411 protein-coding genes, 4 tRNA genes and 4 pseudogenes are annotated in these 436,871 nt (G+C 73.6%); 117 read left to right on the top strand and 302 right to left on the bottom strand.

Features of this window, described 5'->3' with window-relative positions; translation table 11 throughout:
• On the top strand, positions 1-314 hold a 314-nt coding region (locus BM142_RS02465), incomplete at its 5' end, for an IS30 family transposase (protein ID WP_139228741.1).
• A gap of 65 nt (positions 315-379) precedes the next feature.
• On the opposite strand, the gene BM142_RS02460 is transcribed toward BM142_RS02465, so the two are convergent.
• The 11 genes from BM142_RS02460 to BM142_RS02415 form a co-directional block, all read right to left on the bottom strand.
• Positions 380-3,724 (bottom strand): ATP-dependent DNA helicase, encoded by a 3,345-nt coding sequence (locus tag BM142_RS02460; RefSeq protein ID WP_092195148.1) that lies wholly within the window; start codon positions 3,722-3,724, stop codon positions 380-382.
• On the bottom strand, positions 3,721-6,915 hold the full coding sequence (locus BM142_RS02455) for an ATP-dependent helicase (protein WP_254790476.1): 3,195 nt from the start codon (positions 6,913-6,915) through the stop codon (positions 3,721-3,723). Before BM142_RS02455 ends, BM142_RS02460 begins: the two co-directional genes overlap by 4 nt.
• A gap of 62 nt (positions 6,916-6,977) precedes the next feature.
• Positions 6,978-7,148, bottom strand: coding sequence for a hypothetical protein (locus tag BM142_RS24335; RefSeq protein WP_175527053.1), 171 nt, complete (start codon positions 7,146-7,148; stop codon positions 6,978-6,980).
• A 61-nt stretch (positions 7,149-7,209) separates the two neighbouring features.
• Positions 7,210-7,908, bottom strand: a complete 699-nt coding sequence (locus BM142_RS02450; protein ID WP_175527052.1) for a biosynthetic peptidoglycan transglycosylase — start codon at positions 7,906-7,908, stop codon at positions 7,210-7,212.
• Positions 7,909-8,077: 169 nt separating this feature from the next.
• Positions 8,078-8,326, bottom strand: coding sequence for a Txe/YoeB family addiction module toxin (locus BM142_RS02445; protein WP_092195146.1), 249 nt, complete (start codon positions 8,324-8,326; stop codon positions 8,078-8,080).
• Entirely contained in the window at positions 8,323-8,571 is a 249-nt protein-coding gene (locus tag BM142_RS02440; RefSeq protein WP_092195145.1) for a type II toxin-antitoxin system Phd/YefM family antitoxin, read from the bottom strand. The genes BM142_RS02445 and BM142_RS02440 overlap by 4 nt, the downstream gene beginning before the upstream one ends.
• Before the next feature lie 52 nt (positions 8,572-8,623).
• Complete coding sequence (locus BM142_RS02435; RefSeq protein WP_092195144.1) at positions 8,624-8,914, bottom strand: MGMT family protein; 291 nt, start codon at positions 8,912-8,914, stop codon at positions 8,624-8,626.
• Between the two features lie 35 nt (positions 8,915-8,949).
• Entirely contained in the window at positions 8,950-9,534 is a 585-nt protein-coding gene (locus BM142_RS02430) for a TIGR03086 family metal-binding protein (RefSeq protein WP_092195143.1), read from the bottom strand.
• Between the two features lie 84 nt (positions 9,535-9,618).
• A complete protein-coding gene (gene moeZ, locus BM142_RS02425; RefSeq protein WP_092195142.1) occupies positions 9,619-10,779 on the bottom strand; it encodes an adenylyltransferase/sulfurtransferase MoeZ in 1,161 nt (386 codons plus the stop codon).
• Positions 10,780-10,991: 212 nt separating this feature from the next.
• A complete protein-coding gene (locus BM142_RS02420; protein ID WP_254790475.1) occupies positions 10,992-11,951 on the bottom strand; it encodes a DUF3152 domain-containing protein in 960 nt (319 codons plus the stop codon).
• A 102-nt stretch (positions 11,952-12,053) separates the two neighbouring features.
• A complete protein-coding gene (locus BM142_RS02415; RefSeq protein WP_092195140.1) occupies positions 12,054-13,127 on the bottom strand; it encodes an alpha/beta fold hydrolase in 1,074 nt (357 codons plus the stop codon).
• 67 nt (positions 13,128-13,194) lie between these two features.
• On the opposite strand from BM142_RS02415, the gene BM142_RS02410 reads away from it, so the two are divergent.
• The gene (locus BM142_RS02410; RefSeq protein WP_092195139.1) at positions 13,195-13,824 is read left to right on the top strand and encodes a TetR/AcrR family transcriptional regulator; all 630 of its coding nucleotides are present in this window, start codon (positions 13,195-13,197) and stop codon (positions 13,822-13,824) included.
• 184 nt (positions 13,825-14,008) lie between these two features.
• Positions 14,009-14,245 (top strand): DUF3107 domain-containing protein, encoded by a 237-nt coding sequence (locus BM142_RS02405; RefSeq protein ID WP_092195138.1) that lies wholly within the window; start codon positions 14,009-14,011, stop codon positions 14,243-14,245.
• A gap of 81 nt (positions 14,246-14,326) precedes the next feature.
• Here BM142_RS02405 and BM142_RS02400 read toward each other — a convergent pair whose 3' ends face one another.
• On the bottom strand, positions 14,327-15,007 hold the full coding sequence (locus tag BM142_RS02400; RefSeq protein WP_092195137.1) for an SDR family NAD(P)-dependent oxidoreductase: 681 nt from the start codon (positions 15,005-15,007) through the stop codon (positions 14,327-14,329).
• The gene (locus BM142_RS02395) at positions 15,004-15,657 is read right to left on the bottom strand and encodes a ferritin-like fold-containing protein (RefSeq protein WP_217640527.1); all 654 of its coding nucleotides are present in this window, start codon (positions 15,655-15,657) and stop codon (positions 15,004-15,006) included. Before BM142_RS02395 ends, BM142_RS02400 begins: the two co-directional genes overlap by 4 nt.
• Positions 15,658-16,147: 490 nt before the next feature.
• On the opposite strand from BM142_RS02395, the gene BM142_RS02390 reads away from it, so the two are divergent.
• Genes BM142_RS02390 through BM142_RS02375 form a run of 4 tightly spaced genes read left to right on the top strand, consistent with a single transcriptional unit; the run spans position 16,148 to position 20,715 of the window.
• Positions 16,148-17,704 (top strand): DEAD/DEAH box helicase, encoded by a 1,557-nt coding sequence (locus tag BM142_RS02390; RefSeq protein ID WP_254790474.1) that lies wholly within the window; start codon positions 16,148-16,150, stop codon positions 17,702-17,704.
• An 11-nt stretch (positions 17,705-17,715) separates the two neighbouring features.
• Entirely contained in the window at positions 17,716-18,861 is a 1,146-nt protein-coding gene (locus BM142_RS02385; protein ID WP_092195134.1) for an outer membrane protein assembly factor BamB family protein, read from the top strand.
• A gap of 34 nt (positions 18,862-18,895) precedes the next feature.
• The gene (locus tag BM142_RS02380; RefSeq protein WP_092195133.1) at positions 18,896-19,843 is read left to right on the top strand and encodes an alpha/beta fold hydrolase; all 948 of its coding nucleotides are present in this window, start codon (positions 18,896-18,898) and stop codon (positions 19,841-19,843) included.
• On the top strand, positions 19,840-20,715 hold the full coding sequence (locus BM142_RS02375) for an oxygenase MpaB family protein (RefSeq protein ID WP_092195132.1): 876 nt from the start codon (positions 19,840-19,842) through the stop codon (positions 20,713-20,715). The genes BM142_RS02380 and BM142_RS02375 overlap by 4 nt, the downstream gene beginning before the upstream one ends.
• A 51-nt stretch (positions 20,716-20,766) precedes the next feature.
• Here the strand turns inward: BM142_RS02375 and BM142_RS02370 are convergent, their stop codons facing one another.
• The 5 genes from BM142_RS02370 to BM142_RS02355 form a co-directional block, all read right to left on the bottom strand.
• Positions 20,767-21,621 (bottom strand): RecB family exonuclease, encoded by an 855-nt coding sequence (locus BM142_RS02370; RefSeq protein ID WP_092195131.1) that lies wholly within the window; start codon positions 21,619-21,621, stop codon positions 20,767-20,769.
• Positions 21,622-21,659: 38 nt separating this feature from the next.
• Positions 21,660-22,517, bottom strand: coding sequence for a PHP domain-containing protein (locus BM142_RS02365; RefSeq protein WP_092195130.1), 858 nt, complete (start codon positions 22,515-22,517; stop codon positions 21,660-21,662).
• A gap of 22 nt (positions 22,518-22,539) precedes the next feature.
• Positions 22,540-23,184: a PH domain-containing protein gene (locus BM142_RS02360; protein ID WP_092195129.1), complete on the bottom strand. Its 645-nt coding sequence runs from the start codon at positions 23,182-23,184 to the stop codon at positions 22,540-22,542.
• A gap of 12 nt (positions 23,185-23,196) precedes the next feature.
• A complete protein-coding gene (locus BM142_RS24330) occupies positions 23,197-23,355 on the bottom strand; it encodes a hypothetical protein (RefSeq protein ID WP_175527051.1) in 159 nt (52 codons plus the stop codon).
• Positions 23,356-23,521: 166 nt separating this feature from the next.
• Positions 23,522-24,145 carry a DUF6758 family protein gene (locus BM142_RS02355; RefSeq protein ID WP_092195128.1) on the bottom strand — a complete coding sequence of 208 codons (624 nt, stop codon included), beginning with the start codon at positions 24,143-24,145 and terminating at the stop codon, positions 23,522-23,524.
• A 93-nt stretch (positions 24,146-24,238) separates the two neighbouring features.
• Here BM142_RS02355 and BM142_RS02350 point away from each other — a divergent pair, with 93 nt between their 5' ends.
• Positions 24,239-24,685: an NUDIX hydrolase gene (locus BM142_RS02350; protein ID WP_254790473.1), complete on the top strand. Its 447-nt coding sequence runs from the start codon at positions 24,239-24,241 to the stop codon at positions 24,683-24,685.
• A gap of 29 nt (positions 24,686-24,714) precedes the next feature.
• Here BM142_RS02350 and BM142_RS02345 read toward each other — a convergent pair whose 3' ends face one another.
• Entirely contained in the window at positions 24,715-25,221 is a 507-nt protein-coding gene (locus tag BM142_RS02345; RefSeq protein ID WP_092195127.1) for a MaoC family dehydratase, read from the bottom strand.
• Positions 25,222-25,423: 202 nt separating this feature from the next.
• Positions 25,424-25,717, bottom strand: coding sequence for a WXG100 family type VII secretion target (locus BM142_RS02340; RefSeq protein ID WP_092195216.1), 294 nt, complete (start codon positions 25,715-25,717; stop codon positions 25,424-25,426).
• 150 nt (positions 25,718-25,867) lie between these two features.
• On the opposite strand from BM142_RS02340, the gene BM142_RS02335 reads away from it, so the two are divergent.
• A complete protein-coding gene (locus BM142_RS02335; protein WP_175527050.1) occupies positions 25,868-30,151 on the top strand; it encodes an FtsK/SpoIIIE domain-containing protein in 4,284 nt (1,427 codons plus the stop codon).
• Here BM142_RS02335 and BM142_RS02330 read toward each other — a convergent pair.
• From BM142_RS02330 to BM142_RS02315, 4 genes are all read right to left on the bottom strand, one after another.
• Positions 30,094-30,606 (bottom strand): DUF6912 family protein, encoded by a 513-nt coding sequence (locus tag BM142_RS02330; RefSeq protein ID WP_092195125.1) that lies wholly within the window; start codon positions 30,604-30,606, stop codon positions 30,094-30,096. The two genes, BM142_RS02335 and BM142_RS02330, sit on opposite strands and share 58 nt — an antisense overlap.
• Positions 30,607-30,654: 48 nt before the next feature.
• Positions 30,655-32,034 (bottom strand): WS/DGAT/MGAT family O-acyltransferase, encoded by a 1,380-nt coding sequence (locus tag BM142_RS02325; protein ID WP_092195124.1) that lies wholly within the window; start codon positions 32,032-32,034, stop codon positions 30,655-30,657.
• A 62-nt stretch (positions 32,035-32,096) separates the two neighbouring features.
• On the bottom strand, positions 32,097-33,392 hold the full coding sequence (locus tag BM142_RS02320) for a CpaE/TadZ family protein (RefSeq protein ID WP_092195123.1): 1,296 nt from the start codon (positions 33,390-33,392) through the stop codon (positions 32,097-32,099).
• Positions 33,392-34,114 (bottom strand): SAF domain-containing protein, encoded by a 723-nt coding sequence (locus tag BM142_RS02315; RefSeq protein WP_092195122.1) that lies wholly within the window; start codon positions 34,112-34,114, stop codon positions 33,392-33,394. The genes BM142_RS02320 and BM142_RS02315 overlap by 1 nt, the downstream gene beginning before the upstream one ends.
• A 208-nt stretch (positions 34,115-34,322) precedes the next feature.
• On the opposite strand from BM142_RS02315, the gene BM142_RS25010 reads away from it, so the two are divergent.
• Positions 34,323-34,652 (top strand): helix-turn-helix domain-containing protein, encoded by a 330-nt coding sequence (locus BM142_RS25010; protein ID WP_254790472.1) that lies wholly within the window; start codon positions 34,323-34,325, stop codon positions 34,650-34,652.
• A 39-nt stretch (positions 34,653-34,691) separates the two neighbouring features.
• Here BM142_RS25010 and BM142_RS02305 read toward each other — a convergent pair whose 3' ends face one another.
• Positions 34,692-35,261: a hypothetical protein gene (locus BM142_RS02305; RefSeq protein WP_092195121.1), complete on the bottom strand. Its 570-nt coding sequence runs from the start codon at positions 35,259-35,261 to the stop codon at positions 34,692-34,694.
• A 97-nt stretch (positions 35,262-35,358) separates the two neighbouring features.
• Here BM142_RS02305 and BM142_RS02300 point away from each other — a divergent pair, with 97 nt between their 5' ends.
• Positions 35,359-36,111 (top strand): LysM peptidoglycan-binding domain-containing protein, encoded by a 753-nt coding sequence (locus BM142_RS02300; RefSeq protein WP_092195120.1) that lies wholly within the window; start codon positions 35,359-35,361, stop codon positions 36,109-36,111.
• A 43-nt stretch (positions 36,112-36,154) separates the two neighbouring features.
• Positions 36,155-36,712: an Rv3235 family protein gene (locus BM142_RS02295; protein WP_092195119.1), complete on the top strand. Its 558-nt coding sequence runs from the start codon at positions 36,155-36,157 to the stop codon at positions 36,710-36,712.
• 25 nt (positions 36,713-36,737) lie between these two features.
• Here BM142_RS02295 and ilvD (BM142_RS02290) read toward each other — a convergent pair whose 3' ends face one another.
• From ilvD (BM142_RS02290) to BM142_RS02280, 3 genes are read right to left on the bottom strand one after another with little or no spacing between them, the layout of a single operon-like run.
• Positions 36,738-38,408, bottom strand: a complete 1,671-nt coding sequence (gene ilvD / locus BM142_RS02290; RefSeq protein WP_217640526.1) for a dihydroxy-acid dehydratase — start codon at positions 38,406-38,408, stop codon at positions 36,738-36,740.
• Entirely contained in the window at positions 38,405-39,793 is a 1,389-nt protein-coding gene (locus BM142_RS02285) for an FAD-dependent oxidoreductase (RefSeq protein ID WP_092195118.1), read from the bottom strand. Before BM142_RS02285 ends, ilvD (BM142_RS02290) begins: the two co-directional genes overlap by 4 nt.
• Entirely contained in the window at positions 39,790-40,935 is a 1,146-nt protein-coding gene (locus tag BM142_RS02280) for a hypothetical protein (RefSeq protein ID WP_175527049.1), read from the bottom strand. The genes BM142_RS02285 and BM142_RS02280 overlap by 4 nt, the downstream gene beginning before the upstream one ends.
• A 475-nt stretch (positions 40,936-41,410) precedes the next feature.
• Here BM142_RS02280 and BM142_RS02275 point away from each other — a divergent pair, with 475 nt between their 5' ends.
• From BM142_RS02275 to BM142_RS02240, 8 genes are all read left to right on the top strand, one after another.
• Positions 41,411-42,508: an ABC transporter substrate-binding protein gene (locus tag BM142_RS02275; RefSeq protein ID WP_092195117.1), complete on the top strand. Its 1,098-nt coding sequence runs from the start codon at positions 41,411-41,413 to the stop codon at positions 42,506-42,508.
• Positions 42,509-42,618: 110 nt separating this feature from the next.
• Positions 42,619-43,470: an ABC transporter ATP-binding protein gene (locus BM142_RS02270; protein WP_092195214.1), complete on the top strand. Its 852-nt coding sequence runs from the start codon at positions 42,619-42,621 to the stop codon at positions 43,468-43,470.
• Complete coding sequence (locus BM142_RS02265) at positions 43,467-44,345, top strand: ABC transporter permease (protein WP_092195116.1); 879 nt, start codon at positions 43,467-43,469, stop codon at positions 44,343-44,345. Before BM142_RS02270 ends, BM142_RS02265 begins: the two co-directional genes overlap by 4 nt.
• On the top strand, positions 44,342-46,081 hold the full coding sequence (ilvD, locus tag BM142_RS02260) for a dihydroxy-acid dehydratase (RefSeq protein WP_217640525.1): 1,740 nt from the start codon (positions 44,342-44,344) through the stop codon (positions 46,079-46,081). The genes BM142_RS02265 and ilvD (BM142_RS02260) overlap by 4 nt, the downstream gene beginning before the upstream one ends.
• The gene (locus tag BM142_RS02255) at positions 46,078-47,436 is read left to right on the top strand and encodes an FAD-dependent oxidoreductase (protein WP_092195115.1); all 1,359 of its coding nucleotides are present in this window, start codon (positions 46,078-46,080) and stop codon (positions 47,434-47,436) included. The genes ilvD (BM142_RS02260) and BM142_RS02255 overlap by 4 nt, the downstream gene beginning before the upstream one ends.
• Positions 47,433-48,713 carry an aconitase X gene (locus BM142_RS02250; RefSeq protein ID WP_092195114.1) on the top strand — a complete coding sequence of 427 codons (1,281 nt, stop codon included), beginning with the start codon at positions 47,433-47,435 and terminating at the stop codon, positions 48,711-48,713. Before BM142_RS02255 ends, BM142_RS02250 begins: the two co-directional genes overlap by 4 nt.
• A complete protein-coding gene (locus BM142_RS02245) occupies positions 48,710-49,234 on the top strand; it encodes an aconitase X swivel domain-containing protein (protein WP_092195113.1) in 525 nt (174 codons plus the stop codon). Before BM142_RS02250 ends, BM142_RS02245 begins: the two co-directional genes overlap by 4 nt.
• Entirely contained in the window at positions 49,191-50,117 is a 927-nt protein-coding gene (locus BM142_RS02240; protein ID WP_092195112.1) for an IclR family transcriptional regulator domain-containing protein, read from the top strand. Before BM142_RS02245 ends, BM142_RS02240 begins: the two co-directional genes overlap by 44 nt.
• A 19-nt stretch (positions 50,118-50,136) precedes the next feature.
• Here BM142_RS02240 and BM142_RS02235 read toward each other — a convergent pair whose 3' ends face one another.
• From BM142_RS02235 to BM142_RS02205, 8 genes and pseudogenes are all read right to left on the bottom strand, one after another.
• Complete coding sequence (locus tag BM142_RS02235; RefSeq protein WP_254790471.1) at positions 50,137-51,846, bottom strand: AMP-binding protein; 1,710 nt, start codon at positions 51,844-51,846, stop codon at positions 50,137-50,139.
• Positions 51,843-52,112 carry a hypothetical protein gene (locus BM142_RS02230; RefSeq protein WP_092195110.1) on the bottom strand — a complete coding sequence of 90 codons (270 nt, stop codon included), beginning with the start codon at positions 52,110-52,112 and terminating at the stop codon, positions 51,843-51,845. The genes BM142_RS02235 and BM142_RS02230 overlap by 4 nt, the downstream gene beginning before the upstream one ends.
• The gene (locus BM142_RS02225) at positions 52,109-53,185 is read right to left on the bottom strand and encodes a hypothetical protein (protein ID WP_175527048.1); all 1,077 of its coding nucleotides are present in this window, start codon (positions 53,183-53,185) and stop codon (positions 52,109-52,111) included. Before BM142_RS02225 ends, BM142_RS02230 begins: the two co-directional genes overlap by 4 nt.
• Positions 53,182-53,718: pseudogene (locus BM142_RS25740) on the bottom strand (UGSC family (seleno)protein). The gene BM142_RS02225 and the pseudogene BM142_RS25740 overlap by 4 nt, the downstream one beginning before the upstream one ends.
• Positions 53,719-54,016: 298 nt before the next feature.
• Positions 54,017-55,144, bottom strand: coding sequence for a tyrosine-type recombinase/integrase (locus BM142_RS02215; protein ID WP_092195108.1), 1,128 nt, complete (start codon positions 55,142-55,144; stop codon positions 54,017-54,019).
• Positions 55,145-55,264: 120 nt separating this feature from the next.
• Positions 55,265-58,927, bottom strand: a complete 3,663-nt coding sequence (mobF, locus tag BM142_RS02210) for a MobF family relaxase (RefSeq protein WP_092195107.1) — start codon at positions 58,925-58,927, stop codon at positions 55,265-55,267.
• 995 nt (positions 58,928-59,922) lie between these two features.
• Positions 59,923-60,858: a hypothetical protein gene (locus BM142_RS24060; RefSeq protein ID WP_139228740.1), complete on the bottom strand. Its 936-nt coding sequence runs from the start codon at positions 60,856-60,858 to the stop codon at positions 59,923-59,925.
• 61 nt (positions 60,859-60,919) lie between these two features.
• Complete coding sequence (locus BM142_RS02205) at positions 60,920-62,845, bottom strand: putative bifunctional diguanylate cyclase/phosphodiesterase (protein ID WP_092195106.1); 1,926 nt, start codon at positions 62,843-62,845, stop codon at positions 60,920-60,922.
• A 384-nt stretch (positions 62,846-63,229) separates the two neighbouring features.
• Here BM142_RS02205 and BM142_RS02200 point away from each other — a divergent pair, with 384 nt between their 5' ends.
• Positions 63,230-63,670, top strand: coding sequence for a hypothetical protein (locus BM142_RS02200; RefSeq protein ID WP_092195105.1), 441 nt, complete (start codon positions 63,230-63,232; stop codon positions 63,668-63,670).
• A 191-nt stretch (positions 63,671-63,861) separates the two neighbouring features.
• Here BM142_RS02200 and BM142_RS02195 read toward each other — a convergent pair whose 3' ends face one another.
• The 4 genes from BM142_RS02195 to BM142_RS02185 form a co-directional block, all read right to left on the bottom strand.
• Positions 63,862-64,092, bottom strand: a complete 231-nt coding sequence (locus tag BM142_RS02195; RefSeq protein WP_092195104.1) for a hypothetical protein — start codon at positions 64,090-64,092, stop codon at positions 63,862-63,864.
• Between the two features lie 201 nt (positions 64,093-64,293).
• Positions 64,294-64,578 carry a hypothetical protein gene (locus tag BM142_RS25005; protein WP_254790470.1) on the bottom strand — a complete coding sequence of 95 codons (285 nt, stop codon included), beginning with the start codon at positions 64,576-64,578 and terminating at the stop codon, positions 64,294-64,296.
• Positions 64,579-64,610: 32 nt separating this feature from the next.
• Entirely contained in the window at positions 64,611-64,754 is a 144-nt protein-coding gene (locus tag BM142_RS25000) for a hypothetical protein (protein ID WP_254790469.1), read from the bottom strand.
• Between the two features lie 513 nt (positions 64,755-65,267).
• Positions 65,268-66,353, bottom strand: coding sequence for an ArdC-like ssDNA-binding domain-containing protein (locus tag BM142_RS02185; RefSeq protein WP_175527046.1), 1,086 nt, complete (start codon positions 66,351-66,353; stop codon positions 65,268-65,270).
• Positions 66,354-67,402: 1,049 nt separating this feature from the next.
• Between BM142_RS02185 and BM142_RS02180 the strand changes: the two genes are divergently transcribed.
• The 4 genes from BM142_RS02180 to BM142_RS24990 all read left to right on the top strand — a co-directional run bounded on the left by BM142_RS02180 (position 67,403) and on the right by BM142_RS24990 (position 69,123).
• Complete coding sequence (locus tag BM142_RS02180) at positions 67,403-67,612, top strand: helix-turn-helix transcriptional regulator (protein ID WP_092195103.1); 210 nt, start codon at positions 67,403-67,405, stop codon at positions 67,610-67,612.
• A gap of 173 nt (positions 67,613-67,785) precedes the next feature.
• Positions 67,786-68,442, top strand: coding sequence for a hypothetical protein (locus tag BM142_RS02175; RefSeq protein WP_092195102.1), 657 nt, complete (start codon positions 67,786-67,788; stop codon positions 68,440-68,442).
• Entirely contained in the window at positions 68,435-68,839 is a 405-nt protein-coding gene (locus tag BM142_RS24995) for a hypothetical protein (protein ID WP_254790468.1), read from the top strand. The genes BM142_RS02175 and BM142_RS24995 overlap by 8 nt, the downstream gene beginning before the upstream one ends.
• On the top strand, positions 68,803-69,123 hold the full coding sequence (locus BM142_RS24990; RefSeq protein WP_254790467.1) for a hypothetical protein: 321 nt from the start codon (positions 68,803-68,805) through the stop codon (positions 69,121-69,123). Before BM142_RS24995 ends, BM142_RS24990 begins: the two co-directional genes overlap by 37 nt.
• A 149-nt stretch (positions 69,124-69,272) precedes the next feature.
• Here BM142_RS24990 and BM142_RS02165 read toward each other — a convergent pair whose 3' ends face one another.
• Entirely contained in the window at positions 69,273-69,740 is a 468-nt protein-coding gene (locus BM142_RS02165) for a hypothetical protein (protein ID WP_092195101.1), read from the bottom strand.
• A gap of 651 nt (positions 69,741-70,391) precedes the next feature.
• Entirely contained in the window at positions 70,392-73,454 is a 3,063-nt protein-coding gene (gene secA, locus BM142_RS02160; protein ID WP_092195100.1) for a preprotein translocase subunit SecA, read from the bottom strand.
• Between the two features lie 83 nt (positions 73,455-73,537).
• Between secA and BM142_RS02155 the strand changes: the two genes are divergently transcribed.
• A complete protein-coding gene (locus BM142_RS02155; RefSeq protein WP_092195099.1) occupies positions 73,538-73,930 on the top strand; it encodes a pyridoxamine 5'-phosphate oxidase family protein in 393 nt (130 codons plus the stop codon).
• Positions 73,931-73,982: 52 nt separating this feature from the next.
• Here BM142_RS02155 and BM142_RS02150 read toward each other — a convergent pair whose 3' ends face one another.
• The 7 genes from BM142_RS02150 to BM142_RS02115 form a co-directional block, all read right to left on the bottom strand.
• Positions 73,983-75,146: an enolase C-terminal domain-like protein gene (locus BM142_RS02150; protein WP_092195098.1), complete on the bottom strand. Its 1,164-nt coding sequence runs from the start codon at positions 75,144-75,146 to the stop codon at positions 73,983-73,985.
• A complete protein-coding gene (locus BM142_RS02145) occupies positions 75,143-76,303 on the bottom strand; it encodes a mandelate racemase/muconate lactonizing enzyme family protein (RefSeq protein WP_092195097.1) in 1,161 nt (386 codons plus the stop codon). Before BM142_RS02145 ends, BM142_RS02150 begins: the two co-directional genes overlap by 4 nt.
• 1 nt (position 76,304) lies before the next feature.
• Entirely contained in the window at positions 76,305-77,480 is a 1,176-nt protein-coding gene (locus BM142_RS02140; RefSeq protein ID WP_092195096.1) for a mandelate racemase/muconate lactonizing enzyme family protein, read from the bottom strand.
• Positions 77,481-77,484: 4 nt separating this feature from the next.
• The gene (locus tag BM142_RS02135) at positions 77,485-78,618 is read right to left on the bottom strand and encodes an ABC transporter ATP-binding protein (RefSeq protein ID WP_217640524.1); all 1,134 of its coding nucleotides are present in this window, start codon (positions 78,616-78,618) and stop codon (positions 77,485-77,487) included.
• Positions 78,619-78,632: 14 nt separating this feature from the next.
• Positions 78,633-80,417 carry an ABC transporter permease gene (locus BM142_RS24055; RefSeq protein WP_175527045.1) on the bottom strand — a complete coding sequence of 595 codons (1,785 nt, stop codon included), beginning with the start codon at positions 80,415-80,417 and terminating at the stop codon, positions 78,633-78,635.
• The gene (locus BM142_RS02120) at positions 80,417-81,550 is read right to left on the bottom strand and encodes an ABC transporter substrate-binding protein (protein WP_175527044.1); all 1,134 of its coding nucleotides are present in this window, start codon (positions 81,548-81,550) and stop codon (positions 80,417-80,419) included. Before BM142_RS02120 ends, BM142_RS24055 begins: the two co-directional genes overlap by 1 nt.
• Before the next feature lie 150 nt (positions 81,551-81,700).
• Positions 81,701-82,465, bottom strand: a complete 765-nt coding sequence (locus tag BM142_RS02115; RefSeq protein WP_092195093.1) for an IclR family transcriptional regulator — start codon at positions 82,463-82,465, stop codon at positions 81,701-81,703.
• A 67-nt stretch (positions 82,466-82,532) separates the two neighbouring features.
• Here BM142_RS02115 and BM142_RS02110 point away from each other — a divergent pair, with 67 nt between their 5' ends.
• From BM142_RS02110 to BM142_RS02100, 3 genes are read left to right on the top strand one after another with little or no spacing between them, the layout of a single operon-like run.
• Positions 82,533-83,576, top strand: a complete 1,044-nt coding sequence (locus tag BM142_RS02110) for an Ldh family oxidoreductase (RefSeq protein ID WP_217640523.1) — start codon at positions 82,533-82,535, stop codon at positions 83,574-83,576.
• Positions 83,569-84,783: an iron-containing alcohol dehydrogenase gene (locus tag BM142_RS02105; protein WP_092195092.1), complete on the top strand. Its 1,215-nt coding sequence runs from the start codon at positions 83,569-83,571 to the stop codon at positions 84,781-84,783. The genes BM142_RS02110 and BM142_RS02105 overlap by 8 nt, the downstream gene beginning before the upstream one ends.
• 31 nt (positions 84,784-84,814) lie before the next feature.
• On the top strand, positions 84,815-86,257 hold the full coding sequence (locus tag BM142_RS02100; protein ID WP_092195091.1) for an NAD-dependent succinate-semialdehyde dehydrogenase: 1,443 nt from the start codon (positions 84,815-84,817) through the stop codon (positions 86,255-86,257).
• A 49-nt stretch (positions 86,258-86,306) separates the two neighbouring features.
• On the opposite strand, the gene hpf is transcribed toward BM142_RS02100, so the two are convergent.
• The 13 genes from hpf to BM142_RS02035 all read right to left on the bottom strand — a co-directional run bounded on the left by hpf (position 86,307) and on the right by BM142_RS02035 (position 101,272).
• Positions 86,307-86,984 carry a ribosome hibernation-promoting factor, HPF/YfiA family gene (gene hpf, locus BM142_RS02095; protein ID WP_092195090.1) on the bottom strand — a complete coding sequence of 226 codons (678 nt, stop codon included), beginning with the start codon at positions 86,982-86,984 and terminating at the stop codon, positions 86,307-86,309.
• Between the two features lie 39 nt (positions 86,985-87,023).
• Complete coding sequence (locus tag BM142_RS02090) at positions 87,024-87,833, bottom strand: ComF family protein (RefSeq protein WP_092195089.1); 810 nt, start codon at positions 87,831-87,833, stop codon at positions 87,024-87,026.
• A 68-nt stretch (positions 87,834-87,901) separates the two neighbouring features.
• Complete coding sequence (locus tag BM142_RS02085) at positions 87,902-89,626, bottom strand: LpqB family beta-propeller domain-containing protein (protein WP_254790466.1); 1,725 nt, start codon at positions 89,624-89,626, stop codon at positions 87,902-87,904.
• Positions 89,627-89,628: 2 nt separating this feature from the next.
• Positions 89,629-91,341, bottom strand: a complete 1,713-nt coding sequence (gene mtrB, locus BM142_RS02080; RefSeq protein ID WP_092195088.1) for an MtrAB system histidine kinase MtrB — start codon at positions 91,339-91,341, stop codon at positions 89,629-89,631.
• A 55-nt stretch (positions 91,342-91,396) separates the two neighbouring features.
• A complete protein-coding gene (mtrA, locus tag BM142_RS02075) occupies positions 91,397-92,113 on the bottom strand; it encodes an MtrAB system response regulator MtrA (RefSeq protein WP_092195087.1) in 717 nt (238 codons plus the stop codon).
• Positions 92,114-92,253: 140 nt separating this feature from the next.
• Positions 92,254-93,738 (bottom strand): adenosylhomocysteinase, encoded by a 1,485-nt coding sequence (ahcY, locus tag BM142_RS02070; protein WP_092195086.1) that lies wholly within the window; start codon positions 93,736-93,738, stop codon positions 92,254-92,256.
• A gap of 181 nt (positions 93,739-93,919) precedes the next feature.
• Positions 93,920-95,095, bottom strand: a complete 1,176-nt coding sequence (gene manA / locus BM142_RS02065) for a mannose-6-phosphate isomerase, class I (protein WP_092195085.1) — start codon at positions 95,093-95,095, stop codon at positions 93,920-93,922.
• A gap of 72 nt (positions 95,096-95,167) precedes the next feature.
• Positions 95,168-96,931 (bottom strand): glycerol-3-phosphate dehydrogenase/oxidase, encoded by a 1,764-nt coding sequence (locus BM142_RS02060; RefSeq protein WP_092195084.1) that lies wholly within the window; start codon positions 96,929-96,931, stop codon positions 95,168-95,170.
• A gap of 123 nt (positions 96,932-97,054) precedes the next feature.
• Complete coding sequence (locus BM142_RS02055; protein ID WP_092195083.1) at positions 97,055-97,999, bottom strand: DUF808 domain-containing protein; 945 nt, start codon at positions 97,997-97,999, stop codon at positions 97,055-97,057.
• Positions 98,000-98,111: 112 nt separating this feature from the next.
• A complete protein-coding gene (locus BM142_RS02050; RefSeq protein WP_092195082.1) occupies positions 98,112-99,254 on the bottom strand; it encodes an SIS domain-containing protein in 1,143 nt (380 codons plus the stop codon).
• 24 nt (positions 99,255-99,278) lie between these two features.
• On the bottom strand, positions 99,279-99,482 hold the full coding sequence (locus tag BM142_RS02045; RefSeq protein ID WP_254790465.1) for a Trm112 family protein: 204 nt from the start codon (positions 99,480-99,482) through the stop codon (positions 99,279-99,281).
• Positions 99,479-100,843, bottom strand: a complete 1,365-nt coding sequence (locus tag BM142_RS02040; RefSeq protein WP_092195081.1) for a phosphomannomutase/phosphoglucomutase — start codon at positions 100,841-100,843, stop codon at positions 99,479-99,481. Before BM142_RS02040 ends, BM142_RS02045 begins: the two co-directional genes overlap by 4 nt.
• 78 nt (positions 100,844-100,921) lie before the next feature.
• On the bottom strand, positions 100,922-101,272 hold the full coding sequence (locus tag BM142_RS02035; RefSeq protein ID WP_092195080.1) for a DUF3499 domain-containing protein: 351 nt from the start codon (positions 101,270-101,272) through the stop codon (positions 100,922-100,924).
• Between the two features lie 173 nt (positions 101,273-101,445).
• Here BM142_RS02035 and BM142_RS02030 point away from each other — a divergent pair, with 173 nt between their 5' ends.
• Both BM142_RS02030 and BM142_RS02025 read left to right on the top strand, forming a co-directional pair.
• Entirely contained in the window at positions 101,446-101,904 is a 459-nt protein-coding gene (locus tag BM142_RS02030; protein ID WP_092195079.1) for a metallopeptidase family protein, read from the top strand.
• 48 nt (positions 101,905-101,952) lie between these two features.
• On the top strand, positions 101,953-102,864 hold the full coding sequence (locus BM142_RS02025) for a hypothetical protein (protein ID WP_139228738.1): 912 nt from the start codon (positions 101,953-101,955) through the stop codon (positions 102,862-102,864).
• Between the two features lie 3 nt (positions 102,865-102,867).
• Here BM142_RS02025 and BM142_RS02020 read toward each other — a convergent pair whose 3' ends face one another.
• Entirely contained in the window at positions 102,868-103,677 is an 810-nt protein-coding gene (locus BM142_RS02020; protein WP_254790464.1) for a hypothetical protein, read from the bottom strand.
• Positions 103,678-103,799: 122 nt separating this feature from the next.
• Complete coding sequence (locus BM142_RS02015; RefSeq protein WP_092195076.1) at positions 103,800-104,147, bottom strand: WhiB family transcriptional regulator; 348 nt, start codon at positions 104,145-104,147, stop codon at positions 103,800-103,802.
• A 240-nt stretch (positions 104,148-104,387) separates the two neighbouring features.
• Between BM142_RS02015 and cofD the strand changes: the two genes are divergently transcribed.
• The 3 genes from cofD to BM142_RS02000 all read left to right on the top strand — a co-directional run bounded on the left by cofD (position 104,388) and on the right by BM142_RS02000 (position 107,093).
• Complete coding sequence (cofD, locus tag BM142_RS02010; RefSeq protein ID WP_092195075.1) at positions 104,388-105,338, top strand: 2-phospho-L-lactate transferase; 951 nt, start codon at positions 104,388-104,390, stop codon at positions 105,336-105,338.
• Positions 105,339-105,402: 64 nt separating this feature from the next.
• A complete protein-coding gene (locus BM142_RS02005; RefSeq protein WP_092195074.1) occupies positions 105,403-106,461 on the top strand; it encodes a coenzyme F420-0:L-glutamate ligase in 1,059 nt (352 codons plus the stop codon).
• Between the two features lie 26 nt (positions 106,462-106,487).
• Complete coding sequence (locus BM142_RS02000) at positions 106,488-107,093, top strand: dTDP-4-dehydrorhamnose 3,5-epimerase family protein (protein ID WP_092195073.1); 606 nt, start codon at positions 106,488-106,490, stop codon at positions 107,091-107,093.
• A gap of 115 nt (positions 107,094-107,208) precedes the next feature.
• Here the strand turns inward: BM142_RS02000 and BM142_RS01995 are convergent, their stop codons facing one another.
• Positions 107,209-108,105, bottom strand: a complete 897-nt coding sequence (locus BM142_RS01995; protein ID WP_254790463.1) for a DNA-3-methyladenine glycosylase family protein — start codon at positions 108,103-108,105, stop codon at positions 107,209-107,211.
• A 103-nt stretch (positions 108,106-108,208) separates the two neighbouring features.
• Positions 108,209-108,979, bottom strand: a complete 771-nt coding sequence (locus BM142_RS01990) for an SDR family NAD(P)-dependent oxidoreductase (RefSeq protein ID WP_092195207.1) — start codon at positions 108,977-108,979, stop codon at positions 108,209-108,211.
• Positions 108,980-109,135: 156 nt separating this feature from the next.
• Here BM142_RS01990 and BM142_RS01985 point away from each other — a divergent pair, with 156 nt between their 5' ends.
• A complete protein-coding gene (locus BM142_RS01985) occupies positions 109,136-110,755 on the top strand; it encodes a DUF2142 domain-containing protein (RefSeq protein ID WP_175527043.1) in 1,620 nt (539 codons plus the stop codon).
• A gap of 14 nt (positions 110,756-110,769) precedes the next feature.
• On the opposite strand, the gene BM142_RS01980 is transcribed toward BM142_RS01985, so the two are convergent.
• The 6 genes from BM142_RS01980 to BM142_RS01955 form a co-directional block, all read right to left on the bottom strand.
• On the bottom strand, positions 110,770-111,882 hold the full coding sequence (locus BM142_RS01980) for a mannose-1-phosphate guanylyltransferase (protein WP_092195071.1): 1,113 nt from the start codon (positions 111,880-111,882) through the stop codon (positions 110,770-110,772).
• Between the two features lie 34 nt (positions 111,883-111,916).
• Positions 111,917-112,870 (bottom strand): glycosyltransferase family 2 protein, encoded by a 954-nt coding sequence (locus tag BM142_RS01975; RefSeq protein ID WP_092195070.1) that lies wholly within the window; start codon positions 112,868-112,870, stop codon positions 111,917-111,919.
• Between the two features lie 57 nt (positions 112,871-112,927).
• Positions 112,928-114,097, bottom strand: a complete 1,170-nt coding sequence (locus BM142_RS01970; protein WP_092195069.1) for a glycosyltransferase family 4 protein — start codon at positions 114,095-114,097, stop codon at positions 112,928-112,930.
• An 85-nt stretch (positions 114,098-114,182) separates the two neighbouring features.
• Positions 114,183-115,535, bottom strand: coding sequence for a lipopolysaccharide biosynthesis protein (locus BM142_RS01965; protein WP_092195068.1), 1,353 nt, complete (start codon positions 115,533-115,535; stop codon positions 114,183-114,185).
• Positions 115,536-115,584: 49 nt separating this feature from the next.
• On the bottom strand, positions 115,585-115,980 hold the full coding sequence (locus BM142_RS01960; protein ID WP_175527042.1) for a DUF2304 domain-containing protein: 396 nt from the start codon (positions 115,978-115,980) through the stop codon (positions 115,585-115,587).
• The gene (locus BM142_RS01955) at positions 115,977-116,711 is read right to left on the bottom strand and encodes a glycosyltransferase family 2 protein (protein ID WP_092195066.1); all 735 of its coding nucleotides are present in this window, start codon (positions 116,709-116,711) and stop codon (positions 115,977-115,979) included. The genes BM142_RS01960 and BM142_RS01955 overlap by 4 nt, the downstream gene beginning before the upstream one ends.
• A gap of 204 nt (positions 116,712-116,915) precedes the next feature.
• Here BM142_RS01955 and BM142_RS01950 point away from each other — a divergent pair, with 204 nt between their 5' ends.
• Positions 116,916-117,857, top strand: coding sequence for an NAD-dependent epimerase/dehydratase family protein (locus BM142_RS01950; RefSeq protein WP_092195065.1), 942 nt, complete (start codon positions 116,916-116,918; stop codon positions 117,855-117,857).
• A gap of 66 nt (positions 117,858-117,923) precedes the next feature.
• On the opposite strand, the gene gmd is transcribed toward BM142_RS01950, so the two are convergent.
• From gmd to BM142_RS01935, 3 genes are read right to left on the bottom strand one after another with little or no spacing between them, the layout of a single operon-like run.
• Complete coding sequence (gene gmd, locus BM142_RS01945) at positions 117,924-118,937, bottom strand: GDP-mannose 4,6-dehydratase (protein ID WP_092195064.1); 1,014 nt, start codon at positions 118,935-118,937, stop codon at positions 117,924-117,926.
• A gap of 49 nt (positions 118,938-118,986) precedes the next feature.
• Entirely contained in the window at positions 118,987-120,177 is a 1,191-nt protein-coding gene (locus BM142_RS01940; protein WP_092195063.1) for a DegT/DnrJ/EryC1/StrS family aminotransferase, read from the bottom strand.
• Positions 120,174-121,091: an NAD-dependent epimerase/dehydratase family protein gene (locus BM142_RS01935; RefSeq protein ID WP_092195062.1), complete on the bottom strand. Its 918-nt coding sequence runs from the start codon at positions 121,089-121,091 to the stop codon at positions 120,174-120,176. Before BM142_RS01935 ends, BM142_RS01940 begins: the two co-directional genes overlap by 4 nt.
• Before the next feature lie 301 nt (positions 121,092-121,392).
• Between BM142_RS01935 and BM142_RS01930 the strand changes: the two genes are divergently transcribed.
• Positions 121,393-122,253 carry a glycosyltransferase family 2 protein gene (locus BM142_RS01930; RefSeq protein ID WP_335340764.1) on the top strand — a complete coding sequence of 287 codons (861 nt, stop codon included), beginning with the start codon at positions 121,393-121,395 and terminating at the stop codon, positions 122,251-122,253.
• 29 nt (positions 122,254-122,282) lie between these two features.
• Positions 122,283-123,161, top strand: a complete 879-nt coding sequence (gene rfbA, locus BM142_RS01925) for a glucose-1-phosphate thymidylyltransferase RfbA (RefSeq protein WP_092195060.1) — start codon at positions 122,283-122,285, stop codon at positions 123,159-123,161.
• A gap of 1 nt (position 123,162) precedes the next feature.
• Here the strand turns inward: rfbA and BM142_RS01920 are convergent, their stop codons facing one another.
• Positions 123,163-124,989, bottom strand: coding sequence for a DUF6077 domain-containing protein (locus BM142_RS01920; protein ID WP_092195059.1), 1,827 nt, complete (start codon positions 124,987-124,989; stop codon positions 123,163-123,165).
• A gap of 112 nt (positions 124,990-125,101) precedes the next feature.
• On the bottom strand, positions 125,102-126,217 hold the full coding sequence (locus BM142_RS01915) for a glycosyltransferase family 4 protein (protein ID WP_092195058.1): 1,116 nt from the start codon (positions 126,215-126,217) through the stop codon (positions 125,102-125,104).
• Between the two features lie 62 nt (positions 126,218-126,279).
• On the opposite strand from BM142_RS01915, the gene BM142_RS01910 reads away from it, so the two are divergent.
• Together BM142_RS01910 and BM142_RS01905 are read left to right on the top strand one after the other, a co-directional pair.
• Complete coding sequence (locus BM142_RS01910; RefSeq protein WP_217640519.1) at positions 126,280-127,347, top strand: glycosyltransferase family 4 protein; 1,068 nt, start codon at positions 126,280-126,282, stop codon at positions 127,345-127,347.
• Positions 127,344-128,405, top strand: coding sequence for a glycosyltransferase family 2 protein (locus BM142_RS01905; protein ID WP_175527041.1), 1,062 nt, complete (start codon positions 127,344-127,346; stop codon positions 128,403-128,405). Before BM142_RS01910 ends, BM142_RS01905 begins: the two co-directional genes overlap by 4 nt.
• 12 nt (positions 128,406-128,417) lie before the next feature.
• Here the strand turns inward: BM142_RS01905 and BM142_RS01900 are convergent, their stop codons facing one another.
• The 6 genes from BM142_RS01900 to BM142_RS01875 form a co-directional block, all read right to left on the bottom strand.
• On the bottom strand, positions 128,418-130,925 hold the full coding sequence (locus BM142_RS01900) for a glycosyltransferase (protein ID WP_175527040.1): 2,508 nt from the start codon (positions 130,923-130,925) through the stop codon (positions 128,418-128,420).
• 16 nt (positions 130,926-130,941) lie between these two features.
• Positions 130,942-132,180, bottom strand: coding sequence for an ABC transporter ATP-binding protein (locus tag BM142_RS01895; RefSeq protein ID WP_092195055.1), 1,239 nt, complete (start codon positions 132,178-132,180; stop codon positions 130,942-130,944).
• Positions 132,177-133,010 (bottom strand): ABC transporter permease, encoded by an 834-nt coding sequence (locus tag BM142_RS01890; RefSeq protein WP_092195054.1) that lies wholly within the window; start codon positions 133,008-133,010, stop codon positions 132,177-132,179. Before BM142_RS01890 ends, BM142_RS01895 begins: the two co-directional genes overlap by 4 nt.
• Before the next feature lie 88 nt (positions 133,011-133,098).
• On the bottom strand, positions 133,099-135,021 hold the full coding sequence (locus BM142_RS01885) for an SAM-dependent methyltransferase (protein WP_092195053.1): 1,923 nt from the start codon (positions 135,019-135,021) through the stop codon (positions 133,099-133,101).
• 209 nt (positions 135,022-135,230) lie between these two features.
• On the bottom strand, positions 135,231-137,387 hold the full coding sequence (locus BM142_RS01880) for a hypothetical protein (protein ID WP_092195052.1): 2,157 nt from the start codon (positions 137,385-137,387) through the stop codon (positions 135,231-135,233).
• The gene (locus BM142_RS01875; protein WP_092195051.1) at positions 137,384-137,950 is read right to left on the bottom strand and encodes a hypothetical protein; all 567 of its coding nucleotides are present in this window, start codon (positions 137,948-137,950) and stop codon (positions 137,384-137,386) included. Before BM142_RS01875 ends, BM142_RS01880 begins: the two co-directional genes overlap by 4 nt.
• A 343-nt stretch (positions 137,951-138,293) precedes the next feature.
• Between BM142_RS01875 and BM142_RS01870 the strand changes: the two genes are divergently transcribed.
• The 4 genes and pseudogenes from BM142_RS01870 to BM142_RS24985 all read left to right on the top strand — a co-directional run.
• Positions 138,294-139,853, top strand: coding sequence for an LCP family glycopolymer transferase (locus tag BM142_RS01870; protein WP_092195050.1), 1,560 nt, complete (start codon positions 138,294-138,296; stop codon positions 139,851-139,853).
• A gap of 90 nt (positions 139,854-139,943) precedes the next feature.
• On the top strand, positions 139,944-140,744 hold the full coding sequence (locus BM142_RS01865; RefSeq protein ID WP_092195049.1) for a TIGR03089 family protein: 801 nt from the start codon (positions 139,944-139,946) through the stop codon (positions 140,742-140,744).
• A gap of 251 nt (positions 140,745-140,995) precedes the next feature.
• Positions 140,996-142,489 (top strand): SulP family inorganic anion transporter, encoded by a 1,494-nt coding sequence (locus tag BM142_RS01860; protein WP_092195048.1) that lies wholly within the window; start codon positions 140,996-140,998, stop codon positions 142,487-142,489.
• Positions 142,489-142,653 (top strand): annotated as a pseudogene (locus BM142_RS24985) (MerR family transcriptional regulator); the annotation flags it as partial. The gene BM142_RS01860 and the pseudogene BM142_RS24985, both read left to right, overlap by 1 nt.
• A gap of 303 nt (positions 142,654-142,956) precedes the next feature.
• On the opposite strand, the gene BM142_RS01850 reads toward BM142_RS24985, so the two are convergent.
• The 4 genes from BM142_RS01850 to BM142_RS01835 all read right to left on the bottom strand — a co-directional run bounded on the left by BM142_RS01850 (position 142,957) and on the right by BM142_RS01835 (position 146,292).
• Positions 142,957-143,220, bottom strand: a complete 264-nt coding sequence (locus tag BM142_RS01850; protein WP_092195205.1) for an SHOCT domain-containing protein — start codon at positions 143,218-143,220, stop codon at positions 142,957-142,959.
• A gap of 146 nt (positions 143,221-143,366) precedes the next feature.
• Positions 143,367-144,521: an acyl-CoA dehydrogenase family protein gene (locus tag BM142_RS01845; RefSeq protein WP_092195047.1), complete on the bottom strand. Its 1,155-nt coding sequence runs from the start codon at positions 144,519-144,521 to the stop codon at positions 143,367-143,369.
• Positions 144,522-144,544: 23 nt separating this feature from the next.
• Positions 144,545-145,063 carry a 5-(carboxyamino)imidazole ribonucleotide mutase gene (purE, locus tag BM142_RS01840; protein ID WP_254790462.1) on the bottom strand — a complete coding sequence of 173 codons (519 nt, stop codon included), beginning with the start codon at positions 145,061-145,063 and terminating at the stop codon, positions 144,545-144,547.
• Between the two features lie 23 nt (positions 145,064-145,086).
• Complete coding sequence (locus BM142_RS01835) at positions 145,087-146,292, bottom strand: 5-(carboxyamino)imidazole ribonucleotide synthase (RefSeq protein ID WP_092195046.1); 1,206 nt, start codon at positions 146,290-146,292, stop codon at positions 145,087-145,089.
• Positions 146,293-146,373: 81 nt separating this feature from the next.
• On the opposite strand from BM142_RS01835, the gene BM142_RS01830 reads away from it, so the two are divergent.
• Both BM142_RS01830 and BM142_RS01825 read left to right on the top strand, forming a co-directional pair.
• Positions 146,374-147,579, top strand: coding sequence for an acyltransferase family protein (locus BM142_RS01830; RefSeq protein ID WP_175527039.1), 1,206 nt, complete (start codon positions 146,374-146,376; stop codon positions 147,577-147,579).
• Positions 147,580-147,672: 93 nt separating this feature from the next.
• A complete protein-coding gene (locus BM142_RS01825) occupies positions 147,673-148,230 on the top strand; it encodes a GtrA family protein (RefSeq protein ID WP_254790461.1) in 558 nt (185 codons plus the stop codon).
• Between the two features lie 31 nt (positions 148,231-148,261).
• Here the strand turns inward: BM142_RS01825 and BM142_RS01820 are convergent, their stop codons facing one another.
• The 4 genes from BM142_RS01820 to BM142_RS01805 form a co-directional block, all read right to left on the bottom strand.
• Positions 148,262-151,222, bottom strand: a complete 2,961-nt coding sequence (locus tag BM142_RS01820) for an AAA family ATPase (RefSeq protein WP_092195044.1) — start codon at positions 151,220-151,222, stop codon at positions 148,262-148,264.
• The gene (locus tag BM142_RS01815; RefSeq protein WP_092195043.1) at positions 151,219-152,367 is read right to left on the bottom strand and encodes an exonuclease SbcCD subunit D; all 1,149 of its coding nucleotides are present in this window, start codon (positions 152,365-152,367) and stop codon (positions 151,219-151,221) included. The genes BM142_RS01820 and BM142_RS01815 overlap by 4 nt, the downstream gene beginning before the upstream one ends.
• Positions 152,368-152,444: 77 nt before the next feature.
• Positions 152,445-153,011 (bottom strand): PH domain-containing protein, encoded by a 567-nt coding sequence (locus BM142_RS01810; protein WP_092195042.1) that lies wholly within the window; start codon positions 153,009-153,011, stop codon positions 152,445-152,447.
• 154 nt (positions 153,012-153,165) lie between these two features.
• A complete protein-coding gene (locus tag BM142_RS01805; protein WP_092195041.1) occupies positions 153,166-153,987 on the bottom strand; it encodes a biotin--[acetyl-CoA-carboxylase] ligase in 822 nt (273 codons plus the stop codon).
• Positions 153,988-154,087: 100 nt separating this feature from the next.
• Between BM142_RS01805 and BM142_RS01800 the strand changes: the two genes are divergently transcribed.
• From BM142_RS01800 to BM142_RS01785, 4 genes are read left to right on the top strand one after another with little or no spacing between them, the layout of a single operon-like run.
• Positions 154,088-155,716 carry an acyl-CoA carboxylase subunit beta gene (locus BM142_RS01800; protein WP_092195040.1) on the top strand — a complete coding sequence of 543 codons (1,629 nt, stop codon included), beginning with the start codon at positions 154,088-154,090 and terminating at the stop codon, positions 155,714-155,716.
• Positions 155,713-155,931, top strand: a complete 219-nt coding sequence (locus BM142_RS01795; protein WP_092195039.1) for an acyl-CoA carboxylase subunit epsilon — start codon at positions 155,713-155,715, stop codon at positions 155,929-155,931. Before BM142_RS01800 ends, BM142_RS01795 begins: the two co-directional genes overlap by 4 nt.
• Positions 155,928-156,536 carry a Maf family protein gene (locus BM142_RS01790; protein WP_092195038.1) on the top strand — a complete coding sequence of 203 codons (609 nt, stop codon included), beginning with the start codon at positions 155,928-155,930 and terminating at the stop codon, positions 156,534-156,536. The genes BM142_RS01795 and BM142_RS01790 overlap by 4 nt, the downstream gene beginning before the upstream one ends.
• Positions 156,537-156,595: 59 nt before the next feature.
• On the top strand, positions 156,596-158,350 hold the full coding sequence (locus BM142_RS01785; protein ID WP_092195037.1) for an acetyl/propionyl/methylcrotonyl-CoA carboxylase subunit alpha: 1,755 nt from the start codon (positions 156,596-156,598) through the stop codon (positions 158,348-158,350).
• A 91-nt stretch (positions 158,351-158,441) separates the two neighbouring features.
• Here the strand turns inward: BM142_RS01785 and BM142_RS01780 are convergent, their stop codons facing one another.
• The 3 genes from BM142_RS01780 to BM142_RS01770 all read right to left on the bottom strand — a co-directional run bounded on the left by BM142_RS01780 (position 158,442) and on the right by BM142_RS01770 (position 164,249).
• Complete coding sequence (locus BM142_RS01780; RefSeq protein ID WP_139228735.1) at positions 158,442-160,934, bottom strand: reprolysin-like metallopeptidase; 2,493 nt, start codon at positions 160,932-160,934, stop codon at positions 158,442-158,444.
• A 96-nt stretch (positions 160,935-161,030) separates the two neighbouring features.
• Positions 161,031-162,725, bottom strand: a complete 1,695-nt coding sequence (locus tag BM142_RS01775) for a zinc-dependent metalloprotease family protein (RefSeq protein WP_139228734.1) — start codon at positions 162,723-162,725, stop codon at positions 161,031-161,033.
• Positions 162,726-162,842: 117 nt separating this feature from the next.
• Positions 162,843-164,249: an NAD(P)H-quinone dehydrogenase gene (locus BM142_RS01770; RefSeq protein ID WP_092195034.1), complete on the bottom strand. Its 1,407-nt coding sequence runs from the start codon at positions 164,247-164,249 to the stop codon at positions 162,843-162,845.
• A 129-nt stretch (positions 164,250-164,378) separates the two neighbouring features.
• On the opposite strand from BM142_RS01770, the gene BM142_RS01765 reads away from it, so the two are divergent.
• Positions 164,379-164,849: a gamma-glutamylcyclotransferase family protein gene (locus BM142_RS01765; RefSeq protein ID WP_092195033.1), complete on the top strand. Its 471-nt coding sequence runs from the start codon at positions 164,379-164,381 to the stop codon at positions 164,847-164,849.
• 3 nt (positions 164,850-164,852) lie between these two features.
• Here the strand turns inward: BM142_RS01765 and BM142_RS01760 are convergent, their stop codons facing one another.
• From BM142_RS01760 to BM142_RS01735, 6 genes are read right to left on the bottom strand one after another with little or no spacing between them, the layout of a single operon-like run.
• The gene (locus BM142_RS01760) at positions 164,853-166,415 is read right to left on the bottom strand and encodes a hypothetical protein (protein WP_092195032.1); all 1,563 of its coding nucleotides are present in this window, start codon (positions 166,413-166,415) and stop codon (positions 164,853-164,855) included.
• 43 nt (positions 166,416-166,458) lie between these two features.
• Positions 166,459-167,544 (bottom strand): methylmalonyl Co-A mutase-associated GTPase MeaB, encoded by a 1,086-nt coding sequence (gene meaB / locus BM142_RS01755; protein WP_092195031.1) that lies wholly within the window; start codon positions 167,542-167,544, stop codon positions 166,459-166,461.
• A 16-nt stretch (positions 167,545-167,560) separates the two neighbouring features.
• Positions 167,561-169,786 (bottom strand): methylmalonyl-CoA mutase, encoded by a 2,226-nt coding sequence (scpA, locus tag BM142_RS01750; protein WP_092195030.1) that lies wholly within the window; start codon positions 169,784-169,786, stop codon positions 167,561-167,563.
• Entirely contained in the window at positions 169,783-171,654 is a 1,872-nt protein-coding gene (locus tag BM142_RS01745) for a methylmalonyl-CoA mutase subunit beta (RefSeq protein ID WP_092195029.1), read from the bottom strand. The genes scpA and BM142_RS01745 overlap by 4 nt, the downstream gene beginning before the upstream one ends.
• On the bottom strand, positions 171,651-172,937 hold the full coding sequence (locus BM142_RS01740) for an amidohydrolase (protein WP_092195028.1): 1,287 nt from the start codon (positions 172,935-172,937) through the stop codon (positions 171,651-171,653). The genes BM142_RS01745 and BM142_RS01740 overlap by 4 nt, the downstream gene beginning before the upstream one ends.
• Positions 172,934-174,139, bottom strand: a complete 1,206-nt coding sequence (locus BM142_RS01735) for a glutamate--cysteine ligase (protein ID WP_092195027.1) — start codon at positions 174,137-174,139, stop codon at positions 172,934-172,936. Before BM142_RS01735 ends, BM142_RS01740 begins: the two co-directional genes overlap by 4 nt.
• Positions 174,140-174,292: 153 nt before the next feature.
• Between BM142_RS01735 and BM142_RS01730 the strand changes: the two genes are divergently transcribed.
• From BM142_RS01730 to BM142_RS01715, 4 genes are all read left to right on the top strand, one after another.
• Positions 174,293-175,102 (top strand): purine-nucleoside phosphorylase, encoded by an 810-nt coding sequence (locus BM142_RS01730; protein WP_092195026.1) that lies wholly within the window; start codon positions 174,293-174,295, stop codon positions 175,100-175,102.
• A complete protein-coding gene (locus tag BM142_RS01725; RefSeq protein WP_092195025.1) occupies positions 175,099-175,962 on the top strand; it encodes an NAD-dependent epimerase/dehydratase family protein in 864 nt (287 codons plus the stop codon). The genes BM142_RS01730 and BM142_RS01725 overlap by 4 nt, the downstream gene beginning before the upstream one ends.
• The gene (locus BM142_RS01720; RefSeq protein WP_092195024.1) at positions 175,959-177,581 is read left to right on the top strand and encodes a phospho-sugar mutase; all 1,623 of its coding nucleotides are present in this window, start codon (positions 175,959-175,961) and stop codon (positions 177,579-177,581) included. Before BM142_RS01725 ends, BM142_RS01720 begins: the two co-directional genes overlap by 4 nt.
• A 61-nt stretch (positions 177,582-177,642) precedes the next feature.
• Positions 177,643-178,212 carry a dihydrofolate reductase family protein gene (locus BM142_RS01715; RefSeq protein WP_092195023.1) on the top strand — a complete coding sequence of 190 codons (570 nt, stop codon included), beginning with the start codon at positions 177,643-177,645 and terminating at the stop codon, positions 178,210-178,212.
• A gap of 7 nt (positions 178,213-178,219) precedes the next feature.
• On the opposite strand, the gene BM142_RS01710 is transcribed toward BM142_RS01715, so the two are convergent.
• From BM142_RS01710 to BM142_RS01695, 4 genes are all read right to left on the bottom strand, one after another.
• Positions 178,220-178,654: a DUF805 domain-containing protein gene (locus tag BM142_RS01710; RefSeq protein WP_092195022.1), complete on the bottom strand. Its 435-nt coding sequence runs from the start codon at positions 178,652-178,654 to the stop codon at positions 178,220-178,222.
• Entirely contained in the window at positions 178,651-179,541 is an 891-nt protein-coding gene (locus BM142_RS01705) for a Gfo/Idh/MocA family protein (RefSeq protein WP_092195021.1), read from the bottom strand. The genes BM142_RS01710 and BM142_RS01705 overlap by 4 nt, the downstream gene beginning before the upstream one ends.
• A 2-nt stretch (positions 179,542-179,543) precedes the next feature.
• Positions 179,544-180,167: a uracil phosphoribosyltransferase gene (upp, locus tag BM142_RS01700; RefSeq protein ID WP_092195020.1), complete on the bottom strand. Its 624-nt coding sequence runs from the start codon at positions 180,165-180,167 to the stop codon at positions 179,544-179,546.
• Positions 180,168-180,269: 102 nt separating this feature from the next.
• Positions 180,270-181,481 (bottom strand): HNH endonuclease, encoded by a 1,212-nt coding sequence (locus tag BM142_RS01695; protein WP_139228733.1) that lies wholly within the window; start codon positions 181,479-181,481, stop codon positions 180,270-180,272.
• A 204-nt stretch (positions 181,482-181,685) separates the two neighbouring features.
• On the opposite strand from BM142_RS01695, the gene deoC reads away from it, so the two are divergent.
• From deoC to BM142_RS01675, 4 genes are all read left to right on the top strand, one after another.
• Positions 181,686-182,681, top strand: coding sequence for a deoxyribose-phosphate aldolase (deoC, locus tag BM142_RS01690; protein WP_217640518.1), 996 nt, complete (start codon positions 181,686-181,688; stop codon positions 182,679-182,681).
• 5 nt (positions 182,682-182,686) lie between these two features.
• Positions 182,687-184,135, top strand: coding sequence for an aldehyde dehydrogenase family protein (locus tag BM142_RS01685; protein WP_092195019.1), 1,449 nt, complete (start codon positions 182,687-182,689; stop codon positions 184,133-184,135).
• Positions 184,135-185,004: an aldehyde dehydrogenase family protein gene (locus tag BM142_RS01680; RefSeq protein ID WP_092195018.1), complete on the top strand. Its 870-nt coding sequence runs from the start codon at positions 184,135-184,137 to the stop codon at positions 185,002-185,004. Before BM142_RS01685 ends, BM142_RS01680 begins: the two co-directional genes overlap by 1 nt.
• 68 nt (positions 185,005-185,072) lie before the next feature.
• Complete coding sequence (locus BM142_RS01675) at positions 185,073-186,392, top strand: hypothetical protein (protein ID WP_092195017.1); 1,320 nt, start codon at positions 185,073-185,075, stop codon at positions 186,390-186,392.
• A 96-nt stretch (positions 186,393-186,488) separates the two neighbouring features.
• Here BM142_RS01675 and BM142_RS01670 read toward each other — a convergent pair whose 3' ends face one another.
• Positions 186,489-187,991, bottom strand: a complete 1,503-nt coding sequence (locus tag BM142_RS01670; protein WP_092195016.1) for a DEAD/DEAH box helicase — start codon at positions 187,989-187,991, stop codon at positions 186,489-186,491.
• Between the two features lie 242 nt (positions 187,992-188,233).
• Complete coding sequence (locus tag BM142_RS01665) at positions 188,234-189,310, bottom strand: adenosine deaminase (RefSeq protein ID WP_092195015.1); 1,077 nt, start codon at positions 189,308-189,310, stop codon at positions 188,234-188,236.
• Positions 189,311-189,574: 264 nt separating this feature from the next.
• Between BM142_RS01665 and BM142_RS01660 the strand changes: the two genes are divergently transcribed.
• Together BM142_RS01660 and BM142_RS01655 are read left to right on the top strand one after the other, a co-directional pair.
• Positions 189,575-189,961, top strand: coding sequence for a DUF2267 domain-containing protein (locus BM142_RS01660; protein WP_092195014.1), 387 nt, complete (start codon positions 189,575-189,577; stop codon positions 189,959-189,961).
• A gap of 12 nt (positions 189,962-189,973) precedes the next feature.
• Positions 189,974-190,648, top strand: a complete 675-nt coding sequence (locus BM142_RS01655; protein WP_092195013.1) for a dienelactone hydrolase family protein — start codon at positions 189,974-189,976, stop codon at positions 190,646-190,648.
• A gap of 12 nt (positions 190,649-190,660) precedes the next feature.
• On the opposite strand, the gene BM142_RS01650 is transcribed toward BM142_RS01655, so the two are convergent.
• Positions 190,661-191,494, bottom strand: a complete 834-nt coding sequence (locus BM142_RS01650) for an ABC transporter permease (RefSeq protein WP_092195012.1) — start codon at positions 191,492-191,494, stop codon at positions 190,661-190,663.
• On the bottom strand, positions 191,491-192,393 hold the full coding sequence (locus tag BM142_RS01645; protein WP_254790460.1) for an ABC transporter ATP-binding protein: 903 nt from the start codon (positions 192,391-192,393) through the stop codon (positions 191,491-191,493). The genes BM142_RS01650 and BM142_RS01645 overlap by 4 nt, the downstream gene beginning before the upstream one ends.
• Positions 192,394-192,515: 122 nt before the next feature.
• On the opposite strand from BM142_RS01645, the gene BM142_RS01640 reads away from it, so the two are divergent.
• Positions 192,516-192,902 carry a cupin domain-containing protein gene (locus BM142_RS01640; RefSeq protein WP_092195199.1) on the top strand — a complete coding sequence of 129 codons (387 nt, stop codon included), beginning with the start codon at positions 192,516-192,518 and terminating at the stop codon, positions 192,900-192,902.
• Positions 192,903-192,911: 9 nt separating this feature from the next.
• On the opposite strand, the gene BM142_RS01635 is transcribed toward BM142_RS01640, so the two are convergent.
• The 6 genes from BM142_RS01635 to BM142_RS01610 all read right to left on the bottom strand — a co-directional run bounded on the left by BM142_RS01635 (position 192,912) and on the right by BM142_RS01610 (position 200,058).
• Complete coding sequence (locus tag BM142_RS01635) at positions 192,912-194,195, bottom strand: thymidine phosphorylase (RefSeq protein ID WP_092195011.1); 1,284 nt, start codon at positions 194,193-194,195, stop codon at positions 192,912-192,914.
• The gene (locus tag BM142_RS01630) at positions 194,192-194,617 is read right to left on the bottom strand and encodes a cytidine deaminase (RefSeq protein ID WP_092195010.1); all 426 of its coding nucleotides are present in this window, start codon (positions 194,615-194,617) and stop codon (positions 194,192-194,194) included. Before BM142_RS01630 ends, BM142_RS01635 begins: the two co-directional genes overlap by 4 nt.
• Positions 194,617-195,897 carry an ABC transporter permease gene (locus BM142_RS01625; protein WP_092195009.1) on the bottom strand — a complete coding sequence of 427 codons (1,281 nt, stop codon included), beginning with the start codon at positions 195,895-195,897 and terminating at the stop codon, positions 194,617-194,619. The genes BM142_RS01630 and BM142_RS01625 overlap by 1 nt, the downstream gene beginning before the upstream one ends.
• A complete protein-coding gene (locus BM142_RS01620; RefSeq protein ID WP_092195008.1) occupies positions 195,894-197,093 on the bottom strand; it encodes an ABC transporter permease in 1,200 nt (399 codons plus the stop codon). The genes BM142_RS01625 and BM142_RS01620 overlap by 4 nt, the downstream gene beginning before the upstream one ends.
• Positions 197,090-198,703, bottom strand: a complete 1,614-nt coding sequence (locus BM142_RS01615; RefSeq protein ID WP_092195007.1) for an ABC transporter ATP-binding protein — start codon at positions 198,701-198,703, stop codon at positions 197,090-197,092. Before BM142_RS01615 ends, BM142_RS01620 begins: the two co-directional genes overlap by 4 nt.
• Before the next feature lie 311 nt (positions 198,704-199,014).
• Entirely contained in the window at positions 199,015-200,058 is a 1,044-nt protein-coding gene (locus tag BM142_RS01610; RefSeq protein WP_092195006.1) for a BMP family lipoprotein, read from the bottom strand.
• 260 nt (positions 200,059-200,318) lie between these two features.
• Between BM142_RS01610 and BM142_RS01605 the strand changes: the two genes are divergently transcribed.
• Complete coding sequence (locus tag BM142_RS01605; RefSeq protein ID WP_254790459.1) at positions 200,319-201,614, top strand: D-alanyl-D-alanine carboxypeptidase family protein; 1,296 nt, start codon at positions 200,319-200,321, stop codon at positions 201,612-201,614.
• On the opposite strand, the gene BM142_RS01600 is transcribed toward BM142_RS01605, so the two are convergent.
• The 4 genes from BM142_RS01600 to hisC form a co-directional block, all read right to left on the bottom strand.
• The gene (locus BM142_RS01600) at positions 201,535-202,515 is read right to left on the bottom strand and encodes a YihY/virulence factor BrkB family protein (RefSeq protein ID WP_254790458.1); all 981 of its coding nucleotides are present in this window, start codon (positions 202,513-202,515) and stop codon (positions 201,535-201,537) included. The two genes, BM142_RS01605 and BM142_RS01600, sit on opposite strands and share 80 nt — an antisense overlap.
• Before the next feature lie 52 nt (positions 202,516-202,567).
• Positions 202,568-203,146, bottom strand: a complete 579-nt coding sequence (locus tag BM142_RS01595) for a 2'-5' RNA ligase family protein (RefSeq protein ID WP_092195004.1) — start codon at positions 203,144-203,146, stop codon at positions 202,568-202,570.
• Complete coding sequence (gene trpS, locus BM142_RS01590; RefSeq protein WP_175527038.1) at positions 203,143-204,177, bottom strand: tryptophan--tRNA ligase; 1,035 nt, start codon at positions 204,175-204,177, stop codon at positions 203,143-203,145. Before trpS ends, BM142_RS01595 begins: the two co-directional genes overlap by 4 nt.
• A 99-nt stretch (positions 204,178-204,276) precedes the next feature.
• The gene (gene hisC, locus BM142_RS01585) at positions 204,277-205,389 is read right to left on the bottom strand and encodes a histidinol-phosphate transaminase (RefSeq protein ID WP_092195003.1); all 1,113 of its coding nucleotides are present in this window, start codon (positions 205,387-205,389) and stop codon (positions 204,277-204,279) included.
• A gap of 42 nt (positions 205,390-205,431) precedes the next feature.
• Between hisC and galE the strand changes: the two genes are divergently transcribed.
• Positions 205,432-206,400: a UDP-glucose 4-epimerase GalE gene (gene galE / locus BM142_RS01580; RefSeq protein WP_092195002.1), complete on the top strand. Its 969-nt coding sequence runs from the start codon at positions 205,432-205,434 to the stop codon at positions 206,398-206,400.
• Positions 206,401-206,482: 82 nt separating this feature from the next.
• On the opposite strand, the gene BM142_RS01575 is transcribed toward galE, so the two are convergent.
• Entirely contained in the window at positions 206,483-207,808 is a 1,326-nt protein-coding gene (locus BM142_RS01575; protein WP_092195001.1) for a hemolysin family protein, read from the bottom strand.
• A 222-nt stretch (positions 207,809-208,030) separates the two neighbouring features.
• Here BM142_RS01575 and BM142_RS24980 point away from each other — a divergent pair, with 222 nt between their 5' ends.
• Positions 208,031-208,954: a CAP domain-containing protein gene (locus BM142_RS24980; RefSeq protein ID WP_139228732.1), complete on the top strand. Its 924-nt coding sequence runs from the start codon at positions 208,031-208,033 to the stop codon at positions 208,952-208,954.
• A 76-nt stretch (positions 208,955-209,030) separates the two neighbouring features.
• Here the strand turns inward: BM142_RS24980 and BM142_RS01565 are convergent, their stop codons facing one another.
• The 4 genes from BM142_RS01565 to BM142_RS01550 all read right to left on the bottom strand — a co-directional run bounded on the left by BM142_RS01565 (position 209,031) and on the right by BM142_RS01550 (position 212,718).
• Positions 209,031-209,915 (bottom strand): endonuclease domain-containing protein, encoded by an 885-nt coding sequence (locus BM142_RS01565; RefSeq protein WP_254790457.1) that lies wholly within the window; start codon positions 209,913-209,915, stop codon positions 209,031-209,033.
• Positions 209,916-210,102: 187 nt separating this feature from the next.
• Positions 210,103-211,317, bottom strand: a complete 1,215-nt coding sequence (locus BM142_RS01560; protein WP_092194998.1) for an NADP-dependent isocitrate dehydrogenase — start codon at positions 211,315-211,317, stop codon at positions 210,103-210,105.
• 87 nt (positions 211,318-211,404) lie between these two features.
• Entirely contained in the window at positions 211,405-212,358 is a 954-nt protein-coding gene (mdh, locus tag BM142_RS01555; RefSeq protein WP_092194997.1) for a malate dehydrogenase, read from the bottom strand.
• 60 nt (positions 212,359-212,418) lie between these two features.
• Complete coding sequence (locus BM142_RS01550) at positions 212,419-212,718, bottom strand: DUF3017 domain-containing protein (RefSeq protein WP_092195196.1); 300 nt, start codon at positions 212,716-212,718, stop codon at positions 212,419-212,421.
• Between the two features lie 151 nt (positions 212,719-212,869).
• Here BM142_RS01550 and BM142_RS01545 point away from each other — a divergent pair, with 151 nt between their 5' ends.
• On the top strand, positions 212,870-213,403 hold the full coding sequence (locus BM142_RS01545; RefSeq protein WP_092194996.1) for a hypothetical protein: 534 nt from the start codon (positions 212,870-212,872) through the stop codon (positions 213,401-213,403).
• Here BM142_RS01545 and BM142_RS01540 read toward each other — a convergent pair.
• From BM142_RS01540 to BM142_RS01500, 9 genes are all read right to left on the bottom strand, one after another.
• Positions 213,400-214,041 carry a pentapeptide repeat-containing protein gene (locus BM142_RS01540; protein ID WP_092194995.1) on the bottom strand — a complete coding sequence of 214 codons (642 nt, stop codon included), beginning with the start codon at positions 214,039-214,041 and terminating at the stop codon, positions 213,400-213,402. The genes BM142_RS01545 and BM142_RS01540 overlap by 4 nt on opposite strands.
• Positions 214,038-215,588 (bottom strand): bifunctional phosphoribosylaminoimidazolecarboxamide formyltransferase/IMP cyclohydrolase, encoded by a 1,551-nt coding sequence (gene purH / locus BM142_RS01535; RefSeq protein WP_092194994.1) that lies wholly within the window; start codon positions 215,586-215,588, stop codon positions 214,038-214,040. Before purH ends, BM142_RS01540 begins: the two co-directional genes overlap by 4 nt.
• A complete protein-coding gene (purN, locus tag BM142_RS01530) occupies positions 215,585-216,229 on the bottom strand; it encodes a phosphoribosylglycinamide formyltransferase (protein WP_092195195.1) in 645 nt (214 codons plus the stop codon). The genes purH and purN overlap by 4 nt, the downstream gene beginning before the upstream one ends.
• Positions 216,230-216,309: 80 nt before the next feature.
• Positions 216,310-217,485, bottom strand: a complete 1,176-nt coding sequence (locus tag BM142_RS01525; RefSeq protein ID WP_092194993.1) for a cell division protein PerM — start codon at positions 217,483-217,485, stop codon at positions 216,310-216,312.
• 84 nt (positions 217,486-217,569) lie between these two features.
• Positions 217,570-218,703 carry a hypothetical protein gene (locus BM142_RS01520; RefSeq protein WP_092194992.1) on the bottom strand — a complete coding sequence of 378 codons (1,134 nt, stop codon included), beginning with the start codon at positions 218,701-218,703 and terminating at the stop codon, positions 217,570-217,572.
• Between the two features lie 176 nt (positions 218,704-218,879).
• On the bottom strand, positions 218,880-219,755 hold the full coding sequence (sucD, locus tag BM142_RS01515; protein ID WP_092194991.1) for a succinate--CoA ligase subunit alpha: 876 nt from the start codon (positions 219,753-219,755) through the stop codon (positions 218,880-218,882).
• 30 nt (positions 219,756-219,785) lie between these two features.
• Positions 219,786-220,946, bottom strand: coding sequence for an ADP-forming succinate--CoA ligase subunit beta (sucC, locus tag BM142_RS01510; protein WP_092194990.1), 1,161 nt, complete (start codon positions 220,944-220,946; stop codon positions 219,786-219,788).
• A 131-nt stretch (positions 220,947-221,077) separates the two neighbouring features.
• The gene (locus tag BM142_RS01505) at positions 221,078-221,479 is read right to left on the bottom strand and encodes a cobalamin B12-binding domain-containing protein (protein ID WP_092194989.1); all 402 of its coding nucleotides are present in this window, start codon (positions 221,477-221,479) and stop codon (positions 221,078-221,080) included.
• A 79-nt stretch (positions 221,480-221,558) separates the two neighbouring features.
• A complete protein-coding gene (locus BM142_RS01500; RefSeq protein ID WP_092195194.1) occupies positions 221,559-222,485 on the bottom strand; it encodes a hypothetical protein in 927 nt (308 codons plus the stop codon).
• Positions 222,486-222,833: 348 nt separating this feature from the next.
• Between BM142_RS01500 and BM142_RS01495 the strand changes: the two genes are divergently transcribed.
• The 3 genes from BM142_RS01495 to BM142_RS01485 all read left to right on the top strand — a co-directional run bounded on the left by BM142_RS01495 (position 222,834) and on the right by BM142_RS01485 (position 225,576).
• The gene (locus BM142_RS01495) at positions 222,834-223,700 is read left to right on the top strand and encodes an esterase/lipase family protein (protein WP_254790456.1); all 867 of its coding nucleotides are present in this window, start codon (positions 222,834-222,836) and stop codon (positions 223,698-223,700) included.
• Positions 223,701-223,935: 235 nt separating this feature from the next.
• Positions 223,936-224,808, top strand: coding sequence for a M23 family metallopeptidase (locus BM142_RS01490; protein ID WP_092194988.1), 873 nt, complete (start codon positions 223,936-223,938; stop codon positions 224,806-224,808).
• 78 nt (positions 224,809-224,886) lie between these two features.
• A complete protein-coding gene (locus BM142_RS01485) occupies positions 224,887-225,576 on the top strand; it encodes a DNA alkylation repair protein (RefSeq protein ID WP_254790455.1) in 690 nt (229 codons plus the stop codon).
• 10 nt (positions 225,577-225,586) lie between these two features.
• Here the strand turns inward: BM142_RS01485 and pcrA are convergent, their stop codons facing one another.
• Positions 225,587-227,902: a DNA helicase PcrA gene (gene pcrA / locus BM142_RS01480; protein WP_254790454.1), complete on the bottom strand. Its 2,316-nt coding sequence runs from the start codon at positions 227,900-227,902 to the stop codon at positions 225,587-225,589.
• Positions 227,903-228,177: 275 nt separating this feature from the next.
• On the opposite strand from pcrA, the gene BM142_RS01475 reads away from it, so the two are divergent.
• On the top strand, positions 228,178-228,468 hold the full coding sequence (locus BM142_RS01475) for a chorismate mutase (RefSeq protein ID WP_092194986.1): 291 nt from the start codon (positions 228,178-228,180) through the stop codon (positions 228,466-228,468).
• Positions 228,469-228,494: 26 nt separating this feature from the next.
• Here BM142_RS01475 and BM142_RS01470 read toward each other — a convergent pair whose 3' ends face one another.
• Positions 228,495-228,788, bottom strand: a complete 294-nt coding sequence (locus BM142_RS01470) for a hypothetical protein (RefSeq protein ID WP_092194985.1) — start codon at positions 228,786-228,788, stop codon at positions 228,495-228,497.
• A 451-nt stretch (positions 228,789-229,239) separates the two neighbouring features.
• On the opposite strand from BM142_RS01470, the gene BM142_RS01465 reads away from it, so the two are divergent.
• The 4 genes from BM142_RS01465 to BM142_RS01450 all read left to right on the top strand — a co-directional run bounded on the left by BM142_RS01465 (position 229,240) and on the right by BM142_RS01450 (position 231,940).
• Entirely contained in the window at positions 229,240-229,803 is a 564-nt protein-coding gene (locus BM142_RS01465; protein ID WP_092194984.1) for a carboxymuconolactone decarboxylase family protein, read from the top strand.
• Complete coding sequence (locus tag BM142_RS01460) at positions 229,800-230,702, top strand: RNA polymerase sigma-70 factor (RefSeq protein ID WP_254790453.1); 903 nt, start codon at positions 229,800-229,802, stop codon at positions 230,700-230,702. The genes BM142_RS01465 and BM142_RS01460 overlap by 4 nt, the downstream gene beginning before the upstream one ends.
• Before the next feature lie 54 nt (positions 230,703-230,756).
• A complete protein-coding gene (locus BM142_RS01455) occupies positions 230,757-231,491 on the top strand; it encodes a PIG-L deacetylase family protein (RefSeq protein WP_092194982.1) in 735 nt (244 codons plus the stop codon).
• Between the two features lie 146 nt (positions 231,492-231,637).
• A complete protein-coding gene (locus tag BM142_RS01450; RefSeq protein WP_092194981.1) occupies positions 231,638-231,940 on the top strand; it encodes a TfoX/Sxy family protein in 303 nt (100 codons plus the stop codon).
• Position 231,941: 1 nt separating this feature from the next.
• Here BM142_RS01450 and BM142_RS01445 read toward each other — a convergent pair whose 3' ends face one another.
• The 3 genes from BM142_RS01445 to BM142_RS01435 form a co-directional block, all read right to left on the bottom strand.
• Positions 231,942-233,285, bottom strand: a complete 1,344-nt coding sequence (locus BM142_RS01445; protein ID WP_092194980.1) for a short-chain fatty acid transporter — start codon at positions 233,283-233,285, stop codon at positions 231,942-231,944.
• A gap of 88 nt (positions 233,286-233,373) precedes the next feature.
• Positions 233,374-234,045 carry a response regulator gene (locus tag BM142_RS01440; protein WP_305764358.1) on the bottom strand — a complete coding sequence of 224 codons (672 nt, stop codon included), beginning with the start codon at positions 234,043-234,045 and terminating at the stop codon, positions 233,374-233,376.
• Positions 234,042-235,247, bottom strand: coding sequence for an ATP-binding protein (locus BM142_RS01435; RefSeq protein WP_092195190.1), 1,206 nt, complete (start codon positions 235,245-235,247; stop codon positions 234,042-234,044). Before BM142_RS01435 ends, BM142_RS01440 begins: the two co-directional genes overlap by 4 nt.
• A gap of 135 nt (positions 235,248-235,382) precedes the next feature.
• Between BM142_RS01435 and BM142_RS01430 the strand changes: the two genes are divergently transcribed.
• Together BM142_RS01430 and BM142_RS01425 are read left to right on the top strand one after the other, a co-directional pair.
• Positions 235,383-236,345: a PspC domain-containing protein gene (locus tag BM142_RS01430; protein WP_092194979.1), complete on the top strand. Its 963-nt coding sequence runs from the start codon at positions 235,383-235,385 to the stop codon at positions 236,343-236,345.
• Positions 236,338-236,640 (top strand): hypothetical protein, encoded by a 303-nt coding sequence (locus BM142_RS01425; RefSeq protein ID WP_092194978.1) that lies wholly within the window; start codon positions 236,338-236,340, stop codon positions 236,638-236,640. Before BM142_RS01430 ends, BM142_RS01425 begins: the two co-directional genes overlap by 8 nt.
• Positions 236,641-236,699: 59 nt before the next feature.
• Here BM142_RS01425 and BM142_RS01420 read toward each other — a convergent pair whose 3' ends face one another.
• The 4 genes from BM142_RS01420 to guaB all read right to left on the bottom strand — a co-directional run bounded on the left by BM142_RS01420 (position 236,700) and on the right by guaB (position 242,135).
• Complete coding sequence (locus tag BM142_RS01420) at positions 236,700-237,785, bottom strand: sodium:calcium antiporter (protein WP_254790452.1); 1,086 nt, start codon at positions 237,783-237,785, stop codon at positions 236,700-236,702.
• Positions 237,786-237,908: 123 nt separating this feature from the next.
• Entirely contained in the window at positions 237,909-239,471 is a 1,563-nt protein-coding gene (gene guaA / locus BM142_RS01415; protein WP_092194977.1) for a glutamine-hydrolyzing GMP synthase, read from the bottom strand.
• Complete coding sequence (locus BM142_RS01410; protein ID WP_092194976.1) at positions 239,471-240,619, bottom strand: GuaB3 family IMP dehydrogenase-related protein; 1,149 nt, start codon at positions 240,617-240,619, stop codon at positions 239,471-239,473. Before BM142_RS01410 ends, guaA begins: the two co-directional genes overlap by 1 nt.
• Position 240,620: 1 nt before the next feature.
• Entirely contained in the window at positions 240,621-242,135 is a 1,515-nt protein-coding gene (gene guaB / locus BM142_RS01405) for an IMP dehydrogenase (protein ID WP_092194975.1), read from the bottom strand.
• A 138-nt stretch (positions 242,136-242,273) separates the two neighbouring features.
• Between guaB and BM142_RS01400 the strand changes: the two genes are divergently transcribed.
• Positions 242,274-242,672: a DUF5319 family protein gene (locus BM142_RS01400; protein ID WP_092195188.1), complete on the top strand. Its 399-nt coding sequence runs from the start codon at positions 242,274-242,276 to the stop codon at positions 242,670-242,672.
• Positions 242,673-242,798: 126 nt separating this feature from the next.
• On the opposite strand, the gene BM142_RS01395 is transcribed toward BM142_RS01400, so the two are convergent.
• From BM142_RS01395 to BM142_RS01385, 3 genes are all read right to left on the bottom strand, one after another.
• The gene (locus BM142_RS01395; RefSeq protein WP_092194974.1) at positions 242,799-243,875 is read right to left on the bottom strand and encodes a class I SAM-dependent methyltransferase; all 1,077 of its coding nucleotides are present in this window, start codon (positions 243,873-243,875) and stop codon (positions 242,799-242,801) included.
• A 47-nt stretch (positions 243,876-243,922) separates the two neighbouring features.
• On the bottom strand, positions 243,923-245,488 hold the full coding sequence (locus tag BM142_RS01390; protein ID WP_217640517.1) for an HD domain-containing phosphohydrolase: 1,566 nt from the start codon (positions 245,486-245,488) through the stop codon (positions 243,923-243,925).
• A gap of 141 nt (positions 245,489-245,629) precedes the next feature.
• Positions 245,630-246,355, bottom strand: a complete 726-nt coding sequence (locus BM142_RS01385) for a response regulator transcription factor (protein ID WP_092194973.1) — start codon at positions 246,353-246,355, stop codon at positions 245,630-245,632.
• A 352-nt stretch (positions 246,356-246,707) separates the two neighbouring features.
• Between BM142_RS01385 and BM142_RS01380 the strand changes: the two genes are divergently transcribed.
• Positions 246,708-247,007, top strand: coding sequence for a WhiB family transcriptional regulator (locus tag BM142_RS01380; RefSeq protein WP_092194972.1), 300 nt, complete (start codon positions 246,708-246,710; stop codon positions 247,005-247,007).
• A 222-nt stretch (positions 247,008-247,229) separates the two neighbouring features.
• Here the strand turns inward: BM142_RS01380 and groL are convergent, their stop codons facing one another.
• Positions 247,230-248,876, bottom strand: coding sequence for a chaperonin GroEL (groL, locus tag BM142_RS01375; RefSeq protein WP_092194971.1), 1,647 nt, complete (start codon positions 248,874-248,876; stop codon positions 247,230-247,232).
• Between the two features lie 135 nt (positions 248,877-249,011).
• Positions 249,012-249,320, bottom strand: a complete 309-nt coding sequence (groES, locus tag BM142_RS01370) for a co-chaperone GroES (protein WP_092194970.1) — start codon at positions 249,318-249,320, stop codon at positions 249,012-249,014.
• Positions 249,321-249,538: 218 nt separating this feature from the next.
• Between groES and BM142_RS01365 the strand changes: the two genes are divergently transcribed.
• Entirely contained in the window at positions 249,539-250,774 is a 1,236-nt protein-coding gene (locus BM142_RS01365) for a class I SAM-dependent methyltransferase (protein ID WP_092195186.1), read from the top strand.
• 652 nt (positions 250,775-251,426) lie between these two features.
• Here BM142_RS01365 and BM142_RS24975 read toward each other — a convergent pair.
• The 16 genes and pseudogenes from BM142_RS24975 to BM142_RS01285 form a co-directional block, all read right to left on the bottom strand.
• Positions 251,427-251,837, bottom strand: a pseudogene (locus tag BM142_RS24975) (methyl-accepting chemotaxis protein); the annotation flags it as partial.
• Between the two features lie 455 nt (positions 251,838-252,292).
• A complete protein-coding gene (tsaD, locus tag BM142_RS01355; protein WP_217640516.1) occupies positions 252,293-253,342 on the bottom strand; it encodes a tRNA (adenosine(37)-N6)-threonylcarbamoyltransferase complex transferase subunit TsaD in 1,050 nt (349 codons plus the stop codon).
• Positions 253,335-253,850, bottom strand: a complete 516-nt coding sequence (gene rimI, locus BM142_RS01350; RefSeq protein WP_092194968.1) for a ribosomal protein S18-alanine N-acetyltransferase — start codon at positions 253,848-253,850, stop codon at positions 253,335-253,337. Before rimI ends, tsaD begins: the two co-directional genes overlap by 8 nt.
• Positions 253,847-254,485, bottom strand: a complete 639-nt coding sequence (gene tsaB / locus BM142_RS01345; RefSeq protein ID WP_092194967.1) for a tRNA (adenosine(37)-N6)-threonylcarbamoyltransferase complex dimerization subunit type 1 TsaB — start codon at positions 254,483-254,485, stop codon at positions 253,847-253,849. Before tsaB ends, rimI begins: the two co-directional genes overlap by 4 nt.
• Positions 254,486-254,520: 35 nt before the next feature.
• Positions 254,521-254,970 carry a tRNA (adenosine(37)-N6)-threonylcarbamoyltransferase complex ATPase subunit type 1 TsaE gene (tsaE, locus tag BM142_RS01340; protein WP_092194966.1) on the bottom strand — a complete coding sequence of 150 codons (450 nt, stop codon included), beginning with the start codon at positions 254,968-254,970 and terminating at the stop codon, positions 254,521-254,523.
• Complete coding sequence (locus BM142_RS01335; protein ID WP_254790451.1) at positions 254,967-255,608, bottom strand: uracil-DNA glycosylase; 642 nt, start codon at positions 255,606-255,608, stop codon at positions 254,967-254,969. Before BM142_RS01335 ends, tsaE begins: the two co-directional genes overlap by 4 nt.
• Positions 255,609-255,630: 22 nt before the next feature.
• Entirely contained in the window at positions 255,631-256,788 is a 1,158-nt protein-coding gene (locus BM142_RS01330; protein WP_092194965.1) for an alpha/beta fold hydrolase, read from the bottom strand.
• Positions 256,788-257,930: an alanine racemase gene (alr, locus tag BM142_RS01325; RefSeq protein WP_092194964.1), complete on the bottom strand. Its 1,143-nt coding sequence runs from the start codon at positions 257,928-257,930 to the stop codon at positions 256,788-256,790. The genes BM142_RS01330 and alr overlap by 1 nt, the downstream gene beginning before the upstream one ends.
• Positions 257,927-259,426 (bottom strand): NAD(P)H-hydrate dehydratase, encoded by a 1,500-nt coding sequence (locus BM142_RS01320; RefSeq protein ID WP_254790450.1) that lies wholly within the window; start codon positions 259,424-259,426, stop codon positions 257,927-257,929. The genes alr and BM142_RS01320 overlap by 4 nt, the downstream gene beginning before the upstream one ends.
• The gene (locus tag BM142_RS01315) at positions 259,423-259,818 is read right to left on the bottom strand and encodes a holo-ACP synthase (RefSeq protein WP_092194963.1); all 396 of its coding nucleotides are present in this window, start codon (positions 259,816-259,818) and stop codon (positions 259,423-259,425) included. Before BM142_RS01315 ends, BM142_RS01320 begins: the two co-directional genes overlap by 4 nt.
• A 196-nt stretch (positions 259,819-260,014) precedes the next feature.
• Complete coding sequence (gene glmS / locus BM142_RS01310) at positions 260,015-261,877, bottom strand: glutamine--fructose-6-phosphate transaminase (isomerizing) (RefSeq protein ID WP_092194962.1); 1,863 nt, start codon at positions 261,875-261,877, stop codon at positions 260,015-260,017.
• Between the two features lie 117 nt (positions 261,878-261,994).
• On the bottom strand, positions 261,995-263,341 hold the full coding sequence (gene glmM / locus BM142_RS01305) for a phosphoglucosamine mutase (protein ID WP_092194961.1): 1,347 nt from the start codon (positions 263,339-263,341) through the stop codon (positions 261,995-261,997).
• A gap of 22 nt (positions 263,342-263,363) precedes the next feature.
• The gene (gene rpsI, locus BM142_RS01300; protein WP_092194960.1) at positions 263,364-263,783 is read right to left on the bottom strand and encodes a 30S ribosomal protein S9; all 420 of its coding nucleotides are present in this window, start codon (positions 263,781-263,783) and stop codon (positions 263,364-263,366) included.
• Positions 263,780-264,223 carry a 50S ribosomal protein L13 gene (gene rplM, locus BM142_RS01295; RefSeq protein WP_092195182.1) on the bottom strand — a complete coding sequence of 148 codons (444 nt, stop codon included), beginning with the start codon at positions 264,221-264,223 and terminating at the stop codon, positions 263,780-263,782. The genes rpsI and rplM overlap by 4 nt, the downstream gene beginning before the upstream one ends.
• A gap of 137 nt (positions 264,224-264,360) precedes the next feature.
• Positions 264,361-264,846, bottom strand: coding sequence for a beta-class carbonic anhydrase (locus tag BM142_RS01290; RefSeq protein ID WP_092194959.1), 486 nt, complete (start codon positions 264,844-264,846; stop codon positions 264,361-264,363).
• 31 nt (positions 264,847-264,877) lie between these two features.
• On the bottom strand, positions 264,878-265,855 hold the full coding sequence (locus BM142_RS01285; protein ID WP_092194958.1) for a PfkB family carbohydrate kinase: 978 nt from the start codon (positions 265,853-265,855) through the stop codon (positions 264,878-264,880).
• 67 nt (positions 265,856-265,922) lie between these two features.
• On the opposite strand from BM142_RS01285, the gene moeA reads away from it, so the two are divergent.
• The 4 genes from moeA to BM142_RS01265 are packed head-to-tail and all read left to right on the top strand — an operon-like array spanning position 265,923 to position 268,658.
• A complete protein-coding gene (gene moeA, locus BM142_RS01280; protein WP_092194957.1) occupies positions 265,923-267,116 on the top strand; it encodes a molybdopterin molybdotransferase MoeA in 1,194 nt (397 codons plus the stop codon).
• Positions 267,117-267,163: 47 nt separating this feature from the next.
• Positions 267,164-267,637 (top strand): cyclic pyranopterin monophosphate synthase MoaC, encoded by a 474-nt coding sequence (gene moaC, locus BM142_RS01275; RefSeq protein WP_092194956.1) that lies wholly within the window; start codon positions 267,164-267,166, stop codon positions 267,635-267,637.
• Positions 267,634-268,131 (top strand): MogA/MoaB family molybdenum cofactor biosynthesis protein, encoded by a 498-nt coding sequence (locus tag BM142_RS01270; protein ID WP_092195181.1) that lies wholly within the window; start codon positions 267,634-267,636, stop codon positions 268,129-268,131. Before moaC ends, BM142_RS01270 begins: the two co-directional genes overlap by 4 nt.
• An 8-nt stretch (positions 268,132-268,139) precedes the next feature.
• Entirely contained in the window at positions 268,140-268,658 is a 519-nt protein-coding gene (locus BM142_RS01265; RefSeq protein ID WP_092194955.1) for a DUF6578 domain-containing protein, read from the top strand.
• Between the two features lie 6 nt (positions 268,659-268,664).
• Here the strand turns inward: BM142_RS01265 and fdhD are convergent, their stop codons facing one another.
• Positions 268,665-269,495: a formate dehydrogenase accessory sulfurtransferase FdhD gene (gene fdhD / locus BM142_RS01260; RefSeq protein WP_092194954.1), complete on the bottom strand. Its 831-nt coding sequence runs from the start codon at positions 269,493-269,495 to the stop codon at positions 268,665-268,667.
• Positions 269,496-269,549: 54 nt separating this feature from the next.
• On the opposite strand from fdhD, the gene mobA reads away from it, so the two are divergent.
• The 3 genes from mobA to BM142_RS01245 are packed head-to-tail and all read left to right on the top strand — an operon-like array spanning position 269,550 to position 271,634.
• The gene (mobA, locus tag BM142_RS01255) at positions 269,550-270,203 is read left to right on the top strand and encodes a molybdenum cofactor guanylyltransferase (protein ID WP_092194953.1); all 654 of its coding nucleotides are present in this window, start codon (positions 269,550-269,552) and stop codon (positions 270,201-270,203) included.
• A gap of 38 nt (positions 270,204-270,241) precedes the next feature.
• Positions 270,242-270,886, top strand: a complete 645-nt coding sequence (locus BM142_RS01250; RefSeq protein ID WP_092194952.1) for an AMIN-like domain-containing (lipo)protein — start codon at positions 270,242-270,244, stop codon at positions 270,884-270,886.
• Between the two features lie 46 nt (positions 270,887-270,932).
• A complete protein-coding gene (locus tag BM142_RS01245; protein ID WP_092194951.1) occupies positions 270,933-271,634 on the top strand; it encodes an SDR family oxidoreductase in 702 nt (233 codons plus the stop codon).
• A 67-nt stretch (positions 271,635-271,701) separates the two neighbouring features.
• Here the strand turns inward: BM142_RS01245 and truA are convergent, their stop codons facing one another.
• The 36 genes from truA to rpsL all read right to left on the bottom strand — a co-directional run bounded on the left by truA (position 271,702) and on the right by rpsL (position 294,731).
• The gene (gene truA / locus BM142_RS01240) at positions 271,702-272,484 is read right to left on the bottom strand and encodes a tRNA pseudouridine(38-40) synthase TruA (protein ID WP_256381272.1); all 783 of its coding nucleotides are present in this window, start codon (positions 272,482-272,484) and stop codon (positions 271,702-271,704) included.
• A 70-nt stretch (positions 272,485-272,554) separates the two neighbouring features.
• Positions 272,555-273,289, bottom strand: a complete 735-nt coding sequence (gene rplQ / locus BM142_RS25735; protein ID WP_092194950.1) for a 50S ribosomal protein L17 — start codon at positions 273,287-273,289, stop codon at positions 272,555-272,557.
• 155 nt (positions 273,290-273,444) lie between these two features.
• Positions 273,445-274,509: a DNA-directed RNA polymerase subunit alpha gene (locus BM142_RS01230; protein WP_092194949.1), complete on the bottom strand. Its 1,065-nt coding sequence runs from the start codon at positions 274,507-274,509 to the stop codon at positions 273,445-273,447.
• 134 nt (positions 274,510-274,643) lie between these two features.
• On the bottom strand, positions 274,644-275,270 hold the full coding sequence (gene rpsD / locus BM142_RS01225; protein ID WP_092194948.1) for a 30S ribosomal protein S4: 627 nt from the start codon (positions 275,268-275,270) through the stop codon (positions 274,644-274,646).
• Between the two features lie 35 nt (positions 275,271-275,305).
• The gene (gene rpsK / locus BM142_RS01220) at positions 275,306-275,713 is read right to left on the bottom strand and encodes a 30S ribosomal protein S11 (protein WP_026857037.1); all 408 of its coding nucleotides are present in this window, start codon (positions 275,711-275,713) and stop codon (positions 275,306-275,308) included.
• Between the two features lie 109 nt (positions 275,714-275,822).
• On the bottom strand, positions 275,823-276,203 hold the full coding sequence (rpsM, locus tag BM142_RS01215) for a 30S ribosomal protein S13 (RefSeq protein WP_092194947.1): 381 nt from the start codon (positions 276,201-276,203) through the stop codon (positions 275,823-275,825).
• A gap of 27 nt (positions 276,204-276,230) precedes the next feature.
• Complete coding sequence (gene rpmJ, locus BM142_RS01210; protein WP_012950458.1) at positions 276,231-276,344, bottom strand: 50S ribosomal protein L36; 114 nt, start codon at positions 276,342-276,344, stop codon at positions 276,231-276,233.
• Positions 276,345-276,417: 73 nt separating this feature from the next.
• Positions 276,418-276,639, bottom strand: a complete 222-nt coding sequence (gene infA, locus BM142_RS01205; protein WP_012950459.1) for a translation initiation factor IF-1 — start codon at positions 276,637-276,639, stop codon at positions 276,418-276,420.
• Positions 276,640-276,984: 345 nt separating this feature from the next.
• Positions 276,985-277,788, bottom strand: a complete 804-nt coding sequence (gene map / locus BM142_RS01200; RefSeq protein WP_092195179.1) for a type I methionyl aminopeptidase — start codon at positions 277,786-277,788, stop codon at positions 276,985-276,987.
• 82 nt (positions 277,789-277,870) lie between these two features.
• On the bottom strand, positions 277,871-278,476 hold the full coding sequence (locus tag BM142_RS01195; protein WP_092194946.1) for an adenylate kinase: 606 nt from the start codon (positions 278,474-278,476) through the stop codon (positions 277,871-277,873).
• On the bottom strand, positions 278,476-279,786 hold the full coding sequence (gene secY, locus BM142_RS01190) for a preprotein translocase subunit SecY (protein ID WP_092194945.1): 1,311 nt from the start codon (positions 279,784-279,786) through the stop codon (positions 278,476-278,478). Before secY ends, BM142_RS01195 begins: the two co-directional genes overlap by 1 nt.
• An 87-nt stretch (positions 279,787-279,873) precedes the next feature.
• Entirely contained in the window at positions 279,874-280,317 is a 444-nt protein-coding gene (gene rplO, locus BM142_RS01185) for a 50S ribosomal protein L15 (RefSeq protein WP_092194944.1), read from the bottom strand.
• 13 nt (positions 280,318-280,330) lie between these two features.
• Positions 280,331-280,510, bottom strand: coding sequence for a 50S ribosomal protein L30 (gene rpmD, locus BM142_RS01180; protein ID WP_092194943.1), 180 nt, complete (start codon positions 280,508-280,510; stop codon positions 280,331-280,333).
• A gap of 1 nt (position 280,511) precedes the next feature.
• Positions 280,512-281,126: a 30S ribosomal protein S5 gene (gene rpsE, locus BM142_RS01175; RefSeq protein WP_092194942.1), complete on the bottom strand. Its 615-nt coding sequence runs from the start codon at positions 281,124-281,126 to the stop codon at positions 280,512-280,514.
• Between the two features lie 49 nt (positions 281,127-281,175).
• On the bottom strand, positions 281,176-281,586 hold the full coding sequence (rplR, locus tag BM142_RS01170) for a 50S ribosomal protein L18 (protein WP_092194941.1): 411 nt from the start codon (positions 281,584-281,586) through the stop codon (positions 281,176-281,178).
• A complete protein-coding gene (gene rplF, locus BM142_RS01165; protein ID WP_092194940.1) occupies positions 281,586-282,125 on the bottom strand; it encodes a 50S ribosomal protein L6 in 540 nt (179 codons plus the stop codon). Before rplF ends, rplR begins: the two co-directional genes overlap by 1 nt.
• Before the next feature lie 14 nt (positions 282,126-282,139).
• Positions 282,140-282,544 (bottom strand): 30S ribosomal protein S8, encoded by a 405-nt coding sequence (gene rpsH, locus BM142_RS01160; RefSeq protein ID WP_470277417.1) that lies wholly within the window; start codon positions 282,542-282,544, stop codon positions 282,140-282,142.
• A gap of 130 nt (positions 282,545-282,674) precedes the next feature.
• The gene (locus BM142_RS01155; protein WP_089336472.1) at positions 282,675-282,860 is read right to left on the bottom strand and encodes a type Z 30S ribosomal protein S14; all 186 of its coding nucleotides are present in this window, start codon (positions 282,858-282,860) and stop codon (positions 282,675-282,677) included.
• Between the two features lie 17 nt (positions 282,861-282,877).
• Positions 282,878-283,477, bottom strand: a complete 600-nt coding sequence (gene rplE / locus BM142_RS01150; RefSeq protein ID WP_092194938.1) for a 50S ribosomal protein L5 — start codon at positions 283,475-283,477, stop codon at positions 282,878-282,880.
• 5 nt (positions 283,478-283,482) lie between these two features.
• Positions 283,483-283,830 carry a 50S ribosomal protein L24 gene (gene rplX / locus BM142_RS01145; protein WP_470277414.1) on the bottom strand — a complete coding sequence of 116 codons (348 nt, stop codon included), beginning with the start codon at positions 283,828-283,830 and terminating at the stop codon, positions 283,483-283,485.
• A 2-nt stretch (positions 283,831-283,832) separates the two neighbouring features.
• The gene (gene rplN, locus BM142_RS01140; RefSeq protein WP_089336470.1) at positions 283,833-284,201 is read right to left on the bottom strand and encodes a 50S ribosomal protein L14; all 369 of its coding nucleotides are present in this window, start codon (positions 284,199-284,201) and stop codon (positions 283,833-283,835) included.
• Positions 284,202-284,433: 232 nt separating this feature from the next.
• Positions 284,434-284,724, bottom strand: coding sequence for a 30S ribosomal protein S17 (gene rpsQ, locus BM142_RS01135; RefSeq protein WP_092194937.1), 291 nt, complete (start codon positions 284,722-284,724; stop codon positions 284,434-284,436).
• Complete coding sequence (rpmC, locus tag BM142_RS01130) at positions 284,721-284,954, bottom strand: 50S ribosomal protein L29 (RefSeq protein WP_089336468.1); 234 nt, start codon at positions 284,952-284,954, stop codon at positions 284,721-284,723. Before rpmC ends, rpsQ begins: the two co-directional genes overlap by 4 nt.
• Positions 284,954-285,370 (bottom strand): 50S ribosomal protein L16, encoded by a 417-nt coding sequence (gene rplP, locus BM142_RS01125; RefSeq protein ID WP_089336467.1) that lies wholly within the window; start codon positions 285,368-285,370, stop codon positions 284,954-284,956. The genes rpmC and rplP overlap by 1 nt, the downstream gene beginning before the upstream one ends.
• 2 nt (positions 285,371-285,372) lie before the next feature.
• Positions 285,373-286,338 carry a 30S ribosomal protein S3 gene (gene rpsC / locus BM142_RS01120; RefSeq protein WP_092194936.1) on the bottom strand — a complete coding sequence of 322 codons (966 nt, stop codon included), beginning with the start codon at positions 286,336-286,338 and terminating at the stop codon, positions 285,373-285,375.
• On the bottom strand, positions 286,338-286,817 hold the full coding sequence (rplV, locus tag BM142_RS01115) for a 50S ribosomal protein L22 (RefSeq protein WP_092194935.1): 480 nt from the start codon (positions 286,815-286,817) through the stop codon (positions 286,338-286,340). Before rplV ends, rpsC begins: the two co-directional genes overlap by 1 nt.
• Positions 286,818-286,838: 21 nt before the next feature.
• Positions 286,839-287,120 carry a 30S ribosomal protein S19 gene (rpsS, locus tag BM142_RS01110; protein WP_029340037.1) on the bottom strand — a complete coding sequence of 94 codons (282 nt, stop codon included), beginning with the start codon at positions 287,118-287,120 and terminating at the stop codon, positions 286,839-286,841.
• A 21-nt stretch (positions 287,121-287,141) separates the two neighbouring features.
• The gene (gene rplB / locus BM142_RS01105) at positions 287,142-287,975 is read right to left on the bottom strand and encodes a 50S ribosomal protein L2 (protein WP_092194934.1); all 834 of its coding nucleotides are present in this window, start codon (positions 287,973-287,975) and stop codon (positions 287,142-287,144) included.
• 52 nt (positions 287,976-288,027) lie between these two features.
• Positions 288,028-288,330 (bottom strand): 50S ribosomal protein L23, encoded by a 303-nt coding sequence (gene rplW / locus BM142_RS01100; RefSeq protein WP_092194933.1) that lies wholly within the window; start codon positions 288,328-288,330, stop codon positions 288,028-288,030.
• Positions 288,327-289,298, bottom strand: coding sequence for a 50S ribosomal protein L4 (gene rplD / locus BM142_RS01095; protein ID WP_175527037.1), 972 nt, complete (start codon positions 289,296-289,298; stop codon positions 288,327-288,329). Before rplD ends, rplW begins: the two co-directional genes overlap by 4 nt.
• A complete protein-coding gene (rplC, locus tag BM142_RS01090; RefSeq protein WP_092194932.1) occupies positions 289,295-289,960 on the bottom strand; it encodes a 50S ribosomal protein L3 in 666 nt (221 codons plus the stop codon). Before rplC ends, rplD begins: the two co-directional genes overlap by 4 nt.
• A gap of 15 nt (positions 289,961-289,975) precedes the next feature.
• Positions 289,976-290,281, bottom strand: coding sequence for a 30S ribosomal protein S10 (rpsJ, locus tag BM142_RS01085; protein ID WP_014377994.1), 306 nt, complete (start codon positions 290,279-290,281; stop codon positions 289,976-289,978).
• 132 nt (positions 290,282-290,413) lie between these two features.
• Positions 290,414-291,607, bottom strand: a complete 1,194-nt coding sequence (gene tuf, locus BM142_RS01080; protein ID WP_092194931.1) for an elongation factor Tu — start codon at positions 291,605-291,607, stop codon at positions 290,414-290,416.
• Positions 291,608-291,709: 102 nt separating this feature from the next.
• Complete coding sequence (gene fusA, locus BM142_RS01075) at positions 291,710-293,806, bottom strand: elongation factor G (protein ID WP_092194930.1); 2,097 nt, start codon at positions 293,804-293,806, stop codon at positions 291,710-291,712.
• An 80-nt stretch (positions 293,807-293,886) separates the two neighbouring features.
• The gene (gene rpsG, locus BM142_RS01070) at positions 293,887-294,357 is read right to left on the bottom strand and encodes a 30S ribosomal protein S7 (protein WP_089336457.1); all 471 of its coding nucleotides are present in this window, start codon (positions 294,355-294,357) and stop codon (positions 293,887-293,889) included.
• Entirely contained in the window at positions 294,357-294,731 is a 375-nt protein-coding gene (gene rpsL, locus BM142_RS01065; protein ID WP_012950487.1) for a 30S ribosomal protein S12, read from the bottom strand. Before rpsL ends, rpsG begins: the two co-directional genes overlap by 1 nt.
• 621 nt (positions 294,732-295,352) lie before the next feature.
• On the opposite strand from rpsL, the gene BM142_RS01060 reads away from it, so the two are divergent.
• From BM142_RS01060 to BM142_RS01040, 5 genes are all read left to right on the top strand, one after another.
• Positions 295,353-296,309, top strand: a complete 957-nt coding sequence (locus BM142_RS01060; RefSeq protein WP_092194929.1) for a chymotrypsin family serine protease — start codon at positions 295,353-295,355, stop codon at positions 296,307-296,309.
• Between the two features lie 69 nt (positions 296,310-296,378).
• Positions 296,379-296,594 (top strand): hypothetical protein, encoded by a 216-nt coding sequence (locus BM142_RS01055; RefSeq protein ID WP_092194928.1) that lies wholly within the window; start codon positions 296,379-296,381, stop codon positions 296,592-296,594.
• A gap of 140 nt (positions 296,595-296,734) precedes the next feature.
• On the top strand, positions 296,735-297,775 hold the full coding sequence (locus BM142_RS01050) for an LLM class F420-dependent oxidoreductase (RefSeq protein ID WP_092195177.1): 1,041 nt from the start codon (positions 296,735-296,737) through the stop codon (positions 297,773-297,775).
• 110 nt (positions 297,776-297,885) lie between these two features.
• Positions 297,886-298,329, top strand: coding sequence for a hypothetical protein (locus BM142_RS01045; protein WP_092194927.1), 444 nt, complete (start codon positions 297,886-297,888; stop codon positions 298,327-298,329).
• Positions 298,319-298,621, top strand: coding sequence for a transcriptional regulator (locus tag BM142_RS01040; protein WP_092194926.1), 303 nt, complete (start codon positions 298,319-298,321; stop codon positions 298,619-298,621). The genes BM142_RS01045 and BM142_RS01040 overlap by 11 nt, the downstream gene beginning before the upstream one ends.
• 189 nt (positions 298,622-298,810) lie before the next feature.
• On the opposite strand, the gene BM142_RS01035 is transcribed toward BM142_RS01040, so the two are convergent.
• From BM142_RS01035 to BM142_RS00940, 20 genes are all read right to left on the bottom strand, one after another.
• Positions 298,811-302,713 carry a DNA-directed RNA polymerase subunit beta' gene (locus tag BM142_RS01035; RefSeq protein WP_092194925.1) on the bottom strand — a complete coding sequence of 1,301 codons (3,903 nt, stop codon included), beginning with the start codon at positions 302,711-302,713 and terminating at the stop codon, positions 298,811-298,813.
• A gap of 96 nt (positions 302,714-302,809) precedes the next feature.
• Positions 302,810-306,298: a DNA-directed RNA polymerase subunit beta gene (gene rpoB, locus BM142_RS01030; RefSeq protein ID WP_217640515.1), complete on the bottom strand. Its 3,489-nt coding sequence runs from the start codon at positions 306,296-306,298 to the stop codon at positions 302,810-302,812.
• A gap of 366 nt (positions 306,299-306,664) precedes the next feature.
• Positions 306,665-307,603, bottom strand: coding sequence for a hypothetical protein (locus BM142_RS01025; RefSeq protein ID WP_139228729.1), 939 nt, complete (start codon positions 307,601-307,603; stop codon positions 306,665-306,667).
• Complete coding sequence (locus tag BM142_RS01020) at positions 307,596-308,234, bottom strand: hypothetical protein (protein ID WP_092194923.1); 639 nt, start codon at positions 308,232-308,234, stop codon at positions 307,596-307,598. The genes BM142_RS01025 and BM142_RS01020 overlap by 8 nt, the downstream gene beginning before the upstream one ends.
• Before the next feature lie 52 nt (positions 308,235-308,286).
• Complete coding sequence (locus BM142_RS01015) at positions 308,287-309,561, bottom strand: MCE family protein (protein ID WP_092194922.1); 1,275 nt, start codon at positions 309,559-309,561, stop codon at positions 308,287-308,289.
• Positions 309,558-310,823 carry an MCE family protein gene (locus BM142_RS01010; protein ID WP_175527036.1) on the bottom strand — a complete coding sequence of 422 codons (1,266 nt, stop codon included), beginning with the start codon at positions 310,821-310,823 and terminating at the stop codon, positions 309,558-309,560. Before BM142_RS01010 ends, BM142_RS01015 begins: the two co-directional genes overlap by 4 nt.
• A complete protein-coding gene (locus BM142_RS01005; protein WP_092194921.1) occupies positions 310,823-312,076 on the bottom strand; it encodes an MCE family protein in 1,254 nt (417 codons plus the stop codon). Before BM142_RS01005 ends, BM142_RS01010 begins: the two co-directional genes overlap by 1 nt.
• A complete protein-coding gene (locus BM142_RS01000) occupies positions 312,073-313,104 on the bottom strand; it encodes an MCE family protein (RefSeq protein ID WP_092195174.1) in 1,032 nt (343 codons plus the stop codon). The genes BM142_RS01005 and BM142_RS01000 overlap by 4 nt, the downstream gene beginning before the upstream one ends.
• Positions 313,104-314,162, bottom strand: coding sequence for an MCE family protein (locus BM142_RS00995; protein WP_092194920.1), 1,059 nt, complete (start codon positions 314,160-314,162; stop codon positions 313,104-313,106). The genes BM142_RS01000 and BM142_RS00995 overlap by 1 nt, the downstream gene beginning before the upstream one ends.
• Before the next feature lie 145 nt (positions 314,163-314,307).
• The gene (locus BM142_RS00990) at positions 314,308-315,675 is read right to left on the bottom strand and encodes an MCE family protein (protein WP_092194919.1); all 1,368 of its coding nucleotides are present in this window, start codon (positions 315,673-315,675) and stop codon (positions 314,308-314,310) included.
• Positions 315,676-315,682: 7 nt separating this feature from the next.
• On the bottom strand, positions 315,683-316,549 hold the full coding sequence (locus BM142_RS00985) for an MlaE family ABC transporter permease (RefSeq protein ID WP_092195173.1): 867 nt from the start codon (positions 316,547-316,549) through the stop codon (positions 315,683-315,685).
• Complete coding sequence (locus tag BM142_RS00980) at positions 316,549-317,364, bottom strand: MlaE family ABC transporter permease (protein WP_254790449.1); 816 nt, start codon at positions 317,362-317,364, stop codon at positions 316,549-316,551. Before BM142_RS00980 ends, BM142_RS00985 begins: the two co-directional genes overlap by 1 nt.
• The gene (locus tag BM142_RS00975) at positions 317,361-318,497 is read right to left on the bottom strand and encodes an ABC transporter ATP-binding protein (protein WP_092194918.1); all 1,137 of its coding nucleotides are present in this window, start codon (positions 318,495-318,497) and stop codon (positions 317,361-317,363) included. Before BM142_RS00975 ends, BM142_RS00980 begins: the two co-directional genes overlap by 4 nt.
• 407 nt (positions 318,498-318,904) lie before the next feature.
• Entirely contained in the window at positions 318,905-319,297 is a 393-nt protein-coding gene (gene rplL / locus BM142_RS00970; RefSeq protein WP_092194917.1) for a 50S ribosomal protein L7/L12, read from the bottom strand.
• 18 nt (positions 319,298-319,315) lie between these two features.
• The gene (gene rplJ, locus BM142_RS00965; RefSeq protein WP_092194916.1) at positions 319,316-319,939 is read right to left on the bottom strand and encodes a 50S ribosomal protein L10; all 624 of its coding nucleotides are present in this window, start codon (positions 319,937-319,939) and stop codon (positions 319,316-319,318) included.
• Positions 319,940-320,274: 335 nt separating this feature from the next.
• On the bottom strand, positions 320,275-320,994 hold the full coding sequence (gene rplA, locus BM142_RS00960; protein WP_092194915.1) for a 50S ribosomal protein L1: 720 nt from the start codon (positions 320,992-320,994) through the stop codon (positions 320,275-320,277).
• A gap of 86 nt (positions 320,995-321,080) precedes the next feature.
• Complete coding sequence (gene rplK / locus BM142_RS00955; protein WP_092194914.1) at positions 321,081-321,512, bottom strand: 50S ribosomal protein L11; 432 nt, start codon at positions 321,510-321,512, stop codon at positions 321,081-321,083.
• Between the two features lie 43 nt (positions 321,513-321,555).
• A complete protein-coding gene (nusG, locus tag BM142_RS00950; RefSeq protein ID WP_092194913.1) occupies positions 321,556-322,461 on the bottom strand; it encodes a transcription termination/antitermination protein NusG in 906 nt (301 codons plus the stop codon).
• A gap of 49 nt (positions 322,462-322,510) precedes the next feature.
• A complete protein-coding gene (gene secE / locus BM142_RS00945) occupies positions 322,511-323,026 on the bottom strand; it encodes a preprotein translocase subunit SecE (RefSeq protein WP_092194912.1) in 516 nt (171 codons plus the stop codon).
• 69 nt (positions 323,027-323,095) lie between these two features.
• A tRNA-Trp gene (locus BM142_RS00940) sits at positions 323,096-323,171 on the bottom strand.
• A 227-nt stretch (positions 323,172-323,398) separates the two neighbouring features.
• On the opposite strand from BM142_RS00940, the gene BM142_RS00935 reads away from it, so the two are divergent.
• Positions 323,399-324,646: a pyridoxal phosphate-dependent aminotransferase gene (locus BM142_RS00935; protein WP_175527035.1), complete on the top strand. Its 1,248-nt coding sequence runs from the start codon at positions 323,399-323,401 to the stop codon at positions 324,644-324,646.
• 1 nt (position 324,647) lies between these two features.
• Here BM142_RS00935 and BM142_RS00930 read toward each other — a convergent pair whose 3' ends face one another.
• From BM142_RS00930 to BM142_RS00890, 9 genes are all read right to left on the bottom strand, one after another.
• Positions 324,648-326,069 (bottom strand): M1 family aminopeptidase, encoded by a 1,422-nt coding sequence (locus tag BM142_RS00930; RefSeq protein ID WP_092194911.1) that lies wholly within the window; start codon positions 326,067-326,069, stop codon positions 324,648-324,650.
• The gene (locus tag BM142_RS00925) at positions 326,066-326,479 is read right to left on the bottom strand and encodes a MaoC family dehydratase (RefSeq protein ID WP_092194910.1); all 414 of its coding nucleotides are present in this window, start codon (positions 326,477-326,479) and stop codon (positions 326,066-326,068) included. The genes BM142_RS00930 and BM142_RS00925 overlap by 4 nt, the downstream gene beginning before the upstream one ends.
• Entirely contained in the window at positions 326,476-326,922 is a 447-nt protein-coding gene (locus tag BM142_RS00920) for an FAS1-like dehydratase domain-containing protein (RefSeq protein ID WP_092194909.1), read from the bottom strand. Before BM142_RS00920 ends, BM142_RS00925 begins: the two co-directional genes overlap by 4 nt.
• Positions 326,923-326,956: 34 nt before the next feature.
• A complete protein-coding gene (rpmG, locus tag BM142_RS00915) occupies positions 326,957-327,121 on the bottom strand; it encodes a 50S ribosomal protein L33 (RefSeq protein WP_092194908.1) in 165 nt (54 codons plus the stop codon).
• A 97-nt stretch (positions 327,122-327,218) separates the two neighbouring features.
• Positions 327,219-327,292, bottom strand: a tRNA-Met gene (locus BM142_RS00910).
• 47 nt (positions 327,293-327,339) lie between these two features.
• Positions 327,340-327,412, bottom strand: a tRNA-Thr gene (locus tag BM142_RS00905).
• Positions 327,413-327,559: 147 nt separating this feature from the next.
• Positions 327,560-330,028 (bottom strand): putative bifunctional diguanylate cyclase/phosphodiesterase, encoded by a 2,469-nt coding sequence (locus BM142_RS00900; protein WP_254790448.1) that lies wholly within the window; start codon positions 330,026-330,028, stop codon positions 327,560-327,562.
• Between the two features lie 553 nt (positions 330,029-330,581).
• Entirely contained in the window at positions 330,582-332,759 is a 2,178-nt protein-coding gene (locus tag BM142_RS00895) for a hypothetical protein (protein WP_092194906.1), read from the bottom strand.
• A complete protein-coding gene (locus tag BM142_RS00890; RefSeq protein WP_092194905.1) occupies positions 332,756-333,040 on the bottom strand; it encodes a hypothetical protein in 285 nt (94 codons plus the stop codon). The genes BM142_RS00895 and BM142_RS00890 overlap by 4 nt, the downstream gene beginning before the upstream one ends.
• Before the next feature lie 152 nt (positions 333,041-333,192).
• On the opposite strand from BM142_RS00890, the gene BM142_RS00885 reads away from it, so the two are divergent.
• Positions 333,193-333,624, top strand: coding sequence for a pilus assembly protein TadG-related protein (locus BM142_RS00885; protein ID WP_092194904.1), 432 nt, complete (start codon positions 333,193-333,195; stop codon positions 333,622-333,624).
• A 52-nt stretch (positions 333,625-333,676) separates the two neighbouring features.
• Here the strand turns inward: BM142_RS00885 and BM142_RS00880 are convergent.
• A tRNA-Tyr gene (locus tag BM142_RS00880) sits at positions 333,677-333,758 on the bottom strand.
• Positions 333,759-333,849: 91 nt separating this feature from the next.
• Here BM142_RS00880 and BM142_RS00875 point away from each other — a divergent pair.
• Complete coding sequence (locus BM142_RS00875) at positions 333,850-334,341, top strand: YajQ family cyclic di-GMP-binding protein (protein WP_092194903.1); 492 nt, start codon at positions 333,850-333,852, stop codon at positions 334,339-334,341.
• 30 nt (positions 334,342-334,371) lie between these two features.
• Here BM142_RS00875 and BM142_RS00870 read toward each other — a convergent pair whose 3' ends face one another.
• The 4 genes from BM142_RS00870 to BM142_RS00855 all read right to left on the bottom strand — a co-directional run bounded on the left by BM142_RS00870 (position 334,372) and on the right by BM142_RS00855 (position 343,293).
• Entirely contained in the window at positions 334,372-335,490 is a 1,119-nt protein-coding gene (locus tag BM142_RS00870; protein WP_092194902.1) for a tyrosine-type recombinase/integrase, read from the bottom strand.
• A gap of 171 nt (positions 335,491-335,661) precedes the next feature.
• On the bottom strand, positions 335,662-339,321 hold the full coding sequence (mobF, locus tag BM142_RS00865) for a MobF family relaxase (protein WP_092194901.1): 3,660 nt from the start codon (positions 339,319-339,321) through the stop codon (positions 335,662-335,664).
• A 368-nt stretch (positions 339,322-339,689) separates the two neighbouring features.
• Positions 339,690-340,022 carry a hypothetical protein gene (locus tag BM142_RS00860; RefSeq protein ID WP_092194900.1) on the bottom strand — a complete coding sequence of 111 codons (333 nt, stop codon included), beginning with the start codon at positions 340,020-340,022 and terminating at the stop codon, positions 339,690-339,692.
• A gap of 1,345 nt (positions 340,023-341,367) precedes the next feature.
• On the bottom strand, positions 341,368-343,293 hold the full coding sequence (locus BM142_RS00855) for a putative bifunctional diguanylate cyclase/phosphodiesterase (protein WP_175527034.1): 1,926 nt from the start codon (positions 343,291-343,293) through the stop codon (positions 341,368-341,370).
• A gap of 371 nt (positions 343,294-343,664) precedes the next feature.
• Here BM142_RS00855 and BM142_RS24050 point away from each other — a divergent pair, with 371 nt between their 5' ends.
• Positions 343,665-344,162 (top strand): hypothetical protein, encoded by a 498-nt coding sequence (locus BM142_RS24050; protein WP_139228727.1) that lies wholly within the window; start codon positions 343,665-343,667, stop codon positions 344,160-344,162.
• A 204-nt stretch (positions 344,163-344,366) separates the two neighbouring features.
• Here BM142_RS24050 and BM142_RS00850 read toward each other — a convergent pair whose 3' ends face one another.
• The 4 genes from BM142_RS00850 to BM142_RS00835 all read right to left on the bottom strand — a co-directional run bounded on the left by BM142_RS00850 (position 344,367) and on the right by BM142_RS00835 (position 348,693).
• Complete coding sequence (locus BM142_RS00850; protein WP_092194898.1) at positions 344,367-344,597, bottom strand: hypothetical protein; 231 nt, start codon at positions 344,595-344,597, stop codon at positions 344,367-344,369.
• Positions 344,598-345,108: 511 nt separating this feature from the next.
• Entirely contained in the window at positions 345,109-345,597 is a 489-nt protein-coding gene (locus BM142_RS00845; protein WP_092194897.1) for a hypothetical protein, read from the bottom strand.
• A 262-nt stretch (positions 345,598-345,859) separates the two neighbouring features.
• Positions 345,860-347,581, bottom strand: coding sequence for a ParB/RepB/Spo0J family partition protein (locus tag BM142_RS00840; RefSeq protein WP_092194896.1), 1,722 nt, complete (start codon positions 347,579-347,581; stop codon positions 345,860-345,862).
• A gap of 17 nt (positions 347,582-347,598) precedes the next feature.
• Positions 347,599-348,693 (bottom strand): ArdC-like ssDNA-binding domain-containing protein, encoded by a 1,095-nt coding sequence (locus BM142_RS00835; protein WP_175527033.1) that lies wholly within the window; start codon positions 348,691-348,693, stop codon positions 347,599-347,601.
• Between the two features lie 1,059 nt (positions 348,694-349,752).
• On the opposite strand from BM142_RS00835, the gene BM142_RS00830 reads away from it, so the two are divergent.
• From BM142_RS00830 to BM142_RS00820, 3 genes are all read left to right on the top strand, one after another.
• Positions 349,753-349,962: a helix-turn-helix domain-containing protein gene (locus BM142_RS00830; RefSeq protein ID WP_092195170.1), complete on the top strand. Its 210-nt coding sequence runs from the start codon at positions 349,753-349,755 to the stop codon at positions 349,960-349,962.
• 189 nt (positions 349,963-350,151) lie between these two features.
• Entirely contained in the window at positions 350,152-350,799 is a 648-nt protein-coding gene (locus BM142_RS00825; protein ID WP_254790447.1) for a hypothetical protein, read from the top strand.
• Positions 350,792-351,481, top strand: a complete 690-nt coding sequence (locus BM142_RS00820; RefSeq protein ID WP_092194894.1) for a LuxR family transcriptional regulator — start codon at positions 350,792-350,794, stop codon at positions 351,479-351,481. The genes BM142_RS00825 and BM142_RS00820 overlap by 8 nt, the downstream gene beginning before the upstream one ends.
• A gap of 108 nt (positions 351,482-351,589) precedes the next feature.
• Here BM142_RS00820 and BM142_RS00815 read toward each other — a convergent pair whose 3' ends face one another.
• From BM142_RS00815 to BM142_RS00785, 8 genes and pseudogenes are all read right to left on the bottom strand, one after another.
• Positions 351,590-352,018: a hypothetical protein gene (locus BM142_RS00815; RefSeq protein WP_092194893.1), complete on the bottom strand. Its 429-nt coding sequence runs from the start codon at positions 352,016-352,018 to the stop codon at positions 351,590-351,592.
• A complete protein-coding gene (locus tag BM142_RS00810) occupies positions 352,015-352,533 on the bottom strand; it encodes an ImmA/IrrE family metallo-endopeptidase (protein ID WP_092194892.1) in 519 nt (172 codons plus the stop codon). The genes BM142_RS00815 and BM142_RS00810 overlap by 4 nt, the downstream gene beginning before the upstream one ends.
• A gap of 464 nt (positions 352,534-352,997) precedes the next feature.
• A complete protein-coding gene (locus tag BM142_RS00805; RefSeq protein WP_139228726.1) occupies positions 352,998-354,635 on the bottom strand; it encodes a hypothetical protein in 1,638 nt (545 codons plus the stop codon).
• 108 nt (positions 354,636-354,743) lie between these two features.
• Positions 354,744-355,070: pseudogene (locus BM142_RS25575) on the bottom strand (GAP1-N1 domain-containing protein); the annotation flags it as partial.
• 8 nt (positions 355,071-355,078) lie between these two features.
• Positions 355,079-355,930 (bottom strand): TRAFAC clade GTPase domain-containing protein, encoded by an 852-nt coding sequence (locus BM142_RS00800; RefSeq protein WP_139228725.1) that lies wholly within the window; start codon positions 355,928-355,930, stop codon positions 355,079-355,081.
• A complete protein-coding gene (locus BM142_RS00795) occupies positions 355,927-356,982 on the bottom strand; it encodes a TRAFAC clade GTPase domain-containing protein (protein WP_092194889.1) in 1,056 nt (351 codons plus the stop codon). Before BM142_RS00795 ends, BM142_RS00800 begins: the two co-directional genes overlap by 4 nt.
• The gene (locus BM142_RS00790; RefSeq protein ID WP_092194888.1) at positions 356,979-357,956 is read right to left on the bottom strand and encodes a GTPase-associated system all-helical protein GASH; all 978 of its coding nucleotides are present in this window, start codon (positions 357,954-357,956) and stop codon (positions 356,979-356,981) included. The genes BM142_RS00795 and BM142_RS00790 overlap by 4 nt, the downstream gene beginning before the upstream one ends.
• The gene (locus tag BM142_RS00785) at positions 357,953-359,290 is read right to left on the bottom strand and encodes a metallophosphoesterase family protein (protein ID WP_175527032.1); all 1,338 of its coding nucleotides are present in this window, start codon (positions 359,288-359,290) and stop codon (positions 357,953-357,955) included. Before BM142_RS00785 ends, BM142_RS00790 begins: the two co-directional genes overlap by 4 nt.
• Positions 359,291-359,720: 430 nt before the next feature.
• On the opposite strand from BM142_RS00785, the gene pstS reads away from it, so the two are divergent.
• The gene (gene pstS / locus BM142_RS00780) at positions 359,721-360,821 is read left to right on the top strand and encodes a phosphate ABC transporter substrate-binding protein PstS (protein ID WP_092194886.1); all 1,101 of its coding nucleotides are present in this window, start codon (positions 359,721-359,723) and stop codon (positions 360,819-360,821) included.
• Between the two features lie 18 nt (positions 360,822-360,839).
• Here pstS and htpX read toward each other — a convergent pair whose 3' ends face one another.
• Entirely contained in the window at positions 360,840-361,715 is an 876-nt protein-coding gene (htpX, locus tag BM142_RS00775) for a zinc metalloprotease HtpX (protein WP_092194885.1), read from the bottom strand.
• Between the two features lie 172 nt (positions 361,716-361,887).
• On the opposite strand from htpX, the gene BM142_RS00770 reads away from it, so the two are divergent.
• Together BM142_RS00770 and BM142_RS00765 are read left to right on the top strand one after the other, a co-directional pair.
• Complete coding sequence (locus BM142_RS00770) at positions 361,888-363,861, top strand: 2-oxoacid:acceptor oxidoreductase subunit alpha (RefSeq protein WP_254790445.1); 1,974 nt, start codon at positions 361,888-361,890, stop codon at positions 363,859-363,861.
• The gene (locus tag BM142_RS00765; RefSeq protein WP_217640514.1) at positions 363,858-364,946 is read left to right on the top strand and encodes a 2-oxoacid:ferredoxin oxidoreductase subunit beta; all 1,089 of its coding nucleotides are present in this window, start codon (positions 363,858-363,860) and stop codon (positions 364,944-364,946) included. Before BM142_RS00770 ends, BM142_RS00765 begins: the two co-directional genes overlap by 4 nt.
• 64 nt (positions 364,947-365,010) lie before the next feature.
• On the opposite strand, the gene pdxR is transcribed toward BM142_RS00765, so the two are convergent.
• Positions 365,011-366,456, bottom strand: a complete 1,446-nt coding sequence (gene pdxR, locus BM142_RS00760; RefSeq protein ID WP_092194884.1) for a MocR-like pyridoxine biosynthesis transcription factor PdxR — start codon at positions 366,454-366,456, stop codon at positions 365,011-365,013.
• 83 nt (positions 366,457-366,539) lie between these two features.
• Here pdxR and BM142_RS00755 point away from each other — a divergent pair, with 83 nt between their 5' ends.
• Complete coding sequence (locus BM142_RS00755) at positions 366,540-367,220, top strand: pyridoxamine 5'-phosphate oxidase family protein (protein WP_092194883.1); 681 nt, start codon at positions 366,540-366,542, stop codon at positions 367,218-367,220.
• Here the strand turns inward: BM142_RS00755 and BM142_RS00750 are convergent.
• The 19 genes from BM142_RS00750 to BM142_RS00660 all read right to left on the bottom strand — a co-directional run bounded on the left by BM142_RS00750 (position 367,204) and on the right by BM142_RS00660 (position 389,016).
• Positions 367,204-368,373 (bottom strand): PQQ-dependent sugar dehydrogenase, encoded by a 1,170-nt coding sequence (locus tag BM142_RS00750; protein ID WP_092194882.1) that lies wholly within the window; start codon positions 368,371-368,373, stop codon positions 367,204-367,206. The two genes, BM142_RS00755 and BM142_RS00750, sit on opposite strands and share 17 nt — an antisense overlap.
• A gap of 22 nt (positions 368,374-368,395) precedes the next feature.
• Entirely contained in the window at positions 368,396-369,472 is a 1,077-nt protein-coding gene (locus BM142_RS00745; protein WP_217640513.1) for a polyprenyl synthetase family protein, read from the bottom strand.
• Positions 369,472-371,025, bottom strand: coding sequence for an NADH-quinone oxidoreductase subunit NuoN (gene nuoN / locus BM142_RS00740; protein ID WP_092194881.1), 1,554 nt, complete (start codon positions 371,023-371,025; stop codon positions 369,472-369,474). The genes BM142_RS00745 and nuoN overlap by 1 nt, the downstream gene beginning before the upstream one ends.
• Entirely contained in the window at positions 371,025-372,596 is a 1,572-nt protein-coding gene (locus BM142_RS00735; RefSeq protein WP_092194880.1) for an NADH-quinone oxidoreductase subunit M, read from the bottom strand. The genes nuoN and BM142_RS00735 overlap by 1 nt, the downstream gene beginning before the upstream one ends.
• Before the next feature lie 106 nt (positions 372,597-372,702).
• A complete protein-coding gene (gene nuoL, locus BM142_RS00730; RefSeq protein WP_254790444.1) occupies positions 372,703-374,610 on the bottom strand; it encodes an NADH-quinone oxidoreductase subunit L in 1,908 nt (635 codons plus the stop codon).
• Positions 374,611-374,629: 19 nt separating this feature from the next.
• Complete coding sequence (nuoK, locus tag BM142_RS00725) at positions 374,630-374,929, bottom strand: NADH-quinone oxidoreductase subunit NuoK (protein ID WP_092194879.1); 300 nt, start codon at positions 374,927-374,929, stop codon at positions 374,630-374,632.
• A complete protein-coding gene (locus BM142_RS00720) occupies positions 374,926-375,744 on the bottom strand; it encodes an NADH-quinone oxidoreductase subunit J (RefSeq protein WP_092194878.1) in 819 nt (272 codons plus the stop codon). Before BM142_RS00720 ends, nuoK begins: the two co-directional genes overlap by 4 nt.
• A complete protein-coding gene (nuoI, locus tag BM142_RS00715) occupies positions 375,741-376,388 on the bottom strand; it encodes an NADH-quinone oxidoreductase subunit NuoI (protein ID WP_254790443.1) in 648 nt (215 codons plus the stop codon). The genes BM142_RS00720 and nuoI overlap by 4 nt, the downstream gene beginning before the upstream one ends.
• Positions 376,381-377,841 carry an NADH-quinone oxidoreductase subunit NuoH gene (gene nuoH / locus BM142_RS00710; protein WP_092195164.1) on the bottom strand — a complete coding sequence of 487 codons (1,461 nt, stop codon included), beginning with the start codon at positions 377,839-377,841 and terminating at the stop codon, positions 376,381-376,383. Before nuoH ends, nuoI begins: the two co-directional genes overlap by 8 nt.
• On the bottom strand, positions 377,841-380,312 hold the full coding sequence (locus BM142_RS00705; RefSeq protein ID WP_092194877.1) for an NADH-quinone oxidoreductase subunit G: 2,472 nt from the start codon (positions 380,310-380,312) through the stop codon (positions 377,841-377,843). The genes nuoH and BM142_RS00705 overlap by 1 nt, the downstream gene beginning before the upstream one ends.
• On the bottom strand, positions 380,309-381,637 hold the full coding sequence (gene nuoF / locus BM142_RS00700) for an NADH-quinone oxidoreductase subunit NuoF (protein ID WP_092194876.1): 1,329 nt from the start codon (positions 381,635-381,637) through the stop codon (positions 380,309-380,311). Before nuoF ends, BM142_RS00705 begins: the two co-directional genes overlap by 4 nt.
• A 3-nt stretch (positions 381,638-381,640) precedes the next feature.
• On the bottom strand, positions 381,641-382,672 hold the full coding sequence (nuoE, locus tag BM142_RS00695; RefSeq protein WP_092194875.1) for an NADH-quinone oxidoreductase subunit NuoE: 1,032 nt from the start codon (positions 382,670-382,672) through the stop codon (positions 381,641-381,643).
• A 79-nt stretch (positions 382,673-382,751) separates the two neighbouring features.
• On the bottom strand, positions 382,752-384,080 hold the full coding sequence (locus tag BM142_RS00690; RefSeq protein WP_092194874.1) for an NADH-quinone oxidoreductase subunit D: 1,329 nt from the start codon (positions 384,078-384,080) through the stop codon (positions 382,752-382,754).
• A gap of 94 nt (positions 384,081-384,174) precedes the next feature.
• Positions 384,175-384,912, bottom strand: coding sequence for an NADH-quinone oxidoreductase subunit C (locus BM142_RS00685; RefSeq protein WP_092194873.1), 738 nt, complete (start codon positions 384,910-384,912; stop codon positions 384,175-384,177).
• Positions 384,909-385,589 carry a NuoB/complex I 20 kDa subunit family protein gene (locus BM142_RS00680; protein WP_092194872.1) on the bottom strand — a complete coding sequence of 227 codons (681 nt, stop codon included), beginning with the start codon at positions 385,587-385,589 and terminating at the stop codon, positions 384,909-384,911. The genes BM142_RS00685 and BM142_RS00680 overlap by 4 nt, the downstream gene beginning before the upstream one ends.
• A 34-nt stretch (positions 385,590-385,623) precedes the next feature.
• Positions 385,624-385,986, bottom strand: a complete 363-nt coding sequence (locus tag BM142_RS00675; protein ID WP_092194871.1) for an NADH-quinone oxidoreductase subunit A — start codon at positions 385,984-385,986, stop codon at positions 385,624-385,626.
• Between the two features lie 87 nt (positions 385,987-386,073).
• Positions 386,074-387,345 (bottom strand): geranylgeranyl reductase family protein, encoded by a 1,272-nt coding sequence (locus BM142_RS00670; RefSeq protein WP_092194870.1) that lies wholly within the window; start codon positions 387,343-387,345, stop codon positions 386,074-386,076.
• Positions 387,346-387,451: 106 nt separating this feature from the next.
• A complete protein-coding gene (locus BM142_RS00665; protein ID WP_092194869.1) occupies positions 387,452-388,111 on the bottom strand; it encodes a phosphoribosyltransferase in 660 nt (219 codons plus the stop codon).
• Between the two features lie 203 nt (positions 388,112-388,314).
• Positions 388,315-389,016, bottom strand: a complete 702-nt coding sequence (locus BM142_RS00660) for a demethylmenaquinone methyltransferase (protein ID WP_092194868.1) — start codon at positions 389,014-389,016, stop codon at positions 388,315-388,317.
• 122 nt (positions 389,017-389,138) lie between these two features.
• Between BM142_RS00660 and BM142_RS00655 the strand changes: the two genes are divergently transcribed.
• The gene (locus BM142_RS00655) at positions 389,139-390,404 is read left to right on the top strand and encodes an isochorismate synthase (protein ID WP_092194867.1); all 1,266 of its coding nucleotides are present in this window, start codon (positions 389,139-389,141) and stop codon (positions 390,402-390,404) included.
• Between the two features lie 148 nt (positions 390,405-390,552).
• Here the strand turns inward: BM142_RS00655 and BM142_RS00650 are convergent, their stop codons facing one another.
• The 3 genes from BM142_RS00650 to BM142_RS00640 form a co-directional block, all read right to left on the bottom strand.
• Positions 390,553-390,732 carry a hypothetical protein gene (locus tag BM142_RS00650; protein WP_092194866.1) on the bottom strand — a complete coding sequence of 60 codons (180 nt, stop codon included), beginning with the start codon at positions 390,730-390,732 and terminating at the stop codon, positions 390,553-390,555.
• A gap of 98 nt (positions 390,733-390,830) precedes the next feature.
• Complete coding sequence (gene menD, locus BM142_RS00645; RefSeq protein WP_092194865.1) at positions 390,831-392,516, bottom strand: 2-succinyl-5-enolpyruvyl-6-hydroxy-3-cyclohexene-1-carboxylic-acid synthase; 1,686 nt, start codon at positions 392,514-392,516, stop codon at positions 390,831-390,833.
• On the bottom strand, positions 392,513-393,481 hold the full coding sequence (locus BM142_RS00640; protein ID WP_254790442.1) for an o-succinylbenzoate synthase: 969 nt from the start codon (positions 393,479-393,481) through the stop codon (positions 392,513-392,515). The genes menD and BM142_RS00640 overlap by 4 nt, the downstream gene beginning before the upstream one ends.
• Before the next feature lie 40 nt (positions 393,482-393,521).
• Between BM142_RS00640 and BM142_RS00635 the strand changes: the two genes are divergently transcribed.
• From BM142_RS00635 to BM142_RS00625, 3 genes are read left to right on the top strand one after another with little or no spacing between them, the layout of a single operon-like run.
• A complete protein-coding gene (locus BM142_RS00635; protein WP_175527031.1) occupies positions 393,522-394,769 on the top strand; it encodes an AMP-binding enzyme in 1,248 nt (415 codons plus the stop codon).
• Positions 394,769-395,641 (top strand): 1,4-dihydroxy-2-naphthoate polyprenyltransferase, encoded by an 873-nt coding sequence (locus tag BM142_RS00630; protein ID WP_092194863.1) that lies wholly within the window; start codon positions 394,769-394,771, stop codon positions 395,639-395,641. Before BM142_RS00635 ends, BM142_RS00630 begins: the two co-directional genes overlap by 1 nt.
• Positions 395,642-395,659: 18 nt before the next feature.
• Positions 395,660-398,143, top strand: coding sequence for a PLP-dependent aminotransferase family protein (locus BM142_RS00625; protein WP_092194862.1), 2,484 nt, complete (start codon positions 395,660-395,662; stop codon positions 398,141-398,143).
• Positions 398,144-398,154: 11 nt separating this feature from the next.
• Here BM142_RS00625 and BM142_RS00620 read toward each other — a convergent pair whose 3' ends face one another.
• Positions 398,155-398,463, bottom strand: a complete 309-nt coding sequence (locus tag BM142_RS00620) for a DUF4229 domain-containing protein (RefSeq protein ID WP_092194861.1) — start codon at positions 398,461-398,463, stop codon at positions 398,155-398,157.
• Positions 398,456-398,884 (bottom strand): Lrp/AsnC family transcriptional regulator, encoded by a 429-nt coding sequence (locus BM142_RS00615; RefSeq protein ID WP_217640512.1) that lies wholly within the window; start codon positions 398,882-398,884, stop codon positions 398,456-398,458. The genes BM142_RS00620 and BM142_RS00615 overlap by 8 nt, the downstream gene beginning before the upstream one ends.
• A gap of 108 nt (positions 398,885-398,992) precedes the next feature.
• On the opposite strand from BM142_RS00615, the gene BM142_RS00610 reads away from it, so the two are divergent.
• Positions 398,993-399,214, top strand: coding sequence for a hypothetical protein (locus BM142_RS00610; protein WP_092194860.1), 222 nt, complete (start codon positions 398,993-398,995; stop codon positions 399,212-399,214).
• A 1-nt stretch (position 399,215) separates the two neighbouring features.
• On the opposite strand, the gene BM142_RS00605 is transcribed toward BM142_RS00610, so the two are convergent.
• The 15 genes from BM142_RS00605 to BM142_RS00535 all read right to left on the bottom strand — a co-directional run bounded on the left by BM142_RS00605 (position 399,216) and on the right by BM142_RS00535 (position 413,674).
• The gene (locus BM142_RS00605) at positions 399,216-399,458 is read right to left on the bottom strand and encodes a hypothetical protein (RefSeq protein ID WP_139228724.1); all 243 of its coding nucleotides are present in this window, start codon (positions 399,456-399,458) and stop codon (positions 399,216-399,218) included.
• A 129-nt stretch (positions 399,459-399,587) separates the two neighbouring features.
• On the bottom strand, positions 399,588-400,547 hold the full coding sequence (ccsB, locus tag BM142_RS00600; protein WP_217640511.1) for a c-type cytochrome biogenesis protein CcsB: 960 nt from the start codon (positions 400,545-400,547) through the stop codon (positions 399,588-399,590).
• Positions 400,537-402,159 (bottom strand): cytochrome c biogenesis protein ResB, encoded by a 1,623-nt coding sequence (resB, locus tag BM142_RS00595; protein ID WP_092194858.1) that lies wholly within the window; start codon positions 402,157-402,159, stop codon positions 400,537-400,539. The genes ccsB and resB overlap by 11 nt, the downstream gene beginning before the upstream one ends.
• Positions 402,156-402,962 (bottom strand): cytochrome c biogenesis CcdA family protein, encoded by an 807-nt coding sequence (locus tag BM142_RS00590; RefSeq protein WP_092194857.1) that lies wholly within the window; start codon positions 402,960-402,962, stop codon positions 402,156-402,158. Before BM142_RS00590 ends, resB begins: the two co-directional genes overlap by 4 nt.
• Position 402,963: 1 nt before the next feature.
• Complete coding sequence (locus BM142_RS00585; RefSeq protein WP_092194856.1) at positions 402,964-403,536, bottom strand: redoxin domain-containing protein; 573 nt, start codon at positions 403,534-403,536, stop codon at positions 402,964-402,966.
• Positions 403,533-404,180 (bottom strand): histidine phosphatase family protein, encoded by a 648-nt coding sequence (locus BM142_RS00580; RefSeq protein WP_092194855.1) that lies wholly within the window; start codon positions 404,178-404,180, stop codon positions 403,533-403,535. The genes BM142_RS00585 and BM142_RS00580 overlap by 4 nt, the downstream gene beginning before the upstream one ends.
• Positions 404,177-405,577, bottom strand: coding sequence for a glutamate-1-semialdehyde 2,1-aminomutase (gene hemL, locus BM142_RS00575; RefSeq protein ID WP_092194854.1), 1,401 nt, complete (start codon positions 405,575-405,577; stop codon positions 404,177-404,179). Before hemL ends, BM142_RS00580 begins: the two co-directional genes overlap by 4 nt.
• The gene (locus BM142_RS00570; protein WP_092194853.1) at positions 405,574-406,065 is read right to left on the bottom strand and encodes a hypothetical protein; all 492 of its coding nucleotides are present in this window, start codon (positions 406,063-406,065) and stop codon (positions 405,574-405,576) included. Before BM142_RS00570 ends, hemL begins: the two co-directional genes overlap by 4 nt.
• Positions 406,066-406,069: 4 nt before the next feature.
• The gene (gene hemB / locus BM142_RS00565; protein WP_092194852.1) at positions 406,070-407,050 is read right to left on the bottom strand and encodes a porphobilinogen synthase; all 981 of its coding nucleotides are present in this window, start codon (positions 407,048-407,050) and stop codon (positions 406,070-406,072) included.
• Complete coding sequence (locus tag BM142_RS00560; protein ID WP_092194851.1) at positions 407,047-408,594, bottom strand: uroporphyrinogen-III synthase; 1,548 nt, start codon at positions 408,592-408,594, stop codon at positions 407,047-407,049. The genes hemB and BM142_RS00560 overlap by 4 nt, the downstream gene beginning before the upstream one ends.
• 61 nt (positions 408,595-408,655) lie before the next feature.
• On the bottom strand, positions 408,656-409,597 hold the full coding sequence (gene hemC, locus BM142_RS00555; protein WP_092194850.1) for a hydroxymethylbilane synthase: 942 nt from the start codon (positions 409,595-409,597) through the stop codon (positions 408,656-408,658).
• The gene (locus tag BM142_RS00550; protein WP_092194849.1) at positions 409,594-410,943 is read right to left on the bottom strand and encodes a glutamyl-tRNA reductase; all 1,350 of its coding nucleotides are present in this window, start codon (positions 410,941-410,943) and stop codon (positions 409,594-409,596) included. The genes hemC and BM142_RS00550 overlap by 4 nt, the downstream gene beginning before the upstream one ends.
• Complete coding sequence (locus tag BM142_RS00545; RefSeq protein WP_092194848.1) at positions 410,940-411,617, bottom strand: redox-sensing transcriptional repressor Rex; 678 nt, start codon at positions 411,615-411,617, stop codon at positions 410,940-410,942. The genes BM142_RS00550 and BM142_RS00545 overlap by 4 nt, the downstream gene beginning before the upstream one ends.
• A 205-nt stretch (positions 411,618-411,822) precedes the next feature.
• Positions 411,823-412,074 carry a glutaredoxin family protein gene (locus tag BM142_RS00540; RefSeq protein ID WP_092194847.1) on the bottom strand — a complete coding sequence of 84 codons (252 nt, stop codon included), beginning with the start codon at positions 412,072-412,074 and terminating at the stop codon, positions 411,823-411,825.
• The gene (locus BM142_RS00535; protein ID WP_092194846.1) at positions 412,067-413,674 is read right to left on the bottom strand and encodes a class I adenylate-forming enzyme family protein; all 1,608 of its coding nucleotides are present in this window, start codon (positions 413,672-413,674) and stop codon (positions 412,067-412,069) included. Before BM142_RS00535 ends, BM142_RS00540 begins: the two co-directional genes overlap by 8 nt.
• 199 nt (positions 413,675-413,873) lie before the next feature.
• On the opposite strand from BM142_RS00535, the gene BM142_RS00530 reads away from it, so the two are divergent.
• The 3 genes from BM142_RS00530 to BM142_RS00520 all read left to right on the top strand — a co-directional run bounded on the left by BM142_RS00530 (position 413,874) and on the right by BM142_RS00520 (position 416,812).
• Positions 413,874-414,584 (top strand): sigma-70 family RNA polymerase sigma factor, encoded by a 711-nt coding sequence (locus tag BM142_RS00530; RefSeq protein WP_092194845.1) that lies wholly within the window; start codon positions 413,874-413,876, stop codon positions 414,582-414,584.
• Between the two features lie 115 nt (positions 414,585-414,699).
• A complete protein-coding gene (locus BM142_RS25455) occupies positions 414,700-415,812 on the top strand; it encodes a DUF5667 domain-containing protein (RefSeq protein ID WP_092194844.1) in 1,113 nt (370 codons plus the stop codon).
• A gap of 82 nt (positions 415,813-415,894) precedes the next feature.
• Positions 415,895-416,812, top strand: a complete 918-nt coding sequence (locus BM142_RS00520) for an HAD family hydrolase (protein ID WP_217640510.1) — start codon at positions 415,895-415,897, stop codon at positions 416,810-416,812.
• Between the two features lie 27 nt (positions 416,813-416,839).
• Here BM142_RS00520 and BM142_RS00515 read toward each other — a convergent pair whose 3' ends face one another.
• The 5 genes from BM142_RS00515 to proC all read right to left on the bottom strand — a co-directional run bounded on the left by BM142_RS00515 (position 416,840) and on the right by proC (position 420,680).
• Positions 416,840-417,748: a lysophospholipid acyltransferase family protein gene (locus BM142_RS00515; protein ID WP_092194842.1), complete on the bottom strand. Its 909-nt coding sequence runs from the start codon at positions 417,746-417,748 to the stop codon at positions 416,840-416,842.
• A complete protein-coding gene (locus tag BM142_RS00510; protein ID WP_092194841.1) occupies positions 417,741-418,847 on the bottom strand; it encodes an NAD-dependent epimerase/dehydratase family protein in 1,107 nt (368 codons plus the stop codon). Before BM142_RS00510 ends, BM142_RS00515 begins: the two co-directional genes overlap by 8 nt.
• Positions 418,848-418,857: 10 nt before the next feature.
• Positions 418,858-418,956, bottom strand: a complete 99-nt coding sequence (locus BM142_RS00505) for a 30S ribosomal protein bS22 (RefSeq protein WP_012854759.1) — start codon at positions 418,954-418,956, stop codon at positions 418,858-418,860.
• Positions 418,957-419,206: 250 nt separating this feature from the next.
• Positions 419,207-419,548 (bottom strand): helix-turn-helix domain-containing protein, encoded by a 342-nt coding sequence (locus tag BM142_RS25730; protein WP_254790441.1) that lies wholly within the window; start codon positions 419,546-419,548, stop codon positions 419,207-419,209.
• 301 nt (positions 419,549-419,849) lie between these two features.
• Positions 419,850-420,680: a pyrroline-5-carboxylate reductase gene (gene proC, locus BM142_RS00495; RefSeq protein ID WP_217640509.1), complete on the bottom strand. Its 831-nt coding sequence runs from the start codon at positions 420,678-420,680 to the stop codon at positions 419,850-419,852.
• Positions 420,681-420,813: 133 nt separating this feature from the next.
• Here proC and BM142_RS00490 point away from each other — a divergent pair, with 133 nt between their 5' ends.
• A complete protein-coding gene (locus BM142_RS00490; RefSeq protein ID WP_092194839.1) occupies positions 420,814-421,377 on the top strand; it encodes a type 1 glutamine amidotransferase domain-containing protein in 564 nt (187 codons plus the stop codon).
• A 6-nt stretch (positions 421,378-421,383) separates the two neighbouring features.
• On the opposite strand, the gene BM142_RS00485 is transcribed toward BM142_RS00490, so the two are convergent.
• Both BM142_RS00485 and BM142_RS00480 read right to left on the bottom strand, forming a co-directional pair.
• Positions 421,384-422,280 (bottom strand): flagellar biosynthesis protein FlhF, encoded by an 897-nt coding sequence (locus BM142_RS00485; RefSeq protein WP_092194838.1) that lies wholly within the window; start codon positions 422,278-422,280, stop codon positions 421,384-421,386.
• Positions 422,280-423,224, bottom strand: a complete 945-nt coding sequence (locus tag BM142_RS00480) for a Ppx/GppA family phosphatase (RefSeq protein WP_092195160.1) — start codon at positions 423,222-423,224, stop codon at positions 422,280-422,282. Before BM142_RS00480 ends, BM142_RS00485 begins: the two co-directional genes overlap by 1 nt.
• A gap of 41 nt (positions 423,225-423,265) precedes the next feature.
• Between BM142_RS00480 and BM142_RS00475 the strand changes: the two genes are divergently transcribed.
• A complete protein-coding gene (locus tag BM142_RS00475; RefSeq protein ID WP_092194837.1) occupies positions 423,266-424,075 on the top strand; it encodes a DUF3109 family protein in 810 nt (269 codons plus the stop codon).
• Here the strand turns inward: BM142_RS00475 and BM142_RS00470 are convergent.
• Positions 423,968-425,041 (bottom strand): helix-turn-helix domain-containing protein, encoded by a 1,074-nt coding sequence (locus BM142_RS00470; protein ID WP_092194836.1) that lies wholly within the window; start codon positions 425,039-425,041, stop codon positions 423,968-423,970. The genes BM142_RS00475 and BM142_RS00470 overlap by 108 nt on opposite strands.
• Before the next feature lie 81 nt (positions 425,042-425,122).
• On the opposite strand from BM142_RS00470, the gene BM142_RS00465 reads away from it, so the two are divergent.
• Together BM142_RS00465 and BM142_RS00460 are read left to right on the top strand one after the other, a co-directional pair.
• Positions 425,123-425,326, top strand: a complete 204-nt coding sequence (locus BM142_RS00465; protein ID WP_092194835.1) for a hypothetical protein — start codon at positions 425,123-425,125, stop codon at positions 425,324-425,326.
• A 10-nt stretch (positions 425,327-425,336) separates the two neighbouring features.
• Positions 425,337-425,534 carry a DUF3072 domain-containing protein gene (locus BM142_RS00460; protein WP_092194834.1) on the top strand — a complete coding sequence of 66 codons (198 nt, stop codon included), beginning with the start codon at positions 425,337-425,339 and terminating at the stop codon, positions 425,532-425,534.
• A 12-nt stretch (positions 425,535-425,546) separates the two neighbouring features.
• On the opposite strand, the gene BM142_RS00455 is transcribed toward BM142_RS00460, so the two are convergent.
• Positions 425,547-426,233, bottom strand: coding sequence for a response regulator transcription factor (locus tag BM142_RS00455; RefSeq protein ID WP_092194833.1), 687 nt, complete (start codon positions 426,231-426,233; stop codon positions 425,547-425,549).
• Positions 426,230-427,423 (bottom strand): sensor histidine kinase, encoded by a 1,194-nt coding sequence (locus BM142_RS00450; RefSeq protein WP_092194832.1) that lies wholly within the window; start codon positions 427,421-427,423, stop codon positions 426,230-426,232. Before BM142_RS00450 ends, BM142_RS00455 begins: the two co-directional genes overlap by 4 nt.
• 168 nt (positions 427,424-427,591) lie before the next feature.
• On the opposite strand from BM142_RS00450, the gene phoU reads away from it, so the two are divergent.
• Positions 427,592-428,254: a phosphate signaling complex protein PhoU gene (phoU, locus tag BM142_RS00445; RefSeq protein WP_092194831.1), complete on the top strand. Its 663-nt coding sequence runs from the start codon at positions 427,592-427,594 to the stop codon at positions 428,252-428,254.
• Position 428,255: 1 nt separating this feature from the next.
• On the opposite strand, the gene BM142_RS00440 is transcribed toward phoU, so the two are convergent.
• From BM142_RS00440 to mshA, 5 genes are all read right to left on the bottom strand, one after another.
• Complete coding sequence (locus BM142_RS00440) at positions 428,256-429,011, bottom strand: phosphoglyceromutase (protein ID WP_092194830.1); 756 nt, start codon at positions 429,009-429,011, stop codon at positions 428,256-428,258.
• 47 nt (positions 429,012-429,058) lie between these two features.
• Positions 429,059-430,303 carry an aminotransferase class I/II-fold pyridoxal phosphate-dependent enzyme gene (locus tag BM142_RS00435; RefSeq protein ID WP_092194829.1) on the bottom strand — a complete coding sequence of 415 codons (1,245 nt, stop codon included), beginning with the start codon at positions 430,301-430,303 and terminating at the stop codon, positions 429,059-429,061.
• Between the two features lie 99 nt (positions 430,304-430,402).
• Positions 430,403-431,962 (bottom strand): MFS transporter, encoded by a 1,560-nt coding sequence (locus BM142_RS00430; protein ID WP_254790440.1) that lies wholly within the window; start codon positions 431,960-431,962, stop codon positions 430,403-430,405.
• Positions 431,959-432,465: a YbjN domain-containing protein gene (locus BM142_RS00425; RefSeq protein ID WP_092194828.1), complete on the bottom strand. Its 507-nt coding sequence runs from the start codon at positions 432,463-432,465 to the stop codon at positions 431,959-431,961. Before BM142_RS00425 ends, BM142_RS00430 begins: the two co-directional genes overlap by 4 nt.
• The gene (gene mshA / locus BM142_RS00420) at positions 432,462-433,751 is read right to left on the bottom strand and encodes a D-inositol-3-phosphate glycosyltransferase (protein ID WP_254790439.1); all 1,290 of its coding nucleotides are present in this window, start codon (positions 433,749-433,751) and stop codon (positions 432,462-432,464) included. Before mshA ends, BM142_RS00425 begins: the two co-directional genes overlap by 4 nt.
• A gap of 132 nt (positions 433,752-433,883) precedes the next feature.
• On the opposite strand from mshA, the gene BM142_RS00415 reads away from it, so the two are divergent.
• Positions 433,884-434,678 (top strand): SDR family oxidoreductase, encoded by a 795-nt coding sequence (locus BM142_RS00415; RefSeq protein WP_092194826.1) that lies wholly within the window; start codon positions 433,884-433,886, stop codon positions 434,676-434,678.
• 114 nt (positions 434,679-434,792) lie between these two features.
• Here the strand turns inward: BM142_RS00415 and BM142_RS00410 are convergent, their stop codons facing one another.
• Complete coding sequence (locus BM142_RS00410; RefSeq protein ID WP_092194825.1) at positions 434,793-435,800, bottom strand: UDP-N-acetylmuramate dehydrogenase; 1,008 nt, start codon at positions 435,798-435,800, stop codon at positions 434,793-434,795.
• A 34-nt stretch (positions 435,801-435,834) separates the two neighbouring features.
• Here BM142_RS00410 and BM142_RS00405 point away from each other — a divergent pair, with 34 nt between their 5' ends.
• Positions 435,835-436,698, top strand: a complete 864-nt coding sequence (locus tag BM142_RS00405; RefSeq protein ID WP_254790438.1) for a class I SAM-dependent methyltransferase — start codon at positions 435,835-435,837, stop codon at positions 436,696-436,698.
• The last annotated feature ends 173 nt before the right edge of the window (positions 436,699-436,871 follow it).

Genomic DNA, 436,871 nt, shown 5'->3' with positions numbered 1-436,871 from the left:
GCTCCTTGACCTGGGATCAGGGCCTGGAGATGCGCAGGCACGCCGAGATCACCATCGCCGCCGACCTGCCGATCTACTTCTGCGACCCGCACTCACCGTGGCAGCGCGGCAGCAACGAGAACACCAACGGGCTGCTCCGCCAGTACCTGCCCAAAGCCACCGACCTCTCGGTGCACAGCGCAGCAGACCTAGACGCCATCGCCGACAAGCTCAACGGCCGCCCCCGCAAGACCCTCGACTTCCGCACCCCAGCCGAGCACCTCGACCGACTACTCTCCGACGATCAACTAGCCGGTGTTGCGACGACCGAGTGAATCCGCCGACCATGAGGTGCTGGTCTGCGCACATCGTTCGACCGAGGCCCTGACGCGTCTCGCGGTCAGCTCGTGTCCGCTCCGGTGACCAGGTTCAGCAAGCCCCCCTCGTCGAGGAGGTCGACCGGGCGCAGGGTGACCCCCGCGGCCACATGGTGGAAGCCGGCGCTCACCCGCTCCACCGGGACGCCGGTGAGCCGCGACCAGCCGATCCGGTAGGCGGCCAGCTGCACCGCGGCCGCCGCCAGCTCGGCGCCCGACGGCGGCGGCCCGGTCTTCCAGTCGATGACCTCGAAGCCGCCGTCGGAGTCCGCGTACACCGCGTCGATGCGCCCGCGCAGGGTCAGCGGACCGAGCGGCGTCTCGAACGGCACCTCCACCTCGACCGGCTGGCGATCGGCCCACTCGCTGGCGAGGAACGCCGCCTGCAGCTCCGCCAGGACGCCGTCGGGAGCGGCGAACTCGTCGCCCGACCCGGGCAGCTCGTCGAGGTCGACCAGCTTGGCCGCCCCGAAGCGCTCCTCCAGCCAGGCGTGGAAGGCCGTCCCCCGGCGGGCCTGCGGCGCCGGTGCGGCGGGCATGGGGCGCCGCAGCCGCCGGGCCAGCTCGGCGGGATCGCGCCGGAGGGCGACCAGGGCCGAGACCGACAGGTGCGAGGGCAGTGGGACGTCGACGGTCGGGCTGGCGTGCCGTGCCCGCTCGCGCAGCAGCAGGTCGGCGTCGCGCACCCACTGCTCGACCAGCGGATCACCGCCGTCGAGGACCTGCCCGGGGTCCAGCGGGTGCGGTGCCGCCCCGGTGACCAGCTCCGCGGCCGCGGTGAGCGCCCGCCGCCGGCCCGAGGAGAGCGGGTCGGCCGGCCAGACGCCCACCGGCCACTCCGCCAGCGCGGGGTTCGTCGCGTCGTCGGCGGGCGGCTCGGCCCAGTGCACCACGGTGCCGGCGCCGTCCTCGCACGCCTGCCGCGCGGTGAGCAGCAGTGACGACGGCCCGCACGGCTTCACGCCGTCCCGCCACCAGCTGCCGGAGCAGAGCAAGAGGTGACGGGCGCGGGTGACGGCGACGTAGCCCAGTCGGATCTCCTCGGAGGTGCCGAAGTCCTTCCACTCCTGGACGTAGTCCTCCAGCGCCTGCTTGACGACCGCCTGGTCCCCGGAGCCGGGGACGGGCAGTCGCAGCCGCGGCAGCTCCTCGCGGTCGGTGAGGCGCAGGTCGGCCGGCACGGCGCCGGGGTCGCGGATCCAGGAGTCGCTGGTGTCGGCCTTGGAGGGGAACTGGTCGATGGTGAGCCCGGGGACGGCGACGACGTCCCACTCCAGCCCCTTGGCCGAGTGGCCGGTGAGCAGCTGCACGGCCTCGGGGTTCACCGCGACCTCGCCGGGCTCGAGCCCCCGCTCGCGCTCCTCCGCGTCCCGGAGGTAGCCGAGGAACGCCGGGAGCGACGGCAGCTCGGCGAGCTCGGTGAACTCCGCCGCGACGCCGTGCAGCGCGTCGAGGTGGGCCCGCGCACCGGCCGGGCTCGCACCCGGGGCGCTGGCCAGCTCCGTCTCGAGCCCGAGGGTGCGGGCGACCTCGTCGACCAGGTCGGGCAGGGATTCGCCCAGCCGGGTGCGCAGGTGGCCGAGCTCCTGGCCCAGCCGCCGGAGACGGCGGTAGCCCGCCTGGGAGTAGGCGTCGGGACCGCCGAGGTCGTCCAGCGCCTCGACGATGCTGCCGCGTTCGGAGGGGGCCTCGACCGGGGGCGGCTGCCCCTCGACCGGCGCGGCGGGCGCCGGTCGCCGCGAGTGCACGAGCGCCCGGGCGCGCGCCTCGAGCGCGGCGAGGTCGCGCGGGCCGATCCGCCAGCGGGCGCCGGTCAGCAGCCGGCCGAGCGCGTCGCCGGCGGTGGGGTCGACCAGCACGGTGAGCGTGGCGACGACGTCGGAGACCTCCGGGACCTCCAGCAGCCCGCCGAGGCCGACGACCTCGACCGGCAGGCCGCGCTCGCGGAGGGCGGCGGCAATGCCGGGCAGCTGCTTGCGGGCGCGGACCAGCACCGCCACGGTGGGTCGCTTCCCCCCGTCGGTCACGGGGAACGCCGGGTCCTCGCCCTTCCAGCACGCGGCGAGCCGGTCGGCCAGGGCCTCCGTCTCGTCGGCGACGGTGTCGTAGAGGCCGACGGTGACCGCTCCGCGGCCCGCGGTGGGCGCGGGCGCCAGGTCGGGCAGCGGCTGGTCAGGCGGCGGCAGCGTCCCGGATACGGCGTTGGCGACGGCGAGGACGGCGTCGTCGTTGCGCCAGCTCGTGGCCAGCGTGAGCCGCTCGGCCGTCCGGTCCGGCAGGCCGGGGAAGGTCCGGGCGAACCGCTCGATGGTGCCGGCCGAGGCACCCCGCCAGCCGTAGATCGACTGCCGTGGGTCCCCCACCGCGAGGACCGGGTGGCCGGTCTCGCGGCCGAAGAGCGCCTCCAGCATCCGCAGCTGGCCGACGCTGGTGTCCTGGTATTCGTCGAGGAGCACGACCTTCCAGCGGGCGCGCTCGCGGCGGCCGACCTCGGCCGAGGCGACGGCGATCCGGGCGGCGTAGGCGACCTGGTCGGCGTAGTCGATGGCGCCGGCTGCCCGCTTGCGCGCCTCGAACGCCTCCACCAGCGGCAGCAGGGCCACCCGCGCCTTCTGCCGGGCGAGCAGCTCGAGGACCGGCGCGTACGGCCCCTTCTTGCGGGGGGCGTCGGGATAGCTGCGGATCTGCGACTCCAGCCGCGCGGTCCAGCTGCGCAGCGCCGACGGGCTGATGTCGTGCTCGCCCAGGTCGGCGGCCAGGGCGAGCACGTCCTCGACGGTGGTGAGCAGCGTCAGCGGGACGTCGCTCATGTCGCCGGTGTAGGCGGTGACGACCTGCGCCGCCTGCCCCCAGCACATGGCGGGGCCGAGGACACCGGCGCCGGGCTCGATCCCGATCCGCAGCCCGTGCTCGGCGACCAGCGCGGCCGCGTAGCCGTGGTAGGTGGAGACGGTGGGCTGGGCGATGCCGAGCCGCTCCCGGAGGTCGGGCTCCGTGTCGGGGTGCCGGGCGAGCGCCCCCAGCCGCAGCCGGATCCGCTCGTTGAGCTCGCTGGCCGCCTTGCGGGTGAAGGTGAGCCCGAGGATCTCCTCGGGTGCCACCACGCGGTTGGCCACCAGCCAGGAGACGCGGGCGGCCATCGTCTCCGTCTTGCCCGAGCCCGCACCGGCGACGACGACCAGCGGCCGGTCCGCCGGGGCCTCCACCACGCGGGCCTGCTCGGGTGAGGGTGCGTAGGACAGGCCGCATCGGGCCGCGACCTCGGCCGGGCTGAGCTCCCGGCGGACCGCGGGCTGCTCGGGGGCGTCGACGGCGAACAGGTCGTCGAAGGACATCTGCTCAGCGGATCCACCGGCTCTCGGCGTCATGCCGTCACCTGCCGGCCGGGCTCCTGCAGCGGGCAGCTACGCCGGGCCGGGCATCGTGCGCAGTGCGAGCCGGTGCGCACCTCGAAGGTGGCCGCGCCCATCCCCTCGCCCACCTGTGCGAGCAGCTCACCGGCCCAGGTCTCCCCCACGGGCACGTCGGCGGGCAGCGGCTCCTGGTGCTGCTCCTTGGCCTTGGCCCCGGTGCCGACCTGCAGCAGGGCCGCACCACCGGGCACGGCGCCGTGGTCGCCGAAGGCGCCGGCCGCGACGGCCACCTGGTAGGCGGCCAGCTGGCCGTGCTCCTCGGTGTTCTTCGCCGCCGTCTTCCCGGTCTTGAGGTCGACGACGACCAGCCGGCCCTCGGCGTCGCGCTCGAGGCGGTCGACCTGGCCGCGGATGCGGGCGCGACCCACGGTCACGTCGAAGTCCTCCTCCGCGCCGAGCAGCTCCCGGCCGTTGGCCGCGTGCCAGCGGAGGAACTTGTCGAGCATCTCCTGCGCGGTGACCCGCTGCCGCTGGTCGGACCACCCCGGGCCGAGGTCGAGCTGGTCGAGCTCGGCGGCGAGGACGGCCGGCGCGTCGCCGGGTGGCAGGCCCTCGGCGACCTGCTGGGCGACGGCGTGGACGGCCGAGCCGACCGTCCGTGTGGTGTCCGGGGAGGCTTCGGCGCCCACCGCGCCCAGCACCCAGCGCAACGGGCACCGCTGGAAGGTCTCGATCGCCGACGGCCGGACCCGGACGGCATCCTCCTCCGGCACCAGCGGCGCCTCGTCGGACAGCGCCGCCAGCCCCCACCAACTGGTCGGTGCGGCACCCGCGACCCCCTCGTCGGCCAGCCGGCGCAGCACCGACGCGGCCGCCGAGCGGCGGTCCGCCGGCGTCTGCGGGTCGGTCAGCGCCCGCCGCAGGTCGGCGACCAGCGCGGGCAGGGTGAGCGAGCGGGGCAGCTCGGTGAGCGGCCGCCCGTCCTCGGGCGGAGGTGCGACGAGGTCCAGGAAGCGCGAGGCGGTGGCTCCGGCGTCCGCGCCGTCGAGGGCGCCCTCGACGGCGGTGACCACGAGCCGCTCCCGGGCCCGGGTGCAGGCGACGTAGAACAGCCGCCGTTCCTCGGCGAGGGCGAGCGTCCGGCGGTCGACCGCGGTGCCGTCGACGCCCGAGGCCCGCTCCACCAGCTCCTCGGTGCCGAGCAGGGTGGACCGCTCGCGCAGGTCGGGCCAGACCCCCTCCTGCACACCGGCGACGCAGACGACGTCCCACTCGAGGCCCTTGGCGGCGTGCGCGGTCAGCAGCCGGACGGTCTCCCCCGCGACCGCACGGGCCGCCCCGGTGTCACCCGGCAGCTCCTGGGCGGACAGGTGCGCCACGAAGGCCCGGACGTCCGCCGACGGCAGCCGGTCGACGAACCCGGCCGCGGCGTCGAAGAGCGCGACGACGGCGTCGAGGTCGCGGTCGGCCACGGCGCCCGACGGTCCGCCGGCCGCGCTGGACCGCGCCCAGCGGGCCGCCAGGCCGCTGCGCTGCCACATCGCCCACAGCACGTCCTCCGCGGTGCCGTCGTGGGCCAGGGCGAGCCGCCCGGCAGCCAGGACGTCGGCCACCCGGCGGGCCGGGCGGGAGACGTGCTCGGGCAGGGAGTCCAGCAGCGTGTCGTCGCCGAGCACGAGCGCCAGCGGCGCCCCGCGCTCGGCCGGGTCCACGCCGCGGTGGACCAGCGCGAGCCGGACCGCGCGCCGGAGCCGGCGGAGGTCCAGGACCGTCGCACCGCCCAGCGGCGAGGCCAGCAGCGCCTCGGCGGCCGGCTCGTCCAGACCGACCGCCGTCCCCTCGGCCTCCGGCCCGGAGCCGGACGCCGGCAGGAGCGCGCCCAGCGCCGTGAGGAACGGCGCGACGGCCGGCTGCCCGGCCAGCGGCAGGGCGTCGGCCGAGACGGCGACCGGCACGCCCGCCGAGGCCAGCGCACGGCGCAGCGGCCCGAGCGCGACGGCGGTGCGCACGACGACGGCCATCTGCGACCAGGCCACGCCGTCGAGCAGATGGGCGCGGCGCAGCACGTCGGCGAGGTAGGCCGCCTCGACCGCGGCCGAGCCGAACACGTGCACCTCCCCGGCGCCGGGGACGGCGCCCTCGCCCGGGACCAGCCGCCGGTGCTCCCAGGGCCCCGGCAGGCCCTCGGCCACCTTCCGGCTGATCCGCAGCAGCTCCTCCCCGGACCGCCGGCAGACCCCGAGCGACACCCGCCCCGCACGGCGCCCGTCCGTGTGCCGGAACCGGTCGGGGAACTCCACGATCCCGCGGGGCTCCGCGCCGCGGAAGGCGTAGATCGCCTGGTCGGGGTCGCCGACGGCGACCAGGTTGCCGCCCCCTCCGGCCAGCAGCTCGAGCAGCTCGACCTGGGCGGGATCGGTGTCCTGGTACTCGTCCACGAACAACCAGCGGGCCCGCTCGCGCTCCTGGCGCAGCAGTTCCGGGTCGCCGGCGAGCTCGGCGATGGCGGCGCGCACCAGCTCGGCGGGGTCGTAGCCGGAGGCGTCCCCCCGGCCGACGGTGGCGAACGTCGTCACGTTCTCGTACTGCTCCTGGAAGGCGGCGGCCAGCACCCAGTGGTCGCGGCCGGTCTCCCGGCCCCAGGCGGACAGCCGGGCCGGGGCCACGCCGCGCTCGGTCGCGCGCATCAGCAGGTCGCGCAGCTCGGCGCGGAAGCCGGCCGTCCCGAGCGCCGGTGCGAGGGCGGCCGGCCAGCGGACCGCGCCCTCCTCCTCGGCGTCACCACGGAGCAGTTCGGCGACGACGGCGTCCTGCTCGGCCGACGTGAGCAGGCGCGGCGGGGCATCCCCGCGGAGCAGCGCGGCCCGGCGGAGAACGCCGTAGGCGTAGGAGTGGAAGGTGCGGGCGAGCGGCTCCCGGATGGTCCGGGCGACCCGCCCCGTGATGCGGGCGCGCAGCTCGGCAGCGGCCTTGCGGCTGAACGTCAGGACGAGGATCTGCTCCGGGTCGGCGCCCGCGTCGATGCGGGCGGCGACGGCCTCGACGATCGTCGTCGTCTTCCCGGTGCCCGGGCCGGCCAGCACGAGCAGCGGACCGGACCCGTGGTCGACGACCGCCTGCTGCGTCGGATCCAGCCGCGGCGCCGACGGACGCGGCGCCTCACCGGCCACCAGCCGGTAGACCGGTGCCGCTCCCCCCTGTGCCACGTCCCGATGGAATCACGGACCGGGGACAGAACCGCCGTACCGAGGGTGGGGAGCGTGGCGGCTCACCGGAGGGCGGGGAGAGCCTCTCGCGCAGCGGCTTCCCGCACGAGGTCCGCCGCCGTCGTCAGCCAGCCGGCGACCTGGAGGAGCGGCCACTCGGCCTCGGAGTCGAGGGACGCCGTGGCCGCGACGAGCCCGGCTCGGCCCACCGCACTGCAGGCGATCGCGTTCATGCCCTGGTGGTCGGCAGGAACGGCACCGGACTGAAGTGCGCTGCGGCCACCGCCTGCCCGCTCAGCGGCCCACGAGGCCCCACTGCCGGGACGCGATGTCGTCGGCCTCGGCCGGCTCGAACGCGCCCACGGCCACCAGCCGGTCGAGCACGTGCGCCTGCCGGCCGGCGGCCCGCTCGGGATGCTGGAAGGGGTCGTAGGCGCTCGGTGCCTGCACCAGCCCGGCGAGGAGGCTCGCCTGCGCCCAGTCGAGCCGGTCGGGGGGAAGCCCGAAGTAGCCCTCCGCCGCGGCGGAGATCCCGTAGAAGCCGTGCCCGAAGTACACCGAGTCCAGGTACATGCGCAGGATCTGCTCGTCGGTCCAGGCCCGGTCCAGCTTCACCGCCAGGGCAACGGCCCGTCCCTTGGCCACCACATCGGTCGCGCCGTCCTCGTAGAGAACCCGCGCCAGCTGCTGGTGCACCGTGGAACCGCCCTGGTCGGTGCCGGTCACCAGGCCGACCGGCGCGCGCAGGGCACCGCGCCAGTCGATGCCGATGTGGTCGGCGAAGTGGCTGTCCTCGGTCGCCAGGAGTGCCGCGGCGACCCGCGAGGGCAGCTCGCCGGCCAGCGGCGTGCCGCCGTGCTCGGCCAGCCGCTCGGCGACCCGCTGCTCGGCGTCGGCCACCCCGGGAGTCACCGCCCAGGCCACGCCGAAGGCGACCGCCAGCAGCAACCCCAGGACGACGACCAGCCCGACCCCGCGGCGGAGCACCCGCACCGGCCACGACCGGTCGGATCGGACGGATGTGGCGGCTGGGGGCACGGGAGATCTCCGGGGTCGACGGCGGGACGCATCCAGTGGACCCCACCGCGCGGTCCGCAGGCGTCATCCCCGTGGATGATCATCCGGCCTGACCTCGTCATCCCCGGGCCGGAGCCGGGAGGGGTCAGTAGTGGTAGCGGGCCTGGACGACGACCAGGCGATCCCCCTCCACCGTGTGGACCAGCCGGTGCTCCTGGTCGATCCGCCGCGACCAGTAACCCGACAGGTCGCCGCTGAGCCGTTCGGGCTTGCCGGTGCCGGCGGCCGGGTCCCGGGAGGCCTCCTCGATCAGCCGGTTGATCCGCCGGAGCATCTTCCGGTCATCAGACCAGCTGGTGTAGTCCTCCCAGCCGTGGGAGGTGAACGCGATCATCGATCGAGGAGGTCGCGCTCCTGGATCTGGCCGCCGCGCACCTCGGCGACGCTCTCCCGCAACCGCTCGGCGTTCCTGGGCGACTGGAGAAGGTAGACGGTCTCCTTCAACGACCGGTACTCGTCCGCGGACACCAGGAAAGCCGTCCCCTTCTTCGAGACGATCTCGACGGCGACCTGGTCGTCGTTCACCTCTTCGATGAGCGGGAACAGCCTCTGGCGGGCCTCGCTGGCGGTCAGGGACACGGATCCTCCATCGGCATGTGGTACGAGAAACTGTACCAGGCGACGGTCGGTGTCACGGCCAGCCGACGGCGCCGAGGTCCACCCGGCTGTTCCGTGCCGGCACGCCCTCGGCGGCGAGCAGTTCCAGCTGGCGGGCCCGCACCGGTTCGGCAGCCGAGCCGTCCGCCCGCACGACCCGGAACCACGGCACGGCACCCCCACCGTGCGACAGCGCCCGGGCGACCCGCCGCGGGCCGACCCCGACCAGCTCGCCGATCGCGCCGTAGGTGCTCACCCGGCCGGGCGGGATGCGCTCGACGGCGTCGAAGACGGCCTCGTCCACGTCGGCCGGGTCGCGCGTCACCGGCCGATCATGGCAAGGGATGGGCGCGAGCGGGTTCAGCCGCGGCGTCCGAAGCGGGCCAGCAGGCGGGTCTGCGGCGGGGCGGACGGCGGCACGTCCAGGGGCGGGTCGATGATCCCGGGGATGCCCTCCTCCGGCAGGCGCTCGGCGTAGAGGAGCCCGGCGGTGACCAGCTCGCCGTCCAGGACGGTGTCACCGTTCGTGGCCCGGGCCAGGTCCCAGGCGTGCACGGTGAGGTCCGCCGTCATCTCGAAGATGTAGTCGGCCGCCGGCACCGGGCCACGGGAGAGGTGCACGGTGTGGCGCAGCGCGTCGTCCTGGGCGAAGGCCGACAGTGCGCCGTCCGCGGCCGTCTCCCAGCCGGCGACCGGGTCGTCGCCGAGCAGGTCGTCGGTCCCGTCCGGGAAGCGGCCCTCGATCAGGTCGACCGGCTCGCCGGCCAGCAGCGGCGCGACCCACAGCTGCTCGTTCACGAGGTGCGCCACCAGGTCGGCCACGGTCCAGCCGGGTAGCGACTCGTCGTCCCACTGGCCCGGCTCGACGGCGTCGACCCGGTCGGTGAACTGGTTCTGGGCACGCTGGAAGAGCTCGAGCAGCTCCACCGGGGAGAAGTCGGACATGCCCGTCAGTCAAGACGACGACGGCCCGCGCCGCTCCCCGGGGAGAGGCGCGAGCCGTCGTGACGCGATGGAGCGGGTCCGTCGTCAGTAGGTGGGCAGCGCCTTGTCGATGCGCGTGGCCCATGCGGTCACGCCGCCCTGGACGTGCACGGCGTCCTTGAAGCCGGCCGCCTTCACCGCGGCGAGCGCCTCGGCCGAGCGGACACCGGTCTTGCAGTGCAGCACGATCGGCTTGTCGTTGGGCAGCTGGGCCAGCGCCCGGCCGGACAGGATCTCGTCCTTGGGGATCAGCGTGGCACCGGGGATGGAGACGATCTCGTACTCGTTGGGCTCCCGGACGTCGATCAGCTCGAAGTCCTTGCCGGCGTCCATCATGTCCTTGAGCTCGTCGACGGTGATCGTCGAGCCGGCGGCCGCCTCCTGCGCCTCGACGGACACGACGCCGCAGAAGGCCTCGTAGTCGATGAGCCCGGTGATCGGCTCGCCCTCGGGGTCCTTGCGCACCTTGATCTCGCGGAACGTCATCTCGAGGGCGTCGTAGACCATGAGCCGGCCGAGCAGCGTCTCGCCGATGCCGGTGATCAGCTTGACCGCCTCGGTGGCCTGGATGGCGCCGACCGTGGCGCACAGGACGCCGAGCACGCCGCCCTCGGCGCAGCTGGGGACCATGCCGGGCGGCGGGGGCACCGGGTAGAGGTCGCGGTAGTTCGGGCCGTGCTCGTTCCAGAAGACCGACACCTGGCCGTCGAACCGGTAGATCGACCCCCACACGTAGGGCTTGTCCAGCAGCACGCAGGCGTCGTTGACCAGGTACCGCGTGGCGAAGTTGTCGGTGCCGTCGACGATCAGGTCGTACTCGCCGAAGATGTCGAGCACGTTGTCGCTGTCGAGGCGCGTCTCGTGCAGGCGGACGTCGATCAGCGGGTTGATCTCCTTGATGGAGTCGCGCGCGCTCTCGGCCTTGGACCGGCCCACGTCGGACTGCCCGTGGATGATCTGGCGCTGCAGGTTGGACTCGTCGACGGTGTCGAACTCGACGATGCCGAGGGTGCCGACGCCGGCCGCGGCCAGGTACATCAGCACGGGCGACCCGAGACCACCGGCGCCGACGGCGAGCACCTTGGCGTTCTTCAGGCGCTTCTGCCCGTCCATCCCGACGTCGGGGATGATCAGGTGGCGGCTGTAGCGGCGGACCTCCTCGACGGAGAGGTCGGCGGCGGGCTCCACCAGGGGTGGCAGGGACACGGATTGCTCCTCGGGTCTTCTCGACTGCGGCCCCGCGGGACCTGCGTTCACGCGAACAACAGCGTGACACGCAGCGGGATTCCCGCCGTCCACGGGCGACTTCGGTGGCGTGGCCGGCCCGCCGTCCTCCCCCGCGGCGACGCGTCCTCCCCCACCGCGGGCCGCGCGGGAGGACGCGCCACGATCAGGTCAGCTGATCCCGGCGGAGGGCGTCAGGGGTAGGGCCAGGCGTTCTTGGCGCAGCCCTGCAGGTCGAGGGTCTGCTGCTGCATCACCGGCGCGAGCTGTCCGGGCCCGGGGCAGTTCACGTGGCCGTTGCCGAGCGCGTGCCCCACCTCGTGGTTGACGACGTACTGCCGGTACGTGGCGACGTCGCCGTCGTAGTGCGGGACCGCGGTCGCCCAGCGGGCGAGGTTGATGACCGCCCGCTCGCCGTAGCGGCAGGAGGTGTAGCCGCCGGTGCCGACGCCGGGGCAGTAGGTCTCCATGCTGCCGGGGCTCACCAGGCTCACCCGGAAGTCGAACTGACCGGCCGCGGCCTCGGCCGCCCCCACCCGCTGGAAGGACAGCCGGCCGCCGCTCCCCCATCCGCGCGGGTCCCCGAGCGTGGCCTCGACGGCCTGGGCGAAGGGTTCGCCGGCGACCCCGATGCCGTCCTCCACCTCCACGATGAAGCGGCGCAGCGGCCCGGTGCCGTACACCGGCGAGCTGCCGTCGACGACGGTCAGGCTGCCGGCACCCTGTTCCACGTAGGGCTCCGCGCCGACCGTCACCGGCGCCTCGGTGGGTTCCGCCTCGCCCTCCGCGGGTGCGACCGGGGCGGCCTCCTCCACCGACGCGGTCTCCGGCGCCGGCTGGGTGGCCGGGGCGGACGCCGTCGCGGGCGCGGCGGCGCCGGTGGTCTGGGACGGGACGCCGCGCGTGGTGAGCGCCAGGTCGACGAGGACCACGATCGTGGCGACGGTCAGCAGCGGGATCGCGTACGCCCGCCACCCGTAGCGCCGGGCGAAGCCGCGGAGCCTGCCCGTCCGGGGCCGGGGGGCCGGGGAGGTCGAGCCGGCCCGCGCGGGGAGCTCCCGGCGGCCGGCCGTCCCCGGGCGCTCGGCGGTGCCCACCGCGGAGCGGTCCGGCACCGGCCGCGCGGGTGGCGGGAACGGTGGGCCGGGCGGCACGCGGCGCACCCCACCCGGACGCCCGTCCCGAGGACGGCCGTCCGCCGGGCGTCCTCCCGCTGGCCGCACTCGTGCTCCTCGTCGTCCTCCGGCGTCAGTTCCTCAGCGTCTCACGCTCCGCGGAATCTCGACGGCAGCCCGGGGTCCACGGCACGCCGCGGTCTCCTCGACCATGCCGAGCACCGCCCGCGCCGTCGCCTCCGGGTCCTCCAGCATGGCCACGTGCCCGGCCCGCGGCAGGATCGCCAGCCGGGCGTCGGGGACGGCGGAGGCCAGGCGCGGCGCCATCGAGGGGTCGACGAGCTTGTCCCGGGCCCCCCAGAGCACCAGCGTCGGCGGGCGCAGGCTGCGCGCCGCCCGCCAGGCGTTCGCCGCCCCGACCCGGAGGTAGGAGGTGATCAGACCGCGCATGCTGCGGGTGAGGGCATGCCCGGCCCACGGCTGCTCGGCGCGCTCACGCATCTCCGCGATCGCCTGCTGCACCCGCTCGGGCGGCACCCTGCCGGGCTCGCCGAAGCACATCCGGACCATGGCCCGCACGTTCTCCTCCGGCGTGATGCTCCCCATCCGGCGGGCGGCGACGGAGGGGATGCCCGGCACCAGGAGCAGCAGCAGGGCCCGGCTGAACGCCGGCGGTACGCGGTAGACCGGCATGGCCGGCGACACCAGCGTCAGCGTCGCCACCAGGTCGGGACGGCGCGCGGCGGCGACGAGGCTCGCCAGCCCGCCGAGGGAGTTGCCGAGCAGGTGCACCGGGCGCCCCTGGGCGTCCCCCGGCCGGTCGGCGACGTGCTCGAGGACGTCGATCACCGCCCGCACGTGCCCGCGCATGGAGTACCGCCCCCGCGGGGGCGGCTGGGAACGGCCGAAGCCGGGGAGGTCGAGGGCCCACCCGTCGAACCGGACGGCGAGCAGCGCGGCCAGATCGGTCCAGTTCGTCGACGCCCCGCCCAGCCCGTGCACGTAGAGCGCCCGCTCGCGAGGTGCGTCCCCACCGTCGCCCCCCACCGGACCCGTCCACGGCGTGGTGCGCACGAACACCTTCCCGCCGCGGATCGGGAGCTGCTCCCCCGGCCACGGGGGGAGCAGCGGGACCAGCGGTGGCAGCGGCGTGGCCGACGGGCGCGCGGCCGGGACATCGGCCGTCGCGACGTCGGGCGGAGGGGCCTCGGACATCGCCTCGACGGTAATCGCAGCCCGTCCCGCACGCGGGCGCCGAACCCGCCGGTAACATCCTCCTGCCATGCAGCCGCCCCGCCCCGCCGCCGTGAACAGCCGGCGCACGTCCCGCCTCCCCCGCGGTGCCCGCCGGTTGCAGTTGCTGCGGGCCGCGCAGGACGTCTTCGTCGCCCAGGGATTCCACGCCGCGGCGATGGACGACATCGCCGACCGGGCCGGCGTCAGCAAGCCCGTGCTCTACCAGCACTTCCCCGGAAAGCGGGAGCTCTACCTCGCCCTGCTCGAGGAGCACGTCTCCGAGCTGGCCGACCGCGTGGCCCACGCGATGGGCGGGACCGACGACAACCGGGCCCGCGTCGACGGGGCCGTCGGCGCCTACTTCGACTTCATCGACGCCGAGGGCGAGGCCTTCCGCCTGGTCTTCGAGTCCGACCTGCGCAACGACCCCGACGTCCGGGCGATCGTCGACCGGGGCACGGGCGCCTGCGTGGAGGCGATCGCCGAGGTGATCGCCGCCGACACCGGCCTGGACCCCGAGCGCGCGCTGCTGCTCGCGTCGGGGCTGACCGGGCTGTCGGAGACCAGCGCTCGCTGGTGGCTGCCCCGCAAGGGGACCGTGTCCCGCGACGAGGCGGTCGCCCTGGTGACGGCGCTGGCCTGGCGCGGGATCTCCGGCTTCCCGCGCGTGGATTGACGGATCCACCCGGCGGCCCCACCCGGCGGCCCCGTCCTGCGGCCCCGTCCTGCGGCCCCGTCTCTGCGGCGCGGCGTCTCCCGCAGCTCGCCGCGTTCGCTGTCGGCGCAGTCGCACGTCGGGCCGGTCGTGGCACCGCTGGGCTAGCGTGGGGTCAGTCGCGAACCGAGGAGGAATCGCCCACGTGGAAGTCAAGATCGGCGTCCAGCACTCCCCCCGGGAGCTGGTCATCGACAGCCCCAAGACCCCCGACGAGATCGCTGCGGACGTCGCCGCAGCCATGTCCGGCTCGTCCAAGGACGGCCTGCTGACCCTGGTCGACGAACGGGGTCGTCGCGTCGTCGTCCCCGTCGACCGGATCGCCTACGTGGAGATCGCGCAGGCCGACCAGCGCCGGGTCGGCTTCATCGCCGGGGCGTAGTCCCGCCGGCGAACCACCCGGACCCACCGCGCGTCCCGACGGGGCGCCGTCCGCTCCCCGCGGACGGCGCCCCGTCGTGGTTCAGGAGACGGTGAGGTCGACGACTGTCCGCCAGCCCTCCGGCGGACCGGCGGTCTCGGCCACCAGCTCGGCGTAGACGGCGGCGACCCGGTCCGGGGAGATCTGCCGGTCCCCGTCCCCCACCAGGCCGCGGACGGTCACCGTGGCCACGTGGATGCCGTCGGGGGCCAGGGCGCGCGCCTGCACCTCGGCCAGCGCCCGCAGCGCCGCCTTCTGCACGCCCAGGGTCGCCATCGCGGGGATGGGCCGATCGGCGGCCCCGCCCCCGGTGACCAGGACCGTGCCCGCACCCCGTTCGCGCATCCCCGGCAGGACGGCGCGGACCGCCGTCTGCAGGCCCACCACCCCCGCTGCCAGATCACCGAGGAGCTGCTCAGGGGTCAGCTCGGGCACCGCGGCCGACCGGCCCACCGACACGTTGTAGAGCAGGACGTCCACCGGCCCCAGCGCCGCGACCAGCGTCTCCACGGCCCCGGTCAGCGAGTCCGGGTCGGCGGCGTCCGCCGTCGCCCACTCCGCGCGGACGCCGTCCTCGCGCAGCGCGCCACCGACCTCGGCGAGCGAGGCCTCCCGGCGGGCGACCAGGCCGACGGCATGGCCGGCGGCGCCCAGCCGGCCGGCGGTGGCCTGGGAGATGCCCGGCCCGGCCCCGACCACCAGCAGGTGCTGCCCCCCGTTCACGGGTTGAGCCCCAGGGCCTTCATGCGCCGGGTGTGCGCGCCGGTGATGCGCTCGATCAGCTTCGCCACGCCGGAGAGGTCCCCGGTCCCGGCGATGATCAGCCCGGCCAGCCCGTCGTGCTCGGCGATGACCGCCTGCGACTGGCTCATGGCCTCGCCGACCAGCCGCCGTCCCCACAGCGACAGCCGGCCGGGGACCTTCCGGTCGGCCCGGATCGCCGCGCGCACCTCGCGGACGGCGAAGTCGGCGTACCCGGTGTCGTCGAGGACCTCCAGCACCAGCGCGCGGTCGGGGTCGGGGAGGAACGCCGCGATCTCCCGGTAGAAGTCGGTGGCCAGGCCGTCGCCGACGTAGGCCTTCACCAGCCCCTCCAGCCAGGTGCTGGGCCGGGTGCTCTCGTGGAAGGCGTCCAGGGCGGGCACGAACGGCGCCATCGCCTGCGACGGGTCGGCGCCCAGCTCCTCCAGCCGCTCCACCAGGCGGCAGTGGTGCCCGATCTCGGCGGCGGCCATCCGCGCCAGCGCGGCCCGACCGGTGAGCGTGGGCGCCAGCCGGGCGTCCTCCGCCAGCCGGTCGAACGCGGTGAGCTCGGCGTAGGCGAGCGCGCCCAGCAGGTCCACGACGGCACTGCTGTCGACCGGGGTCGTCACACATCTCTCCTGGGTCCAGGGACGGGACGCCGGTCGCCGGAAGGTGGCGCAGGTCACCGGCGACAGCGCGGCGCGCAGAGGCTAACCGGTGGCCGCGCTACCATGGGAACCGGCGTACCTCCGGGTGCGCTGTGTATCTGTGCGCTGACGACCGCTGGACGACGCCCTCTCGGGCTGTCTCCCGGGCCGATCTCCGGAACGCCCGGTTCTGCTGGCTGCGTCGGCGCTGGAACCGATCCCGCGACAACCGACCGGGACAGGTCCGACGCGATGAGACGCGACGGCCCCATCCCCCCGCAGACCAGAGGCGAGAGCACTGACCTCCATCGAGAACAGCCCCACGTCCACCGATGCCGCGCCGAGCCCCGAGGCGGTCGCGCTCGAGCACGCCGAGACCGGTGCGCCGGCCCCCGAGGAGCTGGAGTCCCAGGTCGAGGAGCTCGGCGGCGCCCCCGTCGCCAGCGACAGCCCGCTGTTCAGCGACTTCGACGTGCACCCCGACGTCGTCGCCGCGCTGGCCGAGGTCGGGATCCACCGCACCTTCGCCATCCAGGAGCTGACCCTCCCGCTGGCCCTGGCCGGCAACGACCTGATCGGCCAGGCGCGCACCGGCACCGGCAAGACCCTGGGCTTCGGCGTGCCGATGCTGCAGCGGGTCAGCCCGCCGGCCGAGGGCGGCGACGGCGTCCCGCAGGCGCTGGTCGTCGTCCCCACCCGCGAGCTGTGCGTGCAGGTCGCCCGCGACCTGGGCGCCGCCGGCGCCCGGCGCGGCATCCGCGTGCAGGCCATCTACGGCGGCCGCGCGTTCGAGCCGCAGATCGAGTCGCTGCAGCAGGGCGTCGAGATCGTGGTCGGCACTCCCGGCCGGCTGCTCGACCTGGCCCAGCGCGGTGACCTGATCCTGGGCAAGGTCAAGGTGCTCGTCCTCGACGAGGCCGACGAGATGCTCGACCTCGGCTTCCTGCCCGACATCGAGCGGATCCTGGCGATGGTCCCGGACAAGCGGCAGACGATGCTGTTCTCCGCGACGATGCCCGGCCCGATCGTGACGCTCTCCCGGTCGTTCATGACCCAGCCGACCCACATCCGGGCGCACGGCAACGACGAGGGCTCGACGGTCCCGCAGACCACCCAGTTCATCTACCGGGCGCACAACCTGGACAAGCCCGAGCTGCTGTCCCGGGTGCTGCAGTCCCGCGACCGCGGCCTGGTCATGGTGTTCTGCCGCACCAAGCGCACCGCGCAGAAGGTCGCCGACGAGCTGGTCGACCGCGGGTTCGCCGCGGCCGCCGTGCACGGCGACCTCGGGCAGGGCGCCCGCGAGCAGGCGCTGCGCGCCTTCCGCAGCGGCAAGGTCGACGTCCTGGTCGCCACCGACGTCGCCGCCCGCGGCATCGACGTCACCGGCGTCAGCCACGTCGTCAACTACCAGTGCCCGGAGGACGAGAAGACCTACGTGCACCGGATCGGCCGCACCGGTCGCGCCGGAAGCACGGGCGTCGCGGTCACGCTGGTGGACTGGGACGACATCCCGCGCTGGCAGCTGATCAACAAGGCGCTCGACCTCGACTTCGCCGACCCGCCGGAGACCTACTCCACCTCGCCGTGGGTCTACACCGACCTCGACGTCCCCGAGGGGGCGAAGGGCCGGCTGCCCCGCTCGCAGCGGACCCGGGAGGGTCTGGACGCCGAGACGCTCGAGGACCTCGGCGAGACCGGCAAGCGCAACCGGCCCACGTCGGGCGGTCGCGACTCCGGTGGCCGCGACTCCGGTGGCCGTGACTCCGGCGGTCGTGACTCCGGCGGTCGGGGCGGCTCGCGCGGTCCGGCCGGCGAGCAGGGCTCCGGTGAGGGCAAGAGCCGTCCGCGCCGCCGCACCCGGGGCACCGGGGCCGCCGCGGCAGGAGCCGGAGCCGCGCAGGGCGGGTCCGCCCCGGCCGCCGCCGAGTCCGCACCCTCCGACGGCACGGCCTCCAGGCCCCGCCGCCGTCGCCGCCGTGGCGGCGCCAACCGCAGCGGTGGCGGCGCGGAGTCCGCGGCCTCCTGACCTCGGTCGCCGTGTCCGGAGTTCGTCGCCCGCCGCTGCGGGTCTGGGTCTGGACGGCGGCCACCGTCGCGCTGCTGCTCGTCGCCGCCCTCCTCTGGCGGGGCTCGGACGCGGCGGCCACGCGGAGCACCACCGCACCACCGGCCGACGTCCCCTCTGGGACGCCGGCCGGTGCCGTCTCCGAGGCGTGGTCGGCCGGGGCCGGCCTCGCCCCGGAGCGGCTCGTGGCGGAGGGCCGGGTCCTCCTCGGATCCGGGCACGGCGTGCGGGCGCTCGACCCGCTCACCGGCGAGCAGGCGTGGCACTACACGCGGTCCGACGCCCGGTTGTGCGGCCTGACCGCCACCGACGGGGTGGCCGTGGCGGTGTTCGCCACCGCGGACCGCTGCGACGAGGCGGTCGCCCTGGACGCGGGCACCGGGGTGCGCCGGTGGACGCGGAACCTGAACCTCGCCGGGGACGCGGTCCTCGACTCGACCAGCGCCATCGTGCTCGCGTCCAACCCCACCGGGGTCCTGACATTCGACCCGACCGGCAGCGGGATCCGCTGGCGGTCGGCCGCGCCGGCGGGCTGCCGATTCCTCGACTCGGACACCGGGAGCACCGGGGTCGTGGTCCTGCAGCGCTGCACCGGCAGCACGGACGTGCGGGTGCGCCTCCTCGACGGCTTCGCCGGCACGGAGCACTGGACCCGCACCCTCCCCGCCGACGGGGGCGAACCGGTCGGGCTGCTGGGAGCCGACGGGACGGTGACCGTGCGCGTCGGCGCCGCGGTGCACACGCTGTCGGGACCCGACGGCACCGAGCTGGCCCGGCAACCGGTCGCCCCGGCGACGGCGGACGTCGACCAGGTGACCGTCGGGTCGGTGTCGCTGGTGCGCATCGGCGGGGTGGTGACCGCGCGGGACACCGCCTCGGGCGCTGCCCTCTGGGAGGCGCCGGCGACCGGCCTGCCCGTCGACCCCGGCACGAAGGACGCCGCCCGTCCCGGCCGCCTGGTCCTCCCCGATCCGGCCGGGTTCTCCGTCCGGGACCTGCTGACCGGCGCCGAGCTGTCCCGCTCGGCGGCGGGCGCACCGCCACGAGGAGGAACGGCGGCGACCGTCGGTCCGGCCGTGGTGCTCCGGGCGGACGAGCGGGTCCTCGGGTACCGCTGACGGCGGAGCCCTCCCCGCAGGGCACACTCGGGGCATGGTCCTGCCCGGCGGCCCCGACGACACCGTGTCCCTCGCGATCGCCCCCGACGATCTGCGGCAGCTCGCCCAGCACGACGCGGCGAACCGGACCTTCCCGGGGCGCGCCGGCCCGCTGACCGCGCTGGACACCGGCGGCGAGGCCGTCCGCGGGACCACGTTGCTGGTGGCGGGCTACACGGGCAGCAAGGAGGACTTCGCGCCGCTGCTGGCGCCGCTGGCCGTGGCGGGCTACCGGGTGGTCGCCCTCGACCAGCGCGGTCAGTACGAGTCCCCCGGGCCCGACGACCCGGCCGCCTACTCGGTCGCGGAGCTCGGGCAGGACGTCGTCGCCGTCGCCCGGGTGCTGCGCGAGGAGTCCGGCGAGCCGCTGCACCTGCTCGGGCACAGCTTCGGCGGGCTGGTCACCCGGGCCGCGGTACTGGCCGAGCCCACCCTCTTCACCTCCTTCACCCTGCTCGGCTCGGGCCCGTCGCGGCTCACCGGACGGCGCGCCGAGCTGCTCGACCACCTCGGGCCGCTGCTGGACGCCGGGGGCGTGCGACTGGTGCACGAGACGCTCGAGCAGCTGGCGATGACCGATCCCAAGGCGCAGGCGGTTCCGGCGCCGACGCGGGAGTTCTACACCCGCCGGTTCCTGCGCAACGCCGAGGCGGGGCTGCGCGGCATGGCGGACGCGATGCTGTCCGAGCCCGATCGCGTCGCCGAGCTCCGGGCGGTCGGCCTGCCACTGCTCGTCGCCCACGGCGAGGCCGACGACGCCTGGCTCCCGCACGTGCAGGCGGACATGGCGCAGCGGCTGGGCGCCCGCCACGAGGTCATCAACGGGTCGATCCACTCCCCCGCCGTCGAGAACCCGGTCCGGACCCTGGAGCTGCTGCTCGACTTCTGGGCGGATGCCTCGGCCGCGTCCACGCAGCCACCCGCCGGCGAAGAAGGGGCATGAGCCGCCCGCACCCACCCCTGCCCCCGGACGCGTGGACGACCGAGGAGGACCGGCTCGGGTTCTTCGGCCCGGACAGCGTGACCTGGCGGATCCACTCCGACCCGTCGTTCTCCGTCGGCGGGCTCCGGGCACTGCTGCTGCAGGCCCTGCACCCGGTGGCGATGGACGGCGTCGCGCGTTTCTCCGGTGGCTTCCGCGACGAGCCCTGGCCGCGGCTGATCCGCACGGCCACCTACGTCGACACCCTCACGTTCGGCACCCGTTCCGAGGCGGTGCGCGCCGCGGCGCGGGTGCGGGGCATCCACCGGCGGCTCGGCGGGACCGAGGAGACCACCGGCCGCACCTACCGGGTCGACGACCCGGACCTGCTGCTCTGGGTGCACTGCTGCGAGGTCGATTCGCTGCTGGCCGTGGCCCGTCGGGCCGGGGTGCCGCTGACCGACGCGGACGCCGACCGGTACGTGGCCGAACAGGCGACGGCGGCCGAGCTGATCGGCATCGCGCGGGAGGAGGTGCCGCAGTCGGTGACCGCGCTGGCCGCCTACTTCGACGCGGTCCGGCCGGAGCTGGCGGTCACCCCGGCCGCCCGCGATGCCTACCGGCTGATCACCCTGCCGCCGATGCCCACCTGGGTGCGCTACCTGACGCCGGCCCAGGGCGCCTGGGGCGGGCTGGCCGCGCTGGCCGTGTCGCTGCTGCCGCAGTGGGCCCGCCGGATGTACTCATGGCCCGGTCTGAGGCTGACCGACGCCGCGGCGACGGGGGCGCTCAGGGCGTTCCGGCAGGCCCTGCTGCGGCTGCCCCAGCGCGCCCGGCGCTCGCCGATCGTCTGGGCCGGGTGGGACCGCGTGGCGGAGGCTCCGGCAGCCTGAGGGCGCCTGCCGTCCCCGCCATCGGCGCCTGCCCTGCAACGGGACGTTCCCTCACGCCCCGGCGTCGTCCTCGGCGAGGAAGCTCCACGTGTCGCGCGGCGGGGCGGCGGCCTGACCGGTCGGGCAGCTGGGCCGGAAGTCGCACCAGCTGCACTGCCGGCCCGGGACGGCGGGGAACGCGGCGTCGGCGTCCTCTCCGGCCGCCAGCTGCCCGGTGGCGGCGGTGATGTCCTCGGCGATGTCCTCGGCCCGCCGGACGTGGTTGGCCAGCGAGCGCTCGGTGTGCTCGAAGGCGGCCACCGTGCCGGAGGGGAGGTGGTGCAGCTCCACCCGGCTGCACGGCCGGCGCAGGGTGCGGCGCACGCCGAGCACGTAGGCGGCCAGCGCCGGTGACCCGCGGGCCTCGTCGTCGGTCGAGGGCACCCGCCCGGTCTTGTAGTCGACGATCACCAGTTCCTCGCCGCGCTGGTCGATCCGGTCGACCCGGCCGGACAGCGCCAGCCGCTCCGTGGTGGCGCCGACGGTGCGCTCGTTGCCCACGGGTTCGTCGGTCGGGTCGAGCGTGGGCACGTAGTCGGTCAGCCAGCCGGCGGCACGGGCCCGCCACCGCTCCGCCTGCTCGGCGTCGCGGAATCCGTTCGGCGACCAGGCGGCGTACAGCAGCTGCCGCGCGGCGGCCGTGGTGCGCTTCTCCACCGGCAGGTCCCACCACGAGCGCAGCGCCGCGTGCACGGCCGCCCCGACGGTGTTGTGCGCCCACGCCGGCCCCTTGGGCGGACTGGGCCGGTCGACGTAGGCGTAGCGGTAGCGGCGGGGGCAGTCGGCGAAGGACGCGAGCTTGCTCGGGGTCGCGGAGAACAACCGGCGCGGCATGCCCGGCATCTCCATCTGCGCGCTCGACCCCATGCCCGTGACGGTAGCGACCGGGTGCGACGGTTCCCGGCTCAGTCCCGGAACGGCGCGCTGCCGGTGCCCGCGGCCAGGATCGCCTCGAACTGGTCGGGGTCGGTGGTGCAGGCTGCGATCGGGGTGGTCTTGTTGGTGCCGTGGTAGTCGCTGGACCCGGTGGTGATCAGGTCCAGGTCCGCCGCGAGGCCGCGCAGGTGCGCCCGCTCGTCCGGGGAGTGGTCGGGGTGGTCGACCTCGAGCCCCAGGAGCCCGGCCTCGACCATGGCCGCGATGGCGTCGTCCCCGACGACGCGCCCCCGCTTGGTGGCCAGCCCGTGGGCGAAGACCGGGACCCCGCCGGCCGCGCGCACCAGGGCGATGCCCTCCCGGACGTCGGTGTCGGCCTTGCTGACGTAGTACGGGCTGCGGTGGTGCAACAGGGTCGCGAAGGCGTGGTCCACCGAGTCCGCAGCACCCGCCTCGACCAGTGCGCGGGCGATGTGCGGCCGCCCGACCACCCCGCCCTCGGACCGCTCCACGATCCGGTCCCAGGTGATGCCGTACCCGGCGTCGGCGAGCGCGGTGACGATCCGCTCGCCGCGCTCGAGCCGCTCGTCGCGCAGCCTCGCCCGCTCCGCCGCGAACCCCGGGTGGGTCGGGTCGAAGAGGTAGGCCAGCAGGTGGACGCTGACCGGCGGCTGGTCGCCGGAGATCCACCGGCAGGACAGCTCCATCCCGGGGACGACGGTGAGGCCGGCCGGCCTCGCCGCGGCGGCGACCGGCCACCCGGCCGTGGTGTCGTGGTCGGTCAGCGCGAGCACGTCGATCCCGGCCGCGCGGGCGGCCTCCAGCAGCCCGGCCGGGCTGTCGGTGCCGTCGGAGACCGAGGAGTGGGTGTGCAGGTCGATCAGCATCAGGGGCCAGCCTGCCCGATCCTCACTGCACCCGTGGGATGGGCTCGGTGTCGCGCCGTCCGCCGTCGGGTGGCGGTCCCGGCCGGGGTGGCGGCGCCGGGTCGGGGTTGCCCTCGTCGTCGCCGCCCGAGGCGGGGCCGCCGCCCCAGTCGCTGCTGAAGAGCAGGCTGCTGACCCTGCGGTAGAGGACGTCGGCGGCGGGCAGGAAGGTGATCTCCGACAGCGCCTGCTGCTGGCCGGCGGACTCGAAGCGGAAGGTGCCGTAGCCGAGGACCTGACCCAGCAGCGTCTCCTTCCAGGTCAGGTCGGTGATCCGCCGCAGCGGCAGCAGGGTCACCGTGCGCACGATGACCCCGGAGGTGAGCAGGACCCGGCGGGTGCTGACGATGAAGTGCCGCATCCACCACTCGCCGACCCGCAGCCCGTAGTAGACGAGCGCCCCGACGATCACCAGGAGCCCGGCCGTGCTGGTCACCCGGTTGTCGGGGTCGACGAGCAGCAGCCACCCCCCTGCGACGAAGAAGGGGAGGAACTTGACGGTCGGCTCGATCAGCACCGCCCAGTGCCGGCGGGTCGCCACCACCGCCTTCTCGTCCGGCAGCAGGTACTTCTGTACGTCCTTGCTCGCCCGGCTGGGGAGGTCCTCCAGGGGCGCGGGTCCGCTCACGCGATCAGCGGGCTAGACCAGCGAACCGACGAACTGCGCGAGGGAGGAGGCCGCGTCGCCCAGCGCCTCCCCCGCGTTGCGGACCAGTTCGGCGGACTGCTCGGGGGCCTGGATGACGTAGAAGACGACGAATGCCACGACCAACCAGGTGACGACCTTCTTGAGGTTCACCGCCACCTCCACGGGTGCGCTCGTGCGGGCAGGCTCCGGCGGGTGCGAGCCTGCGGGTACAGGGTCCACCCGGGTGCGGCGGACTGCTTCGTCCCATGGGTAACAGATGCCCCACCCGTCGCACCGCCGACGCGCCGATCATGAATCTGACCGGTCGAGTTCTGCGTCAGTTCCCGGGCAGCAGGTGCTCGCTCGGCGGACCCAGCGGGAGGTCGGGGTAGATGCGGTCGCGCAGGTCGAGCAGCTCCAGCTGCTCGGCGAGCAGCCAGGCGGCGTTCATCGGCCACATGACCAGCCACAGCCAGACGCCGTACGCCTCACCGACGAACGCCGCCCGGTCGTCGGACGTGGGCACGGCCCAGAGCGGGGCACGCTGGCCGGCCGCCTTCACGTCGACCGACGACGGCCCCTCGATGACGTCACCGGGGTCGAGGCCGGGCAGGCCCGCGTAGCCGCAGCCGACCCCCGTCCCCGGTTCCTCGGCGACCAGGACGAGCTCGGCCGAGCCGCCGAGCGGCGCCGGGCCGGCGCAGTCGACGACGATCGCGCGGGCGCCCGGCTCACCGCCCCACGCCATCCCGGTGACCGACCAGCCCGCCGGCACGGGGTCGGGCACCCAGGCGGGCACGCGGGCGTCCGCGGTGACCGCGGAGATCGCGTCGTGCGCGACCAGGACCGTGTGGTGCAGCGGCGTGACGGCTCCGTGCACGTGGCACCACGCCTGCGCGGTCGAGCCGGGCCGCACCACCAGTGTCTCGCCGCATCGGGGGCAGACCGCCGAGACGCTCATCGGGCATCACCGTCCTGGGACGGCGCACGATCGTCAAGCCGACGGCGCCGCTCCCTCCGGTCGTCGCGGCGTCGGCTGCGTAGCGTGCCGTCCGTGCCGGCCGACGAGTCCACGGACGCCGTTCCCCTGGAGGACGGCCCGCCGGTCGTGCCCTGCGTCGGCGCCGTCGTGCTGGACGGCGCCGGACGCCTGCTGCTGGTCCGCCGTGGCCACGCCCCGCACGCCGGCCTCTGGTCGCTGCCGGGCGGGCGGGTCGAGCCCGGGGAGACCCTCGAGCAGGCGGTCCGCCGGGAGGTGCGGGAGGAGACCGGCGTGGACGTCGCCGCGGGACCGGTGGCCGGCCGGCTGCGCATCCCGGCCGGCCCGGTGGTGTACGACGTGGTCGACCTCGTCTGCACGCTCGACCCAGCCGCGCAGCAGCCGGTGGCCGGTGACGACGCGACCGACGTCGTGCTCGCCGACGCGGCCACCCTGGACCGGCTGGCGTGCACCCCGGGGCTGGCCGAGACCCTCCGCACGTGGGGGGTCCTGCCCCGCTGACGCCACCCGGAGCTCATCGGCCGGCCCGTTCAGCGTGCAGCCGGCTCCGGGCGCCCGGGCTGCTCCCCGCCGCGGGCCTCGCCGTAGGACTGCTTGGGCACCATCACCTTCCGGCGGAAGATGCAGACCACCGTGCCGTCCTGCTTGTAGCCGATGGTCTCGACGTACACCACGCCCCGGTCGTCCTTGGACTTCGACGGGGTCTTGTCGAGGACGGTGGTCTCGCCGTAGATCGTGTCGCCGTGGAACGTGGGTGCCACGTGCCGCAGCGACTCGATCTCGAGGTTGGCGATCGCCTTGCCGGAGACGTCCGGGACGCTCATCCCGAGCAGCAGTGAGTAGATGTAGTTGCCGACGACCACGTTCCTGCCGAAGTCGGTGGTCTTCTCCGCGTAGTTCACGTCCATGTGCAGCGGGTGGTGGTTCATCGTGAGCAGGCAGAACAGGTGGTCGTCGTACTCGGTGACGGTCTTCCCGGGCCAGTGCTTGTAGACCGCCCCGACCTCGAACTCCTCGTAGTACCGACCGAACTGCATCTGCTGGCTCCCGACCTGGACGACTGGGCCGGGCACCCGGCGGGGCCGCCGGGCACCCGTGGGCGATCGGCAGCCCGCGACAGCACACCGGGGCCCGTCTGGACGGCTGCCGATCTTACGGACGGTCCGCCCGGCCGCCTCCCGGCCCGGGCAGCGCCCCGTGGGCGGGCGGCCCACCGCACGGGAGCGCCGCACCGGTCGCTCAGATCATGGCCCCGATCCGCGCGGCCATGTCCGCCTCGTGCTGCTGGTAGGACGAGGCCACGTTCGTGAGCAGCGAGCCCATGCCGGTGAGGGCGTCGCTGACCCCCTGGGCGGACATCCGCCACTGCTCGTAGAGCTGGCTGAACTGGACGGCCGCCTGGCTGTCGGTCCACCCGTCGAGCACCGAGGTGTTGATCGAGCTGGACAGCGTCGCGTGCCGGCCCGCGGTGTCGGCGGCCTCGGCACGGCACCGGCCGGCCATGGACTGCAGGGTGGCGATGTCGACCTTCACGGTTCCTCCTCGGGTCCGGGGCTCTCCCGGTGGCGGTGGACGCTAGGCGCCGCGGGGCAGAAGCCCGCGGCGTTGTCCACAGGCGGCCGGCTGTCCACAGATTCCGTGCGACCCCCACCGGACCCCGTCCGGAGCGGTCAGGATCCCGCCGTGACCGATCCGTCCGACCGCAGTGCCGCCGGGGTGGCAGCCGCGCGCTGCTGGACCCTGACCGGTGATCCCGGCACGCTCGACGTCGAGGTCGTCGCGACGCGGCACCACCGGCTCGCCGACGTCCTCCCGGAACTGACCGCCCTCCTCGGCCGGCCGGTCGAGGGGCTCTGGTCCGGCTCCACCCGCCTGAGCGACGACACGCCCCTCACCGCACCGGCCCTCGACCACGGCGCGGTCCTGGGTGCCGGCCGTCCCACCCGCGAGCGGCACCCCGGGGGGACGTCCAGCGCCCTGGAGCTGCACGTCGTCGGTGGACCCGACGCCGGGCGCTGGTTCCCGCTGGGTCAGGGGGACCACGTGATCGGCCGCGGCGGCCGGGCACGGGTGCGGCTGCACGACCCGGACGTCTCCCGCCGGCACGCGAGCGTCCGGGTCGGCAGCGGCTCGGTCACCGTCGCCGACCTGTCGTCGACCAACGGGACCCGGCTGGACGGCGCCCACCTCAGCGGAGAGCCGCACGAATGGCCCCCGGGTACGGTCCTCCGGCTGGGCCTGAGCGCGCTGGTCCTCACCGGTCCCGCCGCTCCGGCGACGAGCCCGGACCAGGGGACGGACGGCCGCCGGCGGGTGCGCCCGGTCCTCCGGATGAGCACGCCCACCCCCGACGTCGACGTGGCGTTCCCCCGGCCTCCCGCCCCGGCGCCGCGCCGGCGTCTGGCCTGGATCGCGGTCGCGCTACCCGCGGTCGGTGGCGTGGCGATGGCCTGGCTGCTGGACGCACCCACGTTCCTGTTCTTCGCGCTGCTCAGTCCCGTGGTCGCGCTCGGGACGTGGATCTCGGAGCGGTGGTCCGGTCGCCGCAGCGGGCGACGGGAGGCGGCCGCGCACGCGCTCGAGGTCGGGGCGGCCGAGGCCCGGCTCGGGGCAGCGCTCCGCGCGGACGCCCGCACCGCGGAGGTCACGCACCCGGACCTCGCCGCACTGGCCGTGGCGGCGCGACGGCGGACGGCCGTGCTGTGGAGCCGCTCCCGCGACGCCGAGGAGGCCCTGGCCGTGCGGATCGGCAGCGGCCCGGGTCCCACCCGGGTGTTCCGGATCGACGGCGACGGTGTGCGGACCCGGCAGACCGCACCGCACCTGCCCGTGGTCGTGGACCTGCGCGCGACCGGTGGGCTGGCCGTCGTCGGCCCGCGCGGCCCCGCCACGGGTGCGCTGTCGGCCGCCGTGGCCCAGTTGTGCACGCTGCACGCGCCCGGGGAGGTCGATCTCCTCGTCCTGGTGGCGGCCGACCGGCTGCCCGACTGGGCGTGGACCCGCTGGTTGCCGCACCTCGCCCCGGGCGCGGTCCACGTGCTGCCACCGGGCCACGCCGACGACGCTCCGCCGCCCGCCGACGGCCTGCCCGAGCGTCTCGCTGCCCTCGCCGCCGGAAGGCGGGCCGACGTCGACGGGCGGCCGGACCGTCGACCCGGCTGGCTCGTCATCGTCGTCGACGGCGCGCTGGACCCGCGGAGCGCAGCGTCGCTGCGGTCGGCCCGCGCGGCCGGGATCGTCGTGCTGACCTCCGCCGGCACGCCCCAGGACCTCGCCGCCGGCGCGGACGCCGTGCTGCAGCTGTCCGGGGAGACCGGCGACACCGGGATCCTGAACCGGCAGGGCCACCCCGACCGCGGAGGCCTGACCGTCGACCGGCTGCCCGCCACGCTCGCCGCGGACCTGGCCCGGGATCTCGGCGGACTGGCGCCGGTGGAGACCGACAGCAGCCTCCCGCACCGGGTGCGCCTGCTGGACGTGGTCCCCACCGGGGACCGGCCCGGCGACGGTGGCGAGATCCCGGTGTCCTGGCAGCGCCACCGCGACCGGCTCGTCGCCCCGCTGGGACGGACCGCCCACGGTCCGCTGGTCGTCGATCTGTGCCGCCAGGGCCCGCACGCGCTGATCGCCGGCACCACCGGCTCCGGGAAGTCGGAGCTCCTGCAGACGCTCATCGCCGGGCTCGCACTGACCCATCCACCCGACCGCTGCTCGTTCCTGCTCGTCGACTACAAGGGTGGTGCCGCCTTCGCCGAGGCCGCAGCCCTGCCGCACACGGTCGGCCTGGTCACCGATCTGGACGGAAGGGCCACCGCGCGGGCGCTGCGCTCACTGGCCGCGGAGCTCACCCGGCGCGAGTCGATCCTGGCCGAGCACGGGGTCGCCGACATCGCGGCCCTGCCCGGCTCTGCCGACCTGGCCCGGCTGGTCATCGTCGTGGACGAGTTCGCCGGCCTGGCCGAGGAGCTCCCGGAGTTCGTGCCGGGGCTCGTGGCCATCGCCCAGCGGGGCCGGTCCCTCGGCGTGCACCTGGTGCTGGCCACCCAGCGCCCCAGCGGTGTCGTCTCCCCCGAGATCCGGGCCAACTGCAGCCTGCGGATCTGCCTGCGCACGACCGACGAGGCGGAGTCCCGCGACGTCCTGGGCACCGCGGCCGCCGCCCACCTCCCGCTCGACCTGCCGGGCCGTGCCTGGCTGCGCTCCGGCAGCGGTGCGCCCACGGCGCTGCAGGTGGCCCGGGTCTCCGGGCACGCCCCTCCCGCAGGTGGCACCCGCCCCGCTGCCCGGCGGTGGTCCTGGCCGCTGGCCGGGCCGCCCGACGAGGAGCACGGGCCGGCGGGGGCCACCGATCTCGGCCGCCTGTGCACCGCCCTGACCGAGCACGCCCGGCGGACCGGCACGCCGATGCCGCACCGCCCATGGCGGCCACCACTGCCTGACCGCCTCCCCGCCGGCACGCTCACCGCGGACGGTCCGCCCCCCGGCCCCGGGCCCGCCGTGCTCCCCCTCGGGCTCGTCGACCGGCCCGACCTGCAGACGCAGGAGGTGCTCGGACTGGATCTGGACGACGGCGGCACCTGGCTGGCCGTCGGCGGCCCCCGGAGCGGGCGGACGACGCTGCTGCTGACCGTCCTCGGCGAGGCCGTCCACCGGCTGGGACCGGATGAGCTGCACGTCCACGTGCTGGAGGCAGGCGCCGGTCTGCTCGCCACCGCGGCGGCGCGGCATCCGCACAGCGGCACGGTCGTCGGAGGCGAGGACGCCCTCCGGACCGTCCGCCTCGTCGACCGGCTGGCGCAGGAGGTCGCGAACCGGCGGGCCGGGGCGAGGGCAACCGCGACCCCGCGGATCCTGCTGCTCGTCGACGGGATCGAGTCCATCAGCGCACTGCTCGACGAGGCGGATCCGGGGCGCGGTTCCGCCCACCTGCTCCGGGTGCTGCGCGACGGTGCCGCGGTGGGCCTCACGTGCGTCGCGACCGCCGACCGCGCCGTACCCGGGGGCCGGCTCGCCGCGGTGGCCCGCCGGCGTCTGGTCCTCCCGCTGCCCGACCGCGCCGACTATGCCGTCGCCGGCATCGCGAACCGGGACGTCCCCGCGCACCGCCACCCGGGCCGCGCCCTCGTCGGCGAGGAGGCGCGGGAGTGCCAGCTGGCCCTGCCCCGGGCGGTCGCAACCGCCGGGTCCGGCGGGTCCCACGGTCCGGGACCGCTCCGGATCGTGGAGCTGCCCGCCGATCCACGGCTGCCCCTCCCGGCGCCCGGCCGGGTGCCCGCCGATCCGACCGCCGAGGGCCGCCTGCTGCTCCCGATCGGGCCGGGCGGCGACGAGGGGCAGCCGCTCGGCGTGGACCTGCTGCGCACCGGCGGGCTGCTCGTCACCGGGCCGGCGGGCAGCGGCCGCTCCTCCGCCCTGGCCGCCTTCGCCCTGCACCTCGCGTCGCTACCCACGCCCCTGCTGGTCCTCGGCCGCGTCGGAGGACCGGCCGACGGGCTCGTCGACGCCGCGCGGCTCGACCCGGCCGACGACGCCGGGACGGCGGAGTGGCTGGCCGGCCTCGACGGCCGGCCCGGGGTCGTCCTCGCCGACGACCTCGGCACTCCCGCCGACGCACCGGCCCTCTCCCGGCTGGGCGACGGCGACCACCGGCGGGTGGTGCTGCTCGCCGCCGCCCACGCCGGTCACCTCTCCGCGCACTACCAGGGGCCGGTGGCCGCGCTGCGGCGCAGCCGCACCGGCCTCCTGCTCTGCCCGGGCCCCGGCGACGCCGACCTGCTCGGCGTCCGGCTGCCCCGCACCGCAGTGCCGCACCGGCCGGGGAGCGGCTGGCTGGTCACCGGCGCCGGCATGCAGCGCGTGCAGGTGGCCCGGCGGCAGCGGCCCGAGCCGGCGCCGCCACCGGCCTCCGATCAGAGGAGCTCGAGCGCCGACCCCATCTCCTGGCGCGCGTACCAGGCCAGCTCGTGACCCTCGGCCTGGTCCACGACGAACTGGGCCTCCTCGCTGCCCAGGTCCGCCTCGAGCACCACGTTCACCGCCGCCCGCACGTCGTCCTCCGCATCCGCTCCGTCGATGTGGGCACTGGCGACGTCCTGCACCCGGATGTCTGCCTCGACCCGCGCCGCGCCCCGGTCGGTGTCCGGGTCCTCGATCGCCCGGACCGCGCCGTCGGGGACGTCTGCGGCGAGAACGACCCGGCGCCGCGCCGCGGCCGGGTCGATGTCGATCAGCCGGAGGCTGGCCCGTGCCGCACCGAGCAGGGCGGCGTACTCCAGCTCCTCGAGGTCGGCATCGGCGTCGCTGAGCTCGTAGAACCGCCGCAGCTCGGAGGTCACCGCGAACGCCGTGTGCGGACCGGGCAGAGCCCCCTCCTCCACCAGCGTCCGCAGCACCGTCGTGGTGGCAGGCAGGTACACGCGCACCCCGGTCGCTCCCTTCGTCGAAAGAGCGACCGTATCCCGGCGCCGGGATCAGCCGGCCGTCTCGACCAGCTGCCCGACCTCCTGCTCCACCAGATCGGCGAGCACGTCCACGTCGCCGACGCCGTCGCGGTCGGCGTTGAAGCCGAAGTAGACGCACCCGTCGTAGCTGGTCATCCCGATGGACAGCCCCTGCCCCCTGGCCAGCGGCACGACGGGGAACACCTCGAGCATCCGGCTGCCCGCCGCGTACAGCGGCAGCTGGGGGCCGGGGACGTTGGTGACCACGAGGTTGAACAGCCGGCGGGACAGCCCCCGAGCCGCCCGGGCGCCCAGCGCGTGCAGGGTGGAGGGCGCGAAACCGGTGAGCGCGATGAGGCTGTCGGCCCCCACGGACTGCCCGTGCAGCGCGATACCCCGCATCGCGTAGCTGAGGCGGGTCAGGCGCACCCGGGGGTTGGGCTCCCCGACGGGGAGGTCGACGAGGTAGGAGGAGACGCGGTTGCCGGGGGCGGCGTCCTCGTCCTGCATCGAGACGGGCACCAGCGCACGCACCGACGTCCCGGCGACCACCGGCTCGCCGCGGGAGAGCAGCCACTCCCGCAGCGCGCCGGTCACGACGGTCAGGAGGACGTCGTTGACCGTCCCGCCGTGCGCCTTGCGGATCGTCTTCAGGTCGTCGAGCTGCGCGCGGGCCACCGCGATCCGGCGCTGCCGGCTCACCGTGGCGTTCAACGGGCTGTGCGGCGCAGCCATCAGGGTCGTCCGGGCGGTACGTAGCAGCCCGCCGGCGACCCCGGTGACCCGAGCGGTGGTCGAGCGGACGTCGGTGACCGCGCCGCGCAGCGTGTCCACCACCGCAGAGGGCCGCCGCACGTACTCGTCGAGCGCGTCCCACAGCAGCGCGGCACCGCTCGGTGGGCGTCTCGGGCGCCACTCCTCGGCCGCCGGGATCGGTGCGTCCGGGTCGACGTCGAGCAGGACCTGCCCGATGTCGAGTGCACTCAAGCCGTCGACCAGCGCCGGATGGGTCTTCGTGACCACGGCGACCCGGTCGCCGGAGAGGCCCTCGACCAGGTAGGCCTCCCACAGCGGGCGCCGACGGTCCAGCGGGCGCGAGGTCAGCCTGGACACGAGGTCCAGCAACTGGGACTCGGTCCCGGGGCGGGGCAGGCCGGAGCGGCGGAGGTGGTAGTCGAGCTCGAAGTCCGGGTCGTCGACCCACACCGGGTCGGCCAGGTGACCGGGCACCTCCGCCACGCGCTGCCGGTACCGGGGCACCAGCGGCAGGCGCGCCTGCACGAGAGCCGCCAGCGCCTCGAGCCCACCGGGCGGCCGCTCGAGGATCAGCACACCACCCACGTGCATCGGGGTGCCCGGTTCCTCGAGGTAGAGGAAGGACGCGTCCAGGCGGGTCAGTCGCTCGGCCATTGCTCTCCTCCCGCTCGGCCGCTCACGCTACGGCGCGCCGCGGGGCCCGTACATCCGGGCGCTCACCGAACCGCCTCCTGGCGTCGGAGCCCCCGCCGGCGGGCCGCGGGCAGGGGGACGTCGGCCAGCGAAGCGGCCAGCGCGCGCAGCTCCACCCGGAGCGGCGAACGGGGCGCGACCTCCGCGAGCGGTCGACCGGAGGCGAGCGCCGCGTCGGTGGCCCGGCGGTCGGCGGAGAGGAAGGAGCGCGCGTCCCGACCGGCGAACCGCTCCAGGGCCTCGCCGATCTCGCGGTGCGGGTCCCCGGGCACCGGCCCGCGCCGCACCTGGTTGACCACCAGGACCGGCTCCACGTCGGGGCGCACCTCCCGGAGCTCGTCGAGCGCACGGATGCTGCGCTGCAGGGCCACCGGGTCGGCGCCGCTCACGCACACCACCGTGTCCGCCGCGTCCAGGACGGCGAGGGTCGCCCCGTTGCGACGAGGCGCCACCGTGTCGAAGGAGAGCTCCTCGTCGTCTTCCAGGTTGAACCCGCAGTCCACGACCGTCACGTCGGCCAGCCGGCGGGCCTCCTCCAGTACCGCGGTCACCGCACGCGGACGCAGCTCGGGCCACCGGTCGGCCCGCGCCAGTCCGGTCAGCACGCGCAGGTGGGGGCGGACCGCCCAGGCCAGCCGCACCAGGCCCGCCGAGTCCAGGTTCCCGGTGGCGGCGAGCCGGGCCGCGCCGGCCAGCCCCGGCGACTCGTCGAGCAGCCCCAGCAGCTGGGCCACCACCCCGCCGTAGACGTCGGCGTCCACGAGCAGGGTGGACACCCCCAGGCGGGACAGCTCGTCGGCCACGCCCACGGCGACGGTCGTCCGACCCGGCGCGCCGGTGGGCCCCCACACCGCGACCACCCGCCCCCGCCCCGCCGGCCGGTCCTCCGGCTGCTCGGGCGCCCCCAGCACCGGGAGCGCGGCACCCGGGTCGGCGACGTCCCGGCCGGGGGTGATCGCGGCGGCGACCGCCTCGCGCAGCGCCCGCGCGATGGCGTCGGGGTCGGCGTCGGCCGGCAGGACCTGCCGGACCCCGAGCTGCCGCAACCGGCCCGCGGCGCGCTCGTCCCCCGGCTCCACCAGTCCGACGACGGCCACCCCGGCGGCCTCGAGCCGGGCGACGGTGTCCGCGTCGAGCCGGCGCAGCTCGGCGGAGAGCAGCGCCGCCTGCCCCGTCCCGGTGGCCGCGACGGCGAGCAGGTCCGCGACGTCCACGCACCGGCGGACCACGGTGACCCCGTGGTCGGCGCGGTCGAGGGCGCCGACCAGCTCCGACTCCCAGGCAGCGCCCGTGACCGCGGTGAAGACCTGAAGTGCCATCAGCCGGCCGGCCCCAGGGCACCCGCCTCGACCTCGTCCCCGTCCACCGAGCCGTGGACCACCACGACCAGCGGGCGTCCGGCGATCGCGGCGAGCACGTCGGCCGCGTCCTCCGCCTCCACCGCGACCACGACCTGCACCGCGGTCGTCGGTGTGGACAGCACGCCCTCGGAGCGCCCCGAGAGGGCCTGGACGGGAGCGCGACGCACCACGAGGGTCACGCTGCCGTCGGCGGCCGTGGCCCCGGCCGCCGGATCGGCCACGGCGTAGACGTCGACCACCTGCCCCCGCCGCAGCCCCGGCGGCACGTACCCCGACTGCACCGGCAGGGCCAGCTGCACGAGCCCGTCGCCCTCCTCCAGCGCCGTGCGCGGCAGCAGCTCGCCGTCGCGCACGGCACGGGCCAGCGTGCGGCCCTCGGGTCGGGTGGCCGTGGACAGGTACGCGCCGGCGGCGTCGTCGAGTCGGACGTCCACGGCCACCAGGTCCCCGGCGGCCAGCTCGGTCCCGGCGGCGAGGTCGCCGGCCACCGCCCAGACCGGCACCGTCGCATCGGCCGAGCCGACGACGCGGGCACCCAGCAGCACCGAGGCGAGGACGAGGAGCACCCCGAGCACCAGCCGGAGGTCCAGCCAGCGCGGGGGCCGCACCCGGCGTGGCACCGGTCCGGGGATCCCGTCCGCCGCAGCAGGCGGGACGGTCGACGGCCGGACGGCGGTCACAGCACGCTCACCTCTTCCGCGCCCCGGGCGCACAGACCTCGACACCATGTCGTGTCGCCTCGTCCGGCGACGTGTGCCGGCGTTCGGGTGCAGATGATGCGGCACGACCGCGATGGCGCGCACTGGTTGTCCACACGTTCGGGTGTGGAGAACGGTCCGGTGTCCCCGGACGGGCTGACAGACTGGCGGCGACCGGACGGAGACACCGATGCCCACGCCCCGCTTCCTGACCCTCGACGACGTCGCGGAGATCCTCAACGTCTCCTGGTCGCAGGCGTACGCCCTGGTCCGCCGCAAGGAGCTGATCGCCATCCAGATCGGCGGCCGCGGGCAGTGGCGGGTCGAGGTCGACGAGCTCGAGCGGTTCATCCAGCAGAAGTACGCCGAGGCCCGCGGCGACACGGCGCCACCCGGCGAGCCGGCCCCCGACACCACCACCGACACCGCCACGGACACCGCCACCGACACCGCCACCGACAGCGCGGTCGGACCCACCACCGGCCCTCGGGCCCCCACGGGAGGTCGGGCGCGCCGCTGAGCCGCACCCGACCTCGCACCCGACGAGGCGCCCCCGGGCTCAGTCGAGCCCCGGCGCCGACCTGCGGACGACCGCCACGGCGCCGATGACCACGGCCCGCACCCCGCGCACCGATCCCTGGCGGCGAGGCTCGTCGACGGGGTGCTCGGCCAGTTCCACGTAGTCGGCGCCGACGCGGTCGACCGTGCCGGTCAGCGTGGTCCCGTCGTCGAGGACGAGCTGGAGGGCGCTGCGGTCGCGCGCCAGTCCGCGCAGCGCCCGGCGCAGGTCGAGCCGGGGACGCACCGCGCCGGCGGGGCCGGGGGCTGCCGTGCGCCTGCCGAGCCCGGACACCGTGCGGACCGCCGGCAGCGCGACCAGCAGTTCCCGGCCCTGCTCGTCGGTGAGCAGGAGCCAGTCCGGCCCGACGCCGACCAGGGTGCCGGTCACCTGCCCGGCGGCACCCACCCCCAGGACGAGCGGGAACCCGAGCGCGCCTCCCAGCCGCTCGGCGAGCCGTACGGCGCCCACCTCGGCCCGGGCCTGCGACGCCGCCTCGGCGTGCTCGGTCGCCGCCTGCTCCGCCTCGAACTGCGACTGCAGGTCGTCGAACAACTGCTGCCAGCGCATCGCCACCTCCGTCGGACAGCCTAGTTTGCTGTGGATTCGTCCATTTGCATGCATTTGCTTGCTTTACAGTCGGTTCGTTCCCGGAGGAAGGCCGCTGATGTCCGTTCGACGACTCCTGCTCACCGCTGCCGCGATGGGGCTCCTGGCGACGGCACTGGCCGCGCTGACCCCCACGTCCGGTGAGCTGGTCGATGCACTGGCCGCGCCGCAGCGGACCGTCGACACCCAGGGACCCGACGCGCTGGTGGCCGCCGCCGCGGCCCTGCTCGCCTGGGCCGTGTGGGTCTGGGGCGCCCTCGGCCTCGCGCTCACCGCCGCCTCGGCCCTGCCCGGTCTGCTCGGTGCCGCCGCCCGGCTCTCGACCCGGGCCGTCCTGCCCGCCGGGGCGCGTCGCAGCGCCGGCCTCCTCCTGGGCCTCGGGCTCGGGATGGCGGGACCGGTCACCGGTGTCGGGCTCCCCCTCGCGCCGCTTCCGGCGGCCGCCGCGTCCGGCGACGGCGTACCGGACTGGCCGGCCGCCGGGGTCCCGGCACCCGGGCGCGCACCCACGACCGTCCCGGACCGGCCGGCCGTCGGGCTCCCCGCGGTCGCGCCGACGTCCACGGCCGTCCCGGACTGGCCGGCGGGTCCCCCCGCCGCCCCGGCGCACGGCGCCCACGTCGTGGCCCCCGGCGACTGCCTCTGGCACATCACCGCGGCCCGCCTGCTCGAGCGGACCGGAGCACCTCCGACCGACGCCGAGACGGCCCGTTCGGTGCACGCCTGGTGGACGGCGAACGCCGACGTCATCGGCCCCGACCCCGACCTCCTGCTCCCCGGCCAGATCCTCCGCCCGCCGGAGGGGCCATGAGCACCTCGCCCACCCGACCGACCCACGACCGCCGGAGCACCCGATGACCGCCTCGACCACCGCGCCCGGGACGACCAGCTCGGCGGGCGGGCCGCCGCTGCGACTGGTCGTCGTCCGGACCCCGCAGCCGCCCCTGGAGGACGAGCGCATCCCGCTGCGACTGGTGCGGCCGGGGATCACCGCACCCCGGCCGGCGCACCGGCCGGGCCCCCGGCCCCGGGCCGACCGGACCACGGCGCGGCCGGACGACGAGTTCGGCCCGTCCCTCTCGGTGCGCGCCGACCTGCCCGACCCCGGGGAGACCGGACGCCGGCTGGTCACCTGCGCCCTCGAGGCGCTGGCCGGACGACGGCCGATCACCCAGGTCCGGCCGATGACCTCGCCCGGGGTGTTCGCGGCCCTGGTCCAGGGCCGCCGCCCCCGGTGGTGCGCCGAGGGCTCGGCACCGCTGGTCATCGGCCCGGTGCACGTCTGCGAGCCGGTGGACGGCGTGGCCGAGATCAGCGTGGTCGCCCGGCGGGCGGGGCGCGCGCACGCCGTCGCGGCCCGGTTGGAGGGCATCGACGGGCGGTGGCGGTGCACCGCGCTGCAGGTCGGCTGAGCGCGGCCGAGGTCACCCTCCGGCGTCAGCCGCCCAGGGTCGCCCCGCGGGACAGCGGCGCCACCGACCGGGCGTAGACCGACAGCCAGCCGCACCCCGTCGGCGGGGACAGCGGTGCCTGCCGCGCCCGGCGCTCGGCCAGCTCCGCCTCCGGCACCGCCAGGTCCAGCGTCCGGGCGTCGACGTCGACGGAGATCAGGTCGCCGTCCTCCACCAGGCCGAGCGGGCCGCCGACGGCCCCCTCGGGGCTGACCTCCGCCACGACCAGCCCGGTGTTCACCAGCCCCGACATCTGCCCGTCGGTCACGACCACGACCTCGCTGCCGAGCCCGGCGCCGTCCAGGGCGAAGACGAAGGCCGACGTCAGGGCCATGCCGGGCGACCCCCGCAGCCCCAGCCCGCTGAGCACGACGACGTCCCCCGCGCGCACCGCGCCGCTGCGGATGCCCTCGAGCCCCTCGTCACGGGAGTGGAACACCTTCGCCGGGCCGGTGAACCGGTGCACGCCGTCGTCGGCCACGGTGCGCTTGACGATCGCCCCGTCCGGGGCCAGCGACCCGCGGACGATCACGATCCCGGGGTGGCGGGCCAGGGCCGCGTCCATCGGCCGGATCACGTCCTCGTCGCCGACCGGCGCGCCGCCCAGGACGTCGCCCTGCGTGGCCCCGCCCACCGTCGGCCGGGTCAGGTCGAGCAGGGGCCGGAGCCGGTGCAGCAGCGCCTGGGCCCCGCCGGCCGCCTCGAACTCGTCGATCCGCCGGTCCCCGTTGGGCTTGACGGCGGCCAGCAGCGGCACCTCGGGAGCCAGCTCCTCGAACAGTGCGGTCACGTCGACGTCGCACCCGGCCTCGACGGCGATCGCCTGCAGGTGCTTGACGCAGTTCACCGAGCCGCTGACGGCGAGCACCGCGATGACGGCGTTCCGGAAGGCGCCGGCGGTCATGATGTCGCGGGGCCGGACGTCGGACTCGACGAGCTCGACGATCCGCTGCCCGGCGCGCTCGACGGCGTCCCACATCCGCGGGCTGTTGGCCAGCACCGGCGTGCTCCCCGGCAGCGCCATGCCCAGGGCCTCGGTGGCGATGTGCATGGAGTTGGCGGTGCCCATGCCGGCGCAGACGCCCGGTCCCCCGACGGCCACCGAGGCCATCTCGGCGAGCTCGTCGACCGTCATCGCGCCGGAGGCCACGTGCCCGGCGTAGAGGAACACGTCCTCGAAGTCGACGTGCTCGCCGCGGTAGATCCCCGACGGCTGGTAGCCGCAGCCGACGACGATGGTGGGGATGTTCAGCCGACCGGCCGCCATGAGCTGGCCGGGCGTGGTCTTGTCGCAGGACGCCAGGCAGACCATCCCGTCCAGCAGCGCCCCCTCGACCGCCACCTCGATGTCGCTGGCGATGAGGTCGCGGCTGGGCAGGATGTACTGCCCGGCCGCCCCGGCGCTGGTGATGGCGTCGCTCGGCGCCGCCGTGCGGACCTCGAAGGGCACGCCACCCGCGCTCCTGATGGCCGCCTTCAGCGGTTCGACGATGCCGTCGAGGTGGCTGAAGCAGCTGGCCAGCCCGGAGGAGCTGTTGACGATCGCGATCTTCGGCTTCTCCATGTCGGCGTCGGTCAGCCCCAGCGCCGTCCACTGCGCGCGGCGCATCGCCCACCGGTTGGTCCCGCGCTCGAAGTTGCTCCGCAGCGCGGTCACCGGAGGTCCCGCCCCAGGTAGGCCCCGTTGCCCTCGAGCCGGCGCTGCAGCTCGGCGACCGGGACGTCGCGGAGGGCGAGGCCGCCGGCGAGCGCGAGGTCGGCGGCGGTGCCCACCGCCTCACCCATGGCGAAGCAGGGGCCGGTCACCCGCGCCGAGGACTGGCCGCCGTGCGTCATGGAGGCGCAGCGGCCGGCCACGAACAGGTTGTCCACCTGCTGCGGAAGGACTATGCGGTAGGGCAGCTGGTTGATCCCGCGCGGGTCCTCCCCCCGCTGCCAGCGGAACTCGACCGTGCCCTCGACGTGCGCCTCCACCGGCCAGCCGTTGACGCCGATGGTGTCGGGGAAGTCCGCGCAGTCGAGGACGTCGTCCTCGCTGAGCCGGTACTCCCCGACGATCCGCCGCGTCTCGCGGATCCCGATCTGCGGGGCGATGTCGACGATGTAGGAGTTCTCGAACCCGGGCGTCCGGTCCCGGATGAAGGTGAACGCGTCGACGACCTGCTGCCGGCCCTGCAGCTCGCCGTGGGTGAGCTGGTCCACGTCGGTGCCGTCCACCGGGCTGCCGTCGGGATTGCGCAGCTGGGTGAGGTTGGCCCGCCATTCCAGCGGGTTGCGCTGCGGCCGGACGATCGGCTTCTTCCGCGGGAACGTGTGCGTCCCCGCGGCCTCGGCCTCGTCCATCAGCCGCTCGACGGTGCGCCAGGGGGCGGGTCCCGCGGCCGCGGCGTCCACCCCGTTGATCCGGAACATCAACGACGGGTAGAGCAACCACTGCCCCGGCGGCGCCTTCTCGAACGGGACGCCGGCCCAGGCGGCGACGTCCGCGTCGCCGGAGGCGTCGACGAACACCCGACCGCGCACCGCGGCGCGCCCCGACTTCGACTCGATCAGCACCGCGTCGATCGTGGACTCGTCCGCCATGACCACGCCCACGGCCATCGCGTGGAACAGCAGGCGGGCGCCCGAGGACACCACCAGTTCGTCGGCGGCCACCTTGTAGGCGGAGATGTCGAAGGCCTGCGCCAGGATGCCGTCGTTGATGGTCAGGTGCGGCTCGGACAGCCCGTCGAGCTTGGCCAGCCGGGCCAGCAGCTCGTCGGCCAGGCCGTGGATCACCTGCCGGTGCTCGCCGTGCACCTTCGCGTGCAGGCCGCAGAAGGTGCTGAGCCCGCCCATCGTGCCGGCGCCGCCGAGGAATCCGTACCGCTCGACGAGGAGCGTGGACCGCCCGGACCGGGCCGCCGCGGCCGCCGCCATCAGCCCGGCGGGGCCGCCGCCGATGACGACGACGTCGAACTCGCCGTACACCGGGGTGTCCCGCGCCGCTTCGCGGACGACGGCCGGGCCGCTGCGCGGGCCGGTGCTGAGGGCGTCGGTCATCGGGGGGTCTCCTCGGGGTGCTGCGTCGGGTCGTCGGGGATCCGGGCGACGGCCGGCGGGCCACCGCGCGGGCCGAAGGTCTCCAGCACGGCCGAGACCCCGGCGTTGCGCGCTCCGGCCACGGCCACGAGGAGCGCCTCGGGCGAGTTGAGGACGGGCACGACGTCCTGGCCGGCCGAGGCGCACGTGTCGGGCACGGCGTCGGGGTGACCGTCCGGCAGCCGCCACCGGGTGTGCCGGGAGACGGCGTCCTTGCCCACCTCGACCAGCCGCGCCCGGGTGTTGGTGGCGTGCTCGTGCACGAACTGACGGACGTCGGCCTTGCTCCACCCCGCCCGGTCGAACAGCCAGGCGTGCTCGGGGCCGAGCACGAGGCAGCCGCTGATCGTCTCGTGCACCAGTGCCCCCGTCCGGGCGAGCGTGCCGGCGATGTCGCGCCCGAGCTGCTCGGGGTCGGTGGTGTGCCGCGCCTCCACGTGGATGGCCGAGCGGATGAGCATGGCGGTCACCGCGCTGTCCCCGGCGTCGAGGCCGGCGTCCGCGTGCAGCGGCGGCCAGGGGCTCTCCTCCTCGTTCTCGGCGATGCACGCGCTGTACTTGGCCGGCGTCCCCTGGGTCGCCTGGTCCAGCTGCTGCGGGTGCAGCCCGAACGCGTTGATCGCCGTGAGCCGGATGGCCCGCCCGATGGTGGCGTTCGCCCGGAAACCCGAGCCGAACACGTTGCCGCGGCTGTTGATGCCCAGCCGCTCCCGGACGGGGCCGTTGACGAGGAGCAGCGGGGCGGTGCCCGTCGTGCTCTGCCAGATCCCCTTGCCGGCGTAGCCCTCTTGCGTCAGCGCGTCCCAGGCGGCGAGGACGACCGGGAAGTACTCCGGCAGGCAGCCGGCCATGGCGGCGTTGATCGCCGCGGCCCGGACCGAGCAGGTGCGGTTGAGGTGCGGCATCCGGAAGACGACGTCGTCGGGGGCGCGGTCGGTGTGCTGCAGGAACTCCTGCAGGAAGGAGTCGGTGACCGGCACGACCGGCAGTCCGTCGGTCCACCCCTGCTCGGCGCAGTACTCCATGGCCTGCCGGACGGCCGCCATGTCGACCGCCGGGGGGCCGGCGACCTCAGCGCCCGGTGCGTCCGTGTCCACCTGCATGCCGGCGTTCCTCCCTGTCGCGGGACACCTGCCGGGGGTCCGAGCGGGGCCGGCAGCTGCCGGATCCGGCGCGTACGCCGTCCGTGGTGTCGATGCGTGCGCCGTCCGGGAAATTCGTGCGGAAGGCGAACAAGTGCACCTATGCCGAACAGACTAGCGCCGCTGGGGAGGGCGTCAAGGCGTGCGCCGGGGAGCCCGCGGACGAACGCAGACCCGCCAGCACGTCGACCGCCGGCCTCCCGGGGGTGTGCCCCCGCCGTCCGGTCCGCCCTCCAGCGGGTGGCGGGCCGAGCCGCGCCCCGAGGCGTTGACAGCACTGTGACCTACGCAATATGTTCGCCAGGAGTTCGCGTGGTCGCATACCGCACACTTTCGGGTCGCAGCCCGATCCCCGCGGACCGCCGTCCGAAGCAGCTCGTCCCCCGCGCGTCGCCCCGTCCGACCCGACGACATCCCGCCTCTGAGGAGAGCCCAGATGAGTTCCACGATCTCCCGCCCGCCCGCCGCCCTCACGCGACGGCGCCGGCCGTGGCAGACCGCCCTCGCCGCCGGCGCGGCCGCCACGATGCTGGCCGCCTGCGGTGGAGGGGACGAGGAGCCCACCGGCGGTGGGGACGGCGCCGCCGCCGCCGACGGGGAGCTGCAGGAGGTCACCTTCCTGAACATCCTCCCGCTGGAGAGCCTCACGTTCAGCCCCGAGCTGGTCGCCAGCTCCTGCGGGTTCTTCGAGGACCAGGGCCTCGACGTGAGCTTCGAGGCGACCCAGGGCTCGGCCCAGGCGATCCAGACCATCATCGCCGGCGGTGCCCTGATCACCCGCGTCGGCGACATGGAGACCATGCTCGCCATCGCCGAGCGCGACGCCCCGCTGGTGAACATCGGGCAGATCAACAAGACGGGGACGATCCGCTTCGTCTCTGCGGCGTCGGACCCGCTGGAGTCGCCCGAGGACATCGAGGGCCGACTGGTGGGCACGCCGTCGGAGGGTGGCACCAGCGAGATCATCCTGAAGCTCGTCGCGGCCGAGGCCGGGATCCCCCCGGAGGAGGTGCAGACCCAGGTCACCGGGCTCGCCCCCGGCGTCTTCGACCTGGTGACCTCCGGCCGGATCGGCGGCTACATCGTCTCGCTGGACACCTCCGTGGCCCTCGAGCAGCAGCAGCCCGACGCGGTGATCATGTCCCCGTCGGACTTCGTCGACAGCGGCGGCCAGGTCTACATCACCTCGGAGGAGCAGGCCGAGGACCCGGAGAAGCAGGAGCAGCTGCGCTCCTACATGGCCGCGATCAAGGAGGCCGTCCAGTTCATGGCCGAGGACGAGGCCAACGACTTCGCCGAGACGATCGAGTGCCTCTCCGACTACGACATCCCGACCCTCGAGAACCCCGAGGTGGCCCAGGGATCGCTCTCCCAGTACGTCGAGTCCTGGACGGCGGCCGGCGAGGACGAGATCGTCCAGACCGTTCCCGAGCAGTGGGAGGCCGTCTACGAGGAGATGTCGGGCTCCGGCTTCGTGCCCGAGGGGCTCGACCCGGCGGAGTGGTACACCAACGACTTCGCACCGGGCTCGTGACGGCACCACGACCGGCAGGGAGCGGTCTGGGCTCCACCCACGTCGGGACCACCCCGTCCGGGGTCCCCGAGGCCGAGGCCGGCTCCGCCGCCGGACAGCAGGAGAACCGCATGACCACCGAGACCCCGCAGCAGTCCCCCGCCACCCGCACGGAGGTCCCCGGCATCCAGCCGGGGGCCTCCGGGGAGGCGCAGCTCGAGGTCGTCGGGGTCGACAAGACCTACCAGGCTCGGCGCGGGGAGGTGCACGCCCTCAGCAACGTCAACCTGTCGATCGGCCGTGGCGAGTTCATCTCGCTCGTCGGCCGCTCGGGCTGTGGCAAGACCACCCTCCTCCGGATCCTCGCCGGCCTGCTGCCACCCACCTCCGGCACGGTGACCGCCGACGGCCAGAGCATCTGGCGCGGCGGCAAGCGCAACGACGAGGCCTTCGAGCACTTCGGCCTCGTCTTCCAGGATGCCAACCTGTTCCCCTGGTACACCGTCGCCGACAACGTCTCGCTGCCGCTGAAGCTGCGGGGGATGGGCAAGCGCGCCCGACGTGCCCGCGCGACGGAGCTGTGCGAGCTCGTGGGCCTCCCCGGCTTCGAGAACGCCTACCCGCGGGAGCTCTCCGGCGGCATGCGGCAGCGCGCCGCGATCGCCCGCGCGCTGAGCTACGACCCGACCATCCTGCTGATGGACGAGCCGTTCGGGGCCCTGGACGCCCTGACCCGGGACAAGATGAACCTGGAGCTGCAGTCGATCCACGCGCAGGCCGGTGCGACGGTCGTGTTCGTCACGCACTCCATCAGCGAGGCCGTGTTCCTGGCCGACCGGGTCGTGCTGCTCACCCCGCGGCCCGGCCGGATCCGTTCCATCACCCCCGTCCCGCTGGCGCGCCCGCGCTCGCTGGAGACCGAGACCAGTGTCGAGTTCCAGACGATCGTCCGGGAACTGCGCCACGAACTGGACGAAGAATGAGCGACGTCACGAAAGCCCGCGCGAAAGCCCCCGACACCGCCCCGGCGAAGCCCGCGGCGGCGGCGAAGGACCCGGATGCGCCCGTGCAGGATCGCGACACCCTGCTGAAGTGGTTGCCCTTCATCTCCTCGCCGATCCTGCTGCTCATCCTGATCGGCGGCTGGCAGTTCGCCGTCTCGGTGATCGGTGTGTCGGAGTTCATCCTCCCGGCGCCGCTGGACGTCTGGCGGTCGCTGGTCGACCTCCTCGTCGGCGGTGACGTCTGGCGCGACATCGGGATCACCCTCTACGAGGTGCTCGTCGGCTTCGCCTTCGCGCTCGTCATCGGCACGGCGGTCGGCGCCGTCCTCGGGCGGGTGATCTGGCTGGAACGCGCCGTGCAGCCCGCCCTGGTCGCCCTCCAGGTGGTCCCGAAGGTCGCGTTCATCCCCATCTTCGTCATCTGGTTCGGCTTCGGGACGACGTCGAAGATCATCATGGCGGGGATCCTGGCGTTCTTCCCGATCATGCTGAACGTGATGCTCGGGGTCCGGTCGGTGGACCGCGGCCACCGCGACGTCATGCGGGGGCTGGGCGCCAGCAAGTGGGCGACCTTCAAGAGCCTGGAGCTGCCCAGCACGCTGCCCTACATCTTCGCCGGGGCCGAGGTCGGCATCGTGTTCGCCGTCATCGGCGCGATCGTCGGCGAGTACCTGGGCGGCAGCGAGGGACTGGGCCACCTGGTGGTCCGCAGCCTCAACGCCCTCGACGCCCCGCAGCTGTTCGCGGTCATCGTGCTGCTGGCCCTCATGGGCTCGCTGCTCTACGCCGCCGTCACGCTGACCAAGCGGCTGATGATCCCGTGGCACGACTCGGTGGCCGGGCAGAGCTCGTGACCCAGGCCGGCAGGCCGCTGCGCAGCAACCTCCAGGAGGGTTCCTCCCGGTGGGCGGTGCGCCGCGCCCAGTGGCGGGCCCTCGGCATCTCCGACGAGGACATGACCAAGCCCAAGATCGCGGTGGTCAACTCCTCGTCGAAGCTGGCGATCTGCTTCAGCCACCTCGACGGGATCGTGCCGGTGGTGGAGGAGGCGATCCGCGCCGCCGGCGGCCTGCCGTTCGAGGTCCGGACGGCGGCGCCGAGCGACTTCATCACCTCGGCCGGGCGGGACGGGCGCTACATCCTGCCCAGCCGCGACCTGATCCCCAACGACATCGAGGTCGCCGTCGAGGGCGCCCAGCTCGACGGGATGGTCACCCTCGCCTCCTGCGACAAGACCGCCCCGGCGCACCTCATGGCCGCCGCCCGGCTGGACATCCCGAGCATCGTGGTGGGCTGCGGCTACCAGCCCAGCGGCGAGTACCGCGGCGAGCACGTCGACATCGAGGAGGTCTTCCTCGCCGCCGGCTCCGTCGCGGCCGGCCGGATGTCCCTGGAGCACCTGTGCGGGATGGCCGACAACGCCATCCGCGGCCCCGGGGTGTGCGCCGGCCTGGGCACGGCGAACACCATGCACATGGCCTGCGAGGCCCTGGGCATGTCGCTGACCGGGACCACCCCGGTGCTGGCGAACAGCCCGGCCATGTGGGACGGCGCCCGCCGGGCCGGGGCACGCATCGTGGAGCTGGTCACCGCGGGGCTGCGCCCCCGCCAGGTCATGACGCCGGCCGCCTTCCGCAACGCCGTCACCGTGATGCTGGCGATCAGCGGCTCGGTGAACTCCATCAAGCACCTGCAGGCGGTCGCCCACGAGGCGGCCGTCGACGTCGACGTGCCGGGGCTGTTCGCCGAGCTGGCCGACCGGGTGCCGCTGCTGTGCGCGGTGCGCCCGAACGGCCCGCACTTCATCGAGGACCTCGAGGCCGCCGGCGGCACGCGGGCCGTGCTGGCCCAGCTCGCCGACCTGCTCGACCTCGACGTCCGCACGGTGGACGGCGGCACGCTGCGCGAGGCGCTGGCCGGGTCCACGCCGACCGGGTCCACGGTGGCCGACGAGGAAGTGGTCCGCCCCCTCGACCGCCCGTTCGCCGCCGGTCCCAGCATCGTCGTGGTCCACGGCTCCCTGGCCCCCGGCGGCGCCGTCGTCAAGCGCCCGGTGATCGACCGCGGCTCCCGCCGGTTCGAGGGGACGGCGCTGTGCTTCTCCTCCCGGGACGAGGCCCTCGAGGCGCTCGGCCGCGGGAAGGTGCGGCCCGGCACGGTGCTGGTGGTCCGGGGCCTCGGCGTCGTCGGCGGGCCCGGGATGGCGCTGGGCTCGGCCGTCGTCTTCGCGCTGGAGGGCGCGGGGCTGGGCGACACGGTGGCCGTGGTCACCGACGGGCAGATGTCCGGCCTGGTCAACGTCGGCACCGTCGTCGGCGAGGTGACCCCGGAGGCCGCGCTCGGCGGGCCGCTCGCCCTGGTCGAGGACGGCGACCGGATCGTCATCGACGTCGACCGGCGGACCGTCGACCTCGAGGTCCCCGACGACGTGCTGGCCGCCCGGCGGCAGCGCCTGGGGACGCCGGAGCCCGGCCCCGACCACGGCTGGCTGTCGGCCTACCGCCGGCTGGTCACCCCCGTCGCGGCCGGCGCGGTGCTCACCGCGGCCGCCCCCGGCCGCGGGCCGGGCCCCGAGGGACGTCGACCATGACGCAGCACTGGCTCGACGAACCCGGGCGGCGCACCGCCGTGCTCGGCGAGTACGAGGTGGTCGTCCTCGGCGGCGGGCCGGCCGGCGTCATGGCCGCGGCCGCCGCGGCCCGCACCGGCCGGTCGACCATCCTGGTGGAGCGCTACGGCTACACCGGCGGGGCGGGCAGCGCGGGTGGGCTGAGCACCTTCTGCGGGTTGCACGCCAACGTGCACGGTGAGCACCGCCAGGTGGTGCACGGGCTGGCCGACGAGCTGCTGGCGCGGATCGACGCCCTGGGCGGGCTGAACGCGCCGCACCTCAGCTTCGCCGACCGCATCCTCGCCCAGGCCTACGACATCTCCGCCTACAAGATCGCCCTCGACGACCTGCTGGTCGAGTCGGGCGTGACGGTGCTGTTCCACGCGCTGGCCGTCGGGGTGGTCATGGCCGACGAGCACCGGGTGGACGCCCTGCTGGTGGAGTCGAAGTCCGGGCGCGGGGCGATCCGCGGCGCGCTGTTCGTCGACGGGTCCGGCGACGGCGACCTCGCCGCCTGGGCGGGGGCGCCGTACGAGAAGACCGACCCGGCGCACGGGATGCTGTACCCGTCGCTGATGTTCCGCATCAACGGGGTCGACGCCGAGGCGGCCCGCGACACCCAGCAGCGGCTGCCGGAGCTGATGGAGGACGCCGAACGGGCCGGGCGCTACCGGTTCCCGCGCAAGCGGCCGATCGTCCGCCCCCAGCGCGACCCGCTGGAGTGGCGGGCGAACATCACCCAGCTGTCCAACTCCGACGGCAGCGCCATCGACGGCACCGACGTCTGGCAGCTGAGCCGCGGCGAGCTCCAGGGCCGCCGCCAGGTGCGGGACGTGTTCCCGTTCTACCGGCGGGAGGTGCCCGGGTTCGGGGCCGCCTACGTCGTGGACATCGCCCCCGAGATCGGCATCCGGGAGACCCGGCGGATCGTCGGGCCCTACCAGCTCAGCGAGGACGACATCCTCGACTGCGCGGACTTCCCCGACGCGATCGGCGTCAACGGCTGGCCGGTGGAGGCCCACGTCGCCGGCGACGTGGAGATCCGCTGGCAGCGCGGGGAGAACCCGCGCGGGTACAACCAGCTGCCCTTCCGCATGATCGTCCCGCAGGTGCTGACCAACACCTACGTCGTCGGCCGCTGCGCGTCGATGACGCACGCGGGGCAGTCCAGTGCCCGGGTGACCGGCCCGTGCTTCGCGATGGGCCAGGCCGCCGGCACGGCCGCGGACCTCGCCCTCTCCGGTGGGCTCGCCGCCGGGGACGTCGACGTCGGCAAGCTGCAGGCCCGGCTGGCCGAGGACGGCGTCCGGTTCGACGGGGGTGAGACCGGATGAGGCTGGCCGACGACGAGCGGGCGATGCTCGACGGCGAGCAGGGCGAGGCCGTCGCCGCCGCGATGGACCTGCTGGTCCGCTACGGCGAGGTGCTGGGCGCCGAGCGGCTGGTCGACACCGACAACGTCTGCGGGGCCAACCTCTTCGGCTCCCGGCACAGCCTGGTCTGCGGCTCGCCCACCCCCGACGGCGCGTTCTCCGAGCACAGCCTGGACACGCCGCGCGTGCTGCCCATCCCGCCGGTCCGGGCACAGAGCTACCAGCTCATCGGGCCGATGGACACCAAGCACTGGCAGGTGCAGGGGCTGCCGCAGGCCGAGCACGACGAGATCATGGCCAGCGAGCAGTACAACGCCGAGCACGGCATCCACCTGCTCAACACCTGCACGCCCTACCAGGTGGGCAACGTGCCGCTCAAGGGCGAGCACTGCGCGTGGATGGAGAGCTCCGCGGTCGTCTACGTCAACTCGGTGCTCGGCGCGCGCACCAACGTGGAGGGCCGGGAGAGCACCGGCGCCGCCATGCTCACCGGCAAGATCCCCTACTGGGGCCTGCACCTGGAGGAGAACCGGCGCGGCTCGCACCTGGTTGAGGTCAGCACGCCGGTGACCGCCAACCGCGACTGGGGCCTGCTGGGGTACTGGATCGGCGAGCAGGTGCCCGAGGAGGCCATCCCGGTGGTCGACGGCGTCGCCGGCGCCCCGGACCTCGTCCGGCTCAAGCACTTCGGGGCGGCCGCCGCCTCGTCGGGCGGCGTGGAGATGTACCACCTCCCGGGCATCACGGTGGAGGCGCGGACCCCCGAGGAGGCCTTCGCCGGCCGGGCCCCCGTCGAGCGGCTGCACTACGGGCCGGCCCAGCGGCGGGAGGCCTACGAGCACCTCAACGCCACCGCGACGGACACGTCGGTGGACCTGGTCATGATCGGCTGCCCGCACGCCACCCTCGGCCAGATCCGCGACGTGGTGCGCCTGCTGGAGGGCCGCCGCGTGCACGCCGACAGCGCGCTGTGGGTGTTCACGCCGCGAGCGCTGCGGCACGTCGCCGAGCAGAACGGGTACGCCCGCGCGCTGGAGGACGCCGGCGCGCTGCTGATGAGCGACACCTGCCCGGCCATCGGCCAGTTCCTCCCGCCGGGGACGCGGGTGATCGCCACCGACTCCGCGAAGCAGGTGCACTACCTGCCGGCGATCATGGACGTCCAGGGCTGGTTCGGCACGCTCGCCGAGTGCGTCGACGCGGCGGTGACGGGCACCTGGCGCGGGGAGCTGCGATGAGCGAGATCGTGCTGACCGGCCGCGGCCTCGTCGGCGGGGTCGCCGAGGCGGAGGCGCTGGTCACCCGGCACGCCATCTCCGGCTGGGGCGGCGTGGAGCCGCGGACGGGCCGGATCATCGAGTCCCGGCACGAGCTGGTCGGCCAGTCCTTCGCCGGCAAGGTGCTCGTCTTCCCGGGCGCCAAGGGGTCCTCCGGCTGGTCGGGGATGTTCCACATGGCCCGGCTGGTGGGGTCCGCGCCGGCCGCGATGGTGTTCACGGTGATGAACACCAAGATCGCCCTGGGCGTCGTGGTGAGCCACGTGCCCGCGGTGACCGACCTGGACGGTGACCCGTTCGAGGTCATCCGTACCGGTGACCGGGTACGCGTGGACGGGGACCGCGGGACGATCATCGTGACCCGGGCCGACACGTACCGTCGAGATCCGGAACCGAGCCGTGGACACGGCTGGGCAGCAGAACAGGAGCAGGACACGGATGGACGGCGCTGCGCAGGACCGGGACCGGGCGAGCACGGCTGAGTCCGGCGCAGGGGCCACGTCCACGGCCACGGCCACGGTCGACCGGGCCGGTGCCGTGGACGAGCACGAGGAGCCGGGCGCCGGCGCGCCCCCGGCCCGCGGCGACTACTTCGTCCAGTCCCTGGAACGCGGGCTGGCCGTCATCAAGGCCTTCTCCGCCGACGAGCCCGAGCTGACCCTCAGCGACATCGCCCGCCGCACCGGGATGACCCGCGCGGCGGCCCGCCGGTTCCTGCTCACCCTCGCCGACCTCGGCTACGTCGCCACCGTCGACCGGAAGTTCACCCTCCGCCCGACCGTGCTGGAGCTGGGCTACACCTATCTCTCGCTCATGTCCTTCCCCCAGGTCGCCACGCCGCACCTGACCGAGCTGTCCGACCAGGTCCACGAGACGACCAGCCTGGCCGTCCTCGACGGGGACGACATCGTCTACGTCGTGCGGGTCGGGGCACGACGGGTGATGGCCAGCGGGCTGACGGTGGGCACCCGGATGCCGGCCCACCTGACCTCCCACGGCCGGGTGCAGCTCGCCGCGCAGTCCGACGAGGAGATCGACGCCTACCTGGCCCGCGTGCCGCTCGAGGCCCGCACCGAGCGCACGGTGACCGACCCGGCGCGGCTGCGGGAGATCCTGCGGCAGACCCGCGACCAGGGCTGGTGCCTGGTCGACCAGGAACTGGAGGAGGGCGTCACCTCCATCGCCGTCCCGGTGCGCGACGCTGCCGGCCACGTCATCGGGTCGGTCAACGTGGGGACGCACTCCCGCCGGCTGCCGCCGGAGTCGCTGAAGCCCACCGCCCTGGAGCCGCTGCGGGAGACCGCCCGGCGGGTCGAGCGGGACATCGTCCTGCTGGGCGTCCGCTCCGGCCGCAGCTCGTTCTGAGCAGCACCCGTCGGCCCGGTCAGCCGTTGCCGGCGGGTGCGGAGAAGACCTGCTCGGCCTCCCGCTGGGCCCAGCCGCGGTCCACCTTCCCCGACGCCGTCCGCCGCAGGTCGCGCACGACCGAGATGCTGCGCGGCCGCTTGTAGTCCGCCAGCCGCTCCCCCAGGTGGTCGGCGAGCTCCCCCGCCGTCACCTCGGCGCCGTCCGACGGCACCACGAAGGCCGTCACCCGGCTCCCCCAGCGCGGGTCGGGGACGCCGACGACGACGGCCTCGGCCACGCCCGGGTGCTCGACGAGGGCCAGCTCCACCTCCTCGGCGAACACCTTCTCCCCGCCGGTGTTGATGACGCCCGACTGGCGGCCCAGGAAGCGCAGTGTGCCGTCGGTGTCGACCATCGCGGCGTCCCCGGGAACGGCGTACCGGACGCCGTCGATGGTCCGGAAGACCGCGGCGGTGAGTTCCGGGTCGTCGAGGTAGCCCAGCGGGAGCGGCCCGGTGCTGGCCAGCATGCCGACCTGCCCGGACCCGGGCACCACGTCCGTGCCGTCCGGGCCGATCACCCGGGCGTTCGGCGGCAGGACGAACTCGGTCGGCACCGACTCCGGGTCGGGCCCCGCGAGGGAGACGCCGTAGGGCCCGCCCTCGGTGGAGGCGATGGTGTCCCGGACGGTGAACCGGCCGGCGCGCAGCAGGCGGCGCTTGTTCTCCGCGCTCCACCGGACGCCCGAGCTGACCACGCGGCGCAGCGCGGAGAGGTCGTAGGGCTGTCCGTCCACGGCCGCCCGTTCCAGCTCGGCCAGCAGCGGCACCGCAAAGGCGTCGCCGACGATGGCCAGTTCCACCACGCCGTGCTCGGCCACCGCCGACCAGAGCGCCCGCGGGTCCAGGGACCGCTGGGGCAGGGTGACCACGGTGCCGCCCCGCAGCAGGTTGCCGAGGCTGAAGAAGAACCCGGTGCCGTGCATGAGCGGTGAGGCCGGGAGCAGCACCGGGGCGCTGCCGTCGCGGACGGCGGCCTCGGCGGCGGCCACCACCTCGGCCCTGTCGGCCGGCACCGGCACGTCCGCCCGCCGGTAGGCCGACGAGACGATCCCGCAGACCCCGCCGTTGTCCCAGACGACGCCTTTCGGTGCCCCGGTCGTGCCGCCGGTGAGCATCAGGATCTGGTCGTCGGGCGAGCGCTCCCGCCGGGGCAGCGGATCGGCCGCAGCCAGCGCCTGCTCGTAGCCGGCGACCCCGTCGCGCGCGGCGGACGGCGCGTCCTGCTCGCCGGCGAGCACGACGGACCGCAACCGCGGCACCCGGGGCGCCACGGCCCGGATCCGGTCGGCCAGCGTCGCGTCGGCGATCAGCGCGCGGACGTCCGCGAGCCCGAGGACCTGCTCGAGCTCGGCCTCCCGGTAGCGGTAGTTGACGTTGACCGGGACGGCCCGGAGCTTCAGGACGGCGAGCAGGCTCTCCAGGTACTCCGGCGAGTTGTGCAGCCCGATCCCGACCCGGTCGCCCGGTCCCGTCCCGGCCCGGGCCAGGTGGCCGGCGAGCCGGGACGCGCGGTCGTCGAACTCCCGCCACGTCCGGCGGAGGTCGCCGTGCACCAGGACGCTGCGCGCGGGGTCGAGGGCCGTCACCGCATCGGCGACCGCCTCCAGCAGCGAGGCGATGTTGTCCCGGACGGGGCCCCGCTCCCCCGCCGCGTCCACCCGACCGGGAGCCGAGGAGAGGGTCACTCGGCCGCGTCGCCGGGCAGGGTGATCTCGGCCAGCGACCACGGGGTCCCGGACAGGGCGTCCCCGATGATGGCGGCCATCACCGGCTTGGGCACGAGGCAGTCCTGGCACTCGGCCGAGCCCGGGCGCACGGTGAAGTGCACGCCGCCGGCCGGGTCGACGTCCCAGCCGGCCTCGAAGCCGTCGCTCTCCAGCATCGTGCGGGCGCCGGCGAGCGCCTCGGCCAGCTCGGCGTCGGACCGGGACGCGGGCTCGGAGGTGGTCATCTCGGGGTCTCCTGACGGGTGGGAGGGACGGGAGTGACGGCCGGGCGGCCGCCTCGGGGGCCGAAGGTCTCGACGACCGCGGACACCCCGGAGTTCGAGGCGCCGGCGACCACGACGAGCACGGCCTCCGGCGAGGTGAGGGCGTACGCGCCCGCGCGCGCCGGATCGGCCGCCGTGTCGACGACCGCGTCCGGGTGGTCGGCCGGCACGCGCCACCGGCTGATCGCCGACACCGCGCCCTTGCCCACGCGGTCCAGCTGCTCGCGGGACAGGAACGACTGCTCGTGCACGAAGGCCGAGACGTCCCGCTTGGTCCAGCCGGCGTCGGCCAGCAGGTGCGCGTGCTCGGGGCAGAGCACCACGCAGACGCTGACGCTCTGGTGCAGCAGCGCCCCGGTGCGGGCGGCGGTGCCGGCGATGTCGTGCAGGAGCTGCTCGGCGACGGCGGTGTGCCGCGCCTCGATGTGCACGGTCGAGCGGATGGTCATCGCCGTCACCGCGCTGTCCTGCGGAGCGAGGCCGCAGTCGACGTGCAGCGGGGCCCACGGCGACTCCTCCTCGTTCTCGCCGATGCACGCGGTGTACTTGGCCGGCGTGCCCTGCGTCGCCTGGTCCAGCTCGTGCGGTCGCAGGCCGAGGGCGTTCATCGCCGTCAGCCGGACCGCCCGGCCGATGGTGGCGTTGGCCCGGAAGCCCTGGCCGAAGAGGTTGCCCTGGCTGTTGATCCCGATCTCCCCGCGCACCGGCCCGTTGACCAGCAGCAGGGCGGCGGTCCCGGTGGTGCTCTGCCAGATCCCCTTGCGGGCGTAGCCCTCCTCGCGCAGCGAGTCCCAGGCCGCCACCACGACCGGGAAGTACTCCGGCAGGCAGCCGGCCATGACCGCGTTGACGGCGGCGAGGCGGACGGTCACGGCCCGGTTGAGCTGTGGCATCTCCAGCAGCACGTCATCCGGGTCCCGGTCCACGCGGGCGAGCATCGCGTCCAGCTGGTCCTGCCCGCAGGGCACGACCGGCAGCCCGTCGGTCCATCCCTGCGCGTAGCAGTGCTCGATCGCCCCCGGCGCGTCGATCACCCCTCGACCCCCAGGATCTGCAGGACCCGCGGCAGGATCTCCTCCACTCGTCGTCTGATCCCTTCGGCGTCGAGGCTGGCCACCGGGTGCGGCACCAGCGCGTACTGGAAGCCGGGGAAGCCGTACGTCCGCGCCATGGCGTCCGCCGGGATCTTGAAGGCTTCGGTGCAGATGGAGACGGCGGGCAGGCCCTGCCGCTCCAGGAGGATTCCGTCGGCCAGACTGGCCGCGCTGCAGGAGCCCTAATCGCCGATCGCCGTGATGGCGAAGTCGCACTCCTCGAAGATCCGCTGGGTCTGGGTTGGTTCGACCGGCGTACCGAAGTACGGCTTGGTGAACATGAGGACGTCCCGGACCGCGTAGCGCTCCTTGAGGACGTTCCCGAGCTCGGTCAGCAGCGCGGCGCCGTTGGGCTTGCCGTTGTCCAGCAGCCCCAGGGTGGCGCCGCGCAGCGTGGTCAGGCGCGGGGCGAGCGTGGTGTCCGCGCTCAGGTCCGCGGCGCCGGTCGGATCCAGGATCGATTCCAGCTCCATGCAGCACCCCTCGATCGGTCGGTGGATCGATCACATGTGTGCGCGATCCGAACGTCGATTCATCACTCGCACACGAGACTAGTCAGCGCGGAGCACGCGGTCAACGCCACACTTCCCTCGGAGCCGCCCCCGGAGCGGTCGGCGGAGGGTGCGGACGCGACGGCGCCCCCGCCGATCGGATCGGCGGGGGCGCGGTTGCGGCGCGAGCGGGGAGGGACACCCGTCAGCGGGCGCCGGCTCCGTGGCAGAACTTGTACTTCTGGACTCCGCGCGCCAACTACGTGTCTGGCCTGCAGATTTAGGTCTCCTCGCTCTCGGCGGTCCGCAGAGAGTCCGCAACAGCGCCCAGAACCGTGTCGACGGCGTCCCGTGTCCGGTCGTCCGAGTCCGGCCAGAGGTGCGAGTACACGTCCAGTGTCTGGGCCGCCGAGGAGTGCCCCAGACGAGCCTGGACCGTCTTCACCGATTCTCCGTGCCGGATCAACAGGCTGGCGTAGTAGTGGCGCAACGTATGGAAGGTGACGGACGTATCCAAGCCGGCTGTGACTACCGCGGGACGCCAGACCTTGCCCGACCAAGCCGACCGCAGCATCGGCCGCCCGTCGTCGCCTACGAACACCAGGCCGTCTCGCCCGGCCGGGAATGCGGCCAGGTGTGCTGCGAGAGCATCGACCACGGTCTGCGGCAACGGAATCGTCCGTACGGACGCGGCTGTCTTCACCGGGGCCAGGTACGGCGCACGGCCAGGCAGGTTGATCAACTGCCGGTCGACCAGCATCTGCCGGCGCAGGAAATCGATACGGTCGACGGCGAGTCCGAGCATCTCACCTTGACGCACTCCCGTACCGGCGCCGAGCACCACGGCGGCGCACCAGCGGGGCGGCATGGCCTCTCGTAGTGCGGTCACCGAAGTGGTCAGCAGCGGCTGGACGCGGGCCTTGTGCACCTCGGGGAGTCGAACGCCGACACACGGATTGGCAACAAGCCGGCGATCGCGGACGGCCGACTTGAACACCGCGGAGGTGACGCTGAGAGTCACGCGCACCGTCCGTGGGGCTAGTGCCGGATGGTCCTCGGCGGCCACGGTGAGCCACGCAACCAGGCTTTGAATCTCGCTCGGCTTGATCGCCGCGATAGGGCGGTCGCCCAGCCGCGGGTAGACATTGCGTCGCAACAGCCGCTCGTAGGCAAGTTCAGTCGTCGGGCGGACGACTTGCGTCGTCCGCCACTGTTCGGCGTATTCGGCGAAGGTGACGCGGCCGGAGCGGGGGTCGACCCAGTCGCCGCGCACCATCGCCGCGGTCTGTTCGTCGAGCCACCGCTGGGCGTCGACCTTGCGTTTGAAGTGGCGGGCGTGCTCCTTGCCGTTCTCGTCCCGGTACCGCGGACGGTATGTGCCGTCAGGCCGCCTCGAGATCGACGCCACTGCTCATCGCCTCCTTGGTCGTGACTCTGGCTTTGGCCCGCCCCGGCTTGGCTCGTCTGCTGACCCGAACGCTGACACCGCGACTGGGACTTGTCTTCCCGCTCCCGTCTCCCTGGGGATTCACCGAGGTATCCCCAGGCCCGCGTCCAGATGTAGTGCGAGCTGTCGGACGTCCTCGGGGCGCGGCGGCCGGACGACCATCTGCGGTGGCGCCGACGGGGCGGCAGGTGTCCGGGTGGTGGCGAGCTCGGAGTCGTGGCGGGCCCGCCAGGTGTCCCGCTCTCGGGCGAGGCAGTCGGTCGGCTGGACGAGGAGGGCCGGCTCAGCCGTCAGGCGCGCGATGCGAGCGCGAACGGCGGCCAGTTCTGTGCGGGTGACGGCGATGTCCCGGTCGGCGTCGGCCAGCCGCTCCGCCGGGTCGAGGGTCCAGGCGAGAGGTCCGAAGTGGGCGAGCCGGTCCTCGTGCTGACGGCGCGCGTCGGCCACCGCGGCCCCGGCGTGCCGGTGGGCCTCCTGTGCGGTGGCTGCGGTCGCGCGCAGCTGAGCGTGCTGAGGATGGGCGTGTTCGGCGTGGTGGCGGGCGTAGGAGTCGAGGGCCGTCCACAGCCGCGGTCGGTCGTCGGACCGGTCGGCCAGGCGCGCGATCTGCTGCGGGTCTGTGGGCATGGCCGGTAGGTAGGGCCGCCAGGCGTCCGCCCAGTCGAACAGCTGCTCGCCAGCCCGGTTCACCGCCGCCCGCCGAAGCCGGAGCCGTCCGGGGCCGTCGAGCACGACCTGCGCGGCGTCGCGGGCGGCGTCACGCCCGGTGTCCCAGCTGCCGAGCAGCGTGTCGCGGATCCGGTCGATCTCGGCGGTGACGACCGCGCCGCTGGCGTCAGCGCGCGCCGTGGCGTACCCGGCGTCGGTCCCCGTCTGCCGATAGGCATCCGTCAGCGCGGCGGCCCGGTCGGCGTGGGCGGAGCCGAGCGCGACGATCTCGCGCAGGGCGTCCCGGCGCGGCAGGTCGGAGGCGAGCCGGTCCAGGCAGCGTTGCTCGGCCGTCCACGCGGAGTGCAGGTCGGCGAGCGCCTGCTCCAGCGGGCGCTGCCGGGCGTAACGGGCGGCCTCGGCGGCGGCCAGCCGGGCGGCGTGCGCGGGGCCGAGGTCGGCGCGGTCGCGGGCGAAGACCGCGAGCCACTGCTCCCGCGCCTCGGCAGGGTCGGTCGCCACGAGGTGTGCGGTGTTGGCGGTACGGCCGCGGGTCATTCCGACGTAGGCGGCGGCCGCGCCGGTGTCCTCGCCGACCACCAGGTGCGCGGCGGTCACGGTGTCGCCTTGGGTGCCGTGCGCGGTGGTTGCGTAGGCCAGTTCCACGTGCGCGGTGACGTAGTGGGCGGGCAGCACCCGCCGCGCCCCTGTCCCGGCCGGGGTGACGGCGGGGGTGACAGAGGCGAGCACGCCGCCGGTGGGGGTGACATGCGGTGTGCCGTCGGGGGTGACGAGCAGCCCGCCGTCCCTGTCGACGCCGGTGACGGTCCAGGTGTCGCGGTTGGCGACCTGCAGGTGGCGGTCGTTGCGGCGGGTGGCGATCCGGTCGCCGACGCCGATCCGCTCCCCGACCCCGGTGACGACCACGCGCCGGTCGTCGACCCGGCCATCGGTGACGAGCCGGTCCCGGATGGCGGCATTGAAGGTGGCGGCCTGCTCACGTGTGGCGACCACCACGGCCACGTCCTCCCCCGCGGTGTAGCCGTCGGCCGCGTCCGCGGCGAGCGCCGCCCGCAGCGCCTGCGCGTCGGGATGCAGCCGGATCTGCCCGCGGGCCAGCAGCGCGTCGAACACCGTCCCGGGCTTCTCGCCGGCGCGTATCGCCAGGGTCAGCTCGGCGTAGTCGGTGTCCGGTGTCGTGCGGCCGGTGGCGTCGGTGCGGGTGAAACGGTGCACCCCGACCAGGGTCAGGTGCCCGGCCGGTTCGACCTGGGCCGCGGCGAGGTCGAGGACGCCACCGCGTCCGACCGCCGGCAGCTGATGCCGGTCACCGAGCAGGGCGACGTGCACCTGGCACTCGTCGGCGATCGTCAGCAGGGCCCGGGCGGTGTCCTGATCCAGCATGCCCGCCTCGTCGCAGACGAGCAGGTCACCGGCCCGCAGCCGCGCCCCCTCCGCGGGTCCGGCATACGCACGGCCGGTGACCGGGTCGGTGTGGCCCACGGCGAGGCGGGTCCACGCGCCGTCATCATTCCAGCGCCAGCCGTGGTCAAAGGCGAGCCGGGCCGCCGAGCCGGCGACCGCGCCGACCTCCGCGGCGACGACCTGGGCCGCCTTCAGCGTCGGGGTCACGACCACCAGCCGGCGCCCCTGCTCGGCGAGCGCGTTCCTGGCGGCGGCCAGCGTGGTGGTCTTGCCGGCGCCGGCCGCGCCCTCGATCACGACCAGGCGCCGCGGGCCGGCGAGCGCGGCGACCGCCGCGGCCTGTCCGGCATCCAGCCGCGCGGAACCGGCTGCGACGTCGACGGGCGGTGTCGGGTCGGTGTCCGGGACGCCGGCCGGGCGCCCGGTGGCGCGGGAGGCGAGACGGGCGGTGAGGTCGACCTCGATGGCGAGCACCGGGGTCGAGGTCCAGGCTCGGATGTGCGCGGGCACCGCGCCGCGGTCCAGCAGCGGCACGCAGCGGTCCATTGTGCGGGCGGTGAGGTCTTCGGCGAGTTCAGTGCGCACCGCCGGGTCGGTGACGATGCCAGCGGCGGCGAGCAGCTGTTCGACCTCCCCGCGCACGTCGGCGGCGTTCCACGCCGAGCGGGCGGCGCCCAGCCGGGCCAGCACCCGCTCCACCGCCTGCTCCCGGTCCAGGCCGCCGACCGGGGTGGGTGTCAGGCCGACCGCAACATTCCGGTCGAGGTAACCCAGGGCCACCAGCTCGGTCAGCCACCCTGCGGTGAGGTCCTCCCCCGGCTGGGGCAGCACCTTGTCCGGGCGGCCCGCTGCCCACGCTCGCGCGTCCCAGGCCCGGCGCAACGCCGGTCCGGCGCGTTCGCCGGGATGCGCCTCGGCCCATTCTCGTTCGTAGGTGTCGATGTTCCGGGCGATCTGCGCGGTTCGTGCGCTGAAGGGACCGACGTAGTGGGCGAGCTCGTGCACTTCTCCGGTTGCATCCAATGCGTACCCGTGGGCGGCGAGCGCGGTGCGGAATTGCGGGTCGCAGGCGACCGCGGCGTGTCCGATACCGTTGATTGCAGCGAGTGAATCGCGGACGCCGACGGTGTGCAGTCCGCGCCATTTTCCGGCCGCGAACACGCGGGCATTGATTTGCAGGTGCAGATGGCGGTGCGGGTCCCCGGCCCGCGACGTGTAGTGCGCCACCGTCACCGCCTCGGCCACCTCGACCGGCACCTGCACCTGCCCGCCACGGGGACCGACCCTGGTGGTGGCGTGGTGCCCGAGCCAGCCGATGATCTGCTCGGCCGCCCGGGCCTGGGCCGCGTCGTACGCCAGCGCGATGTCCGGATGCAGCGCGGCCGCCAGCGACCACGTCTTCGGACCGTTGACCACCACCTCGACGAACCGCACCGCATGCCCGTCGCCACGCAGCTGCCCCCGCGGCTCCCCGGTGCCCGGGTCACAGCCGGCCACCCACGTCTCGTAGGCGGCACCGGTCAGCGGCGCCAACTCAGTCACCCGCCCCTGGGTGACGCCGAACCGGCGGGCGACGCCGGCGCCCTCGGTGAGGTAGTAGTCATCCGCCCGGCCCCGGTCGGCCTCCACGTACTGCCGGGCAGCCGCCGGCGCACCGGCGTAGACCTTCATCCCGCCATGCATTCTCAACGCCACCCGACAATGACCAACAAGTCACCCCTAGAAACGGAGATGGGCCCCGCAAAGCGGGGCCCGACCTATCTCCAAAGGTAGCATGCGTGCCGTCTCTTTAGCGAAGCCTTGGGATGGTCATTAGCCGCATCGGCGACCATCGCTTATCCGGGGGAACTCGCCAAATCGTTGGATGATCATCGTAAGGTTTACGCGCGAGGACTCGCGGGTGTCTCCTGGGAGGCTAGCGGCCTGGCTGACATCGGGCGCACGGCTTAGCGATCGCCGGGGCTCCTTCTGCTGGCGACTTCTCCGTGGTGCTCGAGTGGTCGCTGGACACCTAGACTTTGAGTTGACCATTCAAGCGACTCCGCGCCCACCCGATGAGGCAGTGCAGTGCCGCATGCCCTTCCGGGGATGCGAAGCCTTGCTCGACTCGTGCCGCTTCGATTAGGTCAGTGCCGTCTATCGAGCCGCGCCTGTAGAAGTGATCGAGCACGCGACCGGAAGGGGTTGCGCTGCTGAAAAGTCCCGCGATTCCGAGGGCGATGGCATCGGAGACGACCAGTGTGGTCGGAGGTCGCTTCGAAGCGGCCCGACGGTCGAGGACGTCGGACACGCCGGTGGCTACTTGCAGGTCGGTGGCAGGCGTCCTCGCCTTGCAGCTGACAATCACTCAGACTCCCTGGCTCAACTTTGAACTGTTTGCTTTGTCCCGGCCACATCGACGCATACGTGTAACTCTGAGACAAACGGTGGGCGTGTCTTGCACAACATCATTCGAGTCGTCCGTGACACACCTCGATTGGGTTGTTTTTATGTCGTTGGTCGGAGCATAGCTCTCCGCGCATCGGGTGACGGCGTCACCGAGGTCATGGACCTGGGCGCCCCTCGGGACGGGTCGTGACCCGACCCCCTGGAACTTCGCTGGACTGAGGCACGAGCTCGTACGGGGACCGACTGCCATTGGCGGGGGGCGGATCTAACGATCGCTACTACCACTTTGTTGCCGTAAACAGCACAACCCGGCTGGTCGAGTGTTCCGCACGCGCCCCTGTTACTGGAGGCGTCGGCTGAGCGCGGCTGCTCGGTGAGGTGTCGCTGCGGGCGCTTTCCTCACCGGCAGCGGTTGCGGCGCTGCCGAGCTCCTCGCGCGTCGTCTCCGATGCGACTACTTGCTTGGTGTGGTCTGCGGGCACGGGCACCGGCCGAGCTTGGCCGTCGCCATTCTTTCCGCGACGTGGGTCGATTGGTGGCCGGGGTGCCTGTTGTTGTCCACTGGCAGGTGGCCGGCTCTCGCTTGTCGCCGCGTTTCTCGGCTCCCGCGTCGGCGTATCCACGTTCGATGGTTCCGCGGCGGGATCGCCGTCACCGTCGGAAGTCGAGTCCTTGCCTTCCCGGCGCATGCGCCGCACGACCATCACCCCGACTGCCACCGCCACCGCCACGGCAAGAGCGGACGGTGTGCTCATGACATGGGCTTGACCGCTCTGACCCGCCGCCGTTGCCGATGAGGCCCCACCGGCGTCCGCGCCGGACTCGGGGGTGAGCGACACATCGCCCAATGGCGCAAATCCGATGTGCGGCCGCGAGACAGCCGGAGCGACGTCTCGGACCTTGTCGATGACGACATCCCATGGGGACGGTAGGGGAACCAATGCACTCTCGCCTTCCGTCTCCGCCACGGATCCGGAGGCGAGTGGGGAGAAGGCAGCCAGCTCCCTGCTGAGCTGCCCCTTAAAGCCGAGGGCGATCAGCGCGGCCAACGCCGCCGCTACCGCCACCACCTTGCCTCCACGCCGAAGCTTCGGAACCCAGATCGGCTTGCGCGACTGCCATGCATCGCGGCCGCGATGCGCGACATGACGGGCCGCAGCCCCGACGCGGGGTGTCAGGCGCCTACGCAGCTTCACTCCGAGCATGTCGGCCATTCGAAGTGACACCTTGAACCCCTCCTTCCCGCGCGCGAGACGCAGATTGTTGATGAGGCGCTTATGAGGCCGCAGCGTTCTCGACGGAGGGGCTGCTGCGGGACTGCCAGTCGGCGAGCCACCCTTCGAGGGCGGCAGGAGGCAGCGGTGCACTGATCACGTACCCCTGCACCTGGTCGCAGCCCAGCGCGGCAAGCCGGTCGAGCAGCGCCTCGGTTTCGACGCCTTCGGCGATCACGCTGAAGCCCAGCCGGTGGGCGAGGTCAGTCACGGCCGAAGTGACCGCCTCGTCCTCGTCATGGTCGAGCATGTCCTTGATCAGACTGCGGTCGATCTTCAGCGCGGTGATGGGCAGGATGCGGAGAAACGCGAGACTGGTGTAGCCGGCGCCGAAGTCGTCGATGGCGACCTCGACGCCCCGGGATTGCAGCTGTGTCAGCACGAACGCGGCGCGTTCGGGATTGGTCATCACCGCCGTCTCGGTGATCTCCAGCTGCAGCAGCGCCGCCGGCAGCTCGGCTGCCAGAAGCGCGGCCAGGACCCGGGCCGGCAGGTCGTCCTGCACGAGACTGCGGGGACTGATGTTGACAGCCACCTGCAGCGGCATGCCGGCCCGGCGCCAGCTGGCGGCCTGCTGGATGGCCTCGCGGAGAACCCAGCGGGTCAGCGGCCGCATCAGTCCGCAGCGTTCCAGAACCGGGAGGAACTCCCCGGGCGGCAGCAGGCCCCGGGTCGGGTGCTGCCAGCGCACCAGCGCCTCCACGCTGGTGATCTGCATGTCCCGGAGCGAGACCTTGGGCTGGTAGTGCAGCACGAACTCCTCGTTGTCGAGGGCTCGACGCAGGTCGGTGACCATGGCCAGCTGCCCGACGGTGTGCTCGTCGGTCTTCGGGTCATAGACGACGGTGCCGCGGCGGCTGCGCTTGGCCTGGTACATAGCCACGTCGGCGCGCTGCAGCAGCTCGGGCAGGGTCCTGCCGTGCTCGGGGGCGAGCGCAACCCCGATGCTGGCGTCGACGGCAAGGTCGACACCCTCCACGGTGAACGGGGCCTCCCGCAGCCGGCGGAGGATCTGCTCGGCCCGGTCCTGCGCGGCGGCGGTGTCGGGAAGGTGGGTCAGCAGAACACCGAACTCGTCGCCCCCGAGGCGGACCACGAGATCCTCCGCCCGCACCCCTGCCTGCAGAACGGCCGCCACGCGCTGCAGCAGCAGGTCCCCGGCGGTGTGACCGAGAGTGTCGTTGACGGACTTGAATTCGCTCAGGTCGAGCAGGAGAAACGCGAGCGGGCGCTTGATGCTGGCCTTGGCCAGCAGGCCGCGGGCGTCCTCGTACAGGGCACGGCGGTTCAGCAGGCCCGTGAGCGGGTCGTGGCGGGCGTGCCGCTCGCGCCGCAGGAGGCGGTGTCGCAACCACACCAGACCGGCGATGAGCAGCCCGAAGATCACAATGACCGACGTCTGCTGACGCAGCAGCCTGTCCTGCGCGGCCGCGGTGAGGTCACCGTGCGGGATCACCACCTGAACCAGCGACCCATCCGAACCGGCACCCTCCTCCGCGGTCCGTGAGGGAATAAAGACCCGCAGCTGAGCGTGCCCGTCCGCAGCGCCCCCGGATTCCGTCCACGAGTCACCCTGCCGCGCACGCACGACGTCGCGGTCAGACACCCGCAGCGCACCCGAGGCCGGAGAGCTGTCGAACAGAGGCATGCCGTCCAGCCTCCACACGCCCAGCCCCAGCAGCTGTCCGTCAGCACGCAGCCTATCGACGTCATCACGCAGCCCGGCAAGGTCCTCAGCCGAGAACTGCCCCTGGGCGAGATCACTCGCGCCGAGACGGGGATGCACGACCGTTGCGGCGATCACCTCCGCGGTCGTCGCGCCCTGGGCGTCGGCGCGCTCCTGGCCCCGGATTTCAACGCCCCGAATCAGCCAGACCATGGCGCCCAGAATGAGGGCGCCGACAATCAGCAGGAGCGGCCTCGACATAAAGACTCGGCGCACGCTAAACCCCCTCCGACCAACGATCACTCAAGCCATATCGACGCAGTAACGCCAGGCTTTAGACTGTCGAGGGGCATGCACCCATTCGGGCTATATCCGTCACTGACAAACTCGACGGGACTGCTGCACGGGTTGACGACAGGTTCGGCTTGGAAATACAGGTAAAATCCATAGGCCAACGCACCAGAAGCACACCCGCCGGGGCTCTTCGTTGGCCCGCCGGGATCTGGTCGCACAATCTATGGTCAACTGTGGCCGGAAAAACCCGTTCAGATGCCGCGGAGTAGCAGACGGGATGAGATCCATTCACAGTCACCGATCGAGCGAAACCTCATCAAAAAGAGCGAGATGCGTCTCCGGCGGCTTCATGTGACGATCGCCGCGACCGATTCCTGGCAGATGCCCACTCCGCGCGACGAGGCCGTGCACGTCGATAACAGCTCTGCCCATGCCAAGCCCGGCTACGCCGGTGCAGGCACTCCCCGCGCGCTCCGGGTCTGGTCCTGGTGGTGCCACGAGCCCACCGTCCGTGACCTGGTGGTGTTCATCGTTGCCACCACCACCCGCGAGGAACTCAACCGCACGTTCGCACGCCTGCACATTCTCACCCCTGGGCACGTCACCCGTCTGCGGGCTCACGAGTCCGGCTTCGGGGAAGCTATGAGAACCCCAGCGCAGATGTTGTGGATGCCTCTCGAGAGGTACGGACGGCATCCCCATCACTGGCTCCACGAAGACCAGCTCGCCGTCGCCAGGTCGCCGGCCCCTCTGGCCGCCGCCTGGTTCGCCACGGAAGGCACCAGTCGGTAGGGCCAACCGGACGATGATTCGTCGCCCGATCGGCCTACCGACGAAGCGACCCTGAGACTGTCGGGTCCAGCCGCCGACCGGGCCCAGGCATGGGGCGCTGCCAGGCCTGCCGCACGCCAACTCCCCACCGCAAATCGCAGCCCCTAGTCCTCGCTGTGCGCAAGGCCTCCCGGTCGAGGCCGAGGTCGGGTTCAGGGCGTGCGCGGGCACTGATCCTGCGGCACCCAGGCGAAGATTATCTGCCATCGGTACCCGTCTCGCCGTTCGAGCTGAAAGTAGCCCCACCGGGCCTGGAAGGTCCCCGCTTCCCATGGAAAATCGACCGAAAGCTGGCGGGCGTGGTCGATGGCCTGGCGGTCGTCCTCCACGTCGAAGTCCTCAAGAACCGTGGCGCATCCGGCCAGGAGGCGGTAGCTGGGCATGACGGCATCCCGGATGCTGCTCCCGGGCAGCAGCCCGGGAGGCCGTTCGACATCCCATGGCGAGACTCAGCGCTGTTAGATGAATTTCGGAGTAGACCTTGCAGTGGCGGCGCCGTCTCCACTGCCCTTGGAGGCGGCGCCGTCCCCCCGAAAAGGTAGGGGCTACCCCTCGGTACGGCGCCCGACAAAGCGGACTGTGACTCAAGTCATAGGCAGAACTGGCTTCTGCTCGAGGTCGGCCAGCCGGTTGCGGACGCGGCCGCTGTCCTCGTCCAGGACGGTGCGCCCAGCGGCGGTCAGCTCCGCCAGCAGGGCGGCTGCCCCCTCGGCTTCCTGCCTCGCCTGCTTGGCGCGGGTCAGCGCATGGTGAAACCGCCCCGGCCCCTCCCCCGCCGCCGCGATCAGGGCGGCGGCGGTGTCGGCGTAGAGGACGACGGCGGCGGCCTTGGCAACCTGTTCGCGGCCGAGACCGGTGGACTTGGCCACTCTGGCCAGGGGGACGCCGAGGTCAAGCTCGCCTACACGCCCCGGGGCCTCCTCCACTGCGCGCACAGGCCCTGGCGGTGCAGGTTCTTGGCGAGCATCGCGCCAATGTGACCGGCCTGGGCGGACCGGTCGCCGTCGGCGTCGGCACCGTCGAGGGCGAGGTCGGGGCGCAGCACGCACGGCACCGAGGTGAGGCCGGCGAGGATCGCGGCGGCCGCCCGCCGGTGCCCGGCGACGATCTGGCGTCCCGGCGTCCCGGCGTCCCGGGTGCAGTTGGCGGCGCGGTGGCGTGCGGAATCACGGTGAGGGCCTCCAGCACGCCCCGGGCGGCGATGGAGTCGGCTAGCCCGGACAGGTCACCGAGGTCGTCGCGGATGTTGCGAGGGTGCACGGCCAGCCCCCCGGGGGCCAAGCCACACCAGCCGGTGTGCCTGCCCGCTGTCCTCGGCCGTGTCGGCAGGTGCACTGCCGGTGCCGGCCGGGTCGAAAAGTGCTCGGTCTCGCGCTGCTCGATCCCGGCACTGTGAGCCATTTCGGCCCCGGAAGGCCCGTCGGGCGTCCTCTCCCGACCGGTGTTCAGGGCGGTGACTGTCGTGGCCGTGGTCATGGCGGATTCTCCTTCGATGCTCTGCCAGGTGGCTGTGCTCTCGGTGCGGGGGCTGTCGGCGGTCATGTCGCGCTCCCCCGGCTCAGGCGGTGGCGAGGCCGCGGGCGCCGGCGGGCTGCGCGACCGGCCCGGCGGGCGGGGCGTCGTCGAGGTGGTCGAGGATGCGGCGGGCGGCGGCGGTCACCGTCGCGGCGGCGGCGCGGACGACGTCGGTGTCCCCGACCGACCAGGCGGCGACGTAGGGGACGGTGTAGGCGCCGGAGTCCAGCCCGGCCCAGGCAGTGACGATGTAGGCGACCGACTCGGCTTCGGCCTCCGCCCGCCCGCGGCAGCCCCGATAGTCGAAGCCCTCGGCCGTGTGCCCGCACTGGATGTGCGCCAGTTCGTGGGCGAGGGTCTTGACCGCCTGCGCGTCGGCGACGTCCGGGCGGACCTGCACGGTGCGGGCTCGCGGGTCGGTGAGGCCGTTGGCCTCCCCGCAGGCCTCGCGGGTGAGCGTGTAGCCGTGCGCGGCGACCTGGGCGGCCAGCGCCTCCCACAGGGCGGCGGGGGCGTCACCGGTGAGCAGCTCAGGGGCGATGTCGGGCAGCGGGTCGCCCTGGGTCTGGGAGATGTCGAAGACGTGGGCGACCCGGAACCCGCGCAGCACCCGCGCCCCGGCCGGCCGGTCGTCCCCGCCGGTCGGCTCCCCCGCCGTCCCCGCTACCCCCGATGCTGACGCGGCGGCGGCCGCCGCCTGACGGGCGTCTTGCCCGGTGCCGGTACCGGTGCCCTTGGGCGTATAGGTGCACGGCGCCAGGACCGCCAGCCCAGTGGAGCCCTTGACCACGCTGCGGCCCAGCGCCTTCCAGGTGCCGAAACCGGCGACCCGGGTCGGGCTGATGCCCAGCCGCGCGGCCTGCAGCTCGATCAGGAGCTGGTTGTTGAGGCTGTAGGTGTGGAACTTCGCGGCGACATCCAGCATCGCCCGCCACTGCGGATCGGCGGTCAGCTGCTCGACCTGCTCACCGATCTGGTCGTGCAGGGCGGCGATCTTCGCGGCCCGGGCGGCGTCGGCGGCTTCCCGCTGCGCCGGACTCAGCGGCCGCCGGCTCCGGCTGCCCCTGCCTGTCCGATTGCTGCTCGTGCCGCTGGCCGCGGTGCTGATTCTGGTGCTGTCGCTGGTCATCTGGACCCTCCCGGAACTGGAGCCGAAGCCGGTACGGGAGGGACTGCGGAATAGGTGTCCTGCCACCCATTCCCCCGGCCCGTCCGGCACAGAGCTCTGCTCAGGGGCCGGGAGCGACGGCGGGGGACGACCGGACCAAGACTGCTTCCGCAGCGCAGCGCCCGAAGGGCAGAAGGATCTTGGTCCGGTCGGGAGGAGACGGCGCGGGAGGCCCCTACGCTGAGCTGCCGGACGGGTCGGGGGACCAGCAAGGACAGCCCGCCGCAGGCGGTCGTTAACGACGGCGAAGCCGGCGCCACGCGCAGCGTGGCCCGAAGGGTGCTCCGGACCCGCCCTACCGGCCGCAGCGCGACGACGATGTCGGCGCGCTCACCGGTCAGGGAGCCCCGATCAACCGCCACGTCGCGGACGCCCCTGGCCGCCCGATCACGGCCCGGGCGGGCGCGTCGTGTCCCGAGTGCTGTGTCCAGCGCCATGAGTCGAGCGTGGCCAGGTCAGCGCCCGCCCGAGGACGTCCGTCCGGATGTTGCGGACCGGCGCGTTTGTCCACAGGGACCAAATTGCGCACAAGCGCCCCGATGCTCACGGCCTGCATCGGCTGGCTGCAGGACGACTGGAGGAACCCCAGTCAGCAGAGAAACTCCAGTAATTCTCCAGGTCCGGCGGCACACGGGTACCCCGACTGTCGTCGGCCTACCGGAGAACGTGCTTCAGCGCGCGGGCGGCGCACGTCGGCGTCGGCCAGGCACAGCGTCGCGGCGGACACCGGGCCTCGGTAGGAGACGAACGGGGGCGGTCCCAGGGGACCGCCTACCAGGACGAGGCCGAACCCCAGCCGCAGGACTGGGGCCGTCCACCGGCGGTCTCGGCGCCGCCCCCCGGCGTCGGCAGATGAAGGGTCCCTGGCAGGTGACGCCAGGGGCGGCCGCTACAGGAGAACAACCGGAGACAGTCCGAGAAAGCTGGCTGTGAAGTGTCACCACCGGGCCCGAAATGGCGCCTTCTGTGGTGAAGGCACCGCCCACCACCGACGACCCCGGGAGCCAGCCATGCCCGACCCCACCGCCGACCACGAGCCCGAGTTGCTCACCATCACCGAGGCCGCGGACGTGCTCCGCGCGCCGGTGGCCACCCTCCGGTACTGGCGACACCTCGGTACCGGCCCGAACAGCTTCCGAGTCGGCCGGCGCGTCCTCTACCGCCGCGCCGACCTGTGCACCTGGATCGACGCACAAGCAGCCCAGTCCCCGCGCCGATAGCCCCCGCCTCCGGAGAGCGGCCCGATGGGCGCGGGCCGCTTCGGACCCCGGGCACGCAGTGCGGTCTGTAGCCACCTCGGACTGTGGACAACAACGGCCATCCACAGAAGCCGAATAGGACGGGCTCCGGCAGCGCCGGAACGGCGACGCTCACATCACCGAGAGGAGGAGCGATGGGATGGATGGGCCCGGTCGTCGACGACCAGGAGCACGAGGGCTGGGTGGTGCCGCTGTTCGCCGACGGCGCGCAAGGCGCCGGCACCAGCAGCGCCCGCGGTCGGCTGATCGCCCGCTCACCGGACGACGGGCCGTGCAACGGCGACCGGGTGCGGCTGACCTACCGCGACGGCTCCACCGCCGACGGCCTCTGGCAGGACGGCACGCTCATCCGTAGCGACAGGATCGTGCACGCCCACACCAGCGGCCAGGTCCGCCTGGAGGTGATCGAGCAGGCCGAGGAGTGGCGCCCCGATGCCGCGGTCGTCGGCTGGGTCGCCGGCTGCACCTGCGGCTGGCGCGGCACCCCCTGGACCCGCGTACCACCGGAGCTGGCCGACCCGGCGGCGCGGCGGCTCGCCGTCACCGCCCCGTGGGCCGATCTGGAGGCCGCCGACGAGAACCGGGTGCGGCAGGAATGGCGCCGCCACATCGCCGGATGGCAAGCCCTCGAGGACGTCGAGGCGGCCGCTGCCTGGCAGGCCGCCGCCGCCCGCTCCCTGGACGAGGCGGTGCGCGCCGCAGTCAAGGCCGGGGCCTCGTGGGCCGACATCGGGCGGGCCGCCGGTATGGCCGGCCAGTCCGCTACCGAGCGGTGGTCCGCCCGTGACTGAGCAGCCGACCGGCCACCCCGGACCGAGCGAGGAAACCCGGCCAGGGCAGCGGATCGTGCTCGTCGTCGACCTCGACGGCGAGCCGCTGACCCCGCTGCGCGCCCTCGAAGAGATCCTTCTGTGCCTGAGCACATGGGAGGACGACGACCGGCAGGATCCCGGCACCGACACCGAGCCGCTGCGATTGCAGGCGCCGCTGGCCGACCGGGTCGCTCTCGCCGCCGTCCAGCGACTGGTCGCCGCCCTGGCGCCCACCCAGTCCCAGGGACCCGGGCGCGGGCGGCTGCTCACCCCGGGCGGCCGCTACGAGCACGCGCCGATGACCGCGCTCACCCTGCCCGCCGCCGACATCGAGCTCCTGTGCGCAACCGCCGCTGCCCTCGGCCCCCCCGGCTGAACCCCGACATCGCCGACCTGGTCAGTACCTTCGCCGAGCAGCTCGCCGGCGGCTGTCGCCCGGGCGGTCGCACCGAACTGGTCTCGCTTCTCGCACGGCTGGCCGGACTGCTCGACCTCGTCCCCACCGATGACACCCGACTCCTCACCGCCCGGCTGCGAGCCACCCCGCCCGGCACCGGCTGCGTGCTCAGCGACACTGAGGAAGCCGCCCATGCCCGCACCGCCGACCGCATGAACCACATCTGGGCGCACGGCTCCGGCATCGACCGCTACCTGTACTGAACCCGCGACCGCCCTCTGATGAGGTTCGCTGGCAACCGAACCGGAAGCCCGCTTCCAGGCGTTCGAGGCTCAGCGCGACGCCTGATCGGGATCCAGTGCCGGCCTCGGCCGGGACCGCCGGTCCGATCAGCTTGTGTGTCGAAGGGACGTCACGCCGGTCCTTGCGGTGGTGCCGCTCCGGTGTCCGCAGCGTCATTGATGATCCCGCGACGGACGTCGGGGTCATACGTAGCGAAGGCGATCGCGGCCTGCACGGCGCCGATGCTCTGCCGATCCAGACCCGCGGCCAGCTCCCCGAGATCCACCAGAAGACCGTGGGCAAGGCTGGCGGCCACGCGGAGCACAGTGAGCTCGCCGGAACTGCCAGCCAGCCGCCCCTCGTGCAGCGCCGCGGCGACGACGGCCCAGTCCAGCTTTGCTATCGGCCCGTCGCCGCAGGAGCCGTCGAGGCAGGCCTCGACGGTGATCAGGTTGGCCCGATGCAGCTGGGGCAACCAGTCCCCGACCATCAGAAGGACCAGGCCGGACTCGGTCCCGTGATCACCGCCCGCCCCCCGCATCAACGCCTGTTTGATCTCGAAGACACTGAAGCCGGCGGTTGGTGGCTGAAGCATCACGGCGCATCTCCGTCCGTGCATGGCGCCGGCGGCCGGCGCCCGACCGCCCCTGGTATCCACAGAGCCTGTCGCGCTCGGGCTTCTGCTCGGTGCCGTTCGCCTCGATTTGTGGACGACGACCTCTCCTCCACAGGCCGTACTTCTGGAGGATCGTTTGCCTCGACTGCGGCGCCGCCCTCAGCAGCGACCGCTGGCCTGGCTGTGGACGGCGGCCCGCACCGACGGCGAGCTGCGGCGGCCGCGCGCGGCGATGCGCCGTGGCATGACGAGATCCGGCTTCCGAGATTGCGACGGCGCCCTCAAGACCGAGCTGTGCGAGCTGCTGTTCATCAGCATGCGCGGATCGCGCTGGTCTACGGTTCGAGGACCGCGGCTCGCGCGACCGATCCACACCTCAGCAGCCGCTGCAAGTCGGCCAGCGCCCTCCCGGCCCGGATCGAGAACGACGCCCGCGCTCGAGCCGCCGCCGGCGCCCGTCCGCCCAGGCTGGCGCCAGCCTGCCCACGACTGCCTGGGGTGACATCGGGCCCCAGACTCGTCTACAGGCAGTCCGCAAATAGTCCGCAGGACAGCCGTTGGCTCGCAGTTCCGACCATCGCTGGTCAACGGTATTCGCGCAGGTCAGATGCGGTGTTACCTGTATCTGGCCAGTTAGCTGGCGGCGCCGTGGCAGAACTTGTACTTCTTGCCCGACCCGCAGGGGCAGGGCGCGTTGCGTGGTGTCTCCTTCGTCCCGGACACCGTCGCCGACTTGGCCGCCTTGGCCTTGCCCGACTCCGCCGGGGAGCCGTCCAGGCTGGGCGCGGAGTAGCTGAGCCGCTCCGGGTCGCGCTGGGGCGCGTCCAGCCCCTTGACGTCGAGCTGCGGCCCCGTCGCCGGTGCGGGAGGGGCCACCGGCGGCGGGACCTCCGCCGCGGGGGCCGCCGGCGCCGTCCGCGTCCGGCGGGCCGTGGGCGTCGCCGTCCCGTTGCCGGCCGCAGGCGCCGGGGCCGACGGAGCCGGGGCCGACGGAGCCGGGGCCGAGGGAGCGGGAGGCGCGGAAGCCCCCGCCACGGGAGCCGCGGGAGCCGACGGCGCGGCGGCCGACGGGCCCTGCGCGGCGCGGGTGGCCTCCGCGGCCTGGCGGGCCAGGACGCGGGCGGTGCCCTCCTGGGCGGCGGCCAGCGCCTTGGCCTCGGCCTCGGCCTGCTTGGCCGTCGCCTCGGCGTCCTGCTGCTGCTTCGTCTTCACCTCGAGGTTGAACAGGAAGCCGACGGACTCCTCCTTGATCCCGTCGAGCATCGCGTTGAACATGTCGTAGCCCTCGCGCTGGTACTCCACGACCGGGTCGCGGTTGGCCATCGCGCGCAGGTGGATGCCGGCCCGCAGGTAGTCCATCTCGTAGAGGTGCTCGCGCCACTTGCGGTCCAGCACCGACAGCAGCACCCGCCGCTCCAGCTCGCGCATGACCTCCGAGCCGAGCGCGGCCTCGCGCGTCTCGTAGGCCCGGTGCACGTCGTCCAGGAGCTCCTGCTTGAGCACCTCCGCCGACAGCGCGGACTGGTCACCGTCCGACGTCCGGTCCAGCAGCTCCTGGATGTCCAGCTCCACCGGGTACAGCGCCTTCAGCCCGGCCCACAGCTGCGCGAGGTCCCAGTCCTCCGCGTAGCCGATCTCCGTCGCGCCGTCGACGTAGGCGCTGACGACGTCGTCGACCATCGTCCGGACCTGCACGTGCAGGTCCTCGCCGTCGAGCACCTTCCGGCGCTCGTCGTAGATGACCGTGCGCTGCCGGTTGAGCACCTCGTCGTACTTCAGGACGTCCTTGCGGACCTCGAAGTTCTGCTGCTCCACCTGGGTCTGCGCCGAGAGGATCGCCCGGCTGACCATCTTCGACTCGATCGGCTGGTCGTCGGGCACCCGCAGGGTGTTCATCATCGACTCGAGCATCGGGCCGTTGAACCGGCGCATCAGGTCGTCGCCCAGGGAGAGGTAGAACCGCGACTCCCCCGGGTCGCCCTGGCGTCCGGAGCGGCCGCGCAGCTGGTTGTCGATGCGCCGGCTCTCGTGCCGCTCGGTGCCCAGGACGTAGAGCCCACCGGCCTCGACGACCTGCTCGTGCTCGGCCTTGACCTGCGCCCTGGCCTCGGCCAGCGCGTCGTCCCAGGCCGCCTCGTACTCCTCCGGCGTCTCCGCCGGGGACAGCCCACGGGCCCGCAGGGTCTCGTCGGCGATGAACTCCGGGTTCCCGCCGAGCACGATGTCGGTACCGCGGCCGGCCATGTTGGTGGCCACGGTGACCGCCCCGAGCCGCCCCGCCTGGGCGATGATCGCCGCCTCACGGGCGTGGTTCTTGGCGTTCAGCACCTCGTGCGGGATGCCCCGCTTGAGCAGGTACTTCGACAGCACCTCGGACTTCTCGACGCTGGCCGTACCGGCGAGCACCGGCTGCCCGGCCTCGTGCCGCTCGGCGATGTCCTCGACGACGGAGTCGAACTTGGCCTGCTCCGTCTTGTAGATGACGTCGGACATGTCCTGCCGGACCATCGGCCGGTTCGTCGGGATGGGGACGACACCCAGGCTGTAGGTCTGGTTGAGCTCGGCGGCCTCGGTCTGGGCCGTGCCGGTCATCCCGGACAGCTTCTCGTAGAGCCGGAAGTAGTTCTGCAGCGTGATCGTGGCGAGGGTCTGGTTCTCGTCCTTGATCTGCACCTTTTCCTTGGCCTCGATGGCCTGGTGCATGCCCTCGTTGTAGCGGCGGCCGGACAGCACGCGCCCGGTGAACTCGTCGACGATGAGCACCTCGCCGTTGGTGACGATGTACTGCTGGTCCTTCTTGAACAGCTCCTTGGCCTTGAGGGCGTTGTTCAGGTAGCTGATCAGCGGGGTGTTCGCCGCCTCGTACAGGTTCTCGATGCCGAGCTGGTCCTCGACGAACTCGACGCCCTCCTCGGTGATGGCGACCGTGCGCTTGCCCTCCTCCACCTCGTAGTGGACGTCGCGCTCGAGCATCGGCGCGATCCGGGCGAACTCCCCGTACCACTTGGCGCTGGTCTCGGCCGGGCCGCTGATGATCAGCGGGGTGCGGGCCTCGTCGATGAGGATGGAGTCGACCTCGTCGACGATCGCGAAGTGGTGGCCGCGCTGCACGAGGTCGGCCTTGCTCCACGCCATGTTGTCGCGCAGGTAGTCGAAGCCGAACTCGTTGTTCGTGCCGTGCGTGATGTCGCACTGGTACTGCTCGCGGCGGACGTCCGGACGCTGGCCCGAGACGATCGTGCCGACGGTCAGGCCCAGGAAGCGGTGCACTCGGCCCATCCACTCGGCGTCGCGCGAGGCCAGGTAGTCGTTGGTGGTGACCACGTGCACACCGTCGCCGGTCAGCGCGTTGAGGTAGGCCGGCAGCACGCCGGTGAGGGTCTTGCCCTCTCCGGTCTTCATCTCGGCGATGTTGCCCAGGTGCAGCGCGGCCCCGCCCATCAGCTGGACCCGGTAGTGCCGCTGGCCGAGGGTGCGGGTGGCGGCCTCGCGGACGACGGCGAACGCCTCCGGGAGCAGCGAGTCCAGCGACTCACCGTCGGCGTACCGCTCCTTGAACTCGTCGGTCCGGGCCCGCAGCTCCGCGTCGCTGAGCGCGGCCGTCTCGTCGGCGTGGGACTCGACCGCATCGGCGATCTTGGACAACCGACGGACGAGCTTGCCCTCGCCGGCACGGAGAAGCTTCTGGAACACCACGACCCCAGCGTAGGCGGCCTGCGCGCCGGGATCAGCCAGTACGGCGCAGCGGCCGGTCCCGCGCCCGTCACTAGCCTTCCCGCGTGTCCCACGATCCCCATGACCTCGGCCCCGGCCTGCGCGAGCTGCTCACCGAGCGGCACCTGGCCACCCTCACCACCCTGCGCGCCGACGGCAGCCCCCACGTGGTGCCGGTCGGCGTCACCTTCGACCCGGCGACCGCCGTCGCCAGGGTCATCACCTCCGGCACGTCGGCCAAGGCCCGGCACGTGCGCGCCGGGCAGCGGCGGGTGGCCGTGTGCCAGGTCGACGGCCGGCGCTGGATCACCCTGGAGGGGACGGCGGTGGTGAAGGACGACGCCGCGTCGGTCGCCGACGCGGTGGCGCGGTACGCCGTCCGCTACCGGCAGCCGCGCGAGAACCCGGCCCGCGTGGTCCTGGAGATCGCGGTCGACCGCGTCCTCGGCAACGGTTGAGGCAGATCTCCCGCACCGGCCGTGCCGCCGCCCGGGCCTCCGCCCCCGGCCGTCAGCCCGCGACGAACTCGTCGACGACGTGCGCGTCGATCCAGTCGTCGTCGAGCTCGACGCCGAGCCCGGCACCTCCCGGCACCGGGAACGTGCCACCGGGTCCCGCGGCCAGCACGTCGTCGCTGTAGTCGAGGTAGACCGGGAAGTCGTCCGACGCCCGCAGCAGGCTCGGCGCGGACAGCGCCAGCTCGTAGAAGTTGGTGTTGCGGATCGCCGACATGCACGCCCGGTGCGCCGGGCCCGGGCCGTGCAGCTCCACGTCCAGCCCGAACCCCTCGGCGGCGTGGGCGATTTTCATGACGCCGGTGATCCCGCCGTCCAGGTCGGCGTCGGCCCGCACGAAGTCGGTCCCTCGGCCGGCGATCTGGTCCACGTGGGCGGCGAACCCGCGGACGTGCTCGCCCAGCATCAGCGGCGTCGTCAGCAGCTCCCCGAGGCGACGGTGGGCATGGACGGAGATCCCGCCCTCCCGGTACGGGTCCTCGTACCAGAAGAAGCCGGCCTCGTCGCAGGCCCGGCCGACGCGCAGCGCGTCGGCGAACGTCGAGTAGCCGCACGACGGGTCGAGCATCAGCGCCATCCGCTCGCCGACCGCGGCGCGCACCCCGAGGACGTTGGCGACCTCCCGCGGGATGTCCTCACCGTTCCAGCCGTGGATCTTGAAGGCGGTGTACCCGAGCTCTGCGCACTGGACGGCGAAGTCCGCGTAGTCCTCCGGCCTGGACAGCGACCCGGTCGCGGCCCCGTGCAGCGTGGACACGTAGGCCGGCAGGGCCGTGCGGTACCCGCCGAGCAGCTGGGAGACGCCGACCCCGTACGCCCGGCCGGCCAGGTCCCACAGCGCGATGTCGATGCAGCCGATGCCGGTGCGGTCGTGCTTGCGCCAGAAGTGGCTGAGGTCGCTCCAGATCCGCTCGCGCTGGAACGGGTCCTGCCCGAGCAGCCAGTGCGCGACCTGCGGGACGGCGGCGGCCGCGAAGCCGTTGATCCCGGTGCTCCAGACGTGCCGGCCCGTCCCGGCGTCGGACTCGATGGTGAGGACCCACCCGGCGCCCGGGCTCTCGCTGTCGGAGTCCGACGCGACCGGCAGGAACCGGTCGAACGCCCGCCCCCGGCGGGTCCAGCGCAGCGTCTGCAGCCTCACGCGCCTGATCGCGCTCATGCGGTCCTCCCGTACCTCGTCGGCCGCGGCCAGGGCGACCCGGTCCGGCCGGCGAACGCCCCGAGGCGTTCCTCGTCCACCTGCACGCCGAACCCCGGCGCGTCGACCAGCACGGCGGTCCCACCGTCGAGCCGGACGCCCCCGCTCAGCAGACCGTCCCGGAGCGGGTTGACCGGGGTGGGGTCGGCCTCGAAGACGGTGTCCCGGCCCAGCGCCGACAGCAGGTGCAGCGTCGCGGCGTGGTTGATGACGCCGTGCGAGATGTGCGGCGCGAGGCGGAGTCCGGCGGCCAGGGCCAGCGCCCCGATGCGCAACGACTCGGTGAGCCCTCCCGCCCGGCTCACGTCGGGCTGCACGACGTCCAGCGCTCCGCGGTGGACCCACTCGGCGAAGGCCGCCGCCCCGGCGAGGTTCTCCCCCGCGGCGACGGGCACCGAGCCACGCGCGCGCAGCCGGACGAAGTCCGCGATGCGGCTCCGGGGGTAGGGCTCCTCGAGCCAGTCGAGCCCGAGACCGGCAGCCGCTCCGGCGAGCGCCGCGACGTCGTAGTTCGGGCCGGTGTTGGCGTCGGTCATGATCCGGAAGTCGGGAAAGGCCTCCCGCACCGCGCGCAGTCTCGCCAGGTCGTGGTCCAGCCGCTCCCCGACCCGCACCTTCCCGGCGGAGAAGCCGCGATCGACGAGGGCGCCGATCGCGGCCACCAGCCGCTCAGGGCTGGTGAACCCGAGGGTGAAGCCCCCCGCGTAGGTCTGGAACCGGGTGGTCGCGCCGCCGAGCAGGCGGTGCACCGGCTGGCCGAGGTGCTTGCCGTAGGCGTCCCACAGGGCCAGGTCGATGCCGCTGAGCGCGAGCGAGAACCCGCCGGCCATCCCGGCACCGGACAGGAACCGCTCGTCCGTCTCCGCGTTCACCCCGGCGCTGTCGCCGACGTCGCGCCCGACCACGACGTCCTGCATGGTCGTGCGCACGATCTCCGCGACGGCCGAACCGGCGTGGCCGTGGAACGCCTCGCCCCAGCCGACCGTCCCGTCGGCGCAAGTGACCTTCACCAGCACGATGTCCCGGCGGCCCGCCGTGCCGAGGCTGAGCGGGTCCGGTGGCGTGTCGAACTCGGCGGTGACGGGGAACGCCTCGAGCGCCACCACCTCGGTCGCCATGTCAGCCCTCCTCGACGGGGTGCCGGCGCAGGGCTTCCTCGTCCACCTCGGCGCCCCATCCCGGGCCGCTCGGCAGCTGCAGCCGGCCGTCGACGACGTCGGGCGGCGGCACGACCTCGTCGCGCCAGGGGACCCCTTCGACGTCGATCTCGAAGATCGCGAAGTTGGGCACCAGCGCGGCGAACTGGGCGCTCATGTAGGTGAGCAGATGGCTGCCGTAGTTGTGCGGCACCACGTTGAGGTCGAAGTTGTGCGCGAGGTCCGCGACGCGCAGCGCCTCCGGGAGGCCGTTCCACGCCACGTCGACGATGGGCACGTCCACGGCGCCGGCCTCGAACAGCCGCCGGAAGGAACGCAGCCCGGTGTAGGTCTCCCCCGACGCGATGCGCGGGCCGCGCCGGCTGCGGGCGTGCGCCAGCGGCGCGATCTCGTCGGAGTCGATCTCGAACCAGTCCAGGCCGTGCTCACCGAACCGGTCCGCGAGTCGCGCGATGCCCTCGCCCTTGACGTTGTGGTTCACGTCGATGAACAGCTCCACCCCGGGACCGGCCCCGTCCCCGAGGGCGTCGAGGACGTCGCAGACCCCGCCGACGACGCGGGGATCGGGCTCCAGCTCCGGCCAGCCCGGTCCGCCCCACGAGGACAGCTGCAGCCGGGCGCCGTCCGGCCCGACCGTCATCAGGTTGGTCTTGAGGGCGGAGAAGCCGGCGGAGGCGACGTCGGCACCCAGCTGTCGGACGTCGTCCAGGGAGCGCAGCGGCTCGGCCAGCCCCGCCTGGGCGAGGCGGATCCGGCCGAGGCCGCAGTGCGACCAGTACAGCCGGAACTCCCGCCGCAGCGGTCCCCCGAGCAGCTCCGCCACGCTGAGGCCGCGGGCCCGGGCAGCGACGTCCAGGCACGCGTTGACGACCGTGCCGACGGCCCGCCGGTTGAGCCCGTCCTCCGCCTCCCGGGTGCGGGAGCGGAGCAGCTGCTCGATCCGGCGCCAGCACGTGGGGTCCTCGCCCAGCACGAAGGAGGCCAGCCGGCGCACCACGCCGGCCATCCCGTGCGCGGAGAGCATGCCGTCGGTGAACTCCGCCCACCCGGTCACGCCGTCGTCGGTGCTGATCTTCAGGTACGACCAGTAGCGGGTGCCGGCGGCGCAGGTCAGGATCTCGGCATCGGTGATCCGCACGTGCCTACAGCTCCGCCGCCGGGACGAAGTGCACGTCCGCCGCGCGCACGCCCAGGGTCGTGCGCTCGCCCTCCGCCACGGCTGCGTCGGCCCGCAGCTCCGCCCGCACCACGGTGCCGCCCACGTCCAGCGTGACGTCGAGGAACCGGCCGAGGAACGTGACCCGCTCCACCGTCGCCGGCCAGCGGTTCTCGCAGCCGCCGGCCGCGTCGCCGAGCAGCACGTCCTCCGACCGGAAGACCGCGACGCTGCGTGCGCCCACCGGCTCGTCGGCGCCCTCCGCACCGGTGACCGTCACGCCGGGCAGCTCGGTGGTGAGCGTGCGCCCGCCCTCGGCCACCGTGCCGCCGATCATGTTCGCCCGGCCCACGAACTCGGCCACGAACCGCGACCGGGGACGGCGGTAGATCTCGCGCGGCGCGGCCTCCTGCTCGATCAGACCGTCGCGCAGGAGCACCACGCGGTCGGACATCGACATCGCCTCGGTCTGGTCGTGGGTCACGTAGATGCTCGTGACCCCGACCGTGCGCTGCAGCTCGAGCAGCTCGAAGCGCATCTGCTCCCGGAGGCCGGCGTCGAGGTTGCTCAGCGGCTCGTCGAAGAGGATGACCTTGGGACGGGTGACGATGGCGCGGGCGAGCGCGACCCGCTGCTGCTGGCCACCGCTGAGCTCCGTTCCGTACCGGCTCGCGTAGGGGCTCAGGCCGACGAGGTCGAGGACCTCCGCCACGCGGGCCTGCGCCTCGATCCTGGGCATCTTCGCGAGGCCGTAGCCGACGTTGCCGGTCACCGTCATGTGCGGCCACACCGCGTAGGACTGGAACACCATGTTGACGCCCCGCCGTTCCGGGGGCACCTGGTTCTGCGCGGTGGCCACGACCTGGCCGTCGATCGTGATCCGACCGGCGGAGGGCGGCTCCAGCCCGGCGATGCAGCGCAGCGTGGTGCTCTTGCCGCAGCCGCTGGGCCCGAGCAGGGTGACGAACTCACCGGGCGCGATCGAGAAGCTGATGCCCTTGACCGCCTCGGTCTCCCCGTACTTGATGCGCAGGTCCTCGACCACGACGGAGGCGCCGGTGACGGGGCGTTCCTCCCGGGCGCGGGCCGGTGCGGACGTCTGGTTGATGGTCTCGGGCACGATCACCTCTCGGTTCACAGGCTCGACGAATCGAGCCGCACCCGGAAGACCATCCGGGCGATGAGGACGCCGGTCAGCATGACCAGGGTCAGCAGGAGTCCGATGACGGCGGAGTTCCGGATGGCCCCGGCTTCGATGAAGCTGAAGGCCAGGACCGCCAGGGGACGGGAGTTGGGCCCGGCGATGATGACGGCCTCGTCCACCTCCCGCATGGCGAAGACGTACAGCAGGATCCACGCCGACATCAGCGACGGGCGCAGGAGCGGGAACGTGATCGTGCGGATGACGCGGAGCTTGCCGGCCCCCGACATCCGCCCCGCTTCCTCCAGCGACTTGTCGATCTGGATGAGCCCCGCGCTGGCGAACCTCGCGGCGTGCGGGATGTAGACGCCCACCAGGGCGACCACGATCAGGGTGAGCGTGCCGTACAGCGGGCTGCGCAGGTACAGCCAGACGATGCCGGTGGCGAACACGATGCCGGGCACCGCGATGGGGACCGTGGAGATGTAGTCCACCAGCCCGCTGAGCCGGCCGCGCTCCCGGACGACCACGTAGGCGACCGCCACGCCGAGCACCACCGTCAGCGTCGGCACCAGGAAGGCGAGCCAGAGCGAGTTCGTGAACGCGTTGAGGACGTCGGGGGTGGTGGCGACCTCGACGAAGTTGTCGAAGCTCAGCGAGAGGTCCCGGAAGTCGGTGATCGCGAACGGCGTCAGGCTCATGAGCACCAGCGCGGTGTACGGCAGGACCGTGGCCAGCAGGACGTAGACGGCGAAGCCGGCGGTGACCGGGATCTTCTTCCACCCGAGCCGGATGAGGCGGGGCCGGGTGCCGCGCGCCCCCACCGTGACGAACCGGCCTCCGTGGCGGATGGCACGGCGGTAGAAGTAGATGCCGGCGAGGGTGAACCAGAAGATCATCGTGCCGATGGCCGCGCCGAGCGGCGGGTCGGACGGGAAGATCGTCGTCGCCCGGTAGACCTGCACGGCCAGCGGCGTGAACCCGGCGTCCAGGCCGAGCACGGACGGGATGGCGAACACCCCGGTGGCCAGCACCGCCACGAAGAAGAACGCCGCGGCGAGCGAGGGCCGCATGATCGGCAGCGTGACCTTCAGCGCCGTGGCGATCACCCCGCGGCCGTTCATGTAGGACGCCTCCTCGAGCGAGGGGTCCATGTTCTTCAGCGCCGAGGAGATCAGCAGGTAGGCGTAGGGGATGTAGTACAGGAGCATCACGAACATCACGCCGACGAAGGTCGTGATGTCGACGAACGTCGCATCCGTCCCGAGCAGCCACCGCAGGTTCACGTTGATCATGCCCGAGCGGGGGGCGGCGAGCATGCTCCAGGCCACCGCTCCGACGAACGGGGACAGGAACAGCGGGACGATCACCCCGAGCTCCAGCAACCCGCGCGCCCGGACATCGGTGCGGGAGAGCACCCACGCCGCCAGCCCGCCGAACGTCACCGCGAGCGCGGCGGTGGAGAGCGCCAGGGCGAGCGTGCCGAACAGCGATCCCAGGTACTCGGTGCTCGCGTACACCCGCAGGACGGCGTCCAGCGAGAAGGAGGCGTCGGGCATCCCCGGCCCGTCGCTGCGGAGGGCGCCGTAGAACAGGGTGGCGACCGGGCCCACGATGAGACCGACCACGAAGAGCAGGACCGCCCAGGCCAGCACACTCGCCCTGCGCTGCCCGCTGCGCTGCCCCCCGGGGCCCGCGACCGGCAGGTCCCCCGCGTCCGCCGGAGCGATCGCGGGGTCCCTGCCGGCCACGGAACCGGGCCGAGTGGGAACGGCCATCAGCCGGAGTACCCGAAGGTCTCGCTCCACCGGTCGTAGAAGTCGCCGTCCGGACCGATCGTGCCCAGGAACTCCTCGTCGGTCACGAACTCGAACCAGGTGGTGGAGTCGTCCGGCGCCTCGTACCAGTCGAGTGCCGTGATCTCCCGGTTGTCCTCGACCTCGCTGTTGAGCGGGTTGGTCTGGGTGATCTCGGAGTACCGGGCGCCGGCCTCCGGGGACGTCCCCCATTCCATGAACAGGCGGGCGGCGGCGGAGTTGGGGGCGTTCTCGACGACCCCGCACCCGAACGCGCCACCGACGGTCGTGTCCGGATAGGCGAACTCGATCGGGGCGCCCTGCAGCGCGATGGGACCGGCCAGGCTGTCCGTGATGCCCACGCCGAGTGCGTACTCGCCCTGGACGACACCGTTGACGAGCTCCGCCGACGAGAGGAAGTCCGGGTCGTTGGCGGCGATCGCCTCCAACGCCTCCCAGCCGTACTCGTCGGCCAGCCGGCCCTCGGCGAGCTGGTAGTAGAAGGCGGCGATCTGCTGCGAGGACTGCGGCATGTTCACCGCGATGCGGCCGGCGAACCGGGGGTCACCCGCCGCGGCGATCGGGTCCTCCTGGACGAGGGCGATCTCCTCCTCCGACAGCAGGGACGTGTTGTAGGTGACGGTCTGGTAGTAGGAGTTCTGGAGGGGGTAGAAGAAGCCGGGCTCCCCGAGGTCCTCCGGCAGCAGGTCACCGTTCTCCGGGGTGTACTCCGCGAGCCACTGCTGCTCGACCGCCTGGCTCAACGAGGCGAAGTCGGCCAGGCAGAAGACGTCCGCCTGCGCCTGGCCGGCGGACTGCTCCTGAGCGAAGCGCTGGAAGAGCTGGCTGCCGGGCAGCCGCAGCACGGACACCGGGATGTCGTACTCGTCGGTGAACCCCTGGGTCCACGCCTGCAGCGAGGTCTCGTTGGCGTCACCGTAGAGCGTCAGCTGCCCCTCGGCCTGGGCATCCGCCACGAGGGCGTCCAGATCGCCGCTCGCCGAGGTGGGCTGGTCGCCCGACGCAGTCTCGTCGCCACCGCCCGAACAGCCGGACACCAGGATGAGCGCGGCCGCGGCCAACGCCCCGCTGGCCGTCCTGTGGGATCTGCGCACGGTAGCTCCTTTGCTCGGTGGGATCGCCGTCGTCCTGCCGTGCCCGCGGACCGGGTCCGAGGGGGCGAGGCAGGCGGATCATCCATCCGACGTGCCACCCGGTCGCAAGGCCGTGTCCCGCAGAGCGGGGCAGATCCTGTGACGCCCGCCTCAGGGGACGCGCGGCGCTCCGAGCGCGAGCGAGATGGCCTGGGCCGACGCCCGGACGACGCCGGCGAAGCTGCGCGCCTGGTTCAGCGCGGTCGCCCCGGTGACCGAGAGCGCCCCCACGACGCGGTTCCCCCGGGCGAAGATGGGTGCCGCCACGCAGAACAGCGACTCCTGCGATTCCTCGAGGTCGTAGGCCACCTTCTCCTGGCGGATGCTGACGAGCTCCCGGCGGATCTGCGCCGGGTCGGTGATGGTCTTCCGGGAGCGGCGGGCGAGCGGGCCGGCCAGCACGGCGTCGACGTACTCCTCGTCGCTGTAGGCGAGGATCGCCTTGCCCAGCGCGGTGCAGTGCATGGGCAGGCGGCCACCCGTGCGGGAGTGCGGCACCTTCAGGTCGCGGGCGCTGATCTTCTCGATGTAGATGATCTCGTTGCCGTCGCGCACGGCCAGGTTCGAGGTCAGATGGGTGATGCCGTTCAGCGAGTGCGCGAACGGGATGGCCAGCTCCCGCAGGCGGGCGTGCTCCGGGACCAGGTGCCCGAGCTCGAACAGCCGGACACCGAGCCGGACCCCGGTCCGCCCCCTCTCCAGGGCGCCCCACTCGAGGAGGTCCAGCACCAGCCGGTGGGTGGTCGACTTCGGCACGCCGGACCGCCGGGCCAGCTCGCGGATGCTGAGCTCGGTCCGCTCCGCGGAGAACAGCTCCAGCAGCGAGAGGCCGCGCAGGAGGGAGGAAGTGGCGTCCTGCTGAGCGGGACGCGTCATCGCCTGGTCCGTCGCATGCCGGGATCGTAGGCGCGCCCTGGAGCGGACAGCCGACGGTGAGGTGGACGTGGACGACGAAGTCTCGATCGAGGTCGAGGAGTACCGCCGCACGGTCCGCGCCGTGCTGCGCCGCGCCGGGGCCTCCGAGCGCGACGCGTGCTCCCAGACCGAGCTGCTGCTCGACGGCGATCTGCGGGGGCACAGCTCGCACGGCGTCCGCCGCCTGCCGGTGCTGGTGGAGCGGATGCGCAACGGCCTGATCGTCACCGATGCGGACATCCGGGTCGAGTGGCGGACGGACTCGTTCGCGAGCGTCGACGGCGGCTGGGGATTCGGTGCGACCGTCGCCGAGGCCGCGGTCGACGCGGTCGTGCGGCGGGCCGACCGCACGGGGGTGGCCGTCGCCGCCGTGCGCCGCGCGAACCACATCGGCATGCTCGCCCCCCACGTCGAGCGGATCGCCGGCGCCGGGCAGGTCGGTCTCGCCCTGACGACGAGCGAGGCCCTGGTCCACCCCTGGGGCGGCTCCCGGGCGCTGGTCGGCACCAACCCCATCGGGATCGCGGTGCCCACGACGGGCGAGCCGCTGGTGGTCGACATGTCGACGGCGTCGGTCTCGATGGGCAAGATCCTCGACCACCTGGGCCGGGCCCAGCCGATCCCGGCCGGCTGGGCGGTCGACGAGCACGGCCGGCCCACCACCGATGCGGCCGCCGCCACCCGGGGCGCCATCTCCCCGTTCGGCGGATCGAAGGGGTACGCGCTCGGCGTGGCCTTCGAGGCGCTCGTCGCGGTGCTCACCGGGACCGGCCTGGGCACCGACGTCCGCGGCACGCTGGACACCACCGAGCCAACGACCAAGGGCGACCTCTTCCTCGCCGTCTCCCTCGAGCGACTCGGCCTGCAGGGGACGCTGCCCGCTCTCACCGCCTACCTGGAGCAGCTGCGGGCGAGCGGGGCCGGCGGCGGCGCGCCGGTCTCCGTGCCCGGTGACCGGTCCCGGGCCGTGCGGGCGCTCCGGCTCGCCGAGGGCGTCCCGCTGCACCGGGCCACCTGGGCCGCCACCCGTGCCCTGATCGGACCGGACCCGTTGGAGGCCCCCCATGCCTGAGCTGCCACCGTTCGGGCTGCTCCGACTGCCTGCGGAGATCCGCTTCGGCGTCGGCGCGGCCGGCACCGCCGCCGCCGTGGTCGAGCGGTTCGGGCGCCGCGTGCTCCTCTGCACCGACCGGATCCTCTCGGCGACACCTGCCTTCCGGTCCCTGCACGCCGAGCTGGAGGGGCGCGGGCACGCGGTGCTGGTCCTGGACGACGTCCAGGCCGAGCTGCCGCTCGGCTCCGTCCTCGCCGCCGCCGAGCTGGCCCGGGGCTTCGGTCCCGACGTCGTCGTCGGATACGGCGGCGGGAGCGCCCTGGACCTGGCCAAGCTGGTGGCCCTGCTGGTCAGCCACCCCCGGCCGGTGGCGGACTTCTACGGCGAGAACAGGGTCCCCGGCCCGGTCCTGCCGGTCGTCGCGATCCCGACGACGGCCGGCACGGGGTCGGAGGTCACCCCCGTCGCCGTGCTCTCGGACCCCGACCGCGCCCTCAAGGTCGGCGTCTCCGACCCGGCCCTGATCCCGCGCGCCGCCGTCGTCGACCCCCAGCTCACCGTGGGGGCACCACCGGCCGTCACGGCGCACTCGGGGATCGACGCCTTCGTGCACGCGGTGGAGTCGTTCACCGCCTCGGGCCGGTTCACGGAATGGCCGGAGACCCTCGGCGTCTTCGTCGGCCGCAACCGGCTGAGCTCCGGCCTCGCCCTCGACGCCGTCCGCCTCGTGTCGGGTTCGCTGCGCACGGCGGTCACCGACGGCAGCGACCTCGCCGCGCGCACCGACATGGCGCTGGGCAGCCTCTACGCCGGCATGGCGTTCGGAACGGCCGGGACGCACCTGTCCCATGCGATCCAGTACCCGGTCGGCACCCTCACCCGCACGCCGCACGGGCTGGGTACCGGGCTCCTGCTGCCCTTCGTGCTGGAGGCGTGCGCCCCGGCCATCGGCGCGGAGCTGGTCGGCATCGGCACCGCGATGGGACTGCCCGACCCCAGCGTGCCCGCCACCCTCGCCGCGGTCCGGGCGCTCGTCGCGGACATCGGCATCCCCGGCTCCCTGGCCGAGCTGGGCATGCAGCGCACCGACCTGCCGCGCGTCGTCGAGCTGTCGCTCGGGGTGACGCGGCTGGTGGGCAACGCCCCGCTCCCCGGGTCCGCCGAGCTGGTCACCGAGATCGTGACCGCCGCCTTCGAGGGCCGGCCCGCACGAGCCCTCGCCTGACCCGCCGACGACACCACGAACGGAGACTTCCATGGAGCTGAGGACCGACCTGCACATCGGGGGCCGGTGGCGGGCCGGCGCCGGGGACGCGCGCTTCCCGGTCACCGACCCGTGCGACGGCACGACGATCGCCCAGTTCGCCGTCGCCACGGAACAGGACTGCCTCGACGCGGTGGAGGCCGCGGACGCCGCGGGCCCCGGGTGGGCGGCGACCCCGCCGCGCGAGCGCGGCGAGCTGCTGCGCGCCGTGTTCGAGCTGCTGCGGGTCGAGCGCGCCACGATGGCGGAGATCATCGTGCGGGAGAACGGCAAGGCGCTCGCCGATGCGCTGGGTGAGGCCGACTACGCCATCGAGTTCTTCCGCTGGTTCGCCGAGGAGGCGGTGCGCATCGGCGGGGACTTCCGGCTCTCCCCCGCCGGTGACAAGCACATCCTCGTGACGCGGCAGCCGATCGGCGTCTCGCTGCTCGTCACGCCCTGGAACTTCCCCGCCGCGATGGCGACCCGCAAGATCGCCCCCGCCCTCGCCGCGGGATGCACGGTGGTGCTCAAGCCGGCGCCGGAGACGCCCCTCACGGCGGCCTACGTGACCGATGCGCTGCAGCGGGCCGGACTCCCCGACGGGGTCGTGAACCTGGTGACCCCGGTGCCCCCCGGCCCGCCGGTCGCCCGCATGATCCACCACCCGGCCGTGCGCAAGCTGTCGTTCACCGGCTCCACCGAGGTCGGCCGGCTGCTGCTCAGGGAGGCGGCGGACACGGTGGTGCACTGCTCGATGGAGCTGGGCGGCAACGCCCCGTTCATCGTGCTCCCGGGGGCCGACGTCGACGCCGCCGTCGAGGGGGCCCTGGTCGCGAAGATGCGCAACGGCGGTTCCGCGTGCACGGCCGCGAACCGCTTCTACGTGCACGACTCCCTGCGGGCGGAGTTCACCGAGCGTCTCACCGCGGCGATGCGCGCCGTCCGCACCGGCCCGGGGTTGCAGGAGGGCGTGCAGCTCGGCGCGCTGGTCTCGGTCGCCGAGCGGGACAAGGTGGCCGGTCTCGTGGCCGATGCGGTCGCCGCCGGCGCGCGGGTCACGACCGGTGGGCACGCGTCCGGGACCGGCGCGTTCTACGAACCCACGGTGGTCGCCGACGTGGCGCACGGCAGCGCGCTGACCGCGACCGAGATCTTCGGACCGGTCGCCGCGATCGTCGGCTACGCCGACGTGGCGGAGGCGGTGCGGATGGCCAACGACACCGAGCACGGCCTCATCGCCTACGTGTACGGCGAGCAGGCGCTCGCGCTGGCGGTCGCCCAGCGGCTCGAGTCCGGGATGGTCGCCGTGAACCGCGCCGTGCTCAGCGACCCCGCCGCGCCCTTCGGCGGCGTCAAGCAGAGCGGGCTCGGCCGGGAAGGCAGCTCGGAGGGCATCCTCGAGTTCCTCGAGGAGAAGTACATCGGGATGGACCTGCCGACGGTGCTCGCCTGACCGGTCCGAGCGGGCTGGGGGCGCCCGCCGGGCGCCCCCAGCCCGGGACTCAGCTGGTCGGCACCGCCTGCGGCTCGTCGGCGCGGGACGGGGCCACGCCGTTCTGCGGCACGTCGGTCAGCCGGATCAGCCCGTAGTCGTAGGCGTGCCGGCGGTAGACGACCGTCGGCCGGCCGGTGTCGGCGCACTGGAACAGGAAGAAGTCGTGGCCGACGAGTTCCATCTCGTGCAGCGCCTGGTCGACGGTCATGGGCGTGGCCGGGTGGTGTTTCTCCCTGACCACCCGCCCGGGCAGGTGCTCGTCGAGGTCGGTCACGTGCGAGCCCTCGGCGAGCTTGCGGTCCAGCTCGAGCGCGTCGACGGCGCCCATGTCGGCGGCCGCGGCCCCGGCGACCCGGACGCTGGCCGGGGTGCGCCGGCCGTGGTGCACGCGGCGACGGTCGGCCGCACGGCGGAGCCGGTTGTCCAGCTTCGAGGTGGCCATGTCGAGCGCGGCGTAGAAGTCGGGGCCGGCCGCCTCGGCCCGGACGACGGGGCCCTTGCCGCGCAGGGTGATCTCCACGCGCTGGCAGGCCGCCGACTGGCGGGGGTTCTTCTCGTGGAAGAGCTCGACGTCGATGCGGGAGAGCTTCGCGTCGAACCGCTCCAGCTGACCGACCTTGTCTTCCACGTGTTGGCGGTAGTGCTCCGGAACCTCGACGTTGCGACCTCGGACCACGATCTCCATGGGACCTCCCGGTTGAGCCGGTTGCAGGTCGCTTCGACGCTAGTCGCTCCCGGCGGGTCCCGACAGTCGGTCCCCGGACCCTCGGCGGACGTTCCCGGACCGGTCGCCGACAACGTGCAGGTCGGCCCCCGGACGGCCGCGCCGGGCCGCTCTCGGGGTCGCCGCGACGACGGCCGCCAGCACCGGCGGGGCGCCCGCGGGGCGGGCCGCGGCGAGCACCGCGGCGGCCTCGGTGAGGGTCGCGCCGGTCGTCACGACGTCGTCGACGACGACCATCAGCGCCCGCGGGCCTGGCACGGGGACGGCGTCCGCGAGCCGGAACGTGCCCGCCAGGTTCGCCCGCCGCTGGGCCACGGACAGCCCTGCGGAGTCCCGCACCCGGCCGCGGCGGCGCAGCAGCCGGGCCTCCCGGGCCGGCAGCCCGGCCGCCCGCAGCTCGACGACCGCCCGACCGGTCAGCTCCCGGACGTGGTCGCGGCCCCGCGCGCGCAGGCCCGCAGGCGAACTGGGCACCGGCACGAGCAGCACCGGGGCCGGCCCGCCCGGCCTCCCCGGGACGGCGGAGACCACGGCCGCGACGGCCAGGGCCAGCGCCGCCCCCAGGGGCACGGCGAGCTCGGCCCGCCCGCGTTCCTTGAACTCGACGACCGCCGGCCGCACCGGCCCGGCGTACGCGCCCGCGGCGGCGGTCGGGGGGAAGCCCCAGGGCACCCGCCGCGGCGCGGCCGGCCGGGGCCGGGCGAGCAGCCCGGAGCAGGAGGGGCAGAGGACGGCGCCCGGGGTCCCGCACCCGGCGCAGGTGCGCGGGAGGACCAGGTCGGCGAGCGCAGCGATCCACGGCCCGGCCACGGTGCGATCCTGGCCGCGAACCGGCCACGGGAACGGGCCTGCCCGCAGGTTGTGGAGGGGGCCCGCCGTCAGAGCGAATAGAAGGGCGCCGATCCCGGCAGCGGCTCCTGGCCGCGCAGCAGGGTGGACCAGGTTCCTCCGGTGAGCTGCCAGATCTGGCCCCCGGCGTCCACCAGCGGCGGCCGGGCGGGGACGGCGGCGATCGACCGGGGCTGGCTGGGCAGACCCGACTGGGACATCTCCACGAGCCCCCAGCCGTCGACGCCGACCTGGTACGGCGCGGTCCGGTCCGCCCCCGCGCCGGCCACCACCAGCAGCGTCCCGCCGTCCCGCCAGGCGACGTCGAGGACCTGGGACAGCTCCGGCGTGATCGTCCGGAAGTCCCGCAGCGCGACGCTGCCGTCGTCGGCGCGCACCACCGTCCCGATGTACAGCCCGCGGCCACCGGGCCCGTCGATGACCAGCGCGGCACGCGTTCCGTCGGGCGAGAGCTGGAGGACCTCGGTCACCCCCAGCCCGGGGAGGGTGGGCGCGGTCACCGCCTGCGGCACGGCGCCCGGCTGGATCCGGACGACGGAGGTGCCGTCGCGGACCACCCAGACCTCCGAGCGGGTGGCGGCCACCGTCGGCGAGCTCAGCTGCGCACCGCTGAGCACGGGGGCGAGGGCGCCGTCGTACGGCCCGGCGAGCAACGTGGCCCCTCCTGCCTCGGGCCGGATGCCGACGAGGAAGGAGGACTCCCCGGTGGCGGCGTCGACGGACACCGCCGCGTCGACGAGGCCGTACTCGCCGGTCCCGGCCGGTCCCGGGACGGGCTCCCCCGCGGTGACCGTGTGCAGCACACCGTTGGTCAGGTAGTGGCCGACCGTCTCCAGCGGCACGGCGTCGGGGTCGACGCCGCTCCAGTGCTCGCGGGTCTGCTCGTCCGGTGCGTCGTCGAGGACGACCGGCTCCCCGTCGATGCGCACCTCGACGGCGCGGATCGTCGCGTTGCCGAGGCGGGTGAGGGTCCACACGAGCTGGGCGGAGATCTGGCCGAGCAGCGGCGACGGTTCGGCCGGGATCCCGGTCAGGTCCACCACGGCCGTCGTCCCCTCGAGGCTGACCGCGCTGCGCAGCACGGCACCGCTCAGCGGATTGCGCACCCCGGCCGCCAGCGCCGACGACGGCCCGGCGATCAGCCGCTCCACGACCACGGTGGGCAGCGCGTCGCCGGCGATGACGTAGCGCGGATCCGGGACCAGGCGCTGGTAGGTCGGGTCCATGAAGTAGGCGGGCAGCTCCTGGTAGAGCCGCTGGAAGTCCGGCTCGAGCATGATCAGGCCGTCGGGCGGGTTGGTGATCCGCCACTCGTCCTCGACCTGCTGGAGGGTGAACTGCCGGGTGAAGGTCGTCCCGGTCGTGACGGTGAAGACGCCGCGGTCGTCGATCGTGCCCACCGGGTTCGCCGTCACCTCCACCGCGCCGGTCTCGGTGGTGACGGTGGCGTAGCCGGGGCTGATGACGGTGATGCCGGACTCGTCGCTCCGCCAGGTCCGCTGCGCGTCCGGCGCCAGGTGCTCCACGGCCACCCGGTGTCCCGGCCGGGCGCTCGCCGACGCGTCGATGAAGGACCGGACGACCTCCTCGGGGGTGGCCCCGGGCTCCGGCGGCAGCGGCTCGATCCCGACCACCTGGGTGGGCATGCTGGGCGCCTGGGTGAGCTGCACGGTCGAGGAGCTCATCGGCACCGTCGAGCAGCCCGCCAGCCCGAGCAGGACCAGCAGCGAGACCATGCCGCGGAGACGGGTCACGGCTACCTCCCCGTCCGCCGGAGGAAGGCCGGGCGCAGCGGCAGCGGGGAGCTGGTGAGCTCTCCCCCGGCCGTCAGGGGCACCGTGAGCCGGAACTGCGCGCCGTGCCCCTGCTGGCCCCACACCTGCAGCCAGCCGCCGTGCAGGCGGGCGTCCTCGAGGCTGATCGACAGGCCCAGCCCGCTGCCGCCCACCGTGCGCACCCGGGACGGGTCGGCGCGCCAGAACCGGTCGAAGACGTGCTGGGCCTCCGCCGAGCTGAGCCCCACGCCGTGGTCGCGCACGGTCACCGCCGCGGCGGTGCGGTTGGCCGCCAGGGTGATCTCGATGGGGCGGCCGGCGCCGTGCTCGATCGCGTTGCCGACCAGGTTGCGCAGGATCCGCTGCACCCGCCGGGCGTCGACCTCGGCGATGACCGCCTCCTCGGGCCGGCTCACCACCAGGTCGGAGCCGTGCCGCTCGGCCAGCGCCGTCATGCCGCCGACGACGCGGTCCACCAGGGCACCGAGATCGGCCGGCTCGGAATCGAGGACGGCGGCCCCCGCGTCGTAGCGGCTGATCTCCAGCAGATCGGTCAGCAGCCCCTCGAACCGGTCCAGCTCGGCCCGGAGCAGCTCGGCCGACCGTGCGACGTGCGGCGGGAAGTCACCGCGCGCCTCGTGCAGCACGTCGGCCGCCATCTGCACCGTGGTCAGCGGTGTGCGCAGCTCGTGCGAGACGTCGGAGGTGAACCGCTGCTGGAGCTGGGAGAGCCCCTCCAGCTGGGTGATCTGCCGCTGCAGGCTGTCGGCCATCGCGTTGAAGCTGGTGGCCAGGCGGGCGAGGTCGTCCTCACCGCGCACCGTCATGCGCTCCTCCAGCTGGCCCTCGGCCAGCCGCTGCGCCGTCCCCGCGGCCCGCCGGACCGGGTCGACGACCAGCCTCGTCACCAGGACGCCGATGCCCACGACGAACAGCGTCAGGGCGACCCCGCTGATCACCACCGTGCTCCGGATCAGCGAGAGGCTCTCCGCCTCCTGCTGGAGCGGGAAGGCGTAGTAGAGCTCCACCTGCTGCGCCCCGGTGGCGTCGCTGGGCACCGCGGCCCCCACGAGCAGGGTCGGCTGCGGCTCGCCGGACGCGTCGGGCACCGGGTGGTACTTGCGGGACTGCCCGCCGGAGGCCACATCGGCCCGCAGCTCACCGGGCAGGGCCTGGAAGACGGGGCTGGGGCTGGGCGCGACGCGCTCCACGTCCCCGGTGCGGTGCACCATGACGACCGCGAAGTCACCGGCGGCCCCGCCCCGCTGCAGCAGCGCGTTCACGGTGCGGTTCAGCGTGGAGCGGACGCTCGCGCCGTCCCCGGGGGCGATGGCGGTCACCTGGCTCTGGGCGTAGACGACCCCGGCCTGCGCCTGGTCGATCGCCGCCTCCTCCTTGACCGACAGCAGCTGGTCGCGGATCTGGCTGAACAGCACGAGGCTGACGATCACCACCACCGTGCCGGCCACGACCATGGTGATGGCGCCGATGCGCACCTGCAGCGACGACCGCCAGGCGTGCACGGCGCGGGCGGTCTCCCGGCGCACGGCCCGCTGGGCGCGGCGCCGGGCCAGGCCCGTCCGCCGGCGCAGCCCGCGGCGCAGGCGCCGCAGCTCCGGGCCCACCCGCCTCGGCGGCTCGGGCGCCGGAGCGGGCGCCTCGGAGCCGCCGGGCGGCAGCGCGGTACGGGTCACCCCGCCATTGTGACCGTCGTGGGAGCGACGGCTCCGCTGCCGCGCCCCGCCCGGGTCAGGGCGGCCCCGCCTTGTAGCCGACGCCACGCACGGTCAGCACGACCTCGGGCTTCTCCGGGTCGCGCTCGATCTTGGCGCGCAGCCGCTGGACGTGGACGTTCACCAGCCGGGTGTCGGCGGCGTGCCGGTAGCCCCACACCTGCTCCAGCAGCAGCTCGCGGGTGAACACCTGGCGCGGCTTGCGGGCGAGGGCGACGAGCAGGTCGAACTCCAGGGGGGTCAGCGCGATGGGGACGCCCTCCCGCGTGACCTGGTGGGCCGGGACGTCGATCTGCACGTCACCGATGGCGAGGTTCTCGGCCTGACCCGTCTCGCCGCGGCGCAGCTGGGCCCGGACGCGGGCCACCAGCTCGACCGGCTTGAACGGCTTGGTGACGTAGTCGTCGGCGCCGGCCTCCAGCCCCTGGACGACGTCGATCGTGTCGCCCTTGGCCGTGAGCATGACGATGGGCACCGTCGACTGGGTGCGGATGTCCTGGCAGATCTGCAGGCCGTTGCGGCCGGGCAGCATCAGGTCGAGGAGCACCAGGTCCGGCCGGGTCTGCTGGAAGACCCCCACCGCCCGGTTGCCGTCGGAGACGAACGCGGGCTCGTATCCCTCACGCCGCAGCACGATGCCGAGCATCTCGGCGAGAGCGGCGTCGTCGTCGACGACGAGGACACGGCCGCGACTGGGCCCGTTCTGCGGAGCGGTGGGTGGCACGGCGACCATTCTGCGCTGTGAGGCAAGAAAAGCGGCCCACCCATCAGGGTGAGCCGCTTTCCCCGCTGTCGCGACGTGCTGGAACGGCCCCGCTGCAGGGCCCCGGCCTGAGCGTGCGAAGGCTGGGGGGCAGCGGGGTCCTTCAACTTTCAGTAGCGGTAGTGGTCGCTCTTGTAGGGGCCCTCGACCGGCACGCCGATGTAGTCGGCCTGCACCTTGGTCAGCTCGGTGAGCTTCACCCCGAGCGCGTCGAGGTGCAGCCGCGCCACGTGCTCGTCGAGCTTCTTGGGCAGCACCGTCACGCCGGGCGTGGTGCCCTCGTAGGCCGCGCGGTTGTTCCACAGCTCGATCTGGGCGAGCACCTGGTTGGAGAACGAGGCGCTCATGACGAAGCTGGGGTGCCCGGTGGCGTTGCCGAGGTTCAGCAGCCGGCCCTCCGACAGCAGGATGATCGTGTGGCCGTCGGCGAACCGCCACTCGTCGACCTGCGGCTTGATCGTGGTCCGGGTGACGCCCGGGGTGCGGGCGAGTCCGGCCACGTCGATCTCGTTGTCGAAGTGCCCGATGTTGCCGATGATCGCCTGGTGCTTGGTCGAGGCCAGCTGCTCGGCGCTGATGATGTCCTTGTTGCCGGTCGTGGTGATGATGATGTCGGCCTTGCCGATCACCTCGTCCAGCGTGCTGACCTCGTAGCCCTCCATCGCGGCCTGCAGCGCGCAGATGGGGTCGATCTCGGTGACGATGACGCGGGCGCCCTGGCCGCGCAGCGCCTCCGCGCTGCCCTTGCCGACGTCGCCGAAGCCGCAGACGACGGCGACCTTGCCGCCGATCATCACGTCGGTGGCCCGGTTGATGCCGTCGATCAGCGAGTGCCGGATGCCGTAGAGGTTGTCGAACTTGCTCTTGGTGACCGAGTCGTTGACGTTGATGGCCGGGAAGAGCAGCCGGCCGTCGCGGGCGAGCTCGTAGAGCCGCATCACCCCGGTGGTGGTCTCCTCGGTGACACCGGTGATGGCCTGGCCGATACGGGTCCAGTACGAGCCGTCCTCGGCGAGGCTGCCGCGCAGCACGTCGAGGATCACGCCGTACTCCGCGGAGTCGGCCTCGGTGGTGTCGGGGACGACGCCGTCGGCCTCGAAGCGGGTGCCGAGGTGGACCAGGAGGGTGGCGTCGCCGCCGTCGTCGAGCAGCATGTTCGGGCCGACGACCCGACCGCTCTCGTCGCGGAACTCGAAGAGCCGCTGGGTGCACCACCAGTACTCCTCCAGCGTCTCGCCCTTCCAGGCGAAGACCGGCACGCCGGTGGGCTGCTCGGGGGTGCCGTCGCCGACGACGATGGCCGCGGCGGCGTGGTCCTGGGTGGAGAAGATGTTGCAGCTGACCCAGCGCACGTCGGCGCCGAGCGCCGTCAGCGTCTCGATCAGGACGGCGGTCTGCACGGTCATGTGCAGCGAGCCGGCGATGCGGGCGCCGGCGAGCGGCTGGGCGTCGCCGTACTCGGCGCGCAGCGCCATGAGGCCGGGCATCTCGTGCTCGGCGAGCTGGATCTCCTTGCGGCCGAACGCCGCGAGGGAGAGGTCGGCGACCCTGAAGTCGCCGTCGGTGAGCGTGCGGGTGGCGGTGCTGGCGGTCATGTCGCTCCATGGGGCAGGGCCGGCCGGCGCGCAGCACACGGCTGGCCGGCTCTCGGCTGAGTGCGGATTGAGCGAGCAGGCCGAGGCTTCGGCGGGGCTCGTGCCACGGCCAGCCTACTCGAAGGACCCCGTCCTCCTCACCCCTCGCACGCTCGAGGCGAGCCTCCGGACGGGGCCGGGTTCAGCCGAGGTTCGTGGTGGCCCGGTAGAGGACGGCGGGGCCCGAGGCGGCGACATCGGCGCCGGCCGGCACGAACGCCGACTCGCCCTGCCGGAGCGTCAGCGTGCCGTCGGCGGAACGGAACTGGGCCGCGCCCTCGGTGCACAGCAGCACCTGGGGGCCGTCGGCGACCAGCGACCCCGACCGGGAGTCCAGCTGGATGCGGGTGAGGTCGAAGTCCTCGACCGGGACCGGGTAGCGGAGCCCGCCGGGGCCCAGCACCGGATGGATCACCGGCACCTTGGCGTCGGTGAAGTCCAGCACCTCGATGAGGGCCGCCAGGTCGACGTGCTTGCTGGTGAGCCCGCCGCGCAGCACGTTGTCGGAGCTGGCCATGACCTCCACGCCGGCCCCGCTGAGGTAGGCGTGCAGGTTCCCGGCCGGGAGGAAGACCGCCTCGCCCGGCGCCAGCTTCAGGTGGTTGCACATCAGCGAGATGACCACGCCCGGGTCGCCGGGATAGGTCTCGGCCAGGGACGCCGCCCAGCGGTAGGTGTTGATGAACTCCGGGTCGTGCGCCGTCACGAAGCGGGTCGCGGACCGGGCGACGGCGGTGACCAGCTCGTCGCGGAGCTCCGGGGTCAGCGCGATCAGCTGCGGGATCGCCGCCCGCAGACCGCCCCGGGCCAGCGCCGCGATCGTCGGCTTGAGCTCGGGCACCTGGAGCTTGGCCAGGCAGTGCAGCGACTCCTCGACCGGGCGGAACCCGCAGAGGGCCTCGAACTCGGTCAGCGCGAGCAGCAGTTCGGGCTTGTGGAAGGGGTCCTTGAACGTGCGCGTCGGATCGTCGCGCGGGATGCCCGCCGTCTCCTCGGCCGCGAACCCGGCCTCGGCCTGCTCGATGGTGGGGTGCGCCTGGAGCGACAGCGGCAGCTCGGCGGCCAGCACCTTCAGGAGGAACGGCAGCCGGTCCCCGAACCGCTCGCGGACCGCCGTGCCGAGCAGCCGGTCGGGGTCGGCGTCGATCGCCTTGTCCAGCGGTGCGCCCGTGGACAGCACGCTCGGGGCGTCGGGGTGGGCCCCCATCCAGAGCTCCGCGTACGGCCGGTCGGCCGGGCTCGGCTCACCCAGGAGGTCGGGGATGACGGTGCGCGAGCCCCACGGGTAGTGCCGGACCGAGTTCTGGAGCTGCCACATCGGCGACAGACTAACCCGCTCCCGCGGCCGGACGGAGCGGTCGAGACCCGCTGGTCCCAGGAGGAACCGGAGTCACACGTGGGCGCGCACGTCCGGGGCGCCGAGCCGTGCCGCGTCGGCGGTGTGGTCGTCGGGCATCCGCTGCGACTCCCGTTCGGCGGCCACCCGGGCGGCGTAGTGCGACACCTCGCGGTCGGTCCGGTCGTCGTCCCAGCCGAGGGCCGCGGCCATGATGCGGGCCACCTCGGGCGCCGAGTCGACCCCGCGGTGGGCGGTCTCGATCGAGACCCGCGTCCGCCGGGTCAGGACGTCGTCCAGGTGCAGCGCCCCCTCGGCGAGGACGGCGTGCAGCACCTCGGCGGCCAGGTAGCCGGGCGCCCCCTCCAGCGGCCGGCCCAGCGCCGGGTCCTGCCGCACCAGGCGCAGGACGTCGTCGACGCGGTCGCCGTGCCGGCGCAGGAGGTGGGCCACCGTCTCCTCGGGCACCCCGCTGCCGGCCGCGAGCTCGGCCGCGGCGCCCCGGACGTCGTTCCAGCGGTGCGCACCGACCAGCGGCAGCCGCGCCGTGCGGGATGCCGGTGCGCCGGGCAGCACGGACACCGCGGCGTCGACGGCGTCCTCCGCCATGACCCGGTAGGTCGTGTACTTGCCGCCGGCGACCAGCACGAGCCCCGGGACGGGGGTGAGGACGGCGTGCTCGCGCGAGAGGCGGCTGGTCTCGTCGGACTCCCCCGCCAGCAACGGGCGCAGGCCGGCGTAGACGCCGAGGATGTCGTCGGTGCCGACCGGCCGGACGAGCACCCGGTTGAGCTGGTCGAGGAGGTAGTCGATGTCGGCGCTGCTGGCCGCGGGGTGGTCGCGGTCCAGCCGCCACGGGGTGTCGGTGGTGCCGACGATCCAGCGGTCGCCCCACGGGATGACGAAGAGCACGCTGCTGGGGGTCCGCAGGATCAGCCCGGCCTGCGTGCCGCCGGCCCCGGTGAGGTCCGCCCGCTCGATGGCGGACCCGGGCAGCACCAGGTGCACCCCCTTGGAGGCGCGCACCTTGAGGCTGGGTGCCGAGGCCCCGAGCATCCGGCCGATGTCGTCGCTCCAGACCCCGGTCGCGGCCACCACGCTGCGCGCCCGCACGGAGAACGAGGTGCCGTCGGTCAGGTCGGTCACGCGGGCGCCGACGACCGCCGCGCCGGGGCCCGTGCCGTCCCGCAGCAGGGAGGTCACGCGGGCGCTGGAGAGCACCCGCGCGCCGTACCCGGCCGCGGTCCGCACGACGGCGAGGGTGTGCCGGGCGTCGTCCACCTGGGCGTCCCAGTAGCGGATCGCGCCGCGGACGACATCGCCCCGCAGCGCCGGGAAGGCGGCCAGGGTCGCGGCACGGGACAGGTGCCGGTGCCGCGGGATGTCCCGCCCGGGCGTGAAGGCGGCACCCAGCAGGTCGTAGAGGGCGACCCCGGCGCCGTAGTACGCCCGCTGCCAGACCGGCGCGGTCAGCGGCAGCAGGAACGGCAGCGGGGTGACCAGGTGCGGGGCGATGGTGCCGACCAGCCGGGCCCGCTCCGACAGCGCCTCGCGGACCAGCGGGAACGCGAGCTGCTCCAGGTAGCGCAGCCCGCCGTGGATCAGCTTGCTGGACCGGCTCGAGGTGCCGGCGGCCCAGTCGCGCGCCTCCAGGAGCGCCACGGACAGCCCCCGGCTGGCGGCGTCCAGCGCGGCACCGGCGCCGGTCACCCCGCCGCCGATGACCAGGACGTCGACGACCTCGTCGGCGAGCGCCTCCCGGTCGGCCCGACGGCGTTCCGGTGACAGCAGCGTGCGATCGGTCGTCCCCGGATGCATGGCCCTACTGTCCCCCGTCCACCGGCGATCGCGCCGAGACGCGGATCAGCCGGCCAGTCGTCCATGGCCCCGTCCAGGGCACCGCCGCGAGCCTGCGAGCGGTGGGGAGGACGGGGTCCTTCCTCAGTGCGACGGGGCGCCGTCCTTGTTGCGGTGCACAGTGAGGTTCATGACCGTCACGACGACGGCGCCGACGGCCAGCCCGAGGATCGCGCTGCCCACGGTGTTCACGATCCACCCGACGACACCGCCGAGGGCGCCGGTCGCGTCGTGCGCCGCCTCCTCGAGGTGGTGCACGAGGTCATAGATCGGGGAGAAGCCCAGCTCGTCGGTCCCCAGCAGGATGATGTGCCCGCCGACCCACAGCATCGCGGCCGTGCCGACCACGGTGAGGGCGGTGAGCAGCTTCGGCATGCCCTTGACCAGGGCCCGGCCGAACGCGGCCAGCCCCTTGGCGGACTTCTGCGACAGGCTCAGCCCGACGTCGTCCATCTTCACGATCAGACCCACGACGCCGTAGACGAGCACGGTGATGCCGAGGGCGACGACGATCAGGATGATCGCCCGGGACACGAACGCCTCGCTGGCCACCTCGTTCAGCGAGATGACCATGATCTCGGCCGACAGGATGAAGTCGGTGCGCACGGCCCCGGACACGATCGTCTTCTCGTCCGGCATCGCCTCCTCCACCGAGGCGTGCGCCTCGGCGTGGCCGCTGACCTTGTGCCAGATCTTCTCCACGCCCTCGTAGCAGAGGTAGGCCCCGCCGAGCATGAGGATCGGGGTGAGCAGCCACGGCAGGAACTGGCTGAGCAGCAGGATCGCGGGCAGGATGATCAGCAGCTTGTTCCGCAGCGATCCCAGCGCGATCTTCCGGATGATCGGCAGCTCGCGGTCGGCGTTGAGGCCGTGCACGTACTGCGGCGTGACCGCGGTGTCGTCGACGACGACGCCGGCGGCCTTGATGCTGGCCCGCCCGGCCGCGGCCCCGATGTCGTCGATGGACGCGGCGGCGGCCCGCGCCAGGACCGCCACGTCGTCCAGCAGTGCTACGAGTCCACCCGCCACGGGAAGTCCTTCCGGTCGGTCAGCACCTGCGTGCCGTCCCAGTGCTGTCGTCTGCCCGGCCGCGCGCCACGGTCGCGGGCGGCTGGTACCCGGTCGGCCCGGGTCGAAGCACTCACGGGCGGAGGGCCCGTTCGTTGTCGAGGGCCAGCGCCAGGTAGACCGCGCTGAAGTCGGCGACGGCCAGCTGCCGCGCGAGCCGGGGCAGCCGCGCGAACCCGTCCGGGCTCCCGTGCTCGGCCAGCCCGCTGACCGGCACGCCGTGTGCGCCCGCCGCGCGCAGGACCTCGTCGGTCGCGTCGTCGGCCGCCCGCGGCTCCCGCTCCCCGGCCCCGTCGTCCCCGCCCGCGGCCGCGTCCCGGATGGTCAGCAGCCGCAGCCGGCGACCGGGGTCGTCCGCGCGGTCCCGGAAGAAGTCGTCCTCGCCGCGCGGGGCCAGCGGCCCGCCGAGCACGGCCAGGGCCGCGACCCGCTGGTCCGGGAGCCGGAACCCGGCGGCGGGCAACCCGGCGAGCGTGGCCAGCTGGTCGGCGACCCGGGTGGCCGCGGCGCCGGCCAGCGGGCCCTCGGCGACGACCACCGGCAGGGCGTCGAGCAGTTCCAGGGCGAGGGTCTTCGCCGGGTTGACGAACGACTCCCGGGCGGGCCCGCACTCCATGGCCACCTCGTCGAGCGCGGCCGCGATCGCCTCCGGATCGGCGACCTCCGCCGGGAGCAGCCCCAGGTCACGCGCGAGCAGCAGCAGCGGCGTGAGCAGCGACCACAGGGTGGTGTGCTGCACACGGGAGGCGGGCAGCGCGACGTACGGGGCGCGGGCCGCGGAGCACGCGGCGCGCAGCGGCGCGTCCTCGGCCCCGATCCCGACGAGGGCCACACCCCGCCGGGCGGCCTCGTAGGCGGGCGCGACCGCGTAGGCCCCGGCACCCGTGCGGGTCGCCACGACGGCGATGTCGCTCGGGCCCGTCCACACCGGCAGCACCGGACCGGGCACGATCTCGACGGCGACCGGGCTGGACGGGCCCAGCAGCGCCCGGAGGACCGAGGCGGCCACCGCGCCCTCGCGGCGGGCGACGACGACCAGCCCGCGCGGGCGGCCGCCCTCGGTCACCCGGCCGAGGCCCGCCTCCGCGGTCAGCCGGGCGGTCTCGCGGACCTGTGCGCCGGCCCCGGCCACCGCCGGCAGCAGTCCGCGCGGGTCCCGGGCGCGCAGCAGCTCCGGGTCGTCGAGGACCTCCTCGGCGAACTCCGGCGACGTCATCGCGGCAGACCCGTCATCGGGCGGTCACGCGCCCCGGTGCCGGGCCTCGTCCAGGAGCAGGACCGGGATGCCGTCCCGGACCGGGAAGGCGCGGTCGCAGGTGGTGCACAGCAGCTCACCGGCCTGCTCGTCGACGGTGAGCGGGCTGTGGTGGGTGTCGGGGCAGGCCAGGATGGCCAGCAGCTCGGGGTCCAGCCCCAGCGGACCGTTCGTCGTCGGGCCGGTCATGCGCGCACCATCTCCAGGACTCGATCGCGGACCTCGGTCATGCGGGCCTCGTCCGGCGCCTCGACGTTGAGCCGCAGCAGCGGTTCGGTGTTGCTGGCCCGCAGGTTGAACCACGCGCCGTCGGGCAGCTGGACGGTCAGGCCGTCGAGGTCGTCGACGGTGACGCCGTCCTGCTCCTCGAACGCCGTCCGGACCTCCGCCGCCCTCGCCGGGGCGTCGTCGACCGTGGAGTTGATCTCGCCGGAGGCGACGTACCGGCTGTAGGCGGCGGTCAGCTCCGACAGCGGGGCCGACTGCTCGCCGAGCGCGGCCAGGACGTGCATGGCGGCCAGCATGCCGGTGTCGGCGCGCCAGAAGTCCCGGAAGTAGTAGTGCGCGGAGTGCTCACCGCCGAAGACCGCGTCGGTACGGGCCATCTCCTCCTTGATGAAGGAGTGCCCGACCCGGGTCCGGACCGGCTCGCCGCCGTGCTCGCGGACGATCTCGGGGACCGCCTTCGAGGTGATCAGGTTGTGGATGATCGTCGTCCCGCGGCCCTTGGCCAGCTCCCGGACGGCGACCAGCGCGGTCACCGCCGAGGGGCTCACCGGGTCGCCGTTCTCGTCGACGACGAAGACGCGGTCGGCGTCGCCGTCGAAGGCCAGCCCGATGTCGGCGCCGTGCTCGCGGACGGCGGCCTGCAGGTCGACGAGGTTCGCCGGGTCCAGCGGGTTGGCCTCGTGGTTGGGGAAGCTGCCGTCGAGCTCGAAGTACAGCGGCACGATCTCCAGCGGCAGGCCCGAGAGGACCACCGGGACCGTGTGCCCACCCATCCCGTTCCCGGCGTCGACGACGACCTTCAGGGGCCGGCCGGCCGACAGGTCGACGAGCGAGTGCAGGTGGGCGGCGTACCCGGCGAGGACGTCCTGGGAGGTCACCGTCCCGACCCGCTCGGGGACCCGGTCGTAGGCGTCGCGCTCGGCCCACTCGCGGATCGTCGCCAGCCCGGAGTCCTGGCCGATCGGCGCGGCCCCGGCCCGGCACATCTTGATGCCGTTGTACTGGGCCGGGTTGTGGCTGGCGGTGAACATGGCGCCCGGCATGTCGAGGGAGCCGGCCGCGTAGTAGAGCAGGTCGGTGGAGCCCAGCCCGGCCTCGACGACGTCGACGCCCCGGCTGATCACGCCCTCGGCGAAGGCCCGGGCGAGGGGGATCGAGGAGTCGCGCATGTCGTGGGCGGTGACGATCGCGGTGGCCGCGCTCTCCTGCACCACGAACTCGGCGAACGCCGCGCCGATCGCACGGCTGACGGCCTCGTCCCACTCGCCGGGCACGAGCCCGCGCACGTCGTAGGCCTTGATGACGGAAGAGAGGTCGGGCACGTGCCGAACCCTATAAGGCACCCGCGCCGGCCAGCGCCCGCACGCTCCGGTGACCTGCGGCCGTGGGTGGAGGTGGCCTCAGGAGAGGTCGGGCAGCACCCGGAGGTGCCCGCGCCGGATGCCGCTGCCGTCGTCGGCAGGGTTCCTCGGGAGCTCGGGCCGCGCGGCCTCGCGGACGGCGTCGGCGAGCGCGAGCAGGTCGTCACCGGTCGGCCCGACGTCGTCGAGGTCGATCTCGTGCCGGACCACCTCCCAGCCGCGCGGGACGGTCAGCCGCTCCGCGTGGAACTCGCACAGGTCGTAGCTGTGCGGCTCGGAGAAGGTCGCCAACGGGCCGACAACGGCCGTCGACTCCGCGTACACGTAGGTCAAAGTCGCCGCTGCCGGTTGCGCGCAGCCGCTGCGCGAGCAGCGACGTGACTGCCTCACCACCGGTTCCTCACGCAGGCACAGTAAACCTGCGCGACGGTCGGTCGCAGCAGGCACGCGGGGATTCGCCGATCGGGCGCCTCATCCTGCACGACGACCCCGCGCGCACCGACACCGGTCCCGGCCCGGCTCGTCGTCCCGGTCCCGCCGGAGGCCGTACCCTTCGACGCGTCATGAGCCGCCCTCCCGCCCGCTCGCGCCGCGACCGCCACGGCCGCGGCCTGCGTGGCCGGCTGGTGCCCGCCGAGGTGCCGCTGGCCCGCAGCCGCGCCGAGCAGTTCGACGACCTGGTGCTGGACGCCGTGGAGGACATCGAGCGCCGCTGGGAGCGGGAGCTGGCCGGCGTCGAGTTCGCGGTCGAGGACGTGCCGTGGGTCGAGCACACCAGCCCCGACGACGTCGTCCTCGACGCCGACGTCCTGGACGACGGGTCGGTCCCGCTGGCCCGGGTGCTGCCGGCCCACCGCGACGACGGCCGGGAGGTGCCACCGCGGATCGTCGTCTACCGGCGGCCCCTGGAGATCCGTGCGCACGACCGCGAGGACCTCGCCGACCTGGTGCGCGACGTCGTCGTCGACCAGGTCGCGGTGCTGCTGGGCCGTGACCCCGAGGAGATCGACCCCACCGGCTGAGCCGGTCACCCGCCGGACCGGACGGGGCGTCCTGGGATGCTGGCCGGGATGGAGACCCCTGGAGCGGCCGCGCCGTGGCTGGTGCTCGGCCTCGTGCTGGGGGCGCTCCTGCCGCTGCTCGCCGCTCTCGCCGGAGCGGCGCTGCGCCGGCGGGGCGCCCCGGGAGGCTCCCCCGGCGACGCCCCGCCGGCCGGTGCCCCGGTCGACGACCTGCCCGGGTTCCTCGAGGCGCCGCCCGGCTCCGCCCCGGCCGCGCCCGTCCGCGGTGCGGGCTGGGCCCCGCTGGGCGGCGCCCCCGCACCCGCCGCACCCCTCCCGCCGCGGGTCCGGCGGGAGCGGACCGGCAGCCGGGAGGTGCTGGTCGGGATGGCGCTGGCCGCGGTGCTGCTGGTCGGCGCCGCGGCGGCGGTCGCGACGGGCCGGGCACCCGACGGCGCTGCTGCCGAGGGCACCCGGCCGGGGCCGACGACGCCGTCCGCCGGTGCGGGCGCCCGGTCCGTGACCGCCGAGCTGGTGTTCGAGGGGCTGGTCCTGGAGCGGCACCCGGTGGGGGTCACCGTCGCGGTGCCGCGCGTCCGGCTGACCGCGGGAGGTGGCCGGGCCACGGCCGACGTCGAGCTGGTGACCTTCAACTGCCTGCGCGGCGACGCGCCGCCCGACCCCGCGGCCGCCGGGTGCACCCGCTCGGTCACCGAGCACGCGCAGCTGTCCGGCCCGGAGCTCGACGTGCGGCTCGAGGGCGGCGTGCTCCGCGTCTCGGGGGCGTTCCCGACCTGGCGCCGGCCGACCGGGTCGCCGCCGGTGGCGACGGGCCGGGTCTACGACCTCGCGGTGACCGCCGCGCCGCGCGACGGGCGGGCCGGGGACGGGCCGGAGGCGGCCGCCGGGCTGCTCGAGCTCGGCGACGAGCGGGCGCGCACCCGGGACGACGGGGCCAGCACGATCAGCTACGCCGGCTGAGGGTCACGGCCAGCCGCGCGCCGGGGCCGTCAGCGAGACCACCGGCGCGCCCCGGACGGCGTCCAGGCCCCCTGCGTCGCTCCAGCCGGTCCACGGCCGGCGGTCGGGTCCGTCGACCAGCGTGAGGAGGCCGGCCCGGGGCGTCCGCCCGTGGCCGAGGACCGCGACCTCCACCTGGCCGATCGCCGCGTGCAGGCGGGCGGCGGCCCGCAGGAAGTCCCGCCGCCGGGCGTCCGGCTCGCGCGCCAGCAGCCCCGGCAGGAGGCGCTCGAGGTCGCGCGGGTCCCGGCTGCGCCGCACCTCTCCCAACCCGTCGAGCCCGTCGGCCGTGCCGCTGCTGCGGGCGTTGGCCACCAGACCGTCGGGCAGGCGGGCGGCCAGCGCGCGCACCGTCGGATCACCGAGCGGCAGGCCGGCCAGCTGGAGCCTCCAGGGGCCGCGCAGCGAGCCCAGGAACGCGCAGACCCCTTCCGCCAGCAGCTCGGCGGCCCCGTCGTCGCGGGCGAGCAGCCGCGCCGGCGGCCCACCACCCGGCGCCGGGCCGACCCCGTCGCCGAGCATCGTCACCAGGGTCCGGGGGCCGCGGCGGCGCAGCGCGAGGAACGCCGCCGCATCCGGCGGGCCGGGACGCGGCGGGCCGACGACGACCGCCGCGGGCCGGGCGCCACCCGGGCGGGCGGCCGTCGCGTTGAGCACGGCCGTGAGCCAGGGCGCCCGCGCGGTGACCGGGGCGCGGAGGCCGGCCATCAGCGGTGCCGCCACACGGAGCTCGCCGGCCACCCCGTCGCGACCGACGGCGACCCGCGTTCCCACCCCCGCATACGACCACAGCCGCCGACGGGGACCCATCGGCGGCCGGGGAACGGACTGGAACGGCCCCGCTGCAGGGGCCCGACGCGAGCTCGCGAGCGGTGGGGGGCAGCGGGGTCCTTCGTCTAGACGGCGCGGCGGCGCAGCCGGCGGCGCTCACGCTCCGACAGGCCGCCCCAGATGCCGAACCGCTCGTCGTTGGCGAGCGCGTACTCCAGGCACTGCGCCTTGACCTCGCAGCCGGTGCAGATCTTCTTGGCCTCGCGGGTGGAGCCACCCTTCTCGGGGAAGAACGCCTCGGGGTCGGTCTCGGCGCAGAGCGCCTGCTCCTGCCACGACTGCGCGTCGGCCTCGGCGCCGATGCCCAGCAGCCCGGCGATGCCCTGGCCGAGCCCCTGGGCGGGGCCCGCTCCGAACCGGTCGGACCGCTCGTTGCCACTGACGTAGTCGCTGAGCCACGAAACCTCGGCCATGTCGTTGCGTCCCCTCTCGCTCTTGCCCCGGTGCGCGGTTCCCGGGACGTTCCCGGACCGCCAAGCACTCGATGACATCGTCGGAATTACACGCGTGTCGTTGCCTACCCGTCAACTTTGCGCGGTGTAAGCGACACGCCACACCAGCCCCTCCCGTACCAGGCGTTCGTCAGATGTCGTCCCAACCCTCGACACGCCCGTGGAACAGTGCACAACTGCCTATCGGGCACGATGTCTTTCGTGCAGATCGTGGTGCTGGCTGGTGGGACCGGAGGGGCTCGATTCCTGCGGGGGGTGCGGGCCGCGAACCCTGAGGCGGAGATCACCGCCGTCGTGAACACCGGGGACGACGTGACCCTGCACGGGCTGCGCATCTGCCCGGACCTCGACACCGTCATGTACACCCTCGGCGGCGGCATCGACGAGGAGCGCGGCTGGGGCCGGGCCGCGGAGAGCTGGACGGTCAAGGAGGAGCTGGCCGCGTACGGCGCCGATCCCGACTGGTTCGGGCTGGGCGACCGCGACGTCGCCACGCACCTGGTCCGCACCCGCATGCTGGACGCCGGCTACCCCCTGTCGGCGGTGACCGCGGCCCTCGCCGACCGCTGGCAGCCCGGGGTGACCCTGCTGCCGATGAGCGACCAGCGGGTCGAGACCCACGTGGTGGTCGCCGAGCCGGGGACGGGCAACCAGCGGGCGATCCACTTCCAGGAGTGGTGGGTGCGGCACCGGGCGGCGCTCGACCCCCGGGCCTTCGTCCAGATCGGGGTGGACACCGCCCGCCCGGCCCCCGGCGTCGTCGAGGCGTTCGCGGCGGCCGACGCCGTGCTGCTCGCGCCGTCGAACCCGGTGGTCTCGATCGGCACGATCCTGGGCGTGCCCGGGCTGCGCGCGGCGCTGCTGGCCTCCCCGGCGCGGATCGTCGGCGTCTCACCGATCGTGGGCGGCGCGGTCGTCCGCGGGATGGCCGACCGGTGCCTGCCGGCCCTGGGCATCGAGGTCAGCGCCGAGGGCGTCGGCCGGCACTACGGCGCCCGGTCCGCCGGCGGCCTCCTCGACGCCTGGCTGGTCGCCCCGGACGACCCGGCGACGGTCCCGGGGGTCGACGTGCGGCAGGTGCCGCTGCTGATGTCCTCCCCCGAGGCGACCGCTGCGCTGGCCGGCGCCGCGCTCGAGGCCGCCGGTGCATGACGAAGGACCCCTCCGCCCCCCACCGCTCGCGCGCTCGCGGCGGGCCCCTGCGGAGGGGCCGACGGTGACGGGCGTTCCACCGGGGATCTCGGTCCTGCCGGTGCACGGGCTGCCGGAGTTCTCCCCCGGCGACGACCTGGCGGGTGCCATAGCGACGGCCGCGCCCTGGCTGGCCGACGGCGACGTCGTCGTCGTCACGTCCAAGGCGGTCTCGAAGGTGGAGGGCCGGCTGGTCCCCGTCCCCCCGGGCGCCGACCGCGAGGCGATCCGCCTGCAGGCCGTCGAGGACGAGGCGGTGCGCGTGGTGGCCCGCCGCGGCCCGCTCGCCATCGTGCAGACCCGCCAGGGCTGGGTGGTGGCCGCCGCGGGCATCGACGCCTCCAACGTGGGGCAGGACGCGCTCGTGCTGCTCCCGGAGGACGCCGACGCCTCCGCCCGGCGGCTGCGCGACCGGCTGCGCGCACTGCTCGGCGTCGAGGTCGCCGTGGTGGTCAGCGACACGTTCGGCCGCACCTGGCGCGAGGGGCTCACCGACGTGGCGGTCGGCTCGGCCGGCATCGCCGCGCTCACCGACCACCGCGGCGCGGTGGACGCCTGGGGCAACCGGCTCGAGACGACCCGGGTCGCCGTCGTCGACGAACTGGCCTCCGCCGCCGACCTGGTCAAGGGGAAGCTGGCCGGGGTGCCGGTCGCCGTCGTCCGGGGGCTGCCGTCGGCACCGGTCGACGCCGACGACCCGGGCACCCGGCCGCTCGTGCGGCTGCCGGCCGACGACCTCTTCCCCTACGGCTCCCGCGACCTGGTGCGCTCCCGCACGCCGGGTGCGGAGCTGGTGCCGCGGGCCGGGGAGCTCGAGGCGGTGTCCCAGGCCTTCCGCACCGCGAGCGCCGCGCTGCCGGAGTTTCCGGTCGTCCTGCGCCACGGGGGCGAGGGCGACGGCGTGGTCGACGTCCACCTCGTCGACGCGCCCAACATGACGACGGCGCTCAACCTCGGCGCGCTGCTCGGGGCGGTGATCGTCCAGCTGCACGCCGAGGGCTGGGCGACCCGGTGGGAGCCGGTCGGGACGCCCGGGGGCTCGTCGCTGGCCGGCCGGCTCTGGCTGGGCACCCCACCGTCCTGATCGGCCCCGTTCGGTAGCGTCGGGCCGTGGAGATCCGCGAGCTCGCCGTCCCTGACAGCTACGTCCTCGACCTGGTCCCGCACGGCGACTCCCGGGGGCGCTTCACCGAGTGGTACAAGGCCGGCGTGCTGGCCGAGGCCACCGGATTCGGCCTGACGCTGGCCCAGGCCAACCACAGCGTGTCCGCACGCGGCGTCCTGCGCGGTGTCCACTTCGCCCTCGTGCCGCCCGGCCAGGCCAAGTACGTGTATTGCCCGGCCGGGAAGGTGCTCGACGTGATCGTCGACATCCGGGTGGGCTCGCCGACCTTCGGCGTGCACGACTCCGTCGTCCTGGACAGCGAGCAGCCGCGGGCGGTCTACCTCGCCGAGGGTCTCGGTCACGCGTTCGTGTCCCTGGCCGACCACAGCTCGGTCACCTACCTGGTCTCCACCGGCTACTCCCCCGGCCGCGAGTTCGGCATCCACCCCATGGACCCCGACCTGGGTCTGCCGTGGCCCACCGACGTGGAGTTCGAGTTCTCGGCCAAGGACCAGGCCGCCCCGACCCTCGCCGAGGCGAAGGAGCAGGGCCTGCTGCCCACGATGGAGCAGTGCGCGGCCCGCTACGCGGAGCTGCGCGACCGCAGCTGAGCTGCCGCCGCCGAACACTGTGCGCTGGTCAGCAGTTCCGGGAAGGGAAGCTGCCGACTTGCGCACGATGTTCCTGGGCGTGGGTGCCTGCAGGCGAAGGTTGCCCGTCGCGGTACTAGATCCGGCGGTGGTCCGTGGGGGCGAACCGGGGCCCGCGCCGCGGCCGGCGCGGCCCGCCGGCCAGCAGCAGCCGCACCACCCGCTGCCGGTGTCCCCGCCACGGGTCCAGCAGCTCCAGCATCCCGGCGTCGTCGGTGTTCCGGCGGCCGGCGAGCGCCCAGCCGACGACGTTCTTCAGGTGGTAGTCGCCGACGCTGACCGTGTCGGGGCAGCCGAGGGTCCGCTGCACCACCTCGGCCGCCGTCCACGGGCCGATGCCGGGGATCGAGCACAGCCGCCGCTGCAGGGACGGCGAGTCGCCGGCGAGCTCCGGCTCCAGGCGGGAGGCCACCGACGCCACGGCGCGCAGCGCCCGTCGCCGGGCGCCGTCCAGGCCGCAGGCGTGCCACTGCCAGTCGGTCACCTCGAGGACCCGAGAGGGCGAGGGCGGCACCCGCATCCCCTCCGGGGCCGGGCCCGGGGCGGGCTCGCCGGCCAGCCGGAGGAGCTCCCGCCACACCCGGTTCGCCTCGACGGTGGTCACCTTCTGCTCCAGCACGGCGGGCACGAGCGCGTCCCAGGTGCGCCCGGTGCGACCCAGCCGCAGCCACGGCGTCGTGCGGTGCAGCTCGGCGACCAGCGGGTGGCCACCGGGGTCGAACCCGTCGGGTCGGTCGTCGGCCCCCAGCCACCCGGGCACCCGCGTGCCGGCCCAGTCCGCCCCGGGGCCCCAGGCGGTGATCCGCACCTCGGCGCCGGTCCGGGCGATCCGGACCGTGGCCGCGCCGTCGGGCGTGGTGGTGGTGCGCCAGAGCCCGCCCTCGGTGATCCGCAGCGTGGGGTCGCCGGTGCCGCGCCGGTGCGGACCGACGGCACGCAGGACGTCGAGCGGCCAGTCCGCCCGCCACGTCACCTCGACCGCGTCGTCCGGCGACAGGATGGTGCTCAGGACGTTCCCCCGGGGTGGTGCGGTCGGGCTGCTGCTCGTGCCGGTCAGGTCTGCGCGGGGCGACCCGTCACCGGGGGGCCATGCGCAGGGCGCCGTCCATCCGGATGACCTCGCCGTTGAGGTAGCCGTGCTCGATGATCGCGAGCGCGAGCTCGGCGAAGTCGGCCGGACGGCCGAGGCGCTTCGGGAAGGGTATGCCCGACGACAGCGCCGTCCGCGCCTCCTCGGGGAGCGACCCGAGCAGCGGGGTGTCGACCAGGCCGGGGGCGATGGTGCACACCCGCACGCCGACGCTGGCGAGGTCCCGGGCCGCCGGCAGGGTGAGCCCCACGATGCCGCCCTTGGAGGCGGCGTAGGCGGCCTGCCCGATCTGGCCGTCGTAGGCCGCGATGGAGGCGGTGTTGACGACGACGCCGCGCTCGCCGTCCTCCCCCGGCTCGGTCGTGGCCATGGCGGCGGCGGCGAGGCGCAGGACGTTGAAGGTGCCGACCAGGTTGACCATGACGGTGCGGGTGAAGGCGCCCAGGTCGTGCGGCGCGCCGTCCCGGCCGACGGTGCGCTGCGCCCAGCCGATGCCGGCGCAGTTGACCGCGATGCGCAGCGGGCGGTCCTTGCCGGCGGCGTCGGCGACGGCGGCCTGGACGTCCGCCTCGTCGGTGACGTCGGTGCGGACGAACGTGGTGTGCCCGCCCAGCTCCGCGGCCAGCGCCCGGCCGCGCTCCTCCTGGAGGTCGAGGATGGTGACGGCCGCCCCGCGGGCGGCCAGCGCCCGGGTGGTGGCCTCGCCGAGCCCGGAGGCCCCTCCGCTGACAACGGCTGCGACGTCGAAGCTCCTCATGCCGGGCAACGTACCGGCCCGTCCGGGGTGCGGACGGAGGGGTCCGGCACCGCTGCACCCGCCACTCCCGGCTCCACCGGCACCCCTGGTCCCGGCCCGCCCCACCCGCCCCGCGCCGGGCCCGGAGAGGGCTCCGGGCGTGGTTACCCTCGGCCGGTGACCTCCCGCACCCGTCGGACGGCCGCGACGGTGGTCCGGTTCCTCCTCGTGCCGCTGCTCGCCTTCCTCGCGCTCGGCGCCTGGGCCCTGGCCTCGCCGGTCGGGGCCAGCCCGGACGAGGACTTCCACCTCAGCAGCGTGTGGTGCGGGCAGGGCATCTCCGAGGGGGTCTGCGAGACCTCCTCCGAGGAGGGCGAGCGGCTGATCCCCGAGCCGCTCCTGCACGCCGCCGGCTGCTTCGCCTTCCGGTCCGAGGCCAGTGCCGAGTGCCAGTCCGCGTGGTTCGTGGAGGAGTCCGACGAGCTGAGCAGCAGCGGGCGGGGCAACTACTCCGGCGGCTACCCGCCGGTCTTCTACTACGTCATGAACGTCTTCGTCGGGGACGACATCTCCCAGTCGGTCGTGCTGATGCGGCTGGTCAACTCGGCGCTGTTCGTCGGCCTGGGCACCGCGCTGTACTGGCTGCTGCCCCGTGAGCGCCGGCAGCTGCTCGTGCTGGGCACCGCCGTCACGCTGGTCCCGCTGGGCCTGTTCATCGTCCCGTCGATCAACCCGAGCAGCTGGGCGGTCATCGCCGGGGCGCTGGTGTTCCCGGCGATGGTCGGCTTCTTCCAGTGCACCGGCCGGCGCCGGGTCGCGCTCGGCGCGCTGGGCGCGGTGGCGACGCTGGTGGCCGCCGGGTCCCGCGCCGACTCGGCCGTCTACGCGGTGCTGGCCATCGCCCTGGCCGCGCTCCTGGCGCTGCGCTGGACCCGGCGGGCCTGGAAGCTGCTGGCCCTGCCGCTGGTGCTGGCCGTGGCCTGCGCGGTCAGCTACGTGACGTCGGGGCAGAACGAGGCGGCGACGGTCGGGTTCGACGGCACCTCGGGCCCGGTCACCGGTGCCGCCGGGCAGCTGGCCTACAACCTGCTGAACGTGCCCGAGCTGTGGGCGGGGGCGTTCGGCTACTGGAACCTCGGCTGGCTGGACACGCGGATGCCCTCGATCGTCTGGGTGGTCAACGTGGTGGCCTTCGGCGTCGTGGTGTTCCTGGGCATGCGGCGGTCCTCCCGGCGCAAGATCGCCGCCTTCCTGATCACCCTCGCCGCCGCCTGGCTCATCCCGACGTACGTGCTGGTGCAGTCCTCGGCCCTGGTGGGCAGCCAGGTGCAGCCGCGCTACCTGCTCCCCCTGCTGATCCTGCTCGCCCAGGTGGCCCTGTTCCGGACCGGGGACGAGCGGCCGGAGTTCAGCCGGGCGCAGCTGTGGAGCCTGGCCGCGGCGCTGTCGGCGACCGCCGCGATCTCGCTGCACTTCAACATGCGCCGCTACATCACCGGCACCGACGTGTTCGGGGCGAACCTCGACGCCGGGATCGAGTGGTGGTGGGCGATCCCCGTCTCACCGATGGTGGTGTGGGCGCTGGGCTCGGTGTCCTTCGCCGCCGCCCTCGTGCTCTGGGTCCGCAGCACCCCCGCGGACGACGCCCCGCGGGCCCTCGGGTCGGCGGACGGTGCCGCGGACGACGACGTCAGCGATCGCGACGGCGTCGGCGATCCGCCCACCGTCCCCCAGGAGCGGTACCAGGGCGAACGGCCCATGGTGGCCGCCTCGGCGGGGTCCTACCGTCCGGCCTGACCGCCGGCGGTGGCTCACGACCAGGCGGAGCCCCGGGTCCCCTCCACCGCGGCCAGCAGCTGCTTGACCCGCTCGGCCTCGCTGGCCGGGCAGACCATCGTGACGTCGCGGGTGTGCACGACGACGCAGTCGGAGACCCCGGCCAGCGCGACAAGGTGCTCCGGGTCGTCGCTGAACACGACGTTCCGGTGGCTGTCGACGAACACGGTCAGCCCCCGGGCCGCATTGCCCTGCTCGTCGCCGGCCAGGGTGTGCGCGAGGGCCGGCCAGGAGCCGACGTCGAGCCACTCGACGTCGAGGTCGGCGACGAGCACCCGGCCCGCCTCGGCGGCGGCCGGCTCCAGCACGGCGTAGTCCACGCTGATCTTCGGCAGGGTCGGGAAGACCTCGGCCAGGACGGCGTCCCGCTGCGCACCCGCCGGGGCGGCGACGACGCGGCGCAGCCCCTCGGCCGTGGCCGGCAGGTGCTGGGCGAGCGCGTCGAGGACGGTGCGGGCGCGCCAGACGAACATCCCGGAGTTCCACAGGTACTGCCCGGACGCCAGGTACTCCTCCGCGGTCGCCCGGTCCGGCTTCTCGCGGAAGGACGCCGCCTCGGCCACCCCGGGCAGCCCCGTGGCCGCGCCGCGCTGGACGTAGCCGAAGCCGGTGGCCGGCGAGGTGGGCCGGATGCCGAGCGTCACCAGGGCGTCCGGTCGCTCGGCCAGCGCGTCGTAGGCGGCGCCCAGGGCGGCGGCGAAGCGCTCGACGGGGCGGATGACGTGGTCGGCGCTCACGACGGCCAGTTCCGCGCCGGGATCGACGTCCTCCACGAGGGCGGCGGCCAGGCCGACCGCGTTGGCGGTGTCCCGGGCGACGGGCTCCAGGATCAGCCGGTCGGCCCGCAGGTCGGGCAGCGCGGCGGCCACCTGCTCCCCGTAGCGCGCCGCGGTGCAGACCCAGATCCGGTCCGCGGGCAGCACGGCCCGCAGCCGGCCGAAGGCCTCCTCGAGCAGGCTGTGGGCCCCCGACCGCTCGTCCGACGGGTCGTCGGCGACCAGGTCGAGCAGCTGCTTGGGCCGGCCGGCACGCGACAGCGGCCACAGCCGCGTCCCCGAGCCTCCGGCCATGATCACTGCATGGCGCACGCGGCCACCTCTCTCGCGGTCATCGGCGGTGTCCTCAGCTCTCCGGACCGGTCCCGGAGGGCCGCCGGGGGCGCCGGCGCAGCTGCGCCAGCGTGTCGGCGGACCGCTGCGGGACCGCTCCCGCCCCGACCCGGGCGCTCAGGTGGGACAGGAGCATGCGCCCGCCCAGGCCCAGCCGCAGCAGCGCCCGCAGGAGCACGTACCGCCGCCCGGGGTAGCGGCGGCTGAGGTAGCGCAGGGCGCTGGTGTGGTGCACCCGCTGCATGCGGTGCGGCTCGCGGCTCGTGCTGTGCCCGCCCTCGTGCTCGACGACCGCCGAGGGCGCGTACACGTGCAGCCACCCGCGCCGGCTCAGCCGGGCGGCGAGGTCGACGTCCTCGAAGTACATGAAGTAGCCGGGGTCGAAGCCGCCGACGGAGTGGAAGGCGGCGACGTCGACGAGCAGGCAGGACCCCGACAGCCACCCGGCCGGGCGCTCCCGCGGCTCCTCCGACTCCCGCCGGTACCGCTCGGTCCACGGGTTGCTCGGCCAGATCCAGCCCAGCAGCGCGTGCCCGGTGCCGGTGGACAGCGACGGCAGGTCCCGCGCCGAGGGGTAGAGGCGTCCGTCGGGGGTGCGGATGGCCGGCCCGAGGGTCGCCGCGCGCGGCCAGCGGGCGGCGACGGCGAGCAGCTCGTCGACCGCGCCCGGGTCGAACCGCACGTCGGGGTTGGCGACCAGGGCCCAGCCCTCGTGCACGTCGGCCAGGGCGGCGTTGACCGCGGCGCCGTAGCCGACGTTGCCGCCGGTCACGAGCAGCCGGACGTCGTCGCTGCCGGCGGCGGCGCGCTCAGGCACCCCGTCGGTGGAGCCGTTGTCGGCGAGCACGACGTCCAGCGGCCGCGTCGTCGCGGTCCGCAGGGTGTCCAGGAAACCGGTGAGCGCATCGCCCGGCGAGAAGGTCACGGCCACCACGCGCAGCGCGGGTCGGGCCTGCTCCTCGGTCACTCCCCGACCTTACGTTCCGCTCCCGCGTGCGCCCCGGCGGGCGACCGCCCGGTCACGTCACAGGTCCGCCGCCCAGTCCGTGCCGTGGTGGGCGGCGATGGCACGGGCGTAGGTGCGCACGTGCTGCTCCGCGCACGCCACCCAGGTGAACGTCCCGGCCCGGCGGACGGCGTCGGCGGAGAGCTCCGCCCGGCGCCCGGGATCGTCGAGCAGCGCCCGCAGGCACGCCGCGATGCCGTCCGCGGTGGGGTCGGCGTAGGCCACGGCGTCGCCGCCGACCTCCGGGAGGGCCAGTGCCCTCGTGGTCAGGACCGGCGCGCCGCAGGCCATGGCCTCCAGCACCGGCAGGCCGAACCCCTCCCCCTGGCTCGGGTAGGCGACCACCTCCGCGCCGCCGAGGAACCCGGCGAGCAGCTCCAGGGGCAGGTACCCGGGCAGGAGCAGCTCCAGCTCCGGCGGGACCGCTGCCCGCGCCTCCTCGATGCCGGTGTCCCAGCCCCGCCCGCCGGCGACGACCAGGGCCGGCGGGTCGTCGAGGTCGGCCACGGCGCGGCGCCAGCCCTCGACGAGGAGCGGCACGTTCTTGCGCGGCTCGATCGTCCCGAGGAACGCGACGTAGCCGCGCGACCGGAGCCCGAGATGGGCGCGGGCGGCGGCCACCCGGTCGGCGCCGGGCACGTGGAAGGTGTCCGGGTCGACGCCGTGGTGGGCGACGTGGACCTGCCCGCGCACCAGGCCGGTGACCCGGTCCAGCTCGTCGAGGGTGGCCTTCGACGGCACGATGCAGGCGTCGGCCCGCTGGAGGGAGACCTTCGTCCAGGCCCGGAAGAACCGCCGCTTGACGGGCTGGTGCACCTCGGGGTGGGTGAAGAACGTCGCGTCGTGCAGCGTGCTCACGACGGGGACCGGCGTGCGCAGGGGCATCGTGTAGTGCGGGCAGTGCAGCACGTCGGCGCCGACCCGCGCGGCCAGCCGGGGCAGGCCGGTCTGCTCCCACAGCAGCCGGCCCGGCCGCCGGGCGACGGCGTCGGGAGCGGCGATCACCGTGCCGGACGGCACGAGGCCGCCGTAGTGCTCGGTGTCCCGGCGCTGGCAGACGACGGCCAGGTCGGTGCCGAGCGCGCCGAGGGCGGGCACGAGCTGGTCGACGTAGCGGCCCACCCCGCCGCGGTCCGGTGGCACGGCGGTGGCGTCCACGAGGACTCGCGGACCACGGCTGGCGCCCATCTGGACATCCCTTTCCTCGGCGGACGTGCCTACCGTACGAGCGCGTCGGCGACGCCCTCGGCCCCGCGTCGCGCGGGGCGCCGGTTCACTGCGGCCGCACGTCCAGCGCGCCCTCGAGCGGTCCGTCCGCGACCGGGCCGGCGCTCAGCGGACGGGCCAGCCGCCGGCGGAGGGCCAGCGCGGGCCACACGGTGGCGGCCACCGTCGCCGCCAGGAAGGCCAGGCCGACCCGCTGCTCCAGCCGCAGCGGGACGGCGATCACGACGAGGAACGCGCCGGTGCCCAGCACCCAGCCGATCACCGACGTGGCGTAGGCCCGGAGCGCGATCAGCGTCTGCGCGAGCGCCGAGGCGAGCATGAAGAGCCCGGCGCCGACGGCCAGCGGCCAGATGTCGGTGCGCGTGGTCTGGTACTCCGGCCCGTAGAACAGCGTCACCAGCCAGGGGCCCACCCCGACGAAGACCACGACCCCGGCCAGGGCCAGCGCGGTCACGGCCGCGACGACGGCGCGCAGCCGGCCCACGAAGCCCGCCCGGTCGCCCCGGGCGACGAGGGCCGCCATCCCCGGCAGGAATGCGGCCTGGATGGCCGAGAAGAGGAACAACGGCATGCGGGCGAGCACCAGCACGCTGATGAACACCCCGGCGCGGGCCGCCTCGGCCGGCCCGGCGAGCACGCTGGCCGCGACCGGCGCGGCGTTCACCACGAACTGTGCGAGCAGGGTTCCCACCATCAGCACGCCGAGCGCGCCGGCCAGCTCCCGCCAGGTGTCGTCGGGCGGTGCCGGCTCGGTCGCCGGACCCAGCCGCCAGGCGGTCGCGAGGACGGCGGCGACCGGGGCCGCGGCCAGGGCGAAGCCGTACCAGCCCACCGTGTCCACGCCGACGAGGGCCAGCGCCGCGGAGACGACCAGCCGGAGCACGCCGTCGATCCCGAGCTGCCAGCCGTACCGGCCGAACGCCTCGGCCCCGGCGAAGGCGCCGCGGGTGAGGTGCTCGGCGCCGAGACCGGCCAGGCCCACGAGCAGCGCCAAGACGAGGGACTCCTGACCGCTGAACACGCGGTCGGCCAGCGGCTCGGAGAAGACGACCAGCCCGACACCGATCAGCACGACCAGGGCGCCGGCCAGCAGGCAGCCGCGCAGGAACAGCTGCCGCGACCCGAGGCCGGCCGCACGGCGGTGGGCGATCGCCCGGCCGAGCTCCTGCTCCAGCGGCTGGAAGAACGCCGGGCCCGCCGCGTTCACGATCACCCACAGGGTCGCCAGCGGGGCGAACGCGGCCGGCCCCAGGGCCCGGCCGCTGATCGACAGGAAGGCGAAGGACGCCAGGCCGAGCACGACGAGCCCGAGGCCGACCGAGCCGATCTGCTGGGTCAGCGCGGGCAGGCGGCGGCTGATGGGAACCTCCAGGGACGGTGGGGCGGCGCCGGAGGCCAACGGGCCGGGCGGTGCGTGCCGCCCGGGGGCGGAACCGCCCGGCGGGTGCTCAGCTGGCGCGCGAGTCCTTGCTCAGGTCCGCGGGCAGCACGGTCGCCTCGACCACGTCGGCCCGCAGCCGGGCCTCCGCCTCGCCGAGGGCCACCTGGCGGGCCAGCCGGGTCATCCGCGCCTCCTGCTCGCGGAAGCGCACGCTCACGCTGCCGACCAGGTAGATGATGACGACGGCCAGCACGTACAGCAGGAGGTCGGTACCACGGGTCACGCCCGACCAGTCGGCGAGGCTCTGCAGGACGCCGGGGAAGAGCACGCTGAGCACACCGGCGACGACGGTGAGGCCGGCGATGAGCTTGCGGCGGGCCTGCCCGCGGACGGAGTTCCGGGAGCGCAGCGACAGGACGACCGCGAGGACGACGGCCGGCACCAGCAGGAACTGGATGATCACTTGCGGCTCCACGTGGTGATCCGGTGCGACACGATGTCGGCGAGGATGTTGATGCTGTTGAGCAGCGGCTGGCCCTTGGAGCGCGAGTACTCGGTGTAGAGGACGTGGACCGGGTACTCGGTGACGCGCAGCGGGGAGCTGGTGAGCACCTGCTCCAGCTCGCTCGCGTGCGCCATGCCGATGTGGGCCAGGTCGATCTTCGCGGCGACCTCCCGGGTCACCAGGCGCAGCCCGTTGTGCGCGTCGGTCAGCCGCACCTCGCTGCCGCGGTTGAACACCTTGGTGGCGACCTTGAGGATCGTGCGCCGCAGCCAGCTCATCTCGGTCCGGGCGTCGCCGTCCAGGAAGCGTGACCCGAGAACGACGTCGTAGCCCTGCTTGATCTTCTCGATCATCCCGAGCAGGTCCTGAGCCTGGTGCTGGCCGTCGGCGTCGAACGTGGCGATGTACTTCGCGTCGGTGAACCGCTGCGCCGCCTCGAACCCGGTCTGCAGGGCGCCACCCTGCCCGAGGTTGATCGGGTGGGTGACGCGCACCGCACCCGCCTTGTCGATCTCCTCGGCGGAGTGGTCGGAGCTGCCGTCGTCGACGGCGATGACGACCATCCCGAGGTCGACCAGCTCTCTGATGACGCCCGCCACGACCGTGGCCTCGTTGTAGACCGGCATGACGACCGCGGTCTCCGCGCGCCGCGACAGCGGCGCGAGAGCGACGGGAAGCGTTCGGTTCATTACGCCGATGTTAGAGGAATCGGGGCCCGTTCCAGGGAGGCGGACGGATCGGTTCGTCCCATGGGTCACAGCCGCACCGGACCCCCCGACGGCCCCTTCCGCACGGGTCCGGCGAGCACCCGCGGACCGGCCGGGCGGGGGCCGGGGCGCACCCGTCACCGCCTAGTGTCGCTGGAGACGACCACCAGACGGGAGCCGACACGCATGACACGGATCTTGATCACCGGAGGGGCCGGGTTCATCGGCTCCAACCTGGCCCGCCTGGCCCTGGCCAGCCCCGGCGTCACCGGCGTGGTCGTGCTGGACGACCTCTCGACCGGGGCCCGCGAGAACCTCGCCGGGCTCGACGTCGAGTTCCACGAGGGCTCGATCACCGATCCGGAGGCGCTGGACCGGGCCGTGGCGGGGGTCGACGCGGTGGCCCACCTGGCCGCGATGGCCAGCGTGCCCCAGTCGATCGACGATCCGATGGGCTGCCACGAGGTGAACGCGACCGGCACCCTGCGGGTCCTCGAGGCGTGCCGGCGGCACGGGGTCGACCAGGTCGTCGCCGCCTCGTCGAGCGCGGTGTACGGCGCCAACCCCGCCCCGGTGAAGAGCGAGCGGGACTGGGTCCGCCCGCTGAGCCCGTACGCCGTGAGCAAGCTGGCCACCGAGCAGTACCTGCTCGCCTACCAGACCTGCTACGGCATGTCGACGATGGCCTTCCGCTTCTTCAACGTCTACGGCCCCGGCCAGCCGGCCGGCCACGTGTACGCGGCGGTGATCCCCATCTTCACCGAGTCGCTCCTGGCCGGGCGCCCGCTGCCGGTCAACGGCGACGGCAGCCAGACCCGCGACTTCGTCTTCGTGGGGACCGTCTGCCGCATCCTGCTGACGGCGCTGCTGGAGCGGCGGTCGCACGAGGAGCCGGTGAACATCGCGCTGAACACCGAGACGTCGCTGCTGGAGCTGGTCGGCGCCCTCGAGAAGGCGACCGGCCAGACGGCCGAGGTCGAGTTCCGCCCGCCCCGCGCCGGGGAGATCGCCCAGTCGCGCGCCGACGACAGCGTGCTGCGCTCCCTCTTCCCCGACCTCGACCCCGTCCCGCTCTCCGCCGGGCTCGCCGAGACCGTGGCCTGGTTCCGCGCCCGGGCGGGCGCCTAGTCGTGCAACGCCGACGGGGCCCGCGACCGGTGTGGTCGCGGGCCCCGTCGGGGATCGTGCGGGAACTCAGTGGTCGATGCGCACCTTGCGGCCGGACCGCTCGTCGTCCAGCTGCTGGATGTCGGCGTCGACCATGATCTTGACCAGGTCCGGGGGCAGCACCTTCGGCACCCAGCCCAGCTCGCGCTCGGCCTTGGAGGCGTCGCCGATCAGCGCGTCGACCTCGGTGGGCCGCTCGTAGCGCTCGTCGTGCTTGACGTACTTCTCCCACTCCAGGTCCGCGTGCTCGAACGCCATCCGGACGAAGTCCTTGACCGAGTACGCGGTGCCGGTCGCCAGGACGAAGTCCTGCGGGGTGTCGTGCTGGAGCATCCGCCACATGCCCTCGACGTACTCGGGCGCGTAGCCCCAGTCGCGGACGGCGTCCAGGTTCCCCATGTGCAGGGCGGGCTGCAGCCCGGCCTTGATCCGCGCGACCGCCCGGGTGACCTTGCGGGTCACGAACGTCTCGCCACGGCGGGGCGACTCGTGGTTGAAGAGGATGCCGTTCACCGCGAACATGCCGTAGGCCTCGCGGTAGTTCTTGGTCGCCCAGTAGGCGTAGACCTTGGCCACGCCGTAGGGGCTGCGCGGGTAGAACGGCGTGTCCTCGGCCTGCGGGGGCGGGGTGGCGCCGAACATCTCCGACGACGACGCCTGGTAGATCTTGGTCTCGACGCCGGCCGAGCGGATGGCCTCCAGCAGCCGCATGGCGGCGATGCCGGTGACGTCGCCGGTGAACACCGGCTGGTCGAACGAGACCCGCACGTGCGACTGGGCGCCGAGGTTGTAGACCTCGTCGGGGTTGATCTCGCGGATCAGGTTGATCAGGTTGACGCCGTCGTTGAGGTCCCCGTAGTGCAGGAACAGGTGGCGGTCGCTGTCGTGCGGGTCCTGGAAGATCGGGTCCAGGCGCTCGGTGTTGAAGCTCGACGAGCGGCGCACGATGCCGTGGACGTCGTAGCCCTTCTCGAGCAGGAGCTCGGCCAGGTACGAACCGTCCTGACCGGTGATACCGGTGATCAGAGCCTTCTTGGTCATGAGTGTCTTCCTTGGTCCCGTGGTGGTCTGAGGGTGGGGAGCCGGAGGGCTACCGGCGGTCCAGGCAGCGGCCGAGGGCCTCGTCGAGGACGGCGAGCTCGCGGGTGAGGTCCTTCTCCTGGTTGCCGACGAAGAAGCCGTGGTCGTTGACGACCTCGGCGTTCTTCAGCTCCCCGGAGATGCGGTGGTCCAGGTGCTTGAGCACCGGCTGCCGGGTGAAGTTGCCGGCCACGATCGGCCGGTACTCCACCCCGGCCGCGTCGAGGGCGTCCAGCACCGTCCGGCGGTCGACGCCGGCGCCCGGGTCGACGATCATCGAGAAGCCGAACCAGCTGCTCTCGCCGGTCTCGCGCTGCGGGCGCAGCTGCGGGTACTGGCCGACGACCTCGAGGAACGTGCGGGCGTTGCGCCGCCGTCCCTCGATGAACTCCGGCAGCCGGGCCACCTGCACCTGGGCGAGGGCGGCCTCCATCTCGATGGGGCGCACGTTGTACCCGGGCAGGAAGAAGTGGAAGGACTCCATGAACGGGTCCGGGTTCTTCCGCCCGCCGATCAGGTTCTCCTCGGGCAGGTCCCGCGTCCAGCCGTGCGCGCGCAGCGCCAGCAGCAGGTGGTGCAGCTCGTCGTCGTCGGTGCTGATGTACCCACCCTCCATCGTGGAGATGTGGTGGGAGAAGAACGAGCTGTAGGTGCCCATCTGGCCGAACGTGCCGGCCTGGCGCCCGTTGTAGGTGGCCCCGAGGGACTCGCAGTTGTCCTCGATGAGCAGCAGCCCGCGCTCGTCGCAGAACGCCTGCAGCCGGTCGAAGTCGTTGGGGTTGCCCAGCAGGTTGACCGTCATCACCGCGCGGGTGCGGTCGGTGACCGCCGCCGCGAGCGCGTCCAGGTCGTAGTTGAGCGTGTCGAGGTCGACGTCGACGAACACCTGCCGCAGGCCGTACTGGTGCAGCGGGTAGTACGTCGTCGGCCAGGAGACGGCCGGCACCAGGACCTCGTCGCCCGGGGCGAGGGCACCCTCGGAGCGGTACATGAGCGCACCGACCATGAGCAGGTTCGCCGAGCTGCCGGAGTTCACCATCACGGTGTGCCGGGCGCCGAGGAAGTCGGCGAACTGCCGCTCGGCGGCCCGGACCTCCGGGCCCATGGAGAACCGCCCGCTCGCGGTCACCCGCGCCAGGGCGGCGTACTCGTCCGCCACCCAGGAGCTCGTGGCGAGGGGGTAACGGGGCGTGGCGCTCATCGGGCCGTCTCCAGGTAGTGCTCGTAGGTGCGCCGCAGGCCGTCGGTCAGGGACGTCGGGGCCTTCCAGCCCCACGCATCCGCCAGGTCCACCGACAGCAGCTTGCGCTTCATGCCGACCAGCTTGGACGTGTCGTGGACGAACGTCCCGCCCCACCCGACGACGTCGGCGATCTCGGCGTAGTACTCGTTGATCGTGTAGTCGTGCCCCAGGCCGACGTTCACCAGCGGGGGCAGGGTGTCCCACCGCTCGATCGCGTGCCCCACGAAGTCGACGAGGTCACCGACGTACATGAACTCGCGGCGGGCGGTGCCGTCGCCCCAGATCTCCACCTCGGCATCGCCGGCCCGGCGGGCGTCGTCGATCTTGCGGATGGCCGAGGGCACCATGTGGCTGCGGGGCGGCTCGAAGTGGTCGCCCGGGCCGTACAGGTTGCACGGGATGGCCGTCTTGTAGTCGCAGCGCGGGTCGTCGTTGCGCAGCATCGCCGCGTACTTGAGGACGGCGATCTTGGCGACCGCGTACCCCTCGTTGGTGGGCTCGAGCGGGCCGGTGTGCAGGTCGTCCTCGCGGAGCTGCTCGTCCCGGTCCTTCGGGTAGATGCAGCTGCTGCCGAGGTTGAGCACCCGCGGGACGCCGGCCAGCCGGGCCGCCTCCAGCACGTTGAGGCCCATCATCGTGTTCTCGTACAGGAACAGCGCGTTCGCCGCGGCGTTGGCCGCGATCCCGCCGACCCGGCCGGCCGCGTGGATGATCAGGTCCGGAGCCAGCCGGCTGACCGTCTCCTGCACGCTCCGGGCGTCGAGGAGGTCGAAGGTGTCCCGGCCGGGCGCCTGGACCTCGTGGGCTTCGGAGAGGCCCCGGACGAGATTGCTCCCGACCATGCCCCTCCCTCCGGTGATCAAGAGGCGCATCCGGTCCGAACTCCTGGCTCTCGGGTGGTGGACGTCGAGGAAGGCATCCATCGACGGGCGGCGGTAACGGGCACCACGGACGGTCGTGACGGGCCCGTGGCGCCGTGTCCCGGAGTCCCCTCCGGATCGACCACCCGGCCCGTCCTGGCCCGCGGCCGCACGGCCGTCGGACCCGTCCGTCACAGTACCGTGACACAGCCCGCCGCCGGCTGCCTCGCGGCCGACCGCGGGCACCGCAGCACCACTGGCCACAGCCGCCCCAGCGGCCGCGCACAGCCGCCCGCGCGGCCGCCTCCGGGCGGTGCCCCGACCCTCCGTCTGGGAGACTTCCGGGGCCTCCCGGGCGCACCCGCCCGGGGCGGCCCGCCCCTCCCGCAACGCACAGGCAGGTTCTCAGGTGCTTCCGTCGATCAGCGTCGTGACCCCCACGTTCAACCAGGCCCGGTTCATCGAGCAGGCCGTGGACTCGGTCCGCGACCAGCACTACCCGAACCTGGAGCACATCGTCTACGACGGGCTGTCCACCGACGACACCCTCGAGGTGCTGAAGCGGTACGGCGACGACCTCGTCGTCGTCTCGGAGGCCGACTCGGGCCAGACCGAGGCCATCAACAAGGGGCTGCGGCGGGCGACCGGCGACGTCATCTGCTGGCTGAACTCCGACGACTACCTGCTGCCCGGTGCCCTGCAGGCCGTGGGCGAGTACTTCGCGGCCCACCCCGAGGCCACCTGGGTCACCGGCGACGGCGTGATCGTCGACGTCGACGGCACGCCCATCCAGCGCCCGGTGCGCACCTACAAGCAGGTCCTGCGCCGGTTCGGGCCCTCGGCGTACCTCGGCCTGGCCAACGGCATCGTGCAGCCGGCCACGTTCTGGCGCCGCTCCGTCCACGACGAGCTCGGCTACCTCGACGAGTCGCTGCACTACACGATGGACTACGACTGGTGGCTGCGGCTCCTCACCACCGGGCGCCCCGGGAAGATCGACCGGCCGATGTGCGGCTTCCGGATCCACGACGCGTCCAAGAGCGGCAGCCTCTACGAGCAGATGCTCGACGAGGACTACCTGACGTTCCGCCGGCACACCTCCTCGCGGGCGCTGTCCGCCGCGCACAAGGCCCACAACGCGCTCATCCTGGCCGCCTACCGTCGGATCAAGTAGCCGGCCGGCGGCGCCGATAGGCTGAGCCGATGCGAGGGATCATCTTGGCCGGCGGCAGCGGGACGCGGCTCTACCCGATCACCAAGGCGATCAGCAAGCAGCTGATGCCGATCTACGACAAGCCGATGGTCTACTACCCGCTGTCCCTGCTGATGAATGCGGGGATCCGCGAGGTCCTGGTCATCACCACGCCGGAGGACCAGGCGGGCTTCCAGCGGCTGCTCGGCGACGGCTCGGACGTCGGCATCGAGATCAGCTACGCCGTCCAGCCGCGCCCCGAGGGCCTGGCCCAGGCGTTCGTCATCGGGGCGGAGTTCATCGGCGACCAGCCGGTCGCCCTCGTCCTGGGCGACAACATCTTCTACGGGACGGGGCTGGGCGAGAGCCTCCGCGCGAACACCGACCCCCAGGGCGGGCACGTCTTCGCCTACCACGTGGCCAACCCCACCGACTACGGCGTCGTGGAGTTCGACGCGGCCGGCCGGGTCATCTCCATCGAGGAGAAGCCGGCCGAGCCCAAGAGCAACTACGCGGTGCCCGGGCTGTACTTCTACGACAACCAGGTGGTCGACATCGCCGCCAAGATCCAGCCGAGCGCCCGCGGCGAGCTGGAGATCACCGCCGTCAACGACGAGTACCTGCGGCGCGGGCAGCTGACGGTCACCGTGCTCCCCCGCGGCACCGCGTGGCTCGACACCGGCACGCACGTGTCGATGATGCAGGCGGCCGAGTTCGTGCAGGTCGTCGAGGAGCGGCAGGGCTGGAAGATCGGCTGCATCGAGGAGATCGCCTGGCGTCGCGGCTTCATCGACGACGACCAGCTCGCGGCCCTCGCCCGGCCGCTGCAGAAGAGCGGGTACGGCGACTACCTGCTGCGGCTGCTCTCGGAGTCCGGCCCGCCCGCCTGAGTCACCCCGCCGCCCGGCGCTCGACGCAGGTCAGGGCGCCGTTGGAGAACCGCTGCTCGTAGCCCTCGGCGCCCAGCAGGTCCAGCAGCGGGACCGCATCGGCGAACGTGCAGACGATCTGCACGTCGAGGGCGGTCAGCGCGGCGGGCGCGGCGGCCAGGTCGGCGGGCGCCGCACCGCCGTCCGCCAACCGCTGCAGCACGCCCCGCTCCGCCATCTGCGCCCCGGGGAGGTCCGCGTAGTCGGCCATGTACGCCGGCCGCGAGCCGACCCGGCGGACGTCGGCGGTGACGACGCCGAGCGCGGCGGTGGACTCCACGGGCGCGGCCACCCTGCCCGCCGGCTCCTGGGCCGCGACCCACCGGGCCATCTTGAGATGGGCCGGGGAGATCTTCCACTCGGCGGGAGCGAGCCGGGCGCCGTTGGTGGTGCTCCACAGCGGCACCCCGCCCCAGACGAGAGCGCCCGCGACGACGACCGCGACCGGCACCCCGAGGGGCAGCCGCCGCGGCCCGCCCGGGATCGCCGCGAGCATGCCGACCAGCGCGGGCACGGGCACGATCCAGGTCAGCCGCCAGGCGATCGCGTCGGTGCCCATGACCGCGACGGCGACGTCGTACAGGACCGGCACGGCGATCAGCAGGCCGGCGCCGACGGCCGCCGCCGCGGTCCACCTGCCGGCGGCGTCCGCGCCGGACCACCAGCGCGGCCAGAGACCGCCGAGCAGCACCACCACGGCCGCGACGACGACGACGGCCGCCGGGATCCCGGTCCCCAGCACCTTCGCCCAGGGGCCCGCCGCGGCCGCGTCCACCAGGCCGATGCCGCGCGCCTCGCCGGCGAGGACGGTCACCGCACCGGCGGCCAGCGCGGGGCCGGCACCGGCGGCGAACGCCGCTCCCGCCAGAGCCGGGCGCCGGGCCAGCAGCCCGGGGACCAGCGCGACCAGCACCACGCCGGGGACGACGAAGATGGCGGCGGGGGTCAGCCCGACCGAGGCCACCCCCAGCAGGGCGGTGACCAGCAGCGCCGCTCGCCGGGCCCGCTCCCCCTCCACCTTCCAGAGCGCCGCCACGACGGCGTAGAGCAGCGGGACGACCAGCGCGAGGAAGACCACCTTCCCCTGCCAGATCCGCCCCAGGTGCAGGTTGCCCCAGGACGCGGCGGTCGCCCCGCCGAACACCAGGAAGACCCCCGCCAGGGCCAGGCACGCCCCCGGCCGGCGGACGCCCCAGGCCCGCAGCAGCATCCACAGCGCCCAGACGGCGCCCGCGGCCACGACGGGCGGGAACAGGACGTACACCACGGTGCCCGCGCTGAGCCCGGAGACCCGCGCCACCCAGCCCAGCAGCGCCTCGATCGACGGCAGGTAGGGCGTCTGGGCGGCCAGCCCGGGCCACGCCCCGTCGGAGAAGAGGACGTCGCCGACCCGCACGTCGCCGTGCGCGGCGATCCACGTGCTGCGGACGACGTAGGACGCGTCGTCGAGGTCGGGGCGGACGACGAGAAGGGACCCGACGGCCGCGCCCAGGGCGAGCGCCAGCGGGGGCCACGGCGAGGCCGCGGGGATGCCGGCGAGCACCGGTCGCAGCCACCGGACCGTGGCCGCCACCACGAGCGGCGCCGTCGCCAGCCAGGTCCAGAAGGCGACCGACGACGGCGCGACGCCGGCGAGCGCGACCAGGTAGCAGACGCACCAGCCGGCGAAGACGGCCACGCCGGAGAGCACGGTGAGGTCGGCGAACGCGACCAGCCGCGCGCGCCGGAGGGGAGCACGCCCGGCAGGACCACCGGCGTCCGGCGGCCGGTCGAGCAGCGGGACGGACACCCAGGGCTCCCAACGAGGATGAGGCGCGGCCACCGGCCCGGCGTCGTGCACCGGTCAGCGGGCCGTCGTGTGCCGCGGTACGGCGAGGATGCCCGTCCGGTCCCCGGCCCGGTCAGCCGGGCCGGTCCGCGCCGCACAGGTCGCGGTAGAGGCTCTCCAGTTCTACCGCAGCCGCCGCCCAGGTGAACAGCGAGGCACGCCGCCGCCCCTCCGCGGACATGCGGGCCCGCTCCCCCGGGTCGTCGACGACGGCCCGCAGCACCCGGGCGAGCTCCGCCGCGTCGCCGGTCGCGGCGATCCGGGTGGCGGCCCCGCCGACCTCGACCAGCGCGGGGTCGGCCGAGGTGACCACCGGCACGCCCGCCGCCATGCCCTCGACGACGGGGAGCCCGAAGCCCTCGGCCCGGCTGGGCACCACGAGCGCCGTGGCGCCGGCGAGCGCCACGCTGAGATCGGTGTCGGAGAGCCTGCCCATGACCCGCACCCGCCCCGCCGGCAGGCCCAGTCCGGCCGCGACCTCGTCCGGGTCCACCCCGCCCCAGCCCGGCTGGCCCACGACCACCAGCGGCAGGTCCGGTGCCGCCGGATCCGCCAGGGCGGCGAGCAGCACGTCCAGCCCCTTGCGCGGCTCGATCGTCGCGAGGCTGAGCAGGTAGCCGGACGCGGGCAGCGCCAGCCGCTGCGCTCGGGCGGCGGCGTCCGGTGGCGGGGCCAGCAGCGCCGCCGTCCCGCCCTCCCCGATCACCTCGACGCGACGGGGACGGACGTGCTCCCGGAGCGCGTCGGCGACCGCCCGGGTGGGCACCACGACGGCGTCGGCCGTGCGCGCCACCCGCTCGGCCATCGTGCGATGCCAGCGGACGCCGCGTGGGGTCAGCGTCTCCGGGTGGGTCCAGGGCACGGCGTCGTGGATCGTGGCCACCAGGGGCCGCCCGCGCCGGGGCGGCACGAGCAGGGTCGGGGCGTGCACGACGTCCGGCCGGCCCCCGGGCGCCGGACCCACGCCACGCTCCCAGGCGGCGATCAGCGGCCGGCGGGGCAGCGGCAGCCGGTGCGGGCCGTCCACGCCGGCCGGCCGGGCGGCCCCGGGACGGCGGTGCCAGGCCACCCAGCCGGACACGGCCAGGTCCGGGCGGCCGGCCAGGGCGGCGGCGACCTCGGCCGAGTAGCGGCCCGTCCCGCCCGGAACGGGGGCGAGGCACTGCTCGAGGACCACCGCGACCCGCACGGCCCCGACCCTAGACGGCGGCGGCGGGCACCCGTGCTGAGATGGTGCCGATGAGGATCGCGGTGGACGGGACCCCCCTGCTGGGGACCGCAACGGGAGTCGGGACGTACGTGCGCGGCCTGCTGGCCGGGCTCGCCGACCTCGGGCACCGGCCCCGCGCGGTGCCGTTCACCCTGCGGGCCGGCGGCCGGCCGGACGGCCTGCCCAGCGCGGTGACCTGGCGACACGTGCCCGCGCCCGCACGGCTGCTGCAGGCCGCGTGGGCGCGGACCCCGCTGCCCCCGGTGGAGGTCTTCGCCGGGAACGTCGACGTCTTCCACGCCACGAACTTCGTGGCGCCCCCGTCGCTGCGGGCGCGGTCGGTGGTCACGGTCCACGACCTCACCTACCTGCGTCACCCGCAGTGGGTCACCCCGGCCGTGGCGCGGTACACCGACCTGGTGCCCCGCGCGCTGCGGAACACGGCCGCGATCGTCGTCACCCCCAGCCGGGCGGTCGCCGACGAGGTCCGGGAGGCCTACGGGCTGCCGGCGGAGCGGGTGGTCGCCACCCCCCTGGGCGTCGACCCGGCATGGGCGCAGGCGGTGCCGGCCGACGACGCGTGGCTCACCTCCCGGGGGCTGCCGGGCCGGTTCGTCCTGTTCACCGGCACCCGCGAGCCCCGGAAGAACCTGACCACCCTGCTCGACGCGCACGCCCGGGCCCGGGCGGCGGGCGAGGTGCCCGACCTGGTCATCGCCGGCCCGGTCGGCTGGGGCCCGGAGCTGCCCGCACGCCCCGGCGTCCACCTCACCGGCTGGCTGGACCCGGGCGACCTGCGCGCCCTGGTCGCCCGTGCGGCCGCCGCGGCGCTCCCGTCGCACTACGAGGGGTTCGGCCTGCCCGTGCTGGAGGCGATGGCGGCCGGCACCCCGGTCCTCGCCAGCGACCTGCCGGTGCACCGGGAGGTCGCGGGGGGCCACGCCCGGCTGGTGCCGCCCACCGACGTGGACGCGTGGGCCGCTGCGCTGCTGGCCCTCCCCCCGCGCCGGCCCGGGAGCGTGGCCGCCGCCCGGGAGTGGGCGGTCGGGCACACCTGGACCGAGTGCGCCCGCCGGACGGTCGGCGCCTACGAGCGGTCGCGGGCGTGACCGAGGCGGCACGGCCGCTGGTCACCGTCGTGGTGGTCACCTGGAACGGCGTGCACCTGCTCGACGACTGCCTGGGCGGCCTGGCCCGCCAGCGGCTCGACCCGGCGCTGTGGCGCGTCCTCGTCGTCGACAACGCCTCGACCGACGGCACGCTCGCGCACCTGGCCCGCGCCCACCCCGACGTCGAGGTGCTGACCTCGCCGGTCAACACGGGGTTCGCCGGCGGCGCCCACCTGGGCCTCGCCCAGGTGCGCACCCCGTACGCGGTTCTGCTCAACAACGACGCGGTCCCCGAGCCGGACTTCCTGGGTGCGCTGGTGCGGGCGGTCGAGGCCCCGGACGCCGGGCGCGTCGCCGCGGTCACCGCCAAGGTGCTGCTGCGCCCGCGCTTCCGGCTGCTGTCCCCGGCCACCGCCGGAGCACCCGCGGCCGGGGACGTCGTCACCGCGGCGGGCGTCTACCGGCCGGACCCGGCGGGCCCCGTCGACCTGGTGAACTCCACCGGCAACGAGGTGACGCGCGGCGGCTACGGGCGGGACCGCGGCTGGCTGCGGCCGGACGGCGGGGACGAGCCGCCGCCGGAGGTGTTCGCGTTCTGCGGCGCGGCCGTGCTGCTGCGGATGGACGCCGTGGCCGAGGTGGGGAACTTCGACCCGGACCTCTTCCTCTACTACGAGGACACCGACCTGTCCTGGCGGCTGCGCGCCGCGGGGTGGACGGTGCGCTACGAGCCGTCGTCCGTCGTCCGCCACGCCCACGGGGCGAGCAGCGACCTCCGCTCCCGGCTGTTCCGCTTCCACGACGACCGCAACCGGCTGCTGGTGCTGGCGAAGAACGCGCCGGCGGCGCTCGCCTGGCGGGCGGCGCTGCGCTACCCGCTGACGGTGGCCTCGCTGACCGTGCACGAGGGGCCCGGCCGCGCGATGACCACCACGCGGCTGCGGGCCTACGGCTCGTTCCTCCGGCTGCTCCCCCGCATGCTGCGCCGGCGGCGGGCGCTGCGGCGCACCGCGGCGGTGCCGCCCCGGGTCACCGCCGGCCTGCTCGTCGAGGACTGAGCGAGGAGCCGGTCAGCTCCCGCCGCGCAGCCGCTCGACGGTCCGGCGGCGGACCCGGCCGACGACCCGCCGGGCCAGCTCGGTCGGCCCGCCCTCGGCCAGGTACTGCCGGACCAGGCCGGCATCGCCGCGCAGGGACGGCTGGTAGCCGGTGTCGAGGAGCCGGCCGGGCACCAGCGACCGCTCCCGGCCCTTGGCGTCGGGGACCTGGAGGTCCGGCGCGCGGCGCGGCGCCCGGCAGAACTCCATCAGCGGGCGCAGCGCCGTCTCCCACGAGTACTCGCCGCGCACCCGGTCGACGGCCTGCCGGCAGGAGGCGGCGAACTCCTCGTCGTAGAGGGTCCGCTCCAGCGCCTCGGCGAGGGCGTCGACGTCCTGCTCCCCCACCGTCACGCCGAGCCCCTCGGCGGCGATCAGGTCGCCGAACGTGTCGCCGCCCGTGGCCACGATGGGCAGGTCCGCCCAGAGGTAGTCCAGCATCCGGGTGCGGAACGCGAAGGTGGTCTCCACGTGCTGGAAGTGCGTGCTGACCCCGACGTCGGCGTCCAGCAGGTAGTTCTGCCGGTCGTCGATGTCGACCCATTCCTCGTTGAAAAACACGTGCGTGCCGGTGAGCCCGAGGGAGTCCGACAGCTCGCGGGTGGCCGCGGCCATCCGCATCTCGGGCACGTGCGGGTTGGGATTGCGCATGCCGAGGAAGAACATCCGGAGATCGGGCCGCCGGTGGCGCAGCTGGTCGACGGCGCGCACCAGGGTCAGCGGGTCGAACCAGTTGTAGACGCCGCCGGCCCAGATGACGACCTTGTCGCTCTCGCTGATGCCCGGGACCACGCCCTTGATCGCGGGCCGGGTGCGCCGCGGCGGGACCGAGCTCAGCCCGAACGGGACCACGGCGAGAAGCGAGTTCAGCGAGGAGTCGGCGTCGTAGTTCGACGGGTTGAGCCGCCCGACCCCGGCCATCTGCCCGAGCCAGAAGTGCCGCTGCTTCTCGCTGGCGCACAGGAAGAAGTCGCCCCGGGCCAGCTGCTGGTTCAGCACGGTCGTGGTGTTGGCGACGTCGCGGGTGCGCTGGTCGCCTTCCTGGCCGCGCGTCTGCTCGAGCTGCTCCAGGTGCATGGGGTCGTAGATGTCGCAGACGATGATCTTGCCGGAGCGGGCCAGCCACGGGGCGGAGGCCATCGCGAAGCCCTGGAACACGATGATGTCGGCCCACGCCTCGTGCGGCCGCAGCTGGTCGGGGGTGGAGACCGCCGACACCGACACCTTCGGGTGCGTGATGCTCGCCGAGCTGGTCGAGACCAGGCGGACGTCGTGCTCCTCCGCCAGGTGCTCCGAGATGGCCCACGCACGCATGGCCGGCCCGGCCATCTTCGCGGCGAGCGGGTCGCCGGTGATCACCACGATCCGGCGGCGGGTGGCGAACAGCTCGCCGATGCCGAACAGGTCCACCAGCTCGCCGTGGGCCTTCAGGTACCGGGGCAGCGGGAAGGCCGGCTCGATGGCCTGGCGGAACAGCGGGGCCAGCTCGAGGTCGCTTCGGCGGCGCTGGGCCTGCAGCCGGTCGCGCTCGGCCCACAGCCCGTCGATGTCGGTGGCCGCGTCGGCGATGGCCAGGAGCCCGGCCATCGTCACCTTCGGTACGGGCATCTCGCCGACGTCGTCGCCGCCGGGCGACCGCTTCAGGTCCAGGGCGCCCGGGTCGATCTCGCCGCGCTCCACCGCCCGGGTCACGGCCAGCAGCAGGGCCGGGGCGAGGGTCTTCGCCAGGGCCACGTCGCCGTAGTTCTTGATCATGCTGAACAGGGCGTTGCGCTCGAGGAGGAACGTCTCCCGGTAGCTGCCGAACTTGTTCATCGAGGCGTGGTGCTTGTGGAACGCCACGGACGTGGGCTCGTACCGCACCCGCCAGCCGAGCAGGTTGAGCCGCCACCCGAGGTCGACGTCCTCGTAGAACATGAAAAAGCGCTCGTCGAACCCGCCGACGGTCTCGTAGACGTCCTTCCGGACGAACATCGCCGCCCCGGTGCCGAACAGGACGTCGTGCGGGGTGTCCCACTCCCCGGTGTCGGGACGTTCGACCTCGCGCTTGTAGCCCATGCCGAACCAGGTCAGCGAGCCGTCGACGTAGTCGATGTGGGTGCCGTCCCAGTCGAGGACCTTGCTGGCCACCGACGCCACCGACCGGTCGTGCGCCAGCACGTCCACGGCCGCCCGGATCCACTGCGGAGCCGGCCGCGCGTCGTTGTTGATGAAGCCGACGATCTCGCCGCGGGCGTGCCGCACACCGGTGTTGCAGCCGCCGGCGAAGCCGGTGTTGTCGCCGGCCTCGACGACGACGGCCGACGGCACCTCGCGGCGGATCCGTTCGGCGTCGTCCCCGCCGGAGTCGTTGTCCACGACGATCAGCTCGAGGGACTCGGCGGGCCAGTCGACCTGCTGGAAGGACTTCAGGCAGGTGATCGTGTCGTCGGCGCCCTTGTAGTTCACGAGGACGACGGAGACGAGCGGCTCCACGGGCATCAGGCGGTGGCCTCCATCAGACGGCGGTCTCCGACGCGGACGCCGGCAGGTCGGCGGTCCAGCGACCGCCGAGGGCCACCACCCCGCCGGACTCCCGGTGGTCGCCGGTCTCGACGACGAACCGGTAGCAGTGCCGCCGGAAGTCGTAGGTGTGGGTCAGCGTGTGGTCGAGGATCCGCGCGCTGAGGTCGATGGTGTACGGCTGCAGCGCCAGGGCGGGGATCACCAGGTCGACGTGGCCGGTGCCCTCGATGAAGGGCAGCTCCAGCCCGCCGTCGCGGGTGTGGTGCGCCCAGAAGCGCATCCCGTCGACGGTGTCCATGGCGAGGGCGAACGCCGGCTGCTCGACCCGCTCGGTGCACTCGTAGCCCACGCGCACCGTGACCGGGTCGCCGGTCCGGAACGAGGTGGCCGGCGTCCCCGACGCGTCCAGCATCTCCACGGTGGTCAGCCGCGCCTCGCCCGAGCCGACGCGCGCCTCGGCGTTCGCGCCACCGGCCGTCCCCGGTGCGACGCCCTTCTCGTGGCCCTTGTCGACGTAGCGGTCCACGATCGCGTCCGCCCGCCCGATGTCCAGCAGGCTGCCGCGGTCCAGCCAGGCGGCCTGGTCGCACAGCGTGCGCATCGAGCCCATGGCGTGGCTGACGATGACGACCGTCTTGCCGGCACGGCGGAAGTCCACGAACTTCTCCATGCACTTCTCCTGGAACGCCGCGTCCCCGACCGCGAGGACCTCGTCGACCAGCAGGATGTCGGGGTCGACGTTGATCGCCACCGAGAAGCCCAGGCGCATGTACATGCCCGACGAGTAGTTCTTGACCGGCTGGTCGATGAACGGCTCGATGCCGGCGAAGTCGACGATCTCGTCGAACTTCCGCTCCAGCTCGCGCTTGGTCATCCCGAGGATCGAGCCGTTGAGGAAGACGTTCTCCCGGCCGGAGAGCTCCGGGTGGAAGCCCGAGCCCAGCTCCAGCAGCGCGGCCACCGAGCCGTGCGTGCGGATCCGTCCCCGCTCCGGCTCGAGGATCCGGGCGATGCACTTGAGCAGGGTGGACTTGCCGGAGCCGTTCTCCCCGATCAGGGCGAACGTGGAGCCCTGGGGGATCTCGAAGGAGACGTCCTTGAGCGCCCAGTACTCGTCGAAGCTGGCCCGACCCCCGCGCATGAGGGCGGCCTTGAGCGACTGGTTGCGCTCCCGGTACATGCGGAAGCGCTTGGCGACGCCCTCGACCTCGACGGCGGGCGCGGCGCTCACAGTTCCTCCACGAGACGGTGCTGGCTCCGGGTGAAGACCCAGATGCCGATGCCCAGCGAGGCGGCGGCCACCACGACGCAGAACAGCACGTCGCCCCACTGCGGCCAGGTGTTGTCGTAGAGCATCGACCGGAAGACGCTGACGAACCGCTCCATCGGGTTGAGCCGGTAGATCGTCTCCAGGGGGAACCCGTTCCCGTCGGCCGCCATGCGGTCGGCCTGGTCCTGGATCAGGGAGTACGGGTAGACGATCGGGGTGGCGTAGAACCACAGCTGCATGCCGATGCTGACGAAGTGCTGGGTGTCGCGGAAGTACACGTTCGCCACCGACAGCATCAGGGCGATGCCGAGGGCGAAGACGGTCAGCAGGACGACGGCCAGCAACAGCAGCGGCAGCCAGGGCAGCGGCATCGACCCCACGATGAGCAGCGCCGCCATGAGCACCAGCAGCTCGATGGCGAACGTGACGTCCCAGGCGAACACCGACGCGACCACCAGCGTGGGTCGCCAGAAGTAGACCTTGCGGAGCAGGTTCGCGTTGCCGAGCAGCGCCCCCATACCACTGGTGACCGAGTTGCTGAAGAAGGTCCAGGGGATCAGGCCGCAGGCCAGGTAGAGGGCGAAGATCTGCACGCCGCTGTTCTCGCCGATCGGCACCGGGACGCGCAGCACGAAGCCGAACACCAGCGTGTAGATCAGCAGGACGGCGATGGGGTTCAGCAGCGACCAGCCCTGCCCCAGCAGGGTGCGCTTGTACTTGCCCCGCACCTCGCGGAGGGTCAGGTTGACCAGGAGCCCGCGGGAGTCCTTGAGGTCTCCGATGACGCTCACGACCGGTTACCTCGCATCGTCCGTCGACTCTACCTTCCGTGCGCAGCTCGCCCCGGACGGCGACGGGCGCGACCGACGGCGCCGGATGTCAGGAACGACGACGCGCCTGCAGGCCGGCCGACGCCCGCTCGTAGAGCGCCCGCCGCCGGGTGCCCCCGGGGGCGATCCGGTCGACGCCGTTGCGCAGCCCCACGACCGCGCGGAACCCGAGCGAGCCGTGGATCGAGCCGAGCTCCTCGTGCGCGGCCGCCAGGGCCGCGTGCGTCCGGGTGATGTCCTCGCGCATCTCCGCCTGGCGCTCCTCGTTGTCCCGGCGCACGGCCGCCAGCTCCGCCCGCGCCGCCTCGCGCTCGGCGACGAGCGAGTTCACCGTCGGCCGCAGCGGGCGCATCGCCGCCTCCTGCAGGTGCGCGAGCTCCGCCGCGGTCCGGTCCACCTCCCCGGCGTAGCGGGGGTCCCCGGGGCCGACGCGGAGCAGCTGCACCTGGAGCTCGGCCTCGCGCCGCACGGCGGCCGACAGCCACTCCCCGGTGGGCGGGAAGTCGATCAGCCGCGCCAGCTCGTCGGCGAGCGCCCGCCGCGAGGCCCGCGACTGCCACGGCGAGGGCGTCGCCGACAGCCGCTCGGCCAGCCAGATGAGCCCACGCGCCACCACGTCGTCCGGCGACCAGTCGGTGCTGCGCCACTCGTCGTCGATGTAGGCCAGCCGGCCGGACTCGTCCAGCAGCAGGTTGTGCGGGACCAGGTCGAGCGCCACGCCGTCGGCGTCCTGGGCCGACTCGGCCACCAGCCGCTGCCACTCCTTGAGCAGGCCGCCGACCGTCGTCGGGTCGTCGTCCAGGGCGAGCCTCTCCACCAGGGACACCCCCGGGAGGACCGGTCCGCCGGTCACCCGGTGGGTGGGGCCGCCCTCGTCGCGGCGCGTGCCCAGGACCCGGCGGTGCAGGGTGAGCCCGCCGTCCTCCCGGTCCACCACGGTCTCGGTGGACCGTCCCGGGCGTCGTTCGGTCGTGTAGAAGGCGGCCTGCCGCCGGGCCGGCCACAGCTCGGCGGCGGCCGGCCCGGGCTCGGCGACGACGACGAAGGAGTTCCCGAAGTGGCCCGCCTGCCCGGCCTCGACGAGCGTGCGCCAGAGCAGTTCCTCGTTCGGTCCGTAGTCGCGCGCGGTCTGCCAGTCGGGGCTGGGGAACCGCGGGAGGCGGGCGGCGAGCCCGGACGGATCGGTCATGAGCTCGTCGGCCATGACGGCGCGGGTGAGCTTGTAGTCGGGGAAGGCGCTGAAGAACCGGGGCGCGAGGCCGGCGTCGCGGAACAGGTCAGCGAGGGCGGCGCGGTCGAACGTGCGGGCCGGGGAGCCGACCGGGTATCCCTCGAGGGAGTCGTAGGCGCGGTCGCTGTGGTCCTCCGGCGAGCCGGCGAAGTACTTGACGCCCAGCTTGTTCTCGATGGCGAGGAGCAGCTGCCCGCCGGGCAGCAGCCGCCGGGAGATCTGGTCGAGGAAGTCCAGGTACGGCGCGCGGACGGCGGTCCCGCCGCCCACGTACTCGAGGACGCCGATGACGACGATCAGGTCGTAGGAGGGCTCGTCGGGCAGGTCGGCCAGCTCCCCGGCGAACACCCGGGCGCCCGGCAGGTCGCGCAGCCGCGCGGCCGCCACGGCCGCCCGCGCCTGCACCGGCTCCAGCGCGTCGACCGCGGTGCAGGTCTCGGCGAGGTACCGGCTCATCGCCCCGCACCCGGCGCCGACCTCCAGCACCCGGGTGGCGCCGGACAGCTCGAAGGCGCGCAGCACGTTCGCCCGCTGACGGTCGACGTGGTAGCGCTGCGCCCATCCCTCGGCCCGGCCGTGCAGGTCCTCGTTGAGCGATCCGAGGTCCTCGGAGCCGCGGACCATGTCGAGCAGGGTCTCCTCGGCCCCGTCGCGGTACGTCGACTCGACGGCCCGCAGCAGCGTGTACCGGCCCTGACCGGGGTCCGGGTGCGCGATCCGCACCGGCGTCGCGGTCGTCACGTCGACGGGTTTCCCAACGGACACGTCCTGACCCGCCCTCTCTGATCGGAACCCGGCCGGCAGCCGGTCTGCAGTCGCTCGCCCGGACACTCCGCCGGGACCTGCCCCCGGCGGTCACAGTACCGGGCGCGTCGGGCGGCCAGCGGCGCCGAACGACCTGCCCCCGCCGGTCGGCGGGGGCAGGTCGTCCGTGCCACCGGTCGCGGATGTCAGACGGTGACGTCCCCGCAGCGCATGAGCTGGTTCGGGCCCGGGACACCGTTGTTGATGACGAAGACGCACACCGTGTGCCGCCCCGGGGTGAGGGTCAGCGTGCTGTCGAAGCCGTGGTTGGGCCCGCCCGCCGGGTAGAAGCGGGTGATGTCCGTCCGCGCCAGATCCGCGTTCGCGGCCTGGAACGGCTTGCCGTCCACCCAGTAGTGCATGGTCACCGGCGCCTTCGGCACGCTGTTGTCGTACGCCCAGCCCACGACGCGGGCCTGGCCCGGACCTGCGGCGGTGATCAGTTCCACGTTGGCCAGCGGGGGCTGGTACGGGAACGGGAAGTCCGAGCAGACGAGCGGCAGGTGCGGGCCGGCCATCCCGAAGTTGATGCTGTAGACGCACACCCCGTTGGTCCCGGCCACGGCCGGTGCCTCCATGGCGAAACCGTGCGCCTCACCGGCGCCGGGGAAGGCCCGGGCGATGTCCGGCCGGGGCTGATCGGCCCGGACGGCGACCCCACGGCCGTTGACGTAGACGTGCGTGTCGGCGGAGAACGTCGGCACGCTCGGGTCGAAGGCCCAGCCGCTGATCTGCAGCGTGCCGGCGGCGGTCTCGGTCACGGCGTCCACCCGGCCCAGCGGGGCCTTGTAGCTGAACGTCTGGCAGCGCAGCAACGTGTTGTTGCCCGGGGCGACGGTGTCGACGCCGAAGACGCAGATGTTGTGCGTCCCCGAGAGCGGCCCGAGGTCGATCTCGTACCCGGCGTTGGGTCCGGCGACCGCGTGCATGCTGTAGACGTCCGGCCGCGCCAGCGTCGGGCTGTAGCTGCGCCCCTTGCCGTTGTCGTAGACGTGCAGCTCCACCGGCGTCCCGTCGCCGTCGAACGCCCAGCCGCCGATCTTCACCGAGCCGTCGGGCTGCTCGGCCAGGACGTCGATCGTCACGGTCGGGCGCACGTTGGTGAAGTCCAGCGTCCGGCAGCCGAGGGAGATCGGGACGCCCTTTCCACCGGCGTTGTCGGCGACGACGCACACCTGGTGCTGCCCCTGGCTCAGGTGCCCCTCGACGGAGTACCCGCTGTTGGCCCCCCCGGGGCCGAAGACCGTGGCCACGTCCGGTCTCGGCAGCCCGGTCTTGCCGCTCACGACGGCCGTCCCGTCGACGAGGATCTTGAGCGGGACCGGCGTCTGCGCGGCATCGGGATCGAAGGACCAGCCGACGGCACGGAACCCCGCCGACGTCAGGGTCAGCGCCTCCAGGTTCCCGCGCGGAGAGGCCTGGGCCACGGAGTCGCTCTGGGTGGAGATGAACCAGTCGGTGAAGTACATCCAGAAGTTGCGGTTGCCGTAGGAGGAGCAGCTGGTGTTCCCGCCGTTGCCCAGTGCGGCGCTGTTGGGCTGGTAGGGCGTGTAGTTGTAGAGCCCGGCGGTGGCCTGGTTCTGGATGTAGACCGGCGCAGCTCCGCAGGCCAGGTTCGGGTGCCAGTAGATGTTGTTGGTGCGCCCCGCCTTGTAGGCGTAGTTCTGCGGGTTCTTGGCGTACTTCTGCATCTGCCAGGCGGCCATGTAGACCTGATTCTGGAAGCCGTAGTACTGCGCATCGCACGGGGCGGTGTCCGGGCAGCCGTAGCCCATGGCGATCCGGTAGTCCCCGGACGTCAGCGCGGCGCCGGACGCCCGGATGAGGCCCCGCTCCTTCTCGAGCATGACCAGCAGGACCTTGGGGTTGATCCCGCAGGACAGCGCGACCTTCGCGATGATCGACGCCGCGGTCTCCTGTGCGGCGCCGGCGTAGCCCCCGCAGTAGGCGTCCGACGGCCGGTCGGTCGTGTTCTGGCGGAAGACCCGCAGGCACGGGGTCCCGTCGTTCCCCGTCACGCAGGTCGCGCCCTTGGTGTCGATGAACGCCTGGATGTCGGGCACCGACATGCCCGCGCCGAAGAAGAACACCTCGTCGCTGATGATGTTGCCGGGGTCGAACTGACTGAGCTCGGCGGCCTGCTGGACACCGCTGGAGGAGCTGCCGCCGACGGTGAGCACCGAGGCAGCGGCCGCCAGGACGACCAGCGCCGGGAGGAGCCGGCCGAGCCAGGAGCGGCGCTTGCGCGGGACGACGGCCGGGCGGCGGGGGTCGAGGTGCCGGGGCAGGGGACGGTCGCTCATCGGGCCGGCACCTCCACGGCGGTCGCGACGGAGGCGCCCGACGACGTGGCGGAGCGGTAGGACACGGTCACGTCCCAGCGCCCGGAGCCGAGCTGCGCGCCCGGATAGGTCAGGGCGCCGCACTGCGTGGTGCTGGCGTCGGCCAGGGCGTCCTGCGTGGTCTCGAACGTGCTGCTGCCGGAGGTCAGCGTCATCGTGCAGACGCCGCCGGACTCGACGACGCCGGCCACGGACGCCGCGGCCTCGACCACCCCGCGACCGGCATCCCAGCCGGCGTAGGAGAGGAGCACGTCCACCGGCTTCCCGGCCGGCGGGGTCGGTGCGGCGGAGGTCTCCGGCGCCGTCGGGGCCGCCGGGGCGGTGGTGGTGGTCGCCGCCGGCGCCGTGGTCGCGGTTCCGGGGTCGGAGGGCTGCGGGGACGGGCTGCCGGACGTCTCCGGCGCGCCGTCGGCGGTGGCCGCGAAGGGCCCGATGTCGGCCAGGGCCGCGCCGCCGACGAGGGCCCCGCCGACCACCACGATCGCGACCGGTACGACGAGCAGTCGCCGGCTGTTCCTCTGCATATGCCTTGCCCTTCCGTGCCAGCCGGGGCCGGATGCGCGCCGAGCTGGAAGTCCTGCTCCGGCAGGATGACGGCTCGACGGGCCGGTTTCGGGCTGCCGCGCCGTCCGATCGCTGCAATCGGTGCCTGGCCGGTCACAGTACGTGTGCTTGCACCGATCTCCGGGACGGGAGTGCACCGGCGTGGTCGGTGTGACCGCCGAGAGCGATCCCCGCCCCGTTCCGCGGCGTCAGTCCCCGGTCCGGCCCGCCCGGCGACGTATCGTCGTCGGATCTCCGCCGCTGGACGCCGAGCTGTCGCGCTCCGCCCGAGCAGGCCGACCAGCCAGACGTGAGGACGTGTACGTGAGCAGTTCAGACCCGCGCAGCCCCGGGGGGCGGCCGCTTCCCGCCCGGCTCGACCCGCGCGCCGGCAGGCCACCGACACGCCGCGGCGGACGCGGCGACACCCGCACCGAGGACGGCGGACCGCGGGAGGCGCGGCCGCGCCGGAGCGCCCTCGGCCGAGCGGCCGGAGCCACCCGTGCACTCAGCGCGGTCCTGGCGGTGCTGGTCCTGGGGACGAGCGGCTGGGGCTGGTACCTCGGTCAGGTCGCCGACGCGAGCGTCAACCGCACCAACGCGATCCCGAGCGAGGGCAACGACGGCATCGGCAACACCGAGGCGATGAACCTGCTGCTCGTCGGCAACGACAGCCGGGCCAGCGCGACGGAGGACCAGCTGGACCAGCTCAACACCACCGCGAACGACGGCATCAACACCGACACGATGATCCTGGTGCACGTCCCCGCCGACGGGTCGAAGGCGTCGTTCGTCTCCTTCCCCCGCGACTCCTACGTGGAGATCCCGGGCTACGGCTGGGACAAGCTCAACGCCGCCTACGCCTACGGCTACCAGTACGAGGCGGCCGACAACGCCACCGACGCCCAGCGCCAGGCCTCCGGTGCCCAGCTGCTCATCCAGACGATCAGCAGCCTGACCGGCCTGCAGATCGACCACTACGCCGAGGTGGACCTGCTCGGCTTCTTCAACCTGTCCAGCGTGGTCGGCGGCGTCGAGATCAACCTCTGCGAGGCGGTCAAGGACGGCTACTCCGGCGTCAACCTGCCCGCCGGCGTCCAGACGATCAGCGGCGAGCAGGCGCTGGCGTTCGTCCGCCAGCGGCACGGCCTGCCGCGCGGGGACTTCGACCGCATCATCCGCCAGCAGACCTTCATCGGCGGCATGATCCGCAAGATGCTGTCGGACAACGTGCTCCTCGACCTGGGCAAGCAGCGCACCCTGGTCCAGGCCGCCGCCGACTCGCTCACCGTCGACCAGTCCCTGGACCTGCTGGGACTGGCCACCCAGATGCAGTCGGTGACCGCCGGCGCCGTCGAGTTCCAGACCGTCCCCTACGTCGGCGACGACACCGACGACGAGGGGCGGTACATCCTGCGGCTGGAGGACGAGGACGCGCTGCACGCCTTCTTCGCCGACCTCTCCGCCGAACCGGAGGCCCCCGCCGGGCCGACCGCACCTGCGGCGCCGGAGACGGTGGCCCCCGGCGAGGTGTCGGTCGCGGTGTTCAACGGCTCCGGGATCTCGGGCGTGGCCGCCTCGACGGCCGAGGCCCTGGCGGCCGAGGGGTACCAGGTCACGAGCACCGGCAACGCCGACAGCAGCGAGTACACCGGCACGGAGATCCGGTACGCCGCCGGAGACCAGGCGCTGGCCAACACGCTGGCCGCGTCGATCCCGGGGGCGACCATCGCAGAGGCCGACGAGCCGGCCCCGGGGACGCTGGAGCTGGTGATCGGTTCCAACTTCAACGGCGTCGGACAGCCGGTCACGGCTCCCGAGCCGGTGGAGCCGGTGGCCGGCGAGGACGCGCGCACGGCCGCCGACACCACCTGCATCAACTGATCCGCGGCTGATCGGCCGCTGATCGGCCGCTGATCGGCACGGTGCCCGCCCGCCGGCCGGCGGGCGGGCACCGCATGCCAGGCTGGCGGCGTGGCCATTGCGACGACCCCTGCGGACCTGCTCGCGTCGGTGGTGCGCCGGGACGCGGCCGTGCCACTGATCACCTCCTACGACGACGCGACCGGTGAGCGGGTCGAGCTCTCCGGGGCGACCCTGGCCAACTGGGTGGCCAAGACGGCGAACCTGCTCCAGGACGAGTTCGACGTCGGCCCGAGCAGCACGGTCGCCGTCGTCCTGCCGGTGCACTGGCAGACCGCGGCGGTGCTGCTGGCGACGTGGAGCTGCGGCGCGGCGGTGCGCGACACGGCCACCGAGGACGAGGGCGGGCTGAGCGGCATCGACCTCGTCCTCGCCGCCCAGGACCGCCTGGCGGCGCTGGAGGAGGAGATCGGGGACACCGACCTGCTCGGCCTGTCGCTGCACCCGCTGGGCGGTGGGATGGCCGGCTACACCGGGCCGGCGCGGGACTTCGCGATCGAGGTCCGCGCCGCAGGTGACCGGTTCGTGCCCTACTCGCCGCCGGACCCCGCCACGCCCGGCCTGGTCACCGGCGCACTGGAGCTGACCCTCGGCGGGCTCGTCGAGGCGGCCGGCGAGCTCGCCGCCCGGCTGGGCATCGTCCCCGGTGACCGGATCCTGCTGGACGAGGCGACCGCCGCCGAGGCCGGGCCGGTGGCCTGGCTGCTGGCGCCGCTGTCGGCCGGTGCCTCGATCCTGCTCAGCCGGAACACCTCCCCGGAGCGGCTCGTGGCGCGCGCCGCGGAGGAACGCGTCACGGCCACCCTGGGGTGCCGGGTCCCCGGCGTCCGGGAGCTCGGCCGACCGGCCTGACCGACCGCGCGCCGGGTGCGGCCCGCGGAGCGGGCAGCCCCCGGACGTGACGAACGGCGCAGCACTGTTCCCTCACGTGAGGGTCGGGCGTCGGGCAGACTGACCGGGACACCGCGGCACCGCAGCGTGGCGCCGACGCCTGTCCGCCTCGCTGCCGTTCGTGCCGCCGCCCCTCGGTGCACCGACGCACCACCCCCGACCTCGCGTCGCTCCTCCCTGCGTCCGGACGGCGCACGACCGGAAACGGTGACATGTCCTCTGCTCCCCCGGCACCGGCGCGACCGCGTGCCACCCGCCCCGTCTGGCTGTCCCCCGCCGTGGCCCGCACCGAGGTGCTCGCCGGCCTCGTCGTCGCGCTGGCACTGATCCCCGAGGCCATCAGCTTCTCCATCCTGGCCGGGGTGGACCCGCGCGTCGGGCTGTTCTCCTCCTTCGTCATGGCCGTGGTCATCGCCTTCACCGGCGGCCGCCCGGCGATGATCACCGCCGCGACCGGCGCCATCGCCCTCGTGGTGGCGCCACTGGCCCTCGAGTACGGCGTCCAGTACCTCTTCGCCGCCGTCGTCCTGGGCGGCGTCTTCCAGGTCCTGCTGGCCGCGGCCGGCGTCGCGCGGCTCATGCGGTTCATCCCGCGCAGCGTCATGGTGGGCTTCGTCAACGCCCTGGCGATCATGATCTTCACCGCGCAGTTCCCGCAGCTGATCGACGTCCCGTGGCTGGTCTACCCGATGGTCGCCGCCGGCCTGGCGATCATCTTCCTGCTGCCCCGGCTGACGAGCGCCGTCCCGCCGCCCCTCGTGGCGATCCTCGTGCTGACCGGTCTGGCGGTGGCGGCCGGCTGGGAGCTGCCCGACGTCGGCGGCGAGGGCGAGCTGCCCGACAGCCTGCCGTTCTTCCTCCTGCCCGACGTGCCGTTCACCGCCGAGACGCTGAGCATCATCGCCCCCTACGCCCTGGGCGTGGCCTTCGTCGGGCTGATGGAGTCGCTCATGACGGCGAAGCTCGTCGACGACATCACCGACACCCACTCCGACAAGACCCGCGAGTCCTGGGGCCAGGGCGTGGCCAACATCGCCTCGGGCTTCTTCGGCGGCATGGGCGGCTGCGCCATGATCGGCCAGACGATGATCAACGTGAAGGTGTCGGGCGCCCGCACCCGGCTGTCCACCTTCCTGGCCGGCGTCTTCCTGCTCGTCCTCGTCGTCGCGCTCGGCGACGTCGTGGCGATCATCCCGATGGCCGCCCTCGTCGCGGTCATGGTCTTCGTGTCCATCGCCACCTTCGACTGGCACAGCCTGCAGACCATCCACCGGATGCCGAAGAGCGAGACCACCGTGATGCTCTCGACGGTCGCGGTCACGCTGCTCACGCACAACCTGGCGATCGGGGTGGGCGTCGGCGTCCTCGTGGCCTGCGTGCTCTTCGCCCAGCGCGTCGCCCACCTGGTCGAGGTCACCAGCGTCTCCGACCCGGAGGGGACGACCCGCTTCTACTCGGTGCACGGGGCGCTGTTCTTCGCCTCCAGCAACGACCTCTACACCCAGTTCGACTACGCCGGGGACCCGGCGACCGTGGTCATCGACCTCTCCGACGCGCACGTCTGGGACGCCTCCACCGTCGCCGCGCTCGACGCCATCACCCACAAGTACGAGACCCGCGGCAAGACGGTGCAGATCGTCGGCCTGCAGGGGCACTCGGCCGACCGCTTCGACCGGCACACCGGCCGGCTCGCCGGAGCGCACTGATGCGGGCGTCGGCTCGCGGGGAGCTGGTGCAGATCGGCCAGGTCGCCGAGCGCACCGGCCTGAGCCTGCGGACGATCCGCTTCTACGAGGAGACCGGGCTGGTGATCCCCACCGCCCGCTCCGACGGCGGCTTCCGGCTCTACAGCGACGACGACGTCGCCCGGCTACGGGTCATCATGCGGATGAAGCCGCTCGGCTTCACCCTCGAGGAGATGCGGGAGCTGTCTGACCCTGCTGGCCGACTTCGACGCGGGTACGGGCGAACGCGCGGAGCACCTCGACCGGCTGCGGATGTTCCACGAGGCCGCCATCGCACGGGTCACCGCGTTGACGGAGCAGCTCGCCGTCGCCGAGGGGTTCGCCGAGACCCTGGCCGGCCGCCTGGGCGCCGGCCGCTGACGACCCGGCGTCGGCCGGCGGGACGTGCGGCGGGGCTCAGGCGCCCCGCGGCTGCTGCCGGGCCCGCGTCAGGGGGCCGGTCCTCCCCTGTCCGATCCGGTCAGCGCGGCCAGGCGGCGCCGGTACTCCTCCTCGTCGATCTCGCCGCGGGCGAACCGCTCGCCCAGCAGCTGCTCCGGCGAGGGGCGTGGCCCCTGCGCCTGGCCGGCCGATCGGTTCAGGCTGCGCACCAGGACGACGACCAGGGCGAGCAGGAACCCCCAGAAGAGGACCATGCCGGTCACCATCCCGACCCAGCCCCAGCCGCTCAGTCCGTGATCCCCCCAGAACATCACGAGCAGTCCCCTCCTGGCCGGCATCGAGGTCGAGGCCGCCGTGGACCTCCTGCGGTCCACCGTCGTGCTCCCACACCCCGGCGGCGAGGTCCGGAGGTCCCGGTCGGCCGGGCACTTCCGCCCGCCTCGCCCCGGTCGACGGCCTACTTCAGGAGGCTGCGGGCGATCACCATGCGCTGCACCTGGTTGGTGCCCTCGTAGATCTGGGTGATCTTGGCGTCGCGCATCATCCGCTCGACCGGGAAGTCCTGGGTGTACCCGGCCCCGCCGAAGAGCTGGACGGCGTCGGTGGTCACCTGCATGGCGACGTCGGAGGCGAACGCCTTGGCCGAGGCCGACACCCGGGTGACGTCGGGGCGGCCCTGCTCCCCCGCAGCCGCGGCGACGTAGACGAGGTGCCGGGCGGCCTCGATCTTCATCTCCATGTCGGCGAGCATGAACTGCACGCCCTGGAAGCTGCCGATGCTCGTGCCGAACTGCCGGCGCTCCTTGACGTAGGCGACCGAGGCGTCCAGCGCGCCCTGCGCCACGCCCACGGCCTGCGCGCCGATGGTCGGCCGGGTGAAGTCCAGGGTCCGCAGCGCCGTCTTGAAGCCGGTGCCCGGCGCCCCGATGATCCGGTCGGCCGGGATGGTGCAGTCGGTGAAGTACAGCTCGCAGGTCGGCGAGCCCTTGATGCCCATCTTGCGTTCCTTGGGGCCGACCGCGAAGCCCGGGTCGTCACGGTGGACGGCGAACGCGGAGATGCCGTTGGCCTTCTTCTCCGGGTCGGTGACCGCCATGACCGTGTACCACTCGGAGACGCCCGAGTTGGTGATCCAGGCCTTGGTGCCGTTGAGCACCCACGAGTCGCCGTCAAGGCGGGCGCGGGTCGTCATGGCGGCGGCGTCGGAGCCCGCCTCGCGCTCGGACAGGCCGTAGCTGATCATCGCGTCGCCGGCGGCGATCGGCCGGAGCACCTTCTGCTTCACGTCCTCGGACGCCGACAGGATGATCGGCATCGAGCCGAGCTTGTTCACCGCCGGGATCAGCGAGGCGCTCACGTCGACGCGGGCGACCTCCTCGATGACGATGCAGGTCGCGATGGCGTCCGCGCCCTCGCCGCCGTACTGCTCGGGGATGTGGGTCGCGTGGAAGCCGGCCTGCGTGAGGGCCTTCTGCGCCTCGATCGGATAGCGCGACTCGGCGTCCACCTCGGCGGCGTACGGCGCGATCTCCCGTTCGGCGATCTCGCGGACGGCCGCCCGGATCGCCTCGTGCTCCTCGGTGAGGGCGTAGAGCCCGGTGTTGTTACCCACGGGTAGACCTTAAGCCCGGAGGCTCAGTCCGCCGAAGCGAGACGCTCCTGCAGGGTGAGGTCGCGGGCCGCCACCTGCTCGGCGAGCGCGGCCTGGAAGCGCGCGACCGCATCCCGCAGCGAGTCGTCGGACGCCGCCAGCACCCGGACGGCGAGCAGACCGGCGTTGCGGCCGCCGTCGATGCCCACCGTGGCGACGGGCACCCCGGCCGGCATCTGCACGATGGACAGCAGGCTGTCCATCCCGTCCAGCCGGTCCAGGGACCGGGGGACGCCGATGACCGGGAGCGGGGTGGCGGCGGCGATCATGCCCGGCAGGTGGGCCGCTCCCCCGGCGCCGGCGATGATCACCCGCAGGCCCCGGCCGGCCGCCGCCTCGGCGTAGTCGAGCATGCGGCGCGGGGTCCGGTGGGCGGACACGACGTGCGCCTCGTACGGCACGCCGAACTCCTCGAGCGCCCGGGCGGCCGGCTCCATGACCGGCCAGTCGGAGTCGCTGCCCATGACGATGCCCACGATCGGGGTGCCGCTCGGACCGCTCACGCTGCTCCTCGGTGCTCGATGACTCAGTGCTCGTGCTCGAAGGCGAAGGCGTCGTCGACCACGCCGTCGGCCAGGTAGCGCGCCGCGGCGACCGCGCGGGCGCGCACCTCGGCGAGGTCGTCGCCGAGCGCCGTCACGTGGCCGAGCTTGCGGCCGGGACGCTGCCCCTTGCCGTACCAGTGCAGCTTCACGTCCGGCCAGTGCGCCATGAAGTGGTGCACCCGCTCATCGAGCGGGGGGCCCGCCCAGCCGTCGGCCGCCGCGGCGCCGCCCAGGACGTTGGCCATGACGACGACCGGTGCGGTCATCGCCGTCGAGCCCAGCGGGTAGTCGAGGACGGCGCGCAGGTGCTGCTCGAACTGGCTGGTGCGGGCGCCCTCGATGGTCCAGTGCCCGGAGTTGTGCGGGCGCATGGCCAGCTCGTTGACCAGGACGCCCTCGGCGGTCTGGAACAGCTCGACGGCCAGCATGCCGACGACCCCCAGCCGGTCGGCGATGCGGACCGCGAGTTCCTGCGCCGCCGTCGCCAGGCTCTCCGGGAGGCCGGGCGCCGGTGCGAGCACCTCGGCGCACACGCCGTCGCGCTGCACCGTCTCGACGACCGGCCAGACGGCGACCTGACCGAAGGGCGAGCGGGCGACCTGCGCCGACAGCTCCCGCACCATGCCGACCCGCTCCTCGGCCAGCAGGGTGCCGTGCCGTTCGAGGAGGTCGGCCACCTGGTCGGGCCCCCGGACGACGAACACGCCCTTGCCGTCGTACCCGCCGCGCGGGGTCTTGAGGACCACCGGCCAGCCGACCTCGTCGGCGAACGCGGTGACGTCGTGGACGGTGCGGGCCTCGACCCACGCCGGCTGCGGCTCACCCGACTCCTGGAGCCGGCGGCGCAGGACCAGCTTGTCCTGCGCGTGCACGAGCGCCGCCGGGCCGGGGGCGACGCGGTGGCCGTCGCGCTCGAGCGCGTGCAGGTGCTCGGTGGGCACGTGCTCGTGGTCGAAGGTGAGCACCGTGGCCCCGTCGGCCAGCCGCCGGAGGTCGGGCAGGCTCCGGTGGTCGCCGAGGACGACGTCGGCGGAGACCAGGCCCGCCGACTCCTCCGGCGACGCCGCCAGCACCCTGAGGGACTGGCCGAGGGCGATCCCCGCCTGGTGCGCCATGCGCGCCAGCTGGCCCCCGCCGACCATCGCGACGACGGGCAGCCCGGTACGCGGGTCGAGTGGAGTGGCCATCGTGGTTGCTGAGACTAGAGATGCGCGCCGCCCCGCTCGTCGGGCGGGGTGAAGGGCCGGTCCCGTTCGTACTCTCAGAAAGTGACGGCTCGAGCACGCTGCGAAGGCAGCTCCACGCGCTCTCCGCGGCCGGCGAGCCGGCTGCAGTTCCTCGACGGGCTGCGCGGGGTCGCCGTCACCCTCGTCCTCGTCCAGCACGTCGGCGAGCGCGCCTTCCCGGCCGTGGCGGAGCTGACCCACTCCAGCCTCCTGCTGGGGCAGCTGGGCGTGATGGTCTTCTTCCTCTGCAGCGGCTTCATCATCCCGGCCAGCCTGGAGCGGGAGCGCCCGGGTGAGGGGCGTGGCCGCCGGTTCGCGTCCTTCTGGCGCGGCCGCTTCTTCCGGCTCTTCCCGCTGTACTGGCTGAGCCTGGCCGTCGCCGGCTGGCTGGCCTACCGGGGCACGTACTCCCCCGCCGCGCCGATGTCGGGTGGTGACTGGCTGGCCAACGGCGTCATGTTCCAGATGCTGGTGGGCGTCCCCAACGCCCTGGTCGCCTACTGGACGCTGGCCTTCGAGCTGCTGTTCTACGCCGGCCTGTCGGTGCTCTTCGTCCTCGGCCTGAACCGCCGCAGCGTCGAGCTGTCGCTGGCCGCATCCGCCGTGTGCCTCGCCCTGGCCCTGGGGGCCGGCCCGCTGCTGGGTGCGGCCCCACCGACCGGCGCCTTCTGCCTCGCCACGATGCTCACCGGCACGGTCTTCCACCGCTGGCACAGCGGCGAGATCGGCCTGAGCCGCCTGGTGCTCTGCGTGGTCGCTGCCCTCGGCTCCGGGACGGCGCTGCTGGCCGCGGCGACGCTGGGTGCGCCGCAGCCACCGGAGGCACCCCAGTTCCTGGCGATGCTGACGGCGTGGCTCGGGGCTTACGCCGTCTTCTGCGCGGGCGTCGCGCTGCGGCACCGCCGCGTCCCGGCGGCGCTGTCCCGGCTCGGCACGATCAGCTACTCCGTCTACCTGATGCAGGCCCTCGTCCTGGCCGCGGTGCCGGCGCTGTCCAGCGCCGTCGGCAGTGCGGTGGTCTGGGTGGGCGCGACCCTCGTGGTCAGCGAGCTGACGTACCGGTTCGTCGAACGCCCGGCGATCGCGCTCGGCCGGCGGCGGGACACGGTGGCGGTCCGGCCCGCCGCGGCGGCGCAGCTCCCGGTCCCCGTCCGGCCGCCCGCTCCGGCTCCCGTCCCGGTCCGGATCGCGGGCCCGGTCCCCCTGCCCCGCGACGCAGCGGTCGCCCGCCGCGCCCTCTCCGCCTGACCGGCTCCCCGGCTGCGCCCGGTCCGCCGCGACCGGCTCCCCGGCGGCGCCCGGTTCAGCCGGACGGGCACGTCCCGACCTACCATCGCGGTCGTGCCCCTGGTGGAGGATGCGAGGACCCGGCTCCGCCGCGGCGGGCGGCTGCTGGTGAAGGAGGCGGGCGCCTTCGGGGTCGTCGGCGCGGCCTGCTTCGTCCTCGACCTGCTGCTCTTCCAGCTGCTCTACGCCGGCGCCGGCACCGGTGCCGTCACCGCCCGGCTCATCTCGGCGCTGGTGTCCATGACCGCGGCCTTCGTCGGCCACCGCTACTGGTCCTTCGCGCACCGCGCGCGGACCGGGATCGGCCGGGAGTACGGCCTCTTCTTCCTGGTCAACGGCGCCACCATGTCCTTGGGGGTGGCTGCCGTGGCCGTCACCGTGCACGGGTTCGCCGTCGAGGGGGTGCTGGCGCTGCAGGCGGTCAACGTGGGCTCGATCGCCGTCGGCACGCTGATCCGCTTCGTGGCCTACCGACGCTGGGTGTTCGTCGCCGAGGGGGCTCCGGTCGCCGTCGCCCGGCACGAGCGGGGCGGCCGTGGACGGCCGCGGCCCGTCTCCCGGGGGGCCGGCCGCCGCGCCGAGGCCGCCGCGCGGTCCACCGTCGAGGCCTGACGCAGGCGGCGCCGGGCCCGGCGGTCACCGCTCACCCGGCGAGCCGGGAACCCTCCCTGCCGGCCACGACCTCCAGGCGCGTGGGGATGCGGGTGCGCAGCTCCTCCACGTGGCTGATCACGCCGACGGTGCGGCCGCCGCGGCGGAGCTCGTCGAGCACGGACATCACGGCGTCGAGGGCGGAGGGGTCCAGGCTGCCGAAGCCCTCGTCGACGAAGAGGGTGTCCAGTTGGATGCCGCCGCTCTCCGCGGTCACCACGTCGGCGAGGCCGAGCGCCAGGGCGAGGGAGGCCATGAAGCTCTCTCCGCCGGAGAGCGTCTTCGTCGGCCGCCGGACCCCGGTGTACTCGTCGAAGACGTCCAGCCCGAGGCCACCGCGGGCCCCGCGGCGCCCCTGGGCATCGCTGTGCAGGAACGTGTAGCGGCCGCCGGACATCTCCAGCAGCCGCCGGCTCGCGACCTCGGCGACCTGCTCCAGGCGGGCGGCCAGGACGAAGGACTGCAGCCGCATCCGCAGCGCGTTGGAGCCGCGGCCGTTCACCAGGTCGGCCAGGGCCGTCACCTGATCGGCCCAGCCGCGCAGCTCCGCCAGTTCCGTCTCGGCGGCGGTGACGTCGCCGGCCAGCACCTCGAGCGCGCCGGAACAGCGGCGGGCCCGCTCCAGCTCGGCCACCGCGTCCTCGCGTCGACCGGTGGCCGCCGCGCAGCGCTGCTCGAGGGCGGCCACGTCGGGACGGTCGGCCAGTTCCGCCAGATCGGGTTCGGCCAGCCGGCCCCGGACGACCGCGAGCCGGCTGTCGTGCCCGTCGAGCTCGCGATCGAGCGCGGCCAGCCGGCCCGCGGCGAGCAGCGCGGCACCGGCGTCCAGGACGTCCGGGAAGCCGGCCTCGGTCGCCCGCTCCGCCGCGCGGGCGAGTGCGGCGGCCGCCGCCTCGCGGTGGCGGGTCTCCTCGGCGACGGCGTCGACCTGCGCCTCGCACCGGGACACGGCCTCGGCCAGGCGCGCAACCCGCGTCCCGAGGTCGTCGTCCTCGCCGCGCGCGTCGTCCAGCCGCTGTTCCAGGTCGGTCAGCGCGGCGCTCAGCGAGTCGCGCTCGGCGGTCCGGGCGCCCAGCTCCTCCCGGTCGGCGGCCAGCCGGGCGGCCGAGGACTCGCGCTCGGCCACCAGCTCGGCCAGCCGCGTCTCGGCCGCGGCGAGGGAGCCGGCGAGCTCCGCGGTCTCCCGGACGGCCGCCCGCAGTTCCTCGAGGGCCGCGGCCTGCGCGGCGACGGGCACCGTCCCCGCGCGGGCACGGAGCGCCACGACCTCCCGCTCCTGGCGGTCGAGCTCCGCGGTGGCGGCCGACAGCACCGCCTCCGCCTGCTCGACGCCGTCGTGCGCGCCCTGCTCGTCAGCGGCGGTGACGGCCGTTCCCTCGTGCGCCGCCGGCCGGGGGTGCTCGGTGGCCCCGCAGACGGGGCAGGAACCGCCGTGGGTCAGCTGCGCCGCCAGCTCGGCGGCCATGCCCTCCAGCCGCCGGGCCCGCAGGTCCAGCCAGTGCTCCCGGGCATCGGACCACGCCTCGCGACGTTCCTGCACCGCCCGCCGGCTGTCGGGCAGCCGCGCCTCCAGTGCGGCCGCGGCCCGGCCGGCCTCGAGCGCGGCCCCCGCCGCGGTGACCGCGTCCCGCTCCGCCGGGAGCCGCACCGCCGCGTCCCGTGCGCGGGTGACCCGGTCCTGCTGCTGGGCCAGCCGGGCGGGCCAGGTCTCGGCGGCCCGGACCGCGTCCTGGCACGTCCCGGCCAGCTCCGCGATGCGGAGATCGAGCGCGGCGATGCGCCGGCGCAGGTCGTGGGCCCGGTCCACCTCGGGGAGCATCGCCCGCGCCGCGGCGACGGCGGTGCGCAGCTCTTCGACGGCCTCCGGACCGGCGCCGCGGCCGGCGGCGACCTCGTTCCAGGCCGCCCTCGCCCGGTCGGCCGCGGCGGCGGCCTGCTCGGCCACGAGGGAGGCGTGGCCGGCGGACTCCAGGCTGTCGCGCAACGGCTCGGCACGGCGCCCGGCATCGCGCTCGGCGCGCAGCACGGCCAGCTCCGGATCGCGGGCGGTCAGCGCGGCCAGCTCGGCGAGGGCCCGGGCTCGCCGGTCGTGCCGGTCGGCCAGAGCGCGTGCGGCGGCCAGGTCGGCATCGGCCCGGCCGGCATCGGCGGACGCCCGTTCGGCCTGCGCCGACGCCTCGGCGAGCCGGGCCGCCGCCGCCGCCCGGGTCCGGTCCACCCAGGCGCCGACCGCGTGCCCGCTCCCGCTGCCGACCGACTCGGGGGCGAGCTCCTCCGGGATGTCGACGTCGGCCACCTGGGCGACGCGGGCGAGCAGCGTGCTGACCCGCGCCCGCTGGACGGCGACCCGCTCCCGCGCGGTGGCGCGCTCGTCGGCGAGCCAGTCCTCGGCCGCGGCGAAGCGCCCGACGTCGAAGAGGGTGCGCAGCAGCTCGCCGCGGTGCTCGGGCTCGGCACGCAGGAAGCGGGCGAAGTCGCCCTGCGGCAGCAGGACCACCTGGCAGAACTGGTGCACGTCCAGGCCCAGCCGGGTGCGCAGGTGCTCGGAGCCCTCGTCGATGCGGGTGCTCACCGGCTCCCAGCCGCCGTCGGTGAGCCGCTGGACGGTGAGCCGGGCCTGCTCGGTCGTCACTCCGTCGCCGCGCTTCTTCGGCCGCTGCTGCTCGGGGCGTCGCACGACCAGCAGCCGCTCGCCGCCGAGGGTGAGCTCGCAGGTCACCTCCGTGCGGACCGCGGTCGCGGCGTGGTCGCTGCGCAGCCGCTTCTCCTCCCCGCGAGCGCCGGGCACCGTGCCGTAGAGCGCGAACACCACGGCGTCCAGCAGCGTCGTCTTCCCCGCCCCGGTCGGGCCCCACAGGAGGAACAGCCCGTCCCGGCCCACGTCGTCGAAGTCGACCTGTTCAGTGCCGGCGAACGGGCCGAACGCCGTGAGCGAGAGCCGGTGCAGCCTCACCGCCGCACCTCCGCGCGGCCGGCGGCACCGAGCGCCCGGGCGAGCAGCTCCCGCTCCGCCGAGGTGGGACCGACCCCGCGGACGTGCCCGACGAACTCGGCGGCGACGTCGAGATCACCCCGGCCGCGCATCCGCTCCTGGTAGCTGCGGCCGTCGTCCCGGGCCCCCGCGCCGGCCCATTCCAGGTGCACGCAGTGCGGGAAGCGCGCCTGGATGCGGCGCATCGGGTCCACCGGGCGGACCGGATCGGTCAGCCGGGCCGAGACGAAGTGCTCCTCGGCCGGGGCGTGGGCCGGGTCCTGCAGCAGCTCGTCCAGGGTGCCGGTGAGGACGGTGAGCTCCCGCGGCGTCGGGAGCAGCACGGGACGCACCTCGGCCAGGCCCCCTGCATCCAGGTCGACCAGCCAGGCCTGCTTCTGCTGGCCCGCCTCACCGAAGGAGTAGGCCAGCGGCGAGCCGCTGTACCGCAGCCGGGGGGTCAGCGTCTGCGGGCGGTGCAGGTGGCCCAGTGCCACGTAGTCGACCCCGTCGAACACCGACGAGGGCACCAGGTCGACACCGCCCACGCAGATGTCGCGCTCGCTGTCGCTGGCGACCCCGCCGCCCACGAACGCGTGCGCGAGCACCACCGAGCGGGCTCCCGGACGCAGGAACAGGTCCGACCGGACCCGCTCCATGGCCGCGCCCACGACGGCCTCGTGGCTGCGCCCACCACTGATCCGCAGCTCGTGCCGCGCGACCTCGGGCTCCAGGAAGGGCAGCCCGTAGACGGCCACCTCGCCGTGCTCGTCGGCCAGCAGGACCGGCTCGTCCAGCCGGCCGGTCGAGGCGCGGACGTGCAGGCCGGCGGCGGAGAGCAGCCCGGAGAAGGTGCCCAACCGGCGGGCCGAGTCGTGGTTGCCCGGCGTCATCACCACGGCGGCGCCGGCGGCGAGGAGCCGGCCGACCACGCGGTCGAGCACCGCCGTCGCGTCGGCCGACGGGACGGCGCGGTCGTACACGTCGCCGGCGACCAGCACGACGTCCACCGACTCCGCCGTCACGACGCGCGCCAGCCCGGTGAGCACCGCCTCCTGCTCGGCGAGCAGCTCGGTGCCGTGCAGGGTCCGGCCGATGTGCCAGTCGGACGTGTGCAGCAGGCGCATGGGCGGAAGGTAGGTGGCGCCACCGACAGAACCGGCTCAGGCGCGCCGTGACGGAACGGTCACACGGCCGTGCGGGGTCAGCGGTACTGCTGGGGCGCCGTGTCGCCCCGCCCGTAGCGGTCGTCGATGTATCCGGCGCTCTCCATCGCCCGGCGGTCGGCGTCCTCCTCGATCATGTGGTTGAGCAGCTGCTGGACGCCGTCGCTGTCCGGGATCTGGCGCAGGACCGTGGGCCCGCTGTCCCCCGCCGACTCGATGGTGAGCGTCCCCGAGTTGATGATCCGGTCCCAGAGGGACTGCGTGTAGGAGACGTCGGTGATGCGGGGCAGCCCGATGTCCCGGCCCCGGCGGGCGAGGATGCCCTCGCGGAAGAGCAGTCGGTGCGTGGTCACCACGTAGTGCGTCGTCCGCCACCGCAGCAACGGCACCAGCACGGTGAGCACCAGCAGGAGCACCGCCACCGCGAGGACGACCATCCGCAGGATGCCCTGCTGCCGTCCGTCCGGGATCGCGGCCACGCCGAACGAGGCGGCGCCCACGATCAGCAGCAGCCGGACGACCGGCCAGAAGAGCGTCGTCCAGTGCGGGTGCAGGTGCCGGACGACCTCTTCGTCCTCCGCGAGCAGCTTGTCCGGGTACGGCATCCCCCCAGGATGACCCAGCCTTCCCGAGGTGGCGGGCCGCGGTGCGTGGTGTCGCGGCGAGTGGGCCCCGGAGGGGTCCGCGCAGGCGGGACGACGGGGCTCAGCGCGACAGGGGACGGCACCTGGCCGCGGTGCGGTCCGGAGGACCGCAGTGTCATCGCACGTGGCGCACGTCGCCGGACGCCAGCTCGACCTGCCCCTCCGGGGTCGTGACCACCAGCCGGCCGTCCCAGTCGACCGCCGTCGCCGTCCCCTCGAGGGTGGAACCGTCGGGCAGCGCGACCACGACGTCGGTGCCGACGGTGGAGGACCACGCGAGGTAGTCCCGTGCCAGACCGGAGGCGACCGGGTCGCCGAGCGCCGCCGTCCACCGTCGGTAGCGGCGCTCCACCGCCCGGAGGAAGCCCAGCAGCACCGGCCCCCGGTCCACGGTCCCGCCCGTGACGCGGGACAGCGAGGTGCCGGTCTCCGGCAGCTCCTCCCCCGTCGTCGACACGTTGAGCCCGACCCCGACGACGACGGCGTTCCCGCTCGACTCGGCGAGGATCCCGGCCAGCTTCCGCCCGTCGAGGGCCAGCAGGTCGTTGGGCCACTTCAGCGACGCCCGGACTCCGGTCACCTCGCCGACCGCCTCGGCCAGGGCCACACCGGTGAGCAGCGGCAGCCATCCGCGGCGCGCGGCGGGCACGTCGGGGCGCAGCAGGAACGAGACGGTGAGACCGGCGCGCGGCGGGGAGGTCCACACCCGGTCGAGGCGGCCGCGGCCGGCCACCTGGTGCTCGGCCACCAGGACCAGTCCCTCGGGCTCGCCGGCCCCGGCGGCAGCGACCAGCTCGGCGTTCGTGGACCCGATCTCGGGGACCACCCGCAGGTCCCGCCAGAGCTGGCTGTCCCGGGTGAGCGCGCCGGAGAGTGCAGGCCCGTCGAGCGCCGGGCGCTCGAGATCGGACCATCGGGATGAGGGCGTGTCGGGCACTCCCTTACGCTACGGCCCGTGATCGCGCTTGCGCCGGTCACCGATGTGCACAGCACCGCCGCGAACCTGCGTCCGACGAGCGCCAGCGAGGAGACAACGCGTGAGTGCCGCCGAGCTCGAGAGCGCCGGGGAGAACGTCCCCGACGACATCGACATCCACACCACCGCCGGGAAGCTGGCCGACTTCGAGCGCCGGGTGCAGGAGGCGACGCACGCCGGGTCCGAGCGGGCCGTGGAGAAGCAGCACGCGGCCGGCAAGATGACCGCCCGCGAGCGGATCGAGGCGCTGCTGGACCCGGGCTCGTTCACCGAGTTCGACGAGTTCGCCCGGCACCGGTCGACGAACTTCGGCATGGACGCCAAGCGGCCCTTCGGCGACGGCGTCGTCACCGGCTACGGCACCGTCGACGGCCGGCCGATCGCGATCTTCTCCCAGGACGTGACCGTCTTCGGGGGCAGCCTCGGCGAGGTCTACGGCGAGAAGATCGTCAAGATCCTCGACTTCGCCGTGCAGAACGGCTGCCCCGTGGTGGGCATCAACGAGGGCGGCGGCGCGCGGATCCAGGAGGGCGTGGTCTCCCTCGGGCTCTACGGCGAGATCTTCCGGCGCAACGTGCACGCCTCCGGCGTCATCCCGCAGATCTCCCTGGTGATGGGCCCCGCGGCCGGCGGGCACGTCTACTCCCCCGCGCTCACCGACTTCGTCGTGATGGTCGACAAGACCAGCCAGATGTTCATCACCGGCCCCGACGTCGTGAAGACCGTGACCGGCGAGGACGTCACCCTCGAGGAGCTCGGCGGGGCGCGGACGCACAACACCAAGTCCGGGGTCGCGCACTACCTGGCCGAGGACGAGGCCGACGCGCTGGACTACGTGAAGGCGCTGCTGTCCTACCTGCCGAGCAACAACCTCGACCCGCTGCCCGCCACCGAGGTGGCGCCGGTCGAGACCGTGCTACCCAACGCGCTCACCGACGACGACCTCGAGCTCGACAACTTCATCCCCGACTCGGCGAACACCCCGTACGACATGCACACCGTGATCGAGCACGTGCTCGACGACGGCGAGTTCCTCGAGGTGCAGCCGCTGTTCGCGCCGAACATCCTGATCGGCTTCGGCCGGGTCGAGGGCCGGCCGGTCGGCGTCGTGGCCAACCAGCCCACCCAGTTCGCCGGCACGCTCGACATCGACGCCAGCGAGAAGGCCGCGCGGTTCGTCCGCACCTGCGACGCCTTCAACATCCCGGTGCTCACCTTCGTCGACGTCCCCGGCTTCCTGCCCGGGACGTCGCAGGAGTGGGAGGGGATCATCCGCCGCGGCGCGAAGCTGATCTACGCCTACGCCGAGGCCACCGTCCCGAAGGTCACGGTGATCACCCGCAAGGCCTACGGCGGCGCCTACGACGTCATGGGCTCCAAGCACCTCGGCGCGGACGTCAACCTCGCCTGGCCGAGCGCGCAGATCGCCGTCGTCGGTGCCCAGGGGGCGGTCGGCATCCTGTACCGCAAGGAGCTCGCGGCGGCCGAGGACCCCGACGCCCGCCGGGCCGAGCTGATCGCGGAGTACGAGGACACCCTCGCCAACCCCTACATCGCCGCCGACCGGGGCTACGTGGACGCGGTCATCCCGCCGTCGCAGACCCGGGTGCAGGTCACCAAGGCGCTGCGCGTCCTGGCCAACAAGCGCCAGACCCTGCCGCCGAAGAAGCACGGGAACATCCCGCTGTGAGTGAGGAACCGCACCCGCTTCTGCGGGTCGTCAAGGGCGAGCCTTCTGCCGAGGAGCTCGCCGCCCTGACCGTCGTCGTCGCCGCGCTGTCGCAGCGGCGCGCACGCCGTCGTCCGACGCCGGTCGGCGCCTGGGCGTCCTACGCCGACGGCCACCGCCGGCCGCTGCAGGTGGGCGCCGGCGGGTGGCGCGCGTCCGGGAGGTTCGCGCAGTGAGCAGCGACCGCCGGCTGGTGCTCGCGTCGGCCTCCCCCGCCCGTCTCTCGCTGCTGCGCCAGGCCGGGCTGGTCCCCGAGGTCGTCGTCAGCCACGTCGACGAGTCCACCGTCCGTGCGCCCCGGGTCGCCGAGCAGGTGGCCCTGCTCGCGGCCGCGAAGGCGGCGGCGGTGTCGCGGCAGGAGACCGACGCGCTCGTCATCGGGGCGGACTCCCTGCTGGAGTTCAACGGCAGGCCGCTGGGCAAGCCGGCGGACGCCGCCGAGGCCCGGGACCGCTGGCGGCGGATGGGCGGCCGGTCCGGCGTCCTGCACACGGGCCAGGCGCTCTTCGACGTCCGGGACGGCGCCGTCGTCGGCCGGGACATCGCGGTGGCCTCGACCGTCGTCTACTTCACGACGCCGACGCCGCAGGAGATCGAGGCCTACCTGGCCACCGGTGAGCCGCTGGCCGTGGCGGGGGCGTTCACCCTCGACGGTCTCGGCGCACCGTTCGTCCGCCGGGTCGAGGGTGACCCGGCCGCCGTCGTGGGCCTGTCGCTGACGGTGCTCCGCACCCAGCTGGCCAAACGCGGGCTGGCCATCACCGACCTCTGGCGCCGCTGACCAGCCGCTCCACCCAGAACCACAGTCCGACCGTTTGACTCGACGAGGGAGTTGCACCGGTGCAGAAGGTCCTGATCGCCAACCGCGGTGAGATCGCGGTCCGCGTGGCACGCGCCTGCAGGGACGAGGGCCTGACGAGTGTGGCCGTCTACGCCGAGCCCGACCGGGACGCGCTGCACGTGCGGGCCGCGGACGAGGCGTTCGCCCTCGGCGGCACGACGCCGGGCGACTCCTACCTGGTGATCGAGAAGATCCTCGACGCCGCCGCGAAGTCCGGCGCCGACGCGATCCACCCCGGCTACGGCTTCCTGTCCGAGAACGCCGACTTCGCCCAGGCCGTCCTGGACGCCGGGCTGATCTGGATCGGCCCCTCGCCGCAGTCGATCATCGACCTCGGCGACAAGGTCGCGGCCCGGCACATCGCCACCCGGGCCGGGGCCCCGCTCGTGCCCGGCACCAAGGACCCGGTCGGCGGCGCCGACGAGGTGGTCGCCTTCGCCGAGGAGCACGGCCTCCCGGTCGCCATCAAGGCCGCGTTCGGCGGTGGTGGCCGCGGGCTGAAGGTCGCCCGCACCATGGAGGAGATCCCCGAGCTGTTCGACTCCGCCGTCCGCGAGGCGGTCTCCGCCTTCGGCCGCGGCGAGTGCTTCGTCGAGCGGTTCCTCGACAAGCCCCGGCACGTCGAGGCGCAGGTGCTCGCCGACACCCACGGCAACGTGATCGTCGTCGGCACCCGCGACTGCTCGCTGCAGCGGCGCAACCAGAAGCTGGTCGAGGAGGCCCCGGCGCCGTTCCTGACCGACGAGCAGCGCGCCCGCATCCACTCCTCGGCCAAGGCCATCTGCGCGGAGGCGGGCTACCACGGTGCCGGCACGGTGGAGTACCTGGTGGGCGTCGACGGGTCGATCTCCTTCCTGGAGGTGAACACCCGGCTGCAGGTGGAGCACCCGGTGTCGGAGGAGACGTCGGGCATCGACCTGGTCCGCCAGCAGTTCCGGATCGCCCGCGGCGAGGCCCTCGAGATCACCGAGGACCCGGCGCCGCGCGGGCACAGCATCGAGTTCCGGATCAACGCCGAGGACGCCGGCCGCAACTTCATGCCGGCGCCCGGGCCGGTGGAGCGCCTGGAGATCCCGCAGGGCCCGGGCGTGCGCTGGGACTCCGGGGTCGAGACCGGCGGAGAGGTCGCCGGTGCGTTCGACTCCATGCTGGCCAAGCTGATCGTCACCGGCGCGACCCGCGACGAGGCGCTGCAGCGCGCCCGCCGGGCGCTGGACGAGCTGGTCGTCGAGGGCATGCCGACGGTCATCCCGTTCCACCGCGCCGTCGTCCGCGACGAGGCCTTCACCACCGAGCCGTTCACGGTGCACACCCGGTGGATCGAGACCGAGTGGGACAACCAGGTCGCCCCCTACGACGCCGCACCGGCCGAGCAGGAGGAGGAGACCCCGCGGCAGACCGTCGTGGTCGAGGTCGGCGGCCGTCGCCTCGAGGTGTCCCTCCCGGCGGGACTGGCCGCCGGCGGTGCCGCGCCGGGCGCGGCCGCCAAGCCCCGGAAGCGGGGCGGTGGCGGCAGCGGCTCGGCGGCGTCCGGGGACTCGCTGACCTCACCGATGCAGGGCACGATCGTCAAGGTCGCGGTCGAGGACGGTGCCACCGTCGAGGCCGGTGACCTGGTCGTCGTGCTCGAGGCGATGAAGATGGAGCAGCCGATCAACGCGCACAAGGCCGGCACGATCTCCGGGCTCACCGCCGAGGTCGGTGGCGCGGTGACCAGCGGAGCCGTCCTCTGCACGATCGCGGACGCCGAGTAGTCCGCGTGCGCCCCGCCGGCATGCGCCGGCGGGGCGGTCGCGGGGGTCCCGCGCGGTCGGGGCCGGTCCCCGCACGCGAGGGGCGACCCGATCAGACGGTGCGCGTCCCGGCCCCGGCCGACCACACGACCCGGCCGCCCTCGAACCGCTGGCTGCAGCTGTCGGTCGTGCAGCTCATCGCCTCCACCGGGTAGCCCAGCGGGCCCAGCTCCCACCGCTGTGCGGCCCAGTGCTGCCGGATCGCCCCGACGATGGGGAACGCCCCCGTCGCCGGCGACCAGTACATCGACCCGCCCTGGAACAGCTGCCCGCACCCACCCCGGACCATCCCGCACTGGGAGCTGCGGACCGGGTAGCCCAGGGAGCCCGTGCCGGCGCCCGCCGCCACCCATGCATCAGCGACCGGCGCGGTCACCGTGTGGATCCCGGTCGCCGCCGACCACACCACCCGGCCACCCTCGAACCGCTGGCTGCAGCTGTCCGCCGTGCAGCCCATCGCCTCCACCGGGTAACCCAGCGGGCCGAGCTCCCACCGCTGGGCCGTCCAGTGCTGCCGGATCGCCCCGAACATCGGGTGCGCCCCCGTCGCCGGCGACCAGTACATCGACCCGCCCTGGAACAGCTGACCGCACCCACCACGGACCAGCCCGCACTGGGAGCTGCGCACCGGGAACCGCAACGGCCCCGTGCCCGCACCCGCCGCCACCCACGCATCCGCCAGCGGCGCGGTCACCGTGTGCGTCCCGGTCAGCGTCGACCACACCACCCGGCCACCCTCGAACCGCTGGCTGCAGCTGTCCGCCGTGCAGCCCATCGCCTCCACGGGGTAGCCCAGGGAGCCGTTCTGCGCCTTGACGGCCTGGTACGAGGCATTGATGGCGCCGGACACGCCGACGAGGCCGGTGTCCGGTGACCAGTACAGGGAGGTCCTGCTCGGCGTCGTGAAGTCCTGGCTGCACCAGCCCCGGGCCAGGCCGCAGACGGTCCCGGAGGTCGGCAGTCCCCAGCGGTCCTTCCCACCGGAAGCGACCCAGGGGGTGTAGAGGCCGCCGTGGACGGGGTGGGCGCCGGTCGTCGCGCTCCAGTAGATGGCGCCGCGCTCGTAGAGCCGCCAGCACACCTGTCCGCTGCCCGGCAGGCTGCACGTCTCGGCCGACGTGGCCGGGCCCAGGACGCCGGTCTCGGCACCGGCCGCGGCGTAGGCCGCGGCGACCGGGGTCACCGGGGCCGGGGTCGTCACCCGGACGGTGGCGCCGGCGGCCGACGCGGACGTGACCGTCACCGTGAAGTCGCCGCCGGCCAGCCGGACGGGGGTGTTCAGCGGCACCGCGGTCTGCACGTCCCCGGCCCACTGCGCCGGGGACCCCGGCGTGCCGTCGAGGAGCAGCGAGAAGTCGTCGCCCTGGCCGGGGATGTACCGGATCTGCACGCCCGTCTGCAGTCCCGCACCCGGGATCCAGGCATCCCGCCCGCTCGCGGCGCGGTACTCCAGCCAGTAGATCCTGCCCGGGCCACCCCACAGCAGGATGCCCCGCATGCCGCTCAGCTGGGAGACCGGCACGAGCGTCACGGTCTCCGACGGGCTCGAGGGGTGGATCTGGCGCATGTCCCATGTCGGCACCTTGTTCAGCTGCCAGGCCTGCGCCATCGACAGCGACCCGAGGTTCTCCCACGAGTAGCCCATGACGTCGTAGTAGTCGGCGTAGGGCACGGTCTGGCAGGTGCCGGTCTCGACCGCCCGGTCGCACTGCCGGGCCGACGAGTGCCCGAGCCCGAAGTTGTGCCCGAGCTCGTGGGCGATGAGCGAGGTCCCGGTGCTCCGCACGTAGGAGTAGCCACCGTCGCTCAGAACCGAGCCGACCGTGCCCAGGCCGTACGAGCAGGACGGGTTCGCCGGGTCGTCGGCGACGTAGAGCAGCAGGTGCCGCCCGAGTCCGGGGGTGAACCCCACCGTCGTCGCCACCTCGTCCCACAGGAGGAACGGATCGCTGCAGTCGGCGGTGGTGCTGATCCAGTCGTGGGACCCGACGACGCCGATCCGGAGGCGGGCCTGCTCCCACCAGAAGTCCGAGACCGGGCCGTCCACCGCAGCGACGACGTCCGGCAGGGTCGTGCCGTCCTGCACCTCCCCGGCCGGCGCCACCATGACCACGGTGACCGCATGGTCGGGCGAGGCGAAGCCACCGGCGGTGGGCTGCGGTGCGGCTTCGAGCACCTCGGCGGCCAGCACCTCGCGGGCCGGCTCCAGCCCCTCCTCGGCGGCCGCGTCGTCGGCGACGGTCTCGCCGACGGTCACCTCCACGGTGGCGCCGACGGGCAGGTCCTCGACGTCGCCCGTGGCCAGGCGGACCGTGCCGTCGGACCCGGTGCGGACGAAGCTGAGCAGCGAGCCGTCGGCGCGCTGGACGGCCGTCTCGGCGTGCTCGTGCTCCTGCCAGACCTGGACGAACTCGCCGACGATCGTGTCGCCACCGGCCGGCCCGTCCTCCGCGGCGGCGACGCCGGGAACGGTGAGCAGCGCCGCCGCGACGGCCGCCGCGGCCAGCAGCGACCGCCGCGCGTGCGGCCGGTGGGCAGACTTCATGGACACTCCTGGAACCGGGGGGATCCGCGTCATCTCAGTCGAGGGCCCGTTCGCAACGGGGACGACGCGCCGATACGGTACGTAAGTGACTGACTACTAAACGATTGCTCCGGTGCGTCGCAGCCGGCGCCCGGCCAGCACTCCGCCGGCCGCGAGCAGTCCTCCGCCGGAGGCCACGAGAGCAGTGAGGCCGAGCGAGCTGTCGCCGTCGGCAGCCTCGAGCACGGACGCCGACCGGGGGGCGGCCCCCCGGTACCCGGGCACCCAGACCACGCCCGTCGCGCCGTCGGCCACGACCGCGCCCTCGCCCTCGCCCTCGCCGGCCGCGGTCCCACCGGTCGTGCTGCGGGATCCGGCACCGGACATGACCCCGCCGGGAGCGGCGGGCGCGGGGGCAGGAGCCGGTGCGCCGGCTCCGGCCGGCGGTGCCGCCGTGATGCTCAGGACGGCCCCGTCGGCGGAGACGCCCTCCACGACGACGGTGAAGTCGCCACCGGAGACCGGCACGGCCACACCGGTGGGCAGGGCGGCGGCGTGGTCATCGGCCCAGGAACCCGCAGGGCTGGGGCTGCCGTCGAGCAGGACCGAGGTGTCCGGCAGGCCACCGGCCCGGCGCAGCAGCACGCCCGGCTGCAGGCCGAACGGGTTGGCCGTGTCCAGCCAGCCGTCGCGACCCGTGGCGGTCCGGTACTCCAGCCAGTAGTCGACGCCCTCGGCGTCGGTGAGCCGCACCGCCCGGATGCCGCCCCGGCCCGCGATCGGGCTGAGCGTCACCGTGGTGGTCCCGGCAGCCAGCGGGACGGCCCGCTGCTGGGCCGCGGGCAGCACACCGAGCAGCGCCGCCTGCGCGGCGTTCAGCGTCCCGGTCCGCGACCAGGAGACGCCCATGACGTCGTAGTGGTCGCGATAGGCGGTGGTGCGGCACGACCCACCCTCGACGGTGCCGTCGCACTGCTCCCCCGAGGAGTGGCCCAGGCCGAAGTTGTGGCCGAGCTCGTGGGCGATCACCGACATCGAGGTGTCGCGGACGTAGAGCCGGCCCCCGGAGGTGCGGCTGCTGCCCACCTCGGCGAGCGCGTAGGCGCAGTCGGAGTCCCGGCTGACGTAGAGCATCAGGTGCTTGCCGGGGCCGGGCACGAACCCCACCCGGGTGGCGACGTCGTCCCAGAGCAGGCCGGGGTTCGAGCAGCCGACGGCGGCGGGGGCCCAGTCGTGGGCGGCGGTCACGTGGAGGGAGATGGCGCCGTCGCTCTGCTCCGACCAGAACGTCGCCACGTCGTCGTCCACCAGCGAGACGACCTGAGCCAGTGTCGTGCCGTCGCCGGTGGCGGCGGATCCGGCCGGGGCGACCATCGCCACGGTCACCTCGTTGGTGACGCGCTCGGGTGCGGTCTCCGGGAGGGCGACGACGGCGGTGTCGACGACCGCGAGCGGCGCCCGGTCGCCGGAGGGGTCCGCGGTCGGGGTGCCGACGGTGAGCGAGACGGTCGACCCGGAGGGGACGCCCTCGACGTCGTCGCTGTCGACGAGGACGGCGTCCCCGTCGGCCGGCTGGACCCAGCTGACCATCTCCTCGGAGCCGTGTCCGGCCGGGGCCCCGGCGGGCTCGACCTCCGACCACGCGTGGACCAGCTCGCCCGCCAGGGTGCCGCGGCCGCCCTGCTCGGCCGAGGCGGCCCCGGGCAGCACCAGCGGGACGACGGCGCCGGCGACGACGGCCGCGGCCACGGCGAGCGGGCGCAGCAGCCACGGCCGCGGCGCGGGAGCGGGGACGAGCCGGTGCGAGGTCATCCACCCCGACATCGGCGGGGTCCGGCCCTATCGGCACCGGATGCCGGATATCGAGCGGAACGCTCGCCACATCCGGCTCATCCGGCCCCGCGCCCCCGCGCGTCCCGGTGGGCGGCCTCAGGCGAGGTGGTCGGCGCCCATCAGCCGGCGGCCGGCCTCGGTGATGGAGCCCGACAGCGACGGGTAGATCGCGAACGTCTGGGCCAGGTCGGCGACGGTCAGCCGCTGGGTGACCGCGAGCGCGATCGGCAGGATCAGCTCGGAGGCCCCCGGGGCCACGACCACACCGCCCACGATCACGCCGGTGGACCGGCGGGCGAACATCTTGACGAACCCGTCGTGCAGATCGCTCATCTTCGCCCGGGCGTTGGTCGCCAGCGGCAGCAGGACCACCTCGACGTCGGGGTAGTCCGGCAGGCTCTTCTGCTGCACGCCCACCGTGGCGATCTCCGGATGCGTGAAGACGTTGGCCGCGACGGTCTTCAGCCGGATCGGCGCCACCGCCTCCCCCAGTGCGTGCCACATCGCGATCCGGCCCTGCATGGCCGCCACGGAGGCGAGCTGGAAGACGCCCGTGACGTCACCCGCGGCATAGATACCGGGCACCGACGTGCGGGAGACGCGGTCCACCACGACGTGCCCGGACTCCGTCACCTCCACGCCGCAGCTCTCGAGGTTCAGGCCCGACGTGTTCGGCACGGTGCCCACGGTCATCAGTGCGTGCGACCCCTCGACCGTGCGGCCGTCGGTCAGCTCGACGAGCACACCGCCCCCGGTGCGCCGCACCGCGGCGGCCCGGCCCTTCTCGGCGATCTTCCCGCCGCGGGACCGGAACACCTCCTCGACGACGGCGGCCGCGTCCGAGTCCTCGCCCGGCAGCACCTGGTCGCGGGAGGAGACGAGGGTGACCGGGACCCCGGCCTCGAGGTAACCGGACGCGAACTCGGCGCCGGTCACGCCGGAGCCGACCACGACCAGGTGCTCGGGCATCTCCTGGAGGTCGTAGACGTCGCGCCAGTCGATGATGCGTTCGCCGTCCGGCTCGGCTCCGGGCAGCACCCGCGGGTCGGCGCCGGTGGCGATGAGGACGACGTCGCTCTCCAGCTCCTCCGACACCCGGCCGTCGGCGTCGACGACCTCGACGGTGTGCGCGGCCAGCCCGCGGACGTCGTCGGAGAGCCGCCCCTGACCGGCGAGGATGCGCACCCCTTCGGCGGCCAGCCGGGCGTGGATGTCGTCCGACTGCGCCACCGCCAGGCCCTTCACCCGCTGGTTCACCGACGGCAGGTCCAGGTCCACGGTGGTCAGTCCCGCGCCCTGCAGGCCGAGGACGGCGGAGTCGCGCACCGACGTCATGGCACCGGCTGCGGCGATGAAGGTCTTGGACGGGACGCAGTCGGTGAGCACGCTGGCACCCCCGATGCCGTCGCGTTCGATGACGGTGACCTCGGCACCGAGCTGTGCGGCCACCAGCGCGGCCTCGTAGCCGGCCGGTCCTCCGCCGATGATGACGATGCGGGTCATGGGTCCTTCCCCGGTGCTGGGCGTGCGGTGACGCGGTCCTGGTGCGCGGCCATTCTCCCCGGTGCCGGTCCGGAGCGCTGCCACCGGCGTCCCCCGGCCCGCCGCGGCCGGTGGTTAGGCTCCCACCCGATGGGCCTCTACGCCGCCTACGGGTCGAACATGGATCCCGCGCAGATGCTGCGCCGTTGTCCGTCGTCCCCGCACACCGGCACCGGCTGGATCCGCGGCTGGCGGCTCACCTTCGGCGCCGAGGAGTTCGGCTGGGAGGGGTCGCTGGCCACCCTCGTCCCGGCGGAGGAGGAGCACGAGGCGCTGCACCCGGGCGTGTTCGTCGCCCTGTACGACCTCACCGACACCGACGAGCGGGCGCTGGACGCCTGGGAGGGCGCCGACCTCGGGCTCTACCGGAAGCTGCACCTGCGGGTGCACACCCTGGGCGGCGACGAGGTGGCCTACGTCTACGTCCTCGACGCCTTCGAGGGCGGGCTGCCGTCGGCCCGCTACCTGGGGGCGTTGGCCGACGCCGCCGAGGCCGCCGGGGCGCCCGAGGACTACGTGCACGACCTGCGCACCCGCGAGTGCCGCTCCACCGGCGTCTGAGGATCAGCGAGGCGCCGGCGCGCCCGGTGTCCCGTCGGTCCGCTCGGCCCGGGCCCTCGCCAGGCAGAGCACCGCGAGGACGCCCACGACGACCATGCCGCTGCTGACGCCGTACCGGACGTTCGCGTCTCCCCCGCCGACAGCGGCGAAGAAGCACCCGTTGACGACGGCGCCCGCCCACACCAGCAGGACCACCGTGGAGGTGTGGCCGCCCGACCAGCCCGGCCTGCGGGTCGTTCCGCGCGCTCGTCCCACGGCGAGGCCACCCCCGACGACCACGAGCAGCAGGACGAGGGAGGAGAGCCCCACCCAGACGTGGGTCAGCGCAGGGTGAGCTGCGTCCATGCGGGTCAGGTTCCACACCGTCGGCCCCTCGACGGGCCCCTCCGCCAGGATGGCCCTCGATGCCTCTCCCGCGAAGGTGAGCGGTGCGACGGCGAGCTCGACCGCGTCACCACCCGTCTGCAGGGCGACGGTCGGTGCGCAGCACCGGAGCGCCGCGCGGATCGCCGCGCCCGTGTACGCGTCGCCTCCCCCGTCGAGCTCGCGCAGCAGGTTCGTGAGCGCGAGGATGCTGTTGACGTTCTGGTCGAAGGTGGCGGCGTCCGCCGGGCTGATGGCGTCGCGCACGGGCTCGGGGAGGTCGTCGCGGATCTCCGCGACGTGCGGCCACACGATCCGGCTCATCGCCGCCGTCACCAGCCCGGCGTCGGGCCGTCCGTGGTCCCCCGCCTGGGTCGCACCGTTGACGACGGTCGCGACGACCGCCGCCACCAGGAACAGACCGGCGGGCGGCACGACGGAGCGGATCCGGGCCCGCGCAGGGACGGCGCCGGGCCCCCGTCGTCGCGTGACGAGCGCGATGCCCACGAACGCGACGGCGACGGCGACCAGCACCACGGGCTTCTCGGCTCGCATGAGGGCAGTGCCGACGGCGCTCCCCCCGGTGAGGAGGACCGTCCGCCATCGCGTGTCGCCGTGGACGGCCATGCGCGCTGCTCCGGACAGCGCCACGACGAACAGGGCAGCCGCCACGGAATCGCTCAGCACGGTCGTGGCGTAGTGGAGCACGAGCGGCGTGGTCACGGTCACGGCCGTCACCAGCGCGACGCTCGCCCGCGACGCCCTCGGGGCCACGGTGCGGACGAAGTACCAGAGCGCCAGCACCGAGGCAGCGGTCTGGCCGAGGTACAGGGGGAGCTGCCACGGGACACCCGTCGCCGTCGACAGCTCGAGGGAGATCCGCACCAGCGCCGGATAGGCGAGCGTGCGGTAGCCGTCGACGTCGAGGGTCTGGGCCAGCCGCACGTACTCCGGGGTGTCGCCGTACGCGGGGACGGCGGTCAGGTTGAGCAGCCACCAGATGACGCCCACGACGACGTGGGCGCCGGCGATGACCAGCAGTGACCGGCGGACGTACCGGTGCATCCCGGGCCGGCTCGGGTCGCCACTCCGGCGGTCGTCGGTGTCGACGTCGCTCGCGCTGCCCGTCACCGGAGGCGCGGCGGCCGGCGGACGCTCGCCGAGGATGGGCCGCTCGGCCACCCGGCGCGTGTCGGACAGCATGGACGCAGGCTAGGCGCGGCTGCTCCCGCGGGAAGCCTGCGACTCACCCCGTGCCGGCCGGCGGCGTCGCTGGCGCCCCCCGCGACACATCCACACCGCTCTCCCCGCTCCCGGTGTCCCCGGTGACGCTGCCCGGCACCGGGGCGTCCTGGAGGAAACAGCCGAGGATCTGCTGGGCGGCCAGTGCGGGGGTGAGCTCGCCGGCCAGCACCGCCTTCTCCAGGTCGGGGACGGCGGACCGCACGCCCGGGTGCGCGCGCAGCTGGTGCTCCAGGGAGTCGCGGACGAGCTGCCAGGTCCAGCGCACCTGCTGGCCGCGGCGCCGCTCGTCGAACCGGCCGGAGGACCTCATCCGCTCCTGGTGCTCGACGATCTTCGCCCACACCTCGTCCAGGCCCTCGCCGGTGAGGCCCGCGCAGGTGAGCACCGGCACGTCCCAGGTCTCGTCGTGGCCGCGCAGCATCCGGATGGCGCCGGACAGCTCGCGGGCGGCCTTGCGAGCATCCCCCGCGGCCGGGCCGTCGGCCTTGTTGACCGCGATGACGTCGGCGATCTCGAGGATGCCGCGCTTGATCCCCTGCAGCTGGTCCCCGGTGCGGGCGAGGGTGAGGAACAGGAAGGAGTCGACCATCTCCGCCACGGCGATCTCCGACTGCCCGACGCCCACGGTCTCGACGAGCACCACGTCGTAGCCCGCGGCCTCCACCACCACCATCGACTCGCGGGTGGCCTGGGCGACCCCGCCGAGGGTCCCGGACGTGGGCGACGGCCGGATGAAGGCGTGCGGGTCGACCGAGAGCCGGGACATCCGCGTCTTGTCGCCGAGGATGGAGCCGCCCGACCGCGCGGACGACGGGTCGACGGCGAGCACCGCGACCTTGGACCCGGCGGCGGTCAGGTCGACGCCGAGCGAGTCGATGAAGGTCGACTTGCCGACCCCGGGCACCCCGCTGATGCCGACGCGGCGGGCTCCCCCGGCGTGCGGCAGCAGCCCGACGAGGAGTTCCTGCGCCCGTTCGCGGTGGTCCCCGCGCCGGGACTCGACCAGCGTGATGGCGCGCGCCATCACCCGCCGGTCGCCGGCCAGCACCCCGTCGACGAGGGCCGGGACGTCGATCTCCCGGGCCATTCAGCGGCCCCGCAGCTCAGTGACCAAGGCGCTCGGACAGCGCTCTCAGCAGGTCCTGGGCGGCCTCGGCGATCACCGTGCCGGGCAGGAAGACCGCTGCCGCCCCCATCTCCTCCAGCGTCGGGACGTCGTCGGGCGGGATCACGCCCCCGACGACGACCATCACGTCGTCGGCCCCGAGGTCGGCGAGGGCCCGGCGGAGGGCGGGGACGAGCGTGAGGTGGCCGGCCGCGAGCGAGGAGACGCCGACGACGTGCACGTCGGCCTCCACCGCCTGCCGGGCGACCTCCTCCGGCGTCTGGAAGAGCGGGCCGACGTCGACGTCGAAGCCGAGGTCGGCGAAGGCGGTGGCGATGACCTTCTGGCCGCGGTCGTGGCCGTCCTGGCCCATCTTGGCGACCAGGATCCGCGGGCGGCGCCCCTCGGCCTCGGCGAACGCCTCGGCCATCCGGCGGGTCTGCTCCATCGGGCTGTCCTCTCCCGCCCGGCCCCCCGCGAGCGCCTCGTCCCGGTAGACACCGGAGATGGTGCGCACCTGCCCGGAGTGCCGGCCGTAGACCTCCTCGAGCGCGTCGGAGATCTCCCCGACGGTGGCCTTGGCGCGGGCGGCGTCGACGGCGAGCTTGAGCAGGTTCGAATCCAGGTCGCTGCCGCGCGTCCCCTCGGCGGCGGCGCGGGCGGCGTCGGTGAGCCGGCGCAGCGACTCCTGCACGGCACCGGCGTCGCGGGAGGCCCGGAGCTCCTCGAGCTTGGCCTTCTGCTGGGCGAGCACGTCGGCGTTGTCCACGCGCAGCACCTCGATGGCCTCGTCGGCGTCGACCCGGTACTTGTTCACGCCGATCACCGGCTGCCGGCCGGAGTCGATGCGGGCCTGCGTGCGGGCGGCGGCCTCCTCGATGCGGAGCTTCGGGATGCCGTCGTCGATGGCCTGGGCCATGCCGCCGTGCTCGGTGACCTCCTGGATGTGCGCCCAGGCGCGGCAGGCCAGGTCGTAGGTCAGCTTCTCCACGTAGGCCGAGCCGCCCCACGGGTCGATGACCCGCGTGGTGCCGGACTCCTGCTGTAGGAGCAGCTGGGTGTTGCGGGCGATCCGGGCGGAGAAGTCGGTGGGCAGCGCCAGCGCCTCGTCGAGGGCGTTGGTGTGCAGCGACTGGGTGTGCCCCTGGGTGGCGGCCATCGCCTCCAGGCAGGTGCGGACGACGTTGTTGTAGACGTCCTGCGCGGTCAGCGACCAGCCCGAGGTCTGCGAGTGGGTGCGCAGCGACAGCGACTTCGGGTTCTGCGCGCCGGCCTCCTTCACCAGCCTGGCCCACAGCAGCCGCCCGGCGCGGAGCTTGGCGACCTCCATGAAGAAGTTCATCCCGATCGCCCAGAAGAAGCTCAGCCGGGGCGCGAACGCGTCGACGTCCATCCCGGCCGCCTGGCCGGCCTTCAGGTACTCGACGCCGTCGGCGAGCGTGTAGGCCAGCTCCAGGTCGGCCGTCGCCCCGGCCTCCTGGATGTGGTAGCCGGAGATGGAAATGGAGTTGAACTTCGGCATCCGCTGCGAGGTGAACGCGAAGATGTCGCTGATGATCTGCATCGACGGCTTGGGCGGGTAGATGTAGGTATTGCGCACCATGAACTCTTTGAGGATGTCGTTCTGGATGGTGCCGGTCAGCTGACCCGGCTCCACCCCCTGCTCCTCGGCCGCCACGATGTAGAGCGCCAGCACCGGCAGCACGGCGCCGTTCATGGTCATTGAGACGCTCATCTTGTCCAGCGGGATGCCGTCGAAGAGCTGCCGCATGTCCAGGATCGAGTCGATCGCGACGCCGGCCATCCCGACGTCGCCAGGCACCCGGGGGTGGTCGGAGTCGTAGCCGCGGTGGGTGGGCAGGTCGAAGGCGACGCTCAGCCCCTTCTGCCCGGCGGCGAGGTTGCGCCGGTAGAACGCGTTGGACTCCGACGCGGTGGAGAACCCGGCGTACTGCCGGACCGTCCACGGCTGGGTGGTGTACATCGTCGGGTAGGGCCCGCGCAGGTAGGGCGCGATGCCGGGATAGGTGCCCAGGAAGTCCAGGTCGTCGAGGTCGGCCGGGGTGAACAGCGGCGGCACGGCGATGCCCTCCGGCGTCTCCCAGGTGGCCTCCTCGACGCCGCGGCCGGTGGTCTGCTCGAACGCCTTGGCCCAGTCGTCGCCGTTCGCCGTCGCCGCGAGCCCGCCCAGCTCGACGGACCCGAAGTCGGGGATCCCGCTCATGCCTGCACTCCCAGCTGCTCGTGCGCCGTCCGCAGCGCCGCGAGGGCGTCGCAGCCGGCGTACACGTACCCGTCGACGCCGTCGACGGCCAGGTCGGGCTTGCCGGCCACCCAGACCTGGGTGGCACCGGCCTTCCGGAGCTCCGCCACCAGCGCCGCGGCCGAGTCCGCGTAGTCCCTGTCGGTGCCGCAGATGCAGGCGACCGTCGTGCCCGCCTCGGCGAGGCCGGAAGCGCCGTCCCCGGACGGCGTCGCCAGGCCGCCGGCCTGGAACAGGTTGCCGGCGAACGTGGCCCGAGCGGTGTGCCGGGCGATCGGCCCGATCGTCGCCAGGTAGACGCTCGGCCGCTCCGCTACGGCGTCGGCGGCGTCCCGCAGCGCCTCGAACTCCTGCGCCGCGCGCACCTTCGGCAGCCCGCCGGACGGCGCCACCCAGGCGTAGGGCTCCCGCGCCGGCAGCTTCTCGGCCAGGTTCGGGAACTCGCTGACCCCGGTGATCGCGTCCTTCCGCGTGGCCAGCCGCTTCGCCCGCTCGTCCCACGCGGCGGCGATCCGGTCGCGCACCAGGCCGGAGTCCAGCGCCGCGGCCAGGCCGCCGGCCCGCTCGATCTCGGTGAACCACTCCCAGGCCGCCCGGGCGAGGGAGTCGGTCAGCGATTCGACGTACCAGGAGCCGCCGGCCGGGTCGAGGACGCGGGCCAGGTGGCCCTCCTCGACCAGCAGGCTCTGGGTGTTGCGGGCGATCCGGCGGGAGAACGCGTCGGGCAGGCCGAGCGCGGCGTCGAACGGCTGCACCGTGACGACGTCGGCGCCGCCCACGCCCGCGGCGAAGCAGGCCACCGTGGTGCGCAGCATGTTCACCCACGGGTCGCGCCTCGTCGTCATCACCGAGGAGGTGACGGCGTGCTGCCGCTGGGCCCTCGCCTCCGGCGACGCGCCGCTGACCTCGCCCACGCGGTCCCAGAGCCGGCGGGCGGCACGCAGCGCAGCGATGGTCGTGAACTGGTCGGCCGTGGCCGCGTAGCGGAACTCCAGCTGACCGAACGCCTCGTCGACCGACACCCCGCCCTCGGTGAGCGCACGCAGGTAGGCCACCCCGGCGGCCAGCGAGCAGCCGAGCTCCTCGACGGCCGAGGCCCCCGCGTCGGAGAAGACGGTGGCGTCGACGACGACGCTGCGCAGACCCGGGTGCGCGGCGGCCCGGCGGGCGACGTCGGCGAGGGCGGAGAGGTCCTGCCGCTCCCCCGTCGCCGCGTGTACCGCGAGCGGGTCGAGCCCCAGCGAGCCGCCGGGGGCCAGGTCGTCCCGGCCGTCCACGAGTGCCAGGAACGCCTCGGCGGCCGGGAGACCACCCGTGACGGCCACCGGCGCGAGGTCGAGGTAGACGTCGGTGAGGACGTCGCCGAGGGAGCCGGCCGGGATCGCCCCGTCGCCGACGACCAGCCACAGCGAGGTGACGCCGTTCTCCAGGTCGGCGGCGATCGCCTCCCGGGTCACCGCGACGTCGGGGTGCGCGTGCCGCTGCCGGACGTCCCAGCCGCCGGGCACCCCCCTATCCGGATCCGCCCCGGCGCGCGCCCCCCGCACGAACGGTGCCAGCCCCGGGACGCCGACCGCCGTGGGCAGGTCACCGGCGTCCTCGGCCGTGTACAGCGGGGCGACCCGCACCCCCGTGGCGACGGTGCGGCTCAGCGCGTCCTCGACTGGATCGGGCAGCTCCTCCCGGCCGACCTTGCGCAGGACGCCGGCCACCAGCTCCCGCCACTGCTCCCGCGTCGCCGCGTCGAACCCGGCGGCCAGCGTCAGGTCGCTGGGCACCTCGTGCTCGGCCGGCACCGCTGCGTCGGCCTGCTGGTCGGTGGCGCTCATCCTCGGTGGCTCTCCTCGCCGGACGGTCGGCCTGCAGTGTCTCCGGGCGCGGGACGGCCCGTGCGGGCGGGTGCCGCATCGGCCTCCAGGGCGTGCAGCGCGGTCCGGGCCAGCAGCCGCACCCCCACCCCGATCGCGCGTTCGTCGACGTCGAAGGTGCCCCGGTGCAGGTCGAGCGGCGGGCCGCCGCCGTGGGTGCCCAGCCGGGCCAGCGCGATGGGCATCACGTCGGCGAACCAGCCGAAGTCCTCGCCGCCCATCGACTGCGGGGACACCGCGAGGTGGTCGCTGCCGACCGTCTCCAGGGCCGCGGCCCGCAGCAGCGCGACCGCGCGCGGGTCGTTGACCACCGGGGGGACGCCGCGGATGTAGTCGACGTCCACCTCGGCGCCGGTCGTGGCGGCGACCCGCGCCACCAGCGAGCGCATCAGCTCCTCGGCGCCCTTCCACGCCTCCCGGTCCAGGACCCGCACGGTGCCGCGCAGCTGGCCCCGCTGGGGGATGGCGTTGGCGGCGACCCCGGCGTTGACCGCGCCCCACACGAGCGACATCCCGGTGCGCGGGTCGACCTGGCGGGACAGCAGGCCGGGGACGTCGGTGATCAGCCGGCCGAGCGCGTCCACCAGGTCGACGGTGAGCTGCGGGCGGGCGGTGTGCCCGCCCGGTCCGGTCAGGGTGACGTCCATGCGGTCGCACGCCGCGGTGATCGGGCCGGTGCGCAGGCCGATCGTCCCCACCGGGAGCGACGGGTCGCAGTGCAGGGCGAAGGCCCGGGAGCCGCCGTCGAGCACCCCGGAGGCGACCACCTCGGTGGCGCCGCCGGGCACCGTCTCCTCCGCCGGCTGGAAGACGCAGCGCACCGTGCCGGGCAGGCCGTCCAGCGAGGCCAGCGCGACGGCGACGCCGAGGACGACGGTGGTGTGCACGTCGTGCCCGCAGGCGTGCGCGAGCCCCTCGCGGGTGGACGCGTAGGGGACGTCCTTGAGGTCGTTCAGCGGCAGCGCGTCGATGTCGGCGCGCAGGACGACGATCGGGCCCCCACCCGCCCGACCGACGGGCCCGCCGGAGCCGACGTCGACGGTCAGCCCGGTCCCGGTGGGCAGCCGGCGCGGCGTGAGCCCGTGGTGGCGCAGCCGCTGCTCGAGGAAGGACGTGGTCTCGAACTCCGCGTAGCCGAGCTCGGGATGGGCGTGCAGGTGCCGCCGGGTTGACGACAGCGCGGCCTGGTTGGCGGCGACCCACTCGTCGACGGCGGCACCGAGCTTCTCGACGACCGGCGTCATGCGGCGTGTCCCCCGGGGAGGTCGGCGGGTCCGGGGACCGGGCGGGTGGGACGACCGGCCGGACCCGAGGTCGGCAGGCCGTCCCGCATCTCGGCGAGCAGGCTGTCCACCACCGGCTTCAGGTCCCCGCCGGAGGCCGCGGCGACCGCGCGCTGCCGCTGGTAGGAGGCGCCGACGGCCAGGACGCGCTCGACGTCGCGCAGCTCGGCCTCGCAGTGCAGCCGTCTCGCGGTCGGCGCGAGGTCCTCGACGAGGTCGAGGATCGCCTGCCGCACGGGGCGGACGGTGCCCTTGTCGTCGACGACGATGTCGGCGTCGAGGCCGTAGCGCGCCGCCCGCCACTTGTTCTCCTGCAGCACCCAGCGCGCCGGGGTCGGCAGGGTGTAGCCGCGGTCGAGCTGGGTGTCGAACTGCTCGACCAGGCACTGGCTCAGCGCGGCGACCGCGCCGATCTCGTCGAGGGTCGGCAGGCCGTCGCAGATGCGCAGCTCGACGGTGCCGAAGTTCGGGTGCGGCCGGATGTCCCACCACACCTCGCGGACGCTCTCGATGGCGTGGGAGGAGATCTGGGTGGCCATGTAGCCCTCGAACTCCTCCCACCCGGACAGCTGGTAGGGCAGCCCGGCCGTGGGCATGCTCTCGAACACCTTGGTCCGGGCCGAGGCGAGCCCGGTGTCGGCCCCCTTCCAGAACGGGGAGGACGCCGACAGCGCCAGGAAGTGCGGCTGGTACTGGCACAGCGCGTTGACGATCGGGATGGCCTTGTCCGGCGACCGGACGCCGACGTGGACGTGCACGCCGAAGATCTGCAGCCGCCGCGCCAGCCACTGCATGCGCTCGACCAGCTCGAGGTAGCGCTCCTTGGGCGAGATGAGCTGGCTCTGCCAGTCGGTGAACGGGTGCGTGCCCGCGCACATCAGTCCCAGCCCGCGGCGCTCCGCTGCGGCGCTCACCTCGGCCAGCGTGCCGGCCAGGTCGGCCTTCGCCTCCGACACGGTGCCGCAGATCCCGGTGATGATCTCGATCGTCGACTGCAGCAGCTCGTGCTTGGCCTTCGGGTGCTCCTCGGCGCCCTCGGGCCGGATCTCCTCGAGGATCTCGATCGCGCCCGCCGTCAGCTCGCGGGTCTCCCGGTCGACGAGCTGCAGCTCCCACTCCACGCCCAGGCTGGCGCGCTCGGAGGACTCGAAGGGGATCTGCACATCGGAAGTCTAGGTTCGACGACCGGTGGCCACCCGGTGGCGGTGCACGATCACCCGTGCGATGGATCGGGTCGCGGTACGGGGCACGCGGGATCGGACAGGGGGCCGGCCTCCGCTCCGCCCGCGCATCCGGTCCTGCGTTAGCGTCCGTGCGTGAACCAGGCTCCCGGAACCGATCCGCACACCCTCGCCGCGACGGCGGCGCAGGACCTCACCGCCGCGCTCGGCGGACCGCACGACGTGGCGGTGGTCATGGGCTCCGGCTGGGCGCCCGCCGCCGACGCCTTCGGCGCCGCCGCCGCGTCGGTGGCGATCGGGGACCTGCCCGGCTTCGCCGCCCCGACCGCGGTCGGCCACGGCGGCGAGGTGCGGTCGGTGCGGGTGGGCGACCGGCGGGTGCTGCTGTTCCTCGGCCGCACGCACCTCTACGAGGGGCGCGGCGTGGAGCCGGTCGTCCACGGCGTCCGGACCGCCGTGGCCGCCGGCGCGCGGACGGTGATCCTCACGAATGCCGCGGGCGGCCTGGCCCCCGAGCACCAGGTCGGGCAGGCGGTGGTCATCACCGACCACCTCAACCTGACGGCGCGCTCGCCGCTGGTGGGTGCCCGTTTCGTCGACCTGACCGACCTGTACTCCGCCCGGCTGCGGCAGCTGGCCCGCGAGCTGGACCCGACGCTCGCCGAGGGCGTGTACGCGGCGCTGCCGGGGCCGCACTACGAGACGCCGGCGGAGATCCGCATGCTGCGCACGCTGGGAGCGGACCTGGTGGGCATGTCGACGGCGCTGGAGGCGATCGCCGCCCACGCCGAGGGGGCGGAGGTCTTCGGGCTGTCGCTGGTCACCAACGCGGCGGCCGGCGTGACCGGCGAGAAGCTGGACGCCGACGAGGTCATCGCCGCCGGCAAGGCCGCGGCGAGCCGGCTCGGGGCGTTCCTCGTCGAGCTGATCGGCCGGCTCCCGTGAGCGGGCCCGTCCTGCTGACCGGTGCGGCCGGCCGGATCGGCACGGTGCTGCGCGGGGGGCTGCCCGAGCGCGGCTGGGCGCTGCGCAGCCTCGACGTCGTCCCGATCTCCGACGTCCGCCCCGGCGAGGAGCAGGTCGTCGCCGACGTGACCGACCTGGCCGCGATGGCGGACGCCATGCAGGGCGTCTCGGCCGTCGTGCACCTGGCCGGCGTCGTCGGCGAGTCCACCTGGCCGGCCATCAGCCACGCGAACATCGAAGGCACGTACGCCACGCTGGAGGCGGCTCGCCGGGCCGGCGTGCAACGGGTCGTCCTGGCCAGCAGCAACCACGCCACCGGGTTCACCCCACGCCCGGCCGCGGGACTGCTCCGCGAGGTCGATGCCCCACCGCGGCCGGACACGTACTACGGCGTCGCCAAGGTGACGATGGAGGCGCTCGGCTCGCTGTACTCCGACCGCTACGGCATGGACGTCGTCTGCCTGCGCATCGGCAGCGCCTTCCCCGAGCCGACGACGGTCCGGATGCTGGCCACCTGGCTCTCCCCCGCCGACAGCGTCTCCCTGGTCGACGCGGCCCTGCGGACGCCCTCGCCCGGGTACGCCGTGGTGTGGGGCGTCTCGGCCAACACCCGCAACTGGTGGGACCTCACCGCCGCCCGCGCCCTCGGCTACGCGCCGGCCGACGATGCGGAGGTGTACGCCGCGGCGCTCATCGAGGCCGAGGGCGAGCCCGACCCGGCGGATCCCGTGCACTCCCGGGTCGGCGGTCAGTACACGCTGGCCGAGTTCGACGCGGAGAACTTCGGGCCGCCCGCTCCCCGGGCCGACATCGCGCCGGGCAGCGGGACGCGGCCGTGAGCGACCTGCTGGCCACCGCCCGGGCCTGGGCCGACGCCGATCCGCACGCCGGCGACCGGGCGGAGATCGAGGCGCTGGTCGAGGCGGGCGACGCCGCCGAGCTGGCCCGCCGCTTCGCCGGTCCGCTGACCTTCGGGACGGCGGGGCTGCGCGGTCCGCTGCGCGCCGGCCCGGCCGGGATGAACGCCGCCGTCGTCACCCGGGCCGCGGCCGGTCTGGCCCGGTACCTGGCGGACTCCGGGCACGCCGGCGGGGGCGTCGTCATCGGCTACGACGCCCGCCGCCGGTCCGACGAGTTCGCGCACGTCTCGGCCGCGGTGCTGACCGGTGCCGGTTTCGCCGTGCAGGTGCTGCCGAAGGCGCTGCCGACGCCGGTGCTGTCCTTCGCCGTCCGGCACCTGGGCTGCGCGGCCGGGATCATGGTGACCGCCAGCCACAACCCGCCCGACGACAACGGGTACAAGGTCTACCTGGCCGACGGGGCGCAGCTCGTGCCGCCGGCCGACCGGGAGATCGAGGCGGCGATCGCGGCGGTCGGCCCGGCCCGCGAGGTGCCGCTGTCCGACGACTGGCTGACCCTGGGCGACGACGTCCAGGCCGACTACGTGGCCGCCGTCGTCGACGCGCTGGAGCCCGCGCGGGTCCCGTCCCGCGGCGAGCTGACCGTCGCCTACACGGCCATGCACGGCGTGGGCGCGGAGACGACCCGGGCCGTCTTCGCCGCCGCCGGGCTCGCGGAGCCGGCGACCGTCGCCGAGCAGGACGCCCCCGACCCGACCTTCCGGACGGTCGCGTTCCCCAACCCGGAGGAGCCGGGCGCCACCGATCTGCTGAAGGCGCTGGCGGACCGGACCGGCGCCGACGTGGCGATCGCCGAGGACCCGGACGCCGACCGCTGCGCCGTCGTCTGCGGCGGCCGGCAGCTGACCGGTGACGAGGTCGGGGCCCTGCTGGCGGACTGGCTGCTGCGCCGGGGGGCGCACGGGACGTACGCGTCGTCGCTGGTCAGCGGTTCGCTGATGCACGTGATCGCGGCGGCCGCCGGGCAGCCGTCGGCGGAGACACCCACCGGCTTCAAGTGGATCATCCGCGCCGGGTCGGCGGAGGCACCCCTCGTGTACGGCTACGAGGAGGCGCTCGGCTACGCGGTCACGCCGTCGGTGGCCCGCGACAAGGACGGGATCTCGGCGGCGCTGGCCGTCGCCCTGCTGGCAGCCGAGCTGAAGGCCCGGGGCCGCACGCTGCTCGACCGGCTGGACGAGCTGGCCGCCGAGCACGGGCTCTTCGTGACCGGCCAGCTGTCCGTGCGGGTCGAGGACCTGACGCTGATCTCCGACGCGATGACCCGGTTGCGCGCCCGGCCGCCGGCGACACTGCTCGGCCGCCCGGTCAGGTACGCCGACCTGGCGCTCGAGGAGCCGCCGGTCGACGCGGTGCGGCTGCTCGGCGACGGCGTGCGGGTGATCGTGCGGCCCAGCGGCACCGAGCCGAAGCTCAAGGCCTACCTGGAGACGGTCGTCCCGGTGCACGAGGACGCCGGCCTGATCGCCGCCCGCGGCCGCGGCGAGGACGAGCTGGACCAGCTCCGCGCGGAGATGTCGGCGGCGCTCGGCCTCTGACGCCGATCAGTTCCGCCGGTCCGCCCGGTCACACCTGCGACGTCCACGAACGGAGGAACCGGTGCGCAAGATCGTCGTCCACATGGCGGTGTCCCTCGACGGCTTCTTCGAGGGGCCGGACCGCGACATCGGCTGGCACCGGGTCGACGACGACCTGCACCGGTACTTCAACGAGTACCTGGCGACCACGAGCGCGTTCCTCTTCGGGCGGGTCACCTTCGAGCTGATGGACGAGTTCTGGCCCACGGCGGACGACGACCCCGAGGTGCCGGCGCCGATGGGCGAGTTCGCCGGCATCTACCGGCGGATACCCAGGATCGTGTTCTCCCGCACGCTGGCGCCGACCGGCCCCCGTACCGAGGTGCACCGCGAGGTCGACCCGGAGGCGATCCGGTCCCTGCAGCAGCAGCCGGGCGGTGACATGACCATCGGGGGCGCGAAGCTGATCGACGCATTCCGGCAGCACGACCTGATCGACGAGTACCGACTCTTCGTCAACCCGGTCCTGCTCGGCCGCGGCCGGCGGCTGTTCGACCCGGCCGACGTCCCCCGCGACCTGCGGCTGGTGGAGAGCCGCGCCTTCGGCAACGGCGTCGTCCTGCTGCGCCACGAACGCGTGCGCCCGGGCTGAGCACCGGTCAGCTCCTCGGTGGGCCGTACCGGTTGGGCCGCGGGTCCGAGCCGAGCAGGCCGACCGTGACGAACAGGACCAGCGTGCCGATGCCGGGCAGCAGGTTCCACGCGAGCCACCAGGCGGAGTGCCCGCGGTCGTGCAGCCGGCAGACGATCGCCGCCACGTTCGGCACCGCGAGCAGCAGCACCGCGAGCAGCGTGACCGGGCCGCCCCCCTCCGGCGTGACCCAGAGCAGGTCCATCAGGTCCGCGTCGTCGTGGCGGACCAGCCGGACCGACGACGAGGCGAACCAGATCGAGTCGGCGACCTGCGCGAGCAGGAAGATCAGCACCAGGACGAGCACGTAGCCCAGCCACAGCTCACCGCGGCGGCGCCTGCCGGTGGGCAGGTACCAGTCCAGGAGACCGTGCGCGGCGCCCCTCGACGTCCCGACGGTCATGCCCCGACCGGCTCCCGGCAGCCGGAGTCCAGCGCCCGTGCGGCGGCGGCCAGCACGGCGACGACGTCCCGGCCGAAGCCGACGTCGCAGGGGTGGGTGCCGCCCGCTACCGCAGCCTGCACCAGCTCGTCGACGGCGACCGCGAAGGCCTCGCGCGCCACCCCCTCCTCGGGCAGCAGCACCAGCCGCCCGGCGTCCCCGTGGACGAAGAACTCGTTGCCCACCGACATCGGCGCCACCGTGTGCGACACCGTGACCGTCGAGGCGACGCCGGACCGGTGGGTGAGCACCAGGTGGACGGTGTCCCCGAGCCCGGCACCGGCCTGCACCGAGACCACCGGACCGAGCGCGGGGACGAGCAGGGAGAGCGCGTGCGGGCCGATGTCCCACAGCGCCCCGCGGTCCTTGCGCCAGGGCGAGGAGTCGAACGGGGAGCCCGCGAGCGACGACAGCCACGAGCCGTGCCCGCCGGCCAGGGTCGTCCGGGCAGCCTGATCGAGCCAGGTCGCCGTGGCCGGGCGGAACCGGAAGGTGAAGAAGACGACCGAGGCGACACCGGCGTCCCGGACGGCGGCGACGACCCGGTCCGCGCCGGCGACGTCGAGGGCGATCGGCTTCTCCAGCAGCAGGTGCTTGCCCGCCGCGGCGGCCCGCTCGGCCAGCGGGGCCTGGACGTCCGGGGGCAGTGCGATGGTGACGGCGTCCACCTGGTCCAGGAGCTGGTCGACGTCGGCGAACCCGGGCACGTCGAACTCCGCGCCGACCGCCTTCGCCTTGGCGCCGTCGCGCCCCCACACGCCGACCAGCTCGGCCGCCGGGTGCGCGGCCAGCGCCGCGGCATGGATCTCCTTGGCCCAGAAGCCGGTGCCGAGGACGCCGAAGCGCACGGTCAGACCGCGCCGAACTGGCGGTCGCCCGCGTCGCCCAGCCCCGGGACGATGTAGGCCTTGTCGTTGAGCCCCTCGTCCACGCTGGCGGTGAAGACGCGCAGCGGCAGGCCGCTCTCCTCCAGCCGGCGGATCCCCTCCGGCGCGGCCAGCGCGCAGAGGACGGTGATGGAGGTGGCGCCGCGGGCGGTGAGCAGCCCGCAGCAGTGCACCAGCGAGCCGCCGGTGGCCAGCATCGGGTCGAGGACGAAGACCTGCCGGTCGACCAGCGACTCCGGTAGCGAGGCCATGTACGCCTCGGGCTGGAAGGTCTCCTCGTTGCGGGCCAGGCCGACGAAGCCCATCTGGGACTCCGGCAGCATCCCGTGCGCGGTGTCGGCCATGCCGAGGCCCGCCCGCAGGACCGGGACGATCAGCGGCGGTGCCGCCAGCCGGAAGCCGGTGGTCCCGGTGACCGGGGTCTGGATCGGCTCCTCGGCGATCGTCAGGTCGCGGGTGGCCTCGTAGACCAGCATCTGGGTGAGCTCGCGCAGGGCGGCCCGGAACATGGCGTTGTCCGTCCGCTCGTCGCGCATCCTGCTCAGGCGGGCACGGGCCAACGGGTGATCGACGACGGTGAGCTGCACGCGGCACACCGTATCGGCAGGCGGGCCCGCAGCATCGGGGCAGCCGGGATCGTGCAGGACGACGGACCCGCCCGGCACGAGCAGCCGACGAGTCGGCGGCGCTCAGGCGAGGAGCGCTGAGCCGAGCAGGATCTCGGTGCCGTCGGGGCGCCAGGTGCGCCATCGGCCGTCGGGTTGCCGCTCCACCCGGAACCCGTGGTGCACCTTGGTGTGGTGCCGTTCGCACAGGAGAGCTGCGTTGTCCACGTCGGTCTCTCCGCCGTGGGCCCAGTGGACGAGGTGGTGGACATCGCACCAGTGGCTGGGGGCGCTGCAGCCGGCGAACACGCAGTGGTGGTCTCGGACGTCCACGGCCCGGCGCAGGTGCGGCGGGAACACCCGTTTCGTGCGTCCCGCCTCCAGCGGCTGCCCTTCGGGGCCGATGACGATCCGGGTGACGTTGCCGTCGCAGGCCAGCATCCGGGCCCGCGCGGCGGAGATCTCCGCGCCGAACCCGGTCGATCCGGCGCCCGGGAGGGCGGCGAGATCCACCAGGTCCGCCAGCGGGATGGTGACGATCACGTGCGGCTTGACGGTCCGCAGGATCGGCAGCTGCCCCGCAGCAAGGGTGTTGTCCGCCCACTGCACGAGGGCGTCGCCCAGCTGCCGGGAACGGGTTCGCAGGTCACCGGCCGGCCGGTCGGCCTGCACCATCGACTCCAGCACGCTGCAGAACTTCTCCCCGCCGACGGCGTCGAGCTCGAACCGGCCGCTCACGCTGCCGTCGGCGTGCCGGGAGATGGACACCGCACGCCGCTCCGTCGGGTCGGGCTCCGAGCCGTCGGGGTCCAGCCGGGCGAGGAAGTGCTGCACGACCGTTCCGAGCACGGCGTGCTCCTGTGTCGTCGCGACCTCCGCGAGGAGCTCGTCGACGGCTGACACGTCGATGCCCTGCCCGACTGCCTCCGCCAGGACGTCCACCGCCGCGGCCGGGGCGATCACCGCGACCTGCTCGGCGGTCACCGCACCTTCGGCGAACGCCTTCGCCACCGCCGGGAACTGCTCCAGCGCTCGCCCGTTACGGACGATGCGGGCTGCCTCCCTGGCCGAGAGCCGCACGTGCCCGCGCAGCCAGGACCGCATGGACCTCGTCCCGTCGCGCTCGGGGGCCTGCATGTTCTCGGCCTTGCGCACGGTGCGGGTCAGCTCGGCGTCCGCCGCGTTGCGCACCGCGACCAGCACCGCCGTCCGGTCCAGCACCTGGTCGTCGGTGACGAGGCCCTCCAGCGCATCGGCGTCCAGGAGGTCCAGGAAGGAGCGCAGCAGCCCGGGCACGACACCCCTCCTCTTCGTTCGATCATGTGTTCGAATTCTACCGCGATCCGAACCTGCCCACGAGGCGAATCCGCAGGTCAAGGGCTTGTCCACAGATCACCGAAGGGCCTTGACACGGCGCCCCGGAGAGCCCGCCCGCTCGAGTCCCACCCCATCGAGGCTGCACGTTCGGATCCCCGGCCGGCGCAGGGGACAATGGCCTGCATGACCCACGTGCTCGACCCCGACGCGCTGCCCGACGACGGGCGCGCGTTGATGGCGCCGCTCCCGCCGTACGACGACGTGACGCGCTCCGACTCGGCGTTCCGCGCCTTCCTGCACGGCCTGCCGGGCGTCGACCAGGTGGGCGCGGAGTCCCGCGTCGCCATGCTGGGCACCCGGTCGATCAAGACCACCTCGAAGGCCTGGGCCATCGACACCGCGATCTCGATGGTCGACCTGACCACGCTCGAGGGCGCCGACACCCCCGGCAAGGTCCGCTCGCTGGCCGCCAAGGCCCGCCGTCCCGACCCCGGCGACCCGGCCTGCCCGCACGTCGCGGCCGTCTGCGTCTACGGCGACCTCGCCGGCGTCGCCCGCGAGGCGCTCGGCGACAGCGGCATCCACGTCGCCGCCGTCGCCACCGCCTTCCCCAGCGGCCGGGCCTCCCGCGCGGTGAAGATCGCCGACGTGCAGGACGCCGTGGCCAACGGCGCCGACGAGATCGACATGGTCATCGACCGCGGTGCGTTCCTGTCCGGCCGCTACCTCGACGTCTACGAGGAGATCGTCGCGGTCAAGGAGGCGTGCGGAGATGCCCACCTGAAGGTCATCCTCGAGACCGGTGAGCTGGTCACGCTGGACAACGTCCGCCGTGCCTCGTGGATCGCAATGCTCGCCGGCGGCGACTTCATCAAGACCTCCACCGGCAAGGTGAACCCGGCCGCCACCCTCCCGGTCTCCCTCGTGATGCTCGAGGCGGTCCGCGACTTCCGCGCCGCCACCGGCCGGCAGATCGGCTTCAAGCCCGCCGGCGGCATCCGGACGACCAAGGACGCGATCAAGCACCTGGTGCTGATCAACGAGACCGTCGGCGCGGACTGGCTCGACCCCGACTGGTTCCGCTTCGGCGCCTCCAGCCTGCTCAACGACCTCCTGCTGCAGCGCCAGAAGCTGCGCACCGGCCACTACTCCGGCCCCGACTACGTCACGGTGGACTGACCCGCATGAGCAGCAGCGTTTTCGAGTACGCCCCCGCGCCCGAGTCGCGGTCCATCGTCGACATCGCGCCGTCCTACGGCCTGTTCGTCGACGGCGAGTTCGTCGACGGCACCGGCGAGCCGCTGAAGTCGGTCAACCCGGCCACCGAGGAGGTCCTCACCGAGGTCGCCACGGCGAGCGAGGCCGACGTCGACCGCGCCGTGCGGGCCGCCCGCCGGGCGTTCGACAAGGTCTGGGGCCCGATGCGCCCGGCCGACCGCGGCAAGTACCTGTTCCGCATCGCCCGCCTGCTGCAGGAGCGGGCGCGGGAGTTCGCCGTCCTGGAGTCCCTGGACAACGGCAAGCCGATCCGGGAGTCCCGCGACGTCGACGTCCCCCTGGCCGCCGCGCACTTCTTCTACCACGCGGGCTGGGCGGACAAGCTCGACCACGCGGGCCTCGGCCCCGCCCCGCGGCCCCTCGGCGTGGCCGGACAGGTCATCCCCTGGAACTTCCCGCTGCTGATGCTCGCCTGGAAGGTCGCGCCGGCGCTGGCGACGGGCAACACCGTCGTCCTCAAGCCGGCCGAGACCACCCCGCTGACCGCGCTGCTGTTCGCCGAGGTCTGCCGCCGGGCCGACCTGCCCCCCGGCGTGGTGAACATCGTGACCGGCGCCGGCGAGACGGGGCGCGCGGTGGTCGAGCACGGCGACGTCGACAAGGTGGCCTTCACCGGCTCCACGGAGGTCGGCAAGTCCATCGCCCGCGCCGTCGCCGGCACCCGCAAGAAGGTCACGCTGGAGCTCGGCGGCAAGGCGGCCAACATCGTCTTCGACGACGCACCGATCGACCAGGCCGTCGAGGGCATCGTGCAGGGCATCTTCTTCAACCAGGGCCACGTGTGCTGCGCCGGCTCCCGGCTGCTGGTGCAGGAGTCGATCCACGACGAGGTCATCGCCTCGCTGCAGCGGCGGATCGGCACCCTGCGGGTCGGCGACCCGCTGGACAAGAACACCGACATCGGGGCGATCAACTCCGCCGAGCAGCTCGCCCGCATCCGGGAGCTGTCCGACATCGGCGAGGCAGAGGGCGCCGAGCGCTGGCAGCCCGCCTGCGACCTGCCCGAGCGCGGGTTCTGGTTCCCGCCGACGGTCTTCACGAACGTCTCCCCCGCCCACCGCATCGCCCGGGACGAGGTCTTCGGCCCGGTGCTCTCCGTGCTCACGTTCCGCACCCCGGACGAGGCCGTCGCGAAGGCGAACAACACCACCTACGGGCTCTCGGCCGGCATCTGGACGGAGAAGGGCTCGCGGATCCTCAAGATCGCGAACCAGCTGCGGGCCGGCGTGATCTGGGCCAACACGTTCAACAAGTTCGACCCCACCTCGCCGTTCGGCGGCTACAAGCAGTCCGGCTACGGCCGCGAGGGCGGCCGCCACGGGCTCGCCGCGTACCTGAAGGGGCACGACGCCTGATGAGTTCCGACCGTCTCGCCGTCCGGAAGACCTACAAGCTCTACGTCAACGGCGCCTTCCCGCGCTCGGAGTCCGGCCGCACCTACGAGGTCACCGACGCCAAGGGCCACTTCCTCGCCAACGCCGCCCGGGCCTCCCGCAAGGACGCCCGCGACGCCGTCGTCGCCGCCCGCGCCGCGTTCCGGAAGTGGTCGGGCACGACCGCCTACAACCGCGGCCAGGTGCTCTACCGGGTGGCCGAGGTGATGGAGGGCCGGCACGTCCAGTTCTGCGAGGAGGTGGCGCAGAGCGAGGGGCTGTCCTCCTCCAAGGCGCGGGCCGCCGTCGACGCCGCCATCGACCGCTGGGTCTGGTACGCCGGCTGGACCGACAAGCTGGCCGCCGTCCTCGGCGGGGCCAACCCCGTCGCCGGGCCGTACTTCGACTTCTCGATGCCGGAGCCGACCGGCGTCGTCGCCGTCCTCGCGCCGCAGCAGTCCTCGCTGCTCGGCCTCGTCAGCGTCCTCGCGCCGGTGCTCGCCACGGGCAGCACCGCCGTCGTCGTGACGTCGAAGGAGCGGCCGCTGCCGGCGATCACCCTCGCCGAGGTGCTCGCCACCAGCGACGTCCCGGGCGGCGTGGTCAACCTGCTCACCGGCGACGCCGAGGAGCTCGGCACCTGGCTGGCCGAGCACGCCGACGTCGACGCCATCGACCTGACGGGGGCGCCCGCGGGCCGGGCCATGGAGTTCGAGCGGGAGGCCGCCGGCACCGTCAAGCGCGTGCTGCGTCCCCCGGCCACCGAGCCGGACTGGACCGCCGACCCGGGCCTGTCCCGGATGACGCCGTTCCTCGAGACCAAGACGGTGTGGCATCCGATCGGCGTGTGACGGCCCGACCGGCGTGTAGCCCCGGAACCCGGGCGCGCGCTCCCAGGTGGACCGGGCAGGATGGGGCCGTGGCCAGGCCCAGCATCGTCCCGATCGCACTCACCCTCGACGACCGAACCGGCTACACGCTGTGGGCTCCGCCGTGGGAGGAGGACGGCGAGGAGTGGCAGGCGTTCCTCGGCACCACCGAGGACGACACCACGCGGGTGCACCTCTTCCCGACCCCGGCCGCGCTGGCGACGTTCTGCCGGCGCAGCACCGACCACGACCTCGCCGACCATCCGGTGTGGCCGGTGGTGGCCGGACTCGGCGCCGCCGACCTGACGCCGGACGACGACCACCGCTTCGACCTCGACGGCGTCTACGACATCGCCGCGGAGAACCCGGACCGGTGGGCCGTCGAGGAGCTGGCCGCGACCGTCGACATGGTCAGCCGGCTCGCCGAGTGCCTCGACACCGGTGGTGAGGACGACGAGGACGACGACGAGACCCAGTTCGAGGCCGTCGCCGAGCTCGCCGCCAAGCCCGAGATCGGCTCCCTGGGGCTCGGGGTGGACGCCTTCGTCGGCCGCTCCGGCGAGGACGCGTGGGTCGGCGTCGGGAGCGTCCTCGACGACCTGTGGGAGGACGTCGTGGCCGAGCTCGACGAGCACTTCGACTGGACCGGCGCCGGCTCGGCCACGCTGGAGGACTACCCCTCGGCGTCCGACACCGACGAGGACGACGAGGACGACACCGGGGCAGACGAGCGGCCCACGGGTGCGACCGCCGTCGCACCCGTCCGCACCATCGCCCGCGGCGGCCGGATCGACGCCCCGCCGGGCGAGGTGGCGAAGGCCGCGGCGTTCTGGGAGGCCGTCGGCATCCTGCCGGTCGAGATCGTGGTCCCCGAGGGCGCCGGGGTGACCCTGCGCTGCTACGTCGAGGACGTCGCCCGCTTCCTGGGCCGCGACGGCGAGGTGTTCGTGTTCGACACCCCGGCCGACCTCAGCCGCTTCTGCCGGGGCACCGAGGACCACGACCTCACCGAGATCGCGTCCTGGCCGGAGGTGGCCGAGACCGACGTCCCGCCGCTGCCGTCCGACCAGGACCGCTACGACCTGACCGAGCTCACCGAGGCGCTCGCCGAGGTCGCCGACGGCGCCGCCGGGCTGGTCGACCACCAGGCCTTCGCCCAGCCGGTCGAGGGCGTCCGCGACCTGGCCGAGTACGCCGGCCTGCGCCGCGTCGACGAGCTGCTCGCCCCCACCGCGCCGCTGGGCAGGGCCGTCGCCCGCGGCGAGGCCGACCCGCGGGCGACCCTCCGCGCCGAGGACGCCGCCACCCTGCGGACCGAGTGGGACGAGGTCGTCACCCAGGTCAGCGGGGCCCTCGTCTTCCGCGGGTAGGGACCCTCCCCCGCCAGTGCGCGGGGGCGCGGACGAACAGAACGGCCGGCCCCGGGAGAACCCCGGGGCCGGCCGCTCAGTTTCGTGCTGGGACTGCTAGTTGCTGTAGCGCGACGGCCGGCTCGGCCGGCCACCGGAACGCCCGCCGCCGTACGAACCGCCGGAGGAGCGCTCGCCGTACGAGCCCCCGGAGCGCTCACCGGCCGGCCGCGGCTTGTCGCCGAACGAGCGGCGCGGGCCGCCGCGGTGCCCGCCGGTGGGGCGGTCGCCGTCGCGACGCGGACGCCCGCCGGGGCCGCCACCGCCGCGGCGCATGTCGCGCTGGGTGCGCTCCTTGGGCTCCACGGGGATGCCCTTGGCCACCAGGTCGAGGATCGCCTGGTCGCCCGGGCGGATCCGGTCGACGGACGGGTCGACCTTGGCGGTGCGGAAGCGGCGCTTGGCCTGCCCGACCTGGTCGGGCAGCAGCAGCGAGACGACGACACCGGCGGCACCGGCGCGGGCGGTGCGGCCGGACCGGTGCAGGTAGGTCTTGGCGTCCGTCGGCGGGTCGTAGTGCAGGACCAGCGAGACGTCGTCCACGTGGATGCCGCGGGCCGCGACGTCCGTGGCCACCAGCACCGGGGACCGGGCGTCGGTGAACTCCTCGAGGGCCCGCTTGCGCGCGGACTGGGGCAGCCCGCCGTGGATCGCCTCGGCCTTGATGCCGGCGGCCTTCAGGTTCTCGGCCAGCCGGTCCACGCCCAGCTGGGTGCGGGCGAAGACGATCGTCCGGCCGGGGCGGCCGGCGAGCTCGGTGGCCACCTGCAGCTTGTCGCGGAAGGCCAGGCTGAAGGCCAGGTGCTCGGCCGGCGGGGCGTCGTCGCCGGCCCGCTTGACCTCGTGCCGCGCCGGGTCCTTGAGGTAGCGGCGGACCAGCGAGTCGACCTCGCCGTCCAGCGTGGCCGAGAACAGCAGCCGCTGGGCGTTGCGGTCGGTCTGGTCGAGCAGCTCCTTGACGACCGGGAGGAAGCCCAGGTCGGCCATGAAGTCGGCCTCGTCCAGCACGGTGACGACGACCTCGGCGAGGGTGGCCTCGCCCTGGCTGATCAGGTCCTGCAGCCGGCCCGGGGTGGCGATGATGACGTCCACGCCACGGCGCAGCTGCTGGATCTGGCGGTACATCGGCGCGCCGCCGTAGACGGCGACGAGCTGGACGCCACTGGCCTGGCCGAGGGGCGCCAGGGCGTCGTGCACCTGCTGGGCCAGCTCACGGGTCGGCACCAGGACCAGCCCGCGCGGCGCGCGGCGGCCGTTCTTGACCTCCCGGCCCACGCGGGCCAGCAGCGGCAGACCGAAGGCCAGCGTCTTGCCGGAGCCGGTGGCGGCCTTGCCGAGCACGTCACGCCCGGCGAGGGCGTCCGGCAGGGCGGAGGTCTGGATGGCGAACGGGCGGTGGATGCCGCGCCGCTCGAGGGCGGTCACCAGCGGCTGGGGCAGGCCCAGCTCGTGGAAGGTCGGACCCGCGGGGGTCTCGACGGGGGCGTTCTCAGAAGTCTTCTGGACAGCAGTGTTCTGAACAGCGTTCGACTCGAACGAGACAGGGTGGACCAACGTCATGCGGGGTGGGGCTCCGATACAGCTCGGAGCGCGTCCCGTGAAAGAGGAGGAGCACCGTCAGGTACCGGCGTCCTCACTTGGCGATCGGATGCGCCCAGGGATGGAACGCGTGATCTGCACGGATGCGCTCATGCCCGGACCAACCGTCCGGGAGGATGACCGGCGTTGTGCCGGTCTGCCCAGGTTAGCAGCGGGGCCCGCCGGACGATTCCCCAGCACGGGGTGTCCACGGTCACCCTCCGTCAGGAGCGGAGGACCGTGTAGCCCGGGCGGACGACGTCGGTGAGCAGGCGGGCGCGCTCCCCGTCGTCCAGGAAGGCACCGGCCACGGCACGCTCGGTGACCGTCTGGACGTCGTCCCAGGACCAGCCGAACGTGCGCGCGACGGCCGCCACCTCGCTGGTGGCCGACACCCCGCTCATCAACCGGTTATCGGTGTTGAGGGTGACGGCGAAGCCCAGCCGGTGCAGCCGGTCCACCGGGTGCTCGGCGAGCGAGGGGTAGGCGCCGGTCTGCACGTTCGACGACGGCGCGACCTCCAGGGTCACCTGCTCGTCGAGCACCCGCTGCGCCAGCGGGCCGAGCGGGCCGTCCGCGGGGACCTCGTCGGCGATGCGGACCCCGTGACCCAGGCGTTCGGCGTGCGCGCCGTCCAGGGCGGTCCGGATGCTGTCGATCCCGGCGGCCTCACCGGCGTGGATCGTCCGGTGCGCGCGGGCGCCGTCGAGGACGCCGATGGCCGAGGGGACGCGGTCCGGGGGGAAGCCGATCTCGGGCCCGGCCAGGTCGAACCCGACCACCCCGGCGTCGCGGAAGCGGACGACCAGGCCGGCCACCTCCTCCCAGCGGTCGGCCTGCCGCATGGCGCAGAGCAGGGCTCCGACGCGGATCGGCGTCCCCGCCTCCGCCGCCTCGCGGCCGCCCACCGCGAAGCCGTCGACCATGGCCTCCACGACCTCGTCGATCGCCATGCCACCGGCGGTCGAGAGCTCCGGGGCGAACCGCACCTCGGCGTACACCACCCCGTCGGCGGCCAGGTCGAGGGCGCACTCGCGCGCGACCCGGTGGACGGCCTCGGGCCGCTGCATCACGCCGACGGTGTGCGCGAACGTCTCCAGGTACTGCACCAGCGAGCCGGAGTCCGCCGCCCGCCGGAACCACCGGGCCAGCTCGCCGGCATCGGTCGCGGGCAGGTCGCGGTAGCCGCCCTCGTCGGCCAGCTCGAGCACCGTCTGCGGCCGCAGGCCGCCGTCCAGGTGGTCGTGCAGGAGGACCTTGGGGGCGCGGCGGATCGACTCGGCGGTCAGCGGGAGCGGCACACGACGACGCTATGTCATCGCCGCTGTCGGCATCGCGGTGCCGGCATCGCGGTGTCCTCGCGGTCCCGCCGGACGGAACGGCACCCGGTGACGGGCCGCCGGCGGAAGGGACGCGATCCGGCACGAATCCCCCCGGACGGGCATCGCCGCGGAGCGACCGGGTAGGTCCTCGGGTGCCGCCGGTCGCCGTGTTCCGCGTCCGGCGCCGACCTCCCGGGCGCACCGCCCGTGGTGCCCCGGACGGATACCGAGGGAGGAGATCAGATGCAGGCCCACGAGATCGCCGCCGCGGTGCAGCAGTCGGCGCGCATCGACACCCACGACCACGCGGACCGTGCCGTCCGCGCCACGCTGACCGTGCTCGGGCAGCGACTGTCCACCGAGGCCCGTGACCTGGCGGCGCAGCTGCCGCCGGAGTACGCGACCTGCCTGCCGGACGACGCCGGGGTCGAGCGGTTCGACCTGGACGAGTTCTACCGGCGGGTGGCTGCCGAGGAGGGCGCCGGCTGCACCCCGGAGCAGGCCCGCCAGCACGCGCGGGCGGTGACGGCGGCACTGCGCGAGGCCGTCGGCGCGGAGTACCGCCACCTGCTGTCCCAGCTGCCGCAGGACTACGCCGATCTGGTGCACACGGAGAACGCGCAGCACTGACGGGAGTGCGCGATGGCGGCCGTCCGGCGTTCCTCGCCGATCCCCGTGCCGGGGGCCGAGCTCGCCGGCGACCTCTCGCTGCCCGAGGAGCCGCGGGGCGTCGTCCTCTTCGCCCACGGCAGCGGCAGCGGCCGGCACAGCCCGCGCAACCAGCAGGTGGCGGCCGGGCTGCGGGCCGCAGGTCTGGGCACGCTGCTGCTGGACCTGCTGACCGAGGGCGAGGAACGGGCCGACGCCGCCGCGCGCCGGCTCCGGTTCGACATCCCGCTCCTGGCCGCACGGCTGACCGGGGCCGCGGACTGGCTGGGCGGGCCGGACGGTGAACCGGGCCTGCCGGTGGCCACGTTCGGCGCGAGCACCGGGGCGGCCGCGGCGCTGATCACCGCGGCGGACCGGCCGGACCGGGTCCGCGCCGTCGTCTCGCGTGGTGGGCGGCCGGACCTCGCCGGCGACGCCCTCGACCGGGTCCGGGCCCCCACGCTGCTGATCGTCGGCGGTGCCGACCGGGAGGTGCTGGACCTCAACCGGCAGGCCGCCGGACGGCTGACGACCGAGCGGGAGCTGGCCGTCGTGCCCGGCGCCGGGCACCTCTTCGCGGAGCCGGGTGCGCTGGAGCAGGTGGTCGACCTGGCCGCCGCCTGGCTGCTGCGGTGGCTGCCCCCCGCGCCCGGACCGCCGCCGGGGTGAGCCGGGCGGGCGTCAGCCCGCCGAGCGGTCCTGCCAGCGGAACGTGGCGACGCACAGCAGCAGGCCGGCGATGCACCAGGCGCCCAGCACCAGCGCCGTCCGGCCCAGCTCCCAGCTGTCGGCCGGTTCCGCGGCGGCCATCACGTCGGGCAGGAACACCGAGCGGAAGCCCTGCGCCATCCACTTCAGCGGGAAGAAGGCCGCGACGGTCTGCATCCACGTCGGGATCTGCTCGAACTGGAAGAACACCCCGGAGATGAACTGCAGCAGCAGCGCGAAGGGGGTCACCGTCGCCGACGCCGACCGGCCGTTCTTGGCCAGGCTGGAGAGCGCGATCCCGAGCAGGGTGCAGGCGGCCGCCCCGAGAGCGGCCACCCACGCGAAGGTCAGCCAGTCCGCGCCCGAGGGCAGCTCGATGCCGTAGAAGACGACGGCGATGAACAGCAGCACGACGATGATCGCCACCGTGACGGCGAGGACCTGCACCACCTTGCCGACGAAGTAGGCGCTCTTCGGCATCGGCGTCCCGGCGAGGCTCTTCAGCGTCCCGTCGGAGCGTTCGGTGGCGATGCTGATCGCCATGTTCTGCAGGCTGGCGCCGAGGATGCCCGCCGCGATGATCCCGGCCGTGAAGTACTGGGTGAAGCTGACCCCGTCGGCCAGCTCGTAGTCGAGCACCGCACCGAACACGACCAGGAGCAGCACCGGCAGCATCAGGGTGAAGACCACCGACTCCCGCTGCCGGAAGAATTCCTTGAGCTCCACCGACGCACGGGAGCGGTACACCGTCGGCAGGGACGGCAGCGGTCGGGCCGTCGCCGCGGAGGACGTCGTCGTGGTGGTCATCGGGCCTCACCGATCATCTGCAGGTACACGTCCTCGAGCGTGGGGCGGGCCACCGCCAGGTCGGGGATCTCCCCGGGGAAGCGCGTCCCGAGCTCGCGCAGCAGGGCCGTCGGCGTGGCCGTGGCCTCCGTGCGGCGGGCACCGTCCTCGGTCCAGCTGACGACGGCCGGGGCGGTCTCGCGGCCGCCCAGCAGCGACGGGACCGCGACCTCCACCAGCTTCCCCCGGGTGATGACGCCGACGCGGTCGGCCAGCGCCTCCGCCTCGTCGAGGTAGTGCGTGGTGAGCAGCATCGTGGTGCCGAGCTCGCGCAGCGACCGGATCAGCGACCAGAACTGGCGGCGCGCCTCCGGGTCGAAGCCGGTCGTCGGCTCGTCCAGGAAGAGCAGCGTGGGCCGGCCGACGATGCCGAGCGCGACGTCGAGCCGCCGGCGCTGCCCGCCGGAGAGCGCCTTGCCCCGGACGCCGGCCTTCTCGGTGAGCCCGACGAGCTCGAGCACCTCGTCGGGATCCTGGGGGTCGGCGTAGTAGGAGGCCTGGGCGATCAGCATCTCCCGCGTGGTCAGCTGGCTCTCACCGGCGCCGGACTGCAGCACGATGCCCAGCTGCGCCTTCCAGGAGCGCGCGCCGTCGGCGGGGTCCTCGCCCAGGACCCGGACCTCGCCGGCGTCCCGCGACCGGTAGCCCTCGCAGATCTCGACCGTGGTCGTCTTGCCGGCCCCGTTGGGTCCCAGCAGCGCGAAGATCTCGCCGCGGCGGATGTCGAGGTCCAGCCCGTCGACGGCGACGAAGTCGCCGTACCGCTTGACCAGGCCGCGGATGGAGATGGCGGCGTCCGCGTCGAGCGGGGCGCCGGACTGCGCCGGCAGCACGCCGGCAGCAGCGGGAGTCCGTGTCACAGGAAGACAGTCTCCACCTCCGCGCCGAGGACCCGGCGCGGCCCTCCCCCGAAGCACGCCCTGGCCGAAGTTTTCCGGGCCGACGCGGTGTGCCGGCACCGCCTCCGGGGGACGTGGCCGTGATGGACCCAGTGATCCGGCACGTCGCCGACGTCGAGCCCGAGGTGTGGCACGACCCGGTCCGGGGGCACGTCTCGTTCCAGGTCGTCTTCAGCCAGGACCGCACCGCCACGTCCGCGGTGTACACCGGCCGGGCGGAACTGCCGCCCGGAGGATGGGTGGGGCGGCACCGGCATCCCCAGCCGGAGGTCTACCACGTCCTGGAGGGCAGCGGGGTCGTCGTCCTGGACGGGGTCGAGCACCCGGTCGCGGCGGGCTCCGCGGTGTTCGTCCCGGGCGACGCCGAGCACGGCCTCCGCAACACCGGCGACGGAGCCCTCCGCCTCGTGTACGCGTTCGCGACCGACTCGGCCGAAGACGTCGTCTACCGCTTCTCCGACGAGGAGTGACCCCCGCCGTCAGGCGGTGATGCGGTCCAGGATCAGCGGCAGGGGCTGCTCGCCGGTGTCGACGCCGACCGCGCCCTCCAGCGCCTCCAGCGCCCGCGGGATGCGCGCGGCGTCGTCGGTCTGCAGCTCGAGGAGTGGCTGACCGGCGGTGACCTGCTCCCCCACGCCCGCGCGCCAGACGACGCCGGCCGCCGCGGAGACCGGGTCCTCCTTGCGCGCCCGGCCCGCCCCCAGCCGCCACGCCGCGACCCCGAGGGAGAACGCGTCCAGCCGGGTCAGCGTGCCGGTCGCCGGGGCGGTGACGACGTGCGTCTCCGCCGGCGACGGCAGCGGGGCGTCGGGGTCGCCGCCCTGGGCGGCGATCATCGCGCGCCACACGTCCATGGCACGCCCGTCGGCCAGCGCGTCCGCGGGGTCGACGTCGTCGCGGCCCGCCCCGGCCAGCATCTCCCGCGCCAGGGCGAGGGTCAGCTCGACGACGTCGGCCGGCCCGCCCCCGGCGAGCACCTCGACCGACTCGGCCACCTCGACGGCGTTGCCCGCCGCACGACCCAGCGGCCGGTCCATCGCCGTCACCAGCGCCACCGTCCGGACGCCGGCCGCCTCCCCCAGCCCCACCATCGTGCGGGCCAGCGTGCGGGCGTCCTCGGCGCTCTTCATGAAGGCGCCCGAACCGGTCTTCACGTCGAGGACCAGCGCGTCGGCGCCCTCGGCGATCTTCTTGCTCATGATCGAACTGGCGATCAGCGGGATCGACTCCACCGTGCCGGTGACGTCGCGCAGCGCGTAGAGCAGCTTGTCCGCCGGCGCCAGGTCGTTGCCCGCCGCGCAGATCACCGCGCCCACCTCGCGCAGCTGCCGGAGGTAGGCCTCCTCGTGCACGTCGGCCCGCCACCCGGGGACGGCCTCCAGCTTGTCCAGCGTGCCGCCGGTGTGCCCGAGCCCGCGGCCGGACAGCTGCGGCACCGCGACCCCGCAGGCGGCGACCAGCGGAGCCAGCGGCAGCGTGATCTTGTCACCGACCCCGCCGGTGGAGTGCTTGTCGGCGGTGGGCCGGCCGAGGGAGGAGAGGTCCTTCCGCTCGCCGGAGTCGATCATCGCCTGGGTCCAGGCCGCCAGCTCGTCCCCGGACATCCCGCGGAAGAAGATCGCCATGAGCAGTGCGCTCATCTGCTCGTCGGGCACCACCCCCCGGGTGTAGGCGTCGACCACCCAGCGGATCTGCCCGGCGGACAGCGGGACGCCGTCCCGCTTGGCCCGGATCACGTCGATCGCGTCGAAGGCGTTGCTCATCGGCCCTGCCCCCGCCCGGCGGCCGCGATCAGGTCGTCCGGTCCGAAGGCGTCGGGCAGCACCTCGGCCATCGGCACGATCCCCAGCGACACGGTCTCGATGAGCATGTCCTTCCCTCCGTGCTCCCACAGCAGCTGGCGGCACCGTCCGCACGGCATCAGGGGCTGCCCGTCGCCGCCCACGCACGCCACCGCGACGAGCCGGCCGCCGCCGGTGCGGGCCAGGTCGCTGACCATGCCGCACTCGGCGCACAGGCCCAGCCCGTAGGAGGCGTTCTCCACGTTGCAGCCGGTCACGACCCGGCCGTCGTCCACGAGCCCGGCCACCCCGACCGGGAATCTCGAGTACGGCGCGTACGCGTGCGTCATGGCCTCGCGTGCGGCCGCCCGCAGGGCGTCCCAGTCCGGCCGTACCGCCGCCACTAGTGCTCTCCTCGTCGGTAGACCAGGCCGTCGGCCTGGGGCATGCGCAATCGCTGGGACGCCAGGGAGAGCACGAGCAGCGTGGTCAGGTGCGGGGTGAACGACACGATGCCCGGCGGGAGCTCGTCGATCAGGACGAAGCCGGTGAGGGCCGCGGCGGCGAACGCACCGGCCAGGATCGCCTGGAGCAGGCGCCGGCGCACCGACTGCCACACCGCGACACCGGCCAGCAGGACGGCGACCAGCAGCAGCAGCGCCACCACCGCCGAGCGGCTGCGCAGCTGCAGCGCGTCGGCGAACCCGAACAACCCCGCGCCCGTGGCGAGGCCGCCCGGACGCCAGTTGCCGAAGATCAGCGCGGCCAGGCCGATGAAGCCGCGGCCGTTGGTCTGGTTCTCCCGGTAGATGCCGGCGATGAAGACGAGGAACACCCCGCCCATGCCCGCCAGCCCGCCGGAGATGATCACCGCGATGTACTTCATCCGGTAGACCGCGACGCCCAGCGAGTCGGCGGCCGCGGGGTTCTCCCCGCACGACCGCAGCCGGAGACCGAACGCCGTCCGCCAGAGCAGCAGGTAGGACGCCGGGATCAGGAGCACGGCCAGGATCGTCAGCACGCCGATGTCACCCGTGAGCCCGCGCAGGACGCCGGCGATGTCGCTGATCAGGAACCAGTGCTGCCGCTCCAGGTCGCCGAGCAGGTCGGGGCCCGAGGACAGCACCGGCAGCGACAGCCGCGGCGGGTCACTGGACATGGCCGGCGACTGGGTGACACCGCCACCGGCCGGGTTGTCGGTGTAGAACAGCTCGGACAGGAAGCGCGCCACCCCGGCGGCCAGGATGTTGATCGCCACGCCGGACACCACGTGGTCGACGCCGAAGGTCACCGTGGCGATCGCGTGCAGCAGCCCGCCGAGGGCGCCGAAGAGCACCCCGCCGACGAGTGCGGCACCCCAGCCCCACTGGTAGCCGGCGTAGCCGGCCCCCCAGGTGCCGAGGATCATCATGCCCTCGAGGCCGATGTTGACCACGCCCGCGCGCTCCGAGAAGAGCCCGCCCAGCGCGGCCAGCCCGATCGGCACGGCCAGCAGCAACGCGGCAGACATCGTCGAGGACGACGTCAGCGCCTCCTCGCCGCTGATGACCCGCACCAGCGACACGAGGACGATCACCGCCAGGGCGATCCAGAGGAACCGCCGCCCCTTGCCGCCACCGGTCAGCAGGTCGGTGAGCGGACCACGGCTCGGCCGGGTCCCCGGTGAGGTCACCACGGTGCTCATCTCGGCGCCCCCTGCCGCTCGTCGGTGTCCCCGGCCGGCCCGGCCGGACCGCTCGGCGTCTGCATCGCGGCGGAACCGCCGTCCCCCGCCACCGGGGCGGGCGGCTCCGCGCTGCCCCGCTCGGCCGACCGGCGGGTGACCCGCCGGGCGACCTCGTTGGCGACCACGACGGCGAGCACGATGGTGCCCTGGATGATGGTGACGACCGAGGCCGGGAAGTCCGCGATCTGCAGCGGCACCAGGGCGCGGTCCAGGAAGGCGAACAGCAGGGCGGCGAAGGCGATGCCCAGCGGCCGGTTGCGCCCCAGCAGCGCAACGGCGATACCGAGGAAGCCCAGGCCGGCGGTGAAGTCGGTCGTGTAGGAGTGGGTGGTGCCGAACAGGTCGGGCAGGCCGATGAGCCCGGCGACCGCACCCGACAGCAGCATCGCCTTGAGCACCATCGCGCGGGCGTCGACGCCACTCGCCCCGGCCGCCGACGGCGACATGCCGCTGATCTTGAGGTCGTAGCCGAAGCGGGTGCGGTTGAGCAGCACGGCGAGGGCGACGCCCAGCACGATCGCCAGCGGCAGGAAGCCGTAGAGCTGCCGCGGCGGGTTCGCCAGGCCCAGCACGTCGAAGACGGCGTTCAGGCCGCCGAGCTGACCCGACTCCGGGATCTCCGCCGTGCTGATGATGGAGGCGCCCTCCTCGCTGCCCCGGAACGGTCCGGTGAGCAGGTAGGACGCCAGCCCCAGCGCGATGAAGTTCAGCATGATCGAGCTGATGACCTCGCTGACGCCCCGGGTCACCTTGAGCACCGCGACGATGCCGGCCCAGAAGGCCCCGACCACCACCGCCACCGCGATGATGAACAGCACGTGCAGCGGCCCGGGCAGCGTCACGGCCGCGCCGGCCGCCGCCGCCACGATCGTGGCCAGCCGGTACTGCCCCTCGACGCCGATGTTGAACAGGCCCATGCGGAACGCGATCGCGACCGCCAGACCCGCGAGGAACAGCGGGATGGCGCGGTTGAGGATCACCACCAGCGCGGTGATCTGCTGCGCCGGCGAGTCACCGAAGTCGACCATCACCTCGAAGACGCGCAGCGGGTTCACCTGCAACGCGGCCATGACGGCGGTGGAGATGACCAGCGCGCCGACGACGGCGAGGACGGGCGCGAACAGCGCCATCCCCATGCGGCGGACGACGCTCATGCGGCACCCGCCGCGCTCCGGGCCCCGGTCATGTACCCGCCGAGGTCCTCGGGTGTGACGGTGGCCGGGTCGAGCGTGGCGACGAGCCGGCCGCGCAGCATCACCTGCAGCGTGTCCGACAGGCCGATGAGCTCGTCGAGGTCGGCGGAGATCAGCAGGATTCCCATTCCTTCGGCCCGGGCGTCCTTGAGCAGCTCCCAGATCGCGGCCTGGGCGCCGACGTCCACGCCGCGCGTGGGGTGGGCGGCGATGAGCAGCCGCGGGCTCGAGCTCATCTCGCGTCCGACGATGAGCTTCTGCTGGTTGCCGCCGGACAGCGCGACGGCGAGGGTGTCCGGTCCGGGCGCCCGCACGTCGTACTCCTGCATGATCCGCTCGGTGTCGGCACGGGCCGCCTTGCGGTCGATGAACTGGCCCTTGGCGGCCGGCGGCAGCGTCTGGTGGCCCAGGATCCGGTTCTCCCAGAGCGGCGCGTCGAGCAGGATGCCCTGCCGGTGCCGGTCCTCCGGGATGAAACCGAGGCCGGCCTCGCGGCGGGCCCGGGTGCTCCAGCCGGTGATGTCCTCCAGCCCGGCGACGTCCCCGCCGTCGCCGGTGGTGCCGCCGTCGAGCTGGACCTGCCCGGCGGCGAGCGGGCGCAGGCCCATGATCGCGTCGACGAGCTCGGCCTGGCCGTTGCCCTCGACCCCGGCGATGCCGACCACCTCGCCGGCCCGCACGGTGAGGCCGACGTCGTCGACGAGCGCCCGCCCCTCGCGCGAGCGCACGGTGAGGCCGCGCAGGACCAGGACCGGCTCGTCGCGCACCGTGGAACTGCGGGTCTCCGGGGAGGGCAGCTCCGAGCCGACCATCATCTCGGCCAGCTCCTTGACCGTCGTCGTCCGCGGATCCGCCGTCCCGACGGTCGTGCCGCGGCGGATGACGGTGATGGCGTCGGCGACGCGGCGCACCTCGTCGAGCTTGTGCGAGATGAACATGACCGTCAGGCCCTCGCGGGTGAGCTCGGCCAGGTTGCCGAACAGCTCGTCGACCTCGTGCGGCACCAGCACCGCCGTCGGCTCGTCGAGGATGAGGACGGTCGCCCCGCGGTAGAGCACCTTGGCGATCTCGACCCGCTGCCGCGCGCCGACGCCGAGGTTCTCGACCAGCTCGTCGGGGTCGAGGTCCAGCGAGTACCGCTCGGAGATCTCCCGGATGCGACGCCGGGCCTCGGCCCGGTCGAGCCGGACGCCCTTGGTGGGTTCGCTGCCGAGGACGACGTTCTCGAGGACGGTGAAGTTGTCGGCCAGCATGAAGTGCTGGTGCACCATGCCGATGCCGGCCTCGATGGCGTCGGCCGGGCTCTTGAAGTGCACCTCGCGGCCGTCGAGCAGGATCTTCCCCTCGTCGGGGCGGTGCATCCCGTAGAGGGTCTTCATCAGCGTCGACTTGCCCGCGCCGTTCTCCCCGACGATCGCGTGCACCTCGCCGCGGCGGACCCGCAGCTCGATGTCGCGGTTGGCGACCACCCCGGGGAAGCGCTTGGTGATGCCGCGCAGCTCGACGGCGTAGGCGTCACCGGACCGTGCACCCGGGGGCGGGCCGTCCCCGGTTCCTCCTGTTGCGGCCATGGTGGGCCTCTCGCTCGTGTGCTGCCACGGGTGCGCGGCGCACGGCTGTCCGTCGGCGCCGGCGACGGGATCGACCGTCGGCCGGCGGGAACCCGGGCCGGGCGCGGACTCCCGCGGCGCCCGGTTCGGGCTGGCCGCATGATGTCGCACCGCGGTCCCCGCGCGGGGACCGGGTTCGGCGGGGGCCCGCCGAACGGACCCCGGATCACGACGGCGGGCCCGGGGTTCCGCACCGCTGGTGCGAGCGCCCGGACCCGCCGTCGGGGTCGACCGTGGTCGCGGGCCCGCCGGAGCGGGCCCGCGACCGGGGATCACGGGGTCGTCGGGACCTCGATCTCACCGTCGATGATCTGCTGGCGGTAGTCGTCGATATCGCCCTGGATGTCCTCGATGAAGCCGCCGGAGTCGGACAGGCCGACACCCTCGGACTCGAGGTCGTAGACGACGTCCTGGCCGCCCTCGAAGTCACCCTCGACGTAGGAGTCGATGAACGACTCGACCGCGTTGTCGACGCGCTTGAGCATCGAGGTCATGATCACGGCCTGCAGCGCGGGGTCGTCGACGGTCTGGTACTGGTCGGAGTCGACGCCGATCGCGCGGCCACCCGAGGCGGCGGCGGCCTGGAAGACGCCCAGGCCGGAGCCACCCGCGGCGTGGTAGACGATGTCGGCCCCGGCGTCGAACATGCCCTGCGCGACGATCTGCCCCCGGGCCGGGTCGTTGAAGCCGGAGAAGTCACCGGCCGGCGAGATGTACTGCACGTCGACCTGGATGTCGGGGTTGACGGCCGTGGCGCCGGCGACGTAGCCCGCCTCGAACTTCTGGATCAGCGGGGTCTCGACGCCGCCGACGAAGCCGATGTGGTCGGTCTCGGTCTTCAGCGCGGCCGCGACACCGGCGAGGTAGGAGCCCTGCTCCTCGGCGAACAGCAGGCCGGTCAGGTTCTCGGCACCGATCTCCTCGACCGAGGAGTCGATGATCGCGAACGTGGTGTCCGGGTACTGCTCCACGACGTCGGCGATGACATCGCCGTAGGCGAAGCCCACGGCGATGACGGGGTTGTAGCCCTCGTCGGCGAGCTGGGTGAGCAGCTCCACGCGGTTGGAGGCGTCGGAGTTGGGGCTCAGGTCCCGGACCTCGCCGCCGTGCTCCTCGATCGCGGCCTCGACGCCGGCGATGGCGGAGTCGTTGAACGAGCGGTCGCCGCGACCGCCGGTGTCGTAAGCGACGCCGATCTTGAGGTCCTCGCTGCCACCGCCACCGTTGCCGGTGGCGGCGTCGCCCCCGTCCTCGTCGCTGGCACAGGCCGCGAGGGCCAGGCTGCCGGCCAGCAGCAGTGCCGCAGCCTTCGTCATCCGCGCTCGGCGCAAGACGATCTCCTCTCTGGGGGGACGCACGGTCTCGTCGGGGTGCGTCCCGGGTGGGTCAGGGATCCATCGGCCCCGGCCACCGGCCGGACTCGATCGCTTAGGACTGAGGAACGCTAACCGCGCGGGGCGCCGACACCAGCGCTGTGTTCCGGACTGAGATGCGATCGTTGCGAACTGCCCCGCCGGGCGTGCGCTGGGTCACCCCCTGGGCCGCGCGAGGCCCCGTCCCCCTTAGCGTGCCTTCCATGAGGGGACGCCCGGAGGGGATGCGGTGGCCGCTGGCCGCCCTGGCCGCTGCGCTGATCGCCCTCGCCGGAGCCGGTCCGGCCGCGGCCCAGGCACCCCGCCCGACAGTCGACCCCACGGCGCCCACCCCGACGGCGCCGCACCCCGGCCGGCCACCGCAGGGCTCGGCGCCGGACGGGCGGACCGTGGGCGGCGAGGAGCTGGACACCCGCCGGACCGTGGTCGCCGAGGGCGCCCCGCCGCTGCCCGAGGGCCTGACGGCCGGCGGGTGGCTGGTCGCCGACGCCGTCACCGGGGACGTCCTGGCGGCACGGGACCCGCACGGCCGCTACTACCCCGCCAGCACCCTCAAGACCTTGACGCTGCTGACCCTCGTCCCTCTCCTGGATCCCGCGACCGTCGTCGAGGGGACCGTGGAGGACGAGAACATCGAGGGCAGCCGGGTCGGGCTCGTCCGCGGCGGCCGGTACCCGGTCCGGCTGCTGTACCGGGCGCTGATCCTGCAGTCGGGCAACGACGCCGCCAACGCGCTGGCCCGGGCGGCCGGCGGCGTGCCGGTCACGCTCGCGGCGATGAACGAGACCGCGGAGGCGATCGGCGCGTACGACACCGTGGCCGGGACACCGTCGGGGCTGGACGTCGCCGGCCAGTCCTCCTCCCCGTACGACCTGGCGCTGATCTTCCGGCGGCTGGTCGCCGACCCCGTGACCGCGGAGATCCTCACGACGCCGACCGCGGACATGCCGGCCGTCGAGGGCCGGTCCCCCGGCTACCAGATCCAGAACCAGAACCCGCTGGCCGGCACCCCGGGGAACCTCGGGGGCAAGACCGGGTTCACCGACGCCGCCCGCCACGCCTTCGTCACCGCGGCCGAGCGGGACGGCCGGCGGCTCGTCGTCAGCGTCATGGACACCGAGAACGTCCCGCTGCGGGCGGCCGACCAGGCGGCCCTGCTGCTCGACTGGGGGTTCACCGTCCCCGCCGGCGCCGACGAGGTGGGCACCCTGGTGGCCTCCGGGGAGCTCCCGCCGCTCCCCACCCCGTCGACCACCGCATCCCCGGCCCGCCCGTCGGAGCCCCTGCGGCAGAGCGCGGGGCCCGTCCCGGCCGGGACGTCGTCCCCGTGGGTGCCGGTCGCACTCGGCGGGGGTGCGCTCGCGATCGTGGTCGCGACCCTCCTCGGGCGGCGCCGGGCGGTGCGGGTGGTCCCGGTGCTCACGCGAGGACCGGACGCTCCTCCCGGGGAGGGCTCACCGCCTCGATCCGCCGGAGGGTCGACGTCCACGCGGCCGTGAAGAACGCGAACCGGGCCACCAGGTTGATCCACACCAGCAGGCCGACGGCGCCGCCGAACGCCGACGCCGTCACGCTCCCCGAGATCAGGGACAGGTAGTAGCCGCCGATCACCTTGAGCGCCTCCACACCCGCCGCCCCGAACAGCGCCCCGGGCAGGAGCAGCCGCAGCGGGTGGTTGACCGACGGCACGACCCGCAGCAGCCAGAGGAAGACCAGCGTGTCGGCGGTCACGGCCAGCCCGATGCCGACCAGCCAGGTCAGCACCCCGAAGCCGGGCTCGTCGGCCACCCCGAGCAGGTCGAGCACCCACGACGTCGCCTGGGTGACCCCGCCGGTCAGGCCGAGGCTGGCCAGCCCCACCGCGCCGAGGGCGAGGAGGGCGACCACGTCCTGCAGGTTGTCCCGGAGGGCGTCGGGCGGGTCCACGTGCCCCTTCCAGATCCGCTCCATGCCGATGCGCAGCTTGTCCATGGCCCGCAGCCCGGCGTAGAGGAACCCGGCGAGGGCGAGCAACCCGATGAACCCGGCACCGTCGATCGCGCCGCGCAGCTGGCTCACCAGCTCCCGGCCGATGCTGCCGGGGAAGGTGTCGCGGATGGTGGCGAAGAGCTCGGCCTGGAGGATCTCGTTGCCGGCCAGGACCAGCCCGATGATCGAGGCCACCAGCAGGAGCATCGGGAAGAGCCCGAGGAACACGAAGTAGGTGACCCCGGCCGCCATCAGGTCGCCCTGGGTGCGCTGGTACCGGCCGCCCGCGCGGGCCAGGTGGTCGAACCAGCGATGCCGCCGGCGCTGGGCCGCGACGGCGTCCTCGAACCGGGAGTACAGCCGTGTCCACCACGGATCCCGGGCGCTGGACCGGGCCGGAGGGGCGTCGTCCGGAGGGGCGGCGGAGCTCACCGCCCGAGTCTGGGGGACGGCCCGCCCCGGCGCGCTGCGGCCGGAGCGCCGGTCAGCGCAGCGTTCCGTGCGGCGGACCGGTGAGCGGGTACTCGCGGGCGACGGTCCACGCGCCGCCGGGCGCCTGCTCGAACTCGGTGAACGCGGTCACCCGGAACTCGGCGGACAGCTCGGCCAGACCGGTGTAGGCCAGCTCGAGCATGTCCGCCGGCACGTCGTGCGCCACGGTCACGTGCGGGTGGTACGGGAAGGCCAGCGTCCGCGCCAGGGGGGCGCGGCACACGTCGTTGGCGAGCAGCTCGCAGTTGCCGATCCCCCGGGCCACGGTGACGAACACGACGTCCGACACCGGCGTGAAGGTCCCGGTGCCGGCGAGGTGCATGTCGAACGGCGGATGGCAGCGGGCCACCTCGGCCAGGTGGTCGCTGATCAGCGTCCGGTCGGCGACCGCGACCTCGGTGGGCGGCAGCAGGGTGACGTGCGGTGGCACCTGGTTCGCCTGCGGGTCGCCCACCTTCGAGCGCCAGTCGACCAGCAGCTGGGCCCACGGCTCCGGCACCGGGACGACGATGCCGAGGACGGCGCTCCCCGAGGGGGCGCGACCGCGCGGCACGAAGGTGTCGTCGTTCACCGCGGGGCCGCCGGGGGGAGGAAACCGACCCTGTCGTAGGCCTGGGCGAGCGTCCGCCCGGCGACCTCGCGGGCACGGGCCGCGCCACCGGCGAGGAGGCGCTCGAGTTCGGCCTGGTCGTCGAGCAGCTCGCGGGTGCGCTGCTGCACCGGCGTCACGAAGTCACCGACGACCTCGGCGAGCTCCTTCTTCAGGTCGCCGTAGCCCCGTCCCTCGAAGTCCCTCTCGAGCTCGGCCACGCTGCGACCGGACAGCGCGCTGTGGATCGTCAGCAGGTTGGTCACGCCGGGCTTGTTCTCCGGATCGGCGACGACCTCGCGCCCGGTGTCGGTGACCGCCGACCGGATCTTCTTCGCCGTCACCTTCGGGTCGTCGAGCAGGAAGACGCAGCCGGCGCCCGGAAGGCTCTTGCTCATCTGCTTCTCGGGCGTCTGCAGGTCCAGGATCTTCGCGGCGCCGGGCGGGATGAACGCCTCCGGCACGGTGAACGTCTCCCCGAAGCGCCCGTTGAACCGGGCGGCGAGGTCGCGGGTCAGCTCGAGGTGCTGCCGCTGGTCCTCACCGACCGGCACCCGCTCCGCCTGGTACAGCAGGATGTCGGCCACCTGGAGGACCGGGTAGGTGAACAGCCCGACCGTGGTGTTGGCTGCGCCCTGCCGCTGGCTCTTGTCCTTGAACTGGGTCATCCGGCCGGCCTCGCCGAAGCCGGTGAGGCACTGCATGACCCAGCCGAGCTGGGCGTGCTCGGGCACGTGGCTCTGCACGAACAGGGCGCTGCGGTCCGGGTCCACACCCAGCGCCAGCAGCTGTGCGGCCGACGTCAGGGTGTTCCGGCGGAGCTCCGCGGGGTCCTGCGGAACGGTGATGGCGTGCAGGTCGACCACGCAGTAGAAGGCCTCCGCCGAGTCCTGCAACGCCACCCACTGGCGCAGCGCGCCGAGGTAGTTGCCCAGGTGGAACGAGCCCGCCGTCGGCTGGATGCCCGAGAGCACCCGGGGCGATGACTTCGGCTGCAGGGGCACGTCGGCCATCAAACCAGCCGCACGCGCCGGGCGTTCGGACCTCCCCCGTCCGGCCCCCCGCGGGGGCCCGCCACGAGCGCGCGAGCGGTGGTGGCAGGGGGCCCTTCGTCAGACGAACCGCTCGCCCGCCCGGATGTCGTCCAGCGCGGCCAGGAAGACGTCGTCCTCCTCCGGCGTGCCGACGGTGACCCGCACCCCCTCGCCCGCGAAGGGCCTGGTGATGACGGCCCGCGCCTCCAGTGCGGCGGCGAGGTTCGCCGCGTCCTCCCCCACCGGAAGCCACACGAAGTTCGCCTGGCTGTCGGCCACGTCGATCCCGCGCTCGCGCAGCGCGGCGGTCAGCCGGGTCCGCTCTGCCACCACGGCGGCGCAGCGGGCCCGCACCTCCTCCTCGCTGGCCAGCGCGGCGACCGCGGCGGCCTGGGCGACCATGGACACGCTGAACGGCACGTGCGTCTTGCGGACCGCCTCGGCGACGGCCGGGTCCTCGGCGATCAGGTAGCCGACCCGCAGCCCGGCCAGCCCCCAGGCCTTGGAGAAGGTGCGCAGGACGGCGACGTTCGGCCGGCCCCGCATCAGCTCGACGCCGTCCGGGACGTCGGGGTCGGTCACGAACTCCCGGTAGGCCTCGTCGAGGACGACCAGGGTCTGCGCGGGGACGGCGTCGAGGAACCGCTCGAGGTCCGCACGCCGGACCGCCGTCCCCGTCGGGTTGTTCGGGTTGCACACGAAGACCAGCCGGGTGGACCCGTCGATCGCGGCCAGCAGACCGTCGAGGTCGTGGGTGTCCGCCGGGCCCCCCGGCCGGCCGGGCACCAGCGGCACCTGGACGGCGCGGGCACCGGCGACCTGCGCGAGCAGCGGGTACATCTCGAACGAGCGCCAGGCGAAGGCGATGCTCGTGCCCGGGTCGTTGTAGGCCTGCGCCAGCTGCTGGCAGAGGGTGACCGCCCCGCAGCCGGTAGCCACCTGCCCCGGGTCGACGCCGTAGCGGCCGGCCAGGGCCCCGGTGAGCACGACCGCACCGTTGTCGGGATAGCGGTTGGTCTCGGCGGCGGCGGCGGCGATGGCCTCGACGACCGCCGGCAGCGGCGGGAAGGCGACCTCGTTGCTGGCGAGCTTCACGGCGCGCTCGACGCCGATGTCCCGGGCCAGGTCGGCGGGGTTGCGACCCGGCCGGTACGCCGGGAGCGCCTGCACGGCCGTACGCGGCTCGACCACTGGGTGACCACCTCTCCGCGGCGCCCCTCCTAGGGTGACGCCATGCGTGTCCTCGTCGCCGGTGGAGCCGGCTACATCGGCAGCGTAGTGACGGCGGCCCTGCTGGCCGCCGGCCACGACGTGACCGTGCTCGACGACCTGTCCACCGGCCACGCCGACGCGGTGCCCGCGGGGGCGACGCTGGCGCGGGTGGCGCTGCACGACTCCGCTCCCGTGCTGGCCGAGGTGCGGCCGGAGGCGGTGCTGCACTTCGCGGCCAGGAGCCTGGTGGGGGTCTCCCAGCAGCGGCCGCACGAGTACTGGGACACCAACGTCGGCGGCTCGCTGGCGCTGCTGGAGGCGATGCGGGCGGTCGGCTGCCGGCGGATCGTCTTCTCCTCCACCGCCGCGACGTACGGCGAGCCGGAGTCCGTGCCCATCCGCGAGGAGGCGCCGACACGGCCGACCAACACCTACGGCGCCTCGAAGCTCGCCGTCGACCACATGCTCACCTCCTACGCGGTCGCGCACGGGTTCGCCGCGGTCAGCCTGCGCTACTTCAACGTCGCGGGCGCCGCCTTCGGGCTCGGCGAGCGGCACGCGACGGAGACCCATCTCATCCCGCTGGCGTTGCAGGTCGCGGCCGGGGAGCGGGAGTCGCTGACGGTCTTCGGGCGGGACTACCCGACGCCCGACGGCACCTGCATCCGCGACTACGTGCACGTGCAGGACCTCGCCGACGCGCACCTGCTGGCCCTGCCCGCCCCGGCCGAGGGCGAGCACCGGATCTACAACCTGGGCAACGGCACCGGTTTCTCGGTGCAGGAGGTGGTCGACGCCGCGCGCGAGGTCACCGGGCACGCCCTGCCGACCGTGGACGGCGGGCGGAGAGCCGGCGACCCGGCGCAGCTGGTGGCCTCGAGCGCGCGCATCCGGTCCGACCTGGGCTGGATGCCGCGGCACACCGACCTCGTCGGCATCGTCCGCGACGCCTGGGCGCTGGTGGACCCCGCTGCCGCCCACCGCTCGTAGCAGGACCCCGCCCTCCCACCCCTCGCAGGCTCGGGGGAGCCTCGGGACGGGGTCGGGTACCCGCAGGGCGGGCGCGAGTCCGTCAGGCGGTCGTCGTCGTCGCGTCCGTCCCCTCGCCCGACGGCTCCGGCGGGGGGCTGACCAGGAGCCGGGCGATCCGCCGGCCGTCCAGGTCGACCACCGACAGGGTCCGGCCGCCGACCTCGACGGTGTCCCCCACCTCGGGGAGCCGGCCGAGCTCGGCGAGGACGTAGCCGGCCGCCGTCTCGTAGGGCCCGTCGGGCAGTTGGAGGCCGGTGGCCTCGGCGAAGTCGTCGAGGTTGAGCAGGCCGTCGACCTCGCGCGGGCCGCCGTCGGGCTGCATGCCCTCCGGGGCGACCTCCTCGTCGTACTCGTCGTAGATCTCGCCGATGACCTCCTCGATGAGGTCCTCGAGGGAGACGATCCCGTCGGTTCCGCCGTACTCGTCGATCACGATCGCCAGGTGGTGGTTCTCGCGGCGCATCTCGCTGAGCGCGGTGAGCACCCCCGCCGTGCCCGGCAGCCGCTTCACCTCCCGCGCCAGGTCACCGACCGTCGCGGCCCGGCCGGCCGGATGGTTCGGCAGGAAGAGGTCGCGCACGTGCACGAAGCCGACGACGTCGTCCTGGTCGCGGCCGGACACCGGGTACCGCGAGTAGTTGCTGTCGACGACGAGCTTCGCCGCCCGGCTCGCGGTCATGGACGCGTCCAGGAAGGTGACCTCCGTCCGGGGCGTCATGACCTCCCGGACCTCGCGCTCGCCGGCCCGGAAGACCTCGTCGATCAACCGCCGCTCGTCGCTGCTGAGGGACTCGTGCGCGGCGACGAGGTCGCGCAGCTCCTCCTGGCTGATGGACTCCCCGCTCTGCCGGGGGTCGCCGCCGAAGAGCCGCACCATGACGTTCGTCGACTTCGAGAGCAGCCAGATGACCGGCCGCGACAGCTTGGCGATCGCGTTCAGCGGGGCGGCGACGAGCAGCGCGAAGCCCTCCGCCCGCTGCAGGGCCAGCCGCTTGGGGGTCAGCTCCCCGACGACCAGGGACAGGTAGCTGATGGCGACCGTGACCAGGACCAACGCCAGGGTCCCGGCCAGCCCCTCCGACACCCCGCGGCCGACCAGCCAGTCGGCGAATGGCTGCGACAGCGTGCTGGCCCCGAACGCGGCCGAGAAGAACCCGGCGAAGGTCACCCCGACCTGCACCGCGGCCAGGAACTGGTTGGGGTCGCTGAGCAGCTTCTGCACCGCCTGGCCGCGCCGCCCGGTCTCGGCCATGGCGCGCACCTGGGACTCGCGCAGCGAGACCAGGGCGATCTCCGCCCCCGCGAAGACCCCGCCGATCAGGATGAACACGACGACCATGACGATGCTGAGCCAGACGTCGCTCACCGGCGGCGTACTCCTCGGGATTGAGTGGGGTGGAGCGCGGTCGGGTCCATGGTGCCTGGTCGCCCGGCTCCGGTGCGGGCACCGGGTGCCCGGAACCCCTCGACCTGGGGTTTCCCGGCCGCGGCCGTGACGTTTCTCTCGGGGACTCACCGTGACCTTGCACGCACCGTTAGTCTCGGTCCGGTAACGAACCGTGATCAACCGTTCTCGTGAGGTCAAGCCGTGCACCACGTCCCCGCGGGCCCCCCGCACTCCTCCCGCGCGACCAGGGCATTGCCCCGACGGGCGCACCTCGCCCGCGGCGAACGGCGGCGCCGTGGCCGGCGGCTGGCCCTGAGCGCCGGCCTGAGCACCGTGGTCACCACGCTGCTCCTCGCCGTCCCGGTGATGGCCGGGACGGGGACGGACTCACCCGTGGTGCTGGGCCAGGACGGGCAACCGCTGTCCTCCAGCGCCTTCGCCGGCCTGACGTCGGCCGCGACGTTCTCCTCGGGCACCGGCGAGGCGTCGGCCGCGCCGTCGGCGACCCGGTCGGCGAGCGCCGCGCCGTCCGCCGCGGCCGCCCCGCCCTCGACGTCCGCACCGGCCGCCCCGGCACCGGACGTGCCGGCCGAGCCCGCTCCCGAGCCCGCCCCCGGGGCCGCCGCGGCCGAGGCGCCGGCTCCCGAGACGTCCACGTCCGCTCCGGCACCCGCTCCCGCCCCGGCTCCGGCTCCGGCTCCGGCACCGAAGGCGGCGCCGGCACCCGCGCCGACGGCCGCCGCGGCTCCGGCGTCGGGTGGCGTCGAGTCCCAGGTGCTGGCGCTGGTGAACGCCGAGCGCGCGGCCGCCGGGTGCGGTGCCGTCTCCGCCGACGCCGGGCTCGCCGCGGTGGCGCTCGCGCACAGTGCGGACATGCGCGACCGCGGCTTCTTCGACCACGTCAACCTGGACGGGCTGGACCCGTTCGACCGCGCCGACCGGGCCGGGGTCAGCGCGCGTGCCGAGAACATCGCCCGGGGCCAGCAGACGGCGGCCGCGGTCATGACCTCCTGGATGAACAGCTCCGGGCACCGGGCGAACATCCTCAACTGCGGCCTGACCCGCCTGGGTGTGGGCGTGGCCCAGGGCGGCGGCGGTCCCTGGTGGACCCAGCTCTTCGGCTGACATCTCCGCCTCGGGGTGATCAGCACCGGTCCAGCGGGCCCTCGATCTCCGGGAGGGCCCGCTGGACAGGTGGTGATCACCACCGGTCGAGCTCGGCCGCGATGCGGCGGACGAGCGCGGCCGGATCCCGCAGGTCGGCTGCGGTGACGAACACGACGCGCCACCCGGCCGCCGTGAGCCGATTCAGCCGGCGCCGGTCCCTGGCGAACTGCCCGGGCTCGGCGTGCCATGCGCCGTCGTACTCGATGGCCACCTTCCGGGCGGGATAGGCGAAGTCGAGGCGCGCGACGAAGCCCTCGTCGTCGACGACCCGGTGCTGAGGGGTCGGGGCGGGCAGACCGGCGCGGTGCATCAGCAGGCGCAGGCGCGTCTCCTGCGGGGACTCCGCCAGACCGTCGGCGAGCGCCGCCACCTCGCGCGCCGACCGGCTGCCACGGCACCGCGGCAACCCGGCCACCGCGTCGCGCACCTCGGGCAGGCGGACGAGCCCGGCGGCGACGAGGCGATCGAGCAGGACGACGCCGTCGTCCACAGGTCCTCGGCGGACCAGGTCCACCGCGGTCCGCACGCGCGACGTGCGTGGGAGCGCCCGAGGCGGCCGCACGACATCGCCGTCCAGCGTCGCCGTGCGCACCACCACGCCGGGGGACGGCCGCCACCGGGCACCGGGCGGCACCACCACCTCCACCGGATCGTCCCGGCCGGCGAACCCCTCCCCGCCCCACAGGGCCACAGCCGTCAGCCCGCCGAAGGCGGCCTCCGGAGGCGCCACGAGGCGGACGCCGAGCGCCTGGACCAGGTGGGTGAGGGGGAGGCGGGCGTCGACGTAGACGTCCTGCCGGAGCCGGCGCCACGCGGAGCTGCGGAGCTGGTCCGGGGAGAGCAGCCCCGCCCGTACCGCGGACGTGCCCCGGAACACCCGGCCGCGGAGAGCCTCCGGGCGATGGGGCGGGACGGGCACCCGGGGAGCGTGCCGGACTCCGGCCGCCCGTCGCTGCCGCCGTCCACAGGCATGATCACCGCCGCTCCACCGGGCCCTCCCCCGGCACTGACCCCCCGCTGCAGCGGCTCCGAGCACGCCCCTCCCCGCACAGCGGCCCCCTCACCCGGGTGCGGGTGAGGGGGCCGTCGTGCGCGCGGGTGTTCCTCTAGGCCATGGCCTTCTGCAGGTTGCTGTCGATGGCCGCCAGGAAGTCCTGGGTGGTCAGCCACGGCTGGTCCTTGGAGATGAGCAGCGCGAGGTCCTTGGTCATCTGACCGCTCTCGACGGTGTCGATGCAGACCTTCTCCAGCGTCTCGGCGAAGCGGGTCACCTCGGGGGTGTCGTCCAGCTTGCCGCGGTGGGCCAGACCCCGCGTCCAGGCGAAGATCGACGCGATCGGGTTGGTCGACGTCTCCTTACCCTGCTGGTGCTGCCGGAAGTGGCGGGTCACCGTGCCGTGCGCCGCCTCGGCCTCGACGGTGCGGCCGTCGGGGCTCATCAGCACCGACGTCATGAGGCCGAGCGAGCCGAAGCCCTGCGCCACGGTGTCGGACTGCACGTCGCCGTCGTAGTTCTTGCACGCCCAGACGTAGCCGCCCTCCCACTTGAGGGAGGCGGCGACCATGTCGTCGATCAGCCGGTGCTCGTAGGTGATGCCGGCGGCCTCGAACTTGTCCTTGAACTCGGCCTGGAAGACCTCCTCGAACAGGTCCTTGAAGCGGCCGTCGTAGGCCTTGAGGATCGTGTTCTTGGTCGACAGGTAGACCGGGTACTCGCGCTGCAGCCCGTAGTTCATCGACGCGCGGGCGAAGTCGCGGATCGAGTCGTCGAGGTTGTACATCGCCATCGCGACGCCGCCGCCCGGGGACTGGAAGACCTCGTGCTCGATCGGCGCCGAGCCGTCCTTCGGCGTGAAGGTGATCGTCAGCGTGCCCTCACCGGGGAAGCGGAAGTCGGTGGCGCGGTACTGGTCGCCGAAGGCGTGGCGGCCGACGACGATCGGCTTGGTCCAGCCCGGCACCAGCCGCGGCACGTTCTGCATGATGATCGGCTCGCGGAAGATGACGCCGCCGAGGATGTTGCGGATCGTCCCGTTGGGCGAGCGGTACATGCGCTTGAGGCCGAACTCCTCGACGCGTGCCTCGTCCGGGGTGATCGTGGCGCACTTGACCCCGACGCCGTGCTTCTTGATGGCGTTCGCGGAGTCGACGGTGATCTGGTCGTCGGTCGCGTCGCGCGCCTCGATGCCCAGGTCGTAGTACTCCAGGTTCACGTCGAGGTACGGGAGGATCAGCTGGTCCTTGATGAACTGCCAGATGATCCGGGTCATCTCGTCGCCGTCGAGCTCGACGACCGTGCCCTCGACCTTGATCTTCGCCACGCAATTTCTCCTTGTGCTGTTGTGGCCCCGTCCCGAGGCTCACCCCGAGCTTGCGAGGGGTGAGAAGGACGGGGTCCTTCTACTTCTTCAGAGGTCGGCTACGTCAGCCTGCTTGGCGCGCACGGCCTCGGCCGCGTCCCGCAGCCCGGCCAGCTCGCTCTCGGACAGGTCGCCCTCGACGACCTTCCGCACACCCTGTCGACCGATCTCGGCCTCGACGCCCAGGTAGACACCGTTGATCCCGTACTCGCCGTCGACCCAGGCGCAGACCGGCATGACCTCGCCGGAGTCCTCCAGCACGGCCTTGGCCATGCGGGCGGCGGCGGCCGACGGCGCGTAGTAAGCCGAGCCGGTCTTCAGCAGCGCCACGACCTCGGCGCCGCCGTTGCGGGTGCGGTCGACCAGGTGCTCGATGCGGTCGGCGGCCATCACGTCCGACAGCGGCTTGCCGTCGACGGTGCAGCGCGAGGGCACCGGCACCATCGTGTCGCCGTGCGATCCCAGGGTCAGGGTCCGCACCGAGGAGACCGGCACGCCGAGCTCCTCGGCCACGTTGTTGGTGAAGCGCGCGGTGTCGAGCATGCCGGCCTGGCCCATCACCCGGTTCTTCGGGAAGCCGGTGGCCAGCTGGGCCAGCGCCGTCATCTCGTCCAGCGGGTTGGACACGACGATGATCACCGCGTCGGGCGAGGTCGAGGCGATGTTCTCCGCGACCTGGCGCACGATCTTCGCGTTGGTCTCGATCAGGTCCATCCGGCTCATGCCGGGCTTGCGCGGGAGTCCCGCGGTGATGACGACGACGTCGGAGCCCTCGGTGCCCTCGTAGGACCCCCCGCCCACGCCGACGACCTTGGTCTCGAAGCCCTCGATGGGCCGCGACTGGTTCATGTCGAGGGCGATGCCCTCGGGCTTGCCCTCGACGATGTCGGTGAGGACGACGGTCTCGACGATGTCGTACTCGGCGAGACGGAGAGCGGTGGTGGAGCCGTAGAAACCGGCGCCGACGACGGTGACCTTGCCCTGCCTGGACGTGTCTGCCATGGCCAGCAACCTATCGCTGAGTCCGCACCGCCGCCGACCGGCCCCCTCCCGGGAGCTTCCTCACCCGGCGGGGATGAGCAGGGCCAGCACGGTGAGGAGCAGCCCGGTGCCCGCCATGAGGACGACGTCCACCGGCCGGCTGCGCACCGCCAGGAAGCCCACCCGCCGCACCGGGAGGACGGCGCGCAGGAGCCCCGCACCCACGAGCGCGGCGCCCACCACGGCCAGCCCCTGCCGCCAGTGCCCGACGCCGACCATCAGCAGGCCCGCCCCGACGACGCCGAGGACCGCCAGCAGGGGCAGCTGGCGCAGCAGCCCGGCGAGGAACGGCCGCCGGACGTAGAGCGGTGGACGCGTCACGGCCCGGCGCACCGCGCCGTCGCCTGACCGCCGGGAGTCGTCGCGGGCACGCGGACAGTCTGCCCGAGCGGCCCCGGGACCGGCCGCGCGGTCCTAGGCTCAGGGCGCAGCGGACACTCCCCCGCGCTCGCCGATCGCCGGAGGTACGCAGATGAGCCAGCCCGAGAACGAGCGGACCGGGGCGACCGCCTACGGGGGTACGCCGGCCCCCGAGCACACCACCACGCCTCAGTACTCCGACCGGCCGGTCGGCATCCGCGGTCCGGAGAGCCTCGGTGGACTGCTGCTGATCCTCGCCGGGATCGCGGCCGGCCTCAGCCTGCTCATGGACTGGCTGACCGACGACGACATCTCCGGCTGGGGCCTGGTCCGCAACGGCTTCGACGACCTGGGGAACATCTTCGACGACGGGCTGTGGCAGCCGCTGGCAGTCGTGCTGGGCGGCGGGGTCCTCTTCGTCCTCGGGATCCTCATGTGGCTGCCGATGCGCTCGCACCGCTTCTTCGGGCTGCTGGCCCTGCTGGTCAGCCTGGTGGTGACGGCGGCGGTGCTCGTCCCCCTCCAGGACGCCGACTGGGACTTCGGCTTCTTCGGGCCGGGTTTCTACTGCGCGATCATCGTCGCGGTCCTCGGGCTGCTGGGGAGCCTCAAGGCCATCCTCACCGGCAAGAAGCACCCGCGCTAGCTCGCCACGACGGCGCCGTGGGCGGCGGCGAACTGGACGGCCTGGGCGAGGTCGATCCGGACGTCGGTGAGCTCGAAGGCCTGCCAGTTGAACCCGTCCGTCGACGCGCCGCGCAGATCGGCGCCGCGCAGCTTCGCGCCCTGCAGCCGGACCCGCGCCAGGTCGGCGTGCGTGAGGTCGGCGCCGCGCAGGTCGGCGTCGGTGAGGTCGGCCTCGCGCAGCCGCTGCCCGGAGAGGTCCAGCGCGGAGAGGTCCGCCCCCCGCAGGGAGACGTAGCTCCAGTCGCACTCGGTCGCCGTCATCGGCCGCAGCTGCGCCCCCGGGAACTGCGAGCCGGTCAGCTTGCAGCCGTCCCACGTGACGTCGATCAGCTTGGCCCGGTCGAAGCGGCAGGAGAGGAACGCCGACCCCAGGTGCCGGGAGCCGCCCATCCGCACCCCGGTGAGCGCGCACTGGTCGAAGACGCAGCGCCGGGTGACCAGCTCCTCCAGCCCGGCGTCGTCGAACCGGCACCGGGTGAAGGTGACGCCGTCGAGCTCGGCGCCCCACCAGTCGACGCGGGCGAAGTCCGCCCCCTCGAGCTCCGCACCGGCCTGGGGAGGACCGACCTGCGGGCGGGACGAGTACCGCGGGCTCAATGGGCGAAGTGGCGGGTGCCGGTCAGGTAGAGCGGCACGCCGGCGGCGGCCGCGGCGGCGACCACCTCCTCGTCCCGCAGCGAGCCACCGGGCTGGACGACCGCGCGCACCCCGGCGTCCAGCAGCACCTGCAGCCCGTCGGCGAAGGGGAAGAACGCGTCGGAGGCCGCGACCGACCCGGCCGCCCGCTCCCCCGCCCGCGACACGGCGAGCCGGGCGGAGTCCACCCGGTTGACCTGGCCCATGCCGACGCCGACGGTGGCCCGGTCGTGGGCCAGCAGGATCGCGTTGCTCTTCACGGCGCGGACCGCCCGCCAGGCGAACACCAGGTCGTCGAGCCCGGCGGCGTCCAGCGGCTCACCGGTGGCCAGCGTCCACGTCGTGGGGTCGTCGCCGGGGGCGTCGAGGCGGTCGACGACCTGCAGGAGCAGTCCGCCGCTGATCGGGCGCATCTCGGCCCCCGCGGCGGGGAGGTGCGGCAGCCGCAGCAGCCGGAGGTTCTTCTTCCCGGTCAGGACGGCGAGTGCGTCGTCGGTGAACGACGGGGCGACGATCACCTCGGTGAAGACGTCGGCGACCTGCTCGGCCATCGTGAGGTCGACCTCCCGGTTGGCCGCGATCACGCCGCCGAACGCCGAGAGGGGGTCGCAGGCGTGCGCCTTGCGGTGCGCCGAGGCGATGTCGGGCCCGACGGCGATGCCGCACGGGTTGGCGTGCTTGATGATCGCGACGCAGGGGTCGGCGTGGTCGTGGGCGGCCCGCCAGGCGGCGTCGGTGTCCACGTAGTTGTTGTAGGACATCTCCTTGCCGTGCAGCTGCTCGGCGTGCGCCAGGCCCGGCTGCACGCCGCGGTACAGCGCCGCGCTCTGGTGCGGGTTCTCGCCGTAGCGCAGGACGTCGGCCCGCTCCCAGCTCGCACCGGCCCAGGCCGGGAAGCCGCTGTCGTCGTCCGGCGCCACGACGTTGCCCAGCCAGGAGGCGACGGCGATGTCGTAGGAGGCGGTGTGCCGGAACGCCGCCGCGGCCAGCCGCCGGCGCTCGGCCAGCGTGAAGCCGCCCTCGGCGACCGCGGTGAGGACGTCGCCGTAACGGGCCGGGTCGACGACGACGGCGACGGACGGGTGGTTCTTCGCCGCCGCCCGCACCATGGCCGGCCCGCCGATGTCGATCTGCTCGACGCACTCGTCGGAGCTCGCCCCGGAGGCGACCGTCTCGGTGAAGGGGTAGAGGTTGACGACCACCAGGTCGAACGGCGCGATCCCCAGCTCCTCCAGCTGGGCGACGTGCTCGGGCCGGCGCCGGTCGGCGAGGATCCCGGCGTGGACGGCCGGGTGCAGGGTCTTCACCCGGCCGTCCAGGCACTCGGGGAAGCCGGTCACCTGCTCGACCGGGGTCACCGGGATGCCGGCTTCGGCGATCCGCCGGGCGGTCGCCCCGGTGCTGACCAGCTCGACGCCGGCCGCGGCCAGCCCCGCGGCCAGCTCCTCGACGCCCGCCTTGTCGTAGACGCCCAGCAGGGCCCGGCGGATGGGGGTGCGGTCACTCATCGGTCGCTCTTCCTCGTTCCTCGCGGTGCCGTTCCGGTGGGCGTGACCAGCGCGGCCACCGTCTCCACCAGGAGCTCGCGCTCCACCTGCTTGATCCGCTCGTGCAGCCGAGCCTCGTCGTCGCCCGGGTGGACGGCGACCTCGCGCTGGGCGAGCACCGGGCCGCTGTCGAGACCGGCGTCCACCAGGTGCACGGTCGCACCCGTCACCGGCACCCCGGCCGCCAGGGCGTCGCGGACGGCGTGCGCCCCGGGGAAGGCCGGCAGCAGGGCCGGGTGGGTGTTGATCAGCCGACCGCCGAAGGCGTCCAGCACGGCCGGCCCGACCAGCTTCATGAACCCGGCGGACACGACCAGCTCGGGGTCGTGGCCGGCCAGCGCGCCGGCCAGGGCACGGTCCCAGGCGCCGCGGTCCGGGTGCTCGGCGAGCGGGCAGGTGAACGTGGGGATGCCCCGCCGTCTCGCGTGCGCCAGCCCGTCGGCCTCCCGGTCGCTGCCGACCACGACGACCTCGGCCGGATAGCCGGGGTCGTCGGTCGCGGCCAGCAGTGCCGCGCAGAGCGAACCGGTCCCGGACAGCAGGACGGCGACACGGGCCCGCGGGACGGGTCCGGCTGCGTCCTCCGTCCCGCCCGCAGCCACGCCCACGACCCTATAAGGACCGCGCGGCGGACCTCCTCCTCCCCACCGCGGCCGAACCCGGGAGGGCTCCCGGGGCCGTCTCAGCCGAGGGCGCGCCAGCGGCTGACCGCGGCACCGACGGCGGCCGCGATCGCCGCCTGCGCCGCGATCGCGACGGCGGTGGCGATCGGCGGGGCGCCCACCTCGGCCAGGGCACCGTCCCCCAGGGATCCGCCGGCCAGCCAGACCAGGAGGCCGGCCGCCACCCCCAGCAGCCCGCCGGTGAGGATGCCGGTGAGCCCGGCGACCACCGAGCCGCCGGCGTCGTCCCGCAGCCAGCGCGCCATGGTGAGGCCGGCGACGAGCCCGGCCAGGGCGGGCACGGCCTGCGACGCGAAGGCGATCAGGGGGACCGCCTGGGTGTCCGGCAGGGCGGCCAGCAGGGGCAGCGCGGGGACCGCGTCCAGGGTCACCCCGTGCACGGACACCAGGGTGCCGGAGCCGACGTGGAAGCCGGGCCCCGCGGCCAGGCCCAGCACCGCGGCGGCGGCATTGGGCAGCAGGACCAACTCGAGGCCGAGGAGCCCGACCGCGCCGGCCCCCGCCCCGCCCAGCGATCCGGCCAGCGCGGCATGGCCACCGGCGTCGGAGACCACGGCGACGGCGACCACGACGGTGCACAGCCCGAGCGCCGTCAGCAGGCCCGCGAGGACCCCGCGGAGCACCGCCCGCGCCGGTCCCCGGTCCAGGACGTCGTCGAGCAGGCCGGATTCCCGGAGCACGCCCCACCCGGCGGCGAGCACGGCGAGCACCGTGGCCCCCAGCGCCGTCCGGATGAGCCCGACGCGCGCCTCCGGGGCGTCGACCACGAGCGCCAGTCCCAGCACGAGCAGCACGTGCACGCCGGCGACGACGCCGACCGTCCGGACGGCGTCCCGCGGGCTCACCGGGGCGCGGAGCCGGGCGATTCCGCGGCCGGCCTGCGACAGCCCCCAGGCCAGGCCCAGGGTGAGCAGCAGCGGCGCGAGGACCAGGGGGCCGGAGGCCAGGCGGAGCTCTCCACCCTGCGCGAGCAGCAGCAGCCGCCCGGCCAGGACGACGGAGTCGCCGACGGACTGGCCACCGGCGGGGTCGAGGGTCTGGACGACGACGAGGGCGAGCGCCAGCCCGGCGAGCGCGGCAGCGCTGACGGCGACGGACGCCGCCGCGGCCAGGCCGGCGAGCGGGAGTGCGGCCAGGTGGTTGCCCCGGGGCAGACGGGCGAGCAGGGAGACCACGTCACCACTGTCCCAAGGAGCGGCCGGGGACCGAGCCGCACGCGCCGAGGTCCCGAGCGATATCGGGGCGCCCCGGCGTGGGCGTCAGGGAGTGGACCGCCCGTCGGGACCCGGCGTGCCCGTGCCCTCACCCGACGCGGTCGACCCACCCGGGGGCGCCGGAGGGCTGGGCGCCGTAGGACTGGGTGGCGGCGGCTGGTGTCCGTACGGCTGGACGGGCTGCCCCTGGACGGGCCCGCCGGGCCCGTAGGGCGACTGCGGATAGGCCTGCCCGAAGCCCTGCGCCGGCGGGCCGGGCCACGGCGCGGTGGTCGACGGGCGCGTCGCCGGCGCGGCACGGACCTCCGCCGTCAGCGCCAGCACGGCGACCACGAGGAGCGCCGTCGCCGTCAGGAGACCGAGCAGCGGCCAGACGGAGAATCCGGCGTCCAGCGCGTCCAGCCAGGCGAAGAGGGTGAACAGCCAGCCCAGCCCCACCAGGCCCACCGTGATCCACGACCGCGGGAAACCCACGGTCATGTCCACGAAGGCCGGCAGGAGCGCCCACGCGGTCGCCAGGAGGAACAGCACGAAGGCCGACGTCACCTGGCCGAGCTCCCAGCCGCTGAGCTGGATGCCGAAGAACTCGTCACCGAAGCTGAGCCACGGGAAGAAGGCCAGCACGAAGAACAGCAGCGTGCCGCCCGGCAGGGCGTAGTCGGCCGGCTTCAGCCGCGAGAGATCGAAGGAGAAGGACGCCGGAGGGTGGGCCGGCCGCGCGTACGGGTGCGGGCCCTGGCCGTAGGCGGGCGGCCCGTAGCCGGTGGGCCCGTAGCCGCCCGGGTATCCCTGCGGCGGCCCGTAGCCGGGCGGGGCGCCGTACCCCGGCGGAGGCCCGTAGCCGGGCGGCGGCTGCTGCCCGTAGCCGGGGGGCGGCCCGTAGCCGGGCGGTGGCCCGTACCCCGGCGGTGGTCCGTACCCCGGCGGAGACCCGTACCCCGGCGGAGACCCGTACGCCGGCGTGGACCCGAAACCCGGCGGAGGCCCGTAGCCGGGCGGCTGCTGCTGCCCGTAGCCGGGCGACGGCTGCTGTCCGTAGCCGGGCGGCGGCTGCTGCCCGGACCGGTCCCCGGCGTCGTACGCGCGCGGCGGACCCGAGGGGGGCTGCTGGCCGGAGGGCGCCTGCTCCCGCTCCGGCTGCCCACCCGGAGGGGGCTCGGGCGGCTGGCTGGCGGTCATCGCAGGGCTCTCCTCGCTGGTGATCGGGGGTGCGGCGACGGCGCCGCGCGTCGTCGGAGCGCGATCTTCGCAGGGCGGCCGAGACACCGCTGCCCGGCGCCCCGGGAGGGGGACACCGGGCAGCGCGGCCCCCTCCCAGGGAACCACCCCCGAGCGGGGGCCGGGAGGAGGTATGCCTAGCCGACGATCTCGCGCATGAGCCGGGCGGTCTCCGACGGCGTCTTGCCCACGCGCACACCGGCGGCCTCGAGGGCCTCCTTCTTGGCCTGTGCGGTGCCGGCCGAGCCGGAGACGATGGCGCCGGCGTGGCCCATCGTCTTGCCCTCGGGCGCGGTGAAGCCGGCGACGTAGCCGACCACGGGCTTGGTGACGTTGGCCTTGACGAAGTCGGCGGCGCGCTCCTCCGCGTCACCACCGATCTCGCCGATCATCACGATGGCCTCGGTCTCCGGGTCGTCCTGGAACGCCTGGAGGCAGTCGATGTGCGTGGTGCCGATGACCGGGTCCCCACCGATGCCGACGGCGGTGGAGAAACCGATGTCCCGGAGCTCGTACATCATCTGGTAGGTCAGGGTGCCGGACTTGCTGACCAGCCCGATCTTCCCGCCCTGGGTGATGTTGGCCGGGATGATGCCGGCGTTCGAGCGCCCGGGGCTGATCAGCCCGGGACAGTTCGGCCCGATGATGCGGGTCGAGCTGCCCTGGGCGTGCGCCCAGAAGTAGGTCGAGTCGTGCACCGGGATGCCCTCGGTGATGACGACGGCGAGGCCGATGCCCGCGTCCACGGCCTCGATGACGGCGGCCTTGGCGAACGGCGGCGGCACGAAGATGACGCTGACGTCGGCGCCGGTCTCCTTCATGGCCTCGGCGACGCCACCGAAGACCGGGACGCCGGTGCCGTCGAAGTCGACGCTGGTCCCGGCCTTGCGGGGGTTCACGCCGCCGACGATGGCGGTTCCGGAGGCGAGCATGCGCGATGTGTGCTTGCTGCCCTCGGAGCCGGTCATGCCCTGGACGATGACCTTGCTGTTCTCGTTGAGGAAGATCGACATCTGCTGTGTCCTAGTCCGGAGTCGGGGCGATCAGGCGGCGAGTTCGGCGGCCCGGCGCGCGGCGCCGTCCATCGTGTCGACCACGGTCACCAGGGGGTGGTTGGCCTCGGCGAGGATCCGCCGGCCCTCCTCGACGTTGTTGCCGTCGAGCCGGACGACCAGCGGCTTGGTCGCCTCGTCGCCCAGGATGCCGAGGGCGGAGACGATCCCGTTCGCGACGGCGTCGCAGGAGGTGATCCCGCCGAAGACGTTGACGAACACGCTCTTGACCGCCGGGTCGGAGAGGATGATCTCCAGGCCGTTGGCCATCACCTCGGCCGAGGCGCCGCCGCCGATGTCGAGGAAGTTCGCCGGCTTGACGCCGCCGAACTCCTCACCGGCGTAGGCGACGACGTCGAGGGTGCTCATGACCAGGCCGGCACCGTTGCCGATGATGCCGACCTCGCCCTCGAGCTTCACGTAGTTGAGGTTCTTCTCCTTGGCCCGCGCCTCGAGCGGGTCGGCGGCGGCGGCGTCCTCGAGGGCGGCGTGCTCGGTCTGCCGGAAGTCGGCGTTGGCGTCGAGGGTCACCTTCGCGTCGAGCGCCAGCACCGTGCCGTCGGGAGCCTTGGCCAGCGGGTTGATCTCGACCAGGGTGGCGTCCTCCTTCGAGAACACGTCCCAGAGCCGGACGGCGATCGCGATCACCTGGTCGCGGACGTCGGCCGGAAAGCCTGCCGCGTCCACGATCTCGGCGGCCTTGGCCTCGTCGACGCCCTTGGAGGCGTCGACCGGGATGCGGGCCAGCGCCTCCGGGCGCTCGACCGCGAGCTGCTCGATCTCCATGCCGCCCTCCTTCGAGGCCATGGCCAGGAAGGTGCGGTTGGACCGGTCGAGCAGGTAGGAGAAGTAGTACTCCTCGGCGATGTCGCTGGCCTGGGCCACCATCACCTTGTGCGTGATGTGCCCCTTGATGTCCAGCCCGAGGATGTCCTGGGCGCGGGCCCGGGCGTCCTCGGGGTTGTCGGCCAGCTTCACACCGCCGGCCTTGCCGCGGCCGCCGACCTTCACCTGCGCCTTGACGACGACGGGCTGGGCGATCTCACGGGCGATCGCCTCCGCCTCCTCCGGCGTCTCGGCGACGCCTCCAGGGAGCACGGGCACGCCGTGCGAGGCCAACAGGTCACGGGCCTGGTACTCGAAGAGATCCACGATCAGGCACCGTAGCCCGCCCGTAACCCGGCCGCCCCCTCGGGCGGGGCAGCGAGCCGGACGTCGTGGGGGGCATCACACGCCGTGTCACCCGTTCGCTGCAGGTCGGGGCGCCGACGCCGGGGGAAACGTCAGGCGGGTGCGCCCACGTGCTGCTGGACCCAGTCGACGATGTCGGTGGTGGTGGCCCCGGGGGTGAAAATCCGGCCGACCCCCAGCCGCTCGAGCTCGGGGAGGTCCTCGTCGGGGATGATCCCGCCGCCGAAGACGACGACGTCGTCGATGCCCCGCGCGTCCAGCAGCTCGCGCAGCCGGGCGAAGAGGGTCATGTGGGCACCGGAGAGCACGGACAGGCCGACGGCGTCGGCGTCCTCCTGGACCACCGTCTCGACGATCTGCTCCGGCGTCTGGTGCAGACCGGTGTAGACCACCTCCATCCCGGCGTCGCGCAGCGCGCGCGCCACGATCTTGGCGCCGCGGTCGTGCCCGTCGAGGCCCGGTTTGGCGATGACCACCCGGATGCGTTCGTCCACGAGGCGCAGCCTAGTGACAGAACGCCCCGGCACCCACCCGTCCACGGGCGCGCTCGGTGTGGACCCGCACCGGGGTCGGTCAGCCGACGCCGCGCCGCAGCCGCCAGGCGAGCACGGTGAGCCCCGCGTACGCCAGCCCGGCGAGGAGCAGTCCCGCTCCCGGGACGGTCCAGTCCAGCTCGTCGGAGGCGACCGCGTCCCGCAGGCCCGCGAGCGCGAGGCCCAGGACGGTGGCGGTCAGCGCGAGCAGCCCGCCGACGACGGCGAGCCGGGGGCGCAGCGAGGGCGCGACGACCGAGCAGAGGACCACCGCGCCGGCGAGCAGCAGCCCGCCCATGAGCGCCAGACCGGGCCGCTCGAGCAGCGCCTGCGGCCCCTCCTGGGTCACCACCACCTCCAGCCCCGTCGTGGGGTCGACGACCAGCTGGTCCGGGACGTCGGCGGCCGGGAGGGCGAGGCACAGGACGGCCCCGACGCCCAGCAGGACGGCGGCCCCGGCGAGACCGGAGCGGACGGCGTCGAGCCTGCCGCCGTCGTCCATGACGGTCCGCCCCCACACCCGGACGGCGGCGGCGCCGGCGAGGACCGTGAGCCCGAGGGCCACGAGGCCGAGGACCCAGCCGGGCGCCGGTTGCACGGCGCTGGTGAGCACCCGTTCCCCGGCGAGGACCTCCACCGCGGGCCGGGAGGTGGAACTGCTGCCGCGGTAGATCTCGATGAGCAACTGGCCGACGGCGAGCGCCCCCGCCACGCCGGCGTAGGCGAGACCGAACTTCGGCACCGATCCACGGAGCAGGCCCACGCCGACCACGAGGTGGACGGCCGGGACCAGCAGGGCGACCAGCGCGCTGCCGACCCCCTGGGCCATGGACAGCTCCCGGCCGTCCACGACGAGGTAGGCCGGGAACGCTGCGGCGGCACCGGCGAGGGCCGCCAGCACGAGCAGCACCCCGGTGCCGCGCGCGCCCCGCGGGACCGGGCCGACGACCAGCCCCTCCCCCGGCATCGGTGCGCGCGTCTCGGCCGGCCGTGCCGACGGCGCCGTCCGCACGGCAGCACGGCGTGCGGACGGCGTTCCGCGGCGGCTGGTCGGCCCCGTTCGGGCGTCGCGGGACACAGCTCCCCCTTCGTTGCCGGATGCGCCGGCGTCGGTCCCAGTCTGCGGCCGCGGCCGACGGCCGGGTGCCTCCGGGTGGCCGCGAGCCGGTCACGAACCGGACTCGATCCGCCGGAACCCCCGCGCTGCGTGTGACGCGCACCACACGGGCGCATTACCGTGGTGTCAACGGCCACATAGCCATGCGCCCGCCGGCCCAACCCGCGCGCCGAGGCGGAGACGGTCGGGAGGTGGGTCGTGCGGCTGGCGGACGACTCCGCGCCGGGTACGGAGCCGGGGAGCGTGCTGCGCACGCTGTGCTCACGGACGGCGCTGACCGGCGGTCTCACCGAGCTCGCCTGGGTGGGGGCGCACCTGCTCATGTACCCCCTCGGCACCCGCGTGCCGGCACTGCGGCCCGATCCGCGCCGGCGTCCGGGGCAGCAGCCACCGGCTGCGCGGGCACTGTTCGCCGCCGACCCGCTGGCCGCCCGCATCCCGGTCCTCCTGGTCCACGGCCTGGTGGACAACCGCTCGGTCTTCTCCGTGATGCAGCGCAGCCTGCGGCGACGGGGGTTCGCCCACGTGTGCACCTGGAACTACAGCCCCCTCCTGACCGACGTCGCCCGCGGGGCGGCCGCCCTGGGCCGGCAGGTCGAGCGGATCTGCGAGCAGACCGGCTACGAGCGGGTGCACGTCGTCGGGCACAGCCTCGGCGGGCTGATCGCCCGCTTCCACGTGCAGCGGCAGGGCGGGGACCGGCGGATCGAGTCGCTGGTCACCCTCGGGACGCCGCACGAGGGATCGGTGCTCGCCCACGTCGCCCCCACGCCGCTGATCCGCCAGCTGCGGCCCGGGTCGGCCGTGCTGCGCGCCCTCTCCCAGCCCTCGCCCGCCTGCGCGACGACCGTCACCGCGATCTACAGCGACCTCGACCAGGTCGTGCTTCCGACGCGGTCGGGCCGCTGCGACCACCCCGATCTCGCCGCCCGCAACGTCCTGGTGCGCGGGGTCGGCCACATGAGCCTCCCGCGGCACCGGCAGGTCGTGGACGAGGTGGCCGTGACGCTGGCCGGGCGCCGCGCCGCCGCACCCCGTGCCGCCGGCCGCAGCGCCGTCGCCTGAGCCCGGGCCCCACCACCCCGCTCCGAACGCCGGCCCTCGACCCGTTCGGTCACACGGCGCACACGGCGCGACACGTACTGCGCGGTGCTTTGCGGTGTCCTGACGCATCGTTACGGTTCGATCACGGCACCGGTGACCGCCGGTCGGACGACGCCCCGTCGTCCCCCGCCGCCGCCGCTCCCCCGGCGGGCCGCTCCGCGGTCCGGCAGGGCAGCGCTCACCCGGAAGGTGCGCCATGGCCCGCAGCAGTGCACCGCAGGTGCTCGAGCGGTCCGGGACCGAGCGCGACACCGCCTCCCTGGGCGCTCCCCTCGTCGACGTCGCGCCACGGATCGACCCGGCCGCCGTGCTGCGCCCGCGCACCGCCCGCGACGCCTCGGACACCCCCGTGGTTCCCGAGCCGGCTGCCACCGGGACGAGCACGGAGGAGGACGCCGCCGTCCCGGCGTCCCGGACCCGCCGCCTCCCCCAGCCCCCCGGCCGGCGGGCGCACCTCTGGCTCGCCGCCCTCATCGCCGGGGCCCTCATCGCCGCGATCCCGAGCTTCACCGGACCGTCCGAGGAGCTCACCGGCACCGCCTCCGACTACGGCCTCGGGGTCGCCGCCGACCTGGCCCTCGGCGGCATCGACGACGCCGGGGTGCGGCGCAGCATCACCGAGGCGGAGGCGCAGGCCCGGCTCGGCGAACTCGCCGCCTCGCGTGCCGCGCGCGCCCCGAAGACGGTCCTGCCCACCCAGGGCCGGCTCACCACCTGCTACTGCATGCGCTGGGGCCAGATGCACTACGGCCTGGACCTCGCCGCCCCGCTCGGCACCCCGATCTACTCGGCCGCCGACGGCGTGGTCATCAAGGCCGGCCGGGTCGCCGGCTTCGGCAACGCCGTCTACGTCCAGGACGCCGACGGCAACGTGCACATCTACGGGCACATGCGCTACTACGACGTCCGGGCCGGCGACCTGGTGCACGCCGGTGACCAGATCGCGAAGGTCGGCAACGAGGGCTTCTCGACCGGGCCGCACCTGCACTACGAGATCCACCGCGGCGACATCGACGGCCGCCCGCTCGACCCCCAGGACTGGCTCGCCGAGCGCGGCGTCCACCTCTGACCGCCGTCAGCCGGGTCGCGCCCGCCGGGTTCCGCCGGTGATGGACAGGAGGGCGGGACGGCCGGGACGATGCTGCCCGTGACGACCGTGGACGAGGTGATGGCCGAGCTGGCCGCACTGGCGGACCCGAGGGCACGCGAGGTCAACGAGAAGCACGGGGACGACCACGGGGTGAACCTCGGGCAGCTCCGTGCGCTGGCCAAGCGGTTGAGGACGCAGCAGGAGCTCGCGTCCCGGCTCTGGGAGACCGGCGACACCGCGGCGAGGCTGCTGGCGACCCTCGTCTGCCGCCCGAAGGCGTTCGAGCGCGACGAGCTAGACGCCATGGTGCGCGGCGCACGCACCCCCAAGGTGCACGACTGGCTCGTGAACTACGTGGTGAAGAAGAGCCCGCACGCCGAGGAGCTGCGCGTCGCCTGGCTCGCCGATCGCGATCCGGTGGTCGCGAGCGCCGGCTGGGCGCTGACCAGCGAACGGGTGCGGAAGAAGCCCGAGGGGCTCGACCTCCCCGGGCTGCTCGACGTCATCGAGGCGGAGATGACGGGCGCCCCCGACCGCCTGCAGTGGGCGATGAACGAGTGCCTGGCGCACATCGGGATCGAGCACGCCGAGCACCGCGCCCGCGCGATCGACATCGGGGAGCGCCTGCGGGTCCTCGAGGACTACCCCACGTCGCCGGGGTGCACCTCTCCGTTCGTCCCCGTCTGGATCGGCGAGATGGTGCGCCGACAGCACGCCACGGCGGCCGCGGGGTCCCTCAGAGATTGACGAGCGGGGCTCAGAGCTTGACCAGGGGTGCGTAGCGCAGCACCAGGCGCTTGGTGCCGCCGGAGCCGAAGTCGACCGTCGCCTGGGCCTTGTCGCCGATCCCGGTGATCTCGACGACGGTGCCGAGACCGAACGCGTCGTGGCTGACCCGGTCCCCGACGTCCACCGAGATGACCGGCCGGTTGCCCGCACCACCGCGCAGCCCGCCCGTGGACAGCCCCGTCGCGGCCACCCGCGACTGCGCCGAGGAGAAACCGGTGGACGCCGGCGCCGGCTCGAGCCGGGCCCAGTGCACCGTCTCCGGCGGGATCTCGTCGAGGAACCGCGACGGCGGGTTGTAGGACGGCTGCCCCCAGCTGGTCCGCACCTGCGCCCGGGAGAGGAAGAGCCGCTGCTGGGCGCGGGTGATGCCCACGTAGGCCAGCCGCCGCTCCTCCTCCAGCTCGCGCGGGTCGCCGAGCGCACGCAGGTGCGGGAAGACGCCGTCCTCCAGCGCCGTCAGGAACACGACCGGGAACTCCAGGCCCTTCGCCGTGTGCAGCGTCATCATCGTGACCACGCCGGCGTCGTCACCCGTCACCGGGATCTGGTCCGCGTCGGCCACCAGGGACACCTGCTCCAGGAAGTCGGTGACCGTCCCGTCGGGGGTGGCGGCCTCGAACTCGGCGGCCACGGAGATGAGTTCGTTGAGGTTGTCGACCCGGCCCTCGTCCTGCGGGTCGGTGCTCGCCTGCAGCTCGGCCAGGTAGCCGGTGCGGTCCAGGATGCTCTCAAGCAGGGCGGCGGGCCCGGAGCCGGTCTCGACCAGCTGCTCGAACTCCTCCAGCAGCGCGACGAACTCCTGGATCGACTTCAGCGAGCGGGTGGCGAGCTCGCCCACCTCCGAGCAGCGCCGCAGCGCCGTGGCGAACGGGATCCGCTCGCGGTCGGCGAAGTTCTCGATGCACGCCTCGGCCCGGTCACCGATGCCGCGCTTGGGGGTGTTGATCACCCGGCGCAGGCTCACGATGTCGGTCGGGTTGGCCACGACCTTCAGGTAGGCCAGCGCGTCGCGGACCTCCTTGCGCTCGTAGAAGCGCACCCCGCCGACGACCTTGTAGGGCATGCCGACGCGGATGAAGACCTCTTCGAACACGCGGGAGGCGTTGTTCGTCCGGTAGAAGACCGCGATGTCCTTCGGCTGCGCGGCGCCCTCGTCGACCAGCGCGTCGATCTGCTCGGCCACCCAGGCGGCCTCGTCGTGCTCGTTGTCGGCGACGTAGCCCTCGATCAGCTCGCCGTCGCCGGAGTCGGTCCACAGGTTCTTCGGACGACGGCCGGTGTTGCGCGAGATGACCTGGTTGGCGGCCTTGAGGATCCGCTGGGTGGAGCGGTAGTTCTGCTCCAGCAGGATCGTGGTGGCCTGCGGGTAGTCGCGGTCGAACTCGTCGATGTTGCGGATGGTGGCGCCGCGGAACGCGTAGATCGACTGGTCGGCGTCGCCGACGACGCAGAGCTCGGCCATCGGCACGGGGCCCTCACCGGTGCCCACCAGCTCCCGGACCAGCATGTACTGGGCGTGGTTGGTGTCCTGGTACTCGTCCACCAGGACGTGCCGGAAGCGGCGCCGGTAGTGCTCGGCGACGTCCGGGAACGCCTGCAGCAGGTGGACGGTGTTCATGATCAGGTCGTCGAAGTCCATCGCGTGCGCCTGGCGCAGCCGCTGCTGGTAGAGCCGGTAGACCTCGGCCAGCACCTTCTCCGGCGCCGTCTGCGGCACGTAGCCCTCGTCGTCGACCAGTTCGTTCTTCAGGTTCGACACCTGCGCCGCGAGGCTGCGGCCCGGGTAGCGCTTGGCGTCGAGGTCGAGATCGCGGGCGACCATCGTCATCAGCCGGACCGAGTCGCCCTGGTCGTAGATCGTGAACGAGGACTTCAGACCGAGCTTCGCGGCCTCGGCGCGCAGGATCCGCACGCACATGGAGTGGAACGTCGAGACCCACATCGCCCGGGCGCGGGGCCCGACGAGGTGCGCCACCCGCTCCTTCATCTCACCGGCGGCCTTGTTGGTGAAGGTGATCGCGAGGATCTCCCCCGGCTGCGTGTTCCGGGCGCCGAGCAGGTAGGCGATGCGGTGCGCCAGCACGCGGGTCTTGCCCGAGCCGGCACCGGCGACGATGAGCAGCGGCCCGCCCTCGTGGACCACGGCCTGGCGCTGCGGGCCGTTCAGCCCGGCGAGCATCCGCTCGAGCTCGCGCCCGACGGAGCCCTTGCCGCTGCGCTGGAGCGCCTCGGTTCCGGGCAGGGACTGCTGCGGCCCCGACAGGGCTTCCTGGACGCTGCTCATGTCCTGACCACTGTAAGCCGGACGGGGGACGCCGCCCGCCGCCGTCCACCGTCCGCCACACCCGTCCCGGACCGCGTCCTGGCCGTCCGGTCGGGGCTGTGGCAGACTCCGGACCGTGCTCGCCACGGTCAGCTTTTTCTACGGTCACCGGGATCCGGTGTCCGTCACCGCTGGCTGAGCACTCCGCCGCAACAGACGCCCCGGGCCCGAAGAGCCCCGGGGCGTTTTCTCGTTCCTGGGGACCCGAGGGCCATCCGCACCCCGAAGGACATCCCATGAGCACCGTCACCGCCTCCTCCGCCCCGACCTCGGTCACCGGCACCGACGTCGAGCGCATCCGCGAGCTGCGGGCGGAGATCGACGCCGCCGACACCGAGATCATCGCGCTGGTCCAGCGCCGGCTGGCCGTCTCCCAGCAGATCGGCGCCCTCCGCTCGGCCAGCGGCGGCACCCGGCTCAACCTCGCCCGCGAGCAGCAGGTGCTCGCCCGGTTCACGGCCGCGCTCGGTGCCGACGGCGCCGCGCTGGGGATGATGCTGCTCCGCCAGGGCCGCGGCCGCCTGTAGCCCAGGGCCTCCTGCGGCCCGGCGCGTCAGGGCACCGCACGCCAGACCAGGGAGTCCTCGTCCCCGAGGGCGGAGACCTCCAGCAACGTCCCCGGGCACTGCGCCCGGACCTCGGCGCCGAGGTCGTGGGCGAGCTGGAGCGCCTCCTCGAGCCGGTCGGCGGAGCACTCGGTCGACACCCGCAGGAGGCCGCGCCCCTCCTCCCGCCACACCCGCAGGTCGGGGTCGCCCGGACGCAGGACCTCGGCCAGCCGGTCGAGGGCGTCGTCGTCCAGCGACGGTTCGGGACGCAGCGCCAGGAAGAGCGTGAAGGTGTCCACCCGGGAAGTGTGCCGGTCGGCCGCACCGGTGTATCCGGCTGCCCGCCCGCAGCCTCCTCCGGTCAGCAGCCCACCGGAAGGACGCCAGCCGATGCCCGAGCCGTTGCCCGTTCCCCCGTTCCGCCACCGCCTGCCCCGCGACGTCGCCGCGCGGATCCGCGCCACCGCTCCCCCCCGCCGGGCCACCGCGCAGCGGCCACTCCACCGAGCTCTGCGGCTGCTGACCTCCACCGTCCGGCACGCCGGGCCCGCCCGCCCTGATCCAGCGGAGCGCCCGCGTACCGGAGGCCGGAACGCGCCCACCGCCGCTCCCGGTGGTGAGCCGCGCACCCGGTCGCCGGGGCCGCCGGGTCGCGAGGGGGAGGACCCGGCCGGCCCCGGCCCCCTGTCACGTCCGGTGGCGCCGTCCCGTCTCCATGTCGACGACGCCCCCGACGCCAGAGGAACCGACATGACCGCGACCGGCACCGCCCGCATCCCCCTCGACCCCCCGCGCACGCTGCTGAACCGGCTCACCGGGTGGTACTCGCGCCGCACGTACGGCGCGGTGCTCGATCCCGCCGCCGCGATCGCGCACAACGGCCGGGTGCTGCGCACCTACATCCGCCACGAGCAGTCGGTGGCCCGGTGGGATCGGCTCGACCCGACGCTGAAGGCGCTGGCCGTCATGTCCTCGGCCGCCACCATCGGCTGTTCCTGGTGCCTGGACTTCGGCTACTGGGTGAGCACCCAGGACGGCGTCGACCCGGCCAAGCTCCGCGACGTCCCGCGCTGGCGCGACAGCGACGTCTACTCCGACCTCGAGCGCGACGTGATGGGCTACGCCGAGGCGATGAGCACCACGCCGCTCGGGGTCACCGACGAGATGGTGGCGCGGCTGCGGCGCCGGCTGGACGACGCCCAGCTGGTCGAGCTGACGATGATGGTGTCCGTGGAGAACAGCCGGTCCCGTTTCAACAGCGCTCTCGGGCTGACCAGCCAGGGGTTCAAGGACCGTTGCGAGCTCCCGGCGTGAGCTCCGCGCTCGCTCCCTTCGACCGCCACCGGCGGCTGCTCTTCGCGGTGGCGTACCAGATGCTCAGCAGCGTCGCCGACGCCGAGGACGTCGTCCAGGACGCCTGGCTGCGGTGGTCGGCGGCCGACCGGAGCGGCGTCGACGACGAGCGCGCCTACCTGGTGCAGATCGCCACCCGGCTCGCCCTGGACCGGCTGCGGTCGGCCCGCAGCCGGCGGGAGAGCTACGTCGGCCCGTGGCTGCCGGAACCGCTGCTGACCGACGCGGACCTGATCGCCGCCGGCTCGGGGCCGGTCGACCCGCCGGACGCCGCCGAGGTCGGCGAGCAGGTGTCCCTGGCCCTGCTCGTGGTCCTGGAGACCCTCTCCCCGACGGAGCGGGCGGTGTTCGTGCTCCGCGAGGTGTTCGGCCTGCCGGCTGCCGAGGTGGCCGCGGCGCTGGGCAGCACCGAGGTCGCCGTGCGCCAGACGGCGCACCGCGCCCGCGAGCACGTGCGCGCCCGTCGTCCCCGGTTCGAGGCCGACCGGCGGGCGCAGCGGGAGGTGACCGAGCGGTTCCTCGCCGCCGCCGCGGGCGGGGACGTGGACGCTCTGCTGGCGGCGCTGGCGCCCGACGTCGTCCTGGTCAGCGACGGGGGCGGCAAGGCCAAGGCGGCCCTGCGGCCGATCACCGGCGCCGGGAAGGTGGCGCGCTTCCTCGCCGGCGTCTCCGCGCAGGGACTGACCGTCCCCGACCTCCGGGTGGAGGTGGCCGACGTCAACGGCGGTCCGGCCATCGTGGCCTGGGCGGGCGGTGCACCCTTCCTGTCCATGTCCATGGTGCTCGGCGAGGACGGCCGGATCGAGCAGGTGCTGCTCGTCCGCAACCCCGACAAGCTCCGGGGCATCGGGTCGCGCTGACGGCCCTCCTGCAGGGGCGGGGGGCAGGAGGGTCCCTGTCCTAGGCTCGCGCGGGTGACCGCCCCCCTCCCCCGCACGCCGGCCGAGCACGTCGAACGCGTCCTGTGCGTCCTCGCCCATCCCGACGACGTCGACTTCGGCTCGGCGGGGACCGTCGCGACCTGGACCGCCGCCGGCACCGAGGTCGTCTACTGCATCGTGACCGACGGCGACGCCGGCGGCTTCGACGAGACCCCGCGGGAGCAGATGCCCGTGCTGCGGCGGGCGGAGCAGCAGGCCGCGGCCGCCACCGTCGGGGTGAGCGACGTGCGCTTCCTCGGCTACCCCGACGGCCGGCTCGAGCTGACCCTGGACCTGCGCCGCGACATCAGCCGGGTCATCCGGCAGGTCCGGCCGCAGCGGGTCCTCACCAGCTCACCGGAGCGGTTCTGGGACCGGATCGGGGCCAGCCACCCCGACCACATGACCGTCGGCGAGGCCACCCTGCGGGCCGTCTACCCGGACGCGCGCAATCCGTTCGCGTTCCCCGAACTGCTCGCCGACGAGGGGCTCGACGCCTGGACGGTGTCCGAGGTGTGGCTGGGGGCGAGCCCGCGGGCCGACCATCCGCTCGACGTCACCGACGTGCTCGACCGCAAGCTGGCCGCGCTGCGCTGCCACGTGACCCAGGTCAGCCACAACCCCGACCTCGAGCAGTTCGTGACGGCGTGGATGGGGCAGACGGCGACGCGCTTCGGCCTGCCCGAGGGCCGGCTGGCCGAGGCCTTCCACGTCGTGCACACCATGTGATCTGTCTCTGTGATCTGTCGTCCTCCGGACGACACCGCGACCAGATGCCGTCCGCCCGACCTGAGCCGCTGCGTCGCCCCTGCGCGGACCCCTCCGGGGCCCACTCGGCACGACAGATCGTCACCCTCGGCTGGCATGCTCCGCGCATGCCTGAGGACTGGTGGGAGGACCTGGTCGAGCGCAGCTGCGACGGGGACGTGACGGCCGGGTCGATGTTCGGCTGCCGGGGGCTGCGGACGGGACGGAGGTTCTTCGCCATCCGCTGGCACGAGCAGCTGGTCGTGAAGCTGCCCGCGGGGCGGCGGGACGAGCTGGTCGCGGCCGGGCAGGCCGAGCCCTTCGAGCCGATGCCGGGCCGGCGGATGAACGGGTGGGTCCTGCTGGGCGGATCCGTGGCCCGGGCCCCGGTCGTCGACGAGGCCCGCGCCTGGGTGGAGTCCCAGCAGTAGGTCACCCGCCCCCGAGGACCAGCATCGTCCCGCCGAACACGATGCCGGTGATCAGGCAGGTGATCGCGGTGAAGCCGAAGATGTCGCGCACCCCGAGCCCGGCGACGGCGAGCAGCGGCAACGCCCAGAACGGCTGGATCATGTTGGTCCACTGGTCGCCGTAGGCGATCGCCATGGTGATGACCGCCGGATCCACCCCGAGGGAGTCCGCCGCGTCCAGGAAGATCGGCGCCTGGACGGCGAACTGGCCGCCGCCGCTGGGCACGAACAGGTTCAGCAGCCCGGCCGACAGGAACGCGAAGAGGCCCAGCGTCCCGGGGCTGGCGATGTCGGTGAACCACCCGCTGAGCTGCGCCGCGAGCCCGGAGGCGGTCATCATGCCGATGATGCCGGCGTAGAGCGGGTACTGGAGCAGCACCTCCCCGACCGTGCGCACCGCCCCACCCACGAGCTCGGCCAGCTCGGCGGGACTGCGCACGATCAGCAGGATCGCCGCCAGGAAGCTCCAGTTGACGATGTCGAGGGTGAGGTCGAAGCCCTCCTGGGCGAGGTAGACCCCCAGGTACCCGAGCAGCGCCAGGCCCGGGATCAGCGTCACCACGCGCGAGGCCTCCATGCGCTCGGCCGGGGTCTCCGGGTCCTTCAGCGCGACGTCGGGCTCCTCCTCCCCCATCCGCTCGGGCAGCTCGATGACCCGGTCCGTGCCCTTGGGCGCCATGAGCACGACGGTGCCGATGATCGCCGCGACCGCGATCACGATCGCGATCAGGTTCCACGGCGAGTAGACGGTCTCGCTGATCGGGATGGTCCGGCCGATGGCCTCCTCGACGAAGCTGCCGGGCGTGGCGGCGGCCAGCGGGCCGGTGGCGCTGTAGCCCATGTGCCAGACCGCGAAGCCGGAGTAGGCGCTGGCGACCAGCAGCGGGTAGTGCAGCTGCGTGCCCCGGCGGCGGGCGGCGCGGCCCACCTCGAGGGCGATGACCCCGCCGACCACCAGCCCCAGGCCGAAGCTGATCAGCGAGGCGACGGCCGAGACGAACGCGACGAAGGCGTACGCGGCGCGGGGGCTCTTGGGCACGTCGGCGATCCGGAGCAGCCCCGCCTTGACCGGCCGGGTCAGTGCCAGCGTGTAGCCGAGCAGCAGCACGAGGGCGACCTGCGTCATGAACGCCAGCAGCCCGGCCAGCCCGTCACCCCACGCCCGGGTCAGTTCCGCCGGGCCGATGTCGCCGAAGATCAGCGCCAGCACGGCGACGATCACGGTCAGCACCACCGCGAACACGAAGGCGCCGGGGAGGTACCTCTCCACGCCGGCGACCAGGGGGCGCGACAACGTCCGCAGCATCCGCGGTCATCTCCTCAGGAAGCGAGGGGACGTGACCTGCTTCACGTCCGCCCTCAGCATCATGGGGGGACCCGCGACGCGGCGCTCGTCAGAGCAGGCGGTTGGTCGCCGCCCACCGGGTGAGCTCGTTGCGGTTGGACAGCTGCAGCTTGCGCAGCACGTTGGAGGCGTGGCTCTCCACGGTCTTGACCGAGATGAACAGCCGGGAGCCGATCTCCCGGTAGGTGTAGCCGCGGGCCAGCAGCTGCATGACCTCCCGCTCGCGGGCGCTCAGCAGGTCCAGCCCCGGATCGGTCGCCTCCTCCTCCGGCTCGGGCGCCGCCGGGCCGCCGGCGGAGAAGGCGTCGAGCACGAACCCGGCCAGCCGCGGGCTGAAGACGACGTCGCCGTCGGCCACCCGGCGGACGGCGTCGAGGAGATCCGGCCCCGAGATGGTCTTGGTGACGTAGCCCCTCGCCCCGGCCCGGATGACCGCGATCACGTCCTCCGCGGCGTCGGACACCGAGAGCGCCAGCCACTTCACGTCCGGGAGCTCCGCGCGCAGGGTCTCCAACACCGTCCGCCCGCCTCCGCCGGGCATGTGCACGTCGAGCAGGACGACGTCGGGCCGGGTGGCCCGGATGCCCTCGACGGCGGACGCGACGTCGGCGCCCTCACCGACGAACGTGACGTCGTCCCCCAGCTCGGCGCGCACGCCGGCGCGGACCATCGCGTGGTCGTCGACGACGAAGACCCGGGGGCCGGTCATGGGCGCGGTCACTGGCTCGCTCCTCTCGGGAGCACCAGCTCCACCTCGGTTCCCTCGCCGTGCGCGGAGCGGACGACGGCAGTGCCACCCAGCCGGGCCAGCCGGCCGTGGACCGAGTCGCGCAGTCCGCGACGGTCGTCGGGGACCTCCTGCGGATCGAACCCCTTCCCCCGGTCGCGGACGTACACCGACACCCGCCCCGGGGTGACCTCGGAGTACAGGTCCGCCGCCGTCGCGCCCGAGTGCTTGGCCGCGTTGACCAGCGCCTCCCGGGTGGCGGCGCCCAGCGCGGCGAGCTCGTCGTCGACGGGGGCGTCGCCGACCACGACCGGGTCGACCAGGAAGGCGTGGTCGGCCTCCACGTCGGCCACCATCTGGGCCACCAGGCCGGCCCAGGTGCCGCCCTCGCGGACCACCTTCGGGTCGTACAGCCAGGCGCGCAGTTCCCGTTCCTGACTCCGGGCCAGCCGGCTCACCGCCTGCGCGTCCTCGGCGTTCCGCTGGATCAGGGCCAGCGTCTGCAGCACCGAGTCGTGCAGGTGCGCGGCGACGGCGGCGCGCTCCTCCGAGCGGACCCGCGCCGAGCGCTCCTCGGCGCGGGAGGCCAGGAGCCGGCGCCAGATCGGGGCGGTCGCCAGCACCACGCCGGTGAGGATCACCAGGGTCGCGGCGAACCCGTTGCGGGCGTTGGCGAGCTGGCCGGTCGTGGCCAGCAGCAGGATGAGACCGCCCGCGGCCAGCGCGGCACCTCCGGCCAGGGCCCACCGGACCCCCGGGAGGCTCAGCGCCCGGTCGGTGTCGAGCTGGCGCCAGATGACCGCCATGCCGACGGCGACCACGAGCAGCGGCAGCGCCAGGCTGTTGCTGCTGAGGCTCGCCAGCTGGCCGAGGACCGTGACCGCGGCGATCCCGAGGATCACCAGCACGACCAGCTGGCGGCGCCCGGTGGGGCGCTCCAGCCGCACCGCGCCGGGCGTCGGGTCCTCGCCCGGCGCGGCGACGGACATGGTCAGCCACAGCAGCGCGTACAGGACGACGCCGATGCCGAAGCTCGCCAGGACGACGAAGGCGACCCGGACGACCAGCGGATCCTGGCGCAGGTGCGCGGCGGTCCCCGCGGCGACCCCGGCCACCAGCCGACCGGACCGCGGGCGCACCAGCGGCGGCCGCGCGGCCGTCGTGGCCGGCGGCGAGCCGGTCGCAGTGGTGGTCACGTACTCGATCGTCGCACCGTCGGGCCGCCCACCGACACCGGTGATCACCCTGGAAGAGCAGACCCGGGCGATCCAGGGTCGGATGGGGGCGTTCCCTGATGGATTACCGGGCAGACGATGGGCAGGCTCTGTGCCATGACCTCCGCACCGCCCCCGGCACCACCGCCTCCCCTGCCGCCGCCGATGGAACCGCCGTCCTGGCCCCCGCCGCCACCCGAGGGGCCCCAGCCGGTCCGCCCGCAGCTGCGCCGCAGCCGCACCGACAAGATCCTCGGCGGGGTCAACGGCGGGCTGGCCGAGTACACCGGCATCGACGCCCTGCTCTGGCGGGTCGGCTTCGTGGCCCTGACCCTCGCGGCCGGCACCGGCGTCATCGTCTACCTGCTGCTGTGGGTGCTCATGCCGGCGGGGCCACCCGCCGCCGCGGGCGCCCCGGGCACTGCCGGCGTCCCGGGCACCGTGCAGGCGCCGGCGGGGCCGCGGTCGCCGGTCCCCCGGATCACCGTCGCCGCACTGCTGATCGTGGCCGGGCTGATGGCGATGATCGCGAACTTCAGCGACTGGGACATCGGCCCGCGCGGCGTCCTCGGCACCCTGCTGGCCGTGGTGGGGCTCGGCCTCGTGGCCACGGCCTTCAGCAACCGACGGAGCGCACGGGGCGGGCTCGTCGCCCTGGGCGTCGTCCTCTCCCTGGCCCTGCTCACGGTGTCGACGGTGGACGTGCCCGGCTCCGGCGGCGTCGGCGAGCGCAGCTACCGGCCGACCACCGCCGCGGAGGTCCGCCCGCTCTACGAGATCGGGGCGGGCGAGATGACCGTCGACCTGAGCGACGTGGACCTCTCCGACCTGGACGAGCCGATCCGCACGACGATCGAGCACGGAGTCGGGGACCTGAACGTCATCGTGCCTCGGTCGGCCGACGTCAGCGTGCGACTGGACCAGGGCATCGGGGACGCCCGGGTGTTCGGCAGCGACGACGCCGACGACGGCCGGCTCGTGCCGGGCACCGGCTCGGCGGCGTGGACCGACGACGACCAGGCAGAGTTCGTCCTCACCATCGACCTCGGGGTCGGAGACGTGGAGGTGTCCCGTGGCTGACTACAGCGAGTTCCCCACGACCCCGACCGCCTGGCAGGAGCAGCAGCTGAGGGACTGGCAGACCGTGATCCCGTACTCCACCGAGGATCCCCCCGAGCCCCCCAGGCGATCGGTCGACCTGGGGGCCCTGATCCCGGGAGTCCTGTTCATCGCCCTGGCCGTCGTCCTGATGGCCGGCGTCGACCTGAGCTCGGGGTTCTGGGACGACGGTGGGTTCGTGTGGATGCTGCTGATCGGTGGCGGGATCGCGCTGCTGGTGTCGGAGGTGAAGAAGTCCCGCCGCCGCGGGCGCTGAGCGACGGCGCGGACGGCACGAGGGCCCGGGGAGCAGCTGCTCCCCGGGCCCTTCGCCGTTCATCCGCTGGCGAAGACCAGGGCGACGGTGCCCAGGTAGATCAGCGGGATGGAGATGCCCTCGAACCCGATCCACTTCCGGTCGCGGAGGATCAGCCCCCCGGCCAGGACGGCGGTCATCAGCAGGGTGCCGCCCAGCAGGACCAGGCTGGTCGGCCCCGCGTTCCGGTAGAGCGGACCGTCCAGGTAGGCCAGGTCGGCGATGGTGATCATGAGGACGTCGTAGACGTTGCCGCCGACGATGTTGCCGACGCCGAGGGTGAGCTGGCCCAGGCGGATGGCGGCGATCAGCACCACGAGCTCGGGCAGCGAGCTGATGGCGGTGGTCAGCGTGAAGCCGACCAGCCCGCTGTCGAGGCCGGTGGCGGCCACGACGCCGAGCCCGGCCCGGCCCACGATCCAGCCGGCGACGCCCACGACCAGCCCGAGTGCGGCCAGCCGCCCCCACATCCCGCGGGTGGACGTCCCGGCGTAGGGGTCCTCGTCCTCGGCGTTCCGGTTCCCGTTCCCGTTCCCGTTCCCGTTGCCGTTGCCGTTGCTCTCGCCGGTGTCGTCGTCGGCGGTCTGGTCGGTCTTCGTGGGCTGCCACATCGGCTCCTCGCGCATCTTGCGCAGCAGCCGCAGCCCGTAGCCGTAGAGGATCGGGATGAGCAGCGAGAGCGGGTGGAACCAGCCCAGCTGCAACCCGGGGGTGGCGTAGCCGATGACCGGGATCGCGAGCATCGCGGAGAGGATCACCGACTGCAGCACGTTCTCCAGCGACGCGGCCGCGTGCTCGAGATTGGCCCGCCGGTAGACGAGGTCGGCGATGGCCAGCCACACCGTCTGCAGCGCGATGCCGCCGATCGGATTGCCGAGCGCGAAGCCCGGGTCGCCCTCCAGTGCACCGGTCAGCACGGTGACGTTGCCGGGCAGCGAGGTCACCGCGCCCAGCAGGAGGGCACCCCCCACGGCGTCGCCGAGCCCGGTGCGCTCGGAGAGGGTGTCCGCGATGCGGGTCAGCCGGACCCCGACCACGACGATGACGACGGCCATGCCGAGCAACGCGAGCAGGCTGGGGACGAGCGGCCACGGCGTCCCGCTCACCCGTTCCTCCGCTCCGCGACGTCGCTGCCGGACCAGCCCAGCACAGGACGCACGAGCCCGCAGCGTCAGGCCCCGTTCCAGGGGCCCGCCCTGAGCGTGCGAAGGGTGGGGAGGAAGGGGGTCCTATTCCCACTCGATGGTGCCCGGCGGCTTGCTCGTCACGTCGAGGGTCACCCGGTTGACCTCGCGCACCTCGTTGGTGATGCGGGTGGAGATCCTCGCCAGCACGTCGTAGGGCAGCCGGGTCCAGTCGGCGGTCATCGCGTCCTCGCTGGACACCGGGCGGAGCACGATCGGGTGCCCGTACGTGCGCCCGTCGCCCTGGACGCCGACCGAGCGGACGTCGGCCAGCAGCACCACCGGGCACTGCCAGATCTCGCGGTCCAGCTTCGCCGCGGTCAGCTCGGCGCGGACGATCGCATCGGCCTGCCGCAGGACGTCCAGCCGCTCGCGGGTGACCTCGCCGACGATGCGGATGCCCAGCCCCGGGCCGGGGAACGGCTGGCGCTGCACCAGGGTGTCGGGCAGGCCGAGCCGGCGGCCGACCTCGCGCACCTCGTCCTTGAACAGCGTGCGCAGCGGCTCCACGAGGGTGAAGGTGAGGTCCTCGGGCAGGCCGCCGACGTTGTGGTGGCTCTTGATGTTCGCCGTCCCGGTGCCGCCGCCGGACTCGACGACGTCGGGGTAGAGCGTCCCCTGCACCAGGAAGTCGACGGTCTCGCCGTGCTCCTTCGCGTCGGCGACCACGTCGAGGGCGGCCTGCTCGAAGACCCGGATGAACTCCCGGCCGATGATCTTGCGCTTCTCCTCCGGATCGCTGACCCCCGCCAGCGCGCCGAGGAACCGCTCGCTGGCGTCGACGACCCGCAGATCGGCACCGGTGACGGCGACGAAGTCCCGCTCGATCTGCTCGGTCTCGCCCTCGCGCATGAGCCCGTGGTCGACGTAGACGCAGGTGAGCCGGTCGCCGATGGCCTGCTGCACCAGTGCGGCCGCGACGGCGGAGTCCACGCCCCCGGAGAGACCGCAGATCGCCCGCCGGTCCCCGATCTGCTCCCGGACGGCGGCGACCTGCTCCTCGACGACGTTGGCCATCGTCCAGCTCGGCTCGAGCCCGGCGATGTCGAACAGGAAGTGCTCGAGCACCGTCTGGCCGTGCGCGGTGTGCCGGACCTCGGGGTGGAACTGGACGCCGGCGAGCCTGCGGTCGACGTCCTCGAAGGCGGCCACCGGCGCACCGGTCGACGTCGCGGTGACGGTGAAACCGGGCGGGGCCTCGCTCACGGCGTCGCCATGGCTCATCCAGACGTTCTGCTCCACCGGCAGTTCGCCGAACAGCCGGCCACCCGTGGTCACCGTCAGCGGAGTGCCGCCGTACTCGCGGTCCCCCGTGTGCGCCACCGAGCCGCCCAGGCTCTGCGCCATCGCCTGGAAGCCGTAGCAGATGCCGAAGGCCGGCACGCCGGACTCGAACAGGGTCGGGTCGACCTGCGGCGCCCCGGGCGCGTAGACGCTCGACGGACCGCCGGAGAGCACGATCGCCGCCGGCTTGCGGGCGACGATCTCCTCGGCCGGGACCTCGGAGGAGACGATCTCCGAGTACACGCCCGCCTCGCGGATCCGCCGGGCGATCAGTTGCGCGTACTGGGCCCCGAAGTCGACGACGAGGACGGTCGGGAAGTCCATCAACGAAGCCCGCCGCCGATCGCTCCACCGATGACCAGGTCCACCCGCTGGAACTCCTTGAGGTCGCTGTAGCCCGTCTTGGCCATCGTGCGGGCCAGCGCGCCGAAGAGGTTGGTGCGCCCGTCCGAGGTCTCCGCCGGGCCGAGCAGCACCTGCTCCAGGGACCCCACCGGGCCGACCGGCGCCGACGTGCCGCCCCGCGGCAGCCGCGGATGGGCGGCCACCGAGTCCCACCAGATGCCGCCCGCGGGCGCCTCGGCGGCGATCCGCAGCGGTTCGCCGAGCTGGACGGCGTCGGCACCGCAGGCCAGCGCCCGCGCGATCGCGCCGCTGGTCTCGATCCGCCCGTTGGCGATCACGTGCACGTACCGGCCGCCGGTCTCGTCGAGGTAGTCGCGGCGGGCGGCCGCGGCGTCGGCGATGGCACTGGCCAGCGGCACGCGGATGCCCATGACGGCGTCCCCGGTGGAGAAGCTGTCCGCCCCCACGCCGACGATCACCCCGGCCGCACCGGTGCGCATGAGGTGCAGGGCCGTCGTGTGGTTGGCCGCGCCGCCGACGATCACCGGGACGTCGAGGTCGGCGATGAACTGCTTGAGGTTGAGCGCGTCGCCCTGCGTCGTCACGTGCTCGGCGGAGACGATCGTGCCCTGGATGACCAGCAGGTCGACCCCGGCCTTGAGCGCCGCCGGCGCGAGCTGCTCGGTGTGCTGCGGGGAGACCCGGACCGCCGTCGTGACCCCGGCGTCGCGCATCTCGCGGATGCGCTCGCCGATCAGCCCGGGCTTGACGGGCTCGCAGTACACGTCCTGCAGGAGCGCCACCGGGGGGGCGCCCGCGGCCGCGGCGTCGCGGAGCTTGCGGTAGACCGGCTCCGGGTCCTCGTACCGGGTCCAGAGGCCCTCGGCGTTGAGCACGCCCAGACCACCGGCCTGCCCGACGGCGATCGCCGTCGACGGGCTGACGACGGCGTCCGAGGGGCTGGTGACCAGCGGGATCCCGAAGCGGAAGGCGTCGATCTGCCAGGCGGTCGAGACGTCGTCGACGTCCCGGGTGCGCCGGGACGGGACGATCGAGACCTCGTCGAGGTCGTAGCCCCGGCGGGCGAACCTGTTGAGCCCGATCTCGACGGTCTCGCGTGCGCTCATCTCAGCGGCCCCGGTAGTTCGGTGCTTCGACGGTCATCTGGATGTCGTGCGGGTGGCTCTCGATCAGCCCGGCCGAGGTGATCCTGGTCAGCTGTCCGCGCTCCTTGAGGTCGGCGACCGTGGCGGCCCCGGCGTAGCCCATGGAGGCGCGCAGGCCGCCGACGAGCTGGTGGGCGACACCGGACAGCGCACCCCGGTAGGGCACCTGTCCCTCGATGCCCTCGGGGACGAGCTTGTCGTCGGAGAGGACGTCGTCGGCGAAGTAGCGGTCCCGGCTGAAGGACTGGTTGCCACGCTTCTGCATGGCACCGAGCGACCCCATGCCGCGGTAGGTCTTGTACTGCTTGCCGTTCATGAAGACCAGCTCGCCCGGGGCCTCCTCGACCCCGGCGAACAGCCCGCCGATCATCACCGTGTCCGCGCCGGCGACCAGCGCCTTGGCGATGTCGCCGGAGTACTGCAGGCCGCCGTCGGCGATGACCGGCACGCCGGCCGGCCCGGCCGCCAGCCAGGCCTCGTAGATGGCGCTGACCTGCGGGACGCCGACGCCGGCGACGACGCGGGTGGTGCAGATGGACCCGGGCCCGACGCCGACCTTCACCGCGTCGACGCCGGCGTCGATCAGCGCCTGCGCACCCGCGCGGGTGGCGATGTTGCCGCCGACCACCTCGACGCCGTGCTCGCCGCCGAAGTCCTTCTTCACCCGGGCGACCATCTCGAGGACGGCACGCTGGTGGCCGTGCGCGGTGTCCACCACAAGCACGTCCACCCCGGCCTCGACCAGCAGACCGGCCCGCTTGTAGGCGTCCTCGCCGACACCCAGCGCGGCGCCGACGACCAGCCGGCCGTTCGCGTCCTTGGTCGAGAGGGGGTACTGGTCGCGCTTGACGAAGTCCTTGACGGTGATCAGCCCGCGCAGGCGCCCGGCGTCGTCGACGAGCGGCAGCTTCTCGACCTTGTGCCGGGACAGCAGGGCGAGCGCGGTGTCGGCGTCGACGCCGACCGGGGCCGTCACGAGCGGCATCGGCGTCATCACGTCGCGCACCAGCCGGTGGTGGTCGGTCTCGAACCGCATGTCGCGGTTGGTGACGATGCCGAGCAGGACGCCGTCGGCGTCGACCACCGGGGCACCGGAGATCCGGTACCGGGCCGAGAGCGCGTCCACCTCGGCGAGGGTGTTGTCCGGCGAGCAGGTGACCGGGTTGGTGACCATCCCGGCCTCGGAGCGCTTCACCAGGTCCACCTGGCCGGCCTGGTCCTCGGCGGCGAGGTTGCGGTGCAGGACGCCCATGCCGCCGACGCGGGCCATGGCGATGGCCATGCGCGCCTCGGTCACGGTGTCCATCGCGCTGGAGAGCAGCGGCACGGCGAGCCGGATGCGGCGGGTGACCTGGCTGCTGGTGTCGACCTCGGTGGGCACGATGTCCGAGGCCCCGGGGATCAGCAGGACGTCGTCGTAGGTGAGACCGAGCGGGGCGAACTTCGCCGGCAGCTCGGGCACGGAGTCGGGCTGCATGAGGCGCGGCCACCCTTCGGCGGATCGGGTCGAACTGCGGTCGGCGGACGTCGCCGGACGCGGCGAGGTTCGCCACCGATCCTAGGCGGCGGCCGGAAGGGGCGGTGTTCTGCCTGCCCGGCCGTTACCGTGGAGGGCGTGACTCCGTTCGACGACGCCTCCGGTCCCGACTTCGGGCCCCTCGACCCGGCGGGCCAGCCCCCGCTGACGATGGAGGAGCGCGCCGGTGTCCTCGACGACCTCGCCGAGCTCGAGGTGTTCCGCACCCTGCTCGAACCGACCGGCGTCAAGGGCATCGTCGTCGACTGCCCCGACTGCGACGAGGAGCACCACGTCGACTGGGCGCTGATGCAGGCCAACCTCCGCCAGTTGCTGGACGAAGGGCAGACCGGCCGGCACGAACCGCCCTTCGACCCGAACCCCGACGACTACGTCAGCTGGGACTACGCCAGCGGTTACGCCGACGGGGTCGCCGCCACCGCCGAGCAGGAGGAGCCGACCGGCCGCCACGGCGGCCGGCACGCCCGCGAGGAGTAGCCACGGGACGCACTGATCCCGCCGAGCGGGCCCCGGAGGGTCCGCGCAGGACAGATGGTCGAGCCCCCGTGCCAGCTCGTCGGTCACCACGGATCGCCCGCGCCGGCCCGGCAGTCCGTCGAGGGCTCAGGGCGTCAGCTCGTAGACCGTGTTGAACGGGTCGTCGACCTGGACGTGCCGCACGTCCCGGAAGCCCGCTCCGGCGGCCATCCGGCGCAGCACCGGTTCGGCGAGCCCGCACGTGCCCAGTCCGGCACCACCCTCGGCGAGGGAGACGGTGAGGCAGAAGCTGACGCTGGACGCGTACATGATCGTCGCGATCGGGCCGACGTTGTCCTCCGGCCGTTCCCCGCACCGGACGTCGACGCACACGAAGCGGCCGCCCGGGGCGAGCGCCGCGTGGATCGCGCGCAGGATCCCCGCCGGATCCACCGCGTCGTGGATCACGTCGAACGCCGTGATCACGTCGAAGGTCTCGGGCAGGCCGGCGGTGACGTCGTGGACCTCGAACCGCACTCGGTCCGCGACCCCGGCCTCGAGCGCCGCCCGCTGCGCGACGGCGACGTCGCCGGCGTGCACGTCGTAGCCGGCGAACCGTGACCGCGGGTAGGCCTGGGCCAGTCGGATCGCCGCCAACCCGCGGCCGCACCCCACGTCCGCGACCGACGCACCCGCCTCCAGTACGGCCGCGATCTCCGGCAGCCGCGGAAGCCACTCCTGTCGCAGCGCGTTCTCGAACCACGGTGCGGTGAAGCGGGCCAGCGTCTCCCGGTTCTGCTCCGTGAAGGAGTCCGCCGCGATGCCGCCGCCGCGCCGGAAGACCTCGAGAAGCTCGGCGAACGTCTCCGCCTTCTCGATGCTGTCGCGCAGGGCCGCGCCGAAGAACATCGGTCCCCCCTCCTGCGCCAGCACCGGGGCGTGCTCGGCGGGCAGCGCGTACCGGCCGGTGGACGCGTCGAACGTCAGGTAGCCGGCCGCGTTCATCCCGGCCAGCCATTCCCGGACGTACCGCTCGTCCAGGCCCGCACGACCGGCCAGCTCGACACTCGTCGCGGGCCCTCGTCCGTCCAGATCGGTGAACAGGCCGAGGGCGTCGCCGAGGGCGCCGAGGTAGCAGGCGCTCGCCCCCGCGAAGTCGCCGAGCACCTTCTCCGCGAAGGCCTCGACCCGGGCGTCGTCGACGATGGTCCGGGTAGCTGTCATGGGGTTTTCGTACTCGGCGACGGTCGCCGGTGCATCGGGCAGCTGACCTACGTTTCCGGCCGGTCCGGCACCAACCCGTGCCGCATCGCGAACAGCGCCGCCTCGGTCCGGCTGCGGACGCCGAGCTTGAGGTAGACGTGCTCGAGATGGGCCGCGACGGTCTTGCGCGAGATGCCGAGCTGCCGGGCGATCTGCGGGTTGGGCAGCGCCCTCGCGAGCAGCACGAGCACCTCCACCTCGCGCGCCGTCAGCCCGCCCGGCAGGCCCGCCCGGCGCCGCACGCGGTGCCCGGCCGCGGCCAGCACCGCGTCGGCGGCCACCCCGTCGACCCGGCCGGCGCGGACCTCGGCGCGGAGCAGCTCCTGGGCCGGCGCCGGCGCATGTGCGCAGCGGTGCGGGCGAGGTTCGACCAGGGCGTGGTAGACGTCGGCGGCGGCGAGGATGCGGGCGGTCACCGGGATGGCCGCTGCGGTCAGGGCGCGCGGGTAACCCGAGCCGTCGAGGCGCTCGTGGTGCAGGCCGGCCAGGGCGGCGATGTCCCCCAGCACGGACGAGCGGCCCAGCGTCCGTTCGGCCAGGTAGGGATGGGTACGGACGCGCTCGCGTTCGGCGTCGGTCAGCGCCCGGGGGCTGTCCCACACGACGCTCGGGACCCCGAGCCTTCCCACGTCGTGCACCAGCCCGGCCCGCCGCAGGAGGACCACGTCGGACGGTGGCAGCCCCGACCGCCGGGCGGCCTCGGCCGCCAGCGCGGAGACGCCGCGCGAGTGTCCCAGCGTGAACGGGGACTTCAGGTCGGTGAAGTCGGCGACAGCCTCCAGCGCAGCGTCCAGTTCGGTGCCCGACAGCATCCGGGCGAGGCCCGGTTCGCCCTCGATCACCGCGTCCCAGCAGGTAGCGCCGTCCAGGCCGCGCAGCAGGTCCGGCGCGCGCACGCAGAACCGGTCGACCAGGTCGGGGGCGAACTGCGTCCCCCGACGGGCCCGCGCGACCTCGACCGCGGCCGAGACTCCGCCCGCCCGGTGGAACACCTCGACGATGTCGGCCAGCTGGACGATCCGGATCACCGGCGCCAGCTGCCCGTCGGCGATCCCGCGCGGGCCGCCCTTGCCGTCGAAGCGTTCCAGTGCCTGGAGCAGGGGTTCCCGGACGGCGGCGGCGCAGCCCAGACGATCGGCCAGCTCACCGGCCGCCTGGCACTGCGCCGCGATCACCCGTTCCAGCGGGCGTCCGCCGGCCGCGAGGAACTGTCCGATGAGGCTGATCCGCCGCAGCGGTGACCGCCCGGCACCGATCCGCCGCAGCAGGAACAGCAGCATCCGGGTGTCGGCGAAGTCGACTCCGGAGGCATCCGCCGCCAGGTCGGCCTCGTCGCCGAACCACACCCCGACCTCGTGGGTGTCGGCGACGCAGACCACCCACGCCAGCAGCGACACGTAGTACGTCGCCGCCCGTTCCTCGACGTCCAGGTCCTCGGCCTCAGCCAGCCGCAGCGCCACGATCGTGCTGCGGAGCACGTGCTCCATGGGCTGGCCGAGCCCCAGGTCGACAGGTAGTGACAGGGCGGCCACCAGCTCGGCGAGCCGGACGCCGGTCTCCTCGTCGGGAGCCACCCGCCGAGTCTAGGGCCGACGATCCGCCGGGACTGGTGACGGCGGAGCGCTGATCGCGCGGAGTGGGAACCGCAGGGAGCCGCGCAGCGGCGATGCTCCCTCACGTGGTGCGATCCGGAGGATCGCGGTGTCACGGCGCGCTCAGGCCATGATGCCGCGGCGGAAGCCGATGGCGACGGCCTCGGCACGGTCCTTGGCGCTGAGCTTGCGGAACAGCCGGCGGGCGTGGGTCTTGATGGTGTCCTCGGACAGGTAGAGCTCGCGGCCGATCTGGGCGTTGCTCTTGCCCTGGCTCATGCCGGTGAGCACCTGCATCTCCCGCATGGACAGGCTGGCCTGCGGTGCGGCCTCGCGGACCGTCGAGCGGACGGTCGTCGGCGCGGAACCGTTCAGCGGGGCGGCACCGCTCCAGGCGGGCACACCGTTCGTGTGGCCGGAGGCGACCTGCTGCGGGATGCGGCCGCCGTCGGCGCGCAGCCCGACCCGCGACAGGCCCAGGCCCATCTCGATCGGGCTGGCGTCCCACCGGAGGTAGCCGCGGGCCCCGAAGGCGACGGCGGCCCGGACGCTCTCCGCGTCGTCGGGCGCACCGAGGACCAGCACGGGCAGGCCCGGGTAGGCCCGCAGCGCCTGGGTGGCGGCGCTGAGCCCGGTGTCGACCGCCCGCTGGGTGCCGACGATCAGCACGTCGGGCGACCGGGTGGCCAGCCGGGACATCAGGGACGCGGCGTCGGCGACGACCTCGACCCGGCCCACGAACGGCAGCGCCACCAGGCGCGAGGCGACGTCGTCCCGGACGCGCCGGCGCTCGTCGTACACCCAGACAGTGGCGCCGTTGACCGGCCCACGCATCTTGTCCTCGATCACGCCTAGCTCCTCGCTCCCCCCGGACGGCTGGCGGCCGGGCCCGAACCGGCCGGGGAACACCCGGCCGGGCGTCGCGCGGGTCGCGGTCCCCGTCCGTGGGAGCCACCGCCGCTGCGCTGGTCGCGGCACGGTTCCGGCGGGAAATTCCCTCCGGAACCGACGCGTCCAGAACCCACCTTGATCGACACGATCGGGCTACGACAGCGGCCATCACCCCGGGGGGTGAGGGCCGGTGACGGAGAACATCGGACGAAAAGTTGCGATCACGACGTGTTTGACCATGGGGGGCCAAGGGCACCGGCCCCTTGCAGCCGGACAGCCCCCCTCCGGCTCACCGAGCCCTGGAGGACACATGGCCGACATTCGCAGGCTCCCGACGCCGGTCGCCGAGGTCTGGGACTGGCAGCTCCACGGCGCATGCCGTGGCGAGAACACGTCCCTCTTCTTCCACCCGGACGGTGAACGCGGCCCGGCCCGGGCGCGGCGGCAGAACGCCGCGAAGGCCGTGTGCGCGCGCTGCCCGGTTCTCGAGTCCTGTCTCAAGCACGCACTGTCGGTCCGGGAGCCCTACGGGGTCTGGGGTGGCATGAGCGAGGAGGAGCGGGCCCGGCTGATCGCCGCGGAGCCCGCCGCCGTCGCCGCCGGGGTCTGACTCCCACACACGTCCGAGAGGGCCCGGTCCAGGAATCCTGGACCGGGCCCTCTCGTGTGCGCGGCCGGACGGGCGCCGCAGCTCGTCCTCCCCCACCGTGGCGCGTCCTCCCCCGCCGTCTGCCACGAGGGAGGACGCGCCACGATCAGGTCACCTGATCATCGGGGCCCGTCCCGGGGCTCGCCGCGAGCGCGCGAGCGGTGAGGAGGACGGGGGCCCTTCTCAGTGCGAGTGGCCGTGGCCGCCGTGCGAGTGGCCGTGGGTGTGGTGCCCGCCGCCGTGCTCGTGCTCCTCCTCCTCGGGCTTCTCCACGATCGCGGAGTCGGTGGTGAGCACCATCGCCGCGATGGAGACGGCGTTGCCCAGCGCGGCCTTGGTGACCTTGACCGGGTCGATGACGCCCTGGGCACCGAGGTCGCCGAACTCGCCGGTCGCCGCGTTGAAGCCCTGCGGGTAGCCCAGCTCGCGGACCTTGCTGACGACGACGCGACCCTCGGCCCCGGCGTTCTCCGCGATCCGGGCCAGCGGGGCGTCCAGCGCCGAGCGCACGGCGCGGGCACCGGTCAGCTCGTCACCGGTCAGGTCGAGCGCGTCGATCGCGGCGGCGGTGTGCACCAGCGCCGAGCCACCGCCGGGGATGACCCCCTCCTCGACCGCCGCGCGGGTGGCCGCGATCGCGTCCTCGATGCGGTGCTTGCGCTCCTTGAGCTCCACCTCGGTGGCCGCACCCACGCGGATGACGCCGATGCCGCCGGCCAGCTTCGCGAGGCGCTCCTGGAGCTTCTCGCGGTCCCAGTCGGAGTCCGTGGCCTCGATCTCGCGGCGGATCTGCGCGACCCGGTCGCCGATGGCCTCCGACGTGCCGCCGCCGTCGACGATCGTGGTCGTCTCCTTGTCGACGGTGACCCGCCGGGCGGTGCCGAGCACCTCGAGGCCCACCGAGTCCAGGGACAGGCCGACGTCCTCGCTGACCACCTGGCCGCCGGTGACGACGGCGAGGTCGGTCATGAACGCCTTCCGCCGGTCGCCGAAGAAGGGCGACTTCACCGCGACGACCTTGATGGTCTTGCGGATGGAGTTGACGACCAGGGTGGACAGCGCCTCGCCCTCGACGTCCTCCGCGACGATGAGCAGCGGCCGACCACCGGTCGACAGCACCTTCTCCAGCAGCGGGAGGAGGTCGGCCAGCGCGCCGACCTTGCCGCTGACCAGGAGCACGAGGGCGTCCTCGAGGACGGCCTCCATCGCCTCGGAGTCGGTCACGAAGTACGGCGACAGGTAGCCCTTGTCGAACTGGACGCCCTCGGTGACGTCCAGGTCGGTGGACATCGTGTTGCTCTCCTCGACGGTGATCACACCGTCCTTGCCGACCCGCTCCATCGCCTCGCCGATCAGCTCCCCGACCTCGGGGTCCTGCGCGGAGACGGTGGCGACGCCGGCGATGGCCTTCCGGTCGTCGACCGGGATGGCGACCTTGTCCAGCTCGGCGTGCACGGCGTCGACCGCGGCGCGCATGCCGCGGCCCAGGGCCATCGGGTTGGCGCCGGCCGCGACGTTCTTCATGCCCTCGTGGACCAGCGCCTGGGCCAGGACCGTCGCGGTGGTGGTGCCGTCGCCGGCGATGTCGTTGGTCTTGGTGGCGACGTTCTTGGCGAGCTGGGCGCCGAGGTTCTCGTACGGGTCCTCGAGCTCGATCTCGCGGGCGATGGTCACGCCGTCGTTGGTGATGGTCGGGGCGCCGAACTTCTTGTCGATGACGACGTTGCGGCCGCGGGGGCCGAGCGTCACCTTGACCGCGTCGGCGAGCTTGTCGACGCCGCGCTCGAGGGCGCGCCGGGCGTCCTCGTTGAACTTGATGATCTTGGGCATGTGGACCTCTCGGTCAAGGAGTGCGTGGAGTGGGCCGGGCCGGACGTGGCCCAACGGCGACCGCCCCGGGACCCGAGGAGTTCGGGTCGCCCGGGGCGGTCGATCAGTGCTGGTGGAGCAGGTGTCGGGAGAAGGTCACTTCTCCACGACGGCGAGCAGGTCGCGGGCGGAGAGCACGAGGTACTCCTCGCCGCTGTACTTGACCTCGGTGCCGCCGTACTTGGAGTAGATGACCACGTCGCCCACGTTCACGTCGAGCGGGACGCGGTTGCCGTTGTCGTCGATGCGGCCGGGGCCGACGGCGACGACGGTGCCCTCCTGGGGCTTCTCCTTGGCGGTGTCCGGGATGACCAGACCGGAGGCGGTGGTGGTCTCGGCCTCGTTGGCCTGGACCACGACCCGGTCCTCCAGCGGCTTGATGCTGACCTTGGTAGCGGTCGTCACGTCGGTGACGCCCCCTTCGGTGTCGGACGGCTGGTGACTATGACGTTGTGGTGCTGAACTGCTGATGCTGTGGCACGGGATTCGGGCACCCGCCGTCGCGGGGGTCGGGCGCCAGCCCGTGTCGGTTGGCACTCTACCCACGAGAGTGCCAGCCGCTCAACCCGGTCCCCGGGGTGGGTGACGGCGGCGCCTCGCGGCCGGTGCGCGAGGCTGTGGCGGTGGACCCGGGATCCGATGAGCAGGCCGCCGAGACGGTGCGCCAGCTGAGCGCCCTGGCCACACCGGAGGGGGAGGCGGCGCTGTCCCGGGCCGCGGCGCTGCTGGCCGGCGGGACGGACGCCGTCTCGGCGCTGAGCCGCCTGCGCGCCGAGGTCGGCACGGAGCTGGCCGGTCCCGCGTGGGGCATCGCGCGTCAGCGGGAGAAGGCCCGCCCGGTGTTCGGCGCCGACGCCGACCGGCTGCTGTTCACCGCCGACACCCTCGAGCAGGCCGGACGCCCGGCCCTGGCCGACCGGCGCGCCACGCGGCTGCTCGCCGGGGGCGCGGACGCCGTGGCCGACCTCGGCTGCGCGGCCGGCACCGACACGATCGCCCTGGCGCGGGCGGGGGCCCGGGTGGTCGCCGTGGACCGCGATCCGGTGGCGCGGGAGCTCACCCGGCGCAACGTCACGGCGCTCGGCCTCGCCGGGGTTGAGGTGGTCGAGGCCGACGTCGTGGACCTGGTGGCGGCCGCCACGGACGGCGAGGTGGCCGGGTGCCGCGCCGCCGTCCTGGACCCGGCCCGGCGGGCCGGCGGCCGCCGGCAGCTGGACCCGGACCGCTGGTCGCCGCCCTGGTCGACGGTCGGCACGCTCCTCGAGCGCCTCCCCGACGCGGTGGTCAAGGTCGCGCCCGGGCTCGACCACGACCGCGTCCCGCCCGGCGTGGAGGCCGAGTGGGTGTCCGCGGGCGGCACCATCGTCGAGGCGCTGCTGTGGGGCCGTGGCCTGTCGACCACCTGGCGGCGGGCGACCCTGCGGCACGACGGCCGCTTCACCGAGGTGACGGCGGACGACGACCCCGGCCCGGCCCCCGTCGACGCCGTCCGCGGCTGGCTGCACGAGCCCGATCCGGCGCTCATCCGCTCGGGTCTGCTGTCACTGGTGGCCGCGGACCTGGGTGCCACGCTCGTCGACCCGACGATCGCCTACCTGACGTCGGACAGGGCGACCGACTCCCCCTGGGTCCGCTCCTACCGGGTGAGCGAGGTGCTGCCGTTCAACCTCAAGAAGCTGAAGGCGCACCTGCGGGGGCGCGGCATCGGCCGGGTCGTGGTCAAGAAGCGCGGCTCGGCGATCGAGCCGGAGGCCCTCGCCCGGCGGCTGAGAGGGCCGGGGACCGACGCGGCGGTCGTCGTGGTGACCCGCGTGGCCGGCGCCCCGACGGCGCTGGTGTGCGCGGCTCAGGCCCGGTAGGCCAGCCGGAGCCCGCCCCAGTGCCGGCCCTGCACCGAGATAGGTGCGGAGACGTCCTTATCAGCACGAACGTGCCGCCGCCCATGTCGCGGCGGTAGGTCTGCAGCAGGAACGGCCGGGTGTTGCGCGCCGCGGCCAGCCCGGTGCGGTCGTCGAACACCCGCCGGTTGCGGCAGTGCGCGGTGTTCCAGACCGGGTCGGGGCCCTGCGGGTGGCTGAACACCCGGTTGTGCGTGGGCAGGTAGCCGTTGCGGTCGACCGCGGCGCAGAAGGCGACCCGCTCGTCGAGGGCGAGCATCGGCTCCTGCACCTCCGGCAGCACCCGGTCGGTGAAGGCGGTGAAGCGGGTGGTGTGCTGCACCGGATCACTGCCCGGCACCGGGCGGTAGTGCTCGTCGAAGAGGTCGGCGAGCGACACCTCGCCGGTGCGCACCGCGGCCTCGAACCTCTCCTGCACGACGGCGGCGGTCCGCTGCACGGCCTCGACGAACGGGGTGTCCGGCGTCGGCACACCCAGCGTGGCGACCCCGCCGATGAGTTCCTCGGCCACCCCGAGCAGCGTGTGCACCCGCGAGCGGGCGCCCTCGAGCTCGCGGCTGCTGAGGTCGACGGAGGCGACCAGCTGCGACATCCCGGCGACGTAGTCGTCGACGCGCGAGGCGCTCCCGGCGGCGACGTCGGCGACGGCCGAGACCTGCTCGTCGATGCTGCCCATGGCGCCGCTCACCGTCTCCAGCGCGCTGCCGAGCGAGCCGGTGGCGTCCTGGGCCGCCTGCGCGCGGACCTCCGCCTGGCTGCCGTGCTCGCTGAGCGCGTCCAGCTGCCCGGTCAGCACGCCCAGCGTGGTGTCGATCCGGCCGGCCGCCGCGATCGACTGGTCGGCCAGCTGCCGCACGTTGTCGGCGATGACCGTGAACCCCTTGCCCGCCTCACCGGAGCGGGCCGCCTCGATGCGGGCGTTGAGGGCGAGCACGTGGGTCCGCTCGGCGATGGCGTGGATCTCCTGCGCGATCGTGGCGATGTCAGCGAGGGCCGAGCGGGTGGAGTCCAGCTCGCCGCCCACGGAGCCGACCCAGCCCACGAGCGCGTGGATGGCGTCGAGGGACTCGCGCAGCGCTCCCTGCGAACCGGCCGCGTCGGCCGCCGCGCGGCGGGAGGCCTCGTGCGCCTCGGCGGCCGCGGCGGAGACGGCGGCGTTGCCGGCCTGGATGCCGTCGGCGGTCTCCCGCAGCCGGGCGAAGGTGTCGGCCTGCTCCGTGGCGGTCGCCGACAGGACGTCGACATTGCCCGCGACGTCGACCAGCTCGATGCCGAGCCGTCCCGCGGAGTCGGCGATGCCGGCCACCACGTCCGCGTCCACCGCGGTCGCGGCGCGCGCCCGGGCGCGACCGTGCCTGGCTGCGGCGAACACGAACCGGTCCACAGCCACGTTCGCCCCCCGGCCGGTGAGTGGTGGTTGCGCTGTCGGCCGGGATGCTCCCAGCTCAGCGGCCGGATGTGACGTCGAACACGCCGGGCTCAGCGGCTCACGACGTCGATCGGCAGCGAGCTGTCGGCGCCCAGGTCCGGCGCCGACGGCGCCACCCCCGCCGTCACGAGCCGTGAGCCGAGCGCCGCGACCATGGCGCCGTTGTCGGTGCACAGCTTCGGGCTGGGCACCCGGAGCACGATGCCCGCCTGTGCGCAGCGCTCCTCGGCCAGCGCCCGCAGGCGGGAGTTGGCCGCCACCCCGCCGCCGAGCACGAGGTGGTCGACGCCGTGGTCGCGGCAGGCCCGCACCGCCTTGGCGGTCAGCACGTCGGCGACGGCCTCCTGGAAGGACGCCGCCACGTCGGCGACCGGCACCGGCTCCCCCGCCCGCTCCCGCGCCTCGATCCAGCGGGCGACGGCCGTCTTCAGCCCGGAGAAGGAGAAGTCGTAGGGCGCGTCGCGGGGACCGGTGAGACCGCGCGGGAAGCCGATCGCGGACCGGTCGCCGTCCCGGGCTGCGCGGTCGATCGGCGGGCCGCCCGGGAACGGCAGGCCGAGCACCCGGGCGACCTTGTCGAAGGCCTCCCCCGCGGCGTCGTCCACGGTCCGGCCGAGCGACTGCACCTCCTGCGCCAGGTCCGGCACGAGCAGCAGCGAGCTGTGCCCGCCCGACACGAGCAGCGCGATCGACGGCTCGGCCAGCGGACCGTGCTGCAGCTCGTCGACGGCGACGTGCGCGGCCAGGTGGTTGACGCCGTAGAGCGGCTTGCCCAGCGCCAGCGCGTAGGCCTTCGCCGCGGCCACGCCGACCAGCAGCGCGCCGGTGAGCCCCGGCCCGGAGGTCACCGCGACCGCGTCGACGTCGTCGATCGTGGCCCCCGCGTCGGCCAGCGCCCGGTGCACGGTCGGGACCATCGCCTCCAGGTGCGCCCGGGAGGCGATCTCGGGCACGACCCCGCCGAAGCGCTCGTGCTCTGCCATCGAGGTGGCCAGCGCGTCGGCCAGCAGGGTGCGCCCGCGGACCAGCCCGACACCGGTCTCGTCGCACGAGGTCTCGAAGCCCAGCACCAGGGCCTCCCCCGCCGCCCGCTCAGCCACGTGCGCCTCCCACCCGGCTCAGGGCCCGCACCCGCTTGCGCTTCATGACGACCGCGTCGGCGCCGCTGGGCTGGTAGTAGCCGCGGCGCCGGCCGATCTCGACGAACCCGCGGCGCCGGTAGAGGTGCTGGGCCGCCTCGTTGTCGGCGCGCACCTCGAGCAGCACGACGGGACTGCGCCGGTCGGCCTCGGCCAGCAGCGCGTCCAGCAGCAGCGAGCCGATGCCCTCGCCCTGCAGCGCCGTCGTGACGCCGAGGGTGGCCACGTGCGCCTCGTCGTCGTAGGCGATCAGGCCGCCGTAGCCGACCATCACCGGTGGCCCCTCGACCGGCTCGTCCTCGTCGCCGCTGACGTCGAACTCGGCCACCACGTAGAACCGGGTGCTCCCGCGGGAGAGCTCGTCGCGGTACATCGCCTCGGTCCAGGTGTCCGGCGCGAAGAGCTCCTCCTCCAGCCGCATGACGGCGGGGAGGTCGGCGAGGGTCATCGGCCGCAGCGTGACGGTCATGCCTGGGAGACCGCCTTGATCGCCGCCGGCGGGGTGGCGTCGGGCCGGCGCAGGTACAGCGGGAGCAGCGGGCCGGCCGAGGACGGGTCGGCCAGCTGCGGCTCGGCGGCGCGCAGCAACCCCGCCGTGGTCACCTCGGCCGGGACGACCTCCGCGCCCAGGCGGGCGGCGAACGCCGGGTCGCCGACGATCCGCCCCGACCGGCGCAGCTCCTCCGGGCGCAGCACGCCCGGCCCCCCGGTGCGGACGCCATCGGCGTCGTAGGCCGCCCAGTAGACCTCCTTGCGCCGCGCGTCGGTGACGACCGTCCGGACCCCCGAGCCGATCGCGTCGAGGGAGCAGACGCCGATGACCGGGAGGCCGCGGGCGTCACCCAGCGCCGCCGCGGTGACGATGCCGACCCGCAGCCCGGTGAACGGGCCGGGGCCGAGACCGGTGACGACGGCGTCCAGGTCGCCCATCGTGAGGCCGGCGTCGTCCAGCACGCTCGTGATCGCCGGGGTCAGCAGTTCCGCGTGCCGGTTCCCCGACGGGACCGCGCGCTCGGCCAGCACCTCGGGAGCGCCGTGCTCCGACCGGTCGGCGAGCCCGGCGACGAGCGTCGGGGTCGCGGTGTCGAGAGCGAGGACGAGCACGTCGAGCCACGTTACCGAGCAGGGGGCGGGCCGACTCAGGGGGCCAGCCGCTGCTCCCACCCCAGGCCGTGCGGCACGAGCAGCGCCGTCCGGACGTCGTCGTCCCGGCGGTCCAGCCGGATCTCCAGGTGCTCGTCGGCCAGCTGCTCGACGAGTCCCTCCCCCCACTCCACCACGGTGACCGACTCCGCCGTCGTCGCGTCGAGGTCGAGGTCGTCGACGTCGGCGACGCCGCCCAGGCGGTAGGCGTCGACGTGCACCAGGGGCACGCGCCCGCCCCGGTGCACCCGCGCGATGACGAACGTGGGCGAGGTGACCGGCTCACCGACGCCCAGGCCGGCGCCGATGCCCTGGGTCAGCGCGGTCTTCCCGGCCCCGAGCGGGCCGACCAGGACGACGAGGTCACCGGGCGCCACCAGGTCGGCCAGGTGCCTCCCCAGGGCGTGGGTGTCCGCCGGCGCCGGCAGCACGTGCTCGCGCCTCATGCCAGCGTCCCGGCGACGGCCCGGAGGTCGGCGAGCAGCCCCGCGCGCGGCGCCCCGTTCGGCCCGAACCGGATCGCCGCCGACGGGTGGTAGGTCGCCCAGACCGCGCGTCCACCCACGGCGTGCGGGCGGGCACGCACCTGCGCCAGCACCGTCCGCGGGCCGAGGAACCACTTCGCCGACGACAGACCCAGGGCCACGACGACCGGCGGGTCGAGCAGCTCCAGCTGGCGGCGCAGCCAGCCGCTGCAGCGCGCCACCTCCGGGGTCCTCGGGGTGCGGTTGCCCGGTGGTCGGCACTTCACGATGTTGAGCACGGCGGCCTCGGCCCGGGAGAGGCCGGCCTCACCGAGGAGCTGGTCCAGCAGCGCGCCGGACCGACCGACGAAGGGCCGGCCGGTGTCGTCCTCCGTGGCGCCGGGCGCCTCGCCGACGAGGGCGAACCGCGGCCGGCCGCCGGCCGGTACGTCCCCGACGACGACGTGCTGCCGGGTGGCCGCGAGCTCGGGGCAGGCGACGCAGGGCCGGTTGACCGCGGCGAGCATGGGCCAGTCGGGAGCCGCCGCGGCGACGCGGGCCACCTCGAGGGCCGCGTCGTCGGTCATGGCGTCGAACCGGGGCGGTCGGGGGGCGGCCACCACCGCACCCTAACGGCGGCCCTCAGCGCGGCGCGGTCGCGCCCGCCCGGCGGAGCAGCTCGGCGATGCGCTCGGTCACCACGGTCGGCTTCTCCAGCAGGACCATGTGCCCGGCATCGGGCACGACCACGTACTCCGCCTGCGGGAGCCGTTCCAGCAGCAGCTCGCTGTGCGCCATGGGGATGAGCGAGTCCTTGTCCCCGGTCAGCACCAGGGTGGGGACGCGGCGCAGGGGCTCCAGCGACCCGGTCTCGTCCAGGCCGGCCAGCGCCGGGTAGAACTCGGCGATCACGTCGACGGGCGTGCCGGCGATCATCGAGTCGACGTACCGCACGAGCGCGGGATCGACGTCCGGCGAGGCGAAGGACAGCGCCCGGGTGGCCGCGGAGACCACGTCCGCCGCGACGCGGCGGGTGCGCTCGGCGAAGGCGGGGCGGTGGCGCATCGTCCACGCGGCGACCGGGAAGACGGCCGCGCGGACCCGGGTGAGCAGCTCGGGCAGGCCGAAGTCCAGCTCGGCCAGCTGCCCGCTCGAGGTGGAGATCAACGCCGCCGCGGTCACCTTCGCGCCGAACAGCTCCGGTCGCAGGGCGGCCAGGCCCATGATCGTCATGCCGCCCATGGAGTGGCCGACCAGGACGACGGGCCCCCGTGGCACCCGCGCCTCGAGCACCGCGGCGAGGTCGCGCGCGAGCTGGTCGATGGTCGAGCGCTCAGGGGCTCCCCGGCCGGAGGCGCCGTGCCCGCGCTGGTCGTAGAACACCAGGCGCGCGTCCGGACGGTGCCCGTTGCCCGTGGCGAGCCGGGCGGCGAGGGTGCGGCGCTGGAACGTCCAGGAGGCCATGGAGAGCGTGTAGCCGTGCACGAACACCACGGTCAGCGGCGCGTCCGGGGGCCCGATCTCCTCCACGGCCAGCGGGACGCCGTCGTCGGCCGCCACGAGCACCGTCCGGTCCGCGTCCCGGGCCGCGGCACCGAGCGGGTCGTCCTCGCGCAGCCGGGCCGCGGTGAGCTCGGCGACGTCCGCCGCCGGCCCGAGCTCCGCCGCCCGCACCCGGCGCCCGGCGATCCGGGTGACCGCGACGCCGACCGCCGTGCCCGCGGCCGCCAGGCCGACCACGGCACCGACGATGCCGGCGGTGTGCCCGCGGGAGTGCGCGGGCCGGGACGCCCGGGCCATCAGACCGCCCCCGCCGAGCCGACGTGGCGGCGGGTGAACCGGCCGCCGATCCGGGTGACCAGCTCGTAGTGGATGGTGCCGAGCGCGTCGGCCCACTGCTGCGCCGTCGGCTCCCCGCGGTCGCCCGGCCCCCAGAGCACCACCTCGTCGCCGGCGGCCACGGGCGCGTCCCCGACGTCGACGACGAACTGGTCCATGCACACCCGGCCGGCGATCGTGCGCCGGGCTCCGGCGGCCAGGACCGGGGCGGTGTTGCCCGCCGCCCGCGGCACGCCGTCGGCGTAGCCGACCGGCACCAGGGCCAGCGTCGTCTCCTCCGGGGTGAAGTAGGTGTGGCCGTAGGAGACGCCGGCGCCGGCGGGGACGCGCTTGGTCAGCATCACCCGCGCCCGCACGGTCATGGCCGGGCGCAGACCGTGGGCCCGCGGGTCGGGGCCGCCGAGCGGGTCCAGGCCGTAGAGGGCGACACCGGGCCGCACCATGTCGTACCAGGTCTCCGGCAGGGCGATGGTGGCCGCCGAGTTGGCCAGGTGCAGCCGGGCGTCGGTCAGCCCGGCGGCCCGCGCGAGCGCGACCGCCTCCTCGAACACGCGCACCTGGGCGCCGATCGTGGGGTGCGTCGGGGCGTCGGCGTAGGCCAGGTGGCTCCAGAGCCCGACCACCGTCACGTGCCCGTCGGACTGCGCCCCGACCGCGGCCTCGACGAGCGCCGGCCAGTCCACCATCGTGGCCCCCTCGCGGGAGAGCCCGGTGTCGACGAACAGGTGCAGCTCGGCGGTGCGGCCGGTGGCCCGGGCCGCCGCGACCACCTCGTCCAGCCCCCAGACGGCGTTGACCGACACCTGCACGTCCCGCTCCAGCGCCGGGACGAAGTCGGTGCCCGGGTTGTGCAACCACGAGAGCACCGGCGCCGTCACGCCGGCGGACCGCAGGGCGAGGGCCTCGTCGAGGACGGTGACCCCCAGGCAATCCGCGCCCCCGGCCAGCACGGCGCGGGCGGCGGGCACCAGCCCGTGGCCATAGCCGTCGGCCTTCACCACCGCCATGAGGGGGCGGCCGACCCGCTCGCGGAGCAGGGCGGTGTTCGCGGCGATGGCGTCCAGGTCGACGACGATCTCGGCGCGGGCGGCTCGGTCGGTCACGGCCCCGAGTCTCCCAGGCCGGCAGGCCCCGGCCCGTGCACCCGGCCGACCGCCTCGGGCAGCCGGCGCACCAGGTCACCGGCGAGCAGCGGCCCGCGGCGGGCGGCGAGCTGCCCGGCGCGCCCGTGCAGGTGGGCGGCGGCCGCCCCGGCCTCGACGGCCGGCAGACCGGTGGCCAGCAGGGCGCCGGCGATGCCCGACAGCACGTCGCCGGTGCCGGCGGTGGCCAGCCACGGCGTACCGGTGCCGTTGACGAAGGCCGTCCCGTCGGCGTCCGCCACGACGGTGGCGTCCCCCTTCAGCAGCACGGTGCAGCCGAGGTCGGCGGCCAGCCGCCGGGCCGCCGCCACCCGGTCGGCGCCCACTCCGCCCCGCCCTGCACCGAACCGGCCGAACTCGCCGTCGTGCGGGGTGAGCAGCGTGCCGGCGGTCCGGTTCCGCACCAGCTCCGGCTGCTCGGCCAGCATCGTCAGCGCGTCGGCGTCGACGAGCACCGGCAGGTCGGTCGCCAGCACCTCGGCCAGGACGCTGCGGGCGGCGTCGTCGGTGCCCATCCCCGGTCCCACCACCCACGCCTGGACCCGGCCCGCGTCACCCGGTCGGCCGTCGGTGACGATCGCCTCGGGCCACGCCGCCCGGACGCCGTCTGCCGCGGTGCCGGCGTAGCGGACCAGCCCGGGCCGCGTCCGCAGCGCGGCCCCGGTGCAGAGGACCCCCGCCCCGGGATAGGCACTGGACCCGGCGACGATGCCGACGACGCCCTGCGAGTACTTGTCGTCCCCTGCCGACGGGGGTTCCAGGCGGGCGGCGACGTCGGGGTCGGCGAGCTGCCGGACGGTGGCCGCCGGCAGCTCCAGGCCGATGTCCACGAGGTGCACCTGGCCCGCCAGGGACCTCCCCTCGCCCACGACCAGCCCGAGCTTGACCGCGCCGAAGGTGACCGTGTGCATCGCGGGGAAGGCCGCGCCCTCCACCGCGCCGGTCGACGCGTCGACCCCGCTGGGGACGTCGACCGCGACGGTGATCCCCGCGCCGTTCGCGGCCAGCCCGGCCAGCCGGGCGGCCGGCGGCCGCAGACCCCCGGAACCGCCGATGCCCAGCATCCCGTCCAGCACCAGGTCGGCCCGGGTGACAGTGGCCTCCACACCGGCGGCTCCGGCCGGGAGCACCCGTCCACCCGCCCGTCGCAGGGCGGCCAGCGCGGGGCCGTGGACGCGCTCGGCGTCGAGGAGCACGGCGCTCACCCGGGCCCCGCGGGCGGCGAGACGGGCGCCGGCGAACAGCGCGTCGCCGCCGTTGTTGCCGGTGCCGACCAGCAGCGCGACCCGGCGTCCGTAGGTGTCGCCCAGCAGCCGCAGGCAGACCGTCGCCAGCCCCGCGGCGGCCCGCTGCATCAGCGCGCCAGGGGCGGTCGCCGCCAGGAGCGGTTCCTCGGCCGCGCGGACCTCGTCGGCCGTGTGCAGCCCGATGCCTCGTGACCTCGCGAGCTCGGTCACGTGCCCTCCCCGTCGGCTCGGGGGAATCCCTCGGCGACGACGACCGCCGACGCGATGCCGCCGTCGTGGCTCAGCGAGACGTGCCAGGACGAGATGCCCAGCTGGGCCGCCCGGCCGGCCACCGATCCGCGGACCGCCAGGTGCGGGCGACCGCGTTCACCGACGATGACCTCGGCGTCGTGCCAGCGCAGGTCGCCGGGGGCACCGAGGGCCTTCGCCAGCGCCTCCTTGGCCGCGAACCGGGCGGCCAACGACTCGCCGGTGCGCGGGTTCCCGGACGGCGTCAGCTGCTCGGCCGCGGTGAACAACCGGTCGCGCAGGCCCGGCGTACGGGTCAGCGACTCGGCGAAGCGCTCGACCGGGACCACGTCGATCCCCACCCCGATGATCACCGCGCCAGTCTGCCGCGACGCGCCCGCGGCCGCCGTCCGGCCCCATCGCCACCACCGCCGTCCGGGTGTCCGGGGCGCCGCGGTCCGGGCGCCGTCGTCCCCCGGCCGTCGTCCTCCCCCGCGGTAGCGCGTCCTCCCCCACCGTCCACCACGAGGGAGGACGCGCCATGATCAGGGAACCTGATCATGGCCGGGGTCATTCGACGGTGACGGACTTCGCCAGGTTGCGGGGCTGGTCGACGTCGTACCCGCGGGTGTCGGCGATCTCGCAGGCCAGCACCTGCAGCGGCACCGTGGTGACTACCGGGGCCATCAGGGTCGGCGTGCGCGGCACGCGGATGAGGTGGTCGGCGTACGGGACGACGTCCTCGTCGCCCTCCTCGGCGATCACGATCGTGCGCGCACCGCGGGCACGCACCTCCTGGATGTTCGAGACGACCTTGCCGTGCACCGACTCGCGGCTGCGCGGCGAGGGCACGATCACCACGACCGGGGTGCCCTGGTCGACGACGGCGATCGGCCCGTGCTTGAGCTCGCCGGCGGCGAAGCCCTCGGCGTGGATGTAGGCCAGCTCCTTGAGCTTGAGCGCGCCCTCCATCGCGACGGGGAACCCGACGTGCCGGCCGAGGAACAGGATCGTGTCGGAGTCCGCGAGCGTGCGACCGAGCTCGCGCACCTGGTCCATGCCGGTGAGCACCTGGGCCACCGCCTCGGGCAGCCGGCGGAGGTCCTCGACGATCGCGGCCACCTCGTCCTCGAACTTCATCCCGCGCACCTGGGCGAGGAACAGCCCGACCAGGTAGCAGGCCACGACCTGGGTGAGGAACCCCTTGGTGGAGGCGACGGCGATCTCCGGGCCGGCGTGGGTGTACAGGACGGCGTCGGACTCGCGCGGGATGGTCGAGCCGTTGGCGTTGCAGATCGCCAGCACCCGGGCCTTCTGGTCGCGGGCGTGCCGCAGGGCCATCAGCGTGTCCATCGTCTCGCCGGACTGGCTGATGACGACGACCAGCGTGGAGCGGTCGAGGACCGGGTCGCGGTAGCGGAACTCGCTGGCCACCTCGACCTCGACCGGGATGCGGGTCCAGTGCTCGATGGCGTACTTCGCGATCAGGCCGGCGTGGAAGGCGGTGCCGCAGGCCACCACGAAGATCTTGTCGATGTCGCGCAGTTCCTGGTCGGACAGCCGCACCTCGTCGAGCACGAGCTCGCCGTTCTCGCCGAGCCGGCCCAGCAGCGTGTCGGCGATCGCCTGCGGCTGCTCGGCGATCTCCTTCAGCATGAACCAGTCGTAGCCGCCCTTCTCGGCGGCGGCGGCGTCCCAGTCGACCGTGTAGGCCTTCGGCTCGGCCCGCTCGCCGGAGAAGTCGGTCACGGTCAGGCCGCGGCTGCGGTCGATCTCCACGACCTGGTCCTGGCCCAGCTCGCGGGCCTCGCGGGTGTGCCCGATGAACGCGGCCACGTCGGAGCCGAGGAAGTACTCGCCGTCGCCCACCCCGACGACCAGGGGGCTGCTGCGCCGGGCGGCCACCAGCGTGTCGGGCTCGGTCACCGCGGTGGCCACCAGCGTGAAGGCACCCTCCAGGCGGCGGCAGATCACCCGCATGGCCTCGGCCAGGCGCCCCTCCGCCTCCGGCAGCGCGGCGTAGGCGCGGGCCAGCAGGTGCGCGGCGACCTCGGTGTCGGTCTCCGACCCGAACTCCACGCCGTCGGCCTCGAGCTCGCTGCGGAGCGCGGCGAAGTTCTCGATGATGCCGTTGTGGATCACCGCGACGGTGCCGTCGTCGGAGACGTGCGGGTGGGCGTTGCGGTCGGTCGGCCCGCCGTGCGTGGCCCACCGGGTGTGCCCGATGCCCACCGTGGCGGCCGGCAGCGGGCGTTCGGCGAGGACCTTCTCCAGGTTGGCCAGCTTGCCGGCCTTCTTCGCCGTGCTCAGCTCACCGTCGGCGACGACCGCGATGCCGGCGGAGTCGTAGCCCCGGTACTCGAGCCGCCGCAGGCCCTCCAGGACGACGTCCCGGGCATCCTGAGGACCGACGTATCCCACAATTCCGCACATTGCACCGAGAGTACCGGTGGAGGCGGACCAGTCCGTCCTGGCGAGGCCGTGGCGCGCTCCCGCCCGACACCCGGCCCCCACGCGTCCCGCCCGTCACTCCCGGGGGCGGCGCACCGATCAGCCGACGCCGGCGACGACCTCGGCGAGGCGCGCGGCGTACGTGTCGGCCAGCTCCTGGCTGGGTGCCTCGACCATCACCCGCACGAGCTGCTCGGTGCCCGACGGCCGCAGCAGCACCCGGCCGTCGTCCCCGAGCTGCTCCTCGACGGCGTTGACCGCCTCGGCCACCGCCTCGCTCGCCGCCACCGCGAGGCGGTCGGTGACCGGGACGTTGATCAGGATCTGGGGCAGCCGCTGGACCACCGAGGCGAGCTCGGCCAGCGAGGCGCCGGTGTCCCGCATGCGGGAGAGCAGGGCCAGGCCGGTCAGGAGCCCGTCACCGGTGGTGGCGTGGTCGAGGAACACCAGATGGCCGCTCTGCTCACCACCCAGGCTCAGCCCCCCGGCGCGCAGCGCCTCGAGCACGTACCGGTCGCCCACCGCGGTGGTCTGCACGGCGATGCCGGCGTCGCGCATGGTGTGGTGGAAGCCGAGGTTGCTCATGACGGTCGCCACCACCGTGTCGCCGGTGAGCGCGCCCCGTTCGTGCAGCGACAGCGCGCACACGGCGAGGATCGCGTCGCCGTCGACCACCTCGCCCGCCGCGGTCACCGCCAGGCACCGGTCGGCGTCACCGTCGTGCGCGATCCCGAGGTCGGCGCCCTGCGCGCGCACCGCCTCGATCAGCGGGCCGAGGTGGGTGGAGCCGATGCCGTCGTTGATGTTCCAGCCGTCCGGCTCGTTGCCGATGGCGTGCACGGTCGCCCCGGCCCGGCGGTAGACGTCCGGCGCGGTCACCGCCGCCGCCCCGTGGGCGCAGTCGACGACGACGCTCAGGCCGGTGAGCGGCTTGTCCACGGTGGCGAGGACGTGCCGGGCGTAGCGCTCGGCCGCGTCGGCGAGGGGCCGGACCCGACCGATGCCCGCGCCCGTGGGGCGCAGACCGTCGGAGTTCCCGCTCAGCACGGTGCGCTCGATCGCCGCCTCGACGGCGTCGGGCAGCTTGTGACCGCCGCGGCTGAACAGCTTGATGCCGTTGTCGGGCATCGGGTTGTGGCTGGCCGAGATCATCACGCCCAGATCGGCACCGGTCTCGGCGGTCAGGTGCGCGAGCGCGGGGGTGGGCACCACCCCGGCCAGCAGCACCTCGGCCCCGGCGCTGCTCAGGCCGGCGACGACGGCGGCCTCGAGCATCTCCCCGCTGGCCCGCGGGTCACGCCCGACGACCGCGACGGGACGCGAGGTCCCGTCGCGGTCGGCGAGGACTCCGGCAGCGGCACGCGCCACCGAGAGGGACAGCTCGGGCGTGAGGTCGGCGTTGGCCAGACCTCGGACGCCGTCGGTCCCGAACAGCCTGCCCCCCATCAGCGGCGCAGCCCGTGCGGGGTCACCGCTTGGAGTACTGGGGCGCCTTGCGCGCCTTCTTCAGGCCGTACTTCTTGCGCTCGGTGACGCGGGGGTCGCGAGTGAGGAAGCCGGCCTTCTTCAGGGCCGGGCGGTCGTCGGGCTCGACCTCGATGAGTGCCCGGGCGATGGCCAGGCGCAGTGCGCCGGCCTGACCCGAGACGCCACCGCCGTGGAGCAGTCCGACGACGTCGTACTGCTCGCCCTTCTCCAGGATCACGAAGGGCTCGCGGATGAGCTGCTGGTGGACCTTGTTCGGGAAGTACTCCTCGATGGTCCGGCCGTTGAGGGTGAACTGCCCGGTGCCGGGGAGCAGGCGCACCCGGACGATGGCCTCCTTGCGGCGGCCGACGGTCTGGATGGGACGCCCGTCGGCGTCGGTCACGGTCGCGGCGTGGGTCACTGGGCCACCTGCTTGATCTCGAAGGGCTGGGGCTGCTGCGCAGCGTGGGGGTGCTCCGGGCCGGCGTACACCTTGAGCTTGGACAGCATCTGCCGCCCGAGGGTGTTGTGCGGGAGCATGCCCTTGATCGCCCGCTCGATCACGCGGTCGGGGTGCGTGCGCAGCTGGTCACCGACGTTGGTGGTCTTGAGACCACCCGGGTGACCGGAGTGCCGGTAGGCGACCTTGTCCTCGCGCTTGGAGCCGGTGAGGGCGACCTTCCCGGCGTTGACGATGACGACGAAGTCGCCGACATCGAGGTGCGGGGCGTACTGCGGCTTGTGCTTGCCGCGCAGGATCTGCGCGGTCTGGCTGGCGAGTCGGCCGAGCACCACGTCGGTGGCGTCGATGACATGCCAGGCCCGGGCGATCTCGCCGGGCTTGGGTGAGTACGTGCGCACGGCGCTCGTGTCCTCCGTCGTCGTCGGGAAGGCTGGTGGGATCGCCTCACCGAACACGGGAGACGGTGCGACACGCGGGCACCAGCCGGCTTGCGCGCGCCAACCGAGGACGATACCAGCCGGAGAAGAGGGGCCTGTCAGGCCACTTCGCGCAGACGGCCCGTCCCGACGTCGTAGACGGTTCCGCGCACCTCGCGGGAGAGCAGGTAGGGGCTCTCCTGGATCAGCCGCATGGACTCGCGGACGTCGGAGTCGACGTCGGTGAAGGCCCGCGCCGCCCACGGCGGGCGGCGGCCGGTCGCCTGCTCGACGACATCGGCGAAGGTGACGTCGTCGGTGGACTGCAGGCCGCACTCGGTGTGGTGCACCAGGACGATCTCGCGGGTGCCGAGCAGGTGCTGGGAGATGGTCAGCGACCGGATCACGTCCTCGGTGATCACCCCGCCGGCGTTGCGGATCACGTGCGCGTCCCCGACGTCGAGGCCGAGCAGGCCGAACAGCGGCATGCGGGAGTCCATGCAGGCGACCACGGCGACCTTGCGCGCGGGTGCCACCGGCTTGCTGCCGGGGAACCGCTGCGCCCAGTCCTCGTTCGCCTCGAGCATCCGGTCGATCTCGGCCACGCGTCCTCCTCGTCTCCGCCTGGCGAGGACCCTAGTGCCGGCCCCGGCGGACGACCTCGCCGAGCGCGGCCGGGTCCAGCTCCGGCCGGCCACCGGCGTGCGCCACCGTCACGGCGGCCGCCGCCCCGGCCACCCAGGCGGCGTCCTCCGGGCCGGCGCCCCCGAGCAGCGTCGCGGCGAGCGCGGCCAGCGAGGCGTCCCCGGCGCCGGTGGGGTCGACGGGGTGCCCGCCGAGGTGCGGGATCACGATCTCCCCGTCGGCCCAGCGCGGATCGGTCTCGAGCATCCCGGCGGCGGCGCCCGGCGCGGGACCGGAGCGCCATGCGACGACGTCCCCCTCCTCCCCCGCCGCCAGCGACACCAGCCGGGGACCGGCCGTCAGCAGCTCGGCGGCCGCCTCGCGGACGTCGTCCACGCCGTGCAGCGGCCGGCCCACGAGCTCCGCCGCCTCCACCCGGTCGGCCCGGACGACGTCCGCGCGGGCGAGCACCCGCTCCCGCGTCCCCGGGTCGGCGGGGGCGCCGTCGCTGACGACGATGGCTGTCGCCGGCACCCGGTCCAGCGCCGCGCGCACCGCCGCACCCGGCTGCTGGAGCTGGAGGGCGAGCAGCCGGCACCCGGCGACGAGGTCCCCGGCCGCGGCGACGTCGCCGGCGGTCAGGAGCACCCCGTCGGGCACGTGCTCCACCAGCCGCCGCCGCCCTCCGCTCTCCACGAGGTCGACGAGCAACGCCGTCGCGGCGCCCGGCCGGGTCCGCACGTGGGACACGTCGATCCCGTCCCGGGCGGCCTGCTCGCGCACCGCTGCGCCGGCCGCGTCGTCGCCCACCACCCCGACCAGCGCCACGGGCACGCCCAGCTGGGCGAACGCGACCGCCTGGTTGGCCCCCTTCCCGCCGAGCAGCTCGCGCCGTCCGGTCGCCGTGGCCGCGCCGCCGGGCGAGGGCAGCGCCGCCACCAGGAGCACGAGATCGCGGCCCACCTGACCCAGGACGACGGCGTCGGTCACGCGGGCTCCTTCCGGGCGGCACCGCCTCCGAGGGACGGCCGGGGGTGGATCGGACAGGATGTTCCCCGTGCGCACCGTCGAGGAACACCAGGCAGCCGTCGCCGCACTCCTGCCACCGCTGCCCGAGGAGGCCGTGGACCTCGCCTCGGCGCACGGCCGGGTGCTCGCCCGGGACGTCGCCGCCGCGGTCGCGCTGCCCGGTTTCGACAACTCCGCGATGGACGGCTACGCGGCGCGGTGGACGGAGGTCTCGCGCACCCCGGTGAGCCTGCCCGTCGCCGACGACATCCCGGCCGGCCGCACCGACGTCGTCGCGCTGGCGCCGGGGACCGTGCAGCGGATCATGACCGGGGCCCCGCTCCCCCCGGGCGCCGACGTGGTCGTCCCGGTCGAGCTCACCGACGGCGGCACCACCGTCGTCGAGATCCGGGACGCACCCCCTGCCGGCAGCCATCTGCGCGCGGCCGGGGAGGACATCGCCGAGGGAGTCGTCGCCCTCCGGGCCGGCAGCCCCCTCGGCGCCGCGCAACTGGGCCTGGCCGCGGCCGTCGGCGTGACCACGCTCCCGGTGCGCCGGCGGCCGCACGTCCTGGTCCTGTCGACCGGCAGCGAGCTCGTCGCACCCGGGCAGCCGCTGCTCCCCGGCCAGATCTACGAGTCCAACTCCCGGCTGCTCGTCGCCGCCGTGGAGGACGCCGGCGGAATCGCGCGGCGACTGCACTTCGTCCCCGACGACGTCGAGCAGTTCCTGGCAACCGTCCGGGCGGAGCTGGCCGGCGCCGACCTGCTGATCACCAGCGGAGGGGTGAGCGCGGGCGCCTACGAGGTGGTCAAGGACGCGTTCGGCACGCTGGGCACGGTGGACTTCGTGAAGGTGCCCATGCAGCCGGGCGGCCCGCAGGGCGCCGGCACCGTGGACGGCGTGCCCGTGGTGACGCTGCCGGGCAACCCGGTCAGCGCGTTCGTCTCCTTCGAGGTGTTCGTCCGCCCGGCCCTGCGGCGGGCCATGGGCCACGCCGATCCGGACCGGCTGCGCGTCCCGGCGCGGCTGACCGGGCCGTTGCGCTCCCCCGCCGGCCGGCGGCAGTTCCTCCGCGGCCGGTTCGACGCCGGGCAGGTCTCCCAGGTCGGGGGCCCCGGCTCGCACCTGGTGGCGCACCTGGCCCGCGCCAACTGCCTGGTCGTCGTCCCGCAGGACGTCACCGACCTCCCCGCCGGCGCCGAGGTCGACGTCGTGCTGATCGAAGGAGCACTGCAGTGAGGCGCACGGCCGAACAGGAGGAACACGGTGGACGAGAGGGCACAGCGATGACGGACGCGCGGCTCACCCACGTCGACGAGTCCGGGGCGGCCCGGATGGTCGACGTCAGCGCCAAGCAGGTCACCGCACGCGAGGCGACCGCCGCCGGCCGCGTCCTGGTCAGCCCCGAGGTGGTCGACCTCCTTCGCGGCCGGGGGGTGCCCAAGGGCGACGCCGTGGCGGTCGCCCGCATCGCCGGCATCGCCGGGGCCAAGCGGACACCGGACCTCGTGCCGCTGTGCCACCCGATCGCGCTGCACGGCGTCACCGTCGACATCGAGGTGGCCGACGAGGCGGTGGAGATCACCGCCACGGCCCGGACCGCCGACCGGACCGGGGTGGAGATGGAGGCGCTGACCGCCGTCGCCGTCGCCGGCCTCACGATGATCGACATGGTGAAGGCGGTCGACCCGCGGGCGGCGATCACCGACGTCCGGCTGCTGCGGAAGTCCGGCGGCAAGAGCGGGGAGTGGACCCGGTGAGCGCCGAGCTGCCGGCCGACGCCCGGGCGATGGTGCTCACCGCCTCCAATCGCGCGGCCGCCGGCGTCTACGACGATCGCAGCGGGAAGGCCCTCGCCGAAGGCCTGGCACGGCTCGGCTTCGACGTGGAGGGCCCGCACGTGCGGCCCGACGACGTCGCCGAGCTCGAGGCCGTGCTGCGCAACGCGGTGGATGCGGAGTTCGACGTGGTCCTGACCACGGGGGGCACCGGGCTGTCGCCCACCGACGTGACCCCCGAGGCGACCCGGGCGGTGCTGGAGCGCGAGGCGCCGGGGATCGCCGACGCCGTCCGCCGCTACGGGGCCGACAACGGCGTCCCGACGGCGGTGCTCTCCCGCGGCGTCGCCGGGACCGCCGGTCGCACCCTGATCGTCAACCTGCCCGGTTCGACCGGCGGGGTGAAGGATGCGCTCGCCGTGCTGGGGCCGCTGCTCCCCCACGTGGTCAGCCAGCTCCGCGGCGGCGACCACTGAGCGATCCGGTGGCCGGCCTCGCGGTACCCGTCTTCCTCGACGACTGGCAGATCGAGTGCTGCGAGGATCCGCCGGGCCCGGGTGATCAGGTCGGCTGGCCGCTGGTCTGGCTGGGCGACGCGGCTGGACCAGGCGGGACGGAGGTCGACTGGCAGTCCGATCCGCTGCCGGCGGAGGCGCGGAACGAGCCCGGCGACCGGGTGCTGCGGCACGGGCCCCTGGCCGCGTACTGGCGTGGCCTGGGGCCGGCGCCGGCGCACGGCCGTCTCTTGGCGGACGTGCACGGCGGGGTGCCCGACCAGGTGCCCGTGGTGCACGGCACGGTGCTCGCGGTCGACGTCGTCGACCAGGTCTGGCGGCTGGACGGCCCCCGGACCTACGTTCCGGTCCCGGGCGACTTCCGGATGCGCCGGGTGGCCCGCGGCCCGAAGTGGTTCGACGGCGGGGCCGCCGGCAGGGACGCCCTGCCCGACCCCGTGCGCTGGGACAGCGGGGTCCTCGTGCGGCTCGCGGTAGGCCCGCGCTGACCGCGCTCAGTCGGGCAGGTCGACCCGCTCGGTGTGGGTGTAGACGTTGCAGCCGTCGCCGCGCAGGAAGCCGACGAGCGTGATGCCGACCTCGCGGGCCAGCTCCACGGCCAGCGACGAGGGAGCGGACACCGCGGCCAGCACCGGGATCCCCGCCATCGCCGCCTTCTGCGTGAGCTCGAAGCTGGCCCGGCCGCTCACCATGAGCACGTGCCCGGCCAGCGGCAGCCGCCCGTCGCGGACGGCGTCGCCGACGACCTTGTCGACGGCGTTGTGCCGGCCGACGTCCTCGCGCAGCGCGACCAGCTCCCCGGTGGAGGTGAACAGCCCCGCGGCGTGCAGCCCGCCCGTCTTCTCGAACACCTGCTGCTCGGCGCGCAGCCGCTCCGGCAGCGCCAGCAGCGCCTCCAGCGGCACGCGACCGACATCCCCGGCGACGTCGTAGGAGGTCTTCGTGCGGATGGCGTCGATGCTGGCCTTGCCGCAGACCCCGCAGGAGCTCGACGTGTAGAAGTTGCGCTCCAGACCGGTGTCGGGGATCGGCACACCGGGGGCGAGGTCGACGTCGACGACGTTGTAGGTGTTGCGGCCGTCGGCGTCCACGGAGTCGCAGTAGCGCAGGCCGGCGACGTCGTCCCGCCCCGCGATGACGCCCTCCGTGGCGAGGAAGCCGTGCACGAGGTCGAAGTCGTCGCCCGGGGTGCGCATCGTGACCGCCAGCGGCGTGCCGGCCAGCCGGATCTCCAGCGGCTCCTCGGCGGCCACGGTGTCGGCCCGGGTGGTGCGTTGCGCTCCGCGGATGCGGAGGACCGGCGTCCGGCTGGTGACTCGTCCCACGCCGAGGACGGTACCCACGTCCGCGCGGCGGGGCAGCGGCCCTACGGTTCGGGCATGGACCCGCTGCCGCCGTTCAGCGCCGTGATCCTCGCCGGCGGCCGGGCGGCCCGGCTCGGCGGGCAGGCCAAACCGCAGCTGCTGGTCGGCGGCCGCCCGATCCTGGCCGCCGTCCTCGACGCAGCGGCGGACGCCGAGCGGCGCATCGTCGTGGGGCCCCCGCAGCCGGTTCCGCCGGACGTCGTGCTGGTGCGCGAGCAACCCCCCGGCGGCGGGCCGGTCGCGGGCGTCCGGGCGGGGCTCGCAGACGTCGAGACCGACGTCGTCGTGGTCCTGGCCGGAGACCTCCCCTTCCTGACCCCCGGCCTGGTCGAGGGCCTCCGGGAACGCCTCACCGGCGACGGCGTGCTCGTCGTCGACGACACCGGACGCGACCAGTACCTGCTCGGCGCCTGGCGGACGGCGGCACTCCGGTCGGCGACGGCCCGCGTGCAGGGGCCGACGTCCCTGCGCCGGGTGCTGGGGTCGATCGCCGTGCGACGCTGGCGCCCCGACGCCCCGGCCGGCGCGGCACCGCCGTGGCTGGACTGCGACACCCCGGCCGACCTGGCCCGCGCACGCGCGATCGCCGACGGCCACCTGGCCCCCCGGGCGCCCCGCCCCGCCCCCCCGGTGCTGCCGCGCTTCCAGGCGCCCCACGACCCCCGCTGACCGCATACCGTCCGGTCGTCCCGCACCGAGAGGTCCCGATGCGTCGTCGCCGTGCCGTCGTCCTGCTTCCCGCCGTCCTGCTGCTGGCCACCGCCTGCACGGAGGCGGTGCCGGGGGTCGCCAGTCCCGGTGGGCCGGCGTCGTCCACGTCCGCCCCGCCCCCCAGCGACGGTCCGGCCCCACCGCCGGAGCCGGCACCGGCACCGGCACCGGCACCGACCGATGAACAGCTGCCGCAGGACGGCTCGTTCCCCGCGGACACCGCGGACGACTCCGGGGCCGCCCAGCCGGGTGCGGCGGACGACCCGCCGGGCTCGATGCGCATCGACGGCCTCCGGCTGTCGACCCGCGACGGCTACACCCGCCTCGTCGTCGACCTGAGCGGCAGCGGTGTCCCGGAGTGGTCCGTCGGCTACTCCGAGCCGTCCGGTCCCGGCGGTGGCCCGGTCGACATCGCCGGCGACGCGTTCCTGCGGGTGCAGGTGCGGACGCAGGCGGCCCCGGGCGGCCAGTCGACGTCGCGGGTCAGGACGAGCCCGGGGCCGGTCGTCGAGGCCCGGACCACCGGCTTCTTCGAGGGGTACGAGGAGGTCCTGATCGGCATCGACGGTGGGGAGCAGCCGTTCCGGGCCTTCGCGCTGACCGATCCGGGCCGGATCGTGGTCGACGTCCGCTACGGCTGACCTCCGCCGGTGTACCGGGGGCGGCCGCGGGGGTAGGGCGGTCGGCATGCGCATCGTTCTCGCCGGTGCCCACGGGCAGATCGCCCGTCGGCTCACCCGGCTGCTGGCAGCCCGCGGGGACACCGTCCTCGGCATCGTCCGCAACCCCGACCACGAGCCGGATCTGCGTGCCGACGGGGCAGACCCCGTCGTGCTCGACCTCGAGTCGGCATCGGTCGACGAGGTCGCCGGCGCCCTCGCCGCCGCGGACGCGGTGGTGTTCGCCGCCGGGGCCGGCCCGGGGAGCGGCCCGGACCGCAAAGACACCGTCGACCGCGGCGCGGCCGTCCTGCTCGCCGACGCCGCCGAGCGCGCCGGGGTGCAGCGCTACCTGCTCGTGTCGTCGATGGGTGTCGACTCGGTGGCCGGAGGCCGGCGGCCGGAGGGCATGGACGACGTCTTCACCGCCTACCTGCAGGCCAAGCTGGCGGCCGAGCAGGACCTGCTCGGCCGGTCGGCCCTGCGGACGACGGTCCTGCGGCCGGGCGGTCTGACCGACGACGCCGGCACGGGCCGGGTGACGCTCCAGCGATCGGTGGACATGGGCCGGGTACCGCGCGACGACGTCGCCGCCGTGCTGGTCGCGCTCCTCGACGCCGGCGCGGACGGCGCCGTGCTCGAGCTGGTCGCCGGCGACACCACGATCGACGAGGCGGTCGCCGACGTGGCACGAGGGAACGGCCCCGCCGCAGGTGGGAACACCCCCTGACCCCCGCAGCTCGCACCCTCGCAGCGGGGAGCCCGCAGGGGGCCGGTGGGGCCGGCGGGGCGGTTCCTCAGGCGCGGCGGGCGCGCGTGACCAGCGCCCGGGCGGCCAGCTCCTCGTCGACCGGGTAGTCGACCCGGACCAGCGTCAGCCCGCCGGCCGGGGCGACCGGGACCTCGCTGGACCGCTCGGTGCGGGAGAGCAGCGCGGCCGGCCACTCCGGTGGCCGGCGCCCCTCGCCGACGGCGGTCAGGGCACCGACGAGGCTGCGCACCATCGAGTGGCAGAAAGCGTCGGCGGACGCGCTCACCGTGATCAGCCGGCCCTCCCGGGCGACGGCCAGGGCCAGCAGGGTGCGGATGGTGGTGGCCCCCTCGCGGCGCCGGCAGAACGCCGCGAAGTCGTGCTCGCCGAGCAGCAGTCCCGCGGCCTGGACCATGGCGCCGTCGTCGAGCGTCCGAGGCCAGCCGACGGTGTCGGCGCGGCGCAGCGGCGGGGGCCCGGCGGGGTCGTCGGTCAGCCGGTAGACGTAGTGCCGGCCCAGGGCACTGAACCGGGCATCGAACTCCGCAGGCACCTCGTCGACGCCCACGACGGCGATGTCGGCCGGCAGCACCCCCCGCAGCCGGCGGACCAGCCGCTGCCCCTGCTCCTCCCACACCGCCCGGGGGACGTCGCAGTGCGCGACCTGCCCGGTGGCGTGCACGCCCGCGTCGGTCCGGCCGGCGACGGTGAGATCGACGGGCACCCGCAGCACCATGGCCAGCGCCTGCTCGAGGTCGCCCTGGACGGTGCGCTGCCCGGGCTGGCGCGCCCAGCCGTGCAGCGCCGTGCCGTCGTAGGAGACGTCCAGTCGAAGACGGACGAGCCCGTCCCCCCTCGGGGGGACGGGCTCGTCCGGGACGTGCAGGTGATCCAGGGTCTTACTTGGGGTCGGGCGCAGCGTCCCCGCCGGGAGCGTTGGCGCTCTCGGTGGCGGCGTCCTGGGTCTCCGCGGCGTTGATCTCCGCGGCCGCGGCGTCGGCCAGCTCCGGGGAGACGTTGTCGCCCTCGACCACGACGCCGTTCTCGGCGGTGGGCTCGCGGTCGACGTCGCCGTCGTCCTGGCGCTCACCGTCGGGCACGAAGACGTCGGTGACGACCTCGTCGGGGCTGTCGGCCGAGTCGGCCGAATCAGCGGAGTCCGCCGAGTCGGTGGCGTCCGCGGTGACCTCGCCGGACGCGGCGGCCGCACCGGCACCGGAGGCGAACCGGGTACCCCGGGCGCGCTCGGCCTCGCCGACGGCCTGCTGACCAACGGTCAGGGCCTCGACCAGCTCGATGACCGCCATGGGGGCGTTGTCGCCCTTGCGGGGGCCGACCTTGGTGATCCGGGTGTAGCCGCCGGGACGGTTCTCGTAGCGAGGGCCGATCTCGGCGAAGAGGGTGTGGACGACGTCCTTGTCCCGGATGGTCGTCATGACCTGACGGCGGGCGTGCAGGTCACCGCGCTTGGCGAAGGTCACGAGCTTCTCGGCCAGGGGACGCAGGCGCTTCGCCTTGGTCTCGGTGGTCGTGATCCGCCCGTGCTCGAACAGCGAGGTGGCCAGGTTGGCCAGCATCAGCCGCTCGTGCGAGGGGGACCCGCCGAGACGGGGGCCCTTGGTGGGGGTGGGCATGTCGGTCCTTCCTCAGGCGGCCGGAGGGAGTGCCGGCTGCGTCCTTGGTGGTGCTGCGTCCTGTGGTGCTGAAGTCCTGTGGTGCTGTCGTCCAGTGTCGCTGGCCGGACGGGGAGGCCGGACGGCGGGTCGCCCCGCCGTCCGGCCCCACCGGCTCAGAGCTGCTCGGTCTCCTGGAAGGAGGTCTCGCTGTACTCGACGTCGGAGTACTCGGGCGAACCCTGGTACGCGTCGGTCTCGTAGCCCTCGTCGTAGCTCTCGATCGAGGAGGGGATGAACCCGGGCGGGCTGTCCTTGAGCGCGAGGCCCATGGCGGCCAGCTTCATCTTGACCTCGTCGATCGACTTGGCCCCGAAGTTCCGGATGTCCAGCAGATCGGCCTCGGAGCGCGTCACGAGCTCGCCGACGGTGTGCACGCCCTCGCGCTTGAGGCAGTTGTAGGACCGGACGGTGAGGTCCATGTCCTCGATCGGCATCGAGAAGTTCGCGATGTCGGCGGCCTCGGCCGGGCTGGGCCCGACCTCGATGCCCTCGGCGTCGACGTTCAGCTCGCGCAGCAAGCCGAACAGCTCCACCAGGGTCGACCCGGCGGAGGCGATGGCGTCGCGCGGGGCGAGGGAGGGCTTCGTCTCGACGTCGACCACGAGGCGGTCGAAGTCGGTGCGCTGCTCGACACGCGTGGCCTCGACGGCGTAGGTCACCTTGAGGACCGGCGAGTAGATCGAGTCGACGGGGATGCGGCCGATCTCCTGGCCGGGCTGCTTGTTCTGCGGCGCGGGGACGTAGCCGCGGCCACGCTCCACGACCAGCTCGACCTCGAGACGACCCTTGCCGTTGAGGGTGGCGATGTGCAGGTCGGGGTTGTGCACCTCGACACCGGCCGGGGGCGCGATGTCGGCGGCGGTGACCTCGCCGGGGCCCTGCTTGCGCAGGTACATCGTCACCGGCTCGTCGGAGTCGGAGCTGACGACCAGGCCCTTGAGGTTGAGGATGATCTCGGTGACGTCCTCCTTGACGCCCGGCACGGTGGTGAACTCGTGCAGGGTGCCCTCGATGCGGATGCTGGTGACAGCAGCGCCGGGGATCGAGGACAGCAGGGTGCGACGCAGGGAGTTGCCGAGGGTGTAGCCGAACCCGGGCTCGAGGGGCTCGATGACGAACCGCGAACGCGACTCGGTGATCGTCTCCTCGGTGAGGGTGGGGCGCTGTGCGATCAGCATGGTGGTTCTCCTTCAGGTCCTCCGGCGACCGCCATATGACGCCGTGAGGGGGGTGGTGCCGGCGGGGCGGGCATCTGTCCGCCCGCCCCGCCGTCCTGCTCCCCGGAGCCACGTTCGGCCCCGGGTGTGTGCGCTTACTTGGAGTAGAGCTCCACGATCAGCTGCTCCTGGACCGGGGTGTCGATCACCTGGCGGGCCGGGATGCTGTGCACGAGCACCCGCAGCTGGCTGCTGATGACCTCGAGCCAGGCCGGGACGGGGCGCTCGCCGGCGCGGGCCTGGGCGATCTCGAACGGCAGCATCGTGCGCGACTTCTCCGCGACCTCGATGATGTCGTTCTCGCTCACCCGGTAGGACGGGATGTCGACCTTGCGGCCGTTCACCCGGATGTGGCCGTGGCGCACCAGCTGGCGGGCCATGTCGCGGGACTCGGCGAAGCCGGCCCGGTAGACCACGTTGTCCAGCCGCGACTCCAGGATCTGGAGGAGGACCTCACCGGTCTTGCCGGTCTTGCGGTTGGCCTCTTCGTAGTAGCCGCGGAACTGCTTCTCCAGCACGCCGTAGATGCGGCGGGCCTTCTGCTTCTCGCGGAGCTGGAGGAGGTACTCGCTGTCCTTGGTGCGGCCGCGGCCGTGCTCACCCGGCGGGTAGGGGCGGATCTCGATCGGGCACTTCGGGGACTCGCACTTGCTGCCCTTGAGGAAGAGCTTCATCTTCTCGCGCCGGCAGAGGCGGCAGTCGGCTCCGGTGTAACGGGCCACGTCAAATACTCCTGTTTCGTCTCGTCAGTGACCGGTCAGACCCGGCGGCGCTTCTTGGGGCGGCAGCCGTTGTGCGGCTGCGGCGTCACGTCCTGGATCTGGCCGACCTCGAGGCCGGTGGCCTGCAGGGAGCGGATGGCCGTCTCGCGACCGGAGCCCGGGCCCTTCACGAAGACGTCGACCTTGCGCATGCCGTGCTCCTGCGCCTTGCGGGCAGCGTTCTCGGCAGCCATCTGCGCCGCGAACGGCGTGGACTTGCGCGAGCCCTTGAAGCCCACGTGCCCGGCCGACGCCCAGCTGATCACGTTGCCGTTCGGGTCGGTGATCGACACGATCGTGTTGTTGAACGTGCTCTTGATGTGCGCGGCGCCGTGGGCGACGTTCTTCTTCTCCTTGCGGCGGACCTTCTTGGCACCAGCCGCGGTGCGAGCCCTGGGAGGCATGTCTCTCCGGTTCCTTCAGTTGCTATGGCCTGGGGGTGCTGCCAGAGGCAGCCCGCGGCGCACCGTCACTCCCGCCCTCACGGGTCGCCGTGACGGCGCGCTACGCGGCTTACTTCTTGCCGGCCTTCTTCTTGCCGGCGATGGTCTTGCGCGGGCCCTTGCTCGAGCGCGCGTTGGTCTTGGTGCGCTGACCGTGGACCGGGAGTCCACGGCGGTGACGCAGCCCCTGGTAGCAACCGATCTCCACCTTGCGGCGGATGTCGCCTGCGACCTCGCGGCGGAGGTCACCCTCGACGCGGAAGTGCTCGTCGATGTAGTCACGCAGCTTCAGCAGGTCCTCGTCGCCGAGGTCCTTGACGCGCAGGTCCGGGCTGACGCCCGTCGCGGCCAGGGTCTCCTTGGCGTGGGACTTGCCGATGCCGTAGATGTAGGTGAGCGCGATCTCCATCCGCTTCTCGCGGGGCAGGTCGACGCCGGCCAGTCGTGCCATGTTCTGGGTGCTCCCTGTTCGTTCGACTCAGCCCTGGCGCTGCTTGTGCCGGGCGTTGTCGCAGATGACCATGACCCGGCCGTGCCGGCGGATCACCTTGCACTTGTCGCAGATCTTCTTCACCGACGGCTGGACCTTCACCGGTGCCGCCCCTCATTCCTGTCGATCGTGTGCCGGTCCCGCGCCGCCGGTCGGGCTGGCGCGGTCCGGGCGATTACTTGTACCGGTAGACGATGCGACCGCGGGTCAGGTCGTAGGGCGAGAGCTCCACGACCACGCGGTCCTCGGGCAGGATGCGGATGTAGTGCTGGCGCATCTTGCCGCTGATGTGGGCGAGCACCCGGTGCCCGTTCTGCAGCTCGACCCGGAACATCGCATTGGGCAGCGGCTCGACGACACGACCTTCGACCTCGATGGCCCCGTCCTTCTTCGCCATTCCCTGCACGCGCTCCTTGACTCGGTGGTCCATGTCCCCGCCCGGCCGCAGGGGAACCCCGTCGGACGAGCGAGTGGTTGCAGATCGGGTGGTGCTGACGCTCTCGCGAGGGCGCCTCGCGTCACGCGGCCACAGCACGACGACGAAGCGGCGCGAACGCCGTCGTTCACTGTACCCCGGCGTCCCATCCGTCACCAACCCGCCCTGGGAGCGAACCGGAGTGAGAGGCGGCACGTCGGACCGCGTCCCCCTGCAGGGACCCGCCGCGAGCTCGCCGGCGGCGGCAGGAGGCCCGCGTCCTGGTCGATCCCGCGCGAGCTCGGGCCCCGCCCCGGGGCGGGGCCGTCAGGTGCGGGGCGTGATCCCGAACGGCGCCAGGCCGGCGACGCCGCCGTCCTCGGCGGTCAGGACCCACGGGCCCTCGGGGGTGATGGCGACCGAGTGCTCGAAGTGCGCGGCCCGGGAACCGTCCTTGGTCACCACGGTCCAGCCGTCCTCCAGCTCGGCGGTCGCCGGGTCCCCCACGGTGACCATCGGCTCGATCGCCAGGACCAGCCCGGGCACCAGCTTGGGCCCGCGCCCCGGGCGGCCGTAGTTGAGCACGTGCGGGTCCTGGTGCATCTCGGTCCCGATCCCGTGGCCGCCGTAGTGGTCGACGATGCCGTAGGGGTGCGTCTCGGCCGTGATGGTCTGCTCGACGGCGTGGCTGATGTCGGTCAGCCGACCGCCCGCGAGGGCCCGGGCCAGGCCGGCCCACATCGAGCGCTCGGTGACGTCGAGCAGGGCGGCGTCCTCGGCGGAGGGCTCACCCACGGTCACGGTGATCGCGGAGTCGCTGTGCCAGCCCTGCAGGATCGCGCCGCAGTCGATGGAGATGTTGTCCCCCGCCGCCAGCCGGCGATCGGGGTTCGGGATGCCGTGCACGATCTCCTCGTTGACCGAGGCGCAGATCGTGCCGGTGAACCCGTGGTAGCCGAGGAAGTTCGGCACGGCACCGGCGGAGCGGATGTGGTCCTCGGCGATCGCATCGAGCTCCTTGGTGCTCACCCCCGGCTGCACCGCGGCCCGCACCGCGGCCAGCGCTCCCGCCGTGATGAGCCCCGAGGCGCGCATGAGCTCGATCTCGTGCGGTGTCTTGATCTGGATCATGCGTCCACTCCACTTCGCGAGCAGCGGGATCCGGGAGAGCATGCCCGCGCTCATGCGCCGGGCCGCCACACGTGTGCGGCGCTCAGCCGGCGCTCGATTCGTCGCCGGAACAGGCCTCCAGCGCGTCCATCGCCCGGGCTGTGACCTCGTCGACCTCGCCGATCGCGTCGATGCGGGCGAGCAGGCCTGCGCTCTCGTAGAAGCCGGACAGCGGGGCGGTCTGTTCCCGGTAGACACCCAGGCGGTGACGCACGGTCTCCGGCTTGTCGTCGTCGCGCTGCACCATCTGACCGTCGACGAGCATGCGCCGACCCGACAGCCGCCGGACCAGCTCCTCCTCGTCCACGACGAGCTCCAGCACGCAGTCGAGGCCGTGACCGAGCTCGCCGAGCGACTCCCGGAGCTGCTCGGCCTGGGCGATCGTGCGGGGGAAGCCGTCGAGCAGGAAGCCGGCGGCGGCATCCGCCTCGGCGAGCCGGTCCCTGACCATCGCCACGGTGATCTCGTCCGGCACCAGATCGCCGGCGTCCATGTAGGTCTTGGCCTTTCGGCCGAGCTCCGTCTGGCCGCTCACGTTCGCCCGGAAGATGTCCCCGGTCGAGATGGCGGGGACGCCGAGCTTGCCGGCGACGATCTGCGCCTGGGTGCCCTTGCCCGCTCCGGGCGGCCCCAGGAGGACGACCCGCACTACTTCAGGAACCCTTCGTAGTTGCGCTGGTTGAGTTGCGTCTCGATCTGCTTCACCGTCTCCAACCCCACTCCGACCATGATGAGCACCGCGGTCCCACCGAACGGGAAGTTCTGGTTCTGCCCTTCCTGCGTGATCGACAGGAACAGGTTCGGCAGCACGGCCACCGTCCCCAGGTACAGCGACCCGGGCAAGGTGATCCGGGACAGAACGTACTGCAGGTACTCCGCGGTGGGCCGACCAGGACGGATGCCGGGGATGAAGCCGCCATAGCGCTTCATGTCGTCGGCCCGCTCCTCGGGGTTGAACGTGATCGACACGTAGAAGTACGTGAAGAAGACGATCAGCCCGAAGTAGAAGACGACGTGGACGGGACTGCTCTGGTCGATGATGTAGTTCTCGAAGAACTGGCGGACGGCGCCGGTCTCGCTCCCCTGGAGCTGGGTGATCAGCTGCGGGAGGTAGAGCAGCGACGAGGCGAAGATGACCGGGATGACGCCGGCCTGGTTGACCTTGAGCGGCAGGTACGTCGACGTGCCGCCGTACATCCGACGCCCGACCATCCGCTTGGCGTACTGCACCGGGATCCGGCGCTGGGCCTGCTCGACGTAGACGACCGCACCGATGATGAGCAGCGCGAAGACGCAGACGATGGCGAAGACCACGCCGCCGCGGGTCTGCAGGATGGACCCGCCCTCGGCCGGGATGCGCGCCGCGATGGAGGTGAAGATCAGCACGGACATGCCGTTGCCGATCCCCTTCTCGGTCAGCAGCTCGCCCAGCCACATGATCAGCGCGGTGCCCGCGGTCAGGGTGATCACCAGGATGACCGTCGACCACACCGAGTCCGAGGCGATGATGTTGTCCGGGCAGCCCGGGAACAGCTGACCGCTGCGCGCCAGGGCGATGATGCCGGTGCTCTGCAGGACGGCCAGGGCGATCGTGAGGTACCGGGTGTACTGGGTCAGCTTGGCCTGACCCGACTGCCCTTCCTTCTTCAGCTGCTCGAACCGTGGGATGACCACGACCAGCAGCTGCACGATGATGCTCGCCGTGATGTACGGCATGATGCCGAGCGCGAAGACGCTCAGCCGCAGCAGCGCACCGCCGGAGAAGAGGTTGACCAGCGAGTAGAGGTCGCGCTGGTCGGACGCCTGCGCCTGCTCGAGGCAGTTGTTGATCGCCTCGACCGACACCCCCGGCCCCGGCACCGCGGCGCCCAGCCGGTAGACGGCGATGATCGCCAGGGAGAACAGCAGCTTGCGCCGGAGGTCTGGCGTCCGGAACGCCGCGGCGAACGCCTGCAGCACGTGCCCTCCCCTGTGTGGTCGGTCCCGAGGTTAGCAATGCAGCCGACGACCCCCGGGACGCCTCGCGTCCCGGGGGTCGTGGGTGCTTCAGAGAACGGTGGTGCTGCCTCCGGCCGCGCCGATCTTCTCGGCGGCGGACGAGGAGAAGCCGTGCGCCTGGACGTCGACCTTCACGCCGCCCAGCTCGCCGGTGCCGAGCACCTTGACGGGCTGACCGCGGCGCACGGCGCCGGCGTCGGCCAGGGTGTCCGGGGTGACCGGGCCGCCCTTCGGGAACAGCGCGGCGATCCGGTCGAGGTTGACGACCTGGAAGACGACCTTGTTGGGGCTCTTGAAGCCGGAGAGCTTGGGCAGCCGCATGTGCAGCGGGGTCTGCCCACCCTCGAACCGCGCGTGCGTGTTGCCCCGCGCGCCGGTGCCCTTGGTGCCGCGACCGGCGGTCTTGCCCTTGGAGCCCTCACCACGGCCGACGCGCGTCTTGGCGGTGTGGGCGCCCGGGGCCGGACGCAGGTGGTGAACCTTCAGTGTCATAGCGAGTCTTTCCTCAGACTTCTTCGACGCGCACGAGGTGCGGGACCGTCGCGACCATCCCGCGGATCTCGGGACGGTCCTCCTGGACGACCGAGTCGTGGATGCGCTTGAGCCCGAGCGTCCGCAGCGTCTCCCGCTGGTTCTGCTTGCGCCCGATCCCCGACTTGACCTGGGTGATCTTGAGCTGTGCCATCTCAGACTCCCTGACCCGCACGCGCGCGGAGCATGGCGGCCGGGGCCACGTCCTCGAGGGGCAGTCCGCGGCGGGCCGCGATCTCCTCGGGGCGGACGAGGTCCTTCAGCGCCTGCATCGTGGCGTGCACGATGTTGATCGGGTTCGACGAGCCGAGGCTCTTGGAGAGCACGTCGTGGATCCCGGCGCACTCGAGCACGGCACGCACCGGGCCACCGGCGATGACACCGGTACCGGGGCTGGCCGGCTTGAGCAGCACCACACCGGCGGCCGCCTCACCCTGCACCGGGTGCGGGATGGTGCTGGCGATGCGCGGCACGGCGTAGAAGTGCTTCTTGGCCTCCTCGACGCCCTTGGCGATCGCCGCGGGCACCTCCTTGGCCTTGCCGTAGCCGACGCCGACCTTGCCGTCGCCGTCGCCGACGATCACCAGGGCGGTGAAGCTGAAGCGCCGTCCACCCTTGACGACCTTCGACACGCGGTTGATGGCCACCACGCGCTCGATGTAGTTGCTCTTCTCGGCGGGCGCGCCTCCGGGGCCCCGCCCGCCGTCACGGCGGTCCCGGCGGTCGTTGCCGCCGCCGGCGCCGCCGCCGCGTCGCTGTGGTCCTGGCATCAGACGTCCCTCTCGATCTGCTTCTGCACGGTGTTCGGAGTGCTGGTCATCAGAAGTCCAGCCCACCCTCACGGGCGCCGTCGGCGAGCGCGGCGATGCGACCGGCGTACCGGTTGCCCCCGCGGTCGAAGACCACGGCGGAGATGCCGGCGGCCTTCGCCCGGTCGGCGATGAGCGCGCCCACCTGGCGGGCGAGGGCCGACTTGTCGCCGTCGGCGCCACGCAGGCCCATGGTCGAGGCGCTGGCCAGCGTGCGGCCGGCGGTGTCGTCGACGAGCTGCACGTGGATGTGCCGCGCCGAGCGCTTGACCACCAGGCGCGGACGCTCCGGCGTGCCGGCGACGCGCTTGCGCAGCCGGTTGTGCCGGCGCAGCCGCGAGACGCGGCGCGCCGTGCTGATGTCGGTGCCGACCGGCTTGTGCACCCGGGCGGCCTTCTCGGTGTTCGCTGCCTGAGCCATCACTTACCCGTCTTCCCGACCTTGCGCTTGACGACCTCGCCCTGGTACCGCACGCCCTTGCCCTTGTACGGGTCGGGCCGGCGGATCTTGCGGATCTTGGCGGCGACCTCGCCGACCTGCTGCTTGTCGATCCCGCTGACCCGCAGGCGGGTCGGCGACTCGACGGCGAAGGAGATCCCCTCGGGGGCCTTCACCGGCACCGGGTGGCTGAAGCCCAGGGCGAACTCGAGGTCCGAGCCGCGCGCCTGGACGCGGTAACCCACACCGACGATCTCGAGGGTCTTCGTGTAGCCCTCGGTGACGCCGGTGATCATGTTGGCGATGAGCGTCCGCGACAGCCCGTGGAGGGCCCGGTTCTGGCGCTCGTCGTTGGGACGGAGCACGCGCAGCGTGCCGTCCTCGTCGCGCTCCACCGTGATGGGCGCGGCGACCGTGTGGCTCAGCGAGCCCTTCGGTCCCTTGACGTTGACCGTCTGACCGTCGATGGCGATGTCCACACCGCTCGGCACGGCGATGGGGAGACGTCCGATCCGTGACATTGTCGTTCGCTCCCTTACCAGACGTAGGCGAGGACTTCCCCACCCACGCCCTTCTTGTTCGCCTGCTTGTCCGTCAGCAGCCCGGTCGACGTCGAGATGATCGCGACGCCCAGGCCGCCGAGGACCTTGGGCAGCGAGTTCGACTTCGCGTAGACGCGCAGGCCCGGCTTGGACACCCGCCGGACGCCGGCGATGCTGCGCTCGCGGTTCGGGCCGTACTTGAGGTCGATCTGCAGCTGCTTGAAGGTGCTGCCGTCCTTCTCGATGTCACTGACGTTCCAGCCGGCGATGTAGCCCTCCTGCTGGAGGATCTCGGCGATGTGCGTCTTGAGCTTCGAGGACGGCATGACCGTGCTGTCGTGGTACGCCTGGTTGGCGTTCCGCAGTCGCGTGAGCATGTCCGCGATCGGGTCGGTCATCGTCATGGTGTGGTGCCTCTCTCGCCGCGGTTCCGCACGTTTCCCGAGTGCTTCGGTGGTCGTGGGCCTGTCGGCGAACGGTGGAGCTGTGGTGCGGCCGGAACGAGTGCGCCGGCCGGTGGTGCGGTCCTTACCAGGAGGACTTGCGGACGCCCGGGAGCTCCCCGGCGTGCGCCATCTCCCGCAGGCAGATCCGGCAGAGGCCGAACTTGCGGAAGACCGAGTGGGGACGGCCGCACCGCTGGCAGCGGGTGTAGCCGCGGACCGCGAACTTCGGCTTGCGGGCCGCCTTGTTGATCAGAGCCTTCTTGGCCATGGTTGTCTCCTACCGGCTCAGCGGATGGTGGTCACGACGGGCTGGCCGGCGAAGGGGAAGCCGAGCTGGCGGAGCAGCTCGCGACCCTCCTCGTCGTTGGTCGCGGTGGTGACCAGGGTGATGTCCATGCCGCGCTGCCGGTCGATCCTGTCGACGTCGATCTCGCGGAACATCGACTGCTCGTTGAGGCCGAAGGTGTAGTTGCCGTGGCCGTCGAACTGCTTGGGGTTCAGCCCGCGGAAGTCGCGGATGCGGGGCAGGGCCAGCGACAGCAGCCGGTCGAGGAACTCCCACATGCGGTCGCCGCGCAGGGTGACCTTGGCGCCGATCGGCATGCCCTCGCGGAGCTTGAACTGCGCGATGGACTTGCGGGCCCGCACGACCGCCGGCTTCTGGCCGGTGATCGCGGTGAGGTCGCGGACGGCACCGTCCATCAGCTTGGCGTCACGCGTGGCCTCGCCGACGCCCATGTTGACGACGATCTTCGTCAGGCGCGGGATCTGCATGACGTTCTCGAAGCCGAACTCCGACTGCAGCGCCGGGGCGATGGCCTCGCGGTAGTGGGCGAGCATGCGGGGCAGCTCGCGGGTGGGTGCGCTCCCAGTTGAGGAGGTCATGGCGTTCAGAGGTCCTTACCGGTTCGCCGCGAGACGCGGACGCTGCGGCCGTTGTCGTCCTTGCGGTACCCGACACGGGTGGGCTTGTCCTCGGAGTCGATCACCATCACGTTGCTCACGTGGATGGGAGCCTCCTGCGTGACGATCCCGCCCTGCTGGGCACCGCGCTGGCTCGAGCTGATGGCGGTGTGCTTCTTCACGCGCCCGACGCCCTCGACCAGGACGCGCTGGACCTTCGGGAAGGCGGCGATGACGCGGCCCTTCGCGCCCTTGTCCTTGCCGGACAGGACGACGACGGTGTCACCCTTCTTCACCTTCATGGACGGCGTCTTGCCGTTGCTGGCGCTAGCCATGATCACAGCACCTCCGGTGCGAGCGAGATGATCCGCATGAAGCGCTTGTCGCGGAGCTCGCGGCCCACAGGGCCGAAGATGCGCGTACCGCGCGGGTCGCCGCTGTCGCGGATGATGACCGCGGCGTTCTCGTCGAAGCGGATGTAGGAGCCATCCGGACGACGGCGCTCCTTGACGGTGCGCACGATGACCGCCTTGACGACGTCACCCTTCTTGACGCCGGCACCGGGCAGCGCATCCTTCACGGTGCCGACGATGATGTCGCCGATGCCCGCGTAGCGTCGCCCGGAACCGCCGAGCACCCGGATGCAGAGGATCTCCTTCGCACCGGTGTTGTCGGCGACTCGCAGCCGCGACTCCTGCTGGATCACGTCCCTACTCCCAAAATCTTGTGGTGACAGCCGGGCCGGATCGGTGAACCGGCTGTCCGGTAACCGCGTGCCGACGCACCGGCGGCGAGCCGCCGGTGCGTACGGAGCACGGGTACCGGGATGCGGCGCGCGCTCCTCCGCGAGGAGGTGCGATGCGCGCCAGTCGTCCAGAGTACGCGTACCGCTCTGGTGTTGTGCTACGGCCCCGGGAGGGACCGCGTCCTGCTGGCGGTTACTTGGCCTTCTCGAGGATCTCGACCAGCCGCCACCGCTTGGTGGCCGACGTCGGCCGGGTCTCCATGATCTGCACCCGGTCACCGACGCCCGCGACGTTCTGCTCGTCGTGCACCTTGAGCTTGTTCGTCCGGCGGATGACCTTGCCGTAGAGGGCGTGCTTCACACGGTCCTCGACCTCGACGACGATGGTCTTCTGCATCTTGTCGCTGACCACGAGGCCCTCACGGACCTTGCGGTACCCACGACCGGCCAGGCCGGGGCCCGACGCTTCCTGGGTCTCGCTCATGCCACACCCTCGTTCGGGGCGACCGAGAGACCCAGCTCGCGCTCGCGCATGATCGTGTAGATCCTGGCGATGTCGCGACGAACGGTCTGCAGTCGCCGGTTGTTGTCCAGCTGGCCGGTGGCCACCTGGAAGCGCAGGTTGAACAGTTCTTCCTTGGACTCACGGAGCCGCGCGGCGAGCTCGTCGACGGAGAGCTCGCGAAGCTCCGGAGCGGTCAGGCCGGCGGCCATCACACCTCTCCTTCACGGGTGATGAAGCGGCACTTCATGGGGAGCTTGTGGATCGCGCGGCGCATGGCCTCGCGGGCCACCGGCTCGGCGACACCCGAGAGCTCGAACATGATGCGCCCGGGCTTGACGTTCGCGACCCACCACTCCGGCGAACCCTTACCGGAACCCATGCGGGTCTCGGCGGGCTTCTTGGTCAGCGGACGGTCCGGGTAGATAGAGATCCACACCTTTCCGCCACGCTTGATGTGCCGGGTCATGGCGATACGGGCGGACTCGATCTGCCGGTTGGTCACGTAGGCCGGCTCGAGCGCCTGGATCGCGTACTCACCGAAGTTGATCGCGGTGCCGCCCTTGGCCCGGCCGCCACGGTCGGGGTGGTGCTGCTTGCGGTGCTTGACGCGCCGTGGGATCAGCACGGTCAGCTCCCCTGCTCGTCGGTGGTGGTGGTCTCGGTGGCCGTCGTGTCGGTGGCCGTCGTCCCCGCGGCCACGTTCTCCGCGGCAGAGGTGGCCTCCGGGCCGGCGGCCTCGGCGACGGTCTGCTCGGCGGTGGACTCGCCGGAGGTCTGCGCGACCGGAGCGGTCTCGGTGGCGTCGGCAGCCGGCCCCGTGGTGGGGGTCTCGGCCGCGGCGCGACCGGCCTCGGTGCCGCCGGCGGTCGTGCCGGAGGACCCGGAACGACGCTGCGGGCGCTGGGCCCGCTCACGACGCTGCTGGCGGTCGGCGAGCGCCTCCAGGGCCGCGCGCTCGGCGCGCGATCCGCTGACGTCGCCCTTGTAGATCCACACCTTCACGCCGATGCGGCCGAAGGTGGTGCGGGCCTCGTAGATGCCGTAGTCGATGTTCGCGCGCAGCGTGTGCAGCGGCACACGACCCTCGCGGTAGAACTCCGACCGGCTCATCTCGGTGCCACCCAGGCGACCCGAGCACTGCACCCGGATGCCCTTGACCTGCGGGCTGCGCTGAGCCGACTGCATGGCCTTGCGCATGGCACGACGGAAGCTGACCCGGCTGGAGAGCTGCTCGGCGACGCCCTGGGCGACCAGCTGCGCGTCGGACTCGGGGTTCTTGACCTCGAGGATGTTCAGCTGCACCTGCTTGCCGGTGAGCTTCTCCAGCTCGCCGCGGATGCGGTCGGCCTCCGCACCGCGACGGCCGATGACGATGCCCGGCCGGGCGGTGTGGATGTCGACGCGGACCCGGTCGCGGGTGCGCTCGATCTCGACCTTGGAGATGCCGGCCCGCTCCATGCCCTTGGACATGAGCTTGCGGATCGCGACGTCTTCCTTGACGTAGTCCTTGTACAGCTTGTCCGCGTACCACCGGGACTTGTAGTCGGTGGTGATCCCGAGCCGGAACCCGTGCGGGTTGACCTTCTGACCCACTAGCGGGTCCCTCCCCTCGTGTTGCCCCTGGACTGGTTGCCTGCCTGCTGCGTCGCCGGGCCGGACTGGCCGGTGTCCCGGCGGGCCTTGCGCGACTTCTTGGCGAGGACGTCGCTGGTGGCGACCTCGCTCACCTCGATGGTGATGTGGCTGGTCCGCTTGTTGATGCGGAACGCCCGTCCCTGGGCACGCGGACGGATCCGCTTCAGGGTGGGGCCCTCGTCCACGTAGGCGGCGCTGACCACCAGGGCGGCCGGGTCCAGCTGCAGGTTGTGCTCGGCGTTGGCCACCGCGCTGGCGACGACCTTGGCCACCGGCTCGCTGGCGCTCTGCGGGGCGAAGCGCAGCAGAGCGAGTGCCTCGTCGGTCGGCAGGTAGCGGACCAGGTCCACCACCCGCCGAGCCTTCATCGGGGTCACGCGGACGAACCGGGCCGTAGCCCGGGCGACCGGTGCCTCCTGTCCCAACTGGGAAGTCATCTTCAGTCTCTCTCTACCTGGTCAGCCCCGCCGCGAGCGGCGGTCGTCCTTGATGTGCCCACGGAACGTGCGCGTGGGGGCGAACTCGCCGAGCTTGTGCCCGACCATCGCCTCGGTCACGAACACCGGGACGTGCTTGCGGCCGTCGTGCACCGCCAGGGTGTGACCCAGCATGTCCGGGATGATCGTCGAGCGGCGTGACCAGGTGCGGATCACGTTCTTGGTGCCCTTCTCGTTCTGGGCGTCCACCTTCTTGAGCAGGTGGTCGTCGACGAACGGGCCCTTCTTCAGGCTGCGTGGCATGTCTGTCGGCTCCTATCCCGCTCAGCGCTTCTTGTTGGCGCGCCGGCGGCGCACGATCAGGGCGTCACTGGCCTTCCGCTTGCGCGTCCGGCCCTCCGGCTTGCCCTTCGGGTTCACCGGGTGGCGACCACCGGAGGTCTTGCCCTCACCACCACCGTGCGGGTGGTCGACCGGGTTCATCGCCACACCGCGGACGGTCGGGCGCTTGCCCTTCCACCGCATGCGGCCGGCCTTGCCCCAGTTGATGTTGGACTGCTCGGCGTTGCCCACCTCGCCGACGGTGGCGCGGCAGCGCACGTCGACGTTGCGGATCTCGCCCGAGGGCATGCGCAGCTGGGCGAAGCGGCCCTCGCGGGCCACCAGCTGGACGCTGGTGCCGGCCGAGCGCGCGATCTTCGCACCGCCACCGGGACGGAGCTCGATGGCGTGGATGACCGTGCCGACGGGGATGTTCCGCAGCGGCAGGTTGTTGCCCGGCTTGATGTCGGCCGAGGGGCCGCACTCCACCGTGTCGCCCTGCTTCAGCCGCGCCGGGGCGAGGATGTAGCGCTTCTCCCCGTCGGCGTAGTGCAGCAGCGCGATCCGCGAGGTGCGGTTCGGGTCGTACTCGATGTGCGCGACCTTCGCCGGCACGCCGTCCTTGTCCGCCCGGCGGAAGTCGATCAGCCGGTAGGCGCGCTTGTGACCACCGCCCTGGTGGCGAGCGGTGACCTTGCCGTGGACGTTGCGTCCACCGCGGCCGTGCAGCGGCCGGACCAGCGACTTCTCGGGATGGTCGCGGGTGACCTCGGCGAAGTCGGCGACGCTGGAGCCGCGGCGGCCCGGCGTCGTCGGCTTGTACTTGCGGATAGCCATGGGTCGTGAGTCCCTGTCTGTTCTCTCTGGTCCGGTCGGGGGTCGGGCGCGGTCAGGCGCCCGGGCCGCCGAAGATCTCGATGCGGTCGCCGGGGGCGACGGAGACGATGGCGCGCTTGGTGTCCTTGCGCTTGCCCATCTGCGTGCCACGGCTGCGCTTGCGCTTGCCCTGACGGTTGATCGTGTTCACGCCGAGGACCTTCACGTTGAAGATCTGCTCGACAGCGATCTTGATCTGCGTCTTGTTCGCCTCGGGCAGCACGATGAACGTGTACTGGTTGCCGTCGAGCAGCCCGTAGCTCTTCTCCGAGATGACCGGGGCGAGCAGGACGTCCCGGGGGTCGCGGACGCTCATGCCTTCTCCTCGGTGGTCTCGGTGGTGCCGTCCTCGCTGGGCGCGGTGGCGTCCGGCCCGGCGTCGGCGGCCTCGGCCTGCTCGACCGGGGCCTTGGCGGCCTCGGCCGGCGTGGCCGGAGCAGGGTCCTCGGCCGCGGCGGCCTTCTTCGCCGCCGTCTTCTTGGCAACGGCCTTCTTGGCCGGAGCCTTCCCCGTCGGGGTCTCGGCCGCGGTGCCGGTCTCGACGGTGCCCTCGCCCTCGGCCGGGGCGACCGAGGCGATGCCGCCCGGGGTCTCGCGGGTGGCGAGGTCGGGCAGCACACCGCCCTTGCCCTTCGCCGGTCCGGCCACGTACTCGGCGAGCGCGGTCTCGGTGAAGACGACCTCGTCGGCCACCAGCACGTCGTAGGTGTTGAGCTGACCGGCCTCGATCAGGTGCACCTGCGGCGCGTTGCGCAGGCTGACCCAGTTGAGGACGTCGTCCCGGTCCAGCACGACGAGGACCCGCTTGGCCTGGGTCACCGCGTTGAGCGTGGCCAGGGCCGTCTTGGTCTTCGGGGCGTCCCCGTCGACGAAGGCGGAGACGACGTGCACCCGGCCCTCGCGGGCCCGGTCGGAGAGGGCTCCGCGCAGCGCGGCGGCCTTCATCTTCTTCGGGGTCTTCTTCGTGTAGTCACGCGGCGTCGGGCCGTGGACGATGCCACCGCCGGCGAACTGCGGCGCGCGGGTCGAGCCCTGACGGGCCCGGCCGGTGCCCTTCTGGCGGTACGGCTTGGCGCCACCACCGCTCACCTGGCCGCGCGACTTGGTCGAGTGCGTGCCCTGGCGGGCCGCGGCCAGCTGGGCCACGACCACCTGGTGCATCAGCGAGACGTTCGCGTTGGCGTCGAAGAGCTCACCGGGCAGCGTCACGCTGCCGGAGGTCTCCCCCGCCGGGGTGCGGACGTCGACCTGGCGGTCGGTCCGCGTGTCGATGGACTGGCTCACTTCTTGTCACTCCCCACGGGGCCGCCCTTGACCGCGGAACGGACGAGGAGCAGGCCACCCTTGGGACCGGGGACCGCACCCTTGATCAGGATGAGCCCGCGCTCCGCGTCGACCTTGTGCACGACCAGCGAGAGCGTGGTCGTCTTGACCGCACCCATGCGACCGGCCATCTTCAGGCCCTTGAACACGCGGCCCGGGGTGGACGCGCCACCGATGGAACCGGGCGACCGGTGCTTGCGCTGGGTGCCGTGCGACGCGCCGAGGCCCTTGAAGCCGTGACGCTTCATGACGCCGGCGGTGCCCTTGCCCTTGCTGGTGCCGATGACGTCGACCTTGGCCACGCCGTCGAACACGTCGGCGGTCAGCTCCTGGCCGACCGTGTAGTCGCCGGCGTCCTCGGTGCGCAGTTCCACCAGGTGCCGCCGCGGCGTGACGCCCGCCTTGGTGAAGTGCCCACCCTCGGGCTTGTTCACCTTGCGCGGGTCGATCTCGCCGAACCCGAGCTGGAGGGCCGAGTAGCCGTCCACCTCCGGGGTGCGCACCTGGGTCACCACACACGGGCCCGCCTTGACGACGGTCACCGGCACGAGACGGTTGTTCTCGTCGAAAACCTGGGTCATCCCCAGCTTCTCGCCGAGGAGACCGCGAAATGTGCTCGCCATGTCTGCTGACTGCCCTTACTGAATGTTGACGTCGACCGAGGCCGGCAGATCGATGCGCATGAGCGCATCCACCGTCTTCGGCGTCGGGTCGAGGATGTCGATGAGCCGCTTGTGCGTGCGCATCTCGAAGTGCTCGAACGAGTCCTTGTACTTGTGCGGCGAACGGATCACCGCGTACACGTTCTTCTCCGTCGGCAGCGGCACGGGGCCGACCACTCGGGCTCCGGTCTTGGTGACCGTCTCCACGATGCGTCGCGCCGAGGCATCGATCGCCTCGTGGTCGTAGGCCTTCAGCCGGATGCGGATCTTCTGTCCCGCCATCGCTGTCTTCTGCTCCTGCCGATCGGTTGTGAAAGTTCGAGTGGGTCTGCTGACCCGGGGGTGGGTCCGGGCGGGTGGGCCCGGACCCGGGGTGGGCGGCGGCCGGCCTGCGGCCGCCGCCCACCGGGGGTGCTACTTGAGGATCTTGGTGACCCGGCCGGCGCCCACGGTCCGACCACCCTCACGGATGGCGAACTTCAGGCCCTCCTCCATGGCGATGGGCTGGATGAGCTCCACCGTCATCTCGGTGTTGTCGCCGGGCATGACCATCTCGGTGCCGGCGGGCAGGGTCACGACGCCGGTCACGTCCGTCGTCCGGAAGTAGAACTGGGGACGGTAGTTGTTGAAGAACGGCGTGTGACGGCCACCCTCGTCCTTCGAGAGGATGTAGACCGAGCCCTCGAAGTTGGTGTGCGGGGTGATCGAACCGGGCTTCACGACGACCTGGCCGCGCTCGACGTCCTCGCGCTTGATGCCGCGCAGCAGCAGACCGACGTTGTCACCGGCCTGGCCCTGGTCGAGCAGCTTGCGGAACATCTCGACGCCGGTGACCGTGGTCTTGGTCGAGTTCTCACGGATGCCGACGATCTCGATCTCCTCGGACACCTTGACGATGCCACGCTCCACACGACCGGTCACCACGGTGCCGCGGCCGGTGATGGTGAAGACGTCCTCGACGGGCATGAGGAACGGCTTGTCGATGTCGCGCTCCGGCTCCGGGATCGCGGTGTCGACGGCGTTCATCAGCTCCATGAGCTTGTCGCCCCACTCGGCGTCGCCCTCGAGGGCCTTCAGCGCGGAGACGCGGACCACGGGGACGTCGTCGCCCGGGAACTCGTACTCGCTGAGCAGCTCGCGGACCTCGAGCTCGACGAGCTCCAGGATCTCCTCGTCGTCCACCATGTCGGCCTTGTTCAGGGCCACCACGATGTAGGGGACGCCGACCTGGCGGGCCAGGAGCACGTGCTCCTTGGTCTGCGGCATCGGGCCGTCGGTGGCGGCGACCACGAGGATGGCGCCGTCCATCTGCGCCGCACCGGTGATCATGTTCTTGATGTAGTCGGCGTGCCCGGGGCAGTCGACGTGCGCGTAGTGACGGTTCTCCGTCTGGTACTCCACGTGCGCGATCGAGATCGTGATGCCGCGGGCCTTCTCCTCGGGCGCCTTGTCGATCTGGTCGAAGGCGGACGCCTCGTTGAGGTCCGGGTACTTGTCGTGCAGGACCTTGGTGATCGCCGCGGTCAGCGTCGTCTTCCCGTGGTCGATGTGCCCGATGGTGCCGATGTTGACGTGCGGCTTGGTCCGCTCGAACTTGGCCTTGGCCACTGGGTTCCTCTCCTCGTGGTTACGCAGGTGGTGCGTGCTCTTGGGGTGGGCGGTGCTGGGTGACGGCGGGCGGCCTGACCAGGTCAGGGCCCGATGCCGGTGTTACTCGCCGGTCGCCTTGGCGATGATCTCCTTGGCGACGTTGGCCGGGACCTCGGCGTACGAGTCGAACACCATCGAGTAGCTCGCCCGTCCCTGGGTGCGGCTGCGCAGGTCGCCCACGTAGCCGAACATCTCCGACAGCGGCACCAGGGCGCGGACGAGACGGGCGCCGGCCCGCTCCTCCATGGCCTGGATGGTGCCGCGGCGGGAGTTCAGGTCGCCGATGACGTCGCCCATGTTCTCCTCAGGCGTGGTCACCTCGACGGCCATGAGCGGCTCGAGCAGGGCCGGGCTGGCCTTGCGGGCGGCCTCCTTGAAGACCATCGAGCCGGCGATCTTGAAGGCCATCTCCGAGGAGTCGACCTCGTGGTACTGGCCGTCCAGCAGCGAGGCCTTCACCCCGACCATGGGGTACCCGGCCAGGACGCCGTACTGCATGGCGTCCTGCATGCCCTGGTCGACCGAGGGGATGTACTCCCGCGGGATGCGACCACCGGTGACCTTGTTCTCGAACTCGTAGGTCGGGCCGTCGGCCGTGACCTGGAGGGGCTCGAGGCTGATCTGGACCTTGGCGAACTGGCCAGAGCCACCGGTCTGCTTCTTGTGCGTGTAGTCGGCGCGCTCGACGGTCTTGCGGATCGTCTCGCGGTAGGCCACCTGCGGCTTGCCGACGTTGGCCTCGACGTTGAACTCGCGGCGCATGCGGTCCACCAGGATCTCCAGGTGGAGCTCGCCCATGCCGGAGATGACCGTCTGGCCGGTCTCCTCGTCGAGCTTGACCTGGAAGGTCGGGTCCTCCTCGGCCAGCTTCTGGATGGCCGTGCCCAGCTTCTCCTGGTCGCTCTTGGTCTTCGGCTCGATGGCCACCGAGATGACCGGCGCGGGGAACGACATCGACTCCAGGATCACCGGCTTCTGCGGGTCGCAGAGGGTGTCACCGGTGGTCGTCTGCTTCATGCCGTTGACGGCCACGATCTCGCCGGCGCCCACGCCCGCACGCTCTTCGCGCTTGTTGGCGTGCATCTGGTAGATCTTGCCGACCCGCTCCTTGCGGTCCTTGGTGCTGTTGAGCACCGGCGACCCGGCGTCCAGCTTCCCCGAGTACACGCGGACGTAGGTCAGCTTGCCCAGGTGCTGGTCGGTCTGGATCTTGAAGGCCAGCGCGGAGAACGGCTCGTCCTCGTCGGCGTGCCGCAGGACCTCGGTCTCGCCGTCGAGCGCGGTGCCGACGATCGCCTCGATGTCCAGCGGGCTGGGCAGGTAGTCGGTGACCGCGTCGAGCATGGGCTGGACGCCCTTGTTCTTGAACGCGGAACCGGTCACGACCGGGTTCACCTGGCCGGCGATGGTCGCCTTGCGGATGGCGGCCTTGAGCCGGTCCACCGCGATCTCCTCGCCGCCGAGGTAGTCCTCCATCAGCGAGTCGTCGAAGTCGGCGATGTTCTCGAGCAGCTTCTCGCGGTACTCGGCGGCCTGGTCGGCGAGCTCGGCCGGGATGTCCTCGACCGCGTAGTCCTCACCGAGCTTGGTCTCACCGCGCCAGGTGAGCGCCTTCATCTGGACCAGGTCGACGACGCCGATGAAGTCGGCCTCGGCACCGATCGGGATCTGCAGGACCAGCGGGTTGGCCGCCAGCCGCTCGACCATCATGTCGACGCAGCGGAAGAAGTCGGCACCGGTGCGGTCGAGCTTGTTGACGAAGCACATGCGCGGGACGCCGTACTTCTCGGCCTGCCGCCACACCTGCTCGGTCTGCGGCTCGACGCCGGCGACCCCGTCGTAGACGGCGACGGCACCGTCGAGCACCCGCAGCGACCGCTCCACCTCGACGGTGAAGTCGACGTGCCCGGGAGTGTCGATGATGTTGATGTCGAAGCCGTTCCAGGAGCACTTCGTCGCGGCGGACGTGATGGTGATGCCGCGCTCCTGCTCCTGCTCCATCCAGTCCATCGTGGCCGCGCCGTCGTGGACCTCACCGATCTTGTAGTTGATACCGGTGTAGAAGAGGATGCGCTCCGTCGTCGTGGTCTTGCCGGCGTCGATGTGCGCCATGATCCCGATGTTGCGGGTCTTGGCGAGCTGGGCCCCTGTGGCCATGACTTACTCCTCTTCGTTCGGGTCCGCGTGCGGGTGTCCGGGGGTCGCCCGGTGGTCCCGCGGGCGGCGGGCGCCGGTGGTTACCAGCGGTAGTGCGCGAAGGCCTTGTTCGACTCGGCCATCTTGTGCGTGTCCTCGCGCCGCTTCACGGCGGCACCGAGGCCGTTGCTCGCGTCCAGCAGCTCGTTCATCAGGCGCTCGGTCATCGTCTTCTCGCGACGGGCGCGGCTGTACTGGATGAGCCAGCGCAGGCCGAGCGTGGTGCTGCGCGAGGGACGGACCTCGACCGGGACCTGGTAGGTCGCGCCACCGACACGGCGGCTGCGGACCTCCAGGGCCGGCTTGACGTTGTCCAGGGCGCGCTTGAGCGTCACGACCGGGTCGGTGTCGCTCTTGGCGCGGCAGCCCTCGAGCGCGCCGTAGACGATCGCCTCGGCGACCGAGCGCTTGCCGTCGACCAGCACCTTGTTCACCAGCTGGGTCACCAGCGGCGACTGGTACACCGGGTCGGCGACCAGCGGTCGCTTCGGCGCGGGGCCCTTGCGCGGCATTAGCTCTTCTCCTTCTTCGCGCCGTAACGGCTGCGGGCCTGCTTGCGGTTGCGGACACCCTGGGTGTCCAGCGAGCCACGGATGATCTTGTAGCGCACGCCCGGCAGGTCCTTCACGCGGCCGCCGCGCACGAGCACCATCGAGTGCTCCTGCAGGTTGTGGCCGACGCCCGGGATGTAGGCGGTCACCTCGATGCCACTGGTCAGGCGGACGCGAGCGACCTTGCGCAGCGCCGAGTTCGGCTTCTTCGGCGTCGTCGTGTAGACGCGCGTGCAGACTCCGCGGCGCTGGGGCGAACCCTTCAGCGCCGGAGTCTTGGTCTTCTCGACCTTGTCCTCGCGGCCCTTGCGGACCAGCTGGTTGATCGTGGGCATGGGTGGCCTGGATCTCCTACCTGCGCTGGGTGGTGCTCTCTGGTTCCTGCTGACGACTGGTCGTGCTGTCCTGCTGTGTCGCTCTGGTGCCGGCCCTGCTCGGACCGCCCCATTCTGGCCGCCCGGCACCGTCCGGCCCCCGCGGTCGGGCGTGTCGCCCTTCCCAGGACCGGCCGATGGAAGTCGGACCGGAATCGGTCGCCCCTCGCGACTCGGCGTCGCCACCTTCCGGCCACCACGTGGATCACGCGGCCAGGAGGTGGACCCCGGCGACCGGCGAGACATCAGCCTCTGGCCACCCAGGCGCACCGCGAACGGGAGCAGGCCCAGGGCACCCTGGGCACAGCAGACCACGATACCCGTGCCTCGTGGGCCGGTCAAAGCCGGGTCCCTCACACACGCAGCCCATGGTCGGCCGGTCACCCACCGGAGCGGGCCACATCCGGCAGGAACGACGCCGGGGCGGGTTCTCTTCCCTCGGCGCCGCATTCCGGAGGATCCGGCAGCGGAGCGGACGCTACCCCGGACTCGCCGGGTCGGGGAGTACGCCGCGCGGCGTCCGGGAACGTCGCACCCGGCCCCTAGCGTCGGCCGCACCCCCTTCCCCGCACTGGAGGCCCCGTGGACCCCGATGCCGCCCGCGAGCTCAAGGCCCGCATCCTCGAGCGCCTCCCGACGGCGGTCGAGGCCCGCAGCACCGCCGGGGAGCGTGACGCCCCATGGCCCTGGGTCGCGGTCGGACTGGGCGCCGGCCGCACGGGCGCCCGCGTGGCCGTGCGGCTGCAGCGGGACGCCGACCGCGCGCTGCTCCCCGACCTCGGGCGGGCTGCAGCGGAGGAGGTGGACGTCGAGGTGATCGGGCCGGTGCACGCGCTGACCTCCCCCACCGACCTCCGGCGGCGGACCCGTCCGCTGCGCCCCGGCCTGTCGGTGGCGCACGAGGCGGTCAGCGCGGGCACGCTGGGCGGCTTCGTCCGGACGCCGTCCGGGTTGGCGATGCTGTCCAACAACCACGTCCTCGCCGCCAGCAACTCCGCGTTCCCGGGCGACGCGGTGCGGCAACCGGGGCCGGCCGACGGCGGCGGCTCCGCCGACCGCGTGGCCACCCTCACCGCCTTCCAGCCCATGGTGGCGGGGGTGAACCTCGTCGACGCGGCCGTCGCCCTGCTGGACGCGGACGTGCCCGCGACGCCCGGGGATCTCCCGGGCGGTCCCCTCCTGGGCGCCGTCCCCGGCAGCCTGGACGTCGACCCGGACGAGGCCGTGGAGAAGGTGGGCCGCACGACCGGGCACACCCGGGGCCGGATCACGGCGGTGGAGGTGGACGGCGTGGCCGTCCAGTACGACGAGGCCGTGTACCGGTTCGACGACCAGATCGAGATCGAGGGACGCGGCGGACCCTTCAGCGCCGGCGGCGACAGCGGTTCGGTGATCTGGCGCAGCCGCGACCGCGCCCCGGTGGCCCTGCTCTTCGCCGGCAGCGAGACCGGCGGCTCCGCCGGGACCGGTGTGACCTTCGCGAACCCGCTCGCCACCGTCCTGGCCGTCCTCGGCGTGGAGTGGTGCCCCGACCTCTGACCCGACCTCTGACCCGATCGGTGCGCCGGGGGGGTGCGCACGTCGTCCCCGCCGGGGCACGATGGGTACATGACCGACCGGGCCGCGGCGCGAGCCGCGAAGAGCGCGCTGGCCGCGCGCCTGTCCGGAGACCCGGGCGTCGTCGGGATCGGGCTGTCCCGGCGGGACAGCAGCTACGTGCTCACGGTGAACCTCGCCGACGCCGCCTCGGCTCCCCGGGTGCCCGGGGACGTCGACGGCGTCCGGGTGGTCACCGAGGTCGTCGGGGCCGTCCGCCCCCTCTGAGACCCCATGGCCTTCGGCCGCCTCGAACGATGGAAGTCGCCGACTTCCTTCACAGCGGGCGCCGGGTCAGCCTCCGGGCCGCAGCCGATAGCGTGCGCGCCAGGCGCCGACGAGGGCGCCGGGCGACCGAGGGAGTGCACGTGCGCATCGGCATCCAGGCCAGTTACAGCGGCGGGTTCCAGGAGACGGCGGCAGAGATCCGCGACCTCGAGTCCGCGGGCCTCGACCTCGCGGCCGTGGCGGAGGTCTACACCTTCGACGCCGTGAGCCAGCTCGGCTACCTGGCGGCGGTGACCGAGCGGGTCGAGCTGCTGAGCGCGATCTTCCCGATCTACAGCCGCACCCCGGCGCTCACGGCGATGACGGCGGCCGGCCTGGACTTCGTCTCCGGCGGACGGTTCACCCTCGGCCTGGGCGCCTCCGGGCCGCAGGTCATCGAGGGCTGGCACGGCGTCCCGTACGACGCACCCCTGCAGCGCACCCGGGAGATCGTCGAGATCTGCCGCCAGGTGTGGCGGCGCGACCGCCTCGACCACCAGGGCAAGAAATACAGCGTCCCGCTGCCGGCCGATCAGGGCACCGGCCTGGGCAAGCCGCTCAAGCTGATCAACACGCCCGTCCGGGAGCGGATCCCGGTCATGCTGGCCGCTCTCGGCCCGAAGAACGTCGAACTGGCGGCCGAGATCGCCGAGGCATGGGAGCCGATCTTCTTCGTGCCGGAGAAGGCCGCCTCGGTCTGGGGGGACTCGCTGGCCGCCGGCAAGGCCAAGCGCGACCCCGAACTCGGCGAGCTGCAGGTCATCACCGGGGTCCCCGTGGCGATCGGCGACGACGTCGACGGCCTGGTGGAGTTCGTCAAGCCGGCGCTCGCGCTGTACATCGGCGGGATGGGCGCCCGCGGCAAGAACTTCTACAACGACCTCGCCGTCCGCTACGGGTACGCCGACGAGGCGAGGACGATCCAGGACCTCTACCTCGACGGCAAGAAGGACGAGGCGGCAGCCGTCGTCCCCGACGAGCTGGTGCGCGCGTCGTCGCTGATCGGTCCGGAGTCCCACGTCGCCGAGCGGATCGCCGCGTTCCGCGAGGCCGGCGTCTCCACGCTCATGCTCCAGCCGCTGGACGGCAGCCGCGAGGGTCGGCTGAGCACCGTGGAGACCATGAAGCGCCTGGCCGGCTGAATCGCCCCGCCGTCGTGGCGGTGGCCGGATCCAGCCCGGCGGCCGCCACGACGAGACGGCTCCGGCCGGTAGCGTTGCCATGCAGGAAACACTGCCCTACTGTTTCCTGCATGGCAACCGGCCCGCACGGCTCGCCCTCGCCGCACGATGCCCGCGAGACGCTCCAGCAGCTCTCCGCGGACGCCGACGCCGTCCGCTACCCCCCGCTCCCCCGCTGGTTCTTCCTCGCGCAGGCGACCCTGGTGGCCGCCATCTGCCTGGCCCAGCTCCTGCCACCGTCCGACGCGCGCAACGCCACCTTCGCCGCGGCCGTCGCCGCGATCGTCCTCGGCGGCCGGTACTGGCTCTACCGCGACGGCGTATCGGGGGTGACGCCGTCGCTGAGCGACATGGGCCTGTTCCTCGCCGGCGTCCTCGGCACGGTGCTGGGGTGCCTGGTCGTCGAGGAGACCACCGGCGCCTGGTGGATCTGGATCGTCGGCGCCGTCGTGGTCGCCGGCATCGTGCTGGGAACGGGCCACAGCTACCGGAAGGCCTACGGCGATGCCGCCTGAGGGGACGGCCTTCGACGAGGTGATCCACGCCCCGCAGCGGCTGCGGATCTGTGCGGCGCTGAGCGCCGCGCAGAAGGTCGAGTTCGGCTTCCTCCAGGAGCGCCTCGGGCTGTCGAAGTCCGCGCTGAGCAAGCACCTGTCCCAGCTCTCCGACGCCGGCTACGTGCGGCAGGACCGCGCGGTGCGCGACGCCCGCAGCCGGCTCTGGCTCTCCCTCACCCCCGAGGGTAGGCGGGCGTACACCGCCCACGTGCAGGCGCTGCAGGAGATCGTCGGGACCGCGGAGGCCTGACCGCCGGACGATCCGTCGTCCTCCCCCACGGTGCGGCGTCCTCCCCCACCGCCCACCGTGCGGGAGGACGCGCCACGATCAGGTTCCCTGATCATGGCCGGGCCTAGCCGGGCCTGGCCGGGCGGGGCGGGACGCGGAAGGGCCCCGCAGGCTGGTCGCCTGCGGGGCCCTTCCGTCGTTCTCCGGGGATCAGCCCCGCCAGTCGTACTCCTCGAGGCGCACAGCCTCGCCGGAGCCCTGACCGAAGACGTCCGGGCTGTAGTACTGCCCGTCGTCGTACCCGGCCATCGTGTAGACGGCGGCGCGGGCCTCCTCGGTCGGCTCGACCGTGATGTTGCGGTAGCGGCTGATGCCCGTACCCGCCGGGATCAGCTTTCCGATGATCACGTTCTCCTTGAGCCCGAGCAGGCTGTCGCTCTTGCCCTGGATCGCGGCGTCGGTGAGCACCTTGGTCGTCTCCTGGAAGGAGGCGGCCGACAGCCACGACTCGGTGGCGAGCGAGGCCTTGGTGATGCCCATGAGCACCGGACGGGCCGAGGCCGGCTCGCCGCCCTCGGCGACGACTCGGCGGTTCTCGGTCTCGAACAGCGTCCGCTCGACCAGCGCACCGGGCAGGAACTCCGTCGCGCCCGAGTCGATGATGGTCACCCGCTTCAGCATCTGGCGGATGATCACCTCGATGTGCTTGTCGTGGATCGACACACCCTGCGACCGGTAGACCTCCTGGACCTCGCGGACCAGGTGCAGCTGCACCTCGCGGGGGCCCATGATCCGCAGCACCTCGTGCGGGTCGACCGCACCCTCGGTGAGCTGCTCGCCGACCTCGACGTGGGCGCCGTCCTCGACCCGCAGCCGCGACCGGCGCGACAGCTTGTCGTAGACGACCTCGTCGGAGCCGTCGTCCGGCGTGATGGTGAGCTTGCGGAACTGCTCGCCGTCCTCGATCCGGATGCTGCCGGCCAGCTCGGCGATCGGGGCCTTGCCCTTGGGGACGCGGGCCTCGAAGAGCTCCACCACACGCGGCAGGCCGTGGGTGATGTCCTCACCCGCGACACCACCGGTGTGGAAGGTGCGCATCGTCAGCTGGGTGCCGGGCTCACCGATCGACTGGGCGGCGATGATGCCGACCGCCTCGCCGACGTCCACCAGCTTGCCGGTCGCCAGCGAGCGGCCGTAGCAGGTGGCGCAGGTGCCCAGCAGGGACTCGCAGGTGAGCACGCAGCGCACCTTGACCTCGGACACCTGGGCGTCGATCAGCGTCTGGATGAGCACGTCACCCAGGTCGCTGTTCGCCTGCGCGATGACCGTCCCGTCCTCGGCCACCACGTCGGCGGCCAGGGCGCGGGCGTAGACGCTGGTCTCCACGTGCGCATCGCGCGTGACGACGCCGTCGACGACGGTGCCGATCGGCATGATGACGCCGCGGTCGGTGCCGCAGTCCTCCTCGCGGATGATGACGTCCTGCGAGACGTCGACCAGCCGGCGGGTGAGGTAGCCCGAGTCAGCGGTCCGCAGAGCGGTGTCGGCCAGGCCCTTGCGGGCACCGTGCGTGGAGATGAAGTACTCCAGCACGGACAGGCCCTCCCGGAAGTTGGCCTTGATCGGCCGCGGGATGATCTCGCCCTTCGGGTTGGCGACCAGACCACGCATACCGGCGATCTGGCTGATCTGCATCATGTTGCCTCGGGCGCCCGAGTTGACCATGACCCAGACCGGGTTGGTGGTCGGGAAGTTGTCCACCATCGCCTGGCTGACCTCGGCCCGCGCGCGGGTCCAGATCTCGATGAGCTCCCCACGACGCTCGGTGTCGGTGATGACACCGCGCTCGTACTGGCGCTCGATCTTGGCGGCCTCGTCCTCGTGCCGGTCCAGGATCGCCTGCTTCGACGGCGGCGTGACGACGTCGTCGATGGCGATCGTGATGCCGGCCCGGGTGGCCCAGTGGAACCCGGCGGACTTGAGCGCGTCCAGCGTCGCCGCGACCTGCACCTTGGGGTAGCGCTCGGCGAGGTCGTTGACGATCGCCCCGAGCTCCTTCTTCGGCACCTGGTAGTTGACGAAGCGGTAGTCCTCGGGCAGTGCCTCGTTGAACAGCACCCGGCCGAGGCTGGTGGGGACGACGGCCGACTGGCCGGGCTCCCAGCCCTCGGGCGCGACCCACGGGTCGTTCGGCCCGGTGTCGACGCCGTAGACCTCGTCGAGCCGGATGAGCACGCGCTCCTGCAGACCAAGGGACCCCTTGTCGTAGGCCATGACGGCCTCCGACGTGGAGCCGTAGGCCTTCGGCAGCTCGCCCTCTGCGGTCTCCGTGGTGCCGGCCAGCGTGGTGATGTGGTACAGCCCGAGCACCATGTCCTGGGTCGGCGCGGTGATCGGACGACCGTCGGCCGGGCTCAGGATGTTGTTGCTGGACAGCATCAGGATCCGGGCCTCGGCCTGCGCCTCGGCCGACAGCGGCAGGTGCACCGCCATCTGGTCACCGTCGAAGTCCGCGTTGAACGCGGTGCAGACGAGCGGGTGGATCTGGATGGCCTTGCCCTCGACCAGCTGCGGCTCGAAGGCCTGGATCCCCAGGCGGTGCAGCGTGGGCGCACGGTTGAGCAGCACCGGGTGCTCGGTGATGACCTCTTCCAGCACGTCCCACACGACCGGGCGCGCGCGCTCGACCATCCGCTTGGCGGACTTGATGTTCTGCGCGTGGTTGAGGTCGACCAGCCGCTTCATGACGAACGGCTTGAACAGCTCCAGCGCCATCTGCTTGGGCAGGCCGCACTGGTGCAGCTTCAGCTGCGGGCCGACGACGATGACCGAACGGCCGGAGTAGTCGACGCGCTTGCCGAGCAGGTTCTGGCGGAACCGGCCCTGCTTGCCCTTGAGCAGGTCGCTCAGGGACTTCAGCGGGCGGTTGCCCGGGCCGGTGACCGGCCGGCCGCGACGGCCGTTGTCGAACAGCGCGTCCACGGACTCCTGCAGCATCCGCTTCTCGTTGTTCACGATGATCTCGGGCGCGCCGAGGTCCAGCAGACGCTTCAGCCGGTTGTTCCGGTTGATCACGCGGCGGTACAGGTCGTTCATGTCGCTGGTCGCGAAGCGGCCACCGTCGAGCTGCACCATCGGGCGCAGGTCCGGCGGGATGACCGGGACGCAGTCCAGCACCATGCCCATGGGCGAGTTGCGGGTCTGCTGGAACGCAGCCACGACCTTCAGCCGCTTGAGGGCCCGCAGCTTGCGCTGGCCCTTGCCGCTGCGGATGGTCTCGCGCAGCGAGACGGCCTCGGCGTCGAGGTCGAAGTCGGCGAGCAGCTTCTGCAGCGCCGCGGCGCCCATGCCGCCCTCGAAGTACTCACCGAAGCGGTCGCGCAGCTCGCGGTAGAGGCCCTCGTCGGCGATGAGCTGCTTGACCTCCAGCTTGCGGAAGGTGTCGAGCACCTCCTCGAGGCGGTCGATCTCCCGCTGCGCGCGGTCGCGCAGCTGGCGCATCTCGCGCTCGCCGCCCTCGCGCACCTTGCGGCGGACGTCGGACTTGGCGCCCTCCGCCTCGAGCTCGGCCAGGTCCGCCTCGAGCTTCTGCTGGCGGGCCTCGACGTTGGCGTCGCGGGCACCCTCGAGGTTGGACTTCTCGGCGCTGATCTCGGCCTCGATGGTCGGGAGGTCGCGGTGCCGCGCCTCGTCGTCCACCGTGGTGATCAGGTAGGCCGCGAAGTAGATGATCTTCTCGAGGTCCTTGGGCGCCAGGTCGAGCAGGTAGCCCAGCCGCGACGGCACGCCCTTGAAGAACCAGATGTGGGTGACCGGGGCGGCCAGCTCGATGTGGCCCATCCGCTCACGGCGCACCTTGGCCCGGGTCACCTCGACGCCGCAGCGCTCGCAGATGATGCCCTTGAACCGGACCCGCTTGTACTTCCCGCAGTAGCACTCCCAGTCCCGGGTGGGACCGAAGATCTTCTCGCAGAAGAGACCGTCCTTCTCCGGACGCAGCGTCCGGTAGTTGATGGTCTCTGGCTTCTTCACCTCACCGTGGGACCACTGGCGGATGTCGTCGCCGGTGGCCAGGCCGATGCGCAACTCGTCGAAGAAGTTGACGTCCAGCAAGTGAATGACCCCTTTCCGGGGCTCGTTACGGAACTTCTGATCGAAAGGTGTGTGGCCGGCCGGCCCCGGTCTCCCGGGGCCGGCCGGCGGGCACGGTTAGACGTCCTCGACGCTGGAGGGCTCGCGGCGGGACAGGTCGATGCCCAGCTCCTCCGCGGCCCGGAAGACCTCGTCGTCGGTGTCACGCAGCTCGATCGCCTGCCCGTCGCCGGACAGCACCTCCACGTTGAGGCAGAGCGACTGCAGCTCCTTGAGCAACACCTTGAAGGACTCCGGGATGCCCGGCTCCGGGATGTTCTCGCCCTTGACGATCGCCTCGTAGACCTTGACCCGGCCCAGGATGTCGTCGGACTTGATGGTGAGCAGCTCCTGCAGCGCGTAGGCCGCGCCGTAGGCCTGCATCGCCCAGCACTCCATCTCGCCGAAGCGCTGGCCACCGAACTGCGCCTTACCACCCAGCGGCTGCTGCGTGATCATCGAGTACGGACCGGTCGAGCGGGCGTGGATCTTGTCGTCGACCAGGTGCAGCAGCTTCAGGATGTAGACGTAGCCCACGGCGATCGGCTCGGGGAAGGGCTCCCCGGAGCGGCCGTCGAACAGCCGCGCCTTGCCGGTCTCCTCGACCATCCGCTTGCCGTCGCGGTTCGGCGTCGTCGACCCCAGGAGGCCGACGATCTCGTCCTCCTTGGCACCGTCGAACACCGGCGTGGCGGTCCGGGTACCCGGAGCGGCGGACTTGGCCGCATCGGGCAGGTTCCTGGCCCACTCGGGGTCGCCCTCGACCTGCCAGCCCTGCTTGGCCACCCAGCCCAGGTGCATCTCGAGGACCTGGCCGACGTTCATCCGGCCGGGCACGCCGAGCGGGTTGAGCACGATGTCCACCGGGGTGCCGTCCTCGAGGAACGGCATGTCCTCCTGCGGCAGGATCTTCGAGATGACGCCCTTGTTGCCGTGGCGTCCGGCGAGCTTGTCGCCGTCGGAGATCTTGCGCATCTGGGCGACGTAGACCCGGATCAGCTCGTTGACGCCGGCGGGCAGCTCGTCGCCGTCCTCGCGGGAGAACACGCGGACGCCGATGACCTTGCCGGACTCACCGTGCTTGACCTTCAGCGACGTGTCGCGCACCTCGCGCGCCTTCTCGCCGAAGATCGCGCGGAGCAGGCGCTCCTCGGGGGTCAGCTCGGTCTCGCCCTTGGGCGTGACCTTGCCGACGAGGATGTCACCGGGGACGACCTCGGCACCGATGCGGATGATGCCGCGCTCGTCGAGGTCGGCGAGGACCTCCTCGGAGACGTTCGGGATGTCCCGGGTGATCTCCTCGGCACCGAGCTTGGTGTCGCGGGCGTCGACCTCGAACTCCTCGATGTGGATCGAGGACAGGACGTCGTCCTGCACGAGGCGCTGCGACAGGATGATCGCGTCCTCGTAGTTGTGGCCCTCCCAGGGCATGAAGGCGACGAGCAGGTTCTTGCCCAGCGCCATCTCGCCCTCGTCGGTGCACGGGCCGTCGGCGATGACCTGGCCGACCTCGACCCGCTGCCCCTCGTCCACCCGCGGCGTCTGGTTCACCGAGGTGCCCTGGTTCGAGCGGCGGAACTTCAGCAGCCGGTAGGTCTGCCGGGTCCCGTCGTCGGCCATGACGGTGACGTAGTCGGCGGTGGAGTCCTCGACCACACCGGCCTTCTCGGCCACGACCACGTCACCGGCGTCGACGGCGGCACGCAGCTCCATGCCGGTGCCGACCAGCGGCGCCTCGCTGCGCAGCAGCGGGACGGCCTGACGCTGCATGTTCGCGCCCATGAGGGCGCGGTTGGCGTCGTCGTGCTCGAGGAACGGGATCATCGCCGTCGCGACCGACGTCATCTGCCGCGGCGAGACGTCCATGTAGTCCACGTTCTCGGGGGCGAGGTAGTCGACCTCACCGCCCTTGGTGCGGACCAGGACGCGCTCCTCGGCGAAGCGGCCGGCGGCGTCCAGCGGCGAGTTGGCCTGGGCGACGACGAAGCGGTCCTCCTCGTCGGCGGTCAGGTAGTCGATCTGCTCGCTGACGATGCCGTTGTTCACCCGGCGGTACGGCGTCTCGATGAAGCCGAACGCGTTGACCCGGCCGTACGCCGACAGCGAGCCGATCAGGCCGATGTTCGGGCCTTCCGGGGTCTCGATCGGGCACATCCGGCCGTAGTGGCTGGGGTGCACGTCGCGGACCTCCATGCCGGCGCGCTCACGGGACAGACCACCCGGGCCCAGCGCCGACAGGCGGCGCTTGTGGGTCAGGCCCGCGAGCGGGTTGGTCTGGTCCATGAACTGCGACAGCTGGCTGGTGCCGAAGAACTCCTTGATGGAGGCGACGACCGGCCGGATGTTGATCAGGGTCTGCGGCGTGATCGCCTCGACGTCCTGGGTCGTCATCCGCTCGCGGACCACGCGCTCCATGCGGGAGAGGCCGACCCGGATCTGGTTCTGGATCAGCTCGCCGACGGTGCGCAGGCGACGGTTGCCGAAGTGGTCGATGTCGTCGACGCCGTGCTCGGGCTCGCCAGCGTGCAGCCGCACGACGTACTCGATGGTGGCGACGATGTCGTCCTCGGTCAGCGTGCTGGTGCCCTGCGGCACGGAGACGCCGAGCTTCTTGTTCACCTTGTAGCGGCCGACCTTCGCCAGGTCGTAGCGCTTCGGGTTGAAGAAGAGGTTCTCCAGCAGGGCCTGCGCCGACTCGCGCGTCGGCGGCTCGCCCGGACGCAGCTTGCGGTAGATGTCCAGCAGCGCCTCGTCCTGACCGGCGATGTGGTCCTTCTCCAGCGTGGCCAGGACCGTGGGCGACCACTGGAAGTGCTCGCGGATGCGGTCCTCGCCCCAGCCGAGCGCCTTGAGCAGGACGGTGACCGGCTGGCGGCGCTTGCGGTCGATGCGGACGCCGACGGTGTCGCGCTTGTCGACGTCGAACTCCAGCCACGCACCGCGGCTCGGGATGACCTTGGCGCTGAAGACGTCCTTGTCCGAGGTCTTGTCCAGCGTCTTGTCGAAGTAGACGCCGGGGCTGCGGACGAGCTGGGAGACGACGACGCGCTCGGTCCCGTTGATGACGAAGGTGCCCTTGTTCGTCATGATCGGGAAGTCGCCCATGAACACCGTCTGCGACTTGATCTCGCCGGTGGTGTTGTTCATGAACTCGGCGGTGACGAACAGCGGCGCCGCGTAGGTCATGTCCTTGTCCTTGCACTCCTCGAGGGACGCCTTGACGTCCTCGAAGCGCGGGTTGGAGAAGGACAGCGACATCGAGCCGCTGAAGTCCTCGATCGGGGAGATCTCCTCGAGGATCTCGGCGAGACCGCCGACGGCGTCGGCCTGCTCCTCGGGCGCGAGGGTCGCGCGCCACTCGGGGCTGCCGATGAGCCAGTCGAACGAGGCGGTCTGCAGGGCCAGCAGGTCCGGCACCTCGAGGGGCTCGGAGATCTTCGCGAACGACACCCGGAGCGGAGCGCCGGGGATCTTCTGCTGGTCGGCCTCGCCGGTGCGGGGGCCGGTCTGGATGGTGCTGGGCTGGATGGTGCTGGTGGGCGTGCTGGTGGGGCGAGAGCCTGCCAAGATGCGTCCTTCCAAGGACCTCACGACGTGCGGGCGGGTCTGTGCGGGTTTCGTCCTGGGTCGTCGTCGGTAGTGGCGGGCTGCCCGCGATCGTCTCTGTCCGCAGTGGTCGGCGGGGCGTCCGGAAAAGCCTCCCGGGCACCCCTGGTGACCCGTCTCGGCGGGCAGGCAGTCAGGAGGGCAGCGCAACAGGAGACCTTACCCCTGCTCGAGCGCGCTGTCCACGCCGGGAGGACCGGTGCGACCGGTGCCACATCCCGGGGAGCGCGATTCGGCGAGCAGGGGCTGCAGGCGTGCGGCGACCATGATGCCAGCAGGGGGCACTCCGGCGGAATGCCACGCCGAACGTCTGTGGACGGACGGCTGTCAGCTGGTGGTCAGCAGCGTGAGCTCGCTGATCTTCCAGTCGCCGTCGACCTCGATGACCCGCACCTGCACCGTCTGGGTGCACGACTGGGCGCCCGCGGGGGTGACCAGGCACTCCGATCCCTCGGGAGGCTGCTGGCTGCCGCTGTTGACCGACTCGACCAGGTACTGCCCGAAGACCACGAGCGTGGCGGTGTCCTGGGCGTCGTTCACCTGCTGCAGGCCCACCTCGAGGACCTCGTAGCTGGTGGTCGCCGACACCTGCTCGTAGGTGTCGATGATCCCGCCCTGCCCCAGGTCCTGCTCGTACTGCTCGCGCAGCTCGCCGGTGAGGACGTCGAGCTTCCCCTGGACGCTGCCCTCGGAGTCGCGGTAGTCGTAGGCGTAGAGCGCCCGGACCCCGTCACGGGCGGCGGCGAAGATGGCCGGGTCGACGGAGGTGGGGTTCAGCCGCTGCCACAGGAGCACGCCGGCACCCGCCCCGGCGGCGAGGCAGAGCAGCACCAGGACGAGCGCGAGGGCCGGCAACCGGCGGGTGCGCGCGGTCCCCGTCGACGCGGTGTCCCTCGACGACGCGGCGGCCGGGGTGCGCCGGGTCCGTGGCGCCCGCGGCCGAGCGGTCGCGGCCGCCCGGCCGGACTCGGGATCGCTGGACGGCCGCGTGGTGGGCGGAGCACCCGTGGCCGCGGCGTCGGTGGCCGCGGCGTCCGTGGCCGCGGCGTCCGTGGCCGAGCCGTCGGTGACCGGGGTGGCGGCGGCCGGGACCTCGGCGGCCGGGACCTCGGTGGCCGGGGTGGCGGCGGCCGGGACCTCGGTGGCCGGGGTGGCGGGCTCCTCCCGCTCGCGGCGGCTGCCGGCCACCCGCGGACGCGGGCCGGGGCGCGGCGCCGGCCGGGGGCGGGGGGTGGGCCGCGGCCGGCCGTCGGGGGTCTCACTCATTCTCGGTACCGGTCCCCGTGATCCCGGACAGCAGCCAGCGGTCCTCGGGCTTCTCCAGCGCGACCTCGATGCGGTAGCGCACCACCTGCGCCTGCGGGCTCGCGTTGCTCTGCTGGGTCGACTCGATCACCAGCCACACGGTCGCCTCCGACCCCGTCGCCCGCGTCACCCCGCCGCCGACGACCTCGGTGTTGACGACGGCCTCGGCCTCGGCGATCTGCTGCCGGCTGGCGTCCAGCTCCGCGACGGCCTCCTCGCGCAGGTCGCCGGTGGCCACCCGACGGATCTGCTCGATGTCGTCGTCGAGGGTGAGGTGGTCGAACGACGTCAGGTCGACCACACCGGAGCGGGCCGCCTGCAGGGCGTCGACGTAGGACGCCGTCCGCACCGGGGAGTCCCCCGGCCGGGTGGACCACAGGAAGGCCGTCGCGCCGAGCAGCAGGGCGAGCAGCACCAGCAGCGCGGGGACCAGCGGGATCGAGAGCCGACCGCCGGTGCGGGCCGGCTCCGGGCCGTCGGCCGGCGCGGTCCCGGCGTCCGACGGTCGTGCGCCGGCGTCCTCGCCGGTCCGGTCGGGGACCGCGCGGTCCTCCCGGACCCGGTCCTCCCGGGGGCGCGTCTCACTGGTCACGCGCGTGATTCTCCCTGTCCGATGATCGTGTGGGTGGGCGGCATGCCGCTGTTCACCCGACGGTGAAGGCGAACGGGTTGGCCGACAGCAGCTGGCCGAGCACCTGGCCGGGGATCCCGCTCAGCGGCGGGACCGGGCCGGTGGTGGAGCCCTGCGGGCCGCTCGACCGGGTGCCGCCGGACCGGCCGATGTTCTGCTCGCCGCGGATGCTGGACCCGTTCTCGTCGTAGCCGTCGCCGGGGTCCGGGTCCACGCCGTTGACGACGTCGCAGCGGACGGAGTCGACGTCGGCGTTCGCGACGGCGCTCCCGCTGGGCAGCTGCGACGTCGGGATGTACCCGGTCGTGCAGGAGTGCGGGTCACCGGCGTTCAGCACGAACCCGAAGTGCGAGCGCATCACGCCGTCGGCGTCGCGGCGGACGACGGTGAAGTTCCCGGAGACGACGTCGGGATAGGTGACGAGCAGCTGCTCGACGCCGTCCAGCCGGGGGATGGTGACGTCGTTGAGGATGTCCACATTGCGCAGCAGGGAGCCCAGGCCCGGTCCCGCGTCGCGCACCACCTGCTCCAGCTGGGCGCCGGCGTCGGGGGCGTTGACCACGAGGCCGCGCAGGTCGGGGTCGATCTCGACCAGGGTGTCGGTGAACGTGCGCAGCTCCGCGGCCCACTGCTCGATCGCCGAGCGGCTGGCCACCTGGGTGTCGAGGACGGTGCGCCCGTCGGTGATCAGCCGCAGGGTCTCCGGCAGCGACTCCTGCGCCCGGGCCAGCAGCAGGTCGCCGTTGTCGATCAGCCGGCCGAGGTCGTCGCCGGCGCCGGCGAAGGCCTGGCCGAGCTCGTCCACGAGGATGCGCAGGTTGTCCTCGTCGATGGAGCCGACCAGCTCGTCGAGGTTGAGCAGCAGCTGCTCCACCGGCACCGGGATCCCGGTGCGGTCCTGCGGGATGACCGCGCCGTCCTCGAGGTAGGGGCCCTCGTCGGTGTCGGGCCGCAGGTCGACGTACTGCTCCCCCACGGCGCTGCGGGTCGCGACGAACGCGGCCGTCCGGGCGGGGATGGGATCGGTGTCGGGCTCGATGGTCAGGTGGACGCGGACGCCGTCGTCGATCAGTTCCATGTCGCTGACCCGGCCCACGGCGACCCCGCGGTAGGTGACCTCGGCGTTGACGAAGATGCCGCCGGAGTCCCGGAAGTCGGCGGCCACCTGGTAGCCGCTGCCGAGCACCAGGCGGTCCAGCCCGACGTAGGTGAAGCCGAGGTAGGACATGCCGACCAGCGCCAGCACGGCGAAGAGGGCGAGCTTGATCCTGGTCTTCCGCGTGATCACTGCGTCGCCCCCGGGATGGCCGGCAGACCGAGCCGGCCGGTCAGCTCGTCGGTGCCCGGGATCTGACCCACGATGTCCGGGAGGGTCGGCAGGGTCGGCGGCGGGGGCTGCCCCGCCGCGCCACCGTCGGCGCCGGTCGCCGTGCTGCCCGGCGCCGACCCGGGGACGCCGCACTGGTCGCCCGCGAGGACCTGCGGGGCGATCTTGAGCGCACCCGTCGCCTGGTCGATCACGTAGCGGCAGAGCAGCTCGGAGAGGTCGAAGTTCAGCGTCGCCGTCATGTTGGTGAACAGGGCGTAGCCACCCGTCTGGGCCTGCCGGTAGTTGAGGGCGGACAGCGAGCTGTCGGGGAACGGGTAGGTGAGCAGCAGCTCCAGCGCCCCGGCCAGGTCCGGCCCGGCGGCCGCCAGCTGGCTGAGGATCGGCTGGAGGAGCTGCAGGTCGGCGATGGTGTTCTCCGCCGACTGGTTGATCACCCGCGTGCCGACGTCGCCCAGCCGGGCCAGGCTCTCCAGCATCGAGACGAGGAGGTCGCGCTGCTGGTTGATGACGTCGAGGCCCGGGCCGATCGTGTCCAGCGCCGTGCGGATCGTGGCGGTGCGGGCGGCGAGGGTCGCGGCCAGCCGGTCGGCGCTGTCCAGCGCCCGGCTGATCTCGGCCTTCTGCTCGTCCAGGCCGCCGATGAACGTGTCGAGCTGGGCGAGGGTGTCCTTCAGCTCGCTCTCCCGGCCCTCCATGGCCTCGCCGAGCTCCCGGTTGATCGTCTGGAGCTGGGCCAGGCCGCCACCGTTGAGCACCAGCGACACCGCGCCGAGGAGCTCCTCCACCTCCACGTTCCGGTTGGTGCGCGCCAGCGGGATCAGCGGCTGCTCCCGCAGGTCACCCGCGGACTCGGCGTTCCCCGGCGGCGCCAGCTCCACGTACTTCTCGCCCAGCAGCGAGGACTGCTGGATCGCCGCGACGGAGTTGGCCGGCAGCTCCACGTCGCCGTGGACCACGACGGTGACCCGGGCCGTCCAGTCCTCCTCGAGCTCGATCTCCTCGACCCTGCCCACCGGGACGTCGGCGACGCGCACCGCCGACTGCGGCACCAGGTCCAGGACGTCGAGGAAGTGCACCTCGACGCGGTACGGGTCGTCCCCCACGTCCGCGCCACCGGGCAGGTCGAAGGAGTACGCGCCCCGGAAGCCGCACCCGCTCAGCAGCAGCATGCCGGCCACCAGCCCGGTCAGCCGTCGTGCCCCCCGCCAGTTCCTGAGCATCACTCCGCCACCCCCGCGATCACCGGCAGGCCGATCGGGTTGGGCACCGGGCCACCGCCCCCCAGGCCGCCGAGCAGCGCCTCGCGCAGCTCCTCGTAGTCCGGCCGGCCGTTCTGGTTCAGGTCGTCGAGCGTGCCGTCGGCGTCGGCGTCCCCGGACAGCAGCCGGGCGCAGACCGCCTCGGTGGTCGTCTGGAGGGGCTCCAGGAGCCCGGTCACCTCGTCGACGATCGGCACCGGCAGGTCGTCGACGCGCACCCGGCCCAGCTGGAACAGCGCGCCGCACACCACGACCTCGGCGTTGACCGCGCCGAGCCCGTTGTCGCGGGTGTCGAGCGTGCCGTAGTCGGGGTTGTAGGCGTGCGCCAGGTTGCCCAGCGCGGCCGGCGCCACGTCGAGGACCTCGCCCAGCGCCGCGCGCTGCTGGACCAGGGAGAGCGTGACGTCGGCGAGCCGGTTGACGTTCGTCGACAGCAGGGTCGTGTTGTCCCGGATGAACCCGGCGACGTCGGCCAGCGCCCGGGAGAGCAGCCGGACCGCCGCGGCGAGGTCCTCCCGCTCGTCGGCCAGCAGCTCCGAGACCGCGGCCATGTTGTCGTTGAACCGGCCGACCTGCGCGTCGACGGTGGCCAGTGCGCTGGTGAAGGTCTGCAGGTTGTCCAGGGACGCGAACAGGTCGTCGCGGTTGGTCGCCAGGGTCTCCACCGCCTGCGAGAAACCGGTGAGGGTGCGGTTCAGCGCCTCGCCGTTGCCGTCGAGGTTCGCCGCGCCGACGTCGACGAGGTCCGACAGGGCACCGTTCGCGTTGGCCCCGTCGGGGCCGAGCGCGGCGGACAGCTCGTCGAGCGCGCCGTACACCTGGTCCAGCTCCACCGGGGTGGCCGTGCGCTCCACCGGCACCTCGGCGCCGTCGGCCATGGTCGGTCCGCCGTCGTAGACCGGCGAGAACTGCACGTACCGGTCGGAGACCAGGGACGGCGCGAGGACGACGGCCTGCGCGTCCGCGGGGATGTCGTAGTCGTCGTCGATGACCATGTCCACGCGCACCCGGTCGCCCAGGGCGGTGATCCCGGTGACGTCGCCGACGTCGATGCCCAGGATGCTCACCCCGGAGCCCGGGTAGAGCCCGACGGTCTGGGTGAAGTACGCGGTCACCCGGTACTGGCCGGCCGGGCGGAGCACCGTCCAGCCCAGGGCCGCGAGGAGGACGAGGGTCGCCGCCAGGGCGACGCCGCGCTGCAGGGAGCCGCTCATCCCGTCTCCTCCGAGCAGCCGACCGGCAGCGGCGTCTGCTGCACGCCGCCGCAGACCACCGAGCCGAGGACCGTGGGCAGCAGGTCGTTCACGAAGCTGTCGAACCAGCGGCCGTTGCCGAGGGTGTTGGCGAACACCCGCACGAACGGCGCGAAGTTGTCCACCGTCTCGGCCAGCGCCGCCCGGTTGCGGCTGAGGATGTCGGTCACCGTCGACAGCTGCTGCAGCGTGGGGGTGAGCGCCTCGCGGTTGTCCGCGACCAGGCCCGACAGCTGGGTGGCCAGCTCCTGCACGTCCGTGAGGATCGAGTCGATCAGCGCCCGGCGCTCCTGCACCTCGGTGAGCAGCGTGTTGGAGTCCAGGATCAGCTGGGTGAACTCGCCGTTGCGGTCGGCGAGGACCTGGGTCACCTGCCGGGTCGCCGACAGCAGCTCCTGCAGCTGCGCGTCCCGCGAGGCGATGGTGTCCGACAGCCGGGCCAGGCCCTGCAGGGACGTGCGCACCTCGTCGGGGGTGTCGGCGAACGTCTCCGCCAGCACCTCGAACGAGCCGGCCAGCTGGGCCGTGTCCAGCTCCTCGACCGTCGTCGACAGGTCCGCGAAGGCCTCGACGACGTCGTAGGGCGAGGCGGTCCGCTCCAGCGGGATCGGCTGGTCGGGGTCGAGTTCGCCGGACCCGCGCGGGACGAGCGCCAGGTACTTCGCGCCGAGCACGGTCTCGATCTTGATCGCCGCCTCCGACCGGTCGCCGACGAAGGCGTCCTTCACCCGGAACTCGACCGTGACCGCGCCGTCCTCCAGCGCCAGGCTCTCCACCTTGCCGACCTTCACGCCGGCGACGCGCACGACGTCGTCGGGCTTCAGACCGGCCGCCTCGGAGAACCGCGCCTGGTAGACGGTGCCGCCGCCGATCAGCGGCAGCGACTGGGCGTTGAAGGCGAGGAGGACCAGCGTGGCGATCACGGTGAGGCTGATCGCCCCGATCGTCACCGGGTTCCGGTCCCGGAAGGGCCTGGATCCGCGGGCCATCAGCTGCACCCCTCCGCGCCGCTCTCGAGCGGCGGCACGGTCACGGCGAACCCGTCCTCGCCACCGGTGCCCGGGAGCACCAGGGTCCCGTTCGCCGAGCACATGTAGAAGTTGAACCAGCTGCCGTTGATCGCGGTGCGGGTGATCAGGTCGATCTTGACCGGCGCCAGCTGCAGGAACTCCTCGACCAGCTCCCGGTCGGCCGCCAGGTTGGTCGAGAGGTCGCCCAGCGCCTGGATGTCGGCCGCCAGGGGCGCCCGCGCGTCGGCCAGGAAGTCGCTCGTGGCCACCGCGAGGGTGTCGATGGTCTGCAGCGAGTCGAAGATCGCCTCGCGGTCGCCCGCCAGCCCGGTGACGAACTGCTGCAGGCTGACGACGAGGTCGGACAGCTGCTGGTCGCGGTCGGCCACGGTGCTCATCACCGTGGTCAGGTTGTCGATCATGCTGCCGATGACCGCGTCCTTGTCGGCGAGGGAGTCGCTCAGCGACGCGACGTGCGACAGGAGGCTCTGCACCGTTCCGCCCTCGCCCTGGAACACCTGGATGATCTCGTAGGAGAGCCGGTTCATGTCGGCCGGCGACAGCGCCTGCAGCAGCGGGCGGAAGCCGCCGAACAGGATGGTGAGGTCCAGCGCGGGCGCCGTCTGCGCCAGCGGGATGGTGTCCCCCTCGTCGAGGGTCTCCCCCGCCGAGCCGTCGCTGTCGGTCAGCGCGATGTACCGCTGCCCGACCAGGTTGCGGTAGCGGATGGTCGCCTCGACCCGCGCGGGCAGCGGGACCTCACCGGACACCTCGAGGTCGACCATCGCCACCGGCCGGTCGGTCCCTTCCCCCAGCCCGATCCCGGTGACCTGGCCGACACGGACGCCGGCGATGCGCACCTCGTCGCCCTCGACCAGGCCGGCCACGTCGCTGAACTCCGCCCGGTAGGCGATCTGCTCCCCGTAGCCGGCGTTGGTGATCGTGCTGAGCAGCACGTAGCTGGCCAGCACGGTGACCAGGCCGAAGGCGATCAGCTTGGCCAGCGGGCCGGTGATCCCGCGCATCTTCTCCCTCACGATGCCGACTCCGCTCCGCGGCCGAGAGCTCCGCTCCTCGTTCGCTCCGCCGCCACTCGCCTCCGCGCTCGCTCCGCTCCTCGCTCGCTGGCGCTCGCTGCGATGCTCACGTGCTGTCGGCTCGGTCCCTCGCTGCGATGCTCACTCATCGGAGCACCACCTCCGCCCCCCGCAGCAGCGGCGCCAACGACGACGCCGACAGGTCCGGGACGTCGCCGGGGGCACGACCGGTCTGGTAGCCGAGGATGCTGCGCACGAAGTCCAGTTCCGCCGTCGATCCGGCGAGGTCGTAGGGCAGCGACTGCCCGGCGGTCGGGTTGGGGTCGCCCGCCCCCGGGGGCACGTCGTCGGGCCCGCTGCCGCCGAGGCAGACCGGGTTGCCGCTGACCGGGTTGTCGGCGGAGTCGACGCCGTCGGCCGGCGGCGTGGGGCAGTAGTACTCGCCCGCCTGGGCCCCCGCCATGAGCCCGTCGATGTCGGCCAGGCCCTGGCAGTCGGGCCCGGACCGGTCCAGGTACTCCGGCTGGTCGCCGGGCACGTAGGGGTTGCGCGGCGGGAACACCACGGTGATGTTCAGGTTCAGCGCCGGGTCGCCGTCGCCCCCGAACGACTCGGTGGTCAGCGGTGCCGCGCGGGTGAGCCCCTCGAGCATGCAGGGATAGCTCGGCGAGTACTTCGCGAAGACACCCAGCACCGGCCGGGACGAGGCCGCGACGGAGATGATGTTCTGCTCGTTCGTCTCGAGGAACCCGGCCGTGGTGGCGGCCGAGCTGTCCCCGACGGTGAACGTGCGGCGCAGCTGCTCCTGCTGGTCGACGAGCGTGGCGTTGGTGACCGCCAGGTTGTCGAGGACGGCGAGCAGGTCGTCGGCGGCCGCGTCGTAGGTGTCGGCGACGTCGGCCAGCAGCGAGATGTCCTCCTGCAGCTCGGGCAGCACGGTGTTGAGCTCGCCGATGTAGCGGCCCGTCGTCGCCAGGTTGGCACCGAGATCGTCCCCGCTCCCCCGCAGCGCGTCGGCCACCGCGCCCAGGGTGAAACTGAGGTCCTGCGGCGCCACCGCCTGCAGCAGCGGGAGCATGTCGTCGATCACCCGCTGGAGCTCGATCGCGTTCGAGCTGCGGTCCTGACCGATGACGTCGCCGTCGGCCAGCCGCTCCCGGGCCGGAGCCTCGTCGATCTCGAGGGAGACGAACCGCTCGCCGAACAGCGTCTTCGGCAGCAGCCGGGCGGACACGTCGGCCGGGATCTGCTCGAGGTACTCCGGCTTGATCGCCAGCTCGATCGTCGCTCCCTCGGCGCTGCCCTGCACCTCGCGCACCTCGCCGACGATCACCCCGCGCACTTTGACGTCCGACGCCTCCTGCAGCTGGTTGCCCGCCGTGTCGGTCTGCAGGGTCACGCGCGCGACCTCGGTGAAGAACTTGTTGTACTGCGCCACGGCCAGGCCGAGGAGGAGCACGAGGACGACGAGGAACGCCACCCCCTGGAGCCGGGTCCGGATCTTCGTGCTCATCGTCGGCTCACCCCGCGATCCGCACTGTGGTCGTCGAGCCCCAGATGGCCAGGGACAGGAACAGGTCGATGATGTTGATCGCCACGATGGAGAACCGGACGGCGCGGCCCACGGCCAGGCCCACGCCCGCCGGGCCGCCGCTGGCCCGGTAGCCGTAGTAGCAGTGGGTCAGGATGATCACCACGGCGAAGACCAGCACCTTGAGGAAGGACCACAGCACGTCCTGCGGCGGCAGGAACAGGTTGAAGTAGTGGTCGTAGGTGCCGGTCGACTGCCCGTAGGCCTGGGTGGCGATCAACCGGGTCGCGAAGTAGCTGGTGAGCAGGCCCAGCACGTAGAGCGGGATCACCGCGATGAACCCGGCGACGATGCGGGTGGTCACGAGGAACGGCAGCGAGGGCACGCCCATGACCTCGAGGGCGTCGATCTCCTCGTTGATCCGCATGGCGCCGATCTGGGCGGTGAACCCGCAGCCGACCGTGGCCGACAGCGCCAGGCCGGCCACCAGCGGCGCGATCTCCCGGGTGTTGAAGTACGCCGAGAGGAAGCCGGTGAAGGCCGACGTCCCCAGCTGGTCCAGCGCCGCGTAGCCCTGCAGCCCCACCTCGGTGCCGGTGAAGAAGGAGAGGAACGCGATGACCCCGACCGTGCCGCCGATGACGGCGAGCGCACCCGTCCCGAAGGTCACCTCGGCCAGCAGCCGGAAGGTCTCGCGCTTGTAGCGCTTCAGCGTCCGCGGGGTCCAGGCCAGAGCCCGGCCGTAGAAGCCGAGCTGCTCGCCGAGGTCGTCGATGGTGTCCAGCGGACGGCGCCCCACGCGCCTGAGCCGGCGCAGGCCGAGCTTGACCCGGTCCCCGGGCGAGAGCAGCGCCATCACTGCCCCTTCGGCGGGACGAGCTGGAAGTAGATCGCGGTGATCACGAAGTTCACCGCGAACAGCAGCAGGAACGTGATGACGACGGACTGGTTCACCGCGTCACCGACACCCTTGGGCCCACCTCCGGCGCGCAACCCCTTGTAGGACGCGACGATGCCGGCGATCAGCCCGAAGATCAGCGCCTTGATCTCCCCCGACCAGAAGTCCTCCACCTGGGCGAGCGCGCTGAACGATGCCAGGTAGGCCCCCGGGGTACCGCCCTGCAGGACGACGTTGAAGAAGTAGCCGCCGGCCACACCCACCACGCTGACCAGCCCGTTGAGCAGGACGGCGACCAGCATGGAGGCGAGCACGCGCGGGACGACGAGGCGCTGGATCGGATCGATGCCGAGCACCTCCATGGCGTCGATCTCGTCGCGGATCTTCCGGGCGCCGAGGTCGGCGCAGATGGCCGACCCGCCGGCACCGGCGATGAGCAGCGCCGTCACGATCGGGCTGGCCTCGCGGAGGACGGCGAGCACCGACGCCGAGCCGGTGAAGGACTGCGCGCCGAGCTGACGGGTGAGCGATCCCAGCTGCAGGGCGATGACCGCGCCGAACGGGATCGCCACCAGCGCGGTGGGGATGATCGTCACGCTCGCCACGAACCACGCCTGCTGGAGGAACTCGCGGACCTGGAACGGCCGCTTCGGCAGGCTCCGGATGACGTCGAGGGCGAACGCGAACAGGTTGCCGCTGGCCGCCAGGGGGCGGGTCGGCGAGAACTTCCCGTCGAGCAGCCCCGGCGCCTTGGGCTCGTCCGTCGCCGTCATCCCTCACCGCCCGGCCGGGGCAGCACGACGGTCGCGGTGGACGCCGACGGGCCGGCGTCGGGCTCGGCGGCCCAGTGCCGGCCACCACTGCCCCGGGTGGGGGTGAAGGCGCCGGCGTCGGCCTGGGCCAGCAGGTCCTCCGGCAGCGACGCGCGGATCGCCCGCTGCGTCTCCTCGTCGAAGTCGTGCAGCATCCGCGCCACCCGCTCCTGCCGGCGCCGCTCGGCCTTGCGCTCGGGCAGCCCCTCGGTCGGCGTCAGCTGCGGCGGCACGGCGTCCCCGCCGGACGCGCCCTTCGGGCCCACCCCGTTGTGCGTGTCGCCGCCGCGGGCCTCCAGCGCCGCCATCTCGGCCTCGACCTGGGCGACGTCCTTCTCCTCGCTCATGCCGATCGGCCCCTCGCGGCGGCCGTTGAGGAACTGGCGGACGACCGGCTCCTGCGACGTCAGCAGCTGCTCGCGGGGGCCGAACATGACCAGGTTGCGGCGGAAGAGCAGGCCCAGGTTGTCGGGCACGGTGCGGGCGGTCCCGATGTCGTGGGTGACGATCAGGAAGGTCGCGTCGATCTGGGCGTTGAGGTCGACGATGAGCTGGTTGAGGTAGGCCACGCGGACCGGGTCGAGGCCGGAGTCCGGCTCGTCGAAGAGGATGATCTCCGGGTCGAGCACCAGCGCCCGCGCCAGGCCGGCGCGCTTGCGCATGCCGCCGGAGATCTCGCCGGGCAATTTGCCCTCGGCGCCCTGCAGGCCGACCATGTCCATCTTCTCGAGGACGATCGACCGGACCTCCGACTCGCTCTTCTTCGTGTGCTCGCGCAGCGGGAAGGCGATGTTGTCGAACAGGTTCATGGACCCGAACAGGGCACCGTCCTGGAAGAGGACGCCGAACAGCTTGCGGATCTCGTAGAGCTGGTGCTCGCTCGTCCGGACGATGTCGGTGTCCTTGATGACGATGGAGCCCTTCTCGGGCTTCAGCAGGCCGACCAGCGACTTGAGGAACACCGACTTGCCGGTGCCCGAGGGGCCGAGCAGCACCGAGATCTCGCCGGGCGGCAGGGTCAGGGTGACGTCGCTCCAGATGTTCTGGCTCCCGAAGGACTTGGTCAGCCCCTCGACCTCGACTGCGACGCCCACGACTGCCCACCCTCCGTCCCGGCTGCGTTGCCGGTTCACCGCCCCGTCGCGTCGACGGGCTCCGGCAGTTTCCTGTGTCCCGGCGTCGCGCGCATCCCGGCGCCGGAGCAACTGGTTCCTACTGGTCAGTAACGACGGCGCCGGGGAGAGGTTACGTGCGTCACGGGGTTTCTGTGACCCCGGCCTCCACACACCCACCGGGACGGGTCGCGGCATTCACCTGTGCGGTGGAACGCCACAGGGGCCGCCCTCCCGAAGGAGGACGGCCCCTGCTGCGGCGAAGCCGCGAGGTGCGGCGGCGAAGCCGCGAGGTGACGCGACGCGGCGAAGCCGCGAGGTGACGCGATGGAACGGCCCCGTCCCGGGTCCAGCCCTGAGCTAGCGAAGGGTGGGGAGGACGGGGTCCTTCACTTGACGGTGACGGTGGCGCCGGCGCCCTCGAGGGCGGCCTTGGCCTTGTCCGCGGCGTCCTTGGCGACCTTCTCCAGGACCGGCTTCGGCGCGTTGTCGACCAGGTCCTTGGCCTCCTTGAGGCCGAGCGAGGTCAGGCCGCGCACCTCCTTGATGACCTGGATCTTCTTGTCGCCGGCGCTCTCGAGGATGACGTCGAACTCGTCCTGCTCGGCAGCGGCCTCCTCGCCACCGCCGCCGCCACCGGCGGCCGGGGCGGCCGCGACGGCCACGGGGGCGGCCGCGGTGACGTCGAAGGTCTCCTCGAACTGCTTCACGAAGTCCGACAGCTCGAGGAGGGTCATCTCCTTGAACGCGTCGAGCAGGTCGGAGCTGGAAATCTTGGCCATGTCTGTCTCCTTCTCAGGTCACTCGCCGGCCGCGTCAGCGGCAGCGGTGTCGGTCTCGGTCTCGGGGGTGGTGTCAGCAGCAGCAGCACTGTCGTCGGCTGCGGGAGCGGCGGCCTCGGCCGGGGCGTCGGCGGCCTTCTTCTCCTGCAGCGCGGCAGCGAGGCGGGCGACCTGGGACAGCGGGGCCTGGAAGAGCCCGGCAGCCTTGGTCAGGTTGCCCTTCATCGCACCGGCCAGCTTGGCCAGCAGGACCTCGCGCGGCTCGACGTCGGCGAGGCGGGTGACCTCGGAGGCGTCGACCGGGCGACCGTCGACCACGCCGCCCTTGACGATCAGGGCGGGGTTGGCTTTGGCGAAGTCACGGATGGCCTTGGCGGCCTCGACCGGGTCGCCCTCGATGAAGGCGATCGCGGTCGGTCCGGTGAGCAGCGGGGCGAGGTCGGAGAATCCGACCGAGTCCGCCGCCCGCTTCGTCAGGGTGTTCTTGACGATGGCGTAGCTGCTGCCCTCACCGAGGGAACGACGCAGCTGGGTCAGCTGCGCCACGGTCAGCCCGCGGTACTCGGTGAGCACCGCCGCACTCGAGTTCTGGAACCGCTCGGTGATCTCGTCGATCACCGCGGCCTTCGCCTGCGTGGGCATGGGCCTCCTCTCGTCTGTCGGGCGACCACCGGCCGTGGCGCGGCCTCGGGCGATCGAGGGGCCCGGAGACGAGGAACGCCCCGGCGCAGGGCGCACGGGGCGAGGACGCGCTCGCGCGCGTCGATCGATCCGTCCTCCTGCGCGGGTCGCCCGGAACTCCGGGACCTTCGATCGCACGCGGACGTGCGACGACCAACGGTCTTGGGGGGAACGGGAGCAAGAGTACGCCATGTCGACACGGGGCCGGCGCGCACCCCCGGAGACGATCATGGCGCCGGAACCACCTCCCGGGCGGGAGACGTGGTTCCGGCGCCATGGTCGGCGTGCCGGGCTGCTTACGCGGTGGGCTCGTCCACCGTCAGGTTGCGGGTGCGGTTGGGGTCGACCGGGATGCCGGGGCCCATCGTCGTGGAGACGGTGACCTTCTTGAGGTACCGGCCCTTGGCCGAGGAGGGCTTGGCCCGGAGGACCTCGTCGAGCGCCGCCGCGTAGTTCTCCACCAGCTTGGCCTCGTCGAAGGACGTCTTGCCGATCACCAGGTGCAGGTTGGCCTGCTTGTCGACGCGGAAGTTGATCTTCCCGCCCTTGATGTCGTTGACCGCCTTGGTGACGTCGGGCGTCACGGTCCCGGTCTTCGGGTTCGGCATCAGGCCGCGCGGGCCGAGGATGCGCGCGATCCGGCCGACCTTGGCCATCTGGTCCGGCGTCGCGATCGCGGCGTCGAAGTCCAGGAAGCCGCCCTGGATCTGCTCGATCAGGTCGTCGGAGCCCACGACGTCGGCGCCGGCGGCCTCGGCCTCGGCGGCCTTGTCACCGGTCGCGAAGACGATGACGCGGGCGGTCTTGCCGGTGCCGTGCGGCAGGTTGACGGTGCCGCGGACCATCTGGTCGGCCTTGCGCGGGTCGACGCCCAGGCGCATGGCGACCTCGACGGTGGCGTCGTAGGACGTCGTCGACGTCTCCTTGGCCAGCTTGGCGGCCTGGAGCGGGGAGTACAGGTTGTCGCGGTCGACCTTCTCGGCCACTGCGCGGAACTTCTTGCCGTGCTTCGCCATGGTGGTTCCTCTCCCCCGGACGCTGCCGGGGATCATGTGGTTCGCGGGCCTGGCGGGGCCCTCCCACGATTTCCGGTGGTGCTGGATCAGCCGGTGACGGTGATCCCCATCGACCTGGCGGTGCCGGCGATGATCTTCTCGGCCTGGTCGAGGTCGTTGGCGTTGAGGTCGGCCATCTTGGTGGTGGCGATCTCGCGGACCTGGTCACGGGTGACCGTGGCGACCTTGGTCTTGTGCGGCTCGCCGGAGCCCTTCTCGACACCGGCGGCCTTGAGCAGCATGCGCGCGGCCGGCGGGGTCTTGGTGACGAACGTGAACGAGCGGTCCTCGAAGACCGAGATCTCGACGGGGATCACGTTGCCGCGCTGCGACTCGGTCGCCGCGTTGTAGGCCTTGCAGAACTCCATGATGTTGACGCCGTGCTGGCCGAGCGCCGGACCCACGGGCGGCGCGGGGGTCGCCGCACCGGCGTTGATCTGGAGCTTGATGACCGCGGTCAACCGCTTCCTGGGGGGCATGACTTCCTTCTGTCTCTGCTGAACGGGCTCGGGTCGAGCCGGCTCAGATTTTCTGGACCTGGCTGAACGACAGCTCGACGGGCGTCTCGCGGCCGAAGATGGAGACCAGCACCTGCAGCTTCTGCTGCTCGGCGTTGATCTCGTTGATCGTGGCGGGGAGCGTCGCGAACGGCCCGTCCATGACGGTCACCGACTCGCCGACCTCGAAGTCGACGACGGCGGCCGGCGCGGCGGCGGCCCCGCCCGTGGCGGCCTCGGCGCCGGTCGTGCGGGCGGCCTGCGGTGCGGTCGCCGGCACCAGGATCTTGACGACCTCGTCGATGGTCAGCGGCGACGGCTTGGAGGTGGCGCCGACGAAGCCGGTCACGCCGGGGGTGTTGCGGACCGCGCCCCACGACTCGTCGTTGAGCTCCATGCGCACCAGGAGGTAGCCGGGCAGGACCTTGCGGTTGACCTGCGCGCGCTTGCCGTTCTTGATCTCGGTGACCTCCTCGGTGGGCACCTCGATCTGGTAGATGTAGTCCTCGACGTCCAGGGACTGGATGCGCGCCTCGAGGTTGGTCTTGACCTTGTTCTCGTAGCCGGCGTAGGAGTGCACGACGTACCAGTCGCCGGGGGCGATGCGCAGCGCCTTCTTCATCGCCTCGACCGGGTCCTCGTCCTCCTCCGCCGGAGCGGCCGGCTGGTCCGAGGACTCGGCGGGGGCGGTCAGCGGGTCGCTGACCAGGCTGTCGGCGTCGCCGTCCTCGATCTCCGGCGTGACGTCCGACACCTCCGTGTCGGTGTCGAGCGCAGCCGTGTCGGTCGACCCCTCGGCCGCGCCGGTCTCACCGGCGCCGGTCTCGGCGTCGACCGAGCCGCGCTGCTCGAGGGCGGCGTCGTCCAGGTCCGTGGCGGTGACGCCTTCGACCGGGGTGGCGGTCTCGAAGGGCTCGCGAGGGTCGGTCACAGGTGTTGTCTCTTCCTTGTCAGGTGGCGTGCAGGCACGGGACGACGGATCAGCCGAAGACGGCGATCACGCCTCGGGCGAAGAGGAGGTCCAGGCCGGCCACCAGCGCGACGATGAACGCCACGAAGATGATGACCACGGTGGTGTAGGTGATCAGCTCGCGCCGGCCGGGCCAGATGACCTTGCGCAGCTCGGCGACGACCTCGCGGAGGAACCGGGCGGGTGAGCGCTTCTGGCCGCTCTCGGTACGGGCCCGTTCCGCCTCGGCGCGCGACCGGGTGCCACCGCCCTCCCGCGTGGCCGGACGGGACCCGGCGGGGCGGCGGGCACGGGTCGGCCGCGCCTCGTCGTCCTCGTCGTCGTCGGCGGTGATCCGGCCACGACGTCCGCGGTCGCGGGCCGCGACCACCTTCTCCTCGTCGTCGGCCGCCTCGGTGGCGATGTCGTCCTCGGCTGCCTCGAGCTCGGCGGCGTCGTCGACCCCCGGGGCCTCGCGATCGAGCTGCTCGTCGGTCAGCTCGGCGTCGCGAGGGTCGTCCTCGCGTCCCGGCTTCTCGTCGCTCACTGCGCCTCGCTCGCCTCGTGGTGGGAACCGCTCTGACGAGCGGCCGGATGGTCGGTACCGGCTGTGCGGTGGCAGGGGTGACAGGACTTGAACCTGCAGCCTGCGGTTTTGGAGACCGCTGCTCTGCCAATTGAGCTACACCCCTTGAAGGATGCCGTCCTCGCCACGGCAGCGCGGAGCCTCGAGGAGGTTCCGGGGCACGCCGGTGGCGGGGTCAGCTGCCCCTGGACGGCCAGTGTACGGGACCGCACCGCCGCACAGCCAACGTCCCGCCGGGGGCCGCCCCGGACGAGGATCCACCAGCCGCGCCCCGAGGGGCGGCCCGGCCCCACGGCTCCGCCGCGAGCCGGACGACTTTGACACGATGGGCACATGACCGCCGTCTCATCGGAGTCCGCCAGCCCGTCCGCCACCCCCGGCCCGAGCCGCATCTCGCGCCGCATCGCCGCGATCAGCGAGTCCGCCACGCTCGCGGTCGACGCCAAGGCCAAGGCGCTGAAGGCCGCCGGCAAGCCGGTCATCGGCTTCGGCGCGGGGGAACCGGACTTCCCGACACCGGACTACGTCGTCGAGGCCGCGGTCGCCGCCTGCCGCCAGCCGGCCATGCACCGCTACACCCCCGCCGGCGGCCTGCCCGCGCTCAAGGAGGCGATCGTCGCCAAGACGGCGCGCGACTCCGGCCTCCAGGCCGGCCCGGCCAACGTCCTGGTGACCAACGGCGGCAAGCAGGCGGTCTACGAGGCCTTCGCCGCGCTGCTCGACCCGGGTGACGAGGTGCTGCTGCCCGCCCCCTACTGGACGACGTACCCCGAGGCGATCCGGCTGGCCGGCGGTGTGCCGGTGCCGGTCGTGGCCGACGAGCAGAGCGGGTACCTGGTGTCGGCCGCCCAGCTCGAGGCCGCCCGCACGCCCCGCACGAAGGTGCTGCTCTTCTGCTCGCCGTCCAACCCGACCGGCGCGGTCTACCCGCCCGAGCAGGTCGAGGAGATCGGCCACTGGGCGCTGGACGCCGGGATCTGGGTGCTCACCGACGAGATCTACGAGCACCTGACCTACGGCGGCGTCACCGCCCCGTCCATGCCGGTGGTGGTCCCCGAGCTCGCCGAGCGCTGCGTCGTGGTCAACGGCGTCGCCAAGACCTACGCGATGACCGGCTGGCGGGTGGGCTGGATCCTCGGCCCGACCGATGTCGTCAAGGCCGCGACCAACCTGCAGTCGCACGCCACGTCCAACGTCGCCAACGTCTCCCAGGCCGCCGCGATCGCCGCGCTCACGGGGGACCTGTCGGCCGTCGCGACCATGCGCGAGGCGTTCGACCGCCGCCGGCAGACGATCGTGTCGATGCTGCGGGACATCCCCGGCGTCGCCTGCCCCGAGCCGCAGGGCGCGTTCTACGTCTACCCGTCGGTCAAGGGCCTGCTCGGCCGGCCGATCGCCGGACGGACCGCGGAGAGCAGCGTCCAGCTCGCCGAGATCATCCTCGAGGAGGCCGAGGTGGCCGTCGTCCCGGGCGAGGCGTTCGGGACGCCCGGCTACCTGCGGATGTCCTACGCGCTCGGCGACGACGACCTCGTCGAGGGCGTCTCCCGGATGCAGCGACTGCTGGGGTCGGCCGGCTGACTCAGCGCGGCCCGTCGTCCTCGTCCAGCGCCTGCGCGTCCTCCAGGACGTCGACGGCGCCGGGCAGGTGGGCGAGCGCGCGGTGGACGTCGGCCGGCGTGGCGATCTGCCACGCCGTCGCGTCCACGTAGCAGCGGACGGCGGCGACGAAGGCGTCGTCGCCGGCCGTCTGCTGGGCCTCGAGCAGCGCCGCGCCGCCCTTGTTGTAGACCACCCCGAAGTAGCTGTCCGAGTCCTCGAACTCGTCCATGGCCGCCCCCACGGGACCGGGCTGCGTCAGCGCCTCCTCGGGGACCAGGCCGGTGCCGGGGTCCACGACGGCCTCGGCCCAGGACGCGAACGCCTCGTCGAGCCACGGGTCGCGGTACTGGGAGTTGCCGACCATGCCGTAGAACCACTGGTGGGCCACCTCGTGCACCAGGATCTCCCGGATCGGCGTCGCCTCCAGGATCATGCTGGGGTACTCGATGCCGCCGCCGAAGTCGGGCAGCAGGGCGACGCTGAGGGTGTCGAAGGGGAACGGCCCCAGCAACGACTCCAGTTCGTCGATCGCGGCCACGGTCCAGTCGCTCAGCACCTCGCCCGGGACGTCGCTGCCGGGGAGCACCCCGGTGGTGACGCGGGTGCCGCCCGGCGCCGTCGTCTCCGTGGTGCTGAACGGCCCCACCGCCACCGCCACGTCCCGGGCCACCGGCTCCCGGGACGTCCACGTGCGGACGCCGTCCACCGGGGGCGACGGTTCCGCGACGGCGCCGGTCATGAGCACGGTGAGCTCCGCCGGCGCGGAGACGCGCACGACGGTGTCGGCGACGGGGGTGGCCGCCGTCTCGCCGCGCAGCCCCACGAACGGGTCCCGCGCCCAGCCGACCCCGGGCTCCCAGGCGAGCAGCGGCGCGCCGCTGGCCCACCAGGAGAGCTCCTCGACGACGCCGAACCGGTCGAACGCGCCGCTGCCCAGGGTCAGGGAGAAGTCCAGCTCGACCTCGGTGGGCTCCCCCGCCCCCAGCGCGCCGGCCAGCTCCACCACGAAGAGGCCACCGGGGTCGGCCGCCTCCGCGGACTCGTACCGCCCGCCGGCCACGTCCTCCCCCCGGACGTCGTCGACCACCAGCCGGCTGCCCGAGGCGGCGGAGTCCGGGCCGTTCGGGACGAGCCGGAAGACCAGCTCGCGGACGTCGCGGTCGGGCGTGAAGACCACGGTCTCGGTCCCGGTGACCGAGCGACCGTCGGCGGCGAGCGCGAAGTCGACGGCGATGTCGGGACGGTCGGGGTCGGGCTCGGCCCGCTCGGCCGGGCAGGCGGCCTCCGCGACCGCGGGCCCTCCGGGCGGCCGGCCCGGGGCCGCCACGGTGTCGGCGAACGACGTGCAGCCGGTCAGCAGGAGCACCGCCGCGGCGGCCAGGGCGGCCCGCCGGGCGGTCACTGCAGGCGGACGGTCGCGCGGGCCAGGGAGAGCACCTTCTCGCCGCCGCTGGTGACGGTGAGGTCGACCCGCACCCGTCCGTCGTCGAGCAGCGCCCCGACCTTGCCGCGCACGGTGACCTCGGCCCCCTCCTCGTCGTCGGGGACGACGACCGGCCGGCCGAACCGGACGTGCTGCTCGACCAGGGCACCCGGGTCGCCGGTCCACGCCGTCACGGCCCGCGCGGCCAGCGCCATCGTGTACATGCCGTGCGCGATGACGCCGGGCAGGCCGACGGCGGTGGCGGTGCGGTCGTTCCAGTGGATCGGGTTGAAGTCGCCGGAGGCCCCCGCGTAGCGGACCAGGTCGGCGCGGGTGACCCGGTAGACCTGCTCGGGCAGCTCCGTGCCGATGTCGGGCGAGGACGTCATGACTCCCCCCGTGCCACCAGCATCGACGTCGCGGTGCACACCGGCTCGCCGTCCTCGGTCGCCAGGTCGACCCGCGCGGTCAGCATGTCGTTGCCGGCGACGGTGCGGGCCGCGTCGATCGTCGTGGTCGCGACCAGCCGGTCGCCGGCCCGGATCGGGCGGTGGTGGGCGAACCGCTGCTCGCCGTGCACGACGCGGGCGTAGTCGATGCCGACATCGGGATCGTCGAGCACCACCATCGCCGCCTGGAGGCTCACCACGATGGCGAAGGTCGGCGGCGCGATGACGTCGGGGTGGCCGGCAGCGCGGGCGGCGTCGCCGTCGCGGTGGACCGGGTCGTCCGCCCCGATGGCCGAGGCGAACTCCGCGATCTTCGCGCGCCCGACCTCGTAGACGGCAGAGGGCGGGTAGCTGCGCCCGACCAGTTCCCGGTCCAGCGCCATGCTCCCGCCCTCGGCTCGCAGCTGTCGACCCGCGTCAGCGGGTCTCGCGGTGCAGCGTGTGCTTGCGCTCGCGCGGGCAGTACTTCATCAGCTCGAGCCGGTCGGGGTCGTTCCGCCGGTTCTTGCGGGTGATGTAGTTGCGGTTCTTGCACTCCTGGCAGGCCAGGGTGATCTTCGGGCGGATGTCGGTCGCTGCCATGGGGAGTGCTCCTAGCCTTGTGCGGCCGTGCCGGCGGCTGCCGACCCGGTGTCGTCCACGTGCTGACGGACCCCGTCGATCCGGGGTCCGTCGGGAGTAGCGGTGACCGGACTTGAACCGGTGACACAGCGATTATGAGCCGCTTGCTCTACCAGGCTGAGCTACACCGCCGGGATGACCGTGCGGCCCGGTCTCGCGACTGGACCGGCTGGTCACAGAGCCCCTTTACGGAATCGAACCGTAGACCTTCTCCTTACCATGGAGACGCTCTGCCGACTGAGCTAAAGGGGCGTGCTCGAAGAGCCGTCGAGAACTGTACCCGACGTCCCCCGGCCTTCCTGCAGTGCCCCACCGCGAGCTCGCGAGGTGCTGGGACGGCCCCGTCTCAGGGCCCCGCCGCGAGCTCGCGAGTGGTGGGGGGGGAGACGGGGTCCTCACTCAGGTGCGCACGAACAGCCGGCGGTGCGCGGCCCCCGGAGCGGCCTTGCGGACGCCGGTGCGGGCCAGCAGCCAGCTCTCCAGCCGGTCGTCGGGCAGCGGCCGGCTCACCAGGAAGCCCTGCAGCTTGTCGCAGCCCATCTCGGCGAGCAGGTTGCGGGTCAGCTCGTCCTCCACGCCCTCGGCCACGACGCGCAGCCCCAGGTTGTGCGCCAGCTCGATGATCGAGCGGGCGATGAAGGACTCGCCCTGGCTGGTGGACATGCCCAGCACGAAGGACTTGTCGATCTTGACCTCGTCGATCGGCAGCTGCCGGAGCTGGGACAGCGACGAGTAGCCGGTGCCGAAGTCGTCCATGGACAGCCGCAGCCCCAGCCCGTGCAGGTCGGCCAGCACGGTGCTGTCGCGCACCGAGTCGTCCACGACGCTGCCCTCGGTCAGCTCGAGGGTGAGCAGCTCACCGGGCACCCGGTGCCGCTGCAGCGCCCGCCGCACCCGGGTGACCAGGTCCGGCTCGGTCAGGCAGTGCACGGACAGGTTCACCGCGACCGACAGGGCGATGTCCTGGTCCAGCCAGCGGCGGCAGCGGGCCAGGGCGAGGTCCAGGACGTGGTCGGTGACCGCCCCGATCCGCCCGATCTGCTCGGCCAGGTGGATGAAGTCGTCCGGCGCGATCGCCCCGTAGCGGGGGTGCGCCCAGCGCACGAGCGTCTCCACCGACACGATGTCGGAGGTCTGCGCGTCGATGATCGGCTGGAAGACGACGCTGATCTGACCGTCGGCCATCGCCTGCTCGAGCTCGGTGCCGAGCTGCAGCCGGCGCAGGCTCTGCTGGTCGAGCACCGGGTGGTAGCTGGCCACCCCACCGGAGTCGGCCGCCGCCAGCAGGGCGACGTCGGCCCGCTGCATCAGCATCCCGGAGTCGGTGCCGTGCACCGGCGCGGCAGCCACCCCGATGGTCAGCGTGACCTCCAGGTCCAGCCCGGCGACCCGGGCGCGCGTCGAGGCCGCCTCCCGCAGCCGCCGGGCGGCGCGCTCGGTCGCCTGCAGCGACAGCCCCGGCAGCAGGACGGCGAACTGCTCGCCCTCCATCCGCGCCAGCCGCGCCGACGGCGGCGCGTGCTCGCGCAGCAGGCCGGCGGTGACCAGCAGGAGCTCGTCGCTGGCGGCGTGGCCGAGGGTGTCGGTGACCTCGGTGTAGTTGCCGAGCGCCGCGAGGATCAGCCCGGCCCGTGCGGTGACCGGGTCGGCGGCGAGCAGCTCGTCGATGTCGGCGGCCAGCCGCTGGCGGTTGGGCAGCCCGGTCAGCCGGTCGTGGTCGGCGTCGTAGCGGATCTGGGTCAGCAGCTGCTGGTGCCGGATCGCCGCGTTGACGTGGGTGAGCATCGAGTCGAGCGCCGCCCGGTCGCTCTCACCGAAGGAGTGGATGTCGCTGCGCCGGTCGCACACCTCGAGGTAGCCCGGTTCCCCCGCGGCGGTCGTGATCGCCGCACCCAGCAGGTCGGCCACCCCGCGACGGGCCAGGGCGGCGGTCTCCTCGCCATCGGCCCTGGCCAGCGAGACGCGGACCGGGCCCTCGACCGAGGCGACGGCGCGGCGCCGGATGACGTCGTCGGGGTCGCCGGGCCCGTCGTACCAGACCGCGCCGTTCTCGGCGGCGACGACCAGCCGGGGCTCCTCGTCGAGGTACGGCGGCAGCCACAGTGCCACGCGGTCGGCGTTGAGGAGCTCCCGGACGGCGTGCACGATCTGCTGCGCGCCGTCCTCGTCGGGTGAGACCTGCTCCACGCGCCTGGCGAAGTCGTAGACGCGCTCGACGCTGTGCCCTTCACGGGTCACCGCGGCGAAACGCCGGTAGAGCAGGGCGAGCGCGACGACCAGCGGGGAGATCAGCAGCCAGGCCCAGGGCGTGGCCCCGACCAGCAGCAGGACGGCGAGGCCGACGACGACGGAGACGGGCCCGATCATCAGGACCGGGATCAGGAAGGACACCCACAGCGTGCGGCCGGGGTAGCCCTGGGTGGCGGTGATGGCGGCCGCGATGAGGACGACGCCGAGGACGCTGGCGACCAGGACGGCGACGAGGTAGGAGAGCCAGGCGCTGGGATCGGCGATGTCCCCGACCGGGAGCAGGCCCAGGACGACGGTGGCCGCGCACGCCTCCAGGACGACGACCGTCACGTTGAAGACGGTCTTGGCGCGCGAGTAGCCCTGGACGAGGGAGACGATCCCCACGGCCAGGCCCCAGGCCGCCGCCGTCCAGGCGCCGCCGACGCTGGCCAGCGCCATCACGAAGGCCAGCTCGCTCGGCGACCAGGAGAAGCCCTGCTTGCGGAACTCGAAGTCGACGTTGAACGACTCCGCCGCGACCAGTCCGATGAAGATGGCGACCAGCAGGAACGGGTCGACGGGCTCGGCACGTGGCACGAGCACGAGCAGGGAGACGGGGACCGCGACGGCCAGCCCCATCCAGGCGACGGTCCAGGGGCCGAGCCGGAGCGGCCGCGTCGACCTGCGTTCGTCCTGCTCGGACACTCGTACCTGCATCTCCGCCGGGGAACGTGGGCGCGCCGAGGCTAACAGCGGGACGCGCCACGAGAAGGATCACCGACCCGACCACTGACCCGGAGTGGGGAACGGGCGGTGCACCCCCGGAGCGGCCGCCGAGCGGGCGGCCCTCCGGGGGTCGACAGTGCGTTCGAGGTCAGGCGGTGGTGCTGCGGTTCCACTTCGCTCCGCGGTTCCACTTGGCTCCGCGGTTCCACTTGGCCCCACGGACCGAGGACGAACCAGACTGCACGTTGCTACCCATGACGCCTCCTAGGCATGACTGACTGCGGCTTTGCGGCAGCCACCTACGCGCGGGGGCAGAGCGTCGTTCAGTACGGACCGCGCTGGGAACATTGCTTCCCGTCACCCGGTTGGACAAGCATCGAAGATCACGACCGGGTGACGGTCAGTCGCGTCGTCACTGAGCGTGTCTGAATATGGACCTCGTGTCACCAATTCGGGTGGTGCGTGGTCACCGCCGGCCGCGGGGCGGACCGAGCAGTCCGTCCGCCGCGGCGCGATCCCGCTGCCCGTCGGTCGCGAGGTCGGCCATGCCCCCGGTGACGAGCTCCAGCGTGGCCCGGGTCCAGTCCCGTTCGGCCGACACCGGCGCGCGGGGGCCGCCGAGGCGCTCCGCGACACGCAGGAAGGCGCCCTCGGCCTGCGCTGCGACGGCACCGGCGCGGGCGAGCGCATCCGGCGGCAGCGTCTCCCGCGCCCGCGCGATCGCGTCCTCGGCGGCGAGACGCGGGCCCTCGTCCGGCGACTGGGAGAAGGTGTTGTCCATGTCCAGGACGAGCGGCCCGTAGGCGCCGAGGATCTCGGCGGTGACCGCCACGGGCGCGATGCGCACGAAGGAGACCGCCTCGAGGAGCGGTCCCGCCGTCCAGTTCCACAGCCGGGCCCTGTCCTCGGCCGCCGCCCGGAGCTCGAACCCGTCCAGCGCGTAGGTCAGCCGCTGCCCGTACTCCTGGACGGCGACGTACGCGGCGGCGACGGCCACCGCCGGGAGCGGCTCCGTGCCGCTCCCGGCCGGCCGCCCGCCGGCCCACTCCGCGAGCGCCCGCTCCACCGCCGCGGCGGCGTGCCCGTCGACGGTCAGGTACCCCAGGCCCCTCGCCTCGGCCTCGGCCCGGCTCCCGGTTCCCTCCGCCTCGGCCCGGCTCCCGGTTCCCTCGGCCTCGGCCCGGCTCCCGGCTCCCTCGGCCGACAGGGCGGCGAGCGTGCCGGCCACCCCCTCGACGTTCACGGCCACCGCATCGCCGAGCGCCGGTGACACGGCGGCGACGACGCCCCTTCCCACCGTCCACCCGGCGGGATCTCCCTCGACGAGGCCGGCGCCGATCGTCTCCAGCCCGAGCTGCACCGCCCGGGCCCCGGCGCCACCGCCCGCCCGTCCGGCGGCGGCCACCAGGTCGGCCAGGGCCTGGCCCCCGTCGCCCCAGACACGCGCGAGCGCGGCCTCCCAGACCCGCCCGTCCCCGAGGAGGGCCGCCGCGGCCTGCGGGTCACCGCCGTGCGCCACGTACCGCACGGCGACCGCCACCGGGTCGGCCGCCGCCGCGGGCCACGCCGGGGGCACCGGTCCGGCCGGCGCCTGCTGGACGTGCTCGCGGACCAGCAGCTGGCGGGCCCACTCCCCCGCCGTGGCCGGCCGCAGACCCCGCGACCCGGTGCCGGCCAGCAGCACGGCCGCCATGCCGGCCGCCGCGGGAGCCGCCCCCAGTGGCGCATCGGCAGGGACGTAGGTGGCGCCGAGCACGGCGGTGACCCCGTCGCCCGCCGCGGTGCCCGGCGTCGCCGTCCCGAGCGCGGCGGCCAGGACGCCGGCGAGCGGGTTGCCCGGGCCGTGGGGGTCCCGCCCCAGCAGCTCCAGCAGCAGCCGCACACCCACGGCACCGAGCCCCCGCACGAAGGCCGTGGCGAACGCCGGGTCCGCGGCCAGGGCGGCCGAGTCCGACACGAGGGCGGCGCGCTCCTCCGGGGTGAGAGGGGTGCCGATCAGCGTGTCGGCGAGCGCACGTCCGCGTGCGGCGAGCTCGGGGCGCCCCCATCCCGGCAGCTCCCCCGTGAGGTGGGCCAGCACGCGGGCCCCGTCCCCCCGGCGCCCGGTGCCGCCGACCGGACGGGTGGCGTCGGCCAGGACCCGGCCGGTGGCGCCGGCGTCGTGCGCGAGCTCCTCGAGCACGAGGGCGTGGCGCCGCCGACGCCGGGCCTCCGCCGCCTCGATCTCGGCCACCACCCCGACCCAGGCCGGCGAGCCGGTCATCAGCGCCAGCCGGGGATCCTCCAGCTGCCCGATCCGCTGCCAGGCCGCCCGGAAGTCCTCGTCCTGCTCCGCCCGCAGCTCGAGCACCTGCCGCCGGGCGTCGCGGAGGAGCTCGCCGTGCGCGCCCAGCCGGACGGCAGCGCTGCGCACCGCGGCCGCGGACTCGCGGGCGAGCGTCACGACGCGGGCCAGCTGTCCGGCCGCCGCCACCGCGTCGGCGCCCAGCCAGCCCGGGGCCGCGCCGGCCGGGCCCGACAGCCGGTCGGCGAGTTCCCCCAGCCGGCGCGCCGCACCGTCGACGTCCCGGACCAGCTCCTCGACGGCCTCCGGCTCGCCGTCCGGCAGCTCGAGGGGCACGGGGTCGGGCAGCTCCGCGCTCACCGGCCACCTGGCCGCCCGCGGGAGGCGAGCAGCCCACGGTCCAGCGCCTGCCAGGAGTCCGCGACCGCCGCGACGGTGCCGCCCAGCCAGCCGAGCTCGCCCGCCAGCGCGCGCCCGGCGGCGCGGTGCGCGTCGAGGAAGGCCTCCACCGCCGGCTGCAGGACGTCGCCCACGGCGCCGGGCCGGTCCAGCCGGGGGGCGATCTCCGCGGCGTCGGCGGCGGCCGCGCGCACCGTGCCGGCCAGGGCGTGGACCTCGGCCGGCGGCACGTCGATGGACATGCCCGGCAGTGTGGCGGCCGGCCACCGCGGCGGCCGCCGTCGTCCACAGGCGGACCGGTGGGGGCGCGCGGCCACCCGATCGGGTGTCCACAGTGTCCACAGATCCTCTCCACAGGCTGTGGACGGCGGGGAGACGCCCCTAGGCTGCCCCGGTGCGGGAGGACCGGCGGGACGGCGAGCGCGGGTCGACCCTGCCGTTCGTGCTGGTCTGCTGGACGGTGGCCGCGCTGATGGCGTTCGGGGCCATCGCCGCCTCCGACGCGTTCCTCGAGCAGCAGGAGGTGCAGTCGGTGTGCGACGGCGCCGCACTGGCGGCGGCCAACCGGGCCGACGAGGCCGTCGTCTACACGCAGGGGGTGAGCGGGGAGCTGCCGCTCACCCGGGCGACCGCGCAGGCCGCCGTCGCCGACCAGCTGGCCGACGGGGTGGGGGCGCTGGACTCCTGGTCCGCCGAGACCGACGGCGCCGAGGTCACCGTCCGGTGCACCCGCTACGTCGAGATCGCCTTCGGCTGGCTCTTCCTGGCCGGCGAGCCGCTGGAGCGCACCGCGACCGCGAGCGCCCGCGCACCCACCCTCCCCTGAGCACGCGGACGGCCCCCGACCTGACGAGGTCGGGGGCCGTCCGTACCGGGCGTGGCGGGTGAAGGATTCGAACCTTCGTAGGCTAAGCCGACGGATTTACAGTCCGCTCCCATTGGCCACTCGGGCAACCCGCCGTGCGGTGGTACCGGAGCAGCGTACTAGAACGGTGGACGGCGTCCTCGGAAACCCCCCGGACGCCGACCGCCCAGCGGAAGGGGAACAGCCATGGCCGACGCGTCCTTCGACGTCGTGAGCAAGGTCGATCGCCAGGAGGTCGACAACGCCCTCAACCAGGCGGGCAAGGAACTCTCGCAGCGCTTCGACTTCCGGGGCACCAACGCCACCATCGCCTGGGCCGGCGAGGACGGCGTCACCCTGCAGGCCGACACCGAGGAACGCGTCGCCGCCGCGCTCGAGGTGTTCAAGGAGAAGCTCATCAAGCGCAACATCTCGCTCAAGGTCCTCGACGCCGGCGAGCCGCAGGCCTCGGGCAAGACCTACAAGATCGGCGCCACGATCAAGCAGGGCATCGAGAGCGACGTCGCCAAGAAGATCGCCAAGCTGATCCGCGACGAGGGCCCGAAGGGCGTCCAGGCGCAGATCCAGGGCGACCAGCTGCGGGTGAGCGGCAAGAAGCGCGACGACCTGCAGGCGGTGCAGCAGCTGCTGCGCGGCGCCGACCTCGACGTCGCCCTGCAGTTCGACAACTACCGCTAACTCCTGATATCTCTGCTGGTCAGCGGCTCGTCAGAGTCCCTTGGTCCGCAGGGAGTCCGCAGGAACGCCCAGCGCGGCGGCCATGAGGTCGCCCGCTGCGGCGCGCGTGCGGTCCTCGGCTGTGGGCCAGAGGTGGGAGTAGACGCCGAGCGTGATCGTCGCCGAGGAGTGCCCGAGCGCCCGCTGCACGGTCACCACATCGCATCCCGATGCGATGAGCCCGCTCGCGTAGAAGTGCCGCAGGTCGTGCAGCGTGTACCCGCCCAGCCCGGCCGCCTTGCGGACCTCCCGCCACTGGTGGCCTGCCGAGTTTCGGTTCAGCGGCTGCCCGGCATTGGCGATCATCCAGTCACCCTGCTGGACTCCCGCTCGCTGCACGTGCTGGGCCAGCAGATCGACTAGCTCCGCCGGGACGTAGACCACCCGCTCGGAGCCGAACTTGGGCGCCACGAGCTCGATCGTCGCGCGGTTCTCGCCCTGCATCTGGCGACGGACGGCGATGGTTCGACGCAGGAAGTCGACGTCCTCCAGCCGCAGCCCGGCCGCCTCGCCCAACCGGAGCCCGGCGAAGGCGCAGACGGCAATGAACGGCCGGAACCACGCCGGTGCGACGCTGAGCGCGCGCCCGACTTCCTCGACAGCGGGGATCGTCATGGCCGCCGACGCCTTGCGCGCTCGTGGCAGCGGCACGCCAGCCGACGGGTCCGACTTGATGATCCGGTCGACGACGGCGGCCCGCATCGCCATGTGGACGTAGTTGTACCGGGTCCGGATCGTGCTGGCAGCGAGCCCGGACGTACGGCTACTCGCCGGCTGGGACATGACCTTGACCCACTGCTGCACGTGCGAGGGCCGAATCTGGCGCATCGGCACGTCAGCGAACGTCACGGAGTCGGCCGCCTGCTGAGCGGCAAGCGTCGTGCCGCGCTCCCATACCTGTCGGCCGGACCACGCCTTGAACCAGGCCTTGAAAGTGATCTTCCCCGCCGCCGGGTCGACGTAGTCGCCGGTGACTATCGCCGCGGTCTGCTCATCGAGCCACCGCTGGGCGTCGACCTTTCGCTTGAAGTGGCGGGCGTGCTCCTTGCCGTTCTCGTCCCGGTACCGCGGCCGATAGGTCCCGTCAGGCCTCCTCGCGATCGACGCCACCGCTCATCGCCTCCATCTCCTTGAGCTCCTGGCCCTGAGCCCACAACCGCAGTGTGGGCTCCGCCACTGACTGGAACACCGTGACCTGGGCGCTTACCCATTCTCGGGGGCTTCTGCTGCACTGGTGGACAACGGCTTCACCTCTCTTATTGGCGGCGCCGCAGACCGGGTTCACCGCCCGATGCCTGGACCACCGGCAGTGCGCCGCGTGAGTAGCGCGAGGTCCTCGGGCCGCGGGAAGACGACACCCGGTTCCGGGACAGTCAGCAGCGGGACGGCCGATCGGTGTGGGGCCGGGGCGGCGTCATGGTGTGCACGCCAGGTGTCCCGCTCCTGGGCGAGACGGTCAGACGGCTGGGCGAGGAGAGCCGGCTCGGCCATCAGGCGCGCGATGCGGGCTCGGATCGCGGCCAGTTCTGCTCGGGCGGCGGCGATGGCCCGGTCGGTGTCGGCCAGTCGCTCCGCCGGGTCGAGGGTCCAGGCGAGAGATCCGAAGCGGGCGAGCCGGTCCTCCTGCTGACGGCGCGCGTCGACCACCGCGGCGCCGGCGTGCCGGTGAGTCTCCTGCGCGGTGGCTGCGGTCGCGCGCAACTGGGCGTGCTCGGGGTGGGCGCGTTGGGCGTGGTGGCGGGCGTAGGAGTCGAAGGCAGTCCACAGCCGCGGTCGGTCGTCGGACCGGTCTGCCAGGCGCGCGATCTGCTGCGGGTCGGTGGGCATGGCCGGCAGGTAGGGCCGCCAAGCGTCCGCCCAGTCGACCAGCTGCTCGCCGGCCCGGTTCACCGCCGCCCGCCGAAGCCGAAGCCGGCCGGGACCGTCGAGCACGACCTGCGCCGCCTCCCGGACTGCCAGGCGTTCGCTTTCCCAGTTGGCGAGCAGCGTGTCGCGGATCCGGTCGGTCTCGGCGGTGACGACCGCGCCGCTGGCGTCGACCCGCGCCGTGGCATGGCGGGCGTCGATTCCTGTCTGCCGGTATGCGTCTGTCAGTGCGGCGGCCCGGTCGGCGTGGGCAGACTCGAGCGCGACGACCTCGCGCAGCGCGTCGCGGCGCGGCAGCTCGTGGGCGAGCCGCTCCAGGCAGCGCTGCTCGACCGTCCACGCCGAGTGCAGGTCGGCGAGCGCCAGCTCCAGCGGTCGTGGCGTGGCGTACCGGGCGGCCTCGGCTGCGGCCAGCCGGGCAGCGTGCGCCGGGCCGAGATCGGCGCGGTCGCGGGCGAAGACCGCGAGCCACTGCTCCCGCGCATCGCCGGGGTCGGCCGCCACGAGGTGGGCGACGTTGGCCTCCCTCCCCCGCGTCATCCCGACATAGGCCGCGGCGGCGCCGGTGTCCTCGCCGACCACCAGGTGCGCGGCGGTCACCGTGTCGCCTTGGGCTCCGTGCGCGGTGGTCGCGTAGGCCAGTTCCACGTGCGCGGTGACGTATTGGGCGGGCAGCAGCCGCGCCCCGTTCCCGGCCGGGGTGACGGCGAGGGTGACAGCGGCATCCCCGCCGCCGGCCGGGGTGACAGGCGGTGTGCCGTCGGGGGTGACGAGCAGCCCGCCGTTCCGGTCGACGCCAATAACCGTCCACACGTCGCGGTTCGCGACCTGCAGGTCGCGGTCGTTGCGGCGGGTGGCGATCCGGTCACCGACGCCGATCCGCTCCCCGGCCCCGGTGACCACCGCCGCGACGTCGTCGACCCGACCTTGGGTGACGAGTCGGTCCCGGATGGCGGCATTGAGGGCGGCGGCCTGCTCACGTGTGCCGACCACCACGGCCACCCGCTCGCCCGCGGCGAAGGAGATGGCCGCGTCGGCGGCGAGCGTCTCCCGCAGCGCCTGCGCGTTGGGGTGCAGCCGTATCTGCTTGCGGGCCAGGAGCGCGTCGAACACCTTGCCGGGGTTCTCACCGGAGCGAATCGCCAGCGTCAGGTCGGCGTAGTCGCTGTCCGGTGTGGTGCGGCCGGTGGCGTCGGTGCGGCTGAAGCGGTGCACCCCGACCAGGGTCAGGTGCTCGGTCGGGTCGACCTGGGCCGCGGCGAGGTCCAGGACGCCACCGCGACCGACCGCCGCGAGCTGATGCCGGTCACCGAGCAGGGCGACGCGCACCCCGCACTCGTCCGCGATCGTCAGGAGGGCCCTGGCGGTGTCTTGATCCAGCATGCCCGCCTCGTCCACGACGAGGAGGTCACCGGCCCGCAGCCGCGCCCCTTCCGTCGGGCCGCGGTAGGAGTGGCCGGTGACCGGGTCCGTCTCGCCGACGGCGAGCCGGGTCCACGCGCCGTCGGCATTCCAGCGCCAGCCGTACTCGAAGGCCAGCCGGGCCGCCGACCCGGCGACCGCGCCGACCTCCGCGGTGACGACCTGGGCCGCCTTCAGCGTCGGGGTCACCACCACCAGCCGGCGCCCCTGATGGTCGAGCGCGTTCCTGGTGGCGGCCAGCGTGGTGGTCTTGCCGGCGCCGGCCGCGCCCTCGATCACGACCAGCCGCCGCTGGCCGGCGAGCGCGGCCACCGCCGCGGCCTGTCCCAGGTCCAGCCGGGTGGCACCGGCTGCGACGTCGACCGGCGGTGTCGGGTCGGTGGCAGAGACGCCGGCCGAGTGCTCGGTGGCGCGGGCGGCGAGGCGGGCGGTGAGGTCGTTCTCGACGGCGAGCACCGGGCCTGAGGTCCAGGCCCGGATGTGCTCGGGCACCCCGTCGCGGTCCAGCAGCGGCGCGCACCGGTCCATCGCGCGCGCGGTGAGATCTTCGGCCAGCTCGATGCGCACCGCCGGGTCGGTGACGATGCCGGCGGCGGCGAGCAGCTGCTCGACCTCTCCGCGCACGTCAGCGGCGTTCCACGCCGAGCGGGCGGCGCCCAGCCGGGCCAGCACCCGCTCCACCGCCTGCTCCCGGTCCAGGCAGCCGACCGGGGTGGGTGTCAGGCCGACCGCAACATTCCGGTCGCGGTAGCCCAGGGCGACCAGCTCGGCCAGCCACCGTGCCGTGAGGTCCTCCCCCGGCTGGGGCAGCACCTTGTCCGGGCGGCCCGCTGCCCACGCTCGCGCGTCCCAGGCCCGGCGCAACGCCGGCCCGGCGCGTTCGCCGGGATGCGCCGCGGCCCATTCTCGTTCGTACGTGTCGATGTTCCGGGAAATCTGCGAGGTCCGTGCGCTGAACGGACCGACGTACTGGGCGAGCTCGTGCACTTCTCCGGTCGCATCCAATGCGTACCCGTGGGCGGCGAGCGCGGCGCGGAATTGCGGGTCGCAGGCGACCGCGGCGTGCCCGATACCGTTGATTGCAGCGAGTGAATCGCGGACGCCGACGGTGTGCAGGCCGCGCCATTTCCCCGCCGCGAACACGCGGGCGTTGATCTGCAGGTGCAGATGGCGGTGCGGATCCCCGGCACGCGACGTGTAATGCGCCACCGTCACCGCCTCGGCCGCCTCGACCGGCACCTGCACCTGCCCGCCGCGGGGACCGACCCGGGTGGTGGCGTGTAACCCGAGCCAGCCGATGATCTGCTCGGCCGCCCGGTCCTGGGCCGCGTCATACGCCGTCGCGATGTCCGGATGCAGCGCGGCCGCCAGCGACCACGTCTTCGGGCCGTTGACCACCACCTCGACGAACCGCACCGCCCGGTCGTCGTCCCGCAGTTGCCCCCGCGGCTCGCCGGTGTCCGGGTCGCAGCCGGCCACCCATGTCTCGTAGGCGTCGCCGGTCAGCGGCGCCAGCTCGCTCACCCGCCCCCCGGCAACGCTGAACCGGCGGGCGACGCCGACGCCCTCGGTCAGGTAGTAGTCATCCGCCCGACCCCGGTCGGCCTCCACGTACTGCCGGGCAGCCGCCGGCGCGCCAGCGTAGATCTTCATCCCGCCATGCATTCTCAACGCCACCCGACAATGACCAACAAGTCACCCCTACAAACGGCGATGGGCCCCGCGAAGCGGGACCCGATCTACCTCCGAAGGTAGCATGCGTGCCGTTCTTTAGTGGAGTCTTAGACAGTGATGGCAATTGCTGACGACCACGGGCTATTCGGGGAGGGGTAACCGAGACTATTTGATGATTACGATGATGGTTGATTGGGCTAGTACGCTGCGGGGCGGGCGTCTATCCGTTGACTATCGACGTTTACTGACACACCCGTTCTCAGCTCTACGATCCGCCGACCTTTCGCGGGCTACCTTCAGCGGGCGGCTCCCCCGTGGGGCTCGAAGCGGTCGCCGGCACGCGTCCCTCAGTCGATCTGACCATTCACGCGACTCCGTACCCACCCGATGAGGCAGTGCAACGCCGCATGTCCCTCGGGCGAGGCGAAGCCTTGCTCCACTCGTGCCGCTTCGATCAGGTCCGCGCCGTCTACCGAGCCGCGTCTGTGGAAGTGTTCGAGCACTCGACCGGAAGGGGTCGCGCTGCTGAAGAGTCCCGCGATTCCGAGGGCGATGGCGTCGGAGACGGCCAGTGTGACCGGCGGCCGCTTCATCGCGGCGCGGCGGTCGAGGAGTTCCGATACGCCGGCAGCCACCTGCAGGTCGGTGGCAGGCGTCCTCACCCGGCAGATGACAATCACTCGAGGCTCCCCCGCTAGACTTGCACCGTCCACTTCTCTCGATACTTCGGCGTGCACCCCGGGAACCTGAAGCAACAGTGGGGGTGTCTTGCGCAACAGTCTCCAAAATGCCCAGGGCGCGCCTCACTTGGGCACTTTTAGCCGTTCGCGAAGCTTCATTCTCCGCGAATCTGCCGGATGTCGTGGGGCCCCTAACCCGTTGAAACTTATCGTGGCGGCCCTCAATTTCGGTTGAGCTGAAAGCGGGGAACCGCGTTGACACCGGGTTCCGGTCGCGAGCACGAGCCCAACTCGTCCAGGCCGGGCTTTCTGGTCCGCACCGTCTAGCGACTTAGTCCTACCATTTCGTTGCGGTGAATAGGACGACGCGGCTGGCTGAGTCTTCTGCGCGCACACGCGTTCCCGTCTGGGGCGTCGCCGGCGGAGTGCGCCTGCTTGGCGGGGTATCGGTGCGGCTGCTCTTGTGAGCGGTTGCGGCGCTGCCGGGTTCATTTCCCGTCGTCGCCGTTTCGGTCACTGGCGTGGTGGGGCCTGCGGCCTCGGGCATGGGGCGGAACAGGCCGTCACCATTCTCGTCGCGACGTAGGTCCACTCTGGGCCGAAGGTCCGACTGTGCACTCGGGTCCCCGCTGCTGGGCGAGCGGCTCTGGCTTGTGATCGCGCTGTCCTTGTCCCGCGTCGGCGCGTCTATGTCCGCAGAGACCGCGGGGGGATCGACGTCGCCGTGGGACGTCCGGTCCTTACCTCCCCGGCGCGCCCGCCGCAGCACGCCGACGCCGACTGCCACCGCCACTGCCACCGCCACGGCAAGAGCGGATGGCGTGCTCATGAGCAGTGGTTGACCGCCCTGACCCGCCGACGTTGCCCGCGACGGCCCACCGGCGTCCGCGTCGGGCTCCGGGGTGAGGGATAGATCGCCCAGGGGCACGAAGCCGATGTGTGGCCGCGAAATAGCCGGAGCGACGTCGCGGACCTTCTCAATGACGACATCCCAGGGGGACAGGAGGGGAACGAATGCGTTCTCGCTTTCTGTCTCTGCCACGGGTCCGGAGGCGAGTGGGGACGCGCCAGTCAGCTGCCTGCTGAGCTGTCCCGTGACGCCGAGGGTGATCAGTGCGGCCAACGTCGCCGCCACCGCAGCAGTCTTGCCTGCACGCCGAAGTTTCGGAATCCAGATCGGCTTGCGTGACTGCCATGCGTCGCGGCCGCGACGCGCGACATGGCGAGCGGCCCCCACGACGCGGGGTGTCAGGCGCCTGCGAAGCTCCACTCCTGGTATGTCGGCCATTCGGGGTGGCACCTTGAGCCCTTCCCGCACGGAAGACGCTGATTCTTGATGAGGCCGTTATGAGGCCGCAGCGGTTTCGACGGACGTGCTGCTGCGGGCTTGCCAGTCGGCGAGCCAGCCTTCGAGGGCGGCGGGGGGCAGCGGGGCACTGATGACGTACCCCTGCACCTGGTCGCAGCCCAGGGCGGCGAGTCGGTCGAGCAGCGCCTGGGATTCGACGCCTTCGGCGATCACGCTGAAGCCCAGCCGGTGGGCCAGGTCGGTCACTGCCGAGGTGACCGCTTCGTCCGCGTCGTGGTCGAGCATGTCCTTGATGAGGCTGCGGTCGATCTTCAGGGCGGTGATGGGCAGGATGCGGAGGAACGCGAGGCTGGTGTAGCCGGCGCCGAAGTCGTCGATGGCGACCTCCACGCCCCGGGATTGCAGCTGCGTCAGCACGAAGGCGGCGCGTTCGGGGTTGGTCATCACCGCCGTCTCGGTGATCTCCAGCTGCAGCAGCGACGCCGGCAGCTCCGCTGCCAGCAGGGCGGCCAGGACTCGGGCGGGCAGGTCGTCCTGCAGGAGGCTGCGGGGGCTGATGTTGACCGCCACCTGCAGCGGCATGCCGGCCCGACGCCAGCTGGCGGCCTGCTGAATGGCCTGGCGGAGCACCCAGCGGGTCAGCGGCTGCATCAGCCCACTGCGCTCCAGGACCGGCAGGAACTCCCCGGGCGGCAGCAGCCCGCGGCTGGGGTGCTGCCAGCGCACCAGCGCCTCCACACTGGTGACCTGCATGTCCCGGAGCGAAACCTTGGGCTGGTAGTGCAGCACGAACTCATCGTTGTCCAGAGCCCGGCGCAGATCGGTGACCATCGCCAGTTGACCGACGGTGTGCTGGTCGGTCGCGGGGTCATAGACCACGGTGCCGCGGCGGCCGAGCTTGGCCTGGTACATGGCCACGTCGGCGCGCTGCAGCAACTCGGGCAAGGTCCGGCCGTGCTCGGGGGCGAGCGCCACCCCGATGCTGGCGTCGACGGACAGGTCGACACCCTCCACGGTGAACGGCGCCTTCCGCAGCCGGCGGAGGAGCTGCTCAGCCCGATCATGCGCCGCGCCGGTATCGGGAAGGTGGGTCAGCAGAACACCGAACTCGTCCCCACCGAGGCGGACCACTAGATCCTCCGGCCGCACCGCGGCCTGCAGAGTGGCCGCAACTCGCTGCAGCAGCAGGTCGCCGGCGGTGTGACCGAGAGTGTCGTTCACGGACTTGAACTCGCTGAGGTCAAGAAGGAGGAAAGCCAGCGGACGCTTGAAACTCGCCTTGGCCACCAGAGCCCGGGCGTCTTCGTAGAGCGCGCGGCGGTTCAGCAGCCCGGTGAGCGGGTCGTGGCGGGCGTGCTTCTCGCGCCGCAGCAGGCGATGTCGCAACCACACCAGCCCGACGATGACCAGTGCGAAGATCACAACGACCGATATCTGCTGACGCAGCAGCCTGTCCTGCGCGGCCGCGGTGAGGTCGCCGTGCGGAATCACCACCTCGACCAGTGACCCGCCCGAAACAACATCCTCCTCCGCGGTCGACGAGGGGAGAAAGACCCGCAGCTGGGCCTGCCCGTCCGCAGCCTGCCCGGACTTCATCCACGACTCCCCCTGTCGGGCACGCGCGACGTCGCCGTCCGAAACCTGGAGCGCGCCAGAGGCCGGGGAAGCGTCGAACAGAGGTGTGCCGTCCAGCCTCCACACGCCCAGTCCCAGCAACTGTCCGTCAGCACGAAGCCGATCGACGTCATCACGCAGCCCAGCGAGGTCCTCGGCAGAGAGATCACCTCCGGCAAGGTCACTCACGCCGAGACGGGGGTGCACGACGGTTGCGGCGATAACCTCGGCGGTCGTCACGCCCTGGGCGTCGGCTCGTTCCTGACCCCTGGCTTCAAGTCCCTGTATCAGCCAGACCATGGCGCCCAGAATCAGGGCGACGACAATGAGCAGAGGCGGACGCGACATAAAGACTCGGCGCACGCTAAACCCCATCCGGCCAACGATCACTCCAGTCCTATCGACGCATTAACGCCAGCCTTGAGTCAGTCGAGGTGGCGTGCACCCATTCGGGTGTCGTCGTTCATGCCCGGTTAATGCTCGGCCGCACACGGTCCAGCTTGGATATCCACGTGAACCCCGCAGGCCAGCCCACCAGAAGGCACACGCGTCTTGTCTTCGTCGGCCCGTCGGAATCTGATCGCACGACCTATGACTTCCTGCGGTTGGAAAGGCGTTTGCAGGTCCACGAACATCCATCAGGTCGAAGTCCATTCGCAGTCACCCATCCAGATAAAGCCCCCCCAATAAGAGGCAGATCAGGCCTGCGGTCGCTTCATGTGGCGATCGCCATCACCGATCCCTGGCACATGAGCGCCACACGTGACGACACCGTGCAAGTCGATAGCACCTCTGCCGAGGCCAAACGCGGATACGCCGATGCAGTCACTTTCCGCGCGCTCCGAGTCTGGTCATGGTGGCGCCGCGAGTCCACCGTCCATGACCTGCTGGTGTTTGTCGTCGCCACCACCAGCCGCGATGAACTGAACCGCACTTGCGCGCGCCTAAACATCCTCACGCCTGGGCACGTCACCCGTCTCCGGGCTCACGAGTCCGGCTTCGGCGAAGCGATGAGAACCCCAGCGCAGTTGCTGTGGATGCCTCTCGAGAAGTACGGACAGCAGCCCCATCACTGGTTTCATGAAGACCAGCTCGCGGCCGCCAGGTCGTCAGCTCCCACTTCCCCCGGCCGCGGCCTGGTTCGCCACCGAGGGCACCGGTCGGACCAATCGGGCGGTGATCCATCAGCCGGTGGCCTACCGGCGAAGCGCCCCTGACGCTGTCAGATCAAGCCGCCGACCGCCCCCAGACTTGCGGGACGCCCTGGCCCGCCTTCAGCACGCCAGCTCCTCGCCGCGAATCTCGCGTCGTCGCTGCGCGGATTCCCGGGGTCGTGGCTGCCACGGAGAGGGGTTAGATCTCTGGAGGCGCACAACGATCGCGCCGGCTGCCACTCGGCTGCGATCGACGCTGAAGTCGGATTAGGGCGTGTGCGGGCCCTGGTCCTGTGACACCCAGGCGAAGAGCATCTGCCACAGGTGCCCATCTCGCCGTTCGAGCTGAAAGTAGCCCCACCGGGCCTGGAAGGTCCGCGCCTCCCATGGAAAGTCGACCGAGAGCTGGCGGGCGTAGTCGATCGCCTGGCGGTCGTCCTCCACGTCGAAGGCCTCAAGAACCGTGGCGCATCCGGCCAGGAGGCGGTAGCTGGGCATGACGGCGTCCCCGTGGCTGCTCCCGGGCAGCCACCAGGGAAGGCCCCGTTCGACATTCCATGGCGAGACTCAGCGCTGTTGAATGAATTTGGGAGTAGACCTTGCCGTGGCGGCGCCGTCTCCACTGCCCTTGGAGGCGGCGCCGTCCCACGGAAAGATAGGGGCTACCCCTCGGTACGACACCCGACCTCGGTGGACTGTGATTCAAGTCACAGCGAGGTGGCGTTCACCAGGATGGTATACGGGGAGCGTGGGGCCCCGACGTGAAGCCGCCGCCCGCGTGATCGGCGTACGAGACGAGAAGCGTTGCGAGCGCGTTCCCGGGGAGGCAGCCACGGCGCCCTCCGCGCAGCGGTGGGGACCAGCCGGGGCGTCGACGCGGTACGCCAAGCCTCGTCGAGGAGCGTCTGACCCACTCGCCACAAGCCCGCGGCCCGACATTCCGCCCTCGGCATGAGGGGTTGGTGAGCAAGCCTGCCACGCACCGGGCGTCGGGCCCTTTTGTGACGGTTCACTGGAGGTTTTGCTGGGGCCAGGGGACCAGCGGCGGCAGCCGGTCACCCGGGTGCGGGACTCCGTCAGGGGCGTGGGTGATGCTGCGGGGTTCGTGGCTGCCGGCGGCGTGGGCGATCGCGGCGAGGACGAGGGTGAGGGCGTGGCGGTCGAGGCCGGCGGCGAGGTCGCCGAGGTCGACGGGGTGGCCGTCGGCGATGCTGGCGGCTGCCCGCAGGACGTGATGGTCACTGCTCCTGCCGGTGATGGTGCCGATGCGCAGGGCCCCGTCGAGGTCTGGCCAGTAGATGTGAGCCCACAGTCCCTCCCCTTCCACGTTCCCGTCGACGGTGATCAGCCCGGCGTGCTGCAGCTGCGGTAGCCAGTGGCCGGAGGCGATCAGCAGAAGGATCGCGGCCTCGTCGGAGTAGTCGCCCAGGGCGGCGCGCAGCAGGGCGTTCTCCACGTCGACCAGGTCGAGATCAGCGGCTCTAGGTTCGAAGATCACTGGGTCCTCCTCTCCCGGCCAGCGGGTCGGGGGTAAGTGTGCCGTTGGGGTCTGACAGGCGCGGCCGGTGACGGGTGTCGGGCGGCGGTCGCGGTGCTGGTGAGCGCGTCGGGCCGGCAGGCCCGCCGGCAGCTTGCTGACGGTCGGCCTCGACGCGCCAGCGGCGGGGCCTCGCGCGACCCCCGCCGCCGGCCGGCCACATGAACCAGCCCTCGCCTCGGCGTGGCCGCCCCCGCGGGGCGCGGGGACGACCGGACGCCGGTCAGGTGGCGTCGGGTGCGGGGACGACGGTCGGGTGGTCCGTGGCGTCGATGATCTGCCGTTCGATCTCGGCGAGGGTGTAGCCGCAGGAGTCCAGGAACCGCAGCCAGCGGGCGTCGCCGGTGCCGGGGTTGCGCCAGGACTGGCGGTGCATGCCCGATTCGGTGGCGCCGGCGACGTGGGCGAGCAGCGCCACGGCGAGCCGGGCGTCGGGCACCTGTTCGCCGCTGGTCAGCGTGGGCGCGGGCTTGTCCCGGGTGGCCCACCACTGGCCGGGGGCGTCGACGCCGAGGTCAGCGGCGGCAGTGTCCTGGGCGCGGTTGGGTTGCCCGGACAGCCACCGGGACAGCGCCCGCGGGTCGGCGGCCATCGTCTCGACGGCGAACCGCAGCGCGGCCTTGGGCGCGGTCTTGCGCTGCAGCAGGCCCTTGATCCACTCGCGGCGGGTCTCGTTGGCCGCCGCCATCGCCTTGTTGTTCTCGATGGTGGCCCGCCGCTCGGCCGAGGCTGCTTCCCGCTCGTCCTCGCTCGGCTCCTCGCCTGCCGCGCCCCCGGGTAGGACGGTGGCCGTCCAGCGGTCACGGTGGCCGTTCCCCGCCGGGTCGGTGCACACCTCGACGACCTGTGGCCCCTGCCAGCCGCTGGTGTTCACGTAGACCGCCGAGCCGGGACAGCCGGCGTGGCCGTCGGCGGTCAGCGACTCGCCGTCGTGCTCGAGGTCGGCCAGCCGGGTGGCGGCGCGGCCGGTGTCCTCGTCCAGGACGGCGCGCCCGGCGGCGATCAGCTCGGACAGCAGGGCGGCTGCCCGCTCGGCTTCTGCTCGGGCCTGCTTGGCGCGGGTCAGCGCATGGGCGAACCGCCCCGTCCCCTCCCCCGCCGCCGCGATCAGGGCGGCGGCGGCGTCGGGGTCATCGGCGTAGTGGGCGACGGCGGCGGCCTGGTCCAGGGTCAGCCCGGCACCGGCGACCGCGGCGGCGGTGTCGCCGTCCAACCGGGCGACGCCGGCGGCCTTGGCGACCCGCTTGCGGCCCAGCCCGGTGGCCTTGGCCACCCTGGCCAGCGGCACGCCGAGGTCGAGCATCGCCTGCACGCCGCGTGCCTCCTCCACCGCGGACAGACCGCGACGGTGCAGGTTCTCGGCCAGCATCGCCCCCACGTGCCCGGCCTGGGCGGCCCGGTCGCCGTCGGCGGCGTTCCCGTCGAGCGCGAGGTCGGGGCGCAGCACGCACGGCACCGCGGTCAGTCCGGCGAGGACTGCGGCGGCCGCCCGGCGGTGCCCGGCCACAAGCTGATGGCCCGGCGTCCCGTCGGCGGCGATATACGGGATCACGGTCAGTGCCTCCAGCACGCCCTGGGCGGCGATGGAGTCGGCCAGCCCGGACAGGTCGCCGAGGTCGTCGCGGATGTTGCGGGGGTGCACGGCCAGGCCCCGAGGGTCCAGCCATACCAGCCGGTGTGCCCGGCCGCTGTCCTCGGCCATCCCGGCGCTTGTGGTGCCGGTCCCGGCTGGGTCGACGTGCTCGGTCTCGCGCTGCTCGATCCCGGCACCGTTTCCGGTCGCGGAAGGCTCGTCGGGCGTGCTCTCCCGGCCGGTGTTCAGGGCGGTGACTGTCCTGGTCGTGGTCATGGCGGGTTCTCCTTCGATGCTCTGCAGGGTGGCGGTGCTCTCGGTGCGGGTGCTGTCGCCGGGGGTGCTGGTGGCGGTGGTGCTGGTGGCGGGCATGGCACGCTCTCCCCGGCTCAGGCGGTGGCGAGGACGCGGGCGCCCCCGGGCTGCGCGACCGGTCCGGCGGGCGGGGCGCTGTCCCCATCCCCCGGCGGGTTCTGGGTGCCCTCGGCGCCGTCGAGGTGGTCGAGGATGCGACGGGCCGCGGCGGTCACCGTGGCCGCGGCGGCGCGCACGACGTCGGTGTCCCCTGCCGACCAGGCGGCGACGTAGGGGACGGTGTAGGCGCCGGCGTCCAGCCCGGCCCAGGCGGTGACGATGTAGGCGACCGACTCGGCTTGGGCCTCGGCCCGCCCGCGGCAGCCCCGGTAGTCATAGCCCTCGGCGGTGTGCCCGCACTCGATGTGGGCCAGCTCGTGGGCGAGGGTCTTGACCGCCTGCGCGTCGGCGACATCCGGACGCACCCGCACGGTGCGGGCGGCCGGGTCGGTGAGGCCGTTGGCCTGCCCGCAGGCCTCGCGGGTGAGCGTGTAGCCGTGCGCGGCGACCTGGGCGGCCAGCGCCTCCCACAGGGCGGCGGGGGCGTCACCGGTCAGCAGCTCCGGGACGATCTCGGGCAGCGGGTCGCCCTCGGTCTGGGAGATGTCGAAGACGTGCGCGACCCGGAACCCCCGCAGCACCCGCGCCCCGGCCGGCCGGTCGGTGTCCCCGCCGGTCGGCTCCCCCGCCAGCCCCGTCCTGGTCGCCCTCGCGGGCGCGGCCTGGTCGGTGTGTCGACCGCTGTCGGAGTTCTTGGCCGTGTAGGTGCAGGGAGCCAGGACCGCGAGCCCGGTGGATCCCTTGACCACGCTGCGGCCCAGCGCCTTCCAGGTGCCGAACCCCGCGACCCGGGTCGGGCTGATGCCCAGCCGCGCGGCCTGCAGCTCGATCAGCAGCTGGTTGTTGAGGCTGTAGGTGTGGAACTTCGCGGCGGCATCGAGCATCGCACGCCACTGCGGATCGGCGGTCAGCTGCTCGACCTGTTCGCCGATCTGGTCGTGCAGGGCGGCGATCTTCGCCGCCCGCGCGGCGTCGGCCGCTTCCGCCTGCGCGGCGCTGCGGCGGGCGCTCCTGCCCCGCCCGCCCTTGCCGGTGCGACTGCTGCTCGCCGTGCTGCTGGTGCTGGTCATCTGGACCCTCCCGGAACTGGAGCTGAAGCCGGTACGGGCGGAACCGCGGAACGGATGTCCTGCCACCCATTCCCCCGGCCCGTCCGGCAAAGAGCTCTGCTCAGGGGCCGGGAGCGACGGCGGGGGACGACCGGACCAAGACTGCTTCCGCAGCGAAGCGCCCGAAGGGCGGAAGGATCTTGGTCCGGTCGGGAGGAGACGGCGCGGGAGGCCCCTACGCTGAGCTGCCGGACGGGTCGGGGGATCAGCAAGCGCAGCCCGCCGCAGGCGGACCTTGACGACGGCGCAGCCGGCGCCACGCGCAGCGTGGCCCGCAGGGTGCTCCTGGCCTGCCGCAGCGACCGCAGTGCGGCGACGCCGGCGGCGCGCCCACCGGTCAGGGCGCCCCGGTCACCCAACACGTCGCCGGGGGCCCTGGCGGACCGATCACAGACCCCGCCGTCTCGCCGTGCCCGGAGTGCGGTGTCGAACGCCATGGGTCGAGCGTGACCAGGCAGCGCCCGCCCGAGGGCGTCCGCCCGGATGTCGTGGACGGGCAGCCGTTGTCCACAGGGACCAATTGCGCAGGAGCGCCCCCATGCTCAAGGCCTGCATCGGCAAACAGGAGGACAACTGGAGGAACCCCAGGTCCGCAGCGGACCTCCAGTGGTCCTCCAGTTCCGTAGGTGTCAACGGGTCCCCCGACTGTCGTCGGCCTACCGGAGAACGTGCTGCAGAAGCGCAGGCGGCGCAGATCGGTCAGCGACAGCGTCGCGGAGGACAACCGGGCATCGGGGCCGGGAAGGAACTGGAGGCGGTCCCGGGAAACCAATCATCGGGACGGGTCCGAGACCAGCCGCAGTACCGACGTCTGTCCACCGGCTGTCCCGGCGCCGACCCCCGGCGCCGGCAGATGAAGGACCTCCATCGCTGCCAGGTGACGCGCCAGCGGCGGCCGCTACAGGAGAAGAACCGGAGACAGTCAGACAAGGCTGGCTGTGAAGTGTCACCACCGGGCCAGAAATAGCGCCTTCTGTGGTGAAGGCACCGTCCACCACCGACGACCCCCGGGAGCCAGCCATGCCCCACCCCACCGCCGACCACGAGCCCGAGCTACTCACCATCACCGAAGCCGCGGACGTGCTCCGCGCCCCCGTCGCCACCCTCCGGTACTGGCGACACCTCGGCACAGGCCCGAACAGCTTCCGACTCGGCCGGCGCGTCCTCTACCGCCGCACCGACCTGCGCACCTGGATCGACGCACAAGCAGACCAGCCCCCGCACCGATAGCCCCGGCCTCCGGAGAGCGGCTGGACGAGGCACGGGGCCGCTCCCACTCCGGGCACACGGTGAGGCCTTGTGGCCACCCCCCGCCCGTGGACAACGACGGCCATCCACAGAAGCCGAACAGGACCGGCTCCGGCAGCGCCGGAACGGCGACGCTGCACACACGCACCGAGAGGAGGAGCGATGGGATGGATGGGCCCGGTCGTAGACGACCAGGAGCATGAGGGCTGGGTGGTGCCGCTGTTCGCCGACGGCGCGCAAGGCGTCGGCACCAGCAGCGCCCGCGGTGTGCTGATAGCCCGCCGACCCGACGACGGGCCGGGCAACGGCGACCGGGTGCGGCTGACCTACCGCGACGGATCCACCGCCGAGGGCCTCTGGCAGGACAGCACGGTCATCCGCGGCGACGGAATCCTGCATACCCACACCAGCGGCCAGGTCCGCCTCGAGATGATCGACCAGGCCGAGCAGTGGCGCCCCGACGCCGCGGTCGTCGGCTGGGCCGCCGGCTGCACCTGCGGCTGGCGCGGCACCCCCTGGACCCGCGTACCACCGGAGCTGGCCGACCCGACGGCGCGACAGCTGACCACCGCCGGCCCGTGCGCCGATCTGGAGGCCGCCGACGAGAACCGGGTGAGACAGGAATGGCGCCGCCACATCGCCGGATGGCAAGCCCTCGAAGACGTCGAGGCGGCCGCCGCCAGGCAGACCGCCGCCGCCCGCGCGCTGGACCAGGCGGTGCGCGCCGCCCTCGCCGCCGGAGCCCCGTGGGCTGACATCGGCCGGGCCGCCGGCATGACCGGCCGGTCGGCCACCGAGTGGTGGTCCACCCGTGACTGAGCAGGCCACCGGCCACCCCGGACGGGGCGATGAACCCCCGGCAGGGCAGCGCACCGTGCTCGTCGTCGACCTCGACGGCGAGCCGCTGGCGCCGCTGCCCGCCCTGGAGGAAATCCTGCTGTGCCTGGGCACGTGGGAGGACGACGACCGGCAGGATCCGTGCGCCGACACGGAGCCGCTGCGGGTGCCGGCGCCACTGGCCGGCCGGGTCGCTCTCGCCGCCGTGCAGCGCCTGCTCACCGACCTGACGCCCACCCAGTCCCGGCGGCCAGAGCGCGGCCGGCTGCTCGCCCCGGACGGCCGCTACGAGCACGCACCGCTGACCGCGCTCACCCTGCCCGCCGCCGACATCGACCTCCTCTCCGCAACCGCCGCCGCCCTCGGCCACCCCGGACTGGATCCCGACATCGGCGAGCTGGTCGACACCCACTCAGAGCAGCTCACCCTCGGCTACCGCCAGGCCGAGCCCCCCGAGTTGGTCTCGCACCTCGCACGGCTGGCCGGCCTGCTCGACCTCGCCCCCACCGACGACACCCGACTGCTCACCGCCCGACTGCGGGCCACCCCGCCCGGCACCGACTGTGTGCTCAGCGACGCCGAGGAAGCCGCCCACGCCCGCACCGCCGACCGCATGAACCACATCTGGGCGCACGGCTCCGGCATCGACCGTTACCTCTACTGAATCCGGGAGCGCCCCAGCACGTTCAGGGCCGCTGCTGGTCCGCCGCGTGCTCGCCTACGAGGCCACATCGGGAACCTGCCCGCGCCCCGTCACGCAGGGGACGCGGGACTAACCGCCCGACCCGCTAGAGCCTCCGAGCGGCCAGAGCGTCTTGTAGGCCACTGCAGCGATCAAGACCAAGATCAAGGCGACCACGATGACTCGCAGAGTCATGTCCGCGAACACGCAGAACCGGAACAGCGTCGGATGGTCCTGCTGAGCCTTACGCACCTTCGGCTCGGCGTTCTTGCCCTGGTAGCTGGCCTCGGCGAGCTGCGTGAAGTAGTCCAGGAACGGCGATCGCCTCAGGAGGTGGCTCAGGAACCGGGCACCACCCGAAGTGGGATCCTCATAGTCCGGTGGTTCCGGTACCTCGGTCCGCTGCGGAACGCGCGAGGCAGGACGCACCTCGCTGGCCCCTCTGACGATCCGGCGGCCTTCGCTCTTCGGCTCGTCGTTTTCGTCGTCACGCAGCGGATCCGGTACATCCTCCGTCATGCGCCGAGCAGCTGGAGGCGGTACTGCAGGGCACTCAGCGAGACACCGAAGAGCCGAGCCAGCTGGACATCGTTTAGACCTCGGGCTCGCTCGGCCCGAAGTTCCTTCTCCGGCATCAGCAGAGCACCGGCGAACTGGTTGGCGTAGACCTCTTCCGGGCTACCCCGGTCTTCGTCAGACCGGCGGTCGACGTAGTCCATCTCGGCAGCCGGGCCCGGGCGCTCGCTGTGCTCGACGTAGTGCCCAAGCTCGTGCGCTACGGAGAAGCGGTACCGGTTCGGCGGCTGATCACGGTCGATGTAGATCTCTGCGCCACCGGGGGTGCCGTAGATGAGCCCGAAGACGTCGTTGCCGAGCTCGGCAGAGAACACCTCGACGCCCATGTCCCGCGCGATCTGCACTGGGTCAACCGGGAGGAATCGCTCTGGCCAGAATTCGTCCAGAATCTCCCGAGCCATCTCGTTGGCGTTCTGACGGATCGTGTTGACCGGCAGCTTCAGCAAGGGGCTCGACATGGGTTCCTCCTCTCGAAACCCGGGAGGCGCATGAGTCCTCGTGATCGCACTGTCCCGGATGCTAGTGGCAACCCCTGACCGTCTGCCGGTAGTCCGACTCACCAAGACCGCATCGGTGCGCGGCCGCTTCGAGCGACTCGCTTCAGGGCTGATCCACCGACGACCCGCGGCACCTGCCCCACCAGGCGAACCAGGGCGACGACGATCCCGCGATCTTGGTCCGCACAGAGTCCGCAGAGAGTCCGCAAGAGGCCCACAACTCGTCGTTGACGGCCAACCGCTGCCCACGACAATAAGCGCAGCTCAGAAGGGCGATTGGAGAGATCCCGGCTGGTCCGTGGCACCCTCCTGATTCATTTCGGGGATGACGCACTCGCCATCGAAGCTGGGACTGCGCGCACAGCAGTCAGCGATACGCGATCTTGCTGCACCCAAGCATTTCCGAGCATGAGCGGCCGGGACCGTCACCAGGGACGGATGAACCGAACAATCTCTTCCCAGCCGCTCTGTCCGCGACGGCTCTTGCCGGTGTCGTCCTGCGCCCGACGGGCTTTGTGCTCGAGCTCTGCCTCGAGCCTGTCGCGCGCTGTCCCTGCCGGCACTGATTCAAGCAGTGCGGGCCGCGGCGGCCCTTTCCGCCCCCCAACAGCGTCGGCCAGCCCTCGCGCGAGGCGCTTGCAGCGGTCCCAGTCGTCCGTCTTCCCGGGCAAGGCCGGGCTCAGGATCTCCCAGGCGTCCCAGGCGCCGTCTCGCCGGAATTGGCGGTACAGCCGGTCATACGCGCGGGCCGCGGAGTAGTCGGCCGGTCCGGGCGGTGCATCCAGAGCCGTTGCGAGCACAACCGCAGCGCGCCGCGGTGCCTTGTCCCACAGAGTGGTCGCCTCGGCGAGGGGTCGGTACGCGCCGAAGCCTGCGGTCCGCACGAACGCGAGGTCTGGAGAGACGTCGGCTGCAGCAGCTGTCTGTTCAGCGTCGAGCCCGGCGCGGAGGGCGTCGGCGAGCAGGTCGAGCCGCTCGGCAACGGCACGCGCCCACGCGCCGTCAAGCCCAGGCTGGGAGAGCAGCGCCGCGACCGCGGGCGATCCTGCCCGCTCGCGCAGCGCCCGCCAGCGCACACGGCCCTGTTCTGTACCGATCAGGGCCGTCACCGCCCGGTTCAGCGGAGGCTGAGCGTCGAAGTGCCCGGTGCCGAGGGTCTCTGCGAACGCTGGATCGGGCAGCGCCGCCCAGGCCGCCCACCACGCCTCTGTGTCGCGGTCTACCACGAGCCGCGCCGCCAGCGCGACGTCGCCTACCGCGACAACAGAAAGTTCCCTTGGGGTCGCCCGATCGGCGACGATCGTGGACAGGTCGTGTCGCGCGGCGCTTGCCACCGTCGGCCCGCCGGGAGACCGCGTGTCGGGGGCGATGCCGCGTAAGCCGGGTCCGGCGATCGGCGGGGGGAGGGCTGCCACTACAGCCGCCGGCTCTCGCTCCCACACTAGCGCCGCCCATGCCGACAGGCCCGCGTCGGAGGCGAGTAGTCGCTCGGCGACGTCGTGACGGAGCAGCGTCCGAAGCATCTCGTCAGGTGGCACGTCGCTCAGCAGGCCGTCCTTCGGATCGAGCAGCGCCCGCTTGAGATGCCGCATGCTCGCGGCCTTCGGTGCGCGCGCCGTCACTACCGCGACCGCGTCCGCGGGAGGGTCGTCCCCGGACGTCGCGACGAAAGCCTCGACGAGCAGGGGCATGACGCGCCGCCGAGCGCTGTCTGGTCCGCACCGGCGCAGGAAATCGCGCAGCGGGCCAGGAGCGTTGAGGTCGTCCGTGAGCGCAGCCAACGCACGGTCCGACAGCGCACCGTCGCCCGGCGCCGGTGGCGGGGCCGCAAACCCGTACTGCGGCGGCATGAGCAGAAGGTCGAATGCGCCCTGTGACGTGCGGCGCGGCTCGAGCGCCCCTGAGCAGAACGAGAAATGACGGCGCAACCTGGGCCACTGCTGCTCCCACACAGCGATACAGAGATCATTGCGCGACGCCAGCCCGTCGAGCTCGAGCGTGACCGGGCCGGCGCCGTGACCGTAGAGCCCGGCGAGCACCTGCCGCGCCGCGGCGCGGTCCACCGGCGCAGACCGCGACCCGCCAGCGCCGGGCCACGCGAGAGGCGACCGGTAGGCCGCCCACCCGCCGTTGTCGGTTGCTTCTCCTGGGTTCCGCAGCAGCGGGAACAGCACCTCTAGGCGCTCAACGGCGAGCATCTCTGGCGGAACGAGCAGCGTGTGCGTCCAGACAGTGTTGGGGCGAGGCGGCGAGGGCACGTACCACGTCCGGGCCACGGCGTAGGCCGTCCCAGACGGCAGCGGGTACCCGGTTAAGTACCCGTCGTTGTCCGGGACCGGCCGCTGACCGCTTGCGTCGCTCAGTCTGTCCAGGAGCCACAGGTCATCACTGTCGAGGGCCCGGCTCGCCGCGAGGAGTCGGTGACCGTCTTCGTATCCGTGCAGTGCCTGGTGCACGAGGGCGCCACTCGGGACCCCACGCCCATCGTCGGAGGGCATGGGCCCGCTCACCCGAGCGCGGCCCACCGCAGAGGACCCGTCAGGTCGTCCGAGCGCGATCCGTCCGGCAGTAACGTATAGGCGCGTTCGCGCGGGCGGCGGTCCGCTATCGGCTCGGCGTCGTAGTCGCCGCCCTGCGCGCACACCCCGTAGGTCTGGACGACTAACCGATCCTGCTGCGCGTCCAGGAAGCTCCGCAACATCGGCATCTTGACCGCCAGCCAGTCGCCCGGCGGCCGGTCACCGGCCCGGTCCCAGGCGCTGATCATGAAGGCAACCCGGGAGGGTCGGGCGTCGCTGCCGCCGCCCTTCCTTCGGGCCCTCACCGCCCACTGCAGCAGCTCGATCAGGTGGACCTCACCGGGCAGCCCGCGAGGGTCGAACGGTGTCTCCCCGTCGCCGGGCAGCGGCGCAGCATCGTCGCCCACCAGGTCCTGCATCTGCTTGAGGGCCGCGATGGTCACTCTGGGACGCTGGTGGTCCGGATGGGTGAACAGCAGGAGCCCGTCGGCTTCATGGACGAGTTCTGTCGCCGTCCCGTCCGCCCGCCGCTTGACCACGATGTTCTCAAAGGTCTCGCCGGCAATGTCCGGGACGGCGAGGCGGACGCTGCCAGGCCCCTCCGGGAACTCGACATCGAGTTCGACCAGCTCTCCGCTGTTCGAAGACGTTCGCCCCATCGGCTCCCCGCGCAGCCAAGCCTGCCTGAGCTCTTCGAGGTAGGCCCGGGTCTCGGGCTGCCGCGCCAGTCGCGGAGCCGACGCCCGCGGCGGCGACGAAAGCGCTTGGTACAGCGCCGCCAGGTACGTCGACTTCCCTGTCGATGGCATGCCGATCATGGTCACTCCGGCGGTGCTCATCGCTGCACTGCCCCGGCTGCGGCCAGGAACTTCGCCGGAACGCCGTCGTTCGCCACGAAACCGTGCAGCCGCCTGCGCGATTGCGGCAGGAGGGGCACGGGCACCGGGCGGGCAGGCGCTGGCACGAGCAGCGCCGCGAACAGCTCGTCGAGCCCCTCCCCCGAAGGCCGGGCAGCGGTCCGGCGCAGGGTGACCGGTTGCCAGATACCGGCCGCCCAGGCGAGCAGATCGTCGAGCTCATCATCGAGGCCGTCGGCGCCGCCGCAGCGGTCCCACTTCGTCACCACGATGTCGAGGGGAGTCGCTGGGCGCAGGTCCGGGCCTTCCGCGACCGCGCGCAGGAGCGTCCTAGCGTCGGCGAGCGCCACGTTCTGCCCCCTGGTCGTGACCAGGCGGGCCCCGTCGATCAAGAGAAGGACGTGCGTCGCCGAGCGCAGGAGCGGGGCGTAGTCACCCGGCTGGTTGTACTTGAGGAGTCCCTTCGCGTGCTCGCCGGAAACGTCCGACAGCAGCAGGTGGCGCTGCTGCCCGTTGGCGTGCCGCACGGCCAGGTGCAGCGCGACGCGCTCGGTCGATCTGCTGGTACGCGGCGTGTCGGGCTCGGACAGGCCCGACGCCGCTGACGCGAAGTGCGCGCGGGCTTCGAACCCCAGCAGCGACTCGGACGCGGCGAAAGCCCACCCGGCGACCGGTCCCGCCGCGAGCCGCTCGTACACCGCCGCCAGCAGCGTCGTCTTGCCGGCGTCCACCTCGCCGACCACGACAACGACCTCGGCACCATGCGCCCCGAGTACAGCCGTCGCCTCCTGCGGGGTCAGCGCCTCGCCCGAAGGGACGGAGTGCGACCGTTCGCTCTGTTGCAGGCGGTGGCGTCCTCTCGCCGCGGGGTCGGCTGCCGCGCCCCGCTCAGCGGGCCCGGCCGGCGCGCCCTCGGCCGCCTTGCCCTTGTCCGTGTGCCCGCCGTCCTGTTCCTCGTCAGCCAGCGTGTCGTCGGGCTCGGCCGTGTCGTCGGGATCCTCGCCGACGGTCGTGCCGCCCGGTCCTGCAGTCACTCGAGCCCAGACCAGACGTCGAGCAGCACGGCCTGCCGCAGGCTGAGGCGTCCCAACGCGGCCGGGTCCTGCCCGTCCCAAGGAGCGTTCTGGACGAGAAACTCAAGCTCGGCCGGCACTTCGAGCGGCGGCAGCTCGAGCTCGGCGGCGGCGCGCTTTGGGAAGCGAGTCGACGCGAGCATCTGATCGATGAGCGCGTCGGCCTGCGGCGGCGCGGGCGCGAGAGCGAGGAGCTCGGCAATCTCGCGGCCGGCGACGACCGCCGCGGTCGCCGGGTCTGCCGCGCTCCAGGCGAGGCCGAGGGTCCTGCTTTGGCCAGTGAGCAGCCACGCCATCAGGTCACTCTCCTCGGCGCAGAGGTCGAGGGACCGCTCAGCCCACTCCGACACTGCATCGAGTTGCGCGGCAGCCGACTCGAGGGCTGCGTTCACGGCCGTGCCGACCCTGGCGATCGCGGCGGCAACGCTCTCGGCCGTGACGCCGGCCTCCATGTCTTTTGCGGCGCCAGTCTGCACACTCTTGGTCCATACGGTCTGCCTAATCGCGGCGGGCGGGCGCGTGAGCTGACGGCGGGACGTGCCCAGATCAACGAGCCGCTGCTCCGCCTCGGTGGGCAGGTCGCCGACGACGCTGCTCCAGCCCAGGCGTGACGCCACGGCTACCGCCGACGCCGCGAGGACGGCGGTGTCTCCGCCGCTGGCGCTCACGTCCATCAGGCAAGCGCCGGCTAGCAGCGCGACCTCCCGGCCGTTCTCGCGCATCAGGAACGAGGCGTCGTGGCGCTTGAACACCGCGCGGAACCACTCGTCGCTGTCGCCCTCTCCCCGTTCGTGTGCGAGGCCGACTAGGCCCATGACCTGGGCCGGGGCCAGGTCCGGCAGCAGTTCGTCGAGCGCGGCGCCGCGCGCCGCGATCATCTCGGCGCTCGCGCCGATCGAGACTTCGTTGTACCAGTCGGCCAGCAGGGGGTTCACGCGCTGCGCCCCCGCCCGCGATCGCGTGCGTCGGCGACGGCTGCGGCGAGCCGCGCGAGGGCGCCTGGCGCGTCCGCCCGCCCCAGGGCCGTGAGGATCATCGTCACGTGGTCCTTGTCGATGTCGGTTGGTTGAAGCAGTCCGCACAACAGCAGGACGCGTTCCTGGTCCGGGACCGGCAGGTCCAGCAGGTCGCGGGCGATCCTTCGCTGCTCGTCCACGCGGCCCTCCTCGTCGGTGAGCGGCGGACGTGGAGCGGCTTCGGCGCTGCCGGCCGCCGTCACGGTCGGCTGCGGCTCGTTGCGGGGCGCGCGGACGAGCGCGCCATCGAGCCGCGTCGTGACTGGCGCGGTGACCGCGGACAGGGTAGGCAGCGGGAACACCTCGCGCTGCGGTCCGGGGCCCTCGCCACTCGCACCGAAGCGGTTCCACTCCGGGCGCAGGACCCGCTGCCAGACGTCGACGATGAGCTGGTGACCTCCTGCACCATCGGAGGCGACGTCGAAGCGGATCCAGTTGTACGTGGGGTAGTAGCCCGGCTGCTCTTCGGGGTGCACGGCCCCGGCGGTGATCTCAAGGCAGCCGTTGATGTTCTGCACCCGTTGATCATGTCGGTGTCCGCACAGCAGTGCCCACGCCCGATGACGGATTCGGTCCCTGATCTCGGTCGTGTCCCGGCAGTCCTCCGGACCGTGGTGCGCGAGCAGTAGGTGAACGGCGCCCGGATCATCGATCGGGAGGCTCGTCTGCGTCCGGCCGACGACGAGCGTTCCTCGACCATCGTTGCGGTCGCTGTTGAAGACGGTGGTCAACCCACGCACGGCCAGGTGATAGCCGTCAGACAGGGGCAGCGGAGCTTCCCACGGCAGCCCGTCCTCCTGAACCTCGCAACGATAGCCCAGTGCGAACTCGTTGTAGTTGTCCAGGGGAGCCAGCAGCGGGCGGTCGGGGTCATCGATGAGCTCGTCGATCATCGGGGTGAGTTGTTCCATCGGGCAGGTGCGCAAGGTCTCGCGGGCGATCTTCGCCGACGGCCTGATCGACGGCCAGTGGATGTCGTGGTTGCCGGGCACGGTGAGCACGAGGGAGTCCGGCGAGCCCACCTCGGCGGACACGAGGTCCAGCCACTCGCGGGCCACGTCGTACTCCTCGGGCGCACCGCTGTAGGCAATGTCGCCCGTCACCACTACAGCGGTCGCGTTGCCGAGTTCGTGCCGCATGGCCGCGAGGTCCTGCATCAGATGAGTTCGCACGGCGCTCATCCTGGCGGCCTGACCTCGGCCGCCTGTGTGGAAGTGGATATCGCTCAGGTGGACGAGGACCGCAGGCGGCACGGGGAGCCTTCCGTCGGGGCGGACGCGCGCAGCGCCCAAGGTCACACGAGATTTTCCCACACCGCGCCGCCTGGCGGCGCATTGCCCAGACGTGCAGCGCCCTGCCGGCGACCTCCGTCGGGCCGGCACCACGGCCGGCTGGCGAGCGGCCTCGTCGGCTCGTCAGGACGGCTCGGAAGGAGCAGCGAATGAGGCCGGGTCAGTCCGCACACAGTCCGCAGAATCCGCAAAAAGTCCGCAACTTAACCAACTCTCACCGGCGTCGGCCAACATCGCCAAACCATGAAACCCCAGCTCACACCCGCGTTCCATCGTTCACCGCGCACAGCCGTACACCCCGGATCAGTTCGACAACTACCGCTGATCCGGGTCGCCGTAGGGTCGTGGCACCGCCGCCCGACCGGGCGGCACCGATCGTGGAAGGCCCCGTGTGACCCGCCGGAGCACCCTCACCGCCCTGACCGGCGCCGTCGCCCTGGGCGGCGCCGTCGTCTTCGTGGCCACCTACGTCCCGCCCAACGAGCGGGGCGTGGTGGCCGAGGGCGTCGACCGGATCAGCGGGACGCTCGTCGGTGCCGGCTCCAGCGCCCAGCAGGCGGCGATGCAGGGCTGGACCGCCGGGTTCACCGCCGTGCAGCCGGAGCTGACCGTCAGCTACGACCCGATCGGCTCCGGCGGCGGGCGGGAGCAGTTCCTGGCCGGTGGGACCGACTTCGCCGGCTCCGACGCCGCGCTGGACGACGAGGAGCTCGCCGAGGCCGAGGAGCGCTGCGGCCCCTCGGGGGTGTTCGAGCTGCCGAACTACATCTCGCCCATCGCCGTGGTCTACAACCTCGACGGGGTCGACGAGCTGAACCTCTCCCCCGAGACGCTGGCCGGCATCTTCGACCAGCGGATCACCCGGTGGGACGACCCGGCCATCGCCGCGGACAACCCCGGCGCCCGGCTGCCCGACCTGCCCATCACCCCGGTCAACCGCAGCGACGAGTCCGGCACCACCGAGAACTTCACCGACTACCTCGCCGAGGCGGCCGGCGGCGTCTGGCCGCACGAGCCCGACGGCGGCTGGCCGGTGCCCGGGGGCGAGGCCGCCCAGGGGAACTCCGGCGTCGTGGCCGCCGTCGGCGGCGGGCAGGGCACCATCGGCTACGCCGACCTCAGCCAGGCCGGGAACCTCGGGGTCGCCCGCATCGGCGTCGGCGAGGAGTTCGTGGCACCGTCGGCCGAGGCCGCCGCGGCCGTCGTGCAGAACTCCCCACGCGTCGAGGGCCGGGGGCAGCACGACGTCGTCATCGACCTGGACCGGGACACCGCCGGGTCCGGCGAGTACCCGATCGTGCTGGTCAGCTACCACATCGGCTGCATGGAGTACGACGAGCCGGACGTCGCCGAGCGGCTGCGGGCCTTCATGACCTACGTGGTCAGCGAGGAGGGCCAGCGGGCCGCCGCCGAGGTCGCCGGCTCTGCCCCCATCTCCGACGGCCTCCGCGAGCAAGCCCTCGCCGCCATCGACGCCGTCCGGGCCACCTGACCCGGGCCGGTGCTCGGGTCAGCGCTGGCCCAGCTCCCGGGCCAGCTGCTCGAGCCGGGCGATCCGCTGGGGCATCGGCGGGTGCGAGGCGAACATCGTGGCCATGCCACCGCCACGGAACGGGTTGGCGATCATGAGGTGGCTCTGGGTGACCAGCCGGTCGTCCTGCGGCAGCGGGAGCGCCGAGGCGCCGCGCTCGATCTTGCGCAGCGCGCTGGCCAGGGCCAGCGGGTCCTGCGAGAGGGCCGCGCCGGAGGCGTCGGCCTGGAACTCCCGGCTGCGGCTGACCGCCATCTGCACCAGGCCCGCGGCGAGCGGGCCGAGCACGATGAGCAGCAGCCCGCCGAGGGCGTTGCCGCCCCCCCGGTCGTCGGACCGGCCGCCGAACAGCGCGGCGAACATCGCCATGTGCGCCAGGTAGGTGATCGCCGTGGCCATGGCGCCGGCGACCGAGCTGATCAGGATGTCGCGGTTGTAGACGTGCGAGAGCTCGTGGGCCAGCACGCCGCGCAGCTCGCGGCGGTCGAGCAGCTCGAGGATGCCCTGGGTGACGCAGACCGCCGCGTTGCGCGGGTTGCGGCCGGTCGCGAACGCGTTCGGCTGGTTGGTGGGGCTCACGTACAGCCGCGGCATGGGCTGGCGGGCCTCCGTGGCCAGCTCGCGCACCATCGCGTAGAGCTGCGGCGCCTGGGTCTCGGTCACCGGGAACGCCCGCATCGCGCGCAACGCCAGCTTGTCGGAGTTGAAGTAGGCGTAGCCGTTGAGGCCGAAGGCGATCACGAGGGCGATGAGCAGCCCGCCGTTGCCCCCGATCAGATAGCCGGCGAAGAGGATCAGGCCCCCCATGGCACCGAGCAGGACGGCAGTCTTCAGCCCGTTGTTCCAGCGCGTCACGACCGGTCCAACGCCGCGCCCCGGGAGGCCGTTCCCCGCCCCGGGCCGCACTCGCCCGTCGGAATGAGGAACCACGTCGCCCTGTTAGGGGACCCGAAGAACCTCGTGTCCGGATCCACACCCCGGGCGCGGACGCACGCACGTAACCTCGGCCGGTGGAGGTACACCACTGATGACTGCACTCCCCCCGACCACCGCCGGCGACCCGCCGGTCACCAGCTCGGCTCCGGGCGGCCTCGTCAAGAGCGTCGTCGAGCTCGACCGCGTGGTCATCCGGCTCGCCGGCGACTCCGGCGACGGCATGCAGCTCACCGGGAACCGGTTCACCAGCGAGACGGCGAGCTTCGGCAACGACCTGTCGACGCTGCCGAACTTCCCCGCCGAGATCCGGGCGCCCACGGGCACCCTCCCGGGGGTCAGCTCCTTCCAGCTGCACTTCGCCGACCACGACATCATGACGCCGGGTGACGCTCCCGACGTCCTCGTGGCCATGAACCCCGCGGCCCTCAAGGCCAACCTCGTCGACCTCCCCGGCGGCGGCCTGCTGATCCTCGACTCCGACGAGTTCACCCCGCGCAACCTGGCCAAGGTCGGCTACGCGACGAACCCGATCGAGGACGGCTCCCTGGAGGGCTGGCAGACCGTCAGCGTCCCGCTGACCTCGATGACGACCGATGCGCTCAAGGACTCCGGTCTCGGCAAGAAGGAGGCCGAGCGCTCGAAGAACATGTTCACCCTCGGCCTGCTGTCCTGGATGTACCACCGGCCCACCGAGGGCACGATCCGCTTCCTCGAGCGCACGTTCCGCCGCAAGCCCGAGATCGCCGCGGCCAACATCGCCGCGTTCCGCGCGGGCTACAACTACGGCGAGACGACGGAGGCCTTCGCGGTCTCCTACGAGATCAAGCCCGCCCCGATGGCGCCGGGCCGCTACCGCAACATCTCCGGCAACCAGGCGCTCGCCCTCGGGCTGGTCGCGGCCGGCCAGCGGTCGGGGCTGCCCGTCTTCCTGGGCGCCTACCCGATCACCCCGGCGTCGGACATCCTGCACGAGCTGTCCAAGCACAAGTCCTTCGACGTCCGGACCTTCCAGGCCGAGGACGAGATCGCCGGCATCGGCGCGGCGCTGGGCGCCTCGTTCGGCGGGGCGCTGGGCATCACGACCACGTCCGGTCCCGGGGTGGCGCTGAAGGCCGAGACCATCGGCCTGGCGGTCATGACCGAGCTGCCGCTGGTGATCGTCGACGTCCAGCGCGGCGGGCCCTCGACCGGGCTGCCGACCAAGACCGAGCAGTCGGACCTGCTCCAGGCGATGTTCGGGCGCAACGGCGAGGCGCCCGTCCCGGTGGTCGCCCCGCGCTCGCCCGGCGACTGCTTCGACGCCGCCCTGGAGGCGACCCGGATCGCGCTGACCTACCGGACCCCGGTGATCCTGCTCTCCGACGGCTACCTGGCCAACGGCGCCGAGCCGTGGGCCGTCCCGACCGTGGCCGACCTCCCCGACCTCACCGGCGCGGTGGACTTCGCGACCGAGCCGAACGGGCAGGCCACCGACGGCGAGGAAGGGCTGTTCCTGCCTTACCTGCGGGACGAGCAGACCCTCGCGCGGCCGTGGGCCATCCCGGGGACGGCCGGGATGCAGCACCGCATCGGCGGGCTGGAGAAGGCCGACCGGACGGGGAACATCTCCTACGACCCGGCCAACCACGACTTCATGACCCGCACCCGGCAGGCGAAGATCGACGGGATCGCGAACAGCCTGCCGCCGACCGAGGTGGACGACCCGGACGGCGACGCCCGCGTCGCCGTCATCGGCTGGGGATCCACCTACGGCCCGATCGGGGCCGCCTGCCGGCGGATCCGGCGCTCGGGCCGCTCCATCGCCCAGGTGCACCTGCGGCACCTCAACCCCATGCCGAACGACCTCGGCGAGATCCTGCGCCGCTACGACCGGGTGGTCTGCCCCGAGATGAACCTCGGCCAGCTGGCCATGCTGCTGCGCGCGAAGTACCTCGTCGACGTCGAGAGCCACACCCAGGTCCGCGGGCTGCCCTTCCGGGCCGCCGAGCTGGCCGCCGTCATCCAGGAGGTCATCGACCGGGGCACCGTCCCGGCCGGCGCCCCCGCGAACGGAGAGCTGCAGTGACCACCGTCGAACTCGGCATGCCCGCCGAAGGCCCCATCGCGGACGCGATCGCGCACTCGGTCGACGCCCACGGTCCCAAGCAGACCGAGCTCAAGGGCAAGGACTTCAAGACCGACCAGGAGGTGCGCTGGTGCCCCGGCTGCGGTGACTACGTCATCCTCAACGCGGTCCAGAGCTTCCTGCCGAGCCTCGGCATCGCCCGCGAGGACATGGTGATCGTGTCCGGGATCGGCTGCTCCAGCCGCTTCCCCTACTACATGAACACCTACGGGATGCACTCGATCCACGGCCGCGCCCCGGCGATCGCCACCGGCCTGGCCGCCTCCCGTCCCGACCTGTCGGTGTGGGTGGTGACCGGCGACGGGGATGCGCTCTCCATCGGCGGCAACCACCTGATCCACGCGCTGCGCCGCAACATCAACCTGACGATCCTGCTGTTCAACAACCGGATCTACGGGCTCACCAAGGGCCAGTACTCGCCCACCTCCGAGGTCGGCAAGGTCACCAAGTCCACGCCGATGGGCTCGATCGACGCGCCGTTCAACCCGGTGTCGCTGGCGCTGGGCGCCGACGCCACCTTCGTGGGCCGGGCGATGGACTCCGACCGCAAGGGGCTGACCGAGGTGCTGCGGCAGGCCGCCGAGCACCAGGGCACCTCGCTGGTGGAGATCTACCAGAACTGCAACATCTTCAACGACGGCGCGTTCGAGCTGCTCAAGGACCCGGCCACCGGTACCCAGTGGTCCATCCCGCTCGTCCACGGCGAGCCGCTGGTGTTCGGCCCGGACGGCGCCTCCTGCGTCGTGCGCGACGACTTCGGCGGGCTGCGGATCGCCGAGACCAACCAGGTCGACCAGGCCGAGATCGTCGTCCACGACGCGCACCGGGAGAACCCGGCCTACGCGTTCGCGCTGTCCCGGCTCTCCAGCCAGGACCTGCGCTACACGCCCATGGGCGTCTTCCGGTCGGTGCAGAAGCCCACCTACGACGCGATGATGGCCGAGCAGATCGACGTGGCGCGCGTGCAGGAACCGGCCGACCTCGACGCCCTGCTCGCCGGCAACGACACCTGGGACGTGCGATGACCCTGTCGTCCTCCGGACGACACCGCGGCCAGGTGCCGTTCCCCGGGTGAGCTGAGCCGCTGCGTCACGCCTGCGCGGAGACCCTCCGGGTCCCCACTCGGCGCGACCGGACGGGGTCACCGCCGCGGCCTTCCCCCAGGGCCTCGCCGAGCACGGCGGCGAGCACGTCGAGGGCGACGTCGAACTGGCCCGACGTCGGGGCGGCGAAGCCCAGGACCAGGCCGGCGGGCCGCTCGGGGCGAGCGTGCCCGTGGTGGTGCCGCGCCAGGCCGTCGAGCGCCACCCCCCGCCCGGCGGCCGCGGCGAGCACGCGCTCCTCTGACCCGGCATCCGGCAGGGGGACGACGACGTGCGCGCCGGCCGGGTCACCCTCGGCCTGGAGTCCCGCTGAGGCCACCGCCGCCAGCACCGCGGCCCGCCGCCGCGCCAGCTCCCGGCGCAACCGGCGCAGGTGCCGGGCCAGGTCGCCGCTGTCGGCCAGGGCGGTGAAGACCCGCTGGCCCGCCCGCGGCGGGCGGGCACCGGTGGCCGTGCGCCGCGCCACCAGCTCCGCCCGCACCGCCGCCGGGGCGACCAGCCATCCGACGCCCAGGGTGGGGCTGAGGATCTTGCTGCTGGTCCCGAGGTGCACGACGACGTCCGGTCCGAGCGCGCCGAGCAGCGGCAGCGGCGCGACGTCGTAGCGCAGCTCCCCGTCGTAGTCGTCCTCGAGGACGACCATCCCCTCCGCCCGCGCCCGGGCGACCAGGGCGGTGCGCCGGGCGGCGGAGAGCCGCCGCCCGAGCGGGAACTGGTGGGCCGGCGTGCAGTACACCGCGGCCAGGCCGGCCGGCACCGCGTCGACGACGAGCCCGTCACCGTCCACCGGCAACGGGACGACGGCCGCCCCCGCCGCCCGGAGCGCGCCCACGACCCGCTGGTAGCCGGGATCCTCCACGCCCACCCGGCTGCCGGGCGGCAGGAGGGCCGCGAGCTCCCCGACCGCGGCCGACGTCCCGGCGGTGGCCAGGACGTCCTCGGGTGCCGCGGGCAGCCCGCGGTGCCGCAGCAGGTGCTCGGTGACCGCCCGGGCGAACGCCGGGTCGGCGGCGGACTCGGGGCCGCCGTCGGGGGGCGGGTCGCCGGCCGCGCGCCATGCCCGCCGCCACGCCGCGCGGTCGAGCACCTCGAGGCAGGGCGACCCGGCGCGCAGGTCGATGCCCGCGGGACCCGGCCGCCCGCGCGACCGCCCGCGGGGAGCGGGAGCCGGCGCGGCGGTCACGGTGCCGACGACGAAGGTGCCGGCGCCGCGCCGGCCGGCGGCCCACCCCTCGGCGAGGAGCTGGTCGTAGGCCGCCGCCGTCACGGTGCGGCTGACCCCCAGCGCGGCGGCGAGCTCCCGCGTCGAGGGCAGCCGGTCCCCGGGGCGGAGCGCACCCCCCGCAGCGCCGGCCCGCAGCGCGTCGGCGAGCTGGGCCGACAGCGGGACGCGCGAGGTGCGGTCGAGGACGACCGGCGGTACGGCGACCATGCCCGCCTCCCGGAACGGTGGACTGCCGAGAACGTACTGGATTGGCCCTTCGGAGATGCCAATCGGTGGGCCAGGCTGGTCGCGTGACCACCGCTCCCCCGCTCTCCCCGACCCCCCGCAGCACCGTCCGCCGAGGGGCGACACGCGCCCGCACCGACCGCGCCGAGCTGTACGCCGTGCTCGACGCCGGGCTGGTCGGCCACCTGGCGGTGGTCCTCGACGGCGCCCCGCTGGTGCTGCCCACCGGCTACGGGCGGCGCGGGGACACCCTCTACCTGCACGGGTCCACCGGAGCGGCCTCGCTGCGCGCCGCGGCGGGCGGCGCCCGGGTGTGCTTCACGGTGACCCACGTCGACGGCGTCGTGTACGCCCGCTCGGCCTTCCACCACTCGGTGAACTACCGCTGCGCGGTCGTCCACGGGGTGCTGACCCCGGTGACCGATCCGGCCGAGCGGCTGCTCGGGCTGGAGGCGCTGACCGAGCAGCTGGCGCCGGGCTCGTGGTCGGCCGCCCGGCGGCCGGACCGCAAGGAGCTCGCGGCGACGGCGGTGCTGGCGCTCGACCTGGCCGAGGCCAGCGTCAAGGTGCGCACCGGTCCGCCCGGGGACGACGACGCCGACCTGGACCGCAGCACGTGGGCGGGCGTCCTGCCGCTGCGCACGGTGCCGGGCGAGCCCGAGCCGTGCCCCCTGCTGCCCGCCGGGGCCCAGGTGCCGGCGCGGGTGCGGAACCGCGTGCTGCGGAGGCTCAGCCCGTCGGCGTGACCCGGAGAACCACGTCGTCCCCGTCGCCGTTGTCCGTCGTGACGTACAGCGCCCCGTCGGAGCCCAGCTGCGGGGTGCGGATGCGCCCGTAGTCGTCCTCCAGCTCGGGGACGCGGAACTGCTCGACGAGCTGCCCCGCCTCGTCCAGCCGCAGGGCCAGGACGCCGGTGTCCTTCTGGACGCCGAGGAGCAGCAGCCCGTCGTAGGCCCCCCACTCCTCCCCCTCGAGGAAGGTGCCGCCGCTGGGCGCGATCGTCGGGTCGCCGGAGGACCAGACGGCGGGCACGGCGCCGGGAAGGTCCGGATCGGTCATGGGCACGCTCTCGTCGTAGCGCCCGGAGCCGGCCGGGTCCCAGCCGTAGTTCGCCCCGGGGTCGAGCAGGTTCACCTCGTCGTCGACGTCGGGCCCGTGCTCGACCGAGAACACCTGACCGGTATCCGGGCGCACGGCGAGCCCCTGGACGTTGCGGTGCCCGTAGGTCCAGATCAGGTCCTCGGCACCGTCGTCGTCGGGAAACGGGTTGTCCGGCAGCGGGTCACCGGTGGCCGGGTCGGCGCGCAGCACCTTCCCGGCGAGGCTCCCGAGGTCCTGCGGGTTGCTGCCGACGGCGTTGTCGCCGGTGCCGATCAGCAGGGCGCCGTCGGGAGCGAACTCGACCCGGCAGCCACCGTGCCGGCCGGAGTCCTCGTTGACCGGGATGCCCCCGATCAGCGGGTCGTCCACCCGGGTGGCGCTGCCCCAGTCCTCGGCGACGGTCCAGGCGGTGACCTCGATGGAGGGCCCGTCGGTGACCCCCTGGCAGCTGTACAGCCGGCGGTTCTCCGCGAAGTCGGGGTCCAGCGCCAGGCCCATCAGGCCGGTCTCGCCGACGGCGAACAAGTCGTCGAAGTCGGCCCGCACCTCCTGGACCGTGCCGTCGGGCAGCACCGCCGTCAGCCCGCCGGCGCGCTCGTCCACGAGCAGCGTGCCGTCGGGCGCCTGGACCACGTCCCAGGGATGGTCGAGCCCGTCGGCGACCACCTCGACCTCGAGCGACGGGGCACCGGAGGGGGCGGACGACGTGGGTGCCGTGGGACCGCTCGCCGTGGGCTCCGCCGAGCAGGCGGCGAGGAGGACGGTCGTGGCGAGCAGGACGGGGCGAGAAGCGCGCACGCTCCGACTCTGCCCCTCGGCGTCAACTGGTACGCGTGACCACGTAGTCGCACAGGGCCGAGAGGGCGTCGCGCACGTCCCCGGCGGGCACGGTCCCCAGCCGGGCGCGGGCGCGGTCGGCGTACTCGGCCAGGACGCCGTTGGCGCGGACGAGCGCGGTGGAGGACCGCAGCAGCGCCAGCGCCTCGGCGTGCTCCTCGTCGTCGGTGACCGGGCGGGAGACCAGCTCCCGCAGCCGCGCATCGGCAGGGGCGTCGTCGGCGAGGGCGAAGAGGGCGGGCAGCGTCGCGATGCCCTCGCGCAGGTCGGTGCCGGGCAACTTCCCCGACGTGCCGCCCTGGCTGACGATGTCGAGCAGGTCGTCCGACAGCTGGAAGGCCACGCCGACCTCCTCGCCGAACGCGGTCAGCTCGGCGACCAGCGCCTCGTCCAGCCCGGCGAAGCGGGCCCCGAAGCGGGCCGAGGTCGCCACCAGCGATCCGGTCTTGTCGGCCAGCACGTCGAGGTAGTGCGCGATGGGGTCCACGCCGGGCTCCGCGCCGACGGTCTCCCGGATCTGGCCGGTGACCAGCCGCTCGAACGTCTGGGCCTGGATGCGCACCGCCTCCGGCCCCAGATCGGCCAGCAGGTCCGACGCCCGGGCGAACAGCAGGTCGCCGGTGAGGATGGCGATGCTGTTGGTCCACCGGCTGTTGGCGCTGGGTGCACCGCGCCGCACGACCGCCTCGTCCATGACGTCGTCGTGGTACAGCGTCGCGAGGTGGGTCAGCTCGCAGACGACCGCCGACTCGGTGACGCCCGCGGCCCCCGGGTCGCCCAGCTGGGCGGCGAGCAGCGCCAGCATCGGCCGGAACCGCTTCCCGCCGGCCGACATCAGGTGGCCGGCCGCCTCGCGGATGAACGCGTGCTCGCTGCCGACGGCCTCGGCGAGCATCGTCTCGACGCGGGCGAGACCCTCGGCCAGCGACGCACCCAGCTCCCCGTCGGGCAACCAGGGGCCGATGGTCGAGGCGGGGGTGGAGATCCGGCGGTGCGCGTGGGGGCTGCCGCCCGGGACCTCGGGGATGGTGCCCTCGACTGCGGCACGGGCTCCGGTCATCAACCGACGAATCTAGCCGCCTGCTCGGCGAGGTCGAGCACCGACCCGGGCACGATGCCCAGCGCCAGGGTCGCCGTCGCGGTGATCGCGAGGACGACCGTGGTGGGCAGGCCCGGGACCCCGACGGTAGGACCGCGCTCGCCGTCGGCACCTCCCGCCGGCGCGGAGAAGTACATGAGCACGATGACCCGCAGGTAGAAGAACGCGGCCACGGCGCTGGCCAGGACCGCCACCAGCACCAGCGGCCAGGCGCCCTCCTCGACGGCGGCCCGGAACACGGCGAACTTGCCGGTGAAGCCCGAGGTGAGCGGGATGCCGGCCAGGGCGAGGAGGAACAGCGTCATCACCGCGGCGACCAGCGGTGACCGGGCGGCCAGGCCGGCCCACTGCGAGAGGTGGCCGGCCTCGCCGTCGCCGTCCCGCACCAGGGTGAGGACGGCGAAGGCGCCGATCGTCGTCAGGCCGTAGACCAGCAGGTAGAACATCGTGGCCGCCAGGCCCGAGCCCTCCCCGTCGGCCCCCAGACCGAGAACGCCGGTGAGGAGGAACCCGGCGTGCGCGATCGAGGAGTAGGCCAGCATGCGCTTGAGGTCGGTCTGGGTGAGGGCGAGCACCGAGCCGACCACCATGGACACGATCGCGACGCCGTAGATCAGCGGCCGCCAGGTCCACTCGGCGGCGCCGAAGGCGACGTAGAGCACCCGCAGGATCGCCCCGAACGCGGCGACCTTCGTGCACGCGGCCATGAAGGCCGTCACCGGGGTCGGGGCGCCTTCGTAGACGTCCGGCGTCCACGTGTGGAACGGCGCCACGCTGGCCTTGAAGAGCAGGCCCACGATCAGCAGCGCCAGGCCGAGCAGCATCAGGACGTCGGTGCCCTCGGCGAGGGAGGCGGCCCGGATGTCGCTGAGCCGGACGCTGCCGGTGGCCCCGTAGACCAGCGCCAGCCCGTACAGGAAGAAGGCCGAGGCGAAGGCCCCGAGCAGGAAGTACTTGACCGCCGCCTCCTGCGACAGCAGCCGCCGCCGCCGGGCCATGCCGCTGATCAGGTAGAGCGGCAGGCTGAGCACCTCCAGCGCGACGAACATGACCAGCAGGTCGTTCGAGGTGACGAAGAGCATCATGCCGCCGATGGCGAAGGTCGCCAGCGGGTAGACCTCGGTCTGCACCTGCGGCGAGGTGAGCAGTTCCCGGTCCCGGGGGCTGCCCGCCGGGACCGCGACCGAGGCGACGAACGCCGACCGGGCCGGGTCCAGCGCCCGCTCGGCGAACAGCAGGATGGCGAGCGCGCCGAGACCGGCGATGGTGGCCTGCAGGAACAGCCCGGCGCCGTCGACGGCCAGCGCGCCGTCGGCGGTGACCTCGCCGCGCCCGGCGAGCAGCAGGGTGCTGACCAGCGCACCGAGGGCGCCCACGAGCGCGACGGCGAGCTGCACCGGGTGCCGGCTGTCGCGCGGCCAGAACGACTCGACCAGGACGCCGACGCAGGCCGCGCCGAAGATGAACAGCAGCGGGGCCAGGGCGGTGAAGGAGAGGTCCGGGGCGTCGAACATCAGTCGGTCCCTCCGAGGTCGCTCATGGTGGCGCTGACGGCCGGCTCGATCAGCTCGAGCAGCGGCTGCGGGTAGACGCCGAAGACGATGATCAGCGCGACGAGCGGCGCCGCGACCGCCAGCTCACGGCGCGAGAGGTCGGTGATCCGCAGCGACCGACGGGGCGGGGCGAGCGTCGCCGTGGCACCGCCGCCGGCCGGTGCCGGTTCGGCCGGGTCCTCCTGGAGCAGCACGCCCCGGGCCGGCCCGTGCATCGTGCGCTGGTACATCAGCAGGATGTAGAGCGCGGCCAGGATGATCCCGACCGTCGCCAGGATCGTGAACACCGGCTCCTCGGGGAAGGAGCCGATCAGCACGAGGAACTCGCTGACGAAGCTGTTGGTCCCCGGCAGCGCCAGCGAGGCCAGGCCGGCGATCAGGAAGACGCCGGCCAGCAGCGGGGCCTTCGCCGCGACGCCGCCGTAGTCGCCGATCTGCCGCGACCCGCCGCGGGCGATGAGCATGCCGACGACCAGGAACAGCAGGCCGGTGGCGATGCCGTGGTTGACCATGTAGAGCACCGCGCCCGTGGCGGCCTCGGTGGTGAACGCGAAGATCCCCAGGGCGATGAAGCCGAAGTGCGAGATGGAGGTGTAGGAGACCAGCCGCTTCATGTCGCTCTGACCCATCGCCAGCAGCGCGGCGTACAGGATGCCGACGACCGCCAGGACCAGCACGAACGGCGCGAAGTACCGCGAGGCGTCGGGGAACAGCGGCAGGCAGTAGCGCAGGAAACCGAAGGTGCCCACCTTGTCCAGCACGCCGACGAGCAGGACCGAGCCACCGATCGGCGCCTCGGAACCGGAGTCGGGCAGCCAGGTGTGGAACGGCACCAGGGGCGCCTTGATCGCGAACGCGATGAAGAAGCCGAGGAAGAGCAGCTTCTGCACCCCCGGGTCGATCTCCAGCTGGCGGAGCGCGTCGAAGGCGAAGGTGCCCGCGCCGAGCTCGCTGGCGCTCACCACGTACAGGCCGATGACGGCGGCGAGCATGATCAGCCCGCCGACCAGGCTGTAGAGGAAGAACTTCACCGCGGCGTACTGCCGGCGGGGCCCGCCGAAGCTCCCGATGATGAAGTACATCGGGACGAGCATCGCCTCGAAGAAGACGTAGAACAGGAAGACGTCGGTCGCGACGAAGACGCCGACCATCATCGCCTCGAGCAGCAGCAGCCAGGCGAAGTAGGCCGTCATCGACCGGCGCTCGGGCAGCTCGTCGTTCCAGGAGGCGCCGATCACCACCGGCACGAGCACCCCGATGAGCAGCAGCATCACCAGGGCGATGCCGTCCACGCCCAGGGCGAAGGACACCCCGAAGTCCGCGATCCACGTCCAGGAGCTGGTCCGCTGGAACCGCTCACCGCCGGTGTCGAACGCGACGGTCGTGAGGACGGCGAGCAGCAGCACCACGAGGCTCACGCCCAGCGAGACCTGCTTGGCCACCTCGTCGCGGCCCTTGGGCAGCGCGGCCACGACGGCCGCCCCGACCGCGGGGACCACGATCATCAGCAGCAGGAGGGGCAGGTCGCTCACGGTCGGGGTCCCTTTCCGAAGATGTGGCTCGATGCCGCCCGTTCGCTCCCGCGGGGCGCTCCGCTCCTCGCTCGTTCCTCGCTGCGATGCTCACGACCCTGTCCGCTCATCCCGCCGTCACCGCCAGGAGGGCGCCGGCCACCAGGACGGCGCCGCCGAGGATCCCGAGGGCGTAGCTGCGGACGAAGCCGGTCTGGGCGCGGCCCAGCCGGGAGGACGAGCCACCGAACGTGGCGGCCAGGCCGTTGACGGCGCCGTCGACCCCGCGGTTGTCCACCCAGACCAGCGCCCGGGTGAGCCACTGGCCCGGGCGCATGAACAGCGACTCGTTGACCGCGTCGGCGTAGAGCGCGTGGCGGGCCGCCCGCGTCACCGGGGAGACCCGCACCGGGGCGGTCACCGGCACCTCGCGGCGGCCGACGAACAGCCAGGCCGCCAGCACGCCGAGCAGCATGACCGCCGTCACCACCAGGCCGACCACCGCCGGGGCGACCACGTGCGCGGCCTCCTCCGGCTCGCCGAACACCGGCTCCAGCCAGCCCGAGAGCGGGAAGACCGACACCAGCAGCGCACCGGCGCCCACCGACCCGATCGCGAGGACCACCATGGGTGCGGTCATCACCGACGGCGACTCGTGCGGGTGCACCCCCTCCTCCCAGCGGGCCCGGCCGAAGAAGGTCATCAGCATCAGCCGCGTCATGTAGAAGGCGGTCAGCCCGGCACCCAGGACGGCGACCCCGCCGAGCACCCAGCCCCAGACGTCGTCGCGGTCCAGCGCCGCCTCGATGATCGCGTCCTTGGTGAAGTAGCCGGACAGGAACGGGAACCCGATCAGCGCCAGGTAGCCCAGCCCGAAGGTGACGAAGGTGACCGGCAGCTTCCGCCAGAGGCCGCCGAAGCGGCGCATGTCCACCTGGTCGTTCATGGCGTGCATGACCGAGCCGGCGCCGAGGAAGAGCCCGGCCTTGAAGAAGCCGTGCGCGAGCAGGTGGGCCAGCCCGGCGACGTAGCCGGCCGGCCCCAGCCCGACGGCCAGGAACATGTAGCCGATCTGGCTGACGGTGGAGTAGGCCAGCACCTTCTTGATGTCGTCGTAGGCGCAGCCGGCGATCGCGCCGATCAGCAGGGTGAGCGCGCCGATCGCCAGGACGACGGCCCGCGCGGTCTCGGTGAGGTCGTAGATCGGGGCCGACCGCGCGATCAGGTAGACCCCGGCGGTGACCATCGTCGCGGCGTGGATGAGGGCCGAGACCGGGGTCGGGCCCTCCATCGCGTCCGGCAGCCACGCCTGCAGCGGGAACTGGCCGGACTTGCCGCACGCGCCGAGCAGCAGCAGGAGGCCCAGGGCGGTCACCGTGCCGCCGGCGAGCGTGCCGACGGCGCCGAAGACGCCGGCGTAGGACGTCGTCCCGAGCTGGGCGAACATCACGAAGATCGCCAGGGCCAGGCCGACGTCGCCGACCCGGTTCATGATGAACGCCTTCTTGGCGGCGGTGGCCGCGGCCGGGCGGGTGTACCAGAAGGCGATCAGCAGGTACGAGGCCAGGCCGACGCCCTCCCAGCCCACGTAGAGCGCCACGAAGCTGTTGCCGAGGACGAGCAGCAGCATCGCCGCGACGAACAGGTTGAGGTAGGCGAAGAACCGGCGGCGCGCGGGGTCGTGCGCCATGTAGCCGACCGAGTAGACGTGGATGAGCGACCCGACGCCGGTGATCAGCAGCGCGAAGACCGCCGACAGCGGGTCGAACAGCAGCCCCGCCCGGACGTCGAGCTCACCGGTGGAGATGAAGGTGAACAGCTCGACGTCCGCCGGCGCCCCGTCCTGCCCGGCGAGCTGGATCGTGCACAGCAGCGCGAGGACGAACGAGGCGGCGACGGTCGCCGTCCCCAGCAGGTGGCCCCAGCGGTCGGTGCGGCGGCCGCCCAGCAGCAGCACCGCGGCGCCGGCCAGCGGCAGCGCGATCAGCAGCCACGACCAGCCGAGCAGCCCGTCGGCGGGCAGCGTCTCAGACACAGATGTCCCCGTCTCGCCGTCAGTACTTCAGCAGGTTGGCGTCGTCGATCGAGGCGGACCTGCGGGTCCGGTAGATCGACATGATGATGGCGAGACCGACGACCACCTCGGCGGCCGCGACGACCATGACGAAGAGGGCCATGATCTGGCCGTCCACGGTGCCGGTGGAGCGGGCGAAGGTGATCAGCGTCAGGTTGACGGCGTTGAGCATCAGCTCCACGCACATGAACACCACGATCGCGTTCCGCCGCACCAGCACCCCAACGGCGCCGATGGTGAAGAGGATGGCCGCCAGCACGAGGTAGTAGCTCAGCGTCATCGGTCGCCCCCCTCGAGAGTGGGAGTCGTGGAGCCCAGGGCCGCGTCCGGCGAGCCGAGCTGCTCCTGGCCGGTCGGCCGGGGCATCTCGTCGGGCTGACCGGGCGCGATGCCGGTCGCGTAGCTGTCCCTCGACTGGCTGCCGTCGGGCAGGATCGCCGGCACCGCGACGGAGTTGGCCCGCGCGAACACACCGGGGCCGGACACCGTCTGCGGGCGGTCGGTGAGGAAGCGGGCGCGGGAGAGCTCCTTCTGCCCGCGCCGGCTGCCGGGGGCCCGCTCGATGTGGGTGAACACGAGCGCACCGACGGCCGCGACGATCAGCAGCGCCCCGGTGACCTCGAAGGCCAGCAGGTAGCGGGTGTACAGCAGCTCGGCGATCGCCTCGATGTTGCCCACCGAGGCGCCGCCGGGGCCGCCCTGCACCGCTTCCAGGCCGATGACCGGCAGGTCCTGCGTGGCCCGGGCGATGCCGGCGCCGACGAGGGCGGCGAAACCGACGCCGACCAGCGTGGCCGCCACCCGCTGGCCGCGCAGCGTCTCGACGAGGGAGTCCGAGGAGTCCCGGCCGACCAGCATCAGCACGAACAGGAAGAGGATCATGATCGCGCCGGTGTAGACGATGATCTGCGCCGCGCCGAGGAACGGCGCCTCCTGGACGACGTAGAAGATGCCCAGCGACAGCATCGTGGCGACCAGCCACAGCGCGGAGTGCACCGCGTTCCGGCTGAACACCATGCCGAGCGCACCGGCCAGGGACACCGGCCCGAGGATCCAGAAGACGACGGTCTCGCCGCCGCCGAGGGTCTCCGTCATGCCTTCTCCGCCTGCACCGGCTCGGCCGGCGACGAGCCGGGGACGCGCAGGTAGTAGTCCTTCTCGTCGTCGCCGAGCCGCATCGGGTGCGGCGGCTGCTCCATGCCGGGCAGCAGCGGCGCCATCAGCTGCTCCTTGGTGTAGATCAGGTCCTGGCGGTTGTCGTCGGCCAGCTCGAAGTCGTTGCTCATCGTCAGCGAGCGGGTCGGGCAGGCCTCGATGCACAGCCCGCAGAAGATGCAGCGCAGGTAGTTGATCTGGTAGACCGCGCCGTACCGCTCACCCGGCGAGAAGCGGGCGTCCTCGGTGTTGTCACCGCCCTCGACGTAGATGGCGTCGGCCGGGCAGGCCCAGGCGCACAGCTCGCAACCGACGCACTTCTCCAGGCCGTCGGGGTGCCGGTTCAGCACGTGCCGGCCGTGGTAGCGCGGCTTGGTCACCTTGGGCTCGAACGGGTACTGCTCGGTGGTCACCTTGCGGAAGATCTGCGCGAAGGTCACCCCGAAACCCTGCACCGGCGCCGGGAGGAGCCGGTCGCGGACCTTGGGCGCGGCGACGTTGCCGGCCCCGGGGTCGGTCGACGGCCGATCGACCTGCCCGCCGCGGCGGGGTACCGGGTTGCGGTCGGGCCGGTTCTCAGACATCGCGGTCCTCCTCGACAGTGGTGGTGCCACGGCGTCCGGTGCTCACGACGGTCGCCCCGTCGCCGGCCACCGGCTCGCGACGCAGCCGCGGCGACGGCGGGACGGCCAGGTCCATCGGGGGGACCGGGAAGCCGCCCTCGGCCCGGACGGGCCCGCCGGTCGGCCGCCGGCGGGGCCCGGCGGGGGGCAGGACCTCGGCGTCCGTCGGGTGGTTGGAGCCCGCGGCCGCCTCGGCGGCGGCCAGCCGGGTGTCCTTGTTGCTCGCCCGGCCGCCGAGCCACAGCGCCACGAGCACGAGGACCGCGGCGGGCACGCCGACGTAGAGCGCCACCTCGCCGGTGGCCAGGTCCGTCTCGCGGGAGACGGTGCGCATCGTGGCGACGACGAGGATCCAGACCAGCGCGACGGGGACGAGCACCTTCCACCCGAACCGCATGAACTGGTCGTAGCGGAGCCGGGGCAGGGTGCCGCGCAGCCAGATGAAGACGAACAGCGCGGCGACGACCTTGAGGAAGAACCACAGCAGCGGCCACCAGCCGGTGTTGGCGCCGTCCCAGATGGAGATCGGCCACGGCGCCCGCCAGCCGCCGAGGAAGAGCGTCGCGGCGAGCGCGGAGACGGTGACCATGTTGATGTACTCGGCGAGGAAGAACAGCGCGAACTTCAGCGACGAGTACTCGGTGTGGAACCCGCCGACCAGCTCGCTCTCGGCCTCGGGGAGGTCGAAGGGCGCCCGGTTCGTCTCGCCGACGACGGCGATGGCGTAGATGACGAAGGAGACCGGGAGCAGGATCCCGTACCAGCTCGGACCGGTGAACTCGAGGCCGAAGAAGTTCAGCGCGGTGCCGTCGGCCTGCGCCGCCACGATCTCGGAGGTGGACATCGAGCCGGCGTAGAGGAACACCGCCACGATCGACAGCCCCATGGCGATCTCGTAGCTGATCATCTGCGCCGCGCTGCGCATGCTGCCCAGGAGCGGGTAGGTCGAGCCGGAGGCCCAGCCGCCCAGCACGATGCCGTAGATGCCCATGGCGGAGGAGGCCAGCACGATCAGCACGCCGATGGGGGCGTCGGTGAGCTGCAGCGGGGTGACCTCGCCGAAGATGCTCACGGCCGGCCCCATCGGGATCACCGAGAAGGCGACGAAGGCGGGTACGGTCGCGATCACCGGCGCGAGGAAGTACACCGGCTTGTCCGCCAGCGCCGGCATGATGTCTTCCTTGAACGCCAGCTTCAGCCCGTCGGCGAGGCTCTGCAGGTAGCCGCGGGGGCCGACCCGGTTGGGGCCGATCCGCTGCTGCATGCGCGCCACGACCTTGCGCTCGAACACGATGGCGAACAGCGTCAGCAGGACCAGGACGACGAAGACGCCCAGGACCTTGATCAGCACGATCCACCAGACGTCGTTCCCGAAGTCCTCCAGCGTCGGCTGGTCGGGAGTCGCCAGGAGCATCACAGGACTCCTCCAACCGGGGTGGACAGCCGCACGACGCCGCCGGGGCCGGTGCCGAGATCGGCGCGGACCTCGCTGCCCGGTGACCTCATCGGCAGCCAGACGACCTGGTCGGGCATCGGCGTGACCTGCACCGGCAGCGTGATCGAGCCGGTCGCACCGCTGACGGTGACCCGGTCACCGTCGGCGACACCGAGCCGGCCGGCGGCCTGGGCGCCGAGGCGGACCACCGGCGGGCGGGCGGTGCCGGCGAGCTCGGGCTCGTCGCGGAGCAGCGTCCCGGCGTCGATCAGCTGCCGCCACGAGGCCAGCACCGCCTGGTCGGCGCCGAGGGACGGCGCCGCGGGCGGCGGGACGTCCAGCCCCGCCCCCTCTCCCGGACGGCGGACGGCCCCGAGGGCGGCCAGCTCCGCGCGGGCCGCCTGCGGCGTGGGTAGCCGCAGGTCCACGTCCAGCTCCTCGGCCAGGCCCTGCAGGACGCGGCCGTCGGGCAGCTGGCCGCTGCCGTGCAGGGTCGCGTCGAAGGACCGCGGGCGGCCCTCCCAGTCCAGGTAGGTGCCGGCCTTCTCCGGCGCCGCGGCCACCGGCAGGACGACGTCGGCCCACTCGGTGACCACGCCCGGGAACATCTCGAGGCTGACCACGAACGAGGCGCTGGCCAGGGCGGTCTCGGCCAGCGCGGGGTCGGGCAGGTCGCACGGGTCGACGCCGCCGACGAGCAGCCCCGGAAGCACCCCGTCGCGGACCGCGGTGAGGATGCCGGTCAGGTCGCGGCCGGGGGCGGCAGGGAGGTCGGCCCCCCACAGCCGGCCGACCTCGGCGCGCGCCGTGGGGTCGCCGACGGCGCGGCCACCGGGCAGCAGGGTCGGCAGCGCCCCGGCCTCGATCGCGCCGCGCTCCCCGGCCCGGCGCGGCACCCAGGCCACCCGGACGCCGGTGGCGCGGGCGAGGGCCAGGAGCGCGGAGAAGGCGCCGGGCACCTCGGCCAGCCGCTCCCCGGCGAGGACGACGGCGCCCGGCGTGCGCAGCGCCTGCAGCGCCGGGCCGCCCCAGGTGCCCTCGGCGAGCGCCCGGAGGGACTGCGCCTCCGCGCCCGGGAGCGTGGTGAGCACCGTGGCCTGCAGCTTCTCGGCCGCCCGCGTGGCGAACGGCGCCAGGTCGAACACCTGGGTCGTGCCCGTGCGGGTGGCGCGGCGCAGCCGCAGGAAGACGATCGGCGACTCCTCCTCGGGCTCGAACCCGGCGAGCAGGACCGCCGGGGCGGCGGTGAGGTCGTCGTAGGTGACCGCGCCGGTCGCCGGACCGGTACCGGCCACCGCCGCGCCGAGGAAGGCGAGCTCCTCGGCCGAGTGCGCACGGGCACGGGCGTCGACGTCGTTGGTTCCCAGCGCGACCCGGGCGAACTTGGCGTAGGCGTAGGCGTCCTCGACGGTCAGCCGCCCGCCCGGCAGGACGCCGACCCCGCCGTTCTCCCGCGCCTGCCGGAGGCCGGCGGCCGCCGCGGCCCAGGCCTCCGGCCAGGAGGCGGGCTGCAGCTCGCCGTCGCGGCGGACCAGCGGGGTGGTCAGCCGCTGGTTGGCGGAGACGTAGCGGAACGCGAAGCGACCCTTGTCGCAGTTCCACTCCTCGTTGACCGCCGGGTCCTCCCCGGCCAGCCGGCGGGTGGTCCGGCCGCGGCGGTAGTCGGTGCGCTGCGCGCACCCGGACGCGCAGTGCTCGCAGGCGCTCGGTTCGCTGCGCAGGTCGAACGGCCGCGCGCGGAAGCGGTACTGGGCACTGGTGAGGGCCCCCACCGGGCAGACCTGCACGGTGTTGCCCGAGAAGTAGGAGTCGAACGGCTCGTCGTCGGCGACGGCGATCTGCTGCTGCGCCGCCCGCTCGAAGAGCTGGAGCATCGGGTCGCCGGCGATCTGCTCGGCGAACCGGGTGCAGCGGGTGCACGAGATGCAGCGCTCCCGGTCGAGCAGGATCTCCGAGGACAGCGGCAGCGGCTTGCTGAAGGTCCGCTTCTCGTCACGGAACCTGCTCTCGCCGCGACCGTTGCTCATCGCCTGGTTCTGCAGGGGGCACTCGCCGCCCTTGTCGCAGGTCGGGCAGTCGAGCGGGTGGTTGATCAGCAGGAACTCCATGTTGCCCTGCTGCGCCTTGTCGGCGACCGGGCTGGTGAGCTGCGTGCGCACCGCCATGCCCTCGCTGACCGGCATGGTGCAGGAGGCCACCGGCTTGCGCTGGCCCTCCACCTCGACCAGACACTGCCGGCAGGCACCGATCGGCTCGAGGAGGGGGTGCTCGCAGAAGCGCGGCACCATCACCCCGATCATCTCGGCGGCCCGGATGATCAGCGTGCCCTTCGGGACGGCGACGTCGAAGCCGTCGATGGTGCAGTGGACGGCGTCCGGCGGCGTGTGCGCGCCGGGCGCGCCCGGCGGCAGGGCGGGCGCGGGCTGGGGGCTGGCGGGCGTGAGAGTCATGAGGCAACTCCGACCGGCTCGATGGGGAGGAAGCGGCCGACGCGGGCCTTCTCCTCCGGCGGCAGCAGGGCGAGGTAGTCGTCCTTGAACAGCTGGATGGAGCTGGTGACGCAGCTGGTGGCGCCGTCGCCCAGCGCGCAGAACGTGCGGCCGAGCATGTTGTCGGAGATGTCGACGAGGGTGTCGAGGTCCTCGGCGGTGCCCTCCCCGGCCACGAACCGCTTCAGCACCCGGACGTACCAGAAGGTCCCCTCCCGGCACGGCGTGCACTTGCCGCAGCTCTCGTGCGCGTAGAACTCGCTGAACCGCAGGGTGGCCTCGACGATCGAGTCGGTCTCGTCGAAGATCATCAGCGCCGTCGTGCCGAGCATCGAGCCGGCCGCGGCCACCGAGTCGAAGTCCAGCGGGACGTCGAGGTGCTCTGCGGTGAAGTACGGCGTCGACGAGCCGCCGGGCGTCCAGAACTTCAGCTCGTGCCCGGGGCGGATCCCGCCGGCCATCTCGATCAGCTCGCGCAGCGTGGTGCCCATCGGCGCCTCGTACTGCCCGGGGCGGACGATGCGCCCGGACAGCGAGTAGATCTTGGGCCCCGGCGACTTCTCCGGGCCGAACTCCTTGAACCAGTCCGCGCCGCCCCGGACGATGAACGGCACGCTGGCCAGGCTCTCCACGTTGTTGATGACCGTGGGGGCCCCGTAGAGGCCGGCGACCGCGGGGAACGGCGGCTTGAGCCGCGGCTGGCCGCGGTAGCCCTCCAGCGAGTCCAGCAGCGCCGTCTCCTCGCCGCAGATGTAGGCGCCGGCGCCGGCGTGCACGACCAGCTCGAGGTCGTAGCCGGAGCCCAGGATGTCGCTGCCGAGGTAGCCGGCGGCGTAGGCCTCCTCGACGGCCGCCACGAGCCGGCGGTGGGCGTGCACCGCCTCGCCGCGGACGTAGATGACGGCGAACTTCGAGCGGATCGCGTAGGCGGAGATGATGACGCCCTCGATCAGCGCGTGCGGGTCGACCATCATGAGGGGCACGTCCTTGCAGGTGCCCGGCTCGCCCTCGTCGGCGTTGACCACCAGGTACTTCGGCAGGGCCGCCGGCCCCGTGGGCTCCTCCCCGGGCTTGGGCTGCGGGATGAAGCTCCACTTCATGCCGGTCGGGAAGCCGGCACCGCCGCGACCGCGCAGCCCCGAGTCCTTGACCAGGGTCACGAGTTCATCGGGCGCCATCGAGAGGGCCGTGCGCAGGGCCGCGTAGCCCTCCATCGACTCGTAGGTCGACAGCCGCCAGGACTTGTCGGCACCCCAGCGGGTGGTCAGTACAGGAGTGAGAGGCATGGCTCAGGCCTTCCCGTCGCCGGGGGCCTGGCCGGACGTGCCCGGCTCGGTCCCCGCAGGGGTGTCGGTGCCGCCGCGCGGCTGCTTCTGCGGACGGCCGCGGCCGTACTCGGTGCCGGTGTCGGGATGGGACTCGGCGGCGCCGGCCTTCTCCGCCGGGGTGTCGGCGGCGGCGACCCGGGCGTCGGCCGCCTCGCGGCCGGGGGTCTCCCCGGTGCGCCCGGTGGGCCGGACGGTCTCGCGCGGCTCACCGCGGTCGGGCGCCGGGGCGGGCTCGGAGCGGGGCATCGGCGGCGCGGACTCGCCGCGGTCGGCCGCCAGCCGGAGGCCGGCGAGCGTCGGCCCGTACTCACCGGGATGGTCGACGGCGGCCCGCGCGGCGGCCTCGTCCGCGTGCTGGGAGAAGCCGGCCAGCTGCCGGGAGACGCCCTGGAAGTCGGTGAGCGGCGCACCGCGGCTGGGCAGCGGCTTCTCACCGCGGCGCAGGGCCGCCACCAGCTCGCGCGCGCCGTCCACGTCCTGCTGGTCGTAGAACTCGTAGTCCACCGTCACGACCGGTGCGTAGTCGCAGGCGGCCAGGCACTCGGCGTGCTCGAGGGTCACCGATCCGTCGGCGGCGGTCTCGTCGTGGCCGACGCCGAGGTCGGCCTTCAGCGCGTCGAAGATCCGCTGACCACCGAGGACGGCGCACAGCGTGTTGGTGCACACGCTGACCAGGTGCCGGCCGGTCGGGCGGCGCTTGTACATCGTGTAGAAGGTGGCGACCGCGGCGACCTCGGCCGTGGTCAGCCCGAGCTCCTCGGCGCAGAACGTCAGGCCCTGCGGCGACACGAAGCCCTGGTAGCTCTGCACCAGGTGCAGCATCGGCAGCAGGGCCGAACGCGGCTGGGGGTAGCGCGCCATGATCTCGCGTGCCTCGGCGCGGGCCTGCTCGGTGAGCGGCGGCAGTGCGTCGAGCACCTCCGGCCGTCCCTCGAAGGGGCTGGAGTCCAGCCCCGTGGTGGCGGCCCCCTCGGGCGATCCCGGGAAACTCATCAGCGGTCCACTCCCCAATCGAACGGGTCGGGCTCCAGGTTCGCTCCGCTCCTCGCTCGTTCCTCGCTGCGATGCTCACTCACCTGTCGACTCCTCCCATCACGGGGTCGATCGACGCGATGGCCGCGATGACGTCGGCGATCATGCCGCCCTCGCTCATCGCCGCCGTGGCCTGCAGGTTCACGAAGCTGGGGTCGCGCACGTGGACCCGCCACGGCCGCGTGCTGCCGTCGCTGACCACGTGGTAGCCGAGCTCGCCGCGGGGTGACTCGATCGGCACGTAGACCTGACCGGCCGGCACCCGGAAACCCTCGGTGACCAGCTTGAAGTGGTGGATCAGCGCCTCCATCGACTGGCCCATGATGTGCCGGACGTGGTCGAGGGAGTTGCCCATGCCGTCGGCGCCCAGCGACAGCTGCGCCGGCCAGGCGATCTTCTTGTCCTCGACCATGACCGGCCCGGGCTCGAGGCGGTCCAGCGCCTGGGCGACCAGCCGCAGCGACTCGTTCACCTCGGCCATGCGCACCAGGTAGCGGCCCCAGGCGTCGCAGGTGTCGGCGGTGGGCACCTCGAAGTCATAGGTCTCGTAGCCGAGGTAGGGCTCGATCTTGCGGGCGTCCCAGGCCAGGCCGGTCGCCCGCAGCACCGGGCCGGTCACGCCGAGCGCCACGCAGCCGGTGAGGTCGAGGTAGCCGGCGTCCTTGAGCCGGTTCTGCCAGATCGGCTGCCCGGTGAGCAGCCGGTGGAAGTCCGCGACCCGCGCCGGGAAGACCTTCAGGAACTCGCGGATGCTCTCGACCGCCCCCTCGGGGAGGTCCTGGGCGAGCCCGCCGGGCCGGATGTAGGCGTGGTTCATCCGCAGGCCGGTGATCTCCTCGAGCAGGTCGAGGACCATCTCCCGCTCGCGGAAGCCGTTGGTCATGCCGGTGAGGGCACCCATCTCCATGCCGAAGGTGGCCAGGGCGACCAGGTGCGAGGCGATCCGGTTGAGCTCCATCACCAGGACGCGGATCGTCTGGGCACGCGGCGGCGCCTCGACGCCGAGCAGCTTCTCGACGGCCAGGCAGTAGCCGGCCTCGTTGAACAGCGGGGACAGGTAGTCCATCCGCGTCACGAAGGTCGTGCCCTGGGTCCAGGTGCGGTACTCGGTGTTCTTCTCGATGCCGGTGTGCAGGTAGCCGATGACCACCCGCGCCTTGGTCACCGTCTCGCCCTCGAGGTCCAGGACCAGCCGGAGGACACCGTGCGTCGAGGGGTGCTGCGGACCCATGTTGACGACGAGACGCTCCTCGCCGTGCGGGTCGGCGAAGGTCAGGTCCCAGTCGCCACCGGTGACCGTGTAGACGCGGCCCTCGGTGGTCTCGCGGGAACCGGCGTACGGGTCGGCCTCGTTGTAGGTGGTGCTCATCCCTGCCCCTCCTCGACTCCGGACTCGTTCCGCTCCTCGGTCGCCAGCGCTCCCTGCGATGCCCGCTCACCCGTCGTCTTCGGGTAGGCGCCCTTCATCGGTAGGCACGTCGCGTGTCCGGCGGCGGGATCGTGGCGTCGTGGTACTCCACGGGGATCCCGCCCAGCGGGTAGTCCTTGCGCTGCGGGTGCCCGTCCCAGTCGTCGGGCATCAGGATGCGGGTCAGCGCCGGGTGGCCGTCGAAGACGATCCCGAACATGTCCCAGGCCTCCCGCTCGTGCCAGTCCGCCGTGGGGTAGACGCCGGTCACCGACGGGACGTGCGCGTCCTCGGCCGTGACCGCGACCTCGAGCCGGATCCGGCGGCGGTAGGTCATCGAGGTCAGGTGGTAGACGACGTGCAGGCGCGGCCGTCCCGGGTCGACGGCCGGGCCGCCGCTGTCGAGGTAGTCGACACCGGAGACGCTGCTGCACAGCTCGAAGCGCAGCGCCTCGTCGTCCCGCAGCGCCTGGACCAGGGTCAGCAGGTGCTCGCGGGCCACGAAGTAGGTGATCTCGCCGCGGTCGACCAGCACCCGCTGCACGGCCGCCGCGTAGGTCGCCTCCCCGACGGCCTCGATCAGCGCGTCGGTGACCTCGTCGAACCAGCCGCCGTAGGGCCGGTCGGTGGAGTGCAGGGCCACCGCGCCGCCGGGCTCCACGCGGACCAGGCCACCGAAGCCGGAGGTGTCACCGCTGCCGGTGACCCCGAAGGCGCCCTTCCGGAACCCGCCGGACGGGGCGTCGGCCCCGATCGCCGGGTCCTGCCCGCTGCGGTCCACCGGGCCGCTCATCGCCGCACCTGCCGCTCGACGCCGGGCCACGGCACCGCGTTGCCGTCCCGCTGCTCGATGAGGAACTGGCCGGTGCGGCCCTGTGCCGCGGCCTCCTCGTAGGCACGCCGCGCCGCCTTGTCGACGCGCACGGTCGACGGCATCTCCAGGTGCAGGTCCTTCGCGGTGCCCTCCTCGCGGGCGCGCTCGAGCGCGCGCTCGCGCTTGGCGCCGAGGGGCTCGTGCTGGATCTTGTGGTGCAGCTTGAGGATGGCGTCCATGAGCATCTCCGGCCGCGGCGGGCAGCCGGGCAGGTACATGTCCACCGGGACGATGTGGTCGACGCCCTGGACGATCGCGTAGTTGTTGAACATGCCGCCGGAGCTGGCGCAGACGCCCATGGCGAGCACCCACCGCGGCTCGGGCATCTGGTCGTAGATCTGCCGCAGGACGGGCGCCATCTTCTGGCTGACCCGGCCGGCGACGATCATCAGGTCCGCCTGCCGCGGCGAGGCCCGGAAGACCTCCATGCCGAAGCGGGCCAGGTCGTACCGGCCGGCGCCCGAGGCCATCATCTCGATGGCGCAGCAGGCCAGGCCGAACGTGGCCGGCCACAGCGACGACTTGCGGGTCCAGTTGACCAACTTCTCCACGCTGGTCAGCAGCACGCCGCTCGGCAGCTTCTCCTCGAGTCCCATGACTAGCTCGCCCGCCCCATGCTCGGTCCCACGCTCAGTCCCATTCCAGCCCCCCGCGCCGCCACTCGTACGCGAAGGCGAGGAAGACGGTGCCGATGAAGACGACCATCGCGACCAGGCCCCACAGCCCCAGCGCGTCGTTGGCGACGGCCCAGGGGTAGAGGAAGACGATCTCGATGTCGAAGACGATGAAGAGCATCGCCGTCAGGTAGTACTTCACCGGGAAACGGCCTCCGGTGAGCGGCTGGTCGACCGGCTCGATCCCGCACTCGTAGGCGTCGAGCTTGGCCCGGTTGAAGCGCCGCGGACCGATGAACGGCGCGGCGGTGACCGAGAACAGCGCGAACGCCGCGGCCAGCGCGAAGAGCCCGACGATCGGGACGTAGTTCGAGAGCATCAGTGGCACCCTACGGTGAGGACGATCACGTTCCGGGCAGGTCCGGAACGCTTCCGGGACGTGTCGAGACGTGGGTATCTGCGCATGTCAGGCCGCCGGTACCAGCCGGGTGAGGACGGCGATCGCGCGGTCGACGCCGTCGCCGTCCCGGCCGTCGCCGAGGTTGCCCATGAGCCGCAGCGCGGCGTTCACCAGCGCCGGCCGCTTGAGGCCGTGGGCCGTGGTGAAGCGCACGACGTCCGGGCGGCTGAGCAGGGCGAGGAAGCCGAGGCCGAGCCGGTGGTGGCGCCCGTAGGCGGCGCGCAACCGCTCGGGATAGCGGCGCAGCACGCCCTCCCGAGCGGGGCCGGCCGGCCGGGACAGGGCGTCGGCCGCCGTCTCCGCGGCCATCCGCCCCGTCTCCAGGGCGTAGCTGATGCCCTCGCCGTTGAACGGGTTGACCGCGCCGGCGGCATCGCCGGTCAGCAGCAGGCCCCGGGTGTAGGCGGGCTGCCGGTGCAGGGCCATGGGCAGCCCGGCACCGCGCAGCGGCGACAGCGCGTACTGCTCACCGAGCTGCTCCTCCGCCGGGAAGGTGTCCAGCCACCGGCGGAGGACCTCGCGGTGGTCGCTGCCGTCCGATCGGCGGGTGTCGAGCAGGCCGAAGCCGACGTTCGCGGAGCCGTCGCCCATCCCGAAGATCCAGCCGTAGCCGGGCATGGACGCGGCCGTCGGGCCCTCGGGCGCCAGGTCGAAGGAGATGTCGAGGTAGGCGTCGTCGGTGCGCGGGCTCGACACGTACCGCCGGACGGCGATCCCGAGCGGCCGGTCCTCGCGGCGCGCCAGCCCCAGGGACTTCGCCAGCCGCCCGGACAGTCCCTCGGCGGAGACCACGAGGGGGGCGCGGACCTGCCGCGGCTCCTTGTCCGGCCCCACCGTGCAGGAGACGCCGGCGACCCGCCCGGCCTCGTCGAGGAGCGGCTCGGTGACCGTCACCTCGGTGTGCACGTGCGCCCCCGCCGCCGCCGCGTGCGCGGCGAGACGGGCGTCCAGCTCGCTGCGCCGGCAGACCAGGCTGTGGCCGGGCCAGGAGGACAGCTGCGGCCAGTCGACCTCGACGACCTGCCCGCCGCCGTGCACCCGCAGGCCCTTGTGCCGCACCCAGCCGGTGGTGTCCAGACCCAGGTCGTCGAGCGCCTTCACCCCGCGCGGGGTCAGCCCGTCGCCGCAGACCTTCTCCCGCGGGAAGGAGGCCTTCTCCAGGACGACGACGTCCAGCCCCGCCTGCGCCAGCCACCGCGCCGCGGCGGACCCGGCGGGCCCGGCGCCGACCACGACCACGTCGGCACCGGGTGGCGGTGCGGTCGTGGTGCCCGGCACGGCGCGCCTCCTCCGGTGAGCTTGTGAATTGGTTCACAAAGTCTGTCGTCCCGAGTCTAGGCCGCCCTGTGAGCTAGCTGACAGCACCCCCGCGCGGTGGGATGCGTCACAGCGGGTCCGGGGAGCCGCGCAGGGCGTCGCGGACCTCCTCGTCCGTCGTCTGGTCGAAGTCGGCGTAGGCCTGGCCGACGGCGCGGAAGCCGCGCGGCGCCAGCAGGCAGACGAGCCCGTCGACGAGTGGTTCCAGCGCCGCACAGGCGCGGGGGGACCCGACCGGGACGGCGACCGTGACCGACGTGGCCCCGCCGGCCCGCACCGCGGAGACGGCGGCGCGGACGGTGGCGCCGGTGGCCACGCCGTCGTCGACGAGCACGACCGCACGCCCGCTGACGGCGAGCGGCGGCCGGCCCTCCCGGTAGGCCGCCTCCCGGCGCCGCAGCTCGGCCAGCTCCTGCCGGCCGACCTCGTCGAACGTCCCGGCGTCGACGGCGGCGGCGCTCAGGACGGGGTCGACCCGGACCGTCTCGATGCTGCCCCCGACCGCGGCGATGGCGCCCATGGCCAGCTCCGGCTGGGCGGGCAGGCCGAGCTTGCGGACGACGAGGACGTCCAGCGGGGCGCCGAGGACCGCGGCCACCTCCGCCGCGACGACGACCCCGCCCCGCGGGAGACCGAGCACGAGCGGATCGGGCGGCAGCCGGCCGACGAGCTGCTCCCCCAGCGCCCGGCCGGCCGCACGGCGGTCCGCGAAGCGCTGGTCACCCACGCCGGGCCCTAGAGCGGTTGCGGCGTCGGGGCCGGCGGCGGCGCCGTGGGGTCGACGGGATCGGGCGCCGGGTACGGGGCGGGCACCGGCGGCGGGACCGGGTCCGTCGGCGACGGCGAGGGACCCGGCTGCGGTGGCGGGTTCGTCATGGACCGACGCTAGAACCGGCAGCGCCGGATCGGAACCCCGATGGCCGGAAGTCCTCAGACCCGGCGGGCGCGGTGCAGGGCGACGATCCCGCCGGTCAGGTTCTGCCAGGCGACCTCACCCCAGCCGGCCGCCTGCACGCGGGCGGCCAGCGCGGCCTGGCCGGGCCAGGCCCGGATCGACTCCGCCAGGTAGACGTAGGCCTCCGGGTTGCTGCTCACGGCGCGCGCGATCCGGGGCAGCGCAGTCATCAGGTACTCGGTGTAGACGGTGCGGAAGGGGGCCCAGGTGGGCGAGGAGAACTCGCAGACCACCAGCGTCCCGCCCGGCCGGGTCACCCGGTTGAACTCGCGGAGGGCGGCGTCGGGGTCGGCCACGTTGCGCAGCCCGAAGGAGATGACGACCCCGTCGACGCTCGCGTCGGCGAGCGGCAGCGCCATGGCGTCCCCGGCCACCTTCGGCACCGGCCGGGCGGCGCCGGCGCGGAGCATGCCCTGGGAGAAGTCGCAGGCGATCGCGGTGACCCCGCCGGCGGCGAGCTGCACCGTGGACACCGCCGTGCCGGCCGCGACGTCGAGCACGGTCTGGCCGGGGCGGGCGCCCAGCGCCTCCCGGGTCGCCCGGCGCCAGGAGGAGTCGAGGCCCCCCGAGAGGACGGTGTTCGTGACGTCGTAACGGCGGGCGACGCGGTCGAACATCGCGGCGACGTCGGCGGGCCGCTTGTCCAGTCCCGCCCGGGCGCCGGCGGCGTGAGCCATGTCCCTATGAGCAGCGTCTCGCCGGTCTCCCACGGTCGGAAGGTTACGTCGGCCCGCTGCAGGGGCCCGTCGCGAGCCTGCGAGCGACGGGGGGCAGCGGGTCCTTCACCTACTCTGGGGCGGTGACTGCGGCTGCGCTGACCCCTCCGGCAGCCGCCGCGCGCACCGTCACCACGGTGCAGGTCCCGGCGGCCGGCGAGCTGCTGGACCGGCTCCCGGCCGAGGGCGCGCTGTCGTGGGTGCGCCGCGGCGAGGGCCTGGTGGGCTGGGGCGAGGCGGCCCGCCTCGAGGTCACCGGGCCGCACGCCCTGCAGGAGGCGGCCGCCTGGTGGGCCGACTACACCGCGGAGCTGGACGGCGACGACGAGCTGGACGTGCCGGGCTCGGGTCCCGTCCTGTTCGCCAGCATCGCCTTCGACCCCGCCGCCGGGACGTCGGTGTTCGTCGTCCCGGAGGTCGTGCTCGGCCGGCGCGACGGCGTCGCCTGGCTGACCACGGTGGGCGGCGCCGATCCGCGCGCCGTCCGGCTCCCCGACCCGGTCGACGACGGCCCGGCGCTGCGGCTGCGCTACGCCGACGGCGCCCTCGACCCGGCCACCTGGTGCGCCGCGGTCGCCGAGGCCGTGACCCGGATCGACGCCGGGGCGCTGCAGAAGGTGGTGCTGGCCCGCGACCTGCTGGTCACCGCCGACGTCCCGCTCGACCCCCGGCGCCTGCTGCGCCGGCTGGCCGCGCGCTTCCCCGACTGCTGGACGTTCGCCGTCGACGGCCTGCTCGGCGCGACCCCGGAGCTCCTCCTGCGCCGCACCGGGCGGCAGCTCTCCGCACGGGTGCTGGCCGGCACCGCGCCGCGCGGGGCGGGGGCCGACGACGACCGGCTGGCCGCGGCCCTGATCGGCTCGGCGAAGGACAGGTCCGAGCACGCGCTCGCCGTGGACTCGCTGGTCCGCGCGCTCGAGCCGTTCTGCGCGACGCTGCACGCCCCCGAGGAACCCGAGCTGCTCACCCTCGCCAACGTCCGGCACCTGGCCAGCGACGTCACCGGCACCCAGCGCCGCCGCGGTGCCCGCGCCGGGGCGGGGCTGCTGGAGCTCGTCGGCGCGGTGCACCCCACGGCCGCGGTGTGCGGCACCCCGACGCCGGACGCCGCGGCGGTCATCACCGAGCTCGAGGGCATGGACCGCGGCCGCTACGCCGGGCCGGTCGGCTGGCTGGACTCCCGGGGCGACGGCGAGTTCGGCCTGGCCCTGCGCTGCGCCGAGCTGGTCGGCGAGGACAGCGCCCGCCTGTTCGCCGGCTGCGGCATCGTCGCCGGCTCCGACCCGGCCGCCGAGCTGGCCGAGACCCAGTCGAAGTTCGCCGCCTTCCAGGCCGCGCTCGAGGGCTGACCAGTACCCCGGCTGCCGACGTTCGCCCTGAACGGCCGCGGCCGGACGTTGTGCGCTGGTCAGCAGTTCCCGGAAGGAAAGCTGCCGACTTGCGCACAATGCTCCTGGCTGCGGGGTGCCCGCAGGGCGAAGGTTGCCCGTCGCGGTACTAGCGGCGTCGCCGCTCGGCCCAGGAGTAGGCCAGGTAGGCCGGCCACAGCAGCGCGGTGAAGGCCACGAAGAACCACCCCATGAAGGCGTCCCCGTCGGCGAAGAAGTAGATCGCCGTCCCCAGCCCGATCACCGCCCCGAGCAGGCAGACGGCGCGGTAGGCAGAACGCGGGATCATGGGCTGGTCCGTTCGAGGATCACGCCCGACCACGCTCCGGCGGACGGGGCTGCCGGACAACCGCAGGGACGGCGAGCCACCGCATCGAATGACGTGGCTCAGGCGTCCAGCGCGGCCGCGGCGGCAGCGCGGAGCCGGACCGCCAGCGCCGCCTCGGCGCGCTGGTCGGTGCCGACCACGACGACCCGCGGTCCCCCGAGCACCAGCGCACGCGGCAGCTCGTCGGGCGAGGTCACCCGGCTCGAGGCCCAGCCCAGGGACTCCGCGACCGCCACCAGGTCCCGGCCGTGCGGCGTCCCGAACACCCGCCGGTAGTCGCGGGCGTGCCGGTCCTCCCCCGGCTCGAGCTGGGCGAAGATGCCGCCGCCGTCGTTGTCCGGGACGACGACGGTCAGGTCCGGTGCCGGCTCGCCCTCCCCGATCAGCAGCCCGGTCAGGTCGTGCAGGAACGTCAGGTCCCCCATCAGCGCGAACGCCCGGCCGCCGTGCACCGCCGCCGCACCGATCGCCGTCGAGATCGTGCCGTCGATACCGGCGACCCCGCGGTTGGCCAGCACGGTGAGGTCCGCCCGCGGCACCGCCAGCCGGTCGACGTCGCGCACCGGGGTGGAGGACCCGAGGACCAGCAGCGCGCCCGGGGGCAGCGCGGCGACCACGTCGCGGGCCAGCCGGGCAGCGGTCATCGCCGGGGCGTCGTCGAGGACGGCATCGACGGCGGCCCCCACCCGGTCGGCGGCGGCGTGCCAGGCGGCGGCCCAGTCCCCGTCGACCGGTCCGCCGGGCTCCGTGCCGGCGAAGAGCCGTCGCACGCCGGCGCTCGACCGCCCGGCGTCGGCCCACCGCGGGGAGGCGCTCACCGTCTCGACCGTGACGGCCGGGTCCGCGAGCAGCGCCCCGACCGGCCGGGAGAGGGTCGGGCGGCCCACGACGAGCACCCGCTCGGGTCGGTGCCGGGCCAGCCAGCCGGGCGTCCCGAGCGCCAGCACGCCTCCGCGGACCCCGCCCGGCAGCCCCCAGAACGCGCTGCTCGGTTCGGCGACCAGGGGCCACGGGGAGCCCTGGGAGATCCCGGGTGCGGCGTGCAGCGGGCCGTCGCCGGCGATCACCAGCGTGCGCGCGGGCAGACGGTGCGCCTGCGCAGCCCAGCCCGCCGACGGCTCGGCCGCCGTCCACGGCGCGCCGTCCGGACGCCCCGCCCAGGGCCCGGCGAGCCCGTCGTCCTCGTCGTCGGGCAGCAGCGGCTCGCGGAGGGCCAGGTTCAGGTGCACGGGTCCGGGGTCGGCCGAGAGCGTGCCGGCGGCGACGGTCAGGGCCCTGGCGACGAGCGAGCGCCAGTAGCGGTTCTGCGCGGCCTCCCGGCCGACCTCGGGGACGCCGACGTCGGCCGCCCAGCGGACCGCCCCGCCGTAGAGGCCGGCCTGCTCGATGGTCTGGTTGGCCCCGGTCGCCCGGAGCTCCGGCGGCCGGTCGGCGGTGAGCGCCAGCAGCGGCACCCCGCTCGCGTCCGCCTCCAGCACGGCCGCGTGCAGGTGCGCGGCGGCCGTGCCCGAGGTGGTGAGCACCGGCACCGGCCGGCCCGAGGCCTTGGCCAGGCCGAGGGCGAGGAAGGCCGCCGTCCGCTCGTCGATCCGGACGTGCAGCCGCAGGCGCCCGTCGCGCTCGGCCGCGGCCAGCGCCAGGGCGACCGGCGCGGACCGGGAGCCGGGCGCCAGCACGGCGTCGGTGACGCCGCCCCGCACGAGCTCGTCGACCAGCACGCGGGCGAACGCGGTGGCCGGGTTCACGCGCGCACCGCGTCCAGCCGGGTGCGCCAGCGCGTCGCGGTGCCGGCGTCGGCCGCCACGGCCGCCAGCCGGTCGGGCTCCGGCCGCAGCACCGGCAGCTCGCCGTCGACCGGCAGCAGGGGCGTGGAGCTGACGTCGCCGGTGAACAGGGCCACGGTGGCCAGCCCGCAGGCGAACGGCAGCTCGGGGAGCGCGGCGGCCAGCGCGACCCCGGCCGCGATGCCGACCGACGACTCCAGGGCGGAGGAGACGACGCAGGGCAGGTCGTGCGCCTCGGCCACCCGCAGGGCGGCCCGCACCCCGCCGAGCGGCTGCACCTTGAGGACGACGACGTCGCAGGCCTCGCGCAGGTCGACCCGCAGGGGGTCGGCCGAGCGGCGCAGCACCTCGTCGGCGGCGATCGGCACGTCGACCCGGCGCCGCAGCGCGGCCAGCTCCTCGAGCGTCGCGCACGGCTGCTCGACGTACTCCAGCCCGACGCGACGGTCCAGGTCGACGATGCGGGCGACCGCGGTGTCGACGTCCCAGGCGGCGTTCGCGTCGACGCGGATGGCGCCGGCCGGCCCGAGCGCGTCCCGGACCGCCTCCACCCGGGCGAGGTCGTCGGCCGGTGACTGCCCCGGCTCGGCCACCTTCACCTTCGCCGTGCGGCAACCCGACGCGGCCACGATGCCGTGCGCGCGCCCGGCGTCGACCGCCGGGACCGTCACGTTCACCGGTACCGAGCCGCGCACCGGGGCCGGCCACCCGTCGACGGCCGCCTCCACCGCCGCGGCCCACCAGCGGCGGCTCTCGGCCACGTCGTAGTCCCAGAACGGGGAGAACTCCCCCCAGCCCGCCGGCCCGCGCACGAGCACGCCGTCGCGGACGTCGATGCCCCGGAAACGGGTGCGCAGCGCCACCGACCAGACCCGCAGCTCCGCGATCCCGGCCGGGAGCGGGGGTCCGGCGGCCTCGGTGATCACGGTCGAAGCGTAGTTCGGCCGCGACCGTAGGCTGTTCCTCGTGGGCGGGGGGCGGGAGCGCGGGGCCAGGCACCTCACCCTCGTGCCCGCGGCCGAGCTCACCCCGGACCACCTGCGTGCTGCGCTCGCGGGCACCACCCCCCTGGCGGTCCTCCCGGACGGCCCGCCCGCGGTGGTCGCCGCCGCCCGTGCCGCGCTGCGGCCCGAGGAGCCCCTGGAGCCCGGCGCCGACCTGGTCGTGGTCACCTCCGGTTCGACCGGGCCGGGCCGGGCCGTCCTGCTGCCGGCAGCGGCCCTGCGCGCCTCCGCGGCGGCGACCCACGACCGCCTCGGCGGTCCCGGCGCGTGGCTGCTGGCCCTGCCGGTGTCGGCGATCGCCGGCCTGCAGGTCCTCTGCCGCAGCATCGTCGCCGGGACCCGCCCCGAGGTGCTGGCGACGGGGGAGCTCCTGGCCGCGGCCGTCGCGCGGATGCCCGCCGGACCCCGGTTCACCTCGCTGGTGCCCACGCAGTTGCGCCGGTACCTGGACGCCGAGGCCGGCGCGCTGCGCGCCTTCGACGCCGTCCTCGTCGGCGGGGCGGCCACCGATCCGGACCTGCTCGACCGGGCGCGGGCGGAGGACGTCCGCGTCGTCACCACCTACGGCATGACCGAGACCGCCGGTGGCTGCGTCTACGACGGGCACCCGCTCGACGGCGTGGCGGTCCGGGTGGCCGACGGACCCGGCGGTGGGGAGCCCGCAGGACCCGGCGGTGGGGGGCCCGCAGGACTCGGCGGTGGGGGGCCCGCAGGACTCTTCGGTGGGGGGCCCGCAGGACTCGGCGGTGGGGGGATAGAGCTGTCCGGACCCACCCTCGCGATGGGCTACCGGCTGGACCCGGCAGGCACGGCTGCCGCCTTCGTCGAGGGCTGGTTCCGCACCCGCGACGCCGGCACGGTGGACGCCGACGGCCGGCTGCAGGTCGCCGGCCGGCTGGACGACGTGCTGATCTCCGGCGGGGTGAACGTGTCGCCGGCCGCGGTCGAGGCGGCCCTGCGGACGCACCCGGCGGTCACCGACGCGGTCGTCTTCGGCCGGCCGGACGAAACCTGGGGGCAGCGCGTCGTGGCCGCCGTCGTCCCGGCGCCGGGGGCCGTGCCCGACCTGCCCGACCTGCGCGGCTGGGTCGCCGACCGGCTCGGCCACCCGGCCGCCCCGCGCCAGCTGCACCTCCTCGACGCGCTGCCGCTCCTGCACACCGGCAAGCCCGACCGCCGTGCGGTCGCGGCGCTGACCCCGGAGGTCTGATGGCCACCCCCGCCCAGTGGATCGCCGGTGCCCGCCCGCGCACCCTCCCCGCGGCGGTCGCGCCCGTGCTGGTCGGCACCGGCGCGGCCGCTGCCCTGGACGGCTTCGCCCTGCCCGCGGCGCTGCTCGCGCTGGTCGTGGCGCTGGCCCTGCAGGTGGCGGTCAACTACGCCAACGACCACTCCGACGGGAAGCGGGGGACCGACGCCGACCGGGTGGGCCCCATGCGCCTGGTCGGCTCGGGCGCCGCGACCCCGGCGCAGGTGCTCACCGCCGCCCTGCTGGCCTTCGCCGTGGCGGGGGTCGCGGGGCTGGCACTGGCCGCGCTGTCGAGCTGGTGGCTGGTCGCCGTGGGAGCGGTGTGCATGGCCGCCGCGTGGACCTACACCGGCGGCCCGGCGCCCTACGGCTACCGGGCGCTGGGCGAGGTGTTCGTCTTCGTCTTCTTCGGCCCGGTGGCCGTCGTGGGCACCACGTTCGTGCAGACCGGCACCGTGCCGGGGCTCGCGGTCGCCGTCTCGGTACCGGTCGGCCTGCTCATCGTGGCGATCCTCGTGGTCAACAACCTGCGGGACATCGACGGGGACGCCGCCGCGGGCAAGCGCACCCTCGCGGTGCTCCTGGGTGACCGGGTCACGCGGCTGGTCTTCGCCGGCCTGTTCGTCGTCGCCTTCGCCGTGGTCGCCGCCGTGGGGCTCGGCCGGCCCTGGGCGCTGGTCGCCCTGCTCGCGGCGCCCCTGTCCTTGCCCCCGGTACGTACGGTTCTCACGAACGCGCGAGGACCGGCACTCATCCAGGCGTTGCAGGGCGCCGGGCTGGTCACCCTCGCCACCGGTGCACTGCTGGGTGCGGGTCTCGCGCTCAGCGGCTGAGCGCGGAAGGGGCCGACGATGGCCACGCACGAGGACCTGCTGGCGGCCGTCGACGAGACCTTCTCCGAGGGCATCCGGCGCGGGCTGCTGCACGCCCACGCCGAGGACCACGAACTCGACGGCCGGCACGTCACGCTGGCCGGCCGCCGGCTGCGGAACTTCGGCTCCTGCTCCTACCTCGGCTGGGAGCTCGACCCCCGCATGAAGGCCGCCGTCCGCGACGCCGTCGACCGGTACGGCACCCAGTTCTCCTCGTCGCGCACCTACGTCTCCTCGCCGCTCTACCGGACCGCGGAGGAGGAGCTCACCGCGCTCTTCGGCCGCCCGGCCGTCATCACCCCGTCCACCTCGATGGGGCACCTGGCGGCGATGCCCACGCTCGTCCGGAGCAGTGACGTGCTGCTGCTGGACCACCAGGTCCACCACTCGGTCCAGACGGCCGCGACGCTCGTGCGGGCCGGGGGCGCCCACGTCGCGCTGCTGCCCCACGACGACCTCGACGCGCTCGAGCAGGAGCTGGTGCGGCAGGGCCCGTCCCGGCGCGTCTGGTACGCCGCCGACGGCCTCTACTCGATGTACGCGGACTTCCTCCCGGCGCAGCGGCTGGACGCGCTGGCCGCGCGGCACCCGAACCTCTGGCTCTACGTGGACGACGCCCACGGCGCGTCCTGGACGGGACGGCACGGCCGGGGCCACGCCCTCGAGCAGCTGTCGGCGGAGACGCTGCGGCGCACCGTGGTCGCCGCCTCGCTCAACAAGTCCTTCGCCGCGGCCGGCGGGGTGGTGACGTTCCCCGATGCGGAGTCCCGCCGGCTGGTGGCGACCGTGGGCGGGCCGCTCATCTTCTCCGGCCCGGTGCAGCCCCCGATGCTCGGCGCGATCGTGGCCTCGGCCCGGCTGCACCGGGGTGCCGAGCTCCCCGTGCGGCAGGGGGCCCTCCGGCACCGGATCGAGCTGTTCAACCGGCTGGCGGCCGACGCCGGGCTCCCCCTGGTCTCACCGTCGGTGGCCCCGATCCGCTACGTCGGCGCAGGCACGGCGGCGGTCGCCTACCGCCTCACCGAGCGGCTCCGCGAGGCGGGCTTCCTGGTCAACACCGCCGCGTTCCCCGCCGTCCCGGCCAAGCGGTGCGGGGTGCGGCTCACCCTCACCACCCACCTCACCGACGACGACGTGGCCGACGTCGTGACCGCCCTCGCCCAGCACCTCCCGGCGGCCCTGGCCGACGAGGGCTCCTCGATGGCGGACCTGCGACGGGCCTTCGGCCGGCAGCTCGGCGAGGAGCCGCGGCCCGTCACCCGGCGGGCGACGGCGACGATCCCGGCGCCGCGGCCGGCCCCCGCGGACCTGCGCCTGGAGCGGTCCCGGTCGGTCGACGAGCTGGACGGGCGGGAGTGGGACGCCCTCCTGGGGTCGCGCGGCGCGTTCGACGTCGCGGGGCTGCGCACGCTGGCGGCGGTGTTCGGCAGCCCGGACCGGACGCGGCGGGACCGGACGCAGGACGCCTGGGACTTCACCCATCTCGTGGTCCGCGACGGCGACGGGACGCCGGTCGTCGCCACCTTCTTCACGACGGCGCGGTGGAAGGACGACATGCTGTCGCCGGCACCGGTGTCCCGCGAGGTGGAGCGACGGCGCGCGGCGTCGGGCGACCCGTTCTTCCTCACCTCGACCGTGGTGGGCATGGGGTCGCTGCTCACCGAGGGCGACCACCTGTACCTCGACCGCGGGCGGAACTGGCGGGCGGCGCTCCGGATGGTCCTGCAGGCCGCCCGGGCCGAGGAGGACGCGACCGGCGCCTCCGCCGTCGTGCTCCGCGACCTGCCCGACGGCGACGACGAGCTGCACGGCTTCCTGCTCGGCGAGGGCTTCCTGCGGGTGCCGCTCCCGGTCTCCTGGGTGCGGGAGGTCGACGTCCACGACGACGCGGCGTTCCTCGCCGGGCTGACCCGCAAGCAGCGCTACCACCAGCGCACCCGGGTGCTCGCCCACGAGCCGGGGTTCGAGGTGACCGTGCTCGCGGGCGGGAGCCCCGAGGCAGCGGCACTGCCCGCCGTCGAGCGGGACGCCCTGTACGGGTTGTACCGCGCGGTGCACGCCCGCGCGCTCGAGCTAAACGTGTTCCCGCTGCCGCGCGCGATCGTCGACGCCGTCCTGGAGCGACCGGGGTGGGAGACGGTGGTGCTGCGCCGGCCGGCGCTCAGCGCGGCGCCGATCGCCGTCGCCGTCCAGCACGTGACCGACGAGCACGTCGCACCGGTGTTCGTCGGGCTGGACTACCGGTACGTCGCCGGCGAGCACAGCTATCAGCAGCTCCTGCTGCAGGCGCTGCGCTCGGCGCAGCGCCGCGGCGCGCGGCGGGTGCTCTACGGCATGGGCGCGGACCTGCAGAAGTCCCGGTTCGGGGCCCGTCCCGTGACAAGGTGGACCTACGTGCAGCCCACCGAGACCTACCAGTCCGACGTGCTCGCACACCTGGCGGCGGGCCTACCCACGGGCTGAGCCCGTCGGCGTCACTCGTTGCCGCTGAGCCGCGTGCGCAGGTCCTCCTTCGCGGCCCGGCGCATGGTGCTGCGCGCCACCAGCCCCTCGTTCAGCCGCTCCCGCGACGGGCGCAGCAGGAAGTACGACGCCGGCATGGACAGGAGCAGGCCGAAGAGCAGGCCGGTCCAGAAGTCGAGCCCGACCAGCCACAGGAGGAGCACCAGCGCGGCGGCGATCCCCAGGCGCCCGACCGTGTAGATCAGCAGCCAGGGTGCGATCCTCGGCGGCTCGGCGGGGCCCCCTGCGGGACCGGACGGAACGGTGCTGCTGTCAGCCATGACGGCCTTCCCACTTGGTCGAGAGCACGACGGTCGTGCGGGTGCGGGCCACACCCCTGATCCTGTTCAACGCATCGATGGTGGCCTCGAGTGCCGGGATGTCGCTCACGCGGACCTTGAGCACGTACCCCTCGCTGCCCGCGACCCGCCAGCAGTCCTCGATGCCCGGGACCTCGAGCATGGCCGCCTCGACACCGGTGTCGTCGACGGCGTCGCTCTCGATGACGCTGACCAGCGCGGTGACGTCCAGCCCCACGGAGCCGGGGTCGACGACCGCCCGGTAGCCGGTGATGACGCCGGCGGCCTCGAGCTTGCCGACGCGCTCGTGCACCGCCGGTGAGGAGAGCCCGACCTGACGGGCGAGCTCGGCGTAGCTGGCGCGGCCGTTGGCGCGCAGCAGGTCGATGAGCTGCTCGTCCACGGCGTCGATGGGAGTGCTCCGTCCCGGGCGCGGCCCTGCTGGATGGCGATCGTTCGCACCGAGTATCGCCGCGGACGTACGCTGGGTGCCGACGAGGGGGTTCGGACCGTGGTGTTCCTGGTGGTGCTCGTGATCGCGGTGGCGGTTGTCGTGCTGGTCATGCGGGCGGCTGCGGCCCCCGGACGTCCCGGTGGAGGCCTGCGTGCGCCGCGTCCGCCGCGCGGTCCCCGTCCCCAGCCGCCGGGCCGGCCGGTGGCCCCGGACGACGACCCCGAGTTCCTGCGGGAGCTGGACCGCCGCACCCGTCGGGACGACGGCTCCCCGACCTGACCTACGCGACGCGGCCGGCCGAGAACAGCCGCCGCCAGCCGCGGCGGGCCGTCGGCGCGGGCGCGGCCGGCTCGCGCAGGTCCCCGGGCCAGCCGACCCGGCCGTCCTCGGGCGCCGGCTCGCCGGGCCAGCCGACCGGCCCCTCCCCGACCGTGTGGTGCGGGGCGTCGGGTGACCGGTGCGCCAGCGCCTCGGCGACGATCGGGTCCGCCGGGGCGCCTTCCGGTGCGGCGTGCTTACCCACAGTGAACTCCCACGTGTCTCGGTCGATCGGCCGTTCCCCGGGCATGGAAGCACGGAACCGCACCATCCGTCACGGGGAGGCCGCCCGATCGGGCGCGCCGGCGATCACCCAGCGTGAGCGGAAGGGTGCTCAGTTCACCCCGGCATAGCTGTGCAGACCCGTCGAGACCATGTTCACGAACGTCAGGTTGAAGATCATGACGCCGAGGCCGACGACGTTCACCCACGCTGCCGGTGTGCCGCGCCAGCCGGCGGTCGTGCGGGCGTGCAGGTAGGCGGCGTAGACGACCCAGGCGATGAAGGCCCAGGTCTCCTTGGGGTCCCAGCCCCAGAACCGGCCCCACGCCGCCTCGGCCCAGATCGCACCGGCGATGACCGTGAAGGTCCAGATCGGGAAGCCGAAGACGGCGGTGCGGTGCGCGACGCGGTCCAGGGCCGCCGCGCCGGGCAGCCGGGAGAGCAGGCTCCCGGGCCGCTCCCCGGCGGCCACCCGCTCCTCGTGCCTGGTCGCGGCCAGGTACAGGACGCTGGCGATACCGCTCACGAAGAAGACACCGAAACCGATGATGGCCGTGCTCACGTGGATGGCCAGCCAGTACGAGCGCAGCGCGGCGACGAGCGGTCCCGCCTCGGCGTACAGGAACAACCCGATCAGCACCATCGAGAGCACGACCGGGGCCAGGACGAACAGCCCGATGTGCCGCAGCCCGGGCGCCCGCAGCGCGAAGACCAGGTAGGCGACGACCGCGACGAACACCGTGGCAGTCGAGAACTCGTACATGTTGCCCCACGGCAACCGGTCCGCGGCCAGGCCGCGGGCGACCAGCACGCCACCGTGGGCCACCGCCCCGAGGGCGGCCAGGACCATGGCCACGGTGCCCCAGCGCCGTCCCCGGCCGCCCTCGGCGGCCGCCGGGGCCTCGGTGGGCAGCTCCCCGGCCGGCCCGCCGGCCCCGACCAGTTCGCGGGTGCGCGCCGCGCGGCGGCCGAACGCCAGCTGGGCGCTGAACGCGACCATGGCCAGTGAGTACAGGGCGATGCTGATCGAGAAGAGGCTGTCCGACAGCGAGGCCAGCTCGTCAGGAGACACGCGGGGGGTCCTCCGGTCCAGGTCCAGGTGAGCGCGGTGCGGATCGGCGCGCGGTGAGCGCGTTGGTCAGGTCGTCGGTCAGCGCGGCGAACCGCGGAGCGTTCTCACCGCTCCCCCGGGTGATCGAGGCCAGCGTGAGCACGGTACCGCCGTCGCCCGGCGCGGCGGCGGCCCGGGCGAAGACCCGCTCGCGGCGCAGCAGCAGCATGCCGAGCAGGCCGGTGAGCAGGGCGATCGAGGAGCCCAGCACCCACAGCTGCCCGGGGTCGTGGGAGTACTGGAAGGCGGCGAACTGCCGGTAGCCGGTGAACGCGATGGTGGTGCCGTCGGGCAGCGTCATCGCCTCGCCCACCGAGAGGTTCGCCGAACCGACCTCGGTGAGGCTGCCGCGGTCGATCTGCGCGGAGTCCAGGGAGTACACCGACTGCGGGATGCCCGAGTCCAGCCCCAGGTAGCCCTGGTACGCCACGAGCGCCACCTGCGGGGCGAGCGGCCGCGGGTCCACCGAGGTCAGGACGCCGCCCTGCACCAGGCCGGTGGGGGCGAAGAAGCCCTCCACCGCGAGCTGGTCCTCGCCGTCGGGCCGCAGATCCGGCACCTTCAGCGCCCCCTGGCTGGCCATCGTCGCCTGGTCCGAGGGCAGGAAGGGCACCGAGACGTCCTCCAGCGAGGTGCCGTCGGGCCGCGTGACGGTGAACGTGGGGCTGAACCCGTGCCCGGTCGTGTAGACCCGGTCGCCGTCGAGGCGCAGCGGGTCGTTGACCCCGATGGTGGTCGTCCGGCCCTCCTCCCCGGGAGCGCCGTAGCCGATGTCGGCGGTGAAGGAGGCCGCGGTCAGGTTGTCCTCGTACTCCGCACGGAAGTCCTCGAGGTCGACGCACAGCGGGCTGAGGTCCCCGCTGTCGACCAGGGGGCCGGCCGAGTACGTGTCGTACTGCTGGAAGGAGTTGCAGAACCCCTGGCCCTCGGTCACCAGGATGCTGCCCTCGTAGCCCCAGAGCTTGCCCCCGGCCAGCCCGAGCAGCAGGGCCACCAGCGACAGGTGGAACAGCAGGTTGCCGGTCTCCTTGAGGTAGCCCTTCTCGGCCGACAGCTCCCCCTCCCGCCGGACGACGCGGAAGCGCCGGACCCGCAGCTCCTCCTCGACCACGTCGAGGGCCTGCCCGGCCGGCAGCGCGGTGGGCAGCTCCCCGGCGTCGGGCAGCCGGAGCAGGTTGCGCGGCGCCGGTGGCGGCGCCGCCCGCATCGCCCGGTAGTGCTCGAGCCCGCGCGGCAGGACGCAGCCGATCAGCGAGACGAACAGCAGCAGGTAGACGGCGGCGAACCAGGGCGAGCTGAAGACGTCGAACAGGTAGAGCCGGTCGAGGACCGGCGCCAGCGACGGGTGGTCGGCGAAGTACTGGTTGACGTTGTTCTGCGACAGCGAGCGCTGCGGGAGCAGAGACCCGGGGACGGCGGCGAGCGCGAGGAGGAAGAGCAGCACGATGGCCGTGCGCATGGCGGTGAGCCGGCGCCACCACCGCAGCAGCAGCCCGGCGACCCGGCGCCCGGACGACGGCCGTGCGGGCGGGGGCGCGGCGGCCGGCGGCCGGGGCGGTGCGGTGATCGTCACAGCGACGTCTCCGCGAACCCGGTAGCGGCCAGCCAGGAGCGCAGCCACTCCATCAGCTCGGTCCACGCGCCGGTGAGCAGGAGCAGGCCGACCAGCACCAGCACCGCGCCCCCGAAGCGGGTGACCGACCGGGCGTGCCGGCGCAGGAACGAGGTGGCGCCGACCGCCCAGCGCGCGCCGAGCGCGACGAGCACGAAGGGCACCCCGAGGCCGATGCAGTAGGCGACGCTGAGCAGCGCGCCGCGGGTCGCCGTGGCCTCGGAGAACGCGAGCGAGTAGACCGCCGACAGGGTCGGCCCCAGGCACGGGGTCCAGCCCAGTCCGAAGACGATGCCCAGCAGCGGCGCACCGGCGAGCCCGGCCACCGGGCGGGCGGAGAGCCGCCTGGTCCCCTGCAGGACGGGCAGCCAGCCGAGGAAGGCCAGCCCGACGACGACGGTGACGACCCCGAAGACCCGGTTGAGCAGGTCGGCGTGCTCGAGCATCAGCCGGCCGAGCCCGCCGAACGCGGCACCGAAGGCCACGAACACCACGGTGAAGCCCAGCACGAACAGGGACGCGCCCAGCACCATGCGGGCGCGCGGCGGCACGTCGGTGCGGACGGCGGTCGCCGTCCCGCCGCCCCCGGACGGTCCGGCCGACGCCGCACCCGACCCGACCAGCCCGGTGACGTAGGACAGGTAGCCCGGCACCAGCGGCAGCACGCACGGTGAGGCGAAGCTGACCAGCCCGACGAGCGCGGCCACGGCGGCCGCGACGAGCAGCGGCCCGTCGCTGACCAGGCCGGCGAAGGTCTCCCCCACGTCAGGCCTCCCCGAGCACCTGGGCGAGCACGCGCCGCAGGTCCTCCTGGGCGACCTCACCGGTGTAGACGGCGGCGACGCGGCCCTCCCGGTCGAGGACGATCGTGGAGGGCACGGCCCGCGCGGGGTAGTCCCGGAAGGCCAGGGCCACCTCGCCGCGCGGATCGTAGAGCGAGGGGAACTCGATGCCGAAGCGCTCGATGAACGCCAGGGCGAACTGCTCGTCCGTCTCCTTGACGTTCAGCCCGAGGAACTGCACGCCGTCGTCGCGCACGTCGGCGTAGACCTCCTGGAACTCCGGCGTCTCCACCCGGCAGGGAGCGCACCAGGATCCCCAGAAGTTGAGGACGGCGACGTCACCGGAGAGCTCGGCGGAGGAGAACTCCCCGCCCCCGAGCAGGGTGCCGGAGAACTCCGGCGCGGTGGCCCGCTCCCCGGGCGGGATGACCTCCCCGGTCGGCGTCGCCTCGACGAAGCGGAACTCGCCGCCGGAGTTGACCTCGACCGCGTCGGCCCCGGACGAGCAGCCGGCCAGCAGCAGCGCGGCGACCAGCCCGAACAGGAGCCGCCTCATGCGCCGGGCACCGCATCGGGCGGCGTCGCCCCGGCCGGCTCGGCGTAGGACACCCCGTCGAGCCGGTCGCCGTCATAGGTGAGGGAGGTGACGCTGGCCAGGCTGCACTCCCGGCGGCGCGGGTCGTGGGCGAACCGGCGTCCCTCCACGTGCAGGCGCACCGTCCAGATGGGCAACTGGTGGCTGACGAGCACGGCGGCGTGGCCGCGGGCCTCGTCCCGGGCTGCCTCGACCGCGGCGATCATGCGGGCGGCGATCTCGACGTAGGGCTCGCCCCAGGACGGGCGCATGGGGTTGCGCAGCTTCCACCAGTGGCGGGGCGCCCGCCAGACGCCGTTGCCCCCCTCGACGGTCTGGCCCTCGAACGCGTTGCCGGCCTCGATGATCCGCTCGTCGACGTGGATCTCGAGGCCGCGGGCGTCGGCCAGCGGCTGTGCGGTCTGCCGGGTGCGCTCCAGCGGACTGCACACCAGGTGGACGACGTCCTTGTCCGCGAACCAGTCCGCCGCCTTCTTCGCCATCTCCACACCGGCGTCGGACAGCCGGTAGCCCGGCAGCCGGCCGTAGAGGATCTTGGCCGGGTTGTGGACCTCGCCGTGCCGGAGGAGGTGGACCGTCGTGGTGCCGGAGCCGGTGTCGCTCATGAGGACCTCTCGCTCGGCAGCTCGCCGCTCCGGTGCTCGCCGACCTCCGCGGCCGCGCGCGCGGCGGCCGGCAGTGCCTCGAGGACCCGGTCGAGCGCCTCGCCGGACAGCGCCGCGTTGACGAACCACGCCTCGAAGGCCGACGGCGGCAGGTAGACCCCGCGGGCCAGCAGCGCGTGGAAGAAGGCGGTGTAGCGGGAGACGTCCTGGGTCCGCGCGTCGTCGTAGTCGCGGACCTGCCGCTCGTCGGGCACGAAGAAGACGGAGAACATGCTGCCCGCCTGCTGCACGCGGTGCGGCACGCCCGCGGCGAACAGCGCGGCGCTGGCGGCGCCGCGCAGCACGGCGGCGACCTCGTCGCAGTGCGCGTAGACCTCGTCGGTGCAGTGCCGCAGCGTGGTCAGGCCGGCGGCGACGGCCACCGGGTTCCCCGACAGCGTGCCCGCCTGGTAGACCGGCCCGGTCGGGGCCAGCTGGTCCATCAGGTCCGCCCGCCCGCCGAAGGCCGCGGCCGGCAGCCCGCCGCCCATGACCTTTCCGAAGGTGAACAGGTCCGCGTCGACCGGGTCCAGGCCGTACCAGCCCGAGCGGGAGACGCGGAAGCCGGTCATGACCTCGTCCAGGACCAGCAGCGCGCCGTGCGCGGCGGTGATCCGGCGCAGCTCGGCGTTGAAGCCGTCCAGCGGGGGGACGACGCCCATGTTGCCCGCCGCCGCCTCGCTGATGACGCAGGCGATCTCCGCGCCGCGCTCGGCGAACACGGCCTCGACGGCGGCGACGTCGTTGTAGGGCAGGACGACGGTGTCGGCGGCGGCACCGGTGGTGACGCCCGGGGTGTCCGGCTGGCCGAGCCGGGCGACGTCGGAGCCGGAGGCAGCCAACAGCGTCGCGACGCCGGAGCCCGCCGAGGCCAGCAGCGCGTCGACGTGGCCGTGGTAGTTGCCGGCGAACTTGACGACGACGGGGCGGCCGGTCGCGCCGCGCGCCAACCGGATCGCCGACATGACCGCCTCGGTCCCGGAGCTGACCAGCCGCACCCGCTCCACGGGGGCCACCCGCGACCGGATCTCCTCGGCGAGGTCCAGCTCGCCCTCGGTGGGTGCGCCGAACGAGAGACCGCGCCGGGCCGCCGCGGAGACCGCCTCGACGACGGCGGGGTGCGCGTGACCGAGGATCATCGGCCCCCACGAGCTGACCAGGTCGACGTAGCGCCGCCCGTCGGCGTCGGTGATCCAGGGACCGGATCCCTCGACCATGAACCGCGGGGTGCCGCCGACGGCCTGGAAGGCGCGCACCGGGCTGTTCACGCCGCCCGGGATGATTCCGCGGCCACGGGCGAAGAGGTCGGCCGAGACCGGGGCCTCGTAGGGATGGGTGGAGCTGTCCAGCGAGGTCACGAGCCAAGTGTCCCCTCTGCTCCCGATGCGCGGTCACGGGTGCCGGAGGTGTCGGCCACACGCAGCACGAGCGCCTCGTACAGGGCGGCCGGGTCGCGGGTCGGCACCAGGACGGTCCGACCGTCGGCCAGGCGCAGCGGCAGCCCGGTCCGCCCGCGCGGCAGCGACCAGCCACCCCCGAGCACCGGCGCACCCGCGTCGACCCCCGAGTCGACCGCGCGCAGGTGGTCGACGTCGACGTCGGAGAGCGCCACGTCCTCGCGGCCGACGGACAGCCGGCCGTCGGCCACCCGCACCGTCCACACCCGGCGGGCGGACAGCGTGCCGACCGCGACGATGCCGAGGACGACGACGACCACGACGACCCAGACGAGCGGAGCGATGTCCGGCCCGGGCAGGACGACGTCCAGCACGAGGAACGCGGCGAACGCGGCGGCCACGATCCCGAGGGGCCGCCACGACCCGCCGTGCTCGACGTAGGGGGTCATGGGATCAGCGGGCGACCAGACGCGCCGCTTCGACCGCCCAGTAGGTGAGCACCGTGCCGGCCCCGGCGCGGCGGATGGACGTGAGGGTCTCCAGGATCGCCCGCTCGCGGTCGACCCAGCCGTTGGCGGCGGCCGCCTCGACCATCGCGTACTCGCCGCTGACCTGGTAGGCGCTGACCGGTACGTGCACCGCGTCGGCGACCCGCGTGATGATGTCCAGGTAGGGCAGCGCGGGCTTGACCATCACGGCGTCGGCGCCCTCGGCCAGGTCCTGGGCCACCTCGCGCAGCGCCTCGTCGGCGTTGGGCGGGTCCATCTGGTACGTCGAGCGGTCCCCGAACTGCGGGGCCCCCTCGGCGGCCTCGCGGAACGGGCCGTAGAAGCCGCTCGCGTACTTGGCGGCGTAGGCCAGCACCGGCGTCTCGGTGTACGCGGCGCCGTCCAGAGCGCGGCGGATGGCGGCGACCTGGCCGTCCATCATCCCGCTGGGGGCGATGACGTGCGCCCCGGCCTGCGCCTGGGCGATGGCCACCGCCGCGTACCGGTCCAGCGTCGGGTCGTTGTCCACGACGCCTGCGGGCGTGACCACGCCGCAGTGCCCGTGGTCGGTGTACTCGCACAGGCACAGGTCGGCCATGAGCACGAGCTCGTCGCCGAGGTCGGTCCGCAGCTGCTGCAGCGCGACGTTGACGATCCCGTCGGCGGCGTCGGCCTGCGAGCCGACCGGGTCCTTCTCGCCGGGGATGCCGAAGAGCATGAGCCCGCCGATGCCGGCGTCGGCCGCCTCGTGCGCGGCCTTCCGGAGCGAGTCCGGGGTGTGCTGCACGACGCCGGGCATCGAGCTGATCGGGACCGGCTCGTCGATGCCCTGCTTGACGAAGACGGGCAGCACGAAGTCGGCCGGGGACAGCCGTGTCTGGGCGGTCAGCCGCCGGAGCGCGGGCGTCGACCGGAGCCGACGCCCGCGCGCGAACCCGGCTGTCACTTCTCGGCCCCGTCCTCCGCGCCCTCCCGCAGCGACAGGGCGTGCTCGGCGAGCGCGTCGACCAGCGGGCCGACGGCCGCGGTCTCCGGCTGCACGTCCACCCGCAGGCCGAACTCCTGCGCGCTGGCGGCCGTGGCGGGGCCGATCACGGCGACCACGGTCTTGGCGTGCGGCTTGCCGGCGATGCCGACCAGGTTGCGCACGGTGCTCGACGAGGTGAAGCAGACCGCGTCGAAGCCGCCGCCCTTGATCGCCTCGCGGACCGACGCGGCCGGCGGGGCGGCCCGCACCGTGCGGTAGGCGGTGACGTCGTCGATCTCCCAGCCGCGCTCCTGCAGCCCGGCCGCGAGGGTCTCGGTGGCGATGTCGGCGCGGGGCAGCAGCACCCGGTCGATCGGGTCGAAGACGTCGTCGTAGGGCGGGAAGTCGGCCAGCAGGCCCTGGCTGGACTGCTCGCCGCTGGGCACGAGCTCCGGCTGGATGCCGAACGCGCGCACGGCCTCGGCGGTCTGCTCGCCGACGCAGGCGACCTTGACGCCGGCGAACGCGCGGGCGTCGAGGCCGAGCTCGGCGAACTTCTCGCGGACCGCCTTCACCGCGTTGACCGAGGTGAACACGATCCAGCCGTACCGGCCGGTGACCAGGCCCTTGATGGCCCGGTCCATCTGCGCGGGGCTGCGCGGCGGCTCGACGGCGATGGTCGGCACCTCGACCGGCACCGCACCGTAGGCGCGCAGCCGGTCGCTCATCTCGCCGGCCTGGTCCTTGGTGCGCGGCACCAGCACCCGCCAGCCGAACAGCGGCCGGCTCTCCCACCACGACAGCCGGGCGCGCTTGTCGACCGCGGTGCCGACGGTGGCCACGACGGGGCCGCTGAACGAGTCCAGGCCGGCGGTCTTCTCGGCCACGGCGGCGAGCTTGGCGACGACGCTCTTCTGCGCCGTCCCCGAACCACCGGTGGTGACGACGACCGGGGTGCTGCCCGACAGCCCGCCCTCGACCAGCCGGGCGGCGGCGTCGGGCAGGTCCTCGGCGGTGCCCTGGAGCACCAGCGTGCCCCCGGCCGACCCGGCCGCGGCGGCGAGCGCCGTCACGTCCACGCCGCTGCGCAGGTCGGCGGTGACGGTCGTGCCGCCGGTCGCGACGCCGGCGTACGCCGGGACGGCGGTGGCCGTCGCCACGCCGGGCACGACGTCGAACGGCACGGACGTGCGGCCGACGGCCAGCACCTCCTTGACCACGGCGTCGGCGGCGTACGGGTCACCGGCGACCAGCCGGACGACGACCGCGCCCTTCTTGGCCGCCTCGACGGCCGCCTTCGCCACCTCGGCCGGCTCCCCGACCGCAGGGCTCAGCTCGGCGCCGGGGTGCTCGTCCCGGACGGCGTCCTGCACCGCCACGGAGACGTCCGCGTCGACGAGGACGAGGGTGGCCCCGGCCAGCGCGGCGGTCGCCCGGGCGGTGAGCATGCCGGGGTCACCGGGCCCTGCGCCGACGAAGACGACCCGGCCGGCGTGGCCTGCGGTCGCGCGGTTGCGGGTCATCGCGTGCTCCTGATCCTGGCCCGGAGGGCCTGTTGTGCTGGGGTCTGGGAAAGGGGGGCGATCATGCGTCGACCGCCATGAGCTCGGCCGCACCGCGGTCGAGGAGCTCCGCGGCCAGCGCCCGCCCGAGGGCGGCGGCGTCCGGGAGCGGGCCGCTCACCGAGCCGCGGACGGCGTCGCTGCCGTCGATCGCGGTCACGGAGGCGCGGAGGAACAGTTCGGGGCCGGCGTCGCCCTCGGCCACTTCGGCGTAGGCGGCCACCGGCGCGCTGCAGCCGGCCTCGAGCGTGGCGAGCACGCTGCGCTCGGCGACGACGCAGGACCGGGCGGAGGAGTCCTCCAGCCGGCCGACCAGCTCCCGCGTGCGGGCGTCGCCGCTGCGGCACTCGACCGCGAGCGCACCCTGCGCCGGGGCCGGCAGCACCTGCAGCGGGTCGAGGGTCTCGGTGACGGCGTCCAGCCGGCCCAGGCGGGAGAGCCCGGCGCGCGCCAGCACGACGGCGTCCAGGTCGCCCGACGACACCCGGCCCATGCGGGTGTCCACGTTGCCGCGGATGGGCACGACGTCCAGGCCGAGGCCGAGGGCGCGCAGCTGGGCCACCCGGCGCGGCGCTCCCGTGCCGACCGTCGATCCCGGCGGCAGCTCGCCGAGGGTGAGCCCGTCCCGCGCGACCAGCGCATCGCGCGGGTCCTCGCGGCCGGGCACGGCGGCGATGGTGAGGCCCGGCTGGACCGCCGTCGGCAGGTCCTTGTAGCTGTGCACGGCGAGGTCGATCTCGCCGGCGAGCAACGCGTCCCGGAGGGCGGCGACGAAGACCCCGGTGCCGCCCAGCTGCTGGATCGCGGCCCGCGACCGGTCGCCCTCGGTGACGATGGGGACCAGCTCGACGGCGGCCCCGGTGGCGGCGGTGAGCGCGTCGGCGACGGTCTGGGACTGCGTGCGGGCCAGCGCGCTCCCCCGGGTGCCCAGCCGCAGCGTGGTGGTGGCGGTGGACGCGGTCATGACGCCTCCTCCGTCCGCAGGTCCGGGTCGACGGTCACCGCGTCGGCGAGGTCCTCGACCGGCGAGTCGATGCCGAGCCCGAACAGCGCGCGGAGGGCGCCGGCGTAGTCGGTCTCGCCCGGGGTGGCGGCCAGCTCCTTCACCCGCACGGTGGGCTCGTGCAGCAGCTTGTCCACCACGCGGCGGACGGTTCGGGCGATCTCGGCGCGGGCGCGGGCGTCGAGGTCGGGCAGCCGGCTGGACAGCCGCAGCAGCTCGGCGTCGACGACCTCGGCCGCCTGGGTGCGCAGCGCCGACACCGTCGGGGCGACCTCGGCGGCCTGCCGCTCGGCGCGGAGCAGCGCGGTCTCGGCCTCCACGAGGGCGTGCGCGGCGGCGATGTCGTCGGCCGCGACCGGCCCGGCGGTCGGCCGGCCGGGGGTCGAGGACCGTTCGCCCTGGAGCAGTGCGAGGTCGACGACGTGCACGCCGGGCAGCGCGGCCACGCCGGGGTCGACGTCCCGGGGCAGGGCCAGGTCCACGACGGCCAGCGGCCGCTCGCCGCGGCCCGCCATCGCCACGGACACCACGTCGGTGCCGACGACCAGGCCCGTCGCGCCCGTGCAGGTGACCAGTGCGTCGGCCGCGGCGAGCTCCTCGGGCAGCTCGGCGAGGTCGGCCGCGCGGCCGCCGACGGCCGTGGCCAGCCGCGCCGCGTGCGCCCGGGTACGGGTGCTGACGACGACCGCGGCCCCGCGGCGGGCCAGCGTCGTCGCCGCGAGCGCCCCCATGGAGCCGGCGCCGACCACGAGGACGCGGCGCCCCTCGAGGCGTCCGATCGACTCCTCGGCGCGATCCAGGGCGACGGAGACGAGAGAGGCCCCGGCCCGGTCGATGCCGGTCTCGGTGTGCACCCGCTTGCCGACCCGCAGGGCGCGCTGGGCCACCGGGTGCAGGGCGCGGCCGACCGTGCCCTCCTGCCGGGCGAGGGCGTAGGCGGCGCGCAGCTGGCCCAGCACCTGCGTCTCGCCGACGACCATGGAGTCCAGCCCCGCGGCGACGGTGAACAGGTGGGCCACCGCCTGGTCCTCGTAGTGCACGGTGACGTAGGGGGACAGCTCCTCCACCGTGGCACCGGCCTGGCGGGCGAGCACCCGGCTGACGTCGCTCACGCCGCCGTGGAACTTCTCCACCTCGGCGAAGACCTCGATCCGGTTGCAGGTCGCCAGCACGAGCGCCTCACCGACGTGCACGCTCTCGACGAGCTCGTGCAGGGCCTTCACCCGGTCGTCGTGGCCCATGGCGAACTGCTCGAGCAGCGCCACGGGGGCCGTCTGGTGGGACACGCCCACCGCGAGGAGGCTCACGCGGGCTCCTCGACGGGTGCCAGCGGCGCCGCAGCACCCAGCCGCTGCTGGCCCAGGAACGCCAGCACCTGCAGCTCCACGGACAGGTCGACCTTGCGGACGTCGACCCCGGGGGGCGCGGCGAGCGGGACCGGCGCGAAGTTCAAGATGCTCCTCACCCCGGCCCTGGCCAGCCGGTCGCAGACCGACTGGGCCACCTCGGCCGGTGTCGTGATGACCCCGATGGAGGCCTGCGTCGCGGCGACGACCTCGTCGAGCGCGTCCATCGGCTGCACGGTGTGCCCGCCGATCGACTGGCCGACCCGGTCGGGGGCGGCGTCGAACAGGCCGACGAACTCGAACCCGCGCGTGCCGAAGCCGGCGTAGTCGGCCAGCGCCGACCCGAGGTTGCCCATGCCGACCAGGACGCAGCCGCGCGAGCGCTCGACGCCGAGCACCCGGGAGATGCGGTCGTGCAGGGTCGCCACCTCGTACCCGACACCGCGGACGCCGCAGGGTCCGAGGTGGGAGAGGTCCTTGCGCAGGCCCGCCGGGTTGACGCCGGCGGCCGCGGCCAGCTCGCCGGAGGAGACGGTGCTCCGGCCGCCGTCGCCCAGAGCGGTCAGCACCCGGAGGTAGACCGCCAGACGGGCGACGGTGGCCTCCGGGATCGTCCGGGGCCGCGGCTGGATCACGGGCTCTCCACAGCGGTCGCGCCCGTAGTCCGGGGCGCGGGGATCAGGGGACGCGGGCGCAGGATCGCCCGCGTTCGCCACGGTAGCCGCTTGTGAACGCAGGAACAAAGTCGCCGGGCACCCGGGAGCCCGCTGACCGGCCCGTACGGGTGGCGCTGTGGTGGAGACCACCCTAACCACCCCCGGTCCGGCGCCGGTCGAGGGCTCAGGTGATGCCCAGGTCCCGCCGCAGCCGGACGACGTCCACGGTGAAGTAGGAGTGCTCGCGGCCGTCGAGCAGCACCACCGGGACCCGGTCGCCGTACTCGGCCCGCAGCTCCGGGTCGGCGTCGACGTCCACCGCTTCCGGGACCAGGCCGGCCTCGGCGCCGATCCGGGACACGGTCTCGGCGGCCACCTCGCACAGGTGGCACCCGGCCCGGGTGAGCAGCTGGAGGCGCGCGGCGTCGTCAGCCACCGGATGGCCCCTCCGCGTCCCCGGCCACCGCGCCCTCGGCCACCGCTTCCTCGGCCCCTGCGCCGTCGCCCTCCCCGGTGAGCCCCAGTTCCCGGAGGCGGGCCCGGCTGACCTTCCCGGTCAGCGAGTGCGGCAGCGCGGGCAGGAAGTGCACCGAGGTCGGCACCTTGTACCGGGCCAGCGACTCCGCCGCGTGCGCCCGCAGCTCCTCGACGGCCAGCCGCTCCCCCGGCCGGACGACGACGACGGCGCGGACCGCGGCGCCGGTCGTCGCGTCGGGCACCCCGATGACGGCGCTCTCGGCGACCGCGGGGTGGGCGTCGAGCACGCGCTCGACCTCGGCCGGGTAGACGTTGAAACCGCTGACCAGGATCAGGTCGCTGCGGCGGTCGACCAGGTGCAGGTCGCCGTCTGCGTCGCGGTAGGCCAGGTCGCCGGTGCCCAGCCAGCCGTCGGCGTCCGGGCCGTCGGCGCCGTCCGGCCAGTAGCCGGCGAAGAGGTTGGCGCCGCGGATCCAGATCTCCCCCGGGCCCTCCAGCTGCTCGTCCTCGGCCCGGTCGTCGAGGTCCTCCTCCGAGGTCACGGCCGTGTCCCGCAGCTCCAGCTCCACCCCGGGGAGGGCCCCGCCGATGCAGTTCGGCTTGGGCCGGCCCGTGGCCAGCGTGCTGGCCACCACGGGCGAGGCCTCGGTCAGCCCGTAGCCCTCCCAGACCGTCACCGCGGCCCGGTCCCGCATGGCCGCCCAGACGTCCTCCGGGAGCGGCGCGGCGCCGGAGGAGGCCATCCGCATGGCGGCGAAACCGCGGCGCAGGTCGGCGTCGGGGTGGCTGGGATCCTCGAGATTCATCGCGTCGGCGAGTGCCAGCCAGGCCTGGTACATCGGCGGCGCGCCCGGCACCGCCGTCACCTGCTCCTCGGCCATCAGGGCCAGCGATGCGCGGGGGTCGAAGGTCTCCTGCAGCACGGCGCAGGCACCGGTGGCCGCCACCAGGCCGAACCCGGCGTTGAGGCCGTACACGTGGAACAGCGGGAGGACCAGGAGCACCCGGTCGTCCTCGCGGACCGGCGGCGGCGTCATCGCCAGGCACTGCTCCTGGTTGGCGCGCAACGCGGCGGCGGGGAGGACGGCGCCGCGGGGGCGCCCCGTCGTCCCGCTGGTGTAGGCCAGGAACGACGGCCCGGCCGGGTCCACCACCACCTCCGGCGGTGGGCCGTCGGCCTCCGGCGGCCCCGGGCACACGGGCACGCCGGCGACCGGCGGCCGGTTCCCGGCCGTCACCAGCAGGCGGGCGCCGGAGTCGGTCAGGACGAACTCGAGTTCCGGGTCGGTGTAGGCGGTGTTCACCGGGACCACGACCAGCCCCGCCCGCAGGGCGCCGAGCGCGGCGCGCAGCCAGGGCAGCCCGTTGGGGAGCTGGATGGCCACCCGGTCGCCCGGGGTGAGTCCGTGCCCGGCGAACCCGGCCGCGGCCCGGTCGACGGCGGCGTCGAGCTCCGCCCAGGTCAGCCGCTGCTCCCCGGCCACCACCGCCGGCGCGTCGGGGCGGCGCCGGGCAGCGGCCCGCACGAGCTCGGCCAGGGACGTGCCTGCCTGTTCCACATCTCCTCCGATGGAGCTGGTGCTTGTCGCCGGCCGCCGGGAGGCACGAGTGCGGGCCATCCGGCAGGCTGGCGTGGACGGGCTGGGGCGATGTTGTCACCATGGGGCCGGCCCTGCAGCATCGCGCGCCCGTTCCCCGCCGGGCGCGCCGGGGGAAGACGTCCAGGTACGCGGGCTGCCGAGGAGGTCGATCGCCCGCATGCCCCGTCCCCTGGATGCGGAGCGGTCCCCTGCCGCGGCACCCCCGACAGGGGAGCGCCGCCCGTCGCCGTCCCCGCGCCCGCGGCCGTCCCCCCGTCCGCACCCCCGGCCGATCCCGCACGCGCGGGCGGAGGCGGTCCCGGCCCCGGAGGCCGGCACCGAGGGCATCGACGTCTGGGATCTCGTGCGCCGGGCCCAGGCCGGTGACGCCGAGGCGTTCGGCCGGCTCTACGACCACTACGTGTCGATGGTCCACCGCTACGTCTACTACCGCGTCGGCGACCGGGCCACCGCCGAGGACATCACCAGCGAGACCTTCGTCCGGGCGCTGCGCCGGATCGACTCGCTGTCCTTCCAGGGGCGCGACGTGGGCGCCTGGCTGGTCACGATCGCCCGCAACATCGTGCTGGACCACGTGAAGAGCAGCCGGTACCGGCTGGAGGTCAGCACCGCGGACATGCGCGACGCCGACCGGGCGACCGACGGGCCGGAGGACGCGGTGGTCGCGCACCTGACCAACCGCGAGCTGCTGGCCTGCGTGCAGCAGCTCGGCAGCGAGCAGCAGGAGTGCATCGTGCTGCGGTTCATCCACGGCCTGTCGGTGTCGGAGACCGCCGAGATCATGGGCAAGAAGGACGGCGCCATCAAGGCGCTCCAGCACCGGGCGGTCCGCCGGCTGGCGGGGCTCCTGCCGGACGGTCTGCGATGAGCGGAACACCGATAGTCGGGGCCGTAACCGAATACCGTGGGCCGTCGTTGGATCGGGTGCAGCGGGGTGCGCCGGTGGATGGCCTCCTCGCGGGATCGACGTCCGGAGGACCCAGGTGAGCGTGCACGACCGCGAGGACGCCCTCGTCGCGCGGCTGCACCGGCTCGCCCCGGGCCTCGACGGCGAGCCCGACCCCGACTTCCAGGCCCGGACCCGCGCCCGCCTGGTCGCGATGGCCGCCGTCCGCACGCCCGAGCCCGCTGCCGCCTCCGGGCTGCAGCGCGTCCTGGCCGTCCGCGCCCCCGACGTCGCCCCGTCCCGGTGGCGGGCCCGGTTCACCGCCGGCCTCGCCGGCGCGGCGATGACCGTGACGGCCCTGGCCGGCCTGGTCGCCGTCGCCGACGGCGCCCGGCCCGGTGACGTCCTCTACGACCTCAAGCGCGGCACGGAGCAGACCCAGCTCGCCCTGGCCGGGGACTCGCGCGGCCAGACGCTGCTGGAGTTCGCCCGCACCCGGCTCGACGAGGTCGCCGACCTGGTCGGCGAGGGCCGCCCGGCCGGCGGGGCCGAGCCGGCCCTCGTGGTCGAGACCCTGCGGGCGATGGACGAGCACACCGCCGACGGTGCGGCCTGGTTGACCCGGCAGGCGGTCGACTCGGCCGGGGCCCAGCCGCTGGACCGGCTGGCCCGGTGGGCCGCCGGCCAGGCCGGTGAGCTGACCGCGCTCCAGCCCCTGGTCCCCGAGGAGGCGGCCGACGCCGTCGGGCGGTCGATGGCGCTGCTGGCCCAGATCGGCACACGCACCGACGGCCTGCAGACCGCCCTGCTCTGCCCGGCCGGCCCCTCCGTCGCCGGGTCCGATGCCCTCGGCCCGGTGCCCGCTCCCTGCCCCGCTCCCGAGCCGGCGCCGCCCGCGCCGCCCGGGACGGCCGAGGAGGGCGGCGCCACTCCCGGCGCCGTGCCCGAGGCCCCCGCCCCGGAGAACACCCCTCCCCCGGCCGCGACGCCGGCGCCGAGCCCGCCCGCCGAGGGTGGTGTGCCGACCCCGGGCGCCCCGGCCCCGGCGCCGACGACGCCGCGGGTGCCGACCCTGCCGCTCCCCACGCTGCCCGTGGGCGGGGGCGGCGGTGGTGGGCAGAGCACCCCGCCACCGATCATCAAGCTGCCGCCCCTGGGCCCCATCGAGGTGTGCGCGCCACCCCTGGTGACGATCGGCTGCGGCCCGTAGGTCCCGGGTGCACGGGTCCCGCTAGGGTCGGGGCGCCGGGCTCGCGAGCCCGGGTGTGAGTCGATCGCTGGGAGGTCCCGTCGTGCCGCGAGTGCCGTTCCGCGGCCGCCGTCCGGCCGGCCCCGACGCCCGGACGGACGAGGAGACCCGCGCCCACGTCGCCGGTGCCGCCTCGGCCGCCGCGGCCGAGGTGGCGGCCCCTCCTGCGGTGCACCCGGACCCGACCGCGGCCGCCTTCTTCGACGTGGACAACACGATGATGATGGGCGCCTCGCTCTTCTGGTTCGCCCGCGGGCTGGCCGCCCGGAAGTACTTCTCCAACCGCGACATGCTCGGGTTCGTCTGGCAGCAGGCGAAGTTCCGCATCGGCGGCAACGAGGGCGACCCCGACGACATGCTGACCATCCGGGAGAACGCGCTGGCCTTCGTCGCCGACCGCCCGGTGGCGGAGATCGTGCAGGCCAGCGAGGAGATCTACGACGAGCTCATGGCCGACCGGATCTGGGCCGGGACTCGGGCGCTGGCCCAGCAGCACCTCGACTCCGGGCAACGGGTCTGGCTGGTGACGGCCACGCCGGTCGAGCTGGCCTCGATCATCGCCAGCCGGCTGGGGCTCACCGGAGCCCTGGGCACCGTCGCCGAGGTCGTCGACGGCAGGTACACCGGCCGGCTCGTCGGAGAGCTCATGCACGGGCCGGCCAAGGCCGAGGCGGTGCTGGCGCTCGCCGAGCGCGAGGGTCTGGACCTGAGCCGCTGCACCGCCTACAGCGATTCCGCCAACGACCTGCCGATGCTCTCGCTCGTGGGCACCGCGGTGGCGGTCAACCCCGACACGGAGCTCCGCGCGATCGCCCGGGCCCGGGGCTGGACCATCCGCGACTACCGCACCGGGCGCAAGGCCGCGCGGATCGGCGTCCCGACCGTGGCCGCGGCGGCGCTCACCGGCGGGGTGGTCGGCGGCGCGATCGCCCTGCGCCGGCGCGAGAAGTTCCCGTTCTGACGGTCCTCCGGGGCCACTCGTCCGGGCTCAGCCGAAGACGCTGTCCCGCTGCAGCAGCAGCTGGTACAGCGAGTGCTGGATGGTCTCGCGGACCTGGTCGGTGAGGTTGAAGACCAGCATCGGGTCCTCCGCCGCCGCCGGCCCGTAGGACGCCGTCTCGATCGGCTCGCCGAACGCGATCAGCCACTTCGACGGCAGCGGCACCAGTCCGAGGGGGCCGAGCAGCGGGAAGGTCGGCGTGATCGGCAGGTAGGGCAGCCCGAGCAGACGCGCCGCCGTCCGGGCGTTGCCGATCATCGGGTAGATCTCCTCGGCGCCGACGATGGCGCACGGGATGATCGGGGCACCGGTCCGCAGAGCCGCTGTGACGAAACCCCCGCGCCCGAACCGCTGCAGGGTGTACCGCTCGCGGAAGGGCTTGCCGATGCCCTTGAACCCCTCGGGGAACACCCCGACCAGCTCGCCCTTGGTCAGCAGCCGCTCGGCGTCCTCGTTGCAGGCCAGCGTCGTCCCCATCTTGCGCGACATCGTGCCGATGAAGGGCAGCTCGAAGACCAGGTCGGCACCCAGCAGGCGCAGCCGCCTGCGGGCGGGGTGGTCGTCGTGCAGCGCGACCGTCGCCATCAGGGCGTCGGCCGGGATGGTGCCCGAGTGGTTGGCCACCACCAGGCCACCGCCCTCGGACGGGACGTTCTCCAGGCCCTGGCTCTCGACGCGGAACCACCTGTCGTACAGCGGTCGCAGCAACGGCAGCAGCAGGTGGTCGGTCAGGTCGGGGTCGAAGCCGAACTCGTCGGTCTCGTACTCGCCCGTCAACCTGCGGCGCAGGAACTCCAGCCCGCCGGCGAGCTGCTCCTCCCAGCCGGGCGGAGACGCCGGGGGGACGTAGGGCTCGTCGTCGTCGGGACGGAGCGGGATGACCCGCGCCTCAGGCATCGCGCACCGCTCGCAGGCCGGGGGCCGGCGGGGCCGGGCGGAGGCGCCCGCCGACGGCGGTGGCGGTGTCGCCGGCCTGCTCCAGCACGGATCGGACGCGCGTGGTCACCGAGTGGACCAGCCGTGGCGAGACCACCGGCGGCACGGTGCGCGCGTAGTCGGTCAGCGCGGCCTCCGTCGTGTAGCGGGGGGTGTAGCCGAACTCCTCGCGCAGGACCGTGGTGTCCACGACCCGCCCGAAGTTGAGGAACCGCATCTGCTCCGGGGAGTAGTCGACGAAACCGAACCGCCGGGACACCCGGCCGACCGAGCCGAGGGCGGGTGTGGGGACCGGGACCTGCACCCGGCCCAGCCGGCGGATGGCCTGGGAGAGCAGCAGGGTGCCCTCCCCGCCGACGTTGACCGTGCCGGTGAACGGGCCGGTCGTCGCGCGGGTCAGCACGGCCAGGGCGTCGTCCTCGTGCAGCAGCTGCACGCGGGCGTCGTAACCGAGGGCGGTCGGGACCACGGGCATGCGGAAGAAGCCGGTCAGCAGGGAGTCGATCCGCGGGCCGATGAAGTTGGTGAACCGCAGCATCGCCACGTCCACCTCGGGACGCCGGCGCGAGAACGCCCGGACGTAGCCCTCGATGTCGACGCTGTCCCGGGCGAACCCGCCGGAGGGCACGGCCCGCGCCTGCATGGCCTCGGTGAAGACGGCGGGGTCGCGGGAGGAGGCCCCGTAGACGGCACTCGTCGACTTGAGGACGAACCGGCGCAGCGACGGCGCCCGCTGGCAGGCCGCCAGCAGCTGCATGGTGCCGATGACGTTGAGTTCCTTCATCGGCGTGCGCCCACCCGACCCGGCCGGGGTGGAGCTGATGTTCATGTGCACGACGGTGTCGACCGACGCCGCCGCGATGACCTTGCTGATCAGCGGGTTGCGGATGTCGGCCCGCACGAACTCGGTGCGCCCGAGCCGGCGGAGCATCTCCGGCGACGGCGGCACCGTGTCCACGCCGATGACCCGCCCGATCGAGGGGTCGGCCGCCAGCTCGGCCGCCAGCGCTCCCCCCAGCCACCGGCTCACGCCGGTGACGAGGACCACCGCGGGCGGCACGAGCGTCAGCTCACTTCTTGTTGCGTCGCTGGACGCGCGTCTTCTTCAGCAGCTTGCGGTGCTTCTTCTTCGCCATCCGCTTGCGCCGCTTCTTGATGACAGAACCCACGTGGTGCTCCCGACGTCGACTTGGGGGATTTCAGCTCGGAAGCGACAGCGGGAGAACCTTCCCGGTGTCGCTCGGCGACCGAGCGTACCCGAGCCACCGCGCGGCCATGGCATCGTCGCCCGCCGGGCGACACCGCCACCACGAGCCGACACCCGTCAGGTGGAGCCGCTTCGTCACGCCTGCGCGGACCCCTCCGGGGCCCACTCGGCCTGACAGCGCAATCGAGCGACGCCGTCGTCGCCGCCGCCTCTCAGGCGATGTCGGTGTAGGCGTCGCGCAGGTAGTCCTGCACGGCCCGCTCCGGGACGCGGAAGGAACGGCCGACGCGGACGGCGGAGAGCTCGCCGGCGTGGACGAGGCGGTACACGGTCATCTTGGAGACGCGCATCATGGCGGCGACCTCGGCGACGGTCAGGAACGTGACCGCGGCGCGGGGGGCCGGGACGCTGGGCCGGCCGAGCGGCATGGCGGCCGGGTGCTGGGCCGGGACGGGGCGGGCCATCGTGGCAGCCATCGGACGGCCCATGGGCCGGGGGCCGGGCACGCCCGGACGGGTCATGGCGGGAGCGGCTGCGCGCTGGGGCATGGTCATGTCTTCGTCTCCGGACCTAGCTCATGTCGTGGCGCCGGCTTCCCCACCGGCAACTGAACACGCATGCGCTGGTACAGAGCGTAAGGGGCTGACGTGACGGGAGCGATGGTTGAATCGAACAGGCGGACCGGTCCGTCCTCGGCAGAACTACACCAGTGCAACCCCGCAGAACTGTTGCCGCCCGCGTTTCGCGACACGGTGACGAGTCGATGACGCAGAGTGCTGGTGCCGTGTCGACATGTGGGCTACGGTGCCCGGTCCGCCGTCGCACCGGCCGCACGCATCCCACGGTCCTCGCGCGTCAGGTCCTGTCCCGGCCGGAGCCGCCCCCGAGCTCGATCGAGCGGGCGTGGGCCGCCTCGATGGCCGCCGTCATCGCCGCACGGACCCCGTGCCGCTCCAGCTCCCGGATGGCGGCGACGGTCGTCCCGCCGGGGCTCGAGACGGCCTCGCGCAGCTGGACCGGGTGCTCGCCCGAGTCGCGCATCATCACCGCGGCGCCCAGGGCGGTCTGGACCACCAGGTCGGCCGCCAGCGAGCGCGGCAGCCCGAGCAGGATGCCGGCGTCCACCATCGCCTCGACCAGGTAGAAGAAGTAGGCCGGCCCGCTGCCCGACAGCGCCGTGACGGCGTCCTGCTGGCTCTCCGGGACCCGGCGCACCTGGCCGACCGCGGCGAGCAGCGCCGCTGCCTCGTCCAGGTGCTCCTCGCCCGCGTGCGCGCCGGCTGACAGCACGCTCATCCCCTCGTCGACCAGGGCCGGCGTGTTGGGCATGACCCGCACGACGGGCACGCCGTCGGGCAGGGCCGCCTCCACCCGCGCGGTGGCCACGCCGGCGGCGACCGAGACCACGAGGTGGCCGGTGTCGACGTGCTCGGCCAGCCGGCCCAGCAGGACGTCGATGTCCTGCGGCTTCACCGCGAGCAGGAGCACCCGGGCACGCACGGCGGCCTCACCGAGCTCCACCGTCCCCACCCCGTAGCGCTCGGCGAGCTGCGCGGCCCGCTCGGGACTGCGCTCGCAGACCAGGATGCCGTCGGCTCCACCGCGGCGGACCAGACCGGACAGCAGCGCTTCGCCGATCTTCCCGCCGCCGATGATGGCCAGCCCCCGGCGCCCGGTGGGGGTCACGCCCGCGCCTCGATGCCGACCGGTCCCGCACAGGACATGACGAGCTCCCAGCTCTCGGAGGTGCTGTCGATCACGCCGGAAACCGTAGTGCGCCGGTGTGTGCCCCGTCCGGGCGCCGGGTAGCGGCGGCCCCATGGCAGGAGAACTGGACGGGATGAAGGTGGCCGTGCTGGCAGCGGACGGCGTCGAGCAGGTCGAGCTCGACCGGCCCTGGCAGGCGCTGGAGGAGGCGGGCGCGCAGCCGGAACTGGTCTCGCTCGCCAGCGGCACGATCACCGCCTACGACCACATCGACAAGGGCGACACCAAGGACGTCGACGCCGTCGTCAGCTCGGCCGACCCGGACGCCTACGGCGCCCTGGTCCTCCCGGGCGGCGTGATCAACGGCGACTTCGTCCGGGCCGACTCCGACGCCGTCGCGTTCGTGACCTCGTTCTTCGAGGCGGGCAAGCCGGTCGCGGCGATCTGCCACGCACCGTGGGTGCTCATCGAGGCCGACGTGGTGAAGGGCCGGCGGATGACGTCCTGGCCGTCGCTGCAGACCGACCTCCGCAACGCCGGCGCCGACTGGGTGGACGAGGAGGTCGTCGTCGACGGGAACCTGACCACCAGCCGCAAGCCCGACGACCTGGACGCGTTCTGCGCCGCGCTCGTCGAGGAGTTCGCCCGCGAGGACGAGGAGGAGCCGGCCGGCTGATCCGGCTCAGGAACCGGCGGCCAGCAGCCCGGCCGCCGGCGCGATCGTCAGCAGGGTCCCGGCGAACACCAGGACGGCGAGCAGGCGGGCGCCGATCGGTTCCCGTCCCTGCTTCTGCCGCCACACGCCGACGCCCGCCACCAGGCCGGTGACGGCCAGCGGGGCGAGCAGGACGGCGACGTGCGGGACGATCTCCCACAGCACGGTGGCGGCGAAGTAGACGGCCACCCCCGCGACGAGGGCGATCACCAGCTCCCCCGCGAAGCGCAGCCAGGCGAGCGCGCTCTCCTGCGGGGTGGCGTCGAGGTCGTCGTCCAGGCCCTCTCCGTCGCCGGCGCGGACCACCGGGATCGGGCCGGTCGAGGGGTGCTCGGCCTCGCGCGCCGCCCGGGACGACCCGCGCTGCGGGATGGGCCGGCCCGCGCGCCGGTCGAGGGCCGGGACCGGCTGGCTGTGCAGGGCCTCCCGGGGCGCCGGGGCGCCGGACACCGGAGCGCTGGGGACCGGAGCGCTGGGGATCGGGGCGCTGGGCATCGGCCCACCGGCAGGGACACCGGGCTTGCGGTCGGGACGCAGCCCGGGGATGGCGGCGGTGGACGGGTCGGGGGCCCGCCGCGTCTGCCGCCGTTCGGGCTGGCGCCGGCGCTCGAGGCCGGGTGGCGGTGCGCTGAAGTCGGGGCGGTCCGGTTCGTCCAGGTCGCTGCGCCGGCGGCCGTACCCGGTCCGGCCGGCGGCCCCGTCGGCCGCGGCGGCCTCGGCCCGCCGCTGGCGGATGCCGGTCTCCTCGGGGTCGTCCCAGGTCCGGCGGCGGGCGGCGCGGTTGGCCGATTCGATGCCGGCCTCGCGCAGGATCTCGGCGAGTGAGCGTCCCCCCGTGTCCGGGTTCCAGTCCGGCTCGGCCATCACACCCCTCCCAACGAGTCCAGCCTGCGCAGGATGACACCTTCCCGCAGCGCCCACGGACAGATCCTCACGCACCGTACGTCCAGCGCACGCATTGTGGCGGCAGCCACCACGGCACCGGCCGGAACCTGGTGGGCGCGATCGGGCGAGACCCCCCGGAGCTCGGCCAGGGCCGAGCTCTCGATCCGGGAGATGAAGCCGACCAGCTGGCCCAGCCCGTCGGTGGTGAGCTCGCGCGGGACTTGCAGCCCCGCCGAGTAGGGCGCGGCCCCCGTCAGCCGGGCGAGGGTGCGGAAGGTCTTGCTGGTGGCCGCCACGAGATCCGGCGTCCCCGCGCCGCGGAGCTTCTTCGCGGCGGGCTCGACCAGCCCGGTCGCGTAGGCGTCGAGCTCGTCCAGGGCCGCCAGGTCCGGCCGGCCGCCGCGCCGCGCACCGGGGAGGAACCGCCGGGTCATGCGGCCGGCGCCCAGCGGCAGGGACAGCGCGACGTCCGGGTCCTCGTCGATGCCACTGGCCAGCTCGAGCGACCCGCCGCCGATGTCGAGGACCATCAGCCGCCCGGCGCTCCAGCCGAACCACCGGCGGACGGCGAGGAAGGTCAGCCGGGCCTCGTCCTCGCCGCTGAGGACCTGCAGTTCCACGCCGGTCCGCTCGCGGACGCGGTCGAGGACCTCCAGACCGTTCGCCGCGTCCCGTATGGCCGAGGTGACCATCGCGAGGAGCTCGTCGCAGCCCTGCTTCTCGGCCTGCTCGCAGGCGTCCTGCACCGCGCTCAGCAGCGCCTTCTCCCCCGCCTTCGACAGCAGTCCGTCGTCCCCGATCTGCTCGGCGAGGCGCAGCAGCCAGCGGTCGTCGTGCATCGGCGTGGGGTGCGCGCCGCGGTGGGCGTCCACCACGAGCAGGTGCACGGTGTTCGAGCCGACGTCCAGCACCCCGAGTCGCATGCGGCCAGTCTGCACGGCCCGCACGCGCATAGGCTGGGGATGTGCCGGATGACGCACCCGCCGAGGTCCCGCTCGACTTCCCCCGCGAGTGGATCGAGTTCCCCGACCCGGCCGATCCCGGCCACGTCGTGCGGGCCGACCTGACCTGGCTGGCCTCCGCCTGGACCTGCATCTTCGGCCGCGGCTGCGCCGGCGTCGTCGAGGGGCGGCCCGACGACGGCTGCTGCAGCCACGGCGCCTTCTTCACCGACGACGACGACCTGGCCCGGGTCACCGCAGCCGTCGCCGACCTCACCGCGGAGGACTGGCAGCTGGCGCCGGTCGGGCGGGTGGCGTGGACGGAGGAGGACAGCGCGCACGACGACAGCGGGAAGGGCTCGCTGCGCACCCGCATCGTCGACGGCGCCTGCGTCTTCCTCAACCGGCCGGGCTTCCCGGGCGGGCAGGGCTGCGCGCTGCACCGGATGGCGCTGCGGACCGGCGTGCACCCGCTGACCACCAAGCCGGACGTCTGCTGGCAGCTGCCGGTGCGCCGGGAGCAGGAGCACGTGGAGCGCCCCGACGGCACGACGGTGCTGGTCTCCACGATCGGGGAGTTCGACCGCCGCGGCTGGGGACCGGGCGGCGCCGACCTGCACTGGTGGTGCACCGGCTCCCCGGTGGCGCACGTCTCCCCCGAGCCGCTGGTCGAGACCTACGCCCCCGAGCTGACCGAGCTGCTCGGGGAGGCGGCGTTCGCCGAGCTACGCCGGCTGACCGAACTCCGCCTCGACCACGGTCTCGTCGCGCCGCACCCAGCCAGCCCCCGGCCGGTGCCCGTCGAACTGCACCGGCGCCGCCCCGGCGGCTGACGCGGCACGGAACGTCTGCCGGTACGCGCGGGGGGAGACCCCGCGGCGGCGGGCGAACTGCTCCCGCAGCCCCGCGGCCGTGCCGAAGCCGACCAGCCGGGCCACCTCCTCCACGGGCGCATCGGTCTCCTCGAGCAGCTGCTCGGCAGCGGCCAGCCGCTGACCGAGGAGCCACGCGTGCGGCGTCGTCCCCGTCGTGGCCTTGAACCGGCGGGCGAAGCTGCGCGGGCTCATCAGCGCCCGGCGGGCCATCACCTCCACCGAGATGTCCTCCGCGAGGTGACCGGTCGCCCACTCGAGCACCGCGCCGAGCAGGTCGTCCTCGCACGCCGGGACGGGGGCGTCGATGAACTGGGCCTGCCCACCGTCGCGGTGCGGGGGGACGACCATCTCCCGCGCGAGGGAGTTGGCCGCCCCGGCCCCCCACTCCCGCCGCACGAGGTGCAGCAGGGTGTCGACCCCCGCCGCCGTGCCCGCGCCCGTGATGACCTGCCCGTTGTCGACGTAGAGGACCGACGGGTCGACGGTCACCGACGGGAAGCGGGCGGCCAGCTCACCGGCGTACTTCCAGTGCGTCGTCACCCGCTCGCCGTCGAGCAGGCCGGCCGCGGCGAGCACGAAGGCGCCGGTGCAGTGGCTGACGATCGTCGCGCCCCGGGCGTGCGCCGCCCGGAACGCGTCCAGCAGCGCGGGCGAGGGGACGCGGTCGAAGAGGTCCCACGCGGTGATGGAGACGATGTCCGAGCGGGCCAGCCGCTCCAGCCCGTTCTCGACGGTGATCGGGATGCCGGTGTCGGTGCGCAGGACGCCCGGCGCCTCCGCCACCAGGGCGAAGTCGAACAGCGGCAGGCCCAGGTGCCGCCGGTCGTAGCCGAAGACCTCGCAGGACACGCCGAGGCCGAAGCTGCCGACGAGGCCATCGGCGACGACGACGCTGACCACCAGTGGACGGTCGGGAGGAGCCATGCCGACATCATGGCAGAAAACGTGCGATAGCGGTCACTCCTGCCACTCGTCGTGATCGGACCGCGGCGCCAGGCTCATCCCATGCTCCTGATCACCTGCCCCGTCACCAGGACCGACGAGCTGGTCGCCGACCGGCGGATCCGCTCGGTCACCAACCACCCGACGCACATCGCCATGCACGTGGAGTGTCCGGCATGCGGGCGGGTGCACGTCTACCGGACCGGCCGGAAGCTCGCCGCCGCGGCCGCTCCCGTCCGGGAGGCGCCCGCCCTCGTCCCGGCCTAGCATCGAACACATGAGCGAACCGAACCAGAGCACCCCGCCGGCCGCGTCGCCGGAGAAGGACCCGTCCGACTGGGTGACCGGCGACGAACCGGCCACCGGTGCGCAGAAGAGCTACCTGGAGACGCTCGCCCGCCAGTCGGACGAGGACGTCCCCGAGGACCTGACCAAGGCCGAGGCCTCGCAGAAGGTCGACGACCTGAAGAACTGAGCGCCCCGGTGCTCAGGCCTCGAGCTTGTAGCCGAGGCCCCGGACCGTCAGCAGGTACGTGGGGTTGGCCGGGTCCGGTTCGACCTTGGCGCGCAGCCGCTTCACGTGCACGTCGAGGGTCTTGGTGTCGCCCACGTAGTCCGAGCCCCACACCCGGTCGATCAGCTGGCCGCGGGTGAGCACCCGGCCGGCGTTGCGCAGCAGGTACTCGAGCAGGTCGAACTCCTTCAGCGGGAGGGACACCTGCTCGCCGCCCACCGCGACGACGTGCCGCTCCACGTCCATCCGCACCGGGCCGGCCTCGAGCACACCGTCGGCGGACGGCGCCTCGGCCGCCTCGCCCCGCCGGCGCAGCACGGCGCGGATGCGGGCGACGAGCTCACGGGCGGAGTAGGGCTTCGTCACGTAGTCGTCGGCGCCCAGTTCCAGGCCCACCACCTTGTCGATCTCGGCGTCCTTGGCGGTGAGCATGATGATCGGCACGGTGCTGCGGCTGCGCAGCGCCCGGCAGACCTCGGTGCCGGGCAACCCGGGCAGCATCAGGTCGAGGAGGACGATGTCGGCGCCGCCCCGGTCGAACTCCGCCAGCGCGTCCGGGCCGCTGCCGGCGACGACGGCGTCGTAGCCCTCCCGGCGCAGCATGTAGGACAGCGCGTCGGAGAAGGACTCCTCGTCCTCGACGACGAGTACTCGGGTCATGACGCTTCCTTCGAGGAGTCGGCGGCGACGGGCTCGCCGTGGGGATCGGAGGTGGCACCGCTGGACAGCGGGATGCGCAGGGTGAACGTCGACCCCAGCCCCTCCTCGCTCCAGACGGTGACGGAGCCGCCGTGGTTGCTGGCGACGTGCTTGACGATGGCCAGGCCCAGACCGGTGCCCCCGGTGCTGGTGGCCCGCGACTGGTCGACCCGGTAGAAGCGCTCGAAGACCCGCTGACGGTCCTTGCGCGGGATGCCGACGCCGCTGTCGGTGACGGCGATCTCGGCGAACCCCGACCGGGCCCGTGCGGCGACGGCGATCCGGTTCGCGCCCTCGCTGTAGGCCACGGCGTTGGCCAGCAGGTTGGTCACCGCCGTCACCAGCTGGCTCTCGACCCCGCGGACGACGAGGCCGGCGTGCCCGCCGACGGCGATCTGCAGGTCCTTCGCGCGGGCCGCGGTGCGGGTGCGGTCGACCGCCTCGGCGATCACGTCGTCGACCTCTACGGGCACCAGCTCGGGCAGCGGCTCGCCGCCCTGCAGCCGGGACAGGTCGATCAGCTCGCGCACCAGCCGGCCCAGCCGGTCCGATTCCCGGGCGATGCGACCGGCGAACCGCTGCACGGCCTCCGGGTCGTCGGCGGCCTGCTCGATCGCCTCCGCCAGGAGGGCGAGCGCGCCGACCGGCGTCTTCAGCTCGTGCCCGACGTTGGCCACGAAATCCCGGCGGACCGCCTCGGTGCGCCGCGTCTCCGTGATGTCCTGGAGCACCAGGGCGACCGGACCGGGCAGCGGCACCGTTCCGCTGTGCAGCCGCACCCCGTGCACGCCCATCAGCCGGGGGCCGGCGCCGGCGAGGTCGCCGGGCAGTCGGACGTCGGCACGCCGGCTGCCACCGCTGCGCACGGCCTGCACCAGGGCGAGCAGCTCCGGGACGAGCAACCGGCTGCCGCGCACGATGCCGAGCGCGCGGGCGGAGGGGTTGGCCAGCAGGATGGCGTCGTCGACGTCCACGAGGACGACCGCGGGATCCATGAGGTCCAGCAGCCGGCGGGCGAAGGCGGCCTCGGGCGGGCCGACGGCCTCGGTGGGGGCCGGGCCGTCGAACGAGCGACGACGACCCAGGATGACGGTGGCGGTCGCGACCCCGCCCAGGACGAGGCCGACCACCAGGGCGACCAGCGGACTCACGACCCGATGCTAGGTCGGCGCGGGCCTCCGGACGCCGGTTCTGCCGCGAACACCCGCCCGTACGGGTCACTGTTCACCTGGGTGTGGGCCGCCGTTCACCGGGCAGCGCGGAACCGGGCCGGCACCCGTCCTACCCTCGGCAGCAACGCTAAGGGGAGGACGACAGACATGCGCGAGAGTTACGTCGAGGAGCTCGAGGACATCCGGAGCTGCCTGGTCGAGATGACGAACGCGGTCGGCTCGCAGATGAGCACCGCCACGACCGCACTGCTGGACGCCGATGTGGCGCTGGCCGACCTGGTCATCGCCGGCGACGAGCAGATCGACGCCACCCGGGAGAGCATCGACCAGCGCTGCTTCACCCTGCTGGCCCGGCAGCAGCCGGTCGCCACCGACCTGCGGACGATCGTCGTCTCCACCCGCATCGCCAGCGACCTCGAGCGGATGGGCGACCTCGCCGAGCACATCGCCAAGGTGGCCCGGATGCGGTTCCCGGACCACGCCGTGCCGCAGGAGGTGCGCCCGGCGTTCCTCGAGGCCGGGCACGTGGCGGAGATGATCGTGGCCAAGGCGGGCACGGTGATCTCCACCCGCAACCTGGACAAGGCCCGCGAGCTGGAGACCGACGACGACGCGATGGACCGCATCCACCGCGGCCTGTTCCGGGAGCTGCTGTCCGACAAGTGGCCGTACGGCGTCGAGACGGCCATCGACGTGACGCTGCTCGGCCGGTACTACGAGCGCTTCGCCGACCACGCGGTCAGCGTCGCCCGTCGCGTCGTCTACCTGGTGACCGGCGAGCGGCACATCCCGGAGGTCTCGACCCCCTGAGCTACTTCTTCCCCTGGTTCCTGACCGCCTCGATGGCGGCCGCCGCGGCGTCGGGGTCGAGGTACTCGCCGCCGGGCTTCGTGGGCCGCAGGTCGTCGTCGAGGTCGTAGCGCAGCGGGACGCCGGTCGGGATGTTCAGCCCGACGACCTCCTCGTCGCCCATGCCGTCGAGGTGCTTCACCAGGGCGCGGAGGCTGTTGCCGTGCGCGGCGACCAGCACCGTCTGCCCCAGCCGGAGGTCGGGGACGATCGCGTCGTACCAGTAGGGCAGCATCCGCACGACGACGTCCTTCAGGCACTCGGTCGTGGGCCGGGCCTCCGGCGGGAGGAACGAGTAGCGCGCGTCGCCGTCCTGGCTGAACTCGCTGCCGGGGTCGATCGGCGGCGGCGGGGTGTCGTAGGAGCGGCGCCAGGTCATGAACTGCTCCTCGCCGAACTCGGCGAGGGTCGCGGCCTTGTCCTTGCCCTGCAGCGCGCCGTAGTGCCGTTCGTTGAGCCGCCAGGAGCGCTTGACCGGGATCCACTGCCGGTCGGCCTCGTGCAGCGCCAGCTCGGCGGTCATGATCGCCCGCCGCAGGAGCGAGGTGTGGGAGACGTCGGGCAGCAGGTCGTGCTCGGCCAGCAGCCGGCCGCCCCGGGCGGCCTCCTCCCGGCCCTTGTCCGACAGCGGGACGTCCACCCAGCCGGTGAAGAGGTTGGCCTTGTTCCACTCGCTCTCACCGTGGCGGAGGAGCACCAGCGTTCCCGAAGAAGTCACCCGGTCATCCTGCCGGACGCCGGCCGGGACGCGAACCGGGGCCGCCGTCAGACGGGCGCACCCGCCGCGATGCGGGCGGCCGCCACGGCCTCGGCGATCAGCTCGCCGGCGCGGACGAGCTGCTCCTCGGTGTGCGTCGCCATGAGGGTCAGCCGGAGCACTCCCCGCCCGCGCGGGACGGCGGGGTAGGTCACCGCGTTGGTGTAGACGCCGGCGTCGAAGGCCAGCCGCCACGCGAGGCCGGTGACCTCGTCCCGCCCGGTCGGGACGGCGATCACCGCGCCCTCCCCGCTGACGGGGGCGGCTCCGTGGTCGGCGAGCACCTGGCGCAGCAGCTCGCAGTTGTCCTGCAGGCGGACCACCCGCTCCGGCTCGCTGCGCAGGATGCGCAGCGCGGCCAGGGCGGCCGCCACCGACGCCGGGTCGTTGCCGGCGCTGAACACGTACGGCATGGCCGACGCCCGGATGCCCTCGGCGGCGGCCCGCGAGGTCATGATCGCCCCGCCGATGCTGGCCAGCGCCTTGCTCAGCGCCACGGTGACCGCGTCGACGCGGGACAGCACCCCGAGCTGCTCGGCCGCGCCCCGGCCGGTCTTGCCGAGGACCCCGAGACCGTGCGCCTCGTCGACCACGAGCCGCGTCCCGTACCGCGCGCAGAGGTCGGCGATCTCGGCGAGCGGGGCCACCTCACCGGTCATCGAGTAGACGCCGTCGACGACGACCACGGCGCCGGCGCGGGGGTCGAGGGCGTCGAGCCGCTGGACCAGGCTGCCGAGGTCGTTGTGCCGCCAGCGCAGCGCCGTCCCCCGGCTGGCCGCGGCGGCGGCGTGCAGGCTGGCGTGGACGTGCCCGTCGACGAGCAGGACGTCGTCGGGCCCGCAGATGGTCGACAGCAGGGCGACGTTGGCGTTGACGCCGGAGGAGGTGAGCACCGCCGCCTCGGTGCCGTAGTGGTCGGCCAGCTCCTCCTCCAGTGCCAGGTGCAGGGCCGTGGTGCCGTTGAGGACGCGGCTGCCGGCGGTGCTGGTGCCGTACTGGGCCAGGGCAGCGGCGGCCGCCTCGACGACCCGCGGGTCGCCGGCCAGCCCGAGGTAGTTGCCGGTGCCCAGGTTGATCCGCTCGCGGCCGTCGGCGTAGCGCGTGACGGGCAGCGGCGCGCTGCTGGTCGGGACGGCCAGCGCGGCGTGGCCGGGGCCCTCGGGGTCGCGCAGCATCGCGGCGAGCGGGTTCTCCAGCAACGGGGCGAACGGATCGCGCCGGTCCGTGCGCGGCCCGCGGCTGTCCTGCTGCACCGCCGAACTCCCTTCCGGTCGCGCGGGGAGTCCCGGCTGTTCGCCGATCAGCCTCGACGGCCCGAGGGCGTGTCGTCAACCGTGCGTTCCCCCTCGGGGTCAGTCGGTGACCGGGCCCGCGGGCGGACGCCGGCCCGGCAGCCAGCGGAGGACGACGCCCGCCGCGACGAGGGCGGCGACGGCGGTGAACACCGCGGTGACGTGCATGGCCGACACGAATGCCTCCCGGGCCGGGCCCACGATCTCGACCGCGGCCCGCGCGGCGTCGCCGTCCCCGGTGCCCCGCACCTCCCGGACGGCCTCCAGGGTGGCGACGATGGACTGGCCGGCCTCGGCGCGGGCCCCGGGCGGCAGCGCGTCGACGCTGCTGCCGAGGAAGCCCGAGTACGACGCGGCGAGGACCGATCCCAGGATCGCCACGCCGAGGGCGCCGCCGATCTGGCGGACGGAGTTGTTGACCGCCGCCCCGGCGCCGGCCTTCTCCCGCGGCACGACCGACATGATCGACTCGGTCGCCGGCGCCATCACCATGCCCATGCCGAGGCCCTGCACCGACAGCACGGCCACCAGCAGCCACACCGGCGAGGTGAGGTCGAGCAGCTGGATGCCCAGGAAGGACAGCGCGATGAGCAGGAAGCCGGTGCCGCAGACCGCCTTGGCACCGTGCCGCTCGGCCAGCCCGGAGCTGCGCGGCGCCATGATCGCCATGCCGAGGGCGACCGGGATCAGGGCGGCGCCGCTCTGCAGCGGGCTGTACTCGCGGACGCCCTGCAGGTAGTAGACGAGGTAGAAGGTCGCCCCGAGCAGCGCGAAGAAGTTCAGCCCCAGCGCGGCGGCAGCGGCCGAGAAGGCGGGGTTGCGGAACAGCGAGACGTCCAGCGCAGGGTGCGTCGAGCGGCGCTGCAGCCACACGAACAGCGCCAGCAGGACCAGCCCGCCGACCAGCGGCACCAGCACGCCCGGCGTCGTCCACCCGGCGCCGGAGCCGCCGTGGATGATCCCGTAGACGATCCCGGTGAGGGCCGCGATCGACAGCAGCACGCCGGGGACGTCGAGCCGGCCGGGGGACGGGTCCTTCGACTCGGGGACGACGGCGAGCACGCCGACGATCCCGAGCAGCGCGACGGGGACGCCGACGAGGAACACCGAGCCCCACCAGAAGTGCTGGAGCACCGCGCCGCCGGCCAGCGGCCCACCGGCGACCGCGATGCCGGCGGTCCCGGCCCAGATGCCGATGGCCCGGCCCCGCTCCCGCGGGGGGAACACGTTGGTGAGGACGGCCAGGGTGGTCGGCTGGACGGCGGCTCCGCCGATGCCCATGACCGCGCGCCAGGCGATCAGCTCCAGCGGGCTGCTGCTGAACGCGGCGAGCACCGACGCCAGGGCGAAGATCGTCAGGCCGATCAGCAGGACCCGGCGGCGGCCGATCCGGTCGCCGACGACGCCCCAGGTGAACAGCAGGCCGGCGAACACCAGGATGTAGCCGTCGATGGCCCACTGGAGCTCGGCCTGCGTCGCGCCGAGGTCGCGCTGCAGGGTGGGCAGGGCGACGTTGAGGATGGTGTTCCCCATGATCACCACGAGCAGGCAGACCGTCATGGTCGCCAGCACCCACCAGCGGCGGGCGTAGCCGGGCGACGGCTCCTCCGTCGGGGTCAAGGCCGGCGGGTGGGATCCGCGAACGCGGCGAATGCCTCGAGGTTGCGCAGCGACTCCCCTCGCTTGACCCGCCACTCCCACTCGCGGCGGATCGAGCTGCCGAAGCCGATCTCCAGCATCGCGTTGAAGTGGTCGTCGGCGTAGCTGAGCACGGAGCCGAGGATCCGGTCGAGCTCGTCGGGGGTGACGGCCGCGAGCGGGAGCCGGCCGGTCAGGTACACGTCGCCGACGCCGTCGATCGAGTAGGCCACGCCGTACATGCGCGCGTTGTGCTGCAGCAGGTAGGTCCACAGCTGCTCGCGGTTCTCGTCGGGCTGGCGGCAGACGAAGGCCTCCACCCGGAGCGCGTGCTCGCCGACGACCAGGCCGCAGACGGTCTTGAGCTTCTTGGTGCCGGGGAGGTCGACCAGCCACGTGCCGGGCGTCGGGTGCTCGTGCACCAGCTCGCTGTCGCGCAGGGTCTGCTCGATGACGGCGTCGAGCTCGGCGACGCTCCGGCTCATCGGGCCACCCGGGCGCCCGGGAGGGCGCGGAGCGGGCCGATGGTGGGGCGCACCCGCTGCGGGACCCGGCCCATCTCCTCGGCGGCGGAGGTGTAGGCGGCGACGAGGGCGTCCGCGGTGCGGTCCCAGGAGAAGAGGCCGGCGTGCCGGCGGGCGCCGGCGGCCAGCAGCTCCCGGCGGGCCAGCACGGTGCGGACCGCGGCGGCGTAGTCGCCGGGGTGGTGCCCGTCGACGAGCACGCCCGAGACGCCGTCCCGGACCGCCGTGCGCAGGCCGCCCACGGCCGCGGCCACGACCGGGGTCCCGCAGGCCTGGGCCTCCAGCGCCACCAGCCCGAAGGACTCGTTGTGGCTGGGGACGACGGTCACGTCCGCCGCCCGGTAGTGCTGCGCGAGCCGCTCGGGCGGCTGCGGCGGGAAGAACGTGACGACGTCGGCGATGCCGAGCGACGCCACGAGCTTGTGCAGCTGCTCGGGGGCCTCCAGCCCGGAGCCGCTGGGCGCACCGACGACGTGCACCCGGAGCCGGCGGCGGAGGCCGGGGTCGTCGGCGAGCAGGCGGGCCGCCGCGTGCAGGAGGACGTCCGGCGCCTTGAGCGGCTGGATGCGGCCGACGAAGAGCAGCACGACGGCGTCGTCGGGAGCGCCCACGGCCCGGCGGGCGGCGGCCCGGCCGCCGGGAGAGAAGCGGTCGAGGTCGACTCCGGGCGGGACGACGAGGGTGCGGGCCGGGTCGGCGCCGTAGAGGCGCACCAGCTGGCGGGCCTCCTCGTCGGTGTTGGCGATCAACCGGTCCGCCTCGGCGACGACCTGCTCCTCACCGATGACGCGGGCGCGGGGTTCGGGGCGGTCACCGTCGGCCAGCGCCTCGTTCTTCACCTTGGCCAGCGTGTGCGCGGTGTGGATCAGCGGCACGCTCCAGCGGTCCCGGGCCAGCCAGCCCACCTGCCCGGAGAGCCAGTAGTGGGAGTGGACGACGTCGTAGTAGCCCGGCTCGTGCTGGGCCTCCTCGCGCAGGACGGCGGCGGTGAAGGCGCACAGCTGGGCGGGCAGCTCCTCCTTGCCCAGGCCCTCGAACGGGCCGGCGCTGACGTGCCGGACCGTCACGCCCGGGCTCATCTCCACCACGGGCGGGAGGTCGCTGGAGGTGGCGCGGGTGAAGATGTCGACCTCGACGCCGCGGGCGGCCAGCCGGCGGGACGCCTCGACGATGTAGACGTTCATGCCGCCCGCGTCACCGGCTCCGGGCTGGTCCAGCGGGCTGGTGTGCACCGAGAGGGTGGCCACGCGCCGGGGCGTGCCGGATCGCGGCGAGCGGCGAGCCGGCACGTCCGACCTCCCCGCTCTCGATCCGCTGATCCGGGGCCCGATCGGGCCCCCGTCGACTGTCCATCCTGCAACAGCGTCAGGATGGGGTTCATGCCCGGTACCGACTCCTCCCACTCCCCCGTCGCCCGTCCCGGCCGGTCGCTGCCCGGTTCGGGCCGCACCGCCGTCGTCAGCGGCGCCTCCAGCGGGATCGGCGCGGCCACCGCGTCCCGGCTGGCCGCGGAGGGCTTCGATGTCGTCCTGGGTGCCCGGCGGCTGGACCGGCTGGAGTCGCTGGCCGCCTCCATCGGCGGGCGCGCCCTGCCGCTGGACGTGACCGACCCGTCCTCGGTCGAGGCGTTCGCCACCGCGGTGGACCGGGTGGACGTGCTGGTCAACAACGCGGGCGGGGCCTTCGACGCCGCCCCGGTCGCCGAGGCCGACCTGGACTCGTGGGCGCGCACCTACGAGGTGAACGTCCTCGGGACCGTCCGTCTGACGAAGGCGCTGCTGCCGGCGCTGCGGGCGTCGGGTGCCGGTGACGTGGTCTTCGTGGGCTCGACCGCGGGGCTGGTCTCCTACGAGGGCGGGGCGTCGTACACGGCGGCCAAGCACGGGGTGCACACGCTGGCCGAGACGCTGCGGCTGGAGCTGAACGGCGAGCCGGTGCGGGTGCTGGAGATCGCCCCCGGGATGGTGCGCACCGAGGAGTTCTCGCTGAACCGGCTGGGCTCGGCCGACCAGGCGGACGCCGTCTACCGCGGGGTGCGCGAACCGCTGGTGGCCGACGACGTCGCCGACTGCATCGCCTGGGCGATCACCCGGCCGCACCACGTCAACGTCGACCTGATGGTGGTGCGCCCGCTGGCCCAGGCCGCCCAGCACAAGGTCGCGCGGGAGAGCTGAGCCACTGCTCGGCGTCCCACTCCTGGTCGCCGGCATCGGCGGCCGGACTCGGGTCGGCCGCGGAGACCGCGACCTACGACGACCGGAGCCGCTCCAGACGGTGACCGGGGACGTTCACGGGCGGACGGCGGTCGGCTCGCGTTCGAGTCTGACGCCGAACTTCTCGTGCGCCGTCGCGGCGATCCGGTCGGCGAAGGCGAGCAGCTCGGCCGACGTGGCGCCGTCCTCGGTGGTGAGGGCGAGGCTGTGGCGCGACGACGTCCCGACGTGGCCGTCCCGGGTGCCGCGGCCGAAGCCGGCGTGCTGGACCAGCCAGGCGGCGCTGAGCTTGACCATGCCGTCTGCGGCCGGCCAGCTGGGGCAGCCGTCGACCGCGCGGTCGGCCGGCACGATCGGGTTGGTGAAGAAGGAGCCGGCGCTGCGGCTGTCGGGGTCGGCGGGGTCCCAGACCATGCCCTTGCCGCGGCGCAGGTCGAGGACCGCGGCGCGGACGTCGGCCAGCGGGGCCGCGGCACCGATCTCCACACCCAGAGTGCGGGCGAGCTCGGCGTAGGAGACCGGCCGGGACAGCTCGCCCGGGAAGAGCCGGAACGTCACCTCGAGGACGACGAACCGGGCGGGGGCGCGCTTGAGACGGCTGTCGCGATAGGCGAAGCCGCAGTCGGCGGGCGAGAGGATCCGCTCGGCCTTCTCCGCCCTGTCCCAGACGCGCACGGCCGTGATGGTCTGGGCGACCTCCTGCCCGTAGGCGCCGACGTTCTGGATCGGGGTCGCGCCCGTCGAGCCGGGGATGCCCGACAGCGCCTCGATCCCGGCCAGTCCGTGCTCGACCGTGTGCGCGACCAGCGCGTCCCAGTCGTGCCCGGCCTGCACGGTGAGGCCGTCGCCCGATCGCTCGATGCCCCGGGAACGGACCAGGACGACGTCGCCGGGCCAGCCCTCGTCGGGTGCGACGACGTTCGATCCGCCCCCCAGGACCAGCAGCGGCCGGCCGGCCTCGTCCGCCTCACGCACGGCGGCGACCAGCTCGTCCGCCGTCCCCACCTCGACGAGTCGCTCGACCGGGCCGCCCACGGCCAGCGTGGTGAGGTCCGAGAGCCGGACGTCGCGTCGCACCTGCACGTCACCACGCTAGCCGGGACTACCCTCCATGCCGGTGAGCGAGGCGGGAAGCGACCACAAGCAGAGGGCATCGCTGTCACCTCAGCCGCACCGCAGAGCCCCCCGGCTGGCCGCCGGCCGGGCCCGGGCGCTCGGGCTGCCGACCCGCGGGACCACGAACGCCAATCGCCTCCGCCGGGTGGACCGCTGGCTGGTCGCCACCCAGGCGCCCCGGATCCGCGACTCGCCCCGCCCGCTGGTGGTCGACCTCGGGTACGGCTCGTCCGCGGTGACGACGCTGGAGCTGGTCGACCGGCTGAGCCCCGAGGTGGACCGGCTCGAGGTGGTCGGCCTGGAGATCGACCCGGAGCGGGTGGCCGCGGTCGAGGCCGATCGCGATCCGCCCCGCGTGGACTTCCGGGTCGGGGGCTTCGAGCTGGCCGGCCTGCAGCCGGTGCTCGTCCGGGCGTTCAACGTGCTGCGGCAGTACGACGAGGTCTCCGCCGCACGCGCCTGGGAGACCATGTGCGCCGCCCTCGCCCCCGGTGGCGTCCTCGTCGAGGGCACCTGCGACGAGTGGGGGCGGCGTTCGGCCTGGGTGGCCCTGGACGCCGACGGCCCGCTGACGCTCACGCTGTCGGCACGCGTGTCGGACATCGCGACGCCGTCGGATCTCGCCGAACGGCTGCCGAAGGCGCTGATCCACCACAACGTCCCCGGGCAGCCGGTGCACGAGTTCCTCCGCGCCTTCGACGCGGCCTGGGCAGCGGCGGCGGGGCTCTCGACGTTCGGCCCGAGACAGCGATGGGTGGCGGCGGTCGAGGCGCTGGCGGCCCAGGGATGGCCGATGGTCGGGTCGACACGGCGGTGGCGGCACGGCGAGGTCACGGTGCGATGGTCGGCGGTCGCCCCGATCTGAGGCGGCCGGCCGTCCACAGCTGACTGGTCTGTCCACAGTCGGGATTCCTGCTGGTCAGATCGGTGCGGAGTGGATATTCTCGAACGCATGTTCGATCAGTCGCGGCTGAGCGTGGAGGACCGGCCCTCGGTCCTCGAGGCGTTGCTGCGCGCCACGCTGGCCGGCCGGTCGGC

Origin of the sequence: Blastococcus tunisiensis (genome assembly GCF_900112815.1) — a bacterium.
Lineage (GTDB): Bacteria > Actinomycetota > Actinomycetes > Mycobacteriales > Geodermatophilaceae > Blastococcus_B > Blastococcus_B tunisiensis.
The sequence above is the reverse complement of the archived record's forward strand: the minus strand, read 5'-3'. Positions and strand labels throughout refer to the sequence as shown.

Coding starts and splice junctions, on each gene's coding strand:
- BM142_RS02460 (WP_092195148.1), bottom strand. CDS start 3,724: ATGACGCCGAGAGCCGGTGGATCCGCTGAGCAGATGTCCTTCGACGAC.
- BM142_RS24335 (WP_175527053.1), bottom strand. CDS start 7,148: ATGAACGCGATCGCCTGCAGTGCGGTGGGCCGAGCCGGGCTCGTCGCG.
- BM142_RS02445 (WP_092195146.1), bottom strand. CDS start 8,326: ATGATCGCGTTCACCTCCCACGGCTGGGAGGACTACACCAGCTGGTCT.
- BM142_RS02430 (WP_092195143.1), bottom strand. CDS start 9,534: ATGTCCGACTTCTCCCCGGTGGAGCTGCTCGAGCTCTTCCAGCGTGCC.
- BM142_RS02415 (WP_092195140.1), bottom strand. CDS start 13,127: ATGTCCGAGGCCCCTCCGCCCGACGTCGCGACGGCCGATGTCCCGGCC.
- BM142_RS02410 (WP_092195139.1), top strand. CDS start 13,195: ATGCAGCCGCCCCGCCCCGCCGCCGTGAACAGCCGGCGCACGTCCCGC.
- BM142_RS02380 (WP_092195133.1), top strand. CDS start 18,896: ATGGTCCTGCCCGGCGGCCCCGACGACACCGTGTCCCTCGCGATCGCC.
- BM142_RS02375 (WP_092195132.1), top strand. CDS start 19,840: ATGAGCCGCCCGCACCCACCCCTGCCCCCGGACGCGTGGACGACCGAG.
- BM142_RS02370 (WP_092195131.1), bottom strand. CDS start 21,621: ATGGGGTCGAGCGCGCAGATGGAGATGCCGGGCATGCCGCGCCGGTTG.
- BM142_RS02365 (WP_092195130.1), bottom strand. CDS start 22,517: ATGCTGATCGACCTGCACACCCACTCCTCGGTCTCCGACGGCACCGAC.
- BM142_RS02355 (WP_092195128.1), bottom strand. CDS start 24,145: ATGAGCGTCTCGGCGGTCTGCCCCCGATGCGGCGAGACACTGGTGGTG.
- BM142_RS02345 (WP_092195127.1), bottom strand. CDS start 25,221: ATGCAGTTCGGTCGGTACTACGAGGAGTTCGAGGTCGGGGCGGTCTAC.
- BM142_RS02325 (WP_092195124.1), bottom strand. CDS start 32,034: ATGGCCGAGCGACTGACCCGCCTGGACGCGTCCTTCCTCTACCTCGAG.
- BM142_RS02320 (WP_092195123.1), bottom strand. CDS start 33,392: ATGGCACTTCAGGTCTTCACCGCGGTCACGGGCGCTGCCTGGGAGTCG.
- BM142_RS25010 (WP_254790472.1), top strand. CDS start 34,323: ATGCCCACGCCCCGCTTCCTGACCCTCGACGACGTCGCGGAGATCCTC.
- BM142_RS02305 (WP_092195121.1), bottom strand. CDS start 35,261: ATGCGCTGGCAGCAGTTGTTCGACGACCTGCAGTCGCAGTTCGAGGCG.
- BM142_RS02300 (WP_092195120.1), top strand. CDS start 35,359: ATGTCCGTTCGACGACTCCTGCTCACCGCTGCCGCGATGGGGCTCCTG.
- BM142_RS02295 (WP_092195119.1), top strand. CDS start 36,155: ATGACCGCCTCGACCACCGCGCCCGGGACGACCAGCTCGGCGGGCGGG.
- BM142_RS02285 (WP_092195118.1), bottom strand. CDS start 39,793: ATGACCGACGCCCTCAGCACCGGCCCGCGCAGCGGCCCGGCCGTCGTC.
- BM142_RS02280 (WP_175527049.1), bottom strand. CDS start 40,935: ATGCAGGTGGACACGGACGCACCGGGCGCTGAGGTCGCCGGCCCCCCG.
- BM142_RS02275 (WP_092195117.1), top strand. CDS start 41,411: ATGAGTTCCACGATCTCCCGCCCGCCCGCCGCCCTCACGCGACGGCGC.
- BM142_RS02270 (WP_092195214.1), top strand. CDS start 42,619: ATGACCACCGAGACCCCGCAGCAGTCCCCCGCCACCCGCACGGAGGTC.
- BM142_RS02265 (WP_092195116.1), top strand. CDS start 43,467: ATGAGCGACGTCACGAAAGCCCGCGCGAAAGCCCCCGACACCGCCCCG.
- BM142_RS02255 (WP_092195115.1), top strand. CDS start 46,078: ATGACGCAGCACTGGCTCGACGAACCCGGGCGGCGCACCGCCGTGCTC.
- BM142_RS02250 (WP_092195114.1), top strand. CDS start 47,433: ATGAGGCTGGCCGACGACGAGCGGGCGATGCTCGACGGCGAGCAGGGC.
- BM142_RS02245 (WP_092195113.1), top strand. CDS start 48,710: ATGAGCGAGATCGTGCTGACCGGCCGCGGCCTCGTCGGCGGGGTCGCC.
- BM142_RS02240 (WP_092195112.1), top strand. CDS start 49,191: ATGGACGGCGCTGCGCAGGACCGGGACCGGGCGAGCACGGCTGAGTCC.
- BM142_RS02230 (WP_092195110.1), bottom strand. CDS start 52,112: ATGACCACCTCCGAGCCCGCGTCCCGGTCCGACGCCGAGCTGGCCGAG.
- mobF (WP_092195107.1), bottom strand. CDS start 58,927: ATGAAGGTCTACGCCGGTGCGCCGGCGGCTGCCCGGCAGTACGTGGAG.
- BM142_RS24060 (WP_139228740.1), bottom strand. CDS start 60,858: ATGGCCGACATGCTCGGAGTGAAGCTGCGTAGGCGCCTGACACCCCGC.
- BM142_RS02205 (WP_092195106.1), bottom strand. CDS start 62,845: ATGTCGAGGCCGCTCCTGCTGATTGTCGGCGCCCTCATTCTGGGCGCC.
- BM142_RS02195 (WP_092195104.1), bottom strand. CDS start 64,092: ATGCCCAGCTACCGCCTCCTGGCCGGATGCGCCACGGTTCTTGAGGAC.
- BM142_RS02185 (WP_175527046.1), bottom strand. CDS start 66,353: ATGACCAGCGACAGCACCAGAATCAGCACCGCGGCCAGCGGCACGAGC.
- BM142_RS02180 (WP_092195103.1), top strand. CDS start 67,403: ATGCCCGACCCCACCGCCGACCACGAGCCCGAGTTGCTCACCATCACC.
- BM142_RS02175 (WP_092195102.1), top strand. CDS start 67,786: ATGGGATGGATGGGCCCGGTCGTCGACGACCAGGAGCACGAGGGCTGG.
- BM142_RS02150 (WP_092195098.1), bottom strand. CDS start 75,146: ATGAGCGCGATCAGGCGCGTGAGGCTGCAGACGCTGCGCTGGACCCGC.
- BM142_RS02145 (WP_092195097.1), bottom strand. CDS start 76,303: ATGGCGACCGAGGTGGTGGCGCTCGAGGCGTTCCCCGTCACCGCCGAG.
- BM142_RS24055 (WP_175527045.1), bottom strand. CDS start 80,417: ATGGCCGTTCCCACTCGGCCCGGTTCCGTGGCCGGCAGGGACCCCGCG.
- BM142_RS02115 (WP_092195093.1), bottom strand. CDS start 82,465: ATGACGCGTCCCGCTCAGCAGGACGCCACTTCCTCCCTCCTGCGCGGC.
- BM142_RS02105 (WP_092195092.1), top strand. CDS start 83,569: ATGCCTGAGCTGCCACCGTTCGGGCTGCTCCGACTGCCTGCGGAGATC.
- BM142_RS02100 (WP_092195091.1), top strand. CDS start 84,815: ATGGAGCTGAGGACCGACCTGCACATCGGGGGCCGGTGGCGGGCCGGC.
- hpf (WP_092195090.1), bottom strand. CDS start 86,984: ATGGAGATCGTGGTCCGAGGTCGCAACGTCGAGGTTCCGGAGCACTAC.
- mtrA (WP_092195087.1), bottom strand. CDS start 92,113: ATGGTCGCCGTGCCACCCACCGCTCCGCAGAACGGGCCCAGTCGCGGC.
- ahcY (WP_092195086.1), bottom strand. CDS start 93,738: ATGACCGCCAGCACCGCCACCCGCACGCTCACCGACGGCGACTTCAGG.
- manA (WP_092195085.1), bottom strand. CDS start 95,095: ATGTGGCAGCTCCAGAACTCGGTCCGGCACTACCCGTGGGGCTCGCGC.
- BM142_RS02060 (WP_092195084.1), bottom strand. CDS start 96,931: ATGCATCCGGGGACGACCGATCGCACGCTGCTGTCACCGGAACGCCGT.
- BM142_RS02050 (WP_092195082.1), bottom strand. CDS start 99,254: ATGACGTCGCCGGAGTTCGCCGAGGAGGTCCTCGACGACCCGGAGCTG.
- BM142_RS02045 (WP_254790465.1), bottom strand. CDS start 99,482: ATGACCGGCCCGACGACGAACGGTCCGCTGGGGCTGGACCCCGAGCTG.
- BM142_RS02030 (WP_092195079.1), top strand. CDS start 101,446: ATGAGCCGCCCTCCCGCCCGCTCGCGCCGCGACCGCCACGGCCGCGGC.
- BM142_RS02025 (WP_139228738.1), top strand. CDS start 101,953: ATGGAGACCCCTGGAGCGGCCGCGCCGTGGCTGGTGCTCGGCCTCGTG.
- BM142_RS02015 (WP_092195076.1), bottom strand. CDS start 104,147: ATGGCCGAGGTTTCGTGGCTCAGCGACTACGTCAGTGGCAACGAGCGG.
- BM142_RS01990 (WP_092195207.1), bottom strand. CDS start 108,979: ATGAGGAGCTTCGACGTCGCAGCCGTTGTCAGCGGAGGGGCCTCCGGG.
- BM142_RS01970 (WP_092195069.1), bottom strand. CDS start 114,097: ATGGGCGCCAGCCGTGGTCCGCGAGTCCTCGTGGACGCCACCGCCGTG.
- BM142_RS01955 (WP_092195066.1), bottom strand. CDS start 116,711: ATGAACCGAACGCTTCCCGTCGCTCTCGCGCCGCTGTCGCGGCGCGCG.
- BM142_RS01950 (WP_092195065.1), top strand. CDS start 116,916: ATGACACGGATCTTGATCACCGGAGGGGCCGGGTTCATCGGCTCCAAC.
- gmd (WP_092195064.1), bottom strand. CDS start 118,937: ATGACCAAGAAGGCTCTGATCACCGGTATCACCGGTCAGGACGGTTCG.
- BM142_RS01940 (WP_092195063.1), bottom strand. CDS start 120,177: ATGAGCGCCACGCCCCGTTACCCCCTCGCCACGAGCTCCTGGGTGGCG.
- BM142_RS01935 (WP_092195062.1), bottom strand. CDS start 121,091: ATGCGCCTCTTGATCACCGGAGGGAGGGGCATGGTCGGGAGCAATCTC.
- rfbA (WP_092195060.1), top strand. CDS start 122,283: ATGCGAGGGATCATCTTGGCCGGCGGCAGCGGGACGCGGCTCTACCCG.
- BM142_RS01900 (WP_175527040.1), bottom strand. CDS start 130,925: ATGCCCGTGGAGCCGCTCGTCTCCGTCGTCCTCGTGAACTACAAGGGC.
- BM142_RS01880 (WP_092195052.1), bottom strand. CDS start 137,387: ATGAGCGACCGTCCCCTGCCCCGGCACCTCGACCCCCGCCGCCCGGCC.
- BM142_RS01875 (WP_092195051.1), bottom strand. CDS start 137,950: ATGCAGAGGAACAGCCGGCGACTGCTCGTCGTACCGGTCGCGATCGTG.
- BM142_RS01860 (WP_092195048.1), top strand. CDS start 140,996: ATGTCCTCTGCTCCCCCGGCACCGGCGCGACCGCGTGCCACCCGCCCC.
- BM142_RS01850 (WP_092195205.1), bottom strand. CDS start 143,220: ATGTTCTGGGGGGATCACGGACTGAGCGGCTGGGGCTGGGTCGGGATG.
- BM142_RS01835 (WP_092195046.1), bottom strand. CDS start 146,292: ATGGCCACTCCACTCGACCCGCGTACCGGGCTGCCCGTCGTCGCGATG.
- BM142_RS01815 (WP_092195043.1), bottom strand. CDS start 152,367: ATGCGCCTGCTGCACACGTCCGACTGGCACATCGGCCGGACCCTGCAC.
- BM142_RS01810 (WP_092195042.1), bottom strand. CDS start 153,011: ATGCCGTACCCGGACAAGCTGCTCGCGGAGGACGAAGAGGTCGTCCGG.
- BM142_RS01780 (WP_139228735.1), bottom strand. CDS start 160,934: ATGAAGTCTGCCCACCGGCCGCACGCGCGGCGGTCGCTGCTGGCCGCG.
- BM142_RS01775 (WP_139228734.1), bottom strand. CDS start 162,725: ATGACCTCGCACCGGCTCGTCCCCGCTCCCGCGCCGCGGCCGTGGCTG.
- BM142_RS01770 (WP_092195034.1), bottom strand. CDS start 164,249: ATGACCCGCATCGTCATCATCGGCGGAGGACCGGCCGGCTACGAGGCC.
- BM142_RS01765 (WP_092195033.1), top strand. CDS start 164,379: ATGGGCCTCTACGCCGCCTACGGGTCGAACATGGATCCCGCGCAGATG.
- BM142_RS01760 (WP_092195032.1), bottom strand. CDS start 166,415: ATGCTGTCCGACACGCGCCGGGTGGCCGAGCGGCCCATCCTCGGCGAG.
- meaB (WP_092195031.1), bottom strand. CDS start 167,544: ATGGCCCGGGAGATCGACGTCCCGGCCCTCGTCGACGGGGTGCTGGCC.
- scpA (WP_092195030.1), bottom strand. CDS start 169,786: ATGAGCGGGATCCCCGACTTCGGGTCCGTCGAGCTGGGCGGGCTCGCG.
- BM142_RS01745 (WP_092195029.1), bottom strand. CDS start 171,654: ATGAGCGCCACCGACCAGCAGGCCGACGCAGCGGTGCCGGCCGAGCAC.
- BM142_RS01740 (WP_092195028.1), bottom strand. CDS start 172,937: ATGACGCCGGTCGTCGAGAAGCTCGGTGCCGCCGTCGACGAGTGGGTC.
- BM142_RS01710 (WP_092195022.1), bottom strand. CDS start 178,654: ATGACCGTCGGGACGTCGAGGGGCGCCGCGCACGGTCTCCTGGACTGG.
- deoC (WP_217640518.1), top strand. CDS start 181,686: ATGACCCACGTGCTCGACCCCGACGCGCTGCCCGACGACGGGCGCGCG.
- BM142_RS01685 (WP_092195019.1), top strand. CDS start 182,687: ATGAGCAGCAGCGTTTTCGAGTACGCCCCCGCGCCCGAGTCGCGGTCC.
- BM142_RS01680 (WP_092195018.1), top strand. CDS start 184,135: ATGAGTTCCGACCGTCTCGCCGTCCGGAAGACCTACAAGCTCTACGTC.
- BM142_RS01670 (WP_092195016.1), bottom strand. CDS start 187,991: ATGACGTTGGTCCACCCTGTCTCGTTCGAGTCGAACGCTGTTCAGAAC.
- BM142_RS01660 (WP_092195014.1), top strand. CDS start 189,575: ATGCAGGCCCACGAGATCGCCGCCGCGGTGCAGCAGTCGGCGCGCATC.
- BM142_RS01655 (WP_092195013.1), top strand. CDS start 189,974: ATGGCGGCCGTCCGGCGTTCCTCGCCGATCCCCGTGCCGGGGGCCGAG.
- BM142_RS01650 (WP_092195012.1), bottom strand. CDS start 191,494: ATGACCACCACGACGACGTCCTCCGCGGCGACGGCCCGACCGCTGCCG.
- BM142_RS01640 (WP_092195199.1), top strand. CDS start 192,516: ATGGACCCAGTGATCCGGCACGTCGCCGACGTCGAGCCCGAGGTGTGG.
- BM142_RS01635 (WP_092195011.1), bottom strand. CDS start 194,195: ATGAGCAACGCCTTCGACGCGATCGACGTGATCCGGGCCAAGCGGGAC.
- BM142_RS01625 (WP_092195009.1), bottom strand. CDS start 195,897: ATGAGCACCGTGGTGACCTCACCGGGGACCCGGCCGAGCCGTGGTCCG.
- BM142_RS01620 (WP_092195008.1), bottom strand. CDS start 197,093: ATGAGCGTCGTCCGCCGCATGGGGATGGCGCTGTTCGCGCCCGTCCTC.
- BM142_RS01615 (WP_092195007.1), bottom strand. CDS start 198,703: ATGGCCGCAACAGGAGGAACCGGGGACGGCCCGCCCCCGGGTGCACGG.
- BM142_RS01610 (WP_092195006.1), bottom strand. CDS start 200,058: ATGACGAAGGCTGCGGCACTGCTGCTGGCCGGCAGCCTGGCCCTCGCG.
- BM142_RS01605 (WP_254790459.1), top strand. CDS start 200,319: ATGAGGGGACGCCCGGAGGGGATGCGGTGGCCGCTGGCCGCCCTGGCC.
- trpS (WP_175527038.1), bottom strand. CDS start 204,177: ATGGCCGACGTGCCCCTGCAGCCGAAGTCATCGCCCCGGGTGCTCTCG.
- galE (WP_092195002.1), top strand. CDS start 205,432: ATGCGTGTCCTCGTCGCCGGTGGAGCCGGCTACATCGGCAGCGTAGTG.
- mdh (WP_092194997.1), bottom strand. CDS start 212,358: ATGGCAGACACGTCCAGGCAGGGCAAGGTCACCGTCGTCGGCGCCGGT.
- BM142_RS01545 (WP_092194996.1), top strand. CDS start 212,870: ATGAGCCAGCCCGAGAACGAGCGGACCGGGGCGACCGCCTACGGGGGT.
- purH (WP_092194994.1), bottom strand. CDS start 215,588: ATGAGTGACCGCACCCCCATCCGCCGGGCCCTGCTGGGCGTCTACGAC.
- BM142_RS01520 (WP_092194992.1), bottom strand. CDS start 218,703: ATGACCGCCAGCCAGCCGCCCGAGCCCCCTCCGGGTGGGCAGCCGGAG.
- sucD (WP_092194991.1), bottom strand. CDS start 219,755: ATGTCGATCTTCCTCAACGAGAACAGCAAGGTCATCGTCCAGGGCATG.
- BM142_RS01500 (WP_092195194.1), bottom strand. CDS start 222,485: ATGCCGGGGGAGGGGCTGGTCGTCGGCCCGGTCCCGCGGGGCGCGCGC.
- BM142_RS01490 (WP_092194988.1), top strand. CDS start 223,936: ATGGCCCGCAGCAGTGCACCGCAGGTGCTCGAGCGGTCCGGGACCGAG.
- pcrA (WP_254790454.1), bottom strand. CDS start 227,902: ATGAGCAGCGTCCAGGAAGCCCTGTCGGGGCCGCAGCAGTCCCTGCCC.
- BM142_RS01475 (WP_092194986.1), top strand. CDS start 228,178: ATGAGCACCGTCACCGCCTCCTCCGCCCCGACCTCGGTCACCGGCACC.
- BM142_RS01465 (WP_092194984.1), top strand. CDS start 229,240: ATGACCGCGACCGGCACCGCCCGCATCCCCCTCGACCCCCCGCGCACG.
- BM142_RS01450 (WP_092194981.1), top strand. CDS start 231,638: ATGCCTGAGGACTGGTGGGAGGACCTGGTCGAGCGCAGCTGCGACGGG.
- BM142_RS01445 (WP_092194980.1), bottom strand. CDS start 233,285: ATGCTGCGGACGTTGTCGCGCCCCCTGGTCGCCGGCGTGGAGAGGTAC.
- BM142_RS01430 (WP_092194979.1), top strand. CDS start 235,383: ATGACCTCCGCACCGCCCCCGGCACCACCGCCTCCCCTGCCGCCGCCG.
- guaA (WP_092194977.1), bottom strand. CDS start 239,471: ATGGACTTCCCGACCGTCCTCGTCGTCGACTTCGGGGCCCAGTACGCG.
- BM142_RS01410 (WP_092194976.1), bottom strand. CDS start 240,619: ATGAGCGCACGCGAGACCGTCGAGATCGGGCTCAACAGGTTCGCCCGC.
- guaB (WP_092194975.1), bottom strand. CDS start 242,135: ATGCAGCCCGACTCCGTGCCCGAGCTGCCGGCGAAGTTCGCCCCGCTC.
- BM142_RS01395 (WP_092194974.1), bottom strand. CDS start 243,875: ATGACAGCTACCCGGACCATCGTCGACGACGCCCGGGTCGAGGCCTTC.
- BM142_RS01380 (WP_092194972.1), top strand. CDS start 246,708: ATGGCCGACATTCGCAGGCTCCCGACGCCGGTCGCCGAGGTCTGGGAC.
- groL (WP_092194971.1), bottom strand. CDS start 248,876: ATGCCCAAGATCATCAAGTTCAACGAGGACGCCCGGCGCGCCCTCGAG.
- rimI (WP_092194968.1), bottom strand. CDS start 253,850: ATGACCGTCACGCTGCGGCCGATGACCCTCGCCGACCTCCCCGCCGTC.
- tsaE (WP_092194966.1), bottom strand. CDS start 254,970: ATGAGGCGCGAGCACGTGCTGCCGGCGCCGGCGGACACCCACGCCCTG.
- BM142_RS01330 (WP_092194965.1), bottom strand. CDS start 256,788: ATGGCCCGGGCGTCCCGGCCCGCGCACTCCCGCGGGCACACCGCCGGC.
- glmS (WP_092194962.1), bottom strand. CDS start 261,877: ATGTGCGGAATTGTGGGATACGTCGGTCCTCAGGATGCCCGGGACGTC.
- glmM (WP_092194961.1), bottom strand. CDS start 263,341: ATGGGGGGCAGGCTGTTCGGGACCGACGGCGTCCGAGGTCTGGCCAAC.
- moaC (WP_092194956.1), top strand. CDS start 267,164: ATGACGGACGCGCGGCTCACCCACGTCGACGAGTCCGGGGCGGCCCGG.
- mobA (WP_092194953.1), top strand. CDS start 269,550: ATGGACCCGCTGCCGCCGTTCAGCGCCGTGATCCTCGCCGGCGGCCGG.
- BM142_RS01250 (WP_092194952.1), top strand. CDS start 270,242: ATGCGTCGTCGCCGTGCCGTCGTCCTGCTTCCCGCCGTCCTGCTGCTG.
- BM142_RS01245 (WP_092194951.1), top strand. CDS start 270,933: ATGCGCATCGTTCTCGCCGGTGCCCACGGGCAGATCGCCCGTCGGCTC.
- rplQ (WP_092194950.1), bottom strand. CDS start 273,289: ATGCCCACCCCCACCAAGGGCCCCCGTCTCGGCGGGTCCCCCTCGCAC.
- BM142_RS01230 (WP_092194949.1), bottom strand. CDS start 274,509: ATGCTGATCGCACAGCGCCCCACCCTCACCGAGGAGACGATCACCGAG.
- rpsK (WP_026857037.1), bottom strand. CDS start 275,713: ATGCCTCCCAGGGCTCGCACCGCGGCTGGTGCCAAGAAGGTCCGCCGC.
- rpsM (WP_092194947.1), bottom strand. CDS start 276,203: ATGGCACGACTGGCCGGCGTCGACCTGCCCCGCGAGAAGCGGATGGAG.
- infA (WP_012950459.1), bottom strand. CDS start 276,639: ATGGCGAAGAAGGACGGGGCCATCGAGGTCGAAGGTCGTGTCGTCGAG.
- map (WP_092195179.1), bottom strand. CDS start 277,788: ATGATCCAGATCAAGACACCGCACGAGATCGAGCTCATGCGCGCCTCG.
- rplO (WP_092194944.1), bottom strand. CDS start 280,317: ATGACACTGAAGGTTCACCACCTGCGTCCGGCCCCGGGCGCCCACACC.
- rpmD (WP_092194943.1), bottom strand. CDS start 280,510: ATGGCACAGCTCAAGATCACCCAGGTCAAGTCGGGGATCGGGCGCAAG.
- rpsE (WP_092194942.1), bottom strand. CDS start 281,126: ATGCCAGGACCACAGCGACGCGGCGGCGGCGCCGGCGGCGGCAACGAC.
- rplR (WP_092194941.1), bottom strand. CDS start 281,586: ATGGCTCAGGCAGCGAACACCGAGAAGGCCGCCCGGGTGCACAAGCCG.
- rplF (WP_092194940.1), bottom strand. CDS start 282,125: ATGTCACGGATCGGACGTCTCCCCATCGCCGTGCCGAGCGGTGTGGAC.
- rpsH (WP_470277417.1), bottom strand. CDS start 282,544: ATGACCGACCCGATCGCGGACATGCTCACGCGACTGCGGAACGCCAAC.
- BM142_RS01155 (WP_089336472.1), bottom strand. CDS start 282,860: ATGGCCAAGAAGGCTCTGATCAACAAGGCGGCCCGCAAGCCGAAGTTC.
- rplE (WP_092194938.1), bottom strand. CDS start 283,477: ATGACCTCCTCAACTGGGAGCGCACCCACCCGCGAGCTGCCCCGCATG.
- rplX (WP_470277414.1), bottom strand. CDS start 283,830: ATGGCTAGCGCCAGCAACGGCAAGACGCCGTCCATGAAGGTGAAGAAG.
- rpsQ (WP_092194937.1), bottom strand. CDS start 284,724: ATGAGCGAGACCCAGGAAGCGTCGGGCCCCGGCCTGGCCGGTCGTGGG.
- rpmC (WP_089336468.1), bottom strand. CDS start 284,954: ATGGCCGCCGGCCTGACCGCTCCGGAGCTTCGCGAGCTCTCCGTCGAC.
- rplV (WP_092194935.1), bottom strand. CDS start 286,817: ATGACTTCCCAGTTGGGACAGGAGGCACCGGTCGCCCGGGCTACGGCC.
- rpsS (WP_029340037.1), bottom strand. CDS start 287,120: ATGCCACGCAGCCTGAAGAAGGGCCCGTTCGTCGACGACCACCTGCTC.
- rplB (WP_092194934.1), bottom strand. CDS start 287,975: ATGGCTATCCGCAAGTACAAGCCGACGACGCCGGGCCGCCGCGGCTCC.
- rplW (WP_092194933.1), bottom strand. CDS start 288,330: ATGAGCGTCCGCGACCCCCGGGACGTCCTGCTCGCCCCGGTCATCTCG.
- rplC (WP_092194932.1), bottom strand. CDS start 289,960: ATGGCGAGCACATTTCGCGGTCTCCTCGGCGAGAAGCTGGGGATGACC.
- rpsJ (WP_014377994.1), bottom strand. CDS start 290,281: ATGGCGGGACAGAAGATCCGCATCCGGCTGAAGGCCTACGACCACGAG.
- fusA (WP_092194930.1), bottom strand. CDS start 293,806: ATGGCCACAGGGGCCCAGCTCGCCAAGACCCGCAACATCGGGATCATG.
- rpsG (WP_089336457.1), bottom strand. CDS start 294,357: ATGCCGCGCAAGGGCCCCGCGCCGAAGCGACCGCTGGTCGCCGACCCG.
- rpsL (WP_012950487.1), bottom strand. CDS start 294,731: ATGCCCACGATCAACCAGCTGGTCCGCAAGGGCCGCGAGGACAAGGTC.
- BM142_RS01055 (WP_092194928.1), top strand. CDS start 296,379: ATGACCGACCGGGCCGCGGCGCGAGCCGCGAAGAGCGCGCTGGCCGCG.
- BM142_RS01045 (WP_092194927.1), top strand. CDS start 297,886: ATGGCAACCGGCCCGCACGGCTCGCCCTCGCCGCACGATGCCCGCGAG.
- BM142_RS01040 (WP_092194926.1), top strand. CDS start 298,319: ATGCCGCCTGAGGGGACGGCCTTCGACGAGGTGATCCACGCCCCGCAG.
- BM142_RS01025 (WP_139228729.1), bottom strand. CDS start 307,603: ATGAGTGAGACCCCCGACGGCCGGCCGCGGCCCACCCCCCGCCCCCGG.
- BM142_RS01010 (WP_175527036.1), bottom strand. CDS start 310,823: ATGCTCAGGAACTGGCGGGGGGCACGACGGCTGACCGGGCTGGTGGCC.
- BM142_RS01005 (WP_092194921.1), bottom strand. CDS start 312,076: ATGAGCGGCTCCCTGCAGCGCGGCGTCGCCCTGGCGGCGACCCTCGTC.
- BM142_RS01000 (WP_092195174.1), bottom strand. CDS start 313,104: ATGGCCCGCGGATCCAGGCCCTTCCGGGACCGGAACCCGGTGACGATC.
- BM142_RS00990 (WP_092194919.1), bottom strand. CDS start 315,675: ATGAGCACGAAGATCCGGACCCGGCTCCAGGGGGTGGCGTTCCTCGTC.
- BM142_RS00985 (WP_092195173.1), bottom strand. CDS start 316,549: ATGGCGCTGCTCTCGCCCGGGGACCGGGTCAAGCTCGGCCTGCGCCGG.
- BM142_RS00980 (WP_254790449.1), bottom strand. CDS start 317,364: ATGACGGCGACGGACGAGCCCAAGGCGCCGGGGCTGCTCGACGGGAAG.
- rplL (WP_092194917.1), bottom strand. CDS start 319,297: ATGGCCAAGATTTCCAGCTCCGACCTGCTCGACGCGTTCAAGGAGATG.
- rplJ (WP_092194916.1), bottom strand. CDS start 319,939: ATGCCCACGCAGGCGAAGGCCGCGGTGATCGACGAGATCACCGAGCGG.
- rplA (WP_092194915.1), bottom strand. CDS start 320,994: ATGGCGAAGCACGGCAAGAAGTTCCGCGCAGTGGCCGAGAAGGTCGAC.
- rplK (WP_092194914.1), bottom strand. CDS start 321,512: ATGCCCCCCAGGAAGCGGTTGACCGCGGTCATCAAGCTCCAGATCAAC.
- BM142_RS00935 (WP_175527035.1), top strand. CDS start 323,399: ATGACCGCCGTCTCATCGGAGTCCGCCAGCCCGTCCGCCACCCCCGGC.
- BM142_RS00925 (WP_092194910.1), bottom strand. CDS start 326,479: ATGACGTCCTCGCCCGACATCGGCACGGAGCTGCCCGAGCAGGTCTAC.
- BM142_RS00920 (WP_092194909.1), bottom strand. CDS start 326,922: ATGGCGCTGGACCGGGAACTGGTCGGGCGCAGCTACCCGCCCTCTGCC.
- rpmG (WP_092194908.1), bottom strand. CDS start 327,121: ATGGCAGCGACCGACATCCGCCCGAAGATCACCCTGGCCTGCCAGGAG.
- BM142_RS00900 (WP_254790448.1), bottom strand. CDS start 330,028: ATGGGGCTGGCCGTCGCGGTCCCCGTCTCCCTGCTCGTGCTCGTGCCA.
- BM142_RS00890 (WP_092194905.1), bottom strand. CDS start 333,040: ATGTCCATCGACGTGCCGCCGGCCGAGGTCCACGCCCTGGCCGGCACG.
- BM142_RS00875 (WP_092194903.1), top strand. CDS start 333,850: ATGGCCGACGCGTCCTTCGACGTCGTGAGCAAGGTCGATCGCCAGGAG.
- mobF (WP_092194901.1), bottom strand. CDS start 339,321: ATGAAGATCTACGCTGGCGCGCCGGCGGCTGCCCGGCAGTACGTGGAG.
- BM142_RS00855 (WP_175527034.1), bottom strand. CDS start 343,293: ATGTCGCGTCCGCCTCTGCTCATTGTCGTCGCCCTGATTCTGGGCGCC.
- BM142_RS00850 (WP_092194898.1), bottom strand. CDS start 344,597: ATGCCCAGCTACCGCCTCCTGGCCGGATGCGCCACGGTTCTTGAGGCC.
- BM142_RS00840 (WP_092194896.1), bottom strand. CDS start 347,581: ATGCCCGCCACCAGCACCACCGCCACCAGCACCCCCGGCGACAGCACC.
- BM142_RS00835 (WP_175527033.1), bottom strand. CDS start 348,693: ATGACCAGCACCAGCAGCACGGCGAGCAGCAGTCGCACCGGCAAGGGC.
- BM142_RS00830 (WP_092195170.1), top strand. CDS start 349,753: ATGCCCCACCCCACCGCCGACCACGAGCCCGAGCTACTCACCATCACC.
- BM142_RS00825 (WP_254790447.1), top strand. CDS start 350,152: ATGGGCCCGGTCGTAGACGACCAGGAGCATGAGGGCTGGGTGGTGCCG.
- BM142_RS00815 (WP_092194893.1), bottom strand. CDS start 352,018: ATGACGGAGGATGTACCGGATCCGCTGCGTGACGACGAAAACGACGAG.
- BM142_RS00810 (WP_092194892.1), bottom strand. CDS start 352,533: ATGTCGAGCCCCTTGCTGAAGCTGCCGGTCAACACGATCCGTCAGAAC.
- BM142_RS00800 (WP_139228725.1), bottom strand. CDS start 355,930: ATGAGCACCGCCGGAGTGACCATGATCGGCATGCCATCGACAGGGAAG.
- BM142_RS00770 (WP_254790445.1), top strand. CDS start 361,888: ATGACTGCACTCCCCCCGACCACCGCCGGCGACCCGCCGGTCACCAGC.
- pdxR (WP_092194884.1), bottom strand. CDS start 366,456: ATGGTCGCCGTACCGCCGGTCGTCCTCGACCGCACCTCGCGCGTCCCG.
- BM142_RS00745 (WP_217640513.1), bottom strand. CDS start 369,472: ATGACCGGAGCCCGTGCCGCAGTCGAGGGCACCATCCCCGAGGTCCCG.
- nuoN (WP_092194881.1), bottom strand. CDS start 371,025: ATGTTCGACGCCCCGGACCTCTCCTTCACCGCCCTGGCCCCGCTGCTG.
- nuoK (WP_092194879.1), bottom strand. CDS start 374,929: ATGACGCTGAGCTACTACCTCGTGCTGGCGGCCATCCTCTTCACCATC.
- BM142_RS00720 (WP_092194878.1), bottom strand. CDS start 375,744: ATGACGGAGACCCTCGGCGGCGGCGAGACCGTCGTCTTCTGGATCCTC.
- nuoI (WP_254790443.1), bottom strand. CDS start 376,388: ATGTCTGAGAACCGGCCCGACCGCAACCCGGTACCCCGCCGCGGCGGG.
- nuoH (WP_092195164.1), bottom strand. CDS start 377,841: ATGCTCCTGGCGACTCCCGACCAGCCGACGCTGGAGGACTTCGGGAAC.
- BM142_RS00705 (WP_092194877.1), bottom strand. CDS start 380,312: ATGACTCTCACGCCCGCCAGCCCCCAGCCCGCGCCCGCCCTGCCGCCG.
- nuoF (WP_092194876.1), bottom strand. CDS start 381,637: ATGCCTCTCACTCCTGTACTGACCACCCGCTGGGGTGCCGACAAGTCC.
- nuoE (WP_092194875.1), bottom strand. CDS start 382,672: ATGAGTTTCCCGGGATCGCCCGAGGGGGCCGCCACCACGGGGCTGGAC.
- BM142_RS00690 (WP_092194874.1), bottom strand. CDS start 384,080: ATGAGCACCACCTACAACGAGGCCGACCCGTACGCCGGTTCCCGCGAG.
- BM142_RS00685 (WP_092194873.1), bottom strand. CDS start 384,912: ATGAGCGGCCCGGTGGACCGCAGCGGGCAGGACCCGGCGATCGGGGCC.
- BM142_RS00680 (WP_092194872.1), bottom strand. CDS start 385,589: ATGGGACTCGAGGAGAAGCTGCCGAGCGGCGTGCTGCTGACCAGCGTG.
- BM142_RS00675 (WP_092194871.1), bottom strand. CDS start 385,986: ATGCTCTCGAACTACGTCCCGATCGTCGGGCTCTTCGCGCTGGCCGCG.
- BM142_RS00660 (WP_092194868.1), bottom strand. CDS start 389,016: ATGGCTCACGCCGCCGGCGCCCGGGCGGGACTGGACAAGCGGCCCGCC.
- BM142_RS00650 (WP_092194866.1), bottom strand. CDS start 390,732: ATGATCCCGCGTTCTGCCTACCGCGCCGTCTGCCTGCTCGGGGCGGTG.
- BM142_RS00630 (WP_092194863.1), top strand. CDS start 394,769: ATGGCCACCCCCGCCCAGTGGATCGCCGGTGCCCGCCCGCGCACCCTC.
- BM142_RS00625 (WP_092194862.1), top strand. CDS start 395,660: ATGGCCACGCACGAGGACCTGCTGGCGGCCGTCGACGAGACCTTCTCC.
- BM142_RS00620 (WP_092194861.1), bottom strand. CDS start 398,463: ATGGCTGACAGCAGCACCGTTCCGTCCGGTCCCGCAGGGGGCCCCGCC.
- BM142_RS00585 (WP_092194856.1), bottom strand. CDS start 403,536: ATGAGGCGGCTCCTGTTCGGGCTGGTCGCCGCGCTGCTGCTGGCCGGC.
- BM142_RS00580 (WP_092194855.1), bottom strand. CDS start 404,180: ATGAGCGACACCGGCTCCGGCACCACGACGGTCCACCTCCTCCGGCAC.
- BM142_RS00570 (WP_092194853.1), bottom strand. CDS start 406,065: ATGACCCCCTACGTCGAGCACGGCGGGTCGTGGCGGCCCCTCGGGATC.
- BM142_RS00560 (WP_092194851.1), bottom strand. CDS start 408,594: ATGACCCGCAACCGCGCGACCGCAGGCCACGCCGGCCGGGTCGTCTTC.
- hemC (WP_092194850.1), bottom strand. CDS start 409,597: ATGACCGCGTCCACCGCCACCACCACGCTGCGGCTGGGCACCCGGGGG.
- BM142_RS00530 (WP_092194845.1), top strand. CDS start 413,874: ATGCCCCGTCCCCTGGATGCGGAGCGGTCCCCTGCCGCGGCACCCCCG.
- BM142_RS00515 (WP_092194842.1), bottom strand. CDS start 417,748: ATGCCTGAGGCGCGGGTCATCCCGCTCCGTCCCGACGACGACGAGCCC.
- BM142_RS25730 (WP_254790441.1), bottom strand. CDS start 419,548: ATGACCATGCCCCAGCGCGCAGCCGCTCCCGCCATGACCCGTCCGGGC.
- BM142_RS00490 (WP_092194839.1), top strand. CDS start 420,814: ATGGCAGGAGAACTGGACGGGATGAAGGTGGCCGTGCTGGCAGCGGAC.
- BM142_RS00485 (WP_092194838.1), bottom strand. CDS start 422,280: ATGGCCGAGCCGGACTGGAACCCGGACACGGGGGGACGCTCACTCGCC.
- BM142_RS00480 (WP_092195160.1), bottom strand. CDS start 423,224: ATGCGACTCGGGGTGCTGGACGTCGGCTCGAACACCGTGCACCTGCTC.
- BM142_RS00470 (WP_092194836.1), bottom strand. CDS start 425,041: ATGGCTCCTCCCGACCGTCCACTGGTGGTCAGCGTCGTCGTCGCCGAT.
- BM142_RS00465 (WP_092194835.1), top strand. CDS start 425,123: ATGCTCCTGATCACCTGCCCCGTCACCAGGACCGACGAGCTGGTCGCC.
- BM142_RS00460 (WP_092194834.1), top strand. CDS start 425,337: ATGAGCGAACCGAACCAGAGCACCCCGCCGGCCGCGTCGCCGGAGAAG.
- BM142_RS00455 (WP_092194833.1), bottom strand. CDS start 426,233: ATGACCCGAGTACTCGTCGTCGAGGACGAGGAGTCCTTCTCCGACGCG.
- phoU (WP_092194831.1), top strand. CDS start 427,592: ATGCGCGAGAGTTACGTCGAGGAGCTCGAGGACATCCGGAGCTGCCTG.
- BM142_RS00425 (WP_092194828.1), bottom strand. CDS start 432,465: ATGAGCCGGAGCGTCGCCGAGCTCGACGCCGTCATCGAGCAGACCCTG.
- BM142_RS00415 (WP_092194826.1), top strand. CDS start 433,884: ATGCCCGGTACCGACTCCTCCCACTCCCCCGTCGCCCGTCCCGGCCGG.